Origin of the sequence: Nocardioides marinus (assembly GCF_013408145.1) — a bacterium.
Taxonomy (GTDB): domain Bacteria; phylum Actinomycetota; class Actinomycetes; order Propionibacteriales; family Nocardioidaceae; genus Nocardioides; species Nocardioides marinus.
The window spans coordinates 279,350-737,571 of sequence record NZ_JACBZI010000001.1 but is presented as its reverse complement, the minus strand read 5'-3'; the positions used below and the strand labels follow the sequence as shown (position 1 = coordinate 737,571).

423 protein-coding genes, 6 tRNA genes and 1 riboswitch (2 of these 430 running past the window's edge) are annotated in these 458,222 nt (G+C 72.4%); of the genes, 175 read left to right on the top strand and 254 right to left on the bottom strand.

What is annotated here, in order from left to right; translation table 11 throughout:
- Positions 1-489, bottom strand: the 5' end (the start) of a protein-coding gene (locus tag BKA05_RS03555; protein WP_179530198.1) for a methylmalonyl-CoA mutase family protein. 1,248 nt of this gene lie to the left of the window's left edge; 489 of the gene's 1,737 nt are visible here — the first part of the coding sequence; it begins with the start codon at positions 487-489; the stop codon falls past the left edge of the window.
- A 141-nt stretch (positions 490-630) separates the two neighbouring features.
- On the opposite strand from BKA05_RS03555, the gene BKA05_RS03550 reads away from it, so the two are divergent.
- The 4 genes from BKA05_RS03550 (at position 631) to BKA05_RS03535 (ending at position 5,269) form a co-directional block, all read left to right on the top strand.
- Complete coding sequence (locus BKA05_RS03550) at positions 631-1,695, top strand: glycosyltransferase (RefSeq protein WP_179530197.1); 1,065 nt, start codon at positions 631-633, stop codon at positions 1,693-1,695.
- A 70-nt stretch (positions 1,696-1,765) separates the two neighbouring features.
- On the top strand, positions 1,766-2,464 hold the full coding sequence (locus BKA05_RS03545) for a succinate dehydrogenase/fumarate reductase transmembrane subunit (protein WP_179530196.1): 699 nt from the start codon (positions 1,766-1,768) through the stop codon (positions 2,462-2,464).
- A gap of 40 nt (positions 2,465-2,504) precedes the next feature.
- Positions 2,505-4,529, top strand: a complete 2,025-nt coding sequence (locus BKA05_RS03540; RefSeq protein WP_179530195.1) for a fumarate reductase/succinate dehydrogenase flavoprotein subunit — start codon at positions 2,505-2,507, stop codon at positions 4,527-4,529.
- Positions 4,526-5,269: a succinate dehydrogenase/fumarate reductase iron-sulfur subunit gene (locus BKA05_RS03535; RefSeq protein WP_179530194.1), complete on the top strand. Its 744-nt coding sequence runs from the start codon at positions 4,526-4,528 to the stop codon at positions 5,267-5,269. Before BKA05_RS03540 ends, BKA05_RS03535 begins: the two co-directional genes overlap by 4 nt.
- A 73-nt stretch (positions 5,270-5,342) precedes the next feature.
- Here BKA05_RS03535 and BKA05_RS03530 read toward each other — a convergent pair whose 3' ends face one another.
- The 9 genes from BKA05_RS03530 to BKA05_RS03490 form a co-directional block, all read right to left on the bottom strand.
- A complete protein-coding gene (locus tag BKA05_RS03530) occupies positions 5,343-6,791 on the bottom strand; it encodes an HNH endonuclease signature motif containing protein (protein ID WP_179530193.1) in 1,449 nt (482 codons plus the stop codon).
- Positions 6,792-6,954: 163 nt separating this feature from the next.
- On the bottom strand, positions 6,955-7,824 hold the full coding sequence (locus BKA05_RS03525; protein ID WP_179530192.1) for a hypothetical protein: 870 nt from the start codon (positions 7,822-7,824) through the stop codon (positions 6,955-6,957).
- Positions 7,817-9,490, bottom strand: a complete 1,674-nt coding sequence (locus tag BKA05_RS03520; protein WP_179530191.1) for an ORC-CDC6 family AAA ATPase — start codon at positions 9,488-9,490, stop codon at positions 7,817-7,819. Before BKA05_RS03520 ends, BKA05_RS03525 begins: the two co-directional genes overlap by 8 nt.
- A 184-nt stretch (positions 9,491-9,674) precedes the next feature.
- A complete protein-coding gene (locus BKA05_RS03515; protein WP_179530190.1) occupies positions 9,675-9,896 on the bottom strand; it encodes an SCO4848 family membrane protein in 222 nt (73 codons plus the stop codon).
- A complete protein-coding gene (locus tag BKA05_RS03510) occupies positions 9,896-10,948 on the bottom strand; it encodes a YihY/virulence factor BrkB family protein (RefSeq protein WP_179530189.1) in 1,053 nt (350 codons plus the stop codon). Before BKA05_RS03510 ends, BKA05_RS03515 begins: the two co-directional genes overlap by 1 nt.
- 1 nt (position 10,949) lies before the next feature.
- The gene (locus BKA05_RS03505) at positions 10,950-11,480 is read right to left on the bottom strand and encodes a 2'-5' RNA ligase family protein (protein ID WP_179530188.1); all 531 of its coding nucleotides are present in this window, start codon (positions 11,478-11,480) and stop codon (positions 10,950-10,952) included.
- Between the two features lie 10 nt (positions 11,481-11,490).
- Positions 11,491-12,552, bottom strand: coding sequence for a tryptophan--tRNA ligase (trpS, locus tag BKA05_RS03500; protein WP_179530187.1), 1,062 nt, complete (start codon positions 12,550-12,552; stop codon positions 11,491-11,493).
- A 5-nt stretch (positions 12,553-12,557) separates the two neighbouring features.
- Positions 12,558-13,802: an MFS transporter gene (locus BKA05_RS03495; RefSeq protein ID WP_179530186.1), complete on the bottom strand. Its 1,245-nt coding sequence runs from the start codon at positions 13,800-13,802 to the stop codon at positions 12,558-12,560.
- Positions 13,803-13,924: 122 nt separating this feature from the next.
- Positions 13,925-16,114, bottom strand: a complete 2,190-nt coding sequence (locus BKA05_RS03490) for an NADP-dependent isocitrate dehydrogenase (RefSeq protein WP_179530185.1) — start codon at positions 16,112-16,114, stop codon at positions 13,925-13,927.
- Positions 16,115-16,294: 180 nt separating this feature from the next.
- Here BKA05_RS03490 and BKA05_RS03485 point away from each other — a divergent pair, with 180 nt between their 5' ends.
- Entirely contained in the window at positions 16,295-17,281 is a 987-nt protein-coding gene (locus BKA05_RS03485; protein ID WP_179530184.1) for a malate dehydrogenase, read from the top strand.
- A 46-nt stretch (positions 17,282-17,327) separates the two neighbouring features.
- Here BKA05_RS03485 and BKA05_RS20185 read toward each other — a convergent pair whose 3' ends face one another.
- From BKA05_RS20185 to BKA05_RS03460, 5 genes are all read right to left on the bottom strand, one after another.
- The gene (locus BKA05_RS20185) at positions 17,328-17,699 is read right to left on the bottom strand and encodes a DUF3017 domain-containing protein (protein WP_298746950.1); all 372 of its coding nucleotides are present in this window, start codon (positions 17,697-17,699) and stop codon (positions 17,328-17,330) included.
- 10 nt (positions 17,700-17,709) lie between these two features.
- Entirely contained in the window at positions 17,710-18,564 is an 855-nt protein-coding gene (locus tag BKA05_RS03475; RefSeq protein ID WP_179530183.1) for a bifunctional methylenetetrahydrofolate dehydrogenase/methenyltetrahydrofolate cyclohydrolase, read from the bottom strand.
- Between the two features lie 133 nt (positions 18,565-18,697).
- Entirely contained in the window at positions 18,698-20,278 is a 1,581-nt protein-coding gene (gene purH, locus BKA05_RS03470; protein ID WP_179530182.1) for a bifunctional phosphoribosylaminoimidazolecarboxamide formyltransferase/IMP cyclohydrolase, read from the bottom strand.
- A 41-nt stretch (positions 20,279-20,319) separates the two neighbouring features.
- Positions 20,320-20,398, bottom strand: a riboswitch (ZMP/ZTP riboswitch).
- A gap of 12 nt (positions 20,399-20,410) precedes the next feature.
- A complete protein-coding gene (gene purN / locus BKA05_RS03465) occupies positions 20,411-21,019 on the bottom strand; it encodes a phosphoribosylglycinamide formyltransferase (RefSeq protein ID WP_179530181.1) in 609 nt (202 codons plus the stop codon).
- Between the two features lie 10 nt (positions 21,020-21,029).
- Positions 21,030-22,289, bottom strand: coding sequence for a cell division protein PerM (locus BKA05_RS03460; protein ID WP_179530180.1), 1,260 nt, complete (start codon positions 22,287-22,289; stop codon positions 21,030-21,032).
- Positions 22,290-22,339: 50 nt separating this feature from the next.
- On the opposite strand from BKA05_RS03460, the gene BKA05_RS03455 reads away from it, so the two are divergent.
- The 4 genes from BKA05_RS03455 to BKA05_RS03440 all read left to right on the top strand — a co-directional run bounded on the left by BKA05_RS03455 (position 22,340) and on the right by BKA05_RS03440 (position 26,304).
- Positions 22,340-24,190, top strand: coding sequence for a SigE family RNA polymerase sigma factor (locus BKA05_RS03455; RefSeq protein ID WP_179530179.1), 1,851 nt, complete (start codon positions 22,340-22,342; stop codon positions 24,188-24,190).
- 79 nt (positions 24,191-24,269) lie between these two features.
- Positions 24,270-24,812 (top strand): RNA polymerase sigma factor, encoded by a 543-nt coding sequence (locus BKA05_RS03450; RefSeq protein ID WP_298756029.1) that lies wholly within the window; start codon positions 24,270-24,272, stop codon positions 24,810-24,812.
- Complete coding sequence (locus BKA05_RS03445) at positions 24,805-25,596, top strand: PIN domain-containing protein (RefSeq protein WP_179530178.1); 792 nt, start codon at positions 24,805-24,807, stop codon at positions 25,594-25,596. Before BKA05_RS03450 ends, BKA05_RS03445 begins: the two co-directional genes overlap by 8 nt.
- A gap of 51 nt (positions 25,597-25,647) precedes the next feature.
- A complete protein-coding gene (locus BKA05_RS03440; RefSeq protein WP_179530177.1) occupies positions 25,648-26,304 on the top strand; it encodes a hypothetical protein in 657 nt (218 codons plus the stop codon).
- Between the two features lie 77 nt (positions 26,305-26,381).
- On the opposite strand, the gene sucD is transcribed toward BKA05_RS03440, so the two are convergent.
- Together sucD and sucC are read right to left on the bottom strand one after the other, a co-directional pair.
- Entirely contained in the window at positions 26,382-27,275 is an 894-nt protein-coding gene (sucD, locus tag BKA05_RS03435; RefSeq protein WP_179530176.1) for a succinate--CoA ligase subunit alpha, read from the bottom strand.
- Positions 27,276-27,293: 18 nt separating this feature from the next.
- Positions 27,294-28,460 carry an ADP-forming succinate--CoA ligase subunit beta gene (gene sucC / locus BKA05_RS03430; RefSeq protein ID WP_179530175.1) on the bottom strand — a complete coding sequence of 389 codons (1,167 nt, stop codon included), beginning with the start codon at positions 28,458-28,460 and terminating at the stop codon, positions 27,294-27,296.
- Positions 28,461-28,791: 331 nt separating this feature from the next.
- Here sucC and BKA05_RS19325 point away from each other — a divergent pair, with 331 nt between their 5' ends.
- A complete protein-coding gene (locus tag BKA05_RS19325) occupies positions 28,792-29,919 on the top strand; it encodes a M23 family metallopeptidase (protein WP_218842255.1) in 1,128 nt (375 codons plus the stop codon).
- A 24-nt stretch (positions 29,920-29,943) separates the two neighbouring features.
- Here BKA05_RS19325 and pcrA read toward each other — a convergent pair whose 3' ends face one another.
- The 5 genes from pcrA to BKA05_RS03400 all read right to left on the bottom strand — a co-directional run bounded on the left by pcrA (position 29,944) and on the right by BKA05_RS03400 (position 38,367).
- Entirely contained in the window at positions 29,944-32,376 is a 2,433-nt protein-coding gene (pcrA, locus tag BKA05_RS03420) for a DNA helicase PcrA (RefSeq protein WP_179530174.1), read from the bottom strand.
- 44 nt (positions 32,377-32,420) lie between these two features.
- Complete coding sequence (betT, locus tag BKA05_RS03415; RefSeq protein ID WP_179530173.1) at positions 32,421-34,472, bottom strand: choline BCCT transporter BetT; 2,052 nt, start codon at positions 34,470-34,472, stop codon at positions 32,421-32,423.
- Between the two features lie 25 nt (positions 34,473-34,497).
- Positions 34,498-36,228: a choline dehydrogenase gene (gene betA / locus BKA05_RS03410; RefSeq protein ID WP_179530172.1), complete on the bottom strand. Its 1,731-nt coding sequence runs from the start codon at positions 36,226-36,228 to the stop codon at positions 34,498-34,500.
- Positions 36,225-37,760: an aldehyde dehydrogenase family protein gene (locus tag BKA05_RS03405; RefSeq protein WP_179530171.1), complete on the bottom strand. Its 1,536-nt coding sequence runs from the start codon at positions 37,758-37,760 to the stop codon at positions 36,225-36,227. The genes betA and BKA05_RS03405 overlap by 4 nt, the downstream gene beginning before the upstream one ends.
- 244 nt (positions 37,761-38,004) lie before the next feature.
- Positions 38,005-38,367: a hypothetical protein gene (locus tag BKA05_RS03400; protein ID WP_179530170.1), complete on the bottom strand. Its 363-nt coding sequence runs from the start codon at positions 38,365-38,367 to the stop codon at positions 38,005-38,007.
- A 386-nt stretch (positions 38,368-38,753) separates the two neighbouring features.
- Here BKA05_RS03400 and BKA05_RS03395 point away from each other — a divergent pair, with 386 nt between their 5' ends.
- The 3 genes from BKA05_RS03395 (at position 38,754) to BKA05_RS03385 (ending at position 41,961) form a co-directional block, all read left to right on the top strand.
- A complete protein-coding gene (locus BKA05_RS03395; RefSeq protein ID WP_179530169.1) occupies positions 38,754-40,259 on the top strand; it encodes an HNH endonuclease signature motif containing protein in 1,506 nt (501 codons plus the stop codon).
- An 82-nt stretch (positions 40,260-40,341) separates the two neighbouring features.
- The gene (locus BKA05_RS03390) at positions 40,342-40,764 is read left to right on the top strand and encodes a hypothetical protein (RefSeq protein ID WP_179530168.1); all 423 of its coding nucleotides are present in this window, start codon (positions 40,342-40,344) and stop codon (positions 40,762-40,764) included.
- 30 nt (positions 40,765-40,794) lie between these two features.
- Positions 40,795-41,961: a zinc-binding dehydrogenase gene (locus BKA05_RS03385; protein ID WP_179530167.1), complete on the top strand. Its 1,167-nt coding sequence runs from the start codon at positions 40,795-40,797 to the stop codon at positions 41,959-41,961.
- A gap of 18 nt (positions 41,962-41,979) precedes the next feature.
- On the opposite strand, the gene BKA05_RS03380 is transcribed toward BKA05_RS03385, so the two are convergent.
- Positions 41,980-42,639: a LuxR C-terminal-related transcriptional regulator gene (locus BKA05_RS03380; protein ID WP_179530166.1), complete on the bottom strand. Its 660-nt coding sequence runs from the start codon at positions 42,637-42,639 to the stop codon at positions 41,980-41,982.
- On the bottom strand, positions 42,636-43,928 hold the full coding sequence (locus tag BKA05_RS03375) for an ATP-binding protein (RefSeq protein WP_179530165.1): 1,293 nt from the start codon (positions 43,926-43,928) through the stop codon (positions 42,636-42,638). Before BKA05_RS03375 ends, BKA05_RS03380 begins: the two co-directional genes overlap by 4 nt.
- A gap of 145 nt (positions 43,929-44,073) precedes the next feature.
- On the opposite strand from BKA05_RS03375, the gene BKA05_RS03370 reads away from it, so the two are divergent.
- The gene (locus tag BKA05_RS03370; RefSeq protein WP_179530164.1) at positions 44,074-45,321 is read left to right on the top strand and encodes a PspC domain-containing protein; all 1,248 of its coding nucleotides are present in this window, start codon (positions 44,074-44,076) and stop codon (positions 45,319-45,321) included.
- On the top strand, positions 45,318-45,617 hold the full coding sequence (locus BKA05_RS03365) for a hypothetical protein (RefSeq protein WP_179530163.1): 300 nt from the start codon (positions 45,318-45,320) through the stop codon (positions 45,615-45,617). The genes BKA05_RS03370 and BKA05_RS03365 overlap by 4 nt, the downstream gene beginning before the upstream one ends.
- A gap of 3 nt (positions 45,618-45,620) precedes the next feature.
- Here the strand turns inward: BKA05_RS03365 and BKA05_RS03360 are convergent, their stop codons facing one another.
- Both BKA05_RS03360 and npdG read right to left on the bottom strand, forming a co-directional pair.
- Entirely contained in the window at positions 45,621-46,679 is a 1,059-nt protein-coding gene (locus tag BKA05_RS03360) for a glycerophosphodiester phosphodiesterase family protein (RefSeq protein WP_179530162.1), read from the bottom strand.
- 71 nt (positions 46,680-46,750) lie between these two features.
- The gene (npdG, locus tag BKA05_RS03355) at positions 46,751-47,440 is read right to left on the bottom strand and encodes an NADPH-dependent F420 reductase (RefSeq protein WP_292604899.1); all 690 of its coding nucleotides are present in this window, start codon (positions 47,438-47,440) and stop codon (positions 46,751-46,753) included.
- A 98-nt stretch (positions 47,441-47,538) separates the two neighbouring features.
- Between npdG and BKA05_RS03350 the strand changes: the two genes are divergently transcribed.
- Both BKA05_RS03350 and BKA05_RS03345 read left to right on the top strand, forming a co-directional pair.
- The gene (locus tag BKA05_RS03350; protein WP_179530161.1) at positions 47,539-49,641 is read left to right on the top strand and encodes an acyltransferase family protein; all 2,103 of its coding nucleotides are present in this window, start codon (positions 47,539-47,541) and stop codon (positions 49,639-49,641) included.
- A gap of 69 nt (positions 49,642-49,710) precedes the next feature.
- Positions 49,711-50,760 (top strand): LLM class F420-dependent oxidoreductase, encoded by a 1,050-nt coding sequence (locus BKA05_RS03345; RefSeq protein WP_343045505.1) that lies wholly within the window; start codon positions 49,711-49,713, stop codon positions 50,758-50,760.
- Here BKA05_RS03345 and BKA05_RS03340 read toward each other — a convergent pair.
- Positions 50,741-51,088 (bottom strand): hypothetical protein, encoded by a 348-nt coding sequence (locus tag BKA05_RS03340; RefSeq protein ID WP_179530160.1) that lies wholly within the window; start codon positions 51,086-51,088, stop codon positions 50,741-50,743. The two genes, BKA05_RS03345 and BKA05_RS03340, sit on opposite strands and share 20 nt — an antisense overlap.
- 204 nt (positions 51,089-51,292) lie before the next feature.
- On the opposite strand from BKA05_RS03340, the gene BKA05_RS03335 reads away from it, so the two are divergent.
- Entirely contained in the window at positions 51,293-53,830 is a 2,538-nt protein-coding gene (locus BKA05_RS03335) for a bifunctional FO biosynthesis protein CofGH (protein WP_179530159.1), read from the top strand.
- A 6-nt stretch (positions 53,831-53,836) separates the two neighbouring features.
- Here BKA05_RS03335 and BKA05_RS03330 read toward each other — a convergent pair whose 3' ends face one another.
- Complete coding sequence (locus tag BKA05_RS03330) at positions 53,837-54,784, bottom strand: aldose epimerase family protein (protein WP_179530158.1); 948 nt, start codon at positions 54,782-54,784, stop codon at positions 53,837-53,839.
- A 187-nt stretch (positions 54,785-54,971) separates the two neighbouring features.
- Here BKA05_RS03330 and BKA05_RS03325 point away from each other — a divergent pair, with 187 nt between their 5' ends.
- From BKA05_RS03325 to BKA05_RS03310, 4 genes are all read left to right on the top strand, one after another.
- On the top strand, positions 54,972-56,051 hold the full coding sequence (locus BKA05_RS03325; protein WP_179530157.1) for a substrate-binding domain-containing protein: 1,080 nt from the start codon (positions 54,972-54,974) through the stop codon (positions 56,049-56,051).
- Between the two features lie 99 nt (positions 56,052-56,150).
- Positions 56,151-56,915: an ATP-binding cassette domain-containing protein gene (locus BKA05_RS03320; RefSeq protein ID WP_179530156.1), complete on the top strand. Its 765-nt coding sequence runs from the start codon at positions 56,151-56,153 to the stop codon at positions 56,913-56,915.
- Positions 56,916-56,951: 36 nt separating this feature from the next.
- Complete coding sequence (locus BKA05_RS03315) at positions 56,952-58,208, top strand: sugar ABC transporter permease (RefSeq protein ID WP_179530155.1); 1,257 nt, start codon at positions 56,952-56,954, stop codon at positions 58,206-58,208.
- Between the two features lie 2 nt (positions 58,209-58,210).
- The gene (locus BKA05_RS03310) at positions 58,211-59,440 is read left to right on the top strand and encodes an ROK family protein (protein WP_179530154.1); all 1,230 of its coding nucleotides are present in this window, start codon (positions 58,211-58,213) and stop codon (positions 59,438-59,440) included.
- A gap of 25 nt (positions 59,441-59,465) precedes the next feature.
- Here BKA05_RS03310 and BKA05_RS03305 read toward each other — a convergent pair whose 3' ends face one another.
- The 3 genes from BKA05_RS03305 to BKA05_RS20180 form a co-directional block, all read right to left on the bottom strand.
- Complete coding sequence (locus tag BKA05_RS03305) at positions 59,466-60,665, bottom strand: ROK family protein (protein WP_179530153.1); 1,200 nt, start codon at positions 60,663-60,665, stop codon at positions 59,466-59,468.
- A gap of 4 nt (positions 60,666-60,669) precedes the next feature.
- Entirely contained in the window at positions 60,670-61,836 is a 1,167-nt protein-coding gene (gene xylA, locus BKA05_RS03300) for a xylose isomerase (protein ID WP_179530152.1), read from the bottom strand.
- A gap of 91 nt (positions 61,837-61,927) precedes the next feature.
- Positions 61,928-63,319 (bottom strand): FGGY family carbohydrate kinase, encoded by a 1,392-nt coding sequence (locus BKA05_RS20180; protein ID WP_179530151.1) that lies wholly within the window; start codon positions 63,317-63,319, stop codon positions 61,928-61,930.
- Between the two features lie 91 nt (positions 63,320-63,410).
- On the opposite strand from BKA05_RS20180, the gene BKA05_RS03290 reads away from it, so the two are divergent.
- The 3 genes from BKA05_RS03290 to BKA05_RS20175 all read left to right on the top strand — a co-directional run bounded on the left by BKA05_RS03290 (position 63,411) and on the right by BKA05_RS20175 (position 65,247).
- Positions 63,411-63,869: a DUF5709 domain-containing protein gene (locus BKA05_RS03290; RefSeq protein ID WP_179530150.1), complete on the top strand. Its 459-nt coding sequence runs from the start codon at positions 63,411-63,413 to the stop codon at positions 63,867-63,869.
- 32 nt (positions 63,870-63,901) lie between these two features.
- On the top strand, positions 63,902-64,774 hold the full coding sequence (locus BKA05_RS03285; RefSeq protein WP_179530149.1) for a TIGR03619 family F420-dependent LLM class oxidoreductase: 873 nt from the start codon (positions 63,902-63,904) through the stop codon (positions 64,772-64,774).
- 137 nt (positions 64,775-64,911) lie between these two features.
- The gene (locus BKA05_RS20175) at positions 64,912-65,247 is read left to right on the top strand and encodes a lipopolysaccharide assembly protein LapA domain-containing protein (protein ID WP_179530148.1); all 336 of its coding nucleotides are present in this window, start codon (positions 64,912-64,914) and stop codon (positions 65,245-65,247) included.
- On the opposite strand, the gene BKA05_RS03275 is transcribed toward BKA05_RS20175, so the two are convergent.
- The gene (locus BKA05_RS03275; protein WP_179530147.1) at positions 65,234-65,755 is read right to left on the bottom strand and encodes a glycine cleavage system transcriptional repressor; all 522 of its coding nucleotides are present in this window, start codon (positions 65,753-65,755) and stop codon (positions 65,234-65,236) included. The two genes, BKA05_RS20175 and BKA05_RS03275, sit on opposite strands and share 14 nt — an antisense overlap.
- Entirely contained in the window at positions 65,752-66,726 is a 975-nt protein-coding gene (locus tag BKA05_RS03270) for an ECF transporter S component (RefSeq protein ID WP_179530146.1), read from the bottom strand. The genes BKA05_RS03275 and BKA05_RS03270 overlap by 4 nt, the downstream gene beginning before the upstream one ends.
- A 117-nt stretch (positions 66,727-66,843) precedes the next feature.
- Here BKA05_RS03270 and BKA05_RS03265 point away from each other — a divergent pair, with 117 nt between their 5' ends.
- On the top strand, positions 66,844-68,373 hold the full coding sequence (locus tag BKA05_RS03265) for an SDR family NAD(P)-dependent oxidoreductase (protein ID WP_343045504.1): 1,530 nt from the start codon (positions 66,844-66,846) through the stop codon (positions 68,371-68,373).
- A 3-nt stretch (positions 68,374-68,376) separates the two neighbouring features.
- On the opposite strand, the gene guaA is transcribed toward BKA05_RS03265, so the two are convergent.
- The 6 genes from guaA to BKA05_RS03235 all read right to left on the bottom strand — a co-directional run bounded on the left by guaA (position 68,377) and on the right by BKA05_RS03235 (position 77,425).
- Positions 68,377-69,951, bottom strand: coding sequence for a glutamine-hydrolyzing GMP synthase (gene guaA, locus BKA05_RS03260; protein WP_179530145.1), 1,575 nt, complete (start codon positions 69,949-69,951; stop codon positions 68,377-68,379).
- Positions 69,952-70,196: 245 nt separating this feature from the next.
- Positions 70,197-71,918, bottom strand: a complete 1,722-nt coding sequence (locus BKA05_RS03255; protein ID WP_179530144.1) for a GMC family oxidoreductase — start codon at positions 71,916-71,918, stop codon at positions 70,197-70,199.
- A 1-nt stretch (position 71,919) separates the two neighbouring features.
- Complete coding sequence (locus BKA05_RS03250) at positions 71,920-73,542, bottom strand: succinic semialdehyde dehydrogenase (RefSeq protein WP_179530143.1); 1,623 nt, start codon at positions 73,540-73,542, stop codon at positions 71,920-71,922.
- Between the two features lie 122 nt (positions 73,543-73,664).
- On the bottom strand, positions 73,665-75,119 hold the full coding sequence (locus BKA05_RS03245; RefSeq protein WP_179530142.1) for an aldehyde dehydrogenase: 1,455 nt from the start codon (positions 75,117-75,119) through the stop codon (positions 73,665-73,667).
- A 39-nt stretch (positions 75,120-75,158) separates the two neighbouring features.
- On the bottom strand, positions 75,159-76,289 hold the full coding sequence (locus BKA05_RS03240; protein ID WP_179530141.1) for an Rv3169 family protein: 1,131 nt from the start codon (positions 76,287-76,289) through the stop codon (positions 75,159-75,161).
- On the bottom strand, positions 76,289-77,425 hold the full coding sequence (locus tag BKA05_RS03235; RefSeq protein ID WP_343045503.1) for a phosphotransferase family protein: 1,137 nt from the start codon (positions 77,423-77,425) through the stop codon (positions 76,289-76,291). The genes BKA05_RS03240 and BKA05_RS03235 overlap by 1 nt, the downstream gene beginning before the upstream one ends.
- Before the next feature lie 188 nt (positions 77,426-77,613).
- On the opposite strand from BKA05_RS03235, the gene BKA05_RS03230 reads away from it, so the two are divergent.
- Positions 77,614-78,966, top strand: a complete 1,353-nt coding sequence (locus tag BKA05_RS03230) for a metallophosphoesterase (RefSeq protein ID WP_179530140.1) — start codon at positions 77,614-77,616, stop codon at positions 78,964-78,966.
- Here BKA05_RS03230 and glpD read toward each other — a convergent pair.
- Positions 78,950-80,680, bottom strand: coding sequence for a glycerol-3-phosphate dehydrogenase (gene glpD, locus BKA05_RS03225; protein ID WP_179530139.1), 1,731 nt, complete (start codon positions 80,678-80,680; stop codon positions 78,950-78,952). The two genes, BKA05_RS03230 and glpD, sit on opposite strands and share 17 nt — an antisense overlap.
- 33 nt (positions 80,681-80,713) lie before the next feature.
- Complete coding sequence (locus BKA05_RS03220; RefSeq protein ID WP_179530138.1) at positions 80,714-82,165, bottom strand: alpha/beta hydrolase domain-containing protein; 1,452 nt, start codon at positions 82,163-82,165, stop codon at positions 80,714-80,716.
- 207 nt (positions 82,166-82,372) lie between these two features.
- On the opposite strand from BKA05_RS03220, the gene BKA05_RS03215 reads away from it, so the two are divergent.
- Positions 82,373-82,720, top strand: coding sequence for a hypothetical protein (locus BKA05_RS03215; protein WP_179530137.1), 348 nt, complete (start codon positions 82,373-82,375; stop codon positions 82,718-82,720).
- 47 nt (positions 82,721-82,767) lie between these two features.
- Here the strand turns inward: BKA05_RS03215 and BKA05_RS03210 are convergent, their stop codons facing one another.
- From BKA05_RS03210 to BKA05_RS03185, 6 genes are all read right to left on the bottom strand, one after another.
- On the bottom strand, positions 82,768-84,021 hold the full coding sequence (locus tag BKA05_RS03210; RefSeq protein ID WP_179530136.1) for an HNH endonuclease signature motif containing protein: 1,254 nt from the start codon (positions 84,019-84,021) through the stop codon (positions 82,768-82,770).
- Positions 84,022-84,177: 156 nt separating this feature from the next.
- Complete coding sequence (locus BKA05_RS03205) at positions 84,178-85,092, bottom strand: nitronate monooxygenase (protein WP_179530135.1); 915 nt, start codon at positions 85,090-85,092, stop codon at positions 84,178-84,180.
- A gap of 48 nt (positions 85,093-85,140) precedes the next feature.
- The gene (rnhA, locus tag BKA05_RS03200) at positions 85,141-85,638 is read right to left on the bottom strand and encodes a ribonuclease HI (protein WP_179530134.1); all 498 of its coding nucleotides are present in this window, start codon (positions 85,636-85,638) and stop codon (positions 85,141-85,143) included.
- A 10-nt stretch (positions 85,639-85,648) separates the two neighbouring features.
- The gene (locus tag BKA05_RS03195) at positions 85,649-86,437 is read right to left on the bottom strand and encodes a nitrilase-related carbon-nitrogen hydrolase (RefSeq protein ID WP_179530133.1); all 789 of its coding nucleotides are present in this window, start codon (positions 86,435-86,437) and stop codon (positions 85,649-85,651) included.
- A complete protein-coding gene (locus BKA05_RS03190; RefSeq protein WP_179530132.1) occupies positions 86,434-87,156 on the bottom strand; it encodes a DUF4386 domain-containing protein in 723 nt (240 codons plus the stop codon). The genes BKA05_RS03195 and BKA05_RS03190 overlap by 4 nt, the downstream gene beginning before the upstream one ends.
- Positions 87,157-87,191: 35 nt before the next feature.
- On the bottom strand, positions 87,192-88,178 hold the full coding sequence (locus BKA05_RS03185) for an NAD(P)-dependent alcohol dehydrogenase (RefSeq protein WP_179530131.1): 987 nt from the start codon (positions 88,176-88,178) through the stop codon (positions 87,192-87,194).
- A gap of 109 nt (positions 88,179-88,287) precedes the next feature.
- Here BKA05_RS03185 and BKA05_RS03180 point away from each other — a divergent pair, with 109 nt between their 5' ends.
- Positions 88,288-88,956, top strand: coding sequence for a TetR/AcrR family transcriptional regulator (locus BKA05_RS03180; protein WP_343045502.1), 669 nt, complete (start codon positions 88,288-88,290; stop codon positions 88,954-88,956).
- A 4-nt stretch (positions 88,957-88,960) separates the two neighbouring features.
- Here the strand turns inward: BKA05_RS03180 and BKA05_RS03175 are convergent, their stop codons facing one another.
- From BKA05_RS03175 to groES, 6 genes are all read right to left on the bottom strand, one after another.
- A complete protein-coding gene (locus tag BKA05_RS03175; protein ID WP_179530129.1) occupies positions 88,961-90,067 on the bottom strand; it encodes a GuaB3 family IMP dehydrogenase-related protein in 1,107 nt (368 codons plus the stop codon).
- A 21-nt stretch (positions 90,068-90,088) separates the two neighbouring features.
- The gene (gene guaB, locus BKA05_RS03170; protein WP_179530128.1) at positions 90,089-91,591 is read right to left on the bottom strand and encodes an IMP dehydrogenase; all 1,503 of its coding nucleotides are present in this window, start codon (positions 91,589-91,591) and stop codon (positions 90,089-90,091) included.
- 29 nt (positions 91,592-91,620) lie between these two features.
- On the bottom strand, positions 91,621-92,526 hold the full coding sequence (locus BKA05_RS03165) for a hypothetical protein (protein WP_179530127.1): 906 nt from the start codon (positions 92,524-92,526) through the stop codon (positions 91,621-91,623).
- Positions 92,527-92,565: 39 nt separating this feature from the next.
- On the bottom strand, positions 92,566-93,480 hold the full coding sequence (locus BKA05_RS03160; protein WP_179530126.1) for a GNAT family N-acetyltransferase: 915 nt from the start codon (positions 93,478-93,480) through the stop codon (positions 92,566-92,568).
- Positions 93,481-93,640: 160 nt separating this feature from the next.
- Positions 93,641-95,263: a chaperonin GroEL gene (gene groL / locus BKA05_RS03155; RefSeq protein WP_179530125.1), complete on the bottom strand. Its 1,623-nt coding sequence runs from the start codon at positions 95,261-95,263 to the stop codon at positions 93,641-93,643.
- A 90-nt stretch (positions 95,264-95,353) separates the two neighbouring features.
- Entirely contained in the window at positions 95,354-95,650 is a 297-nt protein-coding gene (groES, locus tag BKA05_RS03150; RefSeq protein WP_179530124.1) for a co-chaperone GroES, read from the bottom strand.
- Between the two features lie 184 nt (positions 95,651-95,834).
- Between groES and BKA05_RS03145 the strand changes: the two genes are divergently transcribed.
- Entirely contained in the window at positions 95,835-96,995 is a 1,161-nt protein-coding gene (locus BKA05_RS03145; RefSeq protein WP_179530123.1) for a THUMP-like domain-containing protein, read from the top strand.
- A 5-nt stretch (positions 96,996-97,000) separates the two neighbouring features.
- Here BKA05_RS03145 and BKA05_RS03140 read toward each other — a convergent pair whose 3' ends face one another.
- The 3 genes from BKA05_RS03140 to BKA05_RS03130 all read right to left on the bottom strand — a co-directional run bounded on the left by BKA05_RS03140 (position 97,001) and on the right by BKA05_RS03130 (position 99,501).
- Positions 97,001-97,588, bottom strand: a complete 588-nt coding sequence (locus tag BKA05_RS03140) for a hypothetical protein (RefSeq protein WP_179530122.1) — start codon at positions 97,586-97,588, stop codon at positions 97,001-97,003.
- Positions 97,589-97,753: 165 nt separating this feature from the next.
- Positions 97,754-98,389, bottom strand: coding sequence for an MBL fold metallo-hydrolase (locus BKA05_RS03135; RefSeq protein ID WP_179530121.1), 636 nt, complete (start codon positions 98,387-98,389; stop codon positions 97,754-97,756).
- On the bottom strand, positions 98,389-99,501 hold the full coding sequence (locus BKA05_RS03130; protein ID WP_179530120.1) for an S-(hydroxymethyl)mycothiol dehydrogenase: 1,113 nt from the start codon (positions 99,499-99,501) through the stop codon (positions 98,389-98,391). Before BKA05_RS03130 ends, BKA05_RS03135 begins: the two co-directional genes overlap by 1 nt.
- Before the next feature lie 115 nt (positions 99,502-99,616).
- Here BKA05_RS03130 and BKA05_RS03125 point away from each other — a divergent pair, with 115 nt between their 5' ends.
- Both BKA05_RS03125 and BKA05_RS03120 read left to right on the top strand, forming a co-directional pair.
- Positions 99,617-100,156: a SigE family RNA polymerase sigma factor gene (locus BKA05_RS03125; RefSeq protein WP_343045501.1), complete on the top strand. Its 540-nt coding sequence runs from the start codon at positions 99,617-99,619 to the stop codon at positions 100,154-100,156.
- Positions 100,153-101,379 carry a hypothetical protein gene (locus BKA05_RS03120; protein ID WP_179530118.1) on the top strand — a complete coding sequence of 409 codons (1,227 nt, stop codon included), beginning with the start codon at positions 100,153-100,155 and terminating at the stop codon, positions 101,377-101,379. The genes BKA05_RS03125 and BKA05_RS03120 overlap by 4 nt, the downstream gene beginning before the upstream one ends.
- 9 nt (positions 101,380-101,388) lie before the next feature.
- On the opposite strand, the gene tsaD is transcribed toward BKA05_RS03120, so the two are convergent.
- A complete protein-coding gene (gene tsaD, locus BKA05_RS03115; protein ID WP_179530117.1) occupies positions 101,389-102,444 on the bottom strand; it encodes a tRNA (adenosine(37)-N6)-threonylcarbamoyltransferase complex transferase subunit TsaD in 1,056 nt (351 codons plus the stop codon).
- A 32-nt stretch (positions 102,445-102,476) separates the two neighbouring features.
- Between tsaD and BKA05_RS03110 the strand changes: the two genes are divergently transcribed.
- Positions 102,477-103,214, top strand: coding sequence for a GNAT family N-acetyltransferase (locus tag BKA05_RS03110; RefSeq protein WP_179530116.1), 738 nt, complete (start codon positions 102,477-102,479; stop codon positions 103,212-103,214).
- On the opposite strand, the gene BKA05_RS03105 is transcribed toward BKA05_RS03110, so the two are convergent.
- From BKA05_RS03105 to BKA05_RS03030, 16 genes are all read right to left on the bottom strand, one after another.
- On the bottom strand, positions 103,195-103,617 hold the full coding sequence (locus BKA05_RS03105) for a VOC family protein (protein ID WP_179530115.1): 423 nt from the start codon (positions 103,615-103,617) through the stop codon (positions 103,195-103,197). The genes BKA05_RS03110 and BKA05_RS03105 overlap by 20 nt on opposite strands.
- 60 nt (positions 103,618-103,677) lie before the next feature.
- Positions 103,678-105,246, bottom strand: a complete 1,569-nt coding sequence (locus BKA05_RS03100; protein ID WP_179530114.1) for an HNH endonuclease signature motif containing protein — start codon at positions 105,244-105,246, stop codon at positions 103,678-103,680.
- A 355-nt stretch (positions 105,247-105,601) separates the two neighbouring features.
- Positions 105,602-106,072 (bottom strand): ribosomal protein S18-alanine N-acetyltransferase, encoded by a 471-nt coding sequence (rimI, locus tag BKA05_RS03095; RefSeq protein WP_179530113.1) that lies wholly within the window; start codon positions 106,070-106,072, stop codon positions 105,602-105,604.
- Positions 106,069-106,707 carry a tRNA (adenosine(37)-N6)-threonylcarbamoyltransferase complex dimerization subunit type 1 TsaB gene (tsaB, locus tag BKA05_RS03090; RefSeq protein WP_179530112.1) on the bottom strand — a complete coding sequence of 213 codons (639 nt, stop codon included), beginning with the start codon at positions 106,705-106,707 and terminating at the stop codon, positions 106,069-106,071. Before tsaB ends, rimI begins: the two co-directional genes overlap by 4 nt.
- A gap of 10 nt (positions 106,708-106,717) precedes the next feature.
- On the bottom strand, positions 106,718-107,464 hold the full coding sequence (locus BKA05_RS03085) for a lytic murein transglycosylase (RefSeq protein ID WP_343045500.1): 747 nt from the start codon (positions 107,462-107,464) through the stop codon (positions 106,718-106,720).
- A 28-nt stretch (positions 107,465-107,492) separates the two neighbouring features.
- Positions 107,493-108,326, bottom strand: coding sequence for a phosphate ABC transporter ATP-binding protein (locus tag BKA05_RS03080; protein WP_415836735.1), 834 nt, complete (start codon positions 108,324-108,326; stop codon positions 107,493-107,495).
- Positions 108,327-108,451: 125 nt separating this feature from the next.
- Positions 108,452-109,981 (bottom strand): substrate-binding domain-containing protein, encoded by a 1,530-nt coding sequence (locus BKA05_RS03075; RefSeq protein ID WP_179530109.1) that lies wholly within the window; start codon positions 109,979-109,981, stop codon positions 108,452-108,454.
- A gap of 135 nt (positions 109,982-110,116) precedes the next feature.
- Positions 110,117-111,055 carry a sortase domain-containing protein gene (locus BKA05_RS03070; protein WP_246289926.1) on the bottom strand — a complete coding sequence of 313 codons (939 nt, stop codon included), beginning with the start codon at positions 111,053-111,055 and terminating at the stop codon, positions 110,117-110,119.
- 9 nt (positions 111,056-111,064) lie between these two features.
- Entirely contained in the window at positions 111,065-113,659 is a 2,595-nt protein-coding gene (locus tag BKA05_RS03065) for a hypothetical protein (RefSeq protein WP_179530107.1), read from the bottom strand.
- Positions 113,656-115,296: a substrate-binding domain-containing protein gene (locus tag BKA05_RS03060; protein WP_343045499.1), complete on the bottom strand. Its 1,641-nt coding sequence runs from the start codon at positions 115,294-115,296 to the stop codon at positions 113,656-113,658. Before BKA05_RS03060 ends, BKA05_RS03065 begins: the two co-directional genes overlap by 4 nt.
- Positions 115,293-116,558: a phosphate ABC transporter permease PstA gene (pstA, locus tag BKA05_RS03055; protein WP_179530106.1), complete on the bottom strand. Its 1,266-nt coding sequence runs from the start codon at positions 116,556-116,558 to the stop codon at positions 115,293-115,295. The genes BKA05_RS03060 and pstA overlap by 4 nt, the downstream gene beginning before the upstream one ends.
- On the bottom strand, positions 116,558-117,574 hold the full coding sequence (pstC, locus tag BKA05_RS03050) for a phosphate ABC transporter permease subunit PstC (protein ID WP_343045498.1): 1,017 nt from the start codon (positions 117,572-117,574) through the stop codon (positions 116,558-116,560). Before pstC ends, pstA begins: the two co-directional genes overlap by 1 nt.
- A 259-nt stretch (positions 117,575-117,833) precedes the next feature.
- A complete protein-coding gene (locus tag BKA05_RS03045) occupies positions 117,834-118,442 on the bottom strand; it encodes an HAD family hydrolase (RefSeq protein WP_179530105.1) in 609 nt (202 codons plus the stop codon).
- Positions 118,443-118,464: 22 nt separating this feature from the next.
- Positions 118,465-119,253 carry an inositol monophosphatase family protein gene (locus tag BKA05_RS03040; protein WP_179530104.1) on the bottom strand — a complete coding sequence of 263 codons (789 nt, stop codon included), beginning with the start codon at positions 119,251-119,253 and terminating at the stop codon, positions 118,465-118,467.
- Between the two features lie 21 nt (positions 119,254-119,274).
- Positions 119,275-119,874: an aminoacyl-tRNA hydrolase gene (gene pth, locus BKA05_RS03035; RefSeq protein WP_179530103.1), complete on the bottom strand. Its 600-nt coding sequence runs from the start codon at positions 119,872-119,874 to the stop codon at positions 119,275-119,277.
- Between the two features lie 43 nt (positions 119,875-119,917).
- The gene (locus BKA05_RS03030) at positions 119,918-120,565 is read right to left on the bottom strand and encodes a 50S ribosomal protein L25/general stress protein Ctc (protein ID WP_179530102.1); all 648 of its coding nucleotides are present in this window, start codon (positions 120,563-120,565) and stop codon (positions 119,918-119,920) included.
- Positions 120,566-120,840: 275 nt separating this feature from the next.
- Here BKA05_RS03030 and pepN point away from each other — a divergent pair, with 275 nt between their 5' ends.
- Complete coding sequence (pepN, locus tag BKA05_RS03025) at positions 120,841-123,264, top strand: aminopeptidase N (protein WP_179530101.1); 2,424 nt, start codon at positions 120,841-120,843, stop codon at positions 123,262-123,264.
- A gap of 119 nt (positions 123,265-123,383) precedes the next feature.
- Here pepN and BKA05_RS03020 read toward each other — a convergent pair whose 3' ends face one another.
- Both BKA05_RS03020 and glmU read right to left on the bottom strand, forming a co-directional pair.
- A complete protein-coding gene (locus tag BKA05_RS03020) occupies positions 123,384-124,364 on the bottom strand; it encodes a ribose-phosphate diphosphokinase (RefSeq protein WP_179530100.1) in 981 nt (326 codons plus the stop codon).
- Positions 124,365-124,427: 63 nt separating this feature from the next.
- Positions 124,428-125,945: a bifunctional UDP-N-acetylglucosamine diphosphorylase/glucosamine-1-phosphate N-acetyltransferase GlmU gene (gene glmU, locus BKA05_RS03015; protein WP_343045497.1), complete on the bottom strand. Its 1,518-nt coding sequence runs from the start codon at positions 125,943-125,945 to the stop codon at positions 124,428-124,430.
- A 113-nt stretch (positions 125,946-126,058) separates the two neighbouring features.
- Between glmU and BKA05_RS03010 the strand changes: the two genes are divergently transcribed.
- A complete protein-coding gene (locus BKA05_RS03010) occupies positions 126,059-127,078 on the top strand; it encodes a hypothetical protein (RefSeq protein ID WP_179530099.1) in 1,020 nt (339 codons plus the stop codon).
- 1 nt (position 127,079) lies between these two features.
- Here the strand turns inward: BKA05_RS03010 and BKA05_RS03005 are convergent, their stop codons facing one another.
- On the bottom strand, positions 127,080-127,844 hold the full coding sequence (locus tag BKA05_RS03005) for an SDR family NAD(P)-dependent oxidoreductase (protein WP_218842253.1): 765 nt from the start codon (positions 127,842-127,844) through the stop codon (positions 127,080-127,082).
- A gap of 63 nt (positions 127,845-127,907) precedes the next feature.
- Between BKA05_RS03005 and BKA05_RS03000 the strand changes: the two genes are divergently transcribed.
- From BKA05_RS03000 to BKA05_RS02990, 3 genes are all read left to right on the top strand, one after another.
- On the top strand, positions 127,908-128,297 hold the full coding sequence (locus BKA05_RS03000; RefSeq protein WP_179530098.1) for a PaaI family thioesterase: 390 nt from the start codon (positions 127,908-127,910) through the stop codon (positions 128,295-128,297).
- 48 nt (positions 128,298-128,345) lie between these two features.
- Complete coding sequence (locus BKA05_RS02995) at positions 128,346-129,107, top strand: lysophospholipid acyltransferase family protein (RefSeq protein WP_343045496.1); 762 nt, start codon at positions 128,346-128,348, stop codon at positions 129,105-129,107.
- A 64-nt stretch (positions 129,108-129,171) separates the two neighbouring features.
- Positions 129,172-129,897, top strand: a complete 726-nt coding sequence (locus BKA05_RS02990) for a zinc-dependent metalloprotease family protein (RefSeq protein ID WP_179530097.1) — start codon at positions 129,172-129,174, stop codon at positions 129,895-129,897.
- Positions 129,898-129,927: 30 nt separating this feature from the next.
- Here BKA05_RS02990 and BKA05_RS02985 read toward each other — a convergent pair whose 3' ends face one another.
- The 5 genes from BKA05_RS02985 to BKA05_RS02965 form a co-directional block, all read right to left on the bottom strand.
- Complete coding sequence (locus BKA05_RS02985; RefSeq protein ID WP_179530096.1) at positions 129,928-130,821, bottom strand: hypothetical protein; 894 nt, start codon at positions 130,819-130,821, stop codon at positions 129,928-129,930.
- A gap of 50 nt (positions 130,822-130,871) precedes the next feature.
- A tRNA-Gln gene (locus tag BKA05_RS02980) sits at positions 130,872-130,953 on the bottom strand.
- Positions 130,954-131,072: 119 nt separating this feature from the next.
- Positions 131,073-132,053: an FKBP-type peptidyl-prolyl cis-trans isomerase gene (locus tag BKA05_RS02975; protein ID WP_179530095.1), complete on the bottom strand. Its 981-nt coding sequence runs from the start codon at positions 132,051-132,053 to the stop codon at positions 131,073-131,075.
- 82 nt (positions 132,054-132,135) lie between these two features.
- The gene (locus BKA05_RS02970; RefSeq protein WP_179530094.1) at positions 132,136-134,565 is read right to left on the bottom strand and encodes a hypothetical protein; all 2,430 of its coding nucleotides are present in this window, start codon (positions 134,563-134,565) and stop codon (positions 132,136-132,138) included.
- A gap of 98 nt (positions 134,566-134,663) precedes the next feature.
- The gene (locus BKA05_RS02965) at positions 134,664-135,302 is read right to left on the bottom strand and encodes a hypothetical protein (RefSeq protein WP_179530093.1); all 639 of its coding nucleotides are present in this window, start codon (positions 135,300-135,302) and stop codon (positions 134,664-134,666) included.
- 18 nt (positions 135,303-135,320) lie between these two features.
- On the opposite strand from BKA05_RS02965, the gene BKA05_RS02960 reads away from it, so the two are divergent.
- A complete protein-coding gene (locus BKA05_RS02960) occupies positions 135,321-136,439 on the top strand; it encodes an ATP-dependent DNA ligase (RefSeq protein WP_179530092.1) in 1,119 nt (372 codons plus the stop codon).
- Positions 136,440-136,471: 32 nt separating this feature from the next.
- Positions 136,472-137,020, top strand: a complete 549-nt coding sequence (locus tag BKA05_RS02955; RefSeq protein ID WP_179530091.1) for a hypothetical protein — start codon at positions 136,472-136,474, stop codon at positions 137,018-137,020.
- A 33-nt stretch (positions 137,021-137,053) separates the two neighbouring features.
- Here the strand turns inward: BKA05_RS02955 and BKA05_RS02950 are convergent, their stop codons facing one another.
- Together BKA05_RS02950 and BKA05_RS02945 are read right to left on the bottom strand one after the other, a co-directional pair.
- Entirely contained in the window at positions 137,054-137,683 is a 630-nt protein-coding gene (locus tag BKA05_RS02950) for a sulfotransferase family 2 domain-containing protein (protein ID WP_179530090.1), read from the bottom strand.
- A gap of 383 nt (positions 137,684-138,066) precedes the next feature.
- Entirely contained in the window at positions 138,067-139,158 is a 1,092-nt protein-coding gene (locus tag BKA05_RS02945) for a DNA polymerase domain-containing protein (RefSeq protein WP_179530089.1), read from the bottom strand.
- A gap of 92 nt (positions 139,159-139,250) precedes the next feature.
- Between BKA05_RS02945 and BKA05_RS02940 the strand changes: the two genes are divergently transcribed.
- Positions 139,251-140,543 carry a GNAT family N-acetyltransferase gene (locus BKA05_RS02940; RefSeq protein WP_179530088.1) on the top strand — a complete coding sequence of 431 codons (1,293 nt, stop codon included), beginning with the start codon at positions 139,251-139,253 and terminating at the stop codon, positions 140,541-140,543.
- Between the two features lie 43 nt (positions 140,544-140,586).
- On the opposite strand, the gene BKA05_RS02935 is transcribed toward BKA05_RS02940, so the two are convergent.
- From BKA05_RS02935 to BKA05_RS02925, 3 genes are read right to left on the bottom strand one after another with little or no spacing between them, the layout of a single operon-like run.
- Positions 140,587-140,946, bottom strand: coding sequence for a hypothetical protein (locus tag BKA05_RS02935; protein WP_179530087.1), 360 nt, complete (start codon positions 140,944-140,946; stop codon positions 140,587-140,589).
- Positions 140,947-142,182 carry a fatty acid desaturase family protein gene (locus tag BKA05_RS02930; protein WP_179530086.1) on the bottom strand — a complete coding sequence of 412 codons (1,236 nt, stop codon included), beginning with the start codon at positions 142,180-142,182 and terminating at the stop codon, positions 140,947-140,949.
- A 14-nt stretch (positions 142,183-142,196) separates the two neighbouring features.
- Complete coding sequence (locus tag BKA05_RS02925) at positions 142,197-143,291, bottom strand: ferredoxin reductase (protein WP_179530085.1); 1,095 nt, start codon at positions 143,289-143,291, stop codon at positions 142,197-142,199.
- Positions 143,292-143,483: 192 nt separating this feature from the next.
- On the opposite strand from BKA05_RS02925, the gene msrB reads away from it, so the two are divergent.
- Positions 143,484-143,903, top strand: coding sequence for a peptide-methionine (R)-S-oxide reductase MsrB (gene msrB, locus BKA05_RS02920; RefSeq protein ID WP_179530084.1), 420 nt, complete (start codon positions 143,484-143,486; stop codon positions 143,901-143,903).
- An 18-nt stretch (positions 143,904-143,921) separates the two neighbouring features.
- On the opposite strand, the gene BKA05_RS02915 is transcribed toward msrB, so the two are convergent.
- Positions 143,922-145,061 carry a helix-turn-helix transcriptional regulator gene (locus BKA05_RS02915; protein WP_343045495.1) on the bottom strand — a complete coding sequence of 380 codons (1,140 nt, stop codon included), beginning with the start codon at positions 145,059-145,061 and terminating at the stop codon, positions 143,922-143,924.
- A gap of 137 nt (positions 145,062-145,198) precedes the next feature.
- Between BKA05_RS02915 and BKA05_RS02910 the strand changes: the two genes are divergently transcribed.
- Positions 145,199-147,001 (top strand): FAD-binding protein, encoded by a 1,803-nt coding sequence (locus tag BKA05_RS02910; protein ID WP_218842251.1) that lies wholly within the window; start codon positions 145,199-145,201, stop codon positions 146,999-147,001.
- A 9-nt stretch (positions 147,002-147,010) separates the two neighbouring features.
- Here the strand turns inward: BKA05_RS02910 and BKA05_RS02905 are convergent, their stop codons facing one another.
- The 6 genes from BKA05_RS02905 to hemG all read right to left on the bottom strand — a co-directional run bounded on the left by BKA05_RS02905 (position 147,011) and on the right by hemG (position 153,520).
- Entirely contained in the window at positions 147,011-147,670 is a 660-nt protein-coding gene (locus BKA05_RS02905; protein WP_179530082.1) for a hypothetical protein, read from the bottom strand.
- A gap of 40 nt (positions 147,671-147,710) precedes the next feature.
- The gene (hemQ, locus tag BKA05_RS02900) at positions 147,711-148,421 is read right to left on the bottom strand and encodes a hydrogen peroxide-dependent heme synthase (RefSeq protein ID WP_218842249.1); all 711 of its coding nucleotides are present in this window, start codon (positions 148,419-148,421) and stop codon (positions 147,711-147,713) included.
- A gap of 22 nt (positions 148,422-148,443) precedes the next feature.
- The gene (locus BKA05_RS02895; protein WP_343045494.1) at positions 148,444-149,106 is read right to left on the bottom strand and encodes a response regulator transcription factor; all 663 of its coding nucleotides are present in this window, start codon (positions 149,104-149,106) and stop codon (positions 148,444-148,446) included.
- The gene (locus BKA05_RS20170) at positions 149,103-151,181 is read right to left on the bottom strand and encodes a histidine kinase (RefSeq protein ID WP_179530080.1); all 2,079 of its coding nucleotides are present in this window, start codon (positions 151,179-151,181) and stop codon (positions 149,103-149,105) included. Before BKA05_RS20170 ends, BKA05_RS02895 begins: the two co-directional genes overlap by 4 nt.
- Before the next feature lie 113 nt (positions 151,182-151,294).
- Positions 151,295-151,996, bottom strand: a complete 702-nt coding sequence (locus BKA05_RS02885; RefSeq protein WP_179530079.1) for a hypothetical protein — start codon at positions 151,994-151,996, stop codon at positions 151,295-151,297.
- A 114-nt stretch (positions 151,997-152,110) separates the two neighbouring features.
- Positions 152,111-153,520 (bottom strand): protoporphyrinogen oxidase, encoded by a 1,410-nt coding sequence (gene hemG, locus BKA05_RS02880; protein WP_343045493.1) that lies wholly within the window; start codon positions 153,518-153,520, stop codon positions 152,111-152,113.
- Positions 153,521-153,573: 53 nt separating this feature from the next.
- On the opposite strand from hemG, the gene BKA05_RS02875 reads away from it, so the two are divergent.
- Together BKA05_RS02875 and BKA05_RS02870 are read left to right on the top strand one after the other, a co-directional pair.
- Positions 153,574-154,578, top strand: a complete 1,005-nt coding sequence (locus BKA05_RS02875; RefSeq protein WP_179530078.1) for a DUF4349 domain-containing protein — start codon at positions 153,574-153,576, stop codon at positions 154,576-154,578.
- Positions 154,579-154,640: 62 nt separating this feature from the next.
- Positions 154,641-155,492, top strand: a complete 852-nt coding sequence (locus BKA05_RS02870; protein ID WP_343045492.1) for an NYN domain-containing protein — start codon at positions 154,641-154,643, stop codon at positions 155,490-155,492.
- On the opposite strand, the gene hemE is transcribed toward BKA05_RS02870, so the two are convergent.
- On the bottom strand, positions 155,477-156,532 hold the full coding sequence (gene hemE, locus BKA05_RS02865) for a uroporphyrinogen decarboxylase (protein WP_179530076.1): 1,056 nt from the start codon (positions 156,530-156,532) through the stop codon (positions 155,477-155,479). The genes BKA05_RS02870 and hemE overlap by 16 nt on opposite strands.
- Before the next feature lie 69 nt (positions 156,533-156,601).
- On the opposite strand from hemE, the gene BKA05_RS02860 reads away from it, so the two are divergent.
- Complete coding sequence (locus BKA05_RS02860) at positions 156,602-157,228, top strand: DUF3000 domain-containing protein (protein ID WP_179530075.1); 627 nt, start codon at positions 156,602-156,604, stop codon at positions 157,226-157,228.
- A 4-nt stretch (positions 157,229-157,232) separates the two neighbouring features.
- Positions 157,233-158,546, top strand: a complete 1,314-nt coding sequence (locus tag BKA05_RS02855; protein WP_179530074.1) for a ribonuclease D — start codon at positions 157,233-157,235, stop codon at positions 158,544-158,546.
- A gap of 3 nt (positions 158,547-158,549) precedes the next feature.
- Here the strand turns inward: BKA05_RS02855 and BKA05_RS02850 are convergent, their stop codons facing one another.
- Together BKA05_RS02850 and BKA05_RS02845 are read right to left on the bottom strand one after the other, a co-directional pair.
- Positions 158,550-159,947 carry an extracellular solute-binding protein gene (locus BKA05_RS02850; RefSeq protein WP_179530073.1) on the bottom strand — a complete coding sequence of 466 codons (1,398 nt, stop codon included), beginning with the start codon at positions 159,945-159,947 and terminating at the stop codon, positions 158,550-158,552.
- 114 nt (positions 159,948-160,061) lie between these two features.
- Positions 160,062-160,511 (bottom strand): type II toxin-antitoxin system PemK/MazF family toxin, encoded by a 450-nt coding sequence (locus BKA05_RS02845; RefSeq protein ID WP_179530072.1) that lies wholly within the window; start codon positions 160,509-160,511, stop codon positions 160,062-160,064.
- A 334-nt stretch (positions 160,512-160,845) separates the two neighbouring features.
- Between BKA05_RS02845 and BKA05_RS02840 the strand changes: the two genes are divergently transcribed.
- Entirely contained in the window at positions 160,846-161,436 is a 591-nt protein-coding gene (locus BKA05_RS02840) for a hypothetical protein (protein ID WP_179530071.1), read from the top strand.
- 21 nt (positions 161,437-161,457) lie between these two features.
- Here BKA05_RS02840 and hrpA read toward each other — a convergent pair whose 3' ends face one another.
- Complete coding sequence (gene hrpA / locus BKA05_RS02835; RefSeq protein ID WP_179530070.1) at positions 161,458-165,402, bottom strand: ATP-dependent RNA helicase HrpA; 3,945 nt, start codon at positions 165,400-165,402, stop codon at positions 161,458-161,460.
- A 107-nt stretch (positions 165,403-165,509) separates the two neighbouring features.
- On the opposite strand from hrpA, the gene BKA05_RS02830 reads away from it, so the two are divergent.
- Complete coding sequence (locus BKA05_RS02830) at positions 165,510-167,042, top strand: FAD-dependent oxidoreductase (protein ID WP_246289745.1); 1,533 nt, start codon at positions 165,510-165,512, stop codon at positions 167,040-167,042.
- A gap of 62 nt (positions 167,043-167,104) precedes the next feature.
- Here the strand turns inward: BKA05_RS02830 and BKA05_RS02825 are convergent, their stop codons facing one another.
- On the bottom strand, positions 167,105-168,427 hold the full coding sequence (locus BKA05_RS02825; protein ID WP_179530068.1) for a PT domain-containing protein: 1,323 nt from the start codon (positions 168,425-168,427) through the stop codon (positions 167,105-167,107).
- Positions 168,428-168,599: 172 nt separating this feature from the next.
- Here BKA05_RS02825 and BKA05_RS02820 point away from each other — a divergent pair, with 172 nt between their 5' ends.
- From BKA05_RS02820 to rocD, 3 genes are all read left to right on the top strand, one after another.
- Positions 168,600-169,310, top strand: coding sequence for a response regulator transcription factor (locus BKA05_RS02820; protein ID WP_179530067.1), 711 nt, complete (start codon positions 168,600-168,602; stop codon positions 169,308-169,310).
- Positions 169,307-170,815 carry a sensor histidine kinase gene (locus BKA05_RS02815; protein WP_179530066.1) on the top strand — a complete coding sequence of 503 codons (1,509 nt, stop codon included), beginning with the start codon at positions 169,307-169,309 and terminating at the stop codon, positions 170,813-170,815. Before BKA05_RS02820 ends, BKA05_RS02815 begins: the two co-directional genes overlap by 4 nt.
- A gap of 125 nt (positions 170,816-170,940) precedes the next feature.
- The gene (gene rocD, locus BKA05_RS02810; RefSeq protein WP_179530065.1) at positions 170,941-172,176 is read left to right on the top strand and encodes an ornithine--oxo-acid transaminase; all 1,236 of its coding nucleotides are present in this window, start codon (positions 170,941-170,943) and stop codon (positions 172,174-172,176) included.
- An 86-nt stretch (positions 172,177-172,262) separates the two neighbouring features.
- Here the strand turns inward: rocD and BKA05_RS02805 are convergent, their stop codons facing one another.
- A complete protein-coding gene (locus BKA05_RS02805; protein ID WP_343045491.1) occupies positions 172,263-172,871 on the bottom strand; it encodes a TetR/AcrR family transcriptional regulator in 609 nt (202 codons plus the stop codon).
- Between the two features lie 50 nt (positions 172,872-172,921).
- Here BKA05_RS02805 and BKA05_RS02800 point away from each other — a divergent pair, with 50 nt between their 5' ends.
- The 3 genes from BKA05_RS02800 (at position 172,922) to BKA05_RS02790 (ending at position 175,898) form a co-directional block, all read left to right on the top strand.
- Positions 172,922-174,448, top strand: a complete 1,527-nt coding sequence (locus BKA05_RS02800; RefSeq protein ID WP_179530064.1) for a flavin-containing monooxygenase — start codon at positions 172,922-172,924, stop codon at positions 174,446-174,448.
- Positions 174,445-175,287 carry an SDR family NAD(P)-dependent oxidoreductase gene (locus BKA05_RS02795; protein WP_179530063.1) on the top strand — a complete coding sequence of 281 codons (843 nt, stop codon included), beginning with the start codon at positions 174,445-174,447 and terminating at the stop codon, positions 175,285-175,287. The genes BKA05_RS02800 and BKA05_RS02795 overlap by 4 nt, the downstream gene beginning before the upstream one ends.
- A gap of 92 nt (positions 175,288-175,379) precedes the next feature.
- On the top strand, positions 175,380-175,898 hold the full coding sequence (locus BKA05_RS02790; RefSeq protein WP_179530062.1) for a ribonuclease FAU-1 family protein: 519 nt from the start codon (positions 175,380-175,382) through the stop codon (positions 175,896-175,898).
- Here the strand turns inward: BKA05_RS02790 and BKA05_RS02785 are convergent.
- Positions 175,875-177,245 carry a threonine/serine exporter family protein gene (locus BKA05_RS02785; protein ID WP_179530061.1) on the bottom strand — a complete coding sequence of 457 codons (1,371 nt, stop codon included), beginning with the start codon at positions 177,243-177,245 and terminating at the stop codon, positions 175,875-175,877. The genes BKA05_RS02790 and BKA05_RS02785 overlap by 24 nt on opposite strands.
- A 119-nt stretch (positions 177,246-177,364) precedes the next feature.
- On the opposite strand from BKA05_RS02785, the gene BKA05_RS02780 reads away from it, so the two are divergent.
- Positions 177,365-178,492: a glutamate--cysteine ligase gene (locus tag BKA05_RS02780; protein WP_179530060.1), complete on the top strand. Its 1,128-nt coding sequence runs from the start codon at positions 177,365-177,367 to the stop codon at positions 178,490-178,492.
- A gap of 16 nt (positions 178,493-178,508) precedes the next feature.
- Here BKA05_RS02780 and BKA05_RS02775 read toward each other — a convergent pair whose 3' ends face one another.
- Both BKA05_RS02775 and BKA05_RS02770 read right to left on the bottom strand, forming a co-directional pair.
- Positions 178,509-179,633, bottom strand: a complete 1,125-nt coding sequence (locus BKA05_RS02775; protein ID WP_343045490.1) for an FUSC family protein — start codon at positions 179,631-179,633, stop codon at positions 178,509-178,511.
- 61 nt (positions 179,634-179,694) lie between these two features.
- Entirely contained in the window at positions 179,695-180,048 is a 354-nt protein-coding gene (locus tag BKA05_RS02770) for a hypothetical protein (RefSeq protein ID WP_179530059.1), read from the bottom strand.
- A 276-nt stretch (positions 180,049-180,324) separates the two neighbouring features.
- Between BKA05_RS02770 and BKA05_RS02765 the strand changes: the two genes are divergently transcribed.
- Entirely contained in the window at positions 180,325-181,728 is a 1,404-nt protein-coding gene (locus BKA05_RS02765; RefSeq protein ID WP_179530058.1) for a wax ester/triacylglycerol synthase family O-acyltransferase, read from the top strand.
- 36 nt (positions 181,729-181,764) lie between these two features.
- On the opposite strand, the gene BKA05_RS02760 is transcribed toward BKA05_RS02765, so the two are convergent.
- The gene (locus BKA05_RS02760) at positions 181,765-182,910 is read right to left on the bottom strand and encodes a DNA methyltransferase (RefSeq protein WP_179530057.1); all 1,146 of its coding nucleotides are present in this window, start codon (positions 182,908-182,910) and stop codon (positions 181,765-181,767) included.
- Positions 182,911-183,011: 101 nt separating this feature from the next.
- On the opposite strand from BKA05_RS02760, the gene BKA05_RS02755 reads away from it, so the two are divergent.
- Positions 183,012-184,592 (top strand): alpha/beta fold hydrolase, encoded by a 1,581-nt coding sequence (locus BKA05_RS02755; RefSeq protein WP_218842241.1) that lies wholly within the window; start codon positions 183,012-183,014, stop codon positions 184,590-184,592.
- A 160-nt stretch (positions 184,593-184,752) separates the two neighbouring features.
- Positions 184,753-186,009, top strand: coding sequence for a phosphodiester glycosidase family protein (locus BKA05_RS19955; protein WP_179530056.1), 1,257 nt, complete (start codon positions 184,753-184,755; stop codon positions 186,007-186,009).
- Between the two features lie 20 nt (positions 186,010-186,029).
- Here the strand turns inward: BKA05_RS19955 and BKA05_RS02745 are convergent, their stop codons facing one another.
- Both BKA05_RS02745 and glgC read right to left on the bottom strand, forming a co-directional pair.
- Positions 186,030-186,611: a uracil-DNA glycosylase family protein gene (locus tag BKA05_RS02745; RefSeq protein ID WP_179530055.1), complete on the bottom strand. Its 582-nt coding sequence runs from the start codon at positions 186,609-186,611 to the stop codon at positions 186,030-186,032.
- Positions 186,608-187,864: a glucose-1-phosphate adenylyltransferase gene (glgC, locus tag BKA05_RS02740; RefSeq protein WP_179530054.1), complete on the bottom strand. Its 1,257-nt coding sequence runs from the start codon at positions 187,862-187,864 to the stop codon at positions 186,608-186,610. The genes BKA05_RS02745 and glgC overlap by 4 nt, the downstream gene beginning before the upstream one ends.
- Before the next feature lie 57 nt (positions 187,865-187,921).
- Here glgC and glgA point away from each other — a divergent pair, with 57 nt between their 5' ends.
- From glgA to BKA05_RS02725, 3 genes are all read left to right on the top strand, one after another.
- Positions 187,922-189,118, top strand: coding sequence for a glycogen synthase (gene glgA / locus BKA05_RS02735; protein WP_179530053.1), 1,197 nt, complete (start codon positions 187,922-187,924; stop codon positions 189,116-189,118).
- Positions 189,119-189,223: 105 nt separating this feature from the next.
- On the top strand, positions 189,224-189,691 hold the full coding sequence (locus tag BKA05_RS02730) for a sigma-70 family RNA polymerase sigma factor (protein ID WP_179530052.1): 468 nt from the start codon (positions 189,224-189,226) through the stop codon (positions 189,689-189,691).
- A 68-nt stretch (positions 189,692-189,759) separates the two neighbouring features.
- Positions 189,760-190,473 (top strand): hypothetical protein, encoded by a 714-nt coding sequence (locus BKA05_RS02725; RefSeq protein ID WP_343045489.1) that lies wholly within the window; start codon positions 189,760-189,762, stop codon positions 190,471-190,473.
- Between the two features lie 81 nt (positions 190,474-190,554).
- Here BKA05_RS02725 and BKA05_RS02720 read toward each other — a convergent pair whose 3' ends face one another.
- Positions 190,555-191,082, bottom strand: coding sequence for a DUF4234 domain-containing protein (locus tag BKA05_RS02720; RefSeq protein WP_218842240.1), 528 nt, complete (start codon positions 191,080-191,082; stop codon positions 190,555-190,557).
- Positions 191,083-191,421: 339 nt separating this feature from the next.
- Between BKA05_RS02720 and BKA05_RS02715 the strand changes: the two genes are divergently transcribed.
- Together BKA05_RS02715 and BKA05_RS02710 are read left to right on the top strand one after the other, a co-directional pair.
- Positions 191,422-192,906: a DUF1800 family protein gene (locus BKA05_RS02715; RefSeq protein ID WP_179530051.1), complete on the top strand. Its 1,485-nt coding sequence runs from the start codon at positions 191,422-191,424 to the stop codon at positions 192,904-192,906.
- Positions 192,907-192,910: 4 nt separating this feature from the next.
- Positions 192,911-194,179, top strand: coding sequence for a DUF1501 domain-containing protein (locus tag BKA05_RS02710; protein ID WP_179530050.1), 1,269 nt, complete (start codon positions 192,911-192,913; stop codon positions 194,177-194,179).
- 15 nt (positions 194,180-194,194) lie between these two features.
- Here BKA05_RS02710 and BKA05_RS02705 read toward each other — a convergent pair whose 3' ends face one another.
- The 5 genes from BKA05_RS02705 to BKA05_RS20165 form a co-directional block, all read right to left on the bottom strand.
- Entirely contained in the window at positions 194,195-194,863 is a 669-nt protein-coding gene (locus tag BKA05_RS02705; protein WP_179530049.1) for a SprT-like domain-containing protein, read from the bottom strand.
- Positions 194,864-194,873: 10 nt separating this feature from the next.
- The gene (locus BKA05_RS02700; protein ID WP_179530048.1) at positions 194,874-195,131 is read right to left on the bottom strand and encodes a hypothetical protein; all 258 of its coding nucleotides are present in this window, start codon (positions 195,129-195,131) and stop codon (positions 194,874-194,876) included.
- Between the two features lie 671 nt (positions 195,132-195,802).
- Complete coding sequence (locus BKA05_RS19460; protein WP_343045775.1) at positions 195,803-195,994, bottom strand: winged helix-turn-helix domain-containing protein; 192 nt, start codon at positions 195,992-195,994, stop codon at positions 195,803-195,805.
- Positions 195,995-196,302: 308 nt separating this feature from the next.
- Complete coding sequence (locus BKA05_RS02685) at positions 196,303-197,292, bottom strand: aldo/keto reductase (protein WP_179530047.1); 990 nt, start codon at positions 197,290-197,292, stop codon at positions 196,303-196,305.
- Between the two features lie 10 nt (positions 197,293-197,302).
- The gene (locus BKA05_RS20165) at positions 197,303-198,457 is read right to left on the bottom strand and encodes a methyltransferase domain-containing protein (RefSeq protein WP_179530046.1); all 1,155 of its coding nucleotides are present in this window, start codon (positions 198,455-198,457) and stop codon (positions 197,303-197,305) included.
- A 58-nt stretch (positions 198,458-198,515) separates the two neighbouring features.
- On the opposite strand from BKA05_RS20165, the gene BKA05_RS02675 reads away from it, so the two are divergent.
- From BKA05_RS02675 to BKA05_RS02650, 6 genes are all read left to right on the top strand, one after another.
- Positions 198,516-198,773: a GlsB/YeaQ/YmgE family stress response membrane protein gene (locus BKA05_RS02675; protein ID WP_179530045.1), complete on the top strand. Its 258-nt coding sequence runs from the start codon at positions 198,516-198,518 to the stop codon at positions 198,771-198,773.
- A 61-nt stretch (positions 198,774-198,834) separates the two neighbouring features.
- Positions 198,835-199,245 carry a VOC family protein gene (locus tag BKA05_RS02670; RefSeq protein ID WP_179530044.1) on the top strand — a complete coding sequence of 137 codons (411 nt, stop codon included), beginning with the start codon at positions 198,835-198,837 and terminating at the stop codon, positions 199,243-199,245.
- A 102-nt stretch (positions 199,246-199,347) separates the two neighbouring features.
- On the top strand, positions 199,348-199,623 hold the full coding sequence (locus BKA05_RS02665) for a hypothetical protein (RefSeq protein ID WP_179530043.1): 276 nt from the start codon (positions 199,348-199,350) through the stop codon (positions 199,621-199,623).
- Entirely contained in the window at positions 199,620-200,693 is a 1,074-nt protein-coding gene (locus BKA05_RS02660) for a hypothetical protein (protein WP_179530042.1), read from the top strand. The genes BKA05_RS02665 and BKA05_RS02660 overlap by 4 nt, the downstream gene beginning before the upstream one ends.
- Positions 200,681-201,508, top strand: a complete 828-nt coding sequence (locus BKA05_RS02655; protein ID WP_179530041.1) for a hypothetical protein — start codon at positions 200,681-200,683, stop codon at positions 201,506-201,508. Before BKA05_RS02660 ends, BKA05_RS02655 begins: the two co-directional genes overlap by 13 nt.
- 9 nt (positions 201,509-201,517) lie before the next feature.
- Positions 201,518-201,724 (top strand): hypothetical protein, encoded by a 207-nt coding sequence (locus BKA05_RS02650; RefSeq protein ID WP_179530040.1) that lies wholly within the window; start codon positions 201,518-201,520, stop codon positions 201,722-201,724.
- A 3-nt stretch (positions 201,725-201,727) separates the two neighbouring features.
- Here BKA05_RS02650 and BKA05_RS02645 read toward each other — a convergent pair whose 3' ends face one another.
- The 3 genes from BKA05_RS02645 to BKA05_RS02635 all read right to left on the bottom strand — a co-directional run bounded on the left by BKA05_RS02645 (position 201,728) and on the right by BKA05_RS02635 (position 205,201).
- Positions 201,728-203,029: a TY-Chap domain-containing protein gene (locus BKA05_RS02645; RefSeq protein ID WP_179530039.1), complete on the bottom strand. Its 1,302-nt coding sequence runs from the start codon at positions 203,027-203,029 to the stop codon at positions 201,728-201,730.
- Between the two features lie 124 nt (positions 203,030-203,153).
- Positions 203,154-204,398, bottom strand: a complete 1,245-nt coding sequence (locus tag BKA05_RS02640) for a PP2C family protein-serine/threonine phosphatase (protein WP_179530038.1) — start codon at positions 204,396-204,398, stop codon at positions 203,154-203,156.
- Positions 204,395-205,201 (bottom strand): alpha/beta fold hydrolase, encoded by an 807-nt coding sequence (locus BKA05_RS02635; protein WP_179532939.1) that lies wholly within the window; start codon positions 205,199-205,201, stop codon positions 204,395-204,397. The genes BKA05_RS02640 and BKA05_RS02635 overlap by 4 nt, the downstream gene beginning before the upstream one ends.
- 187 nt (positions 205,202-205,388) lie before the next feature.
- Between BKA05_RS02635 and BKA05_RS02630 the strand changes: the two genes are divergently transcribed.
- Entirely contained in the window at positions 205,389-210,926 is a 5,538-nt protein-coding gene (locus tag BKA05_RS02630) for a PKD domain-containing protein (protein ID WP_179530037.1), read from the top strand.
- A 192-nt stretch (positions 210,927-211,118) separates the two neighbouring features.
- Here BKA05_RS02630 and BKA05_RS02625 read toward each other — a convergent pair whose 3' ends face one another.
- Genes BKA05_RS02625 through BKA05_RS02605 form a run of 5 tightly spaced genes read right to left on the bottom strand, consistent with a single transcriptional unit; the run spans position 211,119 to position 218,464 of the window.
- Positions 211,119-211,853: a DUF6339 family protein gene (locus tag BKA05_RS02625; RefSeq protein ID WP_484549360.1), complete on the bottom strand. Its 735-nt coding sequence runs from the start codon at positions 211,851-211,853 to the stop codon at positions 211,119-211,121.
- A complete protein-coding gene (locus BKA05_RS02620; protein ID WP_179530035.1) occupies positions 211,850-212,683 on the bottom strand; it encodes a hypothetical protein in 834 nt (277 codons plus the stop codon). Before BKA05_RS02620 ends, BKA05_RS02625 begins: the two co-directional genes overlap by 4 nt.
- A 29-nt stretch (positions 212,684-212,712) precedes the next feature.
- The gene (locus tag BKA05_RS02615; protein WP_179530034.1) at positions 212,713-214,803 is read right to left on the bottom strand and encodes a hypothetical protein; all 2,091 of its coding nucleotides are present in this window, start codon (positions 214,801-214,803) and stop codon (positions 212,713-212,715) included.
- 5 nt (positions 214,804-214,808) lie between these two features.
- On the bottom strand, positions 214,809-215,795 hold the full coding sequence (locus BKA05_RS02610; RefSeq protein WP_179530033.1) for a PD-(D/E)XK motif protein: 987 nt from the start codon (positions 215,793-215,795) through the stop codon (positions 214,809-214,811).
- Positions 215,792-218,464, bottom strand: coding sequence for a Z1 domain-containing protein (locus BKA05_RS02605; RefSeq protein WP_179530032.1), 2,673 nt, complete (start codon positions 218,462-218,464; stop codon positions 215,792-215,794). Before BKA05_RS02605 ends, BKA05_RS02610 begins: the two co-directional genes overlap by 4 nt.
- Before the next feature lie 145 nt (positions 218,465-218,609).
- Here BKA05_RS02605 and BKA05_RS02600 point away from each other — a divergent pair, with 145 nt between their 5' ends.
- The gene (locus BKA05_RS02600; RefSeq protein ID WP_179530031.1) at positions 218,610-220,523 is read left to right on the top strand and encodes a DNA (cytosine-5-)-methyltransferase; all 1,914 of its coding nucleotides are present in this window, start codon (positions 218,610-218,612) and stop codon (positions 220,521-220,523) included.
- Between the two features lie 8 nt (positions 220,524-220,531).
- Here the strand turns inward: BKA05_RS02600 and BKA05_RS02595 are convergent, their stop codons facing one another.
- On the bottom strand, positions 220,532-221,821 hold the full coding sequence (locus BKA05_RS02595) for an ATP-binding protein (protein ID WP_179530030.1): 1,290 nt from the start codon (positions 221,819-221,821) through the stop codon (positions 220,532-220,534).
- 26 nt (positions 221,822-221,847) lie between these two features.
- Between BKA05_RS02595 and BKA05_RS02590 the strand changes: the two genes are divergently transcribed.
- Complete coding sequence (locus BKA05_RS02590) at positions 221,848-222,333, top strand: very short patch repair endonuclease (RefSeq protein WP_218842235.1); 486 nt, start codon at positions 221,848-221,850, stop codon at positions 222,331-222,333.
- Between the two features lie 110 nt (positions 222,334-222,443).
- Positions 222,444-222,944, top strand: coding sequence for a hypothetical protein (locus BKA05_RS02585; RefSeq protein WP_218842233.1), 501 nt, complete (start codon positions 222,444-222,446; stop codon positions 222,942-222,944).
- 60 nt (positions 222,945-223,004) lie between these two features.
- Here BKA05_RS02585 and BKA05_RS02580 read toward each other — a convergent pair whose 3' ends face one another.
- Together BKA05_RS02580 and nrdR are read right to left on the bottom strand one after the other, a co-directional pair.
- Entirely contained in the window at positions 223,005-225,911 is a 2,907-nt protein-coding gene (locus tag BKA05_RS02580) for a vitamin B12-dependent ribonucleotide reductase (RefSeq protein ID WP_179530028.1), read from the bottom strand.
- A gap of 163 nt (positions 225,912-226,074) precedes the next feature.
- A complete protein-coding gene (gene nrdR, locus BKA05_RS02575) occupies positions 226,075-226,599 on the bottom strand; it encodes a transcriptional regulator NrdR (protein ID WP_179530027.1) in 525 nt (174 codons plus the stop codon).
- A 385-nt stretch (positions 226,600-226,984) separates the two neighbouring features.
- Here nrdR and BKA05_RS02570 point away from each other — a divergent pair, with 385 nt between their 5' ends.
- Positions 226,985-227,542 carry a hypothetical protein gene (locus BKA05_RS02570; protein ID WP_179530026.1) on the top strand — a complete coding sequence of 186 codons (558 nt, stop codon included), beginning with the start codon at positions 226,985-226,987 and terminating at the stop codon, positions 227,540-227,542.
- Here BKA05_RS02570 and BKA05_RS02565 read toward each other — a convergent pair.
- Positions 227,526-228,428: a bile acid:sodium symporter family protein gene (locus BKA05_RS02565; RefSeq protein WP_343045488.1), complete on the bottom strand. Its 903-nt coding sequence runs from the start codon at positions 228,426-228,428 to the stop codon at positions 227,526-227,528. The genes BKA05_RS02570 and BKA05_RS02565 overlap by 17 nt on opposite strands.
- Before the next feature lie 66 nt (positions 228,429-228,494).
- A complete protein-coding gene (locus BKA05_RS02560; protein WP_246289908.1) occupies positions 228,495-229,439 on the bottom strand; it encodes an ATP-binding protein in 945 nt (314 codons plus the stop codon).
- A gap of 274 nt (positions 229,440-229,713) precedes the next feature.
- Between BKA05_RS02560 and BKA05_RS02555 the strand changes: the two genes are divergently transcribed.
- Positions 229,714-230,061 carry a hypothetical protein gene (locus tag BKA05_RS02555; protein WP_179530023.1) on the top strand — a complete coding sequence of 116 codons (348 nt, stop codon included), beginning with the start codon at positions 229,714-229,716 and terminating at the stop codon, positions 230,059-230,061.
- Between the two features lie 260 nt (positions 230,062-230,321).
- On the opposite strand, the gene BKA05_RS02550 is transcribed toward BKA05_RS02555, so the two are convergent.
- Both BKA05_RS02550 and BKA05_RS02545 read right to left on the bottom strand, forming a co-directional pair.
- Positions 230,322-230,714 carry a LysM peptidoglycan-binding domain-containing protein gene (locus BKA05_RS02550; protein WP_218842231.1) on the bottom strand — a complete coding sequence of 131 codons (393 nt, stop codon included), beginning with the start codon at positions 230,712-230,714 and terminating at the stop codon, positions 230,322-230,324.
- A 223-nt stretch (positions 230,715-230,937) separates the two neighbouring features.
- The gene (locus tag BKA05_RS02545) at positions 230,938-231,750 is read right to left on the bottom strand and encodes an SDR family oxidoreductase (protein WP_179530022.1); all 813 of its coding nucleotides are present in this window, start codon (positions 231,748-231,750) and stop codon (positions 230,938-230,940) included.
- A 157-nt stretch (positions 231,751-231,907) separates the two neighbouring features.
- Here BKA05_RS02545 and lexA point away from each other — a divergent pair, with 157 nt between their 5' ends.
- The 4 genes from lexA (at position 231,908) to BKA05_RS02525 (ending at position 237,725) form a co-directional block, all read left to right on the top strand.
- Positions 231,908-232,639 (top strand): transcriptional repressor LexA, encoded by a 732-nt coding sequence (lexA, locus tag BKA05_RS02540; protein WP_179530021.1) that lies wholly within the window; start codon positions 231,908-231,910, stop codon positions 232,637-232,639.
- Positions 232,640-232,838: 199 nt separating this feature from the next.
- Positions 232,839-234,617, top strand: a complete 1,779-nt coding sequence (locus tag BKA05_RS02535) for an alkaline phosphatase D family protein (protein WP_179530020.1) — start codon at positions 232,839-232,841, stop codon at positions 234,615-234,617.
- The gene (locus BKA05_RS02530; RefSeq protein WP_179530019.1) at positions 234,617-235,927 is read left to right on the top strand and encodes an alkaline phosphatase family protein; all 1,311 of its coding nucleotides are present in this window, start codon (positions 234,617-234,619) and stop codon (positions 235,925-235,927) included. Before BKA05_RS02535 ends, BKA05_RS02530 begins: the two co-directional genes overlap by 1 nt.
- Positions 235,928-236,039: 112 nt before the next feature.
- The gene (locus BKA05_RS02525; protein WP_343045487.1) at positions 236,040-237,725 is read left to right on the top strand and encodes an alkaline phosphatase D family protein; all 1,686 of its coding nucleotides are present in this window, start codon (positions 236,040-236,042) and stop codon (positions 237,723-237,725) included.
- A 69-nt stretch (positions 237,726-237,794) separates the two neighbouring features.
- Here the strand turns inward: BKA05_RS02525 and BKA05_RS02520 are convergent, their stop codons facing one another.
- From BKA05_RS02520 to hflX, 3 genes are all read right to left on the bottom strand, one after another.
- Positions 237,795-239,759: an ATP-dependent DNA helicase gene (locus BKA05_RS02520; RefSeq protein ID WP_179532935.1), complete on the bottom strand. Its 1,965-nt coding sequence runs from the start codon at positions 239,757-239,759 to the stop codon at positions 237,795-237,797.
- A gap of 74 nt (positions 239,760-239,833) precedes the next feature.
- A complete protein-coding gene (locus BKA05_RS02515; protein WP_179530018.1) occupies positions 239,834-240,571 on the bottom strand; it encodes an SGNH/GDSL hydrolase family protein in 738 nt (245 codons plus the stop codon).
- Positions 240,572-240,671: 100 nt separating this feature from the next.
- Positions 240,672-242,159: a GTPase HflX gene (gene hflX / locus BKA05_RS02510; RefSeq protein WP_179530017.1), complete on the bottom strand. Its 1,488-nt coding sequence runs from the start codon at positions 242,157-242,159 to the stop codon at positions 240,672-240,674.
- A 55-nt stretch (positions 242,160-242,214) separates the two neighbouring features.
- Here hflX and BKA05_RS02505 point away from each other — a divergent pair, with 55 nt between their 5' ends.
- Positions 242,215-242,802, top strand: coding sequence for a nucleoside/nucleotide kinase family protein (locus tag BKA05_RS02505; protein ID WP_179530016.1), 588 nt, complete (start codon positions 242,215-242,217; stop codon positions 242,800-242,802).
- A gap of 78 nt (positions 242,803-242,880) precedes the next feature.
- On the opposite strand, the gene BKA05_RS02500 is transcribed toward BKA05_RS02505, so the two are convergent.
- From BKA05_RS02500 to miaA, 7 genes are all read right to left on the bottom strand, one after another.
- Positions 242,881-243,504: a class I SAM-dependent methyltransferase gene (locus BKA05_RS02500; RefSeq protein WP_343045486.1), complete on the bottom strand. Its 624-nt coding sequence runs from the start codon at positions 243,502-243,504 to the stop codon at positions 242,881-242,883.
- A gap of 88 nt (positions 243,505-243,592) precedes the next feature.
- Positions 243,593-244,369 carry an SDR family NAD(P)-dependent oxidoreductase gene (locus BKA05_RS02495; protein ID WP_179530015.1) on the bottom strand — a complete coding sequence of 259 codons (777 nt, stop codon included), beginning with the start codon at positions 244,367-244,369 and terminating at the stop codon, positions 243,593-243,595.
- A 177-nt stretch (positions 244,370-244,546) separates the two neighbouring features.
- On the bottom strand, positions 244,547-245,374 hold the full coding sequence (gene dapF, locus BKA05_RS02490; protein WP_179530014.1) for a diaminopimelate epimerase: 828 nt from the start codon (positions 245,372-245,374) through the stop codon (positions 244,547-244,549).
- Entirely contained in the window at positions 245,374-246,030 is a 657-nt protein-coding gene (locus BKA05_RS02485; RefSeq protein WP_343045485.1) for an MSMEG_1061 family FMN-dependent PPOX-type flavoprotein, read from the bottom strand. Before BKA05_RS02485 ends, dapF begins: the two co-directional genes overlap by 1 nt.
- Before the next feature lie 73 nt (positions 246,031-246,103).
- Positions 246,104-247,957, bottom strand: coding sequence for a gamma-glutamyltransferase (ggt, locus tag BKA05_RS02480; protein WP_179530013.1), 1,854 nt, complete (start codon positions 247,955-247,957; stop codon positions 246,104-246,106).
- 35 nt (positions 247,958-247,992) lie between these two features.
- Complete coding sequence (locus tag BKA05_RS02475) at positions 247,993-248,568, bottom strand: dihydrofolate reductase family protein (protein ID WP_179530012.1); 576 nt, start codon at positions 248,566-248,568, stop codon at positions 247,993-247,995.
- Positions 248,565-249,488 (bottom strand): tRNA (adenosine(37)-N6)-dimethylallyltransferase MiaA, encoded by a 924-nt coding sequence (gene miaA / locus BKA05_RS02470; protein WP_179530011.1) that lies wholly within the window; start codon positions 249,486-249,488, stop codon positions 248,565-248,567. The genes BKA05_RS02475 and miaA overlap by 4 nt, the downstream gene beginning before the upstream one ends.
- A gap of 47 nt (positions 249,489-249,535) precedes the next feature.
- Between miaA and BKA05_RS02465 the strand changes: the two genes are divergently transcribed.
- Genes BKA05_RS02465 through BKA05_RS02445 form a run of 5 tightly spaced genes read left to right on the top strand, consistent with a single transcriptional unit; the run spans position 249,536 to position 251,009 of the window.
- A complete protein-coding gene (locus BKA05_RS02465) occupies positions 249,536-249,748 on the top strand; it encodes an antitoxin (RefSeq protein ID WP_179530010.1) in 213 nt (70 codons plus the stop codon).
- The gene (locus BKA05_RS02460; RefSeq protein ID WP_179530009.1) at positions 249,745-249,915 is read left to right on the top strand and encodes a hypothetical protein; all 171 of its coding nucleotides are present in this window, start codon (positions 249,745-249,747) and stop codon (positions 249,913-249,915) included. The genes BKA05_RS02465 and BKA05_RS02460 overlap by 4 nt, the downstream gene beginning before the upstream one ends.
- Positions 249,912-250,391 (top strand): NUDIX domain-containing protein, encoded by a 480-nt coding sequence (locus tag BKA05_RS02455; protein WP_343045484.1) that lies wholly within the window; start codon positions 249,912-249,914, stop codon positions 250,389-250,391. Before BKA05_RS02460 ends, BKA05_RS02455 begins: the two co-directional genes overlap by 4 nt.
- Positions 250,392-250,440: 49 nt before the next feature.
- Positions 250,441-250,710: a hypothetical protein gene (locus BKA05_RS02450; protein WP_179530008.1), complete on the top strand. Its 270-nt coding sequence runs from the start codon at positions 250,441-250,443 to the stop codon at positions 250,708-250,710.
- Positions 250,707-251,009: a hypothetical protein gene (locus tag BKA05_RS02445; RefSeq protein ID WP_179530007.1), complete on the top strand. Its 303-nt coding sequence runs from the start codon at positions 250,707-250,709 to the stop codon at positions 251,007-251,009. The genes BKA05_RS02450 and BKA05_RS02445 overlap by 4 nt, the downstream gene beginning before the upstream one ends.
- Positions 251,010-251,056: 47 nt before the next feature.
- Here BKA05_RS02445 and BKA05_RS02440 read toward each other — a convergent pair whose 3' ends face one another.
- From BKA05_RS02440 to miaB, 3 genes are all read right to left on the bottom strand, one after another.
- Positions 251,057-251,947: a DUF559 domain-containing protein gene (locus BKA05_RS02440; protein ID WP_179530006.1), complete on the bottom strand. Its 891-nt coding sequence runs from the start codon at positions 251,945-251,947 to the stop codon at positions 251,057-251,059.
- A 144-nt stretch (positions 251,948-252,091) separates the two neighbouring features.
- Complete coding sequence (locus BKA05_RS02435) at positions 252,092-252,817, bottom strand: Type 1 glutamine amidotransferase-like domain-containing protein (RefSeq protein WP_179530005.1); 726 nt, start codon at positions 252,815-252,817, stop codon at positions 252,092-252,094.
- 27 nt (positions 252,818-252,844) lie between these two features.
- Complete coding sequence (miaB, locus tag BKA05_RS02430) at positions 252,845-254,320, bottom strand: tRNA (N6-isopentenyl adenosine(37)-C2)-methylthiotransferase MiaB (RefSeq protein ID WP_179530004.1); 1,476 nt, start codon at positions 254,318-254,320, stop codon at positions 252,845-252,847.
- A 67-nt stretch (positions 254,321-254,387) separates the two neighbouring features.
- Between miaB and BKA05_RS02425 the strand changes: the two genes are divergently transcribed.
- From BKA05_RS02425 to BKA05_RS02400, 6 genes are all read left to right on the top strand, one after another.
- On the top strand, positions 254,388-255,908 hold the full coding sequence (locus tag BKA05_RS02425) for a CehA/McbA family metallohydrolase (RefSeq protein WP_179530003.1): 1,521 nt from the start codon (positions 254,388-254,390) through the stop codon (positions 255,906-255,908).
- Positions 255,909-255,979: 71 nt separating this feature from the next.
- Complete coding sequence (locus BKA05_RS02420) at positions 255,980-256,753, top strand: amino acid ABC transporter ATP-binding protein (protein ID WP_179530002.1); 774 nt, start codon at positions 255,980-255,982, stop codon at positions 256,751-256,753.
- Positions 256,754-256,854: 101 nt separating this feature from the next.
- A complete protein-coding gene (locus BKA05_RS02415) occupies positions 256,855-257,730 on the top strand; it encodes a glutamate ABC transporter substrate-binding protein (protein WP_179530001.1) in 876 nt (291 codons plus the stop codon).
- A 97-nt stretch (positions 257,731-257,827) separates the two neighbouring features.
- Positions 257,828-258,478, top strand: a complete 651-nt coding sequence (locus BKA05_RS02410) for an ABC transporter permease subunit (RefSeq protein ID WP_179530000.1) — start codon at positions 257,828-257,830, stop codon at positions 258,476-258,478.
- The gene (locus BKA05_RS02405; protein ID WP_179529999.1) at positions 258,475-259,392 is read left to right on the top strand and encodes an amino acid ABC transporter permease; all 918 of its coding nucleotides are present in this window, start codon (positions 258,475-258,477) and stop codon (positions 259,390-259,392) included. The genes BKA05_RS02410 and BKA05_RS02405 overlap by 4 nt, the downstream gene beginning before the upstream one ends.
- A gap of 5 nt (positions 259,393-259,397) precedes the next feature.
- The gene (locus tag BKA05_RS02400; RefSeq protein WP_179529998.1) at positions 259,398-259,925 is read left to right on the top strand and encodes a hypothetical protein; all 528 of its coding nucleotides are present in this window, start codon (positions 259,398-259,400) and stop codon (positions 259,923-259,925) included.
- Here BKA05_RS02400 and BKA05_RS02395 read toward each other — a convergent pair.
- The 5 genes from BKA05_RS02395 to BKA05_RS02375 all read right to left on the bottom strand — a co-directional run bounded on the left by BKA05_RS02395 (position 259,922) and on the right by BKA05_RS02375 (position 263,055).
- A complete protein-coding gene (locus BKA05_RS02395; protein ID WP_179529997.1) occupies positions 259,922-260,410 on the bottom strand; it encodes a hotdog fold domain-containing protein in 489 nt (162 codons plus the stop codon). The two genes, BKA05_RS02400 and BKA05_RS02395, sit on opposite strands and share 4 nt — an antisense overlap.
- An 86-nt stretch (positions 260,411-260,496) precedes the next feature.
- Positions 260,497-260,757: a metal-sensitive transcriptional regulator gene (locus BKA05_RS02390; protein ID WP_179529996.1), complete on the bottom strand. Its 261-nt coding sequence runs from the start codon at positions 260,755-260,757 to the stop codon at positions 260,497-260,499.
- Between the two features lie 151 nt (positions 260,758-260,908).
- The gene (locus BKA05_RS02385; protein ID WP_179532931.1) at positions 260,909-261,286 is read right to left on the bottom strand and encodes a VOC family protein; all 378 of its coding nucleotides are present in this window, start codon (positions 261,284-261,286) and stop codon (positions 260,909-260,911) included.
- A complete protein-coding gene (locus BKA05_RS02380; protein ID WP_179529995.1) occupies positions 261,286-262,086 on the bottom strand; it encodes a methyltransferase domain-containing protein in 801 nt (266 codons plus the stop codon). The genes BKA05_RS02385 and BKA05_RS02380 overlap by 1 nt, the downstream gene beginning before the upstream one ends.
- 60 nt (positions 262,087-262,146) lie before the next feature.
- Positions 262,147-263,055 (bottom strand): alpha/beta fold hydrolase, encoded by a 909-nt coding sequence (locus BKA05_RS02375; protein ID WP_179529994.1) that lies wholly within the window; start codon positions 263,053-263,055, stop codon positions 262,147-262,149.
- A 71-nt stretch (positions 263,056-263,126) separates the two neighbouring features.
- On the opposite strand from BKA05_RS02375, the gene BKA05_RS02370 reads away from it, so the two are divergent.
- Complete coding sequence (locus tag BKA05_RS02370; RefSeq protein WP_179529993.1) at positions 263,127-263,615, top strand: MarR family winged helix-turn-helix transcriptional regulator; 489 nt, start codon at positions 263,127-263,129, stop codon at positions 263,613-263,615.
- A 77-nt stretch (positions 263,616-263,692) separates the two neighbouring features.
- Here the strand turns inward: BKA05_RS02370 and BKA05_RS02365 are convergent, their stop codons facing one another.
- From BKA05_RS02365 to rsmI, 8 genes are all read right to left on the bottom strand, one after another.
- Positions 263,693-264,535 carry a patatin-like phospholipase family protein gene (locus BKA05_RS02365; protein ID WP_179529992.1) on the bottom strand — a complete coding sequence of 281 codons (843 nt, stop codon included), beginning with the start codon at positions 264,533-264,535 and terminating at the stop codon, positions 263,693-263,695.
- 152 nt (positions 264,536-264,687) lie between these two features.
- Positions 264,688-266,502: an ATP-binding cassette domain-containing protein gene (locus tag BKA05_RS02360; protein ID WP_179529991.1), complete on the bottom strand. Its 1,815-nt coding sequence runs from the start codon at positions 266,500-266,502 to the stop codon at positions 264,688-264,690.
- 4 nt (positions 266,503-266,506) lie between these two features.
- A complete protein-coding gene (locus tag BKA05_RS02355; protein WP_246289741.1) occupies positions 266,507-267,490 on the bottom strand; it encodes a 4-(cytidine 5'-diphospho)-2-C-methyl-D-erythritol kinase in 984 nt (327 codons plus the stop codon).
- Positions 267,487-268,425, bottom strand: coding sequence for a 16S rRNA (adenine(1518)-N(6)/adenine(1519)-N(6))-dimethyltransferase RsmA (rsmA, locus tag BKA05_RS02350; RefSeq protein ID WP_179529990.1), 939 nt, complete (start codon positions 268,423-268,425; stop codon positions 267,487-267,489). Before rsmA ends, BKA05_RS02355 begins: the two co-directional genes overlap by 4 nt.
- A gap of 132 nt (positions 268,426-268,557) precedes the next feature.
- On the bottom strand, positions 268,558-269,685 hold the full coding sequence (locus BKA05_RS02345; RefSeq protein ID WP_343045483.1) for a resuscitation-promoting factor: 1,128 nt from the start codon (positions 269,683-269,685) through the stop codon (positions 268,558-268,560).
- A gap of 325 nt (positions 269,686-270,010) precedes the next feature.
- Positions 270,011-270,916 carry a TatD family hydrolase gene (locus BKA05_RS02340; RefSeq protein ID WP_179529989.1) on the bottom strand — a complete coding sequence of 302 codons (906 nt, stop codon included), beginning with the start codon at positions 270,914-270,916 and terminating at the stop codon, positions 270,011-270,013.
- On the bottom strand, positions 270,913-271,755 hold the full coding sequence (locus BKA05_RS02335; protein WP_179529988.1) for an alpha/beta fold hydrolase: 843 nt from the start codon (positions 271,753-271,755) through the stop codon (positions 270,913-270,915). The genes BKA05_RS02340 and BKA05_RS02335 overlap by 4 nt, the downstream gene beginning before the upstream one ends.
- On the bottom strand, positions 271,752-272,639 hold the full coding sequence (rsmI, locus tag BKA05_RS02330; RefSeq protein WP_425489682.1) for a 16S rRNA (cytidine(1402)-2'-O)-methyltransferase: 888 nt from the start codon (positions 272,637-272,639) through the stop codon (positions 271,752-271,754). Before rsmI ends, BKA05_RS02335 begins: the two co-directional genes overlap by 4 nt.
- Before the next feature lie 58 nt (positions 272,640-272,697).
- On the opposite strand from rsmI, the gene BKA05_RS02325 reads away from it, so the two are divergent.
- Together BKA05_RS02325 and BKA05_RS02320 are read left to right on the top strand one after the other, a co-directional pair.
- Positions 272,698-274,428 carry a dolichyl-phosphate-mannose--protein mannosyltransferase gene (locus tag BKA05_RS02325; protein ID WP_343045482.1) on the top strand — a complete coding sequence of 577 codons (1,731 nt, stop codon included), beginning with the start codon at positions 272,698-272,700 and terminating at the stop codon, positions 274,426-274,428.
- Between the two features lie 42 nt (positions 274,429-274,470).
- Positions 274,471-274,884 (top strand): pyridoxamine 5'-phosphate oxidase family protein, encoded by a 414-nt coding sequence (locus tag BKA05_RS02320; protein ID WP_343045481.1) that lies wholly within the window; start codon positions 274,471-274,473, stop codon positions 274,882-274,884.
- A gap of 197 nt (positions 274,885-275,081) precedes the next feature.
- Here BKA05_RS02320 and BKA05_RS02315 read toward each other — a convergent pair whose 3' ends face one another.
- From BKA05_RS02315 to BKA05_RS02300, 4 genes are all read right to left on the bottom strand, one after another.
- Complete coding sequence (locus BKA05_RS02315) at positions 275,082-275,873, bottom strand: alpha/beta hydrolase family protein (RefSeq protein ID WP_179529985.1); 792 nt, start codon at positions 275,871-275,873, stop codon at positions 275,082-275,084.
- A gap of 82 nt (positions 275,874-275,955) precedes the next feature.
- Positions 275,956-276,831, bottom strand: a complete 876-nt coding sequence (locus BKA05_RS02310) for an oxidoreductase (RefSeq protein ID WP_179529984.1) — start codon at positions 276,829-276,831, stop codon at positions 275,956-275,958.
- A 46-nt stretch (positions 276,832-276,877) separates the two neighbouring features.
- Positions 276,878-279,049, bottom strand: coding sequence for an SNF2-related protein (locus tag BKA05_RS02305; RefSeq protein WP_179529983.1), 2,172 nt, complete (start codon positions 279,047-279,049; stop codon positions 276,878-276,880).
- Between the two features lie 576 nt (positions 279,050-279,625).
- Positions 279,626-280,171 (bottom strand): type 1 glutamine amidotransferase domain-containing protein, encoded by a 546-nt coding sequence (locus BKA05_RS02300; protein ID WP_179529982.1) that lies wholly within the window; start codon positions 280,169-280,171, stop codon positions 279,626-279,628.
- Between the two features lie 130 nt (positions 280,172-280,301).
- Between BKA05_RS02300 and BKA05_RS02295 the strand changes: the two genes are divergently transcribed.
- Positions 280,302-280,892 carry a cysteine hydrolase family protein gene (locus BKA05_RS02295; protein WP_179529981.1) on the top strand — a complete coding sequence of 197 codons (591 nt, stop codon included), beginning with the start codon at positions 280,302-280,304 and terminating at the stop codon, positions 280,890-280,892.
- 62 nt (positions 280,893-280,954) lie between these two features.
- The gene (locus tag BKA05_RS02290; RefSeq protein WP_179529980.1) at positions 280,955-282,565 is read left to right on the top strand and encodes a RecQ family ATP-dependent DNA helicase; all 1,611 of its coding nucleotides are present in this window, start codon (positions 280,955-280,957) and stop codon (positions 282,563-282,565) included.
- A 97-nt stretch (positions 282,566-282,662) separates the two neighbouring features.
- On the opposite strand, the gene BKA05_RS02285 is transcribed toward BKA05_RS02290, so the two are convergent.
- The 3 genes from BKA05_RS02285 to BKA05_RS02275 form a co-directional block, all read right to left on the bottom strand.
- Positions 282,663-283,844, bottom strand: coding sequence for an alcohol dehydrogenase catalytic domain-containing protein (locus tag BKA05_RS02285; protein WP_179529979.1), 1,182 nt, complete (start codon positions 283,842-283,844; stop codon positions 282,663-282,665).
- Between the two features lie 73 nt (positions 283,845-283,917).
- Positions 283,918-286,143 carry a catalase gene (locus BKA05_RS02280; protein WP_179529978.1) on the bottom strand — a complete coding sequence of 742 codons (2,226 nt, stop codon included), beginning with the start codon at positions 286,141-286,143 and terminating at the stop codon, positions 283,918-283,920.
- A gap of 123 nt (positions 286,144-286,266) precedes the next feature.
- A complete protein-coding gene (locus tag BKA05_RS02275) occupies positions 286,267-287,715 on the bottom strand; it encodes an FAD-dependent oxidoreductase (protein ID WP_179529977.1) in 1,449 nt (482 codons plus the stop codon).
- Between the two features lie 180 nt (positions 287,716-287,895).
- On the opposite strand from BKA05_RS02275, the gene BKA05_RS02270 reads away from it, so the two are divergent.
- Positions 287,896-288,342 (top strand): SRPBCC family protein, encoded by a 447-nt coding sequence (locus BKA05_RS02270; protein WP_179529976.1) that lies wholly within the window; start codon positions 287,896-287,898, stop codon positions 288,340-288,342.
- Between the two features lie 49 nt (positions 288,343-288,391).
- Positions 288,392-289,978, top strand: coding sequence for a phytoene desaturase family protein (locus tag BKA05_RS02265; RefSeq protein ID WP_179529975.1), 1,587 nt, complete (start codon positions 288,392-288,394; stop codon positions 289,976-289,978).
- A 160-nt stretch (positions 289,979-290,138) separates the two neighbouring features.
- Here BKA05_RS02265 and BKA05_RS02260 read toward each other — a convergent pair whose 3' ends face one another.
- The gene (locus tag BKA05_RS02260; RefSeq protein WP_179529974.1) at positions 290,139-290,804 is read right to left on the bottom strand and encodes an HAD family hydrolase; all 666 of its coding nucleotides are present in this window, start codon (positions 290,802-290,804) and stop codon (positions 290,139-290,141) included.
- 129 nt (positions 290,805-290,933) lie between these two features.
- Between BKA05_RS02260 and BKA05_RS02255 the strand changes: the two genes are divergently transcribed.
- Positions 290,934-291,086 carry a hypothetical protein gene (locus tag BKA05_RS02255; RefSeq protein ID WP_179529973.1) on the top strand — a complete coding sequence of 51 codons (153 nt, stop codon included), beginning with the start codon at positions 290,934-290,936 and terminating at the stop codon, positions 291,084-291,086.
- Here the strand turns inward: BKA05_RS02255 and BKA05_RS02250 are convergent.
- The 5 genes from BKA05_RS02250 to BKA05_RS02230 are packed head-to-tail and all read right to left on the bottom strand — an operon-like array spanning position 291,076 to position 295,934.
- Positions 291,076-291,765, bottom strand: a complete 690-nt coding sequence (locus BKA05_RS02250; RefSeq protein ID WP_218842227.1) for a methyltransferase — start codon at positions 291,763-291,765, stop codon at positions 291,076-291,078. The two genes, BKA05_RS02255 and BKA05_RS02250, sit on opposite strands and share 11 nt — an antisense overlap.
- Complete coding sequence (locus BKA05_RS02245; protein WP_179529972.1) at positions 291,756-292,619, bottom strand: glycosyltransferase family 2 protein; 864 nt, start codon at positions 292,617-292,619, stop codon at positions 291,756-291,758. Before BKA05_RS02245 ends, BKA05_RS02250 begins: the two co-directional genes overlap by 10 nt.
- Positions 292,616-293,725, bottom strand: a complete 1,110-nt coding sequence (locus tag BKA05_RS02240) for a glycosyltransferase (RefSeq protein WP_179529971.1) — start codon at positions 293,723-293,725, stop codon at positions 292,616-292,618. The genes BKA05_RS02245 and BKA05_RS02240 overlap by 4 nt, the downstream gene beginning before the upstream one ends.
- Entirely contained in the window at positions 293,722-294,789 is a 1,068-nt protein-coding gene (locus tag BKA05_RS02235) for a glycosyltransferase (protein ID WP_179529970.1), read from the bottom strand. The genes BKA05_RS02240 and BKA05_RS02235 overlap by 4 nt, the downstream gene beginning before the upstream one ends.
- On the bottom strand, positions 294,786-295,934 hold the full coding sequence (locus BKA05_RS02230) for a glycosyltransferase family protein (RefSeq protein WP_343045480.1): 1,149 nt from the start codon (positions 295,932-295,934) through the stop codon (positions 294,786-294,788). The genes BKA05_RS02235 and BKA05_RS02230 overlap by 4 nt, the downstream gene beginning before the upstream one ends.
- Before the next feature lie 214 nt (positions 295,935-296,148).
- Here BKA05_RS02230 and BKA05_RS02225 point away from each other — a divergent pair, with 214 nt between their 5' ends.
- Entirely contained in the window at positions 296,149-296,409 is a 261-nt protein-coding gene (locus tag BKA05_RS02225) for a hypothetical protein (RefSeq protein ID WP_179529969.1), read from the top strand.
- A gap of 150 nt (positions 296,410-296,559) precedes the next feature.
- Entirely contained in the window at positions 296,560-297,612 is a 1,053-nt protein-coding gene (locus BKA05_RS02220) for an alkene reductase (RefSeq protein WP_343045479.1), read from the top strand.
- Positions 297,613-297,700: 88 nt separating this feature from the next.
- On the opposite strand, the gene BKA05_RS02215 is transcribed toward BKA05_RS02220, so the two are convergent.
- From BKA05_RS02215 to BKA05_RS02205, 3 genes are read right to left on the bottom strand one after another with little or no spacing between them, the layout of a single operon-like run.
- Complete coding sequence (locus BKA05_RS02215) at positions 297,701-297,952, bottom strand: CDGSH iron-sulfur domain-containing protein (RefSeq protein WP_179529967.1); 252 nt, start codon at positions 297,950-297,952, stop codon at positions 297,701-297,703.
- Complete coding sequence (locus BKA05_RS02210) at positions 297,949-298,950, bottom strand: iron-containing redox enzyme family protein (RefSeq protein WP_179529966.1); 1,002 nt, start codon at positions 298,948-298,950, stop codon at positions 297,949-297,951. Before BKA05_RS02210 ends, BKA05_RS02215 begins: the two co-directional genes overlap by 4 nt.
- The gene (locus BKA05_RS02205; protein WP_179529965.1) at positions 298,950-299,129 is read right to left on the bottom strand and encodes a hypothetical protein; all 180 of its coding nucleotides are present in this window, start codon (positions 299,127-299,129) and stop codon (positions 298,950-298,952) included. Before BKA05_RS02205 ends, BKA05_RS02210 begins: the two co-directional genes overlap by 1 nt.
- Before the next feature lie 317 nt (positions 299,130-299,446).
- Between BKA05_RS02205 and BKA05_RS02200 the strand changes: the two genes are divergently transcribed.
- Positions 299,447-300,625, top strand: a complete 1,179-nt coding sequence (locus BKA05_RS02200; protein ID WP_179529964.1) for an NADH:flavin oxidoreductase — start codon at positions 299,447-299,449, stop codon at positions 300,623-300,625.
- Between the two features lie 13 nt (positions 300,626-300,638).
- Here the strand turns inward: BKA05_RS02200 and BKA05_RS02195 are convergent, their stop codons facing one another.
- Together BKA05_RS02195 and BKA05_RS02190 are read right to left on the bottom strand one after the other, a co-directional pair.
- Positions 300,639-302,099: an ABC transporter substrate-binding protein gene (locus BKA05_RS02195; protein ID WP_179529963.1), complete on the bottom strand. Its 1,461-nt coding sequence runs from the start codon at positions 302,097-302,099 to the stop codon at positions 300,639-300,641.
- 181 nt (positions 302,100-302,280) lie between these two features.
- Complete coding sequence (locus BKA05_RS02190) at positions 302,281-303,150, bottom strand: aldo/keto reductase family oxidoreductase (protein ID WP_179529962.1); 870 nt, start codon at positions 303,148-303,150, stop codon at positions 302,281-302,283.
- Positions 303,151-303,287: 137 nt separating this feature from the next.
- Here BKA05_RS02190 and BKA05_RS02185 point away from each other — a divergent pair, with 137 nt between their 5' ends.
- On the top strand, positions 303,288-303,710 hold the full coding sequence (locus BKA05_RS02185) for a winged helix-turn-helix transcriptional regulator (protein WP_179529961.1): 423 nt from the start codon (positions 303,288-303,290) through the stop codon (positions 303,708-303,710).
- A gap of 90 nt (positions 303,711-303,800) precedes the next feature.
- Here the strand turns inward: BKA05_RS02185 and BKA05_RS02180 are convergent, their stop codons facing one another.
- Positions 303,801-304,472 (bottom strand): response regulator, encoded by a 672-nt coding sequence (locus BKA05_RS02180; RefSeq protein ID WP_179529960.1) that lies wholly within the window; start codon positions 304,470-304,472, stop codon positions 303,801-303,803.
- Complete coding sequence (locus BKA05_RS20160) at positions 304,469-305,644, bottom strand: histidine kinase (RefSeq protein WP_179529959.1); 1,176 nt, start codon at positions 305,642-305,644, stop codon at positions 304,469-304,471. Before BKA05_RS20160 ends, BKA05_RS02180 begins: the two co-directional genes overlap by 4 nt.
- 131 nt (positions 305,645-305,775) lie before the next feature.
- Here BKA05_RS20160 and BKA05_RS02170 point away from each other — a divergent pair, with 131 nt between their 5' ends.
- Entirely contained in the window at positions 305,776-306,474 is a 699-nt protein-coding gene (locus BKA05_RS02170; RefSeq protein WP_179529958.1) for a hypothetical protein, read from the top strand.
- 58 nt (positions 306,475-306,532) lie between these two features.
- Here the strand turns inward: BKA05_RS02170 and BKA05_RS02165 are convergent.
- The 7 genes from BKA05_RS02165 to BKA05_RS02135 all read right to left on the bottom strand — a co-directional run bounded on the left by BKA05_RS02165 (position 306,533) and on the right by BKA05_RS02135 (position 312,091).
- Positions 306,533-306,608 (bottom strand) — tRNA-Ala (locus BKA05_RS02165).
- An 87-nt stretch (positions 306,609-306,695) separates the two neighbouring features.
- On the bottom strand, positions 306,696-307,574 hold the full coding sequence (gene sepX, locus BKA05_RS02160) for a divisome protein SepX/GlpR (RefSeq protein WP_179529957.1): 879 nt from the start codon (positions 307,572-307,574) through the stop codon (positions 306,696-306,698).
- 313 nt (positions 307,575-307,887) lie between these two features.
- The gene (locus BKA05_RS02155) at positions 307,888-308,445 is read right to left on the bottom strand and encodes a GNAT family N-acetyltransferase (RefSeq protein ID WP_343045478.1); all 558 of its coding nucleotides are present in this window, start codon (positions 308,443-308,445) and stop codon (positions 307,888-307,890) included.
- A gap of 62 nt (positions 308,446-308,507) precedes the next feature.
- Complete coding sequence (locus tag BKA05_RS02150) at positions 308,508-308,993, bottom strand: molybdenum cofactor synthesis domain-containing protein (protein WP_179529956.1); 486 nt, start codon at positions 308,991-308,993, stop codon at positions 308,508-308,510.
- A complete protein-coding gene (gene moaC, locus BKA05_RS02145) occupies positions 308,990-309,466 on the bottom strand; it encodes a cyclic pyranopterin monophosphate synthase MoaC (protein WP_218842225.1) in 477 nt (158 codons plus the stop codon). The genes BKA05_RS02150 and moaC overlap by 4 nt, the downstream gene beginning before the upstream one ends.
- A complete protein-coding gene (gene glp / locus BKA05_RS02140; RefSeq protein ID WP_179529954.1) occupies positions 309,466-310,707 on the bottom strand; it encodes a molybdotransferase-like divisome protein Glp in 1,242 nt (413 codons plus the stop codon). The genes moaC and glp overlap by 1 nt, the downstream gene beginning before the upstream one ends.
- Positions 310,700-312,091: a UTP--glucose-1-phosphate uridylyltransferase gene (locus tag BKA05_RS02135; protein WP_179529953.1), complete on the bottom strand. Its 1,392-nt coding sequence runs from the start codon at positions 312,089-312,091 to the stop codon at positions 310,700-310,702. The genes glp and BKA05_RS02135 overlap by 8 nt, the downstream gene beginning before the upstream one ends.
- A gap of 22 nt (positions 312,092-312,113) precedes the next feature.
- Between BKA05_RS02135 and BKA05_RS02130 the strand changes: the two genes are divergently transcribed.
- On the top strand, positions 312,114-312,743 hold the full coding sequence (locus BKA05_RS02130; RefSeq protein WP_179529952.1) for a 5-formyltetrahydrofolate cyclo-ligase: 630 nt from the start codon (positions 312,114-312,116) through the stop codon (positions 312,741-312,743).
- 83 nt (positions 312,744-312,826) lie between these two features.
- Here BKA05_RS02130 and BKA05_RS02125 read toward each other — a convergent pair whose 3' ends face one another.
- The gene (locus BKA05_RS02125) at positions 312,827-315,451 is read right to left on the bottom strand and encodes a penicillin acylase family protein (protein WP_179529951.1); all 2,625 of its coding nucleotides are present in this window, start codon (positions 315,449-315,451) and stop codon (positions 312,827-312,829) included.
- Between the two features lie 103 nt (positions 315,452-315,554).
- Between BKA05_RS02125 and BKA05_RS02120 the strand changes: the two genes are divergently transcribed.
- The 3 genes from BKA05_RS02120 to BKA05_RS02110 all read left to right on the top strand — a co-directional run bounded on the left by BKA05_RS02120 (position 315,555) and on the right by BKA05_RS02110 (position 317,068).
- Entirely contained in the window at positions 315,555-315,893 is a 339-nt protein-coding gene (locus BKA05_RS02120) for an FmdB family zinc ribbon protein (RefSeq protein WP_179529950.1), read from the top strand.
- Between the two features lie 88 nt (positions 315,894-315,981).
- Entirely contained in the window at positions 315,982-316,662 is a 681-nt protein-coding gene (locus BKA05_RS02115) for an RcpC/CpaB family pilus assembly protein (RefSeq protein ID WP_179529949.1), read from the top strand.
- Between the two features lie 52 nt (positions 316,663-316,714).
- The gene (locus tag BKA05_RS02110) at positions 316,715-317,068 is read left to right on the top strand and encodes an MscL family protein (RefSeq protein ID WP_179529948.1); all 354 of its coding nucleotides are present in this window, start codon (positions 316,715-316,717) and stop codon (positions 317,066-317,068) included.
- A 172-nt stretch (positions 317,069-317,240) separates the two neighbouring features.
- Here the strand turns inward: BKA05_RS02110 and BKA05_RS02105 are convergent, their stop codons facing one another.
- Both BKA05_RS02105 and BKA05_RS02100 read right to left on the bottom strand, forming a co-directional pair.
- On the bottom strand, positions 317,241-317,435 hold the full coding sequence (locus tag BKA05_RS02105) for a hypothetical protein (protein WP_179529947.1): 195 nt from the start codon (positions 317,433-317,435) through the stop codon (positions 317,241-317,243).
- Positions 317,432-318,688 (bottom strand): LCP family protein, encoded by a 1,257-nt coding sequence (locus BKA05_RS02100; protein WP_343045477.1) that lies wholly within the window; start codon positions 318,686-318,688, stop codon positions 317,432-317,434. Before BKA05_RS02100 ends, BKA05_RS02105 begins: the two co-directional genes overlap by 4 nt.
- 218 nt (positions 318,689-318,906) lie before the next feature.
- On the opposite strand from BKA05_RS02100, the gene BKA05_RS02095 reads away from it, so the two are divergent.
- A tRNA-Arg gene (locus tag BKA05_RS02095) sits at positions 318,907-318,982 on the top strand.
- A gap of 85 nt (positions 318,983-319,067) precedes the next feature.
- Here the strand turns inward: BKA05_RS02095 and BKA05_RS02090 are convergent.
- The 4 genes from BKA05_RS02090 to BKA05_RS02075 all read right to left on the bottom strand — a co-directional run bounded on the left by BKA05_RS02090 (position 319,068) and on the right by BKA05_RS02075 (position 322,575).
- Positions 319,068-319,415, bottom strand: coding sequence for a hypothetical protein (locus BKA05_RS02090; protein WP_179529946.1), 348 nt, complete (start codon positions 319,413-319,415; stop codon positions 319,068-319,070).
- 166 nt (positions 319,416-319,581) lie between these two features.
- Entirely contained in the window at positions 319,582-320,271 is a 690-nt protein-coding gene (locus BKA05_RS02085) for a Pr6Pr family membrane protein (RefSeq protein ID WP_179529945.1), read from the bottom strand.
- Positions 320,272-320,329: 58 nt separating this feature from the next.
- Complete coding sequence (locus BKA05_RS02080) at positions 320,330-321,319, bottom strand: DNA adenine methylase (RefSeq protein WP_179529944.1); 990 nt, start codon at positions 321,317-321,319, stop codon at positions 320,330-320,332.
- 71 nt (positions 321,320-321,390) lie between these two features.
- On the bottom strand, positions 321,391-322,575 hold the full coding sequence (locus BKA05_RS02075) for a saccharopine dehydrogenase family protein (protein ID WP_179529943.1): 1,185 nt from the start codon (positions 322,573-322,575) through the stop codon (positions 321,391-321,393).
- 65 nt (positions 322,576-322,640) lie between these two features.
- Here BKA05_RS02075 and BKA05_RS02070 point away from each other — a divergent pair, with 65 nt between their 5' ends.
- Positions 322,641-324,635: a beta-propeller domain-containing protein gene (locus BKA05_RS02070; RefSeq protein WP_179529942.1), complete on the top strand. Its 1,995-nt coding sequence runs from the start codon at positions 322,641-322,643 to the stop codon at positions 324,633-324,635.
- A 272-nt stretch (positions 324,636-324,907) separates the two neighbouring features.
- Here the strand turns inward: BKA05_RS02070 and BKA05_RS02065 are convergent, their stop codons facing one another.
- Entirely contained in the window at positions 324,908-325,642 is a 735-nt protein-coding gene (locus BKA05_RS02065; RefSeq protein ID WP_179529941.1) for a hypothetical protein, read from the bottom strand.
- 71 nt (positions 325,643-325,713) lie between these two features.
- Entirely contained in the window at positions 325,714-326,106 is a 393-nt protein-coding gene (locus BKA05_RS02060; protein WP_179529940.1) for a helix-turn-helix domain-containing protein, read from the bottom strand.
- 216 nt (positions 326,107-326,322) lie between these two features.
- On the opposite strand from BKA05_RS02060, the gene BKA05_RS02055 reads away from it, so the two are divergent.
- Complete coding sequence (locus BKA05_RS02055; RefSeq protein WP_179529939.1) at positions 326,323-326,592, top strand: DUF2277 domain-containing protein; 270 nt, start codon at positions 326,323-326,325, stop codon at positions 326,590-326,592.
- Positions 326,593-326,610: 18 nt separating this feature from the next.
- The gene (locus BKA05_RS02050) at positions 326,611-327,486 is read left to right on the top strand and encodes a Sir2 family NAD-dependent protein deacetylase (RefSeq protein WP_179529938.1); all 876 of its coding nucleotides are present in this window, start codon (positions 326,611-326,613) and stop codon (positions 327,484-327,486) included.
- On the opposite strand, the gene BKA05_RS02045 is transcribed toward BKA05_RS02050, so the two are convergent.
- Both BKA05_RS02045 and BKA05_RS02040 read right to left on the bottom strand, forming a co-directional pair.
- Entirely contained in the window at positions 327,483-327,929 is a 447-nt protein-coding gene (locus tag BKA05_RS02045; protein WP_179529937.1) for a hypothetical protein, read from the bottom strand. The two genes, BKA05_RS02050 and BKA05_RS02045, sit on opposite strands and share 4 nt — an antisense overlap.
- A 133-nt stretch (positions 327,930-328,062) precedes the next feature.
- Positions 328,063-328,749: an iron-dependent transcriptional repressor DtxR gene (locus tag BKA05_RS02040; RefSeq protein ID WP_179529936.1), complete on the bottom strand. Its 687-nt coding sequence runs from the start codon at positions 328,747-328,749 to the stop codon at positions 328,063-328,065.
- Between the two features lie 90 nt (positions 328,750-328,839).
- Between BKA05_RS02040 and BKA05_RS02035 the strand changes: the two genes are divergently transcribed.
- The 3 genes from BKA05_RS02035 to BKA05_RS02025 all read left to right on the top strand — a co-directional run bounded on the left by BKA05_RS02035 (position 328,840) and on the right by BKA05_RS02025 (position 332,608).
- The gene (locus BKA05_RS02035) at positions 328,840-330,204 is read left to right on the top strand and encodes a cryptochrome/photolyase family protein (RefSeq protein WP_179529935.1); all 1,365 of its coding nucleotides are present in this window, start codon (positions 328,840-328,842) and stop codon (positions 330,202-330,204) included.
- The gene (locus BKA05_RS02030) at positions 330,201-330,899 is read left to right on the top strand and encodes a hypothetical protein (protein ID WP_218842223.1); all 699 of its coding nucleotides are present in this window, start codon (positions 330,201-330,203) and stop codon (positions 330,897-330,899) included. The genes BKA05_RS02035 and BKA05_RS02030 overlap by 4 nt, the downstream gene beginning before the upstream one ends.
- An 86-nt stretch (positions 330,900-330,985) precedes the next feature.
- A complete protein-coding gene (locus BKA05_RS02025; RefSeq protein ID WP_179529933.1) occupies positions 330,986-332,608 on the top strand; it encodes a glycoside hydrolase family 13 protein in 1,623 nt (540 codons plus the stop codon).
- A gap of 52 nt (positions 332,609-332,660) precedes the next feature.
- On the opposite strand, the gene BKA05_RS02020 is transcribed toward BKA05_RS02025, so the two are convergent.
- The 9 genes from BKA05_RS02020 to BKA05_RS01980 form a co-directional block, all read right to left on the bottom strand.
- On the bottom strand, positions 332,661-333,122 hold the full coding sequence (locus BKA05_RS02020; RefSeq protein ID WP_179529932.1) for a MarR family winged helix-turn-helix transcriptional regulator: 462 nt from the start codon (positions 333,120-333,122) through the stop codon (positions 332,661-332,663).
- 212 nt (positions 333,123-333,334) lie between these two features.
- Positions 333,335-335,662 carry a methyl-accepting chemotaxis protein gene (locus BKA05_RS02015; protein ID WP_343045476.1) on the bottom strand — a complete coding sequence of 776 codons (2,328 nt, stop codon included), beginning with the start codon at positions 335,660-335,662 and terminating at the stop codon, positions 333,335-333,337.
- Entirely contained in the window at positions 335,659-336,153 is a 495-nt protein-coding gene (locus BKA05_RS02010; RefSeq protein WP_179529931.1) for a chemotaxis protein CheW, read from the bottom strand. The genes BKA05_RS02015 and BKA05_RS02010 overlap by 4 nt, the downstream gene beginning before the upstream one ends.
- Positions 336,150-338,510 carry a chemotaxis protein CheW gene (locus BKA05_RS02005; RefSeq protein ID WP_179529930.1) on the bottom strand — a complete coding sequence of 787 codons (2,361 nt, stop codon included), beginning with the start codon at positions 338,508-338,510 and terminating at the stop codon, positions 336,150-336,152. The genes BKA05_RS02010 and BKA05_RS02005 overlap by 4 nt, the downstream gene beginning before the upstream one ends.
- Before the next feature lie 330 nt (positions 338,511-338,840).
- The gene (locus BKA05_RS02000) at positions 338,841-339,248 is read right to left on the bottom strand and encodes a hypothetical protein (protein WP_179529929.1); all 408 of its coding nucleotides are present in this window, start codon (positions 339,246-339,248) and stop codon (positions 338,841-338,843) included.
- Positions 339,245-339,625, bottom strand: coding sequence for a flagellar export chaperone FliS (fliS, locus tag BKA05_RS01995; protein ID WP_179529928.1), 381 nt, complete (start codon positions 339,623-339,625; stop codon positions 339,245-339,247). Before fliS ends, BKA05_RS02000 begins: the two co-directional genes overlap by 4 nt.
- 31 nt (positions 339,626-339,656) lie before the next feature.
- Complete coding sequence (fliD, locus tag BKA05_RS01990; protein ID WP_179529927.1) at positions 339,657-340,988, bottom strand: flagellar filament capping protein FliD; 1,332 nt, start codon at positions 340,986-340,988, stop codon at positions 339,657-339,659.
- 163 nt (positions 340,989-341,151) lie between these two features.
- Complete coding sequence (locus tag BKA05_RS19950; RefSeq protein WP_179529926.1) at positions 341,152-342,276, bottom strand: flagellin N-terminal helical domain-containing protein; 1,125 nt, start codon at positions 342,274-342,276, stop codon at positions 341,152-341,154.
- Between the two features lie 138 nt (positions 342,277-342,414).
- The gene (locus BKA05_RS01980) at positions 342,415-343,326 is read right to left on the bottom strand and encodes a sigma-70 family RNA polymerase sigma factor (protein WP_343045475.1); all 912 of its coding nucleotides are present in this window, start codon (positions 343,324-343,326) and stop codon (positions 342,415-342,417) included.
- 365 nt (positions 343,327-343,691) lie between these two features.
- On the opposite strand from BKA05_RS01980, the gene BKA05_RS01975 reads away from it, so the two are divergent.
- The 5 genes from BKA05_RS01975 to csrA are packed head-to-tail and all read left to right on the top strand — an operon-like array spanning position 343,692 to position 347,187.
- Positions 343,692-344,168 carry a flagellar protein FlgN gene (locus tag BKA05_RS01975; RefSeq protein WP_179529925.1) on the top strand — a complete coding sequence of 159 codons (477 nt, stop codon included), beginning with the start codon at positions 343,692-343,694 and terminating at the stop codon, positions 344,166-344,168.
- Positions 344,169-344,171: 3 nt separating this feature from the next.
- Positions 344,172-345,560: a flagellar hook-associated protein FlgK gene (gene flgK, locus BKA05_RS01970; protein ID WP_179529924.1), complete on the top strand. Its 1,389-nt coding sequence runs from the start codon at positions 344,172-344,174 to the stop codon at positions 345,558-345,560.
- Positions 345,560-346,447, top strand: coding sequence for a flagellar hook-associated protein FlgL (gene flgL / locus BKA05_RS01965; protein ID WP_179529923.1), 888 nt, complete (start codon positions 345,560-345,562; stop codon positions 346,445-346,447). The genes flgK and flgL overlap by 1 nt, the downstream gene beginning before the upstream one ends.
- Entirely contained in the window at positions 346,444-346,914 is a 471-nt protein-coding gene (gene fliW, locus BKA05_RS01960; protein WP_246289740.1) for a flagellar assembly protein FliW, read from the top strand. The genes flgL and fliW overlap by 4 nt, the downstream gene beginning before the upstream one ends.
- Before the next feature lie 39 nt (positions 346,915-346,953).
- On the top strand, positions 346,954-347,187 hold the full coding sequence (gene csrA / locus BKA05_RS01955; protein ID WP_179529922.1) for a carbon storage regulator CsrA: 234 nt from the start codon (positions 346,954-346,956) through the stop codon (positions 347,185-347,187).
- Positions 347,188-347,222: 35 nt separating this feature from the next.
- Here the strand turns inward: csrA and BKA05_RS01950 are convergent, their stop codons facing one another.
- On the bottom strand, positions 347,223-348,266 hold the full coding sequence (locus BKA05_RS01950; RefSeq protein ID WP_343045474.1) for a protein-glutamate methylesterase/protein-glutamine glutaminase: 1,044 nt from the start codon (positions 348,264-348,266) through the stop codon (positions 347,223-347,225).
- A 128-nt stretch (positions 348,267-348,394) separates the two neighbouring features.
- Here BKA05_RS01950 and BKA05_RS01945 point away from each other — a divergent pair, with 128 nt between their 5' ends.
- The 30 genes from BKA05_RS01945 to BKA05_RS01800 all read left to right on the top strand — a co-directional run bounded on the left by BKA05_RS01945 (position 348,395) and on the right by BKA05_RS01800 (position 373,406).
- The gene (locus BKA05_RS01945) at positions 348,395-349,267 is read left to right on the top strand and encodes a CheR family methyltransferase (RefSeq protein WP_343045473.1); all 873 of its coding nucleotides are present in this window, start codon (positions 348,395-348,397) and stop codon (positions 349,265-349,267) included.
- A 2-nt stretch (positions 349,268-349,269) separates the two neighbouring features.
- The gene (locus BKA05_RS01940; protein WP_179529921.1) at positions 349,270-349,653 is read left to right on the top strand and encodes a response regulator; all 384 of its coding nucleotides are present in this window, start codon (positions 349,270-349,272) and stop codon (positions 349,651-349,653) included.
- Positions 349,650-350,114 (top strand): chemotaxis protein CheX, encoded by a 465-nt coding sequence (locus BKA05_RS01935; RefSeq protein WP_179529920.1) that lies wholly within the window; start codon positions 349,650-349,652, stop codon positions 350,112-350,114. The genes BKA05_RS01940 and BKA05_RS01935 overlap by 4 nt, the downstream gene beginning before the upstream one ends.
- 25 nt (positions 350,115-350,139) lie before the next feature.
- Complete coding sequence (locus BKA05_RS01930) at positions 350,140-350,511, top strand: response regulator (RefSeq protein ID WP_179529919.1); 372 nt, start codon at positions 350,140-350,142, stop codon at positions 350,509-350,511.
- Positions 350,508-351,023 (top strand): hypothetical protein, encoded by a 516-nt coding sequence (locus tag BKA05_RS01925; protein WP_179529918.1) that lies wholly within the window; start codon positions 350,508-350,510, stop codon positions 351,021-351,023. Before BKA05_RS01930 ends, BKA05_RS01925 begins: the two co-directional genes overlap by 4 nt.
- 232 nt (positions 351,024-351,255) lie before the next feature.
- Positions 351,256-351,648, top strand: a complete 393-nt coding sequence (gene flgB / locus BKA05_RS01920; protein WP_179529917.1) for a flagellar basal body rod protein FlgB — start codon at positions 351,256-351,258, stop codon at positions 351,646-351,648.
- Positions 351,648-352,040, top strand: coding sequence for a flagellar basal body rod protein FlgC (locus tag BKA05_RS01915; protein ID WP_179529916.1), 393 nt, complete (start codon positions 351,648-351,650; stop codon positions 352,038-352,040). Before flgB ends, BKA05_RS01915 begins: the two co-directional genes overlap by 1 nt.
- Positions 352,037-352,384 carry a flagellar hook-basal body complex protein FliE gene (gene fliE / locus BKA05_RS01910; protein WP_179529915.1) on the top strand — a complete coding sequence of 116 codons (348 nt, stop codon included), beginning with the start codon at positions 352,037-352,039 and terminating at the stop codon, positions 352,382-352,384. The genes BKA05_RS01915 and fliE overlap by 4 nt, the downstream gene beginning before the upstream one ends.
- Positions 352,384-353,946: a flagellar basal-body MS-ring/collar protein FliF gene (gene fliF, locus BKA05_RS01905; RefSeq protein ID WP_179529914.1), complete on the top strand. Its 1,563-nt coding sequence runs from the start codon at positions 352,384-352,386 to the stop codon at positions 353,944-353,946. The genes fliE and fliF overlap by 1 nt, the downstream gene beginning before the upstream one ends.
- Positions 353,946-354,971, top strand: a complete 1,026-nt coding sequence (gene fliG, locus BKA05_RS01900; protein ID WP_179529913.1) for a flagellar motor switch protein FliG — start codon at positions 353,946-353,948, stop codon at positions 354,969-354,971. The genes fliF and fliG overlap by 1 nt, the downstream gene beginning before the upstream one ends.
- Positions 354,972-354,975: 4 nt before the next feature.
- A complete protein-coding gene (locus BKA05_RS01895) occupies positions 354,976-355,686 on the top strand; it encodes a FliH/SctL family protein (RefSeq protein ID WP_179529912.1) in 711 nt (236 codons plus the stop codon).
- A complete protein-coding gene (locus tag BKA05_RS01890) occupies positions 355,683-357,044 on the top strand; it encodes a FliI/YscN family ATPase (protein ID WP_246289739.1) in 1,362 nt (453 codons plus the stop codon). The genes BKA05_RS01895 and BKA05_RS01890 overlap by 4 nt, the downstream gene beginning before the upstream one ends.
- Positions 357,041-357,499, top strand: coding sequence for a flagellar FliJ family protein (locus BKA05_RS19945; protein ID WP_179529911.1), 459 nt, complete (start codon positions 357,041-357,043; stop codon positions 357,497-357,499). Before BKA05_RS01890 ends, BKA05_RS19945 begins: the two co-directional genes overlap by 4 nt.
- Complete coding sequence (locus tag BKA05_RS01880) at positions 357,496-358,476, top strand: transglycosylase SLT domain-containing protein (RefSeq protein WP_179529910.1); 981 nt, start codon at positions 357,496-357,498, stop codon at positions 358,474-358,476. The genes BKA05_RS19945 and BKA05_RS01880 overlap by 4 nt, the downstream gene beginning before the upstream one ends.
- Positions 358,476-360,053, top strand: coding sequence for a flagellar hook-length control protein FliK (locus BKA05_RS01875; RefSeq protein WP_179529909.1), 1,578 nt, complete (start codon positions 358,476-358,478; stop codon positions 360,051-360,053). The genes BKA05_RS01880 and BKA05_RS01875 overlap by 1 nt, the downstream gene beginning before the upstream one ends.
- A 9-nt stretch (positions 360,054-360,062) precedes the next feature.
- Positions 360,063-360,527, top strand: a complete 465-nt coding sequence (locus tag BKA05_RS01870; RefSeq protein ID WP_179529908.1) for a flagellar hook capping FlgD N-terminal domain-containing protein — start codon at positions 360,063-360,065, stop codon at positions 360,525-360,527.
- An 81-nt stretch (positions 360,528-360,608) separates the two neighbouring features.
- On the top strand, positions 360,609-361,478 hold the full coding sequence (locus BKA05_RS01865; RefSeq protein WP_179529907.1) for a flagellar hook-basal body complex protein: 870 nt from the start codon (positions 360,609-360,611) through the stop codon (positions 361,476-361,478).
- Between the two features lie 156 nt (positions 361,479-361,634).
- Positions 361,635-362,018: a flagellar FlbD family protein gene (locus tag BKA05_RS01860; protein WP_179529906.1), complete on the top strand. Its 384-nt coding sequence runs from the start codon at positions 361,635-361,637 to the stop codon at positions 362,016-362,018.
- Complete coding sequence (locus BKA05_RS01855; protein WP_179529905.1) at positions 362,015-362,788, top strand: motility protein A; 774 nt, start codon at positions 362,015-362,017, stop codon at positions 362,786-362,788. The genes BKA05_RS01860 and BKA05_RS01855 overlap by 4 nt, the downstream gene beginning before the upstream one ends.
- 1 nt (position 362,789) lies before the next feature.
- Complete coding sequence (locus BKA05_RS01850) at positions 362,790-363,854, top strand: OmpA/MotB family protein (protein WP_179529904.1); 1,065 nt, start codon at positions 362,790-362,792, stop codon at positions 363,852-363,854.
- Positions 363,851-364,297 carry a flagellar basal body-associated FliL family protein gene (locus BKA05_RS01845; protein WP_179529903.1) on the top strand — a complete coding sequence of 149 codons (447 nt, stop codon included), beginning with the start codon at positions 363,851-363,853 and terminating at the stop codon, positions 364,295-364,297. The genes BKA05_RS01850 and BKA05_RS01845 overlap by 4 nt, the downstream gene beginning before the upstream one ends.
- Positions 364,298-364,487: 190 nt before the next feature.
- On the top strand, positions 364,488-365,606 hold the full coding sequence (locus tag BKA05_RS01840; RefSeq protein ID WP_179529902.1) for a FliM/FliN family flagellar motor switch protein: 1,119 nt from the start codon (positions 364,488-364,490) through the stop codon (positions 365,604-365,606).
- Entirely contained in the window at positions 365,603-366,487 is an 885-nt protein-coding gene (gene fliN, locus BKA05_RS01835; RefSeq protein ID WP_179529901.1) for a flagellar motor switch protein FliN, read from the top strand. Before BKA05_RS01840 ends, fliN begins: the two co-directional genes overlap by 4 nt.
- A 25-nt stretch (positions 366,488-366,512) precedes the next feature.
- Positions 366,513-367,547, top strand: a complete 1,035-nt coding sequence (locus BKA05_RS01830) for a flagellar biosynthetic protein FliO (protein ID WP_179529900.1) — start codon at positions 366,513-366,515, stop codon at positions 367,545-367,547.
- A gap of 102 nt (positions 367,548-367,649) precedes the next feature.
- Entirely contained in the window at positions 367,650-368,588 is a 939-nt protein-coding gene (fliP, locus tag BKA05_RS01825) for a flagellar type III secretion system pore protein FliP (RefSeq protein WP_179529899.1), read from the top strand.
- A 96-nt stretch (positions 368,589-368,684) separates the two neighbouring features.
- The gene (gene fliQ / locus BKA05_RS01820; protein WP_179529898.1) at positions 368,685-368,954 is read left to right on the top strand and encodes a flagellar biosynthesis protein FliQ; all 270 of its coding nucleotides are present in this window, start codon (positions 368,685-368,687) and stop codon (positions 368,952-368,954) included.
- 15 nt (positions 368,955-368,969) lie between these two features.
- Complete coding sequence (locus BKA05_RS01815; RefSeq protein ID WP_179529897.1) at positions 368,970-369,734, top strand: flagellar biosynthetic protein FliR; 765 nt, start codon at positions 368,970-368,972, stop codon at positions 369,732-369,734.
- A gap of 15 nt (positions 369,735-369,749) precedes the next feature.
- Positions 369,750-370,958, top strand: coding sequence for an EscU/YscU/HrcU family type III secretion system export apparatus switch protein (locus BKA05_RS01810; RefSeq protein WP_179529896.1), 1,209 nt, complete (start codon positions 369,750-369,752; stop codon positions 370,956-370,958).
- Between the two features lie 76 nt (positions 370,959-371,034).
- Complete coding sequence (gene flhA, locus BKA05_RS01805) at positions 371,035-373,143, top strand: flagellar biosynthesis protein FlhA (protein WP_179529895.1); 2,109 nt, start codon at positions 371,035-371,037, stop codon at positions 373,141-373,143.
- A gap of 2 nt (positions 373,144-373,145) precedes the next feature.
- Positions 373,146-373,406, top strand: coding sequence for a hypothetical protein (locus tag BKA05_RS01800; protein ID WP_179529894.1), 261 nt, complete (start codon positions 373,146-373,148; stop codon positions 373,404-373,406).
- Positions 373,407-373,835: 429 nt separating this feature from the next.
- Here BKA05_RS01800 and BKA05_RS19320 read toward each other — a convergent pair whose 3' ends face one another.
- Both BKA05_RS19320 and BKA05_RS01795 read right to left on the bottom strand, forming a co-directional pair.
- Positions 373,836-374,267, bottom strand: a complete 432-nt coding sequence (locus tag BKA05_RS19320) for a PTS sugar transporter subunit IIA (RefSeq protein ID WP_218842218.1) — start codon at positions 374,265-374,267, stop codon at positions 373,836-373,838.
- Positions 374,260-375,768 carry a PTS mannitol transporter subunit IIBC gene (locus tag BKA05_RS01795; RefSeq protein WP_218842216.1) on the bottom strand — a complete coding sequence of 503 codons (1,509 nt, stop codon included), beginning with the start codon at positions 375,766-375,768 and terminating at the stop codon, positions 374,260-374,262. The genes BKA05_RS19320 and BKA05_RS01795 overlap by 8 nt, the downstream gene beginning before the upstream one ends.
- Positions 375,769-375,969: 201 nt before the next feature.
- Here BKA05_RS01795 and BKA05_RS01790 point away from each other — a divergent pair, with 201 nt between their 5' ends.
- Positions 375,970-377,016: a zinc-dependent dehydrogenase gene (locus BKA05_RS01790; RefSeq protein ID WP_179529893.1), complete on the top strand. Its 1,047-nt coding sequence runs from the start codon at positions 375,970-375,972 to the stop codon at positions 377,014-377,016.
- Positions 377,017-377,292: 276 nt separating this feature from the next.
- Here the strand turns inward: BKA05_RS01790 and BKA05_RS01785 are convergent, their stop codons facing one another.
- Complete coding sequence (locus BKA05_RS01785) at positions 377,293-379,041, bottom strand: phosphoenolpyruvate--protein phosphotransferase (protein ID WP_179529892.1); 1,749 nt, start codon at positions 379,039-379,041, stop codon at positions 377,293-377,295.
- Positions 379,042-379,150: 109 nt separating this feature from the next.
- Here BKA05_RS01785 and BKA05_RS01780 point away from each other — a divergent pair, with 109 nt between their 5' ends.
- The 3 genes from BKA05_RS01780 to BKA05_RS01770 are packed head-to-tail and all read left to right on the top strand — an operon-like array spanning position 379,151 to position 381,178.
- Complete coding sequence (locus BKA05_RS01780) at positions 379,151-379,921, top strand: DeoR/GlpR family DNA-binding transcription regulator (protein WP_179529891.1); 771 nt, start codon at positions 379,151-379,153, stop codon at positions 379,919-379,921.
- 1 nt (position 379,922) lies between these two features.
- Entirely contained in the window at positions 379,923-380,894 is a 972-nt protein-coding gene (locus BKA05_RS01775; protein ID WP_179529890.1) for a 1-phosphofructokinase family hexose kinase, read from the top strand.
- Between the two features lie 38 nt (positions 380,895-380,932).
- On the top strand, positions 380,933-381,178 hold the full coding sequence (locus tag BKA05_RS01770; protein ID WP_179529889.1) for an HPr family phosphocarrier protein: 246 nt from the start codon (positions 380,933-380,935) through the stop codon (positions 381,176-381,178).
- 187 nt (positions 381,179-381,365) lie between these two features.
- On the opposite strand, the gene BKA05_RS01765 is transcribed toward BKA05_RS01770, so the two are convergent.
- From BKA05_RS01765 to pdxH, 4 genes are all read right to left on the bottom strand, one after another.
- On the bottom strand, positions 381,366-383,327 hold the full coding sequence (locus tag BKA05_RS01765; RefSeq protein WP_179529888.1) for an ABC transporter ATP-binding protein: 1,962 nt from the start codon (positions 383,325-383,327) through the stop codon (positions 381,366-381,368).
- Positions 383,324-385,060, bottom strand: a complete 1,737-nt coding sequence (locus BKA05_RS01760; RefSeq protein ID WP_179529887.1) for an ABC transporter ATP-binding protein — start codon at positions 385,058-385,060, stop codon at positions 383,324-383,326. Before BKA05_RS01760 ends, BKA05_RS01765 begins: the two co-directional genes overlap by 4 nt.
- A complete protein-coding gene (locus BKA05_RS01755) occupies positions 385,060-385,638 on the bottom strand; it encodes a TetR family transcriptional regulator (protein WP_218842214.1) in 579 nt (192 codons plus the stop codon). Before BKA05_RS01755 ends, BKA05_RS01760 begins: the two co-directional genes overlap by 1 nt.
- A gap of 61 nt (positions 385,639-385,699) precedes the next feature.
- The gene (gene pdxH, locus BKA05_RS01750) at positions 385,700-386,338 is read right to left on the bottom strand and encodes a pyridoxamine 5'-phosphate oxidase (protein ID WP_179529886.1); all 639 of its coding nucleotides are present in this window, start codon (positions 386,336-386,338) and stop codon (positions 385,700-385,702) included.
- A 151-nt stretch (positions 386,339-386,489) separates the two neighbouring features.
- Here pdxH and BKA05_RS01745 point away from each other — a divergent pair, with 151 nt between their 5' ends.
- Positions 386,490-387,590 carry a citrate synthase 2 gene (locus tag BKA05_RS01745; protein ID WP_179529885.1) on the top strand — a complete coding sequence of 367 codons (1,101 nt, stop codon included), beginning with the start codon at positions 386,490-386,492 and terminating at the stop codon, positions 387,588-387,590.
- 72 nt (positions 387,591-387,662) lie between these two features.
- On the opposite strand, the gene BKA05_RS01740 is transcribed toward BKA05_RS01745, so the two are convergent.
- A complete protein-coding gene (locus BKA05_RS01740; protein WP_179529884.1) occupies positions 387,663-388,271 on the bottom strand; it encodes a VldE C-terminal domain-containing protein in 609 nt (202 codons plus the stop codon).
- Between the two features lie 144 nt (positions 388,272-388,415).
- Here BKA05_RS01740 and BKA05_RS01735 point away from each other — a divergent pair, with 144 nt between their 5' ends.
- Positions 388,416-389,003, top strand: a complete 588-nt coding sequence (locus BKA05_RS01735) for a class I SAM-dependent methyltransferase (RefSeq protein ID WP_179529883.1) — start codon at positions 388,416-388,418, stop codon at positions 389,001-389,003.
- 22 nt (positions 389,004-389,025) lie between these two features.
- On the opposite strand, the gene BKA05_RS01730 is transcribed toward BKA05_RS01735, so the two are convergent.
- The 3 genes from BKA05_RS01730 to BKA05_RS19430 form a co-directional block, all read right to left on the bottom strand.
- Entirely contained in the window at positions 389,026-389,463 is a 438-nt protein-coding gene (locus BKA05_RS01730) for a nuclear transport factor 2 family protein (protein WP_179529882.1), read from the bottom strand.
- A 92-nt stretch (positions 389,464-389,555) separates the two neighbouring features.
- Positions 389,556-390,074 carry a GNAT family N-acetyltransferase gene (locus BKA05_RS01725; protein ID WP_343045472.1) on the bottom strand — a complete coding sequence of 173 codons (519 nt, stop codon included), beginning with the start codon at positions 390,072-390,074 and terminating at the stop codon, positions 389,556-389,558.
- The gene (locus tag BKA05_RS19430; protein WP_246289738.1) at positions 390,055-390,528 is read right to left on the bottom strand and encodes a zinc ribbon domain-containing protein; all 474 of its coding nucleotides are present in this window, start codon (positions 390,526-390,528) and stop codon (positions 390,055-390,057) included. Before BKA05_RS19430 ends, BKA05_RS01725 begins: the two co-directional genes overlap by 20 nt.
- Positions 390,529-390,591: 63 nt before the next feature.
- On the opposite strand from BKA05_RS19430, the gene serC reads away from it, so the two are divergent.
- Positions 390,592-391,716 carry a phosphoserine transaminase gene (gene serC / locus BKA05_RS01720; protein WP_343045471.1) on the top strand — a complete coding sequence of 375 codons (1,125 nt, stop codon included), beginning with the start codon at positions 390,592-390,594 and terminating at the stop codon, positions 391,714-391,716.
- Here the strand turns inward: serC and BKA05_RS01715 are convergent.
- From BKA05_RS01715 to BKA05_RS01690, 6 genes are all read right to left on the bottom strand, one after another.
- Entirely contained in the window at positions 391,709-392,707 is a 999-nt protein-coding gene (locus BKA05_RS01715) for a DNA topoisomerase IB (protein WP_179529880.1), read from the bottom strand. The genes serC and BKA05_RS01715 overlap by 8 nt on opposite strands.
- 21 nt (positions 392,708-392,728) lie before the next feature.
- A complete protein-coding gene (locus tag BKA05_RS01710; RefSeq protein ID WP_179529879.1) occupies positions 392,729-393,727 on the bottom strand; it encodes a hypothetical protein in 999 nt (332 codons plus the stop codon).
- A complete protein-coding gene (locus tag BKA05_RS01705) occupies positions 393,724-394,992 on the bottom strand; it encodes a class I SAM-dependent methyltransferase (protein WP_179529878.1) in 1,269 nt (422 codons plus the stop codon). The genes BKA05_RS01710 and BKA05_RS01705 overlap by 4 nt, the downstream gene beginning before the upstream one ends.
- Positions 394,993-395,076: 84 nt before the next feature.
- Positions 395,077-397,923 (bottom strand): FAD-linked oxidase C-terminal domain-containing protein, encoded by a 2,847-nt coding sequence (locus BKA05_RS01700; protein WP_179529877.1) that lies wholly within the window; start codon positions 397,921-397,923, stop codon positions 395,077-395,079.
- Positions 397,920-398,471: a DUF1648 domain-containing protein gene (locus BKA05_RS01695; protein ID WP_179529876.1), complete on the bottom strand. Its 552-nt coding sequence runs from the start codon at positions 398,469-398,471 to the stop codon at positions 397,920-397,922. Before BKA05_RS01695 ends, BKA05_RS01700 begins: the two co-directional genes overlap by 4 nt.
- Positions 398,468-399,730, bottom strand: coding sequence for a hydroxyacid-oxoacid transhydrogenase (locus BKA05_RS01690; protein WP_179529875.1), 1,263 nt, complete (start codon positions 399,728-399,730; stop codon positions 398,468-398,470). Before BKA05_RS01690 ends, BKA05_RS01695 begins: the two co-directional genes overlap by 4 nt.
- Before the next feature lie 91 nt (positions 399,731-399,821).
- On the opposite strand from BKA05_RS01690, the gene BKA05_RS01685 reads away from it, so the two are divergent.
- The 8 genes from BKA05_RS01685 (at position 399,822) to BKA05_RS01650 (ending at position 410,056) form a co-directional block, all read left to right on the top strand.
- Positions 399,822-400,991 carry a glycoside hydrolase family 5 protein gene (locus BKA05_RS01685; protein ID WP_179529874.1) on the top strand — a complete coding sequence of 390 codons (1,170 nt, stop codon included), beginning with the start codon at positions 399,822-399,824 and terminating at the stop codon, positions 400,989-400,991.
- A gap of 191 nt (positions 400,992-401,182) precedes the next feature.
- Positions 401,183-401,452, top strand: coding sequence for a hypothetical protein (locus BKA05_RS01680; RefSeq protein WP_179529873.1), 270 nt, complete (start codon positions 401,183-401,185; stop codon positions 401,450-401,452).
- A complete protein-coding gene (locus BKA05_RS01675; protein ID WP_179529872.1) occupies positions 401,449-403,596 on the top strand; it encodes a glycosyltransferase in 2,148 nt (715 codons plus the stop codon). Before BKA05_RS01680 ends, BKA05_RS01675 begins: the two co-directional genes overlap by 4 nt.
- On the top strand, positions 403,593-405,407 hold the full coding sequence (locus BKA05_RS01670; RefSeq protein WP_179529871.1) for a hypothetical protein: 1,815 nt from the start codon (positions 403,593-403,595) through the stop codon (positions 405,405-405,407). The genes BKA05_RS01675 and BKA05_RS01670 overlap by 4 nt, the downstream gene beginning before the upstream one ends.
- Positions 405,404-406,417, top strand: a complete 1,014-nt coding sequence (locus tag BKA05_RS01665; protein ID WP_179529870.1) for a hypothetical protein — start codon at positions 405,404-405,406, stop codon at positions 406,415-406,417. Before BKA05_RS01670 ends, BKA05_RS01665 begins: the two co-directional genes overlap by 4 nt.
- Before the next feature lie 17 nt (positions 406,418-406,434).
- On the top strand, positions 406,435-407,568 hold the full coding sequence (locus BKA05_RS01660; protein ID WP_179529869.1) for a hypothetical protein: 1,134 nt from the start codon (positions 406,435-406,437) through the stop codon (positions 407,566-407,568).
- Positions 407,565-409,022 carry a PstS family phosphate ABC transporter substrate-binding protein gene (locus BKA05_RS01655; RefSeq protein WP_179529868.1) on the top strand — a complete coding sequence of 486 codons (1,458 nt, stop codon included), beginning with the start codon at positions 407,565-407,567 and terminating at the stop codon, positions 409,020-409,022. Before BKA05_RS01660 ends, BKA05_RS01655 begins: the two co-directional genes overlap by 4 nt.
- Positions 409,019-410,056 (top strand): hypothetical protein, encoded by a 1,038-nt coding sequence (locus tag BKA05_RS01650; RefSeq protein ID WP_179529867.1) that lies wholly within the window; start codon positions 409,019-409,021, stop codon positions 410,054-410,056. The genes BKA05_RS01655 and BKA05_RS01650 overlap by 4 nt, the downstream gene beginning before the upstream one ends.
- 9 nt (positions 410,057-410,065) lie before the next feature.
- On the opposite strand, the gene BKA05_RS01645 is transcribed toward BKA05_RS01650, so the two are convergent.
- From BKA05_RS01645 to rplJ, 17 genes are all read right to left on the bottom strand, one after another.
- Positions 410,066-410,875: a 1-acyl-sn-glycerol-3-phosphate acyltransferase gene (locus BKA05_RS01645; RefSeq protein WP_179529866.1), complete on the bottom strand. Its 810-nt coding sequence runs from the start codon at positions 410,873-410,875 to the stop codon at positions 410,066-410,068.
- 14 nt (positions 410,876-410,889) lie between these two features.
- Positions 410,890-412,173, bottom strand: a complete 1,284-nt coding sequence (locus tag BKA05_RS01640; RefSeq protein WP_179529865.1) for a geranylgeranyl reductase family protein — start codon at positions 412,171-412,173, stop codon at positions 410,890-410,892.
- Between the two features lie 165 nt (positions 412,174-412,338).
- Positions 412,339-416,217, bottom strand: a complete 3,879-nt coding sequence (locus tag BKA05_RS01635) for a DNA-directed RNA polymerase subunit beta' (RefSeq protein ID WP_179529864.1) — start codon at positions 416,215-416,217, stop codon at positions 412,339-412,341.
- A 91-nt stretch (positions 416,218-416,308) separates the two neighbouring features.
- Positions 416,309-419,785: a DNA-directed RNA polymerase subunit beta gene (rpoB, locus tag BKA05_RS01630; RefSeq protein ID WP_179529863.1), complete on the bottom strand. Its 3,477-nt coding sequence runs from the start codon at positions 419,783-419,785 to the stop codon at positions 416,309-416,311.
- 251 nt (positions 419,786-420,036) lie between these two features.
- Positions 420,037-420,867, bottom strand: coding sequence for a DnaJ domain-containing protein (locus BKA05_RS01625; protein WP_179529862.1), 831 nt, complete (start codon positions 420,865-420,867; stop codon positions 420,037-420,039).
- Positions 420,864-421,628, bottom strand: a complete 765-nt coding sequence (locus BKA05_RS01620) for a hypothetical protein (protein ID WP_218842212.1) — start codon at positions 421,626-421,628, stop codon at positions 420,864-420,866. The genes BKA05_RS01625 and BKA05_RS01620 overlap by 4 nt, the downstream gene beginning before the upstream one ends.
- Positions 421,592-422,884 (bottom strand): MCE family protein, encoded by a 1,293-nt coding sequence (locus BKA05_RS01615; RefSeq protein ID WP_179529860.1) that lies wholly within the window; start codon positions 422,882-422,884, stop codon positions 421,592-421,594. The genes BKA05_RS01620 and BKA05_RS01615 overlap by 37 nt, the downstream gene beginning before the upstream one ends.
- A complete protein-coding gene (locus BKA05_RS01610; RefSeq protein WP_179529859.1) occupies positions 422,881-424,314 on the bottom strand; it encodes an MCE family protein in 1,434 nt (477 codons plus the stop codon). The genes BKA05_RS01615 and BKA05_RS01610 overlap by 4 nt, the downstream gene beginning before the upstream one ends.
- Positions 424,314-425,459, bottom strand: coding sequence for an MCE family protein (locus BKA05_RS01605; RefSeq protein WP_179529858.1), 1,146 nt, complete (start codon positions 425,457-425,459; stop codon positions 424,314-424,316). The genes BKA05_RS01610 and BKA05_RS01605 overlap by 1 nt, the downstream gene beginning before the upstream one ends.
- Positions 425,456-426,439 carry an MCE family protein gene (locus tag BKA05_RS01600; RefSeq protein ID WP_179529857.1) on the bottom strand — a complete coding sequence of 328 codons (984 nt, stop codon included), beginning with the start codon at positions 426,437-426,439 and terminating at the stop codon, positions 425,456-425,458. Before BKA05_RS01600 ends, BKA05_RS01605 begins: the two co-directional genes overlap by 4 nt.
- Positions 426,436-427,470: an MCE family protein gene (locus BKA05_RS01595; RefSeq protein ID WP_179529856.1), complete on the bottom strand. Its 1,035-nt coding sequence runs from the start codon at positions 427,468-427,470 to the stop codon at positions 426,436-426,438. Before BKA05_RS01595 ends, BKA05_RS01600 begins: the two co-directional genes overlap by 4 nt.
- On the bottom strand, positions 427,467-428,747 hold the full coding sequence (locus tag BKA05_RS01590; protein ID WP_179529855.1) for an MCE family protein: 1,281 nt from the start codon (positions 428,745-428,747) through the stop codon (positions 427,467-427,469). The genes BKA05_RS01595 and BKA05_RS01590 overlap by 4 nt, the downstream gene beginning before the upstream one ends.
- 3 nt (positions 428,748-428,750) lie before the next feature.
- On the bottom strand, positions 428,751-429,578 hold the full coding sequence (locus tag BKA05_RS01585; protein ID WP_179529854.1) for an MlaE family ABC transporter permease: 828 nt from the start codon (positions 429,576-429,578) through the stop codon (positions 428,751-428,753).
- Between the two features lie 4 nt (positions 429,579-429,582).
- The gene (locus BKA05_RS01580) at positions 429,583-430,359 is read right to left on the bottom strand and encodes an MlaE family ABC transporter permease (protein ID WP_179532915.1); all 777 of its coding nucleotides are present in this window, start codon (positions 430,357-430,359) and stop codon (positions 429,583-429,585) included.
- Between the two features lie 25 nt (positions 430,360-430,384).
- Positions 430,385-431,338, bottom strand: a complete 954-nt coding sequence (locus BKA05_RS01575) for an ABC transporter ATP-binding protein (protein ID WP_179529853.1) — start codon at positions 431,336-431,338, stop codon at positions 430,385-430,387.
- A 316-nt stretch (positions 431,339-431,654) separates the two neighbouring features.
- A complete protein-coding gene (gene rplL, locus BKA05_RS01570) occupies positions 431,655-432,047 on the bottom strand; it encodes a 50S ribosomal protein L7/L12 (RefSeq protein ID WP_179529852.1) in 393 nt (130 codons plus the stop codon).
- Between the two features lie 87 nt (positions 432,048-432,134).
- Entirely contained in the window at positions 432,135-432,794 is a 660-nt protein-coding gene (gene rplJ / locus BKA05_RS01565; RefSeq protein ID WP_179529851.1) for a 50S ribosomal protein L10, read from the bottom strand.
- Positions 432,795-433,033: 239 nt separating this feature from the next.
- On the opposite strand from rplJ, the gene BKA05_RS01560 reads away from it, so the two are divergent.
- Positions 433,034-433,726: a DUF5995 family protein gene (locus tag BKA05_RS01560; RefSeq protein WP_179529850.1), complete on the top strand. Its 693-nt coding sequence runs from the start codon at positions 433,034-433,036 to the stop codon at positions 433,724-433,726.
- Positions 433,727-433,784: 58 nt separating this feature from the next.
- Positions 433,785-435,065: an aspartate aminotransferase type Ic gene (locus tag BKA05_RS01555; protein ID WP_179529849.1), complete on the top strand. Its 1,281-nt coding sequence runs from the start codon at positions 433,785-433,787 to the stop codon at positions 435,063-435,065.
- 507 nt (positions 435,066-435,572) lie between these two features.
- Here the strand turns inward: BKA05_RS01555 and rplA are convergent.
- The 5 genes from rplA to BKA05_RS01530 all read right to left on the bottom strand — a co-directional run bounded on the left by rplA (position 435,573) and on the right by BKA05_RS01530 (position 438,290).
- A complete protein-coding gene (rplA, locus tag BKA05_RS01550; protein WP_179529848.1) occupies positions 435,573-436,292 on the bottom strand; it encodes a 50S ribosomal protein L1 in 720 nt (239 codons plus the stop codon).
- Between the two features lie 92 nt (positions 436,293-436,384).
- Positions 436,385-436,813 carry a 50S ribosomal protein L11 gene (gene rplK, locus BKA05_RS01545; protein WP_179529847.1) on the bottom strand — a complete coding sequence of 143 codons (429 nt, stop codon included), beginning with the start codon at positions 436,811-436,813 and terminating at the stop codon, positions 436,385-436,387.
- A 152-nt stretch (positions 436,814-436,965) separates the two neighbouring features.
- On the bottom strand, positions 436,966-437,814 hold the full coding sequence (gene nusG, locus BKA05_RS01540) for a transcription termination/antitermination protein NusG (protein ID WP_179529846.1): 849 nt from the start codon (positions 437,812-437,814) through the stop codon (positions 436,966-436,968).
- Between the two features lie 104 nt (positions 437,815-437,918).
- Positions 437,919-438,152, bottom strand: a complete 234-nt coding sequence (gene secE, locus BKA05_RS01535) for a preprotein translocase subunit SecE (protein ID WP_179529845.1) — start codon at positions 438,150-438,152, stop codon at positions 437,919-437,921.
- A 65-nt stretch (positions 438,153-438,217) separates the two neighbouring features.
- Positions 438,218-438,290, bottom strand: a tRNA-Trp gene (locus tag BKA05_RS01530).
- A 132-nt stretch (positions 438,291-438,422) separates the two neighbouring features.
- On the opposite strand from BKA05_RS01530, the gene BKA05_RS01525 reads away from it, so the two are divergent.
- Together BKA05_RS01525 and BKA05_RS01520 are read left to right on the top strand one after the other, a co-directional pair.
- A complete protein-coding gene (locus BKA05_RS01525; RefSeq protein WP_179529844.1) occupies positions 438,423-439,451 on the top strand; it encodes an adenosine deaminase in 1,029 nt (342 codons plus the stop codon).
- Positions 439,452-439,473: 22 nt separating this feature from the next.
- A complete protein-coding gene (locus BKA05_RS01520; protein ID WP_179529843.1) occupies positions 439,474-440,085 on the top strand; it encodes a DUF4190 domain-containing protein in 612 nt (203 codons plus the stop codon).
- A gap of 18 nt (positions 440,086-440,103) precedes the next feature.
- Here BKA05_RS01520 and BKA05_RS01515 read toward each other — a convergent pair whose 3' ends face one another.
- The 3 genes from BKA05_RS01515 to BKA05_RS01505 are packed head-to-tail and all read right to left on the bottom strand — an operon-like array spanning position 440,104 to position 441,936.
- Entirely contained in the window at positions 440,104-441,150 is a 1,047-nt protein-coding gene (locus tag BKA05_RS01515; protein WP_179529842.1) for a UDP-N-acetylmuramate dehydrogenase, read from the bottom strand.
- Positions 441,143-441,529, bottom strand: coding sequence for a MaoC/PaaZ C-terminal domain-containing protein (locus tag BKA05_RS01510; protein WP_179529841.1), 387 nt, complete (start codon positions 441,527-441,529; stop codon positions 441,143-441,145). Before BKA05_RS01510 ends, BKA05_RS01515 begins: the two co-directional genes overlap by 8 nt.
- The gene (locus BKA05_RS01505; protein WP_179529840.1) at positions 441,526-441,936 is read right to left on the bottom strand and encodes an FAS1-like dehydratase domain-containing protein; all 411 of its coding nucleotides are present in this window, start codon (positions 441,934-441,936) and stop codon (positions 441,526-441,528) included. The genes BKA05_RS01510 and BKA05_RS01505 overlap by 4 nt, the downstream gene beginning before the upstream one ends.
- 134 nt (positions 441,937-442,070) lie before the next feature.
- Here BKA05_RS01505 and BKA05_RS01500 point away from each other — a divergent pair, with 134 nt between their 5' ends.
- On the top strand, positions 442,071-442,958 hold the full coding sequence (locus BKA05_RS01500) for a hypothetical protein (protein WP_218842210.1): 888 nt from the start codon (positions 442,071-442,073) through the stop codon (positions 442,956-442,958).
- A 113-nt stretch (positions 442,959-443,071) separates the two neighbouring features.
- On the opposite strand, the gene rpmG is transcribed toward BKA05_RS01500, so the two are convergent.
- The 9 genes from rpmG to BKA05_RS01455 all read right to left on the bottom strand — a co-directional run bounded on the left by rpmG (position 443,072) and on the right by BKA05_RS01455 (position 450,370).
- On the bottom strand, positions 443,072-443,242 hold the full coding sequence (rpmG, locus tag BKA05_RS01495) for a 50S ribosomal protein L33 (protein WP_179529838.1): 171 nt from the start codon (positions 443,240-443,242) through the stop codon (positions 443,072-443,074).
- A 40-nt stretch (positions 443,243-443,282) separates the two neighbouring features.
- Positions 443,283-443,359 (bottom strand) — tRNA-Met (locus tag BKA05_RS01490).
- Between the two features lie 50 nt (positions 443,360-443,409).
- Positions 443,410-443,482: transfer RNA gene (locus BKA05_RS01485), tRNA-Thr, on the bottom strand.
- A 356-nt stretch (positions 443,483-443,838) separates the two neighbouring features.
- Entirely contained in the window at positions 443,839-445,236 is a 1,398-nt protein-coding gene (locus tag BKA05_RS01480; protein ID WP_179529837.1) for an amidase, read from the bottom strand.
- Positions 445,237-445,263: 27 nt separating this feature from the next.
- Positions 445,264-445,956 (bottom strand): LrgB family protein, encoded by a 693-nt coding sequence (locus BKA05_RS01475; RefSeq protein ID WP_179529836.1) that lies wholly within the window; start codon positions 445,954-445,956, stop codon positions 445,264-445,266.
- Positions 445,953-446,333 (bottom strand): CidA/LrgA family protein, encoded by a 381-nt coding sequence (locus tag BKA05_RS01470; protein WP_179529835.1) that lies wholly within the window; start codon positions 446,331-446,333, stop codon positions 445,953-445,955. Before BKA05_RS01470 ends, BKA05_RS01475 begins: the two co-directional genes overlap by 4 nt.
- A gap of 22 nt (positions 446,334-446,355) precedes the next feature.
- A complete protein-coding gene (locus tag BKA05_RS01465; RefSeq protein WP_179529834.1) occupies positions 446,356-446,937 on the bottom strand; it encodes a DNA-3-methyladenine glycosylase I in 582 nt (193 codons plus the stop codon).
- Entirely contained in the window at positions 446,934-447,938 is a 1,005-nt protein-coding gene (locus tag BKA05_RS01460; RefSeq protein ID WP_179529833.1) for a pirin family protein, read from the bottom strand. Before BKA05_RS01460 ends, BKA05_RS01465 begins: the two co-directional genes overlap by 4 nt.
- 20 nt (positions 447,939-447,958) lie before the next feature.
- Positions 447,959-450,370, bottom strand: coding sequence for an FdhF/YdeP family oxidoreductase (locus tag BKA05_RS01455; protein WP_179529832.1), 2,412 nt, complete (start codon positions 450,368-450,370; stop codon positions 447,959-447,961).
- A gap of 136 nt (positions 450,371-450,506) precedes the next feature.
- Between BKA05_RS01455 and BKA05_RS01450 the strand changes: the two genes are divergently transcribed.
- The 3 genes from BKA05_RS01450 to BKA05_RS20155 all read left to right on the top strand — a co-directional run bounded on the left by BKA05_RS01450 (position 450,507) and on the right by BKA05_RS20155 (position 453,957).
- Entirely contained in the window at positions 450,507-451,331 is an 825-nt protein-coding gene (locus BKA05_RS01450) for a DUF2189 domain-containing protein (RefSeq protein WP_179529831.1), read from the top strand.
- Between the two features lie 242 nt (positions 451,332-451,573).
- Positions 451,574-452,698 carry a hypothetical protein gene (locus BKA05_RS01445; RefSeq protein WP_179529830.1) on the top strand — a complete coding sequence of 375 codons (1,125 nt, stop codon included), beginning with the start codon at positions 451,574-451,576 and terminating at the stop codon, positions 452,696-452,698.
- Positions 452,699-452,829: 131 nt separating this feature from the next.
- Entirely contained in the window at positions 452,830-453,957 is a 1,128-nt protein-coding gene (locus BKA05_RS20155; protein WP_179529829.1) for a glycosyltransferase, read from the top strand.
- Positions 453,958-454,058: 101 nt separating this feature from the next.
- On the opposite strand, the gene eda is transcribed toward BKA05_RS20155, so the two are convergent.
- Genes eda through zwf form a run of 3 tightly spaced genes read right to left on the bottom strand, consistent with a single transcriptional unit; the run spans position 454,059 to position 458,120 of the window.
- Positions 454,059-454,688, bottom strand: coding sequence for a bifunctional 4-hydroxy-2-oxoglutarate aldolase/2-dehydro-3-deoxy-phosphogluconate aldolase (gene eda / locus BKA05_RS01435; RefSeq protein ID WP_179529828.1), 630 nt, complete (start codon positions 454,686-454,688; stop codon positions 454,059-454,061).
- Positions 454,681-456,600, bottom strand: a complete 1,920-nt coding sequence (edd, locus tag BKA05_RS01430) for a phosphogluconate dehydratase (RefSeq protein WP_179529827.1) — start codon at positions 456,598-456,600, stop codon at positions 454,681-454,683. Before edd ends, eda begins: the two co-directional genes overlap by 8 nt.
- On the bottom strand, positions 456,597-458,120 hold the full coding sequence (gene zwf / locus BKA05_RS01425; RefSeq protein WP_246289736.1) for a glucose-6-phosphate dehydrogenase: 1,524 nt from the start codon (positions 458,118-458,120) through the stop codon (positions 456,597-456,599). Before zwf ends, edd begins: the two co-directional genes overlap by 4 nt.
- Before the next feature lie 83 nt (positions 458,121-458,203).
- Here zwf and BKA05_RS01420 point away from each other — a divergent pair, with 83 nt between their 5' ends.
- Positions 458,204-458,222, top strand: partial view of an ROK family protein gene (locus BKA05_RS01420; RefSeq protein WP_179529826.1) — the start only. The gene runs 1,145 nt beyond the window's last position; 19 of the gene's 1,164 nt are visible here — the first part of the coding sequence; its start codon is at positions 458,204-458,206; its stop codon lies beyond the right edge, outside the window.

Below are 458,222 nucleotides of genomic sequence, written 5' to 3'. Positions count from 1 at the left end.
GGTGCCGGTCGCGAGGTCGGTGTCGCCGGCGTGGGCCAGGAACGCCTGCGCCGCCGCGAGGGGGTCGGCGGCGTCGAGCGCGACCGGTGCCAGGTCGAGCAGCACGCCCTCGAGCAGGGTGGACAGGTCGGCGCCGGCGTCGACCTGCAGCCACAGCGAGGTGACCCCGCCGTCGAGGTCGACCAGCGCCGCCTCGTTGAGCTGCTTCTCGGGCCCGGCCTCGACCAGGGCGCGCACGTCCCAGTCGCCCGCGCGCGCCGGGCGCCCGGCGGTCGCCAGGCCCTCCAGCGAGCCCGGGGTGCCGAGCGGGGTGATGTCGAGGCCGTCCAGCGTCCGGCGGGTCAGCTTGTCCCACACCAGGGAGTCGGCGTCCTCCTCGCTCATCCGGCGCGACTTGCGCAGCACGGCGGCGGTGGCCTTCTCCCAGTCCGCCCGGGTCCAGGCGTCGTCGGCGTGGGCGAGCTCGAGCGCGCCCTCGGGTCCAGTCATGGTGCGAACCATAGGAGTGTCGAGTGACGTCGGCTACAGGATGTGATGTTTCCGACCGAGCGCCTGCTTGGTCCGCACCGTTCACCGCGCAGCCACCCCGAGGTCACGGCCGGGTCGACACGGCCGGCGAGGGTGCCCCCCATGCGCGTGCTCGTCGTGACCGAGTCCTGCTTCCCCGCCGGCGGCCCGACGGTGAAGGCCGTCCTGGACCGCCTCGTCGACACCGGCCACGAGGTCCGACTGGTGGCGCCGGCTCCCGGCCTCGCCGACTACCGCGGCTGCACGGTCGTGCGGATCAGCCCGCTGGCCAAGCCCGGCGCCCAGGTCCGCGCCGCCGTCGACGCCGCCCGGCCGGACGTGGTCCTCGCCCTGGACCCCGGCACCGGCCCGGGCAGCCTGGGGCGCAAGGCGCTCAAGCACGCGCAGGCGACCGGGGTGCCGACGACCGTGGTGCAGGCCTCCGCGGTGCCCGAGGTCCTCGGTGACTACTGGCGCACCACCGTGGCCGAGCGGGCCGACCTGCTGCTCGCGACCTCGCGGCACCTCGCGGGGCGCCTGTCCGCCCTCGGGCGCGAGGTCGGGGTGTGGGCGCCGGGCGTCGACACCCTGGCCTTCACCCCCGCCCTGCGCGACGAGTGGCTGCACCGGCACTGGTCCCGCGCCTCGTCGCGGGCCCAGCCGCTGGTGGTCGTGGGGTACGTCGGGGCGCTGCGCAAGCGGCACGGGGTACGCCGGCTGGCCGCCGTCTCCCGCATCCCGGGCGTGCGCCTGGTGGCGATCGGCGACGGGGCGCAGCGCGACTGGCTGGCCCAGCACGCGCGCGACGTCAAGCTGACCGGGGCGCTCGGCACCGGCGACCTGGCCGTCGCCATGGCGACCCTCGACGTCCTCGTCCACCCCGACGAGCAGCAGACGTGCGCCCACGCGCTGCGGGAGGCGGCCGCCTCCGGCGTACCGGTCGTGGCGCCGCGCGCCGGTGCCGCGGCCGAGGTGGTGCGCCACCTGGAGACGGGGCTGCTGCACTCCCCCGGCAGCGAGCGCGACCTGGTGCGCGCGGTCGGGGCCCTGGTGGCCGACCGGCACCGGGCCCTGCTCGGGGCTCGCGGGCGGCAGCTGGCCGAGGAGCGGTCCTGGACGCTGGCCGTCGACGAGCTGATCGGGCGGTTGGAGCAGCAGGTGAGGGTACCCTCACTTACCTCTCGGTAGGCGTCGAAGGGGGATATGTCACACCTCCGGGGGGCAAAGCCGGGCGATCTGCGCGCTACCGTGCTCCCTTGTGGCAACCCCGACTCTCGTCCGAGGAGCGCGCGCGTCGCGCTCGACGATCACGCTCAAGCTCCTGATGGCCGGCAGCGGGCTGGTGTTCATCGGCTTCGTGCTGCTCCACATGTACGGCAACCTGAAGGCCTTCGCGGGTGAGGAGGCGTTCAACGAGTACGCCCACCACCTGCGGATCCTCGGCGAGCCGATGCTGCCCGAGGAGGGCGCCCTCTGGGTGATCCGCCTCGTGCTCATCGTCTCCCTGGTCGTGCACGTGACCAGCGCGGTCGTGCTCGCCCGCCGTGCCGGCGCGGCCCGCACCGTGAAGTACGCGGTGAAGAAGAACAAGCACTCCTCGGTCTCCTCGCGCACCATGCGCTGGGGCGGGCTGACGATCCTGGTCTTCCTGGTCTGGCACCTGCTGAACTTCACCATCGGCAAGGTCAACCCCGCCGGCGGCGAGACCAACAACCCCTACCAGCTGATGGTCGACACCTTCGGCCTGTGGTGGATGACGCTGATCTACCTGGCCGCGATGGCCGCCCTGGCGCTGCACCTGCACCACGGCACCTTCAGCGCGATGCAGACCCTCGGCTGGACCGGCACGGCCGCGGCCCGGCAGCGGGCCCGCACCGCCGGGTGGGTGCTGGCGGTCGTGATCGCCGGCGGCTTCTCGCTGGTCCCGATCTTCACGCTCCTCGGCGTCATCGACTGACCGCGGCCCCACGACAGCACCGAACCGGAGAGACCGACACATGGCATCCACCGTCGACGTCAGCGGCAACACCGTCCTGACCACGCCGCCGAACCAGCAGTCCGACGACGCCCACGGGTACTACACCCTCGGCGAGAAGATCGCGGACACGAAGGCACCTGCCGGTGCTATCAAGGACCGCTGGACCACCCATAAGATGAACAACCGGCTGGTCAACCCGGCCAACCGCCGCAAGCTCGACGTGATCATCGTCGGCACCGGTCTGGCCGGCGGCGCGGCCGCCGCCACCATGGGCGAGGCCGGCTACAACGTGAAGTCCTTCTGCTACCAGGACTCCCCGCGTCGGGCGCACTCGATCGCCGCGCAGGGCGGCATCAACGCGGCGAAGAACTACAAGGAGGACGGCGACTCGACGTACCGCCTCTTCTACGACACCGTGAAGGGCGGCGACTACCGCTCGCGCGAGTCGAACGTCTACCGCCTCGCCGAGGTCTCGGCGAACATCATCGACCAGTGCGTCGCGCAGGGCGTGCCCTTCGCCCGTGAGTACGGCGGCCTGCTGGACAACCGCTCCTTCGGCGGCGTGCAGGTCTCCCGCACGTTCTACGCCCGTGGGCAGACCGGTCAGCAGCTGCTGATCGGCGCCTACCAGGCGATGGAGCGACAGGTCGCGGCCGGCACGGTCACGCAGTACACCCGCCACGAGATGCTCGAGCTGATCATCGTCGACGGCAAGGCCCGCGGGATCATCGCCCGCGACATGGTCACCGGCGCGATCGAGACCCACCTCGCCGACGTCGTGGTGCTGGCCTCGGGCGGCTACGGCAACGTCTTCTACCTCTCGACCAACGCGATGGGCTCCAACGTCACCGCCGCGTGGCGTGCGCACCGCAAGGGCGCCTACATGGCCAACCCCTGCTACACGCAGATCCACCCGACCTGCATCCCGGTCTCCGGCGACCACCAGTCGAAGCTGACCCTGATGTCGGAGTCGCTGCGCAACGACGGTCGCATCTGGGTGCCGAAGAAGGCCGAGGACTGCACCAAGGACCCGCGCGACATCCCCGAGGAGGACCGCGACTACTACCTGGAGCGGATCTACCCCTCCTTCGGCAACCTGGTCCCCCGCGACATCGCCTCCCGCCAGGCCAAGAACGTCTGCGACGAGGGTCGCGGCGTGGGCCCGATGGTCGGCGACTTCCGCCGCGGTGTGTACCTCGACTTCGCCGACGCCATCGAGCGTCTCGGTGAGGACGCGGTCCGCGAGAAGTACGACAACCTCTTCGACATGTACGAGCGGATCACGGGTGAGAACCCCTACGAGGTGCCGATGCGCATCTACCCCGCCGTGCACTACGTCATGGGTGGCCTGTGGGTCGACTACGACCTGCAGTCCAACATCGAGGGCCTCTTCGTCACCGGTGAGGCCAACTTCTCCGACCACGGCGCGAACCGCCTCGGCGCCTCGGCGCTGATGCAGGGCCTGGCCGACGGCTACTTCGTGCTGCCGAACACCATCCGCGAGTACCTCGCCGACGGCCCGTTCGACGCCATCGACGAGTCGCACCCCGACGTCGTCGCGGCCCGGACCGAGGTCGAGGACCGGATCCAGAAGTTCCTCTCGATCAACGGCACCCGCACGGTGGACAGCTACCACAAGGAGCTGGGCAACATCATGTGGGAGTACTGCGGGATGGAGCGCACCGAGGACGGCCTGCGCAAGGCGATCGACATGATCCGCGAGCTCAAGGCCGACTTCTGGAGCAACGTCAAGGTGCTCGGCACCGCCGACTCGCTCAACCAGAGCCTGGAGAAGGCCGGCCGCGTGGCCGACTTCCTCGAGCTGGGCGAGCTCATGTGCATCGACGCCCTCAACCGCCGCGAGTCCTGCGGCGGTCACTTCCGGGCCGAGTCCCAGACCGAGGACGGTGAGGCGCTGCGTCACGACGAGGAGTTCGCCTACGTCGCGGCCTGGGAGTTCGGCGGCGAGGGCGGTCAGCCCGTCCTGCACAAGGAAGACCTCGTCTACACGGCCATCGAGATGAAGCAGCGGAGCTACAAGTGAGACTCACCCTCAAGATCTGGCGCCAGGAGAACGCGAGCGCCCCGGGCGCCCTGCAGACCTACGACCTCGACGGCGTCTCGGCCGACATGAGCTTCCTGGAGATGCTCGACGTCCTCAACGAGAAGCTGCAGGGCGAGGGCCAGGAGCCGGTCGCCTTCGACCACGACTGCCGTGAGGGCATCTGCGGCGCCTGCTCGCTGATGATCAACGGCGAGGCGCACGGCCCGGAGGTCACCACGACCTGCCAGCTGCACATGCGCTCGTTCAACGACGGCGACACCATCACCATCGAGCCGTGGCGCTCGGACGCCTTCCCGGTGGTGCGTGACCTGATCGTGGACCGCTCGGCCTTCGACCGGATCATCCAGTCCGGCGGCTTCATCTCGGCCAACACCGGCTCGGCCCCCGAGGCCAACTCGGTGCCCGCGCCGCGTGACAAGGCCATGCGCGCCTTCAACGTCGCCACCTGCATCGGCTGCGGCGCCTGCGTCGCCGCCTGCCCCAACGGCTCTGCCTCGCTGTTCATGGGTGCGAAGATCACCCACCTCGGCGAGCTCCCCCAGGGCCAACCCGAGCGCTACTCGCGCGTGGTCGACATGGTCGCCCAGCACGACCACGAGGGCTTCGGTGGCTGCACCAACATCGGCGAGTGCACCAGCGCCTGCCCCAAGGAGATCCCGCTCGACGTGATCTCCCAGCTCAACAAGGACCTGCGCGACGCCATGCGCATGGGTCTCTGAGCCTCTGCTCAACCGCAGAGCCGGGTCGTCCCTTCGGGGGCGGCCCGGCTCTCTGTTGGTTGCGGCGTCGGTCCTAGGCGGCGTCGTAGATGATCGGGCCGGTCTCGTACCACTGGACGACAGCGGTGTAGGGGCTGTCGGCCCGGCGGTTGTCGCGGTTGTCGAGCGCTCCATGTTGGTCGAGCTTGTCGAGACCCCTCGTGCCGCTGGTGTCGTGGAGGTAGACCTGGCCGTGGGGGTCGCGCCACAGGTGGACGCCGGGCCAGGGCATCGCGCTCTGCCACGCGCCGTGGGTCTTGAGTCGGTGGTGGAGCGTGGAGAGTGGGCTGAGGTTGTGGGTGCCGGTCTGGTCGGGTGGCCCGTGCGGGTCCCAGGGCACGACGTGGTCGAGCTGGATGGTCGGCCCGGTGCTGCGGGTGGTGCCCCAGGGGAACGCCTCGGTCGGGGAGATCTGCTGGACCGCGCGGCGGTGTCGCTGGGGGATCTCGTAGGCCTCCACGGGCGCCAGGCCCTCCAGATCGAGCACGGGGCGCACCACGAAGCGGGCGTAGCGACCCAGCACGTCGCGCAGCCAGGACTCCGTGACCGGGCCCCAGCCGTCGACGCGGGCGACCCGGTCGACCTCCCCGTGCTCGGGTGAGACCTCCCGCGCTCCGCCGTAGAGGTGCACGGTCAGCTCCACGGCGGGCAGCAGGTCACGCAGGTCGACCTCACCGTCGGCCGGTGCCTGGTCGATGACCGTCGGGGACGCGAGCAACGCGATCGCCTGCACCCTCAGCTGGTCGATGGACGGGCTGTCGTCATCGGGGCCGGTCGGCTCGGGCAGGTGCTCCTGCAGCCGGTGCGCCAGCGTCGTGACCGCGGCGTCGAGGGCCTCGATGACCGGCAACGGGCCACGGACCACGAAGGTCCCCATCCCGTGGGTCTCGTCCCCGGCACGAGGGCGGAGCGCGCGGGCGTAGGTGGCGGCCGCGGCCCGCTCCTCCTTCTCCTTCGCCAGCTCAGGCGCGGCGGCGGCGACCTTGCCGGCCACGAGGGTCTCGAAGTGGGTCCACGGGATCCGGCCGTCGGCGGCCTCGGCGACCTCCTGGTCGACCCAGGCCGCCTCATCAGCGCTGAGGTCGCGGGTGCGCTCGGCGACGTGGATCGCGTAGGAGTCACGCACCTCCAGGGCCTGCACCCGCCCCCACAGCAGCGGCAACCGCAGACGAAGGTCGAGGGCGGCGGCCATCAGCTTGCGGCCGTGGTGGGAGGTCCGCTCAATGCGCGCCCCGAACTCCGCCGCAGCGAACTCGGTCACCTCCGGCGTCCCCGGCCCACCCAGGACCGTGGCCCGCTCCCGCCCCGGCTTCCCCGCCTCCACAGGGTCGAGCCGGTCGACCGGGTGGGCCACCGCCCACTCGTAGGCCAGCACCAACAGCTCAGCCCCCGCCCGCCGCATCCCCCGCGCACACACCGTCGCCCGCGCCAGGATCTGCTCCTCGCTCAGGTCGGTCGTCGCGACCAAGGGGCTGGTGGTCATGAGTCCATTGAAGCCGCGACCACCGACAGTCTCGATCGGCTTGGTGGCTCAGTGGAAAAGGCGCGTCACTCCGCCCAGAATGGGCGGGTCAGATCTGTGGCAATGCTGCGGCAGTCTGCGTCGGCGGCTGATGCTCCGCGTGTGGGCGCCTCCGGACCTGACGCTACTTGCGCGTCGCGCCGATGACCGCCATCACCGTGTCCGTCACCGCACCCTCGTCGATCGCGACCAGCCCCTGTGCAGCATCTCGGTCGCTTGCGACAGCGCTCAGAAGCCGAGACAACCGTCGACGTGTACTGCGACGGTCGCCGTTTAGCTCTCCGGACTGGATCCATGTCCACACAACGTGCCGAAGCACCTCGAGGTTCACTTCACGAACCAAGTTCACAGACACGGACGCCGCGTCATCCAATCCAGCGATGTCGAAGCGGGCTTGACTGTCTCTGGCGGTGGTCGTCGCGAGAAACTGTGACGCGTTACGAGAGTTCATTCGCCCATGCGAATGTACGAGCGCATGGCGAAGATGACACACAGTCTCGAAGTCATCGATGGCTCGCTCTAGCGAGTCCTTCCCTTGAACATCAATCCCGAGTCGGGTTTTCAGTTGGCTGCGGATCTTGCCAACCTCTGTGAACGAAACCTGCTCAGTTAATGCCATCGCGAGGTCGTCGCGGGAGTAGAAGTCCACGGCCCCGAACGCGAGCGTCTGGTCGCTATTCAAGCGTCGAATTACGGGACAGATTGCTACAAGCGTAGCTACGGTTTGACGGAGGTAGAGCTCGGTGGCGCTGACATAGCCGAGGAACAATTGACCGGCGACAAGACCCTTGATGTCGGCGTCGAAGTCGGCCTGATCAATAGCCGCGGCCGCTCGGATCAGCAATGTTTGGCTGTCATAGAAGCTGTCGATCGGAGATGACTTCCCCTCAGCACCGATCGGGCCTAGAAATCCGGACCAGTCAACAGGGTCAGTTCGCGCCGGCGCGCAGCAGTGAAGCCCATTGATCTCCTGGTGTCGGTTCTGCTTAGACACCGACGTACTCCTCGGCTACCGAGTAGATGCGCCGGGCCCAGGTCGGCCCGACTCGGGACGCCTTGCTGATCTCGATCAGCCCACGGTCGCGGACGATCGCCTCGACCGTCAGGATGTCGACATCTCGTAGCGCTGCGAGTTTGTTCTCGGTGAGGGGCAGTTCCTCGATCGAGGCCGCTAATAACTCCGTCAGGCGGCTCACCTCGACGAGTTCAGAACCGCAGCTGTGGCAGAACCGTGCCGACTCGTGGAGGCGTTCCGCGCCGCACTGAGGGCAACGCCCGACCTGCAGTTGGCATTGACTTGCTTCGGCCGGCGGCAGCAGCTTGCTTTCGACGACGCGGGCAAAGCTACCCGTCCGCGCTGAGCGGACGAGGGCTCTTCCGCGGTCGGCAAGGGTTGGGTTCTGGCCGAATTTGAGTGCAGCGGCAGAAACGAGGAGGGCGCCATGTATGGCGTACTTGCTGTAGGTATGTTCGCCGACGCTCACGTTCTCCGCGGTGCTTCGCACTAGCCCGACGTACTCAAGCAAGCCGATAACCGTTCCAAGCTGGCTGGAGGACGGGGTCTCGATCGCCAGGTCTAAAGCCGTCGGAGCACCGTCTCGGCGACCCTCGTTGAGATCCTTGATGGCGCGCAGCCCGTTGCCAAGAACGGTCTCGCCGGCCTCGACGTAACGTTCATAGCGCGGCAGTTTGCTCTTGAGCCCTCTATGGACGGCCCGCAGTTGATCGGCATGCGTCTCAACCACTTGGAGCGGTAACCGCGGCTTCTTCCCGCTGCTTTCTGTTCGCTGGTCGAGGTACATCTCCAGCATTGAGAAGAAGGTGCGGGGGATGCCAAAACTTGCGCCAGCGAAAAAGTCGACGACCTCGTTCGGGACTGTCGATCGTTGGGCGTCGGGAAGGCGCCGCTCATACGCCGAACGCATGAACTCGAGGTATTCATGCCCCTCAACGGGGATCCAAGCCCGAATCATCTTCGCGTCGTGACCGACGTGGAAGTTGGGGCTGAACTCCGTCACACCGGGATAGATGGCCGCTTTGTAGGTGACGCGTTGAGTCTTCAGGTTGCGCACGAACTCGAAGAAGATCCGCTGCTGCTCGGGCACGAAGGCGTGCGCTGCGTCGTCAAGCAGCAATACCGTCTGACTGAATCCCGCTTCAAGTGCGAGCTCGTCCAGGTGCGCGGCCAAGCGATTTGGTCCTGGAAGCTTCACCCGCTGAATTGAAGGGTCTGATTCCGCCGCGTTCACAAACTCCCGCGCTTCGTCCGCGTACTCAGAAGCGACGTCAGTTAGCCCTTGCTCGTCAAGTTCGCTCACCAGACCCACGATGACCTTCGCCACCAGCCAATCCAGGAAGAAACCGTCTGCGTCTGCGCGACGAGTGAAGGCGGGCTCAATAAACATGGATCGCCCATAGTTCACGTATATGGGCAGCGATCGACCAGCGATACGCATGTTGCGCTGTGCCCGTTTCATCAAGGTCGTCTTGCCGCAGCCTCGAGGACCGCTGAGCAGTTTTGGACCCGTCGACGTCAACTGACGCAGCACCTGAGCCTCGTGGGGCGACGGCGCGGTCCATGCATCGAATTGGCTGTCGGTGAGGTACTCCGCACGCTCTTCGAACAGTGCGAGTTCGTCAGAATCGTGCAGGTCAACCATGGTCGAGAGCATAGGGGCGCCGCGTCCCGCAGCATGGGCAAACGAGGTGGCGTGCCGCGCGCTCAAGCCCGAAGGGCCGTCAATTCACGGCAGCGCGAGAGGGGCGCCTGCACCACTCACTGACCGTTTTGACCTGCCACATCCCGCCGCGATCGGGCTGACGCCTTCTGCCGCGGCGCCTCCGTCAGCCCTTCGCGCGCAACGACCGCCAGGAGACCCCCGCCAGCACAGCAGTGATGACAAGGTTCACCACGATCAACCCCGTGTGCGCGATCCAGTAGCCCTGAGGCCGGTCCTCGCCGGCGGCGTGGGCCTCGGCGAGGTTGCGGGCGAACATCGTCCAGGTGAGCAGGTTCCAGCCGGCGACGGCGGCGAGCAGCCAGGCGAGGGGGCGGTTGGCGCGCATCAGTCGTCGTCCTTGCGTCGGCGGGCGGCGAGGAGGACCCCGGCGCCGGCGGCGACCCCGGCCAGGAACGGCTTGGCCGATGAGCGACTGCCCGCGGGGGCAGTCAGCGGGGTGTCCTCTCCCGACGGCAGCGGCGGCCCCTGGACCGGGTCCGACTCGGTCTCCGCGGCGGCCGCCTCACGAGCGGCGCGGGCGTCGGGTGCCGTGTAGGCCCAGGCGGCGGAGTACAGGACCAGGCGCGAGAAGTAGTTGATCCACACCAGCATCACCAGGGCGATCCCGAAGGCCTGGAAGGCCGGCTGCCCCTGCGTCTGGGCGATGATCAGCCCCGCCAGCCGCTTGAGCAGCTCGAAGAGCACGGCACCCAGCACGGCGCCGGACCACAGCGACCGGTTCGGGACCTCGGCACGGCCGAGCAGCCGGAAGATCGTGAAGAACAGCACCGCGTTGGCCGCCAGGCCGAGGACGACCGTCAGCAGCTGCACCAGCCACGACAGCTCCTCGTCGAGGCCCACCCAGCCCAGCAGGTCGGCCGAGAAGCCGGAGACCAGCCCGCTCACGCCGACCGCCACCAGCAGCGTGACGCCGATCGTCGCCAGCACCACCAGGTCGCGCAGCTTGCCGGCCACGAACCCGAGCAGCTCGTCCTCGGGCAGCTCGAAGACCGTCACCAGCGCCTGGCGCAGCGCCGAGACCCAGCCGAGCCCGGAGTAGAGGACGCCGGCCAGACCCGCGAGACCGGCCAGGCCGGTGAAGGTGCGGAAGTCCGAGAGCTGGAGCTGTCCCTCCCCGGGCCCGATCATCCCCGGGAAGAGCGACTCGATCGCCGAGCGCAGCGCGTCGTCGGCGCCGTCGACCACCGTCGACACCACGCCGACGGTGAAGAAGGCCAGCGCCAGGATCGGGAAGAACGACAGGAAGGCGAAGTACGTGATCGCACCGGCCTGCTGACCGGCCTTCACCGACCCGAAGTGCTCCTGCATCCGCACCACGTGGTCGATCCAGCCGTAGCGCTCGCGCAGGGCGCCGATCCGCTCCTTGATCGAGGCCATGTCAGCGCTCCCCCTCCAGGGCCCCCTCCAGGGCGTAGTCGCGGTAGGGCCGCCAGCCGGCGACCGTGTCGTGCACGTAGAGGTGGAACTCCTCCACCTCGAAGGCGCACTCGAAGCCCTCGAGCTCGCTCTGCGCGCGGTCCAGCGACTGGTCCTGCACGTCGTGGGCCACCGTCACGTGCGGGTGGTAGGGGAAGTCGAGGTCCACGTCCAGCGGCCCACGGCGTACGGCGTCGGCCAGCTGCGCGCAGTGGTCGGCCCCCTCCGCGAGGGTCACGAAGACCACCGGGGAGACCGGCCGGAAGGTGCCGGTGCCCCGCAGGTGGACCCGGAAGGCCGACCGCTCCCCCGCCACGTCGGCCAGGTGCGACTCGACCTCGGCCAGCCCGTCCTCGGCCAGCTCCGTCGGCGGCACCAGGGTGATGTGGGTGGGGATCAGCGAGGCCGAGGGGTCCCCGAGCGACTCCCGGTAGGCCTGGAGCTGCTGCCCCCAGGGGTCCGGGATCGCGACGGCGACTCCGATCGTGGGCACGCCCCCGACCCTAGCCGGAGCTCCGGGCGACGAATCCCACCCTCTGGTAGACGTCGCGCAGGGTCGCCTCCGCGACCGACCGCGCCTGGTCGGCCCCCTGCTGCAGGACCTGGGAGAGGTGGGTCTGGTCGTCGAGGAGCTCCAGGGTCCGCTCGCGGAACGGCGTGACGAAGGAGACCACCACGTCGGCGAGGTCCTTCTTCAGGTCGCCGTAGCCGCGGCCGGAGTACTCCTCGGCCAGGTCGGAGACCGAGCGGGCCGTGAGCGCGCTGTAGATCGTCAGCAGGTTGGAGATGCCCGGCTTGGCCTCGGGGTCGAAGCGGATCTCGCCGTCGGAGTCGGTGACCGCCGAGCGGATCTTCTTCGCGCTGCGCGAGGGCTCGTCGAGCATCTCGATGATGCCGCCCGGCGAGGAGGCCGACTTCGACATCTTCGAGGTCGGGTCCTGCAGGTCGGCGATCTTGGCGGTCGCCTTGAGGATGTAGGGCTCCGGCAGCCGGAAGGTCTTCTTGTAGCGGTGGTTGAACCGCTGCGCGAGGTCGCGGGTCAGCTCGAGGTGCTGGCGCTGGTCCTCGCCGACCGGCACGTAGTGCGGCCGGTAGAGCAGGATGTCGGCGGCCTGCAGGATCGGGTAGGTGAACAGGCCGACGCTCGCGGCCCCCTCCCCCTGCTTGGCCGACTTGTCCTTGAACTGGGTCATCCGGCGCGCCTCACCGAAGCCGGTCAGGCACTGCAGCACCCACGAGAGCTGCGAGTGCTCGGGCACCTGGCTCTGCACGAAGATCGCGCTGCGCGCCGGGTCGATGCCCATCGCCAGCAGCTGCGCCGCCGCGCGCAGCGTCCGCTCGCGCAGGACCTTGGGGTCGTGCTCGACGGTGATCGCGTGCTGGTCGGCGATGAAGAAGAAGGGCTGGTGGTCCCGCTGCAGGTCCACCCACTGGCGCAGCGCGCCGAGGTAGTTCCCGAAGTGGAACGAGTCGGCGGTCGGCTGGATGCCGGACAGGACACGGGGACGGGCTCCGCCGGTGGGTGCGCTGGGCACGGCCACCTCGGGCTCGGTCGTCGCTGACATGCCCGTCATTCTCCCTGACGCGCGCCCAGCTCCGCTCGCCGGGCCAGAGCCAGGACCACCAGACCCGCGAGCGCCAGGCCCACACCGACCAGCAGCGGGGCCCGCAGGCCCCACCCGGCGGCGATCACGGTGCCGCCCAGGAAGGCGCCCAGGCTGTTGCCGATGTTGAGGCTGGCGTGGCTCAGCGCCGCCCCCAGGGTCTGGGCGTGCTCGGCGGCGTCGATCAGGCGCACCTGGAAGCCCAGGGCCAGCACCGAGCCGACGACGGTCACGGCGAAGCCGGCGACCAGCGCCCACCAGCCGTGCGGCGCCAGCACCCAGTAGCCCAGCAGCGCGGCGGCCAGGCCCACCGACCCGATCTGCAGGCTGCGCTGCACCGACCAGTCGACCATCCGTCCCGCGAGCACGTTGCCCACGACCATGCCCAGCCCGATGACGAGGAGGAAGACGGCGACGGTGGACTCGGCCAGCCCGCCGACGTCGGTGGTGATGGGGGCGATGTAGGAGACCAGCGCGAAGAGGCCGCCGAAGCCGATGCCCGAGGCGCCGACGGCGTACCAGAGCTGGGGGTGGCGCAGTGCGGACAGCTCGCGCCGGGTGGAGGCGGTGCGGTCACCGGGGGTGCTGGGCACGAACGCGAGGATCAGCACGACGGTCACCGCGCTGATGACACCCACCGCCACGAACGCCGAGCGCCAGCCGAGCTGCTGACCGAGCAGGGTGGCCGCCGGGACGCCCAGCACGTTGGCGACGGGGATGCCCATCATCACCAGGGCCAGCGCCCTCCCCCGACGCTCCGGGGCGACCATGCCGGCCGCCGTGAGCGCCGCGACGCCGAAGTAGGCACCGTGCGGCAGCCCGTCGAGGAAGCGGACGAAGGCCAGCAGCCCGTAGTGGGACATGCTGGCGCTGAGCAGGTTGAGCAGCCCGAAGCTGGCGATCAGCCCGACCAGCAGCCCGCGACGCGGCAGCTTGGCGCCGAGCGCGGCCAGCAGCGGCGCGCCGACGACGACGCCGAGCGCGTACGCCGAGATCAGGTGCCCCGCCTGCGGGATCGTCACGTCCACGCCCTCCGCGATCTGCGGCAGCAGCCCCATCGTCACGAACTCGGTCGTGCCGATCGCGAAGCCGCCAGTCGCCAGAGCGGTCACGGCCACCGCGAACCGCAGCCGCGAGACCGGGTGCGCGGCGACGCCTGGGGTGGCGGCGGGACGCGAGGGCCCGAGGTCGGGCTCGGCGAGGCTGGTCATCGTGCTCCTGGGGGGACGCGTGGGGTTTACCGGTCAAGCATGGGGGTCCTGGGCAGGAACGACAAAGCCCCGGGAGTTGTTCCCGGGGCTTCGTCGTCAGACCCTCGCGGGCCAGCGGTGGATCAGAAGGCGGCGAGCGCCTCGTTCAGCGTGGCCGAGGGCCGCATCACGGCGTCGGCCTTCTCGTCGACCGGGCGGAAGTAGCCGCCCACGTCGGCCGGGCTGCCCTGCACGCCGTTGAGCTCGGCGACGATGGCCTCCTCCGCTGCGGTGAGCTTCTCCGCGAGCGGCTTGAAGGCGTCGGCCAGCGCGGGGTCGGCCGTCTGCTTCGCGAGCTCCTGGGCCCAGTACATCGCCAGGTAGAAGTGCGAGCCGCGGTTGTCGATACCACCGATCTTGCGCGTCGGGGACTTGTCGTTCTCCAGGAACGTCGCGGTCGCCGCGTCGAGGGTGTCGGCCAGCACCTGGGCGCCGGCGTTGTCGGCGTACCCGGCGAGGTGCTCGAAGGAGGCCGCCAGCGCGAAGAACTCACCCAGGGAGTCCCAGCGCAGGTAGTTCTCCTCCAGCAGCTGCTGGACGTGCTTGGGGGCCGAGCCGCCCGCGCCGGTCTCGAAGAGGCCGCCGCCGTTCATCAGCGGGACGATCGAGAGCATCTTCGCCGACGTGCCGACCTCGAGGATCGGGAACAGGTCGGTGTTGTAGTCGCGCAGCACGTTGCCGGTGACCGAGATGGTGTCCTCGCCCTTGCGGATGCGCTCCACGGAGTACGTCGTCGCCTCGGCCGGCGCCATGATCTCGATGGTCAGGCCGTCGGTGTCGTGCTCGGGCAGGTAGGCCTTGACCTTCTCGATGAGGTTGGCGTCGTGCGCGCGGGTCTCGTCGAGCCAGAACACGGCCGGCGTCTGCGAGGCGCGGGCGCGGGTGACGGCCAGCTTGACCCAGTCGCGGATCGGCTCGTCCTTGGTCTGGCAGGCGCGCCAGATGTCGCCCGGCTCCACGTCGTGGGAGGTGAGGACCTCACCGGCGGAGTTGCGGATCTCGACGGTCCCGGCGGCCGGGATCTCGAAGGTCTTGTCGTGCGAGCCGTACTCCTCGGCCTTGCGGGCCATCAGGCCGACGTTGGGCACCGAGCCCATCGTGGCCGGGTCGTAGGCGCCGTTCTTCTTGCAGTCCTCGATGACGGCGGCGTAGACGCCGGCGTAGGAGGAGTCGGGGATGACCGCGAGGCAGTCGTCCTCGTTGCCGTCGGGGCCCCACATGTGGCCGCCGATGCGGATCATCGCCGGCATCGAGGCGTCGATGATGACGTCGGAGGGGACGTGCAGGTTGGTGATGCCCTTGCGGTCGTCGACCATCGCCATCCGCGGGCCGTCGGCCAGGCCCTGCTTGACGGCGGCCTCGATTGCCTCGCCCTCGGGGAGGTCCTTGACCGCGGAGAGCAGGCCGCCGAGGCCGTCGTTGGGCGAGACGCCCGCCGCGGCGAGCTGCTCGCCGTACTGCTCGAAGAGGGTCGGGAAGAACGCCTGCACGGCGTGGCCGAAGATGATCGGGTCGGAGACCTTCATCATCGTGGCCTTCATGTGCAGCGAGAAGAGCACGTCGTCGGCCTTGGCGCGGGCGATCTGCTCGGTGAGGAAGCGGCGCAGCGCGGCGACGTTCATGAACGTCGAGTCCACGACCTCGCCGGCCTCGACGGCCAGGCCGTCCTTGAGGACCGTCTCGGTGCCGTCGGCGCCCTTGAGGACGATCGAGAGGGTGTCGGCGGCCGGCATGACGACCGACTGCTCGTTGGCGCGGAAGTCGTCCTTGCCCATGGTCGCGACCGCGGTCTTGGAGTCCTTGCTCCAGGCGCCCATGCGGTGGGGGTACTTCTTCGCGTAGCCCTTGACCGCGGCCGGGGCACGACGGTCGGAGTTGCCCTCACGCAGGACCGGGTTCACCGCGGAGCCCTTGACCTTGTCGTACTTGGCCCGGATCTCCTCCTCCTCGGGGGTGGAGGGCGACTCGGGGTAGGCGGGGAGCTCGAAGCCCTTCTCCTGCAGCTCCTTGATCGCGGCCTTGAGCTGCGGCACGGAGGCGGAGATGTTGGGCAGCTTGATGATGTTGGCCTCGGGCTTGGTCGCGAGCTCACCGAGCTCGGCCAGCGCGTCGTCGGCCAGGTCGAAGGCGGCCAGGATGCGGCCGGAGAGGGAGATGTCGCGGGTCTCGACCTCGACGCCGGCCTTGGCGGCGTACGCCTGGATGATCGGCAGGAAGGAGTACGTCGCGAGCAGCGGCGCCTCGTCGGTGTGGGTGTAGATGATGGTGGCCATGGTTTCCGGCGGCTCCTGGACGATCGTCGGCTCGATGCTGGCAGTGTTTCTTGACGTCAAGATACCTGACGCGTACAGGGCCAGCCTGACAGGAGGGTCCGGGCCGCTGCTAGCGTCACTCGGAGCCAATGTTCGTGATCCGTTCGTGATCGTCTCGGACCCTCTTCCAAGGAGACCTGCGTGACCACCACCCCGCTGAAGGTGGCCGTGACCGGCGCCGCCGGCCAGATCGGCTACAGCCTGCTCTTCCGCCTCGCCAGCGGTGCGCTCACCTCCGAGCGCCCGATCGAGCTGCGCCTGCTCGAGATCACCCCCGCGCTCAAGGCGCTCGAGGGTGTCGTCATGGAGCTCGACGACTGCGCGTTCCCCGGCCTGGCCGGCGTCGAGATCGGGGACGACCCGGAGAAGATCTTCGACGGGGTCAACCTCGCCCTGCTCGTCGGCGCCCGCCCGCGCGGCCCCGGCATGGAGCGCGGTGACCTGCTCGAGGCCAACGGCGCGATCTTCACCGCCCAGGGCAAGGCGCTGAACTCGGTGGCCGCCGACGACGTCCGCATCGGTGTCACCGGCAACCCCGCCAACACCAACGCGCTCATCGCGATGAAGAACGCCCCGGACATCCCGGCCGAGCGGTTCTCCGCGCTGACCCGCCTCGACCACAACCGCGCCATCTCGCAGCTGGCCGCGAAGACCGGTGCCGCCGTCACCGACATCACCAAGATGACGATCTGGGGCAACCACTCCGCCACGCAGTACCCCGACCTGTTCCACGCCGAGGTCGCCGGCAAGAACGCCGCCGAGACGGTGAACGACCAGGAGTGGCTGGAGAACACCTTCATCCCGACCGTCGCCAAGCGCGGCGCCGCCATCATCGAGGCCCGGGGCTCCTCCTCGGCCGCGTCGGCCGCCTCCGCGACCATCGACGCCGCCCGCGACTGGCTCTACGGCTCCGCCGAGAACGACTGGGTCTCCATGGCCGTCGCCTCGAACGGTGAGTACGGCGTCCCCGAGGGCCTCATCTCCTCCTTCCCCGTCACCACCTCCGGTGGCGACTGGAAGATCGTCGAGGGCCTCGAGATCGACGACTTCTCCCGCGGCAAGATCGACGCCTCCACCGCCGAGCTCGCCGAGGAGCGCGACGCGGTGACCGAGCTCGGCCTCATCTGAGCTACCACCACGAAGCCCCCGCCGGTGAGGCGGGGGCTTCGTGCGTTCAGGTGCCGGGCTGGTTGGGGACCGTGCGGGCCAGGAAGAGCAGCAGGCCGCCGAGGGTGCCGAGCAGCACCACGTCGAGGATGCGGTGCCGCACGGCGAGCATGCCGGCGTCCTTGGCCGGCATCAGCAGCCGCAGCGCCGAGGCCGCGATCAGGGCGCCGGAGATCCAGGTGACGCCGAGCCGCCAGTCGTGCCCGAGCCAGGCGATCGCCACGCCGACGGCGGCGGCGGCGAGCACCCAGAGGTAGAAGAACCCGCCGAGGGTCGAGGGGTAGCGCCGCCCCTCCACCTCGGCGATCTCGTCGGCGATCTCCGAGGTGTCCGGCACCGCGTCGTCGGGTACGCCGTCGGGCGCGTGCTCCTCGGTCACCCGCGACACGCTACCGGGCGCTCCCGGCGGCCCGCTCGGCCATGTCGACGATGTTGGAGAGCAGCATCGCGCGGGTCATCGGGCCCACCCCGCCGGGGTTCGGGGAGACCCAGCCAGCGACGTCCCAGACAGCCGGGTCCACGTCCCCGGCGATCTTGCCGTCCACCCGCGAGACGCCCACGTCGAGCACCGCCGCACCGGGCTTGACCATGTCCGCGGTGATGATGCCGGGCACGCCCGCGGCCGCCACGACGACGTCGGCCTCGCGCACGTGCTTGGCCAGGTCGCGGGTGCCGGTGTGGCACAGGGTGGTGGTGGCGTTCTCGCTGCGCCGCGTGAGCAGCAGCCCCATCGGGCGTCCCACGGTGAGGCCGCGGCCGACCACGACCACCTCGGCGCCCTTGAGCTCGATGTCGTGGCGGCGCAGCAGCTCGATGCAGCCGACCGGGGTGCAGGGCAGCGAGCCGGGCACGTTGAGCGCCAGCCGGCCGAGCGACACCGGGTGCAGGCCGTCGACGTCCTTGTCAGGGTCGACCCGCGAGAGCAGGGCGAACTCGTCGAGGCCCGTCGGCTGCTGGATGAGGAAGCCGGTGCAGGTCGGGTCGGCGTTGAGCCGGTCGATCTCGGCCTCCACCTCGGCCTGGGAGGCGGTCGCCGGCAGGTCGACGCGGATCGACTCGATGCCGATCTCCGCGCAGTCCTTGTGCTTGGCGCCGACGTACCAGTGGCTGCCGGGGTCGTCGCCCACCAGCACGGTGCCCAGGCCCGGGACCACGCCGCGCTCCTTGAGCGCGGCGACCCGGACCTTCAGCTCCTCCTTGATCGCCTTGAGGGTGGCGCTGCCGTCGAGCTTCTGTGCGGTCATGTCTTCCTCGTACGTCGCTGGGTTGCTGTCTGCGCTCGTCTCACCGGTGTCTCGACACGCGCGTCGCGGCTTCGTTCCTCAGCCGCGGCGCTCGCTCGACCTTCCCACCTACGAGTCCGAGCAAGCTCGGCCTCTAGTGGAAAAAGTGCCGGGTGCCGGTGAAGTACATCGTCACGCCCGCGGCCTTGCAGGCCTCGATCGTGAGCTCGTCGCGGACCGAGCCGCCGGGCTGCACGATGGCGGTGACGCCCGCGTCGATGAGCACCTGCGGGCCGTCCTCGAACGGGAAGAACGCATCGGAGGCGGCCACGGCGCCGCGGGCGCGCTCGGTGCCCTCGGCGAGGCTGTTGGCGCGCTCGACGGCGAGCTTGCAGGAGTCGACGCGGTTGACCTGGCCCATGCCGATGCCGACCGAGGCACCGTCCTTGGCGAGCAGGATCGCGTTGGACTTCGCCGAGCGGCAGGCGCGCCAGGCGAAGGCGAGGTCGGCGAGCACCTCCGGCGAGGCGGCCTCGCCGGTGGCCAGCGTCCAGGCGGACGGGTCGTCGCCCTCGGCCTGGAAGGAGTCGCGCTGCTGCATGAGCAGGCCGCCGGAGACCGGGCGGGTCTCGACGCCGCCGCGCTCGAGGTCCTCGCAGACGAGGATGCGGATGTTCTTCTTGCCCTGGAGCACCTCGACGGCGCCGTCCTCGTAGCCCGGGGCCACGATGACCTCGGTGAAGACCTCGGCCACCTGGCGGGCCATCTCGACCGACACCGGGCGGTTGGCCGCGATCACGCCACCGAACGCGGAGACCGGGTCGCAGGCGTGGGCACGGGCGTGCGCCTCGGCGACGTCGCCGCCGACGGCCACACCGCAGGGGTTGGCGTGCTTGATGATCGCCACGGCCGGCTCGTCGAAGTCGTACGCCGCCCGCCGGGCCGCGTCGGTGTCGACGTAGTTGTTGTAGGACATCTCCTTGCCGTGCAGCTGCTCGGCCCCTGCGAGCCCCGCCGGTCCGTGGCCGGAGCGGTAGAGCGCGGCGCCCTGGTGCGGGTTCTCGCCGTAGCGCAGCACCGCCGAGCGCTCCCACGTCGCACCGGCCCACGCGGGGAAGCCGGTGCCCTCGGAGGAGTCGGTCAGGACGTTGCCCATCCAGGAGGCCACGGCCACGTCGTACGACGCGGTGTGCACGAACGCCTCGGCCGCGAGCTGCTTGCGCTGCTCGAGGGTGAAGCCGCCGGCCGTCGTGGCGGCCAGCACGTCTGCGTACCGCTCGGGGCTGGTGACGATGGCGACCGAGGGGTGGTTCTTGGCGGCGGCGCGCACCATCGACGGGCCGCCGATGTCGATCTGCTCGACGCACTCGTCGGGCGAGGCGCCCGAGGCGACGGTCTGGGTGAACGGGTAGAGGTTGGAGACCACCAGGTCGAACGGCTCGACCTCGAGGTCGGCCAGCTGCTGGACGTGGGAGTCCAGGCGGCGGTCGGCCAGGATGCCGGCGTGGACCCGCGGGTGCAGGGTCTTCACGCGGCCGTCGAGGCACTCGGGGAAGCCGGTCAGGTCCTCGACCTTGGTGACCGGCAGGCCCAGGCCCTCGATCAGCTTGGCCGAGCCACCGGTCGAGACGAGCGTGACGCCCGCGTCGTGGAGGCCGCGGACCAGCTCCTCCAACCCGGTCTTGTCGTAGACGGAGACCAGGGCTCGCCTGATCGGGATGCGGTTCTCGCTCACGGACTCTCCTGCAGGATCGCTGCGTCGACGCGGTCACGGTCCCGGGGCACCCAGGCGGACGATGCCCCGACTCGGTCACTCCCCGGTGGTCACCCACCTGCGCCAGTCGTGTGGGCCGCAGCCTACCGGCTCTCAGGCACCGAGGATCCCCCGGCGCCCCTCGACCCGGAAGCCCTCGCGCGCCATCCGGCCCACCGTCTCGACGAGCATGGTCCGCTCGGCGACCTTGATCCGCTCGTGCAGCGCGTCGACGTCGTCGGCGTCCTCGACCGGCACCGCGCTCTGGGCGAGGATCACGCCGGTGTCGACGCCCTCGTCGACGACGAACAGCGTGCAGCCGGTGACCTTCACGCCGTACTCCAGCGCGTCGCGGGGGCCGTGCATCCCCGGGAAGGACGGCGACAGCGCGGGGTGGGTGTTGACCGTCCGGCCGCCGAAGGAGGCCAGGAACGCGCCACCGACCAGCTTCATGAAACCGGCCAGCACCACCAGGTCGGGCTCGTACGCCGCCACCTGCTCGGCCAGGGCCGCGTCCCACTCCTCGCGGGACCCGAAGTCGCCGACCCGCGTGACGAACGTCGGCACGCCCGCGCGCTCGGCGCGGGCCAGCCCCTCGATGCCCTCACGGTCGGCGCCCACCGCGACCACGGTGGCGCCGTACGCCGGGTCCGCGCAGGCGTCCAGCAGCGCCTGCAGGTTGGTGCCGGAGCCGGAGACGAGGACGACGAGACGGGCGGTCACGCCCGGGACTCTAGTGCGCGTCGCCCGCGCGGGCCGCCCGGCGCTGCCAGGCGGTCATGACGAGCCCACCGAGGAGCCCACCGAGGCCGAAGGTGGTCAGGCACTGCACCAGCACGTCCCCGGCCAGCGGGGCGACCTCGCGCATCCGGCCGGGACCGACCGCTCCCCCGGCCAGGCCGGAGAGGATCGCGAACGCCACCGCGGCGAGCGCACCGCCGACACAACCGCGCAGCGCGCCCTCCTCCCAGCGCAGCGTCGGGGCCACCTGCTGCGCCCGGGCCGCGGCCAGCGCCGCCACCAGCACCGGCAGCGCGACCAGCGCGACGGTCCACGCCGGCGGCTCGCCGGCGTCGGGGAGGGCGGCGAGCATCGGGAACATCGGCAGCGGCCCCAGCACGACCACCGAGGGGCTCACCAGGGTGCCCGCCCCCACCGTGAAGCCCGGCCCGGCGAGGTAGGCACCCGAGAACGCCACCGCGTTGGGCAGCAGCACGAGCGAGACCAGCACGACGATCACCACGTCGCCGGCACCGGAGTGCAGCTGGGACATCACGTTCGCCGCGGTGCCGAGGTCGAGGGCGAAGGAGAGCAGGAACGCCGCCAGCGCGACGACCAGCCAGGTGCGCAGCACCCGGCGGGCGGTCCGCACCGACTCCACCAGGCTCGGCGGGGCGCCGGCCACCCAGATGGCCGCGCGGCCGGAGCCGATCGCGAGGGCGGGGAGGGCCACCAGCACGCCGAGCAGCAGCGACCAGGTGACGACACCCCCGGTGCCGGGCGAGCTGGCCCGGGTCGCGGCCAGCGACGCGGTCACGATGCCGGTGACGGCGTACCCGGCGGTGAGCAGCGCGACCGCGACCGGGACCGTCCAGTCCCGCTCGCCGTCCTCGATGCCGTCGGCGTCGGGGCCGTGCCCGGAGACCAGGTGCCCCACCCGCAGACCGGCGCGCCAGGTGCTCCAGGCAGCCAGCAGCGTCACCCCGAGGGGTACGACGGTGAGCCGGACGCCCTCGACCGAGACACCGGACCCGTGCCCCATCAGCCAGGCCGTGGCCCCGACCCGCAGGCCGTCGGAGGGCTGGCCGTGCGAGCCCGCGTCCGCGAGGAACCAGCCGACCACGCCGAGCACCAGGCACACCGCCAGGGGTCCGAGCGCGGCCAGCACCCCGCCGGCGGAGGCGACCACGGCCAGGGGCAGCCGGTGCCGGGGTCGGGAGTCGGTGCCCCGCGGTCGTGCGGGGCCGGTGGGCCGCGAGATCAGGGAGGTCATGACCTGCCCATCATCGCCGCCAGGACCCCCTCACTAAGGTTGGACGCGCCATGAGGGACCCAGAGGAGTTCGACGCGTTCTACAAGGACGCCCGGGACCGGCTGCTGGTGCAGACGTTCGCCCTGACCGGTGACGTCCGCGCCTCGCGCAGCGCGGTCCGCGACACCTTCGTGGTCGCCTGGCACCACTGGCGCAAGGTCTCCCGCGACGGCGGTGCGGAGGCGTGGGCCCGCCCGCACGCCTGGGCGCACGCCCACCGGCGGCACACCGCGCGGCGCTGGCACAAGGAGAAGGGCCTCGAGCCCGAGGTCGCCGCGACCATCGAGGCCCTGGGGCGGCTCACCCACACCCAGCGCCGGGTCCTGCTGCTGACCCACCTGGCCACCGTCAGCCTCGAGCAGATGGCGCGCGAGATCTCCCAGACCGTCGAGGACACCACCCGCGAGCTGCAGACCGCCACCTCCCAGTTCGCGATGCACCGTGACGTGGCCACGACCGCGGTGCCGAGCCTGCTGCGCAGCCTGTTCGACACGACGCTGGACGGCCGCTGGCCGCGCGCCTCGATCATCCGGCGGGCCGGGGCCACGCGACGGCGTACCCACACCACGGTCGGCGCCGTCGCCGTGGTCGCCGCGGTCGCGGTCGCCGGAGGCCTGGTCTCCGACCCCACCGGTGTCCGGCCGACCCTCGACCGCGAGCCCGTCGCCGCCCTCGCCCCGCCCACCGCCTCGGTGTCACCGACGCCGGAGGACTCCGACGTCCTGCCCAGCACGGCGATGCTCGGCGTCGACCGGGTCTCCTCCCTGCTGCCCGGCAAGGGGTGGGAGGAGCTCACCACGCACGACAACACCCACGGCGACGGCCTGGTGATGCCCTGCCAGCAGGCCAGGTACGCCGACCCGCGACTCGTCGACGCCCTGGTCCGCGAGATCAAGACCCCGCGCGGGTCCGAGCCGCGCCGCAGCGTCGTGGCGAGCACCGAGGCCTCGCGCAACGAGATGGCCGCCACCCGGGCGATGAACCGCCTCCGGGGCTGGTTCGCCCGCTGCCAGGACGAGCGCAGCCAGCTGCTGTCGACCAGCACCGTCACCGGCGTGGGCGACGAGGCACTGCAGCTGGTGCTGCGCGACTGGGACGACCCGGTCACCACCACCGTCGTCGGCCTCGCCCGCAGCGGGCGCTTCGTGGTGTCGACCAGCTCCTCGGTGCGCGCTGCCCGGGTGGAGTCCCCCCAGGCCCAGACCCGGCTGCTCGCCGAGGCCGTCGCGGGGGTCTGCGACCTCCCGGGCGGCTCCGCCTGTCCCAGCGGTACGCCGGCGACCGAGCGCCGCGACGCCCTGCCGGCCGGTGACCCCGCGTCGATGCTGGTGGAGTCCGACCTGCCGCCCGTCAGCGGCGTCGACGCCCCGTGGGTGGGCACCCGCCCGGAGAAGGCACGCGGCCAGAACGCCGCCGCGACCCGATGCGACAAGACCTCGTTCTCCGGCAGCACCGGCGGGGAGCGGATGCGCGGCCCGTGGACCCGCACCTTCTTGATCCCCGAGGCCGAGCTGCCCGTCGAGTTCGGTCTCACCGAGACCGTCGGCCGGCTCCCGGAGAAGCAGGCCCGCTCCTTCGTCTCCACGATCCGCCGCAAGATGGGCTCCTGCTCCGACCGCGAGCTCGGCACCGACGTGCTGATCGCGGCCTCGCGCACCTCGTCGAAGGAGGAGCTGGCCGTGTGGCACGTGACCGTGGAGCTCACCGAGAACCGCTCGGTGAAGTACTTCATGGCCGTGGCCCGCACCGGCGGTCACCTCCTGCAGCTCGGGTTCATCCCCGCCCCCGGTGTCGAGATGGACCGCGGCGCCTTCCTGGCGCTGGCCGAGCGGGGCCTCGAGCGGCTGCGCTCGGCCGACTGACCCGCCCCCGGCTCGAACTCCCTCCCGGCGGGGTGCAACCGCCCCGGGCCCTGCGGCGTACACACTGCGAGGACGGCGAGTGGCCGTCCCCGGAGACGAGAGCAGGACGATGGACGAGGTCGAGTTCGACGACTTCTACACGACCTCCTACGCCCGCGTGGTCGGCCAGGTGTACGCCATGATCGGCAGCCGCGACGAGGCAGAGGAGTGCGTGCAGGAGGCGTTCGTGCGGGCGTGGGCCCACCGCCGGTCGTTGGACCGGGCGGGCCACCCCGAGGCGTGGGTGCGCACGACGGCGTACCGGCTGGCGGTCAGCCGCTGGCGACGGGTCGTGAAGGGACGACGCCCGGCGGACCGGGCGCTGTCCTCCCCCACGACCACCGCGGCGCCCACGGAGGCCCACGTGGCCCTGGTGGCGGCGCTCAAGCAGCTCCCGGAGGCCCAGCGCCGCGCGCTGGTCCTGCACCACCTCGCCGACCTGCCGGTCCACGAGGTCGCCCGGGAGACCGGCGTGCCGGAGGGCACCGTCAAGGCCCGCCTCTCCCGCGGCCGCGCGGCGCTCGCCGCGCTGCTCACCGACACCCCGCCCACGACGCTGCCGGGAGGAGCGACCCATGCCTGAGCACGACCCCTTCGACAGCCTGAAGGCCACCATGACCACCCCGAGGAGCGACCTGCACCCCCTGCCCGCCACCGAGGTACGCCGCCGCGGTGACCGCCTCCGGCGCCGCAACACCGCGCTCGCCGTGGCCGGCGGCACGGTCGCGGCGATGACCGCGGTCGGTGTGCCCCTGGCGCTCACGCAGGGCGGCGACGCCGATCGCGACTCGGTGCCGATCGCGACCGACGGACCCAGCCCCGACGCCGCCCAGTGGCGCACGGAGGTCCCCGAGGACTTCCCGCTCACCGCCGGCTTCCCCGCGGACCAGAGCCGCACCCAGGTCCTCGAGGACCCCCAGGCCCAGACCGTCGGCCCCTGCGCCACCGCGCCGGCCTGGGACGTGTCGGGTGCCCTGGACTCGCTCCAGGCGGTCTACACCGACCCGAGCGAGGGCGGCCTGGACCGCACGGTGTCGGTCTACGAGGACGACCTCGCGGCCGTCGCGGCGATGGAGGGCCTGCGCACCGAGGTGGAGTCCTGCCGCCCGCAGGGGCAGCCCCGGGTCTCGGCCGAGCTGCTGGTCTCCGACCTCGGCGAGCAGTCGGTGGTGTTCGTGAACGGCTACGACACCGGCGGGGGCTTCCTGCACCAGGCGGTGCGGGTCGGCAACGCGGTGCTCTACTCCACGGCGTACTTCAACGGCGCCGGCGACCCCGCCGTCGTGGAGCAGACCCGTGAGCTGGAGCAGCAGCGCTCGTCGCAGGCCGTCAGCGCGATGTGCGTGTTCTCCGCCGACCCCTGCTGAGCGACATCGGGGCGCCGACAACCAACGCGCCGGTGCGGGCGTCGAAGGAGCATGACTCCTCGACGCCCGCACCCGCTGCCCCTGCTCCTCCCCCTGGCCGTCCTGCCGCTGGTCCTGAGTGCCTGCTCCGGGGCGGCGCAGGACTCGGTCGCCCTGGACGGGCCGACCACCTCGGACGCCGCGTCGCCCGAGCAGCGGCTCCCCGACGACCTGTCGCTGGACCACGGGCTCGACCGCAGCGATGCCGACGCCACCGTGGAGGGCCCGTCCCGCACGGTGCCGGGCACGTCGTTCCCCGACCTCTGCGACCCCGACCCCACGACGTGGCCCGGAGCGTCCGGCGACCGGCTGGCCGCGGTGGAGACCGGGCCGGAGTACCTCGAGCTCCACGAGGTGCTGCTCTACGCCGACGAGGCGACCGCCCAGGACGTCCTCGACGGGCTGCGCACGCAGGTCGACTCCTGCCCCGAGTCCGGCACCCAGCGCTACGCCACGGTGGGCGTCAACGACGCGACGACGCTGACCTTCGGGATGCACTTCGTCGACGGGCTCGGCGGGACGGTGTGGCGGGTGACCCGTCACGGCGACGTGCTCCTGGTGCTCGCCGACAGCGGTGAGGCCTCCGAGGAGAGCCTGCGCCCCATGGCCGCCGACCTCGCCCGTACCCACGCCACCCTGTGGTCGGTCCTGGCGCCCCAGCTCACCTGACCTCACGCCGAGCCCTCCGCACGCACGAGCGCCCCCGACCCGGAGGTCGAGGGCGCTGTGGCGATCCGGGGTGCGGATCAGAGGTTGTTCATGATCTCCCGCATCAGCTCGGCGGTCTCGGACGGCGTCTTGCCGACCTTCACGCCGGCGGCCTCGAGGGCCTCCTTCTTGGCCTGCGCGGTGCCCGCCGAGCCCGAGACGATGGCGCCGGCGTGGCCCATGGTCTTGCCCTCGGGGGCGGTGAAGCCCGCGACGTAGCCGACGACCGGCTTGGTCACGTTCTCCTTGATGTACGCCGCGGCCCGCTCCTCGGCGTCGCCGCCGATCTCGCCGATCATCACGATCGCCTTCGTGTCGGGGTCGGCCTCGAACGCCTCGAGGGCGTCGATGTGGGTGGTGCCCACGATCGGGTCGCCACCGATGCCGATGGCGGTCGAGAAGCCGAAGTCCTTCAGCTCGAACATCATCTGGTAGGTCAGCGTGCCCGACTTCGAGACCAGGCCGATGGGGCCCTTGCCCGCGATGGTGTGCGGGGTGATGCCGGCCAGCGACTCCTCGGGCGTGATGATGCCCGGGCAGTTCGGACCGATCATCCGGGTGCCGTGGTGGTTCTTCTCCGACTGCAGGTAGGACCACACCTCGGCGGTGTCCTGGACCGGCACGCCCTCGGTGATGACCACCAGCAGGCCGATGCCGGCGTCGATGGCCTCGATGCAGGCGTCCTTGGTGAAGGCGGGCGGCACGAAGACGACCGACACGTCGGCGCCGGTCTCCTTCATGGCCTCCTCCACCGAGCCGAAGACCGGCTGGGTGGTGCCGGCCAGCTCGACGGTGGTGCCGGCCTTGCGGGCGTTGACGCCGCCGACGATGTTCGACCCCGCCTCGATCATCAAGGTGGTGTGCTTGGAGCCCATCCCACCGGTGATGCCCTGGACGATGATCTTGGAGTCCTTGTTGAGGTAGATGCTCATCTGTCTCTGCTCTCTATCTCAGGCGTTCGCCAGCTCGGCGGCCTTGTCGGCCGCGCCGTCCATGGTGTCGACCGTGGTCACGAGCGGGTGGTTCAGCTCGGCCAGGATCGCGCGGCCCTTGTCGACGTTGTTGCCGTCCAGGCGCACCACGAGGGGCTTGGTCGCGGCGTCGCCGAGGATCTCCAGGGCGCCCTTGATGCCGTTGGCGACCTCGTCGCAGGCGGTGATGCCACCGAAGACGTTGACGAACACGCTCTTGACCTGGGGGTCGTTGAGGATGACGTCGAGGCCGTCGGCCATGACCTGGGCGTTGGCGCCGCCACCGATGTCGAGGAAGTTGGCGGGCTTGACCCCGCCGTGGGCCTCACCGGCGTACGCGACGACGTCGAGGGTGCTCATGACCAGGCCCGCGCCGTTGCCGATGATGCCGACCTCGCCGTCGAGCTTGACGTAGTTCAGGCCCTTGTCCTTGGCCTTGGCCTCCAGCGGGTCGGCCTCCTCGCGGATCTCGAACTCCTCGTGGTGCGGGTGGCGCACCTCGGAGGCGTTCTCGTCGAGGGACACCTTGCCGTCGAGGGCCTCGAGCTTGTCGCCCTCGAGCCGCGCGAGCGGGTTGACCTCGACGAGGGTGGCGTCCTCCTCGACGAAGACCTGGTACAGCGACTGGATCATCGCGACGGCCTGCTCGAAGACGGCCTCGGGGAACTTCGCCTCGGTGGCGATCGCACGGGCCTTGGCCTCGTCGACACCGGTGCCGGGGTCGATCGCGATCTGCTTCACCGCGTCGGGGTTGGTCTTGGCGACCTCCTCGATCTCCACACCACCCTCGACCGAGGCGATGCAGAGGTACTGCCGGTTGGCCCGGTCGAGCAGGAAGGAGAAGTAGTACTCCTCCTGCGGCGGGGTCGCCGGGGTGACCAGCACGCGGTTGACCGTGAGGCCCTTGATCTCCATGCCGAGGATGTTGGAGGCGTACTCGAACGCCTCGTCCGCGGTCTTGGCCAGCTTCACGCCGCCGGCCTTGCCGCGACCGCCGGCCTTGACCTGCGCCTTGACCACAGTGACGCCGCCGATCTCCTCCGCGGCGGCCTTGGCGGCCTCGGGGGTCTCGACGACGACGCCGAGCGTCGTGGCCACACCGTGCTTGGCGAAGAGCTCCTTCGCCTGGTACTCCATCAGGTCCACTGGTCCACCAGTTCTTCTCTGTTGTCGTTGGGCCGACTTCTCGCGGCTCTCGGCGCTGGCGGCGCGCGGCAGTGATCGCACGCGGCGCCCCGGGCACCTTAGACCCGCCCCCGGGCTGCGGACGAGGGGCGGGGGCGACTTCGTGACGCACGTCATGTGACCTGGCGGTAACATGAGCGGTCTGGACCACCGTGCGGACGACGCCGTCCGTGCGTAACGGTTCTGCATCGTCGGGCGTTGCCCGACCGAGCCCCCCACTTCGTCCAGGACCCACCCCTTCGGTTATCGTCCTGGCACGCAGCACGCCCCCCATCCACGGAGATCGCACTTCATGGGTCACACCCGAGACGACCGCCAGGCCCCCGGCCTCGGCACCTCGGACCCGTCGACCGCCTACGTCGGTCGCCGCCGTGCGAGCATCAGCGCGCCCGAGTCCGGCACGCCCGCCACGCCGTACGTCGGCCGCCGCCGCGCCGCCACCCCGACCCTCGAGCTGCCCGCGACGATCCAGGTCGCGCCTGCGCCGACCAGCGTGCCGACCGCCCGCATCGAGCAGCCGGCCCCCGCCGCGGGCCGCCGCCGCGCCGATGTCGACACCGCCACCATCGAGCGGGTCCTGGCCGACCTCGAGCCGGTCGACGCCTCGACCTCCTTCGCCGGCGAGGACACCGTGATCCTCCCGCTCGGCATCACCCGCGAGGCGGCTGCCGGCCGCCGGCGGGCCGCTCGCCGCGCGACCCGCACCGGCGTGCTCGGCAAGGTGCCCTCGGCGCCCGTCCTGGTCGGCCTGGCCGCGATGGCGATCTCCGTCGGTGGCGTCGTGACCACCACGTCCCCCGACCTGGCCTCGGCCGGCCAGGTCCGCCTCGGCTCCGTCGGCGCCCTCAGCGGCTCCGACGCCGTCGGTGCCGTCCGCCCCGGCGTCGTCAGCCGCGACGCCGACCGCACCGCGGGCGCGACCGACGACCTCGAGGCCCAGGTCGAGGAGCAGGCCGCGCAGCGCAACGAGGCCCTGGGCCAGCTGGCCAAGAAGGCCGAGCAGCGCGCCAGCGTGCTCGCCGAGAACCGCTGGGTCCTCCCCCTGGCCGGCTACCGCCTCACCGCCACGTTCGGCGAGTACGGCCTGTGGTCGAGCTACCACACCGGCCTGGACTTCGCCGCCGACTCCGGCACGCCGATCGTGGCCCTGGCCCGCGGCGTGGTGACCTCCACCGGCTACGACGGCGCCTACGGCAACAAGACCGTCCTCACGCTCGAGGACGGCACCGAGATCTGGTACGCGCACCAGACCTCGATCTACGTCTCGGCCGGGGAGACCGTCGCCCCCGGCGACGTCATCGGCTCGGTGGGCTCCACCGGCAACGTCACCGGCCCGCACCTGCACCTCGAGGTCCGGCCCGGCGGTGGCGACCCGGTCGACCCGCGCGCCGCACTGATCGCGAACGGTGTCACTCCCTGACGGTGTTCACCGTCCGCCATCGCGTCACAGCTTCTCCACCGGCGCGTAGCGCAGCAGCAACCGCTTGACCCCGTCGCTGCCGAAGTCGATGGAGGCCACCGCGCGGTCCGCCTCGCCCTCCACGGAGACGACGGTCCCCAGGCCGAAGGAGTCATGGGTCACCCGGTCCCCGGCGGTCAGCGACGGGATCGCCCGGGCGGGCTTGCGTGACTTGCTGGCCGCGTCGGCGCGCGCGGCAGCGGCGGAGAAGTTGCGACGCCCCGAGGCGGTGGGGCTGCCCAGCCCGCCGCCGGGAGCCCCCAGCGAGCCGGAGAGGTCCGGGCGGGACCAGCGGGTCTGTGCGGCCTCGGTGCGGCGCCAGTCGACCAGGTCGACCGGCATCTCGTCGAGGAAGCGTGAGGCAGGGTTGTGCGACGGGGCGCCCCAGGCGGAGCGGACCACCGCCCGGGAGAGGTAGAGGCGCTCGCGGGACCGGGTGACCCCGACGTAGGCCAGTCGGCGCTCCTCCTCCAGCTCGGTCTGGTCGCCCAGCGCCCGGGAGTGCGGGAAGACGCCGTCCTCGAGCCCGGTGAGGAACACGATCGGGAACTCCAGGCCCTTGGCGGTGTGCAGCGTCATCAGGGTCACGACCCCGACGTCCTCACCGTCCGGGTCGTCGGGGATCTGGTCGGTGTCGGCGACCAGCGCCACCCGCTCCAGGAAGTCGGTGAGCCCCGGCTCGACCAGGCCCGCGTCGACGTCGGCGGGGTCGGCCGACGGCCCGGCCTGGGGGTCCTCGGCGAACTCACGGGCCACGGCGACGAGCTCGGCGAGGTTCTCCAGGCGGGTGGCGTCCTGGGGGTCGTCGGACTCCTCCAGGGAGGCGAGGTAGCCGGATCGCTCGAGCGTGGTCTCGAGCACGACGTCGGCCCGCTCCCCCGCATCGACCATCGACTGCAGCTCCTGGACGAGGTCCACGAAGCCGCGGATGCAGCTCAGCGAGCGGGTCGCGAGCCCCGGGGCCTCCTCGGCCCGCTGGAGGGCGGCCCAGAAGGAGATCCGCTCGCGCTCGGCGTACGCCGCCACGCAGGCCACCGCACGGTCGCCGATGCCGCGCTTGGGGGTGTTGAGGATGCGTCGCAGGGAGACCTGGTCCTCGGGGTTGGCCAGCATCCGCAGGTAGGCCAGGGCGTCGCGGACCTCGCGGCGCTCGTAGAAGCGGACCCCGCCCACGACCTTGTAGGGCTGCCCGGTGCGGATGAAGATCTCCTCGAAGACCCGCGACTGGGCGTTGGTGCGGTAGAAGACCGCCACGTCGCCGGGCTTGGCGCCGCCGTCGACCAGGGTGTCGATCTCGCCGGAGACGAAGCGGGCCTCGTCGTGCTCGTCGTCGGCGACGTAGCCGACGATCCGCTCACCGTCACCGGCGTCGGACCACAGCCGCTTGGGCTTGCGGCCCTTGTTGTGCCCGATGATCCCGTTGGCCGCGGTGAGGATGGTCTGGGTCGAGCGGTAGTTCTGCTCCAGCAGGATCGTCGTGGCGTCGGGGAAGTCCTCCTCGAAGTCGAGGATGTTGCGGATGTTGGCGCCGCGGAAGGCGTAGATCGACTGGTCGGCGTCACCGACGACCATCAGCTCGGCCGGCGGCACCCGCTCACCCTCGGGCCGGGTGGCCTCCTGCTCCAGCGGGTCGGCGCAGAGGCTGTGGATCAGGGCGTACTGGGCGTGGTTGGTGTCCTGGTACTCGTCGACCAGCACGTGCCGGAAGCGTCGGCGGTAGGTCTCCTTGATCTCCGGGAAGGCATCGAAGAGGTGGACCGTGGTCATGATCAGGTCGTCGAAGTCGAGGGCGTTGGCCTCGCGCAGGCGCCGCTGGTAGAGCGTGTACGCCGCCGCGTAGGTCTCCTCGAGCTTGTTGCGCGCCTCGGCGGTGGCCTGCTCGGCGTCGCGCAGCTCGTTCTTGTGGTTGCTCACCCAGTGCAGCAGCGCGCCGGGCTGGTAGCGCTTGGGGTCCAGGTCGAGGTCCTGGACGACCAGGGTCATCAGCCGCTTCTGGTCCTGGGCGTCGTAGATGGAGAAGTTGGACTTCCAGGTGCCGCCCTCGCGCTCGAGGGCGCCGATCTCCTTGCGCAGGATGCGCACGCAGGCGGAGTGGAACGTCGAGACCCACATGATCCGGGCGCGGCGACCCACCAGCTCCTCGACGCGCTCCTTCATCTCGGCCGCGGCCTTGTTGGTGAAGGTGATGGCCAGGATCGAGCCGGGGTGCGCCTTGCGCTCGGAGATCGTCCAGGCGATGCGACGGGTGAGCACCCGGGTCTTGCCCGAGCCCGCGCCGGCGACGACGAGCAGCGGCGCACCGGCGTGCACGACCGCGGCCCGCTGCGGCTCGTTGAGGCCCTCGAGCAGGGCGTCGGCCGACGGGCCGCTCGGGGTGGGTCGCGGGGTCTCGAACAGCGTCTCGGTCAGCTCACTCATGCTGTCCCCAGCCTACGTCCGGCCGGGGACAGCACGGGTGTCGGTCAGCTGCCGGCGGCGCTGAGGCGCAGGAACTCCAGGTGCCGCTCGTACTGGTCGAGCACGTCGTCGATCAGCTGGGCCCGGGTGTAGCCCATGACGTCGTAGCCCTGGCCCCCGTCGCGCAGGTGCACCTCGAGGCGGTAGTAGCGGTCACCGCCACGCGGCACCCGCCCGCCGTACGACGGTCGCGCGGCCGCGGAGCGCTGCACGCGGTAGACGAAGGGCTGCTCCCCCACGCCGGCCCGCAGCTCCGCGGCCGGCTCGCCGTCCTCGTCGAGCACCGACTCGACCAGCACGTCGACGCCCTGGCCCTCGAGCTCGCGGGCGACCTCCTGCAGCGCCGGGGTGGCGTCCTCGGCGAGGTAGTCGTCAGCACGCTGCCGGTCGGGGAAGTCCATCGCGCGGTGCAACCGCGCCTGCCAGGGGGCGCGGCCGCGCCGGTCCCGCTCGGCGAGCGTCGTACGGCCCGACAGGGCGCCGGTGACGGCTCGTCGGCTGTCGGCGAGGTGCCCCTCCGCCGACAGCGCCTTCCACAGGCCCCACATCACACCGACCATCACGACGGCGAAGGGCAGCCCGATGATGACCGTGGCGTACTGCAGGGCGTAGATGTTGCCCGCGGCGACGATGGCCAGGGTCAGCGCACCGGTCGCCACCGCCCAGAAGATGCGCAGCGGCGCGCCGGCGTCGTGGTGCGGCGACTTCAAGGTGCTGGACAGGTTGGCCATCACCAGCGCGCCGGAGTCGGCGGAGGTGACGTAGAACAGCAGCCCGATGAGGATGAAGGCACCGGCGACGAAGGTGAAGCCGGGGTACTCCTGCAGCAACGACCACAGGGCGGTGTCGGGGCCGCTGGCGGCGTTGACGACCTCGCGCAGGTCGGTGTTGCCGTTGCGGATCTCGCTGATGGCGGCGTTGCCGAAGATCGTGATCCACATGACGATGTAGCTGAACGGGATGATCATCGTGCCGGCGACGAACTGGCGGATCGTGCGACCGCGCGAGATCCGCGCCAGGAAGAGCCCGACGAAGGCGGCCCAGGCGATCCACCAGGCCCAGAAGAACAGCGTCCAGAAGCTCATCCAGTCGCCGGTGTCCTCGTAGGCGAAGGTCTCGTTGGTCAGGCCCGGCAGCATCCGCACGTAGTCGCCGACGTTGACGACCATCGAGTTGAGCAGGAAGGCGGTGCGGCCGGTCAGCAGGACGTACGCCGCGAGGCCGATCGCCAGCAGCACGTTGAACTGCGAGATCAGCTTGATGCCCTTCTCGACGCCCGTGACCGCCGAGAGCGTGGCGATGCCGATCGCCAGCACCACCAGGGCGATCTGGACCGGCAGCCCGACGGAGAGGCCGAAGACCACGTCGAGACCGACGTTGAGGCTGACCACGCCGATGCCCAGCGAGGTCGCGACGCCGAAGATCGTGCCGAGGATGGCCGCGGTGTCAGCAGCGGTGCCGATGGGGCCGTTGATCCGCTTGCCGATGATCGGGTAGAGCGCCGAGCGCACCGCCAGCGGCAGGCCCATCCGGTAGGCGAAGTAGGCCAGCGCCATGCCCATCAGGGAGTACATCCCCCACCCGGAGATCCCGTAGTGGAACAGCGTCCACACGGTGCCCTCGCGGGCCGCCTGCACGGTGCCGCCCTCGATGACCGGCGGGTTGAGGTACTGGTACGCCGGCTCGTAGACGGCGTAGAAGACCAGGTCGGTCCCGATGCCGGCCGCGAACAGCATCGCCGCCCAGGCGCCGGTGGAGAACTCCGGTCGTGAGTGCTCGGGCCCCAGGCGCACCCGGCCGTAGCGGGACACCCCCAGGAAGAGCACGAACACCAGCACGGAGGTGGTGAGGGCGATGTAGTACCAACCCAGGCTGGTGGACACCCAGCCCACCACCGTCTCGAGGGTGGAGTAGGCCTGGTCGGGCAGCGCCACGCACCAGACCGTCACGGCCAGGGTGACCGCGGCGGCGGTGAAGAAGACCGGGCGGTTGAGCGTCCAGTCCGGCTGGTCGTCGGGAGTGCCCGCTGCCACGGGCTGTTCCTGCGTCGTCGTCATCGTCTGCTCCTCGCTCGCTGCCTGCTCAGCCCGCCCGGACGGTGCCGGGGACGGCGTCGTTGCGCGGGTCGCCCTCGGGGTAGAGCGGCATGCCCGCGCCGTGCTTGTAGAACGGGACGTCCAGCGCCTCCAGCGGCTCGTTGCCGGCGATGAGGTCGGCGGCCTTCTCGGCCAGCATCATCACGGGGGCGTAGATGTTGCCGTTGGTGACGTAGGGCATCACCGAGGCGTCGACGACACGGAGGCCCTCGACGCCGTGGACCTTCATCGAGGTCGGGTCGACGACGGCGTCCTCGCCGGTGCCCATCTTGGCCGTGCACGAGGGATGCAGGGCGGTCTCGGCGTCCTGGGCGACCCAGTCGAGGATCTCCTGGTCGGTCCGCACCGAGGGTCCCGGTGAGATCTCGCCGCCGGAGAACGGCTTGAACGCCGGTGCCTCGAGGATCTCGCGGGCCTTGCGGACCATCTCGATCCACTCGCGGCGGTCATTCTCGGTGGAGAGGTAGTTGAACTGCATCGCCGGGTGCTCCAGCGGGTCGCGGCTCTTGATCTTCAGCCAGCCGCGGACGTCGGAGTACATCGGCCCGATGTGGACCTGGTAGCCGTGCTCGGCCGCCGGCTGGGAGCCGTCGTACCGGATGGCGATGGGCAGGAAGTGGAACATCAGGTTGGGGTAGGACACGTCGTCGTTGGAGCGGATGAAGCCGCCGGCCTCGAAGTGGTTCGACGCCCCGACGCCCTTGCGCCCGAACAGCCACTCGGCGCCGATCCGCGGCTTGTGGCGGTGCTTGAGCCACGGCGCGATCGAGACCGGCTGGGTGGCGGCGTGCTGGATGTAGACCTCGAGGTGGTCCTGCAGGTTGGCCCCGACGCCCGGGAGGTCGGCGACGACGTCGATGCCGAGGCTGCGCAGGTGGTCGGCCGGGCCGATGCCGGAGAGCTGCAGCAGCTGCGGGGAGTTGATCGCGCCGCCGCACAGGACGACCTCACCGGCCTCGACGCTGCGGTGCAGCTTGTAGCCGCGCAGGTAGTCGACGCCGGTGACCCGGTTGCCGCTGGTGCGCAGCCCGGTGACCATCGAGAGCGTGTGGACGGTGAGGTTCTTCCGCTTGCGGACCGGGTGCAGGTAGGCCTGCGACGCCGAGAGCCGGCGGCCGCGGTGGACGTTGCGGTCGAAGCGCGCGAAGCCCTCCTGGCGGTAGCCGTTGACGTCGTCGGTCAACGGGTGCCCGGCCTGCTGGGCGGCCTCGAAGAAGGCGTTGAACAACGGCGAGGTCGCGGGCCCCTGCTCGAGGACGAGCGGGCCGGAGCCGCCCCGCCAGGCGTCGGCGGCGACGGTGCCGTCGGCCAGCATGCGGGTCTCCATGCGCTTGAAGTACGGCAGCACGTGGGCGTAGTCCCAGGTCTCCATGCCCGGGTCGGCGGCCCAGCGCTCGTAGTCCATCGGGTTGCCGCGCTGGAAGATCATCCCGTTGATCGACGACGAGCCGCCGAGCACCTTGCCGCGCGCGTGGTAGATCCGCCGGCCGTTCATGTGCGGCTCGGGCTCCGACTCGTACTTCCAGTCGTAGAGCCTGTTGCCGATCGGGTAGGGCAGCGCCGCCGGCATGTGGATGAACGGGTCGAGCTTGGTGTCGCTGCGGCCGGCCTCGAGGACCAGCACGCTGACCGACGGGTCGGCCGAGAGCCGGTTGGCCAGGGCGGAGCCGGCGGAGCCCCCGCCGACGATGACGTAGTCGTAGCGCTGGGTGCTCACTGCTCGGTCTCCTTCTGCTCGGTGCTCTTCTGCGCGGAGCTGTCGCTGAACCAGCCCGCGCGGGCGGGTCGGGTGTTGTGCCAGATGTGCTTGGTCTCGCGGTACTCCTCGAGACCGGCGAGCCCGAGCTCGCGGCCGATGCCGCTCTGCTTCATCCCGCCCCACTCGGCCTGCGGCACGTAGGGGTGGTAGTCGTTGATCCAGATCGTCCCGTGGCGCAGCCGGGCCGCGACCCGCTCGGCGCGACCGGCGTTCTCGGTCCACACCGCGCCGGCCAGGCCGTAGATCGTGTCGTTGGCGATCGACACGGCCGCCTCCTCGCGCGCCTCGCGGTCCGCGCCGGTGAAGCGCTCGACGGTGAGCACCGGGCCGAAGCTCTCCTCCTGCACGCACGACATGTCGGCGGCGCAGTCGTCGAGGATGGTGGGCAGGTAGTAGAAGCCCTGCTCGTAGGCCGCGCCCTCGGGGCGGGCACCCCCGCACCGCAGGGTCGCGCCCTCCTCGAGCCCGGCCGCGACGTAGGCCTCGACCTTCTCCCGGTGGGCGGCCGAGACCAGCGGCCCGGTCTCGGCGTCGTCGTCGAAGGGGCCGCCGAGGCGGATCTCCTTCGCCCGGCGCACCAGCTCGTCGACGACCTCGTCGTGGACGGTGTCCTCGACGATGAGCCGGGCACCGGCCGAGCAGACCTGGCCCGAGTCGAGGAACACCGCGGTGAGGGCGTTGTCGATGGCAGCGTCGAGGTCGGCGTCAGCGAAGACGATGTTGGGGTTCTTGCCGCCGAGTTCCAGGGCGACCCGCTTCACCGTCGGCGCGGCCGCCGCCATGATCCGGCGGCCGGTCACGATGCCGCCGGTGAAGGAGACAAGGTCGACCTCGGGGGCCTCGGTCAGCATCGGGCCCACCCGGTCGCCCGCGCCCGTGACGAGGTTGGCGACGCCGGTGGGCAGGCCCACCTCGGTCAGCGCGTCCACCAGCCACATCGCCGTGGAGGGGGTCAGCTCGCTGGGCTTGAGCACGAAGGTGTTGCCGGCGGCCAGCGCCGGGGCGACCTTCCAGGCCGTCTGCAGCAGCGGGTAGTTCCAGGGCGTGATCAGGCTGCAGACGCCGACCGGCTCGTGGACGACCCTGCTGCGCACGTCGGGCATCCCCGGGTCGACGACCCGGCCCGCCTCGGCCTGGGCGAGGGAGGCGAAGTGCCGGAAGACGCCGACGATGTCGTCGACGTCGATCTGGCTCTCCACGAAGCGCTTGCCGGTGTCGAGGGACTCCCGACGGGCCACCTCGTCCTTGTCGGCCTCCAGCCGGTCGGCCAGGCGGTGCAGCAGCGCGGCGCGCTCGGGCCCGGTGGTCCGCGGCCACGGCCCGTTGTCGAAGGCGCGTCGCGCCGCGAGGACGGCGGCCAGCGCGTCGTCGGCGCCACCCTCGGACACGGTGCGCACCGGCGTACCGTCAGCGGGGCAGCGGATCTCGCGCGTCGCGCCGTCGGCGGCCAGGCGCCACTCGCCGTCGATGAACAGGCTGGGGTCGGACATGGGGGTGCACGGCTCCTCGGGTCGGGGTCTGCGTCCGACACCGGGGCGTTGGAGGGCACGCTGCTGTCACCGCCGCACCCGGCGTCCACGTGGCGGTGATGGCGGCACGACCGCGATGGCCCGACGGCGACGTCGAGCTGGTGGCCGCCTCACCCCAGTGACAGCAGCCTGCCAACCTGAGAAGAGGCTGAAACGTCCCCTGGCTCACACCAGAGGATTCTTTACCCCCACGCGGGGCGCGCGGTCAGGCCCAGGCGTGCGCGGGCGACCAGAAGACCGCGATCGCGACGTTGAGCACCGACAGCGCCAGCAGCCCGGCCCACAGGCCCTGCGGGATGCTCGGCTTGCGCACGTTGACCATCACCAGCACCAGGACCACCAGGCCGATGAGCAGCTTGACGCCCACCTTGGTGTTGTCGGGCTCCTGGTCACCGGCCGAGAGCACCCCGACCAGCGCGAGGCCGGCGAGGAACGCGGTGCCGGCGCCGTCGCGCATCGCCGCGTTGACCTTCTTCTCCCCCGGCCCGGCCTGGGCGATGAGCCCGCCGATGAGCGCGGCGAAGCCGAGGATGTGCACGAACAGCAGGATCAGGCGCAGGGTCTCCACGCGTGGATCGTACGGCCCACGCGCTGCTGGTCGAGCAGGCGAGCGCCAGCGAGCCGTCGTCGAGACCCCGTACGCCGACAAGTAGCCGTCCCCACGGGGCGTCTGGAGGGTCTGTCGTGACCCCCTTTCACGGCACACCCTCCGGTCTGCTTCGACTCCGTGGTGGGCGTGGGCGGGCGCCTGGACGTTCGCGCGGCGGCAGGTCCTTCATTTTTCGAAGCCGTGCTTGCGGTGGGCATTGATTTCGGTACCTGGTTGCGGTCCGATCGAACAGTCCGGCATCGCTGAGGTGCTCGCTTCGGTTGCGGCCGGATCGTCCTCCACAGATTCACTCCGAGGACCCCTTCGCCCTTCTCTTCGAACAGATGTTCGAGTAGAATCTGGACATGGCACTCGGGCACCAGGATCACTCGGCACAGGACACCGCTCCTGTCCCGACCGGTGACCTGCTGACCTCCATCCGCGACCTCGACAAGGCTGCCGATCAGGCCGACCGGGATCGGTTCATCGCGATCGCTGAGTGGGCCGACCGGCACACCACCGGCCAGCTGATGCCCGACCTCTACGGCACCTACGGGCTGGCCGACGAGGACGCCCACGCTGAGGCTGAGAACGCGTGGGTCTCCCGGTTCGGGATGCCCGGCGCCGACACCATGCTCGAGCTCGCCGGCCCCGGCGCCCCCGAGGTGTCGGAGTTCGCGGTCATCGAGCTCGCCGCGGCGCTGGGCCGCTCCACCGACTCCGGCCGGGTACTGGTCTCGGATGCGGTCGAAGCCCGCTACCGACTGCCGAAGATCTGGCAGCGACTCCTCGACGGCCAGGTGCAGGTGTGGCGCATCCGGCGGGTCACCGAGGTCACCCGTCAGCTCACCGCCGAGGCCGCTGCGTTCGTCGATGCGCACCTGGCCCACGTCGTGCACACCGCCTCGTTCGCCACGGTCAAGCGGCTCGCGGCCGAGGCGGCAGCACGGTTCGACCCCGAGGGATGTGAGATGGAGGAGGTCGACACCGCCGCGTCTCTGCACGTCACCCTCGACCTCTCGACCGCGTGGACCATCGGCACCGCCAACGGCGTCCCCCTGACCGGCCTGCTGGACCGCGCCGACGCCGAAGAGCTCGAGCACGCCATCCGCACCATCGCCGACCAACTGCTCGCCGCCGGCTCCACCGACACCCTCGACGTCCGCCGCGCCAAGGCCCTGGGCTACCTCAGCCGCGGCGACCTCACCCTCGACCTCGCTGATGAAGGTGGTCGAGCAGCGACGAGCGCCAGCGAGGAGCGGGCGTCGAGACCACCCCGCTCGAGCCGTCCCCGCCAGGTCGTCCTCCACCTCCACCTCTCAGAAGCCGCCCTCCGCGGAAACGAAGGACCCGGCACCCCCGAGATCGACCCCGACACCGGACGGCTCGGCCTCCACCTCGCCCGCCTCGAGAACCACCACCAGACCCTCACCGCCGACACCGTCCGTGAGTGGCTCGCCGTGCCCGGCGCCAACATCGTGCTGAAGCCGGTCATCGACCTGGCCGACCAGATCGCCGTCGACTCCTACGAGATCCCCGACCGCATCTCCACCCGGGTCAAGCTCAAGCGGACGACCTGCGTCTTCCCGCACTGCACCCGTACCTCAGCCAGGGTCGACCTCGACCACATCGAGGAGTACGTCCCACCCGACCAGGGCGGACCACCCGGCCAGACAGCCACCGACCGACTCGCCCCCTTGTGCAGACGCCACCACCGAGCCAAGACCCACCCATCCCCGGTCCCCAGCAGCCAAGCAGGCTCGACCACCGTGGCCTGGGACTACGCCCAGCTCACCCCCACCACCTGGCTCTGGACCAGCCCCCACGGCATCCGCCTGCTCGTCCACCCCGACGGCACCACCGAGCTCTGACGGGCGAGACCTGACGGCGCGCTCTGAGCGCGCGGAGGCCATGCCCCTGGCAGTCGCGGTCGTGAACCCTCAGACTCTCGTCATGTCTCGGAGCACCCGCCGCGGTCAGCGCCTCTCCTCCACCCTGCTGGCCACGGCGCTGCTGGCCGGACCGCTGAGCGGCTGCGGCGGCGCAGAGGTCACGGTGGTCGATGACGTCACCGTCCTGATCGGCGCGCGCAGCAGCTCGGGGATGGATGCCCTGCTCCCGGGGCGCCTCGCCGTCGTCGACGGATGCCTCGGGCTGGACTTCGAGGACGGCGCAGTGCCCTACGTCGTCGTCTGGCCCCACGGGACCGAGGTCGTGCGTGACAACCCGTTGACCCTCGCCCTGCCGGACGGCGAGGAGCACCAGCTCGGCGACCAGCTCCAGGTGGGCGGCGGCGAGTCGTCGTCCCGGATGGCCGGTGGCATCGACGTCGATGAGGAGTGCCCCGGCGCGGCCGTCTGGCTGGGCAGCGACTGACCGACGGCTCCATGCGGCAGCATGATGCGCGTGCGTGCGGTGAGCTGCGAAGGCGGAGAGCTGTCCCTGGTCGACCTGCCCGACCCCGAGCCGGGTCCCGGCCAGCTGGTGCTGCGCGTGCGGCGTACCGGTATCTGCGGCTCCGACCTGCACGCCCGGCGGCACGCCGACGAGCTGGCGGCGGTGATGGACGAGCTGGACTACGCCCACAGCATCCGCTCCACCGAGCCGACCGTCCTGGGGCACGAGCTGTGCGGTGAGGTCGTCGCGCAGGGACGCGGGACCGCCCGCGCCTTCCCGCTCGGCTCACGCGTCGTGGCGTTCCCCCTCGTCCGCGGCACGGAGGGCGTCCACCCGATCGGGCTGTCGCCGCTGGCACCGGGCGGGTACGCCGAGCAGGTGCTGGTCGAGGCGTCGATGGCCCACGTGGTGCCCGACAAGCTCGACGACGACCTGGCCGCCCTGACCGAGCCGATGGCGGTCGCGCTGCACGCGGTGCGCCGCGGCGAGGTCGGGAAGCGCGACACAGCGATCGTGCTGGGCTGCGGCCCGGTGGGCCTGGCGGTGATCCTGCTGCTCAAGGCGCGCGGGGTGCGCAGCGTCGTGGCCAGCGACCCGTCGGCGGCACGTCGCCGGCTCGCGCGCGACTGCGGAGCCGACGTGGTCGTGGACCCGAGCAGCGAGTCACCGTGGACGACTGCCCCCGGCCGCGGGTGGCGTACGACGGCGCCGGAGCTGCTCGACTTCGCCGTCAGCACCATGGAGCGGCTGCGCAAGGTGCCCGGGTGGCAGCACGTCAACCGGGCCGCCGAGCTCGCCGGGGCGGCAGACCAGCCCGCACCGGTGGTCTTCGAGTGCGTCGGAGTCCCCGGGATGCTCGAGTCCGTGCTGACCCAGGCGCCGCTGGCGTCGCGCGTCGTGGTGGTCGGCGTGTGCATGAGCCCCGACACGATCCGGCCGTCGATGGCGGTCAACAAGGAACTCGACCTGCGCTTCGTGCTCGGCTACACGCCGCTGGAGTTCCACGACACGCTGCAGCTGCTCGCCAAGGGCAGCATCGACCCGTCGCCGCTGCTCACCGGGACCGTGGGGCTGGAGGGCGTCGTCGCGGCCTTCGACGCCCTCGAGGCGGCCGACCGGCACGCCAAGATCCTCATCGACCCGACCCTGCAGGGCGCGGAGGTCCGCCCCCGCTGACTGCCCGGGACCGAGGGACTAGAGCAGTCGCCGGTCCGAGGCCCAACGCGTGAGCTCGTGGCGCGAGGAGAGCTGCAGCTTGCGCAGCACCGAGGACATGTGGGTCTCCACGGTCTTGATGGAGATGAACAGCTCCTTGGCGACCTCCTTGTAGGCGTAGCCCCGGGCGATCAGCCGCATCACCTCCCGCTCCCGCTCGGTGAGCCGGTCGAGGTCCTCGTCGACGGCCGCCACCTCGATCGACCCGGCGAACGCGTCGAGGACGAACCCGGCCAGCCGGGGGCTGAACACGGCGTCGCCGTCGGCGACCCGGCCGACGGCGGCGACCAGCTCGGGGCCGGTGATGGTCTTGGTGACGTAGCCGCGGGCGCCACCACGGATCGTCCCGATGACGTCCTCGGCGGCGTCGGACACGCTGAGGGCGAGGTAACGGGTGTCGGGGTGCGGGCGCCGCCTCATGACCTCGACGCCCCCTCCACCGGGCAGGTGCACGTCGAGGAGGACGACCTCGGGGCGGTGCGTCGCGATGGCGGCGACGGCCTCGTCGACGTCGGCGGCCTCCGCGAGCACCTCGACCCGCCCGGCGCCGGCGGCGGCGAGCTCGGCACGCACCCCGGCCCGGAACATCGCGTGGTCGTCGACGACCACGACACGGACGGGACTGGTCGACTGGGTCACGGGGTCTCCTGCTCAGGGGGCTGCGGGGCGGGGTCACGGGGCATGGCCAGGCGCACCTCGGTGCCCTCGCCGGGGGCCGTGCGGATCTCGGCGCGACCACCGTGGCGGGTCATCCGGTCCACGATGCTGCCGCGCACGCCGTGGCGGTCCTCGGGCACGGCGGCGAGCTCGAACCCGGCGCCCCGGTCGCGGACGAAGACCTCCACGACCTCGGGCCCCACCTCGGCGTAGACGTCGACGCGGCCGGTGCCGGCGTGCTTGGCAGCGTTGGTGACCGCCTCGCGGGTGGCCCCCACGAGCGCCCGCAGCGGCTCCGCCATCGGGCACTCCCCCACGACGACGACGTCGACGCTGACCCCGTGGGCGTCCTCGACCTCGGCGGTGACCGCGCGCAGCGCCCCGGCCAGGGTCGCGGCGTCGGTGGTGTCGCCGGCGAAGAGCCAGGAGCGCAGGTCGCGCTCCTGGGCGCGGGCCAGGCGGGCCACCGTCGGGCCGTCGTGGGCGGACTTCTGGATCAGCGCCAGGGTCTGGAGCACCGAGTCGTGCAGGTGCGCCGCCACGTCGGCACGCTCCTGGGAGCGGACCCGTTCCTCCCGCTCGGCGCTGAGGTCGGAGGCCAGCCGGTAGACCCACGGACCGACGACCACCGCCAGCGCGGCCACGCCCAGCAGGGTCGCGACGAGCACGCCCTGCGCCTGGCCGCCGTTGTCGAAGCCGACGATGAACACGGCCGCGACCAGCAGCAGGCCACCCGTCGCGATCCGCGCGTACGACGCCCAGCCACCGGACCCCAGCACGACCCGTACCGGGTCGACCCGGCCGGTGGTGTCCAACCAGCGCTCGCGCTGGGCCTCGTCGGCCTGGCGCCACAGCAGCGCCACCCCGGTCAGCCCGATCGCGATCGGCCAGAACACCGCCCCGCGCCCCAGCGTGGCCTCGAGCAGCAGCACCGCGCCGAGCGCCAGCGCCGCGAGCGCCACCGCGGGGCCGAGGTCCTGCAGCCGGCGGGCCCGCCCCGGCCGGCGCCCGCCCCGGGTGGCGCTGGCCAGGCCGGGGGGCTCCTCCTCGAAGCGCGAGTCGGCGGGCAGCACGAGCCACAGCCCGGCGTACATCGCGATGCCCATGCCGCCGAGGACGGCTGCCAGCAGCATCGCGACGCGGACCCACAGCACCGGCACGGCCAGGTGGCGCGCCAGCCCCGCGCACACGCCGCCGACCACGGGGTCACGGGTGTCGCGGAAGGCCTTGCGCGGCGCACGGTCGGCGGCCGGGGCATGGGTGGAGGTCATGGCCGGACCATCGTCACACAGCCCCAGGGGACCCACCACGGGGTTCGACCCCTGCCCGACCCCCGGTCGACCCCCGGGGGTCGGGGGCTCAGGACCAGGGTTGTCCCCGATGGTGCCGGGGCCGTCCCCGGGCCAGGCTGGAGCCATGACCGAGACACCCACCCCGCCGCCACCGCCGCCACCGCCGTCGGCACCGTCGGGAGACGACGACGGCCCCCGCACCTCCGCCGAGGAGGTCCGCGACCTGGGCCGGATCCGCCGCTCCAGCACCGACCGCAAGGTCGCCGGGGTCGCCGGCGGGCTGGCCCGCCACCTGGACGTGGACCCGGTGATCCTGCGGGTCGCGTTCGTGGTGCTGACCTTCTTCGGCGGCGCGGGCCTGATCGCCTACGCCGCCGGCTGGCTGCTGCTGCCGACCGACGACGGGTCCGAGGGCGTCATCGCCATGGAGGACCGCAACCGCGCGGTCGTGCTCACCATCGTCGCGATCGTGGCGGGGCTGGCGATCGTGGCCGAGCTGGCCGGGGACGCCTGGGGCCCGTTCTGGTTCCCCTGGCAGCTGGCCGCCGTCGCGGTGATCGTCGCGGTGCTGGTCAACCGGCGCGAGCGACGCCGCTCGGCCCCGGTGGCGCCGCCCGCCCAGCCGGACGCCCAGCCGTACGCCCAGCAGTACGGCCAGCCCTACGGCCAGTCCGTGCAGGGCTGGGTCGGCGACCCGCCCCAGCCGCCCTCGGCCTCGCCCCCGGCCTGGGTGGCCCCGCCGCCCCCGCCACCGCCGGTGGTGCGTGACCCTCGACGCCGCGGACCCCGCCTGTTCTGGTTCACCGTGGCGCTGGTCGCCCTGGCCCTCGGGACGCTCGGGACGCTGGACCTGGCCGGCGCACCGGTCGCCGACGGCGCCTACCCCGCGCTGGCGCTGGGTGTGATCGGCACGATGCTGGTGCTGGGTGCGTTCTTCGGCCGGGCGGGGGGCCTGATCCTGGTCGGGCTGCTCACCGTCCCCGTCCTGGTCGGGGCGACCGCGGCCGACCGGATCGACACCGAGCCAATGCGGGAGACCCCCACGAGCGCGGCGTCGCTGGACCCGTCGTACCGGATGGGCGTCGGGGAGCTGGTGCTGGACCTCACCGGCATCGAGGACCTCGACGAGCTCGACGGGCAGGTCCTCGACATCACCGTCCAGGTCGGGCGGATCGAGGTGCTGGTCCCCCGCGGCCTCACCGTCGAGGCGACCGCCACCGTGCACGGTCCCGGCGAGATCCGGCTGTTCGGCGAGCAGCGCGGCGGCATCGACACGCAGGCCAGCGAGACGCACGACGGCGGCCCCGGCAGCCCCGTGCTGCAGCTGGACGCCGAGACCAACCTGGGAGAGATCGTGGTGAGGACCCGATGAACGAGCACGAGCACACCGAGACGCTGGACATGGACGAGCCGGGCACCGACGAGCAGCACGTGCCGGAGCAGCAGCCGAGCATCTGGGCGGCCGGACGGCACCCGGTCAACACCGGCCAGCTGGTGATGGGCCTGGCGTTCCTGGGCCTGGTCGCGGTCTGGGCGCTGTGGACCACGGACGTGGTCGAGGGTGGCGACGTGCGGTGGCTGCTGCCGCTGCCGTTCGTGCTGGCCGGAGCCGCCGGCCTGGTGGCCAGCACGATCTCCGGTGCCGCGCGCCGCGACCACTGGAGCTAGGGCTCAGGCCGGCAGCGCGACCCCGTCCCGCGCGGCCAGGCACAGCTCGGGCTGGTCGGTGATCAGCCCGTCCACCCCCATCTCCAGCAGCAGCCCGGCGTAGCCCCGCAGGTCCCCGTGACCGGCGGGGCCCTCGCCGCCCCGGAAGCCGGCGGGCAGGAAGCGGTCCTCGGCGCGCAGGGTCCACACGTGCACCGAGAGCCACTCACGGTGGGCGTCACGCACCAGCGCGGTGGGCACCACCCGGTCGCCCAGGTCGCGGGCCACCAGCGTGTGCCGGGCACCGATCCCGTCGGCGTACTGCTCGACCAGCGCCAGCCCGGCCGGGGTCACCAGGTCGGCGAAGGTCCGCGGGTCACCGGCCATCGCCCAGTCCGCCGGTCGCTCGTCGAGCCGCTCGACCAGCTGGATCAGCGGCACCCGGGTGCGGCCGGCCAGCGAGCGCAGGACGGTGGGCTCGAAGCTCATCACGCTGACCCGCGACCGCGCGTGGTCGCGCTCGTGCCGGCGCAGGTCGTCCAGCAGCGGTTCGGCGAGGTCCAGGCCGAGGGAGGCCGACTGGGCGGGGTCCTTCAGCTCCACCAGCACGCCGACGCTGCGCCCGTGCCGCGCGGACTCCTCGGCCAGCATCGTGAGCACCTCGTCGAAGGTGGGGACGCCCAGCGCCCCGTCGTACGCCGCGGAGCCGGGGCGCAGCGCCGGCCAGCGCTCGCGTGCCCGGAGCAGCCGCACCTCCGCCAGCGTCAGGTCCTCGACGAACCAGCCCTCCACGGGGCGGCCCTCGACCACCCGCGTGCGCCGCCGGTGCGCCAGCTCGGGGCGGTCCGCGACGTCGGTGGTCACCGAGAGCTCGCTCTCGTGCCGGGCGACGAGCACGCCGTCGGCGGTGCTGACCAGGTCCAGCTCGATCTCGTCGGCGCCCAGGGCGACGGCGTGCCGGTAGGCCTCGAGGGTGTGCTCGGGCCGGTGCCCGCTGGCGCCGCGGTGGCCGGCGACCGCCGGGGTGACCACCAGCGAGGAGGTCCGGCGGACGGCCGGACGGGGCTGTGGGGTCGTCGTCACCCCACCACGGTGCGAGGCCCGGCCCTCAGCCCGGCGACACCGAGGTGAACGGTCGGGTGAACGTCAGGTGATCAGTGGCCCTCGAGGCCGGTGATCCGCAGTCCGGCGTGGGTCTTGTACTTGCGGTTGATCGAGATCAGCACCGCGGTGAACGGCTCCAGCTGGCGCGCCAGGCGCAGCTTGCCGCCGTCGATGCCGCGGCGGCCGGTGACCGAGGCGGCGAGGTCCATGGCGACCTCCTTGGCCTCGAGCACGTCGCCGACGACCAGGACGTCCTCGTCGAGGAAGTCGTCCTCGCCCCAGAGCAGGACGGCCGAGACGTTGTGGAAGGCACCGACGACGGTGGCCTCGGGCTGCAGCCGCTGGGCCTCCTCGGCGGCCGAGCCCTCGCCGCCGTCGACGACGCGGCCGTGGGCGCCGCGCTTGTCGAAGGCCAGCGGGTTCACGCAGGAGATGACGGTCTTCCCGGCCAGCGGCAGCGAGGCGACCAGCTCGTCGTGGCCGTCGTAGGGGACGGCCAGCAGCACGACGTCGGCCTGCTCGCAGGCGTCGGCGTTGGCGGCACCGGTCACGGTGCCCGCCCCCTCGACCCCTGCGAGGCGCTCGGTGACCTCGGCGGCGACCGGCACGGCCTTCTCGGCGGCCCGCGAGCCCAGCACGACGTCGTGGCCGGCGCGGGCGAAGCGGTAGCCCAGTCCCTTGCCCTGGGGACCGGTGCCTCCCATGACGGCGACGCGGTAGGTGGTGGGGGTCTCGCTCACGAGTGGTCCTCTCCGGGGACGCGGACGGGTCGGACCGGATCCTCGCACCCGGCGCGCATCGGGCTCGTGCCGCGTCACCCCTTGATACCGTCCTCAGCGTGTCCGGCGCGTTCCGCGGTGATGTCCAGGGGCTGCGCGCCGTCGCAGTCCTCACGGTCGTCGCCGCCCACGCGGGGGTCCCGCACCTGCCCGGCGGCTTCGTCGGCGTCGACGTCTTCTTCGTCATCTCCGGCTTCTTGATCTCCGGGCTGCTCTTCGCCGAGCTCGAGCGGGGCGGGACGCTGTCGCTGAGCGGCTTCTGGGCCCGCCGGGCGCGCCGCATCCTGCCCGCGGCGACCGTGGTGCTGGTCGCGACCGTGGTGATGTCGTTGTTCTGGACGACCGTCATCGACGCGCGTGACGTCCTCGACGACGCGGCTTGGTCGGCCGCCTTCCTGGCCAACGTCCACTTCGCCCAGCAGGGCGTCTACTACTTCGCCGCCGAGACCGGCCCCTCCCCGCTCCAGCACTACTGGTCGCTGGCCGTCGAGGAGCAGTTCTACGTCGTCTGGCCGCTGCTGCTGATCGCGGTCACGGTCGCGGCGCGCGTCCTCAGCCGCCGCGGGAAGCAGCAGCGCCTGGCCCGCGGCTCCGTGCTGGCCGTGCTGCTGGCGGTGACGGCCGCGTCCTTCGCCTGGTCGGTCCACGTCACGACGACCTCGCCCACGTCGGCGTACTTCTCGACCCCGGCGCGGGTGTGGGAGCTGGCGATCGGGGCCGTCGTCGCGCTGCTCGCACCGCGACTCGCGCCCCGGATCCCCCGCCCGGTCGGCTGGCTGCTCTCCCTGGGTGGCCTCGCCGCGGTCGCCGCGGCCGTGGTGGTCATCGACGAGACCACCCCCTTCCCCGGGTACGCCGCCGCCCTGCCGGTCCTCGGCACGGCTGCCCTGCTGCTGGCCGGGTCGGCCCCCGGGCTGCTGTTCGTGCCGGTGCGGTGGCTGCTGGACAACCCGGTGATGCGCCGCGTGGGCGACTGGTCGTTCTCGCTGTACCTGTGGCACTGGCCCGCGCTGGTGCTGACCGAGCGCAACGCCGGGCGCGACCTCACGACGGTCGAGACCGCCGCCGTCGTGCTCGTCGTGGTCAACCTGGCCGCGCTGACCTACCGCTTCGTCGAGCAGCCGTTCCGCACCGGCGTCCCGGCGCGCAGGCTGCCCGCCCCGCGCAGCCTGCTGCTCTACCCGGCCAGCCTGGTGCTCGTCGCCGCCACGGTGGCCGGCGGCTGGTGGTGGACCGGCGTCCAGGGGGGCGAGTCCGGCGACAACCCCGCGATCACCCTCGACGAGGCCGCCCGGCTCGCGGAGCACGAGCGCACCGTCGCCCTGGTCCGTGCCTCGGTGGAGGCGGCCCGCAACGAGGTCGACATCCCCTCCGACCTCACCCCGGACCTGCTCAACCTGCGCAGCTCGATCGCCGACGTGGGCGCCTGCGACTACGAGGACGACGACGTGCGGGCCCTGTGCCCGCGCGGGGACTCCACCGGCGACCGCACCCTGGTGCTGCTCGGCGACTCCCACGCCCGCGCCTGGATCCCGGCGCTGGAGCAGATCGCCTCCGAGCACGGGTGGCGCGCCTACTACCTCGTCAAGCCGCAGTGCCCGGCCGCTCACGTCACCGTGGCGCCGGTGCGCGAGGCGGTGGTCTTCGAGGCGTGCGAGGAGTTCCAGGAGTGGAGCATGACCACGGTCGCCGCGCTCTCCCCCGACCTCGCGATCGTGGCCTCCTCGCCCCCGGTCAACGGGGTCTGGGTCGACGGTGAGCGTCGCGAGCAGCTCGACGAGGTCGCCGACGTCCTGGAGGACGGCTACGACTCGCTCTTCGACGAGCTGGACACCGCCGCGGAGCGCACCGTCCTCATCCGCGACGTCCCGAAGGCCGGGCACGACCCCGGCGACTGCCTCACCAGCTCGCGCCCGAGCCTGCTGGACTGCATGTTCACCCCCGTGGAGCGCTCCACCCTGCTCGGCGACGTGGCGGTCAAGGTGGCGCTGCTCCACGACGCCGACGTCGTCGACCCCACCCCCTGGCTGTGCTGGCAGGACATGTGCCCCGTGGTCATCGGCGGCACGCTGTCCTACCGCGACACCGACCACCTCACGACCGAGTACGCCGCCGCGCTGGCCGGGGCCCTCGGGCGGGCCCTGGGGCTCACCGAGGGGTGAGCCACGTCTCCCTCCACGAGCGATCGTGACACTGCTACTGTCACGATCGACGTACACCACCCCGGAGCCGTGGAGGTCCCCATGAAGCTGTCGATGCCGCTCGTCTACGCCGGCAACCCGCGCGAGACCGCCGACCAGGTCGCCGGCCTGGAGAAGGCGGGCCTGGACCTGATCTGGGTCGCCGAGCCGTACGGCTTCGACGCCCCGACCCTGATGGGCTACCTCGCCGCCAAGACCGAGACCGTCCAGATCGGCGCGGGCATCCTCAACGTCTACTCCCGCACGCCGGGCGCGCTGCTGCAGACCGCCGCCGGCCTGGACAACGTCTCCGGGGGGCGCGCCGTCATCGGCCTGGGCGCCTCGGGCCCGCAGGTGATCGAGGGCTTCCACGGGATGCCCTACGACCGACCGCTCACCCGCACCCGCGAGGTCATCGACGTGCTGCGGATGGGGCTGCGCCACGAGAAGCTGGACTACCAGGGCAGGACGTTCTCGGTGCCGCTGCCCGAGGGGCAGGGCCTCGGGCTGGGCAAGCCGCTGAAGCTGCTCAACCGCCCCGAGCGCCCCCAGGTGCCGCTGTGGGTCGCGGCGCTGGGCGACAAGAACGTCGCGATGACCGCCGAGGTGGCCGACGGCTGGCTGCCGTTCCTCTACTACCCCGAGAAGGCCCAGCAGGTCTGGGGCGAGCCGCTGGCCCGGGGAGCCGCGAAGCGCTCGGCCGACCTGGCCCCGCTGGAGATCTGCGCGGGCGGCATGGTCGCGATCGGCGAGGGTCCGGAGACCAAGGCGCTGCTGGACTTCATGCGCCCGATGTACGCGCTGTACGTCGGCGGCATGGGAGCGCGGGACAAGAACTTCTACAACCAGCTGGCATGCGAGTACGGCTTCGAGAAGGAGGCCAAGGAGATCCAGGACCTCTACCTCTCGGGCAAGAAGAAGGAGGCCGAGGCACTGGTCCCGCTGGAGTGGCTGGAGGCCGGCAACCTGGTCGGTCCCGAGTCCTACGTCAAGGAGCGGATCGCGGCCTTCCGGGAGTCCGGCGTGACGAACCTGTCGGTGACGCCGGCCAGCGACGACCCGGCCGGCACCATCGCGGCCATCAAGGAGTGGGTGTCCTGAGCCCTCGCGGCGCCGCCTCCGCGTGCAGCGTGCGGACCTCGGTCCGCTCGCCGCGCGGAAGCGGCAGCCGCAGCTCGGAGCGCACCACCGGCATCGGGGCGGTCTCGCGCGAGCGCCGGAACCGGGACATCAGGCTCCAGAGCCCGCTGAGCACGCTCAGCCACACCGGGATGCCCAGCAGGTAGGCCGGCACGACCAGCAACGGGTGCAGCTGCCAGGTCAGCACCAGGCCAGCCACGATCGGCACCAGCACCAGCGCCGCGCCGCCGACCAGCAGGCCCAGCCGCCCGATCCGGGCTCCTCGACCTCGTCCGTCGTCCTTGCTCATGTCTCGCTCAACTCTCCCCATGTGCCGCTGGCCTCCAGACAACCAAACGAACGACTCCCAGGGAAAGGCACGGCCCGATGACCGAACAAGTCCGGACGATCCCTCCAGACCAGTCGGGGTCGCCACGCGGCGATCGCGTCAAGCACCTGTCTTGTCGGGTGGGCCAGGTCACGGCGCCGCCGGCGCGCTCGTTAGCCTGAGTCGATGGACGAGCAGCCGACCCCGCAGCAGGTACGCCGGGCGCTGGCCCGCGTCGAGCGTGGCGCTCGGCTCGATCCGGCCGAGGCGACGGTGCTGCTGGCCGCGACCGGTGAGGACCTCGACCGGTTGTGCACCGCCGCGGCGCGGGTGCGCGACGCGGGCCTGGAGGCGGCCGGTCGCCCGGGGGTGGTGACCTACTCGCCGAAGGTGTTCATCCCGGTCACGCGACTGTGCCGTGACCGGTGCCACTACTGCACGTTCGTGGAGACCCCGGGTCAGGCGGCCCGAGAGGGTCGGGCGCCCTACCTCTCCCCCGACGAGATCCTGGCGATCGCCTCCCAGGGCGCGGCGATGGGGTGCCTGGAGGCACTGTTCACCCTGGGCGACCGGCCCGAGGACCGCTGGCCCGAGGCGCAGGCCTGGCTCGACGAGCAGGGCTACGACTCCACCCTGGCCTACGTCCGCGCGATGGCGGTGCGGGTGCTGGAGGAGACCGGACTGCTGCCCCACCTCAACCCCGGCGTGATGTCGTGGGAGGAGATGAACCGCCTCAAGCCGGTCTCCCCGTCGATGGGGATGATGCTCGAGACGACCTCGCGGCGGCTCTTCGAGACCAAGGGCGAGGCCCACTACGGCTCGCCCGACAAGGACCCGGCCGTGCGGCTGCGGGTGCTGGAGGATGCCGGCCGGCTCTCGATCCCGTTCACCACGGGGCTGCTGGTCGGCATCGGCGAGACCCTGGCCGAGCGGGCCGAGACGATCTTCGCGCTGCGCGCCTCGGCAACGGCCTACGGGGCGATCCAGGAGGTGATCGTCCAGAACTTCCGGGCCAAGCCCGACACCGCGATGCGGCACACCGACGACCTCGGCCTGGACGAGTACCTCGCCACGATCGCCGTCACCCGGCTGGTGCTGGGCCCCAGGGCGCGGGTCCAGGCCCCGCCGAACCTCACCGACCTCTCCGAGTGCCACGCCCTGCTCGGCGCCGGTGTCGACGACTGGGGCGGGGTGTCCCCGCTGACGCCGGACCACGTGAACCCCGAGCGGCCCTGGCCCTCGCTGGAGCGGCTGCGCGAGATCAGCGCCGAGGCCGGCTTCGAGCTGGCCGCGCGGCTCACGGTCCACCCGGAGTACGTCCGCGCCTCGCTCGGCGGTGACGCGGCCTGGATCGACCCCCGGGTGCGGTCGCACGTGGCTGCCCTGGCCACTCCCGAGGGGCTCGCGCGACCCGGCGTACGCCCCGAGGGGCTGGCGTGGCAGGAGCCCGACGGCGGGCTGGAGTCCACCGGTCGCACCGACCTCTTCGCCGCCATCGACGCAGAGGGGCCAGGAGGGGGCCGCACCGAGGACCGGCGCTCGGACTTCGCCGACGTGTACGGCGACTGGGACTCCGTCGGCGAGGCGGCGAGTCGCACCGGAGCCCCGGCCGTCCTGCACACCGAGGGCCGCGAGGCGCTGGCCGCCGCCGAGGCCGACCCCGGCAACCTCTCCGACGAGCACGCACTGACGCTGATGACCGCCGAGGGCCCACTGCTGGAGCAGGTGTGCCGGCTGGCCGACGACCTGCGCCGCGAGGTCGTGGGCGACGACGTGACCTACGTGGTCAACCGGAACATCAACTTCACCAACGTCTGCTACGTCGGCTGCCGCTTCTGCGCCTTCGCGCAGCGCAAGAGCGACGCCGACGCCTACACGCTCTCGATGGACGAGGTGGCCGACCGGGCCGCGGAGGCGTGGGACCTGGGCGCGACCGAGGTGTGCATGCAGGGCGGGATCGACCCCGACCTGCCGGCCTCGGCGTACTTCGACCTCGCGACCGCGGTCAAGCAGCGCGTGCCGGAGATGCACGTGCACGCCTTCTCCCCGATGGAGGTCGTCAACGGCACGGCCCGCACCGGCCTGTCCGTGGAGGACTTCCTCATCAAGGCCCGCGAGTCCGGCCTGGGGTCGCTGCCCGGCACCGCCGCGGAGATCCTCGACGACGAGGTCCGCTGGGTGCTGACCAAGGGCAAGCTGCCCGCCCGGACCTGGATGGACATCGTCTCCACCGCGCACCGCATCGGGCTGCCGACGACCTCGACGATGATGTACGGCCACGTCGACAACCCGCGGCACTGGGTGGGGCACCTGCGGGTGCTCTCCCGGATGCAGGACGCCGCGCTGGAGCACGGTGCGGCCCGGTTCACCGAGTTCGTGCCACTGCCCTTCGTGCACACCTCCGCGCCGATCTACCTCGCCGGCGTCGCCCGCCCCGGCCCGACGATGCGCGACAACCTCGCGGTCCACGCGATGGCCCGGATCCTGCTGCACGGGCGCATCGACAACATCCAGACCTCGTGGGTCAAGCTCGGCGTCGAGGGCACCCGCGCGATGCTGCGCGCCGGTGCCAACGACCTCGGCGGCACGCTGATGGAGGAGACGATCTCGCGGATGGCCGGCTCCGAGCACGGCTCGGCCAAGACCGTCGCCGAGCTCGTCGAGATCGGCGCCGGCATCGACCGGCCGGTGCGCGAGCGCACCACCCTCTACGGCACCCGCTGAGGCGGCTCAGCCGAAGCGCCACCAGGTGGTCCGGGCGTACACCTCGCCAGGCCGCAGCACCGGCGGCCAGAACGCCGGTCGACCGGGAGCGTCCGGCAGGTCCTGCGCCTCCAGAGCCACCCCCGCCCGCGGCACGAGGGGACGCCCGTCCTTCCCGGGCAGGCCAGGCAGGGCGTCGCCGGTGTAGACCTGCAGACCCGGGGCGTCGGTGGAGACCTCCAGCCGGCGGCCGGTCGGCGGGTGCTCCAGGACCGCAGCCAGGCGGCGGATCCCCGGCGCGCCGAGGACCCAGCAGTCGTCCCACCGCTCCTCCAGTGGTCGCGGGTGGCGCAGGTCCCATCGCGTCCCCACCACCGGGACGGGTCGCTCGTCCACCGGGAGCAGCTCGTCGTCGACCGCCACCCGCAGGACGGCCGGCACCCGCAGGCGGTGGTCCTCGAGGTCCCCCACGCCCGCGCCGAGGTCGAAGTAGCTGTGCTGGGTCAGGTTGACCACGGTGGTCGCGTCGGCGGTCGCCCGCAGCGCGACCTCCACCTCGTCCCCGCGCACGGCGTAGGTGACCTGCGCCCGCAAGCACCCGGGGAAGCCCTGGTCACCGTCGGGGCTCACCAGCTCCAGCGTCACGGCGTCGTCGGCATCGTCGGCCTCGTCCCCGGTCGGCGCCCGGCCCGACCACTGCCGGCGGCCGAAGCCGTCCGGGCCCCCGTGCAGGGTGTGGGGCCCCTCGTTGCGCAGCAGGCGGTGCTCGCGCCCGTCGAGGCGGAGCAGTCCGTCGCGGAGGCGGTTGGCGTAACGACCCACGACCACGCCCACGAAGTGCTCGTCCCGGGCCTGGGCCGCGGCGTCTCGGTGGCCCAGGACGACGTCCTCGGGACCCGTCGGCCCCGGGACCAGCAGCCGGTGCAGTGCCGCGCCGGTGGACAGCACCTCCAGGCGCAATACGTTGTTCTCCACAACGTATTGCGTGACGGTCTGCGCGCCCACCCGGCCCCAGCTTCGCGACTCCACACGCCCATCCTGCCGTGAAATGTCGTTGACAGCACCCTCTAGACGTGACTCCCGTCACTCGATATGTTGCGAGTCACAACAAAGCCGGACGTTCTGCCCGGCAGGCCCGAACACCATCAGGAGGGTGTTTTCCGTGAAGCACACCAACAAGCTCGTGCTGGCCGGGGTCCTGTGCTCCGCACTGGCCATCAGCGCCTGCGGCAGCGACTCCGAGGACACCGGTACCGACGCCGGGTCCGACGCCGGCAAGATCGGCGTGATCCTCCCCGACACCAAGTCCTCGGTCCGCTGGGAGAACGCCGACCGTCCGGCGCTCGAGGACGCCTTCGACGCCGCCGGCGTCGACTACGACATCCAGAACGCCGAGGGCGACGCCGACCGCATGGCGCAGATCGCCGACAGCATGATCGCCGACGGCGTCACCGTCCTGGCCATCGTCAACCTCGACTCCGAGTCCGGCGCTGCGCTGCAGGAGAAGGCCGCCAGCCAGGGTGTCGCGACCATCGACTACGACCGCCTCACGCTGGGTGGGGCCGCCGACTACTACGTCTCCTTCGACAACAACCGCGTCGGCGCGCTCCAGGGCGAGGGCCTGGCCGAGTGCCTGGGCGAGGAGGAGGCCAACCTGATCTACCTCAACGGCTCCCCCACCGACAACAACGCGACCCTGTTCTCCGCTGGCGCCCACTCGGTGCTCGACGAGGTCTCCTCCTACACCACCGTCGGCGAGCAGGCCGTCCCCGACTGGGACCCCGACCAGGCGGTCACCATCTTCGAGCAGCTCTACACCAAGGTCGACGGTGACGTGGACGGCGTCTACGCCGCCAACGACGGCCTCGCGGGTGCGGTCATCTCGATCCTGGAGAAGAACGGCCGTGCGGGCCAGGTCCCGGTCACCGGGCAGGACGCCACCGTCGAGGGCCTGCAGAACATCCTCGCCGGCACCCAGTGCATGACGATCTACAAGTCCGCCAAGGAGGAGGCAGGCGCGCTCGCCGACGTCGCCATCGCCCTCGCCACCGGCGAGGAGGCCGAGACCAACGGCACCACCGAGGACTCCGAGGGCGGCCGTGACGTCCCGTCGATCCTGCTGGACCCCCAGCCGATCACCGCGGACTCCGTCAAGAGCGTCATCGACGACGGTGGGGCGTCGGCCTCCGACGTGTGCACCGGCAGCTTCGCGAAGTTCTGCGACAAGGCCGGGATCTCCTGATCCACCTCCGCGAGACTGAGCCGGGTGGGCGTCCCGGACCGACGCCCACCCGGCACCACCACCCCTGCAGGCACGACCGCACCGAGAGAGAGACCACCGATGACCGAACCGCTGCTGGCGCTGCGCGGCGTGAACAAGAGCTTCGGACACGTGCACGTCCTGCACGACGTCGACTTCGACGTCCACCCCGGCCAGGTGACCGCCCTCGTGGGTGACAACGGCGCCGGCAAGTCGACCCTGGTCAAGGTCATCGCCGGGATCTACGGCCGCGACTCCGGCCAGTACCTCTTCGAGGGCCGCCCCGTCGACGTCCACGGACCCCGCGACGTCGCCGACCTGGGCGTCGAGGTCGTCTACCAGGACCTCGCACTGTGCGACAACCTCGACATCGTCCAGAACATGTTCCTGGGTCGCGAGACCCGACGCTGGGGCATGCTCGACGAGGTCGACATGGAGACCCGGGCCCGCGAGACCCTTGCTTCTCTCTCCGTGCGCACCGTGAAGTCGGTGCGCCAGAGCGTCAACAGCCTCTCCGGCGGGCAGCGCCAGACCGTGGCCATCGCCAAGGCCGTCCTCTGGAACTCCCGCATCGTCCTGCTCGACGAGCCCACCGCCGCCCTCGGCGTCGCCCAGACCCGGCAGGTCCTCGACCTCGTCCGCCGGCTGGCCGACCGCGGGCTCGGCGTGGTCCTCATCTCCCACAACATGACCGACGTCTTCGAGGTCGCCGACCGGATCACCGCGCTCTACCTGGGGCGGGTGGCCGCCGACGTCCCGGCCACCGACGTGAACCACGCGCAGGTGGTCGAGCTGATCACCGCGGGCCGCTCGGGCGCACTCGGCCTCGCCGAGAACGCACTCTGACCGCTCTGTGACCGCCCCCGACCCCGGAGCCACGACATGACCAGCACCAAGCCCGAGCTCGCCGACAGCGACTTCGCCATCGACACCCGCACGAGCACCGTCCCGGAGTACCTGCGCGCCTACCTCGGCCGCGTACGCGGCGGTGACATGGGCGCCCTGCCCGCCGTCCTGGGCCTCGTCGTCCTCGGCATCGTCTTCTCGGTCACCACCGAGCGATTCTTCTCCCTGCTCAACATCTCCAACCTCATCGTGCAGGCGGGGCCGATCTGCCTGCTGGCCATGGGCCTGGTGCCGGTGCTGCTGCTCGGCGAGATCGACCTGTCCGCCGGCGTCGCCGGCGGCACGTCGGCCGGGTTCACCGCGCTGGCGATCGTCGACCACGGCCAGCACTGGACCGTGGCGGTGGCCGTCGGGCTGCTGGTTGGCGCCTTGATCGGCCTGGCCGTCGGCGCCCTGGTGGCTATCCTCGGCATCCCGTCCTTCGTGGTCTCCCTCGCCTTCTTCCTGGGCCTGCAGGGCGTCCTGCTGTGGCTCATCGGCGAGGGCGGCTCGATCCGAGTGGCCGACGAGGTCCTGCGCGGACTCACGATCAACAACGTCGGCGTCACCGCGGGCTGGGTCGTGGCCGTCCTGGTGGCGGCGGTCTTCGCCGGGGGGACGCTCTGGCAGCACCGTCAGCGCGTCGCCAAGGGGCTGCAGCACCCTCCCTTCCCCGTCGTGGTGGTCCGCGTCGTGGCCATCAGCCTGGTCATCCTCGCCGTGCCGTTCCTGCTGAACCAGAACCGCGGCCGGCCGACGTTCCCGATCCAGGGGATCCCGTGGGTGCTGCCCGTGGTGGTCGTGCTGCTGCTCGTGTGGACCTTCGTCCTGACCCGCACGACGTTCGGCCGCTACCTCTACGCCGTCGGCGGCAACGCCGAGGCTGCGCGGCGAGCGGGCGTCAACGTCGTACGCATCAAGGTCTCGGCCTTCGTCTTCTGCTCGATGATGGCCGCAGCCAGCGGCATCGTGCAGGCCTCCTACACCGGGAAGGTCTCGGCCTCCTCCGGCGGCGGGAACGTCCTGCTGTACGCCGTCGGCGCGGCCGTGATCGGCGGGGTCAGCCTCTTCGGCGGCCGTGGTCGTGCGGTCCACGCCGTCATCGGCGGACTCACCATCGCCACGATCGCCAACGGCCTGCCGCTGCTGGTCAACGAGAGCTACGCCAACTACCTGGTGACCGGCGGGGTGCTCCTCGTCGCCGCCAGCGTGGACGCCCTCTCGCGCCGACGCCGCTCCACGGCAGGGGTGTGACCGTGACGCCGGCGCGGCCCGCCACGGGCACCGGCACCAACCACGAGGCCGTCCGCCGCCACAACCTCGGCACCCTGCTGCGTCACGTGCACCTGGGCGGGGAGGTCTCCCGCGCCCACCTGACGACCCGCATGCAGCTCAACCGCAGCACGATCGGCGGACTGGTCACCGAGCTCGAGGGGCTGGGGCTGGCCCGTCAGACCCAGCCCTCGCCGAGCCGTGGCGCCGGCCGCCCCTCGGCCGGGGTCACGACGGCGCACGACGGCCCGTTCGTGATCGCCGTCGACCTCGGGGTCGACCGCGTGGTGGTCGCCAGGGTCGCGCTCGGCGGCGCGGTCGAGCAGCGGGCCCGCGCGGCCATCCCCTCCTCCGCCCGAGAGGCCTGGCAGGTGGGGTCGACGGTGGCGGACCTGGTCCGCGAGGTGGTCTCGGGCGCGCCACCGGCCGCTCCGCTGGTGGGCATGGGGGTCAGCGTCCCCGGCCTGGTCCGCCGCAGCGACGGCCTCGTGCGGCTGGCACCGAACCTGGAGTGGCACGACGTCTCGTTCGGCTCCATCGTCCTGGCCGCGCTGGGCCTCGACGTGCCCGTCACCACCGCCAACGACGCCGACCTGGGGGCGCTGGCCGAGCAGCGTCGCGGTGCCGGTCTCGGCATCGACGACCTGGTCTACATCTCCGGCAACGTCGGCGTCGGCGCCGGCGTCATCCTGGGCGGTCACCCGCTGCGCGGAGCCGCGGGGTACGTCGGCGAGGTCGGTCACCTGCGGCTGGGCACCGAGGGCCGGGCCTGCCACTGCGGCAACGTCGGCTGCTGGGAGACCGAGGTCGGCGGGTTGGCCATCGCAGAAGCGGTCGGTTGCCCGGCGCAGCAGGTGGCCTCGCTCGACGGCTTCCTGGACACCTACACCGGCCCGCTGGAGGGCCTGCGGGAGATCGGCGAGCAGCTCGGCGGTGGTCTGGCCAGCCTGGTGAACGTCTTCAATCCCGAGCGGCTGGTGCTCGGGGGCTACTTCCGCCCGCTCTTCGCGCTCGTCGGCGACGAGGTGCGCCGAGCGCTGGCGGCCCGCGCCCTGCCGGCCCCCATGGAGTCGGTCAGCCTCACCACGCCGGGTCTCGGCGCCGACTCGGTGCTGGTCGGCGCCGCGGAGGTGGCGCTCGAGCCGCTGCTCGTGGACCCGGTCGCCACCATGGCCCAGGCCGTGCGCGACGTACCGGCCCGGCTGGCCGGCTGACGCGGCTGACGCGGCTGACGCGGCCTCAGGGCAGCGCCGCCGACCCGTCCATCACGTCGTCCCAGGACCGCTCGGCCGCTCCCGTGGCCGCGGCCACCAGCCCGAGCTCCGAGGCACGCAGCTGCGGCCGGGGCTGGGCGGGCGAGGGCAGTCTCGCGTCGAGCTCGGCACGTGCCGGCTCGAGGACGAGGTCGCCGAGCTCGCTGAAGTACCCGCCAAGCACGATGACCGAGGGGTCCAGGACCGTGGCCAGCGCGGCCAGCCCCGACCCCAGCAGGCGGCCCAGGTCCCCCACCGCGCCTCGCACCGCGGCGTCGCCCGCCGCCCTCGCGGCGACCTCGCGGGCCACCGCCGTCGGTGTCCCTCCGGGCGGCAGCCCGGCTGCCCGGCACAGCGCCATGAGGCCCACGCTGGCCTCCAGACACCCGGCCCGACCACAGCCGCACCGGTCCTCGGGGCGCCCCAGCGGCAGGTGGCCGACCTCGCCGGCGAACCCGGCCGCTCCCCGGAGCAGCCGCCCGTCGATGACCACGCCGGCGCCGATCCCGATCGTGCCGGTCAGGTAGAGCGCGTGCGCCACACCGGCCGCGGCACCACGCCGGGTCTCGGCGTACGCCGCGCAGTTGGCGTCGTTGAGCACCCGGACCGACGGCACGGCCCCGTCGTGCTCCCGGGCCAGCACCCCGCCGACCAGCTCGGACAGCCGCGGGTCGTCCAGCCGCAGGTTCGGCGCCCACGCCACCGTCCGGTCGTCGGCCTGCACGAGCCCGGGCACGCCCACCGTCACGCCGGCCAGCCGTCGCCCGGACAGCGCGCGCGCGGTCTCGGCGACCAGGCCGCTCAGCGCGTCCGACGCACCGGCCCCGTCGAGACCACGGCTCCGCGAGAGGACGACGTCGCCGGCCAGGTCGACCGCTACGGCGCTGACGTAGTCGACGTTGACCTCGAAGCCCAGGCCGACCAGGCCGTGCCCGGTGAGGGACAACGGCCGGCGGGGCCGGCCCCTCACCGTCGCGGAGGCGGGGGGCTCGGTGGTCTCCGCCACCGCGCCACGATCCTCCAGCTCTGCGGCGATCGCCCCGACCGTGGCCTTGGCCAGGCCGGTCCGCTCGGCGAGCTCGCTGCGGGACGCCGGGCCGTCGTGGCGCAGCGAGCGCAGCACCGCGGCCGTGTTGGCCCGGCGCAGCCACTCGGTGCCCGTCACGGGGCGGGGGGCCTGCCTCACGCCGTCAGCGCACGCCGTACAGGTGCTCCAGCGCGAGCTGGTCGAGCACCTCCAGGCCGGTGTCGCGGGCGCCGAGCGCCTCGACGTCCGGGGCCGGGTCGCCGGCCAGCGAGCGCCAGGTCTCGCCCTCGGCGAGCGTCGGCCGCGCCAGCTCGGGCAGCTCGGCCTTCTCCAGCGCCGCCTGCACCTCGGGGTCGGCACGGAAGGCTCGGGCCTTCTCGCGCAGCACGAGGTAGTTGGTCATGCACGCCTGCGCGGTCGCCCACACGCCGTGCTCGTCCTCGGTGCGCGAGGGCTTGTAGTCGAAGTGCACGGGACCGTCGTACCCGCCCGAGAGCAGGGTGTCCACGACCCAGAAAGCTCCGCGGACGTTGCCGGCGCCGAAGCGCAGGTCCTGGTCGAAGCGGGGACCGTGCTGGCCGTTGAGGTCGATGTGGAACAGCTTGCCCTGCCACATCGCCTGGGCGTAGCCGTGCGCGGCGTTGAGGCCGGCCATCTCCTCGTGCCCGACCTCGGGGTTGAGCCCGACCAGTTCGGGTCGCTCGAGGGTCTCGATGAAGGCCAGCGCGTGGCCGACGGTGGGCAGCAGGATGTCGCCGCGGGGCTCGTTGGGCTTGGGCTCGATGGCGAAGCGCAGGTCGTAGCCCTGGTCGACGACGTACTCGCCGAGGACGTCGAAGGCCTCCCGGTAGCGGTCCAGGGCGGAGGCGACGTCCTTGGACGCGCCGTGCTCGGCACCCTCGCGGCCGCCCCAGCAGACGTAGGTCTGAGCACCGAGCTCGGCGGCCAGGTCGAGGTTGCGCATCACCTTGCGCAGGGCGAAGCGGCGCACCTCGCGGTTGTTGGAGGTGAAGGCGCCGTCCTTGAAGACGGGGTGGCTGAACAGGTTGGTGGTGGCGGTGGTGACGACCAGGCCGGTCTGGGCCAGCCCCTGGCGGAACCGGTCGAGGATCTGCCCGCGCGTGGCGTCGTCGGCGCCGAACGGGATCAGGTCGTCGTCGTGGAAGTTCACGCCGTAGGCGCCGAGCTCGGCCAGGCGCTCGAGGGCGTGGACCGGGTCCATGGCCGGGCGGGTGGCCTCACCGAAGGGGTCGCGGCCGACGTAGCCGATGGTCCACAGGCCGAAGGAGAACTTGTCCTCGGGCGTGGGTGCGGGGATCTGGAGTGGCATGGTTCCTCGTCTCGTGGTCGTGTCGGTGAGGGTGGCGGTGATGGTGGTGGCGGCGGGGCGTGGGCCGGTCAGGCCCTCGTCGGAGTCCTGCTCAGGTCCAGTCCGAGGTCCGGTCGCGCAGCGTCGCGTAGCGCTCGCGGACCTCGGGGGTGGCGGGTGCCTCGAGCAGCTGCGTGCCGGGCAGCTCCCAGGCAGGTGGGGTCGGGGCCCCGGACAGCGCCCACGCAGCCTGGCGCGCGGCCCCGAGGGCGACGTACTCCGCCGGGGGCGGCAGCTCGACGCTGGCTCCCAGGACGCCGGGCAGCACTCGCTGCACGGCGGGGCTGCGCGCGGCACCGCCGACCAGCAGGACGCGGCCACCGGACTCGCCGGTGTGGGCCCGCAGGTGGTCCACGGCGTCGGCGAGGCTGCACGAGAGCGCCTCGACGGCCGCCCGCGCGAGGTCGGCGCGGGTGGTGGTCGTGGTGAGGCCGGTCCAGGTGCCCACGGCGTCCGGACGGTTCGGCGTGCGCTCCCCGGCGTAGTAGGGCAGCAGCACCGCGCCACCGGCGCCCGGGGAGGACTCCAGGGCGAGGGCGGCGAGGCCGGCGTGGTCGGTGCCCAACCAGGCGGCCTGGAGGTCGAGGATCCGGGCGGCGTTCATCGTCGTGACCATGGGCAGGAAGCCGCCGTCGGCGGCGGCGAAGCCGGTGACGGTGCCGGTGCCGTCGGCGACGGGGTGCGGGCTCACGGTGGAGGCGACGCCGGAGGTGCCGATGGAGAGCAGCACGTCGCCCGGGCGCAGGCCCGTGCCGAGGGCGGCGGCCATGTTGTCCCCGGTGCCGGCCGCCAGCGCCTGCCCGTCCGGCGTGGTCGCGGCGACCTCGCCGGGAGCGACGACGCGCGGCAGCTCGACCTCGTGCCCGAGGGCGGCGGCCGCCAGGTCGGGACGCCACTCGCCGCGACCCGTGGCGTAGTACCCCGTGCCCGAGGCGTCGCCGCGGTCGGTCCAGGGCGCGGCCCGGCGACCGGAGAGGTGCCAGGAGACGTAGTCGTGGGGCAGCAGGACGCTGCGCACCCTCGAGGCCGCGGCGGGATCGTGGTCGCGCAGCCACCGGAGCTTGGTCACCGTGAAGGACGCGACGAGGACGCTGCCCACCTCGGCCGCGCAGGCCTGCGCCCCGCCCATCTCCTCGATCAGGGCCCGGGCCGCAGCGGCCGAGCGGGTGTCGTGCCACAGCAGCGCGTCGTGGACCGGCTCCCCTGCGTCGCCCAGGGCGACCATGCCGTGCTGCTGTCCGCCCACGGCCACGGCCTCCGCCCTGCCGACGCGCGCGAGACGGGCCAGCACCTCGTCGACCGCCTGCAGCCAGGCCCGCGGATCCACCCGCGTCCCGGTCGGGTGCGGCACCCGGGCCTCCCCGACCACCTCTCCCGTGGCGGCGTCCGCGAGCACGCCGGTGCAGGACTGGGTGCTGGAGTCGAGGCCGATGACGTACGTCACACCCCCATTAAGTACGAGTGTCGAACTAATGTCAACGCAGGGGCCCGACCGGGTGGGACGGTCGGCGCGTGTGCGTGCCTACGTTGGGGCCATGAGCCAGAGCGAGCCGACCGAGACCGACCTGGACGCCACCACCGCCGCGGAGACCTACGGCGACTACAGCGTCGACGACGAGGACCAGCCCGTGGGGCTGGACAACCTCACCGACGTCGAGGGCGACGTCGAGGACGAGCTGGACCGCGGCTACTCCCCGCCGGAGAAGTATTCCCCCGGCCAGGGCTACGGCAACACCCCCTACGAGGAGGCCACCGGCGAGTCCCTCGACCAGCGGATCGCCCAGGAGGTCCCGGAGCCGGATCCGTACACCGACGTTCCGACCGAGGACCTCGACGACGGCGAGGTGGGCGACCAGCGCGCCGGTCGGCTCGTGGACCCCGACCAGGGGCTGGGCGAGGACACCGAGAAGGACCTCGTCGGCGACGACGTCGGCATCGACGGCGCCGCGGCCTCCCCCGAGGAGGCGGCCGTCCACGTCGTCCCGGAGGACTAGAACGCGTTCTAGTCCATCAGTAGGGTGCCGGGGTGCGCTTCTCCCTCAGCACCGCCTACCTCCCGGTCACCGAGCTCCCCGTCCTGGCGCAGGCCGCCGACCGGCTCGGCTACCACGCGATGGCCGTCCCGGACCACGTCGTGGACCTGGAGACCCTGCAGACCCCCTACCCCTACACCTCCGACGGCGAGCGCCGGTGGGGCCGCGACGCGGCCTGGCCGGACCCGTGGGTGCTCATCGGCGCGCTGGCGGCGGTGACGACGCGGCTGCGCTTCTTCACCTCCGTCTACGTCCCGGCGATCCGCAACCCGTTCCAGGTCGCCAAGTCGGTCGGCACCGCCGCCGTCCTGTCCGGTGACCGGGTCGCCCTGGGGGTCGGCATCGGTTGGTGCCGCGAGGAGTTCGAGCTGCTGGAGCAGGACTTCGGGACCCGCGGCCGACGCACCGACGAGGCCCTGCGTCTCATGCAGGCCCTCTGGCAGGCCGGGTGGACCGAGTTCGAGGGGGACTTCTACTCGGCGCCGAGGATGGTCATGGAGCCCACGCCGACCGCCCCGATCCCGGTGTACGTCGGCGGGCTGTCCGAGGTCGCGTTCCGACGCGCCGCCCGGCACGACGGGTGGGTCGGCGACCTCTACACCGTCGACGAGGCCGCCGAGCACGCGACGACGCTGGCCCGGATGCGCGAGGAGGCCGGCAACGAGCGCGACTTCTCGGTCATCACCGCCCTGACCGACGCCTTCACCCCCGAGCAGTTCGCACGGGCCGAGGAGCTCGGCGTCACGGACGTGATGACGATGCCGTGGGCCTACTACCACGGGCTCGACGTGGGGCTGGAGCAGAAGCTCGACGGCCTGGAGCGCTTCGCGGAGGACGTGCTGCGCCCGCTGGCGCCGGGAAAGTAGAGAACCGCTGGCGTCTCGGGTCGCCAGCGGTTCATCAGGAACGATAAGCGCCGATCCGGCGCCTGTCAGGCGAACCGGCCCGCCGTCCCGTCATCCGGGCGAAGTGGTCCAGCCCACCGACGGACTAGATTGAGGGTGTGAGCACCGCGAGCGAGCAGCCCGAGACCCCTGACCAGTCCACCACACCGGAGCCGGAGAAGAGCCGGACGCCGGACAACCCGCTGCGCGGCTCCCGCACCAGCGGGGTGTGGGTGGGCACCGTGGGGCTGGGGCTGCTGCTGGTGCTGCTGGTCGTCTTCATCGCCCAGAACACCGACACCACGACGGTGCGGTTCCTCTCCTTCCAGGGCGAGGCCCCGGTCGCCGTGGCACTGCTCATCGCCACCGCGGCCGGCATCCTGCTCACCGCCACCGCGGGCTCGCTGCGGATCCTCCAGCTGCGCCGACGCACCCGCAAGGTCACTCGAGGCTGAGCTCGACCATCAGCTCGTCGGCGATCTGCTCCAGCGCCGCGCGCAGCTCGTCGAGCCCGGACTCCCCCGGCACGCTCAGCTCGGCCTCGACCTCGAAGAGCAGGCCGCCGGCCATCGGCGCCTCACGCAGGTCGGTGGTGAGGCTCTCGATGCCGACCCCGTGAGCGGCGATCGTGCGCGAGATCTCCGCGACGATGCCGGGGCGGTCGGTCCCGAGCAGGTGCAGCTGCACGCTGGCCGGTGCCGCCTCGGACGGAGCGTCCGTGCGGCGTACGTCGACACGCAGGCCGTCGGCCGCGAGCCCGGCCAGGTCGCCCTCGAGGGCCCCGACGGCCGCCTCGGGGACCGTCACCAGCACGATGCCGGCGAACTCCCCGGCCAGGCGGGCCATCTGCGAACGCTGCCAGCTGCCGCCGTGCCGCTCGACCGGGCCCGAGACCGCCGAGACCAGACCGGGGCGGTCGGCGCCGATGACGGTCAGGACGAGGTGCGCCTGGGGGCTGCTCATGCCGAGGAGCGTACCGGCGGCTCGGGGCGCGAACCCGCCAGCGGCATCAGCGGCCGCATCGAGGCCACGAGCGTCCAGGGCAGCACGTCCACCGCGAGCAGCGCCACCGCGCCGGAGATCGTCTTGTCGGCCAACGAGGTGATGATGTTGGAGCTGGCCACGGCCAGCCACAGGGAGTTCACGACGTCCTGGATGATCAGCCGCACGTCGTCGGCGCCGTTGCCGGTCTGGCCCCCGAGCGCCAGGATGATCGGCACGGCCAACAGCGTGCAGCACAGCGCCGAGAGGGCGCTGAGCCCGAAGAACCGCGGGATCGTCGAGCCCATCTTGAACCGGCGCACCCCGTAGCCCCACACGAGGGCGCCGGCGACGTTGACGACCGCGAACGGGATCGAGTCGTAGCCCGAGAGCCCGACGCCGAGGAAGTTGGTCGAGACGCCGACACCCGCGCCCCACCACGGGCCGAGGATGATCGCGGCCACGGCGGTGCCCACCATGTCGAGGTAGAGCGGGATCTCCAGGACGTTGACCATCCATCGGCCGAAGAGGTTGATCGCCAGGCAGCCCAGGCACAGCAGCAGGGCGGCGTTGACGGTGGGCGGTGCCGGGGGCGGCGGCGGGGGCTCTGGCGCCGGCTCGGGCTCGGGCTCCGGGGCGGGCGCCGGCTCCCTCACCGGCGTCGGTGCGGCCCCGGCGTGGGCGGTGCGGCAGCGCTCGGCCCACTCGTCCACCTCGGCCTCCGTCGCGCCGAGGGCGCGCACGATGTCGAGCACGAGCGCGGTGTCCATCCGGCGACGGCCCTCGCGGAAGGCGTCGTAGACGGTCGTGCGGGCCGGACGCGACTGGGCGTCGGGCCCTCCGCGGAGCTCGCGGAGCTTGGCGATGCGCAGCGCGATCTCGGCGTACGACGGCGCCCCCGCGGCCGCGCGGCGGGCCTGCAGGTCCCCCGCGATCTGGTCAAACGTCGTCATCCGAGCATCACGGGCGCAAGGATAGAGGTGACCACCGACACGGTTAAGGTTTTCTGCACCACCGTCCCGAACAAGTCCGAACATGTCCGAACGCGCGGACCCGCGTATGGTCACCCGGTGACCCAGCCGCCCGAGCCCACGGCCACCGACGCGACGTACCTCGAGCGGGTCGATCCCGACGAGCTGGCCACGACGCTCAAGGTGCTCTCCGAACTGCACCTGCTCGCGCCCGACCACCCCGACGTCCGCACGGTCAAGCACGCCACCGGGCACATGTGGAAGCTGATCAAGAAGACCCGCAGGGCGGCCCTCCGGGCGGAGCGTGCCGCCCACGACCGCGCCGTCGTGGAGCGGACCGCGACCGGCTCGGCCCTGCGCATCGACGACGAGACCGCCGGCCTCCCGCTGGTCTCCACCGCCCAGGGCGCCTACGCCGGCGAGCTCATCACCGCCCGCGGCTGCTACATCTGCAAGAGCGACTACACCCTGGTCGACGCCTTCTACCACGGGCTGTGCCCCGACTGCGCTGCCTTCTCCCACGCCAAGCGCGACCAGCGCACCGACCTCACCGGGAAGCGGGCCCTGCTCACGGGCGGCCGCGCCAAGATCGGCATGTACATCGCCCTGCGACTGCTGCGCGACGGGGCGGACCTGACGATCACCACCCGGTTCCCCAAGGACGCCGTACGCCGGTTCGCGGCCATGGAGGACTCCGCGGACTGGCTGCACCGGCTGACCGTGGTCGGTATCGACCTGCGCGACCCCACCCAGGTGGTCGCGCTGACCGACGACGTCGCCGCCGGGGGTCCGCTGGACATCCTGATCAACAACGCCTGCCAGACCGTCCGCCGCAGCCCGGGCGCCTACTCCCAGCTCGTCGAGATGGAGTCCGCCCCGCTGCCGGACCTGCCCGTGCTGCCGGAGATGGTCTCCTTCGACCGGATCTCCGAGGCGCACCCCGCCGCCATCACCGGCGCGCTGCGCGAGCACGCGGTCGCCCACCACGAGGGCGAGTCCGCGGAGCACGCCGCGGCGGTCCACAACGCCGCCAGCCTCACCGCCCTGGCGCTCAAGGCCGGTCACGCCTCCCTCGACGCACACCTGGCCGGCACCGCCGTCGACGCCGGCGGCCTGCTCCCCGACCTGCAGACCACCAACTCCTGGACCCAGGTCGTCGACGAGGTCGACCCCTTGGAGCTGCTCGAGGTGCAGTTCTGCAACGCGATCGCGCCGTTCCTGCTGGTCTCCCGGCTGCGCCCGGCGATGCGCGCGGCGGTCGCCCGCGGTGCGCGCCGCGCGTACGTCGTCAACGTCAGCGCGATGGAGGGCCAGTTCGGCGGGCGGCGCTACAAGGGCGCCGGACACCCGCACACCAACATGGCCAAGGCCTCGCTCAACATGCTCACCCGGACCTCGGCCGAGGAGATGTTCGAGACCGACCGGATCCTGATGACCGCCGTGGACACCGGCTGGATCACCGACGAGCGCCCGCACCAGGAGAAGCTGCGCATCGCCGCCGAGGGCTGGCACGCCCCGCTCGACCTCGTCGACGGCGCCGCCCGGGTCTACGACCCGATCGTGCGCGGCGAGGCCGGCGAGGACCTCTTCGGCTGCTTCCTCAAGGACTACGTCAAGGCGCCCTGGTAGGAGTCACTCCCACTCGATGGTGCCCGGCGGCTTGCTGGTGATGTCGACGGTGACCCGGTTGACCTCGGGCACCTCGTTGGTGATGCGGGTCGAGATCCGCTCCAGCACCTCGTAGGGCAGGCGCGCCCAGTCGGCGGTCATGGCGTCCTCGGAGGTGACCGGCCGCAGGACCACCGGGTGGCCGTAGGTGCGGCCGTCGCCCTGGACGCCGACGCTGCGGACGTCGGCGAGCAGCACGACCGGCATCTGCCAGATGTCGTGGTCGAGGCCGGCGCGGGTCATCTCCTCGCGGGCGATGGCGTCGGCCTCGCGCAGGATGTCGAGCCGCTCGCGGGTCACCTCGCCGATGATGCGGATGCCCAGGCCCGGGCCGGGGAAGGGCTGGCGCTGGACGATGACGTCGGGCAGGCCGAGCTGGGCACCCACCGCGCGGACCTCGTCCTTGAACAGGGTGCGCAGCGGCTCGACGAGCTCGAACTCGATGTCCTCGGGCAGGCCGCCCACGTTGTGGTGGCTCTTGATGGTGGCCGCGCCGGCACCGTGGCCGGACTCGACCACGTCGGGGTAGAGCGTGCCCTGCACCAGGAAGCCGACGGTGGTGCCCTCGGGGGCAGCCTCGATGATGTCGGACTGGGCGGCCTCGAAGGTGCGGATGAACTCCCGGCCGATGATCTTGCGCTTGGTCTCGGGGTCGCTGACGCCGGCCAGCGCGTCGAGGAACTGCTTCTCCGCATCGACGACGACCAGCTTCGCGCCGGTGGCCGCGACGAAGTCGCGCTCGACCTGCTCGGACTCGCCCTTGCGCATCAGCCCGTGGTCGACGTAGACGCAGGTGAGCCGCTCCCCGATCGCCTTCGCGACGATCGCGCCGGCCACCGCGGAGTCAACACCGCCGGAGAGGCCGCAGATCGCGCGGCCGGTCTCCCCGATCTGCGCGCGGACCCGCTCGACCTGCTCCTCGGCGATGTTGCCGATGGTCCAGGTGGGGGCGCACTTGGCGATGTTCCAGAGGAAGTGCTCGAGGATGCGCTGGCCGTGCTCGGAGTGCATCACCTCCGGGTGCCACTGCACCCCGGCGAACCCGGCCTCGACGTTCTCGAACGCCGCCACAGGGGTGCCCTCGGTGCTGGCGAGCACCGAGAAGCCCTCGGGAGCCTGGGAGACCGAGTCGCCGTGCGACATCCAGACGTTGTGCTGGGCGGGGATACCCTCGAGGAGCACGCCGTGCTCGCCGATGGTGACCGGGGTCCGGCCGTACTCCCGCGCCCCGTTGTTGTCGACGGTGCCGCCCAGCCCGAGCGCCATCAGCTGGAAGCCGTAGCACATGCCGAAGACCGGGGTCCCGCTGGTGAACATGGCCCGGTCGATCGACGGGGCGCCGTCGGCGTACACCGAGGACGGGCCGCCGGAGAGGATGATCGCCTTCGGGCCCTTGGCCAGCATCTCGGCGACCGGCATGTCGTGGGGCACGATCTCGGAGTAGACCCGAGCCTCGCGCACGCGGCGCGCGATCAGCTGGGCGTACTGGGCGCCGAAGTCGACGACGAGGACCAGGTCGTGCTCGGGCGCATCCGTCATGCGGCGAATCCTATCGACGAGAAACCCCAGGAAATGCACCAGGGCCCGGCCGGGGAGGGAGGGTGGCCGGGCCCTGATCGTCCACGCTCTGCTGGACAGCGCCTGGACCGCGACCCGGCCTTTGGGAGGGAGCATGACTGCCGGGTCTGCCCACCTCAACGACGACCCGGGTCGGGGGTTACGTCCAGGTCACGTCCGGATCAGAAATACTTTCCCGGTCCAGACCACCGACCTGAGAGGCGTCCTCAGGAGACCCCCACGATCGGGAGTCGCAGCGCGCCGGGAGCCGCGGCCGGGACGGCCGGGGAGGCCGGGGCCACGGGGGCGATGCGCTCGTAGTCGGCACCCAGCGGCGGGCGCGCGTCGGCCTCGCCCTTGTTGGGCCACAGCGCCATCATCCGCTCGGCCTGGGCGGTGATCGTCAGCGACGGGTTGACGCCCAGGTTGGCGCTGATCGCCGAGCCGTCGGCGACGTGCAGGCCGGGGTGGCCGTAGATGCGCTGGTAGGGGTCGATCACGCCGTTCTCGATCGAGTCGCCGATCGCGCAGCCGCCGATGAAGTGGGCGGTCAGCGGCATGTTGAACGGCTCGCCGATGTTGCCGCCGGGCGTGCCGCCGAGCAGGCGGGCCATCCGGCGTACGGCCTCGTTGGCGACCGGGATCCACGTCGGGTTGGGGGCACCGTGGCCCTGACGGGAGGTCATCCGCCAGCCCAGGGGGCCCTTCTTCCCGTAGGTCTGGATGGAGTTGTCCAGCGACTGCATGACCAGCGCGATCACGGTCCGCTCCGACCAGTGCTTGAGGTCGTAGAGCTCCTTGATGTTTCTGCGCTGGTTCCACATCTCCTTCAGCCAGCTGCGCCAGCGCGGCTCGTCGCCGTCACCGTCGGTCAGCACCGTCTGCATCAGCGCCATGGTGTTGAAGCCCTTGCCGTAGCGCACCGGCTCGATGTGGGTGTCGGCGTCGGGGTGGAAGCTCGAGGTGATCGCGACGCCGTAGGAGTAGTCCGTGGTGTCGCTGCTCGGCGCGATCGCGCCGAGGATCGACTCGGAGTTGGTGCGGGAGAGGTAGCCCAGGCGGTCCGACAGCCCGGGCAGGTGGCCCTCGTCCTTCATCCGGTGCAGCAGCTTCTGCGTCCCCAGCGAGGCCGCGGCGAACACGACGTGCTCGGCGGTGAGCGTGCGGGTGGTCCGCGCGGTGGCCCGCCGGGCCTTGGTGAACTTCACCGCGACGTCGTACCCGCCGCCGTCACGGGGGCTGACCCGGGTGACCGTGGTCAGCGGCATCACCTTCGCGCCGTTCTTCTCCGCGAGGTAGAGGTAGTTCTTGACCAGGGTGTTCTTGGCGTTGTGGCGGCAGCCCGACATGCACTCACCGCAGTTGCGGCACGGGTTGCGGTCGGGGCCGGCGCCGCCGAAGAACGGGTCGGCGACCTTCTCGTCCGGGTCGGCACCGGGACCGCCGAAGAAGACGCCCACCGGCGTCGGGTGGAAGGTGTCGGCCACGCCCATGTCGGTCGCGACCTTCTCCATCACGTCGTCGGCCGGGGTCCGCACGGGGTTCTCGACGACACCGAGCATCCGCTTGGCCTGGTCGTAGTACGGCGCGAGCTCGTCGCGCCAGTCGGTGATGTGGCTCCACTGGGCGTCGTTGTAGAACGCCGGCAGCGGCTCGTAGAGGGTGTTGGCGTAGACCAGGGAGCCGCCGCCGACACCCGCGCCGGCCACGATCAGCGTGTCGCGGACCGCGTCGATGCGCTGGATGCCGTAGCACCCCAGGGCGGGCGCCCACAGGTAGCTGGTGATGTCGAGGGTGCCGGAGGAGAAGTCGGAGTCCTCGAACCGGGCGCCGGCCTCGATGACGCCGACCTTGTAGCCCTTCTCCGTCAGCCGCAGCGCGGAGACCGAGCCGCCGAAGCCGGACCCGATGACCAGGACGTCGTAGTCGAAGGTCGCGTGCTTGCCCATGTCAGGCCCTTCCCAGCTTCTTCATCAGGCGCAGGTTCGCGGTCATCACACCGGCGTACTGCTCGTCGGACATGCCCAGCATCGGGGCGAAGCGGATCAGCTTCTGCTGGCCCACCGACTGGGACTCGGTGTAGCGGTGGATGCCCTCGCTGCCCTGGCGGCGGCCCATGCCGGACTCGCGCATGCCGCCCATCGGGGAGTCGATGCTGGCGAAGGTGGCACCGAAGGCCTCGTTGATGTTGACGGTGCCGCACTTGACCTGACGGGCCAGGTCACGGGCGCGGGCGCCGTCACGGCTGTAGATCGAGGCGTTGAGGCCGTACTCGCCGTCGTTGGCGCGGGCCACGGCGTCGGCCTCGTCGTGGAAGCGGTAGAGGGAGATGACCGGTCCGAAGGTCTCCTCGCCGAAGCAGGTCATGTCGGGGGTGACGCCCTCGAGGATCGTCGGCTCGAAGTAGAACGGGCCGAGGTCGGGCCGGGCCCTGCCGCCGCAGAGCACCTGGGCGCCCTTGGCCACCGCGTCCTCGACGTGGCGGGTGACGGTGTCGAGCTGGTCCTGGCTGATCAACGAGCCCATGTCGTTGCCCCAGTCCAGGGTGGCGCCCAGGGTCATGGCCTGGGTGCGGGCCACGAAGCGCTCCCGGAACCGGTCGTAGACCTGGTCGGCGACGAAGAGGCGCTCCATGGAGACGCACAGCTGACCGGCGTTGGAGAACGAGGCGCGGACGGCGCCCTCGGCCGCGCGCTCGACGTCGGCGTCACGCAGCACCAGCATGGGGTTCTTGCCGCCGAGCTCCAGCGAGCAGCCGATGAGCCGCTCGGCGCACCCGGCCGCGACCTTCTTGCCGGTGGCGGTCGAGCCGGTGAAGCAGATGTAGTCGGCCTTGCCGATCACCGACGTGCCCACCCGCGAGCCGGGCCCGGCGACGACCTGCCACAGGTCCTTCGGGAAGCCCGCCTCCTCGAGCAGCTGGGCGCCGAGCAGGGCGGAGAGCATGGTCTGGGCGTCGGGCTTGGCCACGACGGCGTTGCCGGCCAGCAGGGCCGGGAGGCCGTCGCACAGCGCCATGGTGAAGGGGTAGTTCCACGGCGAGATGATGCCGACGACGCCCTTCGGCACCCGGTTGACCTCGACCCGGGTCAGGCCGGGGACCACGCCGAGCTTGCGCTTGGTGCCGAGGTGCTCTGAGGCGGTGCGGCCGTAGTAGCGCGCGGTGAGCGCGATGTGCATCGGCTCGTCGAACGCGTGCTTGCGGGCCTTGCCCGACTCCCACACGATCAGGTCGAGGATCTCGTCCTGGCGGTCGAGCACCAGGTCGTGCAGCCGCATCATGATCGCCGAGCGGTGCTCCAGGCTGGTGCGCGCCCAGGCCTCCTGGGCGCGCCGGGCGCGCGCGAAGGCCTCCACGACGTCGTCCTCGGTGGACTGAGGGATGTGGGCCAGGGGCGCGCCGTTGATCGGCGAGCGGACCTCCGCGGTCTCCCCCGAGGTCGCCAGGATGCGCCGCGTGAGCGCCTCGACGTACTCCGGCTCTAGGGCGTAGGAAGCGGTGGGGTCGTGCTCGGGGTCGTGCGGGCCGTCGGCGAGCGGGCGGCCGGTGGGATCGGGGGTGGAGGCGCTCATGTACCGAGAGTATGTGACCGGCGTCTCCGGAACTACCCTTCAGTAGCAGTTCGTGGCACTTGACACATTCTTTTGCGATGTCAAGCCGCGTGTGCCTCCACCCCGCCGATCGACCGCCGGACTCAGCCGGCCGGCGGCGGGGTGTAGATCGACTTCACCTCGGTGTACTGCCCCAGGCCCTCGGGGCCGAACTCCCGGCCCAGGCCGGAGGCCTTGAAGCCGCCGAACGGAGCGGCGAAGTCCATCGTGTAGGTGTTGATGCCGTAGGTGCCGGTGCGCACCCCGCGGGCGACCTCGAGCCCCGCGTCGACGTCGGTGGTCCACACGGTGCCGGCCAGGCCGTAATCGGAGTCGTTGGCGATGCGTACGGCGTCCTCGACCCCGTCGTAGGCGATCACCGAGACCACGGGGCCGAAGATCTCCTCCTGCGCGATCCGCATCCGGTTGTCCACGTCGGCGAACACCGTGGGGCGGACGTACCAGCCGCGGTCCAGGCCGTCGGGCATCCCGACGCCTCCGGTGACCAGGCGGGCACCCTCCTCCTGACCCAGGGCGATGTACTTGGCGACCCGCTCCTGCTGGCGCTGGGCGACCATCGGGCCGATCTCGGTGGCGGGGTCCATCGGGTCGCCGACCTGCATGCCGCCGATGCCGGCCGCGAGCGCCTCGACGACCTCCTCGTAGCGCGAGCGGGGCGCGAGGACCCGGGTCTGGGCGACGCAGGCCTGGCCGGAGTTCATCACCGAGAGGAACTTCAGCCCCTCGACGGTGGCGGCGAGGTCGGCGTCCTCGAGCACGATCGCGGCCGACTTGCCGCCCAGCTCGAGGGAGACCCGCTTGAGCTGCTCACCGCAGACGGCACCGATCGCCCGCCCCGCGGCGGTGGAGCCGGTGAAGGCGACCTTGTCGACGCCGGGGTGGGCGACCAGGTGCTGGCCGACCTCGCGGCCGCCGGCCACGATGTTGACCGCGCCGGCCGGCACGCCGGCCTCGTGGAGCAGCTCGGCCATCAGGTAGCAGTCCAGCGGCGACTCGGGGGCCGGCTTGACCACGACGGTGCACCCGGCGAGCAGGGCCGGGACGACCTTGGACATCACGGTGAACTGCGGGACGTTCCACGGCGGGATGGCCGCCACGACACCCACGGGCTCGTGACGCACCACGACGTCGGAGCCCAGGGCGCCGGGTCGGGCGGCCTCCCACGGGAACTCCCGCGCGATCGCCAGGAACGACTCGATCTGCATCCACGGCGCCGGCGACTGGGCGAGCTGGGAGAAGGAGGTGGGCGAGCCCATCTCGAGGCTGATCAGCTCGGCCATCTCGGTGAGCTTGGCGGCGTAGAGCCCCGAGAAGGCCTCGATGACCGCGATCCGCTCCTGGGGCGTCATCCGCGGCCAGGGGCCGTGGTCGAAGGCCTGTCGAGCGGCCGCCACCGCGGCGTCGACGTCGGCCGGCGCCGCCTCCGGCACGGTCGCGATCACCTCCTCGCTGTGCGGGGAGACCACCTGCAGGGTGGCGTCGGTGGCGGGGGCGCGCCAGCCGCCGTCGATGTAGAAGGCGTCGCGGTCGAGGCTCATGCGGTGCTCCTGGAGGTGTCGGTGCCGGTCACAGGCCGGTCAGGGGGCGACGGAGAAGAAGTCGGTGAAGCCGGAGGGCTCGTGGCGGCCGACGGAGAAGTGCTCGAAGAGGCCGAAGCCCTCGGTCTCGGTGCCCTTCTCGTGCACCACGGCGCGGCCGACGTGGTCGACGCAGCCGAACATGAACATGCTCTTCACCGCGTCGGAGGTCAGGTCGTAGGTGCGGCGCTCGGTGAAGGACTCGCCGTGCCACTGGCCGTGCAGCCAGTCCTGGTCGCCGCCGTACCCGCCGCCGAAGTGCAGCGGCACGGCGAGGCGGGACTCGACCTCGATGCGCAGCGGGCCCTGGCGGGTCGCGCACTCGAGCGTCGCGCCGGTCGGCCTGCGGCCGCCGGGGGTGTAGTGGATGGTGACCTGGGGCCAGCCGAGCTGCTCGACGCGCCCGTCCTTCCAGATCCGGGTGCAGTCGTTGAGGGTACGGATGCCGTCGCCGTCCTCCTGCATGATCACGACGATGGCGTAGTCCTCGAAGCGCATGGGGACGTAGAGCCACCACATGCCGTCGAAGTCGGCGGGGCGGCCGGCGGGCTCGGCCTCGCCCACGGGCCGGATGCCCCAGGAGCGGTCACGCGTCCCGACCCAGGTGTCGGGGCTGACGCTGATCTCCTCGCCGTCGACCGACAGCGAGCCGGACCAGGTGCCGACCTGCGCGAAGCGCTGGGCGTCGAGGACGACGCGGGTGCCCTGCCGCATGACGTGGCGCTGCTCCTGCACGACCTCGAACGAGCCCTCCCAGGTCAGGTCGGCGGCCAGGCCCTCGGTCTCCTCCAGCACCATGCGGATCTTCTGCAGCGGCTCGATCACCTCGAGCCGGTAGCCGCCGACGCGCTGGTCCAGCCGGTCGTCGTCGATCTCGCCGCCGAGGTGGACCGCGGTCTGCTGGTCGCCGCGGGTGACGAGGAAGAAGGCGTCCTTCGTGCGCAGGTTGGGGTAGTAGCCCATGCCCGAGATCACGAAGATGTCGCCGGTGCGGTCGTGGGCGTTGAAGTAGCAGCGGTCGTAGAAGTGCCGGTCGCTGGGCCCCGGCCAGCCGATGGGCTGCGGGACCTGGTGGAGGGGGTACTCGTCGAGCGGGCCCAACCCGCCGCGCGCACTGCTCGGTGGAGTCATCAGGCACCCACCTTCGCCAGGATCGACTCCAGCAGCGGCTTGCAGTGGAACAGCGACTCGATGTCCGCAGGCATCTCGATCTCCCCGAAGTGGACTTGGCGGGCGCCGGTGCGCATGAAGACGATGCACCACTGCAGCCCGTTGTAGACGTGGTACCAGTCGAGGTCGCCGAGCTCGACGCCGGTGCGCTCGGCGTACGTCGTCACCACGTCCTCCTCGCGCAGGAAGTGCGGCATGCCGGGCAGCTCGAGCATGCCGACGATCGACTCGAAGACCTGGTGGGCGAAGAGCAGCCAGCTGACGTCGAGCGCGCGCGGCCCGAGGGTGACCATCTCCCAGTCCAGGACGGCCACCGGCTCGAAGTCGCGGTAGATGACGTTGCCGATGCGGGCGTCTCCCCAGCACAGCACCGGGTCACCCTGCTCCTCGGCGGTCGGGACGTTCGCCTCGAGCCAGGTCAGGGCCCGCTCGACGATCGGGGACGGCGCGAGGTCGCGGACCGCGAAGTGGTACCACGCGCGGACCTTGGCGAGGTTGCGGTGCAGCAGCGTCTCGCCGTCCTGCTCGGGGGCGAGGTAGCCGAAGCGCTCGAGGGGCTCGTCAATGGCGTGCAGCCGGGCCAGCACGTCGACGGTGGAGTCCTGCAGGCGGCGCTGGTCGGCGCGGTCGGCGTCGTAGAGCCAGTTGTCGCCGAAGGGGTAGGGCAGGACGTCGGGCGGCACGACGCCGTCCACGCGGTCCATGAGGAAGCACGGGGTGCCGAGCACCTCACCGGACTCCTCCAGCCAGCGCACGCCGGGGACCGGGACGTCGGTGAGCTCGCCGACCTGGCGGATGACCTCGTACTGGTGGCCGAGCTCGTAGCGCGGGAAGACCGGGAAGTCCTGCGGCGCGGGCGCGACGCGGGCGACCAGTGGCACCGTGTCGCGCGAGCCGTCCTCGGTCCAGGTCGCGTCCAGGACGAGGGTCTCGGAGGACATGCCGTTGCTGTCGATGCCGCTGTGCAGCACCACCTCCGGCTCGGCGCCGGCAGGGAGCAGACGGCTCAGCCAGCCCTCCAGCACCTCGGGCACACGCGCCGCGTCACGGCTGCTGCGCTGCATCTTCAGGTCTGCGGGCGGTGGCGCCTGGGTCACGACGGTCGACTCCTTCGTCCGGACGGTGTGACGTGGGTCATGCCCACCCAGACTCCTAGAACCTGTTCTACTTTGTCAACGCGTGCCAGACAGGTGTGAAAGAGGTCTCTCAGGCGTCCGCAAGCCGCCATCGGGACCGATCCGTCGGGGATTCAGCGCACCACCCGTCCCTTCTTTAACCTGGCTGGGTGCTCGGTCCCTCCCTCCGCTCGACCCGCTCGACCGCCGTCGCCGCGCTTGTGGTCGGCGCCGCCCTGAGCACCCTGGGCGGACCCGCAGCCCCGCCGGCGCCCGCGGCCCCGTCCGCCGCCCGGAGCGCGGTCGCGGCCGACCCCGACGACCGCCCGACCGTGCGCGGGCTCCCCCGGCCCGACGGCGCCTACCGCTTCGTGTCCTTCCCGGACTTCCTCAACCAGGACGTCGGCGACGTGACCCGCGCGTCCCACTGGCGCAAGGGCGACCCGACGGGCACCAACGCCGCCTACGAGAAGTCCCTCGACCACGTCCTCGACGACGTCGCCTCGCAACGACCCGAGGCGTTCCTCGTCGCCGGCGACCTGGTCGAGGGCGAGTGGGGCAAGGACGAGACCGGTGCCGACCCGTTCGGGCCGCACCGCACCACCCCGCAGCGCAAGCAGGCCCTCAAGGAAGCAGCGCGGATCTACTACGGCGACTGGCTGCGTCGCGTCACCGACCACGGGCTGCGGGCCTACCCCGCCGTCGGCGACCACGAGATCGGCGACGACCCGTGGAAGCCGCGCGGTGACGCGCAGGAGCGGGCGTGGATCCGGTTCAAGGCCCACCACACCTGGCTGTGGAAGCGGCAGCTGGTCAAGCACACCTACGACGCCGTGCGGCGCGCACCCGGCGACGACCTGCGCCGGGTCGGCGGGGTCTCGAGCCCGGAGCGCGGCCAGGCCGGCGACACGGCGTACGCCGTCCGGCTGGACCGGAACCTGCTGCTGGTCACCGTCGACGTGTTCCGGCCGACCTCCAACGGCGTCTCGGTCAGCCTGGACCCCGACCAGCGTGCCTGGCTCTCGACCGTGCTGCGCCGGGCGAAGAAGCAGCAGGTCCCGTGGGTCGTCGTGCAGGGGCACGTGCCGGTCCTCGGGCCGGTGCGCACCCGCTTCTCCTCCGGCCTCACCTACGAGGGCAGCGACCTGTGGGCGCTGCTGCGCAGGCACGACGTGGATGCCTACCTGTGCGGCGAGGTGCACGACCACACCGTGATCCGCCGCCAGGGGGTCGTGCAGATGTGCCACGGCGGGCTGTTCTACCGGGGCGAGTCGTCCTACGTGCTCGGGCAGGTGACCGAGACCAAGCTGATGCTCGAGACGCGCTACCTCCAGGGTGACCCGCAGTGGAGCGGCACCAAGCTGTGGTCGACCGAGGGCGGCAACGGGCCGCGACGCGTGGTCTACCGCAAGCCTTCGCGGGTCGTCGGCACCTACGTGCTCAAGCGCGACCCCGAGCGCCCGGGCCGGACCAACCGGGTCAAGCAGTCCCGCGGCATCTCGGGTGTCAGACCAGGTCGGTGACCTGCACCCGCGCCTCGTCGGCCTCCTGGTCGGTGAGCATCCGCTGGGACTGCCGCTCCGCCTCGACCCGACGCAGGTAGTGGTCGACCTCCTCGGCGACCCGGGCGTCGTCCCAGTCGAGGATCTCCGCCATCAGCCTCGCCGCGTGCGGGGCCGCGGCGACGCCGCGGTCGAAGGTCTCGATGGAGATGCGGGTGCGCCGGGTGAGCACGTCGTCGAGGTGCCGCGCGCCCTCGTGGGTCACGGCGTAGACGACCTCGGCCGCGAGGTAGTCCTCGGCCCCGGTCAGCGGCTCCGCCAACGCACGCCGGGTGCGGACGAGGGCCAGCAGGTCGTCGACCAGGCCGCCGTAGCGGGCCAGCAGGTGGTCGATCCGGGCGACGTGCAGGCCGGACCGGCGCGCCAGCAGCACCCGCTGGTTGGAGCGGGTCTCGTAGGACTCCGCCCCGACCAGCGGCACCCGGTCGGTGATGGAGTCGCGCACGGCGCCGTGCCCGGTGGTGCGCAGGCTGTGGGCGGCGGCGTCGATGGCGTCGCGCGCCATCACGCGGTACGTCGTGTACTTCCCGCCCGCGATCATCACCAGCCCCGGCACCGGGGTGACGACGGTGTGCTCGCGGGAGATCTTCGAGGTGGGCTCGGACTCGCCGGAGAGCAGCGGTCGCAGGCCGGCGTACACGCCGACGACGTCCTCGTGGTCCAGCGGCTCGCGCAGGATCTGGTTGACGTGCTCGAGGATGTAGTCGAGGTCGCGGCGGCTGGCCGCCGGATGGGCCTTGTCGAGGTCCCAGGGGGTGTCGGTGGTGCCGATGATCCAGTGCCGGCCCCACGGGATGACGAAGAGCACCGAGGTCTCGGTGCGGACGATGAAGCCGGCCTCGGAGCGGATGCGGTCGCGCGGGACGACGATGTGCACGCCCTTGGAGGCCTGCACGTGCAGGGCGCCGCGGCCGCCGACCATCTCCTGGATCTCGTCGGTCCACACGCCGGCGGCGTTGACGACCACGCGGGCGCGGACCTCGAGGTCCCGGTCGTGCTCCAGGTCGCGGGCGGTCACGCCGACGACCCGCTCCCCCTCACGCAGGAACCCGGTCACCTTCACCCGGGTCGCGACGTGCGCGCCGTGCTTGGCGGCGGTGCGGGCGACGGCCACGACCATCCGGGCGTCGTCGACCTGGCAGTCGTAGTACTTGATCGCGCCCGCGATCGACTCGGCCTTGAAGTCCGGCGCCATCCGGGCGACCTGGCGGCGGGTGAGGTGCCGGTGCATCGGCACGCCCATGTCGTACTTGCCGGCCTTGGCCATGCCGTCGTACAGCGCGAGGCCGGCGCCGACGTAGGCGCGCTCCCACACCGGCTTGGTCAGCGGGTAGAGGAACGGCACCGGGCTGACCAGGTGCGGCGCGAGCCGCGTGAGCAGCAGGCCGCGCTCCTGCAGGGCCTCGCGGACCAGGCCGAAGTCCATCATCTCCAGGTAGCGCAGGCCGCCGTGGATGAGCTTGCTGCTGCGGCTGGAGGTGCCGCTGGCGAGGTCGCGCTGCTCGAGCAGGCCGACGCTGAGGCCGCGGGTGACCGCGTCGAGGGCGACGCCGGTGCCCGTGATCCCTCCCCCGACCACGAGGACGTCGAGCTCGTGCTCGCCGGCCTGGCCGGTCATCGCCGCCAGGGCGGCGTCGCGCGCGTCGGGACCGAGGGCTCCGGGCGTGGGAGTCATGCGCTCCAGTGTGTCAGGTCCGGGGCGCCGGGTTCAGCCCCCGAAGCGCGGGGGGCGGTAGGAGCGGCACTCGTCACTCGAGCCGGGGTAGCGGTCCTCGACCGCGCAGGCGCGGCGCATCTGGTCGCGCGCGTCGACCGGCAGCAGCCAGCCCCTGCGGACCGCGCGGTCCGTGGCCTTGCGCAGCTGGCGCTCGTAGTCGGCGAACGTCGGGTAGCGCTGCTGCAGCGTGATCGGGTCGAAGGGCACGGTGATGCCGCCGAGCTGGCAGTCGGTGGAGCGGTACGTCGCTACGGGCACCTCGATCGGCGGGAGCCGCAGCCCGCCCAGCACGTTGCCGTCCGCGTCGCGCGCGGGCGTCTCGCCGTCGGCCTCGAACTCGAAGCGGGGCGCGGGGCGCGGTGCCTGGCCCGTGCGGATCCACTCGTCGAGCTCGCGGAGCGCGGTGTTGACGGCGTACCGCATGGGGAAGGAGGCGCCCGCGGCGGTGCACACGGCGTACAGCGGGTTGACCTGCATCTGGCCGTAGTCGCCGGCGGCCTCGATGGTGTCGCGGTAGCCCTGCTCGTCCATGGCGGGCAGGCCGGCGACGCGGGGGCCGGAGCCGAAGACCTGCTGGTAGCCGATGAACAGGCCGGCGTGCGCGGAACCGGCGACGTCCCACAGCCGGTAGAGCGGGTCGTCGTCGGCCTCGCCGGTGGACTCGGCCCAGTCGCTGTTGAGCTGCATCACCGGTACCTCGAGGCGGGGCTCGTAGTCGAGCCCGGCGAGGCCGCCGTGGACCAGGAAGCCGTCGATGACACCGGCGCCGTCGGGGTGCGCCCGGACGATGCCGGCGAGACGGCCGGCCGACTGCGACTGCCCGGCGGCCACGACGCGGCGTACCTTGAGCGGCCCCATCGGCCGGACGTCGCCGACCCTCCTGGTGCGCAGGGCCCGGGCGATCTGGAGGTACATGTCGTCGGCGTACGCGTCGCCGGGGTGGTCGAGCGCGGCGTAGCGCACCGGGTCCCAGACCTTGGGCGTCAGGGGGATGCAGCAGACGCCGGCTGCCTGGGCGCTGACGTGCACGAAGGCCCAGCCGCTGCGCAGCAGCTCCTCGCGCCCCTCGAGGCTGTCGACGGCGTTCTCGAACTGGGCGGTGACGTTGACCCAGTCCAGCATCACCGAGCCGTTGAAGTCCTTGCGCTTCTGCGGGCGGGTGACGATGACGCGGGTCGTGTACGGCGCGGTGCTGCCGTCGGCGGCCGTGGCCGTGCCGGAGACGAACCACTCCTGCTCGGTGTAGCCGAACGGCTCCAGCTCGTGCCAGGAGTCCCACAACGGGTGCCCCTGCAGCCCCGCGGGCGGCTCGCTCAGCACCGGCAGGGGCACCCGGTCGGCGGGCGGCTTCGTGCCCGCCGCTCCGCTCGGGCTGGTCGGCAGCAGCGCCGCCAGCGGGAGCAGCACGAGGGACAGCAGGGCGACGGGGAGTCTCCGGGGCACGGCGGTGTAACGACGGTCACATGATGTCAGTTACGACATTTGGCTCCCGGAGTGCGCCGCTCACGACGTTCTGCAGACCAGGGAGTCGGCTTTCCAGCAGAACGTCGTGATCGAGGCGTCGACGCGTCAGTCAATGGCGCGCACTGCGTCGTGCGCACTGTGCGCGGCAGATGCGGTCGTCACGACGGGCAGGACACGCTCCGCCTCATGGCAGAAAACTCGGACGTCACCTCGGCGGTCGGCTCGCCGGTGGTGGCCATGCTGCGAACTCAGGTGCCCGCTTTCGAAGCGACGTTCCAGGTCCACCTCGTCGAGGAAGAGAACGAACTGGGCGCGTTCCAGGCCGTAAGCGTCTTCGCTGCCTGGCTAGCAAACCGACTGACGGAGTCGCCCGAAGCGGCAGACGTCCGTCGAGGCTTCCGGGTCGTTGAGGACGTCGCTGTAGGCGACTACCCGCTGGGCCATGAACTGGTCACAGAGTTCGTGGAGGCTCTTGCCGACTATCCGCAGGCAGTGGAGCGGATGGGTCCCGAGACGCGTCTTCGCCTGACGTAGGGCGTCCGCTCATCGGTAGAAGCGGATGTCGTAGGGGTCTCGACGGGTCAGCATCTGCGGGTGAACTCGATCTGGTGGTCGGCCAGGACCCGTGCCTCGTAGCGGGGGTCGTGGGCGGTGCGGTGGTGGGTGGGGCACAGCAGGCGGCCGTTGGTCAGGTCGGTGGTGCCGCCGGTGGTCCAGGGTTGGTCGTGGTGGGCGTGGCAGAACCATGCGGCGGTGCGGCAGCCGGCCGCGGTGCAGCCCTTGTCGCGGGTGGCGAGCGCGATGCGTTGGGCGCGGGTGAAGAGCCGCTTCCTGCGGCCGACGTCGAGGACCTCGCGCTTGCCACCCAGGACGACAGGGATGATCGCGGCCTCGCAGGCCAGGCGGCGGGCGGTGTGGGCGGCGATCCGGTCACCGGTGTCCAGGGTGGCGGCCGACAGGCCACCGGCGAGCGTCTCGAGGGTCATGGTGACCACCACCGTCGCGCCGGTCGACATCTCCGGGACGTGAGAGCCGTCCAGTCTCTCCAGCAGCTCGCAGAAGGCGGCGCCGAGCTCGACGGCGGAGGCGGCCTTGACCGGTTCCGGCCGCTCACCTTCGACCGGGGTCGACGCCAGGGCGGGTTTGTCGTGGACGACCAGGGCCAGCAGCTGCTTGCGCAGCATCCCGGCGTGCAGCTCGGGGACGGTGAAGCGGCCATGCACGCTGCCCTGCCCATCGGGGGTCATGGTCAGCATCGTCTTCCGCGCGGCTGCGCGTTCCTCCGCCTCCAGGCGGGCTGCCTCGTGCGCGTCAGCGACGGCGGGGGCGACGACGTCGAGGACCCGGTCACCCAGCACGCGCAGGTCGCAGGCGTCGTGGTGCGCAGCGAGGTCGACCAGCCGCTGCTCGGCAGCAGCCCGCACGGTGGCGGGGATGTCGACCGGTACGGCGTCGAGGGCACGGGCGATGACCTCGGCCTGCTCGGTGTTCACCGTCCCGGCGGCGTACCCCTCCCGCAGCCGGGCGTAGGTCTCCAGCGCGGTGGCGAGATGCACGGCCCGGCGGGACGACCGGACGGTGGTGCGGGTGGCGCGGGCCAGCCAGGTCGCGGTGGTGACGGCGCCGGTGGCCTCCTCGACCCGCACGGACGAGGCATGCGCGAGCACCCGGTGCTTGAGCTCACCCAGGCGTGCCTCGGCCGCAGCGATCTCCACCAACGAGGCCGCAGTTGCCGCCTGGTCGAGACCCAGCAGGGAGACCTCGACGAGCTCGGTGAGCGCACCGGCGATGACCGCGACACCACGGTCCACCTGGTGCTGCCCGAGCCCTTCCATGACCTGACTCAACCAGGCACCACCGACATTCCGAGACGCCCAGACCCCTTCTCCACAGGGCATCCGGGCATCGTGACCAGACCGTGATCCGCGCCAGGACCGTGGGTCTCGCGGCTCGTCGCTAGCGCTCCTCGCAACTCGACCGGCGAGGGGTGCTCAGCCCAGCCGCGTGCGCCCCGCGTCGAGGGCGTCGCGGCAGCCGCTCCACATCTCGTCGATGACCTCGGCGACGGGGCGGACGGAGTCGATGCGGCCGGCGACCTGGCCGGTGTTGGCCAGGCTGGCGTCGAGGTCGCCGTCGAAGTAGAGCTGCTGCACGCGGTCCATCAGCTTCTCGGTCGGGGGCTCGGCGGCCCAGGCGTGGGCGCGATCGGTGGCGATGACCCGCATGGTGGGGTTGCCGGGGACGCTGACCAGCATGGTGCCGGTCTCGGGGGCGGCGACGATCGCGTCGGTGAAGGCGCTGTGCACGCCCGACTCGTGGGTGGCCAGCACCCGGGTGCCCATCTGAACGCCCTCGGCGCCGAGGACGAACGCCGCCGCCATGGACGTGGCGTCGCAGATGCCGCCGGCGGCGATCAACGGCAGCGAGGTGTGCGAGGCGACGAGCGGCAGCAGGACCATCGTCGAGGCACCGCTGGCGCCCTTGAAGCCACCGCCCTCGACACCCTCCACCACCAGGCCGTCGACCCCCGCTGCCTCGGCCTTCTGCGCCGCGCGCAGCGACCCGACCACGTGGAAGACGGTGATGCCGGCGTCCTTGAGGCGGTCGGTGAACAGCGCCGGGTCGCCAGCCGAGGTGGCGACGTAGGAGACGCCCGCCTCGACCAGGGTGTCGACGATCGAGGGGTCGTGCTTCCAGCCGGCGACGAGCAGGTTGGCGCCCACGGGCTTGTCGGTGAGCTCGCGGACCTTCACCAGGTCCTCGCGCCCCTCGGCGGTGAGGGTCTCGATGATGCCCATGCCCCCGGCCTCGGAGACCGCGGCGGCCAGCCGCGCGCGGGCGATGAAGGTCATCGGGGCCTGGACGATGGGGATCTCGACCCCGAGCAGCTGCTGCACACGGTTCACGTCGGGCACGGTAGCCCAGGGACCGAGCGATCGCTCGGCACGGATGGGTCAGGAGGCCTCCGCTGCCTCGACCGCCTCGGTGAGCCCCCTGGCAGCCAGCCGGTCCGCGCGCTCGTTGCCCTCGTCGCCGGCGTGGCCCTTGACCCAGTGCCAGTGCACCTCGTGACGCTGGCAGGCGGCGTCGAGCTCCTGCCACAGGTCGACGTTCTTGACCGGCTGCTTCGCCGAGGTCTTCCACCCGTTGCGCTTCCAGCCGTTGACCCACGAGGTGATGCCGGAGCGGACGTAGGTGGAGTCGGTGTAGAGCTCCACCCGCACCGGCCGGGTCAGCGCCTCGAGCGCCTTGATCGGCGCGGTCAGCTCCATCCGGTTGTTGGTGGTCTGGCCGGCCTCTCCCCCGCACAGCTCGAGCTCGTGACTTCCGATGCGCAGCAGCGCGCCCCAGCCGCCGGGGCCGGGGTTGGGCACGCACGCGCCGTCGGTGTGGATGGTGACGGTCTCGGTGCTCTCGGAGGGCTCTGCACTGTCGGGGGACTGCTCGCTCACCGAGAGATTCTCACCCGAGCCGGTCGGCGTGCATCGTCTGGCGCGCCCGGACCTCGGCGAGCAGGTCGAGGTCGAGCTCGGCCACCGCCAGCCCGGGCTCGGTGCCGAGCACCGCGAGCTCGTGGCCCTCCGGGTCGAGCACGCACGAGCCGCCCGTGATCGGCCGGTCCCCACACGTGCCGAGGGCGGCCCCGGCGACGACGAACATCCCGTTGTCGAGCGCCCGCGCGGGCAGCGAGACCGCCCGGCCGCGCGTCGAGCCCTCCAGGTAGGCCGTCGACACGGCGTACACCTGCGCGCCGGCGGCCGCGGCAGCCGCGGCGTGCTCGGGGAACCGGCTGTCGTAGCAGATGGCCGGCGCGACCTTGACGCCCTCGACGTCGAGCACGACGGGCCCGCGCGGGCCGGGGGTGAACCACGGCAGCTCGAGCCGGTCGACGTGCTGCTTGTCGTACGCCGCCTCGACCGTGCCGTCGGGCCGCACCACCAGCGTGGTCAGCCGCATCTCCTCGCCGCGCAGCAGCGGCGTGCAGACCAGCACGGTGCACCCGGCCTCGACCGCCGCCGCACGCAGCGGCGCGGTCAGCGCCTCCAGCGCCCCGACCCGGGGCTCCCCGGTCTCACGGACCCGGTCGAAGGCCGCCCAGTCGTAGCCGGTGAGGAACGCCTCCGGCAGCACCAGCAGCCGCACGCCCCGCTCGCCGGCCTGACGGGTCAGGTCGGCGGCGAGGGCGACGTTGGCTGTCGGGTCGCCGTTCACGGGCACGGCCTGGCCGGCGGCGACGAGCAGGGAGGTCACGCCCTGATCGTGGCACGCCCCCGCCAGACCAGGACCAGCCAGATCGCCAGCGACATCTCGAAGACGACCGACGGGGCGGCGACCACGGCGAGCATCAGGTCGGCGACGGCCTGGTAGTCGGTGAGCAGCAGCCGGGCGAGGGTGTCGGCGACGTACGCCGCACCGGCGACGGGCAGTCCGATGGCCAGCCAGCGCGGCCCGCCTCCCAGCCACAGCAGCCGACCCAGCAGCGCGAGGTGGACGCCGAAGGCCGCCAGCCCGACCACCCAGGTCGTGTCGAAGGCCTGCAGCGCCAGCAGCACCAGCTCGTCGTCCTGACCAGAAGCGGGGTCGACCAGCCGCAGCGCGGCGTCGAGGAAGACCAGCGACACCCCGAGGAAGACGGTGTAGGTCAGGCGGCACCACGCCGCGAGCAAGGACAGGTCGTGGTGGACGCCGCGGAACAGCACGTGCAGCGCCCAGGCGAGCACGACGTCGACGACAAAGATGACGAGGAACGCAGCCGTGCCCAGCCGGAACGTCCGCTCGGCGTCGACGAGGGCGTCCGCGGTCGCGGCGGCGTCGCCCGGGTGGAGCACGGAGCCGACGGCCAGGAAGTTGGCGAAGATCGCGAGCACGAAGATCGCGGCGTACCCGATCGCGGCGGTGCGGGCGGCCGAGCGCAGCGTCGAGGGCTGGTCGGGTGCGGTGGGCGGTGCGGGGGCGGTGAGCGTGGTCATGGGTCCTCCAGGGGGGACGTCGGTCGGGTGGGGTGTCAGACGGTGATGACGGCCTTGCCGCGGACGCGGCCGGCGATCAGCTCCTCGAGCGCCTCAGGCGTCTGCGGGAGGCTGAAGGTGCGGTCCACGGCAGGGCGGAGCCGCCCCTCGGCGACGTGCTCGACCAGCGCGGCGAGGTCCTCACCGCTCTCGCGGGACATCAGCCCGAGCAGCTGCTGGGAGACGAAAGGCGACCAGAGCATCGCCAGCAGCTGGCGGTGCGCGCCGGCGGTCAGCCGGTTGTCACTCTCCCCGCCGGCCAGGACCAGCGTGCCCTCGCGGACCAGCAGCCGGCGCAGGTCGCGCAGCCGGTGCGTGCCGCCGGCGACGAGGAGCAGGTCGTAGCGGGTGCCGTCGTCGAGCGTTCCGGCCGCGTAGTCGAGCACCCGGGTGGCGCCGAGGTCGCGGACCAGGTCGGCCTTCGCGGCGCTGGCCACGCCGGTGACCTCGGCGCCCGCGGCGGCGGCCAGCTGGACGGCGTACGAGCCGACGCCGCCTGAGGCGCCGATGACCAGCACCCGGTCCCCGGTGCGCACGCCCTCGCCGCGGTGGGCCTTGGCCAGCCCCTGCAGGGCGGTGAGCCCGGAGACGGGCAGGGCGGCCAGCTCGACCGGGCCGAGGTCGCCGGGGAGGTCGGCGGGCACGACAGCCAGGCGCGAGACGGGGACGACGGCCAGCTCGGCCACGGAGCCGTCGGCGGTGCCGATGACCCGCTGCCCCACCTTGATGCCCTCGACGCCCGGGCCGAGTGCGGCGACGGTGCCCGAGACGTCGCGCCCCACCACGGGGAAGCGCGGGGTGCGGAGGCCGAAGTACGGGCGGCCCGCCAGCGGCAGGCCCGAGAGCAGGTGCACGGTCCCGCGGTCGATGCCGGCCGCGGTGACGCGGACCAGGACCTCCCCCTCTCCCGGCGTCGGGTCGGGCAGCTCCTGCACCGACAGCTGCTCGGTCCCGCCGAACCCGCGCTGGACGACTGCACGCATGGTCTTCGCTCCGTTCGTTGCCTTACGTTGTAAGTCTGATGGAAGGACGGTAGCCTTACGCCGTAAGTTCAGTCAAACGGCTGTCTGGACAGCCCGACAGGAGGTGCCCGTGCCCGCACGGAAGGACCGCCCCGCGCTCACGCGGGCCTCGGTGGTGGCCGCTGCGCTCGCCGTGGCCGACGAGGAGGGCGTCACCAAGCTCTCCATGCGCGCGGTGGCGCGGCGCCTGGGGGTGGAGGCGATGTCGCTCTACCACCACGTCTCGAACAAGGACGACCTGCTCGACGGGATGGTCGACGCGGTGCACGAGGAGTTCCACTCCCCCGTCCCCGGTCAGGACTGGACCGAGCAGGTCCGGCTGCGCTCCCGGACGGCGCGCCAGGCGCTCAAGCGGCACCCGTGGGCCGTCGGGATGATGGACTCACGGCGTACGCCGGGGTGGGCCAGCATGGCCCACCACGACGCGGTGCTCGGCTGCCTGCTGGAGGCCGGCTTCTCCCTGGAGCTGACCGGGCACGCCTTCGCCCTGCTGGACGCGCACCTCTACGGCTTCCTGGTGCAGGAGGTGGCGCTGCCCTTCGACGGCGGCGGGGCGGAGCTCGAGGAGGTGGCGGCCGGGATCATGGCCGCCCTGCCCGAGGGGACGCTGCCCTACTTCCGCCGTTTCACCCTCGAGCACGCGCTCCAGCCCGGCTACGACTTCGGGGACGAGTTCGACGTCGGTCTGGACCTCGTGATCGAGGGCCTGGCCGCGCGTCTGGCGGCCGAGCAGGCGTGAGCTGCTACTCGACGACGACCTCGACGCGCTGGAACTCCTTGACGTCGGTGTAGCCGGTGGTGGCCATCGACCGCTTGAGGGCACCGATGAGGTTCATCGTGCCGTCCGCGACCCGGGAGGGACCGAAGAGGATCTCCTCGATGGTGCCGACGGTGTCGAACTGGACCCGCTGGCCGCGCGGCAGCTCGGCGTGGTGGGCCTCGGTGCCCCAGTGGAAGCCACGGCCGGGGGCGTCGGTGGCGCGGGCGAACGGTGAGCCGACCATCACCGCATCGGCGCCGCAGGCGATCGCCTTCGAGATGTCGCCGGAGGTGCCGATCGAGCCGTCGGCGATGACGTGGACGTAGCGACCGCCCGACTCGTCGAGGTAGTCGCGGCGGGCCGCGGCGACGTCGGCGACCGCGGAGGCCATCGGGACCGCGACGCCGAGGACGGTGCGGGTGGTGTGGGCGGCGCCGCCACCGAAGCCGACGAGAACGCCGGCCGCACCGGTGCGCATCAGGTGCAGCGCCGCGGTGTGGGTCGCACAGCCGCCCACGATGACGGGCACGTCGAGCTCGTAGATGAACTCCTTGAGGTTCAGCGGCTCGGCCTGGCTGGAGACGTGCTCGGCCGAGACGGTGGTGCCGCGGATGACGAACATGTCGACCCCGGCGTCGACGACGGCCTTGGCGAACTCCTTGGTGCGCTGCGGGGACAGCGAGCCGGCCACGGTCACCGCGGCCTCGCGCATCTGGCGCAGCCGCTCGGTGATCAGCTCGGGCTTGATCGACTCGGTGTAGATCTCCTGCATCCGCCGGGTCGCCTCGGTGCCGGTGAGGCCCGCGACCTCCTCCAGCAGCGGCTCGGGGTCCTCGTAGCGGGTCCACAGGCCCTCGAGGTTGAGCACGCCGAGGCCGCCGAAGCGGCCCATCGCGATCGCGGTGGTCGGCGACATCACCGAGTCCATGGGCGCGGCGATCACCGGCAGGTCGAAGCGGTAGGCGTCGATCTGCCAGTGGGTGCTGACCTCCTCGGGGTCACGCGTGCGCCGCGAGGGCACGATCGCGATGTCGTCGAAGGAGTAGGCACGCCGGGCGCGCTTGGCCTGGCCGATCTGGATCTCGGTCACCCGAGCAGGTTAGTCGCCGGATCAGCGACCGGTGTAGTTGGGCGCCTCGACGGTCATCTGCACCCCGTGCGGGTGGGACTCGCTCAGCGAGGCCTGGGTGATCCGCACGAAGCGACCCTTCTCCTGCAGCTCGGGGACGGTGCGGGCACCGACGTAGAACATCGTCTGGTTGAGGCCGCCGACGAGCTGGTGGGCGACCGCCGCGAGCGGGCCGCGGTAGGCCACCTGGCCCTCGATGCCCTCGGGAACGATCTGGTCGTCGGAGGTGACCTCGGCCTGGAAGTAGCGGTCCTTGGAGTAGGACTTCTTGCCGCGCGAGGACATCGCGCCCAGCGAGCCCATGCCCCGGTAGGCCTTGAACTGCTTGCCGTTGACGAACACCAGGTCGCCGGGCGACTCCTCGCAGCCGGCGAGCAAAGAGCCGAGCATCACGCAGTCGGCACCGGCCACCAGGGCCTTGCCGATCTCGCCGGAGTGCTTCATGCCGCCGTCGGCGATCAGCGGGACGCCGGCCGGCTTGGTGGCCAGGGACGCCTCGTAGACCGCGGTGACCTGCGGGACGCCGACGCCGGTGACGACGCGGGTGGTGCAGATCGAGCCCGGGCCGACGCCGACCTTGACCGCGTCCGCGCCGGCGTCGACGAAGGCCTGGGCGCCCTCGCGGGTGGCGACGTTGCCGCCGATGACCTGCACGTGCTTGGTGGCCGGGTCGGTCTTGAGGCGCTGGACCATCTCCAGGAGCATCCGGACGTTGCCGTGGGCGGTGTCGGCCACGAGGACGTCGACACCCGCCTCCACCAGGGTCGTCGCGCGCTCCCAGGCGTCGCCGAAGTAGCCGATCGCCGCGCCCACCAGGAGGCGGCCGTCGGCGTCGTACGACGCCTTGGGGAACTGCTCGCCCTTGACGAAGTCCTTGACGGTGATGAGCCCGACCAGGCGGCCCTCGTCGTCCACCAGCGGGAGCCGCTCGCGCTTGTGCTTGCGCAGCAGCAGCGTGGCCTCCTCGCGGGAGATGCCGGCGTGGCCGGTGATCAGCGGCATCGGCGTCATCATCTCGTCGACCTTGGTGGTGGCCCACTCCGCGACCGGGGTGAAGCGCAGGTCGCGGTTGGTGATGATGCCGAGCAGCCGCATGTCGGGGTCGACGACCGGCAGGCCGGAGACGCGGTACTCGCCGCAGATGCGGTCGAGCTCCTCCAGCGTCGCGTCGGGGCCGATCGTGACCGGGTTGGAGATGATGCCGGTCTGCGTCCGCTTGACCAGGTCGACCTGGTAGGCCTGGTCCTCGATGGAGAGGTTGCGGTGGAGCACGCCGATGCCGCCCTGACGCGCCATCGCGATCGCCATCCGCGACTCGGTCACGGTGTCCATCGCCGCCGAGAGCAGCGGGACGTTGAGCGTGATCTCGCGGGTCAGCCGCGAGGAGGTGTCGATGTCCGCGGGTGCCAGGTCGGAGTGGCCCGGCAGGAGCAGGACGTCGTCGTAGGTGAGGCCGATGGCGGCGAACTTCTCCGGGATCTCCACGCGCCGAGTCTACGGGCCGCGGCGGGCGCTCACCGAGCCGGGAGCACCGCGATGCCGGCGGACGTCGCGCGTTCCCACGAGGTGGTGCAGGACAGTGCCCGATCGCCGCTGAGCCGGGTGTCGATCCGGGCCAGACACATCCGGCGCCCGCGCACCAGCGTCGCGAGCACGTGGTCGTCGTCCCCCCAGGCGACACCGGGCTGCACGGTGCGTCGGAGACCGCGCTCGCGCACCACGCCCAGCAGCTGACCGTCGGGCTGCCGCAGCTCCAGGCCCTCGCCGGTCAGAGCCGCCCACTGCTGCCCGTCCGGGCTCGGCACCCCCAGCTCGGCGGCCAGCGGCACCGGTCGTGGCGCGGCCAGGCCGTCGGTGCGGTACGACGACTCCTCGCCCCACGTCCGGTAGACCACCTCGCCGCGGAACCAGCGGGTGAGGAACGGCACGCGCGTCCGGTCGAGCCGGACGTGACGCTGATGCCCACCGGCCACCGCGTCCACCACCAGCAGCGTCGGGCCGGTGCGACCACCCTCGGAGGGCACCAGGCTGACCCAGACGATGCGGCCACCCCGGCCCACCAGTGCGGGGCCGGTGCTCGCCCAGCTCCCGAGCACCCGGCCGTCCCGGTCGAGCCGGTGCATCCCGACGGTGCCCTCGAAGGAGCGGTCGTCGGTGACGAGGAACCCACCGGCGTACGTCTCGATCGAGGTGACGCCCCACCGGCGGGGCAGGGCGAGGGTCGCACCGTCGGGACGCCGCAGGACGTGCCCGTCGACGTAGGCGAGTCGAGGCGGGTCCCCCAGGAGCGGCTCCCGGTCACGGGGAGGCTGCGTGGCGGAGGTCGGCGTGACGGTCGACGCCGCCCCGACCGGATCCGCGGGGTCTTCGGAGCAGCCCACGAGGGCGAGCAGGGCGGCGAGCAGCAGGAGGACGCGCATGCTCCTCCGACGCCTCCCGAGCGGGAGAAGTTGCGGCCTCTAGGTGGACAGCGGCTTGAGGTCACGCACCGGGACGCGCACGGTCAGCATGTCCTGGGCCATCCTGATGCGCCCGCGCATGCCGGCGGCCATCACCATCGGCAGCACCGCCTGGTTGTCCGCGCGGGTGCGCAGCACGATCTCGGCGGCGCCGAGCATGTGGGCCAGTCGCGAGGAGTCGATGAGCAGCCGGGTCCCGATCCCGCGGCGCTGCCACGCCGGGTCGACGCGCAGGGTCACCGGCCGGACGTCGGGGTCGTCCTCGAGAGGTGACTGGACCGTGGCCAGGCCCACCACGACGCCGTCGACGATGGCGGAGACCGTCTCGCCCTCCACGACGTACGACGGCACGGCACCGCCGCCCAGCCGACGGCCGCCCGTGGAGATGCCGATCGCGGCGGACTCCTTGGTGCGCTGCAGGACGTCGCTCACCAGGTCGGCCATGGCCGCCCCGCGGGCCCGCTCGATGTCGGTGAAGGGTGCGGTGCGGCGTACCTGTACCTGCACGTCCCCCACCGTCATCTCCATCCCGTCCTGGACCGGTCCGGCGTCGCCGTCGCGCGGCTCGGACTCGGCGTCGAAGAGCTGGGCGACGACCTCGGGGAAGCTGGTCGGTCGGGCCAGGATCGTGCGGGCCGCCTGCACGTAGCGCGTGGGCTGGTCGGTGAGCGCGGCCGCGGTGACCTCCTGGGCCGCCAGGTGCGTCCAGCCGGAGGACTCCACCAGCAGCGCGACCTCGTGCTCGCTCCAGCCGTCGGGGGTCTCCATCACGACCTCGTCGGTCACCGCCCGCACGCCCGGGAAGATCTGCAGCCCCCGGATGTCCACGCCCCGTTCCGCACACTGCTGCGCGAGCGCCGCCAGCCCACCGGGCCGGTCGGGCAGGCTCGCGCGGACCCTCCACAGCATCGTCATGGCACCAGTGCATCCCACCGGTGTTGCGCGGATGTTGCGTCTGCGTGACCTGGGCCGACGCCCCGTGCTGCACCCCTGTGACGTGCACGACCCCCGCCGGACCGGGGTCCGACGGGGGTCGATCAGCAGGTGCTGCCTGCCAGGGAGTACCCGGAGGGGCTCAGTGGCCGTGGCCGTGCCCGTGGCCTGCGGCCCCGGACTCGTCCTCCTCCTCGGGCTTGTCGACGACCAGCGTCTCGGTCGTCAGCAGCATGCCGGCGATCGAGGTGGCGTTGACCAGCGCGGAGCGGGTGACCTTGACCGGGTCCAGGACGCCCTGGGCGACCAGGTCGCCGTACTCGCCGGTGGCGGCGTTGTAGCCGTTGCCCACACCGAGCTCGCGGACCTTGGTGGTGATGACGTAGCCGTTCTCGCCACCGTTCTCGGCGATCCAGCGCAGCGGCTCGTCGGCGGACTTGCGCACGATGCGGACACCGAGCGCCTCGTCGCCCTCGAGGCCGAGGTTGTCGTCGAGCACCGAGACGGCGTGGACCAGCGCGGAGCCACCGCCGGCGACGATGCCCTCCTCGATGGCCGCGCGGGTCGCGGAGACGGCGTCCTCGATGCGGTGCTTCTTCTCCTTCAGCTCCACCTCGGTGGCGGCGCCGACCTTGATCACGCACACGCCACCGGCCAGCTTCGCGAGGCGCTCCTGGAGCTTCTCGCGGTCCCAGTCGGAGTCGGTGTTCTCGATCTCGGCCTTGATCTGGGAGACGCGGCCCTCGACGGCGGCGGCGTCGCCGGCACCCTCGACGATCGTGGTGTGGTCCTTGGTGACCACGACGCGACGGGCCTGGCCGAGGACCTCGAGGCCCGCCTGGTCGAGCTTGAGGCCGACCTCGGGGGCGATGACCTGGCCACCGGTCAGGACCGCGATGTCCTGCATCATCGCCTTGCGGCGGTCACCGAAGGCGGGGCTCTTCACCGCGACGGCGTTGAAGGTGCCACGGATCTTGTTGACGACCAGCGTGGAGAGCGCCTCGCCCTCGACGTCCTCGGCGAGGATGAAGAGCGGCTTGCCGGTCTGCATGACCTTCTCCAGCAGCGGCAGCATCTCGGCGACGGCCGAGATCTTGCCCTGGTGCAGGAGGATGTAGGCGTCCTCGAGGACGGCCTCCATGCGCTCGGGGTCGGTGACGAAGTACTGCGACAGGTAGCCCTTGTCGAACTGCATGCCCTCGGTGAAGTCGAGCTCGGTGCCCATCGTGGAGGACTCCTCCACGGTGATGACACCGTCCTTGCCGACCTTGTCGAAGGCCTGGCTGAGCAGGTCGCCGATGTGCTTGTCGCGGCTGGAGATGGTGGCCACCGAGGCCATGTCCTCCACCGAGTCGACGTCGCGGGCAGCAGCCTTCAGCGCCTCGCCGACGGCCTCGGTCGCCTTGTCCATGCCGCGCTTGAGACCCATCGGGTTCGCGCCGGCGGCCACGGCGCGCAGGCCCTCGTGGACCATCGCCTGGGCCAGTACGGTGGCGGTGGTGGTGCCGTCACCGGCGACGTCGTTGGTCTTGGTGGCGACCTCCTTGCACAGCTGGGCGCCGAGGTTCTCGAACGGGTCGTCCAGCTCGACCTCACGCGCGACGGTCACGCCGTCGTTGGTGATGGTCGGGGCGCCCCACTTCTTGTCGAGCACGACGTAGCGGCCCTTCGGGCCGAGGGTCACCTTCACGGTGTTGGCGAGCGCGTCCACGCCGCGCTCGAGCGCGCGCCGGGCATTCTCGTCGAACTCCAGGATCTTGGGCACTACTACTCCTTACAGAGAGTCAGGAAACAGTGCGGGTCGTGCGCCGGCGCCCGCGAGGACACAGGCGCACGACCCGGAGCTGAGGATGCGTCAGCCGACGATCGCGAGGACGTCGCGCGCGGAGAGGATGAGGAACTCGTCCCCGCCGTACTTGACCTCGGTGCCGCCGTACTTGCTGTAGATGACCTTGTCGCCCACGGAGACGTCCATGGGGATGCGCTCGTCGCCGTCCTCGTTGAAACGGCCCGGGCCCACGGCCACGACCTCGCCCTCCTGGGGCTTCTCCTTGGCGGTGTCCGGGATGACCAGGCCGGAGGCCGTGGTCTGCTCGGCGTCGAGCGGCTTGACGACGATCCGGTCCTCGAGGGGCTTGATGTTGACCGACACTGTTGTCGACCTCCACTTTCTGCACGGATGGGTTCAGGAACGTGGTGCCTGCTTCCCAGGTACGCCGTCGCGGGGGCCGCACCGGTGGCAAGCGCTGGCACACTCAAGGTGAGAGTGCCAGCACAGAAACTAGCACTCACCCCTAGGGAGTGCCAGAGCCGGTCGGCACTGGAAGGATCGCGACGTGGATCTCGAGGCGTTCCGGTGGCTGCTGACCGACGACGGGCAGGCCCTGCTCGCCCGCGCCGAGGAGTACGCCGGCGACGACCCGCTGGCCGCACAGACCCGCCTCCGGTCGCTGGCCGAGCCCGCGCGGGCCGCGGCCGCGCTGACCCAGGCGACGCTGCGTCGGCGGGCCGAGGCCAAGTTCGGCGAGCTGGCCGCCCGGATGTACTTCACCCCCGACGGCCTCGAGCAGGCCACCCGCCCCGCGGTCGCCCGGCACCGCGCCGCCCGGCTGCGCGCCTTCGAGGCCGAGACCCTGGTCGACCTCGGCTGCGGCATCGGCGGCGACCTGGTGGCGGCCGCCGAGGTGGGAGTCGTGTGCGCCGGGGTGGACCTCGACCCGGTCCGGGTGGCCGTGGCCGAGGCCAACCTCGCCGCGCTCGGCCTGCCCGGCGCGGTGATGGTCGCCGACGCCGTGGACGTCGACACGACGCCGTTCGAGGTGGCCTTCGCCGACCCCGCCCGCCGCTCCGCGCGCGGGCGCTCCTTCTCCGTCGACGACTGGACGCCACCGTGGTCCTTCGTCGAGCGGCTGCTGCGCCGCGACTCGTGCGTCAAGGTCGCCCCCGGCATCCCCCACGACCTGGTGCCCCAGGGTGTCGAGGCCGAGTGGGTCAGCGACGGCGGTGAGGTCAAGGAGGCCGCCCTGTGGTCGGGCTCGCTGGCCACCACCGCGCGTCGGGCCACCGTCATCGGCCGCGGCGGGCTGGCCACCCTCACCGACGAGGATCCGGTCGCCGGCGAGGTGCGCGCGGTCGGCGACTTCCTCTACGAGCCCGACGGGGCCGTCATCCGCGCCGGGCTGGTGACCGCGGTCGCCGCCGGCGTCGGCGGCGGCCTGGTCGACCCGCACATCGCCTACGTCACCAGCGACCAGGCCTTCCGCTCCCCCTTCGCCCGTGGCTACCGGGTGGTCGAGGAGCTGCCCTTCCGGGAGAAGCAGCTGCGGGCCGCGCTGCGCGAGCGCGGCGTGGGCCGGCTGACCATCAAGAAGCGGGGCGTCGACGTCGTCCCCGAGGAGCTGCGCAAGCGGCTCTCCCTCTCCGGGGACGCCGAGGCGACCCTGGTGATGACCAGGGTCGCCGGGAGCGGCACCGCGCTGCTCGTGCAGCCGCTGTAGGTGCGTCAGGCGGTGGCAGGCACCGCGGCCGGGGTGACGGCGCGGGCCTTGACCTCCTCGCGGTGGCCGTGGCGCAGGCCCAGCAGCGCGAGGACCAGGAGGACGGCGGCGCCGGCGAAGGCGGCGATCGCGGCGTACCCGGCGATCATGCCGATGGTCGCGAAGGCGTATCCGTAGAGCAGCAGCCCGCGCAGGGTGTTGCCCATGAACAGCGACTGACGCAGGCCCCCGAGCGCCTGGCCCTCGGCACTGGCCTTCTCCGCGTCGGAGAGGGCGATGAACTCACCGCTCACCTCCTGGTAGGTCCGGCCGTCGCTGGAGGCGTTCATGTGGGCGAGGATGTAGTGGTCGGCGTAGGCCTTGGCCTCGGCACCGGTGTCGAGGGGCGAGCCGACGAACGGCTCGAGCGCCTCGCGGTCGGTGTCGGACAGCCCCGCGATCGCCTCCTCGGTCGGCATCGTGATCGCCTGCATCCCCAGCTGGTAGTCGACCTGGTCGGCCACGAAGGCGTTGGCCCAGGTGAGCAGGCCGCCGGCCACCAGGAGCACCGCGGCGAGCGCCAGGCCCACCCACGAGGTCAGCTTGTCGAGCATCGCACGCATCGTCTTGTTCCCTCCTCGGGCAGGACCTCCCCGCCTCGACAAGTACGACGCTATGGGTCGTCGCCGGGGCGGGGAGAGGGTCCGCGGGCACCCAGCCGGAGGCCCATGGTCCCGAGGTCGTGGGACCTCGGCCCAGGGACCTTGTGCCCGGTCGGGTCAGCCGAGCGCTGCCTTCTCCGCACCGATCGTGGTGTCGTCCCCGTGGCCGGTGTGCACGACGGTGTCGTCGGGCAGCTGCCACAGGCTGGCGCGGATCGAGGCCTCGAGGGTCGGCCGGTCGCTGAAGGAGCGACCGGTGGCGCCGGGCCCGCCGTGGAAGAGCGTGTCGCCGGTGAAGACGCAGCCGAGCGCCGGCGCGTGGAAGCAGACCGCACCGGGCGCGTGGCCGGGCGTGTGCAGGGCGCGCAGCGTCGTACCGGCGACCTGGACCTCGAAGCCGTCGGCGAGGTCGACGTCCCAGAGGTGGCCCTCGCCGTCCTGCACGTGGGTGAGCTCCCACAGCGGCTTCTCGTCGGGGTGCAACATGATCGGGGCGACGACGCGCTCGCGCAGCGCGGGCGCGACCCGGCAGTGGTCGTCGTGGGCGTGGGTCAGCAGGATCGCGCGGACCTGCCGCTCCCCCACGACCTCCATGATCGCGTCGACGTCGTGGGGAGCGTCGATGACGACGCACTCGGTGTCGTCGCCGACCACCCAGATGTTGTTGTCGACACGATGAGTCTCCCCGTCGAGGGAGAACGTCCCGCTGACGACCGCGTGGTCGATGCGGACGCTGGAACCGATGCCCGACATCAGAGCACCACCACCGAGCGCAGCACGCCGCCGTGGTGCATCTTCTCGAAGGCGGCCTCGACGTCGTCGATGCCGATCTCCTCGGAGACGAACGCGTCGAGGTCGAGGCGGCCCTGCTGGTAGAGGTCGACGAGCATCGGGAAGTCGCGCGAGGGCAGGCAGTCGCCGTACCAGCTCGACTTCAGCGAGCCGCCGCGCCCGAACACGTCGATGAGCGGCAGGTCGGGGACCTTCATGTCCGGGGTCGGGACGCCCACCAGGACGACGGTGCCGGCGAGGTCGCGGGCGTAGAACGCCTGCTGCCAGGTCTCGGGGCGGCCGACCGCCTCGACGACGATGTCGGCGCCCTCGGCGCCCTCGTAGACGCCGCCGCAGATCTCCTTGACCGCCTCGACCACGTCGGTCGTGCTGGAGTCGATGGTGTGGGTGGCGCCGAGCTCGGTGGCCTTCTCGAGCTTCTTCGCGTCGATGTCGATGGCGATGATCGGGCTGGCGCCGGCCAGCGCCGCACCCGCGACGGCGGCCACGCCGACGCCGCCGCAGCCGATGACGGCCACGCTGCGGCCACGGGTCGCACCGCCGGTGTTGATCGCCGCACCGATGCCGGCCATCACGCCGCAGCCGAGCAGGCCGACGGCGGCCGGCCGGGCCTCGGGGTCGACCTTGGTGCACTGACCCGCGGCGACGAGGGTCTTCTCGGCGAACGCGCCGATGCCCAGGGCGGGGCTCAGCTCGGTGCCGGCCATCTCCCCCTCGGCGAGCGTCATCTTCTGGGTGGCGTTGTGGGTGGCGAAGCAGTACTGCAGGTCGCCGCGCTTGCAGGCCCGGCACTCCCCGCACACCGCGCGCCAGTTGAGGATCACGAAGTCACCGGGCGCGACGTCGGTGACGCCCTCCCCGACGGCCTCGACGACACCCGCCGCCTCGTGACCGAGGAGGAACGGGAACTCGTCGTTGATGCCGCCCTCCCGGTAGTGGAGGTCGGTGTGGCAGACCCCGCAGGACTGCACCTGCACGACCGCCTCGCCCGGCCCGGGGTCGGGGACGTTGATGGTGACGACCTCGACGGGGGCGCCCTTGCTCATGGCCACGACGGCCTTCACCTGCTGCATGGGCTCAGCCAACCCGATTCCACCGACGGTTCCAACCATCCCTCCGGGGCGCGCGTCCCACGGACATGAACACCTGGGGACCACGATGAGGTCGGCGACGGAGGTGAGGGCGGACGTGGGTGGCACGGACACGCGGCGTGAGCGCGTGGACGCCGAGTTCACGGCGTACCTCGAGGCCCGGCAGGGTGCGCTGCTGCGCACCGCCTACCTGCTGACCGGCGACCGGCACCAGGCCGAGGACGTGCTGCAGACCGCGCTCGCGAAGCTGTACCTGTCGTGGGACAAGGTGCGCGACCGCGAGGCGCTGGACGGCTACGTCCGACGGATCCTGGTCAACGAGACCACCTCGCTGTGGCGCCGGCCGTGGAAGCGGCGCGAGCGGGCGACCGACGCGCTGCCGGACACCGCCGGCGTCGAGGAGCGCTACGACGAGGGGCAGCGCGCGGCCGTGTGGGAGGTCGTCTCGACGCTGCCGCCGAAGGCGCGCGCCGTCGTGGTGCTGCGCTACTACGAGGGGCTCACCGAGTCCGAGACCGCCGACGTCCTCGGGGTGAGCGTCGGCACCGTGAAGTCCCAGGGCAGCCGGGCGATGGGCCTGCTGCGCGACCGCACCCCGGGCCACCTGGCCCCCGGCTCCCGGGAGGAGGAGCGATGAACGAGCACGACGAGCAGGCCTTCACCGAGGCCCTGCGCATCCAGGCCGTCGGAGCAGGTACGCCGACGCTGACCCTCGACGACGTCCGCGGCCGGGCCCGCGGCATCCGACGCCGCCGCGCGGCCCTCGCCGCCGCGGCCGGTGCCGGCGTCGTCGCCGCCGCGGTCGTCCCGATCGCGTTGCTGGTCGGCGGCGGCTCCTCGCCAGACACCCTGCCCCCCGTCGACACCCCCACCGTCAGCGACACCGCCAACCCGGTGCCGCCGGTCTCCCCCTCCGACCCTCCGCGGACGGGCGGCGAGCGGGCCGGGGCCTGGATGCTCGACGGCGAGGTCCGGCCCGTCGGCGGCACCCCCTTCACACCGGACCTCACCGGCGAGGTGTCATCCTTCGTCGCGCTCGCCGACGGCCGCTGGGTCTTCACGAACTACCCCGAGGGCGGGGACTACGTGATCGCGGTGACCGACGGCACCGGATCGGTGCTGGAGACCTTCGAGGCCGCCGACAGCGGACTGGCCGTGGACGACGAGGGTGCCGCGGCCAGCTGGATGGGCACCGACGGGCGGCTGCGGGTGCTGCTCCCCGGGGACGACCAGCCCACCGTCGTACCCACCGAGCTGGACGGGCGGCTCTCGGCGCCGATGCCCCTGGAGGTCCTGCCCGGGTGCACCGCGCAGGAGTGCGTCGTGATCGTGGAGGTCTACGACCGGGACGGCTCGACCCAGCAGACAGTCTCCCTGGACGGGTCGGTGGACTCGCTGGACCGACTGGGGCTGCTGTCGATCACCGACGTCTCGCCCGACGGCGCGCTGGTCTCGGGGCACGTGAGCGTGGACGAGTTCGGCCAGGAGTACTGCAGCGGCGTGGTGCTCTTCGCGACCGGCGAGGAGCTGTGGCGCACCTGCGAGAGCGGCTCGTTCCGCTTCTCCCCCGACGGACGGCTCGTGCTCGGCCTCGATGCCTACCGCGACGGCCCCAGCCACGGACTGCAGGCCCTTTTCGACGCGCGGACCGGCCGCGAGCTGGCCCGACACGAGACGGTCATCTACGACGAGGCGTGGGCCGGTGCGGACTCGTGGCTGTCCGTGGAGGGCGGGAGCAGCACGTCCTCGGTGATCCGCTACACCTGGGACGGCTCGCGCCTCACCCCGCAGGTCCTGGACGGGCCGGTCGAGACCGACACCGAGATCGAGCCCGGCACGGCGTTCCGGCTCGGTCGCTGACGGCGGCCCTCAGACCGCGAGCACCTCGGTGACCGGGAGGCTGGAGTCGGCGGGGAGGTCGAGCGAGGACGGCGTACGCCCGCGCGCGACCATCTCCGCGCCCAGCGCGGCGACCATGGCGCCGTTGTCGGTGCACAGGCCCGGGCGCGGGACGCGGACGCGGATGCCGAGCTTCTCGGCGCGCTCCTCGGCGAGGTGGCGCAGGCGGGAGTTGGCGGCGACGCCGCCGCCGATGAGCAGGTCCTCGATCCCCTCGCTGGAGGCGGCGTCGAGGGCCTTGCGGACCAGCACGTCGCAGACGGCCTCCTGGAAGGACGCGGCGACGTCGGCGACCGGCACCGGCTCACCGGCGCGCTCCTTGGCCTCGACCCACCGGGCGACGGCGGTCTTGAGGCCGGAGAAGGAGAAGTCGAAGCGGTGCCGTTCGAGGTCGCGACGGCTGGTCAGGCCGCGGGGGAAGTCGATGGCGACGGTGCTCCCCTCGCGGGCGGAGCGGTCGATGTGCGGGCCGCCGGGGAACGGCAGGCCGAGCAGCCGGGCCACCTTGTCGAAGGCCTCGCCGGCGGCGTCGTCGATGGTCTGCCCCATCGGGTCGACCCCGCCGTCCTGACCGGTCACGTCGGTGACGCGCAGCAGGCTGGAGTGGCCCCCGGAGACGAGCATCGCCACGCACGGCTCGGGCAGCGGGCCGTGCTCGAGCTGGTCGACCGCGACGTGGGAGGCGAGGTGGTTGACGCCGTAGATCGGCTTGCCCAGGCCCAGCGCGAGCGCCTTGGCCGCTGCGACACCGACGAGCAGGGCGCCGGCGAGGCCGGGGCCGTTGGTGACGGCGACGGCGTCGACGTCGTGGAGCGTGATGCCGGCGGTCTCACAGGCCCGCTCGATGGTCGGGACCATCGCCTCGAGGTGTGCACGGCTGGCGACCTCGGGCACAACGCCGCCGAAGCGGGCGTGCTCGTCGACGCTGCTCGCGACGGCGTCGGCCAGCAGCGTGTGGCCGCGGACGATGCCGACGCCGGTCTCGTCGCAGGAGGTCTCGATGCCGAGGACGAGGGGCTCACTCACGGGGCCATCGTGCCACCGGTGAGGATGTGTCCGTGGAGGGCCTGCACGAGATCGATCCGTACGAGCTGGTCGCTCGGTCCGAGCACCCGTTCGTTCGCCACCAGGTCGACCCCGCCGACACTCCCCTCGTGCTCGCGCTCGGTGACGCCCTGGTGATCGACGGCAACCGGAACCGCACCGGCCCCTCGGACGGGTCGCCCTCGCTGTGGTGCCTGGGCCCCACCGCCGACCTGGCCCGGCTCGCCGGCCTCGCGACCGACCTGATGGAGGAGCCGGGGCGCGTCAGCGTCGAGGCGGCGGCGTACGACGTGCTGCCGGGGGCCTGGAGGCTGCCCGTCTCGGGCCACTGGCACTGGATGCTCACCCACGACGCCCCTCCCCCGCACCCGCTGGAGCCCTCGGTCGTGGAGGTCACCGACGCGGCGCTCATCGACGGGCTGCTGGACGTCGCGAACCCGGGGTCGTTCGCGCGGCCGGGCTCCCGCGGCGTCGAGTGCTGGCTGGGTATCCCGGGGGACGACGGTCTGCTCGCGGTCGGAGCGCTCTACCGCGACCCCTCGGGGGCCGGGCACCTGCGCTCGGTCAGCACGCACGGCTCGGCCGCCGGCCGCGGCCTCGGCACCGCCGTGTCGGCCGCGCTCACCCGTCGCGCGCTGGCCGTCTCGGGCACGGCGACCCTCGGGGTGTACGTCGACAACGGGCCCGCGCTCGCGGTCTACGACCGGCTGGGGTTCCGCACGCACGTGACGTTCAGGTCCGCCAGGCGCTGATGCTGGCGTCGACCTCGGCCTGCTGCTCGGGCTCGAGCGGCTGCAGCACGCAGAACTCGTTGCCCTCCGGGTCGGCCATGACCGTCCACCGCGTCTCGCCCTGACCGATGTCGGCCCGCGTCGCCCCCAGGGCCTCCAGGCGCGCCACCTCGGCCTCCTGGGTGTCTACCACGCCGGGGCGCAGGTCGAGGTGCAGACGGTTCTTCACCGTCTTGTCGTCGGGCACCTTGATGAACAGCAGGTCCGGGAGCAGCCCGTCGCCCAGCTCGCCCTGCGGCGGCTCGAGGCAGGCCTCCTCGTCGTCGGCGAAGGTGCGGCGCCAGCCGAGCGCCTCTGCCCAGAAGGTCGCCACGAGGTCGAGGTCGTGGCAGTCGATGGTCAGGCACTGGATGCGCAGGGTCATGGGACGACCCTGGCGACGGGACGGCTCAGCGTCCAGGGGTTTGTGACGCCGGGGCTCGTCTCAGAGCTCGGTGGTGCCGTCGGGGTGGACGAGGAACCGGATGTCGTGGGGGCTGGTCCAGAGCCAGGTGGTGGGGGTGAGCTGGTGGTAGTCCCAGGCCACGGTGGTCGAGTTCGTCGAGGCCGGGGAGGGGTGGGTCTTGGCCCGGTGGTGGCGTCTGCACAGGGGGGCGAGTTTGTCTGTTGATGTCTGGCCGGGTGGTCCGCCCTGGTCGGGTGGGACGTACTCCTCGATGTGGTCGAGGTCGACCCTGGCTGAGGTGCGGGTGCAGTGCGGGAAGACGCAGGTCGTGCGCTTGAGCTTGACCCGGGTGGAGATGCGGTCGGGGATCTCGTAGCAGTCGACGGCGATCTGGTCGGCCAGGTTGATGACCGGCTTCACGACCACCTGGGTGCCGGGAACGGCGAGCCATTCGCGGACGGTGTCGGCGGTGAGGGTCTGGTGGTGGTTCTCGAGGCGGGCGAGGTGGAGGCCGAGCATCCCGGTGTCGGGGTCGACCTCGGGGGTGCCGGGTCCTTCGTTTCCGCGGAGCGCGGCTTCTGAGAGGTGGAGGTGGAGGACGACCTGGCGGGGGTTGCGGGGTGGTCTCGACGCCCGCTCCTCGCTGGCGCTCGTCGCTGCTCGACCACCTGCGTCGGTGTCGTCGGTCGCTGCTCGACCACCTGCGTCGGTGCCGTCGGTCGCTGCTCGACCACCTGGCTCGGCCGGTGAGGTGTCGAGGTCGAGGGTGAGGTCGCCGCGGCTGAGGTAGCCCAGGGCCTTGGCACGGCGGACGTCGAGGGTATCGGTGGAGCCGGCGGCCAGCAGCTGGTCGGCGATGGTGCGGATCGCTGCCTCGAGCTCCTCGGCATCGGCACGGTCCAGCAGCCCGGACAGGTGGACACCGTTGGCGGTCCCGATCGACCAAGCCGTCGCCAGGTCGAGGTGGACGTGGAGGCTGGCGCGGGTGTCGACCTCTTCCATCTCAGCCGTCTCGGGGTCGAAGCGTGCTGCCGCCTCCGCGGCCAACCTCTTGACGGTGGCGAAGGAGGCGGTGTGCACCACGTGGGCGAGATGGGCGTCGACGAACGCAGCGGCCTCGGCGGTCAGGCCGCGGGTGAGGTCGGTGACGCGGCGTACCCGCCACACCTGCACCTGGCCCGCTTCGAGGCGGGCCCAGATCTTCGGCAGCCGGTAGCGGGCCTCCACGGCATCAGACAGCAGCATCCGCCCCGAGTCGGTGGAACGGCCCAGTGCGGCGGCGAGCTCGATGACCGCGAACTCGCTGACCTCGGGTGCACCGGGGCCGGCGAGCTCGAGCATCGTGTCGGCGCCGGGCATCCCGAACCGGGACACCCACGCGTTCTCGGCCTCGTTGTGGGCGTCGTCGTCGGGCAGCCCGAAGGTGCCGTACAGGTCGGGCAGCAGTTGGCCGGTGGTGTGCCGGTCGGCCCACTCGGCGATCGCGATGAACCGGTCCCGGTCAGCCTGGTCAGCAGCCTGGTCGAGGTCGCGAATGGCAGTCAGCAGGTCACCGGTCGGCACAGGAGAAGACCCCTGTGCCGAGTGATCCTGGTGCCCGAGTGCCATGACCAGATTCTACTAGAACATGTGTTCGAATAGAACCCTTGATCGGGGCTCCAGATCGAATCTGTGGAGGACGATCCAGCCGCAACCCCAGCGAGCACCCCAACGGCGCGCAAGGGGCGGAGCGAGCCGCAACCAAGTACCGAAGCGAAGGCCCACCGCAAGCACGCCTTCGAGAAATGAAGGACCTGCTGCAGCGCGAACGTCCAGGCGCCCACCGACCCCGACCACGGAGCACCACGTGGATTGGAGGGCGTGCCGTGAAAGGGGGTCACGAGGAAACCTCCGGTCGCCTCGTGAAGCAGGTTGCTTGTCGGGGCACGGGGTTTCGAGGCTCGTCGCTGGCGCTCCTCGCACCTCAACCAGCGAACGAGCAGCGGGGGCCGAGGCCTAGGCGCATGACGACGGCGCTGGTGCCGTCGCGGTAGTAGCGCGGGCGTCGGTCGACCTCGGTGAAGCCGCGGGCGGCGTAGAAGGCGAGGGCGGAGGCGTTGTCCTCGCGGACCTCCAGCAGCATCCGGTCCGCGCGGCCGGCGCGGGCGAGCTCGATGCACTCCTCCAGCAGCGCGGAGGCGACGCCGGAGCGGCGGGCGGAGGCGGAGACGGCGATGCGCTGGAGCTCGGCGACGTCGACCACGACCGACACCACCGCGTGTCCGACCACCACGCCGGAGAGCTCGGCGACCAGGTAGTGCGCGTGCGGGACCTCGCCGCGGACTCCGGGCACGACGAGAGCGGGCGGCCAGGCGTCGGCACCGAGGTTGTCGGCCTCGGAGGCGACGACGGCGTCGAGGTCCGCCTCGGTGGCGGGGCGGACCACGAGGGTCACGAGACCTGCTTGCGCGCGCTCGGCTCGACCGCGTCGGGGCGGCGCAGGTAGAGCGGCTCGGGGTCGAGCAGCTCGGCGCGCTCCTCGGTGATCACGCGCGCCAGCCAGCCGGCCGAGGGCCGGGTCGGACCGGCGGCCGTCGGGAACGCCTCGGGGTAGAGCGCGGCCCCCTCCCCCACGACAGGCGCGGAGGTGGCGGCGTCCGCGGGCTTGAGGACGGCCGGGCCCTCCAGACGCGCGCCGTCGGCGTCGTACGTCGCGAGGTAGACCTCCTTGCGGCGCGCATCGGTCGCCACGACGAAGTCGGAGGTCACCGTGCCGGTGTCGACGGCCTCGACCGCGAGCACGTCGAGCGAGCACACGCCGTAGACGGGGACCTCCAGCACGAACGCGAGGGTCCGGGCGGTGACCAGGCCGACCCGCAGACCGGTGAACGGGCCGGGGCCGACGCCGACCCCGATGGCGGTGAGGTCCTGGCGGACAGCGCCCACGTCGAGCAGGCAGCGCTCGATGAGCGGGGCGAGCTGCTCGCCGTGCTTCATCGCCCGCTCGGCGACGTGCTCGGCCACGACGTCGCTGCCGTCGTGGAGGGCGACGGTGACGAGCGGGGTCGCGGTGTCGAGGGTGAGCAGCACGCCAGCGAGGTTAGCGGGCGGCCCGCTGGGCGTAGGCGGTGGCGGCGGCGTGCACGGCGTCGACGTACTCCTGGGCGTGGTTGTAGCTGTGGATCGCCGAGGCCCACGTGGTGCCGGAGTCGAGGTCGTGGCCCGAGGCGCACAGGTAGCGCGCGGCCGTCGCCGCGGCGTCGTCGAGGTCGTGGGGGTCCATGACGCCGTCGCGGTCGCCGTCGGCGGCCCACGGCTCCCACGAGGAGCGCAGGAACTGCATCGGGCCGACGGCGTGCTCCCACGTCGGGTCACCGTGCCAGGCGGTCGACTCGGGGGTCGCGCGGATCGCGGCCACCGGCCCGACGCCGTCCAGCGCGACACCGATGATGGGCGGCTCGGAGCGGCCGTCGACGGTGAGCGACCGGCCGTCGATGGTGCCGTGGTGGGACTCGACCCAGCCGATCCCGGCCAGCGTCGTCCAGCCGATGTCGCAGCCGCCGACGCGGGAGATCTGCGCGTCGGCGTAGGCCCGCAGCGCCGGGGTCGGGATGCCGGTACGCCGGGCCGTCCGCTCCAGCCAGTCCTGGTCGACCAGCTGGCCGGAGACCGGGGTCGCGGCGGGCAGGTCGGCGGTGACGGGCACCGGCGCGGCGACGTACTCCGGGGGTGGGGTGAGGTCGAGCGTGCGCGGCGTCGCGTAGAGGCGCGACAGACCGAACGCGGCGGCGGTCGCGAGCACCAGGAGCGTCGCGAACAGCACGATCGCGCGCGGGCCGGAGATCACGAGGAGAGTGTGGGGCATCCCGGCCGGATCAGCCGAACCGGCCGTGGACGTAGTCGCTGGTGCGCTCGTCGCGCGGGTTCTCGAACATGGCACGGGTGTCGCCGTGCTCGACGATCACGCCGGGCGTGCCGTGGGCGGCGAGGAAGAACGCGCACTGGGAGGAGACGCGAGCCGCCTGCTGCATGTTGTGGGTGACGATCACGATCGTGACCTCGCGGGCCAGCTCGACCATCGTCTCCTCGATGACGCGGGTGGAGGTCGGGTCGAGCGCCGAGCAGGGCTCGTCCATCAGCAGCACCCGCGGCTTGACCGCCAGCGAGCGGGCGATGCACAGCCGCTGCTGCTGACCGCCGGACAGGCCGCCGCCGGGGGCGTCGAGACGGTCCTTCACCTCGTTCCAGAGCCCGCCCTTGACCAGGCAGGACTCCACGAGGTCGTCCTTCTCCGAGCGAGAGGCCTTGGTCCCGGTGAGCTTGAGCCCGGCCAGGACGTTCTCCCGGATCGACATCGCGGGGAACGGGTTGGGCTTCTGGAAGACCATCCCGATCGCCCGGCGGGCCTCGATGAGCAACTTCTCGGGGTGGTAGATGTCCTCGCCGTCCAGCCAGACCTCGCCGGCCAGCTGCGCGGAGGGCACCAGCTCGTGCATCCGGTTGAGGATGCGCAGGAAGGTCGACTTGCCACAGCCGGACGGGCCGATGAGCGCGGTGATCGCGCCTGCGGGCATCGTGAGCGAGACGCGATCGAGCACCTTGCGCTCGCCGAACCATGCGGTGATCTCCCGCGCGTCGAGCGAGGCGAGGAGCGGGTCGGCCTGCTCGGGTACGGCGGGGATGACGGTCGTCGCGTCGGTGCTGTTCATCATCGTGCTCTCGGTCTGGCTCCCGCCCGGGGGCGTGCGCGGTGCTCGGTGGGGTGGGTGCGGGTGATCGCCCGGGAGCGACCACCCGCACCGGTGCTGCTGGGTGCTGCGGGTCCTGCTGGGTGCTACTTCTTCTTGACCTTGACGGTGACCTTGGTGGTCTGGTCACCGAACGCCACGGTGTACTTCGTGGTCTTCTTGACCTTCTTGGCCACCAGCGTGGCCTTGCCGCTCTTCAGCATCGAGGAGTCGATCTCCTTCGTGCCCTTGAGCAGCGAGACCTCGCCCTCGGCCCCGGCGATGGTGACCTTGACCTTGGCGTTCTTGCCCTTCTTGACGGTCTTGGCCTTGGCCTTGATGACCACCTCGTCGGACACGACGACGGTGGCGTCGTCGCTGGAGGCGAGGAAGCCCTCGCCGGGGTTCAGCGTCGCGGTGTAGGTGTGCGAGCCGGCCTCGACAGCGGACAGCGTGACCCTGGCCTGGCCGGCGACGATCGGGACCTCGTCGGCGACGACGTCCTCACCCTCGGTGAAGGTGACGGTGCCGGTGGGCGCACCGGCGGTCGAGCCGACGGTGGCGGTCAGCGTGACCTTGCCGGCCGACGGGCTGGTGGCGGTCAGGTCGGTGGTCGTCTCCGAGACCTCGTTGGTCTTGAAGTTGCTGGTCGCGGCCTGGGTGGCGACGCCGCAGGCGCCGCCGTTGGCCTCACGGGCCAGCTGCAGGAAGCCCGAGCCCTCGATCAGCGGGGCGGCGGCGTCGGAGCAGATGAACCCGTCGGGGCCGAAGACGGCCTGGATGTCGGCGCGCGCCAGGTCGGCGCCGCGGACGACGTTGTACAGGGCGCGGTTGGCCGCGAAGCCCTCGGTCAGCTTGATGGCGCTGCCGGCGGCCTTGGCGCGACCAGTCGAGAACGGCGCGACCGCGTTGGCGTCACCCTGGATCGGGGCGGGGTCGTGCTCCTGGACCTCGGTGACCGAGCCGGCCAGCGCCACGTCGACGCCGTTGTTGGCGGTCTTGAGCTGCGCGACGAAGAACGAGCGGGTGCCCGAGCCGGCCTGCGGGATCAGCGGCTTGATGGTCCCGGCGGTGCCGCCGAGCTGGCTCCAGTCGGTGACGGTGCCGTCGTAGATCTTGACCATGTCCGCGGCGGAGATGGTGGCGGGGGCGTGCGAGGGCACGGTGTTGGACACGGCGAGCTTGAGGCCGTCCACGGCGAACGGGAAGGCCTGCAGGCCGGCGTTGACCTCGTTGGTGTTCAGCGCGGAGGACGACCGGGCGAAGTCGACCTCGGCCACGTTGTTGTCGCCGTACAGGCGGCTCTTGCCGGCACCCGACCCGTTGGGGCGGTCGATGGTGGTGCCCTGCGGGAAGGTGAGCTGCCCGCCGCCGCCAGCCTGGAAGGAGGCGATGCGGAAGCCGGCGTCGCCGTCGTTGAAGCCGGGGAAGCCGTCGAAGCCCTCGGCGACGTAGTGCATGGAGATCTCGGTGGTGTCCGAGCCGACACCGATGAGGTCGGCCGCGACCGGGGTGAAGGTCGGGTCGTAGGCCTCCTGGGCCGCCGAGGCGGGCGTGGCGCCGAACGCGACGGACGACGCGACGACGGCCGCGACGACCGCGACGACGGGGCCGCTGAGGGTCTTGCTTGCCTTCATGGTTTCGCTCTCTCTTGATGGGGGTGGAGCCGGCGTCGCGGGTCCGGGTGACCCTCGACGCGGTTGGATCGTCAGACGCCGGAGGGCGCCCGGTCAGGTGCTTGCGGTGACGTTGCGGAACGGTTCACGGGCCGGTCACATCACGTTGGGGAGGAGTCGGACGAGCACGTCGGTGGTGACCCACGCCAGGGCGATGACGACGGGGCTGGCGAGCAGCCACACGAGCACCGCGGACCAGCGCTGGCGCGCCGAGATGACCAGCAGCGTCGCCAGCACCAACGCAGCCAGGCAGGTCGCCAGCAGCGGCAGCACGCTGGCCTCCGAGGCCATCAGCTGCTCGCTCTCCGGGATGGCCGCGGGCCGTCCGGCCGGCGCCGGGAAGGCGTCGTCGGCCTCCGCGTCGAAGTACACCGCCTCGCCGGGGGTGAGCCCGGCCAGTCGGCCCTGCCCCTCGGCCGTGGCCAGGACGAGCCGGGCCACGCCCGCCTCGCGCGGCTGCGGCAGCGGGTCGCCGGTGCGCCGGACACCCAGCACCGTGAAGGTGCGGGTTCCCTGGGCGACGACGACCTCGATGGTGTCGCCGGGCTCGAGGCCGGTGAGGCCGGCGAAGGGGCGGCCGTACGTCGCCGCGCGACCCATCAGCACCGAGGTGCCCTCCTGGCCGGGCAGCACGGTGTTGCGCTGGTGCCCGGGGCCCACCCTCAGGTCGCCCGAGGCGGTGCCCTCGACGACGACCTCCTCGAGGTCGAGCGCCGGGATGCGGACCAGGGCCACCGGGTCGCCGACGGGCACGACCGGCCCGACCGGTGCGGTCGCCGAGGCGACCTCGGTGCGGAACTGCCCGTAGAGCAGGTCCTGCGCGCGCTCGTGCTCGAGGTCGCCGAGCAGCAGCAGCTGCACGAAGACCCACAGGCAGACGACGGCCAGCATCGTCGCCGCCGACGAGGTGACGGCCGGGGTGCCGGTCAGCGGTGGCCGCGGGGCGCGCGGAGGCTTGGGCGGTCTGGCGGGCCCGGCGACCCTGGCCTGCTTCGGGGCGCGCCGCGTCGGTGCGGTGCGGCCGGGGAGCGTCATGGTCACGGGTCAGCCCTGCCGGGGCGGTCGGACGAGGAAGCGGGTGCCGGCCACGGCCAGGCTGCCGAGCAGTCCGCCGAGGAACAGCAGCGGCAGCAGCAGCCCCGCGGTGCGCGAGGAGATCGCCGTGGTCGCCGGCATGGCGACGGGCGCGGTGTCCTCCTCGACCGGTGCCGGAGCCTCGGTGGGCTCCTCGGCGACCGGCGGCTCCTCGACGGCGGGCGCGTCCGGGACGGTCGTCGGCACCTCAGGGGAGGTGCCGGGCCCGGTGGTCGGCTGGACCGGGTCGGGGAGCGTGGAGGCCGGTGGGGTCTGGGTGCCGACGGCGGTCGCGACGTCCTGCGCGGCGGCGTACAACCCCGCGGTCACTCCCGTACGACGCAGAGGGAGGTAGCCCGCGGGCAGCTGGCCGTTGCCCGGGCCCGGTCGCTGTCCCTCGGACGTGGCGACCCGGATGAACTGGGCGACCTTGGCCGCGTCGGCCGGGTCGAGGTTCTGCATCCGCGCCGCGGTGTAGACGACCATCGTCCCGGGGTAGGCCTTCGAGCTGGTGCGCACCGCGGCCTGGTCGAGGGTGAACGGCAGCGTCTGCTCCCCGGGCTCCATGAGCGAGACCGCCGCCGCCAGCGAGGACTCCGACGGTACGACGAACTTCCCGGGTGCCGCCTGGAGCGCAGCGGCCTTCAGCCCGTAGCGCTCGACGTCGCCGAGGCTGACGAGCCCGAGCATGAACCGCGAGCCGTAGGACTGCCGGCCGATGCGGCCGACCTTGTAGAGCCCCGTGTCGGCGTCGAGCTCGCAGCGGGTCTGCACGTTGGGGTGGGCGTCGAGGAGCGCCTCGCTGATCCTGCGCAGCGTGGTGACCGGGGCCGCGATCTGGTTGAAGTAGACCGCCGGGTTCTCCTGGCGGCAGGTGTTGCCGGTCTCCGGGACGAAGTCGTCGAGGAGCGGGATCTCGGCCGCCGGGAGCGCGAGGCCCTCGTAGTTGGGGTTGACGACCATCCCCCACTGGTCCGGCTCGCCGGCGATGAACTTCCGGGCGGCCGGGTCGTGGGTGACCCAGTCGGTCAGCTGGCGGATGACGTCGGACTGGTTCGACAGCGAGAGCAGGGTGGCCCCGACCTCCTGGTTGATCCGGCTCAGCCCCGGGTTGAGCCGCACGAACTCCGGGTCCTGCATGATCGAGAGCGGGTTGTCGGCCATCCCCGGGTGACCGCGACCGAGGTCGGAGCCGAGGTAGGACTGGGTCAGCAGCTTGGCCACCAGCCGCGGGGTGATCCGCAGGGTCGAGAGCTCGCCGGCGTTGTCGGGCTTGTCGACGACGTACCCGATGGCGAAGCCGGTCACCGCCGTCGGCGCGTAGCCGACGGGGTCGGTGCCGACGCGGGTCTGCTCGGAGCTGACCAGCGCCGCGGCACCCCCGCCGTTCTCCATCAGCGTGAAGCCGGCCTCGTCGGACATCTGGTTGTGCTGGAACTTGAACCGGTCCTTGCGCAGGCAGTACGCCGGCGACCACTGCAGCGCCGCCTGGGCGAGCAGCTCGGTGCCGTAGAAGCCGGTCGGGGCACGCGGGTCGAGGATGTCGCAGGCGTCCGGCGGCAGGCCGAAGGTGATCGGGATGGTGAAGCGGTTCCTCCACTGCGAGGCCGACCACCACACGGTCGGCGAGACGGCCTGGTCGACGCCCTCGGAGGCGAAGTTGCCGCTGCCGGGCACGAAGCGGCCGGTGCGCCGGCAGGCGTTGTCCGACGCCGTCGGCGGCGAGGACGGCTGGTCGCAGGAGAGCCCGACGATCGGGATGACGACGATCGAGCACGCGGTCTCGTGGTTGCAGCCCAGCGACTCGTTCTCCACGTCCGAGCGGACCTCGAACTGGACCTCGCCGCGACCGTCGAGGTCGGTGAAGGCCGCCAGCTCGGCGGCCGGGAAGGCCGCGCCCACCGCGGCCTCGGGAGGCATCTGGTCGGCCTGGCAGGCTGGGAAGACCCTGCCCGAGGCGGCGACGAACGGCGTGAGCCGGGTGCTGTAGCCGGCGATGTCGGCGGTCGGGCACACGTCCGCGCCGGGCAGCGGGTCCAGGCCCGAGACCCGCCCCTTGGCGGTCTCGTCGGCGTCGAGGTCGTGGCGCCAGGCGGCCTCGCCGTCGCTGCGGGTGATCTGCGAGCGCTGGGCGAACGACGCGGTCCAGCAGGTCTCGGGGCGCAGCTGCTCCTCGCCCGCCCGTGGGTCGTCGACGCCGCGGCACTGCATGATCACGACCGGGTACTCCTGGGCCAGGCCGCTCTCGCCGAAGGGGTTGCTGGCGCGCCCGCCGCTGGGCTGGGCGCCCTTCCAGGCGATCCGGATCCGCTGACGACCGCGCAGGTCGGTGGTCTGGTCGGCGGTGACCGTCACGGTGTACGCGGGGAACTCCTGCTGGCTGCCGTCGGCCTTCGTGACGACGCGCTGCAGTGTCTTCGTCTCGGAGTACGCCGGCGCGCTGGCGCTCGCGCGGGCGTCGGGCTCGACCGCGGAGCCCGTGCTGCTCGACCCCGCCAGCACCAGCACGGAGCCGAGGCCCAGCACCAGCGCGACGGCGGTGGCGCGCCTCGTGCCGCCCCTCACGGGCGTGCCCCTGCCGGGCCGCGGCGACGCAGGGCCGAGACGTAGAGGCCGGGCAGCACCACGAGGGTGACCAGCAGCAGCCCGGAGAGCCAGGCGAACGCCCGGGTGTCCCCGGCGCGGTCGGCGACCAGGACGGTGCTGGGGTCGGCGTACACCGCGGCGCCGTCGCTCACCGTGCCGGTGCCCCCACCGACGACCTCGCCGGTCACGGGGTCGACGGTGCCGGGCGCATCGGTGGTGACCTCTCCCCCGGTGTCGACGTCGGTCTTCCCGCCGCCGCCCGCGCCGCCCGCGCCCTCGTCGGTGGTGCCGCCGTCGTCCTCGTCGGTCGAGGGGTCACCGGTGCCCGTGGAGGTGCCGCACGGGCCGGCGCCGGCCTTGTCGCAGGCGGCCGGCTGCGGCGCGATCTGGGCCAGCTTGTTGTTGCTGAGGTTCTTGCCGTCGAAGGTGGGGTTGTTGCACGACCGCACGTCACGGTTGGTGAGGTCGACGCCCTTGTCGGCCCTGCCGAGCTTGGCGATCTGGTCGAAGCCGGCCTGCACGAGGTTCAGCGGCAGCGGCGAGTAGCCGTAGGGGCCGGCCTTGGTCTGCCCGGCGCACAGCGAGTAGTACATGAAGTCGGCCAGCGTCTGGCGCTTGGCGGTGGTCATCCGCGGGTCGTCGGCTGCGGTCGGGATGACCATGTAGGAGTAGGACGAGATCGGGTAGGCCCGCGGGTCCGGGTTCCGGTAGACGTCGTCGAGGATCTGGGTGAGGTAGGTGCTCGGGTCGCCCGGGTTCGAGGTGTTGATGCGCGCCTTCGTCAGCGCCACCGCGACGTTGTACTGCGTCGGCTCGACGTAGTAGCCGCCCTTGTTGAGCACCTTCACGACCGGGTAGTTCTTGTTGACCGGGTAGGAGTACTCGACGTACCCGATGGTGCCGTTGCCGTAGGTCGAGGAGATGAAGTTCATCACCTGGTCGGACCCGGCCTGGCTCACGGTGCGCGAGCCCGACTTCTTCGGGAAGTACGACGTCAGGCCGGACCTCCCGAAGTAGGGCCGCCAGATCGACGGGTACTCCTTGTCCATCCACGTGGTCAGCTGAGCCGTCGTGCCGGACCCGTCCGAGCGGACGACGGGCGTGATCGGCAGGTTGGGGAACGCGCGACCGTTGTTGTCCTTGGTGATCGCGGGGTCGTTCCAGTTGGTGATCTGGTTGGTGAAGATCTTCGTGATCGTCTCGCCGGAGAGCCGCAGGTTGCGCACCAGCTCGTCGCCGACCTTGAGCTGGTAGGTGAACGCCGTGCCGCCGGCGACGATCGGCAGGTAGGCGAAGTCGCGGCCGTTCGAGGTGTCGGCGTTGCCCTGCTCGTCGGTGCCCTGGAACGGGATCTCGGAGATCGCGAAGTCGTTGGTGTCCTGGGCGAAGTCCTTGCGGCCCTTGGTGGAGCCGCCGCCGGTGTAGACGACCTTCATGCCCGAGGCGTCCACGTCGGCGATCCACTGCTGGACGATCACCTCGGACCAGGTCGACCCGGTCCCCTCGATCTGGGCGTACGTCGCGGCCTGGGCCGCCGCCGGGACGGAGGCCACGCCGGCGACGGCGAGGGCGGTGGCGGTCGCGCAGCGCGCGAGCACGGAGAGCAGGCGGTTCACCGGGGGTCCTGGCTTTCGGGCTGGTCGGAGGGCTGGTCGGAGGGCTGGGCTGAGGGCTGGGCTGAGGGCTGGCGGGAGGCCTGGGCCGCGGGCTGTGGCGGCCGGCGCCGTGGGAGGAGGAGCCGGCGGCGGGTCCTGGCGCGGGGTGGGCGGGCCAGGAGCCGGGCGACGACGAAGAGCAGCAGGACGAGGATCAGCAGCACGCTGGAGGCGCCGAAGGCCCGGTCGATGGCCTGCTCCTCGCCGGATCGGACGTTGGAGTAGATGAACAGCGGCAGCGAGTTCATCGCCCCGCCGACCGGGTCGGTGACGAAGAACGCCGCCGCGCCGGAGGTGATGAGCACCGGGCTGGTCTCGCCGACACCGCGCGCCGAGCCGAGGATGACCGCCGTGGCCAGGCCCGGGCGGGCCGTGGGGAGGACCACGTGCCACACGGTCCGCCACCGGGAGGCGCCCAGCGCCAGGCTGGCCTCGCGCAGGCCGCCGGGCACCACCCTGAGCACCACGTCGGCCGCGCGGGCGATGATGGGCAGCATCATCACCGCGATGGCCAGGCCCGCGGCCAGGCCCGAGCGCGGCTGGCCCAGCATGATGATGAAGACGGTGTAGACGAACAGGCCCGCGACGATGGACGGGAGCGCGGTCATCGCCTCGACGATGGTGCGCACGAGGCGGGCGAACCGGCCACCGACCTCGGTCATGAACACCGCCGTACCGATGCCCAGCGGGAGCGTGATCGCCAGCCCGATGCCGAGCTGGACGAGCGAGCCGACGATGGCGTGGGCGATGCCGCCGCGGTCGAAGGCGTCCTTGGGGCCGACGCCGGACATGTCGTCGAGCAGGAAGTTCAGGTGGGTCAGCGGCTCCCACCCGCGCAGGAGGACGAACCCGACCGTCGAGACCAGCGCGACGCCGACGCTGAGCGCACCCCCGGTGACGACGGCCGCGGCGACGCGGTCCACCACCTCGATCCAGCCGCCGTGCATCGCCGCGGCGACCGCGGTGACGAGCAGCCCGAGCAGGAACCAGCTGACGACGAACCACGGCACGCCCGCCAGCGGCAGCAGCTGCTGGGTCACCAGCCAGGCCAGTGCCGCCGAGGAGAGCCAGGGACCCCAGCGGGTCAGCTGCTCATCGGGGCTCGGGCGGCCCAGCGAGCGGCGCGGGACCGGCGGCGGCGCGTCGTCGTCGTGGCCGGGCAGGTACGTCGTGAGCGGGGTCGGCGCGGGGACGACCTCGGGCGCCTCGGGCGTGGTCGTCATCAGGCGTCCGTCCCGGCGCCCGAGCGGCTGCGGTTGACGACCACCGCAGCCAGGGTGTTGACGACGAGGGTGATGAGGAAGAGCACGAAGCCGGCGGCCAGCAGCGCGGAGAGCTGGGCGGCGTTGGCCTCCCCGAAGCGGCCGGCGATCAGCGCGGAGACCGAGTTGCTGCCGATCTCGGTGAGGTTCGGCTTCACCTCGAAGGTCGGGCTGATGATGAGGACCACCGCGATGGTCTCGCCCAGCGCCCGGCCCAGGCCCAGCATCGTGCCGCCGATGATGCCGCCGCGGCCGAAGGGCAGCACGACGGCGGAGATCATCCCCCACCTCGTGGCACCCAGGGCGAGGGCGGCCTCCTTCTCGCCCTGCGGGGTCTGGGAGAAGACCTGCCGCATGACGGCGCAGGCCATCGGCAGCACCATCATGGCCACCGCGATGCCGGCGCAGAAGCTGCTCGAGACGTAGCGGCTCGCGTCGACGACCGCGGCGTCGGGGTCGGCCCCCCGCACGTCGAAGAACGGCAGCCACCCGAGGTGGCGCTGCAGCCACACCGCCAGGTCGCCGGCGTGCGGCATCACCAGCAGGTAGCCCCACAGGCCGTAGACGATCGACGGGACCGCGGCCATCAGGTCGACCATCGCGACCAGGGTCGGCTTGGCCCGCTCGGGGGCGTACTCGCTGATGAACAGGGCGGTGAGCAGCGAGAGCGGGAATGCGAAGAGCATCGCGACGAACGCGATCGAGACCGTGCCGGTCAGGACGGCCGCGATGCCGACGACGTCGCTCTCGGGGTTCCAGGCCGACTCGGTGAAGAAGCCGAGGCCGTAGCGGCTCAGCGTCGGGTAGGCCTGCCAGCCGAGGAAGAGCCCGACCCCGCCTGTGATCACCAGCACCGAGGCACCGACCGCGCGGGCGGAGTGCTCGAAGACGGCGTCGACGCCGCTGGCCCTGCGGGAGACGCGGCGCGGACGGATGTCCCGGCCGGCCGCGGCGTCGTACGACGGCAGCGTGGTCACGCGTTCCTCCCCCGGAAACTGCTCTGCTCGGCTTCCGGCTGGTGCCGTAGCAGCAGAATCGTGGAGTGGCTCGGGGGACGGGACAGGGCGTGATGGGTGAACGGCTGCCGAACGCTGGGACCGCTTTGACCGAACGGGTCACCCGATCCGCGCGGGGGTAGTCACAAGGGGCTACCCCGCCTCGGGCCGGGTAGCCCGAGCGGGGTTGAGCGCAGGTGAACGGCTCCGGAACGAGCGGTGCGGCGCCACGATCGACGGGTCAGTCGACCTCGACGCCGTGGCCGGCCAACAGCTCACGGAGGAGGTCGTGGCCGCGGTCGAGGTGCCAGTGCTCGGCGCGGAGACCGGCGGCGCGGGCGGCCTCGACGTTGGCCTCCATGTCGTCGACGAAGAGCACTTCGTGGCCCGGGGCGCCGATGCGCTCGAGGGCGATCTCGAAGTAGTCGGTCTCGGGCTTCTTGGTGCCCAGCTCCCAGGAGTAGCAGGAGACGTCGAAGAGCCGGTCGAAGCCCAGGGTGGTGCGCATGTGCTCGCCGCGCTGGCGGTGCTGGTTGGTGCCGAGGTGCACGCCCAGCCCGGCCGCCCGGAGGCGGTCGATGAGCGCGAGGGTCGCCTCGGAGAGGGTGATGTCACCCCAGAGCGAGGCGTAGAGCTCGCGCGGGTCGACGTCGGCGTACGACGGGACGACCCGGTGCACGGCCTCGAGGAAGTCCCCCTCGCCGCGCAGCGGCCCGCGCTCGGCCGCCCACAGGGCGCGCCCGAGGTCCTCGGCCCGGTCGCCGGCCCAGCGGCGCAGCAGACCGAACGGGTCACGCACGCCGTGCTGCACGACGCCGTCGGCGTCGAGCAGCACGTGGCGCACGCTCATGTCGGTGACCCGGGGAGGGCTGTCAGTCGGTGCCGTGCTCGGCGATGAACGCCAGGATCTGCTCGGACAGCTCGGGGCGGCACACGATGAGGTCGGGCAGGTAGACGTCGTCCTGGTTGTAGACCAGCTCGTCACCGTTGACCCGGCTGGTGAACAGACCGGCGGCACGGGCGACGGCCACCGGGGCGGCGGAGTCCCACTCGTACTGGCCACCGGCGTGGACGTAGGCGTCGGCGACGTCGCGCACGACCGACATCATCTTCACGCCGGCGGACCCCATCGGGACCAGCTCGGCGCCCATCTCCTCGGCCAGGGCCTGGACGAAGGCGGGCGGGCGGCTGCGCGAGACGGCGATCCGGGGGCGCTGCGAGGTGCGCGGCGGGACCACCGGGGCGTCGCCGGTGTTGAAGGTCTCGCCCAGCGCCGGCTGCGCGACGGCGCCGGCGACCAGGGTGCCGCCCTGCCAGAGCGCGACGTGGACGGCCCAGTCGTCGCGCGGCGGCTCGGAGAACTCGCGGGTGCCGTCGAGCGGGTCGATGATCCAGACCCGGTCGGCCGAGAGCCGGGCCTTGTCGTCCTTGCCCTCCTCCGACAGCACGGCGTCGTCGGGGCGGTGCTCGGCGACCAGGCGCATCAGCAGCTCGTGGGCCGCGGCGTCCCCGGCGTCCTTGAGCTCCTTGCCCTCGAGGCCCTCGGCGCGGACCTCCAGGAGGCGGCGTCCGGCCACCTCGGCCAGCCAGGTGGCGAGGACGTGGTCGTCTGCACTCTGTCCGATGGCGGAGGCGGGGGGCGTTCCAGGCTCGAAGGTCACGGGACGCAGGCTATCGGCCGATCAGCTGTTGAAGCGCTGCTGGGTCTTCTCCAGGCCGTCGGAGACCAGGCACTCGACGGCGTCGGCCGCGGTGTCGACCACGAAGGGCAGCACCTTGCGCTCGGTCGAGGAGTAGTCGGACAGGACGAAGTCGGCGACCTCCTGGCGACCCGGGGGGCGGCCGATGCCGACCCGCACCCGGTGGAAGTCGCCGGTGCCGAAGGACGAGCGCATCGACTTCAGCCCGTTGTGCCCGTTGTCGCCGCCGCCGAGCTTGACCCGCATCGTGTCGAAGGGGATGTCGAGCTCGTCGTGGATGGCGACGACCTGCGCGGGCGGCACCTTGTAGAAGGTGGCGAGGGCCTTGACCGGCCCGCCGACCTCGTTCATGTAGCAGCGGGGGCGGGCCAGCACGACCCGCGGCCCGGGCGTGCCCGGAGCGCTCAGCCGGCCCTCGACGACGTCGGCGCGACCGGACTTGTGGGCACGGAAGCCCGACCCCATCCGGCGGGCCAGCTCGTCGGTGACCATGTAGCCGATGTTGTGCCGGTGCCCGGCGTACGAGGGGCCCGGGTTCCCCAGGCCGACGACCAGCCACACGTCGGTGGCGGCGTCGCTCATGGAGGGAACCCGGGCCCGTCTCGTCAGCAGTCGCAGGGGAGGGTCACTCGCCCGCGTCGTCGCCCTCGGCAGCGGCCTCGTCGGACTCCTCGCGCTCGATGCCGGCCTCGTCCTCGGCGGACTCGAGGTCGGCCTCGAGGGCCTCCTCGCTCTGCTGCTGGGTCACGTTGACGATCAGCGTCTCGGGGTCGGTGAGCAGCTCCGAGCCCTTGGGCAGGACCAGGTCGGAGGCGTAGATCAGGGTGCCGGCCTCGGCGCCCTCGATCGAGACCTCGATCCACTCGGGGATGTGGGTGGCCTCGGCCTCGAGGGAGACGGTGGCGTTCTCGGTGACGACCAGCGTCTCCTTGGCGGCCTCGCCGTTGAGGTGGACCGGGACGTCGACGGTGACCTTCTCGCCGCGCTTGACCGCGATGAAGTCGACGTGCTCGAGGAAGCGCTTGATCGGGTCGACCTGGACCTGCTTGGTCAGCGCGAGCTGCAGCTCGCCCTCGATGTCGAGCTCGACGAGCGCGTTGGCGCCGCCGTGCTTGAGGGCCATCATCGTGTCGTGGCCCGGCAGGGTCAGGTGGCGGGGCTGCTCGCCGTGGGTGTAGACGACGGCGGGGACCTTGTCCGCGCGGCGGATGCGGCGGGCGGCGCCCTTGCCGAACTCGGTGCGGACCTCGGCGACGATCTTCTCGCTGGACATGACTCTCCTCGTACCTGCTGCTCGTGGTGCTGGCGTGTGTGGTGCTGCTGGGCTCGGGGTGCCGGCGGGTGGGTGCGGACGCAACAGCGCCGCGCTCCCGGAGGTGGACAGGCAGCGCGGCGCGGGGTCCGCCCTGTCGATCACGGAGCCCCGCGACCCGGCCACTGCTGGTCTGGTCGCGCGCTCCCTCGCCGAGGCAACCGCAGCAGTGTAGGGGCAGCCCGTCACCGAAGGCGAATCCCTGCACCTGCCGGCGCCGCCCCTACGGTGGGGCCATGTCGCTCACCCTCGCTGAGGCCCGCCACCGCACCGAGACCGTCGAGGTGGACGCCTACCGGATCGACCTGGACCTCACCGGCTGGGAGCGGGGCCGCTTCGCCTGCACGACCACGGTCCGCTTCACCGCCACGCAGCCCCGGACCTTCCTGGAGCTGACCGCTGCCGAGGACGTGTCCCTGGAGTCCGACGTCGACGCCCTCACCTGGGAGTACGACGGACGCCGCCTCATGCTCGAGGGCCTCCCGACCGGGCGGCCGGTCGAGGTGGTCGTGGCCGCGCAGGTCCCCTACGTGACCGACGGCGACGGCATGCACCTGATGACCGACCCCGAGGACGGCGAGACCTACGTCTCGGCCTACCTGTCCCTCGACGTGGCCCAGCGGGTCTTCGCCTGCTTCGACCAGCCGGACCTCAAGGCGACCTTCTCGGTGTCGGTCACCGCCGACCCGCGGTGGACGGTCCTGGGCAACGGCCGGGTGGTCGAGCACGACGAGCGGGCCGGGCGCTGGGTCTTCGCGACCACGCCCCGACTGTGCCCCTCGCTGTTCGTCGTCTGCGCCGGACCGTGGCACTCGGTGACCTGGGAGTACGCCGGGCTGCCGTTCGGCTGGCACGCGCGGGCCTCGCTGGCCGCCGAGCTCGACCGCGACGCCGCGGAGCTGAAGCAGACGACGACCGACTGCTTCGACCACTACGCGACCCTCTTCGAGGAGCCCTACCCCTTCGACTCCTACGACCAGCTCTTCGGGCCCGGGCACAACTGGGGCGCGATGGAGACCCCGGGCTGCGTGACCTACCGCGACGAGCTGCTCCCGCGCGGCCGGGTCACCGACGACCACCGGGCGCGGCGGGCGGCGGTCATCGCCCACGAGATGGCGCACATGTGGTTCGGGAACCTCGTGACGATGCGCTGGTGGGAGGACACCTGGCTCAACGAGAGCTTCGCCGACTACATGGGCTACCGCGTGGCCGAGGCCGGCGCCGGCTTCGCGGGGACGCTGGTGCTGCACGAGGCGACCCGCAAGCCCGGCGCCCACGTCGCCGACGAGCGGCGCTCGACCCACCCGGTGGCGCCGGCACCCGAGGACGTGCCCGACGTGGACAGCGCGTTCTCCAACTTCGACGCGATCTCCTACTCCAAGGGCAACTCCTGCCTGCGCCAGCTGGTCACCTGGCTCGGAGACGAGGACTTCCTCGCCGGCGTCAACGCACACCTGGGCCGGCACGCCTTCGGCAACGCCACGCTCGACGACCTGGTCTCCGCCCTCGACGAGGCCTCGCCCCGCGACGTGCGCGCGTGGGCGGACGCCTGGTTGCGCACCCCCGGCTTCGACACCGTGGCGGTCTCCCGCGACGGGGACGCGGTGCCGGTGCTGCACCGCGAGGGCACCCGCCCGCACCGCTTCACGGTGACCGCCTTCGCCGCCGACGGCGCGATCGCCGGTGAGCGGCTGGTCGACCTCGACGACGAGCCGGTCCCGCTGCCGGAGTGGGCCGGGCTGGTGGTCGTGCCCAACAGCCGCGGCGAGTCCTTCGTGCGACTGCGCCTGGACGAGCACGGCGAGACGTTCGTCCGCTTCCACCTCGGCGACGTCACCGACGACCTGGTCCGCACGGTGCTGTGGGCGCACTGCTTCGACGAGGTGCGCAGCGGGGCGATGCCGGTGCCGGCGTACGTCGACGTGGTGCGCGCGCACCTGGCGACCGAGGCCTCCGCGACGCTTGTCGCCGCGGTGCTCGACCGCACCCTGGGCTCCGTCCGCAGCCGCACCGCGGCCCCCGAGCAGGTCGGCGAGGTCACCTCGGGGGTGGCCGGCGCCTGTCTGGCCGGGCTGGCGCTCTCCCCCGACCCCGAGGTGGCGTTCGCGCTGACCCGCGGGGTCGTCGCCACGACCCGCGACGCCGACCTGCTGGAGCGCTGGGTGCGCGACGGCCGCACCGACGACGGCGTCGGGCTCGACCCCTCGCTGCACTGGTCGGCCCTCGCGCGGCTCGCCGCCCTGGGCGCGCTCGACGCCGAGCGGATCGACGCCGAACGCGTCGCCGACGGCTCCTTCGCCGGCGAGCTCGGCGCCGCCCGGGCGCTCGCCGCCCGCCCCACCTCCGAGGCCAAGGCCGAGGCCTGGGCCGCGATGACCGAGCCCGACGTCTCCAACCGGCTCTTCGAGTCGCTGGCCGCCGGCCTCTGGGACGCCTCGCGGCCCGACCTCTGCGCGCCGTACGTCGACGCCTACCTCACCCAGGGCCCCGACATCGCCCGTCGCCGGGGCCAGGGGTTCAGCCTGGTCCTGGGTCGCAACGCCTTCCCCGCACTGGCCCTCAGCCCCGCCCAGCGCTCGCGGCTCGCCGAGGTGCTGGCCGGCGACGTCCCCACCGTGCTGGCGCGGCAGTGGAACGACGCGCTGGACGACCTGGGCTGAGGGCGGCAGTTTCACCACCCGGGTGGTGAAACAGGCGCTTGCCTACCGGAACTCCGTGAGACGAGCGGCAGTTTCGGTCGACCAGTCCGCGGTGGACCCGCGGGCGTGCAGGGCGACCCTCAGGCGTGCCCGTCGAACATCGAGGTGACCGAGCCGTCCTCGAAGACCTCGCGGATGGCGCGGGCCACCAGCGGGGCGATCGAGAGGATCGTCAGCTTGTCGAAGAGCCGGTCCTCGGCGATCGGGAGGGTGTTGGTCACGATGACCTCGACGGCCGAGCAGTTCTTGAGGCGGTCGACCGCGGGGTCGGAGAGGATCGCGTGGGTCGCGGCGATGATCACGCCGGCGGCGCCGTCCTCCATCAGGGCCTCGGCGGCCTTCACGATCGTGCCGCCGGTGTCGATCATGTCGTCGGTCAGCACGCAGATCTTGCCGGCGACCTCACCGACGACGCGGTTGGCGACGGTCTCGTTGGGCCGGTCGGTGCGGCGGGTCTTGTGGATGAAGGCCAGCGGGACGCCACCGAGCTTGGCCGACCAGCGCTCGGCGACCTTGATCCGCCCGGCGTCGGGAGAGACGACGCACAGCTGCTGGTGGCCGTACTTCTCCTTGACGTAGTCGGTGAGGATCGGCAGCGCCATCAGGTGGTCGACGGGACCGTCGAAGTAGCCCTGGATCTGGTCGGCGTGCAGGTCGATGGCGATCAGCCGGTCGGCACCCGCGGTCTTGAACAGGTCGGCCATCAGCCGGGCCGAGATCGGCTCACGGCCGCGGTGCTTCTTGTCCTGCCGGGCGTAGCCGTAGAACGGCATGACCACGGTGATCCGCTTGGCGCTGGCGCGCTTGAGCGCGTCGACCATGATCAGGTGCTCCATGATCCACTCGTTGATCGGAGCCGTGTGGCTCTGGATCACGAAGGCGTCGCACCCGCGGACCGACTCCTCGTAGCGGACGTAGATCTCGGAGTTGGCGAACTCGTACGCCGAGGTCGGCACCAGGTCGGTGCCGAGGATGCCGGCCACCTCCTCGGCCAGCGCTGGATGGGCCCGGCCGCTGAAGACCATCAGGTTCTTCTCGGTGGTCTTCTTGTATCCGGTCACGTGGCGCCGCTCCTGCAGGACGGAGGTGGGGTGGGCGGACAGGATTCTGCCCGGGGGGATCGCTCAGCCCAAGTCCCGGGCCGGTGGCTGGGACGAGGGATCGGTCACGTCGCCGTCACCGGAGGTTCGTGCAGTGGTCGCCGGGCCGGTCGCGGACCGGGCCGCGGCAGCGGCCTCGGCCTGGGCGGTGCCGGCCCGCCGGTCCTCGGCCCAGCCCTCGATGACCCGCATGCGACCGGCGCTGACGGCCAGCGCCCCGGGCGGGACCTCGCCGCGCACGACCGTGCCGCCGCCGGTGCTGGCCCCGTCGCCGATGGTGACGGGGGCGATGAAGGTGTTGTGGGAGCCGGTGCGGGCGTGGCGGCCCACGACGGTGCGGTGCTTGGCCACCCCGTCGTAGTTGGCGGTGATCGTGCCGGCGCCGATGTTGGTGCCCTCGCCGATCTCGGCGTCGCCGATGTAGGACAGGTGCGGCACCTTGGCCCCGTCGCCGATGACGGCGTTCTTGGTCTCGACGAAGCCGCCGATCTTGCCCGCGGCGCCGAGCCGCGTGCCGGGCCGCAGGTAGGAGTAGGGGCCGACCGTGGCGCCGTCGCCGATCTCGGCGGACTCGCCGTGCACCCGGGTCAGGGTCGCACCGCGGCCGACCCGGCAGTCGCGCAGCGTGGAGTCGGGGCCGACCACGCTGTCCTCCCCCACCGACGTGGAGCCGAGCAGCTGGGTGCCCGGGAGGATCGTGACGTCGCGGTCGAGCTCGACCCCCACGTCGATCCAGGTGGTGGCGGGGTCGACGACCGTGACGCCCTCGCGCATCCAGCGCTCGACGACCCGGTCGTTGAGCAGCCGGCCCAGGCCGGCGAGCTGGGCCCGGTCGTTGGCGCCCTCGGTCTGGACGACGTCCTCGAGCAGGTGCGCGCCGACCATCATCCCGCCCTCGCGGGCCAGGCCGACCAGGTCGGTGAGGTAGTACTCGCCCTTGGCGTTGTCGTTGCCCAGCCGCGGCAGCGCCTCGACCAGGAAGCCCGCCTCGAAGGCCATGATCCCGGAGTTGATCTCGGTGATCTCCAGCTGCGCGCGGCTGGCGTCCTTGTGCTCGACGATCGCGAGCACCTCGCCGTCGGCGTCGCGCACGACGCGGCCGTAGCCGGTCGGGTCGGCCACGTCGCCCGACAGCAGGCTGACCGCACGCTGCGCGGCCTCGTGCTCGGCCACGAAGTCGCGCAGGCTCTGCCCCGTCAGCAGGGGGGTGTCGCCGTACGCCACGAGGACCGTGCCGGTGGTGGTGCCCGCGGCCTCGACCGCGACGCGCACCGCGTGGCCGGTGCCCTTCTGCTCCTCCTGGACCGCCAGCAGCGACTCGGGCATCAGGCCGGTCACGTGCGGCCCGACGAGCTCGCGCTGGTGGCCGACGACGGTCACGACGGCGCGCGGACTGGTCTCGCGCACCGCGGCGAGCACGTGCCCGACCAGGCTGCGCCCGCCGATCTCGTGCAGCACCTTGGGGGTCTTCGACCGCATCCGCGTGCCCCCGCCGGCGGCGAGGACGACGACGGTCAGGTCGTTGAGCACGGGCTCGGCCACAGGTCTCCCTCGACGTCCGTCCGGATCTCCCGGCTGACCGCCACACAATAGAGGTCCCGAGCGAACCCGCCAGCCCCGACCGCTCCCCGTACCGGCGCAGATAGCCTGCGGAGGTGACCTCACCGACAGCCGCCCGGCTCCTCGACGCGCAGGTGGCCTGGGTGCTGGCCCGCCTGGAGGACGACCTGCCCTCGCTGGTGGCCGAGGAGGTGACCTCGCTGCTCACCGTCGGGGAGCGGCTCACGGTCGGGGCGCTCGTCGACGCCGACGACGTCGCGGCGCTCATCGCCGACGTCCTGACGCGCGTGCCGCCCAGCACGGCGGCCAGCACGTTCACGGCCGTGCTGGCCGAGGTGCTGCACGCCGGGCCCCCCGGGGACGAGCAGCACACGCTCGGGGACGTGGTCTCCCGCGAGCACGTCGAGGCGCTGACCGACGCCGCCCTCGCCGGCACCGACACCCTCAGGGCCGCGCTCGACGACCTCACCCGCAGCCCCGCGGTCGCCGCGATGGCCGGCCGGTTCATGGCCCGGGTGGTCTCGGAGGTCGTGCAGACCAACCGCGCGATGGCCGAGAAGGTGCCCGGACTCGGCTCCCTGGTCTCCTTCGGCGCGGGGGCCGCCGGCAGGGTCATCGGCGCGACCCAGGTCGACGCGCTCGTCGGCGCCGCCGCCGGTCAGGGCGCGGGCTTCGCCGTCCGCCGGCTCAACGCGATCGTCGTCGACACCCTGCGCGACCCCGGCACCCGCGCGGCGGTGCTGGAGGTCTACGGGCTCTACGCCGACCAGCCGATGGCCGGGCTGCAGGGTGCGATGAGCCTCGAGCAGGCCCAGCACCTGGCCGGGCTGGTGCAGGACGTCGTGATCGACGCCGCGCCCTCCGAGCCGGTGCTGGCGCTGGTGCGGGCGGTGGCCGAGGGCTTCGTCGCGACGTACGCCGAGCACCCGGTCAGCGAGCTGGTGGCCGACCTCGGGGTCGACGCCGAGTCGATCACCCGGCACGTCACGCCGCTGGTCTCCCGGGCCGTGGCCGCCGCCCGGCAGGCCGGGGAGCTGGAGGAGCTGGTGCGTGCGCGGCTCGCGCCGTTCTGGGAGTCGCCGGAGGTCGCGGCGGTCCTCGCGGACCTGGAGTAGCTCAGCCGGCGGTGCGGCCGGCGTCGACGACCTGGATGCTGCCGTTGACCGAGGCGGCGTCGGTCGATGCGAGGAAGCAGATCGTGGCCGCGACGCTGTCCGCGTCCATCAGCCCCCGGGTGGCGGCGACGCGCATGATGAGGTCCCAGTCGGCGTCCTCGGGCACCCCGATGGTCTGCACCTGCGGGGTGTCCATCCCGCCGGGGCACACGCAGTTCACGCGCAGCGGGTGCTTGAGGTACTCCACCGCCAGCGCCCTGGTGAGGCCGACGACCCCGTGCTTGGCGGCGGTGTACGCCGCCGAGTAGGCCTCCCCCATCACGCCCGCCACCGAGGCGACGTTGACGATCGTGCCGCCCCCGTCCGGGGCCTCGAGCAGGTGCGGGATCGCCGCCTGGGCGCAGTAGAACGGGCCGCTGAGGTTGAGCGCGAGGTCGTGCTCCCACTCCTGCTCGGTCACCTCCGTCGTACGCCGGAAGTCGTGGCGCCCCGCGTTGTTGACCAGCACGTCGAGGCGGCCGTAGGCCTCCACGGCCTCGGCCACCATCGCCCGGCAGGACGCGGGGTCGGTCTGGTCGAGGTGGCCGGCCCGCACCTCGCCCGGGAGGTCGGCGCACCCGTCGGCCAGCTCGGCCAGCAGGTCCTGGCTGCGCGCGGCCGCCCACACCCGGGCACCACCCGCGGCGAGTCGGCGTACCGTCGCCGCACCCAGCCCGCTCGACGCCCCCGTCACGATCGCGACCCTGCCGCTGAAGTCCTGCACCATGGCGTGAACCTAGCGGCAGGGACGGCCGCCGTGGGCCGGAGCGCCAGGCCCTACGGTGGCGCCATGACCCCAGTCGGAGACCCCGGACCGTTCTCGGCGCACCTCGGCTTCCGGGTGCTGCGCGCCGACGCCGAGGGGGCGGTCGTCGAGGCGGACCCGCAGCCCGAGCACCTCAACGGCGGCGGCATCCTGCACGGGGGCTACCTCAGCGCCCTGCTGGACAGCGCGACGGGCTGGGCCGTCCACGGCGCCGGACCCGAGGGCATGGTGGCACCCCACGTCACCTTGACCACGCAGTTCCTCCGCGCCGGCACGGCCGGCGAACCCCTGCAGGCCACCGCCACCTGCACCAGCCTCGGGCGGCGCATCTGCACCACGCAGGGCGAGATCACCCAGGGCGGCCGGGTCATCGCCCGTGCCACCGGCACGCACGCCGTGATCCTCGGCGGCTGACCGGCCCGTCCGCTGGACCGCGCGCCCCCGAGGTGGTGAGGTGAGCCGGTGGATCTCACCTACCCCGTCATCGTCGCGGCTGCCAAGACCTGGTTCCGCCTCTCTGCCATGGACATCCACATGAGCGGGACCGAGCACATCCCGACCTCGGGCGGGGCCCTGGTCGCGGTCAACCACGTGTCGTACGTCGACTACCTGATGGGCGGTTACCCCGCGGCGCAGCGGGGTCGCTACACGCGCTTCATGGCGAAGAAGGAGATCTTCGACGTCCCCGTCGGCGGCCCCTTCATGCGCTCCTTCGGGCACCTCGAGGTCGACCGCGAGGCCGGCGCCGCCTCGATGCGCACCGCGGTGGACGCGCTGCGCGGGGGTGAGATCGTCGGGATCTTCCCCGAGGCCACCATCTCCCAGAGCTTCCTCATCAAGGAGCTGAAGTCCGGCGCGGTGCGCATCGCCGCCGAGGCCGACGTGCCGCTGATCCCGATCGTCGTCTGGGGCACCCAGCGGATCCTCGCCAAGGGCCGCAAGATCGACCTGTCCCGCCATCACCGCATCGACATCGAGGTGGGCGAGCCCATGCGCCCGACCGGGGAGGACCCGGCCGCGGAGACGGCCGAGCTGAAGACCCGGATGGAGCAGATGCTCGAGCGCTGCATCCTCGCCGCGCCCGAGTCCGAGCGCCCCGCCGGCGCCTGGTGGCTCCCCCAGCAGTACGGCGGGTCGGCCCCCACGATCGAGGAGGCCGCGGCGGCGTACAAGGAGGAGCGGCGGCTGCGCGCCGAGGCCAAGGCGGCCAAGAAGCGCCGCTGATCCCAGGGTGCGAGACGCCCGGAAACCGGGCGTACCCCCGGGGGCACGTCGTCGTTGTCGCGGCATGAGGACTCGTCTCGCTGCCTGCGCCGCCGTGCTCGTCACCGCCGGCCTCGCCACCGCCGCCGCCCCCACCGCCACCGCTGAGCCGATCGACGTCCCGGGGGCGACCCTGCTGGACGACTCGCTCGGCAGCTGCCTGGCCCTCGTGCCCGGGCACCTGCAGCTGACCAACGACCCCGTCGACCTCGACGTGCGGATCCTGCTCGACGGGGCGACCCAGGAGACCGCGGCGGCCGCCGTGACCTCCATGCGCAAGGCCTACGAGCCGATCGGGATCACCGTGCGACCCTCCTACGAGACGGTGTCGTTCACCGGGAGCCAGGCCGAGAGCCTCATCGAGCAGGCCAAGGCGCACTACGGCGGCGTCCGGCCCGACGGCATCGAGGTCGTCTACGTCCTCACCTCCGAGGACGTCACCGGAGGCGCCTACAGCAGCGCCCTGGCCGGGCTGGCCGACTGCATCGGCGGCGTGCGGTACGACGACCGGGCGTTCGCGGTCGGTGAGGTCTCCGACGACGAGGCCAACGAGATCACCGGCTCGACGATGGGGCACGAGATCGGCCACCTGCTGGGGGCGCACCACCAGTACGCGAGCCCCGAGGGCCTGCTGGCGAGTCGTCCCAACGTGCTGAGCCTGATGAGCCCCGACGTCGGCTTGGCCGCGCTGCGGTTCTCCACGCTCGAGGCTGCCGTGGTCGGCGGCTACACCGCGCGCTACGCCCGCTGACCAGACGACCGGGATCGGTGCGGCGGCGGTTCACCACTCGCAGTAGCGGGGGACGAACCGCCGCAGTGCCGCCCGGTCGGCATCGGACAGCGGGAGGTACGGGCGCACGTCCGCGGCGATCCCGGGCGCCTCGACCACGATCGGGAACAGCGTGCCGACCTTGTCCTCGGCCAGCACGTGCGGGTCGCACCGGGCCGGTACCACGCGCAGCACCAGGGTGACCGGTCCCCGGCCCCGGCCGAGCCGGACCCGGGTGCGACCGTCCGCGGCCGACGCCGACCCGTCGGCCTGCGCGAGGAGCACGGTGTCCTCGAAGCCCCTCACGACGACGTCGTCGCGCCGGCCGGTGGGGGTGAGCGTGACGGGGAGCTCGAGCACGGAGTCCGGCCCCTCACCTCCGACGACCCTCAGCTCGCCGGTGACGAGCGTGGCGGCCTCGGCGAGCACCGACGCGGCACAGTCGCGGTCCAGGAGACGGCCGACGGCGCCGTACAGGTCGGTGGCCGGGACGGTGGAGACCCACGCCGGCCCTCCCGCCACGGTGTAGGTCAGCGCGAGCTCGAAGCCCGGGTCACCGCCGCAGCCCCCGGGTGGCAGCTCCAGCGTCAGCTGCGCCACCGGGTCGAGGTCCTCCTCGCCGGTCCACACGGCGCCCTCGACCCGGGAGGACACGATCTCCACCCGGGTCACCCGCACCCCCTCGGTGGCGGCCGCCTCGAGGTGGACGTCGACGGTACGGCCCACGCGGTGGATGCGGGACTGGTCGATCGAGGCCACCAGGTCCGCCGGGGCGGCCGTCGCCGACGGCGCGGTCGGCGCAACCGGGTCCACGGTCGGCCCGGCGCAGCCGGGGAGCAGGAGCGCCAGCCCCATGGCTGCCACGGGCAGCACGGCGCGGCACCTCGAGGGACGGCGACCCGGCATGGGGTGATCCTGCACCCCGTGGCCCGGTCCGTCACCGTCGTACGGACCGATGGCTCCCCGGGTAGGAGTCGAACCTACGTCGCTAGTCCTGATTCAAAGTCAGGCGGGCCCTGCCGGCAGACCAACCGGGGAACGTCCCCTGACGGGCAGCGGACGACGCCAACCCTAGAGCCACCCCAGGACGTCATACGAACCGGCTGAGGGGACCTCCCCTCCGTATGACGTCCCACGGAGCGCCCGGGGGCCGGCGGCTACTCGGCGTCGATGACGTCGATGAGGAACCACAGGGTGGAGTTCGGCGGGATCGACTCGCCGCTGCCCTGCGAGCCGTACCCGAAGGCCGGCGGGATCTGCAGCAGCACCCGGCTGCCGACCGGCACGCCCTCCAGGCCGATGGCCCAGCCCTGGATCAGGCCCGAGAGCGGGGAGACCAGCGGCTCGCCGCGCGAGAAGCTGCCGTCGAAGGGGGCGTCGGCGTCGTAGGTGGAGCCGAGGTAGTCGACGGTGACGGTGTCGGAGGTCTTGACCTCGCGGCCGTCGCCCTCCTCGATGACCAGGCGCTGCACGGGGGTGTCGAGCGCGGGCTCGTCGATGCCGTCGAAGTCCAGGGCGACCGGGTCGCCGCCCTCGACGACGAGCGAGGGCTGGGAGTCGGCGGTGGTGTCCTCGGCCTCGTCGGAGGTGGGCGTCGGGGAGACCTGCTGTTCCTCGACGAGGTCGGCCACGAGCACGACCGGGTCGTCGTCGCCCAGGCCGAGCGGGTTGTCGGCCGTCTGGCCGTCGAAGAGGCCGTCGGCGGAGGTCAGCGCCACCACGCGGGAGCCGTACGTCGCCCCGTCGAGGACCTCGAGGAGCAGCTCGCCCACGCGCTCGTCGTTGGGCAGCGTCTGGGCGGCGCCGTTGGTGTAGTCGCTGTAGACCTCGGCCTCGGTGGTGCCGTTGGCGACGTAGAGGTAGGCCATGACGACGTCGCCGTCCTCGATCTCCTCGCCGTCGCCCTCGACCAGGGTGCTGACCTCGGACTCCTCGGGCTTCTCGAGCTCGGCGTCCTCGTCCCACTCCAGGCTCAGCGACTCCCCCACCTCGCCGGTGAAGGTGATGCCCTCCAGCCCGGCCGCGGTCGTCGAGGCGGCCTCGTCGGTCCCCGACTCGGGGTCGGAGGAGCCGCACGCCACGAGGGCGGGCAGGAGGAGCGCCACGAGGGCGAGGGCGGGGCGGGTACGACGGAGCACGGGACGCAACCTATGCGGTCGCGTCCCGTGCTCGCTCATCCGGGGTTCGCCCCGTCCTGCAGGTGTGACGTGCGCCCCGCGCTCAGCCGAGCGTCCGCTTCGAGCGCGAGACGAGCTTGCCGTCACGGATCCAGCGGACCTCGACGGTGTGCTGGCCGCGGCCCAGGGAGCCGACCGCGGAGGCCAGCGTGAAGGCGGCCGAGCCGTGCTTGGTCACGACCGTGCGCGAGGCCAGCAAGCGCTCGTCGACGTACAGCTCGACCCGCTCGTCGGCCTTGGTGGGGCAGCCGTTCGCGCTGACCGACGCCTTGGTCGGGCACCGGTCGTCGCGGTCGAAGAGGCCGTCGCCGTCGGAGTCGGGGCAGCCGGCACCGGTGCTGGGGCCCTTGGCGGTGCGGCACGCGTCGGCGACGTCCGGGACGCCGTCCTTGTCGGTGTCCTTCACGACGGTGGTCGACTTCGCCGTCACCGTGAAGGTGGTCGGCTCCAGGACCTGCTCCGGGTCGACGGTGACCGACAGGTCGCGCCGTGCCCAGGGGACGGTGATGGTGAGCGAGTTGTCGCCCTCCTTGCGGATCTGGCTGGAGCCGCCGTCGACCGACATGTTGAAGAAGTTGGCCCCGGTCCACTCGAGGGTGACCTCGACGGTGGCCTGCTGCTTCACCGGGACGGTGAAGTACTCGAAGGTGTCCACGGCGCTGACCAGGCCACCGAGGCCGAAGGTGCTCTCGGCAGGCAGCTTGGAGACGCCCCCGTCGGGGGTGATGGTGGTGGTCGTGCGGGTGACCTTCTTCGCCCTCGGCGCGTCCCGGAGGTCACGGGCGGGCATCTTCGGGGCGGCGACCTGGACGCCGAGCGCGTCCGGCACCGAGTCGGCCGTGGCGACCCAGTCGTTGCTGCGCAGGTGGTAGCCGGTGATGGCGTTGACGGTGTACGGCGCGGTGATCTGCTGATCGGCGAGGTAGTCGCGGCGGATCTTGAAGTCGACGGTGTTGTCGTCGTTCCAGACCGCGGTGCCCTCCGGCAGGTAGTAGCCGGTGCCGTTGTCCATCACGACCGGCGTCCCGGAGGTGTCGCCGGTGCCGATGAAGGAGTCGAACCGGCGCCCGTCGATGAGCAGGCTGTAGGCGGCCACCGAGGTCGGGAGTGCAGCCGGGGAGACCTGGCCGACGGTCATGGTGGCGCGGACCCACTTCTTGTCGGTCCGCACGCTCATCGACTCCAGGTCGGTGATCGGCGTGCCGCCGTCGCCGGTGGCGTCCTCGGCCGAGGCCGAGCGCTTCGTCGGCGCCTTGCCGAGGGCGACGTTGGTGGCCTTGCCCTTGACCTTGAGCTTCCCTCCGGACAGCGACACCCTGCCGGTGCGCAGCACCGGGCGGGTGGTCGCCTCGGGGGTCGGGGTGAAGGCGCCGTAGGCCAGCGGGACCGCGCTCTGGTCGGGCTGCGGGCAGTCGGCGGCCGCGCCGGTGGAGGAGGCGTACGCGTGGTCGGCGGGGTGCTGGACCTGGAAGGAGCTGAAGCCGTCGCCGGACAGGTCGTTGGGGACCAGCACGTCCTTGTCGGTGACCTTGCCGTCGCCGTTCACGTCGAGGTACTTGCTCATCCGCAGCGCGAAGCCCTCGACGTCGAGGGTGGAGACGCACTTGGCGAGCCCCGGCGGGTCGGTGCTGTAGGCCATGATGTCGTTGGTGGCCGTCGGGCCCCAGGGGCCGTCGGCGCCGTCGCCGACGTGACCGACGGTCAGGCAGTGGCCGAACTCGTGGGCCACCAGCTCGTAGAGCGGGAAGAAGTCCGAGGCGCCCGGCACCGGGTCGACCGCGCCGTTGACGGCGAAGCAGACGTTGCCGCCGACACCGCCGCAGTCCTCGACGTAGGTGCCGCCGTTCTCCATGCCGTGCTGGTCGAAGCCGTCCTTGTCCTGCCAGGAGGCGAAGTCGAAGGGGTCGTCCTCGACGACGCAGGGCGTGCCCTCGCCGTCGACGATGCCGAGCTCACCGGCGAAGGAGACCGGGTCGATGCCGATCCCGATGCCACCGGCGGGGTTGCTCATGATCACGACGATCTCGGGGTCGACCAGCTGGATCGGCTTGGTCAGCACGCCGGTCGGGTCGACCTTCAGCTCATAGGTCGTGACGTTCATGTCGACGCCCTCGGAGAGCCACTCCATGCCCATCTCGTCGGCGAGGTAGTCCACGCCCTCGCCCCACATCTGCACCGCCTGCTCGGCCACGCGCATGTCGCGCTCGGCCACCGGGGAGACCGGGACGAGCACGGCGACGTCGATCCTGGGGCTGTCGAGCGCGTTCAGCCCGACCTTCATGTGGTAGCAGATGTTGTCCGGGTTGATCGGGTCCCGGTCGACGATGCACCCCGCGGGCAGGGTGCCGTCGCCGAAGGCCGGCCGGACGAAGCTGTCGGAGGGGCTGGAGGACGCCGGCGCGCCGACGCCCATGAGCGCGACGGCCCCGGCGGCGAGCACGACGAGCGAGCGCTTGAGACTTCTGCTGGGCATGCCACGGCCAACGATCCAACGCGCAAGAGGCTATCCACGGATCGGACGAACACGGGCCGATGTGGCCCGGGTCACCCTCCGGGTCACCCCCCGGGGGCTCAGGCGCCGGTGCGGCCCAGGCAGTGCCCGAGCTCGTCGCCGACCAGGCCGAAGGCCTCCATCGGGGTCACTCCCCCGGCCGTGAAGGTCGCGTTGACGGCGACGCAGACCGGCTCGCCGTCGCAGACCGCGTCGAAGGTGCCCTCGGGCAACCGGTGGTGGCTGTCGAACCCCTCGCGCTGGCGCCACGCACCGAACGCGAACACGTCGTCGTACGTCGCGCAGCCGGTGTCGAGACGGGCACCACCGGACTGCGCGGCCTCGGTCGCGACCACCACGACGATCTCCGCCCCGGCCACGTCGACCAGGCCGTCGGGAGCGACCCGCTCGGTGCGCACGACGAGCTCCTTCGGCTCCTCGCCCGCGTCGTCCTCCACCAGGCCGGCCAGGCCGCCCTGCCACATCCGCGCCCCCTCGGTCACCAGCCCCACCGCCCGCTCGGCGTCGCCGCTGTCGGTGGACTCGTCGACGAGCACGACGACCTCGATGGCGTCCTCGGGCACCGCGACCGGCACCGCCCCGGCCCCCGGGTCACCCGTGGGCGCGCCGTCCTCGGTGCCGGTGGTCAGCACGACCGCCACGACCACCCCCGCGGCCGCGAGCCCGAGGACGGCGAGGAGGGTCAGCAGTCGGCGCACGCGACTAGTGTCGCGGACGTGGACCTGCCCGTCATGCCGCCGGTGCGACCGATGCTCGCGAAGTCCGTCAAGGGGGTGCCCGACCCCGACAAGCACGGCGGGCTCTCCTTCGAGCCCAAGTGGGACGGCTTCCGCTGCCTGCTGTTCAAGGACGGCGACGAGGTCGAGCTGACCAGCCGCAACACCAAGCCCCTGACCCGCTACTTCCCCGAGCTCGTCGAGGCCGCGCGCGCCCAGCTGCCCGAGCGGTGCGTGCTCGACGGGGAGGTGTTCGTGGCACTCCCCCGCGAGAGCGGCGGCCGGGAGCTGGAGTTCGAGGTGCTCCAGGAGCGCATCCACCCCGCGGCCTCGCGGATCACCACGCTCAGCGAGCGGACCCCCGCCGAGTACGTCGCGTTCGACCTCCTCGCGCTCGGCGACGAGTCGTGGGTCGACCGGCCCTTCGCCGAGCGGCGCACGGCCCTGGAGCAGGCATGGACCGGCGTACCGTCCGGCCGCTGCCACCTCACCCGCACCACCACCGACCCGGTGGAGGCCCAGCGGTGGTTCGAGCAGTTCGAGGGCGCCGGGCTCGACGGGGTGATCGCCAAGCCGCTGGGCGCGCCGTACGCCGAGAACGCCCGCACGATGCTGAAGATCAAGCACGAGCGCACCGCCGACGTGGTGCTGTGCGGCTACCGCGAGCACAAGACCTCCACGCCCGAGCAGCCGCTGCTCGGGAGCATGCTGCTCGGCCTCTACGACGGCGACCGCCTGCAGCACGTCGGGGTCAGCGCCAGCTTCACCGCGGCCCGTCGCGCCGAGCTGTGGGGCGAGCTGCAGGAGCTGGTCTGCCCGATCGAGGAGCACCCCTGGTCGGCGTGGGCGGGTGGCTCCGGCAGCGACTGGGCGATCGCGAACCCCGACCGGGCGCCCGGGACGCAGAGCCGGTGGAGCCAGGGCAAGGACCTCTCCTTCACCCCGCTGCGACCCGAGCGGGTCCTGGAGGTGAAGTACGACAACATGGAGGGCCGGCGGTTCAGGCACACCGCGCACTTCAAGCGGTGGCGTCCCGACCGCGATCCGCGCTCGTGCGGCTACGAGCAGCTCGACGAGGTCGCCCGCTACGACCTGGCCGACATCCTCGCGGACGGCTGACCGGGGCGCCCGAGCGGGCTATCGTCGAGAGCATGGAGACCTATCCCGTCGTCCTCCTCGTCGAGCAGGCCCTCTCGGCCGCCGACGCGGCGCAGGTCCGCTCCCTGCACGAGGAGCTGGTCGAGGAGGGTCAGCAGGTCAGCTACCACGTGCTGGTGCCGATCCACGACGCCGCCGCCCGGATCGAGGCCGCCATGGGCTCGCTGGCCGGTGGCGAGCTGCTCACCAGCCCGGCCGTGACCATGTCGGAGGTCGACCTGGACTCCGTGCGCGAGGAGTGCCGCCACGCCTCGGAGGAGGAGCTGCAGCGCACGCTGTCCCACCTGGCCGAGGTCGGGGCCGTCGCCACCGGCCGGGTCATCACCGAGCCGCCGATCGACGCGCTGATCGCCGAGGTCGCCTCCATCGACGGCCGTGAGGCGATCATCTTGACCAGGCCGCACGTCGTGGCGGAGTTCTTCCACCTCGACTGGACCTCGCAGGCCCGACGCAAGCTGGGCGTGCCCGTGCTGCACCTGCTCGAGCACGAGTCGATCGAGGAGCAGTCCGCCGGCGGCGGCGAGGGCGCGACCGGCTTCTGAGCCGGACTCGGTGGTCGAGCCGGCGTCGAGACCTCAGAACTCGTACTTGAACCTCTTGAGGTCCTTGGCGAAGACCTCGGCGACCTTGTCGCGCATCTCGTCGGTGTAGTGCTGACGGTAGTCCGCACTGGGGCCGGTGTTGACCTTCAGCGACTCACCCGGCCACTCGAGGCCGATGCGGTCCCAGACCTTCTGCAGGTCGGCGTCGAAGTTCTCCTGGCGACCGATGAAGTCGGCGCGCCGGCCCTGGCCGCGCAGGTAGGTGATCTGGGCCCGGCGCAGCTCGCGCTGCTCGTCGGGGCCGCGCAGCACGAAGCTCTCGAAGTCGGGGTAGTTGGGCAGCACCCGCTTCCACAGCCGGTTCTTGGCCAGCTGCTTGGCGGCCTTGGCGTTGCCCTCGGCGGCCTGCGTCTCGGCGCGGCGCATCATGGCGTACCAGGAGTACATCCGCGCCCAGGGGTTCCGGACGAAACCGAAGATGAAGTACTCCTTCAGCTCCGGGTGCGCCTTCAGCGCCGGCGCCAGCCGGGCGTGCCGCCCGCCGCGCAGGCCCTGCAGGTAGGTGACGTCGGGGATCGCCTCCTCGAGCATCCGGTCGATGGTCGACCCACCGGTCTTCTGCACGTGCACGAAGAGCACGCGTCGCTCGTGGGACACCATCATGCGGCGCACACTACCGGTGGCCCGGTGCGAGCCCACGCTCCTCCCCGCCCCTGACCCGGCCCGGTCCGCGTCCGACTCACCCTCGCCTCGACGGCCGACCCCCACCCGGGTTTTTGTTACCCATTTGTGGATCTGGTGAGGGCCGGGCGCTACCTCGACCTCCCTACCGTATTTCTCACGAGGTCCGCCGGGGGGCGGCCTCGGACCTGGACCAGGATCGACGCCCCGCGAGGCTGGGGGGCACGCGGATCGCGTCGGTGGGACCAGGGTGGCTCCGGGGGGAGCCGAGATACACGCAGACGGCCCGCCCGAGCTCAGCTCGGGCGGGCCGCCGCCTTCTCCGGCAGTTCTCGGCCGCTCCGGCCGCAGCCCTGGCCTCGGGCTCAGCCGATGCGGTTGCCGTCGTCGTCCCAGTGCTCGGCGACCTTCTTGCTGGGCTGAACGCGGGGCGGCTCTCCGGGCATCTTGGGGTAGTCCGGGGGGAAGTTCAGCTCCCCGCCGGGCAGCGTCTCCCACAGCTCCAGGAGCGGCTCGAGGGAGAAGGCCTCGTCGTCGATGGTGGCCCAGGCGTCGCCCTCGGAGGCCAGCCGCTCCGGCACGGTCACCAGGTTGAGGTCGCGCGGGTCCCTCACCTCGGCCAGCTCCGCCCAGGTGAGCGGGGTGCTGACGGGGGCACCGGGCTTGGGCCGCAGGGAGTAGGCCGAGGCGATGGTGCGGTCGCGGTTGTTCTGGTTGTAGTCGACGAAGATCCGCTCCCCCCGCTCCTCCTTCCACCACGCGGTGGTCACCTGGTCGTCGCGCTGCTCGAGCGCCCGGCCGAAGCCGATGGCGGCGTGCCGCAGGTCGGTGAACTCCCACCGCGGCTCGATGCGGACGTAGACGTGCACACCCCGGTTGCCCGAGGTCTTCGGGTAGCCGCGCAGCCCGAGCTCCTCGAGCAGCTCGCGGGCCACGTCGGCGACGCGCACCGCGTCGGAGAAGGTGGTGCCCGGCTGCGGGTCGAGGTCGATGCGCAGCTCGTCGGGGCGGTCGAGGCTGGCGGGGTCCTCGGTGCGGCGTACCGGCCAGGGGTGGAAGGTGATCGTGCCCATGTGGGCGCACCACACCGGCACCGCGATCTCGGTCGGGCAGATCTCGTCGGCGGTCCGCCCCGAGGGGAACGTGACGGTGGCGGTCTCGAGGTAGTCAGGAGCGCCCTTGGGGACCCGCTTCTGGTAGAACGCGTCGGCCTTGGAGTCCTGCGGACCGGTCGCCAGCCGCATCCCCTCGCGTACGCCGGAGGGCCAGCGCTCCAGGGCCGTCGGCCGGTCGCGCAGCGCGCGCATCAGGCCGTCCCCGACCGACGCGACGTACTCGGCGACCATCAGCTTGGTGACCTCGGGCGTCCGGTCGGTCGCCTCGTAGATCACCCGGTCGGGGCTGCTGACCCGCACCGCACGACCGCCCGCCTCGACCTCTGCCGCCTTCGCCGCCATGGCGCGACCCTAGGCGCTGACGCCGACGCCGGGGCACCATCCGGCGGCAATTGCCTGGCACCGGCAGCCGCGGCGCTCCTACGGTGGGGCCCGTGAGCAACGACGCCCATCCGGACCTGATCCTCGGCACCCTCGACGTGCACGCCACCGACGAGGAGACCCTCGCCGCGCTGCACGCCTACGGCGACGCGTGGAGCACCGCGTTTCTCGAGGGTCGTCTCGACGAGGAGAAGCGCAAGCGGTGGCTGACCCACAGCCGCGCCGACGACGTCACGTTCCGCTTCGCGCGGCCGCGCTCGACCGTGGCCGGCCCGTCGCGGCCGGTGGCGACCTTCTCCTCCTGGGACCAGGAGATGAACGTCGGCGGCCCCGAGCTGCTGCCGCTGCGGATGATCACCGACGTGACGGTCGCACCGACGCACCGCCGTCGTGGACTGCTCAGGAGGTTGATGAGCGAGGACCTCGCCGACGCCGCCGCGAAGGGCGTCCCGCTGGCCGCGCTCACCGTCTCGGAGGGGTCGATCTACGGACGGTTCGGGTTCGGCCCGGCCACCCGGCTGCGCTCGGTCGAGGTGGACGTGCGGCCCGGTCGGTTCCGGCTGCGCCACGACGCCACCGACGAGCCGGGCTCGCTGCAGCTGGTCGAGCCCAAGGACGCCTACCCGCTCACGCGCGAGGTGTACGCCGAGCACCTGGCCCGCACCCGCGGCGAGGTCGCGCGGCCCGCGTTCTACGAGCAGGTCTTCAGCGGCGACTTCAACTGGGAGACCGGCGGGCCGGACCGGGTGCTGTCCACGGTGCTGCACCTCGACGCCGACGGACGTGCGGACGGCTACTGCACCTACCGGGTCAAGGAGGGCGAGACCCACGACCAGCACCACATCCGCGTCGCCGACATGGTCGCGCTGACACCTGCTGCGCACCTGCGGCTGTGGCAGTTCCTCGCCGACGTGGACCTGATCTCCCACGTCCGGGCCCGGGTGCTCCTCGACGACCCGCTCGACCACGCGGTGGTCGACCCGCGCACGGTCGAGACCAAGGAGCAGCGCGACATGCTCTGGCTGCGCATCCTGGACCTCCCGACCGCGCTCGAGGCCCGGCCGTGGCGCGAGGACGCCTCGGTGGTGCTGGAGGTCGCCGACGACCTGGGACACATCGCCGGGCGCTGGCGGATCAGCACCGACAAGGGGCGCGCCCGGGTCGAGCGCACCGAGGACTCCCCCGGCGTCGCGCTGTCCGCCGAGACCCTGGCCACGCTCTACCTCGGCGACCGGCTGGTGCCGACCATGGCGGCCGCCGGCCGGGTCACCGGGCCGGACGTGGAGACGTTCGCCGCGATGGCCGACCACGCCGGCCCCGCGCCGTACTGCCGCACGGGGTTCTGATCGCTCCGGCGCCAGCCTGTCGAGACCCGGTCGATGATCGGAGTCAGTCAGCGAGGAGCGCGCTGGGCTGGAAGGTGGGTCGCCGGTCCAGGTCGTCCTTGGTGGGGCGGACGAACTCGAAGGCGGCCGTGCGGACCACCCGCCACGACGGCTCGGCCGCGGCCAGGCCCTCCGCGCACGCCTCGTGCAGCGGCGGGGCGTGGAAGGCGTTGCGGGCCACCTCGAGGTCGTCCCCGACGAAGGCGATCGGCCGCCCGAGCGACTCCGCGCACGCCCCGCAGATGCGGGAGAGAGCGCACTGGGTCACGCGGACGCCGACCAGCTCGCGACGGCCGTCGGCCCCGGCCTCCCACGCGAACGGCGCGGAGACCGGGTCGACGGCACGACTGAGACCGCGCAGCATCTACGACGCCCGCTGCTGGCGGGACCACCCGCCGAGCTCGCTGCGCCGCGGCGGCCGCTCGGCGTCGGACTTGCGGCCCTTGTCGACCGGCGGCGCCTCCACCGAGTCGGGTCGGGTCGGCGGCTGCGGCGGCTTGTCGGAGCTGGTGAACCGGTTGGGCAACGAGAGCTTCATGATCGTGCGCAGCGCCTGGCCGTACTGCTTGTGCAGCGGTCCGATGGTGTAGGGGATGTCGTACTGGGCGCAGAGCTCCTTCACGCGCTCGGCGATCTCGGCGTACCGGTTGCTCGGCAGGTCGGGGAAGAGGTGGTGCTCGATCTGGAAGCCGAGGTTGCCCGAGAGGATGTGCAGCAGCGGACCGCCCTCGAAGTTGGCGGCGCCGAGGATCTGCCGGAGGTACCACTCGGCGCGGGTCTCGTCCTCGATCTCCTCCTCGGTGAAGTGCATCGCCCCGTCGGGGAAGTGACCGCAGAAGATGATGACGTAGGACCACAGGTTGCGGGTGAGGTTGGCGGTCGCGTTGGCGGTGAGCGTGGTGCGCCACCGCGGCCCGGACAGCGCCGGGTAGACGACGTAGTCCTTGAGGATCTGGTTGCGTCCCTTGCGCAGGATCTGGCCCAGCTGCCGCTTCATCTCCGCGGGGTCCTTCTCGCCCTTGCGGATGCGCTCGATGTCGAGGTCGTGCAGGGCGACGCCCCACTGGAACAGCGTGGCCAGCGCCGCGTTGTAGACCGGCTGCCCCAGGTTGGCGGGGTTCCAGCGCTGCTCGCGGGCCATCCGCAGGATGCCGTAGCCGATGTCGTTGTCGTAGCCGAGCACGTTGGTGAACTGGTGGTGCACGTAGTTGTGGGAGTGCTTCCACTGCTCGGCCGGCTGAGCGGTGTCCCACTCCCAGTTGGAGGAGTGGATCTCCGGGTCGTTCATCCAGTCCCACTGCCCGTGCATGACGTTGTGGCCGATCTCCATGTTCTCGAGGATCTTGGCCAGGCCGAGCAGCGCGGCCCCGGCGACCGCACCGGGGACGCGGGTCTTCCTGGAGTGCGGGGTGAGCATGAGCGTGAGCCGCCCGGCGGCGGCCAGCCCGCGCTGCACCTTGATCATCCGGTGGATGTACGCCGCGTCGTCGGCGCCCCGGGAGGCCTCCACCTCCTCGCGGATCCTGTCGAGCTCACGGCCGAGCTCCTCGACCTGCTCGTCGGTGAGGTGCATGTACTCGGTGACGTCACTGATGGCCATGGTGGTCCTTCCGGTCAGATGTCGAAGGTGCAGTCGCCGACGGCGGCGGTCACGCAGGTCTGCACCTGCTCGTTGGTCTGGTCGAACTCATCGCCGTTGCGCAGGTCGCGGACCCGGCCCGAGACGAGGGTGAGGGTGCAGGTGTGGCAGATGCCCATCCGGCAGCCGTAGGGCATGCCGACGCCGGCCTGCTCGCCCGCCTCGAGGACGGTGGTGGCGCCGTCGGCCTCGATCGTCTTGTTGCTGTTGCGGAAGGTCAGCGTGCCGCCCTCCCCGCCCTCGCCGCCGAGCTGCAGGGTGAAGCGCTCGAGGTGCAGCTGCTCCTCGAGCCCCTCTCGCTCGAAGTGCTCGGTGATCGCGTCGAGCATCGGCGCCGGCCCGCAGGCGTAGGTCTCGCGCTCGCGCCAGTCGGGGCAGAAGGCGTCGAGACCACGCTCGGCGTGGGCGAGCTCGAGCATCCCCTCGGTGTCGGTGTGCAGGCGGTGCAGGTGGAAGGAGTCGTGCTTCTCCTCCAGCGCCAGCAGCTCGTCGCGGAAGATCATCCGCTCCTCGGTGGGGCTGGAGTAGTGCATGACCACCTCGGTCCCCTCAGGTCCGAGGTGGCCGCGGCGGTCCATGGTGCGCAGCATCGCCATCACCGGGGTGACCCCGCTGCCCCCCACCAGGAACAGCATCCGCGCCGGAGGCGGGTCCGGCAGGACGAAGTCGCCCTCGGGGGCCGCCAGCCGGACGATGGTGCCCGGCGTCAGGCTCACCAGGTGGCCCGACAGCTTGCCCTCGGGCATGGCGCGGATCGTGATCGCGATGTGGCGCCCGGAGCGCCGGGGCGCCGAGGAGATGGAGTAGGAGCGCCACTGGAACCGGCCGTCGACCTGGACGCCGATCCCGACGTACTGGCCGGGGCGGTGGTCGAAGCGCCAGCCCCAGCCGGGACGGATCACGAGCGTGGCGGCGTCCTCGGTCTCCTCGACCACCTTCTCGATGCGCCCGCGCAGCTCGCGCTGGCTCCACAGCGGGTTGATGAACCTCAGGTAGTCGTCGGGGTGCAGCGGCGTGGTCAGCTTCGAGCCGGCCTGCCGCACCCGCTCCCAGGGGATCGTGCTCGTCATCTGACCTCCGTCGTCTCGCCGTGGACCCGCCCGTGACCCGACCCAGTGAACAACTGTTCTCTTTACTTGGTCAACGCCCCCATCCGGGTGAGGAGCGCCGAGGCGGCGTCGAGGGCCCCAAGGGGGGAGCCGTCACGGGTTCGTCACCTCGGGCGCGGGGGCGGGCTGGGGCGGCGGACTACCGTGGTGGCCATGGGGTACGACGTGGAGAAGACCGACGAGCAGTGGCGGGCCGAGCTCTCGCCGACCGAGTACGCCGTGCTGCGCGAGGCCGGCACCGAGCGGGCCTTCGTGGGCCGACTGACCGACACCGAGACCGTCGGGGTTTACCGGTGCAAGGCGTGCGACGCGAAGCTCTTCGAGTCCGAGACCAAGTTCCACTCCGGCTGCGGCTGGCCGTCGTTCTACCAGGCCGTCCCCGACACGGTGGAGGAGCGCGAGGACACCTCGCACGGCATGCGCCGCGTCGAGGTGCTGTGCCGGGCGTGCGGCTCCCACCTCGGACACGTCTTCCCCGACGGCTACGGCACCCCCACCGGCGACCGCTACTGCATCAACTCCGTCAGCCTGACCCTCGAGCCGGCCGACGGGTCGGGGCCGGTGGCGGGCTGAGGCCCCCGGCGGGGGGGGCTAGGAGACGTACCACCCGTCCACGCCGACCTCCTCGCCGAAGCGGGGCTGGTACTGGTCGAAGAAGACCCGGGAGACCAGCTCCCGGCGGCTGCGCACGTCGGCCTTGGTGAAGACCGCCTTGAGGTGGTCCTGCACCGTGTACGTCGACAGGTGCAGCGTCGCCGCGATCTCCTTGGTGTCCACCCCCTGGAGGACCAGCTGGGTGACGTCGCGCTCCCGCGCGGTGAGGTCGAAGGCCGCCACCACGAGCGGCACGATCTCCGGTGGGCGGGCCTCCTCGATCGTCACCACGACCTGGTCGGTGAGCCCGTCGGGCCCGGTGAGGGGCGTCGCGTTGAGCACCAGCCACATGCCGTTGCGCGCCCGCAGCCGTGAGCGCGGCGGCGTGGTCGTCTCCCCCGCGGCGTAGCGGCGCGCGGCCCCGACCAGGGCGGCCACCGCACTGATCGCGGCACCGCTGTGGGCGCCGGTCACGAGCTCCTCGATCCACGCCTCGGCGCCGAGGCTCATCTGCAGCACCTCGCCGTCGCGACCCACGATCACGACCCCGGGACCGTGCGGCCGCTCACCGGGGAGGACCTCCGCCGCCGAGGCCAGCAGCCCCGACCGCACCCCGCGGGCGAGGAACGGGGACAGCCCGGCGAGCAGGTCGACCTCGCCCGGCGTGAAGTGGTCGCCGTCGCCGCGGAACATCGCGACCGCGCCCCAGCAGCGGCCGTCCTCGAGGAAGAGCCCGCGCAGCTCGTCGTCGAAGCCGAAGTAGGGCCGCATGAACTCCGCCATCCGGCGTGAGGCGGCCACGTCGCCGCCGGTCACCTGGTGGACCGAGGCGGCGACCCGGCCCGTCTCGGTCATCCGTACGAACGTCGTCTCCTCGACGTCGCCGAACTCCCGCAGCCCCCACTCGTGGTCGTGGGTGTTGCGGTGCACGAGGTCGCCGTACTTCCGCGAGCTGGTGACCAGTCCGGTCGCCGGGTCCGCGGTGGCCACGCAGGCCCCCTCGGTGGGCAGCACCCGGCCCAGGGAGTCCAGCACCTCCGCGAAGAACTCATCGACGCACAGGCCGGCCCGCGACAGGCAGTCGACGTCGCGGGTCACCCGCTCGACGGCGAGCGGCGTCAGGGTCGTGGGGGGCACGCATCGATTGTGCGGAGCACCCGGCGCACCCGGCATCCCACAAATCTGGGTGGTCCAGCCCACCCAGGGTCCCCACCCGGAAAGACCCCGCATCTGCGGGATGGTCCACCGCACCCCACGGGCCCGACGGTGGAGACGTGACCAGCACGCCCACCCCGACCGGCAGCCCGATCCCGCTCCCGCCCCAGGCCTCCCTGGACGGGCACGGCCGGCTGCTGCACGAGGACGACCCGGCCGCCCAGCTCGCCCTGAGCCTGGCGGGGATCGAGGGCTGCCTGGCCGCTGCCGGGCTCGGCCCGGACGACCTGGCCAGCCTGCGGGTCACCACCGTCGACCACGACCGGATCGGGCCGGTCCTCGACGTGCTCACCGAGCGCTTCGCCCAGACCGGCGCGAGGCCGCTCCTCACCGTCGAGCAGGTCGAGCAGCTGACCCCGCCGGGGCTGCTGGTGCGCCTCGACGGCACCGCCTGCCGCCCGACCGGGCCGGCACCCACCACCCCGGGGACCCCGGGACCCCTCACGAGAGAGAACCCCATGACCACCACCACCCACCGCACCGAGCCCGACCACACCGCGCCCGACCACACCGCCCTGCTCGGGGCCGCGCCGGGCCGGGTGCACCTGCCCGGCACCCCCGAGTACGACGCCGCCCGGGTGCCCTGGAACCTCGCCGTCGACCAGCGACCCGCCGCCGTGGCGACACCGCACACGGTCGAGGAGGTCGTCGCCCTCGTCCGCACCGCCCGCCGGCTCGGCCTGCGGGTGGCCCCGCAGAGCACCGGCCACGGCGCGGCGCCGCTCCAGGGCCGGCTCGCGGGCTCGCTGCTGCTGCGGATGCACGAGCTCACCGGCGTACAGGTCGACGGCGCGGCGCGCACCGCCCGCGTCGTCGGCGGCACCACCTGGGCGCCGGTGGTGCGGGCCGCCGCCGAGCACGGCCTCACCGCGGCCCACGGCAGCGCGCCCGACGTGGGCGTCGTCGGCTACACGCTCTCGGGCGGGATGTCGTTCTACGGCCGCCAGCACGGCCTGGCCGTCAACCACGTCCGCGCCGTCGAGCTGGTCACCCCCGACGGCCGGCTGGTGCGGTGCTCGGCGACCGAGGAGACCGAGCTGTTCTGGGCCGTGCGCGGCGCCGGGGGCAACCTCGGTGTCGTCGTCGCGCTGGAGATCGACCTGCTCCCCCACCCCGACGTGCACGCCGGGATGCTGCTGTGGGACGCGTCGGCCACCGACCGCGTGGTCTCGGGCTGGGCCCGCTGGGTCCAGGGCCTGCCCGAGTCGGTGACGACCTCGCTGCGGGTGATGCACTTCCCGCCGATCCCGGAGCTGCCGCCGTTCCTGTCCGGGCGCGACGTCGTCGTCATCGACGGGGCCGTGCTGGAGGGCGACGCCGAGGCCTCCCGGCTGCTGTCGCCGCTGCGCGACCTCGCACCCGAGCTGGACACCTTCGGCCGGGTGCCTGCACCCGCGCTGCTCGACGTGCACATGGACCCGCCGGCCCCGACGCCGGCCGGCACCGCGCACGCGGTGCTCCGGCACCTCGACGTGGCCGGTGCGGCCGCCTTCGCCCGGGCCTCGCTCGAGCCGTCGGGGTTGATGTTCACCGAGCTGCGCCACGTCGGCGGAGCGTTCGGCCGCGCGCCGGAGTCGGCCGGGGCGCTCGGGTCGCTGGCCGGTGACCTGGTGCTGCACTGCGTCGGGGTCGCCCCGACCCCGGAGGCGTTCGCGGCGGTCCAGCGCGACTCGGCGGCCGTGCTCGCCGCGATGCGGCCCTGGGGGGTCGCCGGTCGGTCGCTGACCTTCACCGACGAGCCGGGACCGCAGCCCGGGGCGTGCGCGGACGCGTTCGGGGCGGGTGCCTGGGCCCGGGTCGCCGAGGTGCGTCGCTCCGTCGACCCCGGCGGGGTCATGCAGGCCTCGGTCGAGGTCGGCTGAGCCCGCGGCTCAGCCCCTGCGCGGGAGCAGGGCCGGCACCACCACGACGACGTGCTCGCCGTAGGTGGCGTCGGCCCACTCCTGCAGGGAGCCGTCGTCGAAGGGGACGTCGACGTAGACCTGCTGCTCGGTCGGGTAGGCGCCCTGCGCCCCCGAGACGCCGGGCAGCTCGGCGGCGACCTCCTCGGCGATGACCTTCAGGTCCGCGGGGCTCGGCGGGTCGGTGGGCAGCGGGTCCGGCGAGGGCTCCTCGACCATGACGTCGTACAGCGCGGCCGGGACGGCGTCGGAGACCGTGAGGGCCGTGCCGTCCCACGAGCCGGAGAGCGCGAAGGAGCCCCAACGGACCCTGCCCTGCTTCTCGTGCATGGAGTGCTCGGACCAGTCCCAGCCGAGCACCTCGGGGCCGCCGCACTGCGGGGGCCAGGACTCCGCGATCGCGCCGAGGCAGACCTCGGGGCCGTCGCCGGTGTCCATCACCATCACCAGGCCGCGGGTCCGGACGTCGGCGGGCAGGTCCAGGGCCGGTGCGCCGGTCGGCGCGTCGGGGGCGGGGTCGCGGGCCACCGCACCCTCGTCACCACCGCTGCAGGCGGTCGCGGTGAGCAGGACGGCGGCGGCCAGCGCGGCGAGCCGCAGGGGCGTGGGCACGGAGGTCCGGAGGGTCATGCCGCTCCGACGCCTGGGGCGCACCCGTGGTTCCCCACGGTCAGGGCAGCCGGTCGACCAGCTCGGCGATCGGCGTGAGCGCACCGGTGTAGAACGGGATCTCCTCGCGCACGTGGCGACGGGCGGTGGAGCCGCGCAGGTGCCGCATCAGGTCGACGATGCGGTAGAGCTCGTCGGCCTCGAAGGCCAGCAGCCACTCGTAGTCGCCGAGCGCGAACGAGGCGACGGTGTTGGCGCGGACGTCCTTGTAGTCGCGGGCCATCTTGCCGTGCTCGGCGAGCATCGCGCGGCGCTCCTCGTCCTCGAGGAGGTACCACTCGTAGGAGCGGACGAACGGGTAGACGCACACGTGCTTCTTGGCGTCCTCGTCGGCGAGGAAGGCCGGCACGTGCGACTTGTTGAACTCCGCCGGACGGTGCAGCGCCATCTGCGACCAGACCGGGTCGAGGCGGGCACCGAAGGCCGTGCGGCGGAAGCGGTGGTACGCCGACTGCAGCTCCTCGCTGGTGGTCGCGTGGGTCCACACCATCACGTCGGCGTCGGCGCGCAGGCCGCTGACGTCGTAGACGCCGCGCACGACCGTGTCGGACTCGTCGAGCTCGGCGAACAGCTTCTCGACCTCGGCGCCCTCGGCGGCCCGGTCGGCGTCCGGGCCCAGCACGTCACGCAGCCGGAAGACCGACCACATGGTGTAGCGGATCGAGTCGTTGATCTCGCGCACCCGGGCGGCGTTGGACTTGGTCTCGCTCATGGCTCCCATTGTGCCGCGTCGGTCAGCCCCGCCCGAGGCCGGCCTCGCGGGCCCGGATGATGGCCGCGGCCCGGTCGGGGGCGTGCAGCTTGGCGTAGACCGAGGACACGATGTTGCGCACCGTCTTGCCGGAGACGAACAGCGCGGCCGCGATCTGGTCGTTGCTGCGTCCGGCCGCCAGCAGGTCGAGCACCTCGCGCTCGCGGTCGGTGAGCTCGGGGAAGACCACCGCCGGCTCGGGCCGGGCGGCACCGGCGAACAGCGCGGCCACCCGCGCGGCCACCGAGGCGCCGAAGACCATCCCGCCGGCGGCGGTGGTGCGCACCGCGTGCTGCACCTCCTCCGCACCCGCCCCCTTCAGCAGGTAGCCGGAGGCACCCGCACGGATGGCGCTGAGCACGGTGTCGTCGTCCTCGTTCATGGTCAGCATCAGCACCCGCACGTCCGGGTGCCGGCCGCTGAGGAAGCGGGTGGTCTCGATGCCGTCGAGACCGGGCATGGCGATGTCCATGACCACCACGTCGGGGGTGGTCTCGGCGACCGCGTGCAGCGCCTCCCGGCCGTCGCACGCGGTGCCGACGACCTCCATGCCCTCCAGGGCCCCGAGCAGGGCGACCAGCCCGTCCCGGACGATCCGGTGGTCGTCGACCACCAGGACCCGCACGGCTCCCTCCCCGGCGGTCACGGGGCACCCACGGGGGTCGCGGTGACGGCGGGCGCCCCGGACCCAGCGGCCCGCATCGGCAGCCGGGCCAGCACCCGCGTGCCGTGGCCGTCGGCCGCCGGGCAGGTGAGCGTGGTCGAGCCGCCGAGCTCCTCGGCGCGCTCGCGCAGCGACAGCAGCCCGACCCCGGCGGGCCGCGCCGGGTCGACGCCGACGCCGTCGTCGACCACCTCGACCTCGAGCACGCCCGCCACCACCTCCAGGCGCACCGAGCAGCGAGTCGCCCCGGCGTGCCGCACGACGTTGGTGACGGCCTCGGCGGCGATGCGGTACGCCGCCACCTCGACCGCGGCGGGCAGGGCGGGCAGCTGCCCCGCGCGGACCCGCACCGGGAGCGGGCAGCCCTCGGCGAGCTGCTCGAGCGCGCCGACCAGGCCGCGGTCGTCGAGCGCGGGCGGGCGCAGGTCGTGCACCAGGCGGCGTACGTCGGCCACGACCTCCTGCAGGTGCCGGGAGGTGGCCCCCACCTGCTCGGCCGCCGACACCGGGTCGCGCTCGAGCAGGAGCCTGGCGGACTCCAGCGAGAAGACCACCCCCGACAACGCCGGGCCGAGCCCGTCGTGGAGGTCGCGCCGGATCCGGCGGCGCTCCTCCTCGCGCGCGGTGACCAGCTGGTGCCGGCTGCGCTGCAGCTCCTCCGCGAGCTGGGCGGCCCGGACCGCGGCGACCCCCTGGCGGACCAGGTCCCCGACGAGTCGCTCGTCGCGGGCCGAGAGGCGGGCGCGCACGCCACGGGCGGGCAGCGCGATGGAGCCGACCTCCGCCCCGCGCTCGTGGACCGGGAGGGTGCGCACCTGCGCCGGTCGCGCCCCCACGGCACTGCGCCAGGTCCCGCCGCCGATGCGCTCGACCTCGAGCCCGACGTACCCGACGCCGAGGGCGTCGGCCACCGCGTGCGCCACCTCCTGCAGCCGGTCCTCGACGCCCTCGGCGCGGTCGAGCCGCTCAGCCAGACCGGCCACGACGTCGTACGGCGCGTCCCGGCGCCCGCGCGTCAGCCGCCGGGCCAGCGCCCAGGCCCGGGCCCGGACCGGGGCGTAGACCAGCGCCGAGAGCAGCAGCACCACCGCCACCACCTGGGTGCGGGTGAGGGACTCGGCCAGCACACGGTCCAGGAGCGCGACGACGGCGAGGTCGACGGCCAGCAGCACACCGGCCACCCCGCCCCACGCCAGCGTGCGGGCGAGCAGGTCCCCGATCGGGACGAGGCCCGGCGCCACGAGGGCGACGGTGATGGCGGCCCCGGGCAGCACCATGACCACGAAGGTGAGCGCGAGGTCGACGCCGGGGCCGTCGTAGAGCTGGGCGGCCGCGAGGGTCAGCGCCATCGCCAGCACCGACCACAGCAGCCAGCGGACCTGGTCGCGCTCGGTCCCCCGGGCTCGGTGGTGACGCACCACCACGACGAGGACGGGCACCACGAACGCGGCCAGGGTGAGGGTGCGGGCGGCCGGGCCGGCCGCACCGCCCAGCGCGGCGATCGTCGTCGGGTCGAGGTCCAGGCCCGGGGGCAGCGGCTCCTCGGGGTCGGGGGCGGGCGCGGTGAGGAAGACCAGGAAGCCCACCGCCATCAGCCCCAGCGCCCCGCGGGAGGCCCACCCCCAGGCGCCCTCGAGCAGGCGACCGGTGGGGAAGACCAGGAGCAGCACGGCCACCACGACGGGCAGCAGGGACCCGACGCGCGCCCAGAACCACATCACGGCCGTGGCGGCAGGCCAGACCGCCTCGGCGGAGACCCCCGCCCGCAGGTAGGACTGGGCGAGGCCGTCGAGGCCCCAGAAGGCACCCAGGCCCGCCAGCGCCCACGCCGTGCCGCTGCGCGGCTGACGGACCAGCACGACGCAGGCTAGGGCCGAGAGCAGGACGCCGTTGAGCGTCCACGGCCAGCCCGGGCCGTCGACGAGCCGGTCCCCGAGCCCGTCCGCGGCCGGCCGGAGGTCCAGCCAGATGCTGAGCAGCAGCGCCACCAGGCAGGCGGCGGGGACGCTCAGCACCGCGACACGGGTGGTCACGGGTGCGGGGGCGGACGGGGGCACCGGCACATCATGCGGCGCAGGGGCCGGCACCGGGAACCGATATCCCGGCGCCGGCCCCGCGGGCGGCTCGGCCACGAGCCTGGCCACGCCCAGGGCGACGACCCTGGCCACGATCAGCGGCCGGCCCGGAACGCCCGGTCCCCGAGCACGAAGCCGAGCGAGGTGACCAGCAGCCACAGCGGACCGGTCATGCCGGCCATGTACTGCAGCGGGGTGACGCCCAGCAGCAGCGTCAGCCCACCGAGGACGAGTCCCACGCGGCCGATCCACCGCGGCGCCGCACCGGCCCGGGACGCGACCCAGACGGCCGTGCCGGACAGCCCGGCGAGCACCCAGCACCACGGCACGGTGCCGATCCAGTGGTTGAACAGGATCACCGCGTGCGGGTCGACCACGTCCTCGTGGCCGGCTCCGGCGAAGATGAACTCGGTGTCCAGGCCGGTGCCGAGGACGGCGACGACGGCGGTGCCGAGCAGCCCGGCAGCCGCCACGGCCGGGGCGAGCGAGCCGGGGCCGGTGCGGGCCGCCAGGCGGCGGAACAGCCCGACGCCGAAGACGACCATCGCGACGGCGCTGACCAGCGCCGCAGTGTGGAAGACCAGCAGCGCGGGCACGTCGTCGAGCACGGCGCGGGCGATCGCGTCCGGGTCGCCGGCCAGCGACTCGTCGTACACCGCGCCGACGAAGCCGGAGGCGACGATGCCGATGGCGCCCGTGACACCGGCGACGACGCCGGCCAGGGCCCAGGTGCGGGAGGTGGGGACGCTCGCGACGCGGGTGTCGGTGCGAGCCGGGGTGGGGGTCAGGACGGTCATGTCTCTCTCTCGTTCTCCTACGGCCGGCGACGGTGCCGGCGGAGAGGAGAGTGCGGGGCCCGATGTCCCGGCGACCAGGGACATCGGGGCAGAGGGTGTCCCGGGTGGTGCCCGTCAGGCCGTGACGTCGGCGACGGCGCGCTGGGCGGAGCCGATGACGGCGGGGATGCCCACACCGTCGTACGCCGCCCCGCAGACCGCGAGCCCGGGCACCGCCTCCAGCGCGGCCCGGACGCGGGCGACCCGGTCGAGGTGGCCCAGGGCGTACTGCGGGAGCCCGCCGCCCCAGCGCTGGACGTGGGTGTCGACGGGCGTGGCGTGGAGACCGGTCGCGTCGTGCAGGTCGCGCAGGGACACCGCGACCAGCTCGTCGTCGCTCGCCTGCAGCGCGGCCTCCTCGCCGTGCCGGCCCAGCGAGGTGCGCAGGTGGATGAGCCCGTCCGCGGCGCCGGCCTCGCGCACCCAGCCCCACTTGGCGAAGGAGAAGGTGGCGGCCTTGATGGCGCGCTGCTCGACCGGGGGCACGAGGAAGCCCGACGCATCGGTCTCGGCCAGGGCGCCGGCGTCGGCGACGCGCAGCGCGAGGGTGACCACGGCGACGGAGGCGGCCTCGATGCCGCCGACCAGGCGGCCGGCCTCGGGGGCCAGCTCGGCGAGCAGCCGGGAGGCGGCGGCCGCCGGGACCGCGAGCACCACGGCGTCGGCGGTGATCGTGCGCTCGTCGGTGGTCGGCCCGACGGTCAGCGCGAAGCGGTGGCCGCCGTGCACGGGGACGCGGCCCAGCCGGCGGACCGTGGCCCGGGTGCGGACCTCGAGCCGCTCGGCCAACGTCGACGGCAGGCCGCCCATGCCGCCGGGCAGCCCGGCGAAGACGGGCGCGGAGTAGGTCGAGGGGCCGGTGAGCCCCGGCGCCTGGTCCAGCAGCGAGCCCCGCTCCGCGAGGGCGACCAGCTGCGGCACCGCGGCCCGCGCCGAGATCCGGCGGGCGTGACCGGCGTACACCCCGCCGAGCAGCGGCTCGACGAGCCGGTCGGTGACCGCGCGGCCGAGCCGGTCGTCGACCAGGTCGCCGACCGTCACGTCGTCGCCGACCGGCGTGGCCGCGTGCCCGGACTCCTCACGGACGCGGGCCAGCTCGGCGTCGGTGAGCACGCCGCTGGCGGACAGGTCGTCGAGGTCGAGCGGGACACCCATGAGCGAACGCGGCAGCGGGCGCAGCGCGTCGCGCGTCCAGATCCGGCTGGAGGCGACGGTGGGGTGGCAGACCTCCAGCCCCAGGGCGGCGGCCAGGTCGACCCCCTCGGGGCGACGGTTGAGCATCGCCTCGGCGCCCACGTCGACCGGCACCCCGGCGACGCTGCGCCTGCGCAGCACGCCCCCCACCTGGGGCGAGCCCTCGAGGACGAGCACGTCGCGGCCCTGCTGCTGGAGCTGGTACGCCGCCGACAGCCCGCCGATCCCGGCACCGACGACCACGACCTCCCGGTGCTCGCCCGGCTGCCCGTCCCGCCCGTCCTGACCCACGACCTCCAGCCTGCCACGCGGAACCGTCCCCGCCGACGCCGCGTCCCACCGGCATGACCCGACCCCGCACCCCCGTCGCCGCCGTCGCCGGCGCGCTCGCTGCGCTGCTGGCCCTGCTCGTCCTCGCCGGCTGCGGCACCGGCTCCTCCGACGACGCCATGGGCGGTGAGTCCATGGCCGAGCCGATGATGGACGACGCCACGATGCGCGGCCTGGCCGAGGAGGTGGCCGGCGGCGCCATGGACTCCACCTCCGCCTCCATGGGGGACGGCGACATGTCCGTCGACGCCGCGGACGTGGCCGAGTCCGCCACCGAGGAGGGCGCGGAGGGCGCCCGCGAGGCCGCGATCATCTCCACCGGCACCGTGAGCCTGCGCGCCGACGACGTGGGCGACGCCCGGTTCGAGGTGCAGAAGGTCGTGGACCGGGTCGGCGGCCAGGTGACCGACTCCGAGACCCGCACCGACGACGACGGCGAGGTGCGCACGGCCCGGCTGGTGCTGCGGGTGCCGTCCGCGGAGTTCACCGAGACCATCGACGCCCTGGAGAAGGTCGCCGACCTCGAGGCGTCCTCCACGACCTCGGAGGACGTCACCAGCCAGGTCGTCGACACCGACGTGCGGATCCGGGTCCAGCGCCAGAGCATCGCCCGCATCGAGCAGCTGCTGGACCGGGCCGGCTCCATCCGCGACATCGTCGCCGTCGAGCGCCAGCTCACCGACCGCGAGGCGCGGCTGAACTCGCTGCTGCGCCAGCAGGCCTACCTCGCCGACCAGACGTCGATGTCGACCATCACCGTCCACCTGCAGCGCCACCCCTCCGAGGAGCCCGAGGAGGAGGACGGCGACGACGGGTTCCTGGCCGGGCTGTCCGCGGGCTGGGAGGCGCTCGGCACCGTCGCGGTCGGGCTGGCCACCGTGGCCGGCGCCGTGCTCCCCTTCGCCGTCCTCGCCCTGGTGCTGGGCCTGCCCGGGTGGCTGCTGCTGCGCGGGGCGGTCCGCCGCCGGCGTACCCCCGGCTCGGTCGCGGCGCAGCCCGCCGCGCCCGCGGAGGGCTGAGCCGCAGCGTCCCGCCGCTCGGATGGGGCAGGATGGCGGTTCCCGATCCGAAGGAGGCACGGGTGCCCGACCCCGCCGTCGCCCGGTTGGCCGTCCTCATCGACGCCGACAACACCTCCGCCTCCCACGCCGGGGCGCTGCTCGAGGAGGTCGCCCGCTACGGCGTGCCGACCGTCAAGCGCGCCTACGGCGACTGGACCACCCAGCAGCTCGTGGGGTGGAAGAAGGCGCTCAACGAGAACGCCATCCAGCCGGTGCAGCAGTTCGCCTACACGCAGGGCAAGAACTCCACCGACTCCGCGCTGATCATCGACGCGATGGACCTGCTCTACTCGGGCAACCTCGACGCGTTCGCGCTGGTCTCCAGCGACTCCGACTTCACCCGGCTCGCCACCCGGCTGCGGGAGTCCGGGAAGACCGTCTACGGCCTCGGTCGCCGGCGCACGCCGCCCTCGCTGGTCGCGGCGTGCGACAAGTTCATCTACCTCGAGGTCCTCGGCCAGCAGGACGCCGACGGCGCGCAGGACAGCGCGAGCGAGGACGAGTCGGGCGAGGGCAGCGCGCCGCTGCCGGACCTGCACAAGCTGCTGACCTCGGCCATCGACGCGACCTCGGCCGAGGACGGCTGGGCGCACCTGGGCTCCGTGGGCAGCTACCTCGGCACCCGGCACGCCTCGTTCGACCCGCGCAACTACGGCTTCGCCAAGCTCATCTCGCTGGCCCGCGCCCAGGACTACGTCGAGGTCGAGCAGACCGACGACAACGCCACCCGGGTGCGGCTCACCGGCGGGAAGGGCCCCGCCGCGAAGGCCACCAAGGCGACGACCGCCAAGAAGACGGCTGCGGCCAAGGCGCCGGCGAAGAAGTCCTCCTCGCGCGGCCGTGGCCGAGGAGCCGGTCAGTCCAACGGGTAGGCGTGCACGAAGTCGGTCAGCCGGGCCAGCTGGTCGGGATCGGTGGAGGGCAGCACCCCGTGCCCGAGGTTGAACACGTGCCCCTTCGCGGCGCGTCCGGCCTCGATGATCTCGGCGGCGCGGGCGGTCATCACCTCGGTGGGGGCGAAGACCAGGGTCGGGTCGAGGTTGCCCTGGACGCCGCGGTCGCCGACCATCGGGATCGCCCGCTCCAGCGGGGTGCGCCAGTCGACGCCGACCACGTCGGCGCCGGCCTCCCCCATCAGGTCGAGCAGGTTGGAGGTGCCGACGCCGAAGTGGATGCGCGGCACCCCGAGCTCCCCGGCGCGGGCCAGCACCGAGGCCGACCAGGGCTGGACGTGGGCGGCGTAGTCCTGCGGGGTCAGTGCGCCGGCCCAGGAGTCGAAGAGCTGCACGGCCGAGGCGCCGGCGGCGACCTGGACCTCGAGGTAGGCCGCGGCGATGCCCGCGATCTTCTCCATCAACGCCGACCAGACCTCGGGGGCGCCGAACATCATCGCCTTGGTCTTCGCGTGCTCCTTGGACGGCCCGCCCTCGACGAGGTACGACGCCACCGTGAACGGCGCGCCCGCGAACCCGATCAGCGGGGTGCTGCCGAGCTCCCCCACGAGGCCCTGGACGGCCTGGGTGATGAACGGGACGTGCTCGGGGGTCAGGTCGGGGATCGCGGCGACGTCCTCGAGGGTGCGCACCGGCTCGGCCACGACGGGGCCCACGCCGGGCTTGATGTCCAGGTCCACCCCGACCGCCTTGAGCGGCAGGACGATGTCGGAGAAGAAGATCGCGGCGTCCACGCCGTAGCGGCGCACCGGCTGCATGGTGATCTCGATGGTGAGGTCGGGCTCCATGCAGGACTCCAGCATGCCCACGCCCTCACGGACCTTGAGGTACTCCGGGAGCGAGCGCCCGGCCTGCCGCATGAACCACACCGGGGTGTGCGGCACGGGCTCGCCGCGCAGGGCCTGGAGGAACGCGCTGCCGGAGAGGTCGGCCGCAGGGGCGGAGGTGGGGCTCGTCACCGCTCAAGGGTGGCAGGGTCCCGGCGTGTTCGCACATCAGACCGGCGGACCGCGACCTACTGTGGGGGCATGGTCGTCCGTCAGGAGACGCACCCCGCCGCGGGTGCGCCCGCCGAGCCGCCCGCCTTCCGCGAGGCGGTCGCCGGCCTGCGACGGGCCCGGATGCGTCCCGAGGTGCTGCTGGAGCCGATGCCGGCACCGCAGCGGATCGCGCCGTACGCCGCCGCCGTCTCCGCCGACGTGACCGTCGACGACGTGGACGTCGCCACCGGCCGCATCATCCTGCTGCACGACCCGGCGGGCAACGACGCCTGGGAGGGCACCTTCCGCTGCGTGGCCTACGTGCGGGCCGAGATCGAGGTCGAGCTGGTCACCGACGCCATGCTCTCGGCCGTCGGCTGGTCGTGGCTCACCGAGGCCCTGGCCGCCCACGGCGCCGAGCACGTCGCCGCCTCCGGCACCGTGACCCGGGTGGCCACCGAGAGCTTCGGTGGGATGAGCGAGGAGAGCGGCACCGCGCAGATCGAGATCCGGGCCTCGTGGACCCCGGTCCACCCCGAGGGCGTGGAGCTCACGCCCGACACCACCCCGCACGTCGAGGCGTGGGGCGAGCTGATGTGCACCGCTGCCGGGCTGCCGCCGGTCCCCGAGGGCGTCGCGGTGATGCCGAGCCGACGTGGACAGCGTGGCCGCTGACCCGATGAGCGAGCAGAGCGTCCCCCACGACCCCGAGCAGCCCGACACCCCCGCAGCCGCCGAGGCCGACCCCGCGCCGCTGCTGACCCTGCGCGAGCCGATGCCCGACGTCGTGGAGACCCCCGAGGCGCTGCGGGCCGTGTGCGAGGCCGTCGCGGGTGGCACCGGACCGGTCGCCATCGACGCCGAGCGCGCCTCCGGCTACCGCTACTCCAGCCGCGCCTACCTGATCCAGCTGCGCCGCGAGGGCTCCGGCACCCACCTGGTCGACCCGATCGCCTTCGACGACCTGGCTCCGCTGCAGGAGGCCATCGGCGAGACCGAGTGGATCCTGCACGCCGCCACCCAGGACCTCCCCTGCCTGCGCGAGGAGGGGCTCTCCCCCTCCGCCCTCTTCGACACCGAGCTCGCGGGCCGACTGCTGGGCTACCCCCGCGTCGGCCTGGCCACCCTGGTCGAGACGCTGCTGGGCCGGCGGATGAAGAAGGAGCACTCGGCGGTCGACTGGTCCACCCGTCCGCTGCCCAAGCCCTGGCTCGAGTACGCCGCCCTCGACGTCGAGGTCCTCGTGGAGCTGCGCGACCTGCTGGCCGCCGAGCTCGAGGAGACCGGCAAGGCGGAGTGGGCCCGCCAGGAGTTCGACGCACTGCGCAGCTTCGAGCCGACCCCGCGGGTCGACGCGTGGCGGCGCACCTCGGGCCTGCACAAGGTCCGCGGCCGGCGCTCGCTCGGGGCCGTCAAGGCGCTGTGGGAGCTGCGCGACGCCCTCGCCGAGCAGCGTGATGTCACCCCCGGCCGCATCCTGCCCGACTCCGCGATCACCGTCGCCGCGACCCACCTGCCCACCGACAAGGGCTCGCTGCTGGGCCTGAAGGGCTTCCACGGCCGCGGCGCCGAGCGTTACTCCAGCCGGTGGGTGGCCACGCTGCGCGAGGTCGCCGAGCTCCCCGAGGAGGAGCTGCCCACGCGGGCACCGCGCTCCGACGGGCCCCCCACCGCCCGGGCCTGGGCCGACCGCGACCCCGTGGCCGCCCGCCGCCTCCAGCACGCGAGGGAGGCGATGGCGGCGCTGGCCGAGGAGCACTCCATGCCGGCCGAGCAGCTGCTGACGCCCGACTCCATGCGTCGTACCCTCTGGACGCCGCCGCGCACCCGCGACCCGGAGGCCCTCGCCGCCGCCGTGGCCGAGCAGCTGCGCGGTTACGGCGCCCGCCCGTGGCAGGTCGAACTCACCACCCCGCTGCTGGTGGCCGCGATCCTGCACGGCGACGAGCCGGTGCCCGAGCCCGAGGCCCCGCAGCCCGACGCCGAGGCCTGAGCGCTACTGCGCCTCGCCGGCCTCCTCCGAGCCCTCCTCGCCGGTGTCGAGCACCAGCTCGGGAGCCAGCACCACCTGCGAGGCGAAGTCGATGGTGGAGCTGGCGCTGTCGAGGTCCAGCACGCCCGGTGAGGTGACCAGCTGGGCCACCTGGTCGTCGACGGCGCGCTGCAGCTGGCCCCAGGTGTCCAGCAGCGGCGGGATGACCATGTCGTCGGCGGAGTCGGTGAAGACCGAGGCCTCGGCGGGCTGACGGCCCGGTTGCAGGAAGTCCTCGGAGAGCGCGACCTGCTGGTTGGCCGGCACCAGGAAGCCGGTCCGGGCCAGCGGGCGCACCACGTCGTCGCTGATCAGGTGCACCAGCAGGTCGGCGGCCCCGGACAGCGAGACCGGTCGGCGGGCCAGGCAGAAACCGGTCAGCTCACCGGTCGTGGCGGAGGTCTCGATCGCCGGGATCGGCATCACGTCGAAGGACAGGCCCTGGGTCAGGCGCAGCTGGGGCACCCAGGACCGGTCGCCGGTGATCATCCCGAGCTTGCCGCGACGGAACCACTGCAGCGGGGTCGCCTGCGTCAGCTGCTTGCCGGACAGCGTGAGCGGACCGTTGCGCAGCAGCCCGAGCGTGGTCTCCAGCGCGTCGCGGGTGGAGCCGTCGGAGAAGGCCAGCGAGGTGGGGTCGTCGTCGTCGTCGAACAGCTTGCCGCCCCCGGCGTAGATGAAGGGGGCCAGGCCGACCAGCGAGGGGTCGACGTAGACGCCCTTGGTGCCCTTGCGTGGCCGGGTGGCGAACTCCGCCGCCGCCTGGAACTCCTCGAAGCTCCAGCGGCTCGAGCTCGTGGGGACCTCGAGCCCGCGGGCCTGCATCCGCTCGAAGTCGATCAGGTCGGTGTTGTAGAAGACCACCGTCGGGGAGATCTCGAAGGGCATGCACTGCAGTCGCCGGTCGGCGGAGAAGGCCAGCAGCGCGTCACGGGAGTAGACGTCGCCGAACTCCACGAAGCGCTCGTCGAGCAGCTCGTCGACCGGGCTGGTGCGGTCCTCCTCGCGCAGCCACGCCAGGTCGCGTCGCGAGGCCATGAAGACGTCGGGGTCGACCTCGCCCGCGGCCAGCGCCGTCATGGCCTCCTCGCGGTCGGAGAAGGCGACGATCTCGACGTCGGAGGTCTCCGAGAGCACGGAGTACTCCGCCATCAACCGCTCGTAGGTGTCGATCTCGGCGCGGCTGCCCCACACGGCCAGCGTCAGGCGGTCCTCGGCGACGGGGCTGGCCACCGGGTCGGGGTCCAGCGGCGGCCTGCTCGAGGACGGCTCGTCCGAGCACGCCGCCAGCCCCGCGAGCACGACGGTCGACAGCAGTGCCGCCGTCGTACGTCGTACGCCGGCGCGCCCGATGAGCCTCACGTCGCCTCCCGATCCCGGGCCACGCGACCCGCGCCGGTCACCCTACTCACTGCCACCGCACGCGAGCGCCGGCCCGGACGTGCCGATCGTCACGCCCCGCGGGGCGGGTCGACCTCAGCCGAAGCTGTGGAAGCGGTCGGCGGCCGCGATCACGCGCTCGAACATCGGCCGGTCCAGCGCCGCGCCCTCGCGCCGGACGTCGCCGGTGGCCAGGGTGAGCAGCCGGTCCAATCGGACCTCGCTGGGGCGGCGCTCGCGGTCCCAGCCGCCGGCACCGACGTCCATCCAGTAGCGCCCGTGGCGTGCCTCGTCCGCGGCGTCGCGGTCGTGGTCCTGGCTGGTGAGCATCAGGCCGTAGAGCCGCTTGCGGTCCCGGGCGATGAGCAGGACCGGACGGTCCTTGCCCTGGCTGGCGTCCTCCTCGTAGGGCACCCAGGCCCACACGACCTCGCCCGGGTCCGGCTTCCCGTCGGTGCGGGGGTTGTAGGTGACGCGCAGTCCGCGCGTGACCCGCAGCCGGGCGCGGTGCAGCGCCGCGCGCATGGACCGGGGAGAGGCAGCCATGGCCACGAGCCTAGTGGGCCGGTGCCCGCGGCCGAGCCGCAGGAGCGCGGGCCGGAGCGGTGCCGGCCGGAGGAGTGATGTGCGCCGGACCGGGAGCGCCTCACGGCGCGTGGCCGCTCGTAGCGGCTGATGTTGGGACCCGGGGCTGCCGCGGCCCGGCGCACCCCAGAAGTGTAGACGCCAACCCCCACTCACCCAACGCTTCCGCCGAACCGGCGTATTGATACGCCGGCTCGGCGGACCCAGTGGATCGAACCGGCGTATTGATACGCCGGCTCGGCGTGGAGGGGACGGTCGGAACGGGAGGGGGTACGCCGCGGCGTACCGTGGTCCGGTGAGCAGATCGCACCACCGACCCACGCAGAAGACGGCCGCGTTCTTCGAGGCCGTCGAGGGCGGGACCGACCCGGCGGTCGTGTCCGAGGCGGCCGAGCGGGCCGCCGCCCTGCTGGTGCGCGGGGCGCGCGAGACCGAGGACGACGCGGTGGCCGACCGGTTGCTCCACCTCGCCGACACCGAGGGCATCGAGGCGATCGCCGAGGTCTGGTCGGGCGCGCCCGCCGAGACCCTGGCCGGCTGCCTGTGGCGGCTCTACCTGCTGCGCCAGTGGGTGCACGCCGACCCGGTCCACGTCGCGCGTGCCTTCGAGGAGGGACGCGGCCGTGCCCAGGTCGCCCGCGTGGTGGCGGGGGTCGCCGACCCGCCCGGGCCCGACCAGCTGCGCGCGATGGTCGACGAGGTGCTGCGCGGCATCACCACCGGGGACTTCGCCGACCTGCTCTTCCGCGCCTCGGCCTTCGCCCGGGTCGTCGCCGCCGGCAGCGCGACGGGCGAGGCCAGCCACGAGGAGGTCAGCAGGCTGCTGGCCACCGCCGAGCAGCTCGAGGCCGCCGGGCACCTCGAGCTCGCCGGCCGCCTGTCCTGACGGGCCCGAACGGGCACCGGCTCAGCCGAGGACCTTGCGGATCCGCTGGTCGGAGACGGGGTGGGCGGTGCCGAGCTGCTGGGCCCACAGCGAGATGCGGTACTCCTCGAGCATCCAGCGCGCCTCGCGCAGTCGCTCGGGCAGCGGGCGGCCGTCGGGCAGGGCATCGACCTGGTGCAGCCAGGCGTCCTGCAGGTCGGCGATGCGGTCCATCAGCTGCCGGTCCCGGCCCACCGACCCGCCGCCCTCGAGCAGCTTCTCGCGACGCTGCGAGAGCGCAGCGAGGTAGACCGGGAAGCGACGAAGCTGCGTGGGGCCGGCCTCACCGACGAACCCCCGGTCGACCAGGCGCGCCAGCTGGGCACGCATGTCGGTCAACGCGGGCAGCATCGCCATGTCCGCGCGACCCGAGAGGTCCTTCTCGACACCGCGCCATGCCGTCAGGACCCGCACGACGTCGGCGAGCACACCCCGCACCCGCGCCTCGAGGTCCCCGCGGACCGCTGTCAGGAGGGCGTCGTACGCCGCCTGCGACCGCACCGGGGGTCGCGCGTCGACGGCCTCGCCGACCACGGCGGCGCGGCAGTCCTCGAGCAGCTCGGCGACCGTGGGGTAGGGCGAGCCGGCCAGGCCGAGCTTCTGGGCGTTGTCGAGCCCGTCGAGCACCCGCTTGACGGTGTGGTCACCGGCCGCGTCGAGACCCAGCAGCACCAGTCGGCGCACACCGAGTCGGTGCCGCGCGTCGCGCTCCTCCGCGGAGCCGACGACCTCCAGGCCCACGCTGCTGCGCCCGATCGTGAGGGCCTCGTCGACGAGCCCGGGGTAGGCGGTGACCTCGTGGCCCGCCCGCGTCTGGGTGATCGACGCCGGCAGGTCGCCGAAGACCCAGGAGGTCTCGCCGGTGCGCGCGAGCCCGGAGTCGGTGGCGACCTCGTCCATCGCCTGCTGGAACTGCCCGCGCAACGGCTGCTTGAGCGCCTCGAGGTCCTTGCCCCGGGCCTGCTCGCGGCCCTGCTCGTCGACCACGCGGTAGGTCGGCCGCAGGTGCTCGGGCACCTTCGACCAGTCCCACGCCTCGCGCGGGACCACGACGCCGGTGGTCGCGCGGCACCACCGCTCGAGCGCGTCGAGCAGCGGCTCCTCCCCCGCCGGGACGCTCCGCAGGAACTCCCGCGCCTTGTCGGGGGCGGGCACGAACGAGACGCGCAGGTTCTTCGGCAGCGACCGGATCAGCGCGGTGACCAGCTCCTCGCGCAGGCCGGGGACGTTCCAGGAGAAGTCGTCGGCGCCGACCCGGTTGAGCGTCGCGACCGGCACCTCGATCGTGAGGCCGTCGTCGTCGGCGCCCGGCTCGAAGTGGTAGGCCAGGTTGAAGGTCAGCCCCTCCCCCTGCCAGGCCTGCGGGAAGTCGGACTCGGTGACCTCCTCGGCGGTGTCGTGGGTGAGCATCGAGAGGTCGAAGTCGAGCAGCCCCGGGCGCTTCTGGCGCTCGCGCTTCCACCACTGCTCGAAGTGCACACCGGAGACGACCTCGGGCCCGACCCGGGCGTCGTAGAAGTCGAAGAGGATGTCCTCGGAGACCACGATGTCGCGCCGGCGCGAGCGGTGCTCGAGCTCGGCGGCCTCCTCGAGCAGCGCCCGGTTGTGCTCGTAGAACTTCTGCCGCCCCGACTCCAGCGCCGCCCACTCCCCCTGGACCAGCGCGTGCCGGATGAACAGCTCGCGCGCGAGCGCCCGGTCGACCGTGCCGTAGTTGACCAGCCGGTCGGCGACCAGCGGCACGCCGTACAGCGTCACCCGCTCGCGGGCCATGACCGCCGCACGCTTGGTCGACCAGTGCGGCTCGGAGTACTGCCGCTTCACCAGGTCGCCGGCCAGCTTCTCGGCCCACTCGGGCTGGATCGCCGCGACCTGGCGCGCCCACAGCCGCGACGTCTCCACGAGCTCACCCGCCATGACGAACGCCGGGGACTTCCCCTTCAGCCCCGAGCCCGGGAAGATCGTGAACCGCGCGCCCCGGGCGCCGAGGTACTCCCGCGGGCCGGGCCGCTTGCCCTTGCCCTTCTCCTTCTCGCGCTCCTCCAGCACCCCGATGTGGGAGAGCAGGCCGGAGAGCAGCGCCTGGTGGATGCCGTCGGCGTCGTACGCCGCCCCGCCGCTGGTCGAGCTCCCTCCGTCGGTCGAGCCTGTCGAGACCTCGATCTTCATCTCCTTGACCACCTGGCGCAGCTGGGACTCGAAGTCCTGCCACTCGCGGATGCGCAGGTAGTTGAGGTGCTCGCGCTTGCACATGCGCCGGAACGCGCTCGAGGACAGCTCGCGCTGCTGCTCGCGGACGTAGCGCCACAGGTGGAGCCAGGTGAGCAGGTCCGAGCCCTCGGCCTTGAACCGGGCGTGCAGCTGGTCGGCCTGGGCGCGCTGCTCGGCGGGCCGCTCGCGCGGGTCCTGCAGCGACATCGCCGCGACGATGACCAGGACCTCGCGGACGCAGCCGAGGCGGTCGGCCTCGAGGATCATCCGGCCCAGGCGCGGGTCGATCGGCAGCCGAGCCAGACGGCGGCCGGTGTCGGTCAGGGAGTCCTTGCCGTCGCCACCGGGGCGCAGCGCGCCGAGCTCCTCGAGCAGCTGCAGGCCGGAGGCGACGTTGCGTCGGTCCGGCGGCTCGACGAACGGGAAGCGGGCGATGTCGCCCAGCCCGAGCGCGCGCATCTGCAGGATGACGCTGGCCAGGTTGGTGCGCAGGATCTCGGGGTCGGTGAACTCCGGGCGGCCGAGGAAGTCCTCCTCGGAGTAGAGCCGGATGCAGATGCCGGGCCCCACGCGGCCGCACCGGCCAGCGCGCTGGTTGGCCGAGGCCTGGCTGACGGCCTCGACGGGCAGCCGCTGGACCTTGGTGCGCAGGGAGTAGCGACTGACCCGGGCGACACCGGTGTCGACGACGTACCGGATGCCCGGGACGGTCAGCGAGGTCTCCGCGACGTTGGTGGCCAGCACGACCCGGCGCCCGGTGTGCGGTGCGAAGACGCGGTGCTGCTCGGCGGCCGAGAGCCGAGAGTACAGCGGCACGACCTCGACGCCGCCGCCCGCGCCGCGCAGCGAGCCCGCGGCCTCCTCCAGGGCGTCGGCGGTGTCGCGGATCTCCCGCTCACCGGGCAGGAAGACCAGGACGTCGCCGGGCCCCTCGGCCGCGAGCTCACGGACGGCCTCCACGATCGCCTCGGTCTGGTCGCGCACGACCACCTCGCCCTCATCGTCGACGCTCTGCGGATCTTGGGCGAGCTCCAGGAGCGGGCGGTAGCGGACCTCGACGGGGTAGGTGCGGCCGGAGACCTCGATGATCGGCGCGGGCGTGCCGTCGCGGTCGGCGAAGTGCTCGGAGAAGCGCTGGACGTCGATGGTCGCGGAGGTGATGACCAGCTTCAGGTCCGGCCGCCGCGGCAGCAGCCGCTTGAGGTAGCCGAGCAGGAAGTCGATGTTGAGCGAGCGCTCGTGGGCCTCGTCGATGATGATCGTGTCGTAGCGCCACAGCATCCGGTCGCGCTGGAGCTCGGCGAGCAGGATGCCGTCGGTCATCAGCTTCACGCGGGTCTCCGCGGTGGTGCGGTCGGTGAAGCGCACCTGGTAGCCGACGACCGACTGCTGCCCCAGCGGCTGCCCGAGCTCGTCGGCGATGCGCTCGGCCACCGAGCGGGCGGCGATCCGCCGCGGCTGGGTGTGGCCGATCAGCCCGCCGCGCGGCCGCTTCCTCCCGTCGCGGCCCTTGCGGTACGTCGTGCGACCGCGCCCCAGCTCCAGGCAGATCTTGGGCAGCTGGGTGGTCTTGCCCGAGCCGGTCTCGCCGGCCACGACGACGACCTGGTGGTCGCGGATCGCCTCGGCGATGTCATCGCGGCGCTGGCTGACCGGGAGGTCGGCGGGGTAGGTGATCTCGAGCGGCTCGCGCTCCACCGACGTCCCTGTCTCCATGACCGGCCCATTGTGGCAAGCCGGCCCTCACCCCGACGAACCCATTGCCGGTCGCCCTCCCACACACCCCTTGCCTAGAACACGTTCTACCGATGAGGATCGCGGGCATGAGCAACGAGTACGACGTCGTGGTGGTCGGGTCCGGTGGCGGTGCGCTGACCGGGGCGCTGCTCGCCCAGCGGGCGGGGCTGCGCACGGTGGTGCTGGAGAGGACCGACCGGATCGGCGGCACCTCGGCCTACTCCGGTGGCGCCTGCTGGCTGCCCGGCAGCGCGGTCCAGCAGCGCGCCGGCATCGCCGACTCCACCGAGTCCGCCCGCACCTACCTCGACGCGGTCCTGGCGCCGGTCGACGGCTGGAGCCCTGACCCGGTGAAGGTGGAGACGTTCCTGGCGCAGTCCCCACGGGTCGTGGCCGCGCTCGAGGAGGCCGGCATCGACTTCGAGTGGCTGCCGTTCCCGGAGTACTACGACGCACCCGGTCGCTGCCCCATGGGCCGCTCCATCCAGCCCACCAGCATCAAGCGCGACCAGCTGCCGCCCGAGGTCGCCGCGCTGGTGCGACCGCCGGTCGAGCGGGACCGCGTCGGTGGCGAGGGCCGCGGCACGCTGAGCGGCGGACAGGCGCTCATCGCCCGGCTGGCCGCGACCTTCGTCGGGGCCGGCGGGACGATCCGCACCGGGCACTGCGTGCGGGACCTGATGACCCAGACCGACGCGACCGGTGACCACGTGGTCGGGGTGTGGGCCACCACCGAGACGGGTCCCGTGGAGGTCCGCGCACGCCGCGGCGTGCTGCTCGGCAGCGGCGGCTTCGAGGGCAGCGAGTCGCGCCGGCACGCCCACGGCACGCCCGGGAGGGCGGCCTGGACGATGGCCCCGCGCGGCACCAACACCGGCGAGCCGATCTCGGCGGCCATCAACGCCGGGGCGGCCGTCGACTGGACCGGCCTCGGATGGTTCTGCCCCGGCCTGGAGCACCCCGACGGCGCCGGCTCCTTCACCCTCGGCTTCCGCAGCGGCGTGATGGTCGACGCCCACGGCCGCCGCTACGCCAACGAGTCGCTCCCCTACGACCGGTTCGGCCGGGAGATGGCCAAGGACCCCGCACGCGTGCCGTCGTGGTTCGTCTTCGACTCACGGGAGGGCGGCCGGCTGCCCGGCATCGCGATGCCCGAGGGCGACCCCGCCGACCACCTGGCGGCCGGGACCTGGGTGCGGGCCGAGTCGGTCGAGGGGATCGCCGCGGCCATCGGCGTACCGGCGGAGGAACTGGAGGCGACCGTCGAGCGCTGGAACGGCTTCTGCGCCACCGGCGTCGACGAGGACTTCGGCCGCGGCGCGGACGAGTACGACACGTTCTTCACCTACGGCGAGGGCCCCAACAAGGCGCTCACCCCGGTCGACCAGGGGCCCTTCTTCGCGGCGCGCTTCGTGCTGTCGGACCTCGGCACCAAGGGCGGCGTCGTCACCGACGAGCACGGCCGGGCGCTGCGACCCGACGGCACCGCCGTCCCGGGCCTGTACGCCGTCGGCAACACCGCCGCGCCGATGACCGGCCCCTACTACCCGGGCCCGGGCGCGCCGCTGGGCACCGCGATGGTCTTCGCCAGCCTCGCGGTGGCCGACCTGGTCGGCTGACCGCGACACGCCTCGTGTGGCTCAGCGCGGCCCATGGACCGCGCTGAGCCACACGAGCCGTCTCAGCGCAGGTCCCAGACCTCGATGCGCAGGGTGTAGGACGACACGTCGTAGCGCGCACCCTCCGACAACCCGGCGTACCAGTAGACGAACGCCTTGCGCTCCGACGGCCGCCAGACCACGGGGACGTCGGGCTGCGTCGCCGTGTGGGTGCCCCAGGTCGCGGAGTGCTGGCTGACGCCGACCACGCCGTCGTCGGGAGAGGGGAACCAGGTCTTGAAGTAGGCGAAGCGGGCGCCCCTGGCCGCGCCGCCGCGCAGCGAGAGACGGACGCGACGGTAGAGACCGGTGTCGGCCACGGGCACCTTCACCCGGTGCAGCGCGATGACCGGGGAGTCGGCCGGCCGCTGGCAGCGGGTGCGGGAGTAGTAGCCCAGCGTGCCCTTCGCCCGGCCGCGCACCGTCCGCGCGAGCGAGGAGCAGTCGCCCACGTCGGTGCGGTGGAGGCTCTTGCGCGCGCTCACCGTGCGGGTGACCGTGCGCTTGTGGAGACGTCGGTGGTCGATCGTCAACGGCACCGAGACCTGGCCGACGTTGCCGGAGTAGTCCTCGGAGGTCAGCCGCAGGGCGTACACCCCGGCGGGCAGCAGCTCGCCGTTGCGCCGGTTGCCCAGGCGACCCCACACGTCGACGTGGGCGAAGACCTGGGGGTTGCCGTGCTGCACCAGGAACTCCGTGCCGTCGTCGTCGACCAGGTCGAGCTGCAGGCGCTTGACGTCCCGACCCTGGTCGAGCACCCGGACCTCGATCCGGTCCTCGTACTTGTCCACGACGGGGAAGACCGCGGGGGACATCAGGCGCACCCTCGGGGCGGGGGCCTCGTGGTCCACCACGACGTTCTCGACACGGCCGGTGCCCTCGACCAGACCGTGCTCGGGCACGTCGGCCCGCACGGTCACGACCACCGTGTAGCGGCCCGAGGCCAGGCCCTCGGGGACGTCGGCGACGACCTCGTCGGGGTACCCGCCGTACGGGGACTCGAGCCAGGTCCCCGCGCCGTCGGCGACCACGACGTCCGCGTCGTCGAGCAGCTGGTAGTCCACCGACAGCACCTGCTCGCCGAGGGGGCGGGGGTCGGCTCGGACCTGCACCTTGATCGGCTTGAGCGCCGAGAAGCGCTGGTCGCGCTGGGGGTTGTGGGTGAACCCGAGGCCCACCTCCAGCGTCATCGGGCCCGCGGTCGGCTCGGCGGTCGGCTCGGCGGTCGGCTCGGCGGTCGGCTCAGCGGTCGGCTCGTCGGCGGAGGCCGAGAGCGGCGCGACGCAGAGCGAGGCGGCGAGCAGCACGGACAGGGCAGCGGGCACACGGGTGCGCAGCGTCGACATCAGACTTCCCAGAGACTCAGGGGACGCCCCCTGCGTCCGCACCGGGATCCTCCCCGATCGCCCAGCGTCGCGGAAATCGCCCCCACTCCCCACACACGACCCCGATCCCGGGCACCGGTCCCGCACATCCGGCTCACAGCAAACCCACAGCGTGAGCGGGCATGGTGCTGCCATGGACCTCACCCGCGCTGACGGCAGCCCCCTGCGCGTCCTCGTCGTCGACGACGAGGTCAACATCGCCGAGCTCATCACGATGGCGCTGCGCTACGAGGGCTTCGACGTGCAGGCGGCGCACACCGGCACGAAGGCGGTGGCGGCGGCCAAGGAGATGGCGCCCGACGCGGTCGTGCTCGACATCATGCTGCCCGACATCGACGGGCTCGAGGTGCTGCGCCGGATGCGGACGACCGACCCGCACCTGCCGGTCGTCTTCCTCACCGCCCGCGACGCCGTGGAGGACCGCATCGCCGGACTCACCGCCGGCGGCGACGACTACGTCACCAAGCCGTTCTCCCTCGAGGAGCTCGTCGCCCGGCTGCGCGGGCTGCTGCGCCGCGCGGGCGCGCAGGCGGCGGCGGAGTCGACCGTGCTCACGGTCGGCGACCTGACCCTGGACGAGGACAGCCACGAGGTGCACCGCGGCGGGGACGAGATCACCCTGACCGCCACGGAGTTCGAGCTGCTGCGCTTCTTGATGCGCAACCCGCGCCGGGTGCTGTCGAAGGCGCAGATCCTCGACCGGGTCTGGAACTACGACTTCGGCGGCCAGGCCAACGTGGTCGAGCTCTACGTCTCCTACCTGCGCAAGAAGATCGACGCCGGCCGGCAGCCGATGATCCACACCATGCGCGGAGCCGGCTACGTCCTGAAGCCGCCGCCATGACACGGGCCGTCGTGCAGCCCCTGCGGCAGCGGGTGCGTGAGCCGTTCCGGTCCTTGACCTCACGTCTGGTGCTCACGGCCGTGGCACTCGTCCTCACGGTCTCGGTCGTGATCGGCGTCGTCGCGAGCCTCGCCGTCCGCACCTACCTCGACGGTCGTCTCGACGACGACGTGCAGGGGGCCCTGGACCGCGCCCGGAACGCCCCTGCCTGGGCCTACGTCGACAGCGCGTCCCTCCAGCCGCCGGAGATCTCGGGCGACGGGCGCACCCGACCGGACCCGCGCTTCGGCCAGGGCGAGTCCACGCTGACGGCGTACTTCGGCGACTTCGCCGACTACGACGCCGAGCCGAACGGCACGGTCGTCGACCGCGGCGGCCGGTTCGACGCCGTGCCCGAGGAGGACCTCGACGTCCTGGCCGGGGTCGGGACCGACGCCCGTCCGCGGACGGTGGACCTGCCCGAGCTGGGCTCCTACCGCGTGGCGGCGACCGAGACGGCCTACGGCGTGGTCGTCGCCGGGCTGCCCACCGACGACGTCGACGACGCCGTGGCGACCCTGCTGCGGGTCGAGGCGGTGCTGGTGCTCGGCGGGGCCGGACTGGCCGCGCTCGTCGGCCTGCTGCTGGTACGCCGTCAGCTGCGGCCCCTCACCCAGGTCGCCGCCACCGCGCACCGCGTCTCCGCGCTCCCGCTGGACTCCGGGGAGATCGACCTGGCCGAGCGGGTACCGGAGCGGCTGACCGACGAGCGCACCGAGGTCGGGCAGGTCGGTGCCGCCCTCAACACGCTGCTCGCCCACGTGGAGTCGTCGCTGACCGCACGGCACCGCAGCGAGCAGCAGGTGCGCCAGTTCGTGGCCGACGCCAGCCACGAGCTGCGCACGCCCCTGGCGACCATCGCCGGCTACACCGAGCTGGCCCAGCGGCGCCCCGACGACACCGGCACCCAGCGCACGGCGCTGAGCAAGGTCGCGGAGGAGTCCGTGCGCATGACGGGACTGGTGGAGGACCTGCTGCTGCTCGCCCGGCTGGACTCCGGGCGCCCTCTGGAGCGCGAGCCCGTCGACCTCACGCGGCTGCTGCTCGAGGCGGTCTCCGACGCCCGGGTGCTGGCCCCCTCGCACCGCTGGCGCCTGGAGCTGCCGGAGGACGTGGTGGAGGTCGTCGGGGACACCCCGCGGCTGCACCAGGTGGTGACCAACCTGCTCACCAACGCCCGCAAGCACACCCCCGAGGGCTCCACGATCACCGTCGCGGCGACCGCCACCGGCCTCAGCGTGCACGACGACGGACCCGGCTTCGACCCCGACCTCGCCGACCGTGCCTTCGAGCGGTTCGTGCGCGGCGATGCCTCCCGCGCCCGGGGCGGCCAGGACCCGGGAGGTGCCGGGCTGGGGCTCTCGCTGGTGCAGGCGATCGTGGCGGCGCACGGCGGGTCGGTGACGCTCTCCTCGCGCCCCGGGGACACCACCATCGAGGTACGCCTTCCGGTGTCCACGACCTGAGACCGGCAAAGATCCGCCCTGACGATTCGTCGACCGGACGAACTGGTGTCAACCTTGGTTTCCGGGCCCGACTCTGCTCTGGTGGGGTCCGCAGACCAGACCAGCACCGAGCCGAGGAGGCGCGCATGACCACCACCGCAGGGACCGCGACGGGCACTGCGCCCCGGTCCGCCGAGCTGTTCCAGCGCGCGGAGGCCCGCACGGCCCACAACTACAAGCCGCTGCCGGTGGTGATCGAGCACGCCGAGGGCGCCTGGATGACCGACGTCGACGGCACCCGCTACCTCGACCTGCTGGCCGGCTACTCCGCACTGAACTTCGGCCACGGCCACCCCGGCCTGCTGCGCGTCGCCCACGAGCAGCTCGACAAGCTGACGCTGACCAGCCGGGCGTTCGTGCACGACCAGTTCGCCGACTTCTGCGCCGCGCTGGGCGACCTGTGCGGCAAGGAGCTCGTGCTGCCGATGAACACCGGCGCCGAGGCCGTCGAGACCGCCATCAAGGTCATGCGCAAGTGGGGCTACGAGGTCAAGGGCGTCACGCCCGGCCAGGCCAACATCATCGTCGCCTCCGGCAACTTCCACGGCCGCACCACCACCATCGTCGGCTTCTCCGACGACCCCGACGCCCGCGACGGCTTCGGCCCCTTCGCGCCCGGCTTCACGATGGTCCCCTACGGCGACCTCGCCGCGGTCGAGGCCGCCATCGACGAGAACACCGTCGGCGTCCTGATGGAGCCGATCCAGGGCGAGGGCGGCGTCGTGCTGCCGCCCGACGGCTTCTGGAAGGGCCTGCGCGAGCTCACCGCCCGCGAGAACGTCCTGATGGCCGCCGACGAGATCCAGGCCGGCCTGGGCCGCACCGGCAAGACCTTCGCCAGCGACCACGAGGACGTCGTTCCCGACCTCTACGTCCTGGGCAAGGCCCTGGGCGCCGGCATCGTCCCGGTCTCGGCGGTCGTCGCCGACCGCGACGTGCTCGGCGTGCTGCGCCCCGGACAGCACGGCTCGACCTTCGGCGGCAACGCGCTGGCCTGCGCGGTCGGCCACGAGGTGGTCACCATGCTCGCCACCGGCGAGCACCAGGCACGTGCCACCGAGCTCGGCGCCCTGCTGCGCGAGCGGCTCGAGGCCCTCGTCGGCCACGGCGTGCTCGCCGTCCGCGTCCGCGGCCTGTGGGCCGGCGTCGACATCGACCCCGCCGTCGGCACCGGCCGGGAGGTCTGCGAGGCGCTGATGGCCCGCGGCGTGCTGGCCAAGGACACCCACGGCTCGACGATCCGGCTGGCGCCGCCGCTGGTCATCGGGGCAGACGACCTCGCCTGGGGCCTGGACCAGCTCGCGGAGGTCGTCCGCGGCTGAGCCCTGCTCCTCGCGCGCGGGGGCGTCGTCCGGTCACCGGGCGGCGCCCCCGCGTCGTACGTCGTCGTCGGCGCTCGCTCGGCAGGTCAGTCCGAGGGCAGCGCCGCCACCAGCGCCGGCAACGAGACCACCAGCATCTCCAGCACCTCGTCGCGGGTGACGCCCTGCGGGTCGGCCTTCCAGCCCAGCACCAGCTCCTCGGCCATCGCCGCCCAGCCGCGCACGAGCAGGCGGGTGTGCGGCGTCTCGGAGATCAGGGTGCCCTGGGCGTCCTCGCGGAAGATCCGGTCGGTCAGTGCGGCGCGGGCCTCGTCGTAGATCTCGCGCAGCGTGTCGTTGCCGCCGGAGGCCGCCTTGACCAGCGAGCGGTAGCCCGGCTCGTTGGCGTCGACGTAGTCGAGGTAGGCCGTCATCGAGACCAGCAGCCGGTGCAGCGGCTCGCCCTCGACCGGCGGCGCCGTCTGGGCGATCAGGTCGTCGGCGGCACGGCGCACGACCGCTTCGTGGAAGTCGTGCTTGTTGCCGAAGTAGTGGTAGAGCAGCCCGCGCGAGATCCCGGCCTCCTCGGCCAGCAGGTCGATGCTCAGCTCGTCGAGAGAGCGGGTCGAGAGCAGCCGCACGCCGAGGTCGAGCAGCTGGGAGCGGCGCTCCTCCTTGCTCAACCGGGTGCGGGAGGTGGCTGTGCGGGTGGTCACGTCCACCAGTCTATTGACACTTTTTCAATAACGCCAGTACCGTCCTGCACATGAGCACTCCCCTCCCCGTCGACCACCTGGTCATCGGTTCCGGCTTCGCCGGCCTCGCTGCTGCCATCAAGCTCGACGAGGACGGCGAGCGCGACCTCGTCGTCATCGAGAAGGGCTCCGACGTCGGCGGCACCTGGCGCGACAACACCTACCCCGGCGCCGCCTGCGACGTCCCGAGCCAGCTCTACTCCTTCTCCTTCGCCCCCAACCCCGACTGGTCGATGTCCTTCTCACCCCAGCCGGAGATCCACGCCTACCTCCAGCGCGTGGCCCGCGAGGCCGGCGTGCTGGACCGCTTCGTCTTCGACACCCGGGTCGAGTCGGCCCGCTGGGACGACGACCAGCAGCGGTGGCTGGTCGAGGTCACCGGTCCCACCGGCCCCGCGACGTACGCCGCCCGCACGCTGCTGTCGGGCGCCGGCGGGCTCTCCGAGCCCAAGCTGCCCGAGATCGAGGGCATCGAGACCTTCCAGGGCGACGTCTTCCACTCCGCGCAGTGGGACCACGACGTCGACCTGACCGGCAAGCGGGTGGCCGTCATCGGCACCGGTGCCAGCGCGATCCAGCTCGTGCCCGAGCTGCAGAAGGTCGCCGGCCACGTCGACCTCTACCAGCGCACCGCCCCCTACGTGCTGCCCCGCCACGACCGTCGCTACTCCGCGCTGGAGAAGGCCGCGCTGCGGTACGTCCCGGGCCTGCAGAAGCTCTACCGCACCGCGATCTACTGGGGCCGCGAGACCTACGTCCCCGCCTTCACCCTCCAGCCGAAGATCGCCGCGCCGGCCAAGAAGATGGCGCTGGACAACCTCAAGAAGCACGTGAAGGACCCGGTGCTGCGCGAGAAGCTCACGCCGACCTTCGAGATCGGCTGCAAGCGGATCCTGATCTCCAACGCCTACTACCCCGCCGTCGCCTCCGACAACGTCGAGCTGGTGACCGACCCGATCGCCAAGATCACCGGCAGCGGGATCGTCACCGCCGACGGCACCGAGCGCGAGATCGACGCGCTGGTCGTGGCCACCGGCTTCCACACCACCGACATCCCGATCGCGCACGCCATCACCGGCCGCACCGGTCGCACGCTGGCCGAGCGGTTCGCCGAGCACGGCATGTCGGCGTACAAGGGCACGACGATCCCGGAGTTCCCCAACCTGTTCATGATGGTCGGCCCCAACACCGGGCTCGGCCACTCCTCGATGGTCTTCATCATCGAGTCCCAGGTCGCCTACATCCGTGACGCGATCCGCCAGATGCGCACCAACCGGCTGGCCACCGTCGAGGTCAAGGAGGCCCCGACGGCCGACTTCAACGCCGGCCTGCAGAAGCGGATGAAGCGCACGGTGTGGACCACCGGCGGCTGCGCGTCGTGGTACCTCGACGCCGAGGGCCGCAACACCACCCTGTGGCCGCACGCCACCTTCACCTTCCGGCGGCTGCTGTCGCGCTTCGACCTGTCCGCCTACACCGTCACCGGCGAGACCGCCGCGGACGAGACCACCCCCTCCCGAGAGGCTGCGCACGCATGAAGAACCTGTCCGACAAGGTCGTCGTCATCACCGGGGCCGGCTCCGGCATCGGCCGCGCCCTCGCCCTGAACCTCGCCCGCAAGGGCTCCCTGCTCGCGCTCTCCGACGTCGACGAGGCCGGCCTGGCCGAGACCGTCGACCTCGTCAAGGGCGCCGGCGCCCGGGAGGTCCGCTCGGACCGGCTCGACGTCGCCGACCGCGCGGCCTTCGAGGCCTACGCCGAGGCCGTCGTGGCGCAGTTCGGCCGGGTCAACGTGGTCGTCAACAACGCCGGCGTCGCGCTGGCCGGCGACCTCGTCGACCTGGACTGGGACGACATCGAGTGGATCCTCGGCATCAACCTCGACGGCGTCCTGCACGGCACCAAGGCGTTCCTTCCCCACCTCATCGCCTCCGGCGAGGGCCACGTGGTCAACCTCTCCTCGCTCTTCGGCCTGGTCTCGATGCCCGGCCAGTCGATCTACAACGCCACCAAGTACGCCGTGCGCGGCATGTCTGAGGCGCTGCGCGAGGAGATGCTGATCGCCGGCCACCCCGTCGGCGTGACCGTCGTGCACCCCGGCGGCATCAAGACCGCCATCGCCCGGAACTCCCGCGTCTCGGCCAAGGAGGACAAGGCCAAGACCGCCAAGCTCTTCGACGAGAAGCTGGCCAAGATGACCCCGGAGAAGGCGGCCGAGATCATCGTCCGCGGCATCGAGAAGGACCAGGCCCGCGTCCTGGTCGGCATGGACGCCCACGCGCTGCACTGGTTCGCCAAGCTCTCCGGCTCGCGCTACCAGGACGTCGTCGCCAAGGTCTCCAAGAAGGTCCTGCCCCCCAAGACCCAGGTCGTCTGAGCGGGTCTCGAGGCTCCTTGCAGCCACCGTTCTCCGTGCCGAACCGGCGCGTCCTTCCGGAAGGATGCGCCGGTTCGGCGTTTGCTGGGGGCATGGAGGTCGGGGATCCGCTGCACGTGGCGATGACCAAGTGGGGCGACCGCCCGCACTGGGAGTACGACGGGGTCTGGCTCGGCACCGACGACCTGGGCCTGTGGGTCGGCACCCCGGCCGGCGTGCGGCACCACCGCCCCGGCCTGGAGTTCGTCTCCGAGGTCGACACCGTGACGCTCTTCCCGCGCGAGCGGTGGTGGGCGGCGACGTTCCACGCCCCCGGCATCTGGTGCACGGCCTACGTCGACATGGCCACCCCGGCCGTCCTCGACGGCCCGGTGGTGCGGGCGGTCGACCTGGATCTCGACGTGATCCGCCGGGAGAGCGGCGAGTGGTTCGTCGACGACGAGGACGAGTTCGAGGAGCACCGGGTGCGCTACGGCTACCCCGCCGAGGTGGTCGCGGCCGCGGACGCGGCCCGTCACGAGGTGTGGGCAGATGCGACGGCCGGCACCGGGGCCTTCGACGGGCGCAGCGCCGCGTGGCTCGGCCGGCTAGGCGACCTCGTCGGTCTGTGACCCGTCCGGCGCGGTACGACGGCGGCGCCAGCGGTCGCGGCGCACCACGTGGTCCACGGGGCCGACCAGCCGCGGGCCGGTGAGCCGGGTCTCGAGCCGTTGCGCCTCGCGCTTGAGCGGCTGGGCGACGTACTCACCGAGGATCACGCCGGAGGACAGCGCGATCGCGACCGAGATCGCCGCCGTCATCGCCAGCAGCCCCTCGGGGATCGAGGAGCCGCCCTCCCCCAGGAGCGTGAGACCGCGGTAGATCGACAGGCCGGGCAGCATCGGCACCACCGCGGACACCACCACGACCAGGGGCGGGACCCGCATCCAGCCGGAGACCGAGAAGCTGACCAGACCGACGAAGAGCGCGGCGATGGCCACGCCCCACGCCCGGCCGATGCCGGCGTTCTGCAGGGTGCCGGAGATGCTGATCGCCGTGCCGGCGACCAGGGCGATGGGCAGCAGGATCCGCTTGGGGGCGTAGCAGGAGTAGGCGAACGCCGCCGCAGCCAGTGCCGAGCCCAGGGCGAGCATGCCGACGGTCTGCAGGGAGTACTCCCCCGGCTGCAGCCGCGGGATCTCCAGGCCCAGCACGGCACCGATCGAGAGCCCGCCCGAGACGCCGGCGATGATGCCGGCGGTGGCGAGGAAGGCCTCGGTGAGCCGCGCGGTGGCGGTCACGTAGAAGCCGGTGAGGGCGTCCTGCAGCGCACCCATGAAGCCGATGCCGGCCAGCAGCATGATGATGTTGGCGGTCACGACCTGGGAGACGTTGATGCTGATCGGGGTAGCGCTCACGCCCAGCGCGATCAGTGTCGCCACCCCTCCGCCGACGACCTGCTGGTAGAAGCTCGGCATCCGGCGACGGGCCATCCGCAGCTGGATGCGGTCGATGGTGATCGCCGCGACGAGCGCCAGCCCGATCACGGCCCAGTCACCGCCCAGCTGCACACCGACGCCGGCGCACATCACGCCCCACCCGAGCGTGACCGCCCAGCGGGCGCGCGGGTGGCCGGTCGAGGTGATCCGGCCCAGCTCGGTGCGTGCGCCGCGCAGGTCCAGGTCGCCGCGCAGGACGTCGCGGACGAGGTGGTCGACGCGGGTGAGGTGCTCGTAGTCGATGGCGCGCTGCTTGACCTGGCGCGTCGAGACGATCGGGATGTCGTCGGGGGTGTCCTGGTAGGTCATCGCCAACGAGGTGAAGGTGATGTCGACCGAGGCCTCGCGCAGACCGAGGGCGTAGGACAGCGACTGCATCGTGGCCGTCACGTCGGCCGCGCCCGCCCCGCTGGAGAGCAGCAGCTCGCCGACGCGCAGGCACAGGTCCAACCCCAGGTTCACCTCGCGCGCGTCCACCATGACCGGATCGTGACAGGAGCCACGCCGGCGACCCAAGCCCGCACCCGGGCCCCGGGACGTGAGTCTCGACACCCCGGGGAGGGCCCGGGAGGGGCCGACGGTGTGGAACGCTGTGCGACGTGCGGATCGACTTCCGTGGCTCGCCCGAGCCCACGCTCGGGGTGGAGTGGGAACTGGCCCTCGTGGACCGGCACACCCGCGACCTGCGCAACGACGCGGCGCGGCTCTTCTCCGCCGCCCACCCGCGGATGACCGACCCGCGCCGGCTCCACCAGGAGCTGCTGCGCAACACCGTCGAGGCGGTGAGCGGGGTCTGCCGCACGGTGGACGAGGCGATGACCGACCTGCGCTCCACCCTGGAGGTGGTGGTGCCCGCCGCGGACGAGCTCGACCTGGACCTCTACGGCGCCGGCACCCACCCCTTCGCGTCGTGGACCACCCAGGAGCTGACCGAGGGGCATCGGTACGCCGAGCTCATCAACCGCACCCAGTGGTGGGGCCGCCAGATGCTCATCTGGGGCGTGCACGTCCACGTGGGTCTGCCCGAGCGCAGCCGGGTGATGCCGGTGCTCTCCGCGCTGCTGACCTACTTCCCCCACCTGCAGGCACTCTCGGCCTCCTCGCCGATCTGGGCCGGCCTGGACACCGGCTACGCCTCGAACCGGGCACTGATGTTCCAGCAGCTGCCGACCGCCGGGCTGCCGTTCTGCTTCGACACCTGGGCGGAGTACGAGTCCTTCGTGACCGACCAGCTCACCACCGGTGTCATCGACGAGCTGGGCGAGATCCGCTGGGACCTGCGGCCGGCCCCGCACCTGGGCACGCTGGAGAACCGCGTGTGCGACGGCGTCTCCACGATCCCCGAGCTGGCGGCGCTCACGGCGCTGTGCCACTGCCTGGTCGTCGACCTCGACGAGCGGGTCGCCCGGGGTGAGCGGCTGCCGGTGCTGCCGCCGTGGCACGTGCAGGAGAACAAGTGGCGCGCCGCCCGCTACGGCCTCGACGCCATCGTCATCCTCGACGCCGACTCCACCGAGCGCCTGGTCACCGACGACCTGGCCGACCTGCTGGAGCGCCTCGCGCCGGTCGCCGAGCGCCTGGGCTGCACCGACGAGCTGGCCTCGGTGCACGACATCGTCCAGCGCGGCGCCTCCTACCAGCGCCAGCGGGCGGTCGCCGCCACCACCGGTGGTGACCTCGTCGCCGTCGTCGACTCCGTCGTCCGCGAGCTCCGCGACTCGCTGTGAGCCGAGCGCCCCGCGCTCAGCGCGGCGGCGGCGGCAACGCGTCGGAGGCCTGCATGGCGTCCATGCCGGTGATCATCAGCAGGTCCGCCACCACGGCCCGCAGCAGGCCGAGCACCATGTCGGCGGTCATCTCGTCGCTGCGGACCACCTCCCCGGTGCCCTTGCCCACCGTGAGCAGGGCCGGTCGCGCAGCGACCGGCATCCGCTCCTCGGCGAGCTCGGCGACCATCACCTCGACCGCGAACGCGAGGTCCTCGGCCAGCGCGGCGTACGCCGGCGGCACCGGTCGACGCCGGTGCGCCGCGACCGCGGCCTGGCGCACCAGCACCCGGCACGAGCGCATCGACCGGTCCAGCGGGACCACCAGGTCGCTCATCCGGCGCACCGTGGGCTTGTGGCGTACGCGGAACGGCGAGGAGGTGACCACCGCCATCCCCTCGGCCGCGGCGTCCTCGAGCTCGCGGATCAGCGGCTCGGTGGACCGGGCCTCGGCCAGCAGCTCGGCCCCGAGGTCGGCATCGCCCTCACGCAGCACCTGGGCGACCCCACGCAGCAGCCGCGCCTGCTTGCGCAGCACCACCGAGGCCTGCTCCCGCGGGCGCCGCAGCGCGGCCGCCGGCACGATCGTGGCCGCGACCAGCGCCACGGCTCCGCCGACCAGCGCGTCGGTCCACCGGGTCAGCGAGCCACCGGTGCCCGGCAGCAGCGCGACGACGAAGATCGACTGGATCGCCGCCTGGTTGACCAGCATCGTCCCGCCGTCGAGCAGGATCCCGACCGTCATCGCCAGCGCGACGATCAGCCCGAGCTGCCAGGCGCCGGTGCCGAGCAGCGCCACCAGCAGGTCGGCCAGCAGGACCCCGATCGCCACCCCGACGGTGATCTCCGCGACGCGTCGCAGCCGCTGCCCGTAGGACGTGCCGAGCGCCAGCACCGCCGCGATCGGCGCGAAGACCGGCACCTCGTGCCCCAGCGCGTGCCGGGCCACCAGCCAGGCGACCGCGGCAGCCACCGCGCACTGGGCGACCTGCCACCGCTTGGCGCGGAAGCGGGCCACCCGGGCGCGGTAGGAGCGGCGGCCGACGGTCAGGCCCCGGGACAGACGCCGGGACCGCAGCCGGTCGAGCGAGGCGAGGTCCACGCGTCGATCCTGCCAGCGTCGTACGCCCCCGGGGTCGCCCCACCGGGTCAGGAGCGGCGGGTCAGGAGCGGTGCGCGTACTTCAGCGCGCGCTTGGTGGCGACCAGGTCGCGGTACCAGGTCTTGACCTCGACCCGACACCGGACGCGGCCGACCTTGGCGGAGTACTCCTGGCACTCGGCCAGGGCCTCGGAGTGGGTCGGCGGGAAGGTCGAGCTGCCGTCGTAGTGCTCGATCCCGAAGCCCTCGGCGGCGTTGCCGGTGACCTTGACGATGGTGTCGGGCGCCGGTGCCTTCGCATCCGGCGCGGCACCGACGGACGCGGCGGTGACCAAGAGGGCGACGAGCGTCGCGGCGAGCACGACGAGCAGCCGGGCGAGCGGGTGGTCGACGGAGGTGGGGCTGGGCAGGGGCATCGGTGTCTCCCGAGAGGCGGCGCCGGCGGCTCCGGCGCGGACGGGTCGAACCTAGGGACGTTCCTGCCGCGCCGGGCCGGTCTGCTCGGGTGCTGGGGAGGAGCAGTGGCCGGGTCCGGCCTGTGGACACCCGGCGGGCCGCGCGTCACCTCCGAGAGGGTGGGGCGTTTTCCTCCCCGTCGGGCCTTGTGGCGTGCATCACGCGCACGACAGGATCACCTGACGGCCTCAGCGGGCACGGACCCGCTAGATCCAGCAGCAGCGAAAGGCTCCCTCGTGGTCTCCGTCATCGATCCTCCCTCCGCAGCGTTCCTCCTCACGGAGAACCGCTCGATGCCGATGCACGTCGGTGGGCTGCAGCTGTTCGAGAAGCCCGAGGGGGCCGGGCCCGACTACATCCGCGAGATGTACGAGTCGATGCGCGGCACCGACGAGGTGGCCCCGCTCTTCCTCAAGCACCCGCACCGCTCGGTCAAGACCGGCGCCCAGCTGGTCTGGCGCCCCGACGAGCAGTTCGACATGGAGCACCACGTCCGGCACAGCGCGCTGCCCGCACCCGGCCGCTACCGCGAGCTCTTCGAGCTCTGCTCGCGACTGCACTCCACCCGGCTGGCGTGGGAGCGCCCCCTGTGGGAGGCGCACGTCATCGAGGGCCTGGCCGACGGCAAGGTCGCGATGTACACCAAGATCCACCACGCCCTGGTCGACGGCGTCTCGGCGATGCGGCTGATGCAGAGCGTCCTCAGCACCGACGCCGAGGAGCGCGGCATGCTCGCCCCGTGGGCCCTGCACTCGCGACCGCAGCGCAAGCCGGTCGACCCCGCGGCGTCGTCCCTGCCCGAGGTTCCGGTCGCCGCCCTGCGTACGGCGCTGGGCGTGGCCTCCGAGGCGGCCGGCATGCCCGGTGCCCTGGTGCGCACCCTCTCCAAGGGCGTGCGCAACCAGACCTCGGCGGTCTCCTTCTACGCGCCGCGCACGATCTTCAACCAGTCGATCTCCGGCGCCCGGCGCTTCGCGGCCGACGACTGGCCGATCGAGCGGCTCAAGGCGATCGCCAAGGCCTCGGGCACCACCATCAACGACGTGGTGCTGGCGATGTGCGCGGGCGCGATGCGCACCTACCTCCTCGAGCTCGGCGCGCTGCCCGACGACCCGATGGTCGCGATGGTGCCGGTGGGGCTCAACGCCAAGCAGTCGCAGGTCGCCTCCGCCGAGGGCGGCAACGCCATCGGGTCGGTGATGGTGCAGCTGGCCACGGACCTCGGTGACCCCGCCGAGCGGCTGGACCGCATCCACCTCTCGATGCGCGACGGCAAGGAGGCGCTGTCCTCGATGACCCAGACCCAGATCCTCGCCATGAGCGCGCTGGGCCAGGCGCCGGCGATCCTCGCGCCGCTGCTGCGGATGCAGGGCATCGTGCGACCGCCGTACAACCTCATCATCAGCAACGTCCCCGGGCCGCGGACCACCCACTACTGGAACGGCGCCAAGCTCACCGGGACCTACCCGCTGTCCATCCCCATCAACGGGATGGCGCTGAACATCACCTGCACCTCCTACGACGGGCAGATGGGCTTCGGACTCACCGGCTGCCGCCGCACGGTCCCCCACCTGCAGCGGCTGCTGACCCACCTCGACGACGAGGTCGCCAACCTCGAGAAGGCGGTCGGCGTCGGCTGAGCCGACCCCGAGCAGCAGCCTGCTGGCCAGCCGGGCTCAGCGCAGGGCCAGCCCACCGCCGTACGCCTCGGCCACGGCGGTGAGGCGCGCGCGGGTGATGTCGGCGACCGTGGCGAGACCGGCCGCGGCCGCGGGCGAGCCGGCGGGCACCGGCTCGGCGTGGTTGATCGAGAAGCAGGTGCGTCGCCCGCCGTCCTCGGCGTTGAGCATCGCGACCGCGTGGCCGGTCGTGCCGCTGCCGGCGAAGGGGTCGAGCACGCGGACGTCGTCGGGGTAGGTGCCGAGGATGCGGCGCAGCAGCCCCGTCGGCTTGGGCGAGGCGAAGACCGGCCCCACCAGCGCCTTGAGCTCGGCGACGGCGGTGTCGGTGGAGCCGACCTCCTCGGCCAGCCACACGGTGCGCAGCTTCTTGCGGCGACCGTCGTGCAGCCAGTCGCGCTGGTAGACGTCGACCCGGTCGCCGCCGCGTCCCTTCACCACCCGGCACACCAGGTCGTCGGGCCGCTCGTCCACGCGCGGCGCGCTCCACCGCCACACCGCGGGGCTGCCGTCGCCGAAGACCGGCTCGATCTCCTGGCCGCCGTCGAAGGGCGACGTCGCGACCCGCCCGCTGGCCGGGTCGCCCCACAGCGGGTAGTGCAGCGTCCGCGCGGTGCTGGGGTTGAACTTCTTGTTGGTGTTGCGCAGCGGCAGCAGCCGGTAGCGCCGACCGGTCGCCTCGTCCAGGAGTGGGAAGTCGGCCGGGTCGACCGTGTCGGGCGTGGAGGCGTCGAGCGCGCACGCCGCCCGGTCGACGGCGTACACCAGGAGGTACTCGTGGCTGGTGGCGAACCCCGGCCCGAGCTGGCGGCCCTTGGGGTTGAGGTTGACCACCACCTGGGCGAGGAACTGCTCCTCGCCCAGCACCTCGTCCAGCAGCAGCCGCAGCCGGGCGACCTCGTGGTCGTCGATGCTGACCAGGACCGCGCCGCTGTCCACGAGCAGGGCCCGCACCGCCTCGAGCCGCGGACGCAGCACCGCGACCCACTCCTCGTGCGAGGGCGTGCGGTCGCGGTAGGTCAGCGCGCTGCCGGTGTTGTAGGGCGGGTCGAGGTAGGCCAGGTCGAAGCGCGCACCCTCCGCCGCGAGGTCGGCGAGCACCGCGAGGTTGTCGCCGACGGCGAGGGTGTTCCAGGTGCCCACGCGAGGACGGTACGCCGCCGGGCCCCGCACCGGCGGGAGCGCGTGACCTGTGACGACCGTCGCTCGTTGTCCCCGGCAACCGAACGTCGAGGAGCAGCACCGTGCGTCGCACCCCCATCGGCCGGGCCGTCCTGGCCGCCGCCCTGAGCAGCACCGTCGGCCTGAGCATGCTCGGCCTGACGTCCCTGGCCCCCGCCGGCAGCGCGCCGGCCGCGGCCGCCCGTGCCGCCGGGGCCACCGTGACCGACGGCTGCCTGCAGAGCGTCCCGGAGCCGGGCGAGACCGCGCCGGTGGACATCTGCTGGACGCTCTTCGCGCCGGCGGGCGCCAGCCGCAAGCGCCCGGTGCCGCTGGTCGTGCAGTCCCACGGGTGGGGCGGCTCGCGCTGGACCGACGCCGACCAGGCCCAGCGCTTCACCGACCGCGGCTACGGCGTGCTCTCCTTCGACCAGCGCGGGTTCGGCGAGTCCGGTGGGCACGCGCACGTCGAGGACCCCGATCTCGAGGGCGCCGACGTCCAGGCCCTGGTGGCGATGGCCGCCGACCTGCCCTGGGTGCAGCAGGACCGCAAGGGCGACCCGCGCATGGGTGCGATCGGCGGCTCGTACGGCGGTGGGTACCAGTTCCTGATGGCCTTCGAGGAGATCCGGGCGACCGGCCGCCAGGTCGTCGACGCGCTGGTCCCGGAGATCACCTGGCACGACCTCGAGGAGAGCCTCGCACCCGAGGGCGTGGTGCGCACCGAGTGGGCGCTGGCGCTCTCGGCCGGGTCGCTGCCCAGCGACGCCCTGCCGTGGAACGTCTACAAGGCGCTGGTCGAGGGCGCTGCCACCGGCACCTGGCCCGACGGCTCGGTGCCGGGCACCGAGGACATGGTCGCCTTCATGGAGAAGAACGGGCCGAAGTGGCAGGTCGGGCAGGGGGCGAGGATCGACGTCCCGGTGCTCTTCGGCCAGGGCACCACCGACACCTTGTTCCCGCTCGAGCAGGCGCTGACCAACTGGGAGGTCGCGCTGACGAAGAAGGCCCGCAAGCGCAGCATCTTCACCGCCTACAACGGCGGTCACGTGCTCCCCTCGGTGCTGCCGGCCGGTGTCACCGTCGACTCCGACCCGTGCGCGGAGAAGCTCTCCGGCGGCGACTTCACCGACCTGACCCTCGCCTTCCTCGACCGTGCGCTCAGGGGTGGGAGGAAGACGTTGCGCGGCTACGGCCGCCTCCACCTCGCGACCCCGGACTCGCAGTGCGTGAGCACCCGCAGCGTGGCGCGGCGTCTCGACCTCCCCGTCGGGACGGTCGCCTCGACCGCGGCGGCGGGCGGGCCGTTCGCCCACGAGGTCGCCGAGGGACCGCTCACCGTGGCCGGCGGCTCGCACCTGACCGCCCTGGCCACCACCGTGGGCGCGGACGCCCGGGCCTTCTACGGCCTGGCGATCGGCACGTCACCGGCCGACGCGGTGCTCGTGCAGAACAACGTGCTGCCCTTCCGCGCCGCGCTCCCGCTGGTCGGCGAGGAGGTCCGCATCGAGCTGCCGGCCGTCGGGGTCGAGGTGCCGGAGGGTCAGTCGCTGTTCCTGCTGGCCAGCCCGATCAGCGACACCTTCGTCGGCATGGGCAGCCGCACCCCCGGCGTCGTCCTGCTCGAGGACACCGTGCTGCACACCGCGGGCCGCCTGCGCTGAGTCGGCCGGCTGCGTGAGGTTCATCGGCGCCCCGATGAACCTCACGGCCCGCCGATGCACCTGCGTCGGGGGAGCCGTGAGCCTCATCGGCCACCCGATGGACCTCACACCCCGTCCGCCAGCCCTTCCGTCACACCAGTCACTCCTTTAACATCGAGCGGTGCGCTCTCGGTCCCTCCTCGCTGCCCTCGTGCTGAGCGGCGCCGTCGTCGCGCCCGCGGCCGCGGCTCCCGCCCTGTCCGAGACCTCGAGCGCGGACCGCACCCCCGAGCGGCGCGCCGAGAGCCCCGCCGACCAGGTCGTCGACCTCGGTCCCGCCGAGCCGACCTGGCACAGCTCCGACGGCGTGGTCGGTCAGCCGGCGCCGTACGTCGCAGCGCGGCGGGCCCTGCCGGCCCAGCGCTCCTCGACGACCCAGCGGCGGCTCGGGCCCGGCGTGGTCTACACGACCTGGACCGAGACCGACGCCCGCGGACCCGTCGTGGCCCACCTGCTCGCGGTCGACCTCGACCGCGACGACCTGCGCCTCGACGTGGTCAACCCCGGCAAGGTGGCCGCGGTGGAGGACGTCCTCACGATGGCCCGCGACGCGGGGGCGGTGGCCGCGGTCAACGGCGACTTCTACGACATCGGTCGCACGGGGGCGCCCCTGGGCGTGACGGCCTCACCGCGCCGCGGCCTGCTCAACGCCCGCGAGACCGGGTGGAACCAGGCGTTCTACCTGACGAGGAAGGGGCGTCCGCAGTTCGGCGAGATCGACTTCGAGGGACGCATCAAGCAGCGCCCGAGCGCGGACGTCACCAACATCAACAGCCACTTCGTGCTGCCGGGCGGGATCGGGATCTACACCTCGCGCTGGGGCCGCACCCCCGGCTACGAGGTCACCCAGGGCCAGCAGCAGGACGTCCGCATGGTCGAGGTCAGCGGCGGCAAGGTCGTCGCCAACCGCGGCAAGCTCAAGCCCGGCCGCAAGATCCGCGGCCTGGTGCTCATCGGCCGCGGCGAGGGCGCCAAGCAGCTGCGCAAGCTGGGGCGCGGCGAGGCCGACGTGACGTGGTGGCTGCGCGGTCGCCCGCGGCTGGTCCTCACCGGCTCCAAGCTGCTCATCGACGACGGCGTGGTGCAGGTCGTCGACGACTCCGAGATGCACCCGCGCACCGCGGTGGGCATCGACCGCGACACCCACGAGGTCCTCCTGCTGACCGTGGACGGCCGCTCCGACGACAGCCGCGGCCACACCATGGTCGAGCTGGCCCGGATGATGCAGGACCTCGGCGCCGACGAGGCGCTCAACCTCGACGGCGGCGGCTCCACCACGATGGTCGGCGGGAAGCGCGGCGTGCTCAGGGTCCTCAACGACCCCTCCGACTCCGTGCTGCGCAACGTCGCCAACGCGCTGGTCGTGCGACGGGACTGAGCGCCCGGCCCCAGAGGGGGTCAGAGCAGACCGGCGGCGCGGCCGACCTCGGCGTACGCCGACGCGAGGCTCTCCACCGTCTCGTGGGCGTTGAGGCCGCTGGGGTTCGGCACGACCCACAGCTCGGCGGGTCCGATCGGCTCCGGCTGCCTCCCGGGCACGGCCTTCGGCAGCGCGAAGGCCTGGCGGTAGGCGGTGATGCCGGCGACCGCCACCACGCGGGGGCGCACCCGCTCGACCAGCGCCACCAGCTCGGCTCCCCCGGCACGCAGCTCGTCGGTGGAGAGCTCGGAGGCCTTGGCGGTGGCCCGGCGCACGAGGTTGGTGATGCCGATGCCGCGGGCGCGGAAGCGGCCCCGGTCCTCCTCGCTCATGCCGGCAGCGGCGTCGACCGGCTCGGTGATCACGCCTCCGCGCAGCAGCGCGGGGTAGAACCGGTTGCCCGGGTGGGCGAAGTGGGTCTGCGTGGCGGCGGTCCACAGGCCGGGGTTGATCCCGACGAAGAGCAGCCGCACCGGCGGGTCCTCGGGGCCGCCGAGCAGGTCGGGCACCTCCGCGTCGCGGAAGGACTCCAGCTCGGCCCGGCTGAAGGAGCGGCTCACGCGTCGGCGGGGAAGGGCTGGTCCTTGCCGAGCACCGTCAGGCCGTCGGTGACCAGGAAGCCACGGGCGCGGTCGGCCTGGGGGTCCACGCCGATGCTGGCGCCCGGCGGGACGACGACGTTCTTGTCCAGGATGGTGTTGCGCACGACCGCGCCGGCACCGACGGTGACGCCGTTGAGCAGCACCGAGCCCGTGACGTCGGCACCGTCCTCGACCCGGACGTCCGGGGAGAGCACCGAGCGGGTGACCGACCCGCCCGAGACCACCACCCCCGGGGAGAGCACGGCCTCGTCGGTGACCGCGGCCGAGCCGCGCGCGCCCTGCACCAGCTTCACCGGCGGCTGCGGGCCGTAGGAGGTGTAGACCGGCCACTCGGTGTTGTAGAGGTTGAAGATCGGCATCGGCGACACGACGTCCATGTGGGCGGCGTAGTAGGAGCCGAGCGTCCCGACGTCGCGCCAGTAGCCGGCGTCGCGTGCGGTGGCACCGGGCACGACGTTGTCCTTGTAGTCGTAGACGCCGGCCTGCGAGCGGCGCACGAACGCCGGGACGATGTCACCGCCCATGTCGTGCTTGGAGCCGGTCGTGGAGGAGTCGCGGGTGACCGCCTCGACCAGGGCGTCGGCGTCGAAGACGTAGTTGCCCATCGAGGCCAGCACCTCCCCGGGGCTGTCGGGCAGCCCGACCGGGTCGGTGGGCTTCTCGAGGAACTCCCGGATCCGCGACGGCTCGTCGGGCTGGACGTCGATGACGCCGAACTGGTCGGCGAGCCCGATCGGCTGGCGGATCGCCGCGACCGTGCAGGCCGCGCCGGACTCCACGTGCTGGTCGACCATCTGCGCGAAGTCCATCCGGTAGACGTGGTCGGCACCGACCACCACCACGATGTCGGGCTTCTCGTCGCGGATGAGGTTCAGCGACTGGTAGATCGCGTCGGCGGACCCGAGGTACCAGTGCTTGCCGACGCGCTGCTGGGCCGGCACCGGGGCGACGTAGTTGCCCAGCAGGTTCGACATCCGCCAGGTCTGGGTGACGTGGCGGTCCAGGCTGTGCGACTTGTACTGCGTCAGCACGACCACCTTGAGGTAGCCGGAGTTCACGACGTTGGACAGCGCGAAGTCGATGAGGCGGTAGATCCCCGCGAACGGCACCGCGGGTTTGGCCCGGTCCGCGGTCAGCGGCATCAACCGCTTGCCCTCACCGCCCGCCAGGACGATGGCGAGGACCTTCTTGCGGCCGGCGCTGGCACTCATGAGGCTCACGGTAACCACATCTCCCCAGGGTCGGGAGGTGGCGAGTAGGTTCGCGGTGTGCGAGTCGACGTGCTGAGCAAGGAGTACCCGCCGGAGATCTACGGAGGGGCCGGGGTCCACGTGGCCGAGCTGGTCCGCGCGCTGCGCGACCGCGACGACCTCGAGACCCACGTGCACGCGTTCGGCGCGGAGCGCTCGGAGCAGCTGACGTCGTCGTACGCCGACCTCGCGGAGCTGTCCGCGGCCAACCCGGCGCTGCGCACGATGGGGGTCGACCTGGCGATGGCCGACGCGTGCGCGGGGACCGACCTGGTGCACAGCCACACCTGGTACGCCAACCACGCCGGCCACCTCGCGGGGCTGCTGCACGACGTGCCGCACGTGGTGACCGCGCACAGCCTCGAGCCGCTGCGACCGTGGAAGGCCGAGCAGCTCGGCGGCGGATATCGGCTCTCCTCGTGGGTGGAGCGCACCGCCTACGAGTCGGCCGCCGCGGTGATCGCGGTGTCGGCGGCGATGCGCGAGGACGTGCTGCGCTCCTACCCCGCGGTCGACCCGGCGCGGGTGCACACGGTGCACAACGGCATCGACACCTCACTGTGGGCGCCGCGCCCCGACGAGGACGCCTGCCGCCGTCTGGGCGTCGACCCGGACCGACCGTCGGTGGTGTTCGTCGGGCGGATCACCCGGCAGAAGGGGCTGCCGCTCTTCCTGCGCGCGTGCGCGGCGCTGCCGCCGGAGGTGCAGGTGGTGCTGTGCGCCGGCGCCCCGGACACCCCGGAGATCCTCGCCGAGGTGGAGGGACTGGTCGCCGGGCTGCGTGAGTCCCGCGGCGACGCGGGCGGGGTCGTGTGGATCCCCGAGATGCTGCCGCGTGCGGAGGTGATCGCACTGCTGACCCAGGCGACGGTCTTCGCCTGCCCCTCGGTCTACGAGCCGCTCGGCATCGTCAACCTCGAGGCGATGGCCTGCGAGACCGCCGTCGTCGCCACGGCCACCGGCGGCATCCCCGAGGTCGTGGTGCCCGGGTCGACCGGTGTGCTGGTCCCCATCGAGCAGGCCACCGACGGCACCGGCACCCCGCTGGACCCCGAGCAGTACGTCGCGGACTTCGCCGAGGCCATGCTCCGTGTCGTCTCCGACCCCGACGCGGCCGCCGCGATGGGCCGCGCGGGTCGTGAGCGCGCCATCGAGTCCTTCGGCTGGCCGGCGATCGCCGAGCGCACCGTCGAGGTCTACCGCTCGGTGGGGTGAGTCGTCCAGGTCACCCCAGCCCGCCCATCGTCCACAGATGACCGGACGAGCGGCGCCTGTGGAGGAGCACCGACGGCCGGTCTCGGATCGGGGCAGCCTGGGGTTATGGACATCTCGGACCTCCCTGACCACCCCGACTGCGACCCCGCCGCCGACCCCGACCGGCTCGTCCTCGACGACCAGGTCTCCCTGCTTCGGGCCTGGCGCCACCTCGTCGGGCCGCACGACGCGCACCGCGGCCACAGCGTGTGGCTGATGCTCATCGACGAGCACGACCACCCGATGGCCGGCGTGCTCGAGATCGAGCACTGGGTGGACCTCCCCGAGCCCGACCAGCTCGACTCGATGGTCGCGATGCTGCGCGACCTGCTCGACGACGTGGCACCCGACGGGCGGGTGGCCCTGCTGCGCTCCCGCCCGGGCACCCACCCCGTCGACGCCGAGGACCGCCGCTTCGTCGGCGCCCTGTTGGCGGCCTGCCGGCGCGGCGGTCTCCCCGCCGACCTGGTGCACCTCGCGACCGCGGACCGGGTGGTGCCGATGCCGCCGGACGACCTGCCTGCCACCGCCTGACGGCCTCTACCACCGGCCGGGCACACCGAGTCGCGCCACACGAGAACACGTTCTACTACGCTGCGCGGGTGACCATCTGGCTGCCCGCGGGCACTCCCAAGGCGATGTTCCTCGTGTGGGGCGACGGGCTCGGCCCATCGCTGTCCTCCCCCGCGCTGCGCGAGGTGCTCGCCGCCACCGGCGCACTGCGCCTGCAGGTCAACCTCGACGACGAGCACGTCGCCGAGGCCCTGCGTTTCGGGACCGGTGAGCCGATCGGCGCCGTGGTCAGCGTGTGGGGCCCGGCCCCGGAGCAGGCCGCCCGCGCCCTGGCCGACCACCTCGGATCGACCGCACCCGGCGCCACCACCGCCGGCTGGCTGGTCGAGGAGCGGCGCCGGGTCGACCCGGCCGAGACCTACGACGGCGAGCGGGCCGACGTCCTGGCCAACACCGCGGTGCTGCGCCGGCCGGCCGAGCTGGACGAGGAGACCTGGCTGCACCGCTGGCTGGTCGAGCACACGCCGATCGCGATCCGGACCCAGGCGACCACGGCGTACCTCCAGCACCGCTGCCTGGCACCGCTGCCGGGCAACCACCCCGACCCGCCGCACGTCGACGCCATCGTGGAGGAGCTCTTCCCCTCCGCCGGCATGCACGACGTGCACGCGTTCTACGGCAGCGGCGGCGACGACGCCGAGCTCTCGCGCCGGATGACCGAGCTGATGGCCAGCGTCAGCCGGATCGGCGCCGACCGCGACCTCGACCTGGTCCCCGGCAGCCGCCACCTCTGGGACCTCTAGCCCCCGGACGCAGTCGTGCCCCTCAGCGGGCGCCATGGCGCCCGCTGAGGGGCACGACTCTGCTTCAGGCTTCCGCGGGGCTCAGCCCTGGGCGCCGAGCGACTTCCAGTAGTCGTTGAGCGCGCCGTTGGTCTTCACGAACCAGATGATCGGGCCGACCAGGATGAAGATGCCGGGGAAGTACCACAGGCCGGTGATGCCGCTGACCGGCTCCTTCTGCCCGCGGCGCTTGTAGAGACCGCCCACCTCGGCGGAGGTGAGGTAGGGCATCACGATGCCCACGAAGATGGCGAGGATCAGCGCGACGGCGCCGCCGATGCCCTGGCCGGAGTGCTGCTTCATCTCCTCGTGCACCTTGTACCAGTAGTACCAGCCGTAGATGCCGAAGGTGACGATGAACAGCAGGACCGCGACACCGGTGCTGCGCACCTCGCCGATCGGCCCGGCACCCATCTGTCCGCCCATCTGGCCGGGGGCGACCGGCGGGGCCGAGGCGTACGCCGGAGCCGGCGGCGCCCCGGGGGTCTCACCCCACTGCGGGGGCGGCGGCGCGGACCCGGCCGGACCGGTGGGGTCGCTGGACGGGGGCGGCGGGTACTGGTCGGACACGGGTCCTCCGGGAGGTCGGTGCTGAGGGGGCTCTGACCCTGGCGACGCTAGTGATCGCGCCGGACCCGCGCCAGGCACCACGCGGGGGGTCGTGCGGACGGTGCGACCTAGTCCGTTCGGGCTATGCCTGCTCGACCGTCGGGTCGAACCCTGGCAGGGGTGTAAAGGAATGGCGGTTCGACACCTCAGACTCCCCTCACTGCAGACGATCAGGGGGTTCCCGGACGCTTTCCGTCGCCCGGGAGCACCACCAGCACCACCCGATCCCCCCGGTTCACCCCCATGGGAGCGCCTCCCCCCAGGGCTCCCGCCACCTCGGACCCCCGCCGCGGAGCCTCTGTGCGTCGACGCAAGAAGAAGCAGAACAAGAAGTACCGTCCCGCCCGGTACGCACCCACTCCTGTGCTGGGCGCGGCCGACCGGCACGTCGTGAGCCGGTTCAGCTACGGCACGACCCCCGAGCTGGTCCGGGAGGTGCAGGCGGCCGGCGGTGGCGTCGCGTGGTTCGAGGAGCAGCTGACCACGGCGTACGCCGACCCGGCGGCCGACGCCCGCATCGGCGACTGGTGGCCCGACCTGCACCTGGACGCGCCCACCTTGTGGAAGCGCCAGGAGGACGAGGTCCGTGCCGTGTGGGAGGTGATGGCCGACTACTCGCGCCGACTGCTGGTGCGCCGCACCATCTCGCCCCACCAGGTGCTGGAGCGGATGACGGAGTTCTTCGAGGCGCACCTGCACGTGCCGGTCAACGGCGACAAGCAGGGCATCTGGCGCGCGTCGTACGGCGACGTCATCCGCCGCCACGCGCTGGGCCGCTTCGACGAGATGCTGGTCGAGGCCATCACGCACCCCTCGATGCTGCTCTTCCTCGACCAGGCGGTCTCGACGAAGAAGGCCCCGAACGAGAACCTCGGGCGCGAGCTGCTCGAGCTGCACACCGTGGGCGTCGGGAACCACACCGAGGGCGACGTGAAGGCCTCGGCCCGGATCCTCACCGGCTACCGGGTCGACGTGTGGCGCAGCTGGGCTGCGACGTACCGGTCCGAGGACCACTGGACCGGACCCGTGCAGGTCGGGGACTTCTCCGACCCCAACACCGACCCCGACGGCCGGGACCTGGTGCGGCGCTACCTGGTGCACCTGGCCCACCGGCCCGAGACCGCACAGCGGCTGGCCCGCAAGCTGGCGGTGAAGTTCGTCCGCGACGACCCGCCGCAGGCGCTGGTCGACCGGCTGGCCCGCACCTACCTCCAGCACGACACCGCGATCGTCCCGGTGCTGCGCGAGCTGGTCCGGTCGGTGGAGTTCAAGGGCTCGCGCGGGGTCAAGCTGCGCGACCCCTCCGAGGACCTGGTGGCGACCTACCGGGCGCTCGGCACGACCCTGAAGGCGCCCCAACGGATCGAGGACGCCGCCAACGCGATGCTGTGGCAATCGACCGTCATCGGGCTGGCCCCCATGACCTGGCCGCGGCCCGACGGTCAGCCGCTGGACAACCAGCCGTGGGCGACCCCGGCCCGTGCCCTGGCCTCGATGGACATCCACTGGTCGTTGGCCGGGGGCTGGTGGCCCAAGACCGGCGTGGACTACCAGCAGCCGACCGACTGGGTGCCGGAGCTGCCAATGCAGTTCGCCCCGCTGGTCGACCACCTCAGCCGGCACATCCTGGGTCGACCCTCCACCCGCGGCATCCTCAAGGCCGCCTGCACGGCGGTGAGCGTCAAGCCCACCGAGCAGATCACCGCCGACCACCCGCTGATGCGCTGGCACTTCAACCGGCTGCTCGGCTCCTTCCTCGACAACCCGCTGCACTACGGACGGTGAGCTCGTGACCACCACCCCCCTGCCCCGCACCACCGGCGACTGCGCGTGCCCGGAGTTCCGAGGCGCCGACCTGAGCCGCCGCGGCTTCCTGCGCGGCCTCGGCCTCGCCGGCGCCACCATGACCATCGGCTCTGCGGTCGTGACCGTGGGCCCGAGCGCGCCGGCCGCCGCCGCGGACGCCTCGTCGGTGCTCGTGGTGCTCTCGATGCGCGGTGCCGCTGACGGGCTCTCGCTGGTCGTCCCGCACGGTGACCCCGTCTACTACGACGCCCGGCCCCGGATCGCCGTGGCCGCCGAGCGGCTCGTGGCCAAGGACGGCTTCTTCGGCCTGCACCCGGCGCTCTCGCCGCTGCTGCCCCTGTGGCAGCAGGGCAAGGTCGCGGCCGTGCACGCCACCGGTCTCGCGGTGCCCAACCGCTCGCACTTCGCCGCCATGGAGGCCGTCGAGGACGCGACCCCCGGCTCCAGCGAGCGGGTCGGCTGGCTCAACCGCCTCATCGGGGACCTGCCCGGCACCTCGCCGCTGCAGGCGGTCGCCGTCGGCAGCGCCCCGCCGGCGTTGTACGGCCCGCAGCCGTGGATGGGCTTCGACCGCCTCGACGAGGTCGGCGTGGCGGGTGACGACAAGTGGGATCCCACCGACGACCGGCTCCGCTCGCTGGGCAAGATGTGGCAGCGCTCGCGCAGCCCCCTGGCCCCGGCACTGCGCTCGGCGATGGCCGCCGTCGACGAGATCGGCCCGGCCCAGGCGCAGCAGCAGCGCTCCTCGGCCTTCCCGAAGAGCGACCTCGGCAAGGCGCTGTCCTCGGTGTCGCGGACCATCCGGGGTGACGTGGGCGCCTCGGTCATCACCGTGGACCAGGGCGACTGGGACATGCACTCCGACCTCGGGACCCTGCAGTGGGGCCGGATGCAGCACAACGCCGACGACCTCGCCCGCTCGATCGCCGCGTTCTTCGAGGACCTGGGGCCCGCCGCGGACCGGGTCACGCTGGTGACGGTCTCGGAGTTCGGCCGCCGGGTCGTGGAGAACAACAACTACGGCCTCGACCACGGCTGGGGCAACGTGATGTTCCTGGTCGGCGCGGGCGTGCGCGGCGGCTACCACGGCACGTGGGCCGGCCTGGAGGCCGGCAACGACGCCGACCTCACCGTCACCACCGACTACCGCTCGGTGCTCAGCGAGGTGGTCCGCACCCGGACCCCGGTCTCGACGGCCACCGTGTTCCCGCACTTCAGCCCGGAGCGGGTCGGCGCGATGGTCGGCGCCTGACCCCGCCGGGACGGCTCAGACCGGCTCCACGCCGGCGAACGGCACTCGCAGCACGACCCTGCCCACCCGCAGGTGGTAGCAGGTGCGCCCGCGCTTGAGGACGGTGCCGGCGGCGTGGTGGTACTCCCCCGGCACGATGATCCGCGCCCGGCTGCCCACCCCGAGCCGACTGACCCGGCGGCCCTCGCGCAGCGCCGCCAGCTCGGCCACGTAGTTGGGGTGGTGTGCCGCCGGTCGACCGTGGTGGGTCCAGGTGAAGAGGTGGCGCAGGTCGAAGGTGCCACCGCTGCAGCGCCGGCAGACCAGCACCCGCTCGGGGCGTCGGTGCCGGTCGACGGTGTGCCCCGCCGGGCACACGCCGAGCCACGGTGCGGCCACCCGAGGGGCGTCGGCGGGCACGCAGCGCTCCGCGGAGCAGCCGATGGCCCGCGCCGTGCGAGCCCAGGTGGCGTCGTGACCGTGGGCGGGGCCGACGAGGGCGTGGGCGATCTCGTGCAGGACGGTGTCGCGCACCATCGCCTCGTCGTGCAGCATCGTCAGCGGCGCGCTCAACCCGATGGTGCGGGTGGCGAAGCGGCACACGCCCGCGCGACGCTTGGCGGCGTCGTACTCCACCCGCCAGTCGCTCAGGCCGTGCTCGACCAGCAGCCCGGTGGCCAGCTGGTGCGCGGCGGTGAGGTCCATGCGGCGCAGGCTAGGCGTCGTCGCCGACAGTCCTGCCCGGTCCGTCCTGCCCACCCGACCCGCTGCCGCGGTCGGCCTCGGCGAGGCGCCGGTGCAGCCGGTCGCGGACCTCCTCCGGCGACATCTGGGTACGCCGGCGGTGCTCGCGCGCGACGACGACCCCGGTCGCGGCGACCCCGGCGACGCCCGCGACGCCGAGCACCTTCCACACCCGCCCCGACGACAGGCCGGCCCGCAGCCACGACCTCCCCGCACCGCCGTCCGCCATGGACCACACTTCCTCTCATGCGCGACCCGAGCAGCCGGATCTCCCTCGACCGGGCCGTGGACCTGACCCGCACCGGCGACCTGTGGCTCTTCCGCGGCCGCTCGACCGCCGACCACGCTATCCGGGTCCTCACCAACGCCCCGGTCAACCACGTCGGCATGGCGGTCGTCCTCGACGACCTGCCGCCGCTGATGTGGCACGCCGAGCTCGGCAAGGGCCTGGTCGACGTGTGGACCGGCCAGCACCAGCGCGGGGTGCAGCTGCACGACCTGCGGGCGGCGGTGCGGCAGTGGCACGACCGCTACGACCAGCAGGCGTGGCTGCGCCAGCTCGACGCCGGCCCCGACGGGGTCACCGCGCAGATGGAGGACGCCGTGCTGCGCACGGTCGCGCGGCTGGACGGCACGCCGTTCCCCAGCACCGCCAAGCTCGTGGGGCGCTGGGCGCGCGGTCGGGTGCGGCGCCAGGCGCCCGCAGAGCTGACCTACTGCGCGGAGGTGGTCGCGGCGACGTACACCGCGATGGGGCTGCTGCCCGAGACGCTGCCGACCAACTACTACGACCCGGGGATGTTCTGGTCCGGCGACGCCCTGCCCCTGCCCGACGGTGTGCGCCTGGGTGCCGAGATCGCGGTGGAGCCTTTGACCCACCGAGAGGTCACCAGGGCACGGTCAGAGGGAGGTCATGCCCTCGTCGGTGAGCGCCCAGACACCGGGCTGGGGGGCGAGCAGCAGACCGTCGTCGGCGAGCTCCTTGCGGGCCCAGCGGGCGGCGGTGCGCCACCGGACCTCGCCGGTGGGGCCGGTCTCGTGGTCGCCCGGCTTGAGCACCTCGGCCAGCCGCTCCTCGAGCTCGGCGAGCACCAGGTCGGCCTCGCGCTCGCCGCCGTGCTCCTGCAGCACCTGGACGATGACGGGCTTGAACTCCGCCTTGTCGGTACGCCGGCGGGGCGCCGTGCGGACCGCGGCCGCCTCCTTGGCCGCTCGCGGGGTCGCGACCCGCTTGCGGGTCACGGGCGAGGCCTTGGGTGGGGCCTTGACCGGCTCGGGTGCCGGCGGGTTGCCGTGCACGCAGGTCGACAGCGGCAGGTCGCAGTGCTCGCAGTAGTCCTCGGCCACGGGCCCGACACTACGGCGTGCTGGTTGGGCACGCGACCGGGGCGGCGCCACGGTCACCAGCGGGTGTGGACCTGCTCACGCAGCCGGGCGTCGTAGAGCGCCCGCACGCCGTCGAACAGCGCGGGCGACAGCGCGGGCAGCTCGCCCGCAGCCGCGTTGGCGCGCGCCTGCTCGGCGCTGCGGGCGCCGGGGATCACGGTGCTCACGCCCTCCTGCTGCGCGCACCACGCCAGCGCCACCTGGGCGGGCGTCGCACCCTCGGGGCCGTGCTCGCGCACCAGCGCGGTGAACTCGCGCGCCGCCTCCACACCGGTCGCGTAGTCGACGCCGGCGAAGGTCTCGCCGACGTCGAAGGCACTGCCGTCGCGGTTGTAGTGGCGGTGGTCGTCCTCGGCGAAGGTGGTGGACTCGTCGTACTTCCCCGAGAGCAGGCCGGAGGCCAGCGGCACCCGCGCGAGGATGCCGACGCCGGCCTCCCGGGCCGCGGGCAGGACCTCGTCGAGCGGCTTGAGCCGGAAGGCGTTGAGGATGATCTGGACGCTCGCGCACCCGGGCCGTGCGATGGCCGCCAGCGCCTGGTCGCAGGTCTCGACCGAGACCCCGTAGGCGGCGACGGCGCCCTCGGCGACCAGGGTGTCGAGCGCGTCCCAGGTGGCGTCGTCGGCGATGGTCGCGCTGGGCGGGCAGTGCAGCTGGACGAGGTCGAGGACCTCGACGCCGAGGTTGCGTCGCGAGCGGTCGGTCCACTCGCGGAAGTGGTCGAGGCGGTAGTTCTCCGGGACCTGCTCGACGCGGCGGCCCATCTTGGTGGCGACCGTCAGCCCGTCGTGCTCGCGCAGGAACCGGCCGAGGATCCGCTCGCTGCGGCCGTCGCCGTAGACGTCGGCGGTGTCGAGGAGGGTGACGCCGGCGTCGACGGCCGCGGCCAGGACCTCGAGGGCCTGCTCCTCGCTCACCTCGCCCCAGTCGGCCCCCAGCTGCCAGGTGCCGAGGCCGATGGCGGAGACGGTGCGGTCGGTGCGTCCGAGAGTGCGCTGGTCCATGTCGACGACGCTACCCACGGCGCAGCAGCACCAGCACCTCGTGGTGGGTGGTCTGGGGGAACATGTCCAGCACCCGCCCGCGCTGAAGGGTGTAGGACGGCATGGCCGCGAGGTCGCGGGCCAGCGAGCCGCTGTGGCAGCTGGAGTAGAGCACCCACGGCACCCCGGAGGCCTCGACCCACCCGGCGAGGTCGCCGCCCAGCCCGCGCCGGGGCGGGTTCACCACGAGCAGGTCGGGCCGCGGCTCCTGGGTGGTCGTGGCCCACGCGACGGCGTCGGCGGCGACGAAGTCGGCGCGCAGGTCCGCCAGCCGCGCCGCGCGTCGGGCGCCCTCCACCGCCTCCGCGCTGATCTCGACGCCGGTCACCCGGCGCTGGTCCCCGGCGTCGGTGGCGAGGTGCAGGGCGAAGCCGCCGACGCCGCTGTAGAGGTCCCAGACCCGGCTCGGCGCGAGGTCGCCGACCCAGCGGCGGGCGGTGGCGTAGAGCTCGGTCGCCACCGCGGTGTTGGTCTGGAAGAACGACTGCGGCCGCAGCTGCAGCACGACCGGGTGTCCGGGGACGTCGAGGCGCATCGGCAGGGTCGCCTGCTCGGTGAGCAGCACCTCCTCGGGCCCCTCGAGCACGGCCTTGTGCTCGGGCTGGATGTTGGCCGAGGCCACCGACACCGGCAGCTGCTCCAGCAGCCACCGCAGGTGCTTGCGCAGCCGCGGCAACGACTCGGTGGAGCGCAGCACCCAGCGCACCATCAGCCCACCGTCGGGCGAGACGGTCACCAGCAGGTGCTTGAGCTCGCCCCTCCTGCCCGGCACGTCGTACGGCGTCAGCCCGGCCCGGCGCACGTGGTCGGCCAGCACCGGCAGCGCCGCGTGGAGGCCGGGCTCGTGCAGCCCGCAGTGGCGCAGGTCCACGCCGTGTCCTCGGGGATCGAGGATGCCCAGCGTCGGCCCCTCGAGGGTCCCGCCGACCACCATCTTGGCCTTGTTCCGGAACCCCTCCTCGCGGCTGGCCGCCGCGTCCTCCCACCCGGGGGCGGTCGGGTCCGCGAGCACGTCGGCCAGGGCCGCGCGGGTGGCTGCCTCCTTGGCGACCAGCTGCTCGGCGTACGGGACGGGGAGCTGGGTGCACGACCGGCACACGCCCGCCTCGAAGTAGCCGCACCTCACGCACACATCATCCCTCGGGTGAGGTGGCATCCCCGGACCGGGACGTAGCGTCGAGGACATGCAGCTCATCGGACTCCTCGTCGTCGGCCTGATCATCGGTGCGCTCGCGCGGCTCTTCAAGCCCGGTCGTCAGCGCCTCGGACTCCTCGGCACGCTCGGTCTGGGCGTCGCCGGCGCCCTGATCGGCGGTGTGGTGGCCAGCCTGCTCGGCACCGGCAACATCTGGGAGCTCAACGTGCTCGGGTTCGTCGTGGCCGTCATCGCGGCGTTCGCGCTGATCGGCGTCGCGGAAGGTGTGAGCGCCAAGCAGCGATGAGTCCTGTCGGTGGGGCAGGTCACAGTGAGCACCGACCCACCCGCCGACCCAGGAGTCATCCATGGCCACGTTCCTCAACCCCTACCTGCACTTCGAGGGTGTCGCGTGCGACGCGATCACCTTCTACGCCTCGGTCTTCGGCGGCGAGCCGAGCGTGATGACCTACGGCGACATGGGCATGGAGGGCCCCGACGCCGGCAAGGTCATGCACTCCCAGCTCGACCGTCGCGACCTCGGCGTGCAGGTGATGGCCTCGGACTACCTGCCCGGCATGGGCGCGGACTCGCTGCTGGCCAACGGGATGCTGTCGCTGTCGGGTGACGACTCCGACCTGCTGCGCGGCTGGTGGGAAGCCCTGGCCGACGGCGGCGAGGTGCACGAGCCGCTCTCCGTGAAGCCGTGGGGCGATGAGTTCGGGCAGCTGCAGGACCGCTTCGGCGTGATCTGGGTGGTCAACATCGCCGCCGGCTGAGCCTGCCGACGAGGTTGTCCACAGGGCGCCGACGAGGCGGTAGCGCTCGTCTGCGACGCGGCGCAGACTGCTCGCACACCAACATCTCGGGAGGTGCGTTCCATGTCAGAGCTACGCGTCGGGGCAGACCTCGAGCACCAGGTCGCCGCACGACACCACCAGGCAGCCGCGGGGCTCGACGAGCTCTTGTCGCTCCCCGCGCTCGGCCCCGGTCCGGGCACGGGGGCGATGCTGCAGATGCTCGCGGTGCTGCTGGAGACGTCCCACCAGCTCGCGCAGGCCAACGACCTGACCGCCGACGCGGTGCGCGACGTCGCCCACGTCATCCGCTCGACCGACGCCCGGGTCGAGCAGGAGTTCCGGGCGGTGGGACCGTGAGCGTCGACCTGCGCACCGCACCGTCGGCGTCGACGCTGTCCGCCCCGCCGCCCTCCGCGCCGGGGGCCATGTGCACCGCGAGTGGACCTGCCGCGTTCTCGATCGCCTCCGACGGCTCCCCCGCGGTGCCGCGACTGGCCGTGACCTGGGTGCGCGGCACCGCACTGCCGGCGACGGTGCGCGCCAGCGAGCAGGTGCAGCAGGCGCTCGACCGCGCCGCGGATTCCTTCCAGGGCATCAGCGGCACCGCCTACGCCTTCCACGCCTCGATCATGCTGCGGCACCTGGGGGTGCTGGCCGACGGGCTGACGCGGGCGGCCGCGCTCTTCGAGTCGTACGCCGAGCGGCTGGTCGCCCACGAGAGGCTGCTCTCCGGCGTACGCGCGCAGGCCGTGGCCTCCGGCTTCTCCGTCACCGGCGACCTGGTCGGCGCACCCGACGGGCCGTCCGGCTCCGCCGAGTGGACCGCGATGGCCGCGGGCGTCGCCGCCGAGCGGCAGGCGCTGCGCGAGTGGGTCGCGACCCACCTGCAGGCCGCCGTCGACGGGCTCGTCGACGAGGAGACCTTCGAGTGGGTCGGGAAGTTCTTCGCCACCCACCACTCCACGCTGGCCTCCGGGGTGCTGGGGACGGCGCTGAAGAAGTCCCACCTGAGCCGGGTCGGCGACATCGATCGCGGCGGCGTGCGGCTCACCGCCCGCGAGCTGGACCGGCTGGCGGACGCGGCCGACCGGCTCTCGACGGCGGGCGACGCCCTCGGGCCGATCACCGTGGCCTACGACACCGTGTCCGCCCTGGAGAGCGACGAGCCGGGCCTGGGGATGGCCACGGTCAGCGGCGGGGTCATCGCAGCCGGGCTGGTGCTCACCCTCCCGATCAGCAGCGTGGTCATCTCAGGCGCCGTGACCGTCATCGTCACCATGGCGGCGGTCGAGGGAGTGGACCGCGTCTGGGGCCAGCTGCCCGACGACTGGACCGACACGCTCGACGAATCCATCGGCGAGGGCTGGGACGACCTCAAGGACGCCACCGGTGACGTGGCCGGGAAGGTCTGGTCATGGGTGTCGTGAACGACCAGGATCGCGACCCGCTCGGCCTCGAGCGGACGTGGTCGACCGGCAAGCGTCGCTTCGGTCAGGCGCTGCCGCTCTTCGGTGCGCTCGCCTACGCGGTCATGGTGACGATGTCCTACCTCGACCTGGGCGAGGACGAGTCGGTGACACCGTCGAGGGTGTTGGCGCACGCCACGGGGGTGCTGCTCTTCCTCGCCGGTGTCGTCCTCGTGAGCGCACCGCGGCACAGAGGAGCCGTGGGCGCTCCCGTCCCGGTCGACGGCGGGGTCCTGCTCCCGATCCGAGAGACCCGGCACGCGGTCAGCTTCATCGGCGGTTTCCTCATGGCTGCCTTCGTGCTGCTGGTCGTGGCCCAGCCGGGTTTCACGCCCGGGGCCGTCGCCGGCGCGGCGCTGGCGGGGGCTGCGACGATGGTGTTCTACGTCCTCCCCCGTCGGGCCACGACCGAGATGCGGATCAGGCTCGACCCGGAGGGACTGCGCTTCCACGACGGCAACCACGAGGTCGTCGTCCGGTGGTCCGAGGTCGCGGGGGTCGAGGCCCGGCTCACGGTGTGGCCGGGCCTCTACATCCGGCTGCGCAGCGGACGCAGGGTGGCGATGGAGGGCTTCCGCCACCGCTGGACCCCCTCCGCCCTCGGCGCGGTGATCACCTACTACGCCGCGCACCCCGGGGCCCGCAGGGAGCTCACCGAGGTCGGGTCGCTCGACAAGTTCCGTGTGGACGCACCCGTCACCGCACTGCCTGCGCCGCAGGCGGCTCCCTCGCTCTTCGCCCTGTCGGGTGACTGGGTCGAGCCCGATCGCGGGTAGGCAGGGGGCATGAGCACACCACCGCCGCCGACCGACCCCGCCGACCGCGACGAGGAACGCGCGGCCAGCCGCGCCGACTCCGTCCCCGAGGAGACCGAGGCCGGAGCCGACGACCCCCGACGTCAGGCCGAGGCGGTCCTCGCGGACTCCGACGAGCGCCTCGAGGACCCGTCGGGCACCCGCAACGAGAGCACGCAGACACCCGGCGAGGAGTAGGCCTCAGCCGGTCGGCCCGGACTCGCTCTCGAAGAGGTCCGGCTGGTCGTCCAGCAGCACCGACTGGATGCTGGGGCGCGGGTCGACCCGGCGCCGGGCCCGGCGACGTGCGTCGGCCTGGCGGTCGGGCTCGTCGACGATCCACCGCAGGCCGGCCCGCAGGGCGTCCAGCAGGCCGTCCACGTCCTCGGTGTGGGCGATCAGGTGGCCCTGGCGCAGGCCGACCAGGCGGCGTACGACGGCACCGCGGGAGTGGTTGAAGACCTCAGCCACCACGCGCGGCGACACCGGCCCGACAGCCAGCAGCTCGGCGATCGTGGCGACCTCCTCGTCGAGCACCGGCGCGGGGCGGGGCGCGTCGAGGTTCTCGAGGTAGCGCTCGCCGCCCAGCAGCAGCGCCGCCTCGGCCGCGACCTCGTCGATCTCGACCTGGCAGCGGGCGACCCAGCCCGCGAGGTGCTCGGGGACGAACGGCATCGCGTGCAGTTCGTGGGTGATGGTCAACCGGCTCCCGAGCATGCGTGCGGAGACGTGGGGCAGTCGACCGCCCACCAGGTTGAGCGCCGCCAGGCCGGCCTGGGGACGGGTCACCCGGTCGACGAGCACGGCGGTGATGGAGACGACGGGGCGGTCGAGGTCGGGGCCGACCCAGACGAGGCTCTGCTCGCCGCAAGGCACGACGACGTCGCCCTCCTCGTCGACGAACACCTCGGCCCCGGTCATCACGGTGAGCGTCTCCACGACGAGCTCACGCAGGTGCTCGACGTCGCGCGGGCGCACGACCGGCAGCTGCTCGATGAGCTCCACCCGGTCCGGCGGCTCGGGGGCGGGCGGCGAGTCGGGGCCCTGGAGTCCGGCGAGGTCCAGGCCGGAGGACTCCAGGAAGGCCGGGTGCGGCACGGCGTACGCCTCGCGCAGCGCCTGCACGAGCAGCCACGCGGCGCGCTCCTCCTCCCCCGTCTCGAGGTCGACCCACCAGTTGGCGGAGCCGTGGCCACCCTGGCCGGGGAGGTACGTCGGAGCGCCCCAGCCCAGCGCGAGCAGCCGCTCGTGCCCGCCCTCGTCGAGCTGGTGGGCAGCGTCGAGGTAGGCGTTGCTCGCGGCCTCCACCCGCCAGCCACCCCCGGCCCGACCGCCGACGGTGACGTAGGGGCCCGGACCGTCACCGAGCCCGGCGACCTGCACGGCCAGCACGAGGGACTCCTCCGGGCCGAGCCCGGCGACCCGGTCGGCCAGCCGACGCCTCAGCTCGCGCCACGCCTCGTCGACCTCGAGCGCCCGCCCACCCATGCCCCGCTCATCCATGCCGCACCTCCGATCCGCGGCCCGACGGCCACCGAGGAGGAAAGTAAAGACCTCCACCGACACTCCCGCGCGGCTGTCTGGACCGCCGGGCCGGGTGGGGGTCTCCGGGTCGGGTGTCGTGCCCTCAGTCGGCGACGAGGACGAGGCAGGCGATGTCGTCGCGCGGTCGCCCGCCCTGGAGCTGCACGGCGCGGGCGACGAGCCCGTCGGCCACCTCGCCAGCTACCTCGCCGGCGGGCGCCGACGCGGCGGCGATCGACTCGAGCGTCTCGACGAGCCCGCAGTCGCCCCAGAGTCCGTCGGCGGTGGGCGCCTCCGAGATGCCGTCGGTGTGCAGGACCACCATGTCGCCGGAGCGCAGCTCGAGCTCGACCTGCTCGGGCCCGTCGTCGGCGAGCAGGCCCGGCTCGTGGCGCAGCCCGAGCCCGAGGGGTGGGTTCTGCGACTCGACCGACCGCACCGGTCCGGCGGGGGGCCGCAGCAAGAGGGGCGGGTGCCCGGCGGAGACGTAGCTGAGCGCCCACCGGTCCCCGTCGCGACGCATCCTCAGCAGGGCCACGGTGCAGAAGCGCTCGGTCTCGTGGCTGTCCACCAGGACGTCCAGCTGGGTCAGGACGTGGGCGGGGGTGCGCTCCTGGGCCGGCAGGGAGGTGGCCAGTGCGCGGGCCCCGTTGCGGACGAGGGCGGTGACCACGGCCGCGTCGACGCCCTTGCCGCTGACGTCCCCGAGGACCACCCACCACTCACCGTCGGTGGGGAAGACGTCGAAGAAGTCGCCGCCGACCTGGTCCCCGTCCCACGCCGGTCGGTAGGCGCCGGCCACGGACAGTCCCGGCACGTCCGGCAGGCTGCGCGGCACCAGCGAGCCCTGCAGGGTGTCGACCAGGGTCCGCAGGCGCTGCTGGGCGTCCTCGGCCGCCCGCTGCGCCGCCCTGGCCTCCTCGGCCCGGCCGACCAGCTCCTGCTCGTAGCGTCGCCGCTCGGTCGCGTCGAAGACCGCCATCCGCACCACGGTGGTGCGGCCGCCGCCGTCCCGCTCGGCGGTGGCGTTCACGAGCGCGGGGAGCCGGGTGCCGTCGAGGCACTGCAGCTCCAGGGCCACCTCGTTGACCGCGCCCTGCAGGCGCAGCATCGGCATCACGTGGGTCTCGACCAGGACCCGGGCGGAGGGGACGAGCAGCTCGTGCAGCGTGGTGCCGGCGAGGTCGTCGGTGCACCGGAGCATCGTGCGCAGCGTGGTGTTGGTCTTCACCACGGTGCCGTCGGGAGCCAGGGTGAGGTAGCCGCAGGGCGCCTGGTCGTAGAGGGCACGCGGGTCGTCGTCGAGGAGCGCCGCGGTGAACGCCTCGAGCACGCGGCTCTTGCTCATCGCAGCACGTTCGCGGACGTCAGGTGCTCCCGGAGCACGGCCACGGTCTCCTCGGGGTCGCTGAGCTGGGGGCAGTGGCCGGTCGCGCGCAGGACGACCAGCTCGGCGTCGGGGAGCCGGCTGGCGACGTACTCCCCCACCGCGCGGGGTGCGATGACGTCCTCGGAGCACTGCATCACCAGCGTCGGGGCCGTGACCCGCGGCAGGATCTCGCGGGCGTCGCTGAGGAACGTCGTCCGGGCGAACACCTCCGCCACCTCCGGGTCCATGCGGCAGAAGGCCTCGGCCAGCTCGCCGTGCACCTCCGGCCGGTCCGGGTTGCCCGCGATGACGGGCGCCATGGTGCGGGCCCACGACACGTAGTTGGCCGAGAGCGCGGACAGCAGGTCCTCGATGGCCTCCGCCGAGAAGCCGCCCACGTAGTCGTCCTCGTCGACGTAGCGCGGGGAGGGGCCGATCATCACCAGCCGGGAGACGAGCTCGGGGGCCATGACCTGCGCGTACGCCGTGATCATCGCCGAGACCGAGTGCCCGACGAGCACCGGCTGGTCGAGGTCGAGCTCGCGCAGCAGGTCGACGAGGTCCTCGGCGTACCCCTCGAGCGTGGCGTAGCGCCGGGGGTCCCACGCCGAGCGGTCGGAGCCGCCTGCGCCCACCAGGTCCAGGGTCACGACGTGGAAGTCGTCGGCGAGCCGGGGCACCACGTGGTGCCACATCGACTGGTCGCACCCGAAGCCGTGCACCAGCACCAGCGGCGTCGCCCCCGGCGACCCGTGGTGCCTGACGTGCAGGCGATCGGACATGCTCACCTGCGTCACCGTAGGGGTCCGTGGGACCGGATGCGATACCCACACCCCTGTGGGGGTGGCCCCGAGGATCCGTGGACGACCTCCGAGCCGGCGTTTGCCCCCCTGTTTTCCCGCATTTGGGGCATGTCCTGCACGGCCGCCGCTGCCACGCTCCATCCAGCCTCTGTCGAGGACCCACCGGATGGATCGGACCGCCGCCGTGCACGAGCCCACCACCACCCCCAGGCGACCGATCATCGCGGCCCTGCTCCTGGCCCTCGTGGCCGCCGTCCTGCCCGCGCTGCTGGGTGTCGGCCCGGCCGCGGGCGCCGACCCCGCCCTGATCCACGTCGGCGCCGCCAGCAGCGCCGGCAACCGCACCGCGCACGTCGTCCGGATCCCGGCCGACGTGCAGGCCGGCGACCAGCTGCTGCTGACCCTCACCACCAACGACTCGACCGTGGCCATCTCGGACCCGGCGGGGTGGACGCTGCTGGAGTCGCGCGACGGCAACGGCATCCGCGGCCGGACCTGGACCCGTGCGGCCACCGCCGCCGACGCCGGCGTCAACGTGACGGTGACGACCGCCGCGGCGACCAAGTCGGTCCTCGCGGTGGCGGCCTACCGCAGCTCGCTGGGCTCCGCGTCGGTCACCGCCTCCTCGAGCCGCGTCGTGAACTCGGCGGGTACGACGCACGCGACCGCGCCGGTCGACGTGGCCGACCCCGGGTCGTGGGTCGTGGAGTCGTGGGCGGAGAAGTCCTCGTCCGCCACCGCGTGGACCCTGCCGACCGGCGCCGTGGAGCGCACCACCGCCGCGGCCGGCGGCTCGGGGAAGATCAGCGCCGTGCTCGCCGACACCGGCGGGGCCGCGGCGGTGGGCACCCACGCCGCCCGCGAGGCCACCACCGACCCGGCGGCCAGCCGGACGGTGATGACCTCGGTCGTCCTCAGCCCCGGGGTGGCGGTCGCCCACCCGCCGGTCGCCGACTTCACCAGCAGCTGCGACCGCCTCGCCTGCTCCTTCAACGCCCTGGGGTCCAGCGACCCCGACGGTGACGACCTGACCTACGCCTGGGCCTTCGGCGACGGCGGCACGGCGACCGGCCCCACGCCGTCGCACACCTACGCCGCCGACGGCACCCGGGCGGTCACGCTCACCGTGAGCGACGGCACCGCCACCGACAGCCTGACCCAGCAGGTCACCGCAACCAGCGGGGTCGCCCAGGGCGAGATCTCGTTCGTGGGCGCGGCGAGCACCGCGGGCAACCGGGCCTCCCACACGGTGCGGGTGCCGGCGACGGTCAAGCCGCTGGACCGGCTGGTCCTCTTCGTGACCGCGAACTCCACCGACGTGGCGCTGCCGACCGACATCCCCGGCTGGACGCTGCTGACCAGCCGGGACGGCAACGGCATCCGGGGCCGGGTCTGGACCCGCAGCGCCACGCCGGCCGACGTGGGCGCCGACGTCGGGGTCACCACCTCGGCGTGGATCAAGTCCTCGGCGGTCGTCGCGGCGTACCGCAGCACCGGACCGGCGCTGGTCTCGGCGTACGCGCTCGGGGGCAGCAACAGCTCCTCGAGCAGCCACACCACCCCGAGCCTGCCGGTCGAGCACGCGCGGTCGTGGCTGGTGAGCGCGTGGAGCGAGAAGTCGTCGACGACCGGCACGACCTGGTCGCTGCCGGGCGGCACCACCGAGCGCACGACCGCGGCCGCGACCGGCTCCGGCAAGGTCAGCACCGTGCTGGGCGACTCCGCCGGCGAGGTGCCCGTGGGCACGGCCGCGGGACGGACGGCGACCACCAGCAACGCCGCCTCCCGCTCGATGCTGCTCTCGGTGGTGATCGACCCCGGCACCGACGCCTCGGAGACCAACGAGGCCCCGACGGCGGCGTTCACGGCCGGCTGCTCGGGCCGCACCTGCGAGTTCGACGCGCGCGGCTCCTTCGACCCCGACGAGGACCAGCTGACCTACACCTGGACCTTCGGCGACGGCTCCACCGGCGACGGCGTCGACCCCTCGCACACCTACGCCAGCGACGGCCCGCGGACGGTGACGCTCACCGTCAGTGACGGCGAGCTCGAGGACACCGCGACCCGCTCGGTCGCCACCTCCCCCATCGCCCCGGCACCCGGCCACACCCGGCTGCCTCCCGACACCCCCAACACCTCCATGCCCTACATCGGTGACGGCGAGATCTGGGACATCGAGATCGTCGGCAACCGCGCGTACGTCGCGGGCACGTTCACCACGATCGCCAACCGCGCGGGCACCAACCGCACGACGTACCAGCAGGCGGGGCTCGCCGCCTTCAACGCCACCACCGGGGTGGTCGACCCGGCTTTCCGCCCGGTGTTCACCAACGGCGGGGTCGAGGCGGTGGAGGCCTCCCCCGACGGCACCAAGCTCTTCATCGGCGGCAGCTTCGGCACCGTCAACGGCCTGACCCACAAGGCGATCGCGCGGATCGACCCCGCCACCGGGGCCCCGATCGAGTCGTTCACCGCCAACGGCAACGGCAAGGTCCAGGAGCTCGCGGTCACCAACACCACGGTATACGCCGGCGGCCGGTTCAGCCTCGTCAACAACGTGCCCCGCGGCGCCCTGGCGGCCCTCGACGCGACCACCGGCGAGGTGCGCAGCGACTTCGTCAACAACCTCTCCGGCGGCATCGGCACCAACGGCGACCTGACCGTGCAGCGGCTCAAGCTGACCCGCGACGAGGGGCGGCTGCTGGTGGTGCACACCGGCCGCCAGGTCAACGGTCAGGACCGCTACGGCATCGCGATCATCAACACCCGCACCCAGCAGCTGACCCCGTGGCGCAGCCGGCTGTGGGAGGAGAACCTGCAGTACGTCGGCGGCATCCAGCGGATCTACGGCGGCGACATCTCCCCCGACGGCAGCTGGTTCGCCGTGACCAGCGGTTCGGGGGGTGACCGGCCCCCGATCAACGACACGGTCATCGCCTTCCCGATCAGCGGCGGCGACGACGTGCAGCCGCTGTGGATCTCGCGTGCCTTCGACAGCATCTACGCGGTGGCGATCTCCGAGCAGGCGGTCTTCATCGGCGGGCACTTCGCCTGGAACGAGTCGCCGACCTCGCCGCAGCCGTGGCCGGGCCTGACCGACCAGGGCTACGGCACCGGGCAGGGCCTGTCGGGCTACGGGCTCGGGGACGCGGTGGTCAAGCGCCAGCACCTGGGGGCGCTGGACCCGGAGGACGGCACCGCGCTGGAGTGGAACCCCACGTCGAACTCCTTCGAGGGCAACAAGCACATCGAGCTCACCCCGCGCGGGTTGTGGACCGGAGGTGACGCCACCACCCAGGGCGAGTACAACGTGGGCCGGCTGGCGTTCTTCGACTTCAACGCGATCCCCAACGGCAACGGCGTGGAGACGGTGATCGTCGACCCGATCGAGGGTCGGATCAAGCCGGTCGCCGAGGAGTTCACCGTCTCCGGCACGGCGACAGCCGCTGCCGGCGTACGCAGCGTGCGGGTGGAGATCATGGACCGCCAGTCGCGCCGCTACCTCAACGACGACCTCACCACCTGGGGAAGCACCACCGCCAACACCATCGACGCAGTCCTCGCGCAGCCGGGTGCCGCCTCGACCACCTGGTCCCTGCCGCTGACGTTCCCGAACAACCGGGAGCTGACGATCCGGGCCCGCGCGGTCTCCGGCACCGGCAGCCAGGACCCGTCGAAGGCGACGAAGAAGTTCGAGACGTTCGGGACCAGCGACCAGCCGCCCAACACCAACGTCACCGGGCCGACCGGCAGCCTCATCAACACCCGGACCTTCACCATCACCGGGACCGCCACCGACGACGTGGGGGTCAACTCGCTCTCGCTGGCCCTCAAGGACTCCCAGAACCGCTACCTGCAGGCCAACGGGACGGCCTCGTCGACGTACAACTCCTTCCGGGTCACCCCCGACGTGGTCGGCGGGCTGTCGACGACGTGGTCCTACGAGGTGACGGTGCCCTACGAGGACTCCTGGATGGTGCAGGTGCGCGCCACGGACACCGCCGGCCAGGGTGACCTCGACACAGCGGACCGGACCTGGCGGGTGGCCACCAACGCGGTGGCGCCGTCGGTGACCATCACCGCACCGGTCGCGATGACCCCGCCGACGGCCGTGGGCACCGTCCAGGTGACCCCGGGGCGGCCGGTGACGTTCTCCGGGACGGCCACCGACGACGAGAACCTGGCCTTCGTCGAGATCACGCTGCGCAACACCACCACCCGGGAGAACCTCGCGGCGGACGGCACGTGGGGCGTCGACTCGATCGCCGGGCGGCACCGAATCTCCCCGGTGAACATCTCGGGGGCCTCCTACTCGTGGTCGTGGACGACACCGTTCGACCTCAAGCCGGGCTCCTACACCTTCTCGGTGGCGGCGCAGGACGACCTGGGGCTGAGCACGTCCAGCGCGAACCAGGGGAGGCTGAGCCTGGCCGCGCAGATCCCGGGTGACGCTCCCCCGGACGGCCGGCTCGACGTGACGGGCACGATCACCGGCGGCCAGTCGCTGCAGCTGGCGCTGACCGGCACGGCCACCGACGACCTCGGGGTCGCGGAGCTGCGGGTGGCCCTGCGCGACCAGGACACCAACCGCTACCTGCAGCCCAACGGGTCGATGGCCGCAGCGTTCGCCACCCTGCCGGCCACGCTCGCCAGCCCGGGAGCCACCAGCACGACCTGGTCGCTGCCGGTGACGCTGCCGACCCAGGGCGACTGGGCGGTGACGGCGTACGCCTTCGACACCGCCGGCCAGCAGGACACGTCGACCACGGGCGCGACGGCGCGCTACCGGATCTACCCGGGCGACCAGCCGCCGACGTTGACCGACAACCTGTTCGCTCCCGTGGAGGGGGCGACGTTCCCCGACGGCAAGATCTTCATCAGCGGCCGCGCGGAGGACGACCAGGCGATGCAGCGGGTGGAGGTGGCGGTGGTCAACGCCGCCGGGCAGTACATGAGCTCCACGGGCGGCTTCACCAGCACCACCCCGAGCTGGCGCGCGGCGTTCCTCAACAGCCCGGGCACACCGGGGTCGAACTTCTCCTACACCACGCCGGTCATCCCCGCGGGGACCTACCGCGTGCTCGCGCGGGCCGTCGACCAGCACGACCAGGTGACGCCCACGCCGACCGAGCGCACCGTGACCGTCACGGTCCCCGACGGCAACCAGCCGCCGGTGCCGAGCTTCACGGTGACGTGCAACCAGAACGTCTGCACGTACGACGCCCGCGGCTCCACCGACGAGAACCCGACGGCCCTGACCTACGCGTGGAACTTCGGCAACGGTTCCGGCTCGGGAGCGGTGGTGACCCGCACCTACACGGCAGCCAACACCTACACCGTCACCCTGACCGCACGCGACGAGTGGGGCCTGACCGCGACGTCCACGCAGACGGTGACGATCACCGAGCCGACGGGCAACCGTCCGCCGAACGCGGTGCTCAACCCGCCGGCCTGCACCAACCTCTCGTGCAACTTCTCCGCCGTCGGGTCCAGCGACCCCGACACCGGGGACTCGATCAGCTACCGCTGGACGTGGGGCGACGGCCTGCCCGACACGACCACCTCCGCGACCACGCACGCCTTCCCCGCCGCCGGGACCTACACGGTGACGCTGACCGTCACCGACGGCTGGGGCAAGGCCACCGCGGTGACCCGCGACGTCACGGTCACCGCCCCACCCTCCCCCCAGGCAGTGGGTGCCTGACGCCGGGATCTCCCGACCCGGCCGGGGTGAGCCGTGGCGTCCATCCGTGTCGATGGGCGCCACGGCGTTCCCGGTGGACTCATCCGTGTCTTTGCTGGGATGGCGGCCCGGCGCGAACGGGGGATGGCGCTCGTGACGTCATCGTCTGAATGTAGGCGCAGTCCGGGTGCCTTCAGCGGTCCGTCTGCCGACTCAGACCTCCATGCGATCCTTCGTCACCGACCTACCCAACCCGTCGACGAAGGCCTCGATACCTGTTGCATCGAGTGCGTCAAGCAACCGCACGCCACTCTGGAAGGTCGCCACCTTGTAGAGATTTCTCGCCCACTGGGATCTGTTCGGCCCATCGTAGGAGAGCACCCTTCTGGCCAGCGCGACAGCCAGTGGTCGGTTGCGAACCAGGGCTGACCTCTCGAACAGCCCCACAAGCTCATCCTCACCGAGGGATCTGGCCGAGTCTGCAGATAGGTCACCGAGGACGTCAAAGCGTTGCCACGTCCTTCGTAGGGCGTTGCGTGGCGACCCGATGAAGCGGTCCTCGTGGAGGTCAGGGAACCGCAGGGCGGCGATGTCCGGGAACACCACCAAGGTCAGAAAACTCCATGTCCCCTCATGCGCTGCGTCAGCCGGCACTATGCGCAGCGCCAGGTGAAGCGCTCGGCCAAGGTCGGCGTCAAACGCGGATTTTTCGGAGTCCGAGATCTTCTCGACGGCGAGCCAACGCGCCATGTCGGCCTCCACGGACGTCCTGAGAGCTTGGATCTCGTCGGGACGAGCAATCCGGCCGGTGGCGACGGGTGCCTTGCGCTCATGATCAAACCCGACCATCCGCCTGAGCGCTGCCGGGCCCTCTTGCGCGTATGTGTCTCGCAACTCATCGAGCAGCGACATCGCGGTGGATCTTCCCAGACGCGGGTAGCAGATCATTGGGAGGCCACCCCCGCGTAGAGGAGGCGATCAAACTTGATCGGGTCCCGCTGGTAGATGTGCACCGCCTCCGCCAGCGTTCGGTTCAGGAACACGCTGCACATGGAAGCAACAACCTCTCCGATTGACTCCGGTGGATAGTCATCGTGGTCGAGGTTCTCCTGCGCGGCGACCACACCGACCAACGTCCTGAGGACCTCCAACTTGAGCCTGCTGTCCGTCGCGGGGTCGACCTCGGCCGAAAGCACCGCCCGACCCAGCGGGTGGTCCTCATTCACCAAGAGGCGCACGGAACCCATGAAGGAGTCACTCAGGTCGAAGAAGACCGCGTTGAGCGTCCACGGCACATCTGCCCAGTTCAGACTGGCGAACGACACAGCTTCTGTAGGGAAGCGTGAGGCGTCGCCCTCAAGCAGCACACGGCGACTCGGCCCAGTGGCGAGCCTCGATCCCGACCGGCTAGCCGTCCGGGACTTGGGTGGTAAGTCCGTTGCGAGCAACAGGAATGCAGCGACATCCAACCGATGGGCTACCTCGCCCGGTGGAAGATCGATTACGACCTCGACCTCTTGCGAAGCATGCGGCGCGAGTCGCGATCGGTGCACGAACCGCTTGAGCGTCGAGGGGCAGTCCACCAGAGCCACAACCTCCAAGTCGGAGATGTTCTCGATCCCCGTCTTCTCACGAACAGTCATGGCGTCGATGTCCACGTTGAGTCCGATGCGATCGCGCACGGAGTAGTCCCACGCGGGCATGAGATCCGGTAGCGGCGCTCGCACGCCCTCACGTTCGAACCACCAGCCACCCCACGCGACATCGTGGTCGTCCAAAGCTCTGTACGGAAGCAGTCGAGTTCTACTCATGACGCACCGTTCCCACCAACGACTCGTGCATGGACGTCAACCGCAACGTCATCGCTGGAGTCGAAGAAGTAGTCACGCCGCTCCCCCGGCGCCATGTGGATCGGACCGTTCGTGTCGAGCCCGACCCACCCGCCGTCCTGGACGTAGTGAGGGTCCAGGCTCCGCTCGGTGCCCCCATCGGTCCCGATACCGATCTGGAGGTCCACGCTCGATCCAGCCGGGGGGCCTCCCACCAGCCGTACCGTCACCAACGTTCGAGTCCAACCCGGACGCCCGATCTCGGCCCAAGCCGATCCGACCAGCTGCGCGGTCGCACGCGCACTCCTGCTTCCACCCGTCGGACCGGGCGACCGAGCCTTGGTCGGAGCAGACCCAGAGGAGCCGGCCATCAGGCCAGCCAGCCGGTCTCCCACACCGGCCGCGGAAGCACTCGCGTTCGCTGACCGGGCAGACAGATGCGGTTCCAAGAATCTGTCGGCCTCCTCTTGGACACGCTGTAGCGCCAACTTCACCTGGCTGCGCTGTTTCTTGTCCTGCAACGAGGCGGGCGACCAGTCGTCGTGAGCGGGTGGCTCGGAGCGCGCGAACACAGGGTCGAGCGCAGGCACCGGCTTGAACACACCGGCCCATTGGAATCCGGGTTCCCCCAGTGCCGCGCGTCTCAGCCTGCGCACCACCAGTTCGGCCCCACTCCTCATGAGCGTGACGTCACGACCGTGCTCCTCTTCGGCCGCCTTCGGATCTACCGGGTACTTGGTGAGCGCCAAGTGGCCCAGAACCTCGTTGTATCTCCTGATCTCCCGCACCTCCACGGGGAACAGGGTGGGGAAAGGCTCCGCGCCAGCCTGCACGCTCCTCACGGCGCGCAGACACCCAACCGCTCCGGATAGCACTGGGTGTTCGGCTGGGTCCGGGATCGGACGGTCCACCCCATCGATCTGGATCCTGATGTCCATAGGAACCATTCCGGTGTCGTCTGCGAGAAGCTTGGGCCAGAGATTCGCGAGGACCGCCTCTGTGAGGACGGCCGCGTCATCATCCGGGCCCGGCGCACCCAGCTCGGGGGCGAGGATGAGGATGCTTGTTCCGAGCTCATCGCCAACGAATGGCTTCGCAAAGATGTTTCTCCCCATCTGAGCGGCCACCGGGCCTACCAGCGGCTCGGGACGCCCACCCACGTCTCTTCCCCACCAATGACGGCCTGTGTATCTCGAGCCGGACATCTCGAACACATCTCCGATTGCCGAAGCAATGAGCCGGTCTTCGGGGCCCCGATCGGTGCGACATCGTGACCATACGATGATCGCCCCCACCTCGCTGACCATGTACGCCACGGACTTACCGAACCCGTAGGTGCCCCCAGACGTCATGTCACTCTTCGTGGCACCGATGTTAAAGATCAGATCGATGAAGTGGGTGACGGACCCAGGAGGAATAGCCTGATCGTTCCGGACGGGACCGCCCAAACCGACTGTTCCTCGGTCAGAGATCTCGATGGCCCGGGGCTGGGGGGCCGCCAGAGCTTCACCGATCCGAGTTCCAGAGGCCGATCCGGTGAACACCGACCTCCGCAGGACGCTCACGACTTCGGGGGCGAGATTCCGAAGGTTCAGGACGAACTCCACGGGCCTGTCACCAGTCCGGGCGTCCCAGCTGTTCTGCGCGGTCTCCCTGACCAGCAGTTCCTCCATGGAGACATGCGGAGTCCCAAGGAGTTTCTTTGCCCCAGCGCCCTGGATCGCACCGGGCTCGAACCTCTGCGGATGCCAGTCGAGAGGTCCTGCTGAGAGCCGCTCACCGACCAGGGGCGTCGCCTGGGTGAGCGTCGGTCTCGACAACATAGAGTCGGGCCAGCTCTTCGGCGGCCTGAGGTGTCCCTCGTCTCCAGTCTTGAGCGCTGCCTCTACTGCCCAGGCAAAGTCACCGCGTGCTCGGAATGCCTCGACGGCGACCTCCCAGGTTCTGCCCTGAGGTCGCAGGTCCGCTGCGCGGAGGTAGGCCGCCAAGACGGTGTTCACCGTCACCTCCCCCGGCCGATGATGGCGCCGGACAGGCTCGACCGCGGCCATCAGCTCCTCAGCGCTCATCTGCCTCACTGCGACCAGTCCTCGACGAACTTCTCCACTGCAGACTCGGACAAACTGGGCGGTAGCGCCGCGAGTATCAGGTCGTAGGAGAGTTGATCAACAGCTGCCAAGCGGCTGCTCTCTATGTCACTCGCTCGCAGCCCCGGGAAGTTTGCATCCACCATCCACCAATGCAGCTGACGGAGGCGATAACGGGAAGGAACGGTGAGCTCCATACCCCTGAGGTACCCAAGCTCACGGAGCTTCATCGTCAACGCATCGATGGGAACCCCGAGATCCAATAGGATCTCGATCCGCTCCTCGATGTCGGGTGCATCCGACTCCAGTGACAGATGCGCCAGAACCAGACAGAGCGAGGATGAGAGCCCTGGATCGAGTTGATCCAGATTCGAGATGCGCACGGAAGTAGGACTGACGGCGGAGCTCGCTTTGACCTCGATGTCCTTCCCCCCACGCCGAAAATCGCGGCTCTGCCTGTCGGGTCCGGTCCAGCCCTCGACTGCCGCGGTCGGATTGTGTGCGGCCAGTCTGGTCATCACTTCGAGCTCGCCGACAAGGCCGAGGACTTCCTCGCGTGACAGACCGTCGACCGCCCGACGCAGGAGCGCCCGCCAATCCTCCAAAGCCGCGAGCACGGCTCTGATGCCGGACTCGGGTTCGGCGGCGAGGCGTCCCAGGATGTCGTCCACCAGTTGCTCGAAGGGCTTGGACAGGCGAGGGAGCCGGCACTGCAGGTCGGCGAATCGAACTGCGTCCCCACCCACGAGCAACTCGCGTTCCGCGAGATCGATGCCGTTGCTCACCCGATCGTCGGCGACCACCGAAGCAGGAATGGGAACCAACAGGTGAAGCCGGGACTCCCTATCCACCCCAAGGAGGATCGGCCCCAACGACATGGCCAGGCCCGAACGGCGGGTGAGCAGCCCGGTGGCTCCGGACGGCCGGCGATCCGCGAGGAGCAGGGCGAACTGATCGGCAGATCGCTCCGTCACTGGGCACCACCGACAACAGGCTCAGCGTCTCCCTCACGATCGTCCGGGATCTCATCGGCTGACGGGTCCAGCTCAGGCTGCCAGTCTGGCGTTACCCCGATGTATGTGGCATCGATCCTCGGATCGGCGCCACCACTCGGGAAGATGATGCCGAGTCCGATGAGGTGCTCCGAGAGATCCATGGCCTCCCTGGCACGCTTGGATCCCTTCCGCTGCGGGCAGGAGTCCTTGCTCACCACGTAAACGATGAGTTGGCCCCGTCCATCGGCGTGGCGACGCCGGACGTCCCGCGGCTGGTTCACCTCGTCGGGGGTGAGGCGTCGAACCAACTCCGTGTCAAGGTCCGCGAACCAGTCGGCATGATTCAGAAGAGACTTGATGTTCGCTGTCCCCGGCGCTGAGCTGTCCAGCGGGGCACGATTGACGGCTGGCACGATGCCGAATCCGAGGTCGAGGCCTCCGAGGTCCAGCGTCCGCCCATCGGAAGTGTGGGCGGTCTTCGAAGTGCTGATGACTGTGACGTTCCACTTGGCTGCGGGCGCGGCCTCACGGATCCACTGGGTCATCAGATCCGACCGCATCGAAGCCTGATCGGGATGGAACTCGTACTCCTCGATGAGGGCACAGATCGACTCAGACGAAACATCTGCAAATCGCCAACGCGGAGGGCGCTCGGTCGACTCCAGCGAGCTCTCCGCGAGGCAGCGGGTGACGAAGCGCCTAGTCGCCTCTTGATTGCGCAGCGCGACGCCTCGGTCCCGGTCGAAGATGAAGGTCTGCATGCGTTCGCCCGCGTAGGTCACACGTAGGTGTCGCGCGGCTCCCATCTTGTTGCGGGCAACGATCGCGAGCCGCCCGGGATGCTGCCTCACGCGGACACCCACATCACTCGGGGTCAGTTGTTGAATCTCAAGATCGCGGATCTCGTCACGGATCTCTGCCTCCACGAGGGCAAGGAAGCGATACTCGTCCGCCAAGGAGTCCTGCATCCAAATCCGGGGCAGATCCTCGTAGCCGGGCCGGTAGCCGAACCACCTACCCATCTGGAGGAGCGTGTCGTAGGTGTTCGACGTACGTGTGAAGTAGGAAACCATCAGCCCCTCGAGCGTGAGCCCTCGAGAGAGAGTGCCCCCACCGACGGCAATCACGACCTCGCGTACGGGGATGCCGTCTGCGTCGACTCGGTTGTAGTCGAGCCTGTCGTCAGACATGCCGTTGTCGACGATGACGCGAAGGGAGTCCAGCGTGTCGGAGACATGCTCCGCCACTACTTCCCAGGCAGGCATGGGCTCGGTGGCTGCCTCGGCGACCCTCGCTGCCTCGCGATCGTAGGACTCTCGGAGAGCCCGACTGTCCGATCCAGTCCACGCCTCCAAGAGCTCCCCGCACAGACCATCGATGCTGTCCCGCATCGCGAAGTGTGGATCGGAGTAATGGGTGGTGTGGACGAGCATCGAGCAGTGGTCGGCGTGTCCCCTAGCCCTTCGGATCGAACTCGCCACGACGAACCATTCGACCGCCTGCCGGAGAGACGCGGGGACGCTCGGTCGAAAAGCTCGCCGATCCTCGGCATCACTCGGCGGCCTCAGGAGGGACGCCTCCTCCTCGGTTATCTTCCTCACCATGTCGAGGCCCGGGTCCGGCTCATCATCATCGGAGAGGGGCTCGCGGCCAAACAGGCGCTCGGCCCCGAAGTACTCCGGGGGACGTGGCAGATTGATGATGAAATTCGAGGGATAGAGGTCCTGTCCCCCAGGGTCCATGAAGATGTTCGCGAACGGCGTCGCCGTGTAACCCACGTAGGTGCCACTAAGCGTCAGTGCCCAGATCTCGTTAACGAGGGCATTGACCGCGGTGCGTTCCGCTCGGCCGGTGGCACTATTAGGTGTGGCCTGATCGGCTTCGTCATCCAAAATCAGGGTGGGCGTGCGTCTGCGCAGGTCTTCGGGGGTCTCCTTCAGCCAGTCCCGCAGACTCGCCAAGCGGGAAGCATTCTTCTTGATGACGACCACGACTGGTTTGCCCGCCGACCCGAGCAGGGAAGCGCCTCGGTGGGTCCTGCTGTTGACGAAATCAGCGTCGCCAGTCGTGAGACCGATCCAACCTCCCGACGCGAAGTCCAGATCTTTCTCGATACGTACCTGAGTCTGTTCACGAAGGTTGTTGTGGATCCCTGAGAGAACGATGAAGAGCCCGTAGCCTCGATCGGCGGCCTTGGCCATGACGGCCGTGAAGTTGGCAGTCTTCCCGGACTGGACGTACCCGAGAACGAGACCCTTCTTCTTCAACCCGTGCACATTCGGTTTCGCGAGCTGCGCCACAACCTTCGTAGACGCCCGATCGATGTCGGGAACAGCTGCGGCCATCCGTCCGGTCAGCAGACGGTGTCGCAATCCTCGCCAATGCTCGTCGCCGGGCTCGGGTCCGGAGTACCACTGCTGCATCTGAACGTTGGCCATCAACGACCGATCGACGACGCCAGTAGGGGAATCGAGGAGATCGTTCTCCGCGATGTCGCGTCTGATCCCCTCGGCTGCGGTGAGGAGAACCTCCGAGGACACCCCCACGCCCTGCAGGAAGTCGAGCGCATCCTCAAGGTCCGCTCCCAGTCGGACCATCTGCGAAATGAGCAGTTCCCGAATCCTGGCCACGTTCTGATCGTCGTTCAAAGCTTTACCTCCGCGGGGACGGTACTGGATGGGCAGCCGTCTTCTCAGGACTCTGGTGGCGTTTCATCTGCAGATCCTGAGCATCCTCACGGATCCCCGGGCACTTGGTGATGCTCCTGTCGGTGCAGACACATAGCATCACCGTGTGAGTGGAGCGGGTGCGGCGGATCGGCAGCGACTGGACCGAGGGCAAGCCCTGCGACTGCCACCGCACCCGGACCACTGCGCGGACGTCGAGCAGACCGTCGCGTTGGCGCGCAGGTTGCGTCGCTCCCCCGACCGTCCCCTTTTGGCAGCGGACCTCTTCTCTGGCGCTGGTGGCATGAGTCTCGGGTTGGAGGACGCCGGCATGCGTGTCGTCTTCGGCGCAGATTTCGACACCGATGCCCTACAGACCCATGCCCACCACTTCGGCGGCATGTCCGTCGGCTGGGACTTGGGCGACCCGGATCGCATCGCAGAGGTCGGCAGCATCCTTCGCGCCGTGAACATCGACGTCATCGCCGGTGGGCCGCCCTGCCAGCCGTTCTCGAAGGCTGGACGATCGGGCATGCGCTACTTGGTCCAGCACGGGCTCAGGGAGGCTCACGACCGTCGACGCGATCTGTGGGAGTCCTACTTGGAGATCGTGCGGCTGGCGAAGCCCCGAGCTGTGATCATGGAGAACGTTCCCGACATGGCGCTGGACCGAGAGATGTTCATCCTCCGCTCAATCGTGCGACGACTCGAGGACTGGGGATACTCGGTCCAAGAGAGGGTCGTCGATACCTACAAGTACGGTGTCCCGCAGTTTCGCCAACGTCTGATCCTGGTGGCGATCGCCGAAGGTCTTCAGTTCGACTGGCCGGAGGAGTCGAATCGCAAGGTCACGCTCGGGAACGCCATTCGAGATCTGCCTCCCGTAGGACCCAAGGAAGGCTGGTTGTTCGACGAGACACGCCACTCGTGGCGCGAGTACGCCGGACCGAAGACGGCATTCCAGCGCGAGATGCGCGCAGGAGTGCGAGCCTCGCACTCCAACCGCGTATACGACCACGTCACCAGACGCGTCCGTGACGATGATGCCGAAGCCTTCGAGCACCTCGACACGAAGACCAAGTACTCCGAGCTCCCCGAGGAACTCAAGCGCTATCGCGACGACATCTTCGACGATAAGTACAAGCGCTTGGACGCGGACGATCTGTCCCGCACGATCACGGCGCACATAGCCAAAGACGGCTACTGGTACATCCATCCCGAGCAGAACCGGACGATCACTATCCGCGAAGCGGCTCGGATCCAGACGTTTCCGGACCACTTCCGGTTCGCGGGACCACCGACCGCCGCATTCAGGCAGATCGGCAATGCTGTGCCACCGAAGGTCGCGATGGCGATCGGGTCAGCGGTGGCGGGCATCCTCCGAGAGGGTGCGAGGGACGTTGCAGTGACCACCGAAATGACCAAGACGGCGTTGGTCGCGTGGGGTCGCACATCCGGTCTCGTCAGTCCGTGGCTGCGCTCTGGCTCTCGCTGGCTCGTGATGCTGGGCGATTCCTTGCTCAGCAATCAGCCTCAGGTCGTGATCGACGCGTTGTGGCCGTCGTTGTCTGCGTGGAGTAGCCCCGAGAGGTTCCTGGAAAATCGCGAGGTGGCGCTGGAGATCGCGTCGTGGATCGAGGGTGTTGAACAGGTGCACACGATGCTCGACCTCGCCGCAACAATGGTGGACCACGGGTACTCGCTCACCGACGATCAGTTGGCCGCCCAGGTGACGGACGGCCTCGTGCGCAGGTCTGCCGCCGAGCTGGCCATGATCGCGGACCCAGAGGGCGAGGAGCCCGTCATCGCGAATACTCCCGCACTGCGAGTGGCCGGCCGATTCTTCCAGGGCACAGAGCGTTGGCTCAAGAACCGCAACTCCGACGGACGGATAGCGGTCAGCCGCTTGATCGGTTTCGACGAGGAGAGTCGTCTAGCGCAGACCGCCTTGGTCGAGCTGGGTGCGAAGTTGTGTACCCCCAAAGCTCCCGGATGCGAGGAGTGCCCCCTGAGGGCTTGGTGCAAGTACGCACAGCGCTGAGGAAGTGCTCAGAGCTCCAGCTGGGCCGCCAACTGCGGGTGCTCGGCCCGGACGCGTTCGATGGCCCGCCGGAACTCCGGGAGGGTCGAGTCGTCCAGCATCGCCTTCTTCAGCACCACGCCGACGCTCTTCAGCGCCACCTCTGAGCCCTTCGGCATCTTGGACTGCTGCCCGTTCCGGCCGGCGGAATTCGCCGACCTCCGATAGGCGTCGTCGGCCAGAACGCAGAGCTCGTGGACCGGCCGCTCCAGCATCTGACGCAGGGTGGGCGGAAGGTCGACGCTCATCTTGGCAACGTTGATCTGGAAGGACTCGTCCAGATCTGTGTCGAAGTCCACCGACGCGCGGGCCAGCTTCATGTGCTCATCTATCCCACGGATGCCCGACCACCCGCCGTGCTGCACCAACCTGTCGGCTCGATAGATGTAGAGGCCCTGCTGTCGATTCCACTTGAGCGGACCGGAGAGGCGCTCGAACTCCTCCATCGATGAGAATCGGTCCCTCGACGGCAGAACGTAGCCGCGGAACCGCACTTCCGACGATCCTGACTGGGTCTCGATCTCGAACGAATGCTCGGCAAGCACGCGGCGAGCTTGCTCTCTTGGAGCGAACGGATCCCAGGGAACCAACTTCTCGCCGTCGACTGAGATCACCACCTCGCCCCTGCCGCGGACATCCCCGGCTATGAACCGGTGGAACACCATGGCCAAGTGACCTGCGGTCTTCGATGCCAGCGATCGGAGACGACGTCTCCCCCATCCGCTCTCTGCGTACCGCTCGGGAAGAACCCGGTCCAAGTCCTCCCAGACCACGACCGTGCCGGGGGACTCGCGCAGTAGGTCACGAGCGCGGTCGATTGCAGGAGAGCTCTCCTCCGCCGTGATGTCCCAGCTGTCGGTCCGCGAGATCCGGTTGAGGTCAAGGGTCATGACTCGGACCTGCGGCCGCTTCGGCGAAGTCCTAGTCGCAACACTGAGCCGTCGGCACTGCGAAAACGTGCCGGTCTTGAGCCCTAGTCCGAAGCGTCCGAGCTCATTGGTCGCATAGCTTCTACGGGTGCCGAACCTGAGAGCCTCGATCAGTCCCCGCTCGGTCATGCCCGAGCCATCGTCACTGATCAATACGTATGACCCGTGCGGCTCGAAGTGGGTGTAGACGTTGATCCTCGACGCACCAGCGGTGATCGAATTATCAACGAGGTCGGCGACCGCAGTGGGGAAGTCGTACCCGATGTCCCGCAGAGACCCAGTCAGGCGAGCAGCCGACGGCGCGATCTCGATCGTCTTTTCCAAAGTCATCGGAGCGTTCCTCCTAGGGTTGAAGCATGCCAGGCGAGAACGACCCGAGAGGGAACCGCCACGGTGTGTCTCTCGCAAGATATGTGTTGCCACCGACGGCCGAGGAACCTGTAAGCCCCGCAACCCGCGCGACGATGCGTGCCAATCGACGTCGAGACACAGGACCGGAGCTCGCGATCCGCCGACTCGTCCATGGTCGTGGCTTTCGCTTTCGCGTGGACCAGCCACTTCCGTTCGATAGAAGGCGGCGGGCCGACCTCACCTTCACGAGAGCGGGGTTGTACGTGTTTATCGACGGATGCTTCTGGCACGGGTGCCCTGACCACTTCGTGCCACCCAAGACAAGAGCGGACTTCTGGCACGAGAAGATCCGGGGGAACTGGGCGCGTGACCGGTCCACCGATGCCGCACTTCGATCGATGCATCTGACCTCGCTCCGCATCTGGGAGCACACCCCACCGGATCAGGGAGCCGATCTCATCGTCCAGACCTACCGGGGGCTGCTCGGCTGAGTAGGTCGTGAACGCCGCGATCCGCCCTGATCCGGCCACACCCCTCAGCACGAGGCAGCGTCGGCCAAGCTGCGCGTATGACATCCCACCAACGTTGGGCAAAGACTCCCATGGACCCCGAGGACGCAGCCGAACTGACGCTCGTGGACGAACTCGCGGGTGAGCTGGTTCGCCATATCGGTGCGGCATCGGACGAGATCGCGTCATTGCATGTCCACAACGCCAGTAGCAAGCGGCTGCAGGATCACTTCGCGACACTTCTCCGGGACCGGCTGGGCTTCGAGGAGGAAGTCGTGCTGACACCCCAAGATGGCCTCGTCACGAGGGCCAGGCCGGACTTCTTCTACCGTTTCGACAGCCGTCGGGGCATCTTGGCAGAGGTGGAGCGCGGCGGAACCACCACGAACAATCATGATCTCAAGGACCTGTGGAAAGCCCACATCTCGGTCGACGCCCAACACCTGTTCCTCATCGTGCCCAATCACAACTGGCGCGAGGATGGCACTCCTCGCGAGAAGCCCTTCCCGCTGGTCGCCCGTCGGATGGGCGCCTTCTTCGGCGATCCAAGACGCGAGGTTGACGTCATCAGCGTCAACGTCTTCGGCTATTGACCACTGGGCGCGGGGCCGAGCCGAAGGAACTCGGCTGGACCCCGCGCCACGTGGTTTGCGTCAGCTGCAGCCAGAGGTGCTGCCGCAGCCCTCGCAGACGTAGCAGGAGCCGGCCGGGCGCATCTTGGTGCCGCAGGTGAAGCAGAGCGGGGAGTCGATCGCGGAGCCGGTGATCTTCTCCATGAGCTCGGCGGAGGTGTGGGCCTGCTTGGTGGTCTCGACGCCCGCCTCCTCGCTGGCGCTCGTCGGCTGCTCGACCACCTGACGCTCCTCGATGGTGATGTCTACCGGGGCGCCCTTGTCGGTCGGGGCCGACTCCATCAGCTCGGCCGCGGAGCCGGTCTCCTCGGTGGGCTCGTACGAGCCGGTCTCGAGGTAGCGCTGGCGCTCCTCGGCCGAGTAGATGCCCAGGGCCTGGCGCGACTCGAAGGGCAGGTAGTCCAGCGCGAGGCGACGGAACACGTAGTCCATCAGCGACTGGGCCATCCGCACGTCGGCGTCGTCGGTGAGACCGGCCGGCTCGAAGCGCAGGTTGGTGAACTTCGAGACGTAGGTCTCCAGCGGCACGCCGTACTGCAGGCCGATGCTGACCGCGATCGAGAACGCGTCCATCACGCCGGCCAGGGTCGAGCCCTGCTTGCCGAGCTTGAGGAAGATCTCGCCCAGCTCGCCGTCGTCATGGGCACCGGAGGTCATGTAGCCCTCGGCGCCACCCACGGTGAAGGAGGTGGTGCGCGAGACGCGCGACTTCGGCAGGCGCTTGCGGGTCGGGGCGTAGACGACCTTCTCCACGACCTTCTCCACGACCTCGGCGGCAGCCGCGGCGTCCGCAGCGTCGGCCGCGTCCTTCTTGGCCTTGCCGCCACCGTCGGAGAGCGGCTGGCCGACCTTGCAGTTGTCGCGGTAGATCGCCGTGGCCTTCAGGCCGAGCTTCCAGGACTGGAAGTAGACGTCCTCGATCTCCTCGATCGTCGCGCTCTCGGGGAGGTTGACAGTCTTGGAGATGGCGCCGGACAGGAACGGCTGGCAGGCCGCCATCATCCGCACGTGGCCCATCGGCTTGAGCGAGCGGGCACCCATGGCGGTGTCGAAGATCTCGTAGTGCTCGGTCTTCAGGCCCGGGGCGTCGATGACGTGGCCGTGCTCGGCGATGTAGTCGACGATCGCCTCGATCTGCTCGGGCTGGTAGCCGATCTTCTTCAGCGCCCGCGGGATCGTCTGGTTGACGATCTGCATCGAGCCGCCGCCGACGAGCTTCTTGAACTTCACCAGGGAGAAGTCGGGCTCGATGCCGGTGGTGTCGCAGTCCATCATGAAGCCGATGGTGCCGGTCGGTGCGAGCACCGAGGCCTGCGCGTTGCGGAAGCCGTTCTTCTCGCCCAGGGCGACGACCTCGGCCCACGCGGCGCTGGCCAGCTTGTGGGTCGCGGAGTCGTTGACGTGCAGGGTGCGCACCGAGTCGTTGGCGGCCTGGTGCTTGCGCATGACCCGCTTGTGGGCCTCGGCGTTGCGGGCGTAGCCGTTGTAGGGGCCCACCACGCCGGCCAGCTCGGCCGAGCGCTTGTAGGAGACACCGGTCATCAGCGAGGTGATGGTGGCGGCCATCGCACGGCCACCGTCGGAGTCGTAGCCCAGCCCCATCGCCATCAGCAGCGCGCCGAGGTTGGCGTAGCCGATGCCGAGCTGGCGGTAGTCGACGGTGGTCTGGCCGATCGACTCGGTCGGGAAGTCGGCGAAGCAGATGGAGATGTCCATCGCGGTGATGATGAACTCCACCGCCTTCGCGAACAGCTCGGCGTCGAAGGTGTCGTCGTCCTTGAGGAACTTCAGCAGGTTCAGGGAGGCGAGGTTGCAGGAGGAGTTGTCCAGCGACATGTACTCCGAGCACGGGTTGGACGCGGTGATGCGCCCGGTCTCGGGGTTGGTGTGCCAGTCGTTGATCGTGTCGTCGTACTGCAGGCCCGGGTCGGCGCACTCCCACGCGGCGGTGGCGATCTTGCGCCACAGGTCGCGGGCGTCGACGGTCTCGATGACCTCGCCGGTCTTGCGGGCGCGCAGACCGAAGTCGGTGCCCTCCTCGACCGCGCGCATGAACTCGTCGCTGACGCGCACGGAGTTGTTGGCGTTCTGGTACTGCACCGACGTGATGTCGTTGCCGCCGAGTTCCATGTCGAAGCCGGCGTCACGCAGGACGCGGATCTTGTCCTCCTCGCGCGCCTTGGTCTGCACGAACTCCTCGATGTCGGGGTGGTCGACGTCGAGGACGACCATCTTGGCCGCACGGCGGGTGGCGCCACCGGACTTGATGGTGCCCGCGGAGGCGTCGGCGCCGCGCATGAAGGAGACCGGGCCCGAGGCGGTGCCACCGGAGGAGAGGAGCTCCTTGGAGGAGCGGATGCGGGAGAGGTTCAGACCGGCACCGGAGCCGCCCTTGAAGATGAAGCCCTCCTCCTTGTACCAGTTCAGGATCGAGTCCATCGAGTCGTCGACGGAGAGGATGAAGCAGGCCGAGACCTGCTGCGGGCTCGGGGTGCCCACGTTGAACCAGACCGGGGAGTTGAAGGAGAAGTACTGGTTGACCAGCAGCCAGGTCAGCTCGTGCTCGAAGACCTCGGCGTCGGTCTCGGTGGCGAAGTAGCCGTGGTCGATGCCGGCCTTGGTGTAGGTCTTCACCACGCGGTCGATGAGCTGCTTGAGGCTCCACTCCCGCGCCTCGCTGCCCACCGCTCCGCGGAAGTACTTGGTCGTGACGATGGTCGAGGCGTTGACCGACCAGGTCGAGGGGAACTCCACGCCCTTCTGCTCGAAGACGGTCTCGCCGGTCTTCCAGTTGGTCTGGACGACGTCGCGGCGCTCCCAGGTCAGCTCGTCGTAGGGGTGGGTGCCCTCGGTGCTGAAGACGCGCTCGATGGCGAGGCCCGCTCCGGCCTTCGCCTGCGATCCTGCGCCGCTCACCGTCTCGGTCATGGTGATGCTCCTCTGTTCCCGGTGTGAGGGGTGGGGTGGGTGGTCGTCAGTGGCCAGTCTCGGGGTGGCCACCGACAGTGCTGCCTGTGCGTGCTGATGCGGTGGGGAGAGGGGTTGGTGCGCCCGGCAGGCAGCTTCCCCACTACCTGCCGGGCGGTCTGTGTCAGCCCGTGGGCTGAGGGGTGAGGTCGTCGCTCTCGAGGTCTCGACGCTCGCTCGTCGCTGGCGCTCCTCGCTGCTCGACCGCCTCGGCACGCAGCATCGCGATCTCGGCCTCGAAGTCCGCCGCGGAGCTGAAGGCCCGGTAGACGGAGGCGAAGCGGAGGTAGGCGACCTCGTCGAGGCGGCGCAGCGGGCCCAGGATGGCCAGCCCGACCTCGTGGGCGGGGATCTCGGCGGCGCCGGCGGTGCGCAGCGCGTCCTCGACCTCCTGGCCCAGGCAGGCGAGCTGGTCCTCGCTGACCGGTCGGCCCTTGCAGGCCTTGCGGACGCCGGAGACGGCCTTCTCGCGGACGAACGGCTCGGTGGCGCCCGAGCGCTTGACCACGGTCAGCTGCATCAGCTCGACGGTGGTGAAGCGTCGCTCGCACGTGGAGCAGGTACGCCGGCGGCGGATCGATCCCCCGTCCTCGGCGACCCGCGAGTCCAGCACCCGGGTGTCGGTGGCTCGGCAGTACGGGCAGTGCACAGCGAGGCTCCTTCATGGGTGAGGATGGTCGGACGGGTCGCGGGCGCGGCTACGACACCCCTGGCTGTGGGGTGTGCAGACGATGTGGAGATCGGGGCTCTCCCTGTGGAGAACCACGAGGGAGCTGTGAGTCATCCACCCTTGCTCTGTGAACTAGATGTGGATAACTACATCCGTGTAAGTACTAGATGTAGTGGGAACCGTACGCCTGGATCACTAGGCACGCAAGTGGACCGACCAGATTGACGTCATCTGGATCACACTCCCGACAAAGCCGCAGGTCAGCGGCGTGCCGGAGGCCCGCTGGGCTGCCGCCACGGGCGTGTCGGACCCTGAGCAACAGGTACTCATTCCCTCCCCGAGGGGCACGCACCACACTCCCCCCATGCGCTCCCTCCGCCCTCCGCACGGACCCCGACCTCCGCACCGACTCCTCGCCGTTCCGCTCCTGGTGGCCCTCGCGGTCACGACCAACGGCTGCGGCGCCGACGCGCTCGCCGAGCGCGCCACCGAGAAGGCCGCGGAGAAGGCCCTGGAGGACGCCGCGGCCGAGGGTGTGGAGATCGACCTCGACGCCGGGGACGGCGGGATCTCGGTCGAGACCGACGACGGGTCCTTCACCTCCGGCCTCGGCTCCCTGCCCGCCGGGTTCCCCGAGGACGTGCCAGTGGTCGCGGGCGAGATCCTCAACGGCGCGAGCAGCCAGCAGGACGGCACGACGGCCTACCTCGTGACGGTCATGGTCCAGGCCCCGGCCCAGGAGGCGATGGCCGAGGCGATCTCCGCGCTCGAGGACGCCGGCTACAGCCGTACCGAGAACTCGATGTCGATGGGCGGGCTGCTGATCGAGATGCTCACCGGCCCCTGGGAGGTCACGGTGGGCGCCACCGACGACGGCGAGGGCGGCACGATGCTGCAGTACACCGTCATCGAGCCGCAGTGACCCTGCCCGCGCCTCGGGTGATGAGGAACCCGAACGCCGTGGCCAGGACGTACATCAGGATCGAGTAGACCGCCGCGGGGATCGCCACCTCGGTGCTGTCGAGCACCGAGAGGGCGATGGTCAGCGCCACGGTGGTGTTGTGGATGCCGACCTCCATCGAGCTGGCCACGGCCTGCGGCTGGTCGAGGCGGACGAGCCGCGCGCCGGCGTACCCGAGGCCGAGGCTGAGCACGCACAGCAACCCGGTCACGATGCCCACCTGCTGCAGGTAGCCCCCGAGGTTCTCCCGCTCGCCGAGCAGCGCGCCCACCGCGACGGCGACCAGGACGACGATCGAGAAGACCCGCACCGGCTTGTCCGCGCGGGCGGCGAACGCGCTGGACCAGCGGCGCACCAGCATGCCGATCGCCACCGGGACCAGGACGATCGCGATGACCTGCACGACCTTGGCCCACTGCAGCCCGAGGTCGCCGTCGGTGTCGAAGTAGCCGATCGCCAGGTTCGTGACCAGCGGGATCGTCACGGCCGCGAGCACCGAGTTGATGGCGGTGAGGGTGATGTTCAGCGCGACGTCGCCGTGGAAGAGGTGGCTGAACAGGTTGGCGGTCGTGCCGCCGGGCGAGGCGGCCAGGAGCATGACGCCCACCGCCAGGAGGGGGTCGAGGTCGAAGGCGACCACCAGGCCGAAGGCGATGACGGGCAGCACGAGCACCTGCAGGCCGAGTGCGACGACCACGGCACGCGGCGTACGGGCCACCCGTCGGAAGTCGGCGACCTGCAGGGACAGCCCCAGGCCGAACATGATGATCGCCAGCGCGACCGGGAGGCCCACGCTGATCAGCACCGAGTCGTTCATCGCACCCTCCGCACCTGTGACTGGCGCCACAGTGAAGCACGTGCTCGGGCGCGCAGGGGCGACCTCCGCCCGCGACGCGCGGCCGGGCGCGCCGGGTCAGCCGGCGTCGTGCGGTGCCAGGTCGATGGAGAACCACACGGTCGTGCCGCCGGGGTCGTGCTCGGAGCCCCAGCGGTCGGTCATCGCCTCGACCAGCATCAGCCCGCGCCCGAAGACCACCAGCGGGTCCTCCCCGCCCACGGGCGCCACGACCTGTCCCCCGGCGCCGAAGTCGCGCACGACGACCGTGAGCACGCCCTCCTCCACCGAGACCCTCAAATCGGCCACGGTGCGGGCGTGGTGGACCGCGTTGGTCACGATCTCCGACAGGCACAGCTGCGCGGTGTCGACCACGTCGTCGGCCACGCCCCAGGTGCGCAGCTCGGCAGCCAGGAACGCCCGCGCCTCCCGCGGCGCGGTGGGCTCGGGCAGCAGCCGCAGCGTGGCCGTGCGCCCCGTGGTCTCCACGGCCGGGCTCGCGTCGAGCACCTCCTCCAGGGAGTCGTCGACCGGCCCCGCGCGGCGGGCACTGACCTCGTGCAGCGCCGCGACCGTACGCCGGGCCAGCCCCTCCAGCAGCTCGCGCTGCTCGGGCCCGAAGGTCTGCGGCCGGTCGTAGAGCAGGAACAGCCCACCCAGGCGCATGCTCGTGCCCAGCATCGGGACGACGGCGGCGGCGACGTGGCCGGCCTCGCCCTCCCTCTGGGCCAGCCACGGCCAGCGCTCCTCCAGGGTGCTGAGCGCCGCCAGGATCGGGCGACCGGTGCGGACCACGTCGTTGAGCGGCACGTCGTCGTAGGCGTCGATGTGGCACCAGTCCAGGTCGCTCGCCTGGTCGCCGCCGCGGGTGGCGGAGGTGAAGCGCAGCCGACGCCCCCCTCCCTCGGTCAGCGCCACGGCGACGCGTGCGACGTCCGGCAACGTCAGCAGGTCCGCGACCACGGCCCGTACGACGTCGTCGACCAGGACCGCCCGCTCGACCTCGGCCTCGAGGTGGGTCATGGGCACCGCGGGCGGCTCCGCAGGCGGGCCCGCAGGTGGGCCCGCAGGTGACGGCGCGTCGGCGGCCGCGGTCCGCTGGGCACCGCGGCCCGCGACGTCCGGCTCGTCCCCTCGTCCCTGGGCCACCCAGCCAGGCTAACCCCGCGGCCCATCCCCCATCAGGGTCCTCCTGCCCCTTCCTCGGGCCCTTCGGCCCGTGGTGGGCCACCGGGCGCGACCGCACCGCTCGGCGGTTCGCCCCGTGACGCGTGGGGCGATCGGGGACAATGGCGCGGTGGCTGGGAGCGGAGGGAAGCACGGATCGCACAGCGGCCCGCGCCCCCCGGCACCCCACCGGACCCGTCGCCTGCTGGCCCTCACCGCCGGGGTCACCGGCCTGGTCGTCGCCTGGGGCTACCTGGTCTGGGCGGCCATCGACTTCGGCACGACCGCACGCGAGGGCAGGACCGCCGCCTGGTGGTTCCTCGCCCTGGCCTCCCTCGGCGCGGTGGCCTGCCTCTTCGCCGGCCTGTTGGTCGGGCTGCGGCTGCTGCGCGAGCTCGGCGTCGTCGCCCCGGACCCAGCACCCGGCACCGAGCCCCCCGCTCCGCGACCCAAGGGCGGCAAGCGCGCCGCGCGCTGAGCCTGGCCCCGCCCAGGACGGCCGGTGCGCGAAGGTCTGACTGATATCGGTCGAACCTGCGGGTTCGCGGTCGAAGGTTCGACCGCGCACCGCAAGGTCTGACTGACATCAGTCAGACCTTGCGGCCCGCCCAGCACCACCGAGGGGCGGTCCCGCCGTGGGCCCGCCCCTCGTCTTCCCCGTGGTTTCGCCGGCCGGGGTCGAATCGACCGGCGAAGTCTGTGCGCCCCTTCCGGGGCGGTGCTCCCGTCGCGTCGCGCTCAGCTGTCGGCGGGGACCCGCAGCCGCTGACCGGCGACGAGCATGCCGCTCTCGAGGTGGTTGAGCTGCTGGATGGTCGACATCATGTCGCGGACGTCGCCGCCCTCGGCCCGGGCCGAGGCGATGTCCCACAGGGTCACCCCGGTGCCGACCACGATCGTGTCGGTGGGCACCGGCTGCCCCTTCTCCGAGGTCGCGACCGAGCCGCCAGCGAAGGCCACCGCGATCGCCACGGCCACCAGCAGGCCGACCACGAAGACCACCAGGCGACCGCGCCGGGTCAGGCGCAGACGGCCGTCGGTGCCAGCAGCCGAACGCGGTGCCGAGCGCGGAACCGGACGGGCGGAGGTGCGGGCCGGGAGGTGGACTGCGGGAAGGACCATGGTGCTCATCGGGATCTCCTGGGGAAGGCGGAGTGGGTCTGCGAACCGATGTCTACCGACGACCACCGACAGTCCCGGTCAGGGAGGACCGGGCGGGCCTGGGGCCGACGGCTCGACCACCAGTTCGATCGAACACGTGTACGAGAGTAGATCAGGTGTTCGAACGAGATCAAGGGTTTCTGCGAACAAATGTTCGACTGCCCCTGCGTGGGCCGCGAGCCCACCCACCCCGTCAGCCGCGGCGGAGCGCCCGACGACCCTGGGCGGCGAAGAGCGCGGTCCCCTTGGCGGCGACGCCGGGAGCCAGGGAGATGGTGCGCATCAGGGCCCCGCGCCACACCGGCACCGTCCGGATCACGCGGCCGGTCCCGACCAGCCCGACGGCCGCCTCGGCGATCTCCTCCACCGACAGGATCCGACCACCCGAGTGAACCAGGGCCGCTCCCAGGCCTTCGGGGTCCTGCTCGTCCAGCATGGCCGTCCGGACCCCGTCGGGGCAGATCGCGTGCACCCGCACCCGACGCGCCGTCTCGGCGGCCACGGACATGGTGGCCGACACGGTCGCGGCCTTGGTCGCGGCGTACACGCTGTAGCCGGGGACCGGCCCCAGCCCCGAGAGGGAGGCGGTGTTGACGATGTCGCCGGAGCCGTCGCCGAAGGCCTCCAGCGCAGCGCGCATGCCCCACAGGACACCCAGGAGGTTCACCTCCACCAGCCGGCGCACCTGCTCCTCGGAGAGCTCCGAGAGTCGCCCGTCGTCGCCGACCCCGGCGTTGTTGAACCAGGCGACCAGACGACCGTGCCCGGCCGCCACCTCGGCGACCGTGCGGTGCGCCTCCGGGTCGCGCACGTCATGGGCCAGTCCGGCGACGGCGCCGATCTCCCGCGCGGTCGCCTGCACGGCCTCCCCGTCAACATCGGTGACGACCACGGCGTACCCCTGGGCCACCAGCAGCTCGGCGATCCCGCGGCCGATGCCGCGAGCAGCACCGGTGACCACGGCACTGCGCTGGATGGGGGCGGCGGGGACCGGGCGGGGCGTCATGGCCCGAGTGTGCTCGACACGCCGATTCGAACACATGTTTGATCGCGGACCGGATGAGTCATAGCGTGTGAGCACCACGACGCAGGCCGTGCCACACCCGTGCCGCCGCGTCCGCGGGCGCACCCTGCGGGCCGGTGGTCGAACCAGGAGGACCCCCATGGCGACCAGCCACGACGACGCCGCCCCCGGCGTGAGCGCGCTCCCCGACGGCCCGCCCGACGCCAGCGGGCTCACCCCGCGCCAGACCAAGGTGCTGGAGACCATCCGCGACGCGGTCGCCCAACGCGGCTACCCGCCCAGCATGCGCGAGATCGGCCAGGCCGTCGGCCTGACCAGCACCTCCTCGGTGGCCCACCAGCTGAAGGTGCTGGAGGAGAAGGGCTTCATCAAGCGCGACGGCAGCCGGCCCCGCGCCCTCGAGGTCTTCCTGCCCGAGTCGATGGCCGCACGGCGCGCGATCTCCTCGGCCGACGAGAGCTCCTTCGACGAGACCGGGGTCGGCGACACCCTGCCCGCCGCCTCCTACGTGCCGATGCTCGGCCGGATCGCCGCGGGCGCGCCGATCCTCGCCGAGGAGCAGGTCGAGGACGTCTTCCCGCTGCCCAAGCAGCTCGTCGGCGACGGCCAGCTCTTCCTGCTCGAGGTGCGTGGTGAGTCGATGATCGACGCCGCCATCTGCGACGGCGACTACGTCGTGATCCGCCAGGCCAACACCGCCGAGAACGGTCAGATGGTCGCCGCGATGATCGACGGCGAGGCCACCGTGAAGACCTTCTCCCGCAAGAGCGGGCAGGTGTGGCTGCTGCCGCACAACGACGCCTTCGAGCCGATCGACGGCACCCACGCCACCATCCTCGGCATCGTCACCGCCGTGCTGCGCAAGGTCTGAGGGGTACGCCGGCGGCGGGTGGTCTCGACGCCCGCTCGTCGCTGGCGCTCCTCACTGCTCGACCACCGGTAGGCGCGGGGTCTCGACGCCCGCTCGTCCACCGGGTCGCGGGCGGTCGCCTGGTGAGCACCGGGTGAACGGACGGTGCTCACTCCGGCGAAACCGTCACGAAACAGGGGGCGGCGTCGTTGGATGAGTCGTGACCTCGACGAAGCCGCCGACGACGCCCCCCACCTCGTCCTCCTCCCCCTCCGCGTTGCCCCGCCGCACCGTCCTCGCGACCGGCGCCGCGGGAGCCGCCGCGGCCGGGGTGCTCGGCAGCGGCGTACGCCCTGCGCAGGCCGACCCGACGGGGCAGCCCGGTGCGGCCGACGGGGCCGAGCGCGGGAAGGCGACGCACGAGGTCTTCCAGCACGGGGTCGCCTCGGGTGACCCGTTGCCGCGCCGGGTCGTCATCTGGACCCGCGTCACCCCCACCCCTGCGGCCACGGCCGGCTCGGGCAAGGGCGGGCCGGTCACCGTCACCTGGCAGGTGGCCAAGGACAAGCGGTTCCGCAAGGTCGTCAGCAAGGGCCGGTTCCGCACCAGCGCCGGGCGCGACCACACGGTCAAGCTCGACGCCAGGGGCCTCAAGCCGGACACCGAGTACTTCTACCGCTTCCGCGCCCTCGGCCAGAAGAGCCCCGTCGGCCGCCTGCGCACGGCGCCGCGCAAGCGCGCCGCCCTGGACAACCTGCGCTTCGGGGTCGTGTCCTGCGCCAACCTCGAGGCCGGCTTCTTCAGCTCCTACCGCGGCCTCGCGGCGCGCGAGGACCTCCACGCCGTCCTCCACCTCGGCGACTACCTCTACGAGTACCCCACCGGCGAGTACGGCATGGGCCAGGACAACGTCGTCGTCCGCCCGCACGACCCGCCGCACGAGATGGTCAGCCTCGAGGACTACCGCCGCCGGCACGCCAACTACAAGGCCGACCCCGACCTGCAGGCCCTGCACGCGCGCTACTCGTGGATCCTCACCTGGGACGACCACGAGGTCACCAACGACCAGTGGAAGAACGGCGCGGAGAACCACGACGAGTCCGAGGGTGACTACAAGGTCCGCCGTGCCCGCGCCCACCGCGCGTACGACGAGTGGATGCCGGTGCGGATGGACGGGACCGCTGCCCTGGGCGACGGCACCCGCCTCTACCGTCGGCTGCGCTTCGGCAACCTCGCCGAGGTCTCGATGCTCGACCTGCGCACCTATCGCGACGAGCAGGTCTCCACGCTCGCGCCGACACCCGTGCCGGCGCTCGAGGCCGAGGTGAGCGACCCGTCCCGCTCCATCACCGGCAAGAAGCAGATGGCCTGGCTCAAGGAGTCACTCACCCGCGGCGACCACGCGCCGCAGTGGAAGGTCATCGGTAACCCGGTGATGATCGCGCCGGTCACCTTCGGCGACCTGCCCAACGACCTGATCGACCCCATCAACGACGTGACCGGCATCCTCCCCGGCGACGGCGCGCCCTACAACGTCGACCAGTGGGACGGCTACACCGCCGACCGCCGCGAGGTCCTCGGCCACATCCGCGACCACCAGGTCAAGGACGTCTTGTTCATCACCGGCGACATCCACTCCGGGTGGGCCTGCGAGCTGCCGCTGGACACCTCCACGCAGCCGCTCTACGGCGACTCCTACGGGGTGGAGTTCGTGTGCTCCTCGGTCACCTCGAACAACCTCAAGGACATCACCGGCGCGCCGCAGCTCACGCCGCTCGTGGAGACCGCGATCCTCGCCAACAACCGGCACATCAAGTACCTCGACTTCGACAACCACGGGTACTCCGTCCTCGACATCACCCCCGAGCGCGCCCAGATGGACTGGTACGTCATCGGCGCCCGGGACGACGCGGCCACCCCGATCGAGTGGTCGACGTCGTACGCCACGCTGGCCGGGACCGGCCGGATCACCCCCGTCGACGCTCCGCTGGAGGCCTGATGTGCCAGGACACCCCCCTCGCCGGCTCCCCTGAGCGCGCCGCCCGCCGGCTCGCGGAGATCCGGGCCAGCCGCCGCACCGTGCTGACCGCGGCTGCCTCCGGCCTGGCCTTCTCCAGCGCCGTCGGCGCGGCGGCGCCCGCGGGCGCCGCCAGCGCGAGGACCAAGAAGCGCTGCTACGTGCTCGTCACCGACGGCTGCCGCCCCGACGAGATCGAGCCGACCCTCACCCCCAACCTCCACGCGCTGCGCGAGGGCGGGATGTGGTGGCCGCGGGCGACCTCCATGCCGGTCATGGAGACGATCCCCAACCACGTGATGATGATGACCGGGGTACGCCCCGACCGGTCGGGCGTGCCGGCGAACTCCTTCTACGACCGCGAGCTCGGCGAGATCCGCGACATGGACCAGCCCAGCGACATCCGCGTCAAGACGATCATCGAGCGCCTCGGCAAGCGCGGCTTCACCACCGGCACGGTGCTGAGCAAGGAGTACCTCGTCGGCATCTTCGGCGAGCGGGCCACGCACCGCTGGGAGCCCGAGCTCTACATCCCCGTCTCCGGGCACGCCCCCGACCTGCTGACCTACAACGCGCTGACCTCGATGGTCGACGAGTTCGACCCGCACCTGGTCTTCGTCAACCTCGGCGACATCGACCGGGTCGGCCACACCGACCTCACCGGCACCAACCTGCGCCTGCTGCGCCAGGCAGCGCTGCTCGACACCGACACCCTCGTCGGCCGGTTCATCGACGGCCTGAAGTCCAGCGGCGCGTGGGAGCACTCGATGGTCATCGTGCTCGCCGACCACTCGATGGACTGGTCGATCCCCACCAACGTGATCACCCTGCAGGGGGCCATGGACGAGGACCCGCTGCTCGGCGGCAACGTCGTGATCGCCGACAACGGCGGTGCCGACCTCGTCTACTGGACCGGCCCGAGCAGCAAGCTCGACAAGGCGGTGAAGCGGATCCAGCAGATCGCCGAGGCCACGCCCGGCGTCCTCAAGGCCTGGGACCGGCGTACGCCGTGGCTGCGGCTGGGCCCGGAGTCAGGCGACGTCGTGGTGTTCTGCCAGGCCGGCTGGCGCTTCTCCGACCCCGACCCGGTCACCAGCAACCCGATCCCCGGCAACCACGGCCACCCCGCGACCCGGTCGATCCCCTTCTTCATCGGTGGCGGGCACCCGGCGGTCAAGGCCGGCAAGGTCTTCTCCGCCCACGCCCGCACCATCGACGTGGCGCCCACCGTGGCGAGGTTCTTCGGGCTGCCCACCCCCAAGAAGCGGTACGACGGCAAGCCCCGGATCTGACGCGGCACCCCTGTCCGCGTCCGCTCGGGCCCGGTTCGGGACCGCCGCCAGAACGCCCGGTGAACGCTCGGAACGCGACGTCACCCGCGCGCCCGGGCGACGTTGAGCCGATGTGAACCAGACCCAGTCCTCCACCCCCGCCATCCCCCGCCGCACCGTGCTGGCCACCGGGGCCGCCGGCACCACCCTCGGGGTGCTCGCCGCGGGACCCGCCGAGGCGGGGCGCGGGAAGAAGGGGGGCGGGGGCGGGCCGCGGGCGACGCACCCGGTCTTCCAGCACGGTGTGGCCTCCGGTGACCCGCTGCCCGACGCCGTCGTGCTGTGGACCCGGGTGACGCCGACCCCGGAGGCCACGCCAGGCTCGGGGCGCGGCGGCAGGGTGACGGTGCGCTGGGAGGTGGCCACCGACAGGCGGTTCCGCCGCGTGGTGACCAAGGGCCGCTTCGTCACCAGCAGCAGCCGCGACCACACCGTGAAGCTCGACGCCCGGGGTCTGCGGCCGGAGCGCTGGTACTTCTACCGCTTCCACGCCCTCGGGCAGACCAGCCGCGTCGGCCGCACCCGCACCGCGCCGGCGCCCGACGCCACCCCGGAGAACCTGCGGATCGGCTTCACCTCGTGCAGCAACTGGCCGGCCGGACTGTTCGCGGCGTACCGCGGCCTCGCCGAGCGCGACGACCTGCATGCCGTCGTCCACCTCGGCGACTACCTCTACGAGTCCGGCTCGGCCAACGTCCGGGCGCACGAGCCGGCCCACGAGATCGTCACCCTGGCCGACTACCGGGTGCGGCACGGGCAGTACAAGACCGACCCCGACCTGCAGGCCGCGCACGCCCACGCCCCCTGGATCGTGACGTGGGACGACCACGAGGTCACCAACGACTCCTACGCGACGGGCGCCGAGAACCACGACCCGGAGACCGAGGGCAGCTACGCCAAGCGGCGCGCCCGCGCCCACCGCGCGTACGACGAGTGGATGCCGGCCCGCCTCGACGGGACCGCCCGGCTCGGGGACGGGACGCGGCTCTACCGGCGGCTGCGCTTCGGCACGCTGGCCGAGCTGTCGATGCTGGACCTGCGCACCTACCGCGACCAGCAGGTCGCCGACCCCGGCTACGACACGGGCGTCGACGACCCCGAGCGCACCATCACCGGTGAGCCGCAGATGGAGTGGCTGCTCACGGGGCTGCGGCAGGAGCGCGCGCAGTGGAAGGTGGTCGGGACGTCGGTGATGTTCAGCCCGCTCAAGGTCGCCGCGCTGCCGCGCGACGTCACCGACGCGGTGAACACCCTGGCCCCGCTGATCCCGCAGGACGGCGTCTACGCCAACCCCGACCAGTGGGACGGCTACACCGCCGACCGGCGCACGGTCGTGGACCACCTGACGGCGAACGGCGTCCAGGACACCGTCTTCATCACCGGCGACATCCACTCCGCGTGGGCGATCGACGTGCCGACCGACGTGGGGGCCTACCCGCTCACGCCGACGGCGGGCGTGGAGTTCGTGTGCACGTCGGTGACGTCGAACAACCTCAAGGACCAGCTCGGCACGCCCGCCAGGTCGCCCATCAACCAGGCGGCGGAGCAGGCGATCCTGGCCGCCAACCCGCACATCAAGTACCTCAACTTCGACGACCACGGCTTCTGCGTGCTCGACCTCGACGCGCAGCGGGCGCAGTGCGACTGGTTCGTCATCGGCTCGCGCACCGACCCCGACACCCCCATCACCTGGACCCGCTCCTTCGCCACCGACTCCGGCGCCGGGTCGGTGCGCGAGGTCGACGCCCCGGTGGGCTGAAGGCCGGCGGACGTCATACGGACGGGACGTCCGCTCGTCCCGTCCGTATGACGTCCCGGGACCGTCGCCTCAGCCGGCAGAGGCGGCCAGCCGCGTCAGGGCCTGGCGTACGACGGCAGGGTCGGTGGTCGTCCACATCGGCGGCAGGCTCGCCTTGAGGAAGGAGCCGTAGCGGGCGGTGGCCAGCCGCGGGTCGAGCACGGCGACGACGCCGCGGTCGGTGGTGGTGCGGATCAGCCGCCCGGCGCCCTGGGCCATCAGCAGCGCCGCGTGGGTGGCCGCGACCTGCATGAAGCCGTTGCCGCCGGCCTTGTCGGCGGCCTTCTGCCGCGCGCTCATCAGCGGGTCGTCGGGACGGGGGAAGGGGATGCGGTCGATGAGGACCAGCTGGCAGGTGTCGCCGGGGACGTCGAGGCCCTGCCACAGCGAGAGCGTCCCGAACAGGACGGTGTGGTGGTCCTCGACGAACTGCTTGGCCAGCTCGGGCAGCTGCGCGTCGCCCTGGGCCAGGGTCGTCAGGTGCGGCAGGCGCTCGCGGACGGCCTCGGCCGCCGCCTCGGCGGCCCGGCGCGAGGAGAACAGCCCCAGGGTGCGGCCGTCGGCGGCGTCGACCAGCTCGGCGATCTCGTCGAGCTGGGCCTTCACCAGCCCGTCGCGACCGGGCGGCGGGAGGTGCCGGGCGACGTAGAGGATGCCCTGGCGGCCGTAGTCGAACGGCGACCCGACGTCGACGCCGCGCCACGGGAGGACGCCCTCGCCCTCGGGCACCGACCCGCCGTCGACGACCCGCTCCGACGGCTTGAGGCCCACCGAGGTCGCCACCGACGCGAAGTCGCCCCCCAGCATCAGCGTCGCCGAGGTCATCACGACGGTCTTGTCGGTGAGCAGCTTGTCGCGCATCTGCCCCCACACCTGCAGCGGCGCCACGCACAGCCGTGGCGCGGAGCGCTCGGAGCCCTCCGAGAGCCACAGCACGTCGGACTCCAGGTCGGCGGCCATCCGCTCGGCGACGGCGAAGACGTCCTGCACCGAGCCCTTGGCCTGCTGGCGGCCCGGGTCGCCGTCGCCCTCCCCCGGCTTCTCCTTGGGGAACCCCGAGACGCACGCGCGAGCGGCGTCGCGCACCAGCTGCAGCGCATCGCCCAGGTGCTCGGGCAGCACGTCGAAGCGGCCCGGGGAGGCGGTGGTGACCGCGTCGCGCAGCGCCTCGCCCGCGTCCGCGAGGTCGTCGGCGGGGTTGCTCGCGCCCTCCGTGGAGACGTACTTGCGGGCGCGGCGCGCGGCGCGCTCCACGTCGGGAGCCGTGAGCTCGTCGGTGGCCGCCTGGGTCACCCGGGCGACGAGCTCGTGCGCCTCGTCGATCACGACGGCGTCGTACTCGGGGATCATCGGGACGCCCTCGATGGCGTCGATGGCCAGCAGCGAGTGGTTGGTGATGACCAGGTGCGAGCGGTGCGCCTTCTCCCGCGCGAGCTCGGCGAAGCACTCCTGACCGAACGGGCAGCGCTGGGCGCCGAGGCAGTCGCGGTGACCGACCGAGACCTGGCGCCACTCGCGCTCGGTGTGGCGCGGGGCGTTGTCGCGCTCGCCGGAGCCGCCCTGCTCGGCCTCCTCCTCCGCCCAGGCCCGCAGCTCGAGGACCTTCTGCCCCATCGAGCCCTCGGGCAGCTGCACCAGGGCGCCCTGGTCGTCCGGCACGCCCTCGCGGACGCGGTGGAGGCAGGCGTAGTTGGAGCGGCCCTTGAGCACGGCGTAGGAGGTGTCGACGCCCTCCTGGCCCTTCATCGCCTCCATCAGCCGCGGCACGTCGCGCTCGACGAGCTGGTGCTGCAGCGCCAGCGTCGCTGTTGCCACCACGACGCGCTTGTCGTGCAGCAGCGAGGGCACGAGGTAGGCCAGCGACTTGCCGGTGCCGGTGCCGGCCTGCACGAGCAGGTGCTGGTCGTCGGCCAGGGCGCGCCCGACCTCCTCGGCCATCTGCACCTGCCCGTCGCGGGTCGCCCCGCCGAGCGCGGTCACCGCCGTCTCCAGCATCGCGCTCACGCTGGTCCTCGGCTCACTCACGCCGAGCACCCTAGTCGCGGCCGGGGACGGTCCACTCCCCGCGGTCAGCCGGCTGTGGACAGCCGCGCGGCGACCGCGTCGCCGAAGCGGGCGTGACCGGCCGGGGTGAGGTGCAGCAGGTCGGGCAGGTAGTCCAGCGCCAGGTCGCTCACCGCCACGAACCGCACCCCGTGCTCGGCGCACAGCCGCTCGAGCAGCCCCTCGACCCTCGGGACGTACGCCGACCGGGCCGGCGCGTCCGCGGGCCCGACGACGGTCAGCGGGTGCCCGTCGAGCTGGCCGAGGAGGCGTTCGAAGCCGGCCCGGATGTCGGCCGCGGACATGTCCCAGTCGTTGAGGCCGCCCGCCACGACCACCGGCGTACCGGGCGGGAGGGGGCGCAGCGCCGCCCGTGCCCGGGCGGCGAACGAGACCTGCGGGCCGCAGCCCGAGGCGCCGGCGCTGAACCCGGAGCCGGAGAAGCCGGCCACGTGGACGCGACCGGGCAGCCGGGTCGGCCAGGAGCCGGTGGGGTCCTCGAGGCCGAGTCCGGCGGTCCAGGAGTCACCGATGACCAGGACGTCCTCGCCCGCGCCGGACACCGAGCCCGACCGGGCGACGGAGTCGGCGCTGAACGTCTCGCACCGGGTCGGCCCCGAGCCGGTCGCGCGGCCGGTCACGACGACCACGGAGAGGGCCACGAGCACCGCCGCGAGCGCCACCACCGCGAGCCGACGCGGCGGGCGCTGCACGCTGTGGCGGGGCTCCGGCGCACGCCGGTCCCGCACCCCCCGGAAGGCCATGGGTCCATGGTGCGGCCCGATGGCCCCCGCACGCAGCCGAAGCCGCGCTTGCGCGCCGAACCGTGACCGGATCGTGCTCCGGCCACGGCCCCGGCGGGCCTCAGGCCTGCGGCGTGACGGCGTACGCCGCCAGCTCGCCGGCCAGGGACTCGCTCGCGCGTCCGCGCACGAGCGTCCCGTCGCCGGTGTGCTCCATCGACTCGATCTCGCCGACGCGGTGGATCTTGTCGACCAGGTCGCCGCGGCTGTAGGGCAGCAGCACCTCGAACTCGACCGCCGGGCGGGGCAGCTCGGACTCCACGCGGGCCAGCGCCTCGGCGATGCCCTGGCCGGTCCTCGCCGAGACCACGACCGTGTGCGGCTCGCGCGCCTGCAGCCGCGCGATGACCATCGGGTCGGCGGCGTCGGCCTTGTTGATGACGATCAGCTCGGGCACGTCGGTGGCGTCGATGTCGGCGAGCACCTCGCGCACCGCCGCGATCTGGCCCTCCGGGTCCGGGTGGGACCCGTCGACGACGTGCAGCAGCAGGTCGGCGTCGGCGACCTCCTCCAGGGTCGAGCGGAACGCCTCGACCAGCTGGTGCGGCAGGTGCCGCACGAAGCCGACCGTGTCGCTCATGGTGTAGACGCGCCCGTCGGCGGTGGTGGTGCGCCGGGTGGTCGGGTCCAGGGTCGCGAACAGCGCGTCCTCGACCAGCACGCCCGCGCTGGTGAGCTGGTTGAGCAGGCTGGACTTGCCGGCGTTGGTGTAGCCGGCGATCGCGACGCTCGGCACCTGGTTGGCCTGGCGCTGGCTGCGCTTGGCGTCACGGGTGACCTTCATGTGCTTGAGCTCGCGGCGCAGCTTGGCGATCCGGTCGTTGATCCGGCGCCGGTCGGTCTCGATCTTGGTCTCACCGGGGCCTCGACCACCGATGCCCTCACCGCCGGCCGCCCGGCCGCCGGCCTGGCGCGAGAGGTTGCCACCCCAGCCGCGCAGGCGCTGCTTCATGTACTGCAGCTGGGCCAGCTCGACCTGCGCCTGGCCCTCCTTGGACTTCGCGTGCTGGGCGAAGATGTCGAGGATCAGCGCGGTCCGGTCGACGACCTTGACCTTGAGCTTGTCCTCGAGGTTCCTCAGCTGGCTGGGGGCGAGCTCGCCGTCGCAGATGACGGTGTCGGCCCCGGTCGCGCGGACGATCTCGCCGATCGCCTCGACCTTGCCGCGCCCGACGTACGTCGCGGGGTCGGGGCTCTGCCGGCGCTGGTAGATCGCCTCGAGCACCTCCGAGCCGGCGGTCTCGGCGAGCAGGGCGAGCTCGGCCATCGAGTTCTCGGCGTCCTGCGTGGTGCCCGAGGTCCACACCCCGACCAGCACGACCCGCTCGAGCCGGAGCTGGCGGTACTCGACCTCGGTGATGTCCTCGAGCTCGGTGCGCAGCCCGGCGACCCGGCGCAGCTGGTGCCGCTCGGCCAGCTCCATCGCGCCGACCGTCGGCTCCTCGGGGTCGGGCTCGTCGGCGTACCCGGACTCGAAGTCCTCGGGCTCGTCCCAGTCCTCGGTCTCGTCCAGCTCGGTGTCGAGGGAGAAGTCGTGTGCGTTGCTCATATACCTCCAGCGTAGGTCTCCTTCAACGCCGCGGCGAACGGGTTTACTCCCACGCATGGACCTCGACCTCGACGACCTGCGCTCCCGCGTGCCCGGACGCCTGCTCGGACTCACCGGTGCCCCCGGGGTCGGGAAGTCGACGCTCGCCGCCGCGTTGGCGCGCTCGTGGGGTGCGGTGGTCGTGCCGATGGACGGCTTCCACCTCGCCGACGTCGAGCTCTCGCGGCGCGGACTGCTCGGGCGCAAGGGCGCACCGGAGACCTTCGACGCCGAGGGGTACGCCGCCCTGCTGGCCCGGGTCCGCGGCCGCGAGCCGCTGGTGATGGCCCCGGCGTTCGAGCGCGACCTCGAGCAGCCGCTGGCGGGGGCACTGCCGGTCCCGGGGTCGGCCGGCCTCGTGGTGACCGAGGGCAACTACCTGCTGCTCGACGAGCCCCGGTGGGCGGCGGTGCGCGCGCAGCTGGACGCGGTCTGGCACCTGCGGGTCGACCCCGCCCTGCGCCGCGAGCGGCTGCTGGCCCGGCACGTGACGTTCGGCAAGACGGCCGCCGAGGCCGAGGCGTGGGTGCGTGCCGTCGACGACCCGAACGCCGCGCTGGTCGAGGCCGCCGCCGAGCGGGCCGACCTGGTCATCGATCTCTGAGGGTGCCCGGCCCACCGTGGGACGTCATACGCCCCGCGGCAGCGGACGTCCCGTCCGTATGACGTCCCCGCAGCCGGCTCAGGCGCGGCGGGCCAGCAGCGTGGCGTCCTCGATCTCCATCTCGCGGCCGTCGCGGGTGACGGTGCGTGGGCGCTCCTCGGCGACGACGACCTCGAACCCCTCGGGCAGCGCGGGCAGCAGGTCGGTGCTGTGCCACATCGCCCGCAGCCGCTTCTCGTCGTGGCGGTGGAAGGTCTCGGAGGGGGCGTGGCCGACCACGAGCAGGTGGCCACCGGGTGCGACGGCCGGCGCGAGGCGGCGTACGACGTCGACGATGCTGCCCTCCGGCGGGTGCAGGAAGTGGGTGGTGACCAGGTCGAACTCGCGCCCGCCGGCCTCGAAGGTCCGGGCGTCGACCTGCCACCAGTCGCACCGGTCGGCGACGCCCGACTCGGCCGCGTGGGCGGCGGCGCGCTCGAGGCCCTTGGCGGAGAAGTCGGCGCCGGTCACGCGCCAGCCCTGCTGGGCCAGCCAGATGACGTCACCGCCCTCCCCGCAGCCGAGATCCAGGGCGGTGCCGGGGGTCAGCCGACCGGCCTCCGCGACCAGCTGCGGGTTGGCCCTGCCGCTCCACATCTTCTCCTCCGCGGAGTAGCGCTCGTCCCAGCTGGCGGGCTCGAAGAAGTCCTCGTCGTGGCTCACGCCCCCAGCCTAGGAGCCCGGACATGGGTCGTGCCCCTCAGCGGGCGCCATGGCGCGCGCTGAGGGGCACGACTCGAGGATCAGGAGCTCACTTCGGAGGCATCCGGATGCCGCCGTCGACGCGGATGACCTCGGCGTTCATGTAGGAGTTGGTGATGGTCTCCACGACCATGCTCGCCAGCTCGTCCGGGCGCCCCAGGCGCTTGGGGAAGAGCACGCTCTCGCCCAGCTTGGCCTTGAACGCCTCCGACGCCTCGCCCTCGCCGTAGATCGGGGTGTCGATGAGCCCGGGGGCGATGGTGTTGAGGCGGATGCCCGCCGAGGACAGGTCGCGCGCGACCGGCAGGGTCATGCCGACGACGCCACCCTTGGAGGAGGAGTACGCCGCCTGGCCGATCTGGCCGTCGAAGGCGGCGACGCTCGTCAGGTTGGCGATGGCGCCGCGGCAGCCGTCGGCGTCGGGCTCGTTGCGGCTCATCGCGGTCGCCGCGAGGCGGGTCATGTCGAAGGTGCCGATCAGGTTGATCGCGATCACCTTGCGGTAGGCCTCGAGGTCGTGGGCGGAGTCGAACTCGCCGTCGCGGCCGATGGTGCGCTGGGCCCAGCCGATGCCGGCGGAGTTCACGACCGCGCGCAGCGGCGCGATGGCGGTGGCGGCGTCGACGGCGGCCTTGATCTGGTCGGTGTTGGTCACGTCGACCTGGGCGAAGACGCCCTTGATCTCCTCGGCCAGGGCCTCGCCCTTGTCGGCCTGGAGGTCGGCGATGACGACGGTGGCACCCTTGGCGGCCAGCTGGCGGGCGGCGGCCGCGCCGATGCCCGAGGCGCCGCCGGTGACGATGGCGGTGGATCCGGTGATGTCCATGGCCCGGAACCTAGCGGGTGGGGAGACCTGCGTCACCCGCGGGTCGATGATCGGGACAGTTCCACTGTCACGGTCGGGTGGGGGAAGGTTCGACTGATGTCAGTCAGACCTTCGCGATGGCGGTCGAAGGTTCGACCGCGCAGCGCAAGGTTGGACTGACATCAGTCAGACCTTCCCCTACAGACCGGTCTCCCCGCGCGCCACGATCACGCCCGGGCCGGTCATGAGGATCCGTCCGGCCTCGGTCCACTCGATGCGCAGGGTGCCGCCGGGCAGGTCGACGGTGTACGCCGAGCCCAGACCGGTCCCGTCCCGGCCGACCCCGTCGCGCAGGGCGGCGGCGACCGCGACCGCGCAGGCGCCGGTGCCGCAGGAGCGGGTCTCCCCGGAGCCCCGCTCGTGCACCCGCATGGCGACGTGCCCGGGCGCCAGCGGCACGACGAGCTCGACGTTGACCCCGTGCGGGTACACCGCGGGGTCGAACTCCGGCGAGGTCAGCAACGAGCCCACCGGCCCGGTCGGGTCGAGGGACTCCACGAAGGCCACCGCGTGGGGGTTGCCCATGTCGACGTGCGTGGCCGCCCAGGTCGAGCGACCGATCGACACCGCGGTCTGCCCCAGCACCTGCGGCTCACCCATGTCGACGGTGATGTCCTCGCCGTCCACGACGATCGTCTTCAGACCGTCGCGGGTCTGGACGGGGATCGGCTCGTCGCCGGGGACCAGTCCCTCGGCGACCAGGTGCCGCGCGAAGACCCGGATGCCGTTGCCGCACATCTCCGAGACCGACCCGTCGGCGTTCCAGTAGTCCATGAACCAGTGGCCGTCCTCGCCGCGCACCACCCGCAGCACACCGTCGCCCCCGATGCCGGCGCGCCGATCGCACACCGCGCGCACCCGCGCCGACCAGGCCTCGGGCGACAGGCCACCGTGGACGGTGCCGTCGTGGTCGGGCAGCAGCACGAAGTCGTTCTCGGTGCCGTGCCCCTTGAGGAAGGGGTACATCAGTAGAGCCCCTCCGCGTAGGACGGCCCGTAGTAGCGGTCGAGCTCCTCCACCGGGCCGGCACCCTCGACCGTCGAGGCGATGACGGCGCGGCGCGGCACGACCGCCTCCGGCTCCCAGGTCTCCGGCTGCCACAGCCCCGAGCGCAGGAACGCCTTCGCGCAGTGGAAGAAGACCTCCTCCACCTCCACGACGACGGCCAGCACCGGCCGGGCGCCGCGCACGGCCATCTCGTCGAAGAAGGGGGCGTCGGTGACCAGTCGGGCGCGCCCGTTCACCCGCAGCGTGTCGCCCCGGCCCGGGATGAGGAACAGCAGCCCGACGTGGGGGTTCTGCAGGATGTTGCGGTACCCGTCGGCCCGCCGGTTGCCCGGCCGTTCGGCGATCGCGATCGTCTGGTCGTCGAGCACGTGGGTCAGCATCCCGGCGGGATCGCCCTTCGGTGAGGCGTCGCAGCGACCGGTCGCGTCGGCGGTCGAGAGCACGCAGAACGGCGCCGCCGCCAGCCAGTCCCGGTCCACCTCCAGCAGCCGGTCGCGACCCTTGTCGCGGGCACGTGCGGTCGGCTCGCCCAGCAGCGCGACGAGCGCGTCGACGGAGTCCACGCTCGGCCAGTCGGCGCCGGTGCGGTCAGGGGCGGGGAGGGTGCTGCTCACCCGCCCACGGTACGCCGCTGGGCCCGCGCGGCCGGCACCCGAGCCGACCCATGGGCTGGGCGGCCGGCCCGGCTCAGCGTCGGTCGACGACCCGCGCGTCACCGCCCCCGCGGCGTACCGGCTCGGCGACGGCGATCACCTGCTTGCCGCGCAGGAACTCGATGCCGGTGGCAGCGCCGATCTCCCCGCCGGGCAGCGTGGTCTCCCGCAGCAGGTGCCCGAAGGGCTCCAGGTCACCGCCCCACGCCTCGAGCCAGGCCGGCTCGGCGTCGACCCACACCGTGTTGCGCTGGGTGGCGCGCGGGGCGGCGACGGCGTCCTCGAGCGTCTGGCCGCGGTCGATGAAGTCGACCAGCAGCCCGAGCACCGTGGTGATGATGGTGGAGCCACCGGGCGAGCCCAGCGCCACCAGCGGCTTGCCCTTCTCGGTGACGATGGTGGGCGCCATCGAGCTGCGCGGGCGCTTGCCGGGCTCGACGCGGTTGGGGTCGCGGCGCTTCCAGGTGAGGCTGAAGTCGGTGAGCTCGTTGTTGAGCAGGAAGCCGCGACCGGGCACCACGATGCCGGCGCCACCGGTCTGCTCGATGGTCAGCGTGTAGGACACGACGGTGCCCCAGCGGTCGGTGACGACCAGGTGCGTGGTCTCGGTGTTCTCGTGGTCCTCGGCCTCGACCGAGGTGCCCTCGCGCTCGGCGCCCGGCTCGCACCGGCCGTCATAGCGGCGCACGTCGCCGGCGTCGAGCGGCTTGGGCGTGGCCTGGGCCATCGACACCGCGCAGAGCCGCTCGTCGGCGTACTCCGGGTCCAGCAGCGCCTCGTCGGGGACCTTCACGAAGTCGCGGTCGCCGACGTAGGCGGCCCGGTCGGCGAAGGCGAGCGCGCTCGCCTCGAGGACGGCGTGCTGGACCCGCTCGTCGGTCCAGCTCGACAGCGGCATCCGCTCGAGGATGGCCAGCGCCTGGCCGACGGTGCTGCCCCCGCTGGAGGAGGAGCCCATGCCGTGCACCTCGAAGCCGCGGTAGTCCAGGGTCAGCGGCTTGCGCACCCGGACGTCGTAGGTCTTGAGGTCCTTCTCGCGCAGGTGGCCCGGCGGCACCGGCAGGTCGCCGTCGAGCACCGGCGGCGCCTTGACGGTCCGGACGATGTTGCGGGCGATCCGGCCGCGGTAGAACGCCTTCGCCCCCTGCCGGCCGATCTGGTCGTAGGTCTTCGCCAGGCCGGGGTTGCGGAAGGTGGAGCCCACGGCCGGCGTCTGGCCGTCGGGCAGGAAGAGCGCGGCGGTGGAGCCGATCTGGGCGAACCGGTCGGCGTTGGCCTCGACCTGCTCGGCGAAGGTCCGATCGACCTCGAAGCCGTCGCGGGCCAGCTCGGCGGCCGGGCGCAGCAGGGTCCGCATCGACCGGCTCCCCCAGCGCTCCAGCGCCTCCTCCCAGGTGGCCACGGTGCCGGGGGTGCCCACGGCCAGGCCGCTGGTGACCAGGTCGGGGTAGAAGGGGTAGGGGTCGCCGGTGGCCGGGTCGAGGAACATGGTGCGCTTGGGCGACCTCGACGGCGCCGACTCGCGACCGTCGATGGTCAGGACCTTGCCGGTCCTGCCGTCGAGCCGCATGAGGTAGCCGCCCCCGCCGATGCCGGCGCTGAACGGCTCGGTGACGCCCAGGGCGGCGGCGGTGGCGACGGCTGCGTCGACGGCGTTGCCCCCGCTCTCCAGGACCTTCAGCCCGATCCGGGTGGCCTCGGGGTCGACCGAGGTCACGGCACCGCCGGTGCCCTCGTCGGTCGCGAGCCTGGTCACGGCCCGCGGGGCCGGCTCGGTGACCGGAGCCGGTGTGGTCGGGTCGGCCACCGCCTGGGGGGCCACGGGCGCCAGGGCCAGCGCGGCGAGAGCGGGGACGAGGGCCAGCGGGGCGCGACGCAGGATGCGCATGGGGAGCCTTTCGGGCGGGCGGCGTGCGGCCGACCCTAGGCGCCTCGCGGGCCCACCACGTCGTAGATCGCGCAGGCGAACGCTCCGTGCTGTGCCAGCTCGACCAGCCTCAGGTCGAACGGTCGCGGGAACAACGGCCGACCCGCCCCCAGGGTCACGGGCGCGATGGAGAGCAGCAGCCGGTCGAGGTGACCGGCCTCGGCGAAGTCGGCCGCCAGCCCGCCCCCGCCGACGATCCAGACGTCCTTGTCACCGGCGGCCGCCGCCATCTCCTGCCACACCGGCTCGACGTCACCCTGCACGAAGCGCACGTCGGCGCCCTCGATGACCGGCAGGTCCCGGTGGGTGAAGACCCAGGTGGGCTGGGCGTACGGCCAGGCGCCGGGCTCCCCGCCGTCGGGCTCCCCCGCCCCACCGGACTCCAGGTGCGCGCGCACCCACTCGTAGGTCGTGGCGCCCATGGCCAGGGCCCCGATGCCCGCGATGAAGGTGGCGTAGTCGAGCGGGCCGCCCTCCTCGTGCTCCTGGGACATCAGCCACTCCAGCGAGTCGTGCTCGTCGGCGATGTACCCGTCGAGGGTGGTGGCGGTGTAGAAGTGCGTGCGCGTCATGGCTCCATGACAGCGGAGACCGCCGACAGTGCGCCAGCGACCCGGTCGGGGTCGTCGAAGCGCACCCAGTGGATGCGCGGGTCCTTGCGGAACCACGCGTCCTGGCGACGCGCGAAGCGGCGGGTGGCGACCACCGTGCGCTCGCGCGCCTCGTCCAGCGACAGCTCGCCGGCCAGGTGGGCGGCGACCTCGGGGTAGCCGATGGCCCGGGAGGCGGTACGCCCCTGCGCGAGCCCGCGCGCCAGAAGCCGCTCCACCTCCGTCACGAAGCCGGCCGCGAACATCTCCCCGACCCGCTGCTCGATCCGCGTGTCCAGGGTGGGCCGGTCGATGTCGACGCCCACCTGGACGGTGCGCGGGTCGACGTACTCCAGGCGGGGCAGCGTGGCGCTGAACGGTCGGCCGGTGATCTCGACGACCTCCAGGGCCCGGACGACGCGGCGGCCGTTCTCGACCAGGATGCGCGAGGCCGACTCGGGGTCGACCTCGGCGAGCCGGGCGTGCATCGTTGCGGACCCCACCTCCGCGAGCTCCGCCTCGAGCCGCGCCCGCACCGCCGGGTCGGTGCCGGGGAACTCGAACTCGTCGAGCACCGCTCGCGTGTAGAGCGCCGAGCCGCCCACCAGCACCGGCGTGACGCCACGGCCGCGGAGCTCGGTGATCACTGCACGCGCCTGCCCCTGGAACTCCGCCACCGTCGCCGGCTCGGTCACCTCCAGGGTGTCCAGCAGGTGGTGCGGGATGCCGCGGCGCTCGTGGGGCGGCAACTTGGCGGTCCCGACGTCCATGCCCCGGTACAGCTGCATCGCATCGGTGTTCACCACCTCCCCACCGAGTGCCTCGGCGAGGTCCAGGGAGAGCCCGGTCTTGCCGGCGGCGGTGGCCCCGACCACCGCGACCACCGGAGGGAGAGGGCTCATGTGGCTAGTGTGGCAACCCGTTCCGATCCCGAGCACCGGAGGTGGCCATGGGCTTCCTGGACAAGGCGAAGAAGCAGCTGAGCGACGCGGTCGACCAGCACGGCGACAAGATCGGCGACGGCCTCGACAAGGTCGCCGCCGAGGCCGACAAGCGCACCGGCGGCAAGCACACCGACAAGATCGAGAAGGGCGTCGCCAAGGCCAAGGACGGCCTCGACAAGCTCGACGGCCGCAACGACGACATCCCGGACGACAAGTGACCGCGCCGATCCCCGAGGAGCGCGACGGCGAGCCGCTGCCCACGCAGGGCACCCCGCCCGGCGAGCACGACTCCGACCTGCCCGACGGCTCGCCCGCCCCGGACTCCCCCGTGGAGGAGGAGCAGGAGCGCAACGCCAAGACCACCGAGGACCAGCCCAGCCAGTGACCGGCATCGAGGACAGGTTCGTCGTCGTGCCGGCCGCCTACGTGCTGCTGCTACGAGGTGAGGGGCCCGGGACCGAGGTCCTGCTCCAGCTCCGGCAGGGGGTCGACTTCATGGACGGCCACTGGGCCTCCGGCGCAGCCGGGCACGTGGAACGTGGCGAGACGGCGTACGACGCGGCGAGGCGGGAGGCGCGCGAGGAGCTCGGCATCGGGGGGCTGGAGCTGGAGTTCCTCACCACGATGCAGCGCACCGCCGGCGGCGAGCCGATCGACGAGCGCGTCGACTTCTTCTTCAGCTCGCGCAGCTGGACCGGCGAACCGCGGGTGACCGAGCCGGAGAAGTCCGGCGGCATCCGCTGGGTGCGCCTGGACGACCTCGACTCGCTGCCCGGACCGGTGGTTCCCCACGAGCGGGTGGTGCTGGACGGCCTCAGGACGGGCAGCCTGGGGGCGTACTCGACGCACGGCTTCGACTGATCCCAGGGACCGGTCGACGCCTACGGTCCGACGACGCAGGAGGGACGACATGAGCGAGCAGGAGAACGCGGAGACCGAGGACGACCTCGGTCCCATGCCCGAGCCGGAGGCCGAGACGCCCCAGCTCCACCCGGGCGGCACCGACGCGCTCCTCGACCGGGTCGAGGACCCCCAGGTGCCCGACCTCGCCGCCGAGGACAACCCGGCCACCGAGGCCAGCCCCACCGAGACCCGCGAGGGCGAGGACACCAGCACCAAGGCGACCCGCAACGAGGAGGACGCCGGCGACGGCAACCACCCCGAGGAGTCGCCGGCATGAGCGACGAGCGACGCATCGACCCCGCCACCGGCCGCGAGCCCGACGACCCGCGGCACTCCAACGACGAGCTCGCCGGCGACATGGGTGTCAGCAGCGAGCGCGAGGGCCCCACCGGCCCGGGCCAGCACGGCACCGACGGGGTGCGCTACACCGGGCCCACCGACACACCCGGCGACGCCCCGCCCGAGCAGTCGGCCGGCGGCGAGGAGACCAACCCCGACGACGACCGTCCGCCGAAGTCGGGCTTCCCCAGCCAGCACCCGCGCTCGGACGAGAAGCGCTACGAGCCCGGTCACTGACGGCCGCTGCGTAGCCGGACGGACCCAACGGGCCGGCGCGGGGTGCCTCACGCGGCGCGGCAGCCCACGCAGAGCTGGTCGGTCCGTGCGGCGACGACCGCCTCCAGGACGGCCCTGACCCGCTCGGGGTGGAACATGACCTCCTCCCACGAGAACCTCAGCACCACCCAGCCCGCGGCCACCAGGGCGTTGTAGCGGTTGGCGTCGCGGTGCAGCGCCGCGCGGTCGCCGTGCCACGCGAAGGAGTCGGCCTCCAGGACCACCTTGAGCCGAGCATCGGTGAGGTCGGGCCGGCCCAGCAGGTGCGGGTCCCGGATGGTGACCTGCGGCTCCACCTCCAGTCCCTCGACCTCCAGGCAGATCACCCGGAGGGCGGACTCGAACGGGTTGGCCGCCCGCCCGTCGGCGGCGGCCGCCACCCGCCGCGCGCGTGCCGCTCCCGGTCCCCGCGCATCACGCGCGAGCGCCAGCAGCCGGGCGGGAGGAAAGCCCTCACGCAGGGCCGAGTCGGCCACGGCGAGCGCCTCGGGGAAAGGGAGTGTGCGCAGGCAGTCGGCCAGCGTGCGGTCGGGGCTGGTGCGGTCACCGTCGACGTCGTCCGGCCCGAGGTCCACCCAGCGCAGCGCCAAGCGTCGCTGAGCGGCCGCAGCCACCTTGCGCTTGCGCGGGACGCAGACCTCCACGCGCGGTGGGCTCGTCAGGACGGCCCACCCGCGAGCGAGTGCCGCGGAGCGCAGGCAGAGGACACCGGACACCGAGGCCGCCTCCGCGCGCGCAGCATCGACCTCAGGTGAGGTGTAGTGCCGGCCGACCACCACGAGCTCCTCCGACGCGAGCGCCGCATCCACTGCTCGGCGCCCACAGGCGCGGATCAGTGCAGCGCGTCTCGCGACGCCGCCGAGCTCGGCAAGCGCCTCGCTCACCGAGGCCTGATCCATCCGGCAAGGGTGGCGCAGATCGGCCGAGGGCGGCCCTCGCTCTCCACAGGCCGTACGGAAACAGGCACAAGGGGCGCGTTTGCCCTGCTGCTCAGCCTGACGGACCTGGCCGCCTCGTCGTTGTGCCTGTTCTCGTACGACCGCTCAGAGGCGGATGACGTCCAGCTCGGTCTCGACGACCCGGTCGCCGTCGCGCTCGACGAGGTAGGCGCCGGCGCGGGCACGCTCGGTATAGGCGCCGACCATCTCGGTGCCGCGGTAGAGCAGTCCGGCGCCGTCGTCGGTGGCGTAGCCGGTGGGCAGGGTGCCGTCGGCCACGAGCGACTGGAAGAGCGGGCGGCGCTGCTCCTCGGAGTCGTAGTGGACACCGTTGGAGTAGGGCAGCAGGCCCAGACCGTTCGTGATCGGGCGCAGCGTCGGGCCGAAGGAGTCGGTGGTGCCGCCGACGTGCCAGCAGATGGAGCCCGCCGAGACCCCGGTCAGCACCACGCCTGCCTCCCACGCGGCGCGCATCGCCTCGTCGACGCCGTGCAGCCGCCACATGGCCAGCAGCCCGGCGACCGAGCCTCCCCAGACCCACACGACGTCCTGCTCGAGCAGGTGGGCGGTGATGTCCTCGACGTTGGGCATGGTGAACAGCTGCAGGTGGCTGCCCTGGAAGCCGCGGGCCTGGGCGGCGGCGTAGAAGTCGCGCACCAGGGTGGGCGAGTCGCCGCAGGCGGTGCCGACGAAGCACACCTTCGGTGCGCGTCCTTCCACACCGGACAGGTCGACCGCGAGGTCGGTCAGCGGGCCGACGCCCCAGCTGATCCGGTCGGCGGCGACGACGCCACCGGAGGTGGCCAGGATGGTGGGCTGATCGGCGGGCACGCCGGGGACTCTACGTACGCAGACCGCTCAGCGGCAGGCGGGTGCGTCCGGGAGCGGCGCCGGGACGCCGACCGACGGCATGCCGAGGCCGACGCCGGTCTGCTGGGGGCCGTTGACCCGGGCCTCCCAGGCGTCGCCGGAGCGGGTACGACGCACCGACAGCACCCGGTCGGCCACCAGGTGGTGCGGCGCGGCGTAGGTGATCTCGACCGTGACCATGTCACCGGGACGCACCGGCTCGTCGGGCGCGGCGAAGTGGACCAGCCGGTTGTCGGGCGCGCGCCCGGACAGTCGCTGGGTCTCGGTGTCCTTGCGGCCCTCGCCCTCGGCGACCATCAGCTCGACGGTCCGGCCGACGAGCTGCTTGTTCTCCTCCCAGGCGATCTCGTTGACGAGGTCGACGAGGCGGCCGTACCGGTCCTTGACGACCTCGGGCGAGACCTGGTCGGGGAGCTCGGCGGCGGGGGTGCCGGGACGCTTGGAGTACTGGAAGGTGAAGGCGCTGGCGAACCGCGACTCCCGCACCACCCGCAACGTCTCGAGGAAGTCCTCCTCGGTCTCGCCGGGGAAGCCGACGATGATGTCGGTGGTGATCGCGGCGTGCGGGATCTGCTCGCGCACGCGCTCGAGGATGCCGAGGTACTTCGCCGAGCGGTAGGAGCGGCGCATGTCCTTGAGCACCTTGTCCGAACCGGACTGCAACGGCATGTGCAGGCTCGGCATCACGTTGGGCGTCTCGGCCATCGCGTCGATGACGTCGTCGGTGAACTCGGCCGGGTGCGGGCTGGTGAAGCGGACCCGCTCGAGCCCCTCGATCTCCCCGCAGGCGCGCAGCAGCTTGGAGAAGGCCTGCCGGTCGCCGAACTCCACGCCGTAGGCGTTGACGTTCTGGCCCAGCAGCGTGATCTCGGAGACGCCCTCGGCGACCAGCGCCTCGATCTCGGCGAGGATCTCGCCGGGGCGGCGGTCCTTCTCCTTGCCGCGCAAGGCCGGGACGATGCAGAAGGTGCAGGTGTTGTTGCAGCCCACCGACACGGAGACCCACGCGGCGTAGGCCGACTCGCGCTTGGTCGGCAGCGTCGAGGGGAAGACGTCGAGGCTCTCCAGGATCTCGACCTGGGCCTCCTGCTGCACCCGGGCACGCTCCAGCAGCACCGGCAGCGAGCCGATGTTGTGGGTGCCGAAGACGACGTCCACGTACGGCGCCTTGCGGGTGATCGTGTCGCGGTCCTTCTGGGCCAGGCAGCCGCCGACGGCGATCTGCATGCCGGGGTGCTCGGCCTTGACCGGCGCGAGGTGGCCGAGGTTGCCGTAGAGCTTGTTGTCGGCGTTCTCGCGGACCGCGCAGGTGTTGAACACGACGACGTCGGCCTGCTCGCCGGCGGGGACGCGTGCGTAGCCCGCGTCCTCCAGCAGCCCGGAGAGGCGCTCGGAGTCGTGGACGTTCATCTGGCACCCGTAGGTCTTGACCTCGTAGGTGCGGGGCTGCGCGACGGTGCTCATGACAGTCCCCAAGGGTACGGCGGGTGGCCCGGGCGTCCCGAATCCCGCTCTGCCTCGTTGGACCCGCGTGTGCACCTGTCACCTGACCCGTCGAGGTCTCCTGGCCGGCACCACCGGCGTGGTGACCACCGCCGCCGTGGCGCGCTTCGAGCCGGCGGCGGCCGGGCAGAGCCGCACCGAGACCTTCACCGGCACCTTCACCGGGGTCGACACCCCGGACTGGCACTACCTGCCGGTCGAGGTGCCCCGCGGGGTGCGCGAGATCGAGGTGTCCTACGCCTACGAGAAGACCGACACCGGCCTCGGCTTCAGCGCCAACGTGATCGACATCGGCATCTTCGACCCGAGCGGGCACGACCTCGGTGACGCGAGCGGGTTCCGCGGCTGGTCGGGCGGCGCACGGGACCGGTTCCGGATCAGTCGCCGCCGCGCGACCCCCGGCTACCTGCCCGGCCCGATCACCCCGGGCACCTGGCACGTGGCCCTCGGCCCGTTCGCGGTGGTGCCGCCGGGCGTGGACTACGAGGTGAGCGTGACGCTGCACTTCGGCCGGGACCGCGGGCGCTTCGTCCCGAAGCCGGCACCGCGACGCGTCAGGGGCACCGGACCCGGCTGGTACCGCGGCGACTGCCACCTGCACACCGTCCACTCCGACGGCCGGCACACCCAGCGCTCGCTGCTCGCCCTGGCCCGCGAGGCCGGCCTGGACTTCCTCGGCTCCACCGAGCACAACACCTCCTCGGCCCAGCTGACCTGGGGGCGGCACGTCCCCGACGACTTCCTGGTCATCCCCGGTGAGGAGGTCACCACCCGGGCGGGCCACTGGCTGGCGCTCGGGCTCCCGGCCGGCACCTGGATCGACTGGCGCTACCGCCCCGAGGACGACGCCCTCACCACCTTCACCGAGCGGGTCCGCGGGGTCGGCGGGATGGCGGTCACGGCGCACCCCTTCGCCCCCGGCCCGGGCTCCACGTGGGGCTTCGACCCGACGTACGCCGCGATGGACGCCGTCGAGATCTGGAACGGGCCCTGGACCCTCGACGACCAGGTGGCGGTCGCGGCCTGGCACGCCCTGCTGGTCGCCGGGGGCTACGTGCCGGTCATGGGCAACAGCGACTCCCACCACGAGGGCCAGGCCGTCGGCCTGCCCCAGACGGTCGTGCGCGCGTCGTCCCTGTCGACGCCGGCGGTCCTGCGGGGGCTGCGCGGCGGCCACTCCTGGATCGCCGAGTCCAGCGCGGTCGACCTCACGCTCGAGGCCAGACTCGGCGACCGGACCGCCGGCTGCGGGGACGCGCTGGACGCGGCTCCGACCGACCTCGTCGACGTACGACTGACCGTCACCGGCGCCCCCGGCTGCCTGGCCCAGGTGCTCGGTCCGGTGGCCCCGCTGGCGGGCGCGACGACCGACTCCGACGGTGCCGCCGAGGTCTCCGTGCAGGTGCCGGCGGCACTGGCGCCCTTCGTCCGCGCCGAGGTACGACGCCTCGACGGCGCGCCCGTCCTCAACCCGCTCGAGGGCGTGCCGGGGCTGGCGATGGTCGCGATGACCAACCCGGTCTTCCTGGGCTCCGCCCCAGGATCGTGACCTGATCGGGACCCCGTCCCACGCTCCTGGGCGTGGCAGCCCGGGCGGAGGTGTGGCTAGGGTGCTGGACCATGACGCAGTCCGATTCGGCGGGCACCGCGGCCGCCGGTGAGCCCCTCGTCGTCCTCGACCACGTGGACAAGTGGTTCGGCGACCTCCACGTCCTGCAGGACATCGAGCTCTCGATCGCGCGCGGCGAGGTCGTCGTCGTGATCGGGCCCTCGGGGTCGGGCAAGTCCACGCTGTGCCGTGCGATCAACCGGCTCGAGACCATCGACAAGGGCTCGATCAGCCTCGACGGCCAGCCGCTCCCGGCGGAGGGCAAGGAGCTGGCGAAGCTGCGTGCCGAGGTCGGCATGGTCTTCCAGAGCTTCAACCTCTTCGCCCACAAGACGATCCTCGAGAACGTCACGCTCGGCCCCATGAAGGTGCGCGGGGTGAAGAAGGCCGACGCCGAGAAGCGCGGCATGGAGCTGCTGGACCGGGTCGGCATCGCCCACCAGGCGCAGAAGTACCCCGCCCAGCTCTCCGGCGGCCAGCAGCAGCGCGTCGCCATCGCCCGGGCGCTCGCGATGGACCCGAAGGTGATGCTCTTCGACGAGCCGACCTCCGCGCTGGACCCCGAGATGATCAAGGAGGTCCTCGACGTGATGGTCGACCTCGCCAAGCAGGGCATGACGATGGTCGTGGTCACCCACGAGATGGGCTTCGCCCGCACCGCCGCCGACCGGGTGGTCTTCATGGCCGACGGCGCGATCGTCGAGGAGAACACCCCCGAGGAGTTCTTCACCAACCCGCAGTCCGACCGCGCCAAGGACTTCCTCGGCAAGATCCTCAAGCACTGACCCTCCGTCTGAACAGCAGGACCGCCGGCACCACCGGTGGGCACGACACGCACCACCTGGCTCGACACCTCGTCGACTCGGAGAACGAAAGGGAGAGAAGGATGCGCATCAAGAAGCTCGGGGCCGCCGCGGCGGCCCTCGTCCTGGCCGGGAGCCTGGCCGCCTGTGGCGGCGGGGACGACGAGGTCGAGGTCGCTTCCGAGACCGACTTCGAGGCCGGCACCACCATGGCCGAGATCGCCGACCGGGGCACCGTCACCGTCGGCACCAAGTTCGACCAGCCCGGCTTCGGCCTCCTCGGGCTCGAGGACGTCCCCGAGGGCTTCGACGTCGAGGTCGCCAAGATCATCGCCGGCGCCATGGGCATCGCCGAGGAGGACATCGAGTGGGTCCAGGCCACCTCCGACATCCGTGAGCAGGTCGTCGAGGACGGCGACGTCGACTTCGTGGTCGCGACGTACACCATCAACGACGAGCGCAAGCAGCGCATCACCTTCGCCGGGCCCTACTACGAGGCCGGCCAGCAGCTGATGGTCGCCTCGGACAACGACAGCATCGAGGGCCCCGAGGACATCGCGGACAACCCCGACATGAAGGTCTGCTCGGTCACCGGGTCGACGCCCTCGGAGCAGATCCGCGAGTACCTCGCCGACGACGACCAGCTGGTGCTCTTCGACATCTACGACAAGTGCGCCGACGCCCTGAGCAACGGCCAGGTCGACATCGTCACCACCGACAACGTCATCCTGCTCGGCTTCGTGTCGAAGTCCGAGGGCGAGTTCAAGCTGGTGGGCGAGCAGTTCACCGAGGAGCCCTACGGCATCGGCATCACCAAGGGCGACGTCGAGTTCTGCGAGTTCATCAACGAGACGCTCGCGGAGAACGAGGACGCCTACCTCGCCGCCTGGGACCGCACCGCCGGTGAGGTCGAGGGCACCGAGAAGCCCGAGCTCCCCGAGGCAGACGCCTGCGCGTGAGCGCGACACCCCGCGTGAGGGGGGCGGGGGCGTCGACAGGCGCCCCCGCCCCCGCACCGGGGCCCACCTCCCAGTCGGCAGCGAGTAGGAGCAGCACGTGTCACCGGTGATCGACAACCTCGACCTCTACTGGTCGGGGTTCCTCACGTCGCTGGAGTTCATCGTCTACAGCCTCATCGGCTCGATGATCCTCGGCACCGTCATCGCGGCCTTCCGGGTCTCGCCCATCGCCGCCCTGCGCAGCTTCGGGTCGGCCTACGTCACCGTGGTGCGCAACTGCCCCTTGACGATCGTGCTGTTCTTCATGGCCTTCGGCCTCCCTGAGCTCGGCATCAACCGCAGCTACTTCTTCTTCGGCATCGCCGGGCTGGTCATCTACACCTCGGCGTTCGTGTGCGAGGCGCTGCGCTCGGGCATCAACTCGGTCTCCGCCGGGCAGGCCGAGGCCGCCCGTGCGATCGGGCTGACCTTCACCCAGACCATGCGCGAGGTCGTGCTCCCGCAGGCCTTCCGCTCCGCGATCCCGCCCCTGGGCAGCGTGCAGATCGCGATGTTCAAGAACTCCGCGGTCGCCGGCGCCTTCGGCATCGGCGGCGACCTTTACAGCGTGGGCAAGACCCTCACCAGCGCCCGCGGCTTCGAGTACATCCCCGTCCTCACCGGCGTCGCGATCGGCTACCTCATCATCACCCTGAGCGCGGGCCTGGCCCTCGGTCTCCTCGAGCGGAAGGTGGCGATCGCCCGATGAGCGACCAGAGCGTCCTCTACGACGTCCCCGGCCCCCGCGCCGTACGCCGCCAGCGCATCGGCACCGCCGCCGCCCTCGTCCTCATCGCGGGGCTCGTCGCCGTCGCGATCCAGCGCCTGGCCAGCCGCGGTCAGTTCGACTCGGACCTCTGGTCGCCCTGGGTCAACCCGAGCGACGACAGCTTCGCGCAGGTCTGGGAGCTGGTCGGTCGGGGTGCCCTGAACACCATCCTGGCCGCTGCCATGGCGATCACCCTGTCGCTCCTCGTGGGCGTGGTCCTCGGCGTCGCGCGGATGATGAGCGGCCGGATGGGTCGCATCCCCGTCGTCGGCTTCATCGAGCTCTTCCGCGGCCTGCCGGTCGTCATCACCATCGTGTTCGTGTGGCGCGCGATGGCCGAGCTCGACGTCCCGATCGACGTGCTGCCGGGCGAGCCCGCCCTGTGGTACCTCGTCATCGGCCTCACGCTCTACAACTCCGTGATCGTCGCGGAGATCCTGCGTGCCGGCGTCGCCTCGCTGCCGCGCGGACAGGGCGAGGCCGGGCGCGCGATCGGCATGACCGAGGGCCAGGTGATGCGCTCGATCCTGCTGCCCCAGGCCTTCCGCACCATGCTCCCGGCGCTGATCAGCCAGCTCGTGGTGGTCCTCAAGGACACCTCGCTGGCCGCCGTCATCGGTCTGGGCTACTTCGAGCTGCTGCGCCGCGGCAACCAGATCTCCCAGGTGCTCGACAACCCGATCCAGTCGCTGTTCATCGTCGGCGCGATCTTCGTGGTCATCAACTACGGCCTGTCCCGCCTCGCCGTGTACGTCGAGCGCCGGATGAGCACGTCGTCGTACTCCGACCCCTCCCCCGAGGTCGGCGAGGTCACCCTGGGGGCCCAGGCCCACGGCGGCGCGGGCGGGGTCTGAGCGGCGTGGATCGACTGACCTCGCGCAGCCCGGCCGCCCTTGGCCTGGCAGCGCTGGTCCTGGTCGCGGGGACCGCGGCGGTCACCGCCCGGGTGACCGGGGCGGAGGAGCCGGCCGAGGTCGAGCCGGCCACGCCGTACCTGGGGGTCCGCGACGTGTTCTGCCCCGAGTCCGGTCCGGTGGAGGAGGTCCCCCTGGACCCGCCCCGTGGAGGGTTCCTCCGCACCCACGAGGTCGACCGGGAGCCGGGGCGCGGCTCGGGCTCGGGCATCTACTGCGTCGAGCTCGACACGTTCGGGACCTCACCGCAGGCCGTGCGGGTCGAGTTCGCCGCGCCCCCGAACGGCGCGAGCTACGGCGAGTACCACGTCTTCACCTCCGACGACGGCAGTGACGAGCTGTGGCACTTCCCCGTCGAGATCGGTGTCTACGGTGGGTGCCGGCCGGTGATCGCGACGGTGGAGTTTCGCAACGGTGCCACCGGCACGGCGCGGACCCGCATCGGCACCGGCTGCGCCAAGAAGTCGGGCTAGCCCTTCTTGGGGCTGATCCAGAGGTTGATGCTGCCCTCGATGACGGTGGTGCCGTCGTCGCGCACGCCCTTCACGCGCACGGCGAGGTCGTAGCCGGCGCCGAGGTCGGCGGTCCACTGCTCGGGGTCGGTCTCGGCGACGCAGGTGATGTCGCTGGTGGCCTTGGCGGTGTAGCTGACGTCCATGCCCTTGGGGATCCAGCGCCGGTCCGCGGGGATGGTGGCCTCGGCCAGCGCGCCCATGGCGGCCTCGAGGCCGTTGCACAGCGCGATGGCGTGGACGGTGCCGATGTGGTTCTGGACCGCGCGGCGCTTGGGGATGACCAGCTCGGCGTGGTTCGGCTCGAGCACGGTGAACCGCGGGCGGATCGAGGCGAAGTAGGGGGCCTTCTGGCCGAAGACGACGCTGAAGACACGGGTGCCGACGCTGCCGCCGACCACGGGGAGGGTGCTGGCGGTGCGCCACAGGGAGAGGACCTGGCTCATGACCAGGATGCTACCGGCGGGTAACCATGTGCGCCAGGGTGTCTCGGGCCTCACGACCCGGCCGCCGGCGTACGCCGGAGCGCCGCTCAGGACAGGGAGAGGAAGTGCTTCTCGTAGGCGTCGAGGTCGGCCTCGCTGACCGCGCCCCCGCTGACCAGCGCCTGGCGCAGGTCCTGGGTGACCAGCGCGAACCCGGCACGGTCCAGCGCCTTGGAGACGGCCTTGAGCTGGTTGAGCACGTCGTCGAGCTCGCGGCCCTCCTCGATCATCCGCAGCACGCCGGCCAGCTGGCCCTGGGCGCGCTTGATGCGGTTGACGACGGGGGCGAGGTCGCGGGCGTGGTCCATGCTCGGAGGCCGATCTGTCCGTGGGTCCTGACGACCTCGTGGGTCGCCGTGGGGGTCAGGCGTGTCGACCCGCCGGGCCTCCGAGTGTGGCCATCGACGCGGTCGCGCCGTGGCAGGTCGACACCGGTAGAACGGCCAACACCCCAGGGGGTTACGGCCCCACGGTCGGCGCCAGCAGCTCGACCCGGTTCCCGTGCCCGTCCCGGGCGTGGCAGCGCTCGTGGCCGGGGAAGGTGGTCCGCTCGGTCCAGTCCACCTCGAAGCCCAGCGCCTGCAGCCGGCCGGCCGCGCGACGCAGCGCCTCGGGGTCGTCGAGGGCGAGCGCGGGGTGCGCCCGGCGGGCCGGCACGAACGGCTCCTCGACCCCCACGTGCACCTCGACCGCCTCCCCGCGGAACCACGCCCCACCGCGCCCCACCAGGGCGCTCGGCTTGGCGACCTCGGCCAGGCCGAGCCCCTCGACCCAGAACCTCCGCGCCGCGTCCTCGCCGCCCTCCGGGCAGGAGAGCTGGACGTGGTGCAGGCGCATCACGCCGGCACCCGGGCGACGACGAAGGCGCGGCGGAAGGGCAGGACCACCCGCCCCCCGCGGGGTGGGTACGCCGCCCGCAACCGCCTGCGCAGCTCGTCGGCGAACTCCTCGCGCAGCCCGGCCGGCAGGGCCTGCAGCGTCGGGCGAGCGCCGGTGCCGGAGATCCACTCGAAGACCGCGTCGGGACCCTCCAGCACGTGCAGGTAGGTGGTCTCCCAGGCGTCGACCTCGCAGCCCAGGCCGGTCAGCGCCTCCAGGTAGTCCGCCGCACCCGGCGACCACGGGGAGGCGACCTCGCGGGTGTGGGCGGCGAACGGCTCCTCGGCGGCCAGCTCGCGGCGCAGCACGTGGCTGGGCTCGTCGAAGTTCGCCGGGACGCCGATCGCCAGCGTCCCGCCCGGGGCCACCCGCGCGACCATCCGGGGCAGCAGCGACAGCGGGTCGGGGAGCCACTGGAGCGTGGCGTTGCTGACCAGGACGTCCGCCTCCTCCCCGGCCGGCGGCGCGGCCAGCCAGTCGCGGAGGTCGGCGACCTCGTAGGTCGCCCCCTCCCCCGGCTCACCGACCCGGTCGCGCGCGGCGGCGATCATCTCCGCGCTCGCGTCGACCCCGTGCAGACGGGCCTCGGGCCAGCGCCGGGCGAGCAGGGCGGTCAGGTGGCCCGGACCGCAGCCGAGGTCGACGACGCTCGCCACCGGCCGACCGGTGGGGTCGGGCACCCGGGCGAGCAGCTCGACGAACGGTCGCGTGCGCTCGTCGGCGTACGAGAGGTAGTGGGTGGGGTCCCAGACGTGCACGGCGCCTCCAAGTATCTTGACGTCAAGATACTTCCAGGGTGCGCCGACGATGTCTTGATGTCAAGAGACCTCGGCGAGGAACTCCCTGACCAGCGCACCGACCCGGTTGGGACGCTCGAGCTGGAGGAAGTGCCCGGCGCTCGGGACCACCTCGACCCGGCACGTGGGCGGCGCGAGCTCGGCCAGCCGGGTGGCGAAGCGGGAGCTCAGGCACCCGTCGCGCGCGCCGTGCAGGTGCAGCATCGGCACGCTCGGCATGCCCAGCCACGCGTCGGCGAGGTGGGCGTAGGTGTAGGGCACGCGCCCCTGCCGCGGGGCGGCGCGGTAGTAGTCGATCGCGGCACGTCGGTGCGCCCGGTCCGGCAGCGCCGCGGCGAGGAGCGCGAGGTCCTCCCCCGGGTCGTAGCCCGGGGACCAGTGGTGCCACAGCCGCGTGACGTGCCGGGTGAAGACCCGCTCCGGCAGCGCCGGCAGCTGGTGGAACAGGGTGTACCAGCTCATCAGCAGCTGCTGCACGGCCAGCCCGGCGTCCCCCACGCCGCGGGGCACCAGCGCCGGCACCGGCGGCACGGCCATGCTCACGACGGCGGCGTACGGCGACGCCTCGGCCGCCCCTACGCCGTTGGCCGTGATCGCGCCCCAGTCGTGCCCCACGAGCACCGCGCGCTCGTCGCCGCCAAGGGCGGTGTGCAGCGTGATCGCGTCGTGGCACAGCGCTGCCACGTGGTAGCTGCCGTCGGGGGCCGGCCCGCTCGGGGCGTAGCCGCGCAGGAACGGCGCGACCACCCGCCAGCCGTCCTGCGCCAGGGCGGGCCCGAGGTGGCGCCAGGTGTGGGCGGTGTCGGGGAAGCCGTGCAGCAGCACCGCCAGCGGACCGTCGTCGGGCCCCCAGGTCAGCGCCTCCACGTGCAGGCCGTGGGGCAGGTCGAGGCTCAGGGTTCCGGGTGCGGGCGTCTGCGGCGGGGGCACGGGCCGAGCCTAGGACCATCGACCGAACCCGGGATCTCTTGACGTCGAGAATCTCGATGTATCCTGGCGCGATGCGGGACGAGGTGGACGAGCTGGTGGAGGCGTGGGCGCGCGAACGCACCGACCTCGACCTGGGCCCCGTCGCCGTCTTCAGCCGGATCAGCCGGCTCTCCCGCCACCTCGACCTCGCCCGCCGGGCGGCCTTCGCCGCGCAGGGCATCGAGTCGTGGGAGTTCGACGTCCTGGCCGCGCTGAGACGGGCCGGGGCGCCCTACGAGCTCTCGCCCGGGCGGTTGCTGCGCGAGACCCTCGTGACCAGCGGGACGATGACCAACCGGGTCGACCGGCTGGTGGCGCGCGGCTACGTCGAGCGCAACCCCGATCCCGACGACCGACGCGGCGTCCTGGTCCGGCTCACGCCCGAGGGCAAGAGCGCCGTCGACAGCGCCTTCGACGCGCTGCTGGAGGCCGAGCAGATCTTCCTGGCCGACCTGCCCGAGCGCGACCGCGCCCGGCTCGCCGACCTGCTGCGCACCCTGCTCGCGCCGTTCTCCGACTGAGCCCGCCCACCGTCGAGCGGCACCCCGGTGGTCTCTCCCGCCAGGAGCGCCGGCGACGAGCGGGCGCCGAGACCCCCTCAGGCAGCCGCGGGGGTCGCCGCGCGGGCCGAGAGCGCCGCGGTGGCCGCCTCGTGGCCCATGGCGACGTGCGCGGCGGTGCGGGAGAAGTCGTGCATGCGGATGCCGAGGTCGGGAGCGGTCAGGTGGACCACCTCGACGCCGGGCAGGTCCACGCCCGGCCGGACCCGCATCGAGACCGCCAGGCTGGCCAGCAGCACGTCGATGGGGGTGCGCACCCGGCGCAGCCGGGCGGGCACGCTCGCGTCGAGGACGAACACCCGGGTCGGGGCCAGGGAGGGGGCGCCGGCCACCGGCACCAGGTCGGCGATGCCGCCGTCCACGTGGGTCTCGGGACCGTCGGGCCCGGTGAGCCGGATCGGGTCGAAGATGCTCGGCAGCGCGGTGGAGGCCATCAGCAGCGTGTGCAGGTCGCCGGCGTCGTGGTAGACCGCCTCACTGGTCTCGAGCCGGGTCGTCACCACCCGCAGCGGCGTGGGGAGGTCCTCCAGGCGCTCGTGCTGGGCCCAGGTCCGCACCAGGGTCTGCAGGCCGGAGGAGGAGTACAGCGAGGCCGGGTGCCGCACCACGTGGCCGATCCGGGTCCAGTGGCTGCCCGGGAAGACGTCACGGGTGGTGATGCCGGCCCAGTGCCGCCCCAGCTCCTCGACGCGCGCGGGCAGGTCGTCGGGCTCGGAGCCGGCGAGGAACGCCGCGTTCAGCGCACCCACCGAGGTGCCGACGTACGCCGCGGGGCGGACGCCGGCCTCGACCAGGGCCCTCATCATCCCGACCTGGACCGCGCCCCGGGAGGCACCTCCGCTGAGGACCAGCACGTCCCTCGTACCCATGAGCTCCTGCATCGCGCCTCCTCGGCCGGGACGGACCTCCGTGTCCGTCTGCCCCTCTCCGATCGGCAGGGACCTCTCTCACCTGACCCCTGAGGGGGACGGGTGGGCAGGTCTGGCCAGCAGGACGGCGCCATGGCCCGTTCGGGCTATCGCCGCGCCGAGGGCTACTCCAGGCCCTCCGCGGCCTCGAGCCACTCCATCTCGACCTCGTCCTTCTCCGCCGCGAGCTCCCCGAGCTCGGCGGAGATCCCGGCCAGCCGCTCGTGGTCGGTGGCGTGCTCCAGGACCAGCGCGTTGAGCTCGGCCTCGCGCTCGGCGATCCGCTCCAGGCGCTTGTCGAGCCGGGCCAGGGTCTTGCGCGCCGCCCGCTCCTCGGCGGAGCCGGCCTTCGCCTTCGGCGCCGCCGCAGGTGCCGAGCCGGCGTGTCCTTGCGCCGGCTCGGCGGGCGTCGAGCCGGCGGAAGGATGCGCCGGCTCGGCCTCGGCCAGGAGGGCCGCACGACGTCGGAGGTACTCCTCGATGCCCCCGGGGAGCATCGAGATCTTCCCGTCGCCCAGCAGCGCCCAGGTGGAGTCGGTGACCCGCTCGAGGAAGTAGCGGTCGTGGGAGACCACGACGAGCGTGCCGGGCCAGCCGTCGAGGAAGTCCTCCAGGACGTTGAGGGTCTCGATGTCCAGGTCGTTGGTCGGCTCGTCGAGCAGCAGCACGTTGGGCTCGTCGAGCAGCAGCTTGAGCAGCTGGAAGCGGCGCCGCTCGCCGCCGGAGAGGTCGCCGAGGCGGGCGGTGAGGCGGTCGCCGGTGAAGCCGAAGCGCTCCAGCAGCGACGTCGCCGTCAGCTCCTTGCCGTCGAGGGTCTTGGAGACCCGACGGATCTGCTCGACCGTGGCCAGCACCCGGGCCTCGGGGTCGACCTCGTCGATGGCCTGGGTCAGGTGCGCCAGGCGGACCGTACGGCCCTGCTTCACCCGTCCGGCGTGCGGCAGGACGGCTCCGGAGACGAGGTTGAGCACGGAGGTCTTGCCGGCGCCGTTCACACCCACGATCCCGACCCGGTCACCGGGTCCGAGCCGCCAGGTGGCGTGCGAGAGCAGCCGTCGCTCCCCCCGCACGAGGTCGACGTCCTCGAGGTCGATGACGTCCTTGCCCAGCCGTTGGGTGGCGAAGCGCTCCAGCTCGAGCCGGTCGCGCGGTGGCGGGACGTCGGCGATGAGGGCGTTGGCGGCGTCGATGCGGAACTTCGGCTTCGAGGTGCGCGCCGGCGGGCCGCGCCGCAGCCAGGCCAGCTCCTTGCGCACGAGGTTCTGCCGCCGGATCTCCGAGGCCGACGCCTGCCGCTGGCGCTCGGCCTTGGCGAGCATGAACGCGGCGTACCCGCCCTCGTAGACGTCGACCTGGCCGTCGTGGACCTCCCAGGTCCACTGGCACACCTCGTCGAGGAACCACCGGTCGTGGGTCACGACGACGAGCGCCTGGTCGCGGGTGCGCAGGTGGTCGGCCAGCCACGCCACGGCCTCGACGTCGAGGTGGTTGGTGGGCTCGTCGAGGACCATCAGGTCGTGGTCGCCGAGCAGCAGCGCGGCCAGCGAGCAGCGGCGCCGCTCCCCGCCCGAGAGGCCGACGACCGCCCGGTCCAGGGGGATGCCGGCGAGCAGCTCCTCGACGACCTCGCGGGTGCGGCTCTGCGCCGCCCACTCGTGGTCGGCCATCCCACCGAGCACCGCCTCGCGGACGCTGTGGGAGTCGACGAGCTCGTCGCCCTGGTGGAGGTAGCCGACCAGCAGCCCGCGGCGACGCGAGACCCGCCCGGTGTCGGGCTCCTCGAGGCCGGTCATGACCTCCAGCAGCGTCGTCTTGCCGTCGCCGTTGCGCCCGACGATCCCGATCCGGTCGCCCTCACCGACACCGAGGGAGACCTCCGAGAGCAGCGGGCGCACTCCGTAGGACTTCGAGACCAGCTCGAGGTTCAGCAGGTTCGACACGGGGTCAGCCCACCGGCCCGCCGTCGTAGGAGACCACGTGCACGCCCGACACGGGCGCGGGGACGGCGACGGTGCGCGGGTGCCCGGCGGCGTGCATGGCCGCGGTGACCTCCCGTGCGTGGTCGGCGTCGCTGCACAGCAGCAGCACCGTGGGCCCCGAGCCCGAGAGCAGGCACTCCAGGGCGCCCGCCTCGTAGCCGTCGTCGAAGGTCTCCACGAGGTCGGGGCGCAACGACAGCGCCGCCTCCTGCAAGTCGTTCTGCAGCTGGGCCGGGAGGGCGATCAGGCTGCCCTCGGCCAGGCTCATCAACAGGTCCGGCGGCAGCGACGGCTCGTCGAGGTCGGCGAGGTCGTTCAGCTCGTCGAAGGTGCGGTAGACCAGCGGGGTCGACAGACCGGTGTCGCTGCCGACGACCACCCACCACCACGACCCGGTGTCGGGCAGCGGCTCGACGACCTCGCCACGACCGGTCCCGCCGGCGGTGCCGCCCAGCAGCGCGAAGGGTACGTCGGAGCCCAGCGTCGCCGCGATCGCCAACAGGTCCTCGTCGCTGGTCTCGAGCTCCCACAGCCGGTCGAGCGCCACCAAGGTGGCCGCCGCGTCGGCGGACCCCCCGGCCATCCCGCCGGCGACCGGGATCGACTTGTGGATCGTGATCGCGGCTGCCAGGTCGACCCCGTGGTGGTCGACCAGGGCCCGGCCGGCCCGGACCGCGACGTTCTCGGCGTCCAGCGGCACCACCCGACCGGGGTCGGCGGACGCCCCGGAGACGTCGGGGTCGGCGAGCAGCCCCTCGTAGCGCACCTGGACGCTCCACTCGTGCCAGGTCGAGACCGTCACGTCGTCGTAGAGCCCGACGGCCTGGTAGACCGTCGCCAGCGGGTGGAAGCCGTCCTCGCGGGGCGCCCCCACCTCGAGGTGGAGGTTGATCTTGGCCGGCGCCCGCACCGTCACCCGGCGCGGGTCGTGGGTCATCGCCTGGCTCATGCGCGCTCCTCGGGTACGGGGCCCGACTGCTGGCGGGACGGCCGGTCGGACGACTGGCGGGAGGGCTGGCCGGACGTCGGGGGCAGGGCCTCGGCGATCCGCACGAAGTCCTCGACGGTGAGGGACTCCCCGCGCGCCAGCGGGTCCACGCCGGCCGCGGCCAGGGCGGCGTCCACGGCCTCGGCGGGAGCCACCGAGCGCAGCACCCCGCGCAGGGCCTTGCGGCGCTGGGCGAACGCCGCGTCGACGACCTCGAAGACGCGCTCACGGGGCACGGTCGTGCTCGGCGGCTCGCGGCGGGTCCAGGCCACCAGGCCGGAGTCGACGTTGGGGGCCGGCCAGAAGACGTTGCGGCCGATCGCCCCCGCGCGGCGGACGTCGGCGTACCACGCGGCCTTGACCGAGGGCACCCCGTAGACCTTCGAGCCGGGCCGGGCGGCGAGCCGGTCGGCCACCTCGGCCTGGACCATGACCAGCCCGCGCTCCAGCGAGGGCAGCAGGGCCAGCAGGTGCAGCAGCACCGGCACCGAGACGTTGTAGGGCAGGTTGGCGACCAGCGCCGTGGGCGGCGGGCCGGGCAGCTCGGTGACCCGCAGGGCGTCGCTGAGGACGACCTCGCAGCGCTCGGCCGCGGCCGGCGCGTGCTCGGCGAGGGTGCGCGGCAGCCGGGCGGCCAGCAGCTCGTCGAGCTCGACGGCCACCACGCGGTCGACCACCTCGAGCAGCGCCAGGGTCAGCGACCCCAGCCCCGGGCCCACCTCGACGACGACGTCGTCGGGCCCCACCCCGGACTCCCGCACGATGCGGCGCACCGTGTTGGGGTCGATGACGAAGTTCTGCCCGCGCTGCTTGGTGGGGCGCAGGTCGAGCTCGGCGGCGAGCTGACGCACCTCCGCCGGCCCGAGCAGCCTCGGACCGGCGGAGGTGTCTGACATGAGCGTCACGCTATCTGGTGCCCCTCGCCGGTCGAGCAGCGAGGAGCGCAAGCGACGAGCGGGCGTCGAGACCGCGACGAGGGGTCTCGACGCGCGCTCGCTGGCGCTCGCTGCTCGACCGGCCGGGTCTCGTCAGCGGGGCAGGCCCAGCTTGGCGGCGCAGCCCGGCCACGCGCCGTACCCGCCGCGGGCGTTGCGCAGCTTGGTCGCGATGGCGATCTGGGTGGTGCGCGAGGCGGTGTGCGGGTAGCCCGGGCCGCCGTAGGCGCGCCAGGTCTGCAGGTTGAACTGCAGGCCGCCGTAGTAGCCGTTGCCGGTGTTGATGGCCCAGTTGCCGCCGGACTCGCACTGGGCGAGGCGGTCCCAGACGGTGCTGCCGCCGGCGAAGTTGGGGGCGGCGACCTGGGTGCCGACCTTCACGATGCGGTCGACGGGCTCGCGAAGCACCTCGGCCTTGTGGACCTTGCGCACCGAGACCTCACCGTTGCGGATGAAGACCTTGTAGACGACGTCACGCAGGCCGGGACGGCCCTCCTGGACGACCTCGCTCTGACCGGCGGGCATCGAGGAGTCCTTGCGCTCGATCGTGTCGAAGGCGATCGACTCGCCGTCGACCTTCTTCTTCTCGACCCGGACGTCGGTGAAGACGATCTTCTCGCCGCCCTTGAGGCGCTTGCCGGCGCGCAGGTTGATCTCGTCGCGCTCGTGGATCGTCACCCCGACGGCCTCCAGGGCGTCGGCCACGGTGGCGACGGTGAGCGTGCGCTTCTTGGCCTTGCCGCCGGCGATGACCAGGGTCAGCTTCTTCGGGGTGATGACCTCCAGCGTCGCGCCGGAGCGGTCGAGGTCGCCGCCGCGGGAGAGCGAGAGGTCGGCGTCGCGGAAGCCGCGGCCGATCTCGGCGAGCGCGGAGTCGATGTCGGTGGCGTAGACCCAGTGGGTCTGCTCCTCGCCGTCGACCTCGAGGGTCAGCTCCTTGGCGTACTGGACGGTGATGGCGCTGCCGTCCTCGACCGCCTCGTCGGGCTGGGGCGCGACGAGGTCGCGCTCACCCAGCTCGATGCCCTCCTCGGCCAGCACGTCGGCGACGGTGTCACCGGAGGCGCTGACCTCGCGGGTCTCGCCGTCGACGGTCAGGGACACGGTCCCGGCCAGGGCGGCGTACCCCAAGGTGGTGCCGGCGACGGCCAGGACCACCGTGGCGATGAGTCCGACCATGACCGCGCGGCTGCGGGCGAGGGTGGTGATGGTGCTGCGCACACTTCTCCGAACGTCGTGCTGTCCGGTCCTCGAGTGCCGGCGCGCACCCGCGTCGCAGACCGGGGGCGGTGGCCACCAGACGGCGGGCGCGGGGGATGTCAGTCGGCCTGGTGGGCCGGCTGGGAGCGCCGACGGAACCTCTCGATCCCGGCTGTCGAGCCCCCAGCAAAACAAGGATCCACCGGGCGCGCCAAGTCAACGGGGGCAAACGTGTCGAGGCTCTCGTCCAGTTCCAGACCACCTCGGCACGGTTCCTGAACAGCCCTCTCATGCTCCTGACCTGCGGTTTGTGACGGGTGTGGCGACCCGGAGCCGGCTCAGCGGGTCACCAGCGGCCACCGAAGGCCGTGTCGGTGTTGACGTCGATGGCCGCGCACAGCTCACCGAGGTCCGCACCGCGCACCTGCGCCATCGCACGGACGGTGAGCGGCACGAGGTAGGAGGCGTTGGGGCGGCCGCGGTACGGCGTGGGCGTGAGGTACGGCGCGTCGGTCTCGACCAGGATCCGGTCCTGCGGAGTCATGGCCAGCGCCTCACGCAGCGGGTCGGCGTTCTTGAAGGTGACGGTGCCCGCGAAGGACAGGTGCGCACCCCGGTCCAGGCAGGCCCGCGCGAACAGCGCGTCGCCGGAGAAGCAGTGCATCACCCAGCGCTCGGGCGCCCCTTCGGAGTCCAGCACCCGCAGCACGTCCTCGTGGGCGTCGCGGTCGTGGATGACCAAGGTCTTGTCCAGGCGCTTGGCCAGGTCGATGTGCCAACGGAAGGACTCCTCCTGCGCGGCGCGGCCCTCGTCGCCGGTGCGGAAGTGGTCGAGCCCGGTCTCGCCGACCGCGCGGACGCCTGCGTGCGCCCCGGCCAGCGCCTCGATCTCGGCGTACGCCGCCTCGAGCTGCCCCGCGGCCGCCAGCCGGGGCGCCTCGTTGGGGTGCAGCGCGACCCCGGCGACGAGCAGGTCGTGGGTGGCCGCCGCCTCGACCGCCCAGCGCGCGCCGGGGAGGTCGCAGCCGATCTGCACGATGCGCGGCACCCCGACGGCGGCGGAGGCCGCCAGCGCCTGCTCGGTGCTGAACCACTCCCCCTCGGAGTCGGCGATGTCGAGGTGGCAGTGGTTGTCGACCACGGGGTGCGGCAGCGGCTCGGGCGCGGGTGGGCGCTCGCGGTCGCGCCGCGCGCCGGAGCGCTCCTCGGTGGCCGCCCGGCTGCGGGTGGGGCCGCTGTCCGCCCCGCTCACGAGCCGAGCACCCGCTCGATGATCGCCTCGGCCGCCGCCTCCGGCGCCTGGGTGGGGATCCAGTGGGAGACGCCCTGCAGGACGACCAGCTCGTAGGGGGCGTCGACGTAGCGGGGCGTGGCGTCCACGGCGGCGCGGGTGATGGCGGCGTCCCGGTCGCTCCACACCAGCGTCGTGGGGACGGTGACCCGGCGGCCGAGCAGGCTGCGGTCCATGAAGGGGATGCCGCGGTACCACCCGAGCCCGCCGGGCAGGGCACCGTCCTCGACCACCTCGCGGCGGAAGCGGGCGACCTCCTCGGGCGTCATCCCGAAGCCACCGCCGAGCAGCCGCTCCATGGCGCCGCCCTCGTCACGGGCGAGCCGCTCGGGCAGCCGAGGGATGTTGAAGGCGGCCATGTACCACGACTTCAGGCCCTGGCGGGAGGTGAACCAGGAGCGCATGAAGGCCTCCGGCTGGGGCACCGAGAGCGCCGTCAGGGTGGCCACCTTCTGCGGCTCCAGGGTGGCCGCGACCCAGGCGGTCGCCGCGCCCCAGTCGTGGCCGACCAGGTGGGCGCGCCCACCGACCGCGTCCACCACGGCCAGCGCGTCGCGGGCGAACTCCTGCACGGCGTAGGCGCGCCGGCCACGGGGCCGGGCCCGGGGCGAGTGGCCCCGCTGGTCGACGGCGAGCGTGCGCAGCCCCTGCGCGTGCAGCAGCGGGGCGACCAGCCGCCACGACGTGGCCCGCTCGGGGAAGCCGTGCAGCAGCACGACGGGGGCGCCGTCGAGGGGGCCCTCGTCGAGCAGGTCGAGGGTCAGCTCGTCGCGGGTGACCTCGGTGAGGCGGTCGGTCATCGGTCCTCCTGGGGCTTGTGGACGGCGTCGTACACGACTCGCTTGGGTACGCCGGCGAGCCGGGCGACCTCGAGGATCGCCTCCTTGCGGGTCGACCCGGCCGCCTCGTGGTCGGCGACGGCGGCGCGCAGCTCGGCGGGGGTGTCCCCCACCGCTGCCCCGGGGGTCGCCCCCGACACCACCAGCGTCACCTCGCCGCGGACCCCGTCGGCCGCCCACGAGACCAGCTCGGCCAGCGGGCCGCGGCGTACCTCCTCGTGGGTCTTGGTGAGCTCGCGGCAGACCGCGGCCGGGCGGTCGGGCCCGAAGGCCTCGGCCAGCGCGGCCAGCGCGGCCTCGGTGCGGTGCGGGGCCTCGAAGAAGACCATCGTGCGCTCCTCGGTCGCCAGCCCGGCCAGCCGGCGGGCGCGCTCGCCGGCCTTGCGGGGCAGGAAGCCCTCGAAGCAGAACCGGTCGACCGGCAGCCCGCTGACCGCGAGCGCGGTGAGCACGGCGCTGGGCCCGGGGACCGCGGTGACGTGCACGTCGGCCTCGACCGCCGCGACCACCAGCCGGTAGCCGGGGTCGCTGACGCTCGGCATCCCCGCGTCGGTCACGAGCAGGACGCGCTCGCCGGCCAGCAGCGCCTCGAGCAGCACCGGGGTGCGCGCGGACTCGTTGCCCTCGAAGTAGGACACGACCCGGCCGCCGACCTGGACCCCCAGGTCGGTCGTGAGCCGCTTGAGCCGACGGGTGTCCTCGGCCGCGACGACGTCGGCACCGGCGAGCTCGGTGGCCAACCGGGGCGGGGCGTCCTCGGGCCGGCCGATGGGCGTCGCGGCCAGCACCAGCACGCCCTCGCTGCGGCCACCGCTGGCCCCGGGCTCGCCTCCAGGTCGGTTCACGCCGGGCATCCTTCCATCCTCCGTCACCCGCCCCGGGTGCCCCCGTAGGGTGGCGGCCGTGACGAGCGAGGCGCTCCAGCGCGAGGAGCAGCAGGAGGCGAGCGTCGGCCTCTCCTCCACCGCCGACGGGCGCCGGGTGCCCAGCGCCTGGGCGCGCGCGAGGGGCCGGCTGCCGCAGGAGGACCCCTTCATCGGGTGGAGCGCGGCGCTCGCGCTCGGCCTGCTCGCGCTGTTCCTGCGACTGTGGCGGCTGGGGACTCCGCGGGAGTTCCAGTTCGACGAGACCTACTACGCCAAGGACGCCTGGGCGCTGCTGCAGAACGGCTTCGTGCGCGGCTACGTCGACGACGCCAACGACCAGATCCTGTCGGGCACGACCACGGACCTGTGGACCGAGGGTCCGTCGATGATCGTCCACCCCGAGGTGGGCAAGTACCTCATCGGTCTCGGGGAGACGCTCTTCGGCCTCGACCCCTTCGGCTGGCGGGTCGCCTCGGCCGTGGTCGGGTCGCTGATGGTCGTGGTGATGGTCCGCCTGGCGCGCCGACTCACCGGCTCGACGATGCTCGGCCTGGTCGCCGGCCTGCTGCTGATGCTCGACGGGTTGCACTTCGTGCTCTCCCGGCTGGCGCTGCTCGACATCTTCGTGGCGTTCTTCCTGCTGTGCGGCGTGGCCTGCGTCGTCAACGACCGCGACTGGTACCGCCGCCGGCTGGCGCGTCTGCTCCCCTCGCCGCCCCCGGCGTCCTCGTGGGGGCCGGTGCGCGGGCTGCTGGTGCGCCCCTGGCTGCTGCTGGGCGGCATCAGCTTCGGCCTGGCCATCGGCACGAAGTGGACCGCGCTCTACCCGCTGGCCGCCTTCGGGCTGCTGGCCTGGGCGTGGAGCGCGGGAGCACGCCGGTCCTTCGGCGTACGCCGGGCCTGGCTGCGCTCGCTGGTCGCCGACGCCCCGACGGCGTTCGTGCACCTGGTGGTGGTGGCCGCGGCGACGTACCTGCTGACCTGGACGGGCTGGTTGGTGCACGCCGAGGAGTACGAGCAGCACCTCTCCAGCACGCAGTACACCCAGTTCAGCGGCTCGGGGCACTGCGACGGCGAGTCCTTCGTCGACGACGCCCCCGACCGGGACGCCCGGTGGCCCACCGCGACCGAGCCGGACGCGAGCGGGCTGGGCGAGGTGACCCAGTCGCTGCGCTCGCTGTGGTACTACCACCGCGACGTCTACACCTTCCACACCCACTTCCTGAACTGCTCCACGCACACCTACCAGTCCCAGCCCTCGGGCTGGCTGCTGCTCAACCGGCCCGTCGGCGTGGCCGCCGACACCGGCATCGAGCCCGGGACGCGTGGCTGCACGGCGCCGGCCGGCAGCGACTGCCTGCGCCAGGTGCTCCTGATCGGGACGCCGATGATCTGGTGGGCCGGCATCGTGGCGCTCGCCTTCGCGGTGCTGATGTGGGTCGGGGCCCGCGACTGGCGCTACGGCGTCGTCGTCGCGGGGGCCGCCTCCACCTGGCTGCCGTGGCTGCTCTACGACGACCGGCCGATCTTCTTGTTCTACGCCGTGCTGATCCTGCCGTTCGTGGTGCTGGCGCTGACGCTGGCGATCGGGCGGCTGATCGGCCCGGGCCGCGAGCCCACCACCCGGCGTACGGTCGGGGTGGTGCTGGCCGGATCGTTCCTCGTGCTGGTGCTGCTGAACTTCGCGTGGTTCTGGCCGATCCTCACCCACGAGCTGCTGACCCACTCCGCCTGGCTGGACCGCATCTGGTTCAGCCGGTGGATCTGACCCGACCCTGACCTCACTGACCTGACTGACCTGGAGGCTGTCGTGCCGTCCTTCGAGCCCGGCTGGGACGCCCTGCCCGCTCCGCTGCTGGCGATGTGGACCGAGCGGCACCTGTGCACGCTCACCACGCTCCGCGCCGACGGCTCCCCACACGTCGTGCCGGTGGGCGTCGCGCTCGACCCCGAGCGCGAGTGCGCCTGGGTGATCACCCGCGGCGGGTCGCGCAAGGCCGCCCACCTGCGCACGCCCGGCCCGGTGGCGGCCTGCCAGGTCGACGGCGGGCGGTGGTCCACGCTCGAGGGCACCGCGGTCGCGACCTCCGACCCCGCCGACGTGGCCCGGGCGGTCGAGCGGTACGCCGCGCGCTACCGCCAGCCCGCCGAGAACCCCGCCCGCGTGGCGCTGCGCATCCGCGTCGACCGGTTCCTCTTCGGGCCGGGCCTGCTGCGGGACTGACGCCCGGCGGGCGTCGGGGCGTGCGGTCTGTGAGGCGTGTCGGCGGCGCGTCAGGTTCAGCGGCGCCCCGATGAAGCTCACGGAGCCCCGATGCAGGTGCATCGGCGGCGCGTCAGGTCCAGCGGCGCCCCGATGAACCTCACGCGTCCGGCCGTGCGCGGGTGACCTCCCGGCCGGGCGCGAGTGACGTCTCGGCGTCAGGAGCTCTCGGTGCCGGCGCACTCGTTGGCGAAGGCCACCAAGTCGTGGGCGCTGTAGTGCGAGGGGTCGTCGTGGGGGCCCTGGACGGTGCGCAACGAGACGTCGGCACCGAACCGGTTGAGCCGGGAGACGATCTCGCCGCTGTTGAGCTCGTAGGGCACGAACGGGTCGCGCGGGGAGGCGACGAAGCGGAAGGTCGCGCCGGTCTGCGCCAGCTTGTAGGCGGTGTCGACCGGGTTGCGGTCGCGCGGGTAGGGCTGGCCGTCGTAGGCCTGGGAGATGAAGCGCCGGGCGCCGGGGACGTTGCCCATGGTCGACATGTCCACGGCCGGCTTGACGCCGTACCAGCAGGCAGGCTTGCGCTCGCCGTGCACCAGCGCGTTGAGCGAGGTGGTGCCGCCCATGGAGGCGCCGATGTAGAGCTTGACCTCGCCACCGCCCTGCTGCTCGGCCCAGTCCCACAGCTTCATGGTGTCCTCGGTGGAGATCGGGTTGCCCCAGTTCTCCCGGTGGAACATCGAGGAGGCCACCACCCAGCCGTCGCGACGCAGCGCGTCGAGCCAGGTGCCGTCCATCTTGTGGTTGTAGTTGGAGCCCTGGCCGTGGAAGAAGATCGCCACGCCCTTGGGCTCGGTGGTCGGCGGGAGGTTGACCCGGACCCGCTGGCCGTCGAGGTTGCCACGAACCTGCTCGGCGGGGTGCTCCCCGCTCGCGCCGGTGGTCAGCAGCACGAGCAGGAACGCCAGGACCGTGGCGGTCACCGCCTGCGCGACGCGCTTCATCGTCATCTCTGCCCCCTGGTCGATCGGCCCCTATTGTGCGCAGGCCGCACCGACACTCGCGACCCCGGTGGGTGTGAGATGGCCCCCGTCACAGGGGGAACGCGGTGCCCGTGCGCTCCTCGGAGACCTCCCACAACCGGCCAGCGGCGTCGACGTCGCGCGCCTGCGCCGAGCGCGGGTTGGGGCCCGGCGCGCCGCGCAGGCCCTGGAAGCCGGAGGGGCCGATGTAGGAGTTCGGCGGCAGGTCGGCGGTGACCGCGTGCACGGTCGGGCGGGCGCCGAACTCCGCGCTGGTGGCGACGACCTTGTTGCCCAGCCACATCAGCTTGTTCATCAGCGGGTTGGCGTGGTGGCTCTGCAGGTTGGTGGCGCTGTAGCCGGGGTGGCAGGCGTGGGCGACGACCGTGCTGCCCGCCTCGCTGAGCCGACGCTGCAGCTCGGCGGTGAACAGCAGGTTGGCCAGCTTGGACTGCTGGTAGGCGCGGGTGGGCTTGTACGAGCGCTCGAGGTCGAGGTCGTCGAAGTCGAGCTGCGGGCCGTTGTGCAGGCCCGAGGACACCGTGACCACGCGGTCGCTGACCTGCGGCAGCAGCAGGTTGGTGAGGGCGAAGTGGCCGAGGTGGTTGGTGCCGAGCTGGCGCTCGAAGCCGTCGACGGTGCGCCCCTGCGCGACCATCATGATGCCGGCGTTGTTGACCAGCGTGGTGATCTCCCGCTCGCCCCAGGACGCGGCGAAGGCCCGCACCGAGGACAGGTCGGCCAGGTCGAGCTCGGCCACCTCGGTCGAGCCGTCGAGCTCCGCAGCGGCGGCCTCCCCCTTGCCGGTGTCCCGGACCGCGAGCACGACGTGGCCGCCGGCGGCCGCCAGCTTCCGGGCGGTCTCCAGGCCGAGGCCGGAGTTGGCGCCGGTGACGACGTAGGTGCGGCCGGTGAGGTCGGGCAGGCCGGGACGGTCGGAGCTCATGGCCCCGAACCTACCCAGCCGCCCGTCGTCACCGGGCCGCGGTCCGCTACCCGGCGTAGACCGCCTCGGTGCGCAGCGCACGGGCCCGCCTGGCCCGCTGCCGCTCCTCCTCCTCCAGCGCCGCGGTGAGCAGCGAGACCAGGGCCTCGAGCTGGATGTCGGAGCTGGCGCCGATCTCCTCGTCGGACCCGTCGAGCGCCCGGGCGGCGAGGCCGGCCTTGGAGTCGATGAGCTCGGCGATGCGGGTGTCGATCGTGTGCGCGGCGATGACGCGCCACGCGGTGACCGGCTCCTCCTGGCCGATGCGGTGGATGCGGTCGATCGCCTGGGTCTGCTCGGCGTCGGTCCACGACAGCTCGGCGAGGACCAGGTTGGAGGCCACCTGGAGGTTCAGCCCGACGCCGGCGGCCATCAGCGAGCAGACGACGACCTGCACGTCGGGGTCCTCGGTGAAGGAGTCGATCGCGGCCTGGCGGGCCTTGGGCGTCTGGTCGCCGCGGATGGAGGCGTAGCGGATGCCGCGCTCCGCGAAGAGCTTCTCGGCGGCGTCCATGACGTCGACGTGCTTGGCGAAGAAGACGACCTTGCCGACGTTGCGCGCCAGCTGGGCGGCGTAGTCGGCGGCCAGGCCGGCCTTGGCCTGGCCGATGCGGCGCACCATCGAGAAGACGTTCTCGCCGTCCTTCTTGCTCGAGGAGTCCTCGAGCTCCCAGCCGGCGACGCGGCGGACCAGCTCGTGGTCGATGCCCTCGACGGTACGGCCGGAGACCCGGGTCTCGAGCGCGGAGTGGTAGCGGGCCACCATCCGGCGCGCCAGCTCCTTCTCCGCGGCCTTGATGGACCGGCCGATCGCGTCGTCGAGCTCGACCGGGAGGTCGGCGACCCGACGGGCGGGGATGTCGGCGGCGACGTCGACCTTGCGGCGACGCACGATGCCCTGGTTGACCACGCAGGTGCGGGCGGCGCCGTAGAACGCCGGGCCGTCGGCCGGGCTGAGCCCGGTCTCCTCCAGGGCCTCCATCAGCGGGCCGAGCGGGACCTTGTCGTCGATCCAGCCGAGGAACTGCCAGATCGCGCGGAAGTCCTCGATGTCGTTGATCAGCGGGGTGCCGGTGAGCGCCATCAGCAGCGGCCGGGCGTAGCGGGCACGCAGCCGGTCGGCGAGGTGCAGCACGTGCTGGGAGCGCTGGGAGGTCTTGTTCTTGATGAAGTGCGCCTCGTCGACGACCATCCCCTTGAACCCGAAGTCGCCGAGCCAGCCGACGTGTCGGTCGAGGATCTCGTAGTTGACCACGACGATGTCGGCCCAGCCGTCGACGTCGTAGCCGTCACCGTGGATGACCGTGGACGTGCGACCGGGCGTCCAGATGCCGGCCTCGCGGGCCCAGCTGGTCTTGACGACGTTGGGCACCACCACGAGCAACGGGTAGGCGTCGGCAGCCTGCGCGGCCAGCAGCGCCTGGGCGGTCTTGCCCAGGCCCGGCTCGTCGGCCAGCAGGAAGGTGCGGTGGCCCTGGGCGGCGGCCTCGACCACCTGCGACTGGTGCTTCATCAGCTCGCGGCCCGAGGCGGCGACCAGCGACCCGGGCTCGGGCAGCGGCATGCACGCCGACGCCCCGCCGTACTCGAAGGAGCGGAAGAGGGGGCCCAGCAGCTCCCAGCCGGCCAGCCGGCGGGGGCGGGCGTGCTGGGCGGCCGCACCGGTGAAGTCGGGGACGAGGAAGGGGTTGGCGAGCCGGCGGGCGATGACGCTCTGCGGGACGACGCGCTTCTCGAGGACCGGGGCGTCCGGGTCGTCCTCGTCGACCTCGGGCTCGTCGGGCACCTCGAGGCCGGCGCGCTTCTTCATCTCCCGGCGCAGGTCCTCGGCGGCCTCGCCGACCTCGGCGTCCTCGGCCAGCAGGTGCAGCAGCGTGGTGTCGCGCGTGGCGGTCTTGGCGAGGATGGTGGCGATGCCGTCGAGCCGCTTGAGCTGCTCGGCGCGCTGGCTCTCGCTGACCTCGGTGTCGGCCTTGATCCGCGACCGCTCCTCACGCACCAGCAGCCCCACGACCTGGAACTTCGTGCGGGCGCTCGGCGGCACGGCACCGCGCTGGGCGGCACCCTCCACCTCGCGCACCGCGCGTGCGAGGACGGGGATGATCCCCTCGTTGTCGAGGTCGCGCACCCGTCGCTGGGCACGCTGACCGTTGCTGCGACGCTGGGGCCGTCGAGCCACTCGCTCCTCCTCCGGGCCGGCGGGCCCTCGGTGGGCCGCACGGCGGTCGGTCCGGGCCAGGCGTCCCGGCGGGTTCCGGGGACGGCGGCGCAGGCCGGCGCTCGCACCGCCTGAGGGGACTCGCTGCCGGTGGTCGGGCCGGTCGGGCCAGCCCTGGGGCCGGACGATCGGGCCGAGCGGTGGGGGTCCCGGGAGCTGCTGCTCCTGGTCCACGGGGTGCGAACGGGACCACTGTCTCACACCGCGCCCCACCCGGTGGCATCCCGTCGGGGCACCTGTGCCGCGGCCGTGGCGACGGTGGCCGGCCGGTGAGCGCTCACGCCTACCCGGCCGGGTGGTTTGGCGAGGTGCCTGCGCGGAGCACCATCGAGACGTTCTCGCTCTCGAATCGCCACATCCGGGTGGTGCTTCCACCCGCAGGGGTGATCGTCGGGAACGGCCGCGGCCGGGGGCCGGAATCCTTCCCGGTCGCGGCGCCCCCGGGGGCGGGCGTCGCAGCACGTCCGACCAGACGTCCGGGCAGCGCTCGGCCCCGCCACCGCAGCGACGGGGCCGAGCCACAGAGCCGGGAAGGGGTCAGGAGCCGGTGCTGCCGGCTCCGTGCGTGACGGCCTCGAGCAGCGCGTTGTTGAACGCCGGGATGTCGCCGGGGTTGCGGCTGGTGATCAGGTTGCCGTCGGCGACGACCTTCTCGTCGACCCAGGTGCCGCCGGCGTTGCGGATGTCGGTCTGCAGGCTGGGCCAGGAGGTGAGCGTGCGTCCCTCGAGGACGCCGGCCTCGATCAGGGTCCACGGCGCGTGGCAGATGGCCGCGACCGGCTTGCCGGAGGCGACGAAGTCGCGGACGAAGGCGACGGCGGCCTCGTCCAGGCGCAGGGCGTCGGGGTTCGCGACGCCGCCGGGGAGGACGAGGGCGGCGTAGTCGTCGATGGAGGCCTCACCCACGGCCTTGTCGACGGGGCGGGTGTCGGCCTTGTCGAGGTGCTCGAACAGCTGCACCTCCCCCGTCTCGGGGCTCAGCAGCACGGCGTCGTGCCCGGCGTCGGTGACGGCCTGCCAGGGCTCCACGAGCTCTGCTCGCTCGATGCCCTCGGCCGAGGTCAGGAAGGCGATGGTGGTCATGTCCACGACGCTAGGTCGCCCACCGGCGCAGCCCACCGCCCGAGGGGGTGGGACGTCGTGTCCCGGTCTCACCCCTTCGTGGGAGCCGCTCGGTGCATGGGGCCCGCCCGCGGCGGGGAACGCTGGGGCCATGCCCGCCCCGGAAGCTGCTGGAGACGCCCTGCTGCTCGTCGACCTGCAGGTCGACTACTTCGCCGACGACGAGCTGGCCCGCTGCCGCCACGACGTGGTGGCGGCCTGCAACCGGCTCGCCGACGCCGCGCACCGCCACGGCGTACCCGTCGTCGAGATCCGCACCGAGCACGAGCCGGACCGCAGCACCTGGACCCTCACCATGCTCGAGGACGACCAGGGCGTCGTCGTCCGGGACACCCCGGGGGCACAGCGGGCCGAGGGGCTCGAGCCCGGCGAGGCGGACTGCGTGGTCAAGACCCGCGACAGCGCCTTCTTCGGCACCGACCTGGGAGAGCGTCTCGCCGCCCTCGACGTACGCCGGGTGGTGCTGTGCGGGGTGAGCACCGAGTCCTGCGTGGCGGCCACCGCGCGCGACGCGTTCGCGCACGACCTGCAGGTCGTCCTGGTCTCGGACGCCACGGCCTCGCTGGACCCCGACGAGCACGACCACACCCTGGAGATGCTTCGCGTCCAGCACCGCCAGCAGGTCCGAACTGCCGACGAAGTCGTCGCGGCGTGGGACGGGGACGCACCAGAGGGTTCCTGAGGGCCCGCCACTGGCACCCCGAGGGGTGGCTGCGGGTGCCCCGGCGCGGGGTACCGGAGGGCGTGACCGTCTCGGACCCCCAGCTCTGCTCGCTCGCCGCCGACCTGCTCGACGTCGCCGAGCCCACGACCGACCAGCTCACCGCCGTACGCCGGCTCCTGGAGGGGCACGACGTGCTGCTCGTGGCCCCTACCGGCACCGGGAAGTCGCTGGTGTTCCAGCTCGCCGCGGCGGCCGCGGAGCGACTGTGCGTCGTCGTCACGCCACTGCTCAGCCTCGCCGGCGACCAGGTGCGGGGGCTCGACGCCAGCGCCGGCGAGGGCTTCGCCGCACGGTGGACCTCGGCGGAGTCCGCGGGCGACCTCGACGCCACCGAGGAGGCCGTCCGCGCCGGCACGCTGCGGCTGCTCTACACCTCGCCCGAGCAGCTCGCTGGCGGCCGGCTGCGCGACCTGCTGGCCGAGCACCCGCCGGCGCTGCTGGCCGTCGACGAGGCGCACTGCGTCTCGACATGGGGCACCGACTTCCGCCCGTCGTACGCCGCGCTCGGGCAGGTCCGTGAGGCGTGGGGCTCCCCGCCGACCGTGGCGGTGACTGCGACCGCCTCCTCGGCGGTCCGCAAGGACGTGCACCGGGTGCTGGGGCTCGGCGGCACCGAGCAGGTGCTGGGCTTCGAGCGCCCCGACCTGGCGCTGCGGGTGCTGCGGCTGCACGAGGACTCCGAGCGGGCCGGCACCGTCGAGGAGCGGGTCCGCGCCCTGCGCGAGGAGACCGAGGGCGGGCTGGGCCTGGTCTACGTGCGCACCCGGCGCGACGCCGAGACCCTCGCCGCGCACCTGGCCGAGGCCGGCCTGCGCGCACCCGCCTACCACGCGGGCCTCCCCCGTGACCGGCGCGAGGAGGTGCACGACGCCTTCCACGCCGGGGACGTCGACGTGGTCGTCGCGACCTCGGCGTTCGGCATGGGCGTGCACCAGCCCGAGGTCCGCTTCGTGCTGCACGCGCAGGCCCCGGAGTCGCTCGACGTCTACTACCAGGAGTCCGGGCGTGCGGGTCGGGACGGGCGTCGCGCCGTCGCGGAGATGCTGTTCCGCGACGAGGACCTCGCCCTGGGGCACTTCTTCGCCGGGGGCCGGCCGCGCAGCGCGTCGGTGCGGCGGGTCGCCGAGGCCTGGCGGGAGGCGCCGGACGCCGACGTGCGGACGCTCGCCTCGACCACGGGCCTGGGGCGACGGACCGTCGGCCGGGTCCTGGCGCTGCTGTCCGCCGGCGGCGCTGACCCGTCGGAGCCCGTGGACCGGCTGGCCGACGTCGTACGTCGCCGGGCGGAGGCCGAGCGGACCCTGCGCCGCACCCAGGTCGAGCGGGTCCGGGAGTACGCCGACTCCGCCCACTGTCGCGACCTGGTGCTGCGGCACCACTTCGGCGACCTGTCCGCCGAGCCCTGCGGGCGCTGCGACACCTGCTCCGCCGAGGGCGGCGCGGAGCCGCTGGAGACGCTGCGCGACCTCGACGGCCTGCGCCCGGAGTCCGGGGTCAAGCACCGGCGCTTCGGCCGGGGCACCATCACCGACCTGACCCGCGACACCGTCACCGTGCTCTTCGACCGCGTCGGCTACCGCACGCTGGCCACCGACCTGGTGCGCGAGCGGCAGCTGCTGAAGCCCGCCTGAGCCCCACGGCGTACGCCGACGGGCCGGCACCCCCCGATCGGGGATGCCGGCCCGTGCGTCCGTGACCTCTCGGCCGTGCGCGGGCGACCTCTCGGCGTCAGGGGGTGAAGACCACCTTGACGACGCCGTCCTCCTTGTCCCGGAACCGCTCGTAGGCCTCGGGGGCCTCGTCGAGCGGGAGCCGGTGGGTCACGAACTCCTCGGTGCCGAGCGGGTCGGCGTCGTCCAGGAGCAGCGGCATGATGTCGTCGGTCCAGCGACGGACGTTGGCCTGGCCCATCCGCACCTGGATCTGCTTGTCGAACATCTGCATCAACGGCATCGGGTCGACGGCCCCGCCGTAGACGCCCAGCAGCGAGACCGTGCCGCCGCGGCGCACGGCGTCGATGGCGCCGTGCAGCGCCGCCAGCCGGTCCACCCCGGCGGCCTGCATGAACGGGCCGGCCAGGGCGTCGGGCAGCATCCCCACGACCTTGTGGCTGGCCTCGACCACCGGGTTGCCGAAGGCCTCCATGCCCACGGCGTCGATGACCGAGTCCGGGCCGCGGCCGCCGGTGCGCGACCGCACCTCCTCGCCGAGGTCGTCGACGTCGTTGAGGTCCACGGTCTCCGCGCCGCGCGCGGCCACGCGGGCCAGCCGGTCGCGCTCGCGGTCGGCCACGATCACCCGATGCCCGCGCTGCAGGGCGATCCGGGCGGCCATGTCGCCGATCGGGCCGGCGCCCATGACCAGCAGCACCCCGTCGGTCGGGAGCGCGGCGTACTCCACGCCCTGCCAGGCGGTCGGCAGCACGTCGGAGAGGAGCACGAAGCGGTCGTCGACCGGACCCTCCGGCACCTTCATCGGCATGAAGTCGGCGAACGGCACCCGCAGCAGCTCGGCCTGCCCGCCGGGGACGGCCCCGTACAGCGAGGAGTAGCCGAGCATGCTGGCGCCGGTGCCGTGCTCGTGGTTCTGGGTGGTCTCGCACTGACTGTGCAGACCCCGCGAGCAGGTCCAGCAGCTGCCGCAGCAGACGTTGAACGGCACCACCACGCGGTCGCCGACCTCGAGGTCGCGGACGCCGGGGCCGACCTCCTCGACGATGCCCATCGGCTCGTGGCCGATGACGTCGCCGGCGTTCATGAACGGCGCGAGCGGCTCGTAGAGGTGCAGGTCGGAGCCGCACAGCCCGGTCGTGGTGACCCGGATGATCGCGTCGGTGGCCTCCTGGATGGTCGGGTCGGGGACCTCGTCGACGCTGACCTTGCGGGGGGCCTGCCAGGTGACTGCCTTCATCGTGCCTCTCCTCTCGTACGGGGTGCCCGGGGTGGCCGGGGCGCCCGGATGGACGGGTCGGGGTGGGTGGGGGTCACGCCAGTGCCGCCGGGAAGCGGTCCCACACCCGGTGGGCGGGCAGCAGCTCGGCGAGCTGCTCCCAGGCGGCCTCGGGGTCGTCGGCGACGACGACGCCGGGAGCGTCCGCGGCGACACCGGCCGACTCCAGGACCGCCTGGCCCGCGGAGGTGGCGCCGACCGCCTTGCTGTGCCGGAAGCACTCCTCCACCAGCAGCCGCACCCGCGGGTCGACCGCGGCCTCGCCTGCCGCCTTCTCGTCGCGGGCCCCCAGCGCGTCCGGGGCGGGGACGGGCGCGGCGATCAGCAGCACGGCGTCGAGCTCGACCGAGCGGCCCGTGGCGAAGGTCCGCTGCACCGGCACGCCGTCGATCTCACCGCCGCGTGGGCCGACGACGAAGGGGACCATCCCGGCGGCCAGCACGGCCTCGCGCACCGGCTGCACCTGCGCGGCGCTGGTGGTGGTGTCCACGACCAGCCCGATGATGCGGCCGTCGACCGGCCAGGTCCCGCCCAGCTGCGAGAGCGCGGGGCTGCCCTCGACGTCGGCCACCGCCACCGAGGGGTCGGGGGCGGGCAGGCCGAGCCCGGTGGCCACCTGCTCGCACAGGTCGGCGTCGATGCTGGCCAGCGCGACCAGCTGACGCTCCTTGATCGCCTGCTCGTAGCACTTGCCGAGCTCGAAGGTGTAGGCCCGGACCACGTGCTCCTTCTCCACCGGGCTCAACGACAGCCAGAAGAGCCGCGCCTGGCTGAAGTGGTCGTCGTACGACGCGGGGTTGGCCCGGACCTTGCGGCTGGCCTCGATGCTCGCGGCGGCGTCGACGAAGGCCCGCTTCTGCTCGTCGCTGAGGTCCTCGCCCTGGTTCTCCAGGCTGAAGGGGCACCCGCCGTCGAGGGAGTTGGGCCGGTAGGGCGCGACACCCGGGTGCACCGCGTGCTGGTGCATGCCGTCGCGGAGCATGTCGTTGACCGGGGCGTGCGGGCGGTTGATGGGCAGCTGGTTGAAGTTCGGCCCGCCCAGCCGCGAGAGCTGGGTGTCGAGGTAGGAGAAGTTGCGGGCCTGCAGCAGCGGGTCGTCGGTGACGTCGATGCCGGGCACGAGGTGCCCGGTGTGGAAGGCGACCTGCTCGGTCTCGGCGAAGTAGTTGGTGGGGTTGCGGTCCAGCACCATCTTGCCGATCGGCTGCACCGGTGCGATCTCCTCCGGCACCAGCTTGGTCGGGTCGAGCAGGTCGATGCCGTGGAAGGTCTGGTCGTCGGTGTCGGGGAAGACCTGGACACCCAGCTCCCACTCCGGGAACGCGCCGGCCTCGATGGCGTCGGCGAGGTCCCGGCGGTGGAAGTCGGGGTCGAGCCCGCCGAGCATCTGCGCCTCCTCCCAGGTGAGGGAGTGCACGCCGAGCTTCGGCTTCCAGTGGAACTTCACCAGGGAGGTCGCACCCTCGGCGTTGACCACCCGGAAGGTGTGCACGCCGAAGCCCTCCATCATCCGGTAGGAGCGCGGGATGCCGCGGTCGGACATGTTCCAGATCGTGTGGTGCTGGGCCTCGGTGTGCAGGGAGACGAAGTCCCAGAAGGTGTCGTGCGCGGACTGCGCCTGGGGGATCTCGCGGTCCGGGTGCGGCTTGCCTGCGTGGATGATGTCGGGGAACTTGATGCCGTCCTGGATGAAGAAGACCGGCATGTTGTTGCCGACCAGGTCCCAGGTGCCCTCGTCGGTGTAGAACTTAGTCGCGAACCCGCGGGTGTCGCGCACGGTGTCGGCCGACCCCCGGCTGCCCAGCACCGTGGAGAAGCGGACGAACGTCGGCGTGCGACGGCCCTCCTCGAAGACGCCGGCCAGGCAGATCTCACCGGCGGTGCCGTAGCCCTCGAAGTAGCCGTGGGCGGCGGCTCCACGGGCGTGCACGACCCGCTCGGGGATGCGCTCGTGGTCGAAGTGGGTGATCTTCTCGCGCAGGTGGTGGTCCTGCAGCAGGGTCGGGCCGCGCGGTCCGGCCTTGAGCGAGTGGTCGGTGTCGCGCAGCTTCACGCCGGTGGCGGTGGTCAGCCAGCGGCCCTGCTGGCCACGGGCGGTGCCCTCCTCGCCCTCCAGCGCCTCGCCGGTGGCGGTGCGCAGCTCCGGGGCGCCGTGGTCGGGCTTGGGGGGCAGCGGGTCGTGGGGCGTGCCGGGCTCCTCCACCGAGGGCGGCTGGGGGGCGGGGGCGCCGGGGATCTGGTCTCGCGTCGGGTCACTCATGGGTGCTCCTTCGTGCGGGGGGCGGACGGACGGGCCGTCCTCGGTCGTCCCGGCCCGGTGCCCGGCGCTGACGCGGCGGGGACCGGACCGGGAGGTCAGGGGGCGGGACTCGACCCCGGAGGGTCAGTCCCTGGTGGGCAGGCGACGCAGCGGCCGGGTGGCCGGGCCTTCGAGGACCCGGCCGTCCCGGTCGAAGCGGGAGCCGTGCAGGGGGCAGTCGTAGCTGCCCTCGTGGGGGTTCCAGCGCAGCGGGCCGCCGAGGTGGGTGCAGACCGGCAGCAGCCGGCAGTCCTCCCCCACCGCCCGGCGACCGGAGGTCTCGACGGGCGCCGCCAGGCCCGCCGCGGCAGCGGCACCGCCGAGGGCGACCCCGACCTGGATGCCGGCGAGCGCGGGGACGTCGCGCAGCCGGGCCCGGCGGCCGTAGAGGTCGTCGACCCACGGCTCGCGGACGCCGAGGACCTCGCCGGCGAAGGCCAGGGCGGCGGCGACGCCGCTGGTCAGCCCCCACTTGTTGAAGCCGGTGGCGAGGTGCACGTCGGGGCTGGGCCCGCCCAGGCTGCCGACCAGCGGCAGGTGGTCGGTGGTCGTGTAGTCCTGCGCCGACCAGGCACCGAGCTCGACGGCGTCGGGCCAGTGCTCGGCGGTCCACCGGCGCAGCTCGTCGACACGCTTGTTCTCGGCACGCCCGCGACCGGTCTCGTGCCCGGCGCCGCCGACGAGCAGCACCCGTCGGCCGTCGACCTCGGCGCCCCGGAAGGAGCGGCTCGGCCCGCCGGCGGACAGCGTCATCGTCTCCGGCACCTCGGCGGTGTCGAAGGCGACGATGTAGCTGCGCTGGGCGGTCAGCCGGGCGAAGTGCATCCGTCGGTCCACCACCGGCGCCCCGGTGGCCAGCAGCACGTGCCGCGCGTGGACGTCGGCCTCGCCGTCGGTCCGCGCCACGTGGAGGTGCACCCCGTCGCGCCGCTGCCGCACCCGCTGCACGCGCGCGTCACCCACGACCGTGGCACCAGCCTCGAGCGCCGCGGCGAGCAGTCGCTCGACGAGCTGGCCCGGGTCGAGCTGGAGCTGGTCGTCGAGCAGCGTCGCCGCGACCGCGGGGACGGGGAGGTCGGGGGCGTCCGACCAGCGCACCGGCAGGCCGAGGTCGCGGGCCGCCTCGTGCTCGCGGCGTACCGCAGCCGTGGCCCGGGAGGTGGGGGCGTAGGTCGCGGCCGGCCGCTGCTCGAGGTCCAGCCCCAGCCCGGTCGCCTCGTCGGCGAGCCACTGCTGGGCACGCAGCGTGCTGGCGACGTACGCCGCCGCCGACTCGCGCCGCCCGGCGCGGAGGATCCGGGAGAGCATCGTGCCCTGCAGGGCCGAGACCTTGCCCGTGGTGCGGCCGGTGGTGACCGCGCCGGGGTGCCGCGCCTCCATGACGACCACGCTCCGGCCGGCGCGGGCCAGCAGCAGCGCCGCGGTCAGCCCGGTGACCCCGGCGCCGACGACGGCGACGTCGACCTGCTCGTGCGGCGGCTCGCCCGTCGGGACGGGGACGTCGCGGTGCTTCCACCAGATGCTCTCGGCCACGGGGCCCTCTCCCAAGATCGCGGTCGCGGCGCCCTCCGCGCCGCTGCCCCGACGCTGCCCCGTCGCACCCTGAGTCCTCCCACCCTTCCGGGCGTCTTCGTCGCTCCCCGCCTGAGATCGGCCCCGACCTCACACCTCTGGGCGAGGGACAGGGCCTCCTGCGGGGGAAGGGTGAGGAGCATGAGCACCAACACCCGCGTCGTCCACGCCACCCCGGACCAGGTCTGGGACGTCCTCGCCGACGGCTGGCTCTACCCGCTGTGGGTGGTCGGGGCCTCCCGGATGCGCGAGGTCGACGACCACTGGCCGGCGCAGGGGGCGCGGCTGCACCACTCGGTCGGCTCCTGGCCGCTGCTCCTCGACGACGAGACCGTGGCCGAGGAGTGCGACCCCGGCCGGATGCTGCGGCTGACCGCCAAGGCGTGGCCCGGTGGCCAGGCAGCGGTCACGCTGACCCTCGAGCCACAGGGCGCCGACACGCTGGTCACCATCGAGGAGGACGCCAGCCACGGGCCCGGCAGGCTCGTCCCCCCGCCCGCACGGCACGCGCTGATCGGGTGGCGCAACGTCGAGACCCTGCGCCGGCTGGCCTACCTCGCCGAGCGCCGCAGCGCCCCGCCGGCCTGACACCGCCGCGCCGCTCGCCCGGGCTTGCGCGACCCGACAGGATCGACCCATGACGTCGACCGAGCTGCCCGCCACCGTGGACGCGGTGGTCGTCGGTGGCGGTCCCAACGGCCTGGTGGCGGCCAACCTGCTCGCCGACGCCGGCTGGTCGGTGCTGCTGCTCGAGGCCGCCGACGACGTCGGCGGAGCGGTGCGCCACGACGAGGAGCTGCACCCCGGGTTCCGCCAGGACACCTTCAGCGCGTTCTACCCCTTCGCCGCCGTCTCCCCCGCCATCCGCGGCCTGGACCTGACCTCGCACGGGCTGCGCTGGACCACGCCCCCCGCACCGCTGGGGCACCCCCTGCCGGGGCGGTGGGCGCTGGTGCACCGCGACCGCCACGACACCGCCGCCGCCATGGACGCCGAGCACCCCGGCGACGGCGAGCCGTGGCTGGCCCTGTGCCGTCGGTGGGACGCGATCGGTCCCGGCCTGCTCGACCTGCTGCTGAGCCCGTTCCCCCCGGTCCGCGGGGGCGCCCGGACCGGGCTCGCGCTGGCGCGGCACGGCGGGCTCGGCACCGTCCGGGAGCTGCTCACGCCCGCGCTCGGTGCCGGCGGCGGGCGCTTCCGCGGCGATGCCGCCCGGCTGCTGGTCAGCGGCAGCGCCGGCCACGCCGACATCCCCCTCGACGCCCCGGGCTCAGGGGCGTTCGGGCTGATCATGACGATGCTCGCGCAGGCCGACGGCTTCCCCGTGCCAGTCGGCGGCGCCGGGGAGCTCACGCGCGCCATGGCCCGCCGGTTCGTCGCGCTGGGCGGGGAGCTGCGGACCGGCACCCCGGTCGAGCAGGTCGTCGTGCGGGGCGGGCGGGCCGTCGGCGTACGCGCCGGGGGGCGGGAGGTGCGCGCCCGGCACGCCGTGCTGGGCGCCGTGAGCGTCCCGGTGCTGTGGGGCTCGCTGGTGCCGGAGGCCGACCACCCGGCACGGGTACGCCGCGGGCTGCGCCACTTCGAGCTCGACCCGGCCACCGTGAAGGTCGACTGGGCGCTGTCCGGCCCCGTCCCGTGGGCGACCCCGCCCGCCGTGGCGCCGGGCAGCTTCCACGTCGGGGACTCCCCCGAGCAGATGCACGAGGCCACCAGCCAGGTGGCGACCGGGCTGGTGCCCGCGGCGCCGTACCTCCTGGCCGGGCAGATGACCACCACCGACCCCACCCGCTCCCCCGCGGGCACCGAGTCGCTGTGGGCCTACACCCACGTGCCGCACCGAGTCCGTGGCGACGCGGGCGAGCAGGGGCTCACCGGGCGGTGGGACGCGGCGGAGACCGAGCGCTTCGGCGACCGCATCCAGGCCCGGATCGAGGCGCTGGCCCCCGGGTTCGGCGACCGGGTGCTGGCCCGCCGGGTGCTCGGGCCGCGCGAGCTGCAGGCCCGCAACGCCTCGCTGGTCGGCGGTGCCGTCAACGGCGGCACCTCCCAGCTGCACCAGATGCTCGTGCTGCGCCCGTGGCCCGGCACCGGCCGGCCGACCACCGGCGTGCGGGGGCTCTACCTGGCCTCGAGCTCGGCCCACCCCGGCGGCGGCGTGCACGGCGCGCCCGGCGCCAACGCCGCCCGGGCGGCCGTGCTGGACCGGCGGCTCCCGGGGCGCTGAGCCCGCGCCCCGCAGGCGCCCGGGAGCGGTGAGTGCTGAACCGTCCAGCAGCCCCGAACGGTTCAGCACCCACCGCCGCCCGCGCACGGCTCCCGGGAGCGGTGAGTGGTCAACCCTCCAGCAGCCCCGAACGGTTCAGCACCCACCGCCCGGACGAGCGTCAGCCCAGGACGTCGTCGAGGTGCTCGAGGAGGTCGGCCGGGTCGTCGAAGACGTGCTCGGCGCCGGCCCCGCGCAGGACCTCGTCGCTGAAGCCACCGGTGCGCACGCCGACGAACCGGACCCCCGCGGCGCGCGCGGACTCCCCGTCCCAGGGGGCGTCGCCGAGCAGGAAGGCGGCACCGGCGCCGGCCTTGTCCAGCACCTGCTCCACCGGCTCGGGGTGCGGCTTGGACCGACCCACGTCGTCGCCGGTGACGACCTCGGTGACGTGGGTCGCCGCGCCGGCCGCCTCCAGGAGCGCGTCGGTGGTCTCGGTGTTGGCCGAGCTCGCGACGACCAGCCGCAGCCCGCGGTCGCGGAGCGCCTGGAGCAGCTCGCCGGCTCCCCTGGTCGGCCGGACGTCGCCGAGCACCGACTCGAAGAGCTCGTCGTGCCGGGCTCGCACGTCGTCGCCGATGCTGGCCTCGGCCGCCTCACCGGCCAGGTGGGTGACGATGCGGTCGCCCCCCATCCCGATGGCGCCGTGGATGCGGTGCGAGGGCACGGTGAGCCCCACCTGGTGGAAGGCCCGCGACCAGGCGTGGACGTGCAGGTAGACGGAGTCGACGAGGGTGCCGTCGATGTCGAGGACCACGGTGGTGCCGGTGGCGGCGTCGGTGCTCATGCCGGCCCACCGTAACGACGCCCACCGGGGCGGCGTCCCACCTGGAGGAGTGAAGCCGCAGGGGTGGGACGATCGGCGCCGGCGGCTGGCAGGCTCGAGTGAACCACCCGCTTCGCGAAGGAGGGTCCCGTGGACCGCCCCAAGGTCGTCGCCGCCATCGTCATCGGCCTCATCGTGCTCGTGCTCGGCGCCATGGTGGTGATCGGGCTCATCCAGGGCGACGACGTCGACCGCGAGGAGAACCCCGTCATCGGCCTGGACGCGGTGGCGCTCACCCGCTGACCTCGCCGTCGGCGTGGCGCAGCAGCGCCAGCACCCCGCGCTCGAAGACGCGCCGCTCCACCTCCACCAGCCCGTGCTCGCGCCCGGCGGCGGCGACCGGCCCGTCGAGCTGCGCCTCCGTGCCGACCTGGAGCACCAGGGCCCCGCCCGGCGCCAGCACCCGGCCGGCGGTACGCACGCAGTCGACCGCGAGCGCGCTGCCGTCGGCGCCGCCGTCGATGGCGCGCAGCGGGTCCTCCGGGAAGCGGCCGGTCTCGGCCGAGGCGACCCAGGGCGGGTCCGCCAGCACCAGGGAGTACGACGTCGGGTGCTCGGCCGCGTCGGCGATCGACTCCGTGCGGGTGCTCACCTGGGCGGCGAGCCCGTTGCGGCGGGCGTTGGCGGCGGCGTACTCGGTGGCGACGGGGTCGATGTCGACGCAGACCAGCTCGCGCCGGGTGCCCGCGACCGCCAGCAGGCCGATGTGGCCGGCGCCGGCGCACAGCTCGAGGACCGGGCCCGGCGGCAGGTCCGTCAGCAGCGACGCGGCCCAGCGGGACTGCTCGGCGGTCCACGGCCGCGGCTCGAGGATGCGCGGGTCCCACTGGATCTCCAGTCGCCCCACGTAGGCGGTCCGAGGGCGGACCTCCCGGTCGTCGAGGGGCGCACGCCCCGTCGTCGTCGGCTCGGTCATCGCCATGCTCGCTCTCCTCGTGCCTCGTGGTCGGTCCCGTCCTCGACGAGTACCCATTCCCGGCCCTCCTGACGCACCAGGCCGCGCCGCTCGAACTGCTCGAGCCAGCCGCGCATGGGCCACTGGCCCCACCTGTCGCGGAACAACCGCCCGTTGCGCAGCACGTCGTGGAGGTGCTCGACCGGCGGCGAGGAGACCGGGTGGTGCTGGTGGTAGGCGCGGGCGTCACCGGTCCACCCCAGGCCGATCCCCTGCGCCAGCAGGGAGCGACCGAGGTCGGTGTCCTCCCCGCCGTACCCGACGTAGTCCTCGCAGTAGCCGCCGCAGCGCTCCCACGTGGCGGAGCCGACGGCGTAGGACAGCGACCAGAACAGCTCGGCGGGCGCTCCGCGGTGTCGCTGCCCGGGAGCCGGCGCCGGACGTGCGGGGTGCGGGTCGTCGCGCGCGGTCAGGGTGCGCAGGTCGTAGCCGCCGGGAGGGGGCGGCGGGAGGTAGGTCACCGGCCCCGACCACACGGTCGCGGGGTCGTCGCGGACGGTGGCGGCGTACCCCGCGACCATCGTGGGGCCGGCCAGGCAGTCCACGTCGAGCCCGATCAGCACGTCGCACCCCGACCGCAGCGCGTGGGCCATGCCGAGGTTGCGGGCGGCCGCCAGTGGCAGCCCCTGCGGCGGGCTGGCGATGGCGAGCACCTCGGCGGGCGGGCCGCCCTCGACCGCGACGCCCGCGACGGCCGGGTCGTCCATCGCCACGACGACGTGCACGTCCGGCACGAGCGTCCCCGCCGCCAGCGAGAGCCGCTGGCGGCGCAGGTGGTCGTGCCGTCCGTGCGCGGTGGTCACCACCGCGACGCCGCTCACGACGCGCTCCGCTCGGGAGTACGACGGTGCCCGGCCCCGGCCCCCGTGTCCCCGACGACCCCGGCGGCCCCGACGACCCCGGCGACCACGTCGGCGAACCGGTCGGCGGCCCGCCCGTCGCACCACCTCGCCCAGCCGACGGGGTCCAGCGCCAGGCACCGCTCGAGCCGGCCGGCCCAGCCGTCCGCCGGCAGCTCCGGCTCCACCACCGCGGGCCAGCCGCCGTCGCCGAGGACCTCGGCGGTGGTGGCCTGCTCCGCGTGCGGGCGGCGTTGCGGCACCAGCACCGCCGGCCGGCGTGCGGCCGCGACCTCGGCGACGGCGTTCTGCCCGGTGTGGGTGACCACGACGTCGGCCTCCCGCAGCAGGGACCCGGTGTCCGGGCGCCAGCGCCTGGCGTCGGCGACCTCCCAGGTCCACCCGGGGGCCTGCGCGCGTGCGGCGTCGAGCCGGGCGTCGATCTCGTGGTCGAGCAGGTCATGGCCCCCTGCCCCGCCCAGGAACAGCACGCGACGCGCCCCGGGCGGGGGTTCCTCGGTGACCGGGTGGCGGGACAGGCCGCCCACCCCGTGGACCCGGTCGACCACCTCCGCGGGCAGCCCGGGCAGCACCGAGCCGGTCACCTGCGGCGGCCAGCAGCCGACCAGCGCGTCGGCGGTGTCGAGGGCGAGGCGGTGGGCCGGGTCGGTGCGCTCACCCGGCAGCACCACCCCCACCACGGGGACGCCGTGCAGGCGCACGAGCAGCGAGACCTCCACCGACACGTCGACGACCACCGCGGCCGGCCGGGTCGCGTCGAGCCAGGCCGAGAGCTGCGCCGTACGCCGGGAGAGGCCGGCGTGCCCGCGGGGGACCCAGTGCAGGCGTCCGCCGGCGGTGACGTCGCCGGCACCCGGCCCGGGCACCGGGTCGTCGTCGCGGGCCAGCTCCACCCAGCCGCCGGCCCAGGGCCCGCGCCAGTCGGCGGGACGCGGGAAGGAGGACAGCCCGGTGACCGTGCAGCCGTGCCGCTGGGCCAGGGCCCGGGCGACCGCGCCGGCACGGTGCAGGTGACCGCGGCCGTGGTGGTGGACGTAGTAGCCGATGGTGCTGCCCGCGCGGCTCATGCGGCCACCTCCTGCTGGGCGAGGGACGCGTAGACCTGCTCGTAGTCCTCCACCATGCGGTGCGCGGACAGCTGCCCGACCGCGTGCCGGCGCACCGCGCGCCGGTCACAGCCGGCCGCGGTGTCGATGGCGGCGGCCAGGCCCGCCACGTCGTCGGGGCCGGCGAGGACGCCGGTGCCGTCCGCGACGATCTCCGGCAGCGCACCGCGCGCGAACGCCGCGACCGGGGTGCCGCAGGACATCGCCTCCGCGGCGACCAGCCCGTAGGGCTCCTCCCACGCGGGCGTCACGACCGCGACCGACGCCCGCCCCAGCAGCCGGGCGAGCCGCCGGTGGTCGAGGTGGCCGGCCAGTCGGGCGTCGGGGCCGAGCCGCGGGAGCACGCACTCGTCGACGTACCCACGGTCCTGGACGGGGCCGGCCAGGACGATCTCCCGGCCGGCCAGTCGCGCGGCGTCGATGGCCAGGTGGGGGGCCTTCTCGCGCACCAGGCGACCGCTCCACACCACCGGACCACCACCGGGACCGGGCTGCCAGGCCCGGGTGTCGACACCGTTGAGGACCGGCCGCGCGTCGACGGTGCCGGCCCAGGCCCGGGCGGTGCACTCGCTCACCGCGGTGAAGGAGGACGCGCCCCCGGAGACCGCGACGGCCGACTCCAGCCAGGGCAGCGGCGGGGTGTGCAGGGTGGTCACGAGCGGGACCGGCACCAGCTCGGCCATCGCGACGGGCAGGTGGTGGAGGCTGTGGTTGTGCACGACGTCGAAGCGGTCGGCGCCGCTGCGGGCCAGGTCGAGCATGAGCGCGAGGTAGGCGTGGTGGTCGGCCATCCACTCCTCCTCGGGTGCGTGCACGTCGCGCATGGCGGCCGCGCTGGGGCGGAACCGCGGCGGGGTCAGGGTGCGGACCGGCAGCGTGGGGTCGCTGCCCTCGGCGGCGTAGAGCGTGACCTCGTGGCCGCGGGCGACCAGCAGCCGTGCCAGGTGGTGGGTCAGCGCCTCCAGGCCCCCCGCGAACGGCTCGGCCACGGGGTGGCGCCGCGAGGCGACCAGGCACACCCTCATGCTCGCCCCGCCGTCACGAGGTAGCGGTAGAGCCGGTCGTGCGCCGCTGCCACCGTCGCCCGCTGGGCGCGTCGTTCGGCGACCGAGATGCCGTGGGTGGAGCGCTGCTCGTGGGCACGACGCAGCGCGGCCGCGAGCGAGTCCTCGTCGAGGTGGGACTCGTCGTGGGTGTAGGACAGCACCGGGCCCTGGTCGGCGTAGAAGCCGCAGGTCGGCGCGACCACGGCGGTGCCCAGGTCGCGGCAGGCCTCGAGCCAGCCGGAGTGGGTCCCGAACCGGTAGGGCAGTACCGAGACGTCGAGGGAGGCGAGGTAGGCCCACAGCGCCTGGTCGTCGAGGAAGTCGTGCACGTGCAGCTCGAGCCGCCCGGCGTCCGCCTGCTCGTGGAGGTACGCCGCCAGCGACTCGTCGCGGCGGGCCCCGTCGGGGTCGAGGACGTCGCGGTGCCCGTTGACCTGCAAGACCGCTCCCGGCAGCTGCGCGACCGTGTCCACGAGGGTCGGCAGCAGGCGCATCGGGGCCATCGAGGCCCGCAGGCTCTTGACGTGCAGCCCCACCCGGAACGTGTCGCCGCGCGCCCAGGAGCGGCGCTCCTGCGCGGCCTCCATGGCGGCGAGCGGGACCACGTGCGGGTGCGGCAGCACCAACGCCTCCCGGTCCCACCGCCGCCGGATCTCGGCGGCCGCCCCGGTCGTCAACGTGACCAGGGCGTCGGCCGCCGGCACCAGGACGTCGAGCTGGGCGTCGTGCAGGGCGCGGTCCTCGTGGTGGGGGTTGCGCAGGTCGTGCACCGTGAGCACGAACGGCTTGCCGCGACCACGCAGCACCTCGGTCAGCTCGCCCAGGGTGGAGGGGTCGACGGCGTCGAAGCCGAAGTGGAGGTGGAGGAGGTCGAAGTCGGCGTCGCGCGCCCACTCCGGTCGCAGCATCACCGGCGGCCACCACCGGGCGCCCGCGGGACGCTGCGGGGTGTCGGGGTCCGGGTCGGGCAGCCGGACCACCCGACCGTCGTCCTCCTCGGGGGCGAGGTGGCGGACGTAGACGTGGCCCGACGGCACGGAGGCGACGGTGACGGGCCGGCGAGCAGCCGGGGCGCGGTGCGCGGCGACGTGGGCGGGAGCCGCGGGTCCCGAGAGGTGTGGCACACGTCGTGGATATCCACCGGACGCCGGGTCCATGTCCCACCAAAGGGTGGAGTCGGTCCGACCGTCGTGTCGCAGGCGTCGGTGCCGCGGAGATCGGTCCTTCCGGGTGGTCCACGAACGGGCGAGGCGACCCGTCCGTGGGGCGGGCCGTCGCGTCGGTCGGAGTCGGTCGCCGGGACCCGGCCGGGTGAGCGTGGCGTGCCAGCATCGGGCCATGACCGTCTTCGTGGCGTGGTCGCCCGCCGGCTTCGACGACGAGCTGGTGGGTGAGGCGACCGGCCCGTGGCACGAGGTGCGGCGCGTGGCCGCCGAGGTGCTGCTCGTCGACGCCGACGAGACGCTCTCGAAGGTCTACCACCAGCTGAAGTGGAGCCTCCCGGACGACGCGCCGCTGCTCGTCGTGCCCTCCGACGGGCCGGGGAAGAACCGTGGGCTGCCGGCCGGCACGACCTCCTGGCTGCGCGCCCGCGGCTGAGCCGGGGTCGTGCGGCCGACCCTCTCGAAGCACCCCGACCACACCCCTGTGGCGCCGCCCGCCGTGACCCATCCCTCGTCCGCGGACCGGATGAAACGGACTGCGGTCCGGGTTGCACGGACCATGACCACCTCACCTGCATTCGAGTCCGTGACGGTCGGCTCCTGGGAGCTGCCCCAGCGCTTCGTGATGGCCCCGCTGACGCGCAACCGGTCCCCCGAGACCGTGCCGACGGAGCTGAACGCGACCTACTACGCCCAGCGCGCCGGTGCCGGCCTGATCATCAGCGAGGGCACCCAGCCCAGCGCGGTCGGCCAGGGCTACCTCGCGACCCCGGGCCTGCACTCCCCGGAGCAGGTCGCCGGCTGGCGGCGCACCGCCGAGGCCGTGCACGCCGAGGGCGGACGCATCGTCGTGCAGCTCATGCACGTCGGCCGCGTCGCGCACCCGGACAACAAGGGCGGCCTCGAGACCGTCGCCCCGAGCGCGATCGCCGCACCCGGCGAGATGGTCACCGCCACCGGCCGGGTCCCCCACCCGGAGCCGCGCGCCCTGGGCACCGACGAGGTCCCCGGCATCGTCGAGGAGTTCGTGCAGGCCGCGCGCAACGCGGTCGAGGCCGGCGTCGACGGCGTGGAGGTGCACTCGGCCAACGGCTACCTGCTGCACCAGTTCCTGTCCCCGGTGAGCAACACGCGCACCGACGGGTACGGCGGCTCGCCGGAGTGCCGCGCCCGTCTGACCGTCGAGGTCACCCGGGCGGTCGCCGAGGCGATCGGCGCCGAGCGCGTCGGCATCCGGATCAGCCCCGCCCACAACATCCAGGGCGTGCTGGAGGAGGACGCCGCCGACACCCGAGCGACCTACGAGGCCCTCGTGGACGGCATCGCCGACCTCGGCCTGGCCTACCTCTCCATCCTGGCCGACCCGAGCGCGGAGCTCACCCAGGACCTGCGCGGTCGCTTCGGCGGCCCGGTCGTCCTCAACTCCGGCTTCTCGGAGCAGACCACCTTCGAGGAGGTCGAGAAGCTGCTCGCCGACGACCTCGCCGACCTGGTCGCCGTGGGTCGGCCGTTCCTGGCCAACCCCGACCTGGCCGAGCGCTGGCGTCGCGGTGCGGCTCTCAACGAGCCCGACCCGGCCACGTTCTACGGCGGCGGCGCGGAGGGCTACACCGACTACCCGACACTGGCCGGCTCCTGAGCAGGCCGGAGACCCCCGGACGGCTCCGCGCGGAGTCGTCCGGGGGTCTCTGCGCGCGGGCCCCGGGGCTCCGAGCCCGCAGGAACGGCTAGTAGTCCTCGAGGTCGCGGCCGCTGCGCGGGGTCGGCACAGCGGCGGCCGGGCGGCGGCGTACCTGCTTGTGCGACCCGTCGCACCACGGCGGCACCGACGAGGCACCGCAGCGGCACAGCGCCACGACCGGCCGCTCGGAGTGGTGCTTGACGCCCTGCTCGTCCTCGACGGTGACCGGACCCGGGATGAGCACCGGCCCGTCGGGGCACAGCAGCACCTCGTGGGTGGTGGTCTGCTCACCGCTCATGCCACGGCCTCCCGGCTGCCGGCCATCGACTCCTCGTCGCGGACCGCCGTGAGCACCGCGGTGGCGGTCTCCTGCTCGGCGGCCAGGCAGACCGCCGCACCCCACAGCATGTCGTCGGCGACGTCGGGCTCGCGGGCGACCCAGCCGCCGAGCATCCGTCGCACGGCCACCTGCTCGTGGACCGCGTCGGCCACCATGTGCTCGCGGTAGTACTCCACGACCGGCTCGGGCATCCCGAGACGCTCCAGCCCGCGCACCATCCGCTTCGAGGGCACCGAGCTGCACACCTCGAAGGCGGCCAGGTGCCCCAGCGCGGCCGGCACCAGGCGGCGGTGCAGCCCGAGCATCGACATCAGGTTGTTCTGCTCCAGCACCTGCGGCAGCGCCTCGTCGAGGTACGCCGCGTAGCCGGTGTCGAGGTCGCAGGCCGCCATCCCGCGACGCCACAGCTCGGCGTGCAGGCGGTCGGGGTGGCCGTTGCCGTACTCGTCGGCGGCTATCGCCACCAGGTGCGCCTTGGTCTCGTCGTCGAGCCGCGGCAGCGCCCACATCGCCGAGTCCTGCTCACGCACGTGGTAGATCGAGCGCTGGCGCAGCAGCGCCAGGACCTGCTCGGTCTCGGCCTCGCGCTGGACGAACCGGGCCAGGGACTCACCCCCGGTGTCGGCGGCACAGAGGTCGAAGAAGACCTCGGCGAAGTCCTCACCGTCGGCCAGCCGCTCCTGCGCGGGCAGGGCCAGGTGCCGGGCACGGTCGCGCCAACGCTCCTCCAGGTCGTGCTCGAGACGGGCCCGCAGGACCAGCAGCGCGGGGTCCCACTCCAGGGCGTCGTCGACGCCCTCCAGGCCACGGTGGTGCAGCTCGTAGAGCATCCACAGCGCCAGGGCGGCGTCGTCGTCGGAGTCGGCGTCCACGCAGCGCAGCACCCCCTGCTCGAGCAGGGCCTCGGTCAACGCCTCGGTCAGTGACCCGCGCGGGGTCGGCAGCGGCGCCCGCATCAGGCGACCTCGTCCCAGGGGTGCCACACGCCGCGGCAGTCACGGAACCCCGCGGTCCCGGGTCGTGCCACCCGACCGGCGGCTGCTGTGGCGGCGGGTGCGGTGCGGGGCGCTGCGGTGCGGGGGCGCTCACGACGCTCCTCACGGAGCTGCTCGCGGTGCTCGAGGAGGCGGGTCATGCAACGACGGTGCCCCGCACCGGCGCAGGTCAGGCCACCCGAAGGGAGGTGACCCGCCGGCCGCGCGCCTGCGCTGCGCAGCTTCACCCGAACAGGCGAGATCCGGGGTGCGCTCAGGCTCGCGCTCTTTACCTTCACCCTTTCGGGGTGGTTGTGGGCCGCACCCGCCGGGAACCTCCCGGGTGCGGCAGCGACCGCCCCGGTCGGGACTTACGCAGACCCGGCCGGGGCGGTAGCCGCACAAGCCTCCCGCCCCCGTGCCCGTCGCCTGGCCCGTGCCCGGGGTCCGCCTTCCGGCCCCCGGCATGATGGTCGCGATGAGCACCTCGCCCCCTGCCGCCTCCGACGGCCAGCCCCAGCACCACCACCCCCACGACCGGCCCGACGACCGGCCCGACGACCGGCCCGACGACTGGCCCCACGACTGGCCCGGCCTGTCCGAGCCGCTGCCGCAGCCGCACGGCGAGCCGTGGCGCAACCGGTTCGCCCTGGCACCGCTGACCAACACCCAGAGCCACCCCGACGGCACCCTGTCCGACGACGAGCGCCGCTGGTTGGTCGCCCGCGGGACCGGTGGCTTCGGCCTGGTGATGACCGCAGCGGCGTACGTCGCTCCCGCCGGCCAGGCCTGGGGCGGCCAGCTCGGCATCGCCTCCGACGACCACCTGCCGGGGCTGGCCCGGCTGGCCGAGGAGCTGCGCGCCACCGGCACCACCTCGTCGGTGCAGCTGCACCACGGCGGCCGCCGGTCCGACCCGCGACTGTCCGGACGGCCGAACCAGTGCCCCTGGGACGACCCGGAGAAGGACGCCGTCGCGATGACCACCGGTGAGGTCGAGGCGATGGTCGAGGACTTCGTGGCCGCCGCGGTGCGCGCGGAGCGGGCCGGCTTCGACGGGGTGCAGCTGCACGGGGCGCACGGCTACCTGCTGGGCCAGTTCCTCGACGCACGCCACAACGACCGCACCGACCGGTACGGCGGTGACCTGGAGGGCCGGATGCGGCCGCTGCTCGAGGTGGTGCAGGGGGTGCGCGCGGCGACCGGTCCCGGCTTCCAGCTGGGCGTGCGGCTCACGCCCGAGGGCAACGGCATCAGCCTCCAGGAGGGCGTGGAGACGGCCCGACGGCTGCTGGACTCCGACCTGCTCGACCACCTCGACATGTCCCTGTGGGACGTCACCATGCGCCCCCGGACCGGTGCGGACGGGCTGTTGATCGAGCACTTCGCCCGCCTGCCCCGCCGGCGTACAGCGCTGGGCGTCGCGGGCGGGGTGACCTCGGCCGCCGACGCCGCCTGGTGCCGGGGGCAGGGGGCGGACTTCGTGACGGTCGGGACCGGCGCGATCCTGCACCACGACTTCGCGGCCCGGGCGCTGGGCGACCCCGACTTCCGGGTGCGGGAGCGCCCGGTCAGCCGCGAGGAGCTGCGGGCGGAGTCCGTGGGCGAGGCGTTCCTCGACTACCTCGCCGCCGGCTGGGACGACCTCGTGGCGTGAGCCGACGCCGGGGTCAGCGGGCCACCGACGTACGCACGAGGTTGCCGCAGGTGTAGCCCTTGCCGGAGATCTGGCGCCACTCGCCCTGCTGCAGCTGGACGACGGTCTGGCACGGGAAGGACTTCTTCCCACCGACGTTCATCTCGGCGTGCATCCCGCCGGCCGTCCACGAGCTCACCTTGCGGATCTCGGCCAGGAGCGTCTCGCGGCTCAGCTTGCCACCGAGGGCGACCGCCCGCTCGGCGAAGAGCCGCGCGGCGGACCAGGCGAAGAGCCCGAAGGTGCTGGGCGACGCACCGGGCTTGACCCGCTGCAGCCACTGGACGTACTGGGTGATCTCGGGGTTGCCCGAGTTGAAGGCGGGGTGCGGGACCGGCGCCATCGCGCCGTCGACGTTCTCCCCGCCCTGCTCGTGGAACTCGGGACCGTACTGCGTCTGGGTGACCACGAACTGGTCGGGCTCGAAGCCCTGCTGGGCCATCGCGTCGGCCAGGCGCACGGCCTGGATGGTCGCGCCGGTGAAGGAGACGAAGCGGATGTCCTTGTCCTTCATCTCCTGCACGAACGGCGCGTAGTTGAACTCCGCGGTGCCGATCCCCTTGAGGATCTTCACCTGGAAGCCCACCGACGCGGCGGTCTCCGAGAAGCTCCGGGCGAGGGCGGGCGAGCCACCCAGGTCGAGGTAGAGGAAGGCAGCGGACTGCGTGGCCGCCTTGTTCTGCTTGGTGTAGAACTGGTACGCCGCATCGGTGATGACACCCGGCTCCAGTGCCTGGGCGGCGAAGCAGGTCGTGCAGTCCGCGCGCCCCTCGGTCAGGATGTTGGCCCGCAGGTCCGGCAGGCCGCACTCCTGGGTGGTGCGCGCGCCGCCGGCGTCGTAGATCGAGACCGACCCGACGGCGGCGAAGGACTCCGCGCAGGCACGGGTGTAGGCCGACTGGTCGCCTGCGGAGTCGGTCTTGCTGTCCAGCTCCAGCAGCGTCAGCTTGCGACCGCAGATGTCGGAGCGGGAGTTGAAGTAGGCCAGGTAGGCGGCCGTCGCCAGCCGGGCGGACTCGAAGAGACCGGGCACCGGACCGGAGAGGTCGGAGGAGTTCGCGACGACGATCTCCTTGTCGGTGATGCCCGTGGAGTTCTTGAACCCGTCGCAGGACCCGGCCTTCGTGCCGCCGGTCGGGTCGCCGGCCGCGTCGTCGCCGCCGGACGGTCCGCCACCCGAGGTGCCGGTGCCGCCGCCGGTCGAGGAGGTCGTGCCGCCGTCCGAGCCGCCGGCGGTGGAGACGTCTCCACCGACATCGCTGCTGCCGTCGACCGAGGTCGTCGTGCCGCCCCCGACGTCGGCGCCCGCGCCGGAGACCGCCGTGCCCGTGCCGGTCTGACCGACAGCACGGACGTCGTCGGGGTGCAGCTGGGAGCCGCAGGCGGAGAAGAGCGCTGAGAGGACGAGACCCAGCACCAGGACGAGCACGCGCACGCGAGGACCTCCGGAGGGAGCGACAGCCGCCGGGGGTGACGGCTGTCACAGTCAACGACGCTCGTGCGCTCGGGTCACGCCGGCCCCGCCCGCGCCTCGTGTGGCCCAGCGCGCTCCCTGGCCCGCGCTGGGCCACACGAGTTGCGGGGTGCGGGGGTCAGGGGCGCAGCGCCGGCGGGTGCTACCGGCCGATCCGGTCGAGCTCCGCGACGTCCTGAGCGGAGAGCGACAGGGCTGCACCGGCGATGTTCTCGCGCAGGTGGGCGACCTTCGACGTGCCGGGGATGAGCAGGATGTTCGGCGAGCGCTGCAGCAGCCAGGCGAGCGCGACGGACATCGCCGGTGCACCGAGGCGGGAAGCGACGCTCGTCAGGGCCTCGGACTGGAGCGGGGTGAACCCGCCCAGCGGGAAGAACGGGACGTAGGCGATCCCCTCGGCGGCGAGCTGGTCTACCAGGGGGTCGTCCCCGCGGTGGGCGAGGTTGTACATGTTCTGCACGCACACGATGGGGGCGATGCCACGTGCCTCGACGACCTGATCGGCGGTGACGTTGCTGACCCCGATCCGGCGGACCAGCCCCTGCTCCTGGAGCTCGACGAGGACGTGCATGGCCTCGGCGATCGACCCGGGCCGGGGGCCGGCAGCATCTCCCATGCGCATGTTCACCAGGTCGAGGGCCTCCACGCCGAGGGAGACGAGGTTGGCCCGGACCTGCCGCCGCAGGTCGTCAGGAGTACGTGCGGTGGGCCAGCCGCCGTCGGCGTCGCGGTCGGCCCCGACCTTCGTCGCGATCAGCACGGAGTCCGGATAGGGGTGCAGCGCCTCGCGGACCAGCTCGTTGGTGACGTGCGGGCCGTAGGCGTCACTGGTGTCGATGTGGGTGATGCCCAGCTCGACGGCCTCTCGCAGCACCGCGATCGCCGCGGCCCGGTCAGCCGGGGGACCCATCACCCAGGGGCCGGCCAGCTGCATCGCCCCGTAGCCGAACCGGGAGACGGTGCGGTCACCGAGTGTCCAGGTGCCGCCGGGGAGCGTGGTCGTTGACGTCATGGTGCGGGCGTGCCTCTCGTCGGGTGCGGGTGGGGACTGGTGGTCGACTCTCACCCGAACGACTATCGACGGGATACTCTCTGCTGGGAAGTAGGCACCTAGAAGTGCGTAACGATGCCGCGCGAGAGGCGACGCCGATGAGGACCACGACCGCGGCCCAGCGACGTGCCCAGGACAAGAACGCCTACAACGCGTTCCTCGCGGCGTGCCCGAGCCGCCAGCTGCTGGACCGGCTCTCCGACAAGTGGGTCGTCCTGGTCCTCTGTGCGCTCGGCGGGGATGCGAACGAGGCAGGAGAGCCGGCACCGCTGCGCTACTCCGAGCTCTCTCGCCAGATCGCAGGCGTGAGCCAGAAGATGCTCACCCAGACGCTGCGGTCCTTGGAGCGTGATGGCGTCCTCACCCGCAGCGTCACCCCGACCGTCCCGGTGACCGTGACCTACACGTTGACCGATCTCGGCATCTCGCTCCACCGGACCACGCGGCTGCTCAGGACCTGGGCACAGGACAACATGGACGCCGTCCAGGCGAACCGGCGCGAGTACGACGCACGGGAGTGAGGCCCCGGTCGCGCTGGCGCCCGGTCCCGTCGAGCCACTGAGGCCGAGCATGGGCTCCTGGTGGAGCACCGGCGGTGCGGGTCAGCGGGGTCATGGCCTCCTCCCGTTGTCGACGCGGCCGCTGTCGTAGGCCCAGATGACGAGCTCGACGCGGTTGCGGGCCGAGAGCTTGGTCATCAGGGTGCCGATGTGGGTCTTCACCGTGCTCAGCGAGAGGAAGAGCGCCTCGGCGATCTCGTGGTTGGTCCGGCCCGCGGCGACCAGGTCCAGCACGTCCTCCTCGCGCGGGGTGAGGGGGTCGATCGGCTCGACGACGTGCCCGGGACGGCTCGAGGTGAACGTCTCCAGGAGTCGTGCGGTGACGTTCGGGGAGATCAGCGCGTCCCCCGCGGCGGCGGCGTGGACGGCGCGGGCCAGCAGCTCGGGGTCGGCGTCCTTGAGGAGGAACCCACGCGCCCCGGCCCGGAGGGCGTCGTAGACGTACTCGTCCTGGTCGAAGGTGGTGATGACGATGACCGGGACCGGATCCGCGACCTCGGGTCCCGCGACCAGACGGGTGGCCTCGATCCCGTCGAGGTGGGGCATCCGGATGTCGAAGAGGCAGACGTCGGGGCGCAGCTCCCTGACCCGGTCGACGGCCTCCAGCCCGTCGCGGGCCTGGCCGACCACGTCGATCGAGGGCTCGGCGTCGAGGATGGTGGCGAGCCCGACGCGCACCATGTCCTGGTCGTCGGCGATCAGGACCCGCACCGGAGCGGTCATGGGCCGACCTCCCCGGCAGGCGCGGTCAGCGGGACCGTCGCCTCGACGGTCCAGCCGCCCTCGGGATCGGGGCCGGCACTGACGTCGCCGCCGAGCAGCGAGAAGCGCTCCCGCATGCCGGCCAGCCCGTAGGACGCGGCCGCGCGGCGCCCGCGACCCGGGGTGACCGGGCGCCCGTCGTCGTGGACCCGCAGTCGCGCCGTGTGCCCGTCGCGCCGGAGGTCCACGGAGACCAGCGTGGGATCGGTCGCGTGACGACGCGCGTTGGTGACCGCCTCCTGCGCGGCCCGGAACAGTGCCGACTCCGCGGTCGCGGGCAGCCGTCCGAGATCACCGGAGGTCTCCACGACGACCCGCGGGCCGACGCCGCCGTCCTGGGCGAGCTGGGGGATGTCGGCGATGCCGTACGTGGGCTGCCGGCCGTCCCCGGTCTGCTGGTCGTGGCGCAGCAGCGCCACCATCGCCCGCATGTCCTCCAGGGTCCGCACCGCGGCGTCCTCCACGTCGCCCATCGCATCGACGGCAGCACGGGGATCGGTGCGGGCGCGGACCTTGGCGGCCCGGGCGTGCAGCAGGATGCCCGAGACGTGGTGCGCGACGGTGTCGTGGAGGTCGCGGGCCAGCTGCTCCCGCTCGCGGGCCCGGATCATCTCGCGCGTCCGCACCTGGGACCTGGCCCAGAGGCGGACCAGCGCACCGAGGGCCACGGGCAGCATCAGGGCCCCCGCGCCGACCACCATCGAGGAGCCGCTGGCGTCGTACAGGGGCTCTCGGGCCAGGTGGACCACCAACAGGAAGCCGCTACCCGCGACCACGCCGCGCCCGCTGGCCCAGCGCCCCAGCGAGTAGGCGAGCAGCAGCACGACGGCCGTGACGTCGAGGACGCTGTACGGCTCCCCCGCCAGGGCCGGGACGACCCCGGCGACGGTCTGGGCGGTGAAGCCCACCACCAGCATCAGCAGCGGGCGGTGGGGCCGCCACAGCAGCGCGGCGACGCAGACCAACGCCCACGTCGCGTCCCAGACGGGCCGGGTGACGTCGTCGCGGAGCAGGGCCTCGACCGCGGTGAGCGGCACCAGCGCGGCGACCAGGGCCTGGTCCCACCACGCGGTCCCCGCGGGCGGGGTCGCCCGCGGCTCGTCCCACAGCGCCCGCAACGCTCCGCTGATCACCCCCCTCACCCTAGGGCGAGGCCGCCGACCGCGGATGGGACTTTCGGCCAGTGCCGGTCGGCCTCGAGGAGGAGTCAGCTCGGGCCCCTGCTCCGATCCGCGGACGCCGCCGCTCGCGAAGGATCGGGGTCATGACACGACACACCCGCACCGTCCCTGCCGTCACCATCGACCAGGCCCCTTCGACCCTCGTCCGCTCCGGTGGCACCGCCGCCCTCGTCGTCGCCGGCACCTACGTCCTGGGGTTCGCCGCGATGGTCGCCTACTTCGTCCCCCAGGGCCTCGTCTCGACCCTGGAGGACCCCTCCGGCTCGCTGGACTTCCTGCGGGACCACCACGCCCAGCTGTCCGCGTGGTACTTCGTGCTCTACCTCCTCGGCGGCGCCGCGATGGCGCTGGTCGCCCTCGGGGTCGGGGCGCGGCTCGCCGCCGCGCCGACCCTCGCCCGCGTCAGCACCGCGCTCGGCCTGATCTGGTCGGGCATGCTCGTCGCCAGCGGGAGCGTGGCCCTGGTCGCGCAGCACGCCGCCGTGGAGCTCCACGCCCAGGACGCCGACCTCGCCCTGAGCACCTGGGTGTCGACCAGCGTGGTCCAGGACGCGCTCGGCGGTGGCATCGAGGTGGCCGGCGCCTTCTGGGCGGCCGCCGTCGGTCTCGCCGCCCTGCGGACCCGCGCCCTCCCTGCCGGGCTCGGTGGCCTCGCGCTCGGGCTCGCGGCCGTCGGCACGGTCACGGTGGTGCCCGCCGCGAACGAGCTCAACACCTCCGTCTTCGGCCTCGGCCTGATCGTCTGGTTCACCTGGCTCGGCGTGGTGCTCCACCGCCGCTGAGCCGGGCACGAGAAAGGCCCGCAGTCAGCATTCCTGCTGGCTGCGGGCCTCTTCTGGGTGGTGGAGCTGAGGGGATTCGAACCCCTGACCTTCTCATTGCGAACGAGACGCGCTACCAACTGCGCCACAGCCCCAGGTCCTGCATCGCGCCCGGAGGCGCGGTGGGAAACGTTAGCACCGGCCGATCGGGCCGACCGAATCGGTGCCCATCGACCCGCGGATCAGCTCCCGACGGCCCGCTCGGGGGTCTCGTCGCCCTCCTGGCGGGCCCGCTCCTCGGCCTCGCGGACCAGCGCGGCGTCGGCGTCGGTGCGCCCCGAGGTCCACACCCCGGTGGCGTCGAGGTCGATGGTGCGCACCGAGCGGCGCTCGGCCGCGGGCTTGGAGACGTAGGTCGGCAGGGTGACCGGCACCGGGTTCCACAGCCCGGGCGCGGCCGGGTCCGGGACGTGCGGGTCCGGGCCGGCGGCCGGCTCGGCCAGTGGGGCGTCGACGACGGCGACCTCGGCGGTGTCATCCGAGAGGGCCTCGGGCTCCTCGTCGGTCGCGGCCGCCTCGGCCTGGGCCGCGACGGGGACGGTGGGGATGCGCGACAGCGGACCGGAGACCCCGCGCTCACGGCGCACCATCAGCCGGCAGGCGACCAGCCAGGCCACCATGAGGGTGCTCGGGATCGCGACGTAGGACCAGGCCACGACGGACGCGGCGGCGAGCGCCACGACGGCGACCAGGCCCAGAGTCAGCGCGATCAGCACCCGGCGACGACGACGGGCGGCGCGACGAGCGGCCTCCCGGCGTACGGCGGGGGGCAGCGGCTTGGGGGCCGGCGCGGTCTCACCGGTCGACCCGGCCGGCGCAGCGGAGGAGGCGGAGGCCTTGGTGGTCACCACGGGCGCCGAGGGGGTGCGTCCGGGGGTCACGACGAGGCGGGAGGAGGTGCGGCTGACCGGCTCGCGCCGGGCCAGGACCCGCATCGTGTGGGAGAAGCGGTCCACCGATCGACTGCGCACGACCTCGTCGTGGTGCTTGAGGGCCTGCGGGACCAGGTAGACGGCCCAGGCCACCGCCAGGGCGACGAAGATCAGAGGGCTCAGGTCCACACGGGGAAGGCTAGGCGGGGTAGCGCAGGGTGGTGCGGATGTCTACCCGTGTGTCGCAAATTGCTGGTGTGACTGGTGTGGCTGGGCACGGGTCCGCCAGACGCCCCGGACGTGGAGAGGACCCGCCCGGACCCGCCCAGGGAGGAGCGGGTCCGGCACCTGCTCTCGGCAGTCGCAGGCAACGGGTCCTGCGTCCATGGTCGGCGCCCGGAGCGGTCCTCACCAGTCTTTTCGCACGCCCCGTCGCGACTCCGAACAACTCCGGACAGCGGACCGCAGCGGTCCGCTCGACGGGCCGACATCGGTCCGGGCGTCAGGCCTGTGCCCGCAGCCGCGACACCAGGCTGCGGGCGCCCAGCTCCTCGCGGGTCAGGGCGTAGAGCCGGTGGTCGCGCCACTCGCCGTCGATGTGGAGGTACTTCGGGGCGTAGCCGATCTCGCGGAGGCCGAGCTTCTCGACCACGCGCAGGGAGTTGGTGTTCTCCGGGCGGATGGCGATCTCGACCCGGTGCAGCCGCACGACCTCGAAGAGGTGGTCGACGACCAGGGCGACGGCCAGCGGGACGATGCCGCGGCCGGCGTACCGCTGGTCGATCCAGTAGCCCACCGACGCGAAGCGCGCCGACCCGCCGACCACGTGGTTGACCGTGACCTGGCCGGCGAACTCACCGTCGACCTCGATGACGAAGGGGTACGTCGAGCCCGCCCGGGCCTGCGCGCGCAGCCGCCGCACCAACCCCCCGAACGTCGCGGGACGCTCCGTCGACCCCGGCGGCACGGTCGCGTCCCACGGGATCAGCCAGCTCGCGTTGCGCTGACGCACCTCGCGCCAGGCCTTGGCGTCGTTGAGCCGCAGCGGCCGCAGCACCACGTCGGGGCGTCCGGGGTCGCCCAGCCGGACCGGCCAGGCACCACGAGGAGGCCGGATGCCGCTCAGTGGTCGCTCCCGACGACCTGCTCGACCGCGTGGCGCAGCACCGGCTCGAGGACCGACAGACCGTCCTTCACCCCGCCCCGGGAGCCCGGGAGGTTGACGACCAGGCAGTCGCCGGCCACCCCGGCCACGCCGCGCGACAGCATCGCGGTCGGCACGCCCTTGGCGACCCCGTGCGCGCGGATGGCCTCGGCGATGCCGGGCACCTCGCGGTCCAGCAGCGGCCGGGTCGCCTCCGGCGTGCGGTCGGTGGGGGTCAGGCCGGTGCCACCGGTCGTGAGCACGACGCGGGCGCCCTCGGCCACCGCCGCGGCGATCGCCTCGCGGACCGGGTCGCCGTCGGGCACGACCGCGGGCGCGGTGACCTCGAAGCCCCAGCCGCGCAGGGCGTCGACGATCAGGGGGCCGGTCTCGTCGGCGTACACCCCGGCCGCGGCGCGGTTGCTCGCCACCACGACGGCGGCGGGGAGCGGCCGGTCGCTCACGAGCGGGTCCAGTCGCCGGAGCGGCCGCCGGACTTCGCCTCGACGCGTACGTCGGTGATGACCGCGGCCTTGTCGACGGCCTTGACCATGTCGATGACCGTCAGCGCAGCGACGGTGACGGCGGTCAGCGCCTCCATCTCCACGCCGGTGCGGTCGGTGGTGCGCACCGTGGCGCCGATCTCGACGGCGTCGTCGGCGACCTCGAGCTCGACGACGACCCCGGAGATCGCCAGCGGGTGGCACAGCGGGATGAGCGCCGGGGTCTGCTTGGCCCCCATGATCCCGGCCAGCCGGGCGACGGCCAGCGCGTCGCCCTTGGGCACGCCCTCGCCGCGCAGCAGGCCGACGACCTCACGGGAGACCAGCACCCGCCCCGTGGCGGTCGCCGAGCGGGCGGTGACCGCCTTGTCGGAGACGTCGACCATCCGGGCCGCGCCCTGCTCGTCGACGTGGGTGAGCCGCGGCTCGGTCATCACAGACCACCGTCCAGTCCGGTGTCGAGGGGCAGCACCGAGACCGTGGCCCCGGCGTCGAGGGCCGTGACGTCCTCGGGGACGACCACGACCGCGTCGGCGTCGGCCAGACCACCGACGAGGTGCGAGCCGGGCCCGCCGACCGGGCTGACGGTGCCCTCGGCCACGTCGAGGTGGGCGCGCAGCAGCTGGCGCCGGCCCGGGGGCGAGGTGATCGCGTGCGTGAGCCGCGCGGTGACCTGGGGGCGCGACCACGGGGTCAGGCCCATCATCTTGCGCAGCGCCGGCAGGACGAACAGCTCGAAGGAGAGGTACGCCGAGACCGGGTTGCCCGGGAGCGTGAAGATCGGCACCCGGCCCGGTCCGACGTGCCCGAAGCCCTGCGGCTTGCCCGGCTGCATGGCGACCGGTCCGAACCAGACCGTCCCCAGCGGGCGCAGCGCGGCCTTCACCACGTCGTAGTCCCCCATCGACACCCCACCCGACGTCACCACGACGTCGGCGCGGACCAACTGTTCCTCCAGCGCCGCGAGGAAGGCCTCGGGCTGGTCGGGGACGATCCCGACCCGGTAGACGGCCGCCCCGGCGCGGCGGGCGGCGGCGGCGAGCAGGAAGGAGTTGCCGTCGTGGATCGAGTCGTGGCCCAGCGGCTGGCCGGGCTCGCGCAGCTCCGAGCCGGTGGAGAGCACCACCACGCGGGGCCGGTGGCGCACCGCCACGCGGGCGTGGCCGAGGGAGGCGAGCAGGCCGAGCTGGCGAGGGCCGAGGACCGTGCCGGCCTCGAGCACCAGGTCGCCGGCGGTGACGTCCTCACCGGCGCGGCGGACGTGCTGGCCCTCGGTCGGCGCCCGGTCGATGCGCACGTGCTCGGCACCCCGGTCGGTCCACTCGTAGGGGACGACGGCGTCGGCGCCGGCCGGCACCGGGGCGCCGGTCATGATCTTGGCCGCGGTGCCCTCCGGGAGGTCGCGCAGGTCGGCCGCACCGGCCCCGATGGCACCGACCACGGGCAGGTGCACCGGGGCGTCGGACGTCGCCGACACCACGTCGGCCAGCCGGACGGCGTACCCGTCCATGGCGGAGTTGTCGAAGCCGGGCAGCGAGACCCCGGCGGTCACCGGCTCCGCGGCGGCCAGGCCGAGCGCGTCGAGCAGCGGCTGGGTCGACACCGCGAGCGGCTCGATGGCGGCGAGGACCCGGTCGAGGTGCTCCTCGACGGTGATCGGCTGCGGGTCAGGCATCGCCGGCCGCGCCGGTCAGCACGGCCCCCGCGTCGATGCGGGTGCCCGCCCCGCCCTCGACGGTGACGTCCCCGACGACCTGGACCCCGTGACCGAAGGTGACGTCGCCCTCCACGCGCAGCGCGGAGGCCTTGCGCAGGGACGGGGCGCCCTCCGGGAAGCGCTTGTCGAACTCGCCCACGAGCTTGAACACCGTGGAGTCCAGGTCGACGAAGGGGAGCTCGCCGGCCACCTGGTCGAGCACGAAGTCGCCGCCGATGTCGTAGACGTCCGAGCGCAGCACCAGCAGGTCGTTGGTCGTCTTGACCGGCACGAAGCGGTCGCGGCCGACCTCGATCAGCGTGGCACCCTCGAAGACCTCGATCGCCGCACCCATCGCGGTCTCGACCTGGACGACCTCGGGGCTGGACGGGTCGCCGGGGTCGACGGTCTTGACGTTGCGGATCAGCGGCAGGCCCAGGATGTTGTCGCGCTGGTCCATGACGTCCTTGAGCGCCCGCAGGTCGACCCACAGGTTGTTGGTCGAGCAGTAGCGGTGCCGGTCGAGGTCGGCCAGCGCCGACTTGTCCTCGTCCAGGGTCTGGGCGGTCTCGCGCAGCACGAGGCGGCCGTCGTTCTTGCGACGGGCGAAGTGGCCGCCCTTGCGGTCGGAGGGGGTACGCCGGACGGCCTCGATCGCGAAGGGCGCACCGGTCTGGGCGAACCAGCCGGCCAGCCGCGGGTCGGGCACCGCGCCGAGGTTGTCGGAGTTGGAGACGAAGACGCGCTCGTAGCCGGCCGCGAGCAGGTCGTCGAGCAGGCCGGTGCCGACCAGCGCGGTGTAGATGTCGCCGTGGCCCGGCGGGCACCACTCGAGGTCGGGGTCCTTGGGCCAGCTGACCGGCGAGAGGTCCTTGGCGAGGAGCTTGGGCTCCTTGTTCTGCAGGAACTCCAGCGGCAGGCCCGCGACCGGGAGGTCGTCGTAGCGGGCGACGGCCGCCATCGTGTCCTCGGAGGTGCGGAAGCTGTTCATGAAGATCAGCGGGAGGGGGGCGCCGTGGGACTGCCGCAAATGCAGCACCTGCCGGCAGATGATGTCGAGGAAGCTCATCCCCTTGCGCACGCACAGCAGCGACTTGGCGCGGTCCATGCCCATCGAGGTGCCGAGCCCGCCGTTGAGCTTGATGACGGCGGTCGTGCGGATCGCGGCCTGCGCGGTCTCGTCGTCGACCGAGACGTCGTCGAGGGAGTCCATGTCGACCGGGTCGATCGTCGACTCCGGGATCATCCCCGTCTCCCCGTGCTCGAGGAGTCGGTAGTAGTGGGCGAACGTCTCGATCGCCACCTCGTCGACGCCTTCGGCGACCATCTTGTCGCGCGCGGCCTTCAAGCCCGGGGAACCCATGTCTCGATCGTAGGGTCGTCCCGTGCCGCCCGCGCAAGTTCCCCCACATGGTGACCCTCCACCCCCTCCCGGCGACGACCCCACCGCTGCCGCGAAGACCGCGGTCCGCGACCGGATCCTGACCACCCGGCGGCGGCGCCCGCTGCCCGAGCGGCTGGAGGTGGCCGCCGACCTCGCCCGGGTCGTCCTGGAGTCACCGCAGGTGCGCCGGGCGGCCAGCGTGGCGGCGTACGTCGGTGTCGGGAGCGAGCCCGGGACCGGCCCGCTGCTCGCGGGGCTGCTCGCCGCCGGCAAGCGGGTGCTGCTGCCGGTGCTGCTGCCGGACCTCGACCTGGACTGGGCCGTGCACACCGGCGACGCCGGGCTGGCCCCGGCCAGCCGCGGGCTGCTCGAGCCGTCCGGGCCGCGGCTCGGCGTCGACGCGGTCGCCACCCCCGACGTGGTGCTGGTGCCCGGCCTCGCGGTCTCCCCCACCGGGCTGCGCCTGGGCCGCGGTGGCGGCTCCTACGACCGCGCCCTGGCCCGGGTGCCGGTCGGCACGTTCACCTGCGTGCTGCTCCACGACGACGAGGTCGGCCTCGACGTCCCCGGCGCACCCCACGACCGCCCGGTCACCGCCGCCGCCACCCCCAGCGGGGTCCGCCGCTTCTGAGCGACCGACTCAGAGCACCAGGCGAGGGTCTCGACACGCGGGTCGCTCGACCACCGATCGACGAGTCCGCTGGCGCGTCCTCGTCACGGCGCGGGGCGCAGGGTGAGCTCGGAGTCAGCGGCCTCGGCGACGGCGTCGGGCGAGAACAGGAACGGCAGGGTCTCGCCACCCACGAGCAGGTCGGTCTGGTCGGTGTAGTGCGACGAGGTCGGGTGCCCGGAGACGCCGGTGAGGGCGACCCAGCGGGAGTCGTCCCAGTCGGCCAGGGACACCACCATCCGCATCGACGGGGTGGTGGTGACCTCGAAGCCGCGCGCCGCGTCCCAGCCGGTGGCGTCCACGGCCCCCGGGCCACCGCCGACCTCCCACGGGTCGGGCTCGACCACGCGACGCGCCAGGTCGAGGGCCACGCCGTCGCCCAGCAGGCCCGGCGAAGCCAGGAACAGCTGGTGCACGTGCCCCCAGGTCCACCGGTCGGCCTCGCGGGCCTGGCGCCGCGTCAGCTCGTCGCGGGCCTCCAGCATCGCGCTGCGCAGCACGTCGTCGCGCTCCTCGACCCGGTCGGTGGTCACGTCGTCCCACCACGGGTCCCGCGGTGACTCCAGCAGCGCGGCCACGACCTCGACCCAGCGCGCACCGCCGTCGGGCCAGACCGGCGCCGGCAGCTCGTCGTGGAAGGTGAGGGCGAGCAGCTCGCGCCAGGTCGCGTTGAGGTACGCCGCGGCGGCGGCCCCAGTGCCCTCGGCCGGCGCGGCGAGGTCCCAGTCCTCGAGCAGCCGCTGGCCGTCGTCGGCGTACCCGGGGTCCAGCTCGACCGCCAGCAGCGCCGGCACCAGCACGGCGGCCAACGGGGAGAGGCTGTCGCGCTGGACCTCGGCCAGCCCGTCGACGTCGCGGGGCTCGGAGACGACCAGGTCGCGCAGCCGGGAGGCACGGTGGCCGGGGTCCCACGTGGTGCCGAGGTGGAAGGGGTAGTCGCTGCCGACCGGCGCCTGGTTGGCCGCGACCGCCACCCCGTCCTCGGGCCGGGTGGTGAAGGGCAGCGCCCCGAAGGGGAGGGTCCGCCCGGTCCAGTCGTTCTCCGAGCGCCAGCCCGCCGTGGGCTCGGTGGTGTCGCGACCGGACTTGCGCACCGGCACGGCGCCGGCGACCTGGACCCCCACCGTGCCCTCCCGGTCGGCGAGCACCACGTCGACGGCGGGGACCGCCCACGACGACAGCGCCTGCCGGGCCGTCTCGACGTCGGTCGCGAGCGCGAGGTCGAGCAGGGCGTCCAGGGTCGGCGCGGGGGTGGACCCGGCCCACTGGACCGCCACCGCGATCTCCTCGTCGAGGTCCGCGCCGCGGGCCGCCGCGGAGGCGTCACCGGCCGTCCGGGCCGAGGGGTCGATGTCGGAGAGCAGCGGGCCGTGCCGGGTGGTGCGGACGGTCAGCAGCTCGGAGTCGGCACCGGCGACGTCGATGGCCTCGGTGCGGGTGCGCAGCGGCCGGGAGCGACGGTCGGTCCGCACGCGCCCGTCGCGGATCCGCTCGACCACCAGGTCGGTCGTGTCGAGGCCCGCCGCGGCCATCCCCCAGGCGACCTCGGCGTTGTGGCCCTGCACCACGCCCGGGACGCCGGGCAGCGAGAAGCCCGCGACGTCCCACGGGCAGCTCGCGCCGACGTCGCGGCAGTGCAGCCCCACCTGCATCCACGGCCCCGGGACCTGCGCGGCCAGGTGCGGGTCGACGGCCAGCAGCGGCGCACCGGTGCCCGACGCCTCGGCATCCACCACGACCGCGTTGCTGCCGACGCCGGGACCGCGGCCGGCCCACTGCGGCAGCGCCTCCAGCGCGCGTCCCGCCGCCTCCACGGCCCGCACCCTGCGCGGGCCGAAGCCCACGCGCTGCGGGTTGCGGGTGCCGCCCTGGGTCGCGCCCGGCTCGAAGCGGCCGTCGACCACCGCGCCCCCGGAGACGACCGGCGGCACGGTCTGGTGGGAGTACGCCGGCCACAGCGCCTGCGCCCGCGGGGTGCCCACGGCGTCGGCGACCAGGACCCGCTCGACCTCGTCGGCCGCACCGCCGCCGAGGTCCCAGGCGTAGGACTTCAGCCAGGTCAGGGTGTCCACGGCCGTCCAGTCACCGGGCGCGGTGTCGGCACCGTCGAGGTCGAGCAGGGTGTACTCCACGGCCAGCTCGGAGGGGTCGTGCTCGGCGAGGTAGGCGTTGACCCCGTCGGCGTACGCCTCCAGGAAGGCCCGGGTGTCGGGGCTGAGCAGCGCCAGCTCCTGCTGGGCGACCAGGCGGAAGCCGAGCGTGCGGGCCACCCGGTCCCCCGGCAGCGCCCCGGCGCCGACCAGCTCGGCGAGGGTGCCGGACGCGCTGCGCCGACGCACGTCCATCTGGAAGAAGCGCTCCTGCGCGGTGACGTAGCCCTGGCCCATCGCCAGGTCGGTCGGGCTGTCGGCGTAGATCTGCGGGATGCCGGCGTCGTCGCGCAGCACCGTCACCCGACCGGTGAGCCCCGCGACCTCCACCTCTCCGCCGGTCTGCGGCAGCGGCCGGCGGGCCAGCGCGAGGGCGAAGAGCCCCGCCACGACCAGGGAGAGCACCAGTCCCGCGACGACGTAGGTCGAGACGCGCACGGTGTCGGGCATCCGCCGGAAGGCGCGCCACCACGCGACGGGGGCGCTCGGCGCGGCGGACGGCTGCGTGTGCTCGCTCATGGTGCGGGCCATTCTGCCGTGACGTAGCATTGGCACTCGCCAGGGAAGAGTGCCAGTGCGGCACGCCATGCGATGGACCCCGGCCCGCGCGAGAGGAGACCCGATGCCGACCTACCAGTACGCCTGCACCGAGTGCGACCACGCCTTCGAGCAGTTCCAGAGCTTCTCGGACGCCTCGCTGACCGAGTGCCCGCAGTGCCAGGGCCGGCTGCGCAAGGTCTACAACGCCGTCGGCGTGGTCTTCAAGGGCTCCGGCTTCTACCGCACAGACAGCCGCTCCGGCGCCTCGAGCAGCTCCACCGCCGGCTCGTCCTCGACCGGCTCGTCGTCGGAGTCCAGCAGCACCAGCAGCACGAGCGACTCCGGCAGCAGCGCGTCCGGCTCCTCCAGCACCCCGAGCACCTCCTCGGGCTCCAGCAGCACCGCCGCCGCGGCCTCCTGAGGTCCCACCCGCCCGACGCCCTGTGGACGTCGGGCGGTCCTGTGGAGGGCCCGGCCCGTCGCAGGTCGATCCGACCTAGCGTCGCCGGATGCCGCCCGACCCGTCGCTGCCCCCCGACCTCTCCTCCGTACGCCGCCGGCTCGGTGCCGCCCGGCGGCGGCTGCGCCGCGGGGTGCTGGGGCGGCGCCGGCTGCTGGCCGCGCTGTGCGCCGCCCTCGCGGTCGGCTCGGGCGTGCACGCCGTCGCCGGCCCACCCCCGCCCGGGGTGGAGGTCACCGTGGCCGCGCGGGCACTGCCCGCCGGGACGGTCCTGGGCGCGGACGACCTGACCACGGTCACGCTCTCCCCCGACGCGGTGCCCGACGACGTGCTCGCCGACCCCGAGGGCTCGGCCCTGGCCGGGCCGGTCGCCCGCGGCGAGCCGATCACCGCGGTCCGGGTCGTGGGCCAGGACCTGGCCGGCGAGGGGCTGGCCGGCACCGGACGGGTGGCGGTGCCCGTCCGGCTGCCCGACGCCGGGGCCGTGGGGCTGCTCTCGGCCGGGGACCGGATCGACGTCGTGGCCACCGACCCGCAGGCGGGCACCTCGGTCACGGTCGCTGCCGGCGTACCCGTCCTGGCGCTGCCGGGAGCCGACGAGGGTGCCGGCGCGGGCCCGCTCGGCACGCCGGGTGGACGGCTGGTCGTCCTGGCGGTCGAGGAAGCAGACGTCCACAACTTGGCCACAGCCGGGGCGGCGTCCTTCCTGACCTACGTCTGGTCCCGCTAGCGTCGCGGGAGGACGCGGCCGCTCGGGCCGCCACGACTAGGAGGACTCCATCATGGGTGGCTTCAAGAACTTCCTGCTCCGCGGGAACCTCGTCGACCTGGCCGTCGCGGTCATCATCGGCACCGCCTTCGGCAAGGTCGTCGAGGCGTTCACGGCCTGGCTGACCCGGCAGGTGGGCGCCGACGGTGACGACGCCTTCTTCGCCAACGCCGAGCTCGGCGACGCCGCCTTCTTCGTCAACACCGTCATCTCGTTCGTGACGCTGGCGGCGGTCGTCTACTTCCTGGTGGTGCTGCCCTACACCCGGGCCAAGGAGAAGTACTTCCCCAGCGCTCCTCCGGGCACCCCCGAGGACACCGTGCTGCTGCGCGAGATCCGCGACGCCCTCACCGCCCGCCAGGCCTGATCCACCCGCAGTTCCCGGGTCGAGCCGGCGTATCAACACGCCGGTTCGACCCGCACCACCCGCCGAGCCGGCGTATCAACACGCCGGTTCGACCCGCACCACCCGCCGAGCCGGCGTATCAATACGCCGGTTCGGCTCTCACAGCGCACGAAGACGTGTGACGGGCTCGACCTCAGCCGCCGTGGTGGGGTGGCACCTGCTCCTTGAGCCAGGTGTCGCCGTCTCGCCGGTCGCGGGGGTCGGGCTCCCTCTCGTCCGTGGTGGTCTCGGGCAGCGCGTCGCCGAAGACCTCCGCCCGGCGACGGCGCCGCTCCCAGGCGGCCTGCTCCTCCGGCGTACGCCGGTCGCTGCCGGGGGCCTCGCTCACGTGCACAACCCGGCCGCGGCGAGCGCCTCGTCGGAGGCGGTGGGGGCGTTGCCACCGCTGCCGTCCGAGCCACCTGACCCGCTGCCCTGCGAGGCGGTCTCGTCGGGCGACTCCGACGGCTCGTCGGAGGAGGTGCCCGGGACGCGCGCGGCACTGATGACGTCGGTCTGCAGCCGCTTGGTCAGCGGCTCGTCGTTCTTCAGGCGGTTCCACACCACGTCGGCCTGCCGCTTCCACACCAGCCGGTTGGGGTCGTTCGGGTCGACCTTGTTGGGGATGGTGATGAACTGGACGTTGTCGAGACCGATGCCGCGGAACTCATAGCCCAGCTTGGCCAGCTGCCACAGGTTGCCGAGGTCCTCGTCGAGGGTCAGCGACTCGGTGGCCGCCTCCAGGAAGCCCAGCAACCGGTCCGGCCGGGCCAGGGTGTTGGAGGAGACCACGGTGTTGACCATCGAGGCGATGAAGGCCTGCTGGCGCTTCATCCGGCCGATGTCGGAGCCCCCGGACAGCGCGTAGCGCTGGCGGACGTAGTTGAGCGCCTGGATGCCCTCGAGCTTGCGGGTGCCGGCCTCGAGGTACATCCCGTGCGCACGGTCGTCGATGTCCTCGGGGATGCACACCTCGACACCGCCGACCGCGTCGACCATGTCCTGGAAGCCGGTGAAGTCCACGACGACGAAGTGGTCCAGGCGGATGCCGGTCAGCGCCTCGAACTGCTGGATCGTGCAGGCGGGCCCCGCGAGCTGGTAGGCGACGTTCCACATCTGGTACGACGCCGCCGGGGTGGTCGTGCCGTCCTCGGTGCGGCACTCGGGCCGGTCGACCATCGAGTCGCGGGGGATGCTCACGCCGTAGGCGCGCTCCCGGTCGGCGGAGAAGTGCAGCAGCAGGGTCGTGTCCGAGCGCTCGCCGCCACCGGTCAGGCCGTCGATGTTGTTGGCGCCCTCGCGAGTGTCCGAGCCCATCACCAGGACGTTGAGCGGCTCCTGGGGGCCGGTCACCTCCACCTTGTCCGGCCGGTCGCCGACCAGCTGGTCGTCGATGTCCATGACCGTGAGGTTGCCGTTGAGGTGGCGGTAGAGGTAGGTCACCGACAGCCCCGTCACCAGGCCCAGCACCACCAGCGTGGAGATCAGGACCTTGGCGACGGTGTGGGTGCGCCGCCGCTTGGCGCGCCGCTTGCCCCGCCGCGTCACCCGCGGCTCCGGGGTCGCCACCTCGCCCGACGGGGAGGGGTGGGGCGTGCTCACGGATCGTTCTCCTGGCGGTCGGCCGCGACGTGCGGCCCGGGGGATGCGCCGGTGGGCCCGGCGTACGTCGGTGGCGCTGCGCTGCGCCGGCGGCTGCGCTGGGCGAGCCGTGTGCGGCGAACCTAGCCCGGTGCGCCAACTGCCTCGATTGTGCGGCGAGGGGGCCGCCCCGGCCAAGTCGGGACGGGGACGGTGGGTCTGACAAGATGACCGCCGCGGCCCCAGTAGCTCAGCGGATAGAGCAGCCGCCTCCTAAGCGAAAGGTCGCAGGTTCGACTCCTGCCTGGGGCACCATCCGGGACGGCACGAGCACGGGGTCGCGGAGAGTTCGGTGCACGGGATGCACCGAATCCTCCACGATCGCACCGTGGGCGCGCCCTCAGGTGATCACCTGCTGGTGCACGGACCCGTCGGGTTCGACGGCGTACACGCGCACGCCCAGCATCATCCACACGCGACCGGGCACCGTCAGCACCGTGGGCAGGTCCCGCGAGGCGAGGGCGAGGGCGTGCCGCTCCTCCGGGTCGCGCATGCCGCTCAGCAACGTCCTCAGGGCCCGGTCGATGCTCCTCGACCTGACCCACGCCGTGCGTGCCTGCTCGACGGTCACCACGTGCATGGTGACCTCGTCCCGGTGGACCTGGTACGCGCTCCCCCCGTCGTCGGTTCCCACCCAGCCGTCGTCGGCGAGGTGCTGGCGGAGGGCGGCCGCTACGCCCCTAGCCATGCAGGAGAACCTCGCCCGCAAATGTTTCAGGCGTGTTACCTCCGCAGGTCGCCGGGGGTTTTTAACCCATTTCTTGACCCGGCGGTCCGTGATCCCCACCCGGGGACGTCGCGCTGGTCACAGTGGTCTGGACCTGGGAGTCAGCGCGGGGGCCGGCAGTGCCGCGTCACGCATGCTCATGGGTACGCCGCAGCAGCGCCGCGTCCACCGCCCACAGCACCCCTGCGACCACCAGCCCGAAGGCCAGGATCACCGCCACGGTGGCCAGCACCGCCGGGTAGCCGCGCTCCCCCACGGCGACGAAGCCGTAGGGGTAGGACCCGATCACCGCACCCCGGGCGAGCATCCAGCCGACCCACAGCACCGGCACCACGAGCGCCAGCGGGACCAAGCGGCCCGACACCCAGCCGCGGGGACCTGCCCACACCCAGGCCGCGACCGCGAGCACCGGCACCACCACGTGCTGGGTCGGGTCGGTGATGATCGACCAGCCCTGCACGTCGATGCTCGGCGCCAGCAGCAGCTGGTAGACGATCGCGGTCACCACGATCATGAGCAGCGCGTCGAGCAGCAGCACCCGCTGCCAGGTGGCTCCGCGGGCCCCACGGGCCAGCACCGTCGCGGCCAGGGCCACGACGACGTTGGACCAGATCGTGAAGTAGCTCAGCGTGTCGGTGACCCGCTGCAGGACGCCGTACGCCCCGCCCTCGGTGTCGCCGTAGACCCCGGGCTCGGGCGGGCTGTCGGCGTACCACCCCAAGGCCGAGAGGGAGAGCGTGAGGGCGAAGCCCGTCCACGCCACCGCGGCCACCACCGTCCACGCGCGGCGCCGCCGCACGTCCTCCCCCGACGTCATGGTCGGAGTATCACCGATCTGCCCACCGTCCGGCGCGGATCCGCACGGCTCGCGGCGATCAGGGCGCGAGCAGCAGCAGCTCGTCGACGCGGCGCCGCACCGCGGTGCGGTGGGTGCCGTAGGAGTAGGTGTGCGGGACGGTGCGCACCTCCACCTCGCCCTTCACCTCGCGCAGCAGGCCCTCCAGCGTCGCCCGGTCCGGCAGGGCGTGGGAGGAGTAGGAGAGCACCAGCGGCACGGCGCGGAACTGCTCGAACAGCTCCCCGAACGCCGCCTCGATCGTGCGGCGCGAGGAGAACTTCGTGACCCGCTTGGGCAGCTTGCGGGTGCGGGTCTCCCACATGATCTCGTCGCCCTCCCAGTAGCGCGAGAGCCCCTCGAGGAAGTGGAAGCGCTTGGTGTAGTCGTTGTCGTCGCTCACCGGGGCGTACGGCGGGTCCAGGTAGACCAGGTCCCAGGCGCCCGGCTCGACCTCCCCCACCTCACCGGTGGAGACCGAGCACGGGACGGGACCGGTGAAGACGGCCCGGTGGTAGTCGGCGACGCGTTCGACGAAGTGCTCGCGCAGGCTCAGGCGCAGGTCGCGCCGCCCGTCGTCGTACCTGCTGAGGTCGCCGCTGATCGTGAAGACCCCGCGCGGCTGCCGGCGGGCGGCGGCCAGGCACAGCGCCGCGACGGCGACCGAGCGCGCGTGACCCGACATGGTCGCGACGTGGCTCCAGGCGCTGTCGAGGAACGCGAGGTCGTCGGGGGTGAAGAAGACCCCGTCGAAGGTGCGCCGGCAGAAGTCGCGGTCGTCGAGCGCCGGCGAGCAGATCCGCTCGACGTCCTCGTCGGTGAGCCGCACGTCGTCGTTGACGACACCCGCGGCGGCGACGACGCCGGGGAAGCCGAGGTAGTCGTTGGAGCGTACGGCGAAGCCCTGGTGCTTGAGCAGGTAGGAGACGACCCCTGAGCCGCTGAACGCGTCGAGGGCGCGACCCCGTCCCGGGGCGAGGTCGGCGAAGGCCTGCGCCAGGTGCGGCAGCAAGCGGTGCTTGGAGCCCATCCACCGCACCCGCGGCCACGCGGCCGCCCGCCGCGCAGCCTCCGCCGGGTCGGCGGCCTGCGCCCGCAGGGTCAGTCGACGACCTCGAAGGTCATGCCGGCCGCCTGCAGGCGGGCCAGCAGGTTGTCACCCATCGCCTGGGCGGTGGTGACCTGGCCGGCGGTGGCGGGGTTGTCGTCGAAGGCCAGGCACAGCGCGGACTCGGCGAGCATCTTCGCGGTCTCGGTGTAGCCGGGGTCGCCGCCGGAGACGCGGGTGTGCACCGTGCGGCCCTCGCCCTCGCCGACGAAGTCGACGGTGAACCACGACTTCTCGCGCCGCGAGGCGGAGGGGCCCTCGCCCTGCTTGACCTTGGACTTCAGCAGGTTGCGAGCCGGCGGGATCTTCGCCGCGACCCCGATGAGGCCCACGCCGAGCGCGCCGCCCGCGGCGTAGCGCAGGGTCTTGGTGCCGGCGAAGTGGGAGTAGCGGAAGTCGCTGCCGTACGCCGGCAGGGCCGCGCCGCTGCGGGCGACGACCTGCGGGTCGATGGTCGGCATCGGGAGCAGGTAGTAGCCCAGCAGCGGGTCCTTGCCCGGCTTGCCGGCCACCGCGCGGCTCTTGCGACCCTCGGGCCGCGGCTCGACGCGGCGGCGCTCCTTGAACGCCTCACTCATCTGGCGGCTGCGCTCGAAGGCACCCATCGCGGAGTGGAAGGTGCCGCCCGAGAAGGTGCCGGCGGCACGGACCACGCCGCGCAGGGTCACCGGGCCGCTGGCGTGCAGCTGCTGGACAGTGAAGTAGGCGCCGAGGTCGTGCGGGATGGAGTCGAAGCCGCAGGCGTGGACGATGCGCGCGCCGGAGCGCTCGGCCGCGGCGTGGTGGCGGACGTACATCGTGTCGACGAACTCCGGCTCACCGGTGATGTCGACGTAGTCGGTGCCGGCCTCGGCACACGCGGCGACCAGCGGCTCGCCGAGCTGCTGGTAGGGCCCGACGGTGGTGACGACGACCTTGGTGCGGCGCGTCAGCGCCGCGAGGGCGGCCGCGTCGGAGGTGTCGGCGACGACGAGCTCGAGGTCGGCCAGGGCCGGCTCGATCGTGGCGAGGTGGGTGCGGACCTGCTCGAGCTTGCTCAGGTTGCGCCCGGCCAGCGCCCAGCGCAGCCCCTCGGGGGCGTGGCGGGCGAGGTACTCGGCGGTGAGCCCGCCGGTGAAGCCGGTCGCCCCGAAGAGCGCGAGATCGAGGTCGCGGGTCTGGTCCTGCGCGTCAGCCATGGACACATCGTGTCAGGAGCACCCGGACGCCGGAACCGCACGTCCACCTCGTACGTCGCAGCCACATGCGCGCCCGCACCCTGCTCACCGCCCTCACCGCCACCGCGCTCGTCGGCGCGGGGGTCCTGGTCGGCCTCTCCCTCGACGCGGGCCCCGGTGGTCGAGCCGGCCATGCCGGTGGTCGAGCAGCGACGAGCGCCAGCGAGGAGCGGGCGTCGAGACCCCGGCCGGTCGCCTGGCAGGGTGACGACCTGACCCCCGCGGCCTCCTGCGAGCAGCTCCTCGAGTGGTACGTCGACGGCGCCGAGGAGCTCGTCACGCCGTGGGGCTGGTCGGGAGGGCTGCTGGACGTGGGCGGCGCCTGGCGGACCTTCGCGCGCGACGGCGTGCTCGAGCTGCAGGGCTTCGCCGCGAAACAGGCGCCCGCGCCGACGAACGCCCGCGGGATGACCAACGCGACCCAGTCCGAGACCGGCACCAACGTCCAGGAGGCCGGCGTCGACGAGCCCGACGTCGCGAAGTCCGACGGCCGGCTGCTCGCCCGCGTCGAGCGGACCGGACGCACCAGCGACCTGGTGCTCGCCGACGTCACCGGCGAGACCGTCGAGGAGTCCGCGCGGATCGATCTTCTCGACGTCGGCGACCCCGAGCTGCTGCTGGTCGGCGACACCGTCGTGGTGGCCGGGACCGACCGGGAGGCCGACGGCTCCCCCGGTACCCGGATCCTCCGGGTCGACGTGACCGACCTCGACGAGCCGACGGTGACCGACACCCTGACCCTCGACGCCGACCTGCTCTCCGCGCGACAGCACGGCTCGACGGTGCGCTGGGTGACCCGGTCGGGCCTGCCCGACCTCGACTTCGCGCGTCCCGGCCGCCGCGCGGGCAGCGAGGACCGCGCGCTGCAGCGCAACCTCGCGGCCGTGCGTGGCAGCGGGATCGACGACTGGCTGCCGCACGTGACGACGTACGCCGAGGACGGCACCGCCACGACCGAGCGGCTGGTGGAGTGCGACGAGGTCGCCCTGCCCGGCAGTCCCGGCGAGGCGGACGGCGCGACGCCCGGCACCGTCGCGGTGGTGGGGCTGGACGCGACCGCTCCCCTGGCCGGGCTCGGCGACGCCGACGCCGTCGGCGTCGCGGTCGGCACCGACCTGGTCTACGCCTCGACCGACCGGCTCTACCTCGCGACCAGCGGCGCCCCCACGGGCTGCTGCTGGACGGTGGACCGGGCCTTCCCCGGTGGACCGACCGGCTGGCCGGTCGGCGGCTGGCGCGGCACCAGCGAGGTCCACGAGCTGGAGCTCGCGGGCACGGCGGCGACGTACGTCGCCAGCGGCGAGGTCGATGGCACCATCCGTGACCGGTGGTCGATGGACGAGCACGACGGCGTGCTGCGGGTGGCGGTGGGGCCGTCCTCGGAGACCGGCGACTTCTCCTCGATCGTCACGATGCGCCGTGACGGCAGCCGGCTGGAGGAGATCGGCCGGGTCGACCGGATCGGTCCGCGTGAGGAGATCGAGGCGGTCCGGTGGTTCGGCGACCTGGCGCTGGTGGTGACGTTCCGCCGCGTCGACCCGCTCTACACCGTCGACCTCTCCGACCAGACCGCGCCGAGGGTCGTCGGCGAGCTGAAGGTCCCCGGCTACTCCGCCTACCTGCACCCGCTCGGGCCGCACCGGCTGCTCGGTCTCGGCGAGGGCCCGGTGGTCGGGCGCCGGTGGGGCGCGCAGACCAGCCTGTTCGACCTGGCCGACCTCGCGGCACCGCGACGGCTCGACGTGCTCGACCACCGGGTCGGCACCCGGCACGTCGCCGCCACCGACCCCCGGGCCTTCACCTGGCTCCCCGGGCAGCGGACCGGCCTGAGCGTCGTCACCCGCGGGTACGGCGCCCGGACGGGGTGGCTCTCCATCATCCGGCTCGACGACGGCGTGATCACCGAGGAGCTGGTCGAGGTGGAGCACGGCAGCGACGTCGACCACGTGCGGCTGCTGCGGCTGCCCGACAAGCGGGTGCTGCTCGTGACGGCCGAGAAGGCGTCGTACGTCGAGGTCTGAAGGTTCGACTGACATCAGTCCGACCTTCGCGATGGCGGTCGAAGGTTCGACCGCGACGTGCAAGGTCTGACTGACATCGGTCAGACCTTCGCCGGTGCGGTCAGACCTTCGCCGGCGCGGTCAGACCTTCGCCGGTGCGGTCAGACCTTCGCCGCCGACCACGCCGACCACGCCCGGACAACCGCGCAGACGAGCCGAGCCCCGCCACGCCGGGAGGCGTGACGGGGCTCGGTGGAGGGGGTCGTGACCCGCGAGGGGTCAGGCCCGGTCGATCAGTCGCCGACCTTCTGGGCGGCCTCGGTCGTGGCGGTGGCCGCGGCGGTCGCGGTCTTCTTCGCCGCGGTCTTGGTCGCGGTGGCCGACTTCTTGGCCGGGGACTTCTTCGCGGTGGTGGCCGCGGAGGAGGCCGACTTCTTGGCGGTGGTCGCCGACTTCTTGGCACCGGTGGTGGTCTTCTTGGCCGCGGTCTTGGCGGTCTTGGTGCCCTGCGTCTTGGTGGTCTTGGCCTTCGCGGTGGTGGTCTTCGCCGCGGTCTTGGTGGCCTGGGTCGACTCCTGCTTGCGGATGCGGCCCACGAGCACCTCGCCGCGCTTGGCCAGGTCGGCGTAGGTCGCCGTGGCGGTCGCGGTGGTCTCGTCGAGCTGCTTGCGCACGGTGCCCGGGATCGCGAGCGCCTCGCCCTGGAGCTCGGCGACGCGCTTCTCGATGGCGGTACGACGGGCCTTGGCCTCGTCGCTCAGCGCCTCGACGCGGGCGTTGACCACGGCCTCGACCTGGGTGCGGATGGTCTTCGGCTCGAAGTCGAAGTCCTTGACCGACTTCGAGACGCCCTCGAACTTGGAGGTGGCGTCCTTCTGCAGGTCCACGAGCTTCTTCTGCACGTCGGCGACGTACTCGCGGACGGCCTCGACGGCCAGGTCCACGACGCCGGCACCGGCGTAGAGGGACTTGGTGGCCTCGGACCGGAGGTCCTCGATCTTGACGGTGGGAAGGGTGGCCTTGGCCATGTCGGAACTTCTCCTTCGGTGGGCCTCGCGGCCCGTCGGGTGGGTCGTGGCGGTCGCCACGGCCGCGGGGGTTACTTCTCCTCGTCGCCCGGCTCGGCGGCCGCCTGGCCGGCGTTCATGGCGAGGAAGGACTGGTAGACGTCGAGAAGGGACTGCTTCTGCCGTTCGGTCAGCGCGGTGTCGGCGAGGACCGCGAGCTCCACCGAGCCGCCGACCCCGTCGTCGGGGCTGACGATCCCGGCCCGGATGTAGAGCTGTTCGGCCGAGATCCGCAGTGCCTTGGCGATCTGCTGGAGCACCTCCGCTGACGGGCGCCGCAGTCCGCGTTCGATCTGGCTGAGATACGGGTTCGAGACGCCGGTCTGCTCGGCGAGCTGCCGCAAGGAGAGCTGCGCCTGGGTGCGCTGCTCCTTGAGGTAGTCACCCAGCGAGCCGACTGCCGTCGACACCTTTCCCTTGGCCATGTCCCCCATAGTGCTTGCTCGTGCTAGCACTTGCAAGCAGCAAGCGCGTGCATCACGTCACAGCACCCTCGCCCTGCGCCGGGAACATCCCAACCAGGCTTGGAAATCACCCACACCGCTACCGCGCTAGCAACCCGGCTAGCGCCTGCTCCCAGGCTGCCCCGACGCTTGCTGGAGCAGGCACACCGCCTCCCCCCGGCGTCGTAGGCTCGCGACATGTGCCGCAACATCCGCCAGCTCCACAACTTCGAGCCCCCGGCGACCTCCGACGAGGTGAGCGCGGCGGCCCTGCAGTACGTCCGCAAGGTGAGCGGGTCGACCAAGCCGTCCCAGGCCAACCAGGAGGCCTTCGACCGGGCGGTCGCCGAGGTCGCCCACGCCACCCAGCACCTCCTCGAGGCCCTCACGACCACCGCGTCGCCTAAGAACCGCGAGGTCGAGGCGGAGAAGGCGCGGGCCCGCGCCGCGGTCCGCTACGCCCGCTGAGACCGACCCCGCCCGGCCGTGAGCACCCCTCCCTCCCCCACGCGCAGCGCCGACCACGTCGAGGCCGCCCTCGACCTGCTCGCCGAGCGACCCCTGGTCGTGCTCACCGGCGCGGGGCTGTCCACCGACTCGGGCATCCCCGACTACCGCGGGCCCGACGCGCCGCCGCGGCGACCGATGACCTACCAGGAGTTCGTCTCCGGCCCCGCGGCACGCCAGCGCTACTGGGCGCGCAGCCACCTGGGCTGGGGGCGGATGCGGCGGGCCGAGCCCAACCCCGGCCACCACGTCCTGGCGCGGATCGACCCCGAGCTGCTCATCACCCAGAACGTCGACGGACTCCACGAGCGGGTGGGCACCCCGCGGCTGGTCGCCCTGCACGGCCGGATCGCCGACGTGGTCTGCCTGGGCTGCCGGCGTACCGGCCCCCGGGCCGGACTGCACGACCAGCTCACCCGCCTGAACCCCGACTGGCACGAGCGCCACCCGTCGGTGCGCATCCGCCCCGACGGCGACGTGGACCTGGAGGACACCGACGGGTTCGTCGTCCCGGCCTGCCCGTGCGGGGGCATCCTCAAGCCCGACGTCGTGTTCTTCGGGGAGAACGTGCCCAAGGAGCGGGTCGAGCGCTGCTACGCGGCCGTCGACGCCCTCGCGCAGCACGACGGCGCGCTGCTCGTCGTCGGCTCGAGCCTGACGGTGATGAGCGGGCTGCGCTTCGTGCGGCGCGCCGCCTCGCTCGGGGTGCCGGTCGTCATCGCCAACCGCGGCGAGACCCGCGGGGACCCGTTGGCGACGTACGCCGTCGAGGACGGTTGCACACCGTTCCTCCTCGCGCTCGAGCAGCGGCGCACGGCCCTCGCGGAGCCGGGCGACGCGCGGGACGCCGGCTAGCGCGGCGGCGCCCCGGGGCCACCCCAGGGGTCGTCGCGCAGCTCGTCGCCGGCCACGTCACGCAGGCGCCGGAGCAGGTCCAGGACGTCGCGCTCGTCCACGCCGTCGGTCTGTGTCCCGGCGGGCGCGGCGTCGCCGGCAGCGAGGAGCCGGTCCCGGACGACGTGCGGTGGGAGCCGCACGCCCAGCTCCAGCACGTAGTGGGTGTCGGTCAGGTCGAACTCGATGTCGACCACCTGCGCGGCGTGGAACTCCCCGTCGGGATCGACGACCACGACGTGCTCGTCGGGCTCCAGGCCCCGCGTGAGCGCGGACTCGCCGTGCGAGACGACGAACTCACCGCCCACCCCGCGACCACCGGTGAGGAGCGCGGCGCTCACCGGCACCGAGATCAGCTCCATGACGCCCTCGCATCGACCAGCGCCGCTCGGACGCTCCACCATCGTTGCCATTCCCTGCATGTCCGGTCAACGAGGCGGACGAGCGTGCGGTCACGCACGGACCCACACCCGTCTGGACGGTCTCAGGTGCGCCCGAGTCCTGCCGATGACCGTCTGCACCGCGCTCCGGCCGACCTCAGAGGCGACGCACGAAGATGTGGTCGGCCGCCTCGGGGACGATCTCGGCGGTCTCGCCGCCGGCGCCGACCAGGACGCCCTCGGCCGTCTGGGCGACGGTGACGGTCGTGTCGGGCAGCGCCCCCACACGCCGCAGCGCGCTCATGAGGTCCTCGTCCTTCTGCATCTCCTCGGAGATGCGGCGCACGAGGACCCGCCCCTCGCCGCGCGCGGCCGCCTTGGAGAGCGGCTCGACGCCCTCCATGAAGGCCTCGGCGTGCTGGCTCTGGCCGAGCTCGTCGAGCCCGGGGATCGGGTTGCCGTAGGGCGACTCGGTGGGATGGTCGAGGATCTCCAGCAGCCGACGCTCGACGGTCTCGGAGATGACGTGCTCCCAGCGACAGGCCTCCTCGTGCACCAGCTCCCAGTCCAGCCCGATGACGTCGGTCAGCAGCCGCTCGGCGAGCCGGTGCTTGCGCATCACGCGGGTGGCCAGCCGGCGGCCGTCGTCGGTGAGCTCGAGGTGCCGGTCGCCCTCGACGGTGAGCAGACCGTCGCGCTCCATGCGCGCCACCGTCTGGGACACCGTCGGACCCGACTGGTGCAGGCGCTCGGCGATCCGGGCGCGCAGGGGCACGATGCCCTCCTCGACCAGCTCGTAGATGGTCCGCAGGTACATCTCGGTGGTGTCGATCAGGTCACTCACGCAGCCATCATCCCATCCGCCACCCAGGACGCGGCGCGGCGGCCGCTCGGGTGATGTCGCACCGCCACCCCGCTGGCAGGCTGGGGACCCATGACGTCGGTGATGTGGTTCCGCCGAGACCTGCGCCTGGCCGACAACCCGGCCCTGATCGCGGCCGCCGAGGACGGCGACGTCCTGCCGCTGTTCGTGCTCGACCCGGCACTGTGGGGGCCAGCCGGCCCCAGCCGTCGGGCCTACCTCGCGGCGTCACTGCGCTCCCTCGACGCCTCGCTGCGCCAGCGCCGCTCCGGCCTGTCGGTCGTGCGCGGCGACCCCGTGCGCCGGGTCGTGCTGGCCGCGAAGGCCGTCGGCGCGGACACCGTGCACGTCGCTGCCGACTTCGGGCCCTACGGCTCGCGGCGCGACGAGGAGGTCGAGAAGGCACTCGCCGACGCCGGCATCGAGCTGGTGCGGACCGGCTCGCCGTACGCCGTCGCCCCCGGCCGGGTCCGCAACGGCTCGGGCGACCCCTACAAGGTCTTCACCCCGTTCTCCCGGGCGTGGACCGACCACGGCTGGCGCGGGCCGGTCGACGCACCGACCGGCGTCTCGTGGCTCGACCTCGACGAGCACACCGACGAGGGCACGACCGACATCCCCGACCCGCAGCTGCCCGCCGGGCTGGAGCTGCCCGAGGCCGGCGAGGCCGCGGCGCTGCGCCGATGGGAGGAGTTCCTGGACCGGGTCGACGCCTACGCCGAGGACCGCGACAAGCCGGGCATCGAGGGCACCAGCCGGATGTCGGTCCACCTGAAGTACGGCGAGGTGCACCCGCGCACCCTGCTCGCCGACCTCGCGCGGCGCCGCTCGGAGGGGGCGCGGGTCTACCGCACCGAGCTGGCCTGGCGGGAGTTCTACGCCGACGTCCTGCACACCCGACCCGAGACCGCCCGGGAGTACTACAGGCCCGAGTACGCCCAGATGGCCTACGACCGGCCCGGCGACCAGCTCACGGCCTGGCAGGAGGGCCGCACCGGGTTCCCGATCGTCGACGCCGGGATGCGCCAGCTGCGTGCGCAGGGCTGGATGCACAATCGGGTGCGGATGATCGTGGCCAGCTTCCTGGTCAAGGACCTGCACGTGGAGTGGCAGCACGGCGCCCGGCACTTCCTGCACTGGCTCGTCGACGGCGACCTGGCCTCCAACAACCACGGCTGGCAGTGGACCGCCGGCAGCGGCACCGACGCCTCGCCGTTCTTCCGGGTGTTCAACCCCACCACCCAGGGCAAGCGGTTCGACCCGGCAGGTGACTACGTCCGGCTCTGGGTCGAGGAGCTGTCGGACCCCGAGCGGGTGCCCGACCCGCACGACCCCGACCCCGACACCCGCGACCTGGTCGGCTACCCCGCCCCGATGGTGGACCACAAGGAGGAGCGCCAGGAGGCCCTGGACAGGTGGGAGAGGATCCGGGGGTGACCACCCTCGTCGTCCCCACCGCCTTCCACGGACCCCCCGGCTCGGCCAACGGCGGCTGGGCCGCCGGTGCGCTCGCAGCGCTCACCGGCACCGGCAGCGCGCTCGGGCGCACCGTCGAGGTCACGTTGCGCCTGCCCCCTCCCCTGGAGGTCGGGCTGGAGGTGAGCGTCGACGGCGACACGTGGCGGGTCGTGGACCAGCAGGGTCGCACCGTCCTGGAGGCCCGGGAGAGCGACACCGAGCTCGAGGCGAGCGCGCCGGTGGAGGTCGACCGGGCCCGGGCCGCGGAGCCGGCGTACGCCGGACACCACCAGCACCCGTTCCCCACCTGCTTCTCCTGCGGCCCCGAGCGGGCCGAGGGCGACGGGCTGCGGATCTTCCCCGGCCCGGTGCCGGGTCGCGAGGGGACGGTGGCGGCCACCTGGACCCCCCACGCGTCGTCGTACGAGATCACCTGGGCGGCGCTGGACTGTGCGGGCGCCTGGGCCAGCGGGATCGAGGAGAGCCCGCGCGTGCTGGGGCGGATGACCGCACGGGTCGACCGGCTCCCCGAGGTCGGCGAGACCCTCGTCGTCACCGGCGAGGCCCGGGGCTCCGAGGGACGCAAGCACCACGCCACGACCACCCTGCGCTCCGCCGACGGCGGGCTGCTGGGCCTGGCGCGCCAGGTGTGGATCGAGGTCCCGACGACCTGAGGCCCCGTCGGGCCCGGCCGACGGCGGGGAGACCCGTTCCCGGGGGTCTTGTGTACCGGTCAACCGACATGTGCCAGCATGGTCCCATGACGATCGAGCAGACCCCCGCCGAGACCCCCGACGAGTGGTGGCGCCACGCCGTCATCTACCAGGTCTACCCGCGCTCGTTCGCCGACGCCGACGGTGACGGGGTGGGCGACCTGCCCGGTATCACCAGCCGCCTGCCCTACCTCGCCGGGCTCGGCGTGGACGCCATCTGGATCAGCCCGTTCTACCGCTCGCCGCAGCACGACCACGGCTACGACGTCTCCGACTACTGCGACATCGATCCGCTCTTCGGGTCGCTCGAGGATGCCGACACCCTGCTGGCGACGGCCCACGACCTCGGGATCAAGGTCGTCGTCGACCTGGTCCCCAACCACTCCTCCGACCAGCACGCATGGTTCCAGGCGGCGCTCGCCGCCGGCCCGGGCAGCCCCGAGCGGGCGCGCTACATCTTCCGCGAGGGTCGGGGCGAGGGCGGCTCCCTGCCGCCCAACAACTGGCTCTCGGTCTTCGGCGGCTCCGCGTGGGACCGCGTCGAGGACGGCCAGTGGTACCTCCACCTCTTCGACTCCTCCCAGCCCGACTTCGACTGGCGCAACCCCGAGGTCGGCGACATGTTCGAGGACGTCCTGCGCTTCTGGCTCGACCGCGGCGTCGACGGCTTCCGGGTCGACGTGGCGCACGGGTTGTTCAAGGAGGAGTCGCTGCGCGACCAGGTCGTGCCCGAGGGTGAGCCCCAGCGCGGCGGCACCGACGTCAACGCCACCCAGTCGATGGTGGAGCGCACCGACCGCGACGAGCCGATGTGGGACCAGCCCGAGGTCCACGACGTCTACCGCCGCTGGCACAAGGTCCTCGCCGAGTACGACGGCGACCGGATGACCGTCGCCGAGGCCTGGACCCAGTCCCCGGAGTCGATGGCGCGCTTCGTCCGAGACGACGAGATGAGCCAGTCCTTCAACTTCTCCTGGCTGCTCGCGGCCTGGTCGGCCGCCTCCTTCGAGAACGTCGTCACCAGCACCTTCGAGGCGCTCGAGGAGGTCCACGCCGACCCCACCTGGGTGCTGTCCAACCACGACGTCGTGCGCCACGTCACCCGATACGGCGGCGGCGAGCAGGGGCTGGCCCGGGCCCGCGCCGCCACGTTGACCATGCTCGCGCTGCCCGGCTCGGCCTACCTCTACCAGGGCGAGGAGCTCGGCCTGGAGCAGGTCGACGTCGCGCCCGAGCACCGCACCGACCCCGGCTGGCTGCGCACCAAGGACACCGACGCCCCGGAGGTCGGGCGCGACGGGTGCCGGGTCCCGATCCCGTGGTCGGGCTCCGAGCCGCCGTACGGCTTCGGGCCGGGCTCGGAGCAGCCCTGGCTCCCCCAGCCCGCCGACTGGGCGGGCCTGACCGTCGAGGCGCAGGAGGCCGACCCCGACTCGACGCTCGCGTTCTACCGGCGGGCGATCGCTGCCCGGCGCACGCTGCTCGGCTCGCCCCCGACCGTCGAGATGCTCGACCTCGGCGAGGACCTGCTGGCCTTCCGCCGCGGCGAGGTGACGGTGGTGCTCAACTGCGGCAGCGCGCCCGTGCCGCTGCCCGCCGGCGAGGTCGTCATCTCCAGCGCACCGGTCACCGACAGCCTGCCCGGCGACACCGCCGTCTGGCTGCGCTGAGGCTCGGCGCGACCCGGCCGAGCGGGACCGGACCGGGGCCGCCGGGCCGGGGTCAGTCGACCTCGGTGCCGGCGCCCAGGCTCTCGTTGTAGCGCGCCAGCAGGTGGGTGAAGGTCTCCAGGTCGCCGGCCTCCCACCCGTCGAGCCGGTCGGCCAGGTAGCGCCGCCGGCTCACGGCGACCTGCTCCAGCCGCTGCCGCGCGTCGGGGGTGGCGGTCAGCAACCAGGCCCGGCCGTCCTCGGGGTCGGGGGACTTCTCGATCAGGCCCAGCTCGATGAGGTGCGTGACCTGACGGCTGATGGCGCCCTTGTCGATGCTGAACAGGTCGGCCACGGTCGAGGCACGCATCGGGCCGTGCTCGGCCACGTGGGCGAGCATGAGGTACGACGCCGGCTGCAGCTCCGGGTGCACGGCCCCCGCCCGCTCGGCGATCACCCGGCGGATCCGGCGTACGAGCACGCCGACCTCCTGCTCGAGCCGGGTGAGGGACTCCGGGCGCGGTGCGGCACTCATGGTGGCTGCGAGCCTAACCGGGTCCCCCGGTCCGCCGCTGCTGCTCCTCGGACCTCGGCCGTGCCCGGGTGACCTCTCGGCCGTGCGCGGGTGACCTCTCGGCGGCATGGGTCGGCCCCGGTCGCACTGGGGGGTGGGGTGTGCGACCGGGGCCGGTCCGTGGCCGTCGCCCGGGACGGGGAGTGCGGAGGAGGGCGACGGCGGGTCGAGGGTCAGACGCGGAAGCGCCCGACCTGGGCCTTGAGCTCGGCGGCCATGGTGGACAGCTCGGTCGCCGACTGCAGGGTGTTCTGCGCGCCCTGGCGGGTGTCGTCGGCCGCCGAGGCCACCTGGGAGATGTCGTCGGCGATGCCGTTGGCGCCGCCGGCGGCCTCGGTCACCGACCGGGCGATCTCGTTGGTGGTCGCGGTCTGCTCCTCGACCGCCGAGGCAATCGTGGTCTGGATGTCGTTGATCCGGCCGATGACCTCGGAGATCTCGGAGATCGCCGAGACCGCACCGGAGGTGTCGCCCTGGATCGCCTCGATCTTGCGCCCGATGTCCTCGGTCGCCTTGGCGGTCTCCTTGGCCAGCTCCTTGACCTCGTTGGCGACCACCGCGAAGCCCTTGCCGGCGTCGCCAGCGCGGGCGGCCTCGATGGTGGCGTTGAGCGCCAGCAGGTTGGTCTGCTGGGCGATCGAGGTGATCACCTTGATGACCTGGCCGATCTCGGCCGAGGACTCCCCGAGGCTGGCCACGGTGTCCTGCGCCTGGCTGGCGACACCGACCGCGCCGGTGGCCACCGAGGCGGCCTCGGTCGCGTTCTGCGCGATCTCACGGATGCTGGCGGTCATCTCCTCCGCCGCCGAGGCGACGGTCTGGATGCTGGCGGAGACCTCCGAGGACGACGAGCTCGCGCTCGCGGCCTTGTCGGAGGTGACCGACGCGCCGTCGCCCATGCCCTGGGAGAGGATCGTCAGCTGCTCGGCGGCGACCCCCAGCGCGTCGGCCGTCTGACCGATGGTGCTCATCGACTCACGCAGCGTGCCGAGCAGGCTGGAGAGCCCGCCGGCCAGCTGGCCGACGGCGTCGTCGCCGGAGATCGTCAGCTCCCGGGTGAAGTCCCCGTCGACCGCGGCCTGCACGACGTCGAGGACGACCTCGACCTTCGCGGCGAGCTCGGCGGCCTGCTCCCGGTCGGCGGTCTCCTTGTTGATCCGGCTGAAGGCCTGGGAGACCAGGCGCCCCACGTTGCGCAGCGTGTCGAGTCGCTGGGGGCTCGGCTCGATGGTCTGGAGCATGAAGAAGTCCATGGTGCCGATGACCTGGCCGTCGACGATGACGGGGAAGCACAGGCCGGACTTCACGCCCACGCGCTGGGCGACGGGGGCCCGCACGCAGTCGGTCATCTGACCGATGTCGGGGGTGAAGAACAGGTCACGGCTCTGCCAGGCCCGACCCGACAGCCCCACGCCCTCGGCGAAGGTCGCGGCCAGGGTGACCTGACGGAACTCCGGCCCCGCGTCGCCCGACTCGGAGTCGAAGTGCAGGAGGCCGTCGGACTCGTCGATCGCCCAGAACGAGCCGTAGGCCCAGCCGAACTCCTCGCGCACCGCGTCCAGGGTCTTCTGGATGGCCTCCTCGCGGCTGGTCGCGCCCGCCAGGACCGAGAGGGTCTTGTTGAAGGCGTTGGCGTCGGCCATCGCGTCGTTGCGCTCGACCTCGGCCCTGAGCTTGGAGGTGATGACCTCCCAGGTGGCCATCGCGCCGATGTACTCGCCGTCCTTGTCCCGGATCGCCGACACCAGCAGGTCCAGGGTCTCCGGGCCCACCGAGATGTTGGCGCGCCGGGGCAGCTGGGCCTCGTCGGAGAGGATGCCGCGCTGGTAGTCCGGGCTCTTGTGGAAGACGTCGAGGCTGGTGCCCACGATCTTGTCCACCGGGACCGGCAGGTGCTCCTGCAGCCCCCGCAGCGTCTCCAGGGACGCCGGGTTCATGTAGGTGATGGTGAAGTCCCGGTCGGCGAACATCATGTTCGTCGGGGAGTTCTCCATCATCGAGGTCACCCGGGCGACCTGCTGCTCGAGCGCGAGCTTCTCGGTGACCAGGTCCCAGGTCGCCATCGCACCCACGTAGGTGCCGTCGTCGTCGTACACCGCCGCGACCGTGAGGTCGAGGACCTCCGGGCCGACCTTGATCATGGCGTTGCGGGGCAGGTACTGCTCCGGGTCGGCGAGCAGGCCGCGCTGGTAGGACGGGTCCTTGTGGAAGATGTCCAGGCTGGAGCCGACCAGCTCGTCCGGCGAGACCGGGATCCAGTCCGCGAGCGCCCGCAGGCCCTCCACGGTCGCCGGGTTGGCGTAGGTGATCACGAGGTCGGTGTCGGCCAGCATCACGCGGGTGGGCAGGCCGTCGAGGACGGAGCGCATCTTCGTGAGGTCCGGCGCGGACGTGCGGGTGGTCCTGGTGGCGGGCTTGGCCGACGCCTGCTTCACGGCCTTGGCACGCGCGGAGGCGGTGCCGGAGCCGTTCTGGGTGGCGCGGGTCTGGAGCTCGGTCACGGCGTTCCTCCGGTGGGGTCGGGTGTGGAGACGTCGACGGCGCGCTCGGCGTCGACGACGAGAAGGATCGATCCGGGCAGGGGCAGCACCCCGCCGACGACGTCCTGCACCGTGGGGGGCAGGTTGGCCGGCGTGGGCTGGAGGGTGACCTCGGTGGTGTCGATGACGTCACCGATGTCGTCGACGAGCAGGGAGACGACCTCGCCGCGGGAGCGGACGATGACGTTCATGGGCAGCTCGCCCTCGGGTCGCGGTGGCAGCCCGAGACGGCACCGCAGGTCGAGCGCGGTCACGATCTGGCCGCGCAGGTTGATGAGGCCGTGGACGGCGTCCGGCGCACAGGGCACCACCGTCAGCTGCTGGTAGCGCAGCACCTCCTGGACGTGCTCCACGTGGAGGCCGAAGTAGAGGCCGTCCACCCAGAAGGTGCACATCTGGCCGGTGGTCGCCGTGGCGGCACCGGAGGACTGGTGGGGGGCGGTGATGGTCATCGTGCACCTGCCAGGAGAGGACGTACGACGGCGTCGAGGTCGACCAGGTCGGTGACCCGGTCCTGGACCACCGCGGAGCCGAGGACGCCGTTGCGCCGACCCACCTCCGTCGGGACGACCTGCTCCTCGACCACGTCGAGGACCCGGTCGATCACGATGCCGACCCGGTGGTCGCCGTCCTCGTGGACGACCACGCTGATCTGGTCCTCCGACGGCGGCGACTCGGCCAGGCCGATTGCGGGCGCGAGTCGCAGCAGCGGCAGGATGCCGTCGCGGTACTGCACGACCTCGACACCCCCGGACCGCTCGACCCTCGCCAGGTCGAACTCCTCGAGCCGGCTCACCGCCGTGAGCGGCAGCGCCGCCCGTCGGCCCTGGGAGACCTCGAGGACGAGCAGGGCGCGGGCGTCGACGGTGCCGACCTGCACCTCCGCCTCCGACGCGTGGGCCGCGCCCAGCACCCGGGTGCGTGCGATGCCGCCGACGTCGAGGATGAGGGCCACCCGGCCGTCGCCCATGATCGTGGCCCCGGCGTACGTCGGGAGCGCCTTGAGCTGTCGCCCGATCGGCTTCACGACGATCTCCTGGGTGTCGTGGACCTCCTCGACGCACAGGCCGAAGCGGGTCTCGTCGGCCTGCACCACGACGATCGTGAGCCCGTCGGGGTCGGCCTTCTCACCGCCCAGCGCCTCGGACAGCGAGACGAGCGGCAGCAGTCGACCCCGCAGGCGCAGGACCGGCGCCCCGGCCAGGGTCTCGACGTTCTCGCGGAGGTCCTGGCCCTCGAGGCGCACGAGCTCGACCAGGTTGGCCTGCGGGATCGCGTAGCGCTCCCCGTGCTGGCCGACGACCAGCGCCGGGATGATCGCCAGCGTGAGCGGGATGCGGATGCGCATCGTCGTACCCGCCCCCACCGTGCTGGTCAGGTCGACGCTGCCGCCGATCCGCTCGATCGAGGTGCGCACCACGTCCATGCCGACCCCGCGGCCGGAGACGTTGGTGACCTGCTCGGCGGTGGAGAAGCCGGGGCGGAAGATGAGGTCCAGGACGTCGCGCGGCTCCATCCGGGCCAGCTGCTCGCGCGTGACCACCCCGCGGCGGACGGCGACGTCGCCGATGTGGCGCGGGTCGATGCCCCTGCCGTCGTCGGTGATCTCGACGACCACCTGGCCGGACTCGTGGTAGGCGCGCAGCAGCAGTCGGCCGGCCGTCGGCTTGCCCGCGGCCGCCCGGGCGGCGGGCGGCTCGATGCCGTGGTCCAGGGAGTTGCGCACCAGGTGGGTCAGCGGGCCCTTGAGCGCCTCGAGCAGCGAGCGGTCCAGCTCGGTGTCGTGACCGTCCATCTCCAGGTCGACCTCGCGGCCGAGCTGGTGGGCCAGGTCGCGCACGATGCGCGGCATCTTCGACCAGACCTGGCCGATCGGCTGCATGCGAGTGCGCATCACGCTCTCCTGCAGCTCGCTGGCCACGAGGTCCAGTCGCTGCGAGGCGCGGACCAGCTCCACGTCGTCGGCGGCCTCGGTGCGCTGCAGGATCTGGTTGCGGGTCAGGACCAGCTCGCCGACGAGCTGCACGAGCCCGTCGAGAAGGTCGACGTCGACGCGGACCGAGGAGTCGACCACCCCACGCCGGCCCTCCTCGGCCTCCGCCACGGGTGCCGCCTCCTCCAGGAGCGGCTCGAGCACCGGCTCGAGCACCGGCTCCGGGTCGGGCAGGGCGGCCTGCGGGAGCGGTGCCTCCTCAACCGACTGGGCCACCGGAACGGTTGCCCCCTCACCGCCTGCGACCACGGCCTGCGGGAGCGGTGCGTCCTCAACCGAGTCAGCCTCCGGAACGGTTGAGTGCTCACCGCCTTCGACCTCAGCCGCGGCGGGCGGTGCGTCCTCAACCGACTCCGACTCCGGAACGGTTGACTGCTCACCGCTCTCTGCCGGGGACGGGGCCTCGGCCGCGGGCTCGTCGACGTCGCCGGCCAGGACCCGCTCGAGCAGCGAGACGACCGACTCGACGTCCACGCTGGTGTCCGCGTCACCCTCGCCGTGCTCGATCGCCTCGAGCAGCGCACGGACGGTGTCGACCATCGTGAGCAGCGCGCCGGCGGTGTGCGTGGTCATGACCATCTTGCCGTCACGCAGCCGGGACAGCAGGTTCTCCCCCACGTGGGTCAGCGCCTCGAGCCGGTTGAAGGCGAGGAAGCCGCTGGTGCCCTTGATGGTGTGGATGGTCCGGAAGATGCTGGAGAGCAGCTCCCGGGAGTCGGGCGTGCGCTCGAGCTCCACGAGGTCACGGTCGAGCTGGTCGAGGTTCTCGTGGCTCTCCACGAGGAACTCGGCCACGATCTCGGCGTCGTCGTCCACGGCCCTCCCCCTTCTCGTTGCTGACGGGTGCTGCCTGGTCCTGCCCGGTGCTGCCCGGCGCCGCCTTGGTCCTGCGCGGCGCTGCGGTGTCGTGCGGTGCCCGCGTGGGCGAGTCGACCTCCCCCATCGGCGCACCACCCGCGAAGGTGAGAGCCGGGCCACGTTCTCCCGCATTTCGGACCACTGGTCTGGACGCTGGTCCAGACGTCGCCCCCGCTCGTCCCGCGTCGGCGCGGCCGGGCCCGGACACACCGCGACCCCCGACCTCACGAGGAGGGCGGGGGTCGCGGGGACCAGGGAGGGGTGGTCCTGGGGGGCGGGGGGAGTCGGTCAGATGGCGACGTCGACGTACACGGGGTAGGCCGCAGCGCCGTGGTCGCGGCTGGCGGCCTCGGCCACCGCCTGCTGACGCAACGTGTGGTGCAGCGTCCGGCTCATCTTCTCGATCAGCGCGTGCTGACGACGGTGGATGCCGGCCGCACGGTCCACCAGCTGCGGGGGCAGCGGGCCGATGTCGTCGTCGGGCAGGTCCCACGGGTCGGTGCGGAACTCCAGGCCCCGGGCCAGGTTGCGCTCCCCACGCATGACGTCGAGCTCGATGCGGTCCAGCGCGATCTCCCACGCCGTCACGTCGGCCTCGGCCATCACCGCGGGGTCTGCTTCCTGGACGTCGACGAGCCGCAGGGCTGGTGAGTCGGCACGGGCGTGGGCATCGGTGGCGGCGACCAGCGGGCTCATGCGACCTGGCTCGCAGCCAGCGCTGCCTCGCGCCAGGTGGCGCACAGGTCCTCGACGAGCTTCAGGCAGCCCTCCGTGGCACCGGCGTCGCGGTTGATGTTGGCCCGCACCAGCTGCAGGTGCAGGAAGTCGTAGATCGAGGCCAGCCCGGGGCCACCCTCCCAGGCCTCGACGTCGAGGCTGGCGCGCAGCTCGAGGACGATGTCCTGGGCGTGGACGAGCTGCGTGTGGGCCTCGGCGTGGTCCGCCTTCTGCTGGGCGGCCAGGGCCTTGCGCACGTCGAGCACGAGACGCTCGTAGAGCATGACGAGCAGGCGGGCGGGGCTGGCGGTCGCGACGGATGCATCCATGTATGCGGCGCGGGGATCGTTGTACATGTGGGGTGCCTTCCTTGACTTCCCGTGGGCGTCAGCTGCTGCTCGAGGGGAGCGAGGCGAGCTGACCGGCCAACCAGTTGGACTGGCTGGACATCTGTGAGAGCGCCGTCTCCAGCGCCGTGAACTGCCGCTCGAGAGCGGTACGCCGCAGCGTCAGCCGGCGGTCCCACTCGTCGATGGAGTCCTCCATCCGGTCGATGCCGGACTGGCGACCCGTGATCGCGGCGCTCAGCGTCCCGTCCGCGGAGTCGCTGGCGCCCTTGGCGACCTCGGAGACCCGGGCGGCGAAGCCGTCCGCGGCGGTCGTGAACATCTCCGCGGTCCCCGTGGGGTCCGCGGCGTACGCGGCCTTGAAGGCGGCCTCGTCGAAGTCGAGCCGACCCGAGCGGTTCACCTGGATGCCGTACGCCGCCAGGCTGGTGCCGCCCCCGGTGCGGATGGTGTCCAGCAGGTGCGAGCGCAGCTGCCGGGCGTTGCCGTCGCCGGCCAAGGGGCCGGCGCTCCCGGTGGTGCCGCCGGCGGTCTTGACGCCGATCTCGGCGACGACCGCGTTGAGGGAGTCGACGAGGTCCTTGACCTTGGCGGTCATGCCCGCGACGTCGCGGGACACCGAGACCGAGGAGACGGTGCCCACCGCGGCCTGGTTGCCCAGGGTGATCGTGACGCCGGGGACGACCTCGGCGAAGGTGTTGGTCGAGCTGGAGGCCACGATGCCGGCGCCGAGGTCGATCGAGGCGTCGGTGCCGCCGCGGACCGTGGCGCCGCCCATCAGCGGACTGCCGTCCTGGGCGGTGAGGTCGAAATCGGCGGCGGTGCCGGTGGCCTTGGACTCGACCAGCAGGCGGTACTGCCCGTCGGCGACCTTGACGACCGTGGCGCTCAGGCCGGTGTCGTTGGCCGGGTCGTTGATCGCGGTGACCAGGCCCTGGAGGGTGCCGTCACCGGTCTCGACCTCGACCGGGCTGCCGTCGAAGCGGTCCAGCCGGACCAGCGTCGAGGCACCGGTGACCACGTCGGAGAGACCGGCCGTGCCGGCGTACCCGAGCTGGTGGGTCTGCGCGACGGAGGTGACCGTGACGGTCAGGTTGCGGGGGGACGCGGAGCTGGTGGTGCTCACGCCGACCCCGGCGGCCGAGCTGGTGGAGACCAGCGGCGTCCAGGCGGTGTCCTTGGCCAGGGCCTCGGCCTTCGTGGCCAGGGACGCGGTGGTCTTGTTGAGCGCCTGGAGGCTGGTGAGGACCAGCTTCTCGGAGGAGACCCGGGACTTCAGGCGGTTCTGGGGCGCGGCCTCGAGCTGCATGAGCTGGTCGATGATGGTCGCGGTGTCCAGACCGCTGGCCAGTCCGCTGATGCTTGCTGCCATTCGAGGTCGCCTCCTCTCGCGCTCCCGGGTGCTGCTGGTGGTGCCGGGTCCTGCTGGGTCCTGCGGGTGGGTGTCGGTGACACCGGTCCCGGGGACCGGGGCCGCGACGGGGTCGCCGTCGGGCCCCGGTCACCGGGACGTGGTGGATCAGCTCACGGCTCGATCAGCGCAGCAGCGACAGGACGCTCTGCGGGGCCTGGTTGGCCTGGGCGAGCATCGCGGTGCCGGCCTGGGAGAGGATCTGCGACCGGGTGAAGGCCATCATCTCCTGGGCCATGTCGGTGTCGCGGATCCGGCTCTCGCTGGCGGAGAGGTTCTCGGCGGTCACGTTCAGGTTGTTGATCGTGTGCTCGAACCGGTTCTGCAGGGCACCGAGGTTGGCGCGAGCGGTCGACACGGACTCGATGGCCGAGTCGATCGCCGTGATCGCGGAGCTGGCGCCGGCCTGGGTGCCCAGGTTGACGCCGGAGACACCGAGGTTGACGGCCGAGAAGCCGCCACCGCCAGCGCCGGCAGCCGCGTTGGTGCCGGCCGCGTTGAGGCCGCCACCGACGGTGATGGCACCGGCGAGGCCGGTGTTGGACTGGACGACCAGGCCGCCGTTGTCGTCGACCGACGCGGTGAACGACGACGAGAAGTTCGAGTCGTTGTTCAGCTGGGTGGCGATGTTGTTGGCGTCGGTGCTGGCGGTCAGCGCCGCGGTGGTGACGACGACACCGTTCTGGGTGAAGGTGGCGGCCGCCGCGGTCGCGGTGGCGGCACCGTTGGCCCACGTCGAGGTGGCGGCCGAGGCGCCGGCAGCCTGGATGTCGACGGTGATGGTGTCACCGGCGGCGTACCCGACCTGGAACTCCTTGCCCGTGAAGTTGCCGTCGAGGAGCTTGACGTTGTTGAAGGTCGTCTTGTCCGCGATGCGGGTCAGCTCGTCCTTCAGCGCGGTCGCCTCGGCGTTGATCGCCGCACGGGAGTTGGTGTCGTTGGAGTCGTTGGACGACTGCACCGCCAGGTCGCGCATGCGCTGGAGGATCGAGTGCGTCTCGGTGAGCGCACCCTCAGCGGTCTGCACGACGCTGACGCCGTCCTGGGTGTTGCGGACGGCGACCTTGAGGCCACCGATCTGCGAGCGCAGGCCCTCGGAGATGGCGAGACCGGCCGCGTCGTCGGCGGCACGGTTGATGCGGAAGCCGCTGGAGAGCTTCTCCAGGGACTTGCTCATCTGGCCCTGCGTGACCGACAGGTTGCGGTAGCTGTTGACCGCGTCGATGTTCTGGTTGATGCGAAGACTCATGATGGATCCCTTCCTGGATGGTGAGTCGGGCGGCCCGTCCATGGGCCTCGAGAAGCACATCGGCCCCGTCCCGAGCCGCTTGAGGAAAAATCTCGAGCAGTTCTCGACGGGGCCGACGGGCGGCGGGTCGACGGATCCCTAGGCGGTGCCGGCCTGGGGGATCCGGGCGGTGACCCGACCTGAGGCGTGGCGGGCGGCCACGGCCTCGAAGTAGGCGTTGCGGCGTTGGGCGGCGCACCCGTTGGGGCGGGCGTGCGGCGTGACCAGGCTGGGGTCCAGGGCGCTGTTGAGGGCGTCGCGCAGCAGGACCAGCGCCTCGGCACGGATCTGGGAGACCCGCGACTCGGTGACGCCGAGGGTCTCGGCGATCTCGGCCATCGGCCGCTCGGCGAGGAAGTACTCCTGCACCACGATGCGCAGCCGCTCGGGCAGCTCGGCGATCGCGTCGACGAGGTACTCCAGCTTCTCGCGGTGCTCCACGAGATCCGCGGGCGCCGGCGACGTGCTGACCAGCATGTCCTCGAAGGAGACCTCCGAGCCCTGGAGCGACAGCACGTTGGCGCGGGCGACGTCGCCGTCGTTGGACTCCACCTCGGCGACCGAGAGCCCCAGCGAGGCGGCGACCTCGTGGTTCTCCGGTGCGCGGCCGAGGGTGTTGGCCAGCGCGGTGCGGGCCGCCTCGAGGTCGCGGCCGCGACGACGGACCGAGCGCGAGGCCCAGTCGACCTGGCGCAGCTCGTCGAGGATCGCGCCGCGGATGCGGCTGGCGGCGTACCTGGTGAACGGCACGCCCCGGTCGGGCTCGTAGGCCCTGGCGGCCTTGACCAGGGCGGTCAGGCCGGCCGACTGCAGGTCGTCACGGCTGACGTGCGCCGGGACCCGGGTCATCGTCTCGCGAACGATGTGGGACACCAGCGTCATGTGCTCGACCACCAGCGTCTCCCGCTGAGGGTCGTGTACGTCGTCGACCGGGGTGCCGGCACCGTGCCCGTCACCCTGTCCAGCAGCTGCCTGTGCGGCGGCGATGTTGTCGCACGCGTCGTTGGTCACGCGAGCCTCCCTCAGTGCTCCCGACCGCTGGCCCTCCCTGACCAGCGGGTGTGCCTCGGCCTCCCAGACCGGGACACATGTCACAGGTTGCGCCGCTTTACTGAACGACGACAGGGTTTTGGACCGGACTGGCCCGAAGGGGCTAGACCAGCCGCCCACGCGACCATTTCACAGCTTCCACACATGCCGGTCCCGATCCCGCCTGCAGCCCGTGAATATAGGTCAGCAGCCGCGGATCCGGGCCGGACACGCCCTCGAAAAACCTCTCAGGTGACTTGACGAGCCGCCGACTGGAGTCCCGGCAGCGTGTGCCATCCCAGGAGGCCCCGTGGGGGAGTCTCCGTCGAGCAGAGTCGGAGTCCGCCATGGAGAAGCTGTGCCTGGTCCTGTGGCGCGAGCGCGAGCTCCTGGACACCCTGCTCTACCGGCTCGAGGTCGAGCAGCTGGTGCTCGCCAGCAACCGCACCGAGCACCTGATGCGTGCTGCCCGCGACGTCGAGGCGGTGCTGGAGACACTGCGCGAGACCGAGGTCCTGCGCGCGACCGCCGCGGACGTCGCGGCCGCCGAGGTCGGGTGTGCGCCCAACCCGTCGCTGCGCCAGCTCGCCGACGCCGCCCCCGAGCCCTGGTCGACGATCCTGCACGAGCACCGCGAGGCCTTCGCGGCCTCCACCCGCCAGATCACCGCCCTGGCCGACTCCAACCGGGACCTGCTCACCCAGGGCTACCGCCAGGCCCGCGAGGCGCTGGCCGAGCTCGGGGATCCCACCGACGGCTACTCCCCCGACGGCAGCGCCGTGGGGGGCTCGTCGGTCGCCCGCCTCTTCGACAGCGCGCTCTGACCCATGTCCGGCACCCTGTCCTCCCTCAACACCGCACTCAGTGCGCTGAGGTACAACCGCGTCGCGATGGACGTGGCCAGCCACAACATCGCCAACGTCGCGACCGAGGGCTACAACCGGCGACGCGTGGACGGCGAGTCGATGGGCGCCCCCACCGTGCCCGCGCGGTGGTCGACCTACGAGGGCGCCGGCGGCGGGGTGCGCACCTCCGCCATCGTGCGGATGAACGACGTGCTGCTCGACAACCGCGCCCGCACCGAGCACTCCTCCCTCTCCTACCTCCAGCTGCGGGCCACCGCGCTGGCACGGATGGAGAGCGGCGTCGGCGAGCCCGGTGACGCCGGGGTGGCGGCGGCGATGGCCGACTTCCGCAGCTCCTGGCAGGACCTCGGCAACGACCCCGGCGGCAACGCCGCCCGGGGCCAGGTGCTCGCCCGGGCCGAGTCGCTCGCAGGAGCACTGTCCGCGCAGGCCGCCAACGTCTCCGCCGAGATGACCACCCAGCGACTCACGCTCCAGGGCACCGTGTCGGAGGTCGACACCGTCGCCAAGGAGCTCGCCGCCACCAACCGCGCCATCTCCACCGCGGCGCTGGACGGTGTCGACGTCTCCGACCTCGCCGACCAGCGCGACGTCCTCGGCCTCCGGCTGGCCGAGCTCACCGGCGGCGTGGGCCTGCTCCAGCCCGACGGGACCATGAACGTCAGCGTGGCCGGCGTCGACCTGGTCGCCGGCTCCACCGCCGGGAGGTTGCGGATCGCGACCGGGGTGACCGCGAGCGGTGCCCCCGACGGGCAGCCGGTCACCTTCGCGATCGACACCGGCGCGACCAGCACGACGCTCACCGCGGACGTCCGCGGCGAGGTCGGGGCCTCGGCCGACCTGCTCAACACCACGCTGCCGGCGTACGCCGCGGGGCTGGCGGCGGTCGCCCGGGACCTCGCGGACACCGTCAACGCCGCCCACGCCGCGGGCTACGACCTCGACGGCAGCACCGGCGCCGCCTTCTTCACCTACGACCCGCTCGACCCGGCCGGGACCCTGGCCGTCGCCGTCACGGCGCGCCAGGTCGCCGCCTCGACCCTGCCCGGCGGCGTGCTCGACGGCAGCAACGCCGACCTCATCGGCACCGCGGGCACCTCCGAGGCGTCGTACCAGCGACTGGTCAACGGGTTCGGCACCGAGGTCGCCTCGGCGCAGCGGCTCGTGCGCACGCAGTCGCTGCTCACCACCCAGGTCGACTCGGCGCGCGAGCAGCTCTCGGGGGTCAACCTCGACGAGGAGACCGTCGCCATGCTCACCGCGCAGCGCGCCTACGAGGCCGCCGCCCGCGTCATGTCGGTCATGGACAGCGTCCTCGACACCCTCATCAACAGGACAGGAATCGGCTGATGGTGATGATCCGCGTCACCCAGAACATGGTGACGAACAGGTCGCTGACCTCCCTGCAGGCGGGGCTGGACCGCCTGGCCCAGACCCAGGAGAAGCTCTCCACCGGCAAGAACCTCAACCGTCCTTCGGACTCCCCCACGGACGCGACGACGTCGATGAAGATCCGGGTGCAGCTCGCCGAGACCCAGCAGCACGTCCGCAACGCGCAGAACGGGCTCGGGTGGCTCGACGTCACGGACACGACGCTGAGTGGCATGGCCGACAACCTGCGCCGGGTCGGCGAGCTCGCGCTCCAGGGCGCGAACGCCTCGATCACCGGCAGCACCAGCGCCGCCCTGGCCACCGAGGTCGCCCAGATCCGCGAGGGGCTGCTGGCCCAGGCCAACACGACCTACCTCGACCGCCCGATCTTCGGGGGCGTGACCGCGGGGACCCAGGCCTTCGACGCCAGCGGTGCCTACGTCGGCGCCGACGCGCCCGTGCAGCGCAGCGTCGCCGACGGCGTCAAGGTGCGTATCGACGTGAGCGGCACGACGGTGGTCGGGCCGAACGGCGACAACCTCTTCGACGACCTGGCCGCCCTCGAGAGCGCCCTGCGCCTCGGGGACAAGGCCGGCATCCAGGCCGGGATCGCGGCCGTCACCGAGCGGCAGCGCGCGGTCAGCGACGCCCAGGCCGCGGTCGGTGCGTCGTACAACCGGGTGGACGCCGCGGAGCGCAAGGGACAGGACGCCCTCGTGACCCTGCGCTCGGCGCTGTCGGAGGTCGAGGACACCGACCTGCCCAAGGCGATGGTCGACCTGCAGATGCACGAGGTGGCCTACCAGGCCGCGCTCGCCTCGACCGCGCGGGTCATGCAGCCGAGCCTCGTGGACTTTCTGCGATGATCGCCACCACGCCGGCCCAGCGCGCCGGCACCGCAGCCGAGGAGGACCGCACGGGGATGACCACCGACGCCGACCCGACGGTCCCCGACCTGCCGGTCATCGAGCTGGTGCACCCGCTGCCCGGCTTCCCGACCCAGCTGCGCTTCGCGCTGGTGCGCCTCGACGACGACGGCGTGCTCTGCGCGCTACGCTCGCTCGACGACCCGGACCTGCGATTCCTGGTGGTGCCGCCGCACGCGTTCTTCCCCGACTACGCCCCCGTCATCGACGACGCGACCGCTGCCGAGCTCGGGGTCACGACCGCCGAGGACGTGCTGCTGCTCAGCATCCTGACCGCCGGCGACAGCCTGGTCTCCACGACCGCCAACCTGCTGGCCCCGCTGCTGGTCAACACCCGCACCCAGCGCGCCCGGCAGGTCGTGCTCGACGACCCCGCGCTGTCCACCACCACGCCGTTGGTGGCCTGAGTGCCCACCGGCCACCACCGCGCCCGGTAGCGTTGCCCCATGCTGGTCCTGAGCCGCCGAGTCGGTGAGAGCGTCGTCATCGGCGACGACATCACCGTGACCGTGCTGGAGGTCCGCGGCGACGTCGTGCGGATCGGCATCGATGCCCCTCGCTCGGTCGCGGTCAACCGCGCCGAGCTCCTGGCCGAGGTCACCAACAGCAACCAGGCGGCCGCCTCCCCCGGCGAGGACGCCGTCGCCAACCTCGCCGAGGCCCTGCGCAAGCGCACCTGAGCGACGTCTCACGCGGGTCCGGGACCCACGGCCCGTCACCCGATGGCGACGGCGCCGATGAGGGCGGCCAGGCGGGGCGCGATGGCCGGCAGCGGGAGCACCTCGTGGGCCAGGCCGGCGTTGGAGACCGCACCGGGCATGCCCCAGACCACGGAGGTGGCGGCGTCCTGGACGACGACCCGACCGCCCCTGTCCACCACGACGCGGGCACCCTCCAGTCCGTCGGAGCCCATCCCGGTCAGCACCAGGCAGAGCACACCGGCGCCGTAGACCTGCGCGGCCGAGCGGAGCAGCGGGTCGGCCGCGGGACGGCAGAAGTTCTCGCGCGGCCCCTGGTCGAGGGTCGCCCGCACCACGCCCGCGGACCGGGAGAGGCGCAGGTGGAAGTCGCCGGGGGCGAGCAGCACCTCACCACGGCGTACGACGTCGCCGTCCGCGGCCTCGCGCACCTGCAGCGGCGATACCCGGTCCAGCCGCGTGGCGAACTGGGTCGTGAAGACCGGCGGCATGTGCTGGGTGACCAGGACGGGCAGCGCGAAGGACGAGGGCAGCTCGGCCAGCACGGTCGAGAGGGCGTCCGGTCCGCCCGTCGAGCAGGCGATCACCAGCACCTCCGGGGTCGTGGTGACCTTGACCGGCGTGACGGTGCGGGGCGGGGCGGCGGCCACGATCCGGCGCGCCGCCACCAGGGCCTTCACCCGGGGCAGCAGCTCGTCGCGCACGATGTCGAGCGCGTCGGCGAAGGACGTCGCCCCCGTGGGCTTGGCGACGTAGTCGCTCGCCCCGTTGGACAACGCCTGCAGGGTCGCGCTGGCGCCCTTCTCGGTCAAGGTGCTGAACATGATGACCGGCAGGCGCGGGTGCCGGCTGCTGATCTCCTTCACCGCGCCCAGGCCGTCCAGACGCGGCATCTCCACGTCGAGGGTCATCACGTCGGGCCGCAGCACGTCGGCCTTCTCGATGGCGTCGAGACCGTCCACCGCGGTCCCCACGACCTCGATCTCGGGGTCGGAGGCGAGGACGTTGCTGATGAGGCGGCGCAGCACGGCCGAGTCGTCGACCACCAGGGCACGGATCACGTGCGTCTGATCGGCCCCGCCCGGCACGACGTGAGGTATCGGGTCCGTCTCGGGACCTAGGTCCCGACGTGGACCGATCGAGGTCTAGACGGTCTCAGGTGCCCCTGGCCGGGGACGATGGGACCGGCGTGATCTCCCCCACCAGCTTCGCCTACGTGGCGGACCTGCTGCGACGAGAGACTGCCATGCTCTGTGAACCGGGCAAGGAGTACCTCGTCGAGGCACGGTTGCTGCCCCTGGCCCGCTCCGCCGGCCAGCCCGACGTCGACGGCTACGTCGCGCTCCTGGGCCGGGACCCGTCCGAACGGGCCAAGGCCATCGACGCGCTGACCATCAACGAGACCTCGTGGTTCCGCGACCTCGCCCCCTACCAGGCCTTCACCGAGGCGATGCTGCCGCCGCTGCTCGAGGCACGCGCGCACGTCAAGCACCTCGAGATCTGGTCGGCGGCCTGCTCGAGCGGCCAGGAGGCGTACTCGCTGACGATGCTCCTGAAGGAGAACCTGCCGCCGGGCTGGACGGCTCGCATCCACGCCACCGACGTCTCCACGACGATGCTGGAGCGGGTCAGGGCCGGGCGCTACTCCCAGGTGGAGATGAACCGCGGCATGCCGGCTCAGCGCCTGGTCACCTGGTTCACCAGGGCCGGCAACGAGTGGGAGGTCTCCCCCGAGCTTCGCTCGATGGTGACCACCCAGCACCTGAACCTCGCCGCGCCGTTCCCCCCGATGCCGGTCTTCGACATCGTGTTCCTGCGCAACGTGCTCATCTACTTCGACATGGACACCAAGCGCGACATCCTGCGACGGGTCAGCACCCGGATCTCGCCGGACGGCTTCCTGCTGCTGGGGTCCTCGGAGACCACGCTGGACCTCGACGACGCCTGGACCCGCGAGGCCGCGGGCCGGGTCTGGATGCACCGCCCCCGCACCGCCGCCCGACCCGCCGCGGCGGCCCGGGCCCCGATCACCGCACCCGCCCTCAGTCAGACAGGAGCCTGACCGTGCACGCCCTGATCATCGACGACTCCAAGACGATGCGCAGCATCCTGCGCCGCATCGTGACCGAGCTCGGCTTCGAGACCTCCGAGGCCGGCAACGGCCAGGAGGCCCTCGACGTCCTCGAGGCCGGCCTGGTCCCCGACATCTGCCTCATCGACTGGAACATGCCGCTCATGGACGGCTACACGTTCGTCACCCGGGTCCGGGCCGACGACCGGTGGCGCAACGTGACCCTGATGATGGTCACCACCGAGAGCGAGCACGGCCAGATCGTGCGGGCCCTGGCGGCCGGGGCCCACGAGTACGTCATCAAGCCGTTCACGCCCGACGCGATCATCGAGAAGATGGAGCTCCTCGGGCTCGTCGCCCAGGAGGTACCGGCATGACCGTCACCCTCGAGCCGTCCCTGGGGGACGTGCACGCCGTCGTGGAGGAGGTGTGGTCGAGCTTCCTCGGTGCCGAGGAGCCGATCCTGCCCCTGGCCACCCCGATGCCGCCCGGCGGCTGGTCGGCCGCCATCACGGTCAGCGGCGGGTGGGACGCCCAGATCACCGTCAACCTCACCGACGGGGCGGCGCAAGCCGTCACCGCGACGATGCTGATGTGCCCGGCGGAGGACTGCTCCGACGAGGACCTCCGCGACGCGCTGGGCGAGCTGGTCAACATGGTCGGCGGCAACGTGAAGAGCCTGATGGCCGGGTCGGCCGTCCTCTCCCTGCCGCTGGTCGGCCACGGCGACATCTCGCCCGGCTCGCACCTCGTCGAGGTCTGTCGCCTCGAGCTGACCTGGCGCGGCGAGCCCGTCGTCGTCACCGTCCACCTGCCCCCCACCGCCGACCCGTCCTGAGCACGGGCCACCCAAGGAGCCCCCGATGAAGATCCTCGTCGTCGACGACAGCCGCGTCATGCGCCAGATCGTCATCCGCACCCTGCGCCAGTCCGGTCACGGTGGCCACGACATCGTCGAGGCCGAGAACGGTCGGGAGGGCCTGGAGGCGGTCCAGCGCGAGACGCCCGACCTGGTGCTCTCGGACTGGAACATGCCCGAGATGTCGGGCATCGACTTCCTCACCGCCCTGCGCGCCTCCGGCGGCACGGTGCCCTTCGGCTTCGTCACCTCCGAGGGCTCACCGGCGATGCGCGCCCAGGCCGAGGCGGCGGGTGCGGCGTTCCTGATCGCCAAGCCCTTCACCCCCGAGAGCTTCGACGAGACTCTCGGCGCCGTGCTGGGTGCCCACCCGTGAGCCCATCCGTGGTGAACGCCCCCGACCGGACCAGCCCGGTCCACCTGCCCGAGCCCAAGGAGGTCCGCGACCTCCTCGGCGACCTGCTGGACCGCGACGTGACGCTCAAGCCGGGGCCACCGTTCGCGGTGAACGGGCACTACCCCGCGAGCGTCGCGCAGTTCGTCGACGACAGCCTCGTCGTCCGCGCGGTGGTGGCCTTCGACCTGCCCCTCTCGGCACACGCAGGGGCCGCCCTCGCCCTGGTCCCCGCCAGCGGCGCCGAGCAGGCCATCGAGGACAGCACCCTGCCGGAGACCCTGAGCGAGGGGCTGCAGGAGGTCTTCAACGTCTTCTCCTCGGTCTTCAACGTCGGCGAGGCGGCCCACCTGAAGCTCTACTCCGCGCACACGTCGGGCCAGGACGTGCCGGCCGACGCACGGATCCGTACCCAGGTCCTCGGCCGCAGGGCCGACTTCCACGTGGACGTCGCGGGCTACGGCTCCGGTCGGGTGGCCGTGGTCCTGACCTGACCCACCGGTCAGGTCGGACGCGCGCCCGCGACTCCACCACGCGACCCCCCGGTCCCCCACGGACCGGGGGGTCCTGCGCGTGCGCGCGGCTGCGGCCGTACCGGTGCAGACGTTTGCAGGAAACATCTCAGGTGCCCCGGGCGTACGCCGATCAACCTCCTCGAGCAGGGAGTGCTCACCCCTTTCCGCCGACGGACCGGCAGCCACCTCTGAGAAGTCATGAGGAGTAGTCGTGTCCGTTCCGTCGTACGCGGTCTCCGACTCGGTGTCGGCCGTCCTGGGCTACGCGCTCGACGGCCTGTCGCTGCGTCAGAACACCATCGCCGACAACCTGGCCAACCTCGACACCCCCGGCTTCCGCGCGACGGCTGTCGACTTCGAGTCCGTGCTGCGCTCCGCGATCGGCAGCAACGCCCCCGGCGGCGACGGCGCCATGGCGCGGCAGCTGGGTGGCGCCACGCCGCTGATGGAGGACGCGAACACGCCGGTGGGCGAGAACGGCAACAACGTCGACCTGCGCAAGGAGTCGCTGGCCGCGATGCAGTCGCAGTTCATGTACCAGATGGTCGCCCGGGCCGTGACGGACCGCTTCGACCTCGTCAAGACCGTCGCCGGGGCCATGTGATGGGCGCCTTCGACTCCCTGCGGATCGCCGGCTCCGGCCTGGGCATGCACCAGACCTGGCTGGACGCGCTCTCGCACAACATCGCCAACGTCGGCACGGTGCGTGCCACCGACCAGGAGGCCTTCCGGGCCCAGCTCGTGGTCGCGGAGTCCCGCGACGACGGTGGGGTGCGCGTCCGGGAGGTCGCGCTCACCTCGGCCGAGGGTCGGATGACCTACCAGCCCGACCACCCGCTGGCCGACGAGGCCGGCTACGTCCGGCTCCCCGACATGGAGATGTCGGACCAGATGACCGAGCTGATCATGGCCCAGCGCGGGTTCCAGGCCTCCGCGCAGGTCACCAAGTTCGCCCAGGACACCTACCAGACCGCGATCGGGATCGGTCAGCGATGAGCATCGGCGGCATCGAGGGCCTCGCCGGGGTCGGCGGCTTCACGCCCTTCGCCCCTCCCACGGTCCCCGCGGCCCCTGCGGTCGGTGGCGCGCCGTCCGTCGGTGGCGCGGGCAAGGCCGCCGGCCCGGACTTCGGCGAGCTCGTGCTCGACGGGCTCGACCGGCTCGACGGCGTCCAGCGCACCGCCGACCAGCTGTCGGTGCAGGCCGCCACCGGTGACCTGCAGAACATCCACGACTACACCATCGCCGCCACCCAGGCGGCGGTCACCACCCAGGTCACCGTCGCGATCCGCAACAAGGCGGTCGAGGCGTTCACCGAGATCATGCGGATGCAGGTCTGATGCGCGAGATGCTCCAGCGGTCGATGAACCGCCACACGACGACGTTCCAGCAGTTCACGGCCGGCCAGAAGGTCGTGGCCGTGATCGGGACCGCCGCGCTGCTGCTGGGCGGCTTCATGGTCTTCCGGTGGGCCAGCGCCCCGGCGTACGCCCCGCTGTTCTCCAACCTGGCGCCGTCGGACGCCTCGGCGGTCATCGACGAGCTGGAGACCCAGGGGGTCTCCTACGAGCTCGCCGACGGCGGCGGCACGATCATGGTGCCGCGCGACGCCGTGCACAGCACCCGCATCACGTTGTCCGGCGAGGGCCTGCCGACCAGCAGCGAGGGCGGCTACGGGATCCTCGACGACCAGGGCATCTCCACCTCGGAGTTCAAGGAGCAGACGGACTTCAAGCGGGCCATGGAGGGTGAGCTCGCGGCCACCGTCAAGGCCATCGACGGCGTCAACGGGGCCGTGGTCCACCTCGCGATCCCGCAGAAGGACGTGTTCACCGACGAACAGCAGCCGCCCACGGCGTCCGTGCTGGTGCAGACCAACCCGGGCCGCACGCTCACCCCCGAGCAGGTGCAGGCCGTGGTCCACCTCGTGGCCTCCAGCATCGACGGCCTCGACCCCGACAACGTCACGGTCGCCGACTCCACCGGTCGGGTCCTCTCCAGCCCCGGCGGTACGACGTCGGCGGCCGCCACCGAGCGCACCCAGCAGACCGAGGCCTACCAGGACCAGCTGCGGGCCCGGCTCCAGGCGATGCTCGACCGCGTCGTGGGCCCCGGGAACTCCACGGTCTCCGCGACCGTCGAGCTGGACTTCGACAAGGCCGTCACCGAGACCACCGACTACCGCGCGGACGAGGAGATCCCGGCGCTGACCGAGTCGCTGTCCAGCGAGACCTACTCCGGCGCCGGTGAGGCCGGCGGCGTGGGCGGGGTCGTGGGGGTCGACGACCAGACCGACACGACCGCCGGCGCGGGCGGCGACAGCTCCTACAACAACTCCTCCAGCTCGCGCACCAACGGCGTCGACACCGTCGTCGAGACCCGGGAGACCACGCCGGGGGCGGTCAAGCAGATCAACGTCGGCGTGGTGCTCGACACCGCCACCACGCAGGGCGTCTCGGCGACCGACGTCCGCACCCTGGTCGCCGACGCGATCGGCATCAACGGCCGTCGGGGCGACACCATCCGGGTCGTCACGATGCCCTTCGACCGCAGCGGCGAGCAGGCCGCCCAGGCCGACCTGGAGGCCGCGGCCGCCGCCGAGGCCGCTGCCGCCCGCAACGACCTGATCGAGAAGGGCGCCATGGGCGGTGCCGTGCTGCTGGTGCTGCTGCTGGCACTGGTCACCGGCCGCCGCCGCACCAAGCAGCGCGAGCAGGCGACCACCTACGTCGTGGAGCAGCTGCGCCAGGAGCGCCAGGCGCTCGAGCCGCCGGCCGCCTTGGCGCTCGCCGAGGCCGAGCAGGTCGAGGAGCACAACGTGCGTGAGGAGCTCAGCGCCCTCATCGAGCGCCAGCCCGAGGACGTCGCGACCCTGCTGCGCGGCTGGCTGGTGGAGCGCTGATGAGCACCATGACCAAGAGCCCCATCCAGACCATGGGCGCCCGCAAGGCCGCCGTGCTGCTGGTCCAGCTGGGCAAGACCCAGGCCGCCAAGGTCCTCAGCATGCTCGACGAGCACGAGGTCGAGGCGATCACCGCCGAGATCGCGATGCTGGACTCGGTCAGCCTCGCGGAGTCCGAGGCCGTGGCCACCGAGTTCCGCGACCTGATGGTCGCCCGCGAGCACATGGCCCGCGGCGGTCTCGGCTTCGCCCAGGCCCTGCTCGAGCAGTCGCTGGGCCCCGAGCGCGCAGCCGAGATCATCGAGCGGCTGCACGCCGCCGCGGTGCAGATGCCCTTCCAGTTCCTGCACCAGGCCGACCCCGCGCAGCTGCGCTCCTTCATCGTCGAGGAGCACCCGCAGGTGATCGCCCTGGTGCTGGCGCACATGACGCCGGACAAGGCCTCGCTGCTGCTGTCCGGACTGCCGCCGGAGCAGCAGGCGCAGGTCGCCCACCGGATCGCGGTGATGGACCGCACCTCGCCCGACATCGTCAAGGCCGTCGAGAGCACCCTGGAGCGCAAGCTCTCCTCGATGCTCCAGCCCTCGGACATGTCCCGGGTCGGCGGCCTGGACCAGATGGTCAACATCATCAACTGCTCCGACCGCTCCACCGAGCGCCAGATCGTCGAGGGCCTGGAGTCCCTCGACCCCGCACTGGCCGACGAGGTGAAGAGCCGGATGTTCATGTTCGAGGACATCACCGGCCTCGACGACCGCTCGATCCAGCAGGTCCTGCGCCAGGTGGAGGTCTCCTCGCTCGCGCTGGCGCTCAAGGGCGTCTCCCAGGCGGTGCGGGAGAAGATCACGCGCAACCTGTCCAGCCGCGCTGCCGAGGGCCTCGTGGAGGAGATCGACCTCCTCGGCCCGGTCCGCCTCTCCCAGGTCGAGGAGGCCCAGCAGGCCATCATCCGCACGATCCGCCAGCTCGAGGAGCGCGGCGAGATCATGATCCGACGCGGAGGCGACGTTGAGTTCGTCGAGTGACGTCATGACCGCAGAGGACCTCTCCGGTGCCCCCGACCGCCGCGTGCTGCGCGGCGACCGGGCGGCGGCCGTGGGCCCGCTGAGCACCCCGCAGCTGCGCACCGGCGCGTGGACCCGGTTCGGCGGCGAGCGCACGCTCGGTGACCCCGTCACCGAGGACGTGCTCTCCGCGCTGGCCGAGACCACCCGGACCGCGGCCCGCGCCCAGGGCTACGCCACGGGCTGGGCCGAGGGGCGTCGCGAGGCGGCCGTCGAGGCGGCCGCGCACCGTGCCGAGCTCGAGGCCGCGACCCGTGAGGCCGAGGCACGTCGCCAGGCCGAGCACGAGCAGGCGCTGGCCGCGCTGCAGCGGGCCGCCACGCAGTTCAGCCAGCAGCTGTCGACCACGCTCGCCGAGGTCGAGGACCACGCGCTCGCCCTCGCCGGCGAGCTGACCGAGGCACTGGTCGGCCGGGAGCTGGCCGGCGCCGAGGACCCGGTCGCCGACGTCGTACGCCGGGTGCTGGCTGCGCTCCCGCAGGGCCTGCCGGTCACCGTGCGGCTCGCGCCGCAGGTCGCGGCCCACCCGGACCTGACGGCGCTGGCCGCCCAGGGGGTCACCGTCGTGCCCGACCCGGCCCTGGAGCCCCACGACGCGCTGCTCGAGACCACGGCGCAGGCCGTCGACCTGCGCGTCTCCACCGCACTGGCCCGGGTGCGGGAGGTGCTGTCATGACGACGATGCCCCTCCCCCCGGCGAGCCAGACCCGCGTCGGCTCCGCCGGCGCCGCGCTGGCCGCGAACCGCTCGCGCGCCCTGGCCGCGATCCGTCCGCTCGGCCTCGGCCGGGTCTCGGAGATGGTCGGCCTGCACCTGCGGGTGACCGGCCTGCGGGCCGCCGTCGGGGACCTGCTCGAGGTGCAGTCCACGCCCCCCGTGCTCGTCGAGGTCGCGGCCTCCAGCACCGAGGGCCTGGTGTGCCTGCCGCTGGCCCGGCTCACCGGGATCCAGGTGGGCGCCTACGTCCGGCACACCGGTGGGCCGCTGCAGATCCGCGTGGGCGACGCGCTGCGGGGCCGGGTCCTGGACGGGCTGGGCCGGCCCATCGACGGCGGTCCCCACCTCGGCGCGCTGCCGGGCATGTCCCTCGTCGACGTCGACGGCGACGCCCCCGACGCGCTGTCCCGCCCCACCATCACCCGCCAGCTCGGGCTGGGCGTGCGCGCCCTGGACTCGCTCGTGCCCTGCGGCCGCGGCCAGCGCATCGGCATCATGGCCGGCTCCGGCGTCGGCAAGTCCAGCCTGCTGTCGATGATCGCCCGCGGCACCGACGCCGAGGTCTCGGTCATCGCCCTGGTCGGTGAGCGCGGGCGCGAGGTCCGCGAGTTCATCGAGAACGACCTCGGCCCCGAGGGGCTGGCCCGGTCGGTGCTGGTCGTGGCCACCTCGGACGCGCCGCCGGTCGAGCGGCTGCGCTCGGCCTTCGTCGCCACCCGGATCGCGGAGTCCTTCCGCGACGCCGGCAAGGACGTGGTGCTGATGATGGACTCACTGACCCGCGTGGCGATGGCCCAGCGCGAGATCGGCCTCTCGGCGGGCGAGCCGCCGGCCACGCGCGGCTACCCGCCCAGCGTCTTCAACCTGATGCCCCGGCTCCTCGAGCGCGCCGGCACCTCACCGCACGGCTCGATCACCGGCCTGTACACCGTCCTGGTCGAGGGCGACGACCTCCAGGACCCGATCGGCGACACCGCCCGGTCGATCCTCGACGGCCACGTCGTGCTCACCCGGCGCCTCGCCACCGCCGGCCACTTCCCCAGCATCGACGTCCTGGAGTCGATCTCCCGCGTCACCGGCGCGGTCACGACACCCGAGCAGCGCGCCGACGCGGTGGCCCTGCGCCGGATGCTCGCGGCGCACCGCGACGTCAAGGAGCTCGTCGAGATCGGCGCCTACGTCTCGGGCACCGACGCCGAGGCCGACGCCGCCATCGCCCGGATGCCGCGGATCGAGGCCTTCCTGCGCCAGTCGATGGACGAGCAGACCCCGACCGCCGACACCTGGGCGGCGCTGCACCAGCTGGTGGCCCGGTGACGCGGCGCCCGCACCCCGCCGACCGCGGGCTCGGCGCCGTGGCTCGGGTGCGCGAGGTCCGCGAGCGGGACAGCCGGCTCGGCCTCGTGGCCGCGCTCCACGACCTGCGCGCCAGGGAGGCGCGGGTCGGTGAGCTCGAGGCCGCACTGCGCGAGCACGGCTCGTTCGTCTCCGGTGACATGTCGACCTTCGTGGCGCTGCGCGAGTCGCTGACCGCCCTGCGCGAGGAGCTCGTCGCCGACCGGGCGCGTCTCGACGTGGCCCGCAGCATGGCGGTCGAGGCCGACGGACGCTGGCAGAGCGACCGGTCGCGGCTCGGCGCCGTCGAGGGCCTGCTGGAGCGTCGCGCGGACGAGCGCCGCGTGGAGCGCCGCCGCGCCGACGACAAGGACATGGACGAGGTCGCCTCGCAGGGCTGGCTGCGCCGCAGCACCGCCGAGGGAGGTGCCGCGTGAGCATCGCCGCCGTCGAGGCCCGGATCGCCCAGATCCAGGGCCAGCTGACCCAGCTGCAGCCCACCGCGCCGGTCAACGGAGCGGTCTTCGCCCAGATGATGTCGGGCGCCACCGCGGCCTACGGCACGACCGGCACCACCGGCGCGTCGGCCACCGCCGAGGCCGTGATCGCCGACGCCCGGCAGTACGTCGGGATGCCCTACGTCTGGGGCGGCAGCTCCCCCGCCGACGGCGGCATGGACTGCTCGGGCCTCGTGCAGTACGTCTACGGCAAGCACGGCATCGACCTGCCGCGGGTCTCCAACGACCAGGCCCGCTCCGGCACGCCGGTCGCCTCGCTGGCCGAGGCACGCCCCGGCGACCTGGTCGCCTGGGACCGCTCCTCGCGCAACGACGGCGCCGACCACATCGCGATCTACCTCGGCGACGGCATGATCCTCGAGGCGCCGCGCACCGGCCTGGACATCCGGGTCGTCAGCATCGAGGCCTCCGGCCACGGCACGCCCGACTTCATCCGGCGGGTCCTGCCCGGCGAGGGAGTCGACGGTGTCTCCTCCGCCGCCCGCGTCTCCGCCTCCGGCAGCACCACGCAGGTCGCCGGGGTCCCCTTCGCCGACCTCTTCAACGCCGCGGGCTCGCGCTACGGCGTGGACCCGGTGCTGCTGGCCGCCATGGCCCGCACCGAGAGCAGCTTCCAGCCCTCGGCGGTCAGCCCCGCAGGCGCCCAGGGGCTCATGCAGCTGATGCCCGGCACCGCCAAGGGACTCGGGGTCACCGACCCCTTCGACCCGACCCAGTCCGTCGACGGGGCGGCCCGGCTGATGCGCGACCTGCTCGACCGCTTCGGCCGCGTCGACCACGCGCTGGCCGGGTACAACGCGGGCCCCGGTGCGGTGCTCAGGTACGACGGGGTGCCGCCGTACGCCGAGACGCAGGGGTACGTCGCCAAGATCCTCGCCCTGGTGGAGGGGGCCTGATGACCATCGCACCGATGCCGCTGGGCGTGCGCGCCACTGCCGGGACGACGGCCGGCGCCGGCCTCGCCGGGGGCGTGGCTGGTGACCCGGCCGGCGACCTCTCCGGGGACCTGGCAGGGGACCTCGCCGGGGACTTCGCCGCGCTCGTGGGTGCCGTGCTCGCAGCCGGCGCCCCCGCGCATGCGGTCGCCGGGGACGACGGCGCGACGCTTCCGTCCGGGCCGAGAGGTCACGAGCTCCTCGCGGATGGCTCCGCCGGCGCCGCTGTGCCCGTGTCCGGCGCGGAGACCCCGCTCTCCGGCGACGCAGCCGATGACACGGCCGGTGACGCCACCGTCGATGCGGGTCTCGTCGACGCGTCGGCCGTGCCCGCCCCCACGACGGACCTCCGGGTCGAGCCGGGCGCGCCCGGCACATCCGGCGCCTCGCCGACCACTGGGCCGACCACCGGGCCGACCACCGGGCCGACCGAGGAGGACGGTGCGATCCGCGCGACGGCCCCCGACGGCGTACCGGCGGGTGCGGCGCCGGTACTGCTGCCGATCGTGCTGCCGCCTGCCCTGGCGGCGGCCCTCGCGCTGACCGCGACCCGGGCGGTGGCGCCGGACCTGGCTGCCACGGGCCCCGACGAGCCGGCCGCTGCCGCGCCAGTGGGCGGTGAGCCCTCAACCGGACCCACGACCGGGACGGTTGACCACGCACCGCCCACCCCGACCGCCGCCGCCAGCGGTGAGCCCTCAACCGGACCCACGACCGGGACGGTTGACCACGCACCGCCCACCCCGACCGCCGCCGCCAGCGGTGAGTCCTCAACCGGTCCGACCACCGGCACGGTTGACCACGCACCGCCCACCACGGCCGGGGACGGCACCGACCAGACCCTCGTCGACCAGCCCCGCACCGACCAGCCCCGCACCGACCAGCCGCGCCTGGCGCCGACGGCGGACCCGCAGGCACCGACGTTCGTGCAGGCACCGACCGCGGCGACCGCGGCGACGGTCGACCGGCCGGTCACCCAGGTCACGCAGAGCGCGGCGGCCCAGGTCGTGCCCGACCTGACCCGCCTGGTGCAGGCCGGGCCGGGCACGCACCGGATGGTGCTGCGCCTGGACCCCGAGCACCTCGGCGACGTCCGGATCACGCTGACCGTCCACCCGGGCGGCGTCCGGGTGCGGATGGCCACCGGCTCCGAGGACGCCCGCGCGACCCTGCACGAGGGGCTGCCCGCGCTGCAGCGCGCGCTGGAGTCCCTGGGCGGACGACCGGCCGGGGAGACCCAGGTCAGCGTGCTGCACCAGCCGCAGACGGGCCACGGCCAGGCCGGCTCGGGCTCCGGCTCGCAGCCCGACCCCTCGGCGCACGACGGCGACGCTCCGTCGTCGAGCCAGACCGACGCCCGGGCGTCGGACCACCAGACCCCCGGCGAACGGCCCCAGGCCGAGCACCGGGACGCAGGACGACCCGCAGGGACGCAGGTCGACACCACTGCCAGGGACGGCAGCCAGGGCGCGGGGACCCCCCGCCCGGCCGACCCGCCCACGTCGGACGCCCCGCGGCGTCTCGACGTGAGCATGTGAGGAGGGACCGTGACCATCCCAGCCACCGAGGCTGTGACGGGGACCGGCACGGCGGGGCTCGTGCCCGCCGGCACGACGGCGGCGACCGATGAGAGCAAGGAGATGTTCCTGCAGCTCATGGTCGCCCAGCTGAGGTACCAGGACCCGATGAACCCGGCGGACTCCAGCGAGTTCCTCTCGCAGAACGCCCAGTTCACCGCCCTGGAGAAGATGCAGGCGGTCGCCGACCAGACGGCGATGGTGCTCCAGGCCACGACGGCCTTCGGCGCCAGCTCCCTGGTGGGCCGCGACGTCTCCTACACCCTCGCCGACGGCACCCAGGGCACCGGAGCGGTGCACGGGGTGAGCTTCGGGGCCACCGGGCCGGTGCTCGACGTCGGCGGTGTCGACGTCCCGCTCGCGTCCGTCCTGGCCGTCACCGACGGCTCACGCGCCGCCACCGGCTCGTCCGGCGACACCACCGCACCGGCCTGACCCCCGGCCCCGCAGTCCCCGCAGTCGTCCGTAGACCTTCGTAGGCCTTCGTAGGCCCTTCAAAGACAAGGAACCAGTCCCATGCTCCGTTCGCTCTTCGCCGGCATCTCCGGCCTCCGCGTCAACCAGACCATGCTCGACGTGACCGGCAACAACATCGCCAACGCCAACACCACCGGCTTCAAGTCCTCGACCACGGTCTTCCAGGACACGCTGAGCCAGATGATGACCGGCGGAACCGCCGCCAACGCCGAGCGCGGCGGCACCAACCCGGTGCAGATCGGGCTGGGCGTGCAGATCGCCACGACGTCGACCAACTTCAACCAGGGCTCGGCCCAGATGACCGGCCGCAGCACGGACCTGATGCTCCAGGGCGACGGGTTCTTCGTCGTGCAGCGCGGCAACGAGCAGATGTACACCCGCGCCGGCGCGTTCACCTTCGACGAGACCGGCACGCTGGTGACCAACACCGGTGCCCGGGTGCAGGGCTACGGCCTGGACGCCACCGGCGCCCCGGACTACGCGGCCGGCCTCATCGACATCAGCCTCGACGCGGCCTCGCTGCCGACGCTCACGCCGCCGGTGGTCGCACCGACCGAGCTGACGTCGTACACCTTCGGCTCCGACGGCACGCTGCGCGGCGTGTTCTCCGACGGCGTCCAGCGCGACATGGCCCGCCTGGCGAGCGCGGACTTCGCCAACGTGATGGGGCTGGAGAAGATCGGCGAGACGGCCTTCCGTGCCTCGGCCAACTCCGGTGCCGTCCAGCTCGGCGTCCCCGGGGAGGGCGGCAACGGGACCGTGATCGCGGGCGCGCTGGAGATGTCCAACGTCGAGCTGGCCGCGGAGTTCACCAACCTGATCCTCGCCCAGCGCGGCTTCCAGGCCAGCTCGCGCGTGATCACCACCTCCGACCAGGTCCTGGAGGAGCTGGTGAACATCAAGCGCTGAGCGACCCGGCTCCTCCGGCCCGCCCGGTCGGACCCGCAGTCGCAGCCCAGGAGAGGCCGTCGGCCCGGACCCCTCAGGTCCCGGTGCCGGCGGCCGATCTGTTTCCTCGACGGCCACGGACGGCCGTCGGGCCAAGCACAAGGATGGTGCCACCCCATGATTTCCCTGACCCGTCTCTCGGGGTCCGTGTTCGCTCTCAACGCCGACCTCATCGAGCGCATCGACAGCACGCCGGACACGGTCATCACGCTGGTCGACGGCAAGAAGTACGTCGTCGCCGAACCGCTGCGCGACGTGATGTCCGCGATCCTGCGCCACCGGGCGGAGGTCGTCGCGCTCTCGAGCCAGATCCAGGTCGCCGACCTGCGGCTGCCCCGTGACCCCTACGACCCCCGCGACCCGCACGCCACCGGGCCCGACCAGCAGGCGCTCGCGTCGCTGCTGGACCTGCACCAGCCGCGTCCCAGCCTCAGCGTGGTCGACGGCGAGCACCCGGACGTGGCCACGGCGACGGTGTCGGGGGAGGTGAGCCCCCGATGAAGGACCTCGCCACCGCGGTAGGGATCTTCGGCGGTTTCGGTGTCGTCATCACCGCCAACATCCTCGAGGGCGGCAACCCCATGTCGATGTTGCTGCTGCCCCCGATGCTGCTCGTCTTCGGCACCTCGATCCTCATCACCATCGCCGGCGGCACGCTCCCCGACGCCAAGGCCGCCGTGAAGGCTCTCGGTCGCGCCTTCGGCGGCAGCAACCAGATCTCCGGCGCCGACGCCGTCCCGCAGATCGTCTCGCTGGCCGACCGCGCCCGTCGCGAGGGCCTGCTGGCGCTCGAGGACATGGTCAAGGACATGGACGACCCGTTCCTGGCCAAGGGCGTCACGCTCGCCATCGACGGCACCGACCCCGAGGAGGTCCGCGACATCCTCGAGGCCGAGGTCAGCGCCAAGAAGCGTGCAGACAAGCAGTCGGCCAAGTTCTACGCCGACGCCGGCGCCTACGCCCCCACCATCGGCATCGTCGGCACCGTCATGGGCCTGGTGCACGTGCTGGAGAACCTCGCCGAGCCCGAGAAGCTGGGCCACCTCATCGCCGCGGCGTTCCTCGCGACCCTGTGGGGCGTCGCCAGCGCCAACATCATCTTCCTGCCGATCTCCGCCCGCCTGAAGCGCCTCTCCGAGCTCGAGTGCTCGCGGATGGAGCTGGTCGTCGAGGGCATCGCCGCCATCCAGGCCGGCGCCAACCCGCGGGTGATCCAGCAGAAGCTCACCTCGCTGCTCCCCGCGGAGGACCAGCTCTCCGAGGCGGCCTGACATGAGCAGCGGCCACGGCTCCCGTCGCAGGAAGCACGAGGAGCACGAGGAGCACGAGAACCACGAGCGTTGGCTGGTCAGCTACGCCGACATGGTCACGCTGCTGATGGTGCTCTTCGTCGTCATGTTCGCGATGAGCCAGGTCGACGAGAAGAAGTACGCCCAGCTCAAGGAGGGTCTCGCGGCCGGGTTCGGCAGCAGCGACTCCCTGCTCGAGGGCAGCTCCTCGCTCCACGAGCAGCCCGGGTCGGCGGCGGTCGACTCGGTGTCGCCCCAGCTGGCCACCGCCAATCTCGACTCCGAGCAGCAGCAGGCCGTGGCCAACGCCGTCCAGCGGGCCGCCGCGCTGCAGAACCAGCGTTCCTGGGACGAGGCGGCCGCCGAGGCAGAGCGCCTGGAGAAGGTGCGCGCCACGTTGACCAGCGCACTGGAGCGGGAGGGACTCGCCGGCGACGTGACGACGTCGTACGACCACCGCGGACTCGTGATCAGCCTGGTCTCTCGCCACGTCGTCTTCCAGGCCAACCTCGCCTCGCTGAGCCTGCGGGGACAGCAGGTCGTCGACGCCGTCGCGCCGGTGCTCAGGTCGCTGGAGGACCCGCTGCAGATCGACGGCCACACCAACCAGGTGCCGGTGAAGCCGAAGTACTACGCCACCGACTGGGACCTCTCCGCGGCCCGCGCCGTGACCGTCCTGCGCCGGCTCGAGGAGCAGCACGGCCTGCCCGCCGATCGGCTCTCGGTCGCCGGCTACGGCCACACCCGCCCCCTGGTCGACCCCAGCAAGCCCGGCTCCCAGGCGGTCAACAAGCGCGTCGACATCGTGGTGCTCACCGACCTGGCCCCCCAGGACGCCGCCCTGCTCCCCGACGCCGCCGCGAAGGCGGAGGCGGACGCAGCCGAGGAGAAGGCACGCGGCAAGGCACGCACCAAGGCCGAGCGGAAGGCCGAGCGGAAGGCACGCAAGGCCGGGACGAGCCCTGACTCCCCCGACGACTCCCACGACAGCGACGGCGCGCACGCGGCCGCCGCCCCGACCGGACCCGACTCGAAGGAGCAGAGATGAGCACCACCGCGACCGCACCCCCCGCGGCCGGCACCGCCCCCGAAGCGCCGGCGAAGGGTGGCAAGAAGAAGCTGATCATCGCCGCGCTCGTCCTGCTGCTCGCCGGCGGTGGCGGCTACTGGTTCTTCCTCAAGCCCGCCGGCCCGGAGCCGGCGCCCGAGCCCGGTGAGGTGCTCGTCCTCGACCCGGTGCAGATCAACCTCGAGGGCGGCCACTACCTGCGCATCGGCATCGCGCTGCAGATGACCAACAACGTGGCCCACGCCCCCGACGGCAGCAAGGCGCTGGACGCCACGATCGACCTCTTCTCCGGCCTGGACATGGCCGACCTCGGCAAGGCCAAGGAGCGCCACCACCTCAAGGAGGAGCTGTTGGAGCACCTCGAGCACGAGTACCACGGCGACGTGATGGGGGTGTACTTCACCGAGTTCGTCACCCAGTAGCGGCCCTCGCCGCCCGCCGAGTCGGCACGCACCACCCGCCGAGTCGGCGCGAAGACACCCGCGACCGGGAAGGAGACCGGTCACGGGCGCATAGTCCGAACGGACTATTTCCACGCCTGGGCACGCGGGCGGGGCAGGTCGCCCGTCCCCGTTGCCTCAGGAGCGGCCACGGACGGCCGATCGGGGCAACGTGAGTCTCCCGTCGAGCCTGCCGGCCGCCCCCGGACCGTCCTCCGGTGCCCGGTCGCGTCGCCGCGGCGCCGGCGACGTGGTGCCCTACGACTTCCGTCGACCCATCCAGCTCTCCCGCGAGCACCAGCGGATCCTGCAGCTCGGCTTCGACGGCTTCACCCGGCAGGCCACCACCGTGTTCACCAGCGCCCTGCGCTCGGTGTGCGCTGTGTCGATGCGCACCATCGACCAGCGCTCCTACGCCGAGTACGTCGACAGCCTGGACCAGCTGACCTACCTCACCCTCTTCACGACCGAGCCGATGCCCGGGCGCGGGGTGCTGCACCTGCCGCTGGACGCGGTGATGTCGTGCGTGGACCACATGCTCGGTGGCCCCGGCTCCCGGTCCCAGCCCCGGCGGCCGCTGACCGAGATCGAGTCCGGCGTCGTCCGGGGCCTGGTCGAGCGGCTGCTGCGCGAGATGCGCTACTCGCTGGCCGCGATCGTGGCGATGGACCCGGAGGTCACCGGGGTCGAGTACAGCCCCCAGTTCGCCCAGGTCGCCGGCCCCGCCGACGTCATGGTCGTCATGGAGATGGAGCTGCGCATTGACGACGTCCCCTTCCCGATGTCGGTGTGCCTGCCGTTCAGCGGCCTGCACCCGCACCTGGCCGCCGCCGCGGCGCCGGCCCCGGTCTCCAACCGCGAGCGTGCCCAGCGCGCGGAGGCCGCCCAGGTCCTGCAGCGCAGCTTCACCGACGTGCCCGTCGACGTCAGCGTCCGCTTCCGCTCCAGCACCGTCGACCCGGCGCTGCTCTCCAGCCTCGGGGTCGGCGACGTCCTGCGGCTCGGCCACCCGGCCTCGGCCCCGCTCGACATCACCGTCGACGACGAGGCCTTCGCGCACGCCACCCCCGGCACCCAGGGCGAGCGGCTCGCCGCGCTCATCGTCGCCGCGCGGCCCACCACGCCCGACGAGCTGGCCGAGCTGGCCGGCGGTGCCGTCGTCCCGCAGGCCGCTGCCCCCCTGCCGGCACAGCCGCTCACCGACGCGCCCCCCGGCCTCACCACCGGCCTCACCACCGGCCTCACCACCGGCTTCGACGACCCGACCCTCACCCTGCAGGAGCTCCGATGACCGCCGCCCCGCTCGTCCCCGGCCCGCACGACGCCGTGGCCACGACCGCCGCCGAGGCCCTCGCCGCGGTCCTGCCGTCCTCCGAGCAGCTGCTGCCGGGGACGCCGCAGCCGGGCACCGAGCACGTCACCTCCCTGTTCTCCGCGGCCGTCGTCGCCGACCTCGGTGGTGCCATCAGTGGCCGGGTGGGCGTGCTGGTCGCCGACGAGCTGACCTCCGCCCTGTCCTCCAGCCCGATGGGCGAGCTCGACCTGGCCGCCGCGGTGCAGCCGGCCCTGGACGCCGCGGCCGTCGCCCTCGGTGGCACGGCGCAGCCCGGCCGCACCGTCGACCTCGACGACGTCGTCGCCGACATGGGCGGCGACTTCACCGCGGTGCCGCTGATGGGCACCACGATCTTCGCGGCCGTCCTCGTCCCGGACTCCACGCTCCAGGTCGCCGCCGCAGCGCCGGGCGCCTCCGCGTCCGCCGCCGCTGCCCCGGCTGCCCCGGCTGCCCCGGCTCCGCCGGCTGCCGCCGCGGCCGAGGCACCCTCGACGCTCGGCGAGGCGCTCGGCTCGGTGTCGCAGCCCGCGCTGCCGCCCGTGCCCGGGCCGCCGGTCGAGGGCAACGTCCGCTCCATCGCCACCGGCCGCCGCGGCATCGAGATGCTGCACGGCGTCGAGATGGAGGTCACCGTCGAGCTCGGTCGCACCCGGATGGCGGTGCGCGACCTGCTCGCGCTGACCCCGGGCGCCGTGCTGGCGCTGGACCGGGCAGCAGGCAGCCCGGCCGACCTGCTGGTCAACGGCCGGCTCATCGCACGGGGCGAGGTGGTGGTCGTCGACGAGGACTTCGGCCTGCGGATCACCGAGATCCTCGACCAGAGCGCCGCGGTCTGAGCCGCGCACCAGGGGGGAGAGAACAATGGGAGAGCTGCTGCTGCGGATGGTCTTCTCGCTGGCGGTCGTCGTCGGCCTGCTGATCCTGATCAGCAGGGTCGCGGCCCGCCGGCTCCACGGTCGGGCCGGGTCCCCGATCGAGGTGCTGCACCGCCAGGCGCTGAGCAAGTCCGCGTCGGTCTCGGTCGTCTCCGTGGCCGGCCGCGTGCTGGTCCTCGGCAGCACCGACCAGCAGGTCAACGTGCTGACCGAGCTCGACGCCGACGCGTTCGGTACGCCGGAGACGGTCGAGGCCCGGGACACCGACCAGCACACCACGGACGACGACCTCGACGACCCGCTCGCGACCGAGCTCACCGACGACGAGCTCGCCACGCTGCTGGCCGGGTCCTCGCCGTCGTACGGCGGTGGGTCCCTGGAGGCCCTGCTCGCCGAGCCGGACCGGGTCACGCTCGAGGAGCTCCTCGGGCACCGCCCGCCGAGCCACGCCGCGCCGGTCACGACGCCCGCCGAGGTCGCCGCCGGCTACGCGGAGCCCACCCCGCCGGCGGTCGCGGCCCAGGACGAGGAGGACCCCTACCTCCCCGAGGACCCGTCGTACGCCGCGTTCGCCTCCGCCCTGCGCGCCCAGCTGGCCAGCGGGGCGCTCGGCGACACCACGACCACCGCGGCTGACCCGGCGACCCCCGCCGGCGCTGACCGCAGCGGCCGGCACGCCGCCCCGGCACCGGCGATGGAGCTGCCCCCCGTGGTCGCCGGCGGCGCCCGGGTCGCCCGCACCGCCGAGCCCGCCGCGGCACCGGCACCGGCCCCGGTCCCGGCGGCCCCCTCGGTCGCCGCAGCCCCCTCGGGTCCGTCGGCCGCCGACCTGGCCGCCCTGCGCGCCGCGCTGCTGTCGGCCCAGCTCCAGGCCGGCACCACGGCACCGACCCCCACCACCGTCGACGCCCCCGCCCGCACCGGTGCCGGGATGCCGCCCGAGGGTGCCCTGAGCGGATCGGTCCTCTCGCCCCAGACCTGGCGGCAGGCCTACCGCGCCGTCACCCGTCGGGCCTCCTGACCCGACCCGCACCCCGCCGCACGGCCGGTGACCCCACCGGTCCACGACCCCGCGCGCCCTGACCCAGCCAGCCACCGACGACCCGAGAGCGAGGTGAACCCGATGACCAGCCCCACCACCGTCCGGCGGCACCCGGGTGTCCTCGCCCCCCGGCTCGCACGCGCCGTGGTCGTCTCGCTGCTCGCCCCGCTGGCCCTGCTGCTGGTCACGCTCGGCACGGCCGGCGCCGCCGATGCCGCGGCCCCCCGGGCCCACGTCCTGTCGCAGGTCCAGGCCGCTCCGCAGCCCACCGTGCCGGACGATACCCAGGGCGACACCCAGGGCGGGAACCAAGGCGGCCGAGGCGGGAACCGGGACGCGGACCAGGGCGCCGGTGCCGACTCGCTCGTCATCGACGTCGAGGGACTCACCGACAAGCCGAGCTCCTCGGTGACCCTGCTGCTCACGCTGACGCTGCTCTCGCTCGCGCCGGCGATCCTGCTGACCTGCACCAGCTTCACGAAGATCCTGGTGGTGCTGGGCCTGACCCGCAACGCCCTGGGCCTGCAGCAGACCCCGCCGAACCAGGTGCTCGCGGGCCTGGCGCTCTTCCTCAGCGTGTTCATCATGGCCCCGGTGCTCAGCCAGGTGAACGACGAGGGGCTCCAGCCCTACCTCGAGGGCCAGAAGAACGCGGCGGCCGCCTACGAGTCGGGCGTGGAGCCGCTGCGGGAGTTCATGCTCGACCAGACCGGCGACGAGGAGCTCGCCCTGCTCACCAACGTCGCCCGCCGCGACCTGCCCGCGAACCGGGCCGAGGTCCCGATGTCGACCCTGGTGCCGGCGTTCATCATCAGCGAGCTCAAGCAGGCCTTCATCATCGGGTTCATCATCTTCATCCCGTTCCTGGTGATCGACATCGTCGTCAGCGGCGCCCTGATGGCGCTGGGCATGATGATGATGCCGCCGGTGATGGTCTCCCTGCCCTTCAAGCTGCTGCTCTTCGTCCTCGTCGACGGGTGGGCACTGATCATCACGAGCCTGGTGCAGAGCTATGCCTAGCGGCCGTGAGGCCGCCAGCGCCCCCGTCACCGCAGCCGCCCCCGGTCGGCCGCACCCGCCCGCTCCTGCCTGTGCCCCGGCACCCCGGAGGACCCCATGAACGACACCACGGTCATCGAGATCGCCACCTTGACGATGGAGGTGGCGCTGAAGCTGTCCGCGCCGATCCTGCTGACCGCCCTGTCGGTCGGCTTCACGGTGTCGCTGTTCCAGTCCATGACCCAGATCCAGGAATTCACCCTGGCCTTCGTCCCGAAGGTGGTCGCCGTCGGCGCCGCCCTCGTGGCCTCGGGCAACTGGATGCTGCAGACGCTCATCAACTTCACCGAGGACCTCTTCGCGATGATCCCCGGCCTGCTGGCCTGACCGGACCCAGGACCCGTGTACGTCACCCTCGCCGGCGAGCCGCTGCTGGCCTACCTGCTGGCCTCGGTGCGCATCGTGGCCTGGCTGGTGGTCGTGCCGCCGTTCTCGACGCGGGCGGTGCCGACGATGGTCAAGGTGGTCCTCAGCCTCGGGCTGGCGCTGGCCGTCGCCCCCTCGCTGGCCCAGGCCGAGGTGCCGGTCAGCCTCCCCGGGCTGCTGGTCACGGTGGTGACCCAGGCCGCCACCGGCGCGGCACTGGGCTTCGTGACGTCGCTGATGTTCGCCGCCGTCGCCGCCGCCGGCAGCCTGGTCGACGTCTTCGGCGGCTTCGCGCTCGCGCAGGGCTTCGACCCGCTGGGCCAGCAGGGCAGCACCGTCTTCGGGACCTTCCACCAGTGGCTTTTCACGATGCTGCTCTTCGCCAGCGGCGGCCACCTGCTCGTGATCGGCGGGCTGCTGCGCACCTTCGACCTCGTGCCGGTGGGCCAGGTGCCGCAGGTGAGCGACGGGCCCGGCCTGCTGACCCGCGTCTTCACGCTGTTCGTCGTCATCTCGGTGCAGGTGGCGCTGCCGATGATCGCGGTCCTCTTCGTCTCCGACCTCGGGCTGGCCCTGATGACGAAGGTCGCACCGCAGCTCAACGCCCTCAACGTGATGTTCCCGGCCAAGATCGGCATGACGCTGGTCCTGGTCGGCCTGAGCTTCCCCGTCCTCACCACCGTGGTGGAGCGGGTCGTCGAGCACGCCATGCGCGCCATGGCCGCCCTGATGGGCGGCTGAGGCAGGTGACCACCAGTGGCCGGTGAGAAGACCGAGAAGGCGACACCGAAGAAGCGCAAGGAGTCGCGCAAGGAGGGACAGGTCGCCCGCACCGCCGAGCTGGGTGGGTGGATCAGCCTGTTCCTGGTCACGCTGGCCCTGCCGCCGGCGCTGCGCCACCAGGCCGACTCGATCACCGGGCTGATGTCGCGGTGCCTGCGCGCCCTGGAGGACCCGAGCGTGGAGGTGGCCGCCGCCCTCTTCCGGGACGGCGGGATGGCGGCCTTCCTCACCCTGGTCGCCCTCGGCAGCACCGTGCTGCTGCTCAGCACCGCCATCACGCTGGCCCAGGGCGGCTTCTACGTCGCCTCGAAGATGATGAAGCCCGACCTCGGCAAGCTCAGCCTGCTCAAGGGCGCCAAGCGGATGTTCGGCCCGCAGGCGTGGTGGGAGCTGGCCAAGATGCTCATCAAGACCGTGCTGGTGACCGGGCTGGTCTACCAGACCGTCTCCACCCTGATCCCGATGATCGGCGGCCTGGTGCCGCTGACCGCGGCGATCGAGGTGGGCAGCGACCACGCCTTCGCGATGCTGCGCAACGTGGCCCTGGCCGGCGTGGCGATGGGCGCCCTGGACTACCTGATGGCCCGGCGCCGGATCACCAAGGCGACCAACATGACCAAGCAGGAGGTCAAGGACGAGCACAAGCAGGCCGAGGGCGACCCGATGCTCAAGGGCCAGATCCGCTCGCGCCAGCTCGCCAACGCCCGCAACCGGATGATCGCCGACGTGATGGAGTCCGACGTCGTGCTGGTCAACCCCACGCACGTCGCGGTCGCCCTGCGCTACCAGCCCGAGCGGGGGGCCCCGGTCGTCGTGGCCCGGGGAGCCGGCGCCGTCGCAGCCCGGATCCGCGAGGTGGCCACCGACGCCGGCGTACCCCTCGTGCAGGACGTGCCGCTCGCCCGCGCCCTCTACCGCTCCACCGAGGTCGGCATGGAGATCCCGACCGAGCTCTTCGCCGCGGTCGCCCACGTGCTGGCCTTCGTCATCAGCCGCCGCCACCGGGGCTCGTACGCCGGCACCCACCGTTCCCCGCGCGGCGAGGGCCCCCTGCCCGACGTGCCGCACGCCGGCGCGCGGCGCCGCCGCACCCCCACGGCGAGTGCCTCGCCGACCGGCCCCACAGCGACTCCGACCGCGGTCGCGGCGAACCCCTCAGGTGCCCTGCCCGCGGGTCGATAGGACACCCGACGCCAGGAGGGTGTCGCTGCAGCCAGGACGGCTGGTCGAGTGAGCTCCACGACCCCGGAAGGCCCGCATGTCCCTCCAGCGCCTGACCCAGATCGGCGTCCCGATCGGGATCGTCATGATCGTCGTGATGCTCGTCGTCCCGCTGCCCGCGGTGGTCCTCGACATGCTGATCGCGGCCAACATCGCCGGCGCGCTGCTGGTGCTGCTGACCGCGATGTCGGTGACCAGGCCCCTGGACTTCGCGGCGTTCCCCGCGCTGCTGCTGGTGATGACGCTGTTCCGGCTGGCGCTCAACGTCAGTGCGACCCGGCTGGTGCTGCTCGACGGCTACGCCGGCAAGGTCATCGAGACCTTCGGCCACTTCGTCGTCGGCGGCTCGCTCATCGTGGGCCTGATCATCTTCGTGATCCTGCTGATCATCCAGTTCGTCGTGATCACCAAGGGCGCCGAGCGGGTCGCCGAGGTCGGGGCCCGCTTCACCCTCGACGCGATGCCCGGCAAGCAGATGGCCATCGACGCCGACCTCAACTCCGGCCTCATCGACGAGGACGAGGCCCGGCGCCGGCGCCAGGAGGTGCACGCCGAGGCCGACTTCTACGGCGCGATGGACGGTGCCTCGAAGTTCGTCAAGGGCGACGCGATCGCCGCCATCCTCATCACCGTCGTCAACCTCATCGGCGGCATGGCCATCGGCCTGGCCCAGCTCGGCATGTCGCCCGGCGACGCCGTCTCGACCTACTCACTGCTCACCGTCGGTGACGGACTGGTCAGCCAGATCCCCGCCCTGCTGCTCTCGGTGGCCACCGGCCTGGTGGTCACGCGCAGCGCGGCGGAGTCCGACATGGGCACCGACATCGTCAAGCAGATCACCGGCAACAAGAACGCCCTGCAGATCGCCGGGTTCGGCGCCATGGCGCTGTGCCTGATCCCCGGCCTGCCGAAGATCCCGTTCCTCCTGGTCGGCGGCGTGATGCTGCTGTTCTCCGCCCGCGCCGGCCGTGAGGAGCCCGCGGCCGTCGAGGCCACCGAGCAGGTCGCGGAGCTGCCCGCGGCCGACCACCCCGAGCAGCTGGCCGAGGAGATCCAGGTCGACCCGCTGGGCCTGGAGCTGGCGGCCGACATGATCGACCTGGTCGACCAGGCCCACGGCGGCGACCTGCTGCAGCGGGTCAAGGCGCTGCGCCGCAAGATCGCGGGCGACCTCGGCGTCGTCGTTCCCCTGGTGCGCACCCGCGACAACCTCGAGCTGCCCAGCCGCACCTACGCCATCAAGCTCTTCGACATCGAGGTCGCGCGCGGCGAGGCGCCCCCGGGCACCATCCTGGCCATCGGCGACTTCCTCGGCTCGCTGCCGGGCGAGGCCACCAGGGAGCCGGTCTTCGGCCTCGAGGCGAAGTGGATCCCCGCCGAGCTGCGGGCCCAGGCAGAGCTGAGCGGCGCCACGGTCGTGGAGCGCTCGGCGGTGATCACGACCCACCTCTCCCAGATCGTCACCACCTACGCAGCGCGGCTGCTCGGGCGCGAGGACGTCCGGCTGCTCACCGACGTCGTCAAGCGCACCCACCCCAACGTGGTCGACGAGCTCACGCCCGCCCTGCTCTCGCTCGGTGAGGTCCAGCGGGTGCTGCAGCAGCTGCTGGAGGAGGGCATCGCGATCCGCGACCTGGTCCGGATCTACGAGGCGCTGTCGCTCAAGGCGGCCCAGACCAAGGACGTCGACGCCCTCGTCGACGCCGCGCGCACCTCCCTCGGCCCGGCCGTGGTGGCGCCGTACGTCGCCGGCGGGACCGTCCACGTGCTCAGCTTCGACCCGGTCTTCGAGCAACGGCTCCTGGAGTCGCTGCGCCACGGCGAGCAGGGCGCCACGCTGGTGCTGGACCCGGTCACCGCCCAGACGATCATCGGCGGGCTGGCCCAGCAGCTCGTCCAGGCCGAGAACCACAACATCCGGCCCGTGCTCGTGTGCGCGCCGCAGCTGCGCGCGGCCGTGCGCCGGCTGGTCCGGCCGGCCATCGACCGGCTCGCCGTCCTGGCCTACCCCGAGCTGACCGGCACCGCGCAGGTGCGCTCGGTCGGTGTCGTCGGCGGCGAGCGCAACCCCGTCCTCACCGGCGAGCAGCACGCCGCGGCGACCGCCCCGGTCCCCGCGCCCACCAGCGTCGCGATGGGAGCCTGACCATGAACCTGCTCAGCCCGTTCGTCCTCGGCGCCGCCGGGGTCTGCGCCTCTCCGGCGCTGTACGCCGCACTGACCGGCGGGATGCCGATGGAGGTGGCGATGAGCCGCTACCTGGTCGCGCTGGGCATCTGCTGGGTCGCCCTGTCGGTCGTGGCCGCACTCATCGGCGAACCGCCGGCACCGGCCCGCCAGCAGGCGGAGCGGGGCGAGGACCCGACCCTGGAGATGGAGCGACCCCCAGGCGTGCCCGCGGAGCAGTGAGACTGCCCCGACGAGCGGGTCCGGCGGACGGGTCCGGACCACCTGGGGGTCGGGTGGCTGCCGTGGATTGCCGGCAGCGACGTCCTACGAGGGAGCGCTGCTAGCGAGCAGCCACCTCACGCGTCCGTAGAGAAATCATGTCTCGGACCACCTCCTTTCCCGTGTCCCTCCACGGTAGGTCGACGCTCCTCGACGCACAACGGACTTTTCTCCCACCCACCCGCCGAACCGGCGTATCAATACGCCGACTCGACCGACCCTCTCCGCCGAACCGGCGTATCAATACGCCGGCTCGACCCACCCTCCCTGCCGAACCGGCGTATCAATACGCCGGTTCGACCGACCAACCCCGAGCGAGAAGCACAGGGGCCGGCGGTCCGCCCCCACGGACGGACCACCGGCCCCTGACTGCATCTCACACGCGTCGGCTCAGCCCTGGTCGGACAGGATGCCGAGCACCTCCTGGACCGACCCGGCCGCGCGCAGGCGCGCGACCTGGTCGACGTCGGAGAAGACCCCCGCGAGCTGTGAGAGCAGCGTCAGGTGGTCGTCCCCGGCCCCGGCGATGCCGACGACGAACTCGGCCGGCTGCCCCTTCCAGTCGATCGGCTCGGCGTAGCGGACGAAGCACATCGCGCTGTGCGCGATCTCCGACTTCGCCTCGTTGGTGCCGTGCGGGATCGCCAGGCCGTTGCCCATGTACGTCGAGACCGAGGTCTCCCGCTCGTGCATGGCGGCCACGTAGGCCTGGCTCACCGCACCGGCCGCGACCAGCAGGGCACCGGCCTCGTCGATGGCGGCGTCACGGGTGGTGGCGCTGCCCTGAAGGACCACGGAGCCGGCGTCGAGGACCTCAGGCACGCGAGGCACCCACCATCGTGACGATCTCGTCGTAGCGCGGGCTGGCCATGAAGTTGTCCACGGCGACCAGGGTGGCAGAAGGCGTGCGTTGGGCCGCCCGGTCGGCGAGGTCCTGGTGGCAGACGATGACGTCGTACTCGTCGGTGAGGTTGCCGATGGCCTGGTTGACCACCGTCACGTCGGAGTAGCCGGCCGCCTCGATCTTCTTGCGCAGCACCGAGGCACCCATCGCCGAGGAACCCATGCCGGCGTCGCAGGCGAAAACGATGCGCTGGATCGGGCGGGTCATCACGGCCGCGCCGCCGGTGAGCACGGAGGAGACCGAGGAGCTCTTGCCCTTCAGGCTCTCCATGTGCGCGGTCGCGCCGACGAGCTCGTCGTCGGCCTCCTCGGTCTTGTCCATCTTCAACAAGATCGCGGCCACGGCGAAGGTGGCGGCCGCACCGGCCAGGACCGAGAGCGTCACCCCCAGCACGCTGTCACCGGGCGTCTGGGCGTAGACGGCCAGGATCGAGCCCGGGGCCGCCGGAGCACGCAGGCCGGAGTTGAACAGGACGTTGACCAGGATCTGGGTGAAGCCGCCCGCGATCATCGCGAGGATCAGCTTGGGCTTCATCAGCACGTAGGGGAAGTAGATCTCGTGGATGCCGCCCACGAAGTGGATCAGCAGGGCGCCGGGGGCCGAGGCCTTCGCCAGGCCCTTGCCGAACATCATGTACGCCAGCAGCAGACCGGCACCGGCAGCCGGGTTGGCCTCGAGGAGGAACAGCACGGACTTGCCGGACTCCGCGGCCTCGGTGGTGCCCAGCGGTGTGAGGACGCCGTGGTTGAGCGCGTTGTTGAGGAAGAGCACCTTCGCCGGCTCGATGATGATCGAGGTGAACGGCAGCAGGCTGTTGTCGACGAGGATGTCCACCCCCTCACCCAGCCGGTCTGCGATCCAGGTGACCACCGGACTCATCACGACGAAGCCGAGGATGGTGAGGATCATGCCCCAGATGCCGGCGGCGAAGTTGTTGACCAGCATCTCGAAGCCGGGCTTGATCTTGCCGTCCCACAGCGAATCGACCTTGCGCATCGACCAACCGCCGAGCGGGCCCATGATCATGGCGCCCATGAACATCGGGATGTCGGTGCCCACGATGACGCCCATCGTCGCGATGGCGCCCACGACGCCGCCGCGGGTGCTGTTGTCGCCGTAGCCCATCCGGCCGCCGGTGTAGCCGATCAGCAGCGGCAGCAGGAAGATGATCATCGGGCCGACGATGCCGCCGCCGGCGAAGTCACCCCACCCACCGAACTTGGCGACCCAGCTGTCGGGCGAGTCCCCGATGCCGAGGTAGCGCGGCAGCCAGCCGACCTCGATGAACATCGCGGTGATCAGGCCCCAGGCGATGAACGCGCCGATGTTGGGCATGACCATGTTGGACAAGAAGGTGCCGAACTGCTGCACCCGGACGCGTGCGCCCACCCCGGGCGCTGCGGAGGTGGTGGAGGCCATCTCAGTTCCTCTCATGGAGAGGGGTGACGTGGGTCACCCCGGTTTTCCCACATCATGCACTCGTTCGGGCACGTTGCCAAGCATTCGGGCAGAAATAGATGCCCGAAGATGTGGTATTTCGGCGTTCCGGTCACTAGCGTCAGGGGTGGACCACCGTCGTGCGACCTGCGCGGCGTCGCTTGCAGAGAGGACCCACGATCCATGAAGGCACTGCGCTTCTACGCCCCCGAGGACGTCCGCCTCGTCGACGTCCCCGAGCCCGAGTGCGGGCCACGCGAGGTCAAGATCAAGGTGCGCAACTGCTCCACCTGCGGCACCGACGTGAAGATCAAGAAGAACGGCCACGTCAACATCACCGGCGAGACCACGCTGGGCCACGAGGTCGCCGGCGAGGTCGTCGACGTGGGCTCCGAGGCGCTGGGCGGGTTCTCGGTCGGCGACCGGGTGCAGTGCATCGCGGCCGTGCCGTGCGGTGAGTGCCACGAGTGCAGCAGGGGCTGGATGGAGGTCTGCCAGAACCAGACCTCGGTCGGCTACCAGTACGACGGCGGGTTCGCCGAGTACATGATCGTGCCCGAGCAGGTGCTCAAGGTCGACGGCCTCAACCGGATCCCCGACAACGTGGGCTTCGACGAGGCCAGCGCCGCCGAGCCGTTCGCCTGCGCCATCAACGCCCAGGAGCAGCTGGGCATCGAGCAGGGCGACTTCGTGGTCGTCTTCGGCGCCGGACCGATCGGCTGCATGCACATCCGCATCGCCCGCGGCGTGCACAAGGTCGGCACCGTCGTGCTGGTCGACATCAACGACGAGCGGCTGAAGATGTCGGCCGACGCCGTCCACCCCGACCACGTCATCAACGCCGCCCAGGAGGACGTCGTCGCCCGGGTCATGGAGCTGACCGACGGCCGTGGGGCCGACGTCATCATCACCGCGACGCCCGCGAACGTCACCCAGGAGCAGGCCATCTCGATGGCTGCGCGCCAGGGCCGGATCTCCTTCTTCGGCGGTCTGCCCAAGAACGATCCGTTCATCAAGGCCGACTCCAACCTGATCCACTACCGCCAGCTGCACGTGCACGGTGCGAACGGGTCCTCGCCGGACCACAACAAGCGAGCGCTGGAGTACATCTCGACCGGCCAGGTCCCGGTCAAGGACCTCATCACCCGCCACGTCTCGCTCGACGACGTGATGAGCGTCTTCGACATCGTCGCCAACGGCGAGGCCATCAAGGTCACCGTCGAGCCCTGAGAGCGGAGCTCTCAGGGCTCTGGACGGGGAGGTCGAGCAAGCCCCGCGCCCGAGGTCGCGGTCGAGCCGTGGCGACCGTGAGGTCGAGCAAGCCGCGCGCCTGAGGGACGAAGGCGCGACGGGCGGGTCGAGACCCGGTCCGACACCGGACACCGCCGCCGCGACCAGTCGCCGCGACCATCCCCCGCGCAGCACGCGAGCCCGGACGGGTCTTCCGTCCGGGCTCGCGTGGTCCTGGGGGGCGCCGGACCGACCGGGCCGGCGCCGCCGCGGTCCTCAGTCGAGGAGCCGGCGTACGGCGTCGCGCGCGGCCAGGGGGTCCGATGCCTCCAGGACCGCGTCGGCGGCACGACGGCAGGTGTCCATGTCCACCGCGGCGAGCTGCGCGCCCACCGCGCGGACGGCCGCCCCGGCCATCGACAGCGACGTGATGCCCATGCCGGTCAGCGCGACGGCGAGCAGTGGGTCGGCGGCCGCCTCGCCGCAGACGCCGACCGGCTTGCCGGCGCGTCGACCGGCCTCGGCGGCGCGGGCGACCAGGTGCAGCACGGCGGGCTGCCAGGGGTCGGTGAGGTGCGCCAGGTCCGTGGCCAGCCGGTCGGCGGCCATGACGTACTGCGTGAGGTCGTTGGTGCCGATGGACAAGAAGTCCACGACGTCCAGGAACCTGTCGGCCAGCAGCGCCACGCTCGGCACCTCCACCATCACCCCGGCCTTCAGCCCGCGCTCGCGCACCTGGCCGCAGAAGTCCTCCGCCTCGGCGAGCGTGGCCACCATCGGCGCCATCACCCAGGTCTCGGCACCGGTACGGCGGGCAGCCTCGGCGATGCCGTCGAGCTGGCGGTGCAGCAGCCCTGGGTTCCCGAGGGCCAGCCGGAGCCCGCGGACGCCGAGGGCCGGGTTCTCCTCGTCCTCCAGCGTCGCGAATGCCACTGGCTTGTCGGAGCCGGCGTCGAGGGTGCGGACCACGACGTGCCCGGTGCCGGCGAACGGCTCCAGCACCTGGGCGTAGATGTCGGCCTGCTCCTGCGCGGACGGCTCCTCGGTGCGGTCGAGGAAGCACAGCTCGGTACGGAAGAGCCCGACGCCCTGCACCGGCGACTCCGCCGCCGAGCGGGCCGAGGGACCGTCGGCGACGTTGGCCAGCAGCTTCACAGGCACGCCGTCGCGGGTCACGCCCGGCCCCGTCCAGCCCGCCACCCGGGCCTGCTGCTCGCGATCGGCCGCGACGGCGTGCGCCGCCTCCTGGGGGTCGACCCCTGTGGCGACGGTCCCCCGGGCGCCGTCGACCAGCACCGGAGTGCCGGCCTCCAGCTCTGTCACGCCGGCGCATCCCACGACGCAGGGCAGACCGAGCTGGCGGGCGATGATCGCGGTGTGGCTCGTGGGGCCGCCCCGCTCGGTCACCAGGGCCACCACGACCGAGGGGTCGAGGGAGGCGGTGTCGGCCGGCGCGAGGTCGACGGCCACGAGCACCGACGGCTCCTCGGGCAGGACCACGCCGGGCTCGGGCTCGCCCACCACGCGTGCGATCACGCGGCGCTCGATGTCGAGCAGGTCGGTCGCCCGCTCGGCCATCAGACCGCCCATCGCCGTGAAGACCTCGACGAACTGGGCCACCGCCCCGCGCACCGCACCGGGCAGACCCTCCCCCGCGCTCAGCCGCTGGCCGACCGCCTGCTTCAGGCCCGGGTCGCGGGTCAGGCCGGCGCTCGCGGTCAGCACCTCGGCGGCCGCCCCCGTGGCACGCTCGGCCTTCGTCACGAACCCGCGAGCCACGGCCTCCGCCGCGTCGACGTACGCCGCCAGCGCTGCTTCGGCGTCCAGGCCGCCGTCACCGAAGGCGGCCACGGCGGTCGCCGACAGCTCGGTGCGCACCGGCAGCACCGGACCGTGCGCCAGTCCGGACACGACGGGCGTGCCGCGCAGCTCGTGCGCGGTCGGACCGGCCGACGGGCCGGCGCCGTCCGCACTGGTGGAGGGGGTGGAGGAGGTGCTGGACGAGGAGCCGGTGGGCGTGACCATGCCCACAGTTAAAGCCGCGAAGTGGTTGACAGTCAACAGATTCGGGACTAAAACAACACATACAAAGATTTTCGGAGCGATCGGCCCGAGTGGGCGGACAGGAAGTGCCATGTACGCGGCAGAGCGTCACCAGGCGATCGCCGACCTGGTCACCAAGCGCAACAGGGTCAGTGTGACCGAGCTGGCCGCGCACTTCGACGTCACCACCGAGACGGTGCGTCGCGACCTGTCGACACTCGAGCGACTCAAGCTCGTCCGGCGCGTGCACGGCGGCGCCGTGTCCATCGGCAGCCTGACGGTCCTGGAGGCCAAGCTCCCCGAGCGCGGGCAGACGCACGCCGAGGAGAAGGACGCCATCGCGCGCGCCGCGCTGGAGCTGCTGCCCGCAGAGGGCGGCACCCTGGTGCTCGACGCCGGCACCACCACCGTGCGCCTCGCCGAGCTGCTGCCCACCGACCGGCGTTGGACGGTGCTCACCAACGCCGTGCCGATCGCCGCCCTGCTGGCCCCGGCGACCCACGTCGAGCTGCAGCTGCTGCCGGGCCGCGTGCGCACCACCACCCAGGCCGCGGTGGGACACGCGACCGTCGAGGCCCTGGGTCACTTCCGCGCCGACCTCACCTTCGTCGGCACCAACGGCCTGACCGTGTCGCACGGCTTCTCCACCCCTGACACTGAGGAGGCCGCCACCAAGCGCGCCATGGTGGCCGCCGCACAGCGCGTCGTCGCACTGGCCGACTCCTCGAAGATCGGGCAGGAGCGGACCGTTCGCTTCGCCCGTGTCGACGAGGTCGACGTGCTGGTGACCGACAGTCGCATCGATGCCGCCGACCAGCAGCAGCTGGAGGCCGCCGGCCTCGAGATCGCTCGGGTCGGCTGAGATGAGCGCCTCCCCCCGCCCCGGGGTCCTCGTGACCGTCACGGCCAACCCCAGCATCGACCGCACCCTGGTGCTGCCGGGCGTGCTCGACCGAGGTGGCGTGCAGCGGGTGGAGCACACGATCTCCCAGGCCGGGGGCAAGGGCGTGAACATCTCCCGCGCAGCCGTCGCCGCGGGGGTGCCGACGCTCGCCGTGCTGCCCGCACGCGCCGACGACCCGTTCGTGGAGGACGTCGCCCGAGCCGGGATCCCGTGCCACCCCTGCCGCCCCGCTGGGAGCATCCGGGTCAACCTGACGCTCACCGAGCCCGACGGCACCACGACGAAGATCAACTCGGCGGGTGCCGAGACCGGCCCCGAACAGCTGGCCGACCTGGCCGATGCCGTGGTCCGGGAGGCGCACGGAGCCTCGTGGGTCGTGCTGGCCGGGTCGCTGCCGCCCGGAGCGCCCTCCTCCTTCTACGCCGACCTGCTCCCCCGCCTGCACGGCGTCGCACCCGTCGCCGTCGACACCAGCGACGCCCCGCTGTCGGCCCTCGTGGCCGGACTGGACCGTTGCGCCCCGCAGCTGGTGAAGCCCAACGCCGAGGAGCTGGCCAGCATCACCGGTGGCGACGGCGAGGCCCTGGAGGCCGACCCCGCCCTGGTGGCCCGGCACGCCGCGGAGCTGGTCGACCGCGGCGTCGACCACGTGCTGGTCACGCTCGGGGCGGCCGGCGCCGTCCTGGCCGACCGCACCGGCGCGTGGCACGCCGTCCCCGCGCCCACCACGGTGCTCAGCACGGTGGGGGCGGGCGACTCGAGCCTGTTCGGCTTCCTGCTCGGCTCGGTCCGCGGGGTGGAGCCGGCCGAGTGCCTGGCGCTGGCCGTGGCCTACGGCAGTGCCGCCGCAGCCCTGCCCGGTACCGGCATCCCGACCCCGGCCGACGTCGACACCTCGCGCGTCGAGGTCCGTGCCCTCAGCACGACCTGACCCAGCTCGCCCGACCGCCCAGCACCAGAGGAGAACCCATGCCCACCACCTCCGTCACCGTCGGCTCGTCCGTCGGCCTGCACGCCCGCCCCGCCGCCCTCATCGCCGAGGCGGCCGGCGGCCTCGGCAGCAGCGTGACCATCAACGGGGTCGACGCCGCCTCGTCGCTCATGATCATGACCCTCGGCGCGAAGTGCGGCGACACCGTCGAGGTCGCCGGTGACGACCAGGCCGCCGTCGACGCCATCGCCGCCCTCGTGGCCCAGGACCTCGACGCCTCCTGAGCCTTCCTGCCTCGACCCACCCCGCCCCAGCCCGCCCGCCGAACCGGCGTATCAATACGCCGGCTCGACCCACCCTCTCCGCCGAACCGGCGTATCAATACGCCGACTCGACCGACCCGCCCGCCCGGCCGCCCGCCCGCCCGCCGAACCGGCGTATCAATACGCCGACTCGGCGTGGGGTGGGGGGTCAGGCGTCGGTGGCGGCGGTGAACTGGGAGCGGTAGAGCGCGGCGTACGCGCCGTCGGCGGTGAGCAGCGAGGCGTGCGTGCCCTGCTCCACGATCGCGCCGTCCTCCATCACCAGGATCAGGTCGGCGTCGCGGATCGTCGAGAGCCGGTGCGCGATGACGAAGGACGTCCGGTCCGTGCGCAGCGCCGCCATCGCGTGCTGCAGCAGCAGCTCGGTGCGGGTGTCGACCGACGAGGTCGCCTCGTCGAGGATCAGCAGCGCGGGGTCGGTGAGGAACGCCCGCGCGATCGTGAGCAGCTGGCGCTCGCCGGCCGACAGGTTGGCGCCGTCCTCGTCGACGACCGTGTCGTAGCCGTCGGGGAGGGAGTGGACGAAGCGGTCGACGTACGTCGCCCGCGCCGCCTCCAGCACCTGCTCCTCGGTGGCGTCGGGCCGGCCGTAGGCGATGTTGTCGCGGATGGTGCCCTCGAAGAGCCAGGTGTCCTGCAGCACCATCCCCACCTCCGCGCGCAGCTCCTGGCGGGTGAGGGTGGAGGTGTCGACGCCGTCGAGGAGGATGCGCCCGGCGTCGACGTCGTAGAAGCGCATGACGAGGTTGACCAGGGTGGTCTTGCCCGCCCCGGTCGGGCCCACGATGGCCACGGTCTGCCCGGGCCGCGCCAGGAGGGAGAGGTCCTCGATGAGCGGGCGGGTCGGGTCGTAGGAGAAGGACACCTGCTCGAAGGCGACCTCGCCGCGGGTCGGGGCACCCGACCGGGCGGTGCCCCCGGCACCGGGAGCGTCGGCGAGCGGCTCCTCGTCGGCGTCGAGCAGCTCGAAGACGCGCTCGGCCGAGGCGACGCCGGACTGCAGCAGGTTGGCCATCGACGCGACGGTCGTGAGCGGCTGGGTGAACTGGCGGGTGTACTGCACGAAGGCCTGCACCTCGCCGAGGGTCACCGCCCCGGAGGAGATCCGCAGCGCGCCCACGACGGCGACGACGACGTAGTTGAGGTTGCCGATGAACATCATCGTCGGCATCACCAGGCCGCTGATGAACTGCGCCTTGAACGACACGTCGTAGAGAGCGTCGTTGTGCTCGGCGAAGGTGCGCTCCACCTCGTCGGTGCGGCCGTAGACCTTGACCAGCGCGTGGCCGGAGAAGGCCTCCTCGATGTGGGCGTTGAGGCGACCGGTGGTGCGCCACTGCGCGACGAACTGGCCCTGCGAGCGCCGCATGATCGCGCGGGTCGCCACCAGCGAGACCGGGACGCTGAGCACCGCGACCAGCGCCAGCAACGGGCTGATCCAGATCATCATCGCCAGGACCGCGAGCACGGTGAGCAGCGACTGGAGCAGCTGGCTCATGGTCTGCTGCAGGGTCTGGCTGATGTTGTCGATGTCGTTGGTGACCCGGCTGAGCAGCTCCCCGCGCGGGGAGCGGTCGAAGTAGCCCAGCGGCAGCCGGTGGATCTTCTCCTCGACGTCACCGCGCATCCGGCGCACGGTGCGCTGGACCACGCCGTTCAGCACGAAGCCGGCCAGCCAGGAGAGCACCGAGGCCGCGGCGTACACCGCCAGCACCAGCAGCAGCCACTCGCCCACGGCGCCGAAGTCGACGCCCTGCCCGGGGACGACCCCCTGGCCCTGCACGGCCTCGGGGAGCTGGTCGTCCGGCGTGCCGACCGGCGTCCGGGAGCCGATGAAGCCGCGGAAGACCAGGTCGGTCGCGTGGCCGAGCAGGCGCGGCCCGATCGACATCAGCAGCACCGACACCACGACCAGCGCCACCACCAGCGAGGCCAGCGCCCGCTCGGGTCGCATCCGGCCCACGAGCCGGCGTGCCGACGGCCCGAAGTCCATGGCCTTCTGGCCGACCATCCCGCCGCCCATCGGGCCACGACCCGGCCCGCCGGCAGGTGCCTCGATCCGCTCGGTCGCCGCGAAGCCGCGGCCCTTCTGCGGGGTGGGCGCGCTCATGCCGCCTCCTCCGCGGAGAGCTGCGAGGCCACGATCTCCTGGTACGTCGCACAGCCGGCGAGCAGCTCGTCGTGCCCGCCCCGGCCGACGACCCGACCGTCCTCGAGCACCACGATCACGTCGGCGTCGCGGATCGTGGAGACCCGCTGGGCCACCACGACGACCGTGGCCTCGGTCGTCACCGGCCGCAGCGCGGCACGCAGCCGCGCGTCGGTGGCCAGGTCGAGGGCCGAGAAGGCGTCGTCGAAGAGGTAGACCGCGGGGCGACGCACCACCGCCCGGGCGATCGCGAGGCGTTGGCGCTGACCGCCGGAGAGGTTCGTGCCGCCCTGGGCGACCGGGGAGTCCAGGCCCTCGGGCAGCGCCTGCACGAAGTCACGGGCCTGGGCGATCTCCAGCGCCTCCCACATCTGCTCCTCCGTGGCGTCGGGGCGGCCGTGGGCCAGGTTGCTGCGGACGGTGCCGCTGAACAGGTAGGCCTTCTGGGGGACCAGGCCGAGCTCGCCCCACAGCACCTCGGGATCGAGGTCGCGCACGTCGACCCCGGCCACGCGCACGGTGCCGGCGGTCGTGTCGAAGAGCCGCGGGACGAGGTTGACCAGGGTGGACTTGCCCGCACCGGTCGAGCCGATGACGGCCACGACCCGGCCCGGCCGCGCGGACAGCGACAACCCGCTGAGCACCGGCGCCTCGGCACCGGGGTAGGCGAAGGTCACCGACTCCAGGTCGACGTGACCACGGCGGGCGGGGTCGAGGGGGTGCGGCTCGCGGCTGCGGCGTACGGAGGTGTCGGTGGTGAGGACCTCGGAGATCCGCTCCGCGCAGACCGCCGAGCGGGGCACCTGCATGAGCATGAAGGTCGCCATCATCACCGACATCAGGATCTGCATCAGGTAGGACAAGAACGCGGTGAGCGCGCCCACCTCCATCTGGCCGGAGTCCACGCGGTGCCCGCCGAACCACACGACGCCGACGCTGGAGACGTTCACGACGAGCATGGCCAGCGGGAACATCGTGGCCATCCAGCGCCCAGCACGGACCGCCACGTCGGTGAGCTCCTCGTTGGCGACCGCGAAGCGCTCGGTCTCGTGCCGCTCGCGGACGAAGGCGCGCACGACGCGGATGCCCGCGATCTGCTCGCGCAGCACCCGGTTGACCTCGTCGATGCGCGCCTGCATGGCCCGGAAGCTCGGCACCATCCGGGAGATCACGAAGCCCACGGAGACGAACAGCGCGGGGACGACCACTGCCAGGATCCAGCCCAGCCCGAGGTCCTCGCGCAGGGCCATCAGGACACCGCCGACCATCATGATCGGGCTGGAGACCGCGATCAGGCAGGTCATCACGACCAGCATCTGCACCTGCTGCACGTCGTTGGTGGTGCGGGTGATCAGCGAGGGGGCGCCGAACTCCTGGACCTCCCGGGTCGAGAAGGTCCCCACGCGCTGGAACAGGTCACGTCGCAGGTCGCGACCGAAGGCCGTGGCGGTGCGCGCGCCGAACCACGCCGCACCCACCGAGCAGACGATCTGCACGCACGAGACCACGAGCATCACCCCGCCCAGCCGCCAGATCAGCGCCGTGTCGCCGGGCACGACGCCGTCGTCGATGATCGAGGCGTTCAGGCTCGGCAGGTAGAGCATCGCGAGCACGCCGACGAGCTGCAGCGCGACGACCGCGACCAGCCAGGAGCGGTACGGCGCGAGCCGCTGCCGCAGGATCGGGACCAGCATCAGCGGCCCTCCTTCGAGAGTCCGTGGAGCACGGTGCCGACGACCTGCTCGGGGCTGAGCAGGTGGCCGTCGGAGATCTGCGGGTGCGAGCCCGCGAAGGTCAGCAACCGCAGCCGGTGGCAGAAGTCGTCGGGGTCCACCGTGAGGCGCCCGGCGTCGGGCCCGATCAGCCCGACCATGAGGGCGTGGATCTCCGCGCGGGCTGATCGGGCCAGCTCGCCGTCGTGGTCGGGCGGGCGCAGCATCCCCACGCGGCGCATCAGGTAGAACGTGGCGCGGTAGCGCTGCTGGAGCACGCCCACCAGCCGGACCAGCCGGTCCTCGAGCGGCAGCTCCGCCTCGATCTCGCGGATCCGCTCGACCAGCGCGCCGGGCTCGAAGGCCCGGCTGATCGCGGCCTCGACCAGCTCGTCCTTGGTGGCGAAGACGCGGAAGATCGTGCCCTCGGCGATGCCGGCGGCCTCGGCGATCTGGCGGGTGGTGACCTCGCGGCCGTGCTCGCGCAGCAACCGCAGGGTCACGTCGACCAGGGAGGTACGACGGTCCTCGGGCGACATCGGACGGGCACGGGGCGGCACCCCGCCACCCTAGTCGATGAGTGAGTGAGCGCTCACTCGTTTTCGCCGTCGGTCCGGCCCGTCACGGCTGCAACCGCCGCACCGACCAGTGGTCGTCGGTGCGCGTGTACTCCAGCCGGTCGTGCAGCCGCGACGGCCTGCCCTGCCAGAACTCCACCACCTGCGGCCGCACCAGGTAGCCGCCCCAGTGCTCCGGCGGCGGGACGTCGCGGTCCCCGAACACTCGCTCCACCCCGGCGTACGCCGCCTCGAGCGCGGAGCGGTCGGCGATGGGCTCGGACTGGGCCGACGCGTGTGCGCCGAGCTGGCTGCCGCGCGGGCGCTGGGCGAAGTAGGCCTCGACCTCAGCGCGCGGGAGCAGCTCGGCGTTCCCCTCGACCCGGACCTGCCGCTCCAGCGGGTGCCACGGGAACAGCAACGCGCAGCGCGGATCGACCGCCAGCGCGCGGCCCTTGCGAGAGGAGTGGTTGGTGAAGAAGACGAACCCGTCGTCCTCGACGCCCTTGAGCAGCACGGTGCGCATCGACGGCGCGCCGCCGGGATCGACGGTCGCGACGACCATCGCGTTCGGCTCGTCGAGGCCGGCGGCCACGGCCTCGGCGAACCAGCGGTCGAAGACCACCAGCGGGTCGGGGTCCAGGTCGGCCTCGTCGAGCCCCCTGGCGGCGTACTCGCGGCGCAGCGCACGCAGGTCGGTCATGGCCCGAGCGTACGGAGGCAGGGACCACCCGTCGGTCTCGGCGGACGGCCGCTGCGCCGGACCGGCGGGGCGTCCGGCAGAATGCATGAGGTTTGACCCCGGCCGCGACCCGGTCGGTCGAGACGACGAGACGGACGACGAAGGAGTCGACATGCCTGAGGTGCACCACGGACTGGAGGGCGTCATCGCCTTCGAGACCCAGATCGCCGAGCCGGACAAGGAGGGCTCGGCACTCCGCTACCGCGGCGTCGACATCGAGGACATCGTCGGCCGGGTGCCGTTCGAGCACGTCTGGGGCCTGCTGATCGACGGCGCCTACACCCCCGGCCTGCCGCCGGCCGAGGCCTACAACATCCCGGTCCACACCGGCGACGTCCGGGTGGACGTGCAGGCCGCGATCGCGATGCTGGCCCCGGCCTTCGGCTTCGGGCAGACCTACGACATCTCCGACGAGCAGGCCCGCGAGGACCTCGCCCGTGTCGCCGTCATGGTGCTCTCGTACGCCGCCCAGTCCGCGCGCGGCCTCGACAAGCCGGTCGTCCCGCAGAAGATCGTCGACGAGGGCGCGACCCTGGCCGAGAAGTTCCTCATCCGCTGGAAGGGCGAGGCCGACCCCAAGCACGTCAAGGCGATCGACGCCTACTGGTCGTCGGCGGCCGAGCACGGCATGAACGCCTCGACGTTCACCGCGCGCGTCATCACCTCCACCGGCGCCGACGTCGCGGCCGCGTTCTCCGGCGCCATCGGCGCGATGAGCGGCCCGCTGCACGGCGGCGCCCCCTCGCGGGTGCTCGGCATGATCAGCGACGTCGAGCAGTCCGGCGACGCCGAGGCCTACGTCAAGGGCATCTTGGACCGCGGCGAGCGGCTGATGGGCTTCGGCCACCGCGTCTACCGCGCCGAGGACCCCCGCGCCCGGGTGCTGCGGCGCACCGCCAAGGAGCTCGACGCCCCCCGCTACGCCGTGGCCGAGGCGCTGGAGCAGGCCGCGCTCAAGGAGCTGCGCGAGCGCCGTCCCGACCGCGTCCTCGAGACCAACGTCGAGTTCTGGGCCGCGATCGTCCTGGACTTCGCCGAGGTCCCGGCCAACATGTTCACCTCGATGTTCACCTGCGCCCGCACGGGTGGCTGGTCGGCGCACATCCTGGAGCAGAAGACCACCGGTCGCCTGATCCGTCCCTCCGCCGTGTACGCCGGACCGGCCCCGCGCCCGGCCAGCGACGTCGAGGGCTGGAACGACGCCTGGGCCTGAGCCCGACACAGCACGCATCGAAGCCCGCCGGTCCCGACCGGCGGGCTTCGTCGTCCCCGGCGTCGGTCGCGGTCAGCCCTTCGTCGTGTCCTTGTCGACCCTGCCGTCGTAGAAGCTGGTGTTGCCGAAGCCGCCCTGCCGCGAGAGCGAGATGTGCACGTGGTCGCGGTGGCGCAGGGTCTTGGAGCACTTCTTCCTCCGCTTGCACGAGGAGGAGAGGTAGTCCATCGGCTCGAAGCCGCGCCACGCGGCGTACATCTGGTCGTCCCAGATGATGTACATGATCCCCATCCGGCGGGCCTTGGCCGCGGGGCGCTCACGGTGGTCCTCGGCCAGCACGTCCTTCAGGAACGTCCTCACCCGCTTGCGGCCGGCCTTGGTCGTGGCGTCGTTGGACCAGTCGACGGCCCGGCCCTCCTGGTGCTCGGAGACCGACGACGTGCAGGCGGAGCCGACGCGGCCGCGGTGCCCGCCGTACTTCCGCACCAGCCAGCCGCTGAGGTACGCCGCCCCCGGCTTGGCCTTCGGGGAGCACTTCTCCTCCGGCTGGTAGCGGGCGAAGTCCTCGATCGCGGCACCGGCCGTCGCCGCGGTCACGACCGCGAGACCGCCGGTCAGCAGCAGGACGGGCAGCAGGCCGACCAGCAGCGCCCTGAGGGCACGACGAACGGGCACGAGCATGGTGGATCCCTCCGAGAGCGAGACTCCTCGGCCACCTCCCCGCGACCGAGGGGACGAGCGTAGGCAGACGGGGCGATCCCTGTCCCGGGATCGACACCAGTCGGCGCCGGTCGGCCGTCGGCGCCCACCCCTAGGCTGCCCGTCATGACCTCTCGGGACGCGGTCGACCTCTGGGACGACGAGGCCGACACCTTCGACGACGCCGCCGACCACGGGCTGCGCGACCCCGCCGTGCGGGGGGCCTGGCGCACGATGCTGGCCGGGCTCCTGCCTCCGGCACCCTGCCGGGTCGCCGACCTCGGCTGCGGCACCGGGACACTGGCGCTGCTGCTCGCCGAGGAGGGGTACGCCGTCGACGGCGTGGACTTCTCGCCGGAGATGGTGCGGCGGGCGATCGCCAAGACCGAGGGTGAGCCCACGGTCAGCATCACCGAGGGCGACGCCTACGACCCGCCGCTGGGCGCCGCCACGTACGACGTCGTGCTGAGCCGCCACGTGCTCTGGGCGCTGCCCGACCCGGTCGAGGCGCTGCGCCGCTGGTCCTCCCTGCTGCGACCGGAGGGCCGGCTGGTCCTGGTCGAGGGCAGCTGGGTCACCGGCGCCGGCCTGACCGCCGAGCAGGTGGCCGACGCGGCGCGCACCGTCGGGCGCGAGCCCCGCGTGCTGGTCCTCGACGACCCCGCCCTGTGGGGCGGGCCGATCACCGACGAGCGCTACGCCGTCGTGTGCTGACCCCCGGCGCGCGGGGTGGACCTCAGACGCCGACGAGCAGCTCGCGGGCCTGGGTGACCGGCTGGGTGCCGTTGAAGAGCTCGAAGCGCCAACCGTGGCGCCGCGAGTGGCTCAGGGTGCCGGAGAGCTGGAAGGGCACCCGCTCGACGATCCCCTCGGGGTAGGTCAGCACGGCCTCGGTCCGCGCCACGAACCACAGCACGTCGCTGCGGTGGCGGGCCCAGACCTCGCCGACCTCCCAGCCCATCACGAACGGCTCCTCGAAGACCTCGGCGAGGAACGAGGCCAGCTCCTCGTGGCCGTGGGCGTGCTCCCCCAGGTCGTCGCCGTAGGCGGCTCCGTCGGGGGTGAAGCAGGCGACGGCGGCGTCGACGTCGCGGTGGGCGAAGGCGCGTCCCAGCCGGGCGAGCGTCTCGACGACGGCCCGGTGGAGCTCCTCGGTGGCCTGCTGCTTCTTCACGTCCCACTCAACGACGCGCGGGGCGTCGGGGTACGCCGCCGACGCATGGGATCTAGCGCACTCGGCTGGCCCGGACCGCGGGCGGCGACCGCTCAGGCGGGTGCGCCTCCCAGCACCTTGCCGTAGCAGCGGGACAGCGGGGAGTCGCGGTAGTGCCCGAAGCCGGGCACGGGCTCGTAGCCGCTGGAGGTGTACAGCGCGATCGCCTCGGGCTGGGCCGCGCCGGTCTCCAGCACCAGGGCACGGACGCCGGAGTCGGCTGCGGTCCGCTCCAGGTGCGCCAGCACGAGGCGGGCCAGCCCACGGCGCTGGGCCGTGGGCACCACGAACATCCGCTTGACCTCCGCCAGCGGCGCACCCGCCGGCAGCCCGGGCACCACGGCGGAGGTGGTGCGGCGCCAGGCACCGGTCGCCACCGGCGTACCGCCGAGGCGGCCGAGGAAGAAGCTGCCGTGGGGCGGCTGGAACATCAGCGGGTCCAGCGGGGTCTCGTCGGGCCCGCCGTAGCGCTCGACGTAGAAGGCCTGCACCTGCTCGACGAGCAGGGCGACGTCGGGGTCGCCGTAGCCGACCTGGGAGATGCTCCAGCCCTCAGGCCAGCGAGGCTCCACATCCGTCACAGAATCGCGCGTCCTCGTCGTTGCGCACGCCGCAGGAGCGGCAGAACGGTCCGGTGGCCGCGGCCCGGCGGGCCCCGTCAGTGCCGTGGGTGGCGCCGTCGACGGTGCGACCGACGCCCATGATGCCCTCCCCGTCGGAGAGGTAGGCGGCCGACTGCTTCAGCGTCGGCATCGTCTCGCCCGCGACGTAGCGCGACTGGGCGCCGATCGTGCCGACGTTGAGCGCCATGAGCCCGATGCCGATGACGGGGAGGCCACCGATGAAGGCGAGGATCGCCGTTCCCGGCGGACCGTCGTAGCCCTCGTAGGTGAAGACGGAGTAGATGCCCCACGCGAAGACCGGCACACCGACGACGAGCAGCAGGACGCCGATCACGCGCAGGGTGGTGCGCGTGCCCCCGGTGGGCGGCAGCTGGTTGCTCGAGGAGCCGTGCGGAGTGGTCATGGACCCTGCCTACCCCCACGGACACCCGCCAAACAGCGGCGACACGCCTGGGATGATGGACCGGTGACGTCGGACCTGCGCATCCCCGCCGAGCTGCTCCCCCGCGACGGCCGCTTCGGCTCCGGCCCCTCCAAGGTGCGCGTCGAGCACCTCGACGCCCTCGCCGCGACGGGTACGACGCTGATGGGGACCTCCCACCGGCAGGCACCGGTCCGGTCGCTGGTCGGCCGGGTCAAGGAGCGGCTCGCGACGCTGTTCTCGCTGCCCGAGGGCTACGAGGTGGTCCTGGGGGTCGGCGGCTCGACGGCGTTCTGGGACGTCGCGACGTACGGGCTGGTGGAGCACCGCTCCCAGCACCTGGTCTACGGCGAGTTCACGGGCAAGTTCGCCACTGCGGCCGCGGCGGCCCCGTGGCTGTCCGAGCCGTCCCTGGTGCGCGCCGAGCCGGGCACGCTGGCGTCGCCGGAGCCGACCGCCGGCGTGGACGCCTACGCCTGGGCCCACAACGAGACCTCCACGGGCGTGATGGCCCCGGTGCTGCGGCCCGGCGGCATCGACGACGACGCGCTGGTCCTGGTCGACGCCACGTCGGGCGCGGGCGGGCTGCCGGTGGACCTGGCCGAGGTCGACGTCTACTACTTCGCGCCGCAGAAGGGCTTCTCCTCCGACGGCGGGCTCTGGGTGGCACTGATGTCGCCCCGCGCGCTGGAGCGCGCCCGCCGGATCGCGGCCACCGGCCGGCACGTCCCGGCGTTCTTCGACCTGCCCACGGCGATCGACAACTCCCGCAAGGACCAGACCTACAACACGCCGTCGGTGGCGACGCTGTTCCTGATGGACGCCCAGCTGGAGTGGATGCTCTCGCTCGGCGGTCTCGACGCGACCGTCGCCCGCACCCGCGCGTCGGCCGCACACCTCTACGGCTGGGCCGAGCGCTCCCCGTGGGTGACGCCCTTCGTCGCCGATCCCGCCCACCGCAGCCACGTGGTCGGCACCGTCGACCTGCACCCGCCGCTGGACTTCGAGGACGTGCTGCGCGTCCTGCGCGCCCACGGCGTCCTCGACACCGACCCCTACCGCAAGCTCGGTCGCAACCAGCTGCGTGTGGCGATGTTCCCCGCGATCGACCCCGACGACGTGCTGGCCCTGACCCGCTGCCTGGACTGGGTGCTCGAGCGGCTCAGCTGAGCAGCTTCAGCGTCGCCCTCTCCAGCGCCGCCTGCCGCTGGTCGGGGGTGTCGTAGGTCCGCCGGGTCGTGCGCTCGATGGTGCGGCCCTCCTCGTAGGCCTCGATCACCCGCGGGTCGACGTAGGAGGAGCGCGCCAGGGTCGGGGTGTTGCCCAGGAAGCCCGACACCTCCTTCATCGCCCCCGCGACCGCCCGCTTGCGGGAGGCGGCGCTCTCCCCGTGCTCGGGGGTCTCGGCCAGGGCGGCCGCGGCCAGCACGGTCGCGTGCCAGGTGCGGAAGTCCTTGGCGGTCGCCTCCACACCGGTCGTCTCGCGGACGTAGTCGTTGACCAGCTCCGGCAGCACCGATCGCCACGAGCGCGACAGCTTGTAGGACAGCAGCCGCGGGTCCTCGCCCCGGCGGCGGCGCATGATCTCCACGGCCTCGATCACCACGAGGTCGTCGATCTCGACACGGTGCTCGACCCCGGACTTCCCGATGAAGGCGAAGACCAGCCGGTCCTGGCGCCGCCGCACGTGTCGCCGCTCGAGCGTGGTCAGCCCGAAGGAGCCGTTCTCGTCGGCGTACACGTCGTTGCCGATGCGGAAGTAGCCGAGGTCCAGCAGCCGCACGGCCGCCGCGCACGCACGCTCCAGTGGCATCCCCTCGCGTCCGAGGTCGCCGACCACGCGCTCGCGGGCCTTGACCAGCGCCTTGCCGAAGAGCAGCACCCGCTCGAACTTCTCCTGGTCTCGCTTCTCGCGCCAGGCCGGGTGGTAGAGGTACTGCCGCCGCCCCGCGTCGTCGGTCCCCACCGCCTGCAGGTGCCCGTTCTCGTACGGCGTCACCCACACGTCGCGCCAGGCAGGCGGGATCACCAGCGACCGGACCCGGTCGGCGTCCTCGTCCGGCAGCCGCTCGCCGCCGGCGTCGAGGTAGACGAACCCGCGCCCGGCCCGGCGCCGGGTCCACCCGGGCTGGTCGGGAGAGGTCCTGCGCAGCCGCACCATGGCCTGAACCGTAGGTCGGCCTCAGCGCCGACGGACCACCCAGCCGACCACACCCAGGAGGGCGATGAGCCCCACGAAGACAGCCATCACGACCCCCAGGGAGGCGAGGCCGCCCGCCGTCGCGGCGTCCTCGGCCGCGGTCTCATCGGTCGCGTCCGCCTCCCCCTCCGGCGTGGCCGAGGGCTCGGCCGGCTCCGGGGTCGGCTCCACCGCCTGCCGCACGTCCCTCGGCAGCCGCACCTCCAGCACGTCGGTGAACTGCCCCTCGGTGGAGACCAGCACCCGACCGTCGGGAGTCACCGCGATCCCCTCGCCCTGGTCCTGGTCGGGCAGGGACAGGTCGCCGACGGCGCGCATCGAGGGCCAGGCGTAGACGACGGCCCGGGCGTAGCCGCGCACCACCAGGTGCTTCCCGTCGGGCCAGAAGGCGCCGTCGGTGGCGATCGGGATCGCGTCGGCGACGGGTCGCAGCCGGTTCGGGCGGTCCGGGTCCAGGCGCCGGGGCGCGGCGTAGAGGACGCCGCCGAAGATCTGCTTGGACACGACGTAGAGCCGACCGGTGCGCGGGTGGGCCAGCAGCGTCTCCGCGTCGCGCGGCCCGTCGGCGTACACCAGCTCGTAGGTGGGGAACGTGCCGCTGCGTTCCCCTCGCCCGACCGGCACCCGGGTGACCGAGACCGAGCCGCGGGCGGCGCCGTTGTCGCCGATGTCCCCGACCCAGACCTCCCCCGGGCCGGCGGGGGCCAGCGCCTCCATGTCCACCGGCGACTCCGCGAAGCGGGTCACCCCCACGGTGTCGCCGGCACCCGCGCCGTCCAGGGCGACGGTGAAGACCCGGCCGGTGTCACCGGAGTCGTTGATCGTCGAGAGCAGGCCGTCGCGCACCACGAGCCCGGAGGACTCCACGACCTCGGGGTCGGTGAAGGTCAGCACGACCTCGCCGCGGTCGGCGGTCAGCGCCGCGGTCACGCCCCCGGCCAGGAAGGGCAGGGCGACCAGCGCGGCGAGCAGCCGGCTCACGACGGGTCCGTGGCGCCCGGCTCCGCCCCCTTGCCCGCGCCGGCGAGCAGCTGGGCCAGCCGTGGCGTCAGCTGCCAGGTGGCGACCAGCTCGTCGTACTCCTTGACCAGCGACCCCCCGCGCACGGCAGAGCCGGTGCGCACGGCGCGCAGCATCGTGTTGCGCGGGGTGTGCTCGGAGCCGACGAACTCCACCACGTCCACGCGGTAGCCCTGCTGGCGCATCAGGGAGGCGCGCAGCGCGTCGGTGAGGGTGTCGGCGAAGCGCTCGCGCAGGATGCCGTGCCGGGTGAGGGCGGAGTACGGCGACGGGGTGGGCGACCTGCGCAGCTGGGCCGCCACGTCGTGGTGGCAGCAGGGGGCCGCGAGCACGACCGGCGCCTGCCAGCCCACCGCACGGGCGAGCGCGTCGTCGGTGGCCGTGTCGCAGGCGTGCAGGGCCAGCACCACGTCCGGGGCCGGGTCGACCACGACGTCGCCGATGGTGCCCACCGCGAAGGACATCTGCCCGTCGATGCCCAGCGAGGCCGCGACCTCGCCGTTGTGGTCGGCCGACTGCTGCTTCACGTCGGCGCCGACGAGGTGCACCGGCAGGCCGCGGACGTGGGTCAGGAAGCGGTGGGCGGCGAAGGTGAGGTAGGCGTTGCCGCAGCCGAGGTCGACCACGCGCAGCGGCTGCTCGGGCGTGGGGCGGCGCAGCGCACCGCGCGATCGTGCGTCGGAGAGTGCGGCGTCGAGCTGGCGCAGGAACTCCTCGACCTGGCGGAGCTTGGCCTGGCGGCTGGGCTTGACCCGTCCCTGCGCGTCGGTGAGCCCGAGCGCCCGGAACACCGGGTCGGACTCCTCCAGCAGCCGCTCCTTGTCACGGTCGTGGCCGCGCTCGGCCTGCACGGCCTCCTTGCGCGCCGCGGAGTGCAGCAGCCCCTCGCCCTTCTTGGTCACCCGCAGCTGGTGGGTGTGGGTGGTGGTCTCGACGTGCCAGTTGCCGAAGGGCTCGTCGAAGAGCAGCGCGTCCAGGGCCTCGGCCGCCGGGCCCGCGGCCGGTTCGTCGCCGAACGGGTGGTTGCTGGTGTGCGCCTGCGTCGCGTCGTACGCCGTCAGCTGCAGGTGCCGGCCGGCCTTCAGGTCCACGGGGCGCAGCTCGACGCGGCGCCAGCGCGGCTCGCCCTCGCGGCGGCGGCCCGAGGCCACGGCCCGCACCAACGTGTCCGGGGCCAGCAGCTCGGCCCGCAGACGGGCGAGGGTGCGCAGCAGCGGCTCGGCCATCGGCTCAGACCAGGGCGGCGACGACGACGATCAGCAGCAGCACGCCCAGCGCCACGGGGATGACCAGGCGGCGGTGCTTGGGGTTCACCCGGACAGCCTAGAAGCGAGCAGCTCGGCGAGGTGCATCGCCGGGACGTCGGCGAGGTCGTCGAGCTGGACCTTGCACGACATCCCGTCGGCCAGCACCACCGCGTCCGGGTGCGCGCGGACCGTCGGGAGCAGGTGGGTCTCGGCGACGGCGACCGACACCTCGTAGTGCCCCTTCTCCATGCCGAAGTTGCCGGCGAGCCCGCAGCAGCCGGGCACCCGGGTGACCGTGGCCCCGAGGCGCTCCAGCAGCCGCTGGTCGGCGTCCCAGCCCATCACGGCGTGCTGGTGGCAGTGCGGCTGCGCGACGACCTCGACGCCGGTGAGGTCGGGAAGCGGCAGCCCGCCCGGGCGCTCGGCGTCCAGGCGCGCGACCAGCTCGGCGAAGGTCAGCACTCCCCCGGCGACCTCCACGGCGCGCGGGTCGTCGCTGAGCTCGACCAGGTCGCTGCGCAGCGTGGCGGTGCACGAGGGCTCCACGCCCAGCACCGGCACCCCGGAGGCGACGTAGGGCGCGAGCGTCGCGGCCGTCCGCGCCGCGATCCGCTTGGCCTCGGTGAGCTGGCCGGTGGTGATCCAGGTCAGGCCGCAGCAGGCGTCCTCCGCGATCACCCGCACGCTCAGGCCCGCGGACTCCAGCACCCGGATCGCGGCGTGGCCCGAGCCGGGCAGGAAGTGGTCGGTGAAGGAGTCGGCCCACACCCACACGTCGGGCGTCTCGGGCAGCCGGGCCGTGGTCGCGGAGCGGCGCAGGGTGCGGCGCTGGAAGCCCGGCAGCGAGCGGCGCTGGTCAACCCCGGCGGTGGCCCGGGCGAGCCTCGCGAAGGCCGGCACCTTCAGCGAGGCGTTGACCACCGGGGCCACCGGCGCGGCCAGGGCTGCCCACGTGGGCAGCCGGCCGAGCAGCCGGTGGGAGCGCGGGCGGCGCTCGGTCGAGCCCTCTCCGTCGTACCGCTGGTGGAGGGCCTCGGACTTGTAGGTGGCCATGTCGACGCCGGTGGGGCAGTCGGACGCGCAGCCCTTGCAGGCCAGGCACAGGTCCAGGGCGCCGGCCACGGCCGGGTCGCCCAGCCCGCCGACGAGCGTGCCGTCGAGGGCCTCCTGCAGCACCCGCGAGCGGCCGCGGGTGGAGTCCTTCTCGTCTCGCGTCGCCTGCCACGACGGGCACATGACGCCCGAGCCCTGGCCGGTGACCTGCGGGGCGACGCACTTGCCGACGCCGGTGCAGCGGTGGACGGCGTCACCCAGGGACCCGCCGTCGTGAAGCAGCCGCAGGGCGGTGCGGGGCTCGCGCCGGGGGCGGGCCGGCCGCAGGTGGGCGTCGATCGGGTCGGGGTCGACGAGCACCCCGGGGTTGAGGACGTTCTGGGGGTCGCAGACGGCCTTGACCGCCCCGAAGAGCCGCAGCGACTCCGCGTCGTACATCACCGACAGCAGCTCCGAGCGGGCCCGGCCGTCGCCGTGCTCGCCGGAGAGCGACCCGCCGTGCTCGCGCAGCTTCTCGGCGCAGGCCAGCAGGAACTCGCGGAACCGGCGGCGGCCCGCGTCGGGGTCGCTCTGCCGGTCGGTGAAGTCGAAGTCGATGCGGACGTGCACGCAGCCGTCGCCGAAGTGGCCGTAGGGCACGCCCTGCAGGTCGTGGGCGCCCAGCAGCTCGTCGAAGTCGCGCAGCCACGCCGCCAGGCGCTCGGGCGGCACCGCCGCGTCCTCCCACCCCGAGTACGCCGGTCGCCCGAGGCTGCGCGCGGCCAGCCCGGCCCCGTCCTCGCGGATCCGCCACAGCGCCGCGGCCTCCCGAGCGTCCGTGACGACCCGGTGCTCCAGCGCGGAGCCCGCCGCGACGAGTGCCTGCTCCAGCCCGGCGTCGGTGTACTCCACGAAGAGCCAGCCGCCACCGCGCGGCAGGTCGGGCACGGAGCCGCCTCCGGCCCGCACGAGGTCGACGATGCGGGCGTCGAGACCCTCGCAGGCCACCAGCGGGCCGACCGCGAGCAGCGCCGGGACGGCCTCGGCCGCGTCGACCATGGTCGGGTAGCCGAGGACCAGCAGGTGACGGGTGACGCGGTCGTCGACGAGGCGCACGGTGGCGCCCAGCAGCACGCCCAGGGTGCCCTCGGAGCCGGCCAGGAACTTCTCGACGGAGCGGCCGTTCTCGGGCAGCAGGTGCTCGAGGGAGTAGCCGCTGACCTGGCGGGTGAAGCGGCCGAAGTGGGTGCGCACGTGGGCCAGGTCGGCGTCGACGACACCACCCAGCGCGTCGACGACGGGCGAGGGCCCGCCGCTCCAGACCTCGCCGGTGCCGAAGGCGACGTCGAGCCCGAGCACGTTGTCGGCCGTGCGGCCGTAGCCCAGCGCCCGCGACCCGCAGGCGTTGTTGCCGATCATCCCGCCGATGGTGCAGCGCGGGTGCGTGGACGGGTCCGGGCCGAACCGCAGCCCGTGCGGGGCCGCGGCCCGCTGCAGGTCGGCGTGCACGGTGCCGGGCTCGACCACGGCGGTGCGGGCCTCGGGGTCGATCGCCAGCACCCGGTGGAGGTGCTTGGTCGTGTCCACGACGATGCCGGGGCCCACGGCGTTGCCGGCGATCGAGGTGCCGGCCCCGCGCATCGTGAGGGGGGTGCCGGTCTCCCGGGCCACCGCGAGGGTGGCGAGCAGCTCGTCGCGGTCACGCGGACGCACGACGACCTGCGGCGGGACCCGGTAGAGCGAGGCGTCGGTGGAGTACAGCGCCCGGGCCAGGGTCGAGTCGTCGACGTCGACCACGCCCGCGGCCCGCAGGGCGGAGGTCAGGTCACCGGTCGAGGCGGGGCTCGAGGTGGGGGTCGAGGTGGGGGTCTCGGTCACGACGCGGTCCCGGGTCGGTAGCGACGGGTGGAGATCCAGACGAGCACGGCCAGCAGCACGACGACGTAGGCCACGACCGCGATCCCCGCGGCCGGCCCGAGGGACGGCGCCGGGTCGTCGGCCGCGCGGACGGTGAGCACCTGCACGACCACCAGCAGCGCCATCGTGAGCGCACCGATCCCGAGCAGGTCGGTCTCCAGCCGGGCACGCAGCCGGGCCTCCCGGGCAGGGGTCATGGTCCACCAGTCCAAGTGCGGCACGTTGACCATTGTCAGGGGCGCCCGTCGCATCCAGCGGGCCAGTCCCACCATGAGCACCGCCATCGCCGCGCCGACCACGGCGAACGTGACCAACGCCTCCTCGCGGCCGACGACCCGGTCCGCCTCGCCCCCCGCCGCGAAGTGGATCGGCACCCGCTCGGGGAGGGTCACGGCCGCGACGAGCAGCACCCCGACGTACGCCGCGCAGGCCAGCGCCATCGCGACGCGCACCAGCTCGCGCAGCCGCTGGTCCCGGCCACCGCTCGGCTCCTCCACCCGCTCGCTCACCAGTGGTGCATGGAGCCGCGGAACACCGTCGCGAGGTCCTCGGCCCGCACCTCGCGGGGAGCCGTGGCCAGCAGCCGCTGCTGCTTCATCGCCCCCTCGACGAGGTCGTCGACGTCGGAGTCGAGGTAGCCGACCTCGGCGAGCCCGCTGGGGATGCCGATGTCGCGCATCAGCCTGGTCAGGACCCCCGGGAGCACGTCGGGGCCGTCGCCGGTGACGTCCGGCTCGAGCAGTCGCGCGGCGTCGAGGTGTCGCTGGGGGGAGGCCTCGAAGGTGAAGCGGAACGCCTCCGGCGCGGTGAGGGTGACCGCCATGCCGTGCGGCACGATCGGCTCGCCGTCGGGGTAGCCCTCGGGGCGGTAGTCGCGCACCCGGCCGGCGATCGGGTAGGCGTTGGCGTGCGGCACGTGGACGCCGGCGTTGCCGAAGCCGAGACCGGCGAAGGTGGCGGCCAGCGCCATCTGCTCGCGGGCCTCGACGTCGCCGCCGTCGGCCACGGCGCGGCGGAACGACCCGGCCAGCAGCGACATCGAGCGCTGGGCCCACAGGTCCGCGATCGGGTTGGCGCCGCAGTAGGGCACCCGCTGCTCGGGCGTCTTGGCGTCGAAGTCGGCGAACCAGCGGGCCGTCCAGCTCTCCAGGGCGTGGCAGAGGATGTCCATCCCCGCGGCGGCGGTCACCATCGGCGGCTGGCCCATCGTCAGCTGCGGGTCGACCACCGCCATGGTCGGGCGCAGTGCCGGGTGGCTGATGCCGGTCTTGACCTGCAGCGACAGCACGTCGAGCACGCAGATCGTGGTCGACTCCGACCCGGTGCCGGTGGTCGTGGGCACGGCCACGAGCGGCAGCAGCGGGTGGGTGGGCGCCTGCGCGCGACCGACGGGCGCGTTGAGGTAGTCCATCAGCTCGCCGGGGTTGGTGGTCAGCAGGTTGACCGCCTTGGCGGTGTCGATCGAGGAGCCGCCGCCCACGGCGAGCACCGCGTCGAAGGGCCCCGCGTCGCGCGCGAAGGCGATGGCGTGCTGCATCGAGGCGTCCGTGGGCTCGACGTGCACCCCGTCGTACGTCGTGACCTCCAGGCCCCGGGAGCGGACCTGCTCGGCGATCCGCGCAGGGGCCCCCGTGGCCGCGACCCCGGGGTCGGTCACCAGCAGGACCCGGCGGGCCCCGAGGGCGGCCAGGTCGTGGCCGAGCTCGGCGGAGGCGCCGGAGCCGAACTTCAGCGCAGGGGCGGCGTAGGTGAAGACGGTCTCACTCATGTGCCCACCGTAGGACCTCGCCGAGCCGTACCATCCCTCAAGCACCGACCCGGAGCGCTCGGGGCCGGGAGTGCGCGGAGGGGGGCCGAGCATGGCGCAGCTGCGACGCAGCGGCGGTGGAGTCGTGCTGCTCCTGCTCCTGGGGCTGCTCGGGTCGATCGCACTGGGATGGTTCCTGTCCCGCCCCCAGGACCCCGAGTCCCCCGCCGCACGACCGGTCGTCCGCGACGGGGCGCTGGTCGACGCACGCAGCGGGGACCCCTGGGTCCCGCAGGGGATCAACTGGTCCGGCTTCGAGTCCGCCTGCGCCCAGGGCTGGGGCTACTCGGGCCTCGATCCGCTCGGCGAGGACGCCGAGGCCGACCAGGCGGCGGTGATCGCCTCCTGGGGTGTCGACACCGTCCGCCTCCCGCTCAACCAGGACTGCTGGTTGGGCACGCGCAGCGCGCCCGTGAGCGACGACTTCGTCGAGCGCACCCCGCTGGGCTACCGCGGCGCCGTGGACCGCTTCGTCCGTGCTCTCAACGCCGAGGGCCTCGTGGTCGTGCTGGACCTCCACAGTCGCAAGCGGATCGGCAGCGCCGGCTTCGGCAGCACGGCCATGCCCGACTCGGAGTCCCTGGCCTTCTGGCGCTCGGTCGCCGCGCAGTACTCCGCGAGCCCCTCGGTGCTCTTCGACGCCTTCAGTGCGCCGCACTCACGCGACGACGTGCGCGGCGCCCCGGTCTTCGAGCTGGGCTGGCGCTGCTGGAGCCAGGGCGGCTGCGAGGTGCCGGTCGAGGACGACCGGACCCAGACCAAGCCTGGCCGGGCGACCTACGAGGCGCTGGGGATGGCCGACCTCGTGGCGGCCATCCGCCGGGCGGGCGCCGAGCAGCCCATCCTGCTCAGCGGCCTCGACGGCGCCAACGACCTGCGCGCCTGGGCCGACTCGGTGCCTGACGACGACCAGCTGGTGGCGGCCTTCCACGCCTACGACACCGCCGCCTGCGGTCCGGCCTGCTGGGAGCGGGTCCTGGCGCCCCTGGCCGACCGGGTGCCGGTCCTCACCACCGAGCTCGGCGCCGAGGACCCCACCGACGGCTGGGTCGCCGACTACCTGCGCTTCGCCCAGGAGCACGACATCGGCTCGCTGCTGTGGGTCTGGGCCGAGCTGCCCGCCGACCCGATGGCCCTGGTCAGCGACCTCGACGGCACCCCCACGCCCTGGGGCGAGCTGGCCCGCGAGTGGTGGTCGCAGGGCCTGCCGGAGGCCGGATAGCGGACGTCCGCCCCTGCGGAGGGCCGACCAGCGGCACGCCGGCGACCGGCGGGTTGTTACCCGTCGGGGCCGCACGCCCGATCCTGTTACCGAACCTTGTAGGTGCTGTTCCCCCGCGGGGGAGGGCCCACTCCTATGGTCGAATCACCGCTGGCGCAGAGGGCTGCCGGCATCGCAGGAGGGTCGGGCGCATGACGGTGCAGGCAGGAGCCTGGCAGGGCGGCGCGAGGGGGAGCGGCAAGAGTGTCGGCGCAGCGGTGCTGGGCGCGATCCTCACGCTGCTGATCTTCGTCGCGGTCTTCGTGAGCTTCCTCATCGCTCCGCTGGCGTTGCTGCTGGTGGCCTTCTTGGCCTGGACGGTCATGAAGCCCCGCCAGGGCTCCGACTCGGCCCCGACCGCCGGCGACGGCGCGGCCCCCGGTGACGACGCGTCCTACGGCTTCGGGGCGGGAGCCCGATGAGCTCCACCTCCACGACCGGCACGACCGGCACGACCGGCACCGCCGCACGCCTCGGCGACGGCATCGACGCCGAGCTGCGTCACCTGCTGCCCGAGGGGCTGTGCCGCACCTTCCGCGTGATGCCCTACGCCGTCGTCGACGGCACCGTGCTCGTGGCCTCCGCCGACGCCGACGACGAGATCGCGCTCGAGGTGGTCCGTGAGCGGGTCCAGCAGCCGGTGCTGCTCGTGCGCCACACCGCCGTCGAGATCATCGCCGCGATCGACGAGACCTACCCGCCGGTCGAGGACCAGGTGGAGACCCCGGAGGCCCGACGGGCCCGCACCCAGATGGCCCAGATGCTCACCCGCAGCGGCCTGGTGACCAAGGAGCAGCTGCAGCGCGCGACGCTGGAGTACTCCCGCACCGGCGACCCGCTCGGCGACATCCTGGTCTCCCACGGTGCGATCACCGAGGACGTGCTCGTGGCGGCGCTCTCCGAGATCCACCAGATGCAGCGAGTCGGCCTGCGGGACTTCGCACCCGACCCGGCGGTCACGCGTCGCCTGCCCGAGCCCCTCGCGCAGTCGCTGCAGGCGATGCCGGTCGCCGAGAGCGACGACACGGTGCTCCTGGCCGTGGCCCGCCCGCTGGCGGCCGAGGACCTCGACAGCGTCGAGGAGGCGCTGGACCAGCCGGTCCGCCAGCTGCTCGCGAACCGCACCGACCTGGACCAGCTCATCCAGCAGGTCCACGCCGAGCACTACGCGCAGGTGTCGACCGAGCTGCTGATGGAGTCCGCGCCCGAGTCCTCGGCCCACGTCGTCATCGCGCCCACCCAGAAGGCCGTCCTGGTCATGGCCCTGGTCCTGATCGCGATCTGCGGGATCCTCTGGCCGATGGGCACGCTCATCGGCCTGGTCGGCGCCGCGAGCTTCGCCTATCTCTTCGTCTCGGTCTACAAGTTCCGCCTGACCCTGCGGGCGCTGGGCACCCACCTCGAGACCGACGTGACCGACGACGAGATCGCGATGCTCGACGAGCGTCACCTGCCCGTCTACACGATCCTGGTCCCGCTCTACAAGGAGGCCGGCATCGTCTCCCGCCTCGTGCGGGACATCAACGCCCTCGACTACCCCCGCACCCGGCTGGACGTGAAGCTGCTCTGCGAGGAGGACGACGAGGAGACCATCGCGAAGATCCGCTCGATGGACCTGCCGCCGCACTTCCACCTCGTGGTGGTGCCGGACAGCCAGCCGAAGACCAAGCCCAAGGCCTGCAACTACGGCCTGCAGCTCTCGCACGGCGACTACTGCGTGATCTTCGACGCCGAGGACCGTCCCGACCCCGACCAGCTCAAGAAGGCCGTCATCGCGTTCGCGCGGGTGCCGGGCAACGTCGTGTGCATCCAGGCGAAGCTCAACCACTTCAACCAGGACCAGAACATGCTCACGGCCTGGTTCGCCAACGAGTACTCCATGCACTTCGAGCTGGTCCTGCCGGCCATGGGCGCGTCGGAGTCCCCGATCCCGCTGGGCGGCACCTCCAACCACTTCGTCACCTCGGTCCTGCGCGACCTGGGCGCCTGGGACCCCTTCAACGTCACCGAGGACGCCGACCTGGGCATCCGCCTGCACCGCGAGGGCTACCGCACCGCGATGATCGACTCCACCACGCTGGAGGAGGCCAACTCCCAGGTCGGCAACTGGATCCGCCAGCGCTCGCGCTGGAACAAGGGCTACTTCCAGACCTGGTTGGTGCACATGCGCCACCCGTTCCAGCTCCTGCGGGCCACGGGTCTGCGCGGGTTCTTGTCCTTCAACCTGACGATGGGCAGCGCGTTCGTGCTGCTGATGAACCCGATCTTCTGGGGCCTGACCACGCTGTACGTCTTCACCCAGGCCGGCTTCATCCAGCAGCTGTTCCCCGGCATGGTGTTCTACGCCGCCAGCGCGATGCTCTTCATCGGCAACTTCGTCTTCGTCTACCTCAACGTGGCCGGGAGCCTGCAGCGCGGGGAGTTCAGCATCACCCGGACCGCACTGCTCTCCCCCCTGTACTGGGGCCTGATGAGCTGGGCGGCCTGGAAGGGCTTCATCCAGCTGTTCACCAACCCCTTCTACTGGGAGAAGACCGAGCACGGTCTGGATGAGGAATCGGCATGAGTGCCACCGACACCACGCCCACGCCCGCCGGCGAGCCCCACATCGTGGTGCAGCCCGAGCGGCCGACCCGCCGGGTCGTCACCAACGCCGAGCGGCTCTCGGGGGTGATCCAGTCCGTGGGGCGCCGCCCCACCGACATCCCGCGCCAGCGGTGGGAGAGCCTCGGGGTGTTCGCGTTCTTCCTGGTCGCCTGGACCCTCTTCGGCCACTGGCTGGTCGTCGACAAGCACGTCGTCGGCTTCGAGACCCTGGACCGGCTCAACCGTGCGCTGATGGTCTGGCACAACGACCCGCCCAAGCTCTCGGCGCTCGGCTTCGACTACCCGCCGCTGGCGACGCTGCTCGTGACGCCGCTGACCATCTTCAGCGACGTGGCCCGCAGCCTCGCGATCATCCCGATCACCTCGGCGGTCTTCGCCGCCGGCACCATGGTCGTGCTCAACACGATGATGCGTCGCGCCGCGGTGCTGGCCCCGCTGCGCTACACCGTCCTGGTGACGCTCGGGGCCAACCCGCTGGTCGCCCTGTACGCCGCCGGCGGAGCTCGCCACTTCCTGTGGCTCTCGCTCGTGGTGGTCGCGCTCGGGGCGCTGTTCGCGTGGTACGTCACCGCCGACATCCGCTTCGTGATGATCGCCGGCCTGGCCTTCTCCGTCGCCACGCTCGCCGGCTACTCCAGCCTGCTGTGGTTCGTGCTGAGCGCTGTGATGATCGGGGCGGTGCTCGCCCGGATGGGCGCCGACGGCACCGAGATCGAGGGGACGACCGTCGGGTTCGCCTCCCCCACCATCTACGTCATCGCCCTGTGGACGGCCTTCAACCTGCTGCTCCTGGGCAACCCCTTCGCCTGGATCACCGAGAGCAGCGACGCGATCGGCAACGTCAACGCCGAGCAGTTCTCCATCGTCGGCCTGCTGCGCTGGACCGGGGAGCTGGTGCTCTACGGCGCCCCGATCGCGATCGTGGTCCTGCCGGCGCTGTTCTTCGCGGGCATGGCCCGTCGCAACAGCTTCGCCCTGTGGCTCGGGGTCATCCTCGCCTTCACGGTCCTGGCCCCGGCCGGCGCCGTCGTCCTGAACGTCACCGACAGCCCGATGGTGATGCGCAACGCGCTGCCGATCCTGGTCGTCTCCGTCATCGGCGCCATCTGGCTGGCCCGCTCGGCCGGCTCCAGCGCCACCCTGGTGAGCGCGCTCCTGGTCGTCGGGCTGCTGCTCAGCATCCCGTGGACCTTCCAGGGCATGAAGGACTACAAGTACCAGAACCTGGAGTCGACCTTCGCCGCGGCGATCTCGACGGGACAGAGCCAGGAGGGCGCTCGGACCCGCTCCGGCCAGGTGGTCGGCGTGGTCGACGAGCAGGCCATGGCCTCCTTCATCCGCGCCAACGTCACCCGCCGGGGCTCGATCCTCACCGACAACGCGCAGACCTACGCGGTGATGCTGTTCACCGGTCGTCCGGACCTCTTCTTCGACCGGGTCGACCAGTCCGACGGACCCTGGCTCGAGGCAGCGGCCGACCCCGCCGACCACGTCGACTACATGCTGCTCTCCACCGACACGGCCTCCGACCTGCTCAGCAGCCTCTACCCCGAGGCCGCGGCCGGCCGGCACCCGTCGCTCACGACGATCTACACCACGGCGCGCTACACCCTGGTCGGCGTGCCCGCCGGATTCACCCCGGGCGGCACCGTCACGCAGGACGCGAGCGAGATCGCGGACCAGTCGGGGGCCGAGGAGCCCGGCTCCGAGGAGCCCGCCACCGGCGACGACGCACCGACCCTGGTGCCCGAGCTGGAGGTGACCTCGTGATCGACCAGCGCACGCCGGGCATCGACCCGCCGCCCTCGCTCGACGAGATCCTCTCGCACCCCGAGCGGATCGGTCGGGTGGACTTCACCCATCGTCTGGTCCCGGAGCCGGCCACCGAGCCCGAGCCCGAGCAGCTGGACCCCGCCGACGAGCAGGCTCCTGGGGCCGCGCCGGACTCCCGACAGTCCGGCGACGAGCAGCCCCACGACGAGCAGCACCACGACGTGCAGCCCGACGACGAGGGCCCTGCCACCGGCGAACCCGTCGACCCCTTCAGCGGTCCCGCGGCCGACGAGCCCTCCGCCGCTGACGCGGCCGACGCGCTCCCCAGGGTGCCGACGATCCTGCCGGTCGTGAGCGACCTGGCCGACGAGGTCCCGGTGCTGGCCGAGCCCGACCCGCCCGCGGAGGCCACCCCGCTCGCCGGGCCCGACGCGCTCCCCTCGCCCCCGACCCTGGCGTCGGTGCCCGAGCACGCCGCGGCCCCCGACGGCGACGTCGACAGGGACGACAGCGGCGGCGAGGACCTGGCCCCGACGGGCCGCTGGGAGGACCTGCCCGACCACGTCCACCACCACGACGACCCGGAGGAGGCAGACGTGCTGGAGCTCTCCGAGCCGGTGACCGCCCTGCTCTCCCTCGTGCCCGCGGAGGACGCCGCGGTGGTGGCCGAGGACGTCAACGACGTCGTGGCCGGCGTGATCGGTCGCATCCGCGAGGTGCGCTCGGCGACGATCGCCCACCTCGAGGCGATCGAGGTGGAGTCGGCGCTGCGTTGCGAGATGCTCACCGCGCAGGCCGAGCTCGACGCCGAGCTGATCCGGCTGCACGCCCGTCGTGAGGCGCACGCGATCATCGCGGCGTCCCGGCACCGCGCCGGCCTGCCCGCCCGCAGCTCCACGGACGAGCAGCGCCTCGCCGAGCTGCACGCGGCCGCGACCCGACTGTCCGAAGAGCTCGAGGCCCTGGGCGTGCGCCCGGGGTCGCCCGACCACCCGTTCTCCCGATGACTCGGCGGCCGATCACCATGCGATCCACCAGCACCCAGCACCCGCGCTCCGGCGGCACCCTGCGACGCGGCGTCGCCGCACTCGCGGTCGCCGCCCTCTCGGTGTCCCTCGCCGCCTGCGGCTCGGACTCCGACGAGGCCTCGGGACGCACCCCCGAGGCCGAGGTCACCATGACCGCCGGCTCCGCCGAGAGCACCGCCGACGGGCTGCCCTCCGCCGAGGCGCGGCTGTTCGCCGCCACCTCGCCGTGGAACACACGGGTCGACGGCGAAGCGGTCGACGAGGCGTCCTCGCGGATGATCAACCGCGCCCAGTTCCGTGTCGGCGTCGTGGAGGACGCCACCACCGTGCGCACGGTCCCGCGACGGATCACCGACCCGCTCTACATCAACACCGAGTCCTGGACCGTGCCGGTCGTCGCCGGTGGTGAGCCGACCGCCGTCGTGTGCCGCCAGTCGCAGTGCGGGGACGGCGACGACACCGTCACCCTGACCATCCCTGCCGATGTCGACCCCGACCCCCGCTACGACGGCTGGTTCACCATCGTCGACGTCGGGGCCAACGTGGCCTACGACCTGTGGCGCGCCCGTCGCGAGGACGACGACTCGATCTCCTACCACTACATGAAGAAGTGGGCCCTGGACGGTCCCGGCTACCAGGAGCCCGGCAGCGTGGGTGCCCGCGGCTCGGGGCTCCCGCTGTTCGCCGGGCTGATCCGCCCCGGTGAGCTCGAGGCCGGCCTGATCGAGCACGCCCTGGCCATCAGCGTCCCCGGCCCGGCACAGAACAGCTACGTCCAGCCGGCCTCCTCCACCGACGGCAACGGCGAGACCTCCTCGCTGCCGGAGGGTGCACGGATCCGGTTGAAGGCCGACGTGGTCCCCGACCGTCCGCGCGACCCGCGCACCGGCAAGCCGATCCGGCTCACGGCCCAGCAGCAGCGGCTGGCCGACGCGATCGTGCTGACGCTGCGGACCTACGGCGCGATCGTCGTCGACCGGGCCGAGGTCCCGACGCTCTACGCCCAGCGTGACGTGACCACCGACCTGATCCAGGGCAACGAGCTGCAGGGCCTCACGCTGGACGACTTCGAGGTCGTCGAGCTGGGTCAGCGCTACCCCTACCCACCCGTCGAGGGGACGAACCGATGACCACCCAGCGCACGTACCGGGCGCGGACCGCGATCACCGCCGGTCTCGCGGCCCTGACCCTGTTCGGCCTGAGCGCCTGCTCCGAGGAGCCGACCCAGGACGCGACCGACATCGTGGCCGACGCCCAGGCCCAGGACTACCGCGCCGACCAGGCCGAGAGCCAGCGGGTCCGCGAGGCGTACCGACAGCTGCCCCAACCGGCCAGCGGCACCGTCCAGATCAGCGGCAACCGGGGCTCGCTCACCCCGGACGAGGTCTTCGCCTTCAACCAGAGCGGCTCCGACACCGACGTGTCGATGACCTACGACGGGGAGGACGCCGCCTTCGCCGCGCTGTGCTCCGGCGAGGTCGACATCGTCGACTCCTCGCGTGAGGTCACCCGCGCCGAGTTCGAGGCGTGCCGACGGGTGGGTCTGGACCTCATCCAGTTCCAGGTCGCCTCCGACGCGATCGTCGTCGCCGCCAAGAACGAGTCCGACGTGGGCGGTGACTGCCTGAGCACCGACCAGGTCCGCGAGATCTACCGCGCCGGCTCCCCCGTGACGTCGTGGTCGCAGCTCGGCAACGGCTTCGACGAGGTGCCCCTGAAGGTCGGCGGGCCCAACCGGGAGAACAACGCCTTCTCGTTCTTCGGGCAGTACGTCCTGGGCGCTCCGCAACCGTCGATGACCAACCTGCGCTCGGACTACCGCGCGTTCGACACCGACCAGGGCTCTCGTCTCTTCGTCGTCGGTCGGGACCGGGACGAGCTCCTCGCGCTCCAGCTGCGCGAGCGGGCCCGCAAGCGCGACCTGGTCAAGCAGCAGCTGGCCGACTGGTACCCCGTGGTGAACGACGCCAAGGAAGAGGTCCAGGTGGCCCGCGAGGAAGTCGCCAAGGGGCAGCGCGACCAGCGCCCCCTGGCGACCCAGCAGGCCGACCAGGCCCGCCTGCAGCGCGCGATCGAGGCGCTCGAGGAGGCCCAGCGACGCATGCGGGTCCTGGAGGCCCGCAAGCGTGAGCTCACGGCCGTGTGGGAGAAGTCGCTCAACGCCCGCAAGCGCATCCAGTCCTCGCGCGGCAACGTGGCCTACTTCCGGTTCAGCTACTACGAGCTGTTCGAGGAGCAGCTGCGTCCCTTCGAGGTCACCACACCCGAGGGCGAGCGCAACTGCATCTTCCCCAGCCAGCAGACCATCACCAGCGGTGAGTACCCGTTGGCCCGCCGGATGCTGCTGACCACCACCCAGCGCTCCCTCGAGCGCTCCGAGGTCTCGGAGTTCCTCCTGCACTACCTGAACCACGCCGAGGACGACGCGACGCGCGCTCGTCTGGTCTCGGTGCCCGAGGCCGACATCGCCGTCCAGAAGGCCTGGGTGCGCGGTGACAGCGACCCGGTGCTCGTCGAGCTCGACCCCGAGCCGATCGTGACCACCGACGAGCAGCAGTCGACCAGCCTCCAGCCGGCCCGATGACCGTGCGCTCCGTCCCCGTCCCCAGCACCGCGCGACCCCGTGCCCTGGCCGCGACGGCCCTCACGCTCGCGGTCGTGGCCGCGTTGCTGGGATCCGTCGCGACGTCCTCCCCGGCGCAGGCCCGGCGGGCACCGGACGACGTGATCACCAAGACCATCTCGTTGTCCTGGTCGGGCAAGACCGACAAGAGCAGCTACACCTCCTCGGGCCGCATCCCCGGCATCGGCCAGCTCAAGCTGGTCTGCAAGCCGAAGAACACGATGCTCAAGATCAAGCCCGACGACCGGAACCGCGAGACCACCATGTGGCTGGCGAAGTACGAGAAGAAGAACTACAGCGACGTCGTCGCGGTGAAGAACGTCCGCGTCTACCGCTACGACACCGCCGACGACGACGGCACGGGCGGCACCGGCAAGGCCGCTCACGAGGGCCTGAACCAGCAGACCCCCATCGAGACCTTCGCCAGCGGGTACGCCGAGGGCGTCATCAGCACCCGCACGGGCCGGCACCTGCCGGGCGGCGCGCAGGGCGCGGTCCCGGCCACGTCGATCAAGTTCAGCTGGTGGTGGGAGAACTTCCGCGAGCCGCGGCGCTACCGTTCCTGCTCGATGCAGGCCGAGCTCGCCACCGACCCCACCCAGTCGGCCCTGCTCACCTGGCACGGTGACCAGGACTCCGAAGGACGTACGGTGGTCACCACCGACCTCTCCCCCGTCGGCACGTTGGAGCTCACCTGCCAGACCGGCCGCCGCAGCATCCAGTGGCTGCGGTTGATCACCGACGACCCGAACGCCACCATGCGCGCCCGGACCATCACCGCCGAGGGGCTGCTCGACGACCACGTCGAGGAGGACTTCATGGAGGCCGGCGGAGGCTACGTCGGCCCCCTCGACATGCCGGAGAACGGCATGATGGAGCTCAACCTGACTGCCCACGGCCGGACGGTCAACATGTACGTGTCGTCGTACTACATCACCAACGACGACAAGGACCCGCACCTGAACCTGTGCGAGGTCGCGGCAGCGCCCTTCTAGGCCCAGAGGTCACTCGCGCACGGCCGAGGGGTCACTCGCGGACGGTCCCCAGGTGGGGGCCACCGCGCTGCGGGGGACGAGGTCGAGCTCCTCGGCCTGCGCGCGGGTCGGCGCCGTGCCGCCGAGGTGGGCGGGGTGCCACCGGGCCCGCTCACCGGGCCGCGGGGTGTGGTGCGGCTCGGTCTGCAGCCCCTCGAGCAACCGGGTCATCCGGTGCCCGAGGTCGCGGGTCACCTCGACGAGGTCGGCCCCGGCGGCCACCGCGAAGGGCTCGCCGAAGGCGACGTCGACGTGCACCCCTCGGTGCAGGGCCACACCGGCCCGCTCGTCGAGGTGGCGCCGCAACGGCCACAGCCGCTGGTGGCCCCAGACCGCCACCGGCACCACGGGTACGCCGGTCTCCCGCGCCAGGGCGGCGACACCGGGCATCAGGGCACGGATGGTGTAGCTGTGCGAGACCCCGGCCTCGGGGAAGACGCACACCGGCTCGCCCTCACCCAGCAGCCGCCGCGCCGCGAGGTAGGCGGCGGCCGGTGCCTCCCGGTCGACCGGTACGTGCCGCATGCCCCTCATGGCGGCACCCACCACCGGCACCTCCCACATGTCGTGCCGGCACAGGAAGCGGATCCGGCGTCCGCGCGCGAGCCCGGCCTCCCCCACGAACGCGAAGTCGGGGAAGGAGGCGTGGTTGCTGGCCAGCAGCACCGGCCCCGTCGGGGGCAGGTGCTCGGTGTCGTGCCAGTGCCGTCGGACGTCCAGTCCCCGCAGCACGGCGCGCCCGAGCAGGGTGGTGGCGGCGTACCAGCCCTCCCCGCTCACCCAGCGACCACCGCTCAGCCGAACGGCGGCCGGGCGTCGAGGGCGAGCGAGCGCCGCCCCGCCCAACGCCAGACGCGGGCCGCACGGTCGCGGTCCTCGTCGGTGACCAGGTTGCCCATCCAGCGCAGCGCGAGGGTCATCAACAGCTCCGACCGCATCCCGGTCGGGCCGAAGCGCGGCAGCACCCACGGCACGGTCACCAGCCCGGCCAGGCGACGCGCGATCGAGAAGGCCTCGCCGTAGTGCTCACGCAGCAGCGACGGCCATGCCGTGCTGAGACCGATCGCGTCCGGGCCGAGCTCGACGAGGAGGTCGGCCACCATCCGCCCGGTCTCCAGGCCGTAGTCGATGCCCTCGCCGTTGAGCGGGTTCACGCATCCCGCGGCGTCGCCGATGAGCGCCCAGTTGGCGCCGGCGACGTGGGTGACCGCACCGCCCATGGGGAGCAGGGCCGAGGTCGGCATCCGCAGGTCGCCGGAGAGCCCGAACTCCTCGCGCCGCTGGTCGGCGTAGAACTGCATCAACGGCTTGATGGCGATGTCGGCGGGCCGCTTGGCGGTCGCCAGCGTGCCCACGCCGAGGTTCACCTCGCCCGTGCCCAGCGGGAAGATCCAGCCGTACCCCGAGAGCACCGCTCCCTTCTCGTCGCGCAGCTCCAGGTGCGAGCTGATCCAGGGGTCGTCGGTCATGGACGAGGTGACGTAGGAACGGCCGGCGACACCGTAGACCGTGTCGCGGTGCCACTCCCTGCCCAGGACCTTGCCCAGCGGCGAGCGGACGCCGTCGGCCACGACCAGTCGCCGGCAGGCGATCTCGAAGCGCTCGACGGCCCGGCCGCCGTCGCGGCGCGCGCCGCGACGCTCGAAGACGACGGCGGCGACACGCGCGCCGTCCCAGCGCACGTCGACCGCTCGGGCGTCCTCGACGCCGATCGCACCCGACTTCAGGGCGGTCGTGCGCAGGTGGTCGTCGAGCTCGGTGCGGGCCACGGCACTGCCCCAGGCCGGCAGCGTGCCGCCGGGCCACGGCAGGTGCAGGGTCTGCCCGAAGCCGTGGGCGCGCAGCCCCTGGTTGACGGTGTGGGCACGCAGCCAGTCCTCCAGACCGAGCCGGGACAGCTCGTGGACCGCGCGAGGCGTGAGCCCGTCACCGCAGGTCTTGTCGCGGGGGTAGGTCGCCGCGTCGGCCAGCACCACGTCGAGGCCGGCCCGCGCACACCAGGCGGCGGCCGCGGAGCCCGCCGGCCCCGCCCCGACCACGAGGACGTCGGTCTCGGTCGGCAGGGTCGCGCTGGTCACGGGGTCATCCTCTCAGGCGGGTGGGAACCGTCGTGCGGTGGTCGGCCGGTGACGACCGACTCCACGATCCGACCTGGTTTCGACGCAGCAACGCCCGCCCACGCAAGCGTGGGCGGGCGTTGCCTTGCTCAACCTGGTTCGTGCCTTACCAGCGCTTCGCTTCGCTCAGCTCTGGTACGAACCGAAGTCGAAGTCGTCGAGGGCGACGGCCTGGCCGCCGCTCCCGCCGAACTCGTAGTCGTAGGAGTCGTAACCGGTGACGGAGTACGCCGCGGCGCGGGCCTCCTCGGTGGGCTCCACCCGGATGTTGCGGTACCGCTCGAGACCGGTACCCGCCGGGATCAGCTTGCCGATGATCACGTTCTCCTTCAGGCCGCGCAGCGAGTCGCTGCGGCCGTTGATGGCCGCGTCGGTGAGCACCCGGGTGGTCTCCTGGAAGGAGGCCGCCGAGAGCCACGACTCGGTCGCCAGCGAGGCCTTGGTGATACCCATCAGCTCGGGACGGCCGGCCGCGGGCTTGCCGCCCTCGGAGACCACCCGACGGTTCTCCTCCTCGAAGCGCACGCGGTCGACGAGGTCGGAGGGCAGCAGGTTGGTCTCGCCCGACTCCAGCACCGTGATCCGGCGCAGCATCTGCCGCACGATGATCTCGATGTGCTTGTTGTGGATCGACACGCCCTGCGAGCGGTAGACCGCCTGGATCTCCTTGACCAGGTGCTCCTGGGCCCGGCGGACACCGAGGATGCGGAGCACCTCCTTCGGGTCGGGGGTACCACTCGTGAGCTGGTCGCCCACGTTGATGTGGTCCCCGTCGGCGACCGAGAGGCGGGTACGCCGGCTGACGGCGTACTCGATGACCTCGGAGCCGTCGTCCGGGGTGACCAGGACCTTGCGGGCCTTGTCGGTCTCCTCGATCTCGACGCGACCGGCGACCTCCGAGATGGGCGAGAGGCCCTTGGGGGTGCGGGCCTCGAAGACCTCGACCACGCGGGGCAGACCCTGGGTGATGTCGTCGGCGGAGGCCACACCACCGGTGTGGAAGGTACGCATGGTCAGCTGCGTGCCGGGCTCACCGATGGACTGGGCCGCGATGATGCCGACGGCCTCACCGATGTCGACCAGCTTGCCGGTGGCCAGCGAGCGGCCGTAGCACTTGGCACACGTACCGGTGCGGGCCTCGCAGGTCAGGACCGAGCGGATCTTGACCGAGTCGACGCCGGCGGCGATGAGCTCACCGATCTTGACGTCGCCGAGGTCCTCGCCGGCAGCAGCGAGCACCTCGCCGGTCTCCGGGTGGACGACCTCGGTGGCGGCCGTGGTGGCGTAGACCGACGTCTCGACGTCGTCCGTGGCGACCAGGGTGCCGTCCTCGAGGCGGGTGGCGATGGTGCGCGGCAGGCCGCGCTCGGTGCCACAGTCCTCCTCGCGGATGATGACGTCCTGGGAGACGTCCACCAGACGACGGGTCAGGTAGCCCGAGTCAGCGGTCCGCAGGGCGGTGTCGGCCAGACCCTTGCGCGCACCGTGGGTGGAGATGAAGTACTCCAGGACCGAGAGGCCCTCACGGAAGTTCGCCTTGATCGGGCGCGGGATGATCTCACCCTTCGGGTTGGCCACCAGACCACGCATCGCGCCGACCTGACGGATCTGGTTCATGTTTCCGGAGGCGCCCGAGTGCACCATCATGTAGATGGGGTTGGTCGGGTCGAAGGCCTTCTCCATCGCGTCACCGACGCGGCGGCTGGCCTCGGTCCAGATCTCCACGAGCTCCTGACGGCGCTCGTCGTCGGTCATCAGGCCGCGCTCGAAGTCCTTCTGGACCTTCGCGGCCTGCTTCTCGTAGGACTCCAGGATCTGCAGCTTGTCGGCCGGCGTGGTGACGTCGTCGATGGAGACGGTGACACCGGAGAAGGTCGCCCAGCGGAAGCCGGCGTCCTTCAGCGCGTCCAGGGACGCAGCGACGACGACCTTCGTGTAGCGCTCGGCCAGGTCGTTGACGATCTGGCCCAGACGCTTCTTGCCGACCTCGCCGTTCTCGAACGGGTAGTCCGCCGGAAGGGTGTCGTTGAACAGCACCCGGCCCAGGGTGGTGTCGAGGATGATCGCCTGCGACTCCTCCCAGTCCTCGCCGAGCTCGAGGTCCAGCGGCGGGACGATGTCGTCGAGACGGACCTTGATGCGGCTCTGGAGGGTGATCTCCTGGCGGTCGAAGGCCATGATCGCCTCGGCCGGGGAGGAGAACACGCGACCCTCGCCGGGCTCGCCGGCGCGGTCGGTGGTCAGCCAGAACAGGCCGATGATCATGTCCTGCGACGGCATGGTCACGGGACGGCCGTCGGAGGGCTTGAGGATGTTGTTCGTCGACAGCATCAGCACGCGGGCCTCGGCCTGGGCCTCGGCGGACAGCGGCAGGTGCACGGCCATCTGGTCACCGTCGAAGTCGGCGTTGAACGCGCCGCACACGAGCGGGTGGATCTGGATGGCCTTGCCCTCGATCAGCTGGGGCTCGAAGGCCTGGATGCCGAGGCGGTGCAGCGTGGGCGCACGGTTGAGCAGCACGGGGTGCTCGGTGATGACCTCCTCCAGGACGTCCCACACGACCGGGCGGGCGCGCTCGACCATCCGCTTGGCGGACTTGATGTTCTGCGCGTGGGAGAGGTCCACGAGGCGCTTCATCACGAACGGCTTGAACAGCTCCAGGGCCATCTGCTTGGGCAGACCGCACTGGTGCAGCTTCAACTGCGGACCGGACACGATGACCGAGCGGCCCGAGTAGTCCACGCGCTTGCCGAGCAGGTTCTGGCGGAAGCGACCCTGCTTGCCCTTGAGCATGTCGGAGAGCGACTTCAGCGGCCGGTTGCCCGGACCGGTGACCGGGCGACCGCGGCGGCCGTTGTCGAACAGCGAGTCCACGGCCTCCTGCAGCATCCGCTTCTCGTTGTTGACGATGATCTCGGGCGCCCCGAGGTCCAGCAGCCGCTTGAGGCGGTTGTTGCGGTTGATGACGCGGCGGTACAGGTCGTTGAGGTCGGAGGTCGCGAAGCGGCCACCGTCGAGCTGCACCATCGGACGCAGGTCCGGCGGGATGACCGGGACGGCGTCGAGCACCATGCCCTGCGGCTTGTTGCCGGTCTTGCGGAACGCGTCGACGACCTTGAGCCGCTTGAGGGCACGGACCTTCTTCTGGCCCTTGCCCGTGGCGATGGTCTCGCGCAGGTTCTCGACCTCGGCGGCGATGTCGAAGCTCTCGAGACGCTTCTGGATCGCCGTGGCGCCCATGTGGCCCTCGAAGTACTTGCCGAACCAGTTCTTCATCTCCCGGTACAGCATCTCGTCGCCCATGAGGTCCTGGACCTTGAGGTTCTTGAAGGTGTCCCAGACCTCGTCGAGGCGGTCGATCTCGCGCTGCGCGCGGTCGCGCAGCTGCTTCATCTCACGCTCCGCGCCGTCCTTGACCTTGCGACGCTGGTCGGCCTTGGCACCCTCGGCCTCCAGGGCCGCGAGGTCCTCCTCCAGCTTCTGCTGACGGTCGGCCAGGGACTGGTCGCGGCGCTTCTCCAGGCGCTCGCGCTCCAGGCCCACCTTGCCCTCGAGGGACGAGAGGTCGTTGTGGCGGGCGTCCTCGTCGACGTGGGTGATCATGTAGGCCGCGAAGTAGATGACCTTCTCCAGGTCCTTCGGGGCCAGGTCCAGCAGGTAGCCCAGGCGGCTGGGCACGCCCTTGAAGTACCAGATGTGGGTCACGGGAGCAGCGAGCTCGATGTGGCCCATCCGCTCGCGGCGGACCTTGGAACGGGTCACCTCGACGCCGCAGCGCTCGCAGATGATGCCCTTGAAGCGCACGCGCTTGTACTTGCCGCAGTAGCACTCCCAGTCCCGGGTGGGACCGAAGATCTTCTCGCAGAAGAGGCCGTCACGCTCGGGCTTGAGCGTGCGGTAGTTGATGGTCTCCGGCTTCTTGACCTCGCCGTGGCTCCACTGACGGATGTCGTCGGCGGTGGCCAGACCGATCTGAAGCTGGTCGAAGAAGTTCACGTCGAGCACGGTGGCTGCAACCCTTCGGTAGATCTAGAAAAGTGAAGTAAGGGGGCGGAGTCCGGTACGCCGGCACACGAGTGTGCCGGCGTACCGGCGCTCACACCTCTTCGACCGAGCTGGGCTCGCGACGGGACAGGTCGATGCCGAGCTCCTCAGCGGCGCGGAAGACGTCCTCCTCCGCGTCGCGCAGCTCGATGCTGGTGCCGTCCTGGGAGAGGACCTCCACGTTCAGGCACAGCGACTGCATCTCCTTGACGAGCACCTTGAACGACTCGGGGATGCCCGAGTCGGGGATGTTCTCGCCCTTCACGATGGCCTCGTAGACCTTGACGCGTCCGGGGACGTCGTCGGACTTGATCGTCAGCAGCTCCTGCAGGGCGTAGGCGGCGCCGTAGGCCTCCATCGCCCAGACCTCCATCTCGCCGAACCGCTGGCCGCCGAACTGGGCCTTACCGCCCAGGGGCTGCTGCGTGATCATCGAGTAGGGGCCGGTGCTGCGGGCGTGGATCTTGTCGTCCACGAGGTGGTGCAGCTTCAGGATGTACATGTAGCCGACCGAGACCGGGTCCGGGAACGGCTCGCCGGAGCGGCCGTCGAACAGGTTGGCCTTGCCGGTCTCGTCGATCATCCGCACGCCGTCGCGGTTGGGGATCGTCGAGCCGAGCAGGCCGGTGATCTCGTCCTCACGCGCACCGTCGAACACCGGGGTCGCGACCCGGCTGTTCGGCTCGGCCTTGTCGGCGTGGATCTGGATCAGGCGCTGCTTCCAGTCCGAGCTGTCGGGGTCGCCGGACAGGTTGAGGTCCCAGCCCTGCTTGGCCAGCCAGCCCAGGTGCAGCTCGAGGATCTGACCGATGTTCATGCGTCGCGGCACGCCCAGCGGGTTGAGGATCACGTCGACCGGGGTGCCGTCCTCCATGAACGGCATGTCCTCGATCGGCAGGATCTTGGCGATGACGCCCTTGTTGCCGTGGCGCCCGGCGAGCTTGTCGCCGACCGAGATCTTACGCTTCTGGGCGACGTAGACGCGCACCAGCTGGTTGACACCCGGCGGCAGCTCATCGCCGTCCTCGCGGTCGAAGACCCGGACGCCGATGACCGTGCCGGACTCACCGTGCGGCACCTTCATCGAGGTGTCGCGCACCTCGCGGGCCTTCTCACCGAAGATCGCGCGCAGCAGGCGCTCCTCCGGGGTCAGCTCGGTCTCGCCCTTGGGCGTGACCTTGCCGACGAGGATGTCACCGGTGGTGACCTCGGCGCCTATGCGGATGATGCCGCGCTCGTCGAGGTCGGCCAGACCCTCCTCGGAGACGTTCGGGATGTCCCGGGTGATCTCCTCGGGGCCGAGCTTGGTGTCGCGGGCGTCGACCTCGTGCTCCTCGATGTGGATCGAGGTGAGGACGTCCTCCTGCACCAGGCGCTGGCTGAGGATGATCGCGTCCTCGTAGTTGTGACCCTGCCAGGGCATGAACGCCACGAGGAGGTTCGTGCCCAGCGCCATCTCGGCGTCGTCGGTGCAGGGGCCGTCGGCGATCGGCGACCCGACCTCGACCCGGTCGCCCTCGCTGACCAGCGGGCGCTGGTTGATGCAGGTGCCCTGGTTGGAGCGCTTGAACTTCGAGAGGCGGTAGGAGGAGTAGGTGCCGTCGTCGTTCATCGTCTCGACGAGGTCGGCGGAGACCTCCTTGACCACACCGGCGGCCTCGGCGACGACCACGTCACCGGCGTCGACCGCGGCGCGGTACTCGATGCCGGTGCCGACCAGCGGGCTGTCGCTCTTGATGAGCGGGACCGCCTGGCGCTGCATGTTGGCGCCCATGAGCGCACGGTTGGCGTCGTCGTGCTCCAGGAAGGGGATCAGGGCCGTCGCGACCGACACCATCTGGCGCGGCGAGACGTCCATGTAGTCGACCTCCTCGGCGAGGAGCTCGGAGACCTCACCGTCGCGCTGGCGCACCAGCACCCGCTCGTTGACGAAGCGACCGGTCTCGTCGAGCGCGGCGTTGGCCTGCGCGATGACGTAGCGGTCCTCGTCGTCGGCGGTGAGGTAGTCGACCTTGTCGGTGACCGAGCCGTTCTCCACCTTGCGGTAGGGCGTCTCGACGAACCCGAAGGGGTTGATCCGACCGTAGGAGGCCAGCGAGCCGATCAGGCCGATGTTGGGGCCCTCAGGGGTCTCGATCGGGCACATGCGGCCGTAGTGCGACGGGTGGACGTCACGGACCTCCATGCCGGCGCGGTCGCGGGAGAGACCACCCGGGCCGAGCGCGGAGAGGCGGCGCTTGTGGGTCAGACCGGCGATCGGGTTGGTCTGGTCCATGAACTGGCTGAGCTGGGAGGTCCCGAAGAACTCCTTCAGCGCCGCCACCACGGGACGGATGTTGATCAGGGACTGGGGCGTGATCGCCTCGACGTCCTGGGTCGTCATCCGCTCGCGGACCACACGCTCCATGCGCGCGAGTCCGGTGCGCAGCTGGTTCTGGATCAGCTCACCCACGGTGCGCATGCGGCGGTTGCCGAAGTGGTCGATGTCGTCGGCCGCGATGTCGAGGGTGCCCTGCGGCGCCTCGATCTGGGTGCGGCCGTCGTGCAGCGCGACGATGTACTTGATCGCGGCGACGACGTCGTCCACGGTCAGCGTCTGCTGGTCGAAGGCCTCGGTCAGGCCGAGCTTCTTGTTGATCTTGTAGCGACCGACCTTCGCCAGGTCGTAGCGCTTGGGGTTGAAGTAGTAGTTGTTCAGCAGCGTCTGCGCCGCCTCACGCGTCGGCGGCTCGCCCGGACGCAGCTTGCGGTAGATGTCGAGCAGCGCGTCGTCCTGGCCCTGGGTGTGGTCCTTCTCCAGGGTCAGCATCATCGACTCGTACTCGCCGAACTCCTCGCGGATCTGCTCGTTGGTCCAGCCGAGGGCCTTGAGCAGCACGGTGACGTTCTGCTTGCGCTTGCGGTCCAGGCGCACGCCGACCATGTCGCGCTTGTCGATCTCGAACTCGAGCCAGGCACCGCGGCTCGGGATGAGCTTGGCGGTGTAGATGTCCTTGTCGGAGGTCTTGTCGGCGGTGCGCTCGAAGTAGACGCCCGGGCTGCGGACCAGCTGGGAGACCACGACGCGCTCGGTGCCGTTGATGACGAAGGTGCCCTTGGGGGTCATGAGCGGGAAGTCGCCCATGAAGACCGTCTGGCCCTTGATCTCACCGGTGTCGTTGTTGGTGAACTCCGCCGAGACGTAGAGCGGAGCGGAGTAGGTGAAGTCCTTCTCCTTGCACTCGTCGACGGTGTACTTGGGGTCGTAGAAGACCGGGTTCTCGAACGAGAGGGACATGGTCTCGGAGAAGTCCTCGATCGGGGAGATCTCCTCGAAGATCTCCTGCAGACCGGACTTCTCGGAGACGTCCTCACCCTCGGCACGACGGCGCTCGACGACGGCGTTCCACTTGTCGTTGCCGACGAGCCAGTCGAAGCTGTCGGTCTGGAGGGAGAGGAGCTGGGGAACCTCGAGAGGTTCAGCGATCTTCGCGAACGAGATGCGGCGGTGGCCGGAGGTGTTGAGCGGGGTGGAGGCAGGCGCAGCCAAGAGGGATCCTTCGACGGGTCAGCTCATCGATGGCGCGAGCCCCCCACAAGACAGCCACCGGACAGGCTGAAGAGCATTTGAGGGCAGGCGCAAAGCGCTACCTTACACACTCGTCGGGCACGCCACAAGAACGGCGTCCACTCGGATCGAACGTCTCGATGAGTGTGGGGCTCCGGAGCGCCGAGGTCAAGCACCTCGGGCGGGGAGCCGGGGAGCAGCAGCTCGGCCCCGCCCGGCCGCGCGGGGCCCGCTCACTCCTGGATCGGCGAGGTCTGCAGGCCGTCCACGAGCCACTGACCGTCGACGCGCGCCATGGTCACGGTGACCTGGTCCTTGTAGACGACCGGGTCGCTGACCTGCTTGTTCGTGGTGGGACGGTCGACGAAGAGCAGCACGTCGACGCGGTCCTTGCCGGTGCGGACGACGGCGGAGTCGACCACCTGCGCCCCCACGACCGTCTGGGTCTCGGGAGCGTTGTCCTCGATCAGGCTGAACAGCGGGTCGTACTTGTCGTCCTGGTAGGCCGAGGTCATGTAGGACCGCGCGGCTGCGGCGTCCTCGTCGAGGCGCCGGTAGTCGTAGGACAGGACCGGCACGATCGCGCGCACCGCGGCTGCCCGGGCCTGCTCGGCGGATTCCTCGAGCAGCACGCCACCCTTCTCGGTGACCGGCTCGGGGGCACGCGCTGCGGCCACGACGGCCACGGTGAGCGCGAGGCCGGCAAGGACCGCGAGGACCACAAGTGCCCAGGCCGGCACGAGCGGGAGACGACGCGTCGCAGGCTTCGGCGCCGCGCCCGACGCACTCGTCGTCACCACGGCCGGCTCCTCGCCCGCCTCTGCGGTCGGGACCGCCGCGGGGGACCGCTCGGGGGCCGCGGTGTCCGGGCCCTCCAGCCCGGCGTCGTACGCCGCACGGGAGGCGGGGTCCAGCAGCACCTCGGCCGCCTGGTTGAGCGAGCGGAACCTCCGGTCGGAGGGGTCGAGGTCGGCGATCGCGGCCCGCCAGGCCGTGCGGATCTCCTCGCTCGAGGCGTCCCGGTCGACGTCGAGCAGGTCGTACCAGCTCGGACCCGCGCTCACTGCTCGTCCTCCGTCCCGGCCGTGGGGCTGGGCTGGGTGTCGGGGTCGGGTGCCTCGCTGGGGTCCAGGGTCACTCCGCTGCCCGTCACGGGCGCGAAGTCGTCCACGAGCCACTCCCCGTCGACCTTGACCAGCATCACGCGCACGCGGAACGGCGCCGGGTCGGTCTCGATCCGCTCGTCGCTGCGCTTGCCGCTGCCGGGGTAGGAGTTCACGAAGGCACCGGCCACCAGGGCGGTGGCGGAGTCGGCGTCCATGCCGGAGACACCGGCTCCGTAGACCTCGCAGTCGCGACCCAGCGCCGCCTGGGCGACGGTCAGCTCGGCGGTGCCGACCTGGCCCTCGAAGTCGGCACGGAAGGCGGGGGTGATCAACTCCCCGACCCGCTCGCGGTAGTCGGGCATCGTGCCGTCCTCGGCGAGGTCGTCGGGGCCGTAGGTGTTGACCCGCAGCATGAACTGCGAGGCCACCGACAACACGGCCTCCCGCTCGGCCGCGACGGCGTTGTCCCCCGAGAGCAGCGCGCCGAACCGGTCGGGCACCCCACCGCTGGCCGAGGAGGTGCGGCTGGCCAGCAGGACGCCGGTCACCACGACCGACCCGACCAGCACCAGGACCAGCACCGCGGCCAGACCGAGCCGGAAGAGCGGCGAGGAGCCGGTGCGCTCGGGCACGGCGCTCCCGCCGGTGGAGGGGTCGTGCGGCTGGTCGGCGTGCGGGCCGGTCACCGGCTCGACGTCAGGGGCTGGAGGTACAGCCACTTCCAGGACTCCTTCCCCAGGGTGCGCGGCGCCACGCTACCGGGGGAGGTCAAGGCACTCGGCACGCGGTCGCCCCAGGTGAGGCTGCCGGTGTCGGGGTCGTAGGAGGCCACGACCTCGGAGTCGTAGTCGGCCGGGGCGCGGAACCGGTCGTAGATGTTCTGCGCGCCGCGGGCGTTGCTCTGGGCCGGCGGCTCGTCACAGCGAGCCTCCTCGTTCATCGGCCGGTTCTCGCCGTTCTGCGGCGGACGGGTGTCGGTGCCCTGGTAGCCGTCGTGGCAGATCGGCGTGGTGGTGATGATCAGGCCGAAGTGGGCGTCGTAGAGCCCGGTGTCCGGCGACTTCGAGACCACGGTGAACCCGCCCTCGACCACGTAGGGGTAGATCACCAGGATCTGCTCGAGCCCGTCGAGGTGACGGGTGACGATCTCGCCGGTGGTGATCAGGTTGTTGACCAGGTCACCGAGCTCGACCTCGTTGTCGTCGATGAAGCGGCGCAGGGCCACCGCGGCGCCCGAGCCGTTGTCGAGGAGCTTGTTGACCGCCGGGTCGGCGTCGGCGAGCGCACCGGTGAACAGCGACAGGTTGCGCGCGAAGGAGCGGATGGCGCTCTCGGAGGCGATCTGGCCGTTGAGCACCGTGTTGGAGTCGCGGATCAGCGCCGTGGTGGTGTCGAAGTTGTCGTTGGCGGCGTTGATGAAGTTGTTGCCGGTGTCGATGATCTGCTGCAGCTGCTCGCCGGTGCCCGCGAAGGCGGCGCCGAGCTCGGTGACCGTGGTCTCCAGGGCCTTGCGGTCCACCGAGCCGACGGTCGTGGCCAGGTTGGAGAGCAGGGTCTCGACAAGGATCGGGGTCCGGGTGTCCGGCATCGCGATCTCGGACCCGTCGGCGAGGTAGGGCTCGTCGTTGGACTTGGGCTGGAGCTCGACGTACTGCTCACCCACGGCGGACTTGTTGCCGACCAGCGCCAGCGTCGCGGCCGGGATCGTGTCGTGCTCGTTGTCGATCGCCAGCTCGACGTCGACACCCTCCTCGGTCAGGACCAGCCGGTCGACCTTGCCGATCTGGACCCCGCGGTAGGTCACCTCGGCGCCGGCGAAGATGCCGCCGGAGGAGGCGAAGTGCGCGGTCACGGTGTAGGCGCTGTCGTAGAAGAGCCGGTCGAGCTTGGCGTAGCGGGCTCCGACGAAGCTGCAGCCGACCAGCGTGATGAGCACGAAGACCAGCAGCTGGACCTTGGTACGGCGCGTGATCACGAGACCACCATCCCCGGGATCATCAGGCCGACCAGGTCGGCGTCGTAGAGCGAGGTCAGCTGGGAGACCCGCGGGCCCTGCGGCTGTGCCGCTCCCCCGGGGGCGGTGCGCGGCAGGCCCTGGCCGCTGGTGCCACCGAAGAGGTCACCGAGGATCGGCAGCTCGATGCCACCCAGCCCCGGCAGGTCCGGCAGGCCCGGCACCTGGTTGAGGAGCGAGCAGACCACGACGTCCTCGTTCTTCGGCTTCGCGCACTCCTCCTTCAGCTGCAGCAGCAGCTCGACGCTGCCCAGCACCTTCTGGCACGCCTTGGAGGTGAGGTCGGCGCTGCTGAGGCAGTTGAGCACGGCCCCGACCACCGCGGTCGGCTCCAGCTCGGTCGGCAGCAGCGTGGGCAGGCCGGTCGGCACACCCGTGACACCGAGCGAGAGGTCGACCTCCAGCTGCACGGAGAGGTTGGTGAAGTCACCCATGTGCAGGTTGCGGGCGACCTGCGGGTCGCGCCCGACCACCTCGTCGACGAAGGGGTAGGTCAGGGCCACGTTGAAGGCCTTGACGAAGGCGTCACCGGAGTTCGCGAGCTCGGTCAGCACCGGCTGGAGCTGGCGGATCGTCTCGATGGTGGTGTCCTTGGACTGCTCGATGACACGGACGCCGACGTCGCCGAGCTCGTTGAGCGACTCGAGCATCGTCACGAGGTCCTCGCGCTGGGCGTCCAGCGAACGCAGGGCGCTGGGCAGCTCGTCGAGGGCGTCGTCGATGGTGCCCTGCTGCTGGCGCACCGAGATCGCGAGCTGGTTGAGCCGCTCGATGGCGTCGACGATGTCGGCCTTGTTGTCGTCGAGGGTCTCGGTGAAAACGTCGAGCTGCTGCAGCACCGAGCGCGCGGAGTCCTCACGGCCCTCGAGCGCGTTGTTGAGCTCGGAGGCGATGGTCTTCAGCTGCGCGACACCGCCGCCGTTGAGGACCAGCGACAGGGCGCCGAGCACCTCCTCGACCTCGGGGTTGCGGCCGGTCTGCTCGAGCTGGATCAGGTCGCCGTCTCCGAGCCGCTCGGCGTTGCCGCCGTCGGCCGGGGCGTCGAGCTCCACGAACTTCTCACCGAGCAGCGAGGTCTGCCGCAGCCGCGCCACGGCGTCGTCGGGGAGGTCCACGTCGTTCTGGAGCTCCATGGTGACCAGCGCGGTGTAGCCGTCGAGGTCCACGTCGGTGATCTTGCCGACGGTCACGTCGTTGACCTTCACCGTCGACTTGGGGACCAGGTCGAGCACGTCGGCGAACTGGGCGGTGACCGTGATCGGGTCGTCGCCGGTGTCGGGGCCACCCGGCAGCGGCAGCGAGTAGACGTCGAAGTCACAGGCGGACAGCGTGAGCGAGGCCGCCAGCAGGCCGAGCGCCAGACGGGTCCGGCGCAGCGTCGTACGGCGCATCAGCGGGTCACCTCCACGAGACCGCCCAGGGTGGGGTCGGCCACCTGCGGGGCGACCGAGGCCGAGCCCGCCAGCGCGGCCGGGCGGGGCGCGGCGCCCTGGACGAGGTCGCACAGCGCGCCGGTGGGGTCGATCGAGTTCACGACCGTGCACAGCAACAGGCCCGGGTCGTTGATCAGCTGGTTCTCGAGGTTGCCGACGTTGGCGTTGGTGTCCAGCGTGCCGGCCTGCGGGTTGTAGGTGAGGTAGAGGTTGTTCAGCGCCAGCGGTGCCACCGCCAGCACCTCCTCGAGGTTGGCACGCTGCTTGACCAGGACCTTGGCGACCCGGTTGAGCTTGGTGATGTCGCGGCCGAGCACGTCCTGGTTGGTCTCGACGAAGTCCTTGACCTGGCCCAGGGCGGTGCCGAGGTTGTCGAGCGAGGCCACGAGCTCCTGCCGCTCACCCGAGAGCAGCTCGCTGACGTCGGCCAGGGAGGTGTTGAACTGCCGCACGGTCGTGTCGTTCTCGGCGAGGGTGCTGACGAAGGCCTGGACCTCGGTGAGGGAGGAGAAGAGCTCCTCCTTGTTGTCGTCGAGGGTGGCGCTGAGGTCGCCGAAGTCGGAGATCGTCTGGTTGAACCTCGCGCCCTGGCCGCCGAAGTTGTCGGCCGTGACCTCGAGCAGGTCGGTGAGCGCGCCGTTCTCGTTGGCCCCGTTGGGGCCGAGGGCCACGTTGAGGTCGTCGAGGCTGTCGTAGATGTCGTCGAGCTCCAGCGGGGTCGCGGTGCGGTCCACACCGATCACCTCGCCGCTCGCCAGCACCTCTCCCCCGGTGTAGGCGGGGGTGAGCTGGATGAACCGGTCCCCCACGATCGACGGGGCGATGATGACGGCCTTCGCGTCGGCGGGGATCTGCACCTCGGGGTCGTAGCTCATGGTCACGACCACCTCGGTGCCCGAGGGGGTCACGGTGTCGACCGTGCCGACCGGGACGCCGAGGACGCGCACGTCGGAGCCCTCGTAGACCGAGACGGTCCTCGGGAAGCTGGCGGTGAGGGTCTTGCGCTCCTCCTCGCCGAACAACGTGAACGCGGCGACCACCACGAGGGCGAGCAGGACCACGGGCACCACGAGGCGGCGCAGGAAGCTGGTCGCGGCGCTCATCCGATCCCCCCTCCGTTCGTCAGGTCGGGCAGGGTCGCCGGGAAGTTCTGGATGAAGGTGTCGAACCACGGCCCGTTGCCCAGCGTGTTGGCGAAGACGCGGTAGAACGGCGCCATCAGCCGCAGCGTGTCGTCGAGGTTGTCCTCGTTCTTGTTGAGCACGTCGAGGACCTCCTCCAGGCTGGACAGCGCCGGCTTGAGGTCGGCGCGGGTGTCACGCACGAGCGCCGTGAGCTCCTGGGAGAGCTGTGTGGTCGAGACCAGCAGGCGGTGCACCGCGTCCCGGCGGGCCACCAGGGCCCGGAACAGGACGTCGGAGTCCTCCATCAGCTCGATGATGTCCTGGTCGCGGTCGTCGAGGACGGTCGAAACCCGGCGCAGGTTCTTCAGCAGGCTGTTGATCTCGTCGTTCTTGGCCGCGACGTTGGCCGAGAGCGCCGAGACGCCCTCCAGCGCGCCCTGAAACTCCTCGGGCGTGTTGCGGGAGAGGTCGGCCAGCGTGGTCAGGGACTGCGCCAGCTGGTCGGTGTTGATGTCGGCCGCGGTGTCGGCGAGGCCCTCGAAGGCGTCGACGACGTCGTACGGCGAGCTCGTCCGTTCCACGGGGATCGTGGTGCCCTCGGCCATCTGCCCGGACCCGGCCGGCTCGATGGCCAGGAACATGTCGCCGAGCAGCGTCTTGACCTTGAGGTCGGCGCGCGAGGTGGGGCCGAACTGGGAGTCGGTCTTGATGCGGAACCCGACGTGCACCTTGTCGCCGTCGAGCTCGATGCTCTCGACGGCACCCACGCGGACGCCGGCGATGCGGACCTCGTCGCCGACCTTGATGCCACCGGCCTCGGCGAAGTTGGCGTAGTAGGTGTCGCCGCCGCCGATCAGCGGGAGGTCCTGGGCACGGAAGGCCGCGACGAGGGCGACCGCCAGGACGGCGATGCTGATCGCCCCGACGACGATCGGGTTGCGCTCACGGAAGGGCTTCATCCGAGGTCACACCTCGCTCCACCCACGTTGTAGTCGATCGGCACCGAGCTGCCTCCGGGGAGCCGGACACGGCCCTGGAAGTGGCAGAGGTAGAAGTTGAAGTAGGAGCCGTAGATCGCGGTGCGACCCACCTTCTCCAGCTTGATCGGCAGCACCTGGAGCGCACGGTCGAGCTCACCCTTGTTGCGGTTGACGTTGTCGGCGAATCGGCGCAGCTGCTTGATGTCGTTGGTGAAGGGCTTGCGGATGCCGGTGACCAGCGAGGCCGTCTCCTCGGAGAGCGCCGAGATCTGCTCGAGCGAGTCGAGGATCGGCTTGCGGTCCTGCTTCAGGCCCTTGACGAGCTGCTTGAAGGTGATGATCAGGTCGCTCAGCTCGCTGTCGCGGTCGGCGATGCGGTCCAGCACGTCGTCGAGGTTGACGATCAGGTCGCTGATCACCTCGTCACGGTCGGCCAGCGTCTTGGTGACCGAGGCCGTGTGGCCCAGCAGGCTCTCCAGCGTGCCGCCCTCGCCCTGGAAGACCTGGACGATCTCGTAGGAGAGCTGGTTGATGTCGTCGGGCGACAGGGCCTGGAACAACGGCTTGAAACCGTTGAAGAGCACCGTCAGGTCGAGTGCCGGGCTGGTGTTGCGGACGTCGATGACGGCGTCCTCCTCCAGCGGGGTCGTGTCGCCGACCTGCTGGCTCAGCGAGATGTAGCGCTGACCGACGAGGTTGCGGTAGCGGATGGCGGCGTGGGTGGCGAGGTTGACCGCGACGTCCTCGTCGACGTCGAAGGACACCAGGGCACGGGTCCGGTCGACGATCTCGATGTCGGTCACGCTGCCGACCTTCACGCCGGCCACCCGGACGTCGTCGCCCTTCACGACGCCGGTGGCGTCGACGAACTCGGCGCGGTAGGGCTTGGAGGCGCCGAAGGTGAGGTTGCCGACCATCACGACCAGCAGTCCCGTGGCCATCGTGGTGACCACGATGAAGACGAGGAGCTTGACGAGGTCGGCGGAGGTCTTCGCGTCGAGGAGCTTCATCGCATGCTCACCTCCGCGCCGCGTGCCATCGGCCCGAGCAGCAGCGGCCCGAGGTCGGAGACGTCCTCGGCGCTGACCCCGAGGCCGGGCGCGAGCAGCTCCTTGAGGAAGGAGGACTCGGTGGCGGTGCCGGTCCAGCCCTCACTGCTGCGGAACCACGGCCCGGGGGCGACCCGGGAGGTGCCCTTGCCGGTCGGCTCGTCGACGCCGTCGTCCATGTTCGGTTGGGCTCGCACGGGGTTGTCCTGGTTCCAGGGCGGGTTGGGCAGGTTCAGGCAGTTGGGGCCCCGGTCCTCGCCGTAGCGCGGCAGGTCGTTGACCCCGTACGCGCGCGGCTGGTTGGGCAGGGTCTCCAGCACGATGTGCAGGGTGAAGTTGCGGAACGCCTCGGCCTGCAGCTTGCCGGCGTTGACGATGCCCTTGGACAGGCACGAGAACTCCGGGGCGTACTTCGCCAGCATCGTGACCTGGGGCTTGCTGATCTCGCCGAGACGGATCAGGTTGTCCCCGTTGGTGCGCAGGAAGGACTCCGCGCTGCCGGAGAAGTCCGAGACGTCGTTGAAGAGTGCGTTCAGGGCGTCCTCGCGGTTCTCCAGCGTCCCGAGCGTCGTGATCTGGTCACGCAGGATCTGGCCCACCTCGGGCAGCACGTCGGCGTAGATGTCGGAGACCTGGGCCGTGAGCCGCAGGTCCTCGACCAGCGCCGGCAGCTGGGGGTTGAATCGCTTGAGGTAGCGGTCCACCGTCTCCAGGTTGTCGCCGAGCTGGTCGCCGCGGCCCTCGAGGGCGGTCGCCAGGGCGTTCAGGGTCATGTTGAGCTCGGCCGGCTGCACCGTGCGCAGCAACGGGTAGAGGTCGTTGAGCACGGCCTCCACCTCGGTGGCGGTCTTGGTCTGGTCGATGACGTCGCCCGGCTGCAGGGAGTCCGACGCGGGAGCGTCGGGGATGACCAGGGAGACGTACTTCTCGCCGAACAGGGTCTTGGGCACGATCTGGCCGGTCACGTCGGCAGGGACCTGGTCGATCTCACCGGGGTAGATGCCCAGGGTGACCTCGGCCCCGTCGGCGACCGGCTCGAAGTCGAGGACCTCGCCGATGATCACGCCGCGGATCTTGACGTCCCCGCGGGTGGGCAGCTGAAGACCCAGCGTCGAGGACTGAAGCGTGACCTCGTCGTACTCGGCGAACTTCTTGGTGAACACGGCATAGGTCAACCACACGCCGCCGAGGAGCAGCGCGAGGAAGACGATCCCGAGGAGCTTGAACTGCTTCAACATCGCCTAGCCCGCCAGTCTCACGGTCGTGGTGGTGCCCCAGATCGCCATCGACAAGAACAGGTCGATGACGTTCACGGCCACGATGGACGTCCGCACCGCGCGTCCCACGGCCACGCCGACCCCGGCCGGGCCGCCGGAGGCGGTGTAGCCGTAGTAGCAGTGGATCAGGATCACGGTGACGGCGAAGACCAGCACCTTGCCGAAGGACCACAGCACGTCGCCGGGCGGCAGGAACTGGTTGAAGTAGTGGTCGTAGGTGCCCGCGGACTGTCCGTAGAACTGGATCACGGTCAGGCGCGTGGCGAAGTAGGAGGAGAGCAGGCCCACGACGTAGAGCGGGATGATCGCGATCAGGCCGCCGACGATGCGCGTGGAGACGAGGTACTGCATCGACGGGATCGCCATCACCTCGACGGCGTCGATCTCCTCGGAGATGCGCATCGCGCCGAGCTGGGCGGTGAAGCCGCAGCCCACGGTCGCAGCCAGCGCGATGCCCGCGACCAGCGGCGCGATCTCGCGGGTGTTGAAGTACGCCGAGACGAACCCGGCGAACGGGGCCGTGCCGATCTGGTCGAGCGCGGCGTACCCGGAGAGGCCGACCTGCGCGCCGGTGAAGAACGTCATCGACACGATGACGCCCACGGTGCCGCCGATGACGGCCAGGGAGCCGGAGCCGAGGGTGACCTCGGCGAGGATCCGCAGGACCTCCTTCTGGTAGCGCACCGCTGCACGGGGCGCCGCCACGAGGGCCCGGATGTAGAACGCGAGCTGCTGGCCCAGGTCGTCGAGGGACGAGAGGGGCTTGGTGTAGACCGCCTTGAGGTTCGCCATGGGATCAGCCCGTCTTCGGGGGGACGACCTGGAGGTAGATCGCACTGATGACGAAGTTGACGATGAACAGCAGGACGAAGGTGATGACCACGGACTCGTTCACCGCATCACCCACGCCCTTGGGTCCGCCGGCCGCGTTCATGCCCTTGTAGGCGGCCACCACCGCTGCGATCAGACCGAAGATCGTCGCCTTCACCAGGCCGACCCACAGGTCTGGCAGCTGGGCCAGGGCGGTGAAGCTGGCGATGTAGGCGCCCGGCGTCCCGTCCTGGAGCACGACGTTGAAGACGTAGCCGCCGGCCACGCCGACCACCGAGACCAGGCCGTTGAGGAAGACGGCGACGAGCATGGCCGCGAGCACCCGGGGCACCACGAGGCGCTGGATCGGGTCGATGCCCAGCACCATCATGGCGTCGAGCTCCTCGCGGATCTTGCGGGCACCGAGGTCGGCGGCGATCGCCGACCCGCCCGCTCCTGCGATGAGCAGCGCCGTCGCGATCGGTGCGGCCTGCTGGACGACCGCCAGCACGGAGGCCGAGCCGGTGAAGGACTGCGCCCCGAACTGCTTGATGAGCCCGCCCACCTGCAGCGCGATGACCGCGCCGAAGGGGATGGCCACCAGCGCGGTGGGGATGATCGTCACCGACGCGATGAACCAGGCCTGCTGGATGAACTCGCGGAGCTGGAAGGGGCGACGGAACAGGGCCCGTCCCACGTCGAGGCCGAAGGCGAAGAGCTTGCCTGCGGCCCCGACCGGGGCGAGCACCCTGGTCGCGGTCATGGACGCCACGTGTGTCTCGTACTCCTCAGGCGCCCGTGGTCATGGTCATGTTCTCCTCGAACGACCCCGGCGGGGGCGTCACGCCGTTGTCGCGGCACCAGGCACCCGGCTCGCGCTGGGAGCGGCGCGGGATGCCGTTCGAGGGCTCGAGCTGCATCGGGATCGGCGGCAGCGGGGGCAGCTCCTGGTCGGCCTCGGCCGCCAGCTCGTCGGCGTCCTTCTCCTCGGACATGCCGATGGGGCCGACGCGCTGGGCGTTGAGGAACTGGCGCACCACCGGCTCCTCGGAGCTGAGCAGCATCTCGCGCGGGCCGAACATCGCCAGGTGCTTGTGGTAGAGCAGGCCGATGTTGTCGGGCACCGTGCGAGCGGTGTTGATGTCGTGGGTGACGATCAGGAACGTCGCGTCGATCTGGGCGTTGAGGTCGACGATCAGCTGGTTGAGGAACGCGGTGCGGACCGGGTCGAGGCCGGAGTCGGGCTCGTCGAAGAGGACGATCTCGGGGTCGAGCACCAGCGCGCGGGCCAGGCCGGCGCGCTTGCGCATGCCGCCGGAGATCTCACCGGGAAGCTTGTCCTCGGCGCCGAGGAGACCGACGAGGTCCATCTTCTCCATCACGATGGAGCGGACCTCGGACTCGGACTTCTTGGTGTGCTCGCGCAGCGGGAAGGCGACGTTGTCGTAGAGGTTCATCGAGCCGAACATCGCGCCGTCCTGGAACAGCACGCCGAAGAGCTTGCGGATCTCGTAGAGCTCACGCTCGGAGCAGGAGGCGATGTCGGTGCCCTCGATGATGATCGAGCCCTGGTCGGGCTTCAGCAGACCGATCAGCGTCTTCAGGAACACCGACTTGCCGGTGCCCGAGGGGCCGAGCATCACGCAGATCTCGCCGGCGGGGACGGTCAGCGTCACGTCCCCCCAGATCAGCTGCTTCCCGAAGGACTTGGTCAGGTTCTCGACCTTGATCTCCACGCCCATGTACGTGACTCCCCTTCGTCCTGCGGCTGCAGCGTCCACCACGCCCCGTCGGGGAGGTGACCACACTCACGGGTAACAACGCCGTTACCGCGGCGAGGTTACGTCACTTTGTCGTCGGCGTCACTCAGACGCCGATCACCGAGACGTGTCCACGGTCCCGTGGGCGCTATCCCCCGGCGGGTACGCCCGCTGCTCGGGCCGGACCACCCCGAAGCTGCCTGCGACCTGCACAAATGCCTGACGGCCCCGCTCCCACGAGGGAAACGGGGCCGTCGGTGCGACCGAGGGCGGCCTGGGCCGCCCACCGGTCAGGGGGTCACTTGACGGTGACGGTGGCGCCGGCGCCCTCGAGGGCCTCCTTGGCCTTCTCAGCGGCGTCCTTGGCGACCTTCTCCAGGATCGGCTTCGGGGCGGCCTCGACGAGCTCCTTGGCCTCCTTCAGACCGAGCGAGGTCAGGGCGCGCACCTCCTTGATGACGTTGATCTTCTTGTCACCAGCGGCCTCGAGGATGACGTCGAACTCGTCCTGCTCGGCAGCGGCGGCCTCGCCACCACCGGCACCGCCGGCGGCGGGAGCGGCGGCCACGGCGACCGGGGCGGCGGCGGTGACGCCGAAGGTGTCCTCGAACTGCTTCACGAACTCGGAGAGCTCGATGAGGGTCATCTCCTTGAACGCGTCGAGGAGCTCGTCAGTGCTCAGCTTCGCCATGATGGCGTTCCTTCCGTTGGTGGCCGCGACATCTCGGTCGTCGGCCGGGTTTCAGGTGGTGGTGTGCCGGGGTCGGAGCCTGGTGGCTCAGGCCTCGGCGGTGTCGCCCTCGTCAGAGGCCTCGGCGGCAGCCGGGGCCTCGTCGGCGGGGGCCTCGGCCGCGGTGTCCTCCGCGGCGGGGGCCTCCTCGGCGGCGACCGGCGTACCGGCACCACCTGCGAGGATCGAGGGGTCCTGCTCGGCCTTGGCCTGCAGCGCACCCGCGAGGCGGGCGGCCTGGGCGATCGGCGCGTTGAGCAGGTAGACGGCCTGGCTGAGCGACGCGAGCATCGCGCCGGCCAGCTTGCCCAGCAGCACCTCACGGGACTCGAGGTCCGCCAGCTTGGCGATCTCGGCCGCGTCGAGGGGCTGGCCGTCGAGGACGCCACCCTTGATCACGAGGGTGGGGTTGGCCTTGGCAAAGTCACGCAGGCCCTTGGCGGCCTCGACCACGTCGCCGTTGATGAAGGCGATCGCGGTGGGACCGGTCAGCAGCTCGTCGAAGCCGGAGATCCCGACCTCGTCGGCGGCCAGCTTGGCCAGCGTGTTCTTGACCACGGCGTACGAAGCGTTCTCGCCGAGGGAGCGACGGAGGTCCTGCAGCTCCTTCACGGTGAGACCGCGGTACTCGGTCAGCACGGCACCTGCGGAGGCGTTGAACGACTCAACGATCTCCGCGACGGCCGCCTGCTTGTCTGCCCGCGCCATGGGTCTCCTCACTTCTGCTGGAGAGACCGCGGGCACCCGTGGAATGACGAACGCCCCGAGCACAGGTGCTCAGGGCGTGGACCGGCGGGGCCGGCTGCTCTGCTCACCTGCGCAGGTCGCCCGCTCTCGCGGGGCCTTCGGACCGACTGCCTGGGCAGCCGGACGACCGGCGGTCTCTGGTTACGGGACGTAACGATAGGTGCAACCCACGAGCCCGCCAAATCGGGCATGGTCGGACCATGACGAGCACCGGCTGGGCCGACGCCCAGAGCATCGACGACGTCCTGGAGCGGATGGCGACGATCGAGGCCGCCCTCCCGTCCGAGGACGGCGTGGCGACGTTCAACCGGATGTACCAGCAGGTCACCCGGCTCGTCGACGTCGCGATCGACCAGGGCAGGTTCGGGGCCGGTCCGTTCCTCGGGCGCCTCGACGTGCACTTCGCCAACCTGTTCTTCGACGCCTACGCCGCCGACCTCGACGGCCGCGAGGTCAACGACGCCTGGGCGCCGCTCTTCGACAACCGCCGCAAGCCACGGACCCACCCGATCCAGTTCGCCCTGGCCGGCATGAACGCCCACATCTGCCACGACCTGCCCTCCGCGGTGGTGCTGACCTGCCGGGAGCTCGGCGTCGACCCGGTCGACGACAGCCCCGAGCACGTGGACTTCTCCACGACCAACAGCGTGCTGGAGGAGGCCGCGGACGAGATCAAGTCGTGGTTCTCCAACGGCGTCGTGGCCCGGCTCGACGAGATCGGCGGGCGCCTCGACGACGGCTTCGCGATGTTCGGCATCCACGTCGCCCGGGCCGGCGCCTGGCAGGTGGCGCAGATGTTGTGGGACCTCGCCGACAACCCGCGACTGGACGCGATGTTCCGCGGCAACCTCGGGCGCGGCGTGGGCCTGGCCAGCCGCGGCATCCTGATCTGAGCCTGTCCCGGCGGACACCCCCACCGGGCCCGCCGGCGGGGCTGGCAGGATCGGGGCCATGACCGAGCGCGCGCCCCTGTCCTCCCTCTCCGCCGACGAGCTGGCTGCCTTCCTCGCCGACAAGCAGGCGGCGTACGCCGAGCTCAAGGACCGCGGGCTCTCGCTCGACCTCACGCGCGGCAAGCCGGCGAGCGACCAGCTCGACCTCTCCGAGGCGCTGCTCTCGCTCCCGACCGGGCACACCGACCGCAGCGGCGCGGACGTGCGCAACTACGGCGGGCTCGAGGGGCTCCTGGAGCTGCGCGAGATGTTCGCCGAGCTGCTGGGCGTGGAGACCGCCCAGGTCATCTGCGGCGGCAACTCCAGCCTCACGATGATGCACCAGGCGCTCACCGACCTACTGCTGTGGGGCGGCCCCGGCTCGGAGCGGGCGTGGAAGGACGAGCCGGTCGTGAAGTTCGTCTGCCCCGTCCCCGGCTACGACCGGCACTTCTCGATGCTGGCCGACTTCGGCATCGAGATGGTGACCGTCCCGATGAACGAGGACGGCCCCGACGTCGAGGCGGTCCGGGCGCTGGTCGCCGACGACCCGTCGGTCAAGGGCCTGTGGATCGTCCCGACGTACGCCAACCCGACCGGCGCCACCTGCTCGGTCGAGGTCGCGACCGCCCTGATGTCGATGCCGACCGCGGCCCCGGACTTCCGGGTCTTCTGGGACAACGCCTACGCGCTGCACCACCTCACCGACACCGAGGTCAAGAGCGCCGACGCCCTCTCGATTGCCGCCGCCAACGGCCACCCCGACCGGCCGATCATGTTCGCCTCGACCTCCAAGATCACCTTCGCCGGCGCCGGCGTCGCAGTGATGGCGATGTCCGAGACCAACAAGGCGTGGTTCCTGAAGCACCTCGGCATGGCCTCCATCGGCCCCGACAAGGTCAACCACCTGCGCCACGTGCAGTTCTTCGGCGACGCCGACGGCGTGCGGGCCCACATGCGCAAGCACCGCGAGCTCATCGCGCCGAAGTTCGCCGCGGTGCAGGCCGCCCTGACCGCCGAGCTCGCCGGGCTCGAGGTCGCCGAGTGGACCGAGCCGACCGGCGGCTACTTCGTGAACCTCGACGTCATGGACGGCACCGCCACCCGGGTCGTGCAGCTGGCCAAGGAGGCCGGTATCGCCCTCACCCCCGCCGGCGCGTCCTTCCCCCACGGCCAGGACCCGCGCGACCGCAACATCCGCCTCGCCCCCACCTTCCCGCCGCTGGAGCAGGTCGAGACCGCCATGGCCGGCGTCGCCACCTGCGTGGCGCTCGCCGCCGCGGAGGCGCTCACCCGCTGACGCGCTGTGGGTGGCGGAGCAGGGCTCGGACCCCCGACGGGGTGTTGGGGGCGGAGCGGCTCCCGGTCGCCCACACCCCCGCCGGAGGGATCCACCCCTTCCGCTCCTTCGTCGCTCCAGGGGGGCCAATCCCGCCACCCTCCGGCGGGGGTGCGTGCGTCCGTGTACCGCTCCGCCCTCGTGCCCGCCCGCAGGTCCGACCCGCACGCTTGAGGTCTCCACGGTGCCGGGGCGCCGCGCCGCGTCAGCGGCGTCGGCGGTGGGCCCGCCGCGCCCCCGGAGGAGGGTGGACGGGCCTGGCCCCCTCTCGTGAGGAACGAGCGAGAGGGGTGGTTCCGACGAAGGGGGTGTGGCGGGCCCACCGCCGTCGCCCCACTCCCGCGGGGCGGCGCCCCGACACCACCATCCCGGGCGACACCACCCACCCAGCCACGGAGAACGACACGAAGGCCCGGCCCCCTCGCGGGGACCGGGCCTTCGGCGTACAGCGGTGTCGACCGCGTGGACTCAGGCGCTGGCCTCGTCCTCGGCGGCGACGTTCTTGGTGCGGTTCGGGTCGACCTGGACGCCGGGGCCCATGGTGGTCGAGACCGTGATCTTCTTGATGTAGCGGCCCTTGGAGCTGGCCGGCTTGAGACGCAGCACCTCCTCGAGGGCGGCGGCGTAGTTCTCGGCCAGCGCGGCCTCGGAGAACGACGCCTTGCCGATGATGAAGTGCAGGTTGGCGTGGCGGTCGACGCGGAACTCGATCTTGCCGCCCTTGATGTCCGTCACGGCCTTGGCCGGGTCGGGCGTCACGGTGCCGGTCTTCGGGTTCGGCATGAGGCCACGGGGACCGAGCACGCGGCCGAGGCGGCCGACCTTGCCCATGAGGTCCGGGGTGGCGACCACGGCGTCGAAGTCGAGGTAGCCGCCGGCCACCTTCTCGATCAGCTCGTCGCCACCGACCTCGTCGGCACCGGCGTCGAGGGCGGCCTGGGCCTTGTCACCGACGGCGAAGACGAGGACCTTGGCGGTCTTGCCGGTGCCGTGGGGCAGGTTGACGGTGCCGCGCACCATCTGGTCGGCCTTGCGGGGGTCGACGCCGAGACGCATCACGACGTCGACGGTCTCGTCGAACTTCTTCTTCGAGGTGGTCTTGGCGATCTTGATCGCGGCGAGCGGGGCGAAGACCTCGTCCTTGTCGAACGAGGCGGCCGCTGCGCGGTAGGTCTTGCTGCGCTGCATGTCTGGGTTCTCTCTTCTCGGTCCAGGTGTGGTCGCTCGGGCCAGCGCGGCCCTGCCACAGGGGTGCGACGTCGGGGCGGTGCCCCGGGACGTCAGTCGGTCGTGATGCCCATCGAGCGGGCGGTGCCCTCGACGATCTTCATCGCGGCGTCGATGTCGTTCGCGTTGAGGTCGGGGAGCTTCGTCTGGGCGATCTCGCGCACCTGGTCCTTGGTCAGCTTGCCGACCTTCTCCTTGTGCGGGACCGAGGAGCCCTTCTTCAGACCGGCGGCCTTCTTGATCAGCTCGGCGGCCGGCGGCGTCTTCGTGATGAAGTCGAAGGACCGGTCCTCGTAGATCGTGATCTCGACCGGGATGACGTTGCCGCGCATGGACTCGGTCTGGGCGTTGTACGCCTTGCAGAAGTCCATGATGTTGACGCCGTGGGGACCCAGGGCGGTACCGACCGGCGGGGCCGGGGAGGCGGCGCCGGCCTGGAGCTGCACCTTGACCAGGGCAGCGATCTTCTTCTTCGGAGGCATGCTGCTTCTCTTTCTTCTCGTGGTCATGTCGAGGCCGCCGTGTGCGGCCTCTGCCACCTGCGCCAACCGGAGGCGCAGCGATCATTGTGGGACGGAGCCGGGGGTCCGCCCAAATCTGCGGGGTCGGGCGGCGGCGCCGCCCGACCGGTGCGTCAGACGCGCTGGATCTGGCTGAAGGACAGCTCGACCGGGGTCTCCCGGCCGAAGATCTCGACGAGCGCCTTGACGCGCTGGCTCTCGGCGTTGATCTCGGTGATCGTCGCGTGCAGCGTGGCGAACGGGCCGTCGACGACCATCACGGAGTCGGAGACCGAGAAGTCCGCGACCTCGACCGGCTTCTTCGCGGTGGTGGGCGAGCCGACGGGGGCGGTGCCGGCCGCGACGGCCTCGGCCTCGGCGCGGGCCACGACGGCGGGGGCCAGCATGTCCTCGACCTCGCTCATCGTCAACGGGACCGGCTGGTGGGAGTTGCCGACGAAGCCGGTGACCGAGGGCGTGTGGCGCACCGCGGACCAGGACTCGTCGGTGAGGTCCATGCGGACCAGGACGTAACCGGGGAGCACGGTGCGCTTGACCATCTTGCGCTGGCCGTTCTTGATCTCCGCGACCTCCTCGGTGGGGACCACGATCTCGTGGATGTAGTCCTCCATGTTGAGGGAGATGGCGCGGTTCTCGAGGTTCTGCTTCACCCGGTTCTCCATGCCGGAGTAGGTGTGCACCACGAACCAGTCGCCGGGCTTGGCCCACAGCTCGCGACGGAACTTCTCCAGCGGGTCGTCCGCGTCGGGCTCCTCGGCCTGCTCGTCCTCGTCGGCGTCGTCCTGGTCGGCGTCGCCGTCGACCTGGTCGGCGTCGCCGTCGACCTGGTCGGCGGTCTCCTCAGCGCCATCGGCGACCTCGACGGTCTCCTCGGCGCTGTCGTCGGCTGCGTCCACGACGGTCTCGTCGAGGGTGCCGTCGGTCTCCGCCGGCTCGAACTGCTCAGTCACGTCCTGCTCCATCACGTCGTACGTCGCCCGGGCTCGTGGCCGGGCCGGGTGCGGGTGGCCGCCCGCGGGTGGTGGCTGCGAGGTCCGGCCTCGCCGGGCTCACCGCCGGTCTGGGCTCACTGGTCGGCGTTGCCGCCGAACACCGCGAACGCCAGGCGGCCCAGACCGAGGTCGAGGGCCGAGATGATCGCCATCATCACCAGCACGAACACCATCACCACGAAGAAGTAGGTGACCAGCTGGTCCTGGGTGGGCCAGACGACCTTGCGCAGCTCGGCGACGACCTGCCGGTAGAAGGTCACCGGGCTGGTGCGCACGGGCTTGTCGTCGCGGACCGCGTTGTCCGTCACGCCGCCACCTCTCTCGCATCGTTGCTGGTGCTGCTCGCAGCCGACCGTGTGGTCGCTGCGTCCTGCAGGGCACGAGGGACTTGAACCCCCAACCTTCGGTTTTGGAGACCGATGCTCTGCCAGTTGAGCTAGTGCCCTCCGACGGTCCACCCCCGGGGCATGCCGAAGCATGGGGGGAGACCACCAAGCGGGGAGTCTACGGGTGCCGTCCACGCCGCGTCCAAACGCCCGCCGCCCGACGGGCGTGGCGGCGACGCCTAGGGTGGCGCCGTGCGCGACCTCCACCTGCTGCCCAAGGCGCACCTGCACCTGCACTTCACCGGCTCCATGCGGCACGGGACGCTGCTGGAGCTGGCCGAGCGCGACGGCATCTCCCTGCCGGAGTCGCTGGTCTCCGAGTGGCCGCCGCACCTCTCCGCCGCCGACGAGAAGGGCTGGTTCCGCTTCCAGCGGCTCTACGACGTCGCGCGCTCGGTGCTGCGGACCGAGGGCGACGTGCGCCGACTGGTCCGGGAGGCGGCCGAGGACGACGTACGTGACGGGGGCGGGTGGCTGGAGATCCAGGTGGACCCCAGCGGCTACGCCGCGCGCTTCGGCGGCATCACCGCCTTCACCGACCTGGTCCTGGACGCGGTGGTCGAGGCGTCGCGGGAGACCGGCCTCGGGATGGCCGTGGTGATCGCGGCCAACCGGACCCGTCACCCCCTCGACGCCCGGACGCTGGCTCGCCTGGCCGCGCAGTACGCCGGGAGAGGCGTCGTCGGCTTCGGGCTGTCCAACGACGAGCGCCGGGGCACCACCGAGGACTTCGGGCCGGCGTTCGCCATCGCCGAGCGGGCGGGGCTGATGCTCGCGCCGCACGGCGGGGAGCTGCTGGGCGCCGACCACGTCCGCACCTGCCTGGACCACCTGCACGCCGACCGCCTCGGTCACGGCGTGCGCTCCGTCGAGGACCCCGAGCTCCTGGAGCGGGTCGTCTCCTGCGGTGTCGCCCTGGAGGTCTGCCCGGTCTCCAACGTCGCCCTGGGGGTCTACTCCGACCTCACCTCGGTGCCGCTCCCCCAGCTGCTCGCGGCCGGCGCGACGATCGCGCTGGGCGCCGACGACCCGCTGCTGTTCGGCTCCCGGTTGGCCGCGCAGTACGCCACGATGCGCGCCGCCCACGACCTCGACGACGCCACGCTGGCCGAGCTGGCCCGGATGTCGGTGCGGGCCTCGCGAGCCCCCTCGGACGTGCGGACCCGCCTGCTGGCCGGCATCGACGCGTGGCTCGCCGGTCCGGACGAGCCCTCGCCCTGATCGCCTCTGCGAGGATGGCCCCGTGAGCGATCGCGAGCCCGAGGACGACAACACGCCCTGGACCCACCAGCCCTACGGCAGTGGGGCCAACCAGCCGCCGACCCCGCCGTCGTACCCGACGAACCCCTACGCCGACCCGGAGCGGGCGGCCCAGGAGGGCCAGCAGCCTCAGCAGGGTCAGGGCACCCCGCCGCCGTACGGCCAGGGACAGCCGCAGTGGGGGCAGCCGGGCTACGGCACGCAGGGCTACCCGCCGCCGGCCCAGCAGCCCTACGGCCAGCAGTACGGCCAGCAGTACGGCCAGCCCTACGGGCAGCCCTATGCCCAGCAGCCGGGCTACCAGCCCTTCCCGTCGGTGCCGTCGCACCCCCAGGCCAACGCCTCCCTGGTGTGGGGCATCGTGGCGCTGGGCGGGGGCTTCGTGTGCGGCCTGCCGCTGCTGGTGGGGCCCTACGCCTGGTTCCTCGGCTCCCGGGTCCGGCGCGAGATCGACGAGGCCGGCGGCCAGCTCGGCGGGCGCAGCGAGGCCAGCGCCGGGATGATCCTGGGCATCATCGCGACCGTGCTGCTCGCGCTGGGCGTGCTGGCGTTCGTCGCCATCATCGCGATCGCGGCGGGGACCTCCGGCTACTGACGACCGGCTGCGCCCTCGTCAGAGGGTGCAGCCGACGAGCACCGGCTCGTTGACCAGGCGTACGCCGAAGCGCTGGTCGACCCGCTCCTGCACCGCCCGCGCGAGACCGAGCAGGTCGGCGGTCGTCGCACCGCCGCGGTTGGTCAGCGCGAGGGTGTGCTTGGTGGACAGCGTCGCGCGCCCGCCGGTCACCTCGGCGCCCCAACCCTTGGGCAGCCCGGCGTGCTCGATGAGCCAGGCGGCGCTGGTCTTGACGGTGCCGTCGGGCTGCGGCCACGCCGGTGCCCCCTCGGGCACGTCGGCGGCGTCGAGCACGGGGTTGGTGAAGAACGAGCCGGCGCTCCACGTGTCGTGGTCGCCGGCGTCGAGGACCATCCCCTTGCCGCCCCGCAGCGCGAGGACGGCGGCGCGCACCTCGGCGAGAGGCGCCCGCTGGCCGGTCTCGACCCCGAGGGCGCGGGCCAGCTCGGCGTACGCGACCGGGGCGCCGAGGCTGCCCTGCCGCAGCTGGAAGGTCACCGACACCACCACGTGGCGGCCGGGGTCGGACTTGAACCGCGAGTGGCGGTAGCCGAAGTCGCACTCGGCGTGGGCGAAGGTGCGGAACGTCCGCTCGCGGCGGTCCCACGCGCGCACCTGGGCGATGGTCTGGGAGACGTCCTGGCCGTAGGCGCCGACGTTCTGGATCGGCGTCGCGCCGACCGACCCGGGGATGCCGGACAGCGCCTCCACGCCGACCCAGCCGCGCTCGACGGCGGTGGCGACGAAGGCGTCCCACGACTCCCCCGCCGCGACGGTCACCATCGCGCCGCCGCACGTCGGGTCGTCGTCCTCGACGTCGCTGCGGATGCCGCGGGTGGCCACCTCGACCACCGTGCCCGCGAAGCCCTCGTCGGCGACGACGAGGTTGCTCCCGCCACCGAGCACCAGGACCGGCTCGCCCGCGTCGTCGGCGGCGCGCACGGCCTCGACCAGCTCGGCCTCGGTCGTGGCGGTGACCCAGCGTCGCGCGGGGCCGCCGAGACGCAGCGTGGTGCGGTCGCGCAGGGCGGGGGCCTCAGCCACGGACCGGCCCCAGCACGGCCTTGGGCACGCCCAGCACCTTGGTGCCGCCGCAGGTGACGGTCAGGGCGACGGTGGTGGTGCCGTCGTCGCCCGGCTTCTCCTGGCCCTCCACGAGCACCTCGACGCCGCCCTCGGCCGGCACCACGACCGGGGCGGTGAACTTGCAGCCCAGGGAGACGACCTCGCGATCGGGGAACCAGTCGGCGACGGCGCGGGCGGCCAGCGCCATGGTGTACATCCCGTGCGCGATGACCCCGGGCAGCCCCACGGCCGTCGCGACCGCCTCGTCCTGGTGGATCGGGTTGTGGTCGCCGCTCGCGGCGGCGTACGCGACGAGGTCGGCGCGGGTGATGATGAAGGTGCGGCTCGGCAGGCTCATGCGTCGCCCTCCGTCCCGGCGCGGTGCACCAGCGTGGCGCCGGTCGTGCACACGAGCGCGCCGTCGGCGTCGAGGACCTCGCTGGTGGTGCTGATGATGTCGTTGCCGCCGATCTGGCGGAGCCCGGCGACGGTGAGTGTCGCGGTGAGGACGTCGCCCTCGCGCACGGGACGCTCGTAGGTGAAGCGCTGCTCGCCGTGGACGATGCGGTGCAGCTGGACCTGCTCGGCCTCGAGGAAGGCGTTCATCGCCTCGAAGGCCATCACGATCGGGTACGTCGCCGGCGCCGGCCCCCCGTCCCACTCCCCTCCGGTGGCGGCGGCGAAGGCGCGCAGGCCCTCGGCGGTGACGGGGTACGGTCGCGTGGATGGGAAGGAGCGACCGACGATCGAGGGGTCGACTGGCATGGGTCCAACCTACGGCCCGCGCGGCCGTGGTCGTGGCCACGGTCCTGGCACTGCTCGGGGCGTGCACGACGCCGTCGGCCGACCCGGACCCGGCCGGGTCCGGCCCGTCCCCCCGGTTGGCCGACTGCCCACCGGTGACGTCCGCCGACGTCCGCGGCCGGGCCCCGTCGTACCTGCCGGACCGGGCCGGGCTCACTCCGCTCCCCGTCTCGGACGCGGTCTGCGCCGCCGTCTGGGCGCCCCGCGGGGCCGCGGCGTTCGTGCCGCAGGGCGTGGCGGTGCGCGGGCGCACCGCCTGGCTGACCGGCTACGACGAGGGTGAGCCGGGCTCGTTGTGGTGCCGGGTGCTGCGCGTGGACCTGCGCACCGGGCGGCTGCTGGCCGACCGTCCGCGGGTCGAGGGCAGCGTGCCCGGTGGGCCCGAGGTGAGCTGCCGGCACGGCGGCGGCGCGGCCCTGGACCGGCACGGCCTGTGGCTCACGGAGAGCTCGCGGTTGTGGCTGCTGGACCCCGGCTCGCTGGACGTGCTGCGGGTCTGGCGGCTCGAGGACCCGGTGCAGGGCTCGTTCGGCCTCCTGGCACCCGACGGGCGGATCGGTCTCGGGCGCTTCCGTCCGTCACGGGTGCACCCGGGTCGTGCGGCGATGGACTGGTTCCGCGTGACTGACGTGCTGGCGCCCGGCGTCACGGCGCTGGGCGCGGCGGACGCGGTGGCGTCGCGGAAGGTGCCCTCCCACGCGCAGGGGGCGGTGTGGGCTCGGATGGGCGGGCGCACCGGGGTGTGGTTCGCCCGCTCGCACACGAGGTGCGGGGTCCTGGAGGGCCCGGGCGGCCGAGCGCGCGCGTTCCTCCCCGGGGCCGAGGGGATGGTCGCCACGCGGGCCGGTGTGTGGGTGGTCAGCGAGTCGAGCGCGCGAGCGTTCTGGACCCGCGGCGGTCGTCCCGTCGTCCCCACGCTGTCCAGGCTCGACACCTCGCGGGTGGGCGCCTGGCCCGAGCCGACCTGCGACCCGGCCGACTGACGGAACCGGGGTCCCGGGCTCCAAGGGCCAGGGCCTGGGCTCCAGGGCCCGGCGAACGCCGACGGCCCGCCAGGAGGACCTGGCGGGCCGTGCGTTCGCGACGAGCGCTGGGGTCAGCGGGTCTCGCGGTGGTCGGTGTGCGTCCGGCAACGCGGGCAGAACTTCTTCATCTCCATGCGGTCGGGGTTGTTCCGACGGTTCTTCTTGGTGATGTAGTTCCGCTCCTTGCAGTCCACGCAGGCGAGCGTGATCTTGGGGCGAACGTCAGAGCTCTTGCTGGCCATGGTGGTTCCTTGCTTGATCGGAGTCCGTGTGCGGAGAGTGTGGTAGCGGGGGCGGGACTCGAACCCGCGACACCACGATTATGAGCCGTGTGCTCTAACCACCTGAGCTACCCCGCCACATGGATGAGGGTCGACCCCGGTCTTCGACCGGCGCCGACCCGACCCAGAGCCCCTTTACGGAATCGAACCGTAGACCTTCTCCTTACCATGGAGACGCTCTGCCGACTGAGCTAAAGGGGCAACGACGCAGAACCATACAGAGTCTTCCCCGTGGGGAAAAATCGGGGCGTGACCTCCTGCTTCCACACCCCCCACGGCACCCCTGACGGCACCTCCGGCGACGCCTCCGCCCCCGCCGAGGAGGGCGGCGGCCGGGCCCTCGCAGAGCGCGTCCTCGCGACCCGGGCGAGCGCTCTCACCCGCGTCCACCCGCGTCGGGGGCCAGTTCGATGCCCGACCTGCGGGAGTGGGTGGATCGGGTCGAACCGGCGTATTGATACGCCGGCTCGGCGGGACAGCGGGTCGAGCCGGCGTATTGATACGCCGGCTCGGCAGGGCAACGGGTCGAACCGGCGTATTGATGCGCCGGCTCGGCGTCAGGCGAGGGTGGGGAAGGGGTGGGCCTGCTCGAGCTCGTAGGACAGCTCCAGCAGAAGGGCCTCGCGACCCGGGGCGGCGGCGAGCATCATCCCCAGCGGCAGTCCGTCGGGGGTCGTGGCCAGCGGCAGGGAGACCGCGGGGGCGCCGGTGGCGTTCTGCCAGGGGGTGAACACGACCCAGTCCATGAGCCGCTCCATGACCTGCTCGTAGCCCGGCTCCGGGGAGAGGTGGCCGATCGGTGGAGTCGCCGAGCCGAGGGTGGGCGTGAGCGCGACGTCCCACCGCTCGTGGAAGCGCTCGGCCAGCGCGGTGGAGCGGCGCAGCCGGGCGATCGCACCCGGGATGCGGTGCGCGGAGCGGGCGGCGTGACGGGCGAGTCCCGTCGTCAGCGGGTCGAGCCGGGACCGGTCGAAGGTGCGGCCGTGGTTGCGCCGACCGCCGGCCACGAGGACCCCGGCGAGCGTGGCCCAGTAGAGCAGGAAGTCGTCGGGGAAGGAGTCCGGCACCGGCGCCGGTACCTCCTCGACGTGGTGGCCCAGCTCCTCCAGGAGCGTGGCGGTGCGCCAGGTCGCCTCGGCGGTGGCGGCGTCCGCGCTGCGACCGGCGCCCTCGGTGTGCACCGCGACCCGCAGCCGCTGGCGGCCGGGCCGGGTGATGTCACCGACCGGCGGGAGCCGCAGCGGGCGGTAGACCTTCTCGGCCTCCCGGAGCAGTGCCGCGGTGTCCCGCACCGAGCGCGTGACCACGCCGTCGCTCACGATGCGCACCGGCTGGCCGCGCAGCATCGCGTCCTGGGCCAGCCGGCCACGGGTCGGCTTGAGCCCGACCAGGCCGTTGACCGCCGCGGGGATCCGGATCGAGCCGCCGCCGTCGTTGGCGTGCGCGATCGGCACCGCCCCCGCAGCCACGAGCGCCGCGGACCCGGCGGAGGAGGCGCCGGCGGTCCGGGCCGGGTCCCACGGGTTGCGGACCGGGCCGAGGCGGGGGTGCTCGACGGCGGCGTTGAAACCGTACTCCGAGAGCCGGGTCTTGCCGAGGGCGACCAGCCCGGTGGCCAGGTACATCCGCGCGAAGTCGCCGTCGCGGGCGACCGGCCCACCGACGTACGCGTCGGTGCCCTGCAGGGTGGGCATCCCGGCGACGTCGACGTTGTCCTTCACGAAGGTGGGTACGCCGGCGAAGAACCCGCCCCGCAGGTCGCGTGCCTCCGCACGCGCCCGCTCCCACGCCCGCCAGGCGACGGCCCCCAGCTCGGGGTCGACGGCCTCGGTGCGCGCGATCGCCGCGTCCACCACCTCGGGCGCCGACACCTCACCGGCGTGCAGGGCGGCGACCAGCCCGACGGCGTCGAGGTCGCGGAGGGCGTCATCGGTGAAGGCGTGCACGCGCGGCATGGCGCCGACCGTAGCGGGCCGACCGGGTCAGAGGAGCAGGGCGACGACCAGCGGGATGAGCAGGCTGGTGAGCAGCGCGGTCAGCCCCATGGACAGCCCGGAGAACGCGCCCTCCACCGGGTCCTCGGCCAGCGCCCTGGCCGTGCCGATGCCGTGGGAGACCCCGCCGATCGCCACCCCCCGCGCCCGGGGCTCGCGCACCCGCAGCCGGTCCAGCACCCACGGTCCGGCCACGGCCCCGAGGATGCCCGCGGTGATGGTGAGGACCGCGCTGAGGGCGGGGATGCCGCCGATCTCGGCGCTCAGCGCGAGCGAGACCGGCGTCGTCGTGGCCTTGGGCGCCATGGTGCGTGCGAGCTCCTCGGAGCCACCGAGGAGCTGGACGAGCAGGACCGCCGACCCCACGGAGACCAGGACCCCGAGCACCAGGGCGACCAGCATCGGCAGCGCGAAGCCGCGCAGCCGGTGCAGCTGGCGGTGCAGCGGCACCGCCAGCGCGACCGTCGCCGGCCCGAGCAGGAAGGTGAGCACGGCGGTGCCCTCGGCGTAGATCCCGAGGTCGACGTCGAGCAGCAGCAGGGCCGACCCCAGCAGCACGACGGCCACGAGCACCGGCTGGGCCACGGAGAGGCGGGTGCGGTCGAGCAGCCACACACCGACCCGGTAGGCCAGCAACGTGGCCACCAGCCAGGTCAGCGGCTGCTCGACGACCCACCTCATCGCGGGCCCCCTGCGGCCCGGCCGCGGGACCGGGGGGCCCAGCGGGTGAGCGCCTGCGCGCTGAGCCCGATCGTGGCCAGGCCCAGCACCCACGACCCGACGAGGGCCACGACGATGGGCAGCCAGTCCGCGGCGATCACCGCGCCGTAGGCCACGACCCCCACCCCGGGGACGATGAACAGCAGCTGGAGGTGCGGCAGCAGCGCGTCGGCGGCGACGTGGGCGGAGGTGTCCTCCCGACGGCGGACCAGCAGGACGACCAGCAGGACGACCATCCCGAGCACGGCACCCGGGACCGGCGCGCCGGTCGCGTGGGCGAGCACCTCGCCGGCGAGCTGGCAGCCCAGCAGCCAGGTCAGACCGGGGACGACGCGCACCCGGTGAGTCTCCCAGCCGGGATCAGCCGCGGCGGTGGCAGCCCACGAGGTGGGGGTCGAAGACGCCGGTGGCCTCCATCAGCGCGAACATCGTGGTGGGCCCGACGAAGGTGAAGCCGCGCTTCTTCAGCGCCTTGGAGAGCGCCACCGACTCGGGGGAGGTCGTCTGCTGCTGCTCGGTGTCGTGCGGGGCGGGCGCCACCGGCGGTGCGTGCTCGCGCACCAGCCGCTCCAGGCTGTCGGCGCCCTGTGCCTCGCGCAAGGCCACCAACGCCCGGGCGTTGGTGATCGCGGCGAGCACCTTGGCGCGGTTGCGGACGATCCCCGCGTCACCCATCAGCCGGACGACGTCGGTCTCGTCGTAGCCCGCGACCCGCTCGGGGTCGAAGGCGTCGAAGGCCGCCCGGAAGGCGGGGCGCTTGCGCAGGATGGTCGCCCACGAGAGGCCGGACTGGAAGGCCTCGAGGCTCAGCCGCTCGAACCACGCGGCGTCCCCGACGATGGGACGCCCCCACTCGTGGTCGTGGTAGTCGCGCATCTCCCCCGGACCCGCCGCCCACGGACAGCGGGCCAGGCCGTCCTCCCCGACGACCGGCCCCGTCACCGACGCTCCTTGAGCCGTACGGTGGGCAGCGCCGGCGCGGGGATGGGGCGGTGGTGGTCGCCCACGACGGTGCCGAAGCGCCCGTCGGCGACGTCCTGGGAGTCGGCGACGACCTCGCCGTCCCGGGTGATCTGGGCCTGCCACTCCTCGCGGTACGCCGCGACCTCGTCGTGGTCGGCGCCGATGAAGTTCCAGAACATCACGATCGCCTCGCCCAACGGCTCGCCGCCGAGCAGCAGGGCGCGGACCGGCTCCTCCCCCGCCTCGACGCGCACACCGGCCGCACCGGTCGGGAGGTAGGCGAGGTCGCCGCGGGTCGTGGGCGCGCCGGCGACCACCGGTGCGCCGGCATCGACCAGCACGGCGTGCTCGTGGGCGGGGTCGACGTCGAGGTCGAGGCTGGTGCCCGCCTCGAGCAGCAGCTCGGCACCCACGAGCGGGGAGAACGTCGTGACCGGGGACGTGCTGCCCAGCAGCGACCCGAGGAAGACCCGGGCCTCCCACCCGGGCCCGCCCACCGGATCGGGCACGTAGTGGGTGAAGCCGGGGTCGGTCGCGCGGTGGGCGGCCGGCAGTGCCACCCACAGCTGCGCCCCGTGCAGCGTGGTGGTGCGCGCGGTGGAGACCTCGGAGTGGGAGATCCCCCTCCCGGCCGTCATCAGGTTGAGCTCCCCGGGCCGCACCATGGCGTGGTGGCCGGCGGAGTCGCGGTGCTCGATCTCCCCGGTGAACAGCCACGAGACCGTCTGCAGCCCGGTGTGCGGGTGAGGGGCGACCTTCATGCCCCCGCTCTCGGCCACCTGGTCGGGGCCGTAGTGGTCCACGAAGCACCACGCGCCCACCAGCGTCCGCGAGCGCTGCGGGAGGGTGCGGCGCACCGTCATCGCGCGGGGACCGCCGAGCGGCACCTCACGGGCTGACATCACCTCGACCTGCCCGCCGTCGCGGCTGGAGCAGGTCACCTCGTCCATCGCGTCGGCGGGCGGCTCCAGGCGGGTCATGGACCGATCCTAGGAGCCGGCTACGACAGCTGGTCCGGCTCGACGACCCGCTTGGCCTCGTCGCCACGGCCCGACGGGACCACGTGCCCGGCGTCGCTGGACCAGCGCCGGGCGTCGTCGTGGGTGGTGCGCTCCAGGCGCACCACCACCGACTTCGACGTCGGGGTGTTGCTGCCCAGCGCGGTCGAGGCGAGCGGGACGAGCGGGTTGGTCTCGGGGTAGTAGGCCGCCGCGCACCCGCGCGGCTGCTCGTAGGCCACGACCCGGAAGGCCGGGGCGACCCGCTCGACGACCGCGGAGGAATCGTCGTCGGGGTCGCGCCACTCGCTGACCAGGTCGACCAGGTCACCGTCGGCGAACCCGAGGGCGGTGACGTCCTCGGGGTGCACGAAGACCACGCGGCGCCCGTTGCGCACCCCGCGGTAGCGGTCGTCGAGACCGTAGATCGTGGTGTTGAACTGGTCGTGGCTGCGCATGGTCTGCAGCAGCAGCCGCCCCTCGGGGACGTGCAGCACGTCCAGCGGGCTGACGGCGAAGACCGCCCGCTCTTGCCGGGTGGGGAAGGTGCGGCTGTCGCGCGGCGGGTGCGGCAGCACGAACCCGCCGGGCTGGTCGACCTTCTCGGCGTACGCCGCGGCACCGGGCACCACGCGCGAGATCCGGTGCCGGATCTCGGTGTAGTCGGCGCGGAACCGCTCCCACGGCACGGCGTGGTCGGCGCCGAGGGTGGCCAGGGCGATGCCGCAGATGATGTCGACCTCCGAGCGCAGGTGCTCCGAGGCCGGCTCCAACGGGCCGTGCGAGGCGTGCACCGCCGACATCGAGTCCTCGACGGTCACCCGCTGCCGGGTGCCACCGGTCAGGTCGCGCTCGCTGCGCCCCAGCGCGGGCAGGATGAGCGCGGTCCGCCCGTGGACGACGTGGGAGCGGTTGAGCTTGGTGGACACGTGCACGGTGAGTGCGGCCCGCCGGAAGGCCTCCTCGGTCACGGCGGTGTCGGAGATGGCGGCCACGAAGTTGCCGCCCATCCCGATGAACACCGAGGCGTCGCCGTCGTGGAGCGCCCTGACGGAGGCGACCGAGTCGTAGCCGTGCCGGCGCGGCACCGGGATCTCGAACTCGTCCTCGACGGCCCTGAGGAAGTGCTCGGGCGAGCGCTCCCAGATGCCCATCGTGCGGTCGCCCTGGACGTTGGAGTGACCACGGACGGGGCACAGCCCCGCGCCCGGCTTGCCGATGTTGCCCTGGAGGAAGGCGACGTTGGCGATCTCCTTGACCGTGGCCACGGAGTTGCGGTGCTGGGTGATGCCCATCGCCCAGCACAGCACGGTGGCCGAGGAGTCGCGGAACATCTGGGCCGCCTCCTCGATCTGCGCACGCGAGAGGCCGGTCGCGGCGAGCACGGCGTCCCAGTCCAGCTCGCGCAGGTGGGCGGCGTACTCCTCGAAACCGTGGGTGTGCTGCTCGATGAAGTCGTGGTCGAGGGCGTCCCACTCCAGCAGCAGCGCGCCGATCGCCTGGAACAGGGCGAGGTCGCCGTTGACGCGGACCGGCAGGTGCAGGTCGGCCAGGTCGGTGCCCCGGCCGACGACGCCGCGGGGGTTCTGCGGGTTCTTGAAGCGCACCAGGCCCGCCTCGCGCAGCGGGTTGATCGCGAGGATCTTGCCGCCGCCCCGCTTGGCCTTCTCCAGGGCCGAGAGCATGCGTGGGTGGTTGGTGCCGGGGTTCTGGCCGGCCACCACGACCAGCTCGGCGGTCTCGACGTCGTGCAGGCTCACCGAGCCCTTGCCGATGCCGATCGACTCCGCGAGGCCGACCGAGGTCGACTCGTGGCACATGTTGGAGCAGTCGGGGAGGTTGTTGGTGCCCAGCGAGCGGGCGAGCAGCTGGTAGGCGAAGGCGGCCTCGTTGGAGGTCTTCCCGGAGGTGTAGAAGATCGCCTCGTCGGGGCTCGCGAGCTCGCGCAGGTGCGAGGCGATGACCTCGAAGGCGTCCTCCCAGGTGATCGGCTCGTAGTGCGTCCCGCCCGGCCGGAGCACCATCGGCTCGGTGAGCCGGCCCTGCTGACCCAGCCAGAAGTCGGTGCGTTCGACCAGCTCGGCGACCGGGTGGTCGGCGAAGAAGCGGCGGTCCACGCGACGCAGCGTCGCCTCCTCGGTCACGGCCTTCGCGCCGTTCTCGCAGAACTCGGCGGTGTGCCGGTGGCCCGCGTCCGGGTCCGGCCAGGCACAGCCCTGGCAGTCGAACCCGTCGACCTGGTTGAGCCGCAGCAGGGTGCGCGCGGTGCGGATCGGGCCCATCTGCTCGACCGCCCGCTTCATCGCCACCGCGACCGCGGTCGGCCCGGCGGCGTGGTCCTCGGGATCCCCCACGTGCAGCTCTCGCTCGTCGAGGTCGTCACGGGGGGCTGAGCGGTTCCAACCGAGAGGCATGCCCCCATCATGCGCAGCGCCACCGGCACCGGGTCCACCCGTGCGGGCCCTCCAGCCCGAGCCGGCCGGCCGGGCGCGGCTGCGGGACGGCGCCGGGACCGCTATCTTGCCGAGCACACGCGTCGAGGAGGAGCACATGTCGAGCACACCCCCGCCCTACCCGCCCGGTGAGCCGGGAGGCTCCGGACCCGACTACGGCCAGACCCCACCGCCCCCGCCCCCCGGTGGTGGGTACGGCGGCGGCTACGGCACCCCGCCCCCGAGCGGGCCGCCGGCCGGTGGTGGCTACGGCGGTGGTGGCTACGGCGGCGGCGGCTACGGCGGGGCACCCTCGCCCCAGTGGAGCGTCGGCGACGCCGTGCCGTTCGGGTGGCGCACCTTCAAGGCCAACGTCGGCCCGATCCTGCTCGCGATCCTGGTCCTGCTCATCGTCAACGGCGCCCTGCAGGCGCTCGGCTCGGCCTTCGGCGACAACATCCCGCTCACGCTGGCCTTCGGCGTGCTCGGCTGGGTGGTCGGCACGGTCCTCAGCGCCGGCGTCGTCCGCGGCGCCCTCGACCTGACCGAGGGTCGCGGCATCCGCCAGGACTTCATCATGGCGCTGTTCCAGCCGCCGAAGCTGCCGCAGGTGCTGCTGCTCGGCCTGCTCCAGGGCGTCATCGTCACCGTGGGCCTGATCCTGTGCGTGCTGCCGGGCCTGGTGGCGATCGTGCTCACCGCCTTCAGCGTCTACTTCCTGGTGGACCGTCCCGACCTGGACGCGATCGGCTCGCTGAAGGCCAGCGTCTCGCTGGTCACGGGCAACCTCGGCTCGGTGCTGCTGTGGATGCTGACCTGCCTGGGCCTGGCGATCGCCGGGACGCTCGCCTGCCTGGTGGGGCTGCTGGCCGCGCTGCCGGTGATCTACCTCGGCACCGCCTTCACCTACAAGCGGCTGACGGGCCAGCCGGTCGCCGGCTGACCACTCCGCCCCGGCTCGCAGCAGCCGCAGCACGGACCGCGCCGGGCTCCCGACCTCGAGGAGCCCGGCACGGCGTACGCCCCACCGGGCCGTCGTGACCTGCACCACCGACGACGCCCGGGCCCCGCGTACGGATGGGGGTATCTGTCCAGACCACCGGTCCGCTGGGCGAGAACGCGCCCGGCCGCCTCGCACATCCGGGTGACCATGGCCGGACCCCCCCAAGCCCCCCAGGAGGTCTGATGACCCCGCACGCCCCCGCCACGGTGCACCGGACGGCCCTAGCCGTCTCGACCGCGCTGATCACCGCCCTTCCCGTCCTCGCCGTCAGCGGCGCCCCCGCCGGGGCCGCCGCACGCTCCGACGCAGCCTCGTCGGCCAGCGCGACGACCGATGCGCTCGCCGCTCGCGCCGGCAAGAAGAAGGGCACGCAGAAGTACCACCACCGCGCCAAGGTGGGCTCCCAGGTGCTCCGCGCGATCGTGCTGGACCAGACCCCCGGCATCGAGGGCGGCAAGGTCGTCGACCTGCGCGTGGGTCGCGCTGCCGCCAACATCAACACCCGCAAGGAGAACACCGCGGTCTCGACGTCGAAGACGCTCGGCGGCCGCGGCCTCGCCGACAACGACCTCTCCGGGCTGCTCACGGCCCTGGTGGCGAAGGTCGGACCGGCCAAGGGCAAGGAAGCCGTGCCCTCCCAGACCCTCGTCCCCGTACCGGCTGAGCCGCTGCTCTCGCTCGGTGTCTCCACCGGGGACACCATGGCCCGCTGGAACGGCCCGAAGAAGTGCGTGCCCGGCCGCAAGGCGGTGACCTCGTCGACCTCCTCCACCGCCGACCTGGCGGTGCTGCCCAGCGTGATCCCCGGCTTCGGCTCGCTGCTCGGGCTCGACGGCACCGTCTCGGCCATCCAGAAGACGTCCTACCTGCCCAAGAAGAAGAAGGCCGGCCTCAAGGCCGTCGCCACCACCGCGCTGGCCGACATCGGCCTCTTCGGCGACATGGTGAACGTCGAGGTCGTCGCCGACCCGAAGATGGTCGCCGTGGCCACCGGCCGTCCGGGCAAGGCCAAGATCACGTACACCCCCGCTGTCCTGGAGATCACCGGCCCCGACGGCTCGCCCGTCCCGATCCCGACCGACGGGGCGCCCGCCGAGATCGGCATCCCGGCGAACCCGCTGCTCGGCCTGACCATCCAGTTCCCCGGCATCATCTCGGAGAAGGTGACAGACAACGGTCGGATGGCGAAGGCCAAGTCGGTCACCCTGCGCCTGGTCCTCTCCCTGGCCGGCCAGGTCATCGCCGACGTGGCGGTCGCACCGCTGCAGACCAAGGTCAAGGTGCCCAAGGGCGGCATCACCTGCTGAGGCAGCAGCAGGTCCCCCGGACCCGCTGAACGGATCCACCGGCGACGAGCGCTGGGCCTGCGGCCCAGCGCTCGTCCGCCATCCACGGCAGGGTCGCCGTGCGTTCACCCGCTCCGGCCAGGGTGTGCGCCGTGCGCATCGCCCAGCTCGCCAACTTCATCGGCCCCGCCTCCGGTGGGGTGCGGACCGCCGTCTCGGCGATGGGCGAGGGGTACGTCGACGCCGGTGTCGAGCGGCTGCTGGTCGTGCCGGGGCCGGCCGATGCCGTCGAGGAGACCGCGACCGGGACGGTGGTCTCGGTCCGTGCGCCCCGGGTCGGCGGCGGCTACCGCCTCATCGTCGAGCCCTGGCGGGTCGTCGAGGCCCTCGAGCGCTTCGCGCCGACCTCGGTCGAGCTCCACGACAAGACCACGCTGCTGCCGGTGGCGAGGTGGGCACGGCGCCGAGGTGTCGCCACGGTGCTGCTCTCGCACGAGCGGCTCGGCGACATGCTGGCGATGCGCACCGGCCTCGACACCTCCGCACGGGCCCCCATCGCGCTGCTGAACCGGCTGGTGGTCCGCTCCGTCGACCGGCTCGTGGTGACGTCGGGGTACGCCGAGCGGGAGTTCCGCTCCGTCGCCGCCTCCGCCCGATGCCCTGTCACCAGGGTGCCGCTGGGCGTCGACCTCGACACCTTCCGGCCGGTCCGGCAGCCCCCACGCTCGGACGGTGTCCTGCGCCTGGTGCACGTCGGCCGGCTGTCCCGGGAGAAGTCGCCCCACCTGGCGGTCGCCACGGCCGCGGAGCTGCACGAGCGTGGGGTGCCGGTGCAGCTCGACGTCTACGGCGAGGGGCCCCACCTCGACGAGCTGCGGGCGATCGCCGGATCGGCCCCCGTGACCTTCCACGGCTTCGTGGCGGGACGAGACGCCCTGCGCGAGCGGATCGCCGCCGCGGACATCGCCCTGTCGGTCTGCCCCGGGGAGACCTTCGGGCTCGCGGTGCTCGAGGCGCTGGCCTGCGGGACTCCCGTCGTGACCGCGGACCGAGGAGGGGCCCGCGAGCTCGTGGACGTCACCTCGGGCGGCTGGGCTGCGCCGTACCCCTCGACGCTGGCGGACGCCGTCCTCGACCTCGCCGCCCGGCCGCGCGAGCACCTGCGCGTCGGGGCTCGACGTCGCGCCGAGCGGTACCCGTGGTCGGCGGCGACCGACGCGATGCTCGCCGTGCACGCGGACGCCACCGACGTCACCGGCCGGGTCCGGGTGCCGGCGTAGCGCCCGGCGGGCCGACTGGTCGCATGGAACTGCCGCTTGTCGACCGGAGTTCCGTGAGACCAGCGCCAGTTTCACCACCCGGGTGGTGAAACCGCGCCCGGTCAGCCCAGCCCCGCAGCCTCCCGGGCGAGGGACTCCACGCGGCCCCAGTCACCGGCGGCGAGGGCGTCGGGAGGGGTGAGCCAGGAGCCGCCGACGCAGCCGACGTTCGGCAGGGAGAGGTACGACGGTGCGCTGGTGGCCGTGATGCCGCCGGTCGGGCAGAAGCGGGCGGCTGCCAGCGGCGAGGCCAGCGACTTCAGGTAGGCGGCACCACCGGAGGCCTCGGCGGGGAAGAACTTCATCTCGGTGACCCCGGCCTCGAGGACCGCGAGCACCTCGGAGACCGTGGCCGTGCCGGGCAGGAACGGCAGCCCGGTGCCGAGCATCGCCTCGAGCAGGGCCGGGGTGGTGCCCGGGGAGACCAGGAAGCCGGCCCCGGCCACGGCCGCCTGCTCGGCCTGGGCGGGCGTGCAGACCGTGCCGACCCCGAGGGTGATCTCGGGGACCTCGTCCGCGATCGCGCGCACCGCGTCGAGGGCGACCGGCGTGCGCAGGGTCAGCTCGATGACCGGCAGCCCACCGGCCACCAGCGCCCGGGCCAGCGGCACCGCGTGGTCGAGGTCGTCGATGACGACCACGGGGACGACCGGGACGAGGTCGAGGATCGAGGCGGGGGTGGACTCAGACATGGGCGGGAGCCTCGCTCTGCTGCGGGGAGTGGTGGAGGGCAGGGACGGCCGGGAAGACGCCGGCGCCCTCGTCGGCGGGCCCGACGGTGGCGCGGAACGCGGCGAACAGCTCGCGTCCGGTGCCGACGAACTCGGCGGCGGTCGGCGCGGCGCCGGTCGCGGGTCGCGCGAGGACGGTCTCGGCGTCCTCGACGGTGAGCACCCCGGTCGTGCCGTCGACCGTGACGAGGTCGCCGTCGACGATCTTGGCGATCGCCCCGCCCAGCGCGGCCTCGGGCGTGACGTGGATGGCGGCCGGCACCTTGCCCGACGCCCCGGACATCCGGCCGTCGGTCACGATCGCGACCTTCTGACCGCGGTCCTGCAGCACCCCCAGCGCCGGGGTGAGCTTGTGCAGCTCGGGCATGCCGTTGGCAGCCGGCCCCTGGTAGCGGATGACGGCCACGAAGTCGCGACCGTCGAGCTCGTGGGCCGAGAACGCGGCCAGGAAGTCGGCCTGGTCGTCGAAGACCACGGCCGGGGCGGTCACCACGCGGTGCTCGGGGGTGACTGCCGAGGTCTTGATGACCGCTCGGCCCAGCGGGCCGGTCAGCACCCGCAGCCCGCCGTCGGGTGCGAACGGGTCGTCGGCAGGGCGCAGCACCTCGGGGTCGAGCGTCGCGGTCGGGCCCTCGACCCACTCGACGCCCGTCCGGCCGGAGCCGTCCTCGACCAGCCGCGGCTCCTGGGTGTAGCGGCGCAGGCCGGGCCCGGCGACGGTCAGCACGTCCTCGTGCAGCAACCCGGCGTCGAGCAGGGTGCGCACCAGGAAGGCGATGCCACCCGCGGCCTGGAAGTGGTTCACGTCGGCCGAGCCGTTGGGGTAGATCCGGCACAGCGACGGCACGACGGCTGAGAGGTCGGAGAGGTCCTGCCAGGTCAGCTCGATGCCCGCAGCGCGGGCCATCGCGACCAGGTGCATCGTGTGGTTGGTCGAGCCGCCCGAGGCCAGCAGCGCCACGCAGGCGTTGACCATCGTGCGCTCGTCGACCAGCTCGCCCATCGGCGCGCTCTGCACCCCGCGCGCCATCTCGGTCACCCGGGCGGCAGCCGCGTCGGTGAGGGCGGCACGCATCGGCGTACCGGGGTTGACGAAGGAGCTGCCCGGCAGGTGCAGGCCCATGACCTCCATCAGCAGCTGGTTGGAGTTGGCGGTGCCGTAGAAGGTGCAGGTGCCCACCGAGTGGTACGACGCGGCCTCGGCCTCGAGCAGCTCCTCGCGGGTCGCCTTGCCCTCGGCGAAGCGCTGGCGCACCCGCGCCTTCTCCTTGTTGGGCAGCCCGGACTCCATCGGCCCGGCGGGCACCAGGATCGTCGGCAGGTGCCCGAAGGACAGGGCGCCGATCACCAGGCCGGGCACGATCTTGTCGCAGACGCCGAGCAGCATCGAGCCGTCGAACATGTCGTGCGAGAGCGCGATCGCCGTCGACATCGCGATGACGTCGCGGGAGTAGAGCGAGAGCTGCATGCCCGCGCGCCCCTGCGTCACGCCGTCGCACATGGCCGGCACTCCGCCGGCGACCTGGGCGATGCCGCCGGCCCGGATGACCGCCTTCTTCAGCTGCGGCGGGTAGTCCACGAACGGCTGGTGGGCCGAGAGCATGTCGTTGTAGGAGGTGACGATCGCGAGGTTCGGCTTGACCGTCCCACGCAGTGCCTCCTTGTCGACCGGCTCGGCGGAGGCGAAGCCGTGCGCGAGGTTGGCGCAGGCCAGGCGGGTGCGGGCCGGGCCGGTCTCGGCCATCGCGCGGATCTTGTCGAGGTACGCCGCACGGTGGGCCGCGCTGCGCTCGACGACGCGCTCGGTGACGGCTGCCACCACGGGGTGCAGGGCGGTGGGGGTGCCGGAGAAGCTGCTGGGCGGGGTGCTCACTGGTCGGTCTCCTGCCAGGATCGGCCGTCGCGCTCGAGCAGCGCGGCGGCGGCGAAGGGGCCGGGGGTGCCGGCGGGGTAGCGGCGGGGGGGCTCGGGGGACTCCTCCCAGCGGTCGAGGATCGGCGCGACCCACGACCACGCGGCCTCCACCTCGTCGCGGCGCATGAACAGCGTGGGGTTGCCGCGCACGACGTCCATCAGCAGGCGCTCGTAGGCCTCGGGGCTGCGCTGGTCGAAGGTCGTGGCGTAGCTGAGGTCCAGCGAGACGGGTCGCAGCCGGATCCCGCCGGGGCCCGGCTCCTTGGCGGTGAGGTGCAGGCGCATGCCCTCGTCGGGCTGAACGCAGATGTGCAGCCGGTTGGCGCTCGCGCCGCCCTCGGCGCCGGGGAACATCGCGTGCGGGGGCTCCTTGAACACCACGACGATCTCGCTGACGCGGCGGTCCATCCGCTTGCCGGTGCGCAGGTAGAACGGCACGCCCGCCCAGCGCCAGTTCTGCACCTCGGCCTTGAGGGCCACGAAGGTCTCGGTGTCGGAGCGGTCCGCGCCGAGGTCGTCGGCGTACGACGCGGCGCGCTCACCCTCGACCAGGCCGGCGACGTACTGCCCGCGGACGGTGTCGCGGTCGACGTCGGCGGGGGTGAGCGGCTTGAGCGCCTGCAGGACCTTGAGCTTCTCGTCGCGGACGTTCTCCCGGCCGACGTACGTCGGGGGCTCCATCGCCACGAGGCACAGCAGCTGCAGCAGGTGGTTCTGCACCATGTCGCGCAGCGCGCCGGCGTGGTCGTAGTAGCCGCCGCGGGACCCGACACCCACGGTCTCGGACACCGTGATCTGCACGTGGTCGACCCACTGGGAGTTCCACAGCGGCTCGAGGAAGGTGTTGGCGAAGCGCGTGACCAGGAGGTTCTGCACGCTCTCCTTGCCCAGGTAGTGGTCGATCCGGAAGACCTGGTGCTCGGCGAAGACCGAGCCGACGGCGTCGTTGACCTCGCGGGCGGAGCCGAGGTCGTGACCGATCGGCTTCTCCATGACGACGCGGGCCCGCTCGTTGACCACGCCGATCTCGGCGAGCCGCTCGCATGTGGGACCGAAGAGCCGGGGGGCGACGGCGAGGTAGAAGACCCGGACCGCATCGTCCTCGCGGGGGCGGTCCTTGAGCAGGCCGTGCAGCAGGTGCCAGCCCTCGGCCGTGTCGGCGTCCAGGCACAGGTGGTGCAGGCGACCGAGCAGGCGCTCGACGGCCTCGGGCTCGAGCAGCGCGGGCTCCACGAACCGCTCCAGGGCCGCGCGCACCTCGGCGCGGTAGCCCTCGTCGTCGATCTCGGAGCGGGAGACACCGATGATGCGGGTGTCCTCGGGCAGGTGCCCCTCGAGGTCGCGGTGGTAGAGCGCGGGCAGCAGCTTGCGCAGCGCGAGGTCGCCGGTGCCGCCGAAGACGGTGAAGTCGCAGACCGGCGGCATGGTCGCGGAGACGTCCCCCACCGGGTGGTGGGAGGTCGAGGACGGGAGGTGCATGCGTCTACGGTCGCAGGACTTTTGGATCGATACAAGCATTCTTTCGCTAGTTTTCGACAAAAGTCTGTGGTTCACTCCCGCTCATGAGCGTCGCCGACACCT

Coding starts and splice junctions, on each gene's coding strand:
- miaB (WP_179530004.1), bottom strand. CDS start 254,320: ATGAGCACCGTCGCGCAGCCCCGCACCTACGAGGTCAAGACCTACGGG.
- BKA05_RS01475 (WP_179529836.1), bottom strand. CDS start 445,956: ATGAGGTGGGTCGTCGAGCAGCCGCTGACCTGGCTGGTGGCCACGTTG.
- BKA05_RS02065 (WP_179529941.1), bottom strand. CDS start 325,642: ATGGCCAAGGCCACCCTTCCCACCGTCAAGATCGAGGACCTCCGGTCC.
- BKA05_RS02700 (WP_179530048.1), bottom strand. CDS start 195,131: ATGGCGGACGGCGGTGCGGGGAGGTCGTGGCTGCGGGCCGGCCTGTCG.
- BKA05_RS02550 (WP_218842231.1), bottom strand. CDS start 230,714: ATGAGCACCATGGTCCTTCCCGCAGTCCACCTCCCGGCCCGCACCTCC.
- BKA05_RS03445 (WP_179530178.1), top strand. CDS start 24,805: ATGCCTGAGCACGACCCCTTCGACAGCCTGAAGGCCACCATGACCACC.
- BKA05_RS03215 (WP_179530137.1), top strand. CDS start 82,373: ATGGCAGAAAACTCGGACGTCACCTCGGCGGTCGGCTCGCCGGTGGTG.
- BKA05_RS02675 (WP_179530045.1), top strand. CDS start 198,516: ATGCAGCTCATCGGACTCCTCGTCGTCGGCCTGATCATCGGTGCGCTC.
- BKA05_RS01655 (WP_179529868.1), top strand. CDS start 407,565: ATGACCACCCAGCGCACGTACCGGGCGCGGACCGCGATCACCGCCGGT.
- BKA05_RS01660 (WP_179529869.1), top strand. CDS start 406,435: ATGCGATCCACCAGCACCCAGCACCCGCGCTCCGGCGGCACCCTGCGA.
- BKA05_RS01865 (WP_179529907.1), top strand. CDS start 360,609: ATGCTCCGTTCGCTCTTCGCCGGCATCTCCGGCCTCCGCGTCAACCAG.
- BKA05_RS02635 (WP_179532939.1), bottom strand. CDS start 205,201: ATGTCCGATCGCCTGCACGTCAGGCACCACGGGTCGCCGGGGGCGACG.
- BKA05_RS02385 (WP_179532931.1), bottom strand. CDS start 261,286: ATGCGCCTGCACCACGTCCAGCTCTCCTGCCCGGAGGGCGGCGAGGAC.
- BKA05_RS02625 (WP_484549360.1), bottom strand. CDS start 211,853: ATGATCTGCTACCCGCGTCTGGGAAGATCCACCGCGATGTCGCTGCTC.
- BKA05_RS02560 (WP_246289908.1), bottom strand. CDS start 229,439: ATGACCCACCTCGAGGCCGAGGTCGAGCGGGCGGTCCTGGTCGACGAC.
- BKA05_RS01760 (WP_179529887.1), bottom strand. CDS start 385,060: ATGCTGGTCCCGATCCTGCGGCAGCGGCTCGCGCCGTACCGCTCCTGG.
- BKA05_RS02770 (WP_179530059.1), bottom strand. CDS start 180,048: ATGCCCCTGCCCAGCCCCACCTCCGTCGACCACCCGCTCGCCCGGCTG.
- BKA05_RS01800 (WP_179529894.1), top strand. CDS start 373,146: ATGAACCTGCTCAGCCCGTTCGTCCTCGGCGCCGCCGGGGTCTGCGCC.
- BKA05_RS02395 (WP_179529997.1), bottom strand. CDS start 260,410: ATGAGCCAGGTCCTCTCCCTGTGGCGCACCGCCAGCACCCTCCCCGTG.
- BKA05_RS02020 (WP_179529932.1), bottom strand. CDS start 333,122: ATGAGTGCCGCACCGCGCCCGGAGTCCCTCACCCGGCTCGAGCAGGAG.
- BKA05_RS03510 (WP_179530189.1), bottom strand. CDS start 10,948: ATGGCCTCGATCAAGGAGCGGATCGGCGCCCTGCGCGAGCGCTACGGC.
- BKA05_RS02945 (WP_179530089.1), bottom strand. CDS start 139,158: ATGGCGGCGAAGGCGGCAGAGGTCGAGGCGGGCGGTCGTGCGGTGCGG.
- BKA05_RS01450 (WP_179529831.1), top strand. CDS start 450,507: ATGTCGAGCACACCCCCGCCCTACCCGCCCGGTGAGCCGGGAGGCTCC.
- glgC (WP_179530054.1), bottom strand. CDS start 187,864: ATGAGTGCCAGCGCCGGCCGCAAGAAGGTCCTCGCCATCGTCCTGGCG.
- BKA05_RS02585 (WP_218842233.1), top strand. CDS start 222,444: ATGGACCCCGAGGACGCAGCCGAACTGACGCTCGTGGACGAACTCGCG.
- BKA05_RS01705 (WP_179529878.1), bottom strand. CDS start 394,992: ATGGCCGAGCCGCTGCTGCGCACCCTCGCCCGTCTGCGGGCCGAGCTG.
- BKA05_RS02650 (WP_179530040.1), top strand. CDS start 201,518: ATGAGCACACCACCGCCGCCGACCGACCCCGCCGACCGCGACGAGGAA.
- BKA05_RS19430 (WP_246289738.1), bottom strand. CDS start 390,528: ATGACCACTCCGCACGGCTCCTCGAGCAACCAGCTGCCGCCCACCGGG.
- BKA05_RS03530 (WP_179530193.1), bottom strand. CDS start 6,791: ATGACCACCAGCCCCTTGGTCGCGACGACCGACCTGAGCGAGGAGCAG.
- BKA05_RS01650 (WP_179529867.1), top strand. CDS start 409,019: ATGACCGTGCGCTCCGTCCCCGTCCCCAGCACCGCGCGACCCCGTGCC.
- rocD (WP_179530065.1), top strand. CDS start 170,941: ATGACCACCACCGCAGGGACCGCGACGGGCACTGCGCCCCGGTCCGCC.
- BKA05_RS02905 (WP_179530082.1), bottom strand. CDS start 147,670: ATGACCCTCCGGACCTCCGTGCCCACGCCCCTGCGGCTCGCCGCGCTG.
- BKA05_RS02685 (WP_179530047.1), bottom strand. CDS start 197,292: ATGGACCAGCGCACTCTCGGACGCACCGACCGCACCGTCTCCGCCATC.
- fliE (WP_179529915.1), top strand. CDS start 352,037: ATGAGCATCGGCGGCATCGAGGGCCTCGCCGGGGTCGGCGGCTTCACG.
- BKA05_RS02925 (WP_179530085.1), bottom strand. CDS start 143,291: ATGACGAGCACGATCCCCTGGGAGCGGGTGCGGCAGGCCGGCTCGAAG.
- BKA05_RS02080 (WP_179529944.1), bottom strand. CDS start 321,319: ATGGGCTCCAAGCACCGCTTGCTGCCGCACCTGGCGCAGGCCTTCGCC.
- BKA05_RS01830 (WP_179529900.1), top strand. CDS start 366,513: ATGGGAGAGCTGCTGCTGCGGATGGTCTTCTCGCTGGCGGTCGTCGTC.
- BKA05_RS01555 (WP_179529849.1), top strand. CDS start 433,785: ATGACCGAGCGCGCGCCCCTGTCCTCCCTCTCCGCCGACGAGCTGGCT.
- BKA05_RS02970 (WP_179530094.1), bottom strand. CDS start 134,565: ATGCCCAGCAGAAGTCTCAAGCGCTCGCTCGTCGTGCTCGCCGCCGGG.
- BKA05_RS01685 (WP_179529874.1), top strand. CDS start 399,822: ATGGCGCAGCTGCGACGCAGCGGCGGTGGAGTCGTGCTGCTCCTGCTC.
- rsmA (WP_179529990.1), bottom strand. CDS start 268,425: ATGTCAGACACCTCCGCCGGTCCGAGGCTGCTCGGGCCGGCGGAGGTG.
- BKA05_RS02135 (WP_179529953.1), bottom strand. CDS start 312,091: ATGGGTTCCCCGGGCTTGAAGGCCGCGCGCGACAAGATGGTCGCCGAA.
- BKA05_RS02335 (WP_179529988.1), bottom strand. CDS start 271,755: ATGACCGACCGCCTCACCGAGGTCACCCGCGACGAGCTGACCCTCGAC.
- BKA05_RS02055 (WP_179529939.1), top strand. CDS start 326,323: ATGTGCCGCAACATCCGCCAGCTCCACAACTTCGAGCCCCCGGCGACC.
- BKA05_RS02285 (WP_179529979.1), bottom strand. CDS start 283,844: ATGAAGGCAGTCACCTGGCAGGCCCCCCGCAAGGTCAGCGTCGACGAG.
- BKA05_RS02070 (WP_179529942.1), top strand. CDS start 322,641: ATGCGCGCCCGCACCCTGCTCACCGCCCTCACCGCCACCGCGCTCGTC.
- BKA05_RS02545 (WP_179530022.1), bottom strand. CDS start 231,750: ATGACGCCCCGCCCGGTCCCCGCCGCCCCCATCCAGCGCAGTGCCGTG.
- BKA05_RS02820 (WP_179530067.1), top strand. CDS start 168,600: ATGGACCTCACCCGCGCTGACGGCAGCCCCCTGCGCGTCCTCGTCGTC.
- rplK (WP_179529847.1), bottom strand. CDS start 436,813: ATGCCTCCGAAGAAGAAGATCGCTGCCCTGGTCAAGGTGCAGCTCCAG.
- BKA05_RS03550 (WP_179530197.1), top strand. CDS start 631: ATGCGCGTGCTCGTCGTGACCGAGTCCTGCTTCCCCGCCGGCGGCCCG.
- BKA05_RS01860 (WP_179529906.1), top strand. CDS start 361,635: ATGATTTCCCTGACCCGTCTCTCGGGGTCCGTGTTCGCTCTCAACGCC.
- BKA05_RS03490 (WP_179530185.1), bottom strand. CDS start 16,114: ATGGCCACCATCATCTACACCCACACCGACGAGGCGCCGCTGCTCGCG.
- nusG (WP_179529846.1), bottom strand. CDS start 437,814: ATGGAGCAGGACGTGACTGAGCAGTTCGAGCCGGCGGAGACCGACGGC.
- BKA05_RS01930 (WP_179529919.1), top strand. CDS start 350,140: ATGAAGATCCTCGTCGTCGACGACAGCCGCGTCATGCGCCAGATCGTC.
- fliQ (WP_179529898.1), top strand. CDS start 368,685: ATGAACGACACCACGGTCATCGAGATCGCCACCTTGACGATGGAGGTG.
- BKA05_RS03135 (WP_179530121.1), bottom strand. CDS start 98,389: ATGTCGGGCATCGGTTCCAGCGTCCGCATCGACCACGCGGTCGTCAGC.
- BKA05_RS01605 (WP_179529858.1), bottom strand. CDS start 425,459: ATGAGCGCCGCGACCAGCTTCCTGCGCCGCCTCGTGGTGCCCGTGGTC.
- BKA05_RS02630 (WP_179530037.1), top strand. CDS start 205,389: ATGGATCGGACCGCCGCCGTGCACGAGCCCACCACCACCCCCAGGCGA.
- BKA05_RS01595 (WP_179529856.1), bottom strand. CDS start 427,470: ATGAAGCTCCTCGACGCGAAGACCTCCGCCGACCTCGTCAAGCTCCTC.
- BKA05_RS03270 (WP_179530146.1), bottom strand. CDS start 66,726: ATGACGACGTTTGACCAGATCGCGGGGGACCTGCAGGCCCGCCGCGCG.
- BKA05_RS01715 (WP_179529880.1), bottom strand. CDS start 392,707: ATGGTGCGGCTGCGCAGGACCTCTCCCGACCAGCCCGGGTGGACCCGG.
- BKA05_RS02505 (WP_179530016.1), top strand. CDS start 242,215: ATGGACCTCGACCTCGACGACCTGCGCTCCCGCGTGCCCGGACGCCTG.
- fliS (WP_179529928.1), bottom strand. CDS start 339,625: ATGTACAACGATCCCCGCGCCGCATACATGGATGCATCCGTCGCGACC.
- BKA05_RS01785 (WP_179529892.1), bottom strand. CDS start 379,041: ATGGTCACGCCCACCGGCTCCTCGTCCAGCACCTCCTCCACCCCCTCC.
- BKA05_RS02115 (WP_179529949.1), top strand. CDS start 315,982: ATGCCGCCCGACCCGTCGCTGCCCCCCGACCTCTCCTCCGTACGCCGC.
- BKA05_RS01855 (WP_179529905.1), top strand. CDS start 362,015: ATGAAGGACCTCGCCACCGCGGTAGGGATCTTCGGCGGTTTCGGTGTC.
- fliN (WP_179529901.1), top strand. CDS start 365,603: ATGACCGCCGCCCCGCTCGTCCCCGGCCCGCACGACGCCGTGGCCACG.
- BKA05_RS03540 (WP_179530195.1), top strand. CDS start 2,505: ATGGCATCCACCGTCGACGTCAGCGGCAACACCGTCCTGACCACGCCG.
- BKA05_RS02495 (WP_179530015.1), bottom strand. CDS start 244,369: ATGGACATCACCGGATCCACCGCCATCGTCACCGGCGGCGCCTCGGGC.
- BKA05_RS01445 (WP_179529830.1), top strand. CDS start 451,574: ATGACCCCGCACGCCCCCGCCACGGTGCACCGGACGGCCCTAGCCGTC.
- BKA05_RS01510 (WP_179529841.1), bottom strand. CDS start 441,529: ATGAGCCTGCCGAGCCGCACCTTCATCATCACCCGCGCCGACCTCGTC.
- sucD (WP_179530176.1), bottom strand. CDS start 27,275: ATGAGCATCTACCTCAACAAGGACTCCAAGATCATCGTCCAGGGCATC.
- fliD (WP_179529927.1), bottom strand. CDS start 340,988: ATGGCAGCAAGCATCAGCGGACTGGCCAGCGGTCTGGACACCGCGACC.
- BKA05_RS02315 (WP_179529985.1), bottom strand. CDS start 275,873: ATGACGATGAAGCGCGTCGCGCAGGCGGTGACCGCCACGGTCCTGGCG.
- BKA05_RS03245 (WP_179530142.1), bottom strand. CDS start 75,119: ATGAGCCTCGACCGCGACGCCTTCTACATCGACGGCGGCTGGCGCGCC.
- BKA05_RS03140 (WP_179530122.1), bottom strand. CDS start 97,588: ATGCTCGACAAGCTGACCTCGTGGGTGGGCCTGGCGCTCGCCGCGGTG.
- BKA05_RS02595 (WP_179530030.1), bottom strand. CDS start 221,821: ATGACTTTGGAAAAGACGATCGAGATCGCGCCGTCGGCTGCTCGCCTG.
- pdxH (WP_179529886.1), bottom strand. CDS start 386,338: ATGACCGACCTGCGTGCGCTGCGCCGCGAGTACGCCGCCAGGGGGCTC.
- BKA05_RS02185 (WP_179529961.1), top strand. CDS start 303,288: ATGAGGACCACGACCGCGGCCCAGCGACGTGCCCAGGACAAGAACGCC.
- BKA05_RS03440 (WP_179530177.1), top strand. CDS start 25,648: ATGACTCCTCGACGCCCGCACCCGCTGCCCCTGCTCCTCCCCCTGGCC.
- BKA05_RS02640 (WP_179530038.1), bottom strand. CDS start 204,398: ATGAGCAAGAGCCGCGTGCTCGAGGCGTTCACCGCGGCGCTCCTCGAC.
- BKA05_RS02365 (WP_179529992.1), bottom strand. CDS start 264,535: ATGCAGGAGCTCATGGGTACGAGGGACGTGCTGGTCCTCAGCGGAGGT.
- BKA05_RS02580 (WP_179530028.1), bottom strand. CDS start 225,911: ATGACCGAGACGGTGAGCGGCGCAGGATCGCAGGCGAAGGCCGGAGCG.
- msrB (WP_179530084.1), top strand. CDS start 143,484: ATGGGGTACGACGTGGAGAAGACCGACGAGCAGTGGCGGGCCGAGCTC.
- BKA05_RS01795 (WP_218842216.1), bottom strand. CDS start 375,768: ATGGCCTCCACCACCTCCGCAGCGCCCGGGGTGGGCGCACGCGTCCGG.
- BKA05_RS01770 (WP_179529889.1), top strand. CDS start 380,933: ATGCCCACCACCTCCGTCACCGTCGGCTCGTCCGTCGGCCTGCACGCC.
- BKA05_RS01600 (WP_179529857.1), bottom strand. CDS start 426,439: ATGAAGCCCTTCCGTGAGCGCAACCCGATCGTCGTCGGGGCGATCAGC.
- hemQ (WP_218842249.1), bottom strand. CDS start 148,421: ATGAGCGAGACCAAGTCCAACGCCGCCCGGGTGCGCGAGATCAACGAC.
- BKA05_RS01590 (WP_179529855.1), bottom strand. CDS start 428,747: ATGTTGAAGCAGTTCAAGCTCCTCGGGATCGTCTTCCTCGCGCTGCTC.
- BKA05_RS02465 (WP_179530010.1), top strand. CDS start 249,536: ATGGGCTTCCTGGACAAGGCGAAGAAGCAGCTGAGCGACGCGGTCGAC.
- BKA05_RS02530 (WP_179530019.1), top strand. CDS start 234,617: ATGTGCCAGGACACCCCCCTCGCCGGCTCCCCTGAGCGCGCCGCCCGC.
- fliP (WP_179529899.1), top strand. CDS start 367,650: ATGACCAGCCCCACCACCGTCCGGCGGCACCCGGGTGTCCTCGCCCCC.
- BKA05_RS01935 (WP_179529920.1), top strand. CDS start 349,650: ATGACCGTCACCCTCGAGCCGTCCCTGGGGGACGTGCACGCCGTCGTG.
- BKA05_RS02875 (WP_179530078.1), top strand. CDS start 153,574: ATGACCCGACCCCGCACCCCCGTCGCCGCCGTCGCCGGCGCGCTCGCT.
- BKA05_RS02950 (WP_179530090.1), bottom strand. CDS start 137,683: ATGATGGTGTCCCACGAGCGACGCGTGCTCTTCGTGCACGTGCAGAAG.
- BKA05_RS02390 (WP_179529996.1), bottom strand. CDS start 260,757: ATGGACCACGCCCGCGACCTCGCCCCCGTCGTCAACCGCATCAAGCGC.
- BKA05_RS02665 (WP_179530043.1), top strand. CDS start 199,348: ATGTCAGAGCTACGCGTCGGGGCAGACCTCGAGCACCAGGTCGCCGCA.
- BKA05_RS02035 (WP_179529935.1), top strand. CDS start 328,840: ATGACGTCGGTGATGTGGTTCCGCCGAGACCTGCGCCTGGCCGACAAC.
- BKA05_RS02825 (WP_179530068.1), bottom strand. CDS start 168,427: ATGTCGACGCTGCGCACCCGTGTGCCCGCTGCCCTGTCCGTGCTGCTC.
- flgL (WP_179529923.1), top strand. CDS start 345,560: ATGGTGATGATCCGCGTCACCCAGAACATGGTGACGAACAGGTCGCTG.
- BKA05_RS02815 (WP_179530066.1), top strand. CDS start 169,307: ATGACACGGGCCGTCGTGCAGCCCCTGCGGCAGCGGGTGCGTGAGCCG.
- BKA05_RS02860 (WP_179530075.1), top strand. CDS start 156,602: ATGGTCGTCCGTCAGGAGACGCACCCCGCCGCGGGTGCGCCCGCCGAG.
- BKA05_RS19325 (WP_218842255.1), top strand. CDS start 28,792: ATGGGTCACACCCGAGACGACCGCCAGGCCCCCGGCCTCGGCACCTCG.
- BKA05_RS02250 (WP_218842227.1), bottom strand. CDS start 291,765: ATGGCGATGACCGAGCCGACGACGACGGGGCGTGCGCCCCTCGACGAC.
- BKA05_RS02520 (WP_179532935.1), bottom strand. CDS start 239,759: ATGCTGGAGACGGCGGTGACCGCGCTCGGCGGGGCGACCCGCGACGGG.
- BKA05_RS02110 (WP_179529948.1), top strand. CDS start 316,715: ATGGGTGGCTTCAAGAACTTCCTGCTCCGCGGGAACCTCGTCGACCTG.
- BKA05_RS02310 (WP_179529984.1), bottom strand. CDS start 276,831: ATGAGCTCCGACCGTCCCGGCCTGCCCGACCTCACCGGCCGCACCTAC.
- BKA05_RS03185 (WP_179530131.1), bottom strand. CDS start 88,178: ATGCGTGCAGTCGTCCAGCGCGGGTTCGGCGGGACCGAGCAGCTGTCG.
- BKA05_RS01790 (WP_179529893.1), top strand. CDS start 375,970: ATGAAGGCACTGCGCTTCTACGCCCCCGAGGACGTCCGCCTCGTCGAC.
- BKA05_RS02515 (WP_179530018.1), bottom strand. CDS start 240,571: ATGGCCTTCCGGGGGGTGCGGGACCGGCGTGCGCCGGAGCCCCGCCAC.
- BKA05_RS03070 (WP_246289926.1), bottom strand. CDS start 111,055: ATGACGCTCCCCGGCCGCACCGCACCGACGCGGCGCGCCCCGAAGCAG.
- BKA05_RS01460 (WP_179529833.1), bottom strand. CDS start 447,938: ATGACCCGCCTGGAGCCGCCCGCCGACGCGATGGACGAGGTGACCTGC.
- BKA05_RS02045 (WP_179529937.1), bottom strand. CDS start 327,929: ATGGTGGAGCGTCCGAGCGGCGCTGGTCGATGCGAGGGCGTCATGGAG.
- fliW (WP_246289740.1), top strand. CDS start 346,444: ATGATCGCCACCACGCCGGCCCAGCGCGCCGGCACCGCAGCCGAGGAG.
- BKA05_RS03045 (WP_179530105.1), bottom strand. CDS start 118,442: ATGAGCGTGCGCCACGTGCTGCTCGACGCCGACGGCGTCGTGCAGCAC.
- BKA05_RS02010 (WP_179529931.1), bottom strand. CDS start 336,153: ATGACCATCACCGCCCCCCACCAGTCCTCCGGTGCCGCCACGGCGACC.
- BKA05_RS02990 (WP_179530097.1), top strand. CDS start 129,172: ATGAGGACTCGTCTCGCTGCCTGCGCCGCCGTGCTCGTCACCGCCGGC.
- guaA (WP_179530145.1), bottom strand. CDS start 69,951: ATGACGGATGCGCCCGAGCACGACCTGGTCCTCGTCGTCGACTTCGGC.
- BKA05_RS01745 (WP_179529885.1), top strand. CDS start 386,490: ATGCCTGAGGTGCACCACGGACTGGAGGGCGTCATCGCCTTCGAGACC.
- BKA05_RS03455 (WP_179530179.1), top strand. CDS start 22,340: ATGAGGGACCCAGAGGAGTTCGACGCGTTCTACAAGGACGCCCGGGAC.
- BKA05_RS01895 (WP_179529912.1), top strand. CDS start 354,976: ATGACCGCAGAGGACCTCTCCGGTGCCCCCGACCGCCGCGTGCTGCGC.
- glp (WP_179529954.1), bottom strand. CDS start 310,707: ATGCCTGACCCGCAGCCGATCACCGTCGAGGAGCACCTCGACCGGGTC.
- fliF (WP_179529914.1), top strand. CDS start 352,384: ATGCGCGAGATGCTCCAGCGGTCGATGAACCGCCACACGACGACGTTC.
- BKA05_RS03240 (WP_179530141.1), bottom strand. CDS start 76,289: ATGACTCCACCGAGCAGTGCGCGCGGCGGGTTGGGCCCGCTCGACGAG.
- BKA05_RS02260 (WP_179529974.1), bottom strand. CDS start 290,804: ATGAGCACCGACGCCGCCACCGGCACCACCGTGGTCCTCGACATCGAC.
- BKA05_RS01585 (WP_179529854.1), bottom strand. CDS start 429,578: ATGGCGAACCTCAAGGCGGTCTACACCAAGCCCCTCTCGTCCCTCGAC.
- BKA05_RS02120 (WP_179529950.1), top strand. CDS start 315,555: ATGCCGACCTACCAGTACGCCTGCACCGAGTGCGACCACGCCTTCGAG.
- BKA05_RS01775 (WP_179529890.1), top strand. CDS start 379,923: ATGAGCGCCTCCCCCCGCCCCGGGGTCCTCGTGACCGTCACGGCCAAC.
- BKA05_RS01740 (WP_179529884.1), bottom strand. CDS start 388,271: ATGCTCGTGCCCGTTCGTCGTGCCCTCAGGGCGCTGCTGGTCGGCCTG.
- rplL (WP_179529852.1), bottom strand. CDS start 432,047: ATGGCGAAGCTGAGCACTGACGAGCTCCTCGACGCGTTCAAGGAGATG.
- BKA05_RS02785 (WP_179530061.1), bottom strand. CDS start 177,245: ATGGTGGACGCGCGCGAGGTGAACCTGGGGTTGGACCTGTGCCTGCGC.
- BKA05_RS02705 (WP_179530049.1), bottom strand. CDS start 194,863: ATGGACCTCACCGCCGCGCACCAGCTGGCCACCGGGCTGCTGGTCGAG.
- BKA05_RS02225 (WP_179529969.1), top strand. CDS start 296,149: ATGACCGTCTTCGTGGCGTGGTCGCCCGCCGGCTTCGACGACGAGCTG.
- miaA (WP_179530011.1), bottom strand. CDS start 249,488: ATGAGCCCTCTCCCTCCGGTGGTCGCGGTGGTCGGGGCCACCGCCGCC.
- flgK (WP_179529924.1), top strand. CDS start 344,172: ATGTCCGGCACCCTGTCCTCCCTCAACACCGCACTCAGTGCGCTGAGG.
- BKA05_RS02000 (WP_179529929.1), bottom strand. CDS start 339,248: ATGAGCCCGCTGGTCGCCGCCACCGATGCCCACGCCCGTGCCGACTCA.
- BKA05_RS01875 (WP_179529909.1), top strand. CDS start 358,476: ATGACCATCGCACCGATGCCGCTGGGCGTGCGCGCCACTGCCGGGACG.
- pth (WP_179530103.1), bottom strand. CDS start 119,874: ATGAGCGACGCCGCCACCGACGTGTGGCTGGTCGTCGGCCTGGGGAAC.
- BKA05_RS02845 (WP_179530072.1), bottom strand. CDS start 160,511: ATGGCTGCCTCTCCCCGGTCCATGCGCGCGGCGCTGCACCGCGCCCGG.
- BKA05_RS02655 (WP_179530041.1), top strand. CDS start 200,681: ATGGGTGTCGTGAACGACCAGGATCGCGACCCGCTCGGCCTCGAGCGG.
- pcrA (WP_179530174.1), bottom strand. CDS start 32,376: ATGAGTGAGCTGACCGAGACGCTGTTCGAGACCCCGCGACCCACCCCG.
- BKA05_RS02445 (WP_179530007.1), top strand. CDS start 250,707: ATGAGCGACGAGCGACGCATCGACCCCGCCACCGGCCGCGAGCCCGAC.
- BKA05_RS02180 (WP_179529960.1), bottom strand. CDS start 304,472: ATGACCGCTCCGGTGCGGGTCCTGATCGCCGACGACCAGGACATGGTG.
- BKA05_RS19950 (WP_179529926.1), bottom strand. CDS start 342,276: ATGAGTCTTCGCATCAACCAGAACATCGACGCGGTCAACAGCTACCGC.
- hflX (WP_179530017.1), bottom strand. CDS start 242,159: ATGAGCAACGCACACGACTTCTCCCTCGACACCGAGCTGGACGAGACC.
- BKA05_RS01735 (WP_179529883.1), top strand. CDS start 388,416: ATGACCTCTCGGGACGCGGTCGACCTCTGGGACGACGAGGCCGACACC.
- BKA05_RS01780 (WP_179529891.1), top strand. CDS start 379,151: ATGTACGCGGCAGAGCGTCACCAGGCGATCGCCGACCTGGTCACCAAG.
- BKA05_RS02830 (WP_246289745.1), top strand. CDS start 165,510: ATGAGCAACGAGTACGACGTCGTGGTGGTCGGGTCCGGTGGCGGTGCG.
- fliG (WP_179529913.1), top strand. CDS start 353,946: ATGAGCACCATGACCAAGAGCCCCATCCAGACCATGGGCGCCCGCAAG.
- BKA05_RS02300 (WP_179529982.1), bottom strand. CDS start 280,171: ATGACCACCATCGCCTTCCTGACCTCGGCCGAGGGCATCGAGCGAGCA.
- BKA05_RS01670 (WP_179529871.1), top strand. CDS start 403,593: ATGAGTGCCACCGACACCACGCCCACGCCCGCCGGCGAGCCCCACATC.
- lexA (WP_179530021.1), top strand. CDS start 231,908: ATGGCGACCAGCCACGACGACGCCGCCCCCGGCGTGAGCGCGCTCCCC.
- BKA05_RS02025 (WP_179529933.1), top strand. CDS start 330,986: ATGACGATCGAGCAGACCCCCGCCGAGACCCCCGACGAGTGGTGGCGC.
- BKA05_RS01850 (WP_179529904.1), top strand. CDS start 362,790: ATGAGCAGCGGCCACGGCTCCCGTCGCAGGAAGCACGAGGAGCACGAG.
- BKA05_RS01675 (WP_179529872.1), top strand. CDS start 401,449: ATGAGCTCCACCTCCACGACCGGCACGACCGGCACGACCGGCACCGCC.
- BKA05_RS03375 (WP_179530165.1), bottom strand. CDS start 43,928: ATGACCTCCACCCATGCCCCGGCCGCCGACCGTGCGCCGCGCAAGGCC.
- BKA05_RS03475 (WP_179530183.1), bottom strand. CDS start 18,564: ATGACCGCACAGAAGCTCGACGGCAGCGCCACCCTCAAGGCGATCAAG.
- rplA (WP_179529848.1), bottom strand. CDS start 436,292: ATGCAGCGCAGCAAGACCTACCGCGCAGCGGCCGCCTCGTTCGACAAG.
- moaC (WP_218842225.1), bottom strand. CDS start 309,466: ATGACCGAGCCGCGGCTCACCCACGTCGACGAGCAGGGCGCGGCCCGG.
- BKA05_RS02125 (WP_179529951.1), bottom strand. CDS start 315,451: ATGAGCGAGCACACGCAGCCGTCCGCCGCGCCGAGCGCCCCCGTCGCG.
- BKA05_RS03165 (WP_179530127.1), bottom strand. CDS start 92,526: ATGCGCGTCCTCCTGCTGCTCGCCGCCCTGCTCGCCCTCGTGGGCTGC.
- rplJ (WP_179529851.1), bottom strand. CDS start 432,794: ATGGCGCGGGCAGACAAGCAGGCGGCCGTCGCGGAGATCGTTGAGTCG.
- BKA05_RS01610 (WP_179529859.1), bottom strand. CDS start 424,314: ATGCGCCGTACGACGCTGCGCCGGACCCGTCTGGCGCTCGGCCTGCTG.
- BKA05_RS01580 (WP_179532915.1), bottom strand. CDS start 430,359: ATGACCGCGACCAGGGTGCTCGCCCCGGTCGGGGCCGCAGGCAAGCTC.
- BKA05_RS02570 (WP_179530026.1), top strand. CDS start 226,985: ATGCGCTCCCTCCGCCCTCCGCACGGACCCCGACCTCCGCACCGACTC.
- BKA05_RS03255 (WP_179530144.1), bottom strand. CDS start 71,918: ATGGGCAAGCACGCGACCTTCGACTACGACGTCCTGGTCATCGGGTCC.
- BKA05_RS02730 (WP_179530052.1), top strand. CDS start 189,224: ATGGACATCTCGGACCTCCCTGACCACCCCGACTGCGACCCCGCCGCC.
- BKA05_RS03365 (WP_179530163.1), top strand. CDS start 45,318: ATGAACGAGCACGAGCACACCGAGACGCTGGACATGGACGAGCCGGGC.
- BKA05_RS01680 (WP_179529873.1), top strand. CDS start 401,183: ATGACGGTGCAGGCAGGAGCCTGGCAGGGCGGCGCGAGGGGGAGCGGC.
- BKA05_RS03340 (WP_179530160.1), bottom strand. CDS start 51,088: ATGAGCAAGGACGACGGACGAGGTCGAGGAGCCCGGATCGGGCGGCTG.
- BKA05_RS02790 (WP_179530062.1), top strand. CDS start 175,380: ATGGAGGTCGGGGATCCGCTGCACGTGGCGATGACCAAGTGGGGCGAC.
- BKA05_RS03000 (WP_179530098.1), top strand. CDS start 127,908: ATGACCCCAGTCGGAGACCCCGGACCGTTCTCGGCGCACCTCGGCTTC.
- BKA05_RS02090 (WP_179529946.1), bottom strand. CDS start 319,415: ATGGCTAGGGGCGTAGCGGCCGCCCTCCGCCAGCACCTCGCCGACGAC.
- BKA05_RS02645 (WP_179530039.1), bottom strand. CDS start 203,029: ATGGATGAGCGGGGCATGGGTGGGCGGGCGCTCGAGGTCGACGAGGCG.
- glpD (WP_179530139.1), bottom strand. CDS start 80,680: ATGACTCCCACGCCCGGAGCCCTCGGTCCCGACGCGCGCGACGCCGCC.
- BKA05_RS03315 (WP_179530155.1), top strand. CDS start 56,952: ATGACCAGCACCAAGCCCGAGCTCGCCGACAGCGACTTCGCCATCGAC.
- BKA05_RS02210 (WP_179529966.1), bottom strand. CDS start 298,950: ATGCGGGCGCCGCTGCCGACCCCGCGCGGGTCACTGACCGAGGCGTTG.
- BKA05_RS02240 (WP_179529971.1), bottom strand. CDS start 293,725: ATGAGCCGCGCGGGCAGCACCATCGGCTACTACGTCCACCACCACGGC.
- BKA05_RS02800 (WP_179530064.1), top strand. CDS start 172,922: ATGAGCACTCCCCTCCCCGTCGACCACCTGGTCATCGGTTCCGGCTTC.
- BKA05_RS03250 (WP_179530143.1), bottom strand. CDS start 73,542: ATGAGCGCCTCCACCCCCGATCCCACCGGCCGCCCGCTCGCCGACGGC.
- BKA05_RS01890 (WP_246289739.1), top strand. CDS start 355,683: ATGACGACGATGCCCCTCCCCCCGGCGAGCCAGACCCGCGTCGGCTCC.
- BKA05_RS02235 (WP_179529970.1), bottom strand. CDS start 294,789: ATGAGGGTGTGCCTGGTCGCCTCGCGGCGCCACCCCGTGGCCGAGCCG.
- BKA05_RS02475 (WP_179530012.1), bottom strand. CDS start 248,568: ATGACGCGCACGCACTTCTACACCGCCACCACCCTCGACGGGTACATC.
- ggt (WP_179530013.1), bottom strand. CDS start 247,957: ATGCGCATCCTGCGTCGCGCCCCGCTGGCCCTCGTCCCCGCTCTCGCC.
- BKA05_RS02280 (WP_179529978.1), bottom strand. CDS start 286,143: ATGAGTGACCCGACGCGAGACCAGATCCCCGGCGCCCCCGCCCCCCAG.
- BKA05_RS03395 (WP_179530169.1), top strand. CDS start 38,754: ATGGCACTCGGGCACCAGGATCACTCGGCACAGGACACCGCTCCTGTC.
- BKA05_RS02405 (WP_179529999.1), top strand. CDS start 258,475: ATGAGCGACCAGAGCGTCCTCTACGACGTCCCCGGCCCCCGCGCCGTA.
- BKA05_RS03105 (WP_179530115.1), bottom strand. CDS start 103,617: ATGACCCTGCGCATCCAGTGCCTGACCATCGACTGCCACGACCTCGAC.
- BKA05_RS01505 (WP_179529840.1), bottom strand. CDS start 441,936: ATGCCAGTCGACCCCTCGATCGTCGGTCGCTCCTTCCCATCCACGCGA.
- BKA05_RS01455 (WP_179529832.1), bottom strand. CDS start 450,370: ATGCCTCTCGGTTGGAACCGCTCAGCCCCCCGTGACGACCTCGACGAG.
- BKA05_RS02440 (WP_179530006.1), bottom strand. CDS start 251,947: ATGGATCAGGCCTCGGTGAGCGAGGCGCTTGCCGAGCTCGGCGGCGTC.
- BKA05_RS03130 (WP_179530120.1), bottom strand. CDS start 99,501: ATGCAGCAGGTGAAGGCCGTCGTGGCCATGAGCAAGGGCGCCCCCGTC.
- BKA05_RS01690 (WP_179529875.1), bottom strand. CDS start 399,730: ATGAGTGAGACCGTCTTCACCTACGCCGCCCCTGCGCTGAAGTTCGGC.
- BKA05_RS02420 (WP_179530002.1), top strand. CDS start 255,980: ATGACGCAGTCCGATTCGGCGGGCACCGCGGCCGCCGGTGAGCCCCTC.
- BKA05_RS02265 (WP_179529975.1), top strand. CDS start 288,392: ATGACGTCGACCGAGCTGCCCGCCACCGTGGACGCGGTGGTCGTCGGT.
- BKA05_RS02450 (WP_179530008.1), top strand. CDS start 250,441: ATGAGCGAGCAGGAGAACGCGGAGACCGAGGACGACCTCGGTCCCATG.
- BKA05_RS02215 (WP_179529967.1), bottom strand. CDS start 297,952: ATGAGCGGTGAGCAGACCACCACCCACGAGGTGCTGCTGTGCCCCGAC.
- BKA05_RS02190 (WP_179529962.1), bottom strand. CDS start 303,150: ATGACGTCAACGACCACGCTCCCCGGCGGCACCTGGACACTCGGTGAC.
- BKA05_RS02085 (WP_179529945.1), bottom strand. CDS start 320,271: ATGACGTCGGGGGAGGACGTGCGGCGGCGCCGCGCGTGGACGGTGGTG.
- BKA05_RS03520 (WP_179530191.1), bottom strand. CDS start 9,490: ATGGTTGACCTGCACGATTCTGACGAACTCGCACTGTTCGAAGAGCGT.
- BKA05_RS03005 (WP_218842253.1), bottom strand. CDS start 127,844: ATGGTGCAGGACTTCAGCGGCAGGGTCGCGATCGTGACGGGGGCGTCG.
- BKA05_RS02170 (WP_179529958.1), top strand. CDS start 305,776: ATGACACGACACACCCGCACCGTCCCTGCCGTCACCATCGACCAGGCC.
- rpmG (WP_179529838.1), bottom strand. CDS start 443,242: ATGGCCAGCAAGAGCTCTGACGTTCGCCCCAAGATCACGCTCGCCTGC.
- BKA05_RS01575 (WP_179529853.1), bottom strand. CDS start 431,338: ATGGGCGTGGAGATCAAGGTCGAGAACCTGACCAAGTCCTTCGGGAAG.
- BKA05_RS02205 (WP_179529965.1), bottom strand. CDS start 299,129: ATGACCCGCCTCCTCGAGCACCGCGAGCAGCTCCGTGAGGAGCGTCGT.
- BKA05_RS02355 (WP_246289741.1), bottom strand. CDS start 267,490: ATGAGCCAGGCGATGACCCACGACCCGCGCCGGGTGACGGTGCGGGCG.
- betT (WP_179530173.1), bottom strand. CDS start 34,472: ATGACGACGACGCAGGAACAGCCCGTGGCAGCGGGCACTCCCGACGAC.
- BKA05_RS03275 (WP_179530147.1), bottom strand. CDS start 65,755: ATGAGCAGCCCCCAGGCGCACCTCGTCCTGACCGTCATCGGCGCCGAC.
- BKA05_RS02930 (WP_179530086.1), bottom strand. CDS start 142,182: ATGGCCATCAGTGACGTCACCGAGTACATGCACCTCACCGACGAGCAG.
- BKA05_RS03320 (WP_179530156.1), top strand. CDS start 56,151: ATGACCGAACCGCTGCTGGCGCTGCGCGGCGTGAACAAGAGCTTCGGA.
- flhA (WP_179529895.1), top strand. CDS start 371,035: ATGTCCCTCCAGCGCCTGACCCAGATCGGCGTCCCGATCGGGATCGTC.
- BKA05_RS03495 (WP_179530186.1), bottom strand. CDS start 13,802: ATGACCAGCCTCGCCGAGCCCGACCTCGGGCCCTCGCGTCCCGCCGCC.
- BKA05_RS03370 (WP_179530164.1), top strand. CDS start 44,074: ATGACCGAGACACCCACCCCGCCGCCACCGCCGCCACCGCCGTCGGCA.
- BKA05_RS02370 (WP_179529993.1), top strand. CDS start 263,127: ATGCGGGACGAGGTGGACGAGCTGGTGGAGGCGTGGGCGCGCGAACGC.
- BKA05_RS01480 (WP_179529837.1), bottom strand. CDS start 445,236: ATGCCGCGCGTGCACGCCTTCACCGATGACGCCCTCCGCGACCTCGAC.
- BKA05_RS03290 (WP_179530150.1), top strand. CDS start 63,411: ATGAGCCAGAGCGAGCCGACCGAGACCGACCTGGACGCCACCACCGCC.
- BKA05_RS03405 (WP_179530171.1), bottom strand. CDS start 37,760: ATGTCCGACCCCAGCCTGTTCATCGACGGCGAGTGGCGCCTGGCCGCC.
- BKA05_RS02615 (WP_179530034.1), bottom strand. CDS start 214,803: ATGAGCGCTGAGGAGCTGATGGCCGCGGTCGAGCCTGTCCGGCGCCAT.
- BKA05_RS03120 (WP_179530118.1), top strand. CDS start 100,153: ATGAACGAGCACGACGAGCAGGCCTTCACCGAGGCCCTGCGCATCCAG.
- BKA05_RS01765 (WP_179529888.1), bottom strand. CDS start 383,327: ATGAGCGCGCCCACCCCGCAGAAGGGCCGCGGCTTCGCGGCGACCGAG.
- BKA05_RS01560 (WP_179529850.1), top strand. CDS start 433,034: ATGACGAGCACCGGCTGGGCCGACGCCCAGAGCATCGACGACGTCCTG.
- BKA05_RS03030 (WP_179530102.1), bottom strand. CDS start 120,565: ATGTCCAGCGAGAAGATCGTCGCCGAGGTCCGCACCGAGTTCGGCAAG.
- BKA05_RS02415 (WP_179530001.1), top strand. CDS start 256,855: ATGCGCATCAAGAAGCTCGGGGCCGCCGCGGCGGCCCTCGTCCTGGCC.
- BKA05_RS03100 (WP_179530114.1), bottom strand. CDS start 105,246: ATGGCACTCGGGCACCAGGATCACTCGGCACAGGGGTCTTCTCCTGTG.
- BKA05_RS02200 (WP_179529964.1), top strand. CDS start 299,447: ATGAGCACCTCGCCCCCTGCCGCCTCCGACGGCCAGCCCCAGCACCAC.
- BKA05_RS01915 (WP_179529916.1), top strand. CDS start 351,648: ATGGGCGCCTTCGACTCCCTGCGGATCGCCGGCTCCGGCCTGGGCATG.
- BKA05_RS03210 (WP_179530136.1), bottom strand. CDS start 84,021: ATGGAAGGGCTCGGGCAGCACCAGGTGGACCGTGGTGTCGCGGTCATC.
- xylA (WP_179530152.1), bottom strand. CDS start 61,836: ATGCCACTCCAGATCCCCGCACCCACGCCCGAGGACAAGTTCTCCTTC.
- BKA05_RS03160 (WP_179530126.1), bottom strand. CDS start 93,480: ATGACGATGCTGTGGAGGGTCCGCGCGAGCCTGCCCGACCGGCCCGGT.
- BKA05_RS02670 (WP_179530044.1), top strand. CDS start 198,835: ATGGCCACGTTCCTCAACCCCTACCTGCACTTCGAGGGTGTCGCGTGC.
- BKA05_RS03190 (WP_179530132.1), bottom strand. CDS start 87,156: ATGACCACGCTCACCGCCCCCGCACCGCCCACCGCACCCGACCAGCCC.
- BKA05_RS03460 (WP_179530180.1), bottom strand. CDS start 22,289: ATGACCTCCCTGATCTCGCGGCCCACCGGCCCCGCACGACCGCGGGGC.
- BKA05_RS01975 (WP_179529925.1), top strand. CDS start 343,692: ATGGAGAAGCTGTGCCTGGTCCTGTGGCGCGAGCGCGAGCTCCTGGAC.
- BKA05_RS01845 (WP_179529903.1), top strand. CDS start 363,851: ATGAGCACCACCGCGACCGCACCCCCCGCGGCCGGCACCGCCCCCGAA.
- BKA05_RS02060 (WP_179529940.1), bottom strand. CDS start 326,106: ATGGCCAAGGGAAAGGTGTCGACGGCAGTCGGCTCGCTGGGTGACTAC.
- csrA (WP_179529922.1), top strand. CDS start 346,954: ATGCTGGTCCTGAGCCGCCGAGTCGGTGAGAGCGTCGTCATCGGCGAC.
- trpS (WP_179530187.1), bottom strand. CDS start 12,552: ATGTCAGCGACGACCGAGCCCGAGGTGGCCGTGCCCAGCGCACCCACC.
- eda (WP_179529828.1), bottom strand. CDS start 454,688: ATGTCTGAGTCCACCCCCGCCTCGATCCTCGACCTCGTCCCGGTCGTC.
- hrpA (WP_179530070.1), bottom strand. CDS start 165,402: ATGGAGACAGGGACGTCGGTGGAGCGCGAGCCGCTCGAGATCACCTAC.
- BKA05_RS02075 (WP_179529943.1), bottom strand. CDS start 322,575: ATGGCTGACGCGCAGGACCAGACCCGCGACCTCGATCTCGCGCTCTTC.
- BKA05_RS02590 (WP_218842235.1), top strand. CDS start 221,848: ATGCCAGGCGAGAACGACCCGAGAGGGAACCGCCACGGTGTGTCTCTC.
- BKA05_RS02885 (WP_179530079.1), bottom strand. CDS start 151,996: ATGACCGTCCTGACCCCCACCCCGGCTCGCACCGACACCCGCGTCGCG.
- BKA05_RS02795 (WP_179530063.1), top strand. CDS start 174,445: ATGAAGAACCTGTCCGACAAGGTCGTCGTCATCACCGGGGCCGGCTCC.
- BKA05_RS02985 (WP_179530096.1), bottom strand. CDS start 130,821: ATGCCGGGTCGCCGTCCCTCGAGGTGCCGCGCCGTGCTGCCCGTGGCA.
- BKA05_RS03335 (WP_179530159.1), top strand. CDS start 51,293: ATGGACGAGCAGCCGACCCCGCAGCAGGTACGCCGGGCGCTGGCCCGC.
- pstA (WP_179530106.1), bottom strand. CDS start 116,558: ATGACGACCACGCCCGAGGCGCCCGAGGTCGTCCCCGCGCCGACCCCG.
- BKA05_RS03390 (WP_179530168.1), top strand. CDS start 40,342: ATGTCTCGGAGCACCCGCCGCGGTCAGCGCCTCTCCTCCACCCTGCTG.
- BKA05_RS02935 (WP_179530087.1), bottom strand. CDS start 140,946: ATGCTGCGCGGTCTCAGTCGTGCCGTCGACCCGGTCTCCGCGCCGTTC.
- BKA05_RS02295 (WP_179529981.1), top strand. CDS start 280,302: ATGCCCGCCCCGGAAGCTGCTGGAGACGCCCTGCTGCTCGTCGACCTG.
- pepN (WP_179530101.1), top strand. CDS start 120,841: ATGTCGCTCACCCTCGCTGAGGCCCGCCACCGCACCGAGACCGTCGAG.
- zwf (WP_246289736.1), bottom strand. CDS start 458,120: ATGCACCTCCCGTCCTCGACCTCCCACCACCCGGTGGGGGACGTCTCC.
- BKA05_RS03080 (WP_415836735.1), bottom strand. CDS start 108,326: ATGAACAGCACCGACGCGACGACCGTCATCCCCGCCGTACCCGAGCAG.
- BKA05_RS02270 (WP_179529976.1), top strand. CDS start 287,896: ATGAGCACCAACACCCGCGTCGTCCACGCCACCCCGGACCAGGTCTGG.
- BKA05_RS02955 (WP_179530091.1), top strand. CDS start 136,472: ATGGAGACCTATCCCGTCGTCCTCCTCGTCGAGCAGGCCCTCTCGGCC.
- BKA05_RS03515 (WP_179530190.1), bottom strand. CDS start 9,896: ATGCGCGCCAACCGCCCCCTCGCCTGGCTGCTCGCCGCCGTCGCCGGC.
- dapF (WP_179530014.1), bottom strand. CDS start 245,374: ATGTACCCCTTCCTCAAGGGGCACGGCACCGAGAACGACTTCGTGCTG.
- BKA05_RS02855 (WP_179530074.1), top strand. CDS start 157,233: ATGAGCGAGCAGAGCGTCCCCCACGACCCCGAGCAGCCCGACACCCCC.
- BKA05_RS03075 (WP_179530109.1), bottom strand. CDS start 109,981: ATGAAGGCAAGCAAGACCCTCAGCGGCCCCGTCGTCGCGGTCGTCGCG.